328 protein-coding genes, 2 tRNA genes and 2 pseudogenes (2 of these 332 cut by a window edge) are annotated in these 461,373 nt (G+C 69.9%); 168 read left to right on the forward strand and 164 right to left on the reverse strand.

Annotation, left to right across the window (positions count from 1 at the left end; all coding sequences use genetic code 11):
* The 3 genes in view from VZL07_RS34080 to VZL07_RS34090 are tightly spaced (at most 15 nt apart) and all read left to right on the forward strand, a layout consistent with a single transcriptional unit that may run on beyond the window.
* A protein-coding gene (locus tag VZL07_RS34080) for a polyprenyl synthetase family protein (protein ID WP_426752109.1) crosses the window boundary here: on the forward strand, positions 1-141 show its end. The gene continues 858 nt to the left of window position 1, outside the view; 141 of the gene's 999 nt are visible here — the last part of the coding sequence; the start codon falls outside the window, past its left edge; it ends in the stop codon at positions 139-141.
* Positions 138-734, forward strand: a complete 597-nt coding sequence (locus VZL07_RS34085; protein ID WP_426752110.1) for a GbsR/MarR family transcriptional regulator — start codon at positions 138-140, stop codon at positions 732-734. The genes VZL07_RS34080 and VZL07_RS34085 overlap by 4 nt, the downstream gene beginning before the upstream one ends.
* A 15-nt stretch (positions 735-749) precedes the next feature.
* Positions 750-1,271, forward strand: coding sequence for a gamma-glutamylcyclotransferase (locus VZL07_RS34090; RefSeq protein ID WP_426752111.1), 522 nt, complete (start codon positions 750-752; stop codon positions 1,269-1,271).
* A gap of 231 nt (positions 1,272-1,502) precedes the next feature.
* On the opposite strand, the gene VZL07_RS34095 is transcribed toward VZL07_RS34090, so the two are convergent.
* Positions 1,503-1,697 carry a hypothetical protein gene (locus VZL07_RS34095; RefSeq protein WP_426752112.1) on the reverse strand — a complete coding sequence of 65 codons (195 nt, stop codon included), beginning with the start codon at positions 1,695-1,697 and terminating at the stop codon, positions 1,503-1,505.
* Between the two features lie 952 nt (positions 1,698-2,649).
* Between VZL07_RS34095 and VZL07_RS34100 the strand changes: the two genes are divergently transcribed.
* Complete coding sequence (locus tag VZL07_RS34100) at positions 2,650-3,666, forward strand: M12 family metallopeptidase (protein WP_426752113.1); 1,017 nt, start codon at positions 2,650-2,652, stop codon at positions 3,664-3,666.
* Positions 3,667-3,684: 18 nt separating this feature from the next.
* Here VZL07_RS34100 and glgB read toward each other — a convergent pair whose 3' ends face one another.
* The 4 genes from glgB to VZL07_RS34120 are packed head-to-tail and all read right to left on the reverse strand — an operon-like array spanning position 3,685 to position 10,885.
* Entirely contained in the window at positions 3,685-5,889 is a 2,205-nt protein-coding gene (gene glgB / locus VZL07_RS34105) for a 1,4-alpha-glucan branching protein GlgB (protein ID WP_426752114.1), read from the reverse strand.
* Positions 5,886-7,220, reverse strand: a complete 1,335-nt coding sequence (locus tag VZL07_RS34110) for a maltokinase N-terminal cap-like domain-containing protein (RefSeq protein WP_426752115.1) — start codon at positions 7,218-7,220, stop codon at positions 5,886-5,888. Before VZL07_RS34110 ends, glgB begins: the two co-directional genes overlap by 4 nt.
* A complete protein-coding gene (gene treS, locus VZL07_RS34115; protein WP_426752116.1) occupies positions 7,217-8,872 on the reverse strand; it encodes a maltose alpha-D-glucosyltransferase in 1,656 nt (551 codons plus the stop codon). Before treS ends, VZL07_RS34110 begins: the two co-directional genes overlap by 4 nt.
* Positions 8,873-8,887: 15 nt before the next feature.
* The gene (locus tag VZL07_RS34120) at positions 8,888-10,885 is read right to left on the reverse strand and encodes an alpha-1,4-glucan--maltose-1-phosphate maltosyltransferase (RefSeq protein ID WP_426752117.1); all 1,998 of its coding nucleotides are present in this window, start codon (positions 10,883-10,885) and stop codon (positions 8,888-8,890) included.
* A 220-nt stretch (positions 10,886-11,105) separates the two neighbouring features.
* Between VZL07_RS34120 and VZL07_RS34125 the strand changes: the two genes are divergently transcribed.
* Together VZL07_RS34125 and VZL07_RS34130 are read left to right on the forward strand one after the other, a co-directional pair.
* Positions 11,106-11,705, forward strand: a complete 600-nt coding sequence (locus VZL07_RS34125; RefSeq protein WP_426752118.1) for a sigma-70 family RNA polymerase sigma factor — start codon at positions 11,106-11,108, stop codon at positions 11,703-11,705.
* 153 nt (positions 11,706-11,858) lie between these two features.
* A complete protein-coding gene (locus VZL07_RS34130) occupies positions 11,859-12,305 on the forward strand; it encodes a hypothetical protein (RefSeq protein WP_426752119.1) in 447 nt (148 codons plus the stop codon).
* On the opposite strand, the gene VZL07_RS34135 is transcribed toward VZL07_RS34130, so the two are convergent.
* From VZL07_RS34135 to VZL07_RS34155, 5 genes are all read right to left on the reverse strand, one after another.
* Positions 12,265-13,314 (reverse strand): NADP-dependent oxidoreductase, encoded by a 1,050-nt coding sequence (locus VZL07_RS34135; RefSeq protein WP_426752120.1) that lies wholly within the window; start codon positions 13,312-13,314, stop codon positions 12,265-12,267. The genes VZL07_RS34130 and VZL07_RS34135 overlap by 41 nt on opposite strands.
* Entirely contained in the window at positions 13,311-13,898 is a 588-nt protein-coding gene (locus VZL07_RS34140; protein ID WP_426752121.1) for a DUF2239 family protein, read from the reverse strand. Before VZL07_RS34140 ends, VZL07_RS34135 begins: the two co-directional genes overlap by 4 nt.
* 190 nt (positions 13,899-14,088) lie before the next feature.
* Entirely contained in the window at positions 14,089-14,817 is a 729-nt protein-coding gene (locus tag VZL07_RS34145; protein WP_426752122.1) for a class I SAM-dependent methyltransferase, read from the reverse strand.
* A gap of 75 nt (positions 14,818-14,892) precedes the next feature.
* A complete protein-coding gene (locus VZL07_RS34150; protein ID WP_426752123.1) occupies positions 14,893-15,531 on the reverse strand; it encodes a pentapeptide repeat-containing protein in 639 nt (212 codons plus the stop codon).
* Between the two features lie 56 nt (positions 15,532-15,587).
* On the reverse strand, positions 15,588-15,941 hold the full coding sequence (locus VZL07_RS34155; RefSeq protein WP_426752124.1) for a hypothetical protein: 354 nt from the start codon (positions 15,939-15,941) through the stop codon (positions 15,588-15,590).
* Between the two features lie 198 nt (positions 15,942-16,139).
* Between VZL07_RS34155 and VZL07_RS34160 the strand changes: the two genes are divergently transcribed.
* Entirely contained in the window at positions 16,140-16,838 is a 699-nt protein-coding gene (locus tag VZL07_RS34160; protein WP_426752125.1) for a hypothetical protein, read from the forward strand.
* Positions 16,839-16,850: 12 nt separating this feature from the next.
* Positions 16,851-17,810 (forward strand): hypothetical protein, encoded by a 960-nt coding sequence (locus VZL07_RS34165; RefSeq protein ID WP_426752126.1) that lies wholly within the window; start codon positions 16,851-16,853, stop codon positions 17,808-17,810.
* 104 nt (positions 17,811-17,914) lie between these two features.
* Here VZL07_RS34165 and VZL07_RS34170 read toward each other — a convergent pair whose 3' ends face one another.
* Both VZL07_RS34170 and VZL07_RS34175 read right to left on the reverse strand, forming a co-directional pair.
* Positions 17,915-18,850 (reverse strand): DUF4382 domain-containing protein, encoded by a 936-nt coding sequence (locus VZL07_RS34170; RefSeq protein WP_426752127.1) that lies wholly within the window; start codon positions 18,848-18,850, stop codon positions 17,915-17,917.
* Positions 18,851-19,043: 193 nt separating this feature from the next.
* The gene (locus tag VZL07_RS34175; protein WP_426752128.1) at positions 19,044-20,429 is read right to left on the reverse strand and encodes a sigma 54-interacting transcriptional regulator; all 1,386 of its coding nucleotides are present in this window, start codon (positions 20,427-20,429) and stop codon (positions 19,044-19,046) included.
* Positions 20,430-20,517: 88 nt separating this feature from the next.
* Between VZL07_RS34175 and VZL07_RS34180 the strand changes: the two genes are divergently transcribed.
* On the forward strand, positions 20,518-22,365 hold the full coding sequence (locus VZL07_RS34180) for a protein kinase domain-containing protein (RefSeq protein WP_426752129.1): 1,848 nt from the start codon (positions 20,518-20,520) through the stop codon (positions 22,363-22,365).
* A 102-nt stretch (positions 22,366-22,467) separates the two neighbouring features.
* A complete protein-coding gene (locus VZL07_RS34185; protein WP_426752130.1) occupies positions 22,468-24,621 on the forward strand; it encodes an alpha-amylase family glycosyl hydrolase in 2,154 nt (717 codons plus the stop codon).
* 57 nt (positions 24,622-24,678) lie between these two features.
* On the opposite strand, the gene VZL07_RS34190 is transcribed toward VZL07_RS34185, so the two are convergent.
* A complete protein-coding gene (locus VZL07_RS34190; RefSeq protein ID WP_426752131.1) occupies positions 24,679-24,888 on the reverse strand; it encodes a hypothetical protein in 210 nt (69 codons plus the stop codon).
* A gap of 230 nt (positions 24,889-25,118) precedes the next feature.
* Between VZL07_RS34190 and VZL07_RS34195 the strand changes: the two genes are divergently transcribed.
* Both VZL07_RS34195 and VZL07_RS34200 read left to right on the forward strand, forming a co-directional pair.
* On the forward strand, positions 25,119-25,394 hold the full coding sequence (locus VZL07_RS34195) for a hypothetical protein (protein WP_191265997.1): 276 nt from the start codon (positions 25,119-25,121) through the stop codon (positions 25,392-25,394).
* Between the two features lie 62 nt (positions 25,395-25,456).
* On the forward strand, positions 25,457-26,179 hold the full coding sequence (locus tag VZL07_RS34200; RefSeq protein ID WP_426752132.1) for a PHP-associated domain-containing protein: 723 nt from the start codon (positions 25,457-25,459) through the stop codon (positions 26,177-26,179).
* Positions 26,180-26,208: 29 nt separating this feature from the next.
* On the opposite strand, the gene VZL07_RS34205 is transcribed toward VZL07_RS34200, so the two are convergent.
* The 3 genes from VZL07_RS34205 to VZL07_RS34215 all read right to left on the reverse strand — a co-directional run bounded on the left by VZL07_RS34205 (position 26,209) and on the right by VZL07_RS34215 (position 28,776).
* Positions 26,209-26,961: a hypothetical protein gene (locus tag VZL07_RS34205; RefSeq protein ID WP_426752133.1), complete on the reverse strand. Its 753-nt coding sequence runs from the start codon at positions 26,959-26,961 to the stop codon at positions 26,209-26,211.
* A 316-nt stretch (positions 26,962-27,277) separates the two neighbouring features.
* Positions 27,278-27,589 (reverse strand): FmdB family zinc ribbon protein, encoded by a 312-nt coding sequence (locus tag VZL07_RS34210; protein ID WP_426752134.1) that lies wholly within the window; start codon positions 27,587-27,589, stop codon positions 27,278-27,280.
* Between the two features lie 29 nt (positions 27,590-27,618).
* Positions 27,619-28,776, reverse strand: coding sequence for a hypothetical protein (locus VZL07_RS34215; protein ID WP_426752135.1), 1,158 nt, complete (start codon positions 28,774-28,776; stop codon positions 27,619-27,621).
* 440 nt (positions 28,777-29,216) lie between these two features.
* Between VZL07_RS34215 and VZL07_RS34220 the strand changes: the two genes are divergently transcribed.
* The 4 genes from VZL07_RS34220 (at position 29,217) to VZL07_RS34235 (ending at position 32,741) form a co-directional block, all read left to right on the forward strand.
* Complete coding sequence (locus tag VZL07_RS34220) at positions 29,217-29,699, forward strand: Fur family transcriptional regulator (protein ID WP_426752136.1); 483 nt, start codon at positions 29,217-29,219, stop codon at positions 29,697-29,699.
* 5 nt (positions 29,700-29,704) lie between these two features.
* Positions 29,705-30,223 carry a TlpA family protein disulfide reductase gene (locus VZL07_RS34225; RefSeq protein ID WP_426752137.1) on the forward strand — a complete coding sequence of 173 codons (519 nt, stop codon included), beginning with the start codon at positions 29,705-29,707 and terminating at the stop codon, positions 30,221-30,223.
* Positions 30,224-30,297: 74 nt separating this feature from the next.
* Positions 30,298-30,579: an FtsB family cell division protein gene (locus tag VZL07_RS34230; protein ID WP_013940332.1), complete on the forward strand. Its 282-nt coding sequence runs from the start codon at positions 30,298-30,300 to the stop codon at positions 30,577-30,579.
* Complete coding sequence (locus tag VZL07_RS34235) at positions 30,576-32,741, forward strand: diguanylate cyclase (RefSeq protein WP_426752138.1); 2,166 nt, start codon at positions 30,576-30,578, stop codon at positions 32,739-32,741. Before VZL07_RS34230 ends, VZL07_RS34235 begins: the two co-directional genes overlap by 4 nt.
* 51 nt (positions 32,742-32,792) lie before the next feature.
* On the opposite strand, the gene VZL07_RS34240 is transcribed toward VZL07_RS34235, so the two are convergent.
* A complete protein-coding gene (locus tag VZL07_RS34240) occupies positions 32,793-35,033 on the reverse strand; it encodes a di-heme oxidoredictase family protein (RefSeq protein WP_426752139.1) in 2,241 nt (746 codons plus the stop codon).
* A gap of 262 nt (positions 35,034-35,295) precedes the next feature.
* Here VZL07_RS34240 and VZL07_RS34245 point away from each other — a divergent pair, with 262 nt between their 5' ends.
* Positions 35,296-36,081 carry a class I SAM-dependent methyltransferase gene (locus VZL07_RS34245; protein ID WP_426752140.1) on the forward strand — a complete coding sequence of 262 codons (786 nt, stop codon included), beginning with the start codon at positions 35,296-35,298 and terminating at the stop codon, positions 36,079-36,081.
* 15 nt (positions 36,082-36,096) lie between these two features.
* Here VZL07_RS34245 and VZL07_RS34250 read toward each other — a convergent pair whose 3' ends face one another.
* Together VZL07_RS34250 and VZL07_RS34255 are read right to left on the reverse strand one after the other, a co-directional pair.
* A complete protein-coding gene (locus tag VZL07_RS34250) occupies positions 36,097-36,690 on the reverse strand; it encodes a Uma2 family endonuclease (RefSeq protein ID WP_426752141.1) in 594 nt (197 codons plus the stop codon).
* A gap of 115 nt (positions 36,691-36,805) precedes the next feature.
* Positions 36,806-38,515 (reverse strand): HAD-IG family 5'-nucleotidase, encoded by a 1,710-nt coding sequence (locus VZL07_RS34255; protein ID WP_426752142.1) that lies wholly within the window; start codon positions 38,513-38,515, stop codon positions 36,806-36,808.
* Between the two features lie 72 nt (positions 38,516-38,587).
* Here VZL07_RS34255 and VZL07_RS34260 point away from each other — a divergent pair, with 72 nt between their 5' ends.
* From VZL07_RS34260 to VZL07_RS34285, 6 genes are read left to right on the forward strand one after another with little or no spacing between them, the layout of a single operon-like run.
* Entirely contained in the window at positions 38,588-38,905 is a 318-nt protein-coding gene (locus VZL07_RS34260; protein ID WP_426752143.1) for a hypothetical protein, read from the forward strand.
* Positions 38,902-40,995, forward strand: coding sequence for a serine/threonine-protein kinase (locus VZL07_RS34265; RefSeq protein WP_426752144.1), 2,094 nt, complete (start codon positions 38,902-38,904; stop codon positions 40,993-40,995). The genes VZL07_RS34260 and VZL07_RS34265 overlap by 4 nt, the downstream gene beginning before the upstream one ends.
* A 2-nt stretch (positions 40,996-40,997) precedes the next feature.
* On the forward strand, positions 40,998-41,663 hold the full coding sequence (locus tag VZL07_RS34270) for a response regulator (RefSeq protein ID WP_426752145.1): 666 nt from the start codon (positions 40,998-41,000) through the stop codon (positions 41,661-41,663).
* A 27-nt stretch (positions 41,664-41,690) separates the two neighbouring features.
* Positions 41,691-43,004 (forward strand): M16 family metallopeptidase, encoded by a 1,314-nt coding sequence (locus VZL07_RS34275; protein WP_426752146.1) that lies wholly within the window; start codon positions 41,691-41,693, stop codon positions 43,002-43,004.
* Between the two features lie 31 nt (positions 43,005-43,035).
* Positions 43,036-44,478 carry a M16 family metallopeptidase gene (locus VZL07_RS34280; protein ID WP_426752147.1) on the forward strand — a complete coding sequence of 481 codons (1,443 nt, stop codon included), beginning with the start codon at positions 43,036-43,038 and terminating at the stop codon, positions 44,476-44,478.
* Complete coding sequence (locus VZL07_RS34285; protein WP_426752148.1) at positions 44,475-45,179, forward strand: RluA family pseudouridine synthase; 705 nt, start codon at positions 44,475-44,477, stop codon at positions 45,177-45,179. The genes VZL07_RS34280 and VZL07_RS34285 overlap by 4 nt, the downstream gene beginning before the upstream one ends.
* Here VZL07_RS34285 and VZL07_RS34290 read toward each other — a convergent pair.
* On the reverse strand, positions 45,166-45,327 hold the full coding sequence (locus tag VZL07_RS34290; protein ID WP_426752149.1) for a hypothetical protein: 162 nt from the start codon (positions 45,325-45,327) through the stop codon (positions 45,166-45,168). The two genes, VZL07_RS34285 and VZL07_RS34290, sit on opposite strands and share 14 nt — an antisense overlap.
* Here VZL07_RS34290 and VZL07_RS34295 point away from each other — a divergent pair.
* Positions 45,308-45,892 (forward strand): hypothetical protein, encoded by a 585-nt coding sequence (locus VZL07_RS34295; protein ID WP_426752150.1) that lies wholly within the window; start codon positions 45,308-45,310, stop codon positions 45,890-45,892. The genes VZL07_RS34290 and VZL07_RS34295 overlap by 20 nt on opposite strands.
* Here the strand turns inward: VZL07_RS34295 and VZL07_RS34300 are convergent.
* Complete coding sequence (locus VZL07_RS34300; RefSeq protein WP_426752151.1) at positions 45,865-47,262, reverse strand: hypothetical protein; 1,398 nt, start codon at positions 47,260-47,262, stop codon at positions 45,865-45,867. The genes VZL07_RS34295 and VZL07_RS34300 overlap by 28 nt on opposite strands.
* 33 nt (positions 47,263-47,295) lie before the next feature.
* The gene (locus VZL07_RS34305; protein WP_426752152.1) at positions 47,296-47,874 is read right to left on the reverse strand and encodes a hypothetical protein; all 579 of its coding nucleotides are present in this window, start codon (positions 47,872-47,874) and stop codon (positions 47,296-47,298) included.
* Between the two features lie 164 nt (positions 47,875-48,038).
* On the opposite strand from VZL07_RS34305, the gene VZL07_RS34310 reads away from it, so the two are divergent.
* From VZL07_RS34310 to VZL07_RS34395, 18 genes are all read left to right on the forward strand, one after another.
* On the forward strand, positions 48,039-48,854 hold the full coding sequence (locus VZL07_RS34310) for an MlaE family ABC transporter permease (RefSeq protein WP_426752153.1): 816 nt from the start codon (positions 48,039-48,041) through the stop codon (positions 48,852-48,854).
* Between the two features lie 41 nt (positions 48,855-48,895).
* Complete coding sequence (locus VZL07_RS34315; protein ID WP_426757431.1) at positions 48,896-49,633, forward strand: ABC transporter ATP-binding protein; 738 nt, start codon at positions 48,896-48,898, stop codon at positions 49,631-49,633.
* Positions 49,634-49,737: 104 nt separating this feature from the next.
* Positions 49,738-51,267, forward strand: a complete 1,530-nt coding sequence (locus VZL07_RS34320) for an MlaD family protein (RefSeq protein ID WP_426752154.1) — start codon at positions 49,738-49,740, stop codon at positions 51,265-51,267.
* Between the two features lie 111 nt (positions 51,268-51,378).
* Entirely contained in the window at positions 51,379-52,305 is a 927-nt protein-coding gene (locus tag VZL07_RS34325) for a PfkB family carbohydrate kinase (RefSeq protein WP_426752155.1), read from the forward strand.
* An 85-nt stretch (positions 52,306-52,390) separates the two neighbouring features.
* Positions 52,391-52,744 (forward strand): TIGR02266 family protein, encoded by a 354-nt coding sequence (locus VZL07_RS34330; protein WP_426752156.1) that lies wholly within the window; start codon positions 52,391-52,393, stop codon positions 52,742-52,744.
* A gap of 27 nt (positions 52,745-52,771) precedes the next feature.
* The gene (locus tag VZL07_RS34335; RefSeq protein ID WP_426752157.1) at positions 52,772-53,503 is read left to right on the forward strand and encodes a metallophosphoesterase family protein; all 732 of its coding nucleotides are present in this window, start codon (positions 52,772-52,774) and stop codon (positions 53,501-53,503) included.
* A gap of 57 nt (positions 53,504-53,560) precedes the next feature.
* Positions 53,561-54,283 carry a hypothetical protein gene (locus VZL07_RS34340; protein ID WP_426752158.1) on the forward strand — a complete coding sequence of 241 codons (723 nt, stop codon included), beginning with the start codon at positions 53,561-53,563 and terminating at the stop codon, positions 54,281-54,283.
* Between the two features lie 15 nt (positions 54,284-54,298).
* The gene (gene asd, locus VZL07_RS34345; RefSeq protein ID WP_426752159.1) at positions 54,299-55,141 is read left to right on the forward strand and encodes an archaetidylserine decarboxylase; all 843 of its coding nucleotides are present in this window, start codon (positions 54,299-54,301) and stop codon (positions 55,139-55,141) included.
* A gap of 26 nt (positions 55,142-55,167) precedes the next feature.
* The gene (hisS, locus tag VZL07_RS34350; RefSeq protein ID WP_426757432.1) at positions 55,168-56,415 is read left to right on the forward strand and encodes a histidine--tRNA ligase; all 1,248 of its coding nucleotides are present in this window, start codon (positions 55,168-55,170) and stop codon (positions 56,413-56,415) included.
* Positions 56,416-56,559: 144 nt separating this feature from the next.
* Positions 56,560-56,967 (forward strand): S24 family peptidase, encoded by a 408-nt coding sequence (locus VZL07_RS34355; protein ID WP_426752160.1) that lies wholly within the window; start codon positions 56,560-56,562, stop codon positions 56,965-56,967.
* Positions 56,964-57,260 carry a PqqD family protein gene (locus VZL07_RS34360; protein ID WP_426752161.1) on the forward strand — a complete coding sequence of 99 codons (297 nt, stop codon included), beginning with the start codon at positions 56,964-56,966 and terminating at the stop codon, positions 57,258-57,260. Before VZL07_RS34355 ends, VZL07_RS34360 begins: the two co-directional genes overlap by 4 nt.
* Positions 57,260-57,751: a hypothetical protein gene (locus tag VZL07_RS34365; RefSeq protein ID WP_426752162.1), complete on the forward strand. Its 492-nt coding sequence runs from the start codon at positions 57,260-57,262 to the stop codon at positions 57,749-57,751. Before VZL07_RS34360 ends, VZL07_RS34365 begins: the two co-directional genes overlap by 1 nt.
* 11 nt (positions 57,752-57,762) lie before the next feature.
* Positions 57,763-60,861, forward strand: coding sequence for a PQQ-binding-like beta-propeller repeat protein (locus tag VZL07_RS34370; RefSeq protein WP_426752163.1), 3,099 nt, complete (start codon positions 57,763-57,765; stop codon positions 60,859-60,861).
* A complete protein-coding gene (locus VZL07_RS34375; RefSeq protein WP_426752164.1) occupies positions 60,858-61,037 on the forward strand; it encodes a hypothetical protein in 180 nt (59 codons plus the stop codon). The genes VZL07_RS34370 and VZL07_RS34375 overlap by 4 nt, the downstream gene beginning before the upstream one ends.
* A gap of 110 nt (positions 61,038-61,147) precedes the next feature.
* Positions 61,148-61,876 (forward strand): hypothetical protein, encoded by a 729-nt coding sequence (locus tag VZL07_RS34380; protein ID WP_426752165.1) that lies wholly within the window; start codon positions 61,148-61,150, stop codon positions 61,874-61,876.
* 89 nt (positions 61,877-61,965) lie between these two features.
* Positions 61,966-62,898, forward strand: coding sequence for a tRNA (adenosine(37)-N6)-dimethylallyltransferase MiaA (gene miaA / locus VZL07_RS34385; RefSeq protein ID WP_426752166.1), 933 nt, complete (start codon positions 61,966-61,968; stop codon positions 62,896-62,898).
* A gap of 167 nt (positions 62,899-63,065) precedes the next feature.
* On the forward strand, positions 63,066-63,683 hold the full coding sequence (locus VZL07_RS34390; RefSeq protein ID WP_426752167.1) for an HdeD family acid-resistance protein: 618 nt from the start codon (positions 63,066-63,068) through the stop codon (positions 63,681-63,683).
* Positions 63,684-63,798: 115 nt separating this feature from the next.
* Complete coding sequence (locus tag VZL07_RS34395; RefSeq protein ID WP_426752168.1) at positions 63,799-64,725, forward strand: bestrophin family protein; 927 nt, start codon at positions 63,799-63,801, stop codon at positions 64,723-64,725.
* Here the strand turns inward: VZL07_RS34395 and VZL07_RS34400 are convergent.
* The 3 genes from VZL07_RS34400 to VZL07_RS34410 form a co-directional block, all read right to left on the reverse strand.
* On the reverse strand, positions 64,713-66,458 hold the full coding sequence (locus tag VZL07_RS34400; protein WP_426752169.1) for a response regulator: 1,746 nt from the start codon (positions 66,456-66,458) through the stop codon (positions 64,713-64,715). The genes VZL07_RS34395 and VZL07_RS34400 overlap by 13 nt on opposite strands.
* A 47-nt stretch (positions 66,459-66,505) precedes the next feature.
* Positions 66,506-67,462: a diguanylate cyclase gene (locus VZL07_RS34405; protein WP_426752170.1), complete on the reverse strand. Its 957-nt coding sequence runs from the start codon at positions 67,460-67,462 to the stop codon at positions 66,506-66,508.
* Between the two features lie 398 nt (positions 67,463-67,860).
* The gene (locus VZL07_RS34410) at positions 67,861-68,604 is read right to left on the reverse strand and encodes a tetratricopeptide repeat protein (protein ID WP_426752171.1); all 744 of its coding nucleotides are present in this window, start codon (positions 68,602-68,604) and stop codon (positions 67,861-67,863) included.
* A 96-nt stretch (positions 68,605-68,700) separates the two neighbouring features.
* On the opposite strand from VZL07_RS34410, the gene VZL07_RS34415 reads away from it, so the two are divergent.
* The 5 genes from VZL07_RS34415 to VZL07_RS34435 all read left to right on the forward strand — a co-directional run bounded on the left by VZL07_RS34415 (position 68,701) and on the right by VZL07_RS34435 (position 71,538).
* A tRNA-Leu gene (locus VZL07_RS34415) sits at positions 68,701-68,786 on the forward strand.
* A 102-nt stretch (positions 68,787-68,888) separates the two neighbouring features.
* Complete coding sequence (locus VZL07_RS34420; protein WP_426752172.1) at positions 68,889-69,563, forward strand: response regulator; 675 nt, start codon at positions 68,889-68,891, stop codon at positions 69,561-69,563.
* A gap of 101 nt (positions 69,564-69,664) precedes the next feature.
* A complete protein-coding gene (locus VZL07_RS34425) occupies positions 69,665-70,951 on the forward strand; it encodes an RsmB/NOP family class I SAM-dependent RNA methyltransferase (protein ID WP_426757433.1) in 1,287 nt (428 codons plus the stop codon).
* A 56-nt stretch (positions 70,952-71,007) separates the two neighbouring features.
* Positions 71,008-71,409, forward strand: a complete 402-nt coding sequence (locus VZL07_RS34430) for a hypothetical protein (protein WP_426752173.1) — start codon at positions 71,008-71,010, stop codon at positions 71,407-71,409.
* Positions 71,410-71,465: 56 nt separating this feature from the next.
* Positions 71,466-71,538, forward strand: a tRNA-Ala gene (locus VZL07_RS34435).
* A 151-nt stretch (positions 71,539-71,689) separates the two neighbouring features.
* Here VZL07_RS34435 and VZL07_RS34440 read toward each other — a convergent pair.
* Positions 71,690-72,613 carry a class I fructose-bisphosphate aldolase gene (locus VZL07_RS34440; RefSeq protein ID WP_426752174.1) on the reverse strand — a complete coding sequence of 308 codons (924 nt, stop codon included), beginning with the start codon at positions 72,611-72,613 and terminating at the stop codon, positions 71,690-71,692.
* Positions 72,614-72,863: 250 nt separating this feature from the next.
* On the opposite strand from VZL07_RS34440, the gene VZL07_RS34445 reads away from it, so the two are divergent.
* Both VZL07_RS34445 and VZL07_RS34450 read left to right on the forward strand, forming a co-directional pair.
* Positions 72,864-74,639 carry a TolC family protein gene (locus VZL07_RS34445; RefSeq protein WP_426752175.1) on the forward strand — a complete coding sequence of 592 codons (1,776 nt, stop codon included), beginning with the start codon at positions 72,864-72,866 and terminating at the stop codon, positions 74,637-74,639.
* A 52-nt stretch (positions 74,640-74,691) separates the two neighbouring features.
* Positions 74,692-75,297, forward strand: a complete 606-nt coding sequence (locus tag VZL07_RS34450; RefSeq protein ID WP_426752176.1) for an MlaC/ttg2D family ABC transporter substrate-binding protein — start codon at positions 74,692-74,694, stop codon at positions 75,295-75,297.
* A gap of 45 nt (positions 75,298-75,342) precedes the next feature.
* Here the strand turns inward: VZL07_RS34450 and VZL07_RS34455 are convergent, their stop codons facing one another.
* Genes VZL07_RS34455 through VZL07_RS34465 form a run of 3 tightly spaced genes read right to left on the reverse strand, consistent with a single transcriptional unit; the run spans position 75,343 to position 79,101 of the window.
* Complete coding sequence (locus tag VZL07_RS34455; RefSeq protein WP_426752177.1) at positions 75,343-76,347, reverse strand: NAD-dependent epimerase/dehydratase family protein; 1,005 nt, start codon at positions 76,345-76,347, stop codon at positions 75,343-75,345.
* A gap of 26 nt (positions 76,348-76,373) precedes the next feature.
* Entirely contained in the window at positions 76,374-77,555 is a 1,182-nt protein-coding gene (locus VZL07_RS34460) for an N-acetyltransferase (RefSeq protein WP_426752178.1), read from the reverse strand.
* A gap of 7 nt (positions 77,556-77,562) precedes the next feature.
* A complete protein-coding gene (locus VZL07_RS34465; RefSeq protein ID WP_426752179.1) occupies positions 77,563-79,101 on the reverse strand; it encodes an aminotransferase class I/II-fold pyridoxal phosphate-dependent enzyme in 1,539 nt (512 codons plus the stop codon).
* A gap of 431 nt (positions 79,102-79,532) precedes the next feature.
* Between VZL07_RS34465 and VZL07_RS34470 the strand changes: the two genes are divergently transcribed.
* From VZL07_RS34470 to VZL07_RS34495, 6 genes are all read left to right on the forward strand, one after another.
* A complete protein-coding gene (locus VZL07_RS34470; RefSeq protein ID WP_426752180.1) occupies positions 79,533-82,040 on the forward strand; it encodes an efflux RND transporter permease subunit in 2,508 nt (835 codons plus the stop codon).
* Positions 82,041-82,078: 38 nt separating this feature from the next.
* The gene (locus VZL07_RS34475) at positions 82,079-83,005 is read left to right on the forward strand and encodes a phosphatase PAP2 family protein (protein WP_426752181.1); all 927 of its coding nucleotides are present in this window, start codon (positions 82,079-82,081) and stop codon (positions 83,003-83,005) included.
* 36 nt (positions 83,006-83,041) lie between these two features.
* A complete protein-coding gene (locus VZL07_RS34480) occupies positions 83,042-84,232 on the forward strand; it encodes an aminotransferase class I/II-fold pyridoxal phosphate-dependent enzyme (protein ID WP_426752182.1) in 1,191 nt (396 codons plus the stop codon).
* A complete protein-coding gene (locus VZL07_RS34485) occupies positions 84,229-84,957 on the forward strand; it encodes a class I SAM-dependent methyltransferase (RefSeq protein ID WP_426752183.1) in 729 nt (242 codons plus the stop codon). Before VZL07_RS34480 ends, VZL07_RS34485 begins: the two co-directional genes overlap by 4 nt.
* The gene (locus VZL07_RS34490) at positions 84,950-85,927 is read left to right on the forward strand and encodes a hydroxymethylglutaryl-CoA lyase (RefSeq protein WP_426752184.1); all 978 of its coding nucleotides are present in this window, start codon (positions 84,950-84,952) and stop codon (positions 85,925-85,927) included. Before VZL07_RS34485 ends, VZL07_RS34490 begins: the two co-directional genes overlap by 8 nt.
* Before the next feature lie 178 nt (positions 85,928-86,105).
* Entirely contained in the window at positions 86,106-86,504 is a 399-nt protein-coding gene (locus VZL07_RS34495; RefSeq protein ID WP_426752185.1) for a GFA family protein, read from the forward strand.
* 88 nt (positions 86,505-86,592) lie between these two features.
* On the opposite strand, the gene VZL07_RS34500 is transcribed toward VZL07_RS34495, so the two are convergent.
* Positions 86,593-88,557, reverse strand: a complete 1,965-nt coding sequence (locus tag VZL07_RS34500) for a TIM44-like domain-containing protein (RefSeq protein ID WP_426752186.1) — start codon at positions 88,555-88,557, stop codon at positions 86,593-86,595.
* Between the two features lie 103 nt (positions 88,558-88,660).
* On the opposite strand from VZL07_RS34500, the gene VZL07_RS34505 reads away from it, so the two are divergent.
* Positions 88,661-89,437: an enoyl-CoA hydratase-related protein gene (locus VZL07_RS34505; protein WP_426752187.1), complete on the forward strand. Its 777-nt coding sequence runs from the start codon at positions 88,661-88,663 to the stop codon at positions 89,435-89,437.
* Positions 89,438-89,542: 105 nt separating this feature from the next.
* On the opposite strand, the gene VZL07_RS34510 is transcribed toward VZL07_RS34505, so the two are convergent.
* A complete protein-coding gene (locus VZL07_RS34510) occupies positions 89,543-89,902 on the reverse strand; it encodes a YtxH domain-containing protein (protein WP_426752188.1) in 360 nt (119 codons plus the stop codon).
* A gap of 204 nt (positions 89,903-90,106) precedes the next feature.
* On the opposite strand from VZL07_RS34510, the gene VZL07_RS34515 reads away from it, so the two are divergent.
* The 13 genes from VZL07_RS34515 to VZL07_RS34575 all read left to right on the forward strand — a co-directional run bounded on the left by VZL07_RS34515 (position 90,107) and on the right by VZL07_RS34575 (position 102,633).
* Complete coding sequence (locus VZL07_RS34515; protein WP_426752189.1) at positions 90,107-91,636, forward strand: acyl-CoA carboxylase subunit beta; 1,530 nt, start codon at positions 90,107-90,109, stop codon at positions 91,634-91,636.
* Positions 91,637-91,707: 71 nt separating this feature from the next.
* Positions 91,708-92,853 (forward strand): acyl-CoA dehydrogenase family protein, encoded by a 1,146-nt coding sequence (locus tag VZL07_RS34520; protein WP_426752190.1) that lies wholly within the window; start codon positions 91,708-91,710, stop codon positions 92,851-92,853.
* Positions 92,853-93,716 (forward strand): hypothetical protein, encoded by an 864-nt coding sequence (locus tag VZL07_RS34525; RefSeq protein WP_426757434.1) that lies wholly within the window; start codon positions 92,853-92,855, stop codon positions 93,714-93,716. Before VZL07_RS34520 ends, VZL07_RS34525 begins: the two co-directional genes overlap by 1 nt.
* 22 nt (positions 93,717-93,738) lie before the next feature.
* Positions 93,739-94,494 carry a ribonuclease III gene (gene rnc, locus VZL07_RS34530; protein WP_426757435.1) on the forward strand — a complete coding sequence of 252 codons (756 nt, stop codon included), beginning with the start codon at positions 93,739-93,741 and terminating at the stop codon, positions 94,492-94,494.
* 46 nt (positions 94,495-94,540) lie between these two features.
* Positions 94,541-95,248 (forward strand): peptidylprolyl isomerase, encoded by a 708-nt coding sequence (locus tag VZL07_RS34535; protein WP_426752191.1) that lies wholly within the window; start codon positions 94,541-94,543, stop codon positions 95,246-95,248.
* A 49-nt stretch (positions 95,249-95,297) separates the two neighbouring features.
* Positions 95,298-95,849: a peptidylprolyl isomerase gene (locus VZL07_RS34540; protein ID WP_426752192.1), complete on the forward strand. Its 552-nt coding sequence runs from the start codon at positions 95,298-95,300 to the stop codon at positions 95,847-95,849.
* Positions 95,850-95,972: 123 nt separating this feature from the next.
* Positions 95,973-96,917 carry a GTPase Era gene (gene era, locus VZL07_RS34545; RefSeq protein ID WP_426752193.1) on the forward strand — a complete coding sequence of 315 codons (945 nt, stop codon included), beginning with the start codon at positions 95,973-95,975 and terminating at the stop codon, positions 96,915-96,917.
* A gap of 1 nt (position 96,918) precedes the next feature.
* Entirely contained in the window at positions 96,919-98,298 is a 1,380-nt protein-coding gene (der, locus tag VZL07_RS34550; protein ID WP_426752194.1) for a ribosome biogenesis GTPase Der, read from the forward strand.
* Positions 98,299-98,371: 73 nt separating this feature from the next.
* The gene (locus VZL07_RS34555) at positions 98,372-99,175 is read left to right on the forward strand and encodes a tetratricopeptide repeat protein (RefSeq protein ID WP_426752195.1); all 804 of its coding nucleotides are present in this window, start codon (positions 98,372-98,374) and stop codon (positions 99,173-99,175) included.
* An 11-nt stretch (positions 99,176-99,186) separates the two neighbouring features.
* Positions 99,187-100,350, forward strand: coding sequence for a PQQ-binding-like beta-propeller repeat protein (locus VZL07_RS34560; RefSeq protein WP_426752196.1), 1,164 nt, complete (start codon positions 99,187-99,189; stop codon positions 100,348-100,350).
* Positions 100,347-100,775, forward strand: coding sequence for a (deoxy)nucleoside triphosphate pyrophosphohydrolase (locus VZL07_RS34565; RefSeq protein ID WP_426752197.1), 429 nt, complete (start codon positions 100,347-100,349; stop codon positions 100,773-100,775). The genes VZL07_RS34560 and VZL07_RS34565 overlap by 4 nt, the downstream gene beginning before the upstream one ends.
* Positions 100,775-101,656, forward strand: a complete 882-nt coding sequence (locus VZL07_RS34570; RefSeq protein WP_426752198.1) for a ribonuclease H-like domain-containing protein — start codon at positions 100,775-100,777, stop codon at positions 101,654-101,656. The genes VZL07_RS34565 and VZL07_RS34570 overlap by 1 nt, the downstream gene beginning before the upstream one ends.
* A 155-nt stretch (positions 101,657-101,811) precedes the next feature.
* Complete coding sequence (locus VZL07_RS34575; RefSeq protein ID WP_426752199.1) at positions 101,812-102,633, forward strand: DUF3014 domain-containing protein; 822 nt, start codon at positions 101,812-101,814, stop codon at positions 102,631-102,633.
* A 213-nt stretch (positions 102,634-102,846) separates the two neighbouring features.
* Here VZL07_RS34575 and VZL07_RS34580 read toward each other — a convergent pair whose 3' ends face one another.
* Positions 102,847-103,497, reverse strand: a complete 651-nt coding sequence (locus VZL07_RS34580) for a hypothetical protein (RefSeq protein WP_426752200.1) — start codon at positions 103,495-103,497, stop codon at positions 102,847-102,849.
* 306 nt (positions 103,498-103,803) lie between these two features.
* Here VZL07_RS34580 and VZL07_RS34585 point away from each other — a divergent pair, with 306 nt between their 5' ends.
* Both VZL07_RS34585 and VZL07_RS34590 read left to right on the forward strand, forming a co-directional pair.
* Positions 103,804-106,224 (forward strand): ABC transporter permease, encoded by a 2,421-nt coding sequence (locus VZL07_RS34585; RefSeq protein WP_426752201.1) that lies wholly within the window; start codon positions 103,804-103,806, stop codon positions 106,222-106,224.
* Between the two features lie 302 nt (positions 106,225-106,526).
* Positions 106,527-108,620, forward strand: coding sequence for a S46 family peptidase (locus tag VZL07_RS34590; RefSeq protein ID WP_426752202.1), 2,094 nt, complete (start codon positions 106,527-106,529; stop codon positions 108,618-108,620).
* Positions 108,621-108,749: 129 nt separating this feature from the next.
* On the opposite strand, the gene guaA is transcribed toward VZL07_RS34590, so the two are convergent.
* Entirely contained in the window at positions 108,750-110,303 is a 1,554-nt protein-coding gene (gene guaA / locus VZL07_RS34595; RefSeq protein ID WP_426752203.1) for a glutamine-hydrolyzing GMP synthase, read from the reverse strand.
* Between the two features lie 101 nt (positions 110,304-110,404).
* Here guaA and VZL07_RS34600 point away from each other — a divergent pair, with 101 nt between their 5' ends.
* Positions 110,405-111,034 (forward strand): hypothetical protein, encoded by a 630-nt coding sequence (locus tag VZL07_RS34600; protein WP_426752204.1) that lies wholly within the window; start codon positions 110,405-110,407, stop codon positions 111,032-111,034.
* A gap of 120 nt (positions 111,035-111,154) precedes the next feature.
* Here VZL07_RS34600 and guaB read toward each other — a convergent pair whose 3' ends face one another.
* A complete protein-coding gene (gene guaB / locus VZL07_RS34605; RefSeq protein WP_426752205.1) occupies positions 111,155-112,612 on the reverse strand; it encodes an IMP dehydrogenase in 1,458 nt (485 codons plus the stop codon).
* A gap of 176 nt (positions 112,613-112,788) precedes the next feature.
* Between guaB and VZL07_RS34610 the strand changes: the two genes are divergently transcribed.
* Together VZL07_RS34610 and VZL07_RS34615 are read left to right on the forward strand one after the other, a co-directional pair.
* Positions 112,789-115,125: a TIGR02266 family protein gene (locus tag VZL07_RS34610; protein WP_426752206.1), complete on the forward strand. Its 2,337-nt coding sequence runs from the start codon at positions 112,789-112,791 to the stop codon at positions 115,123-115,125.
* A 143-nt stretch (positions 115,126-115,268) separates the two neighbouring features.
* The gene (locus tag VZL07_RS34615) at positions 115,269-161,837 is read left to right on the forward strand and encodes a non-ribosomal peptide synthase/polyketide synthase (RefSeq protein ID WP_426752207.1); all 46,569 of its coding nucleotides are present in this window, start codon (positions 115,269-115,271) and stop codon (positions 161,835-161,837) included.
* Here the strand turns inward: VZL07_RS34615 and VZL07_RS34620 are convergent.
* The 23 genes from VZL07_RS34620 to apbC all read right to left on the reverse strand — a co-directional run bounded on the left by VZL07_RS34620 (position 161,824) and on the right by apbC (position 187,708).
* Positions 161,824-164,496 carry a patatin-like phospholipase family protein gene (locus VZL07_RS34620; RefSeq protein ID WP_426752208.1) on the reverse strand — a complete coding sequence of 891 codons (2,673 nt, stop codon included), beginning with the start codon at positions 164,494-164,496 and terminating at the stop codon, positions 161,824-161,826. The genes VZL07_RS34615 and VZL07_RS34620 overlap by 14 nt on opposite strands.
* Before the next feature lie 554 nt (positions 164,497-165,050).
* Entirely contained in the window at positions 165,051-165,833 is a 783-nt protein-coding gene (locus VZL07_RS34625; protein ID WP_426752209.1) for a DedA family protein, read from the reverse strand.
* 384 nt (positions 165,834-166,217) lie between these two features.
* Positions 166,218-166,688 carry a Crp/Fnr family transcriptional regulator gene (locus VZL07_RS34630; protein ID WP_426752210.1) on the reverse strand — a complete coding sequence of 157 codons (471 nt, stop codon included), beginning with the start codon at positions 166,686-166,688 and terminating at the stop codon, positions 166,218-166,220.
* A 42-nt stretch (positions 166,689-166,730) separates the two neighbouring features.
* The gene (locus VZL07_RS34635; RefSeq protein ID WP_426752211.1) at positions 166,731-167,246 is read right to left on the reverse strand and encodes a gamma carbonic anhydrase family protein; all 516 of its coding nucleotides are present in this window, start codon (positions 167,244-167,246) and stop codon (positions 166,731-166,733) included.
* A gap of 4 nt (positions 167,247-167,250) precedes the next feature.
* Positions 167,251-168,639, reverse strand: coding sequence for a tRNA (N6-isopentenyl adenosine(37)-C2)-methylthiotransferase MiaB (miaB, locus tag VZL07_RS34640; RefSeq protein WP_426752212.1), 1,389 nt, complete (start codon positions 168,637-168,639; stop codon positions 167,251-167,253).
* 73 nt (positions 168,640-168,712) lie between these two features.
* Complete coding sequence (locus VZL07_RS34645; RefSeq protein ID WP_426752213.1) at positions 168,713-169,231, reverse strand: hypothetical protein; 519 nt, start codon at positions 169,229-169,231, stop codon at positions 168,713-168,715.
* A 38-nt stretch (positions 169,232-169,269) separates the two neighbouring features.
* A complete protein-coding gene (locus VZL07_RS34650; RefSeq protein WP_426752214.1) occupies positions 169,270-170,667 on the reverse strand; it encodes a VWA domain-containing protein in 1,398 nt (465 codons plus the stop codon).
* A gap of 253 nt (positions 170,668-170,920) precedes the next feature.
* A complete protein-coding gene (locus tag VZL07_RS34655; RefSeq protein WP_426752215.1) occupies positions 170,921-172,216 on the reverse strand; it encodes a class I SAM-dependent RNA methyltransferase in 1,296 nt (431 codons plus the stop codon).
* A gap of 7 nt (positions 172,217-172,223) precedes the next feature.
* Positions 172,224-172,595: a TIGR02266 family protein gene (locus tag VZL07_RS34660; RefSeq protein ID WP_426752216.1), complete on the reverse strand. Its 372-nt coding sequence runs from the start codon at positions 172,593-172,595 to the stop codon at positions 172,224-172,226.
* A gap of 62 nt (positions 172,596-172,657) precedes the next feature.
* Positions 172,658-173,314, reverse strand: coding sequence for a CoA transferase subunit B (locus VZL07_RS34665; RefSeq protein WP_426752217.1), 657 nt, complete (start codon positions 173,312-173,314; stop codon positions 172,658-172,660).
* 11 nt (positions 173,315-173,325) lie between these two features.
* Positions 173,326-174,024, reverse strand: coding sequence for a CoA transferase subunit A (locus VZL07_RS34670; RefSeq protein ID WP_426752218.1), 699 nt, complete (start codon positions 174,022-174,024; stop codon positions 173,326-173,328).
* Positions 174,025-174,103: 79 nt separating this feature from the next.
* Positions 174,104-175,285: a thiolase family protein gene (locus VZL07_RS34675; protein ID WP_426752219.1), complete on the reverse strand. Its 1,182-nt coding sequence runs from the start codon at positions 175,283-175,285 to the stop codon at positions 174,104-174,106.
* A 218-nt stretch (positions 175,286-175,503) separates the two neighbouring features.
* Entirely contained in the window at positions 175,504-178,014 is a 2,511-nt protein-coding gene (locus VZL07_RS34680; RefSeq protein WP_426752220.1) for a WD40 repeat domain-containing protein, read from the reverse strand.
* A 168-nt stretch (positions 178,015-178,182) separates the two neighbouring features.
* On the reverse strand, positions 178,183-179,895 hold the full coding sequence (locus VZL07_RS34685) for a 30S ribosomal protein S1 (protein ID WP_426752221.1): 1,713 nt from the start codon (positions 179,893-179,895) through the stop codon (positions 178,183-178,185).
* A 562-nt stretch (positions 179,896-180,457) separates the two neighbouring features.
* A complete protein-coding gene (locus tag VZL07_RS34690; protein ID WP_426752222.1) occupies positions 180,458-181,603 on the reverse strand; it encodes an acyl-CoA dehydrogenase family protein in 1,146 nt (381 codons plus the stop codon).
* Between the two features lie 10 nt (positions 181,604-181,613).
* Positions 181,614-182,060, reverse strand: a complete 447-nt coding sequence (locus VZL07_RS34695) for an AgmX/PglI C-terminal domain-containing protein (protein WP_426752223.1) — start codon at positions 182,058-182,060, stop codon at positions 181,614-181,616.
* Positions 182,061-182,065: 5 nt separating this feature from the next.
* Complete coding sequence (locus VZL07_RS34700; RefSeq protein WP_426752224.1) at positions 182,066-183,208, reverse strand: acyl-CoA dehydrogenase; 1,143 nt, start codon at positions 183,206-183,208, stop codon at positions 182,066-182,068.
* Positions 183,205-183,912 (reverse strand): hypothetical protein, encoded by a 708-nt coding sequence (locus tag VZL07_RS34705; protein ID WP_426752225.1) that lies wholly within the window; start codon positions 183,910-183,912, stop codon positions 183,205-183,207. Before VZL07_RS34705 ends, VZL07_RS34700 begins: the two co-directional genes overlap by 4 nt.
* A 3-nt stretch (positions 183,913-183,915) precedes the next feature.
* Positions 183,916-184,692, reverse strand: a complete 777-nt coding sequence (locus tag VZL07_RS34710; protein ID WP_426752226.1) for an enoyl-CoA hydratase-related protein — start codon at positions 184,690-184,692, stop codon at positions 183,916-183,918.
* Between the two features lie 42 nt (positions 184,693-184,734).
* Positions 184,735-185,583 carry a 3-hydroxyacyl-CoA dehydrogenase family protein gene (locus VZL07_RS34715; protein WP_426752227.1) on the reverse strand — a complete coding sequence of 283 codons (849 nt, stop codon included), beginning with the start codon at positions 185,581-185,583 and terminating at the stop codon, positions 184,735-184,737.
* Positions 185,584-185,659: 76 nt separating this feature from the next.
* On the reverse strand, positions 185,660-186,094 hold the full coding sequence (locus tag VZL07_RS34720; RefSeq protein WP_426752228.1) for a hypothetical protein: 435 nt from the start codon (positions 186,092-186,094) through the stop codon (positions 185,660-185,662).
* A gap of 2 nt (positions 186,095-186,096) precedes the next feature.
* On the reverse strand, positions 186,097-186,606 hold the full coding sequence (locus VZL07_RS34725) for a hypothetical protein (RefSeq protein ID WP_426752229.1): 510 nt from the start codon (positions 186,604-186,606) through the stop codon (positions 186,097-186,099).
* 16 nt (positions 186,607-186,622) lie between these two features.
* Entirely contained in the window at positions 186,623-187,708 is a 1,086-nt protein-coding gene (gene apbC, locus VZL07_RS34730) for an iron-sulfur cluster carrier protein ApbC (RefSeq protein WP_426752230.1), read from the reverse strand.
* Positions 187,709-188,378: 670 nt separating this feature from the next.
* Here apbC and VZL07_RS34735 point away from each other — a divergent pair.
* Positions 188,379-191,192 carry an ELWxxDGT repeat protein gene (locus VZL07_RS34735; RefSeq protein WP_426752231.1) on the forward strand — a complete coding sequence of 938 codons (2,814 nt, stop codon included), beginning with the start codon at positions 188,379-188,381 and terminating at the stop codon, positions 191,190-191,192.
* Between the two features lie 275 nt (positions 191,193-191,467).
* Here the strand turns inward: VZL07_RS34735 and VZL07_RS34740 are convergent, their stop codons facing one another.
* Positions 191,468-192,541, reverse strand: a complete 1,074-nt coding sequence (locus VZL07_RS34740; RefSeq protein ID WP_426752232.1) for a lipid A deacylase LpxR family protein — start codon at positions 192,539-192,541, stop codon at positions 191,468-191,470.
* A gap of 25 nt (positions 192,542-192,566) precedes the next feature.
* A complete protein-coding gene (gene sppA / locus VZL07_RS34745; RefSeq protein WP_426752233.1) occupies positions 192,567-194,381 on the reverse strand; it encodes a signal peptide peptidase SppA in 1,815 nt (604 codons plus the stop codon).
* 78 nt (positions 194,382-194,459) lie between these two features.
* Here sppA and VZL07_RS34750 point away from each other — a divergent pair, with 78 nt between their 5' ends.
* On the forward strand, positions 194,460-194,786 hold the full coding sequence (locus tag VZL07_RS34750; protein WP_426757436.1) for a hypothetical protein: 327 nt from the start codon (positions 194,460-194,462) through the stop codon (positions 194,784-194,786).
* Positions 194,787-194,807: 21 nt separating this feature from the next.
* On the opposite strand, the gene rtcA is transcribed toward VZL07_RS34750, so the two are convergent.
* From rtcA to VZL07_RS34775, 5 genes are all read right to left on the reverse strand, one after another.
* Complete coding sequence (gene rtcA, locus VZL07_RS34755) at positions 194,808-195,890, reverse strand: RNA 3'-terminal phosphate cyclase (protein ID WP_426752234.1); 1,083 nt, start codon at positions 195,888-195,890, stop codon at positions 194,808-194,810.
* A 143-nt stretch (positions 195,891-196,033) separates the two neighbouring features.
* Positions 196,034-197,968 carry a CocE/NonD family hydrolase gene (locus VZL07_RS34760; RefSeq protein ID WP_426752235.1) on the reverse strand — a complete coding sequence of 645 codons (1,935 nt, stop codon included), beginning with the start codon at positions 197,966-197,968 and terminating at the stop codon, positions 196,034-196,036.
* 69 nt (positions 197,969-198,037) lie between these two features.
* The gene (locus VZL07_RS34765; RefSeq protein ID WP_426752236.1) at positions 198,038-199,477 is read right to left on the reverse strand and encodes a sigma-54-dependent transcriptional regulator; all 1,440 of its coding nucleotides are present in this window, start codon (positions 199,475-199,477) and stop codon (positions 198,038-198,040) included.
* Positions 199,467-200,804 (reverse strand): sensor histidine kinase, encoded by a 1,338-nt coding sequence (locus VZL07_RS34770; protein ID WP_426752237.1) that lies wholly within the window; start codon positions 200,802-200,804, stop codon positions 199,467-199,469. The genes VZL07_RS34765 and VZL07_RS34770 overlap by 11 nt, the downstream gene beginning before the upstream one ends.
* Before the next feature lie 525 nt (positions 200,805-201,329).
* A complete protein-coding gene (locus VZL07_RS34775) occupies positions 201,330-201,941 on the reverse strand; it encodes a YdeI/OmpD-associated family protein (RefSeq protein ID WP_426752238.1) in 612 nt (203 codons plus the stop codon).
* Between the two features lie 227 nt (positions 201,942-202,168).
* On the opposite strand from VZL07_RS34775, the gene VZL07_RS34780 reads away from it, so the two are divergent.
* A complete protein-coding gene (locus tag VZL07_RS34780; protein ID WP_426752239.1) occupies positions 202,169-203,431 on the forward strand; it encodes an MFS transporter in 1,263 nt (420 codons plus the stop codon).
* A gap of 13 nt (positions 203,432-203,444) precedes the next feature.
* Here the strand turns inward: VZL07_RS34780 and VZL07_RS34785 are convergent, their stop codons facing one another.
* Positions 203,445-203,639: a hypothetical protein gene (locus VZL07_RS34785; RefSeq protein WP_426752240.1), complete on the reverse strand. Its 195-nt coding sequence runs from the start codon at positions 203,637-203,639 to the stop codon at positions 203,445-203,447.
* Between the two features lie 118 nt (positions 203,640-203,757).
* The gene (locus VZL07_RS34790) at positions 203,758-204,996 is read right to left on the reverse strand and encodes a threonine aldolase family protein (RefSeq protein ID WP_426752241.1); all 1,239 of its coding nucleotides are present in this window, start codon (positions 204,994-204,996) and stop codon (positions 203,758-203,760) included.
* Between the two features lie 171 nt (positions 204,997-205,167).
* Between VZL07_RS34790 and VZL07_RS34795 the strand changes: the two genes are divergently transcribed.
* The 3 genes from VZL07_RS34795 (at position 205,168) to VZL07_RS34805 (ending at position 208,017) form a co-directional block, all read left to right on the forward strand.
* Positions 205,168-206,163 (forward strand): bile acid:sodium symporter family protein, encoded by a 996-nt coding sequence (locus VZL07_RS34795; protein WP_426752242.1) that lies wholly within the window; start codon positions 205,168-205,170, stop codon positions 206,161-206,163.
* A 143-nt stretch (positions 206,164-206,306) separates the two neighbouring features.
* Complete coding sequence (locus VZL07_RS34800) at positions 206,307-206,861, forward strand: DUF2378 family protein (RefSeq protein ID WP_426752243.1); 555 nt, start codon at positions 206,307-206,309, stop codon at positions 206,859-206,861.
* Between the two features lie 79 nt (positions 206,862-206,940).
* The gene (locus VZL07_RS34805; protein ID WP_426752244.1) at positions 206,941-208,017 is read left to right on the forward strand and encodes a hypothetical protein; all 1,077 of its coding nucleotides are present in this window, start codon (positions 206,941-206,943) and stop codon (positions 208,015-208,017) included.
* A 6-nt stretch (positions 208,018-208,023) separates the two neighbouring features.
* Here VZL07_RS34805 and VZL07_RS34810 read toward each other — a convergent pair whose 3' ends face one another.
* Genes VZL07_RS34810 through VZL07_RS34825 form a run of 4 tightly spaced genes read right to left on the reverse strand, consistent with a single transcriptional unit; the run spans position 208,024 to position 214,343 of the window.
* A complete protein-coding gene (locus tag VZL07_RS34810) occupies positions 208,024-209,313 on the reverse strand; it encodes an Nramp family divalent metal transporter (protein ID WP_426752245.1) in 1,290 nt (429 codons plus the stop codon).
* A 36-nt stretch (positions 209,314-209,349) separates the two neighbouring features.
* A complete protein-coding gene (locus tag VZL07_RS34815; RefSeq protein ID WP_426752246.1) occupies positions 209,350-210,393 on the reverse strand; it encodes an alpha/beta fold hydrolase in 1,044 nt (347 codons plus the stop codon).
* A 20-nt stretch (positions 210,394-210,413) separates the two neighbouring features.
* Entirely contained in the window at positions 210,414-211,961 is a 1,548-nt protein-coding gene (locus tag VZL07_RS34820) for a GMC family oxidoreductase N-terminal domain-containing protein (RefSeq protein ID WP_426752247.1), read from the reverse strand.
* Between the two features lie 12 nt (positions 211,962-211,973).
* On the reverse strand, positions 211,974-214,343 hold the full coding sequence (locus tag VZL07_RS34825) for a GMC family oxidoreductase N-terminal domain-containing protein (protein WP_426752248.1): 2,370 nt from the start codon (positions 214,341-214,343) through the stop codon (positions 211,974-211,976).
* Positions 214,344-214,645: 302 nt separating this feature from the next.
* On the opposite strand from VZL07_RS34825, the gene gspG reads away from it, so the two are divergent.
* From gspG to VZL07_RS34840, 3 genes are read left to right on the forward strand one after another with little or no spacing between them, the layout of a single operon-like run.
* A complete protein-coding gene (gspG, locus tag VZL07_RS34830; RefSeq protein WP_426752249.1) occupies positions 214,646-215,098 on the forward strand; it encodes a type II secretion system major pseudopilin GspG in 453 nt (150 codons plus the stop codon).
* Between the two features lie 55 nt (positions 215,099-215,153).
* Positions 215,154-215,672, forward strand: a complete 519-nt coding sequence (locus tag VZL07_RS34835) for a helix-turn-helix domain-containing protein (RefSeq protein WP_426750665.1) — start codon at positions 215,154-215,156, stop codon at positions 215,670-215,672.
* 41 nt (positions 215,673-215,713) lie between these two features.
* Positions 215,714-216,250 (forward strand): transposase, encoded by a 537-nt coding sequence (locus tag VZL07_RS34840; RefSeq protein WP_426750664.1) that lies wholly within the window; start codon positions 215,714-215,716, stop codon positions 216,248-216,250.
* Between the two features lie 21 nt (positions 216,251-216,271).
* Here the strand turns inward: VZL07_RS34840 and VZL07_RS34845 are convergent, their stop codons facing one another.
* The 4 genes from VZL07_RS34845 to tesB form a co-directional block, all read right to left on the reverse strand.
* Entirely contained in the window at positions 216,272-216,973 is a 702-nt protein-coding gene (locus tag VZL07_RS34845; RefSeq protein ID WP_426752250.1) for a glutamine amidotransferase-related protein, read from the reverse strand.
* 259 nt (positions 216,974-217,232) lie between these two features.
* Positions 217,233-219,272, reverse strand: a complete 2,040-nt coding sequence (locus VZL07_RS34850) for a DUF1592 domain-containing protein (protein ID WP_426752251.1) — start codon at positions 219,270-219,272, stop codon at positions 217,233-217,235.
* A 13-nt stretch (positions 219,273-219,285) separates the two neighbouring features.
* Entirely contained in the window at positions 219,286-220,671 is a 1,386-nt protein-coding gene (locus VZL07_RS34855; protein ID WP_426757437.1) for a DUF1552 domain-containing protein, read from the reverse strand.
* 168 nt (positions 220,672-220,839) lie between these two features.
* A complete protein-coding gene (gene tesB, locus VZL07_RS34860; protein WP_426752252.1) occupies positions 220,840-221,709 on the reverse strand; it encodes an acyl-CoA thioesterase II in 870 nt (289 codons plus the stop codon).
* 264 nt (positions 221,710-221,973) lie between these two features.
* On the opposite strand from tesB, the gene VZL07_RS34865 reads away from it, so the two are divergent.
* Together VZL07_RS34865 and VZL07_RS34870 are read left to right on the forward strand one after the other, a co-directional pair.
* A complete protein-coding gene (locus tag VZL07_RS34865; RefSeq protein ID WP_426752253.1) occupies positions 221,974-222,897 on the forward strand; it encodes a bile acid:sodium symporter family protein in 924 nt (307 codons plus the stop codon).
* Positions 222,897-223,880 (forward strand): hypothetical protein, encoded by a 984-nt coding sequence (locus VZL07_RS34870; RefSeq protein WP_426752254.1) that lies wholly within the window; start codon positions 222,897-222,899, stop codon positions 223,878-223,880. Before VZL07_RS34865 ends, VZL07_RS34870 begins: the two co-directional genes overlap by 1 nt.
* 81 nt (positions 223,881-223,961) lie before the next feature.
* Here the strand turns inward: VZL07_RS34870 and VZL07_RS34875 are convergent, their stop codons facing one another.
* From VZL07_RS34875 to VZL07_RS34885, 3 genes are all read right to left on the reverse strand, one after another.
* The gene (locus VZL07_RS34875; RefSeq protein WP_426752255.1) at positions 223,962-224,444 is read right to left on the reverse strand and encodes an FKBP-type peptidyl-prolyl cis-trans isomerase; all 483 of its coding nucleotides are present in this window, start codon (positions 224,442-224,444) and stop codon (positions 223,962-223,964) included.
* A 118-nt stretch (positions 224,445-224,562) separates the two neighbouring features.
* Positions 224,563-225,801, reverse strand: a complete 1,239-nt coding sequence (locus VZL07_RS34880; protein WP_426752256.1) for a ribonuclease H-like domain-containing protein — start codon at positions 225,799-225,801, stop codon at positions 224,563-224,565.
* A 681-nt stretch (positions 225,802-226,482) separates the two neighbouring features.
* Positions 226,483-228,900, reverse strand: a complete 2,418-nt coding sequence (locus VZL07_RS34885) for a DEAD/DEAH box helicase (RefSeq protein ID WP_426752257.1) — start codon at positions 228,898-228,900, stop codon at positions 226,483-226,485.
* Between the two features lie 121 nt (positions 228,901-229,021).
* On the opposite strand from VZL07_RS34885, the gene VZL07_RS34890 reads away from it, so the two are divergent.
* Positions 229,022-230,269 carry an SLC13 family permease gene (locus VZL07_RS34890; RefSeq protein WP_426752258.1) on the forward strand — a complete coding sequence of 416 codons (1,248 nt, stop codon included), beginning with the start codon at positions 229,022-229,024 and terminating at the stop codon, positions 230,267-230,269.
* 16 nt (positions 230,270-230,285) lie between these two features.
* Here the strand turns inward: VZL07_RS34890 and VZL07_RS34895 are convergent, their stop codons facing one another.
* On the reverse strand, positions 230,286-231,116 hold the full coding sequence (locus tag VZL07_RS34895; RefSeq protein ID WP_426752259.1) for a hypothetical protein: 831 nt from the start codon (positions 231,114-231,116) through the stop codon (positions 230,286-230,288).
* A gap of 153 nt (positions 231,117-231,269) precedes the next feature.
* Between VZL07_RS34895 and VZL07_RS34900 the strand changes: the two genes are divergently transcribed.
* Entirely contained in the window at positions 231,270-231,971 is a 702-nt protein-coding gene (locus tag VZL07_RS34900; RefSeq protein WP_426752260.1) for a hypothetical protein, read from the forward strand.
* Between the two features lie 3 nt (positions 231,972-231,974).
* Here the strand turns inward: VZL07_RS34900 and VZL07_RS34905 are convergent, their stop codons facing one another.
* The 6 genes from VZL07_RS34905 to trpS form a co-directional block, all read right to left on the reverse strand.
* Positions 231,975-234,518 carry a cyclic nucleotide-binding domain-containing protein gene (locus tag VZL07_RS34905; RefSeq protein WP_426752261.1) on the reverse strand — a complete coding sequence of 848 codons (2,544 nt, stop codon included), beginning with the start codon at positions 234,516-234,518 and terminating at the stop codon, positions 231,975-231,977.
* Complete coding sequence (locus VZL07_RS34910; protein ID WP_426752262.1) at positions 234,518-236,641, reverse strand: HEAT repeat domain-containing protein; 2,124 nt, start codon at positions 236,639-236,641, stop codon at positions 234,518-234,520. Before VZL07_RS34910 ends, VZL07_RS34905 begins: the two co-directional genes overlap by 1 nt.
* Positions 236,642-236,696: 55 nt before the next feature.
* On the reverse strand, positions 236,697-238,934 hold the full coding sequence (locus VZL07_RS34915) for a pseudouridine synthase (protein WP_426752263.1): 2,238 nt from the start codon (positions 238,932-238,934) through the stop codon (positions 236,697-236,699).
* A 24-nt stretch (positions 238,935-238,958) separates the two neighbouring features.
* A complete protein-coding gene (gene scpB, locus VZL07_RS34920; protein ID WP_426752264.1) occupies positions 238,959-239,951 on the reverse strand; it encodes an SMC-Scp complex subunit ScpB in 993 nt (330 codons plus the stop codon).
* Positions 239,938-240,807 carry a segregation and condensation protein A gene (locus VZL07_RS34925; protein ID WP_426752265.1) on the reverse strand — a complete coding sequence of 290 codons (870 nt, stop codon included), beginning with the start codon at positions 240,805-240,807 and terminating at the stop codon, positions 239,938-239,940. The genes scpB and VZL07_RS34925 overlap by 14 nt, the downstream gene beginning before the upstream one ends.
* Before the next feature lie 163 nt (positions 240,808-240,970).
* A complete protein-coding gene (trpS, locus tag VZL07_RS34930) occupies positions 240,971-242,017 on the reverse strand; it encodes a tryptophan--tRNA ligase (protein ID WP_426752266.1) in 1,047 nt (348 codons plus the stop codon).
* Positions 242,018-242,280: 263 nt separating this feature from the next.
* On the opposite strand from trpS, the gene VZL07_RS34935 reads away from it, so the two are divergent.
* Complete coding sequence (locus VZL07_RS34935; protein WP_426752267.1) at positions 242,281-243,453, forward strand: DUF4388 domain-containing protein; 1,173 nt, start codon at positions 242,281-242,283, stop codon at positions 243,451-243,453.
* Between the two features lie 54 nt (positions 243,454-243,507).
* Here VZL07_RS34935 and xerD read toward each other — a convergent pair whose 3' ends face one another.
* From xerD to VZL07_RS34970, 7 genes are read right to left on the reverse strand one after another with little or no spacing between them, the layout of a single operon-like run.
* Complete coding sequence (xerD, locus tag VZL07_RS34940) at positions 243,508-244,443, reverse strand: site-specific tyrosine recombinase XerD (protein WP_426752268.1); 936 nt, start codon at positions 244,441-244,443, stop codon at positions 243,508-243,510.
* Positions 244,444-244,488: 45 nt separating this feature from the next.
* Positions 244,489-245,469, reverse strand: coding sequence for a hypothetical protein (locus VZL07_RS34945; protein ID WP_426752269.1), 981 nt, complete (start codon positions 245,467-245,469; stop codon positions 244,489-244,491).
* A 22-nt stretch (positions 245,470-245,491) separates the two neighbouring features.
* The gene (locus VZL07_RS34950; protein ID WP_426752270.1) at positions 245,492-246,103 is read right to left on the reverse strand and encodes an L-threonylcarbamoyladenylate synthase; all 612 of its coding nucleotides are present in this window, start codon (positions 246,101-246,103) and stop codon (positions 245,492-245,494) included.
* A 53-nt stretch (positions 246,104-246,156) separates the two neighbouring features.
* Positions 246,157-247,455, reverse strand: coding sequence for a cation:proton antiporter (locus VZL07_RS34955; RefSeq protein ID WP_426752271.1), 1,299 nt, complete (start codon positions 247,453-247,455; stop codon positions 246,157-246,159).
* Positions 247,452-248,672: a sodium:proton exchanger gene (locus VZL07_RS34960; protein ID WP_426752272.1), complete on the reverse strand. Its 1,221-nt coding sequence runs from the start codon at positions 248,670-248,672 to the stop codon at positions 247,452-247,454. Before VZL07_RS34960 ends, VZL07_RS34955 begins: the two co-directional genes overlap by 4 nt.
* A gap of 32 nt (positions 248,673-248,704) precedes the next feature.
* Complete coding sequence (locus VZL07_RS34965) at positions 248,705-249,043, reverse strand: hypothetical protein (RefSeq protein WP_426752273.1); 339 nt, start codon at positions 249,041-249,043, stop codon at positions 248,705-248,707.
* Positions 249,044-249,089: 46 nt separating this feature from the next.
* Positions 249,090-249,542 carry a general stress protein gene (locus VZL07_RS34970; protein WP_426752274.1) on the reverse strand — a complete coding sequence of 151 codons (453 nt, stop codon included), beginning with the start codon at positions 249,540-249,542 and terminating at the stop codon, positions 249,090-249,092.
* A gap of 308 nt (positions 249,543-249,850) precedes the next feature.
* On the opposite strand from VZL07_RS34970, the gene VZL07_RS34975 reads away from it, so the two are divergent.
* Positions 249,851-250,606 (forward strand): TVP38/TMEM64 family protein, encoded by a 756-nt coding sequence (locus tag VZL07_RS34975; protein ID WP_426752275.1) that lies wholly within the window; start codon positions 249,851-249,853, stop codon positions 250,604-250,606.
* Here the strand turns inward: VZL07_RS34975 and VZL07_RS34980 are convergent.
* Positions 250,603-251,547: a patatin-like phospholipase family protein gene (locus VZL07_RS34980; RefSeq protein WP_426752276.1), complete on the reverse strand. Its 945-nt coding sequence runs from the start codon at positions 251,545-251,547 to the stop codon at positions 250,603-250,605. The genes VZL07_RS34975 and VZL07_RS34980 overlap by 4 nt on opposite strands.
* Positions 251,548-251,735: 188 nt before the next feature.
* Between VZL07_RS34980 and VZL07_RS34985 the strand changes: the two genes are divergently transcribed.
* Positions 251,736-252,356: an SgcJ/EcaC family oxidoreductase gene (locus tag VZL07_RS34985; protein WP_426752277.1), complete on the forward strand. Its 621-nt coding sequence runs from the start codon at positions 251,736-251,738 to the stop codon at positions 252,354-252,356.
* Here VZL07_RS34985 and VZL07_RS34990 read toward each other — a convergent pair.
* The 3 genes from VZL07_RS34990 to VZL07_RS35000 are packed head-to-tail and all read right to left on the reverse strand — an operon-like array spanning position 252,344 to position 255,715.
* Positions 252,344-253,843 carry a phosphatase PAP2 family protein gene (locus tag VZL07_RS34990; RefSeq protein WP_426752278.1) on the reverse strand — a complete coding sequence of 500 codons (1,500 nt, stop codon included), beginning with the start codon at positions 253,841-253,843 and terminating at the stop codon, positions 252,344-252,346. The genes VZL07_RS34985 and VZL07_RS34990 overlap by 13 nt on opposite strands.
* Complete coding sequence (locus tag VZL07_RS34995; protein ID WP_426752279.1) at positions 253,840-254,766, reverse strand: fatty acid desaturase family protein; 927 nt, start codon at positions 254,764-254,766, stop codon at positions 253,840-253,842. The genes VZL07_RS34990 and VZL07_RS34995 overlap by 4 nt, the downstream gene beginning before the upstream one ends.
* Positions 254,750-255,715 carry a Rieske 2Fe-2S domain-containing protein gene (locus VZL07_RS35000; protein WP_426752280.1) on the reverse strand — a complete coding sequence of 322 codons (966 nt, stop codon included), beginning with the start codon at positions 255,713-255,715 and terminating at the stop codon, positions 254,750-254,752. Before VZL07_RS35000 ends, VZL07_RS34995 begins: the two co-directional genes overlap by 17 nt.
* A 326-nt stretch (positions 255,716-256,041) precedes the next feature.
* Between VZL07_RS35000 and fdh the strand changes: the two genes are divergently transcribed.
* Genes fdh through nrfD form a run of 3 tightly spaced genes read left to right on the forward strand, consistent with a single transcriptional unit; the run spans position 256,042 to position 261,245 of the window.
* Positions 256,042-259,314 (forward strand): formate dehydrogenase, encoded by a 3,273-nt coding sequence (fdh, locus tag VZL07_RS35005; RefSeq protein ID WP_426752281.1) that lies wholly within the window; start codon positions 256,042-256,044, stop codon positions 259,312-259,314.
* Positions 259,315-259,317: 3 nt separating this feature from the next.
* Positions 259,318-260,115, forward strand: a complete 798-nt coding sequence (locus VZL07_RS35010; RefSeq protein WP_426752282.1) for a 4Fe-4S dicluster domain-containing protein — start codon at positions 259,318-259,320, stop codon at positions 260,113-260,115.
* Positions 260,112-261,245, forward strand: a complete 1,134-nt coding sequence (nrfD, locus tag VZL07_RS35015; protein WP_426752283.1) for an NrfD/PsrC family molybdoenzyme membrane anchor subunit — start codon at positions 260,112-260,114, stop codon at positions 261,243-261,245. Before VZL07_RS35010 ends, nrfD begins: the two co-directional genes overlap by 4 nt.
* Before the next feature lie 176 nt (positions 261,246-261,421).
* Here nrfD and VZL07_RS35020 read toward each other — a convergent pair whose 3' ends face one another.
* The gene (locus VZL07_RS35020) at positions 261,422-262,459 is read right to left on the reverse strand and encodes a zinc-binding dehydrogenase (RefSeq protein ID WP_426752284.1); all 1,038 of its coding nucleotides are present in this window, start codon (positions 262,457-262,459) and stop codon (positions 261,422-261,424) included.
* 455 nt (positions 262,460-262,914) lie between these two features.
* On the opposite strand from VZL07_RS35020, the gene VZL07_RS35025 reads away from it, so the two are divergent.
* Both VZL07_RS35025 and VZL07_RS35030 read left to right on the forward strand, forming a co-directional pair.
* Complete coding sequence (locus VZL07_RS35025) at positions 262,915-264,570, forward strand: ATP-binding protein (RefSeq protein WP_426752285.1); 1,656 nt, start codon at positions 262,915-262,917, stop codon at positions 264,568-264,570.
* 66 nt (positions 264,571-264,636) lie between these two features.
* Positions 264,637-265,455: an acyl-CoA desaturase gene (locus VZL07_RS35030; RefSeq protein WP_426752286.1), complete on the forward strand. Its 819-nt coding sequence runs from the start codon at positions 264,637-264,639 to the stop codon at positions 265,453-265,455.
* Here the strand turns inward: VZL07_RS35030 and VZL07_RS35035 are convergent.
* Entirely contained in the window at positions 265,409-267,199 is a 1,791-nt protein-coding gene (locus VZL07_RS35035; RefSeq protein ID WP_426757438.1) for a thiamine pyrophosphate-requiring protein, read from the reverse strand. The two genes, VZL07_RS35030 and VZL07_RS35035, sit on opposite strands and share 47 nt — an antisense overlap.
* 226 nt (positions 267,200-267,425) lie before the next feature.
* Here VZL07_RS35035 and mbhE point away from each other — a divergent pair, with 226 nt between their 5' ends.
* The 7 genes from mbhE to mnhG are packed head-to-tail and all read left to right on the forward strand — an operon-like array spanning position 267,426 to position 273,155.
* On the forward strand, positions 267,426-269,735 hold the full coding sequence (gene mbhE / locus VZL07_RS35040; RefSeq protein WP_426752287.1) for a hydrogen gas-evolving membrane-bound hydrogenase subunit E: 2,310 nt from the start codon (positions 267,426-267,428) through the stop codon (positions 269,733-269,735).
* The gene (locus tag VZL07_RS35045) at positions 269,732-270,175 is read left to right on the forward strand and encodes an MnhB domain-containing protein (RefSeq protein WP_426752288.1); all 444 of its coding nucleotides are present in this window, start codon (positions 269,732-269,734) and stop codon (positions 270,173-270,175) included. Before mbhE ends, VZL07_RS35045 begins: the two co-directional genes overlap by 4 nt.
* Positions 270,176-270,177: 2 nt before the next feature.
* A complete protein-coding gene (locus VZL07_RS35050) occupies positions 270,178-270,537 on the forward strand; it encodes an NADH-quinone oxidoreductase subunit K (protein ID WP_426752289.1) in 360 nt (119 codons plus the stop codon).
* Entirely contained in the window at positions 270,534-272,039 is a 1,506-nt protein-coding gene (locus tag VZL07_RS35055) for a proton-conducting transporter membrane subunit (RefSeq protein ID WP_426752290.1), read from the forward strand. Before VZL07_RS35050 ends, VZL07_RS35055 begins: the two co-directional genes overlap by 4 nt.
* Positions 272,036-272,509, forward strand: coding sequence for a Na+/H+ antiporter subunit E (locus tag VZL07_RS35060; protein WP_426752291.1), 474 nt, complete (start codon positions 272,036-272,038; stop codon positions 272,507-272,509). The genes VZL07_RS35055 and VZL07_RS35060 overlap by 4 nt, the downstream gene beginning before the upstream one ends.
* The gene (locus VZL07_RS35065; protein WP_426752292.1) at positions 272,506-272,787 is read left to right on the forward strand and encodes a monovalent cation/H+ antiporter complex subunit F; all 282 of its coding nucleotides are present in this window, start codon (positions 272,506-272,508) and stop codon (positions 272,785-272,787) included. Before VZL07_RS35060 ends, VZL07_RS35065 begins: the two co-directional genes overlap by 4 nt.
* Entirely contained in the window at positions 272,784-273,155 is a 372-nt protein-coding gene (mnhG, locus tag VZL07_RS35070; protein WP_426752293.1) for a monovalent cation/H(+) antiporter subunit G, read from the forward strand. The genes VZL07_RS35065 and mnhG overlap by 4 nt, the downstream gene beginning before the upstream one ends.
* Before the next feature lie 59 nt (positions 273,156-273,214).
* Here mnhG and VZL07_RS35075 read toward each other — a convergent pair whose 3' ends face one another.
* Entirely contained in the window at positions 273,215-274,495 is a 1,281-nt protein-coding gene (locus VZL07_RS35075; RefSeq protein WP_426752294.1) for a dicarboxylate/amino acid:cation symporter, read from the reverse strand.
* A gap of 195 nt (positions 274,496-274,690) precedes the next feature.
* Here VZL07_RS35075 and VZL07_RS35080 point away from each other — a divergent pair, with 195 nt between their 5' ends.
* From VZL07_RS35080 to VZL07_RS35095, 4 genes are all read left to right on the forward strand, one after another.
* Positions 274,691-275,797 carry an isopenicillin N synthase family dioxygenase gene (locus tag VZL07_RS35080; RefSeq protein ID WP_426752295.1) on the forward strand — a complete coding sequence of 369 codons (1,107 nt, stop codon included), beginning with the start codon at positions 274,691-274,693 and terminating at the stop codon, positions 275,795-275,797.
* Between the two features lie 699 nt (positions 275,798-276,496).
* Complete coding sequence (locus VZL07_RS35085) at positions 276,497-279,091, forward strand: response regulator (protein ID WP_426752296.1); 2,595 nt, start codon at positions 276,497-276,499, stop codon at positions 279,089-279,091.
* A gap of 87 nt (positions 279,092-279,178) precedes the next feature.
* A complete protein-coding gene (locus VZL07_RS35090) occupies positions 279,179-280,444 on the forward strand; it encodes an MFS transporter (RefSeq protein ID WP_426752297.1) in 1,266 nt (421 codons plus the stop codon).
* A gap of 96 nt (positions 280,445-280,540) precedes the next feature.
* Positions 280,541-284,044 carry a pyruvate carboxylase gene (locus tag VZL07_RS35095; RefSeq protein WP_426752298.1) on the forward strand — a complete coding sequence of 1,168 codons (3,504 nt, stop codon included), beginning with the start codon at positions 280,541-280,543 and terminating at the stop codon, positions 284,042-284,044.
* A gap of 24 nt (positions 284,045-284,068) precedes the next feature.
* On the opposite strand, the gene VZL07_RS35100 is transcribed toward VZL07_RS35095, so the two are convergent.
* The 7 genes from VZL07_RS35100 to VZL07_RS35130 all read right to left on the reverse strand — a co-directional run bounded on the left by VZL07_RS35100 (position 284,069) and on the right by VZL07_RS35130 (position 292,437).
* Positions 284,069-284,542 (reverse strand): Csu type fimbrial protein, encoded by a 474-nt coding sequence (locus VZL07_RS35100; protein ID WP_426752299.1) that lies wholly within the window; start codon positions 284,540-284,542, stop codon positions 284,069-284,071.
* Positions 284,526-286,880: a fimbria/pilus outer membrane usher protein gene (locus VZL07_RS35105; RefSeq protein WP_426752300.1), complete on the reverse strand. Its 2,355-nt coding sequence runs from the start codon at positions 286,878-286,880 to the stop codon at positions 284,526-284,528. The genes VZL07_RS35100 and VZL07_RS35105 overlap by 17 nt, the downstream gene beginning before the upstream one ends.
* Before the next feature lie 9 nt (positions 286,881-286,889).
* The gene (locus tag VZL07_RS35110; RefSeq protein WP_426752301.1) at positions 286,890-287,591 is read right to left on the reverse strand and encodes a fimbrial biogenesis chaperone; all 702 of its coding nucleotides are present in this window, start codon (positions 287,589-287,591) and stop codon (positions 286,890-286,892) included.
* An 84-nt stretch (positions 287,592-287,675) separates the two neighbouring features.
* Entirely contained in the window at positions 287,676-288,212 is a 537-nt protein-coding gene (gene pru / locus VZL07_RS35115) for a fruiting body development fimbrial-like coat protein PRU (protein ID WP_426752302.1), read from the reverse strand.
* A 458-nt stretch (positions 288,213-288,670) separates the two neighbouring features.
* Positions 288,671-290,515: an N-acetylmuramoyl-L-alanine amidase gene (locus tag VZL07_RS35120; RefSeq protein ID WP_426752303.1), complete on the reverse strand. Its 1,845-nt coding sequence runs from the start codon at positions 290,513-290,515 to the stop codon at positions 288,671-288,673.
* A gap of 85 nt (positions 290,516-290,600) precedes the next feature.
* A complete protein-coding gene (locus tag VZL07_RS35125; RefSeq protein ID WP_426752304.1) occupies positions 290,601-291,365 on the reverse strand; it encodes a DUF3592 domain-containing protein in 765 nt (254 codons plus the stop codon).
* A gap of 49 nt (positions 291,366-291,414) precedes the next feature.
* A complete protein-coding gene (locus VZL07_RS35130; RefSeq protein ID WP_426752305.1) occupies positions 291,415-292,437 on the reverse strand; it encodes a DUF3616 domain-containing protein in 1,023 nt (340 codons plus the stop codon).
* Between the two features lie 186 nt (positions 292,438-292,623).
* Here VZL07_RS35130 and VZL07_RS35135 point away from each other — a divergent pair, with 186 nt between their 5' ends.
* Entirely contained in the window at positions 292,624-293,511 is an 888-nt protein-coding gene (locus VZL07_RS35135; protein ID WP_426752306.1) for a DUF6310 domain-containing protein, read from the forward strand.
* Entirely contained in the window at positions 293,508-294,263 is a 756-nt protein-coding gene (locus tag VZL07_RS35140; RefSeq protein ID WP_426752307.1) for a DUF5953 family protein, read from the forward strand. The genes VZL07_RS35135 and VZL07_RS35140 overlap by 4 nt, the downstream gene beginning before the upstream one ends.
* Positions 294,264-294,401: 138 nt before the next feature.
* On the opposite strand, the gene VZL07_RS35145 is transcribed toward VZL07_RS35140, so the two are convergent.
* Positions 294,402-295,277, reverse strand: a complete 876-nt coding sequence (locus VZL07_RS35145; RefSeq protein WP_426752308.1) for an NAD(P)-dependent oxidoreductase — start codon at positions 295,275-295,277, stop codon at positions 294,402-294,404.
* Positions 295,278-295,455: 178 nt separating this feature from the next.
* On the opposite strand from VZL07_RS35145, the gene VZL07_RS35150 reads away from it, so the two are divergent.
* Positions 295,456-296,268 carry a helix-turn-helix domain-containing protein gene (locus tag VZL07_RS35150; RefSeq protein ID WP_426752309.1) on the forward strand — a complete coding sequence of 271 codons (813 nt, stop codon included), beginning with the start codon at positions 295,456-295,458 and terminating at the stop codon, positions 296,266-296,268.
* Between the two features lie 242 nt (positions 296,269-296,510).
* On the forward strand, positions 296,511-297,068 hold the full coding sequence (locus tag VZL07_RS35155) for a sugar O-acetyltransferase (protein ID WP_426752310.1): 558 nt from the start codon (positions 296,511-296,513) through the stop codon (positions 297,066-297,068).
* Positions 297,069-297,112: 44 nt separating this feature from the next.
* Here VZL07_RS35155 and VZL07_RS35160 read toward each other — a convergent pair whose 3' ends face one another.
* Entirely contained in the window at positions 297,113-299,119 is a 2,007-nt protein-coding gene (locus VZL07_RS35160; protein WP_426752311.1) for an amidohydrolase, read from the reverse strand.
* A 517-nt stretch (positions 299,120-299,636) separates the two neighbouring features.
* Here VZL07_RS35160 and rph point away from each other — a divergent pair.
* The 3 genes and pseudogenes from rph to VZL07_RS35175 all read left to right on the forward strand — a co-directional run.
* Positions 299,637-302,231 (forward strand): rifamycin-inactivating phosphotransferase, encoded by a 2,595-nt coding sequence (gene rph, locus VZL07_RS35165; protein ID WP_426752312.1) that lies wholly within the window; start codon positions 299,637-299,639, stop codon positions 302,229-302,231.
* A gap of 396 nt (positions 302,232-302,627) precedes the next feature.
* Positions 302,628-303,149: a GNAT family N-acetyltransferase gene (locus tag VZL07_RS35170; protein ID WP_426752313.1), complete on the forward strand. Its 522-nt coding sequence runs from the start codon at positions 302,628-302,630 to the stop codon at positions 303,147-303,149.
* Positions 303,150-303,166: 17 nt separating this feature from the next.
* Positions 303,167-303,376, forward strand: a pseudogene (locus tag VZL07_RS35175) (IS5-like element ISMra2 family transposase); the annotation flags it as partial.
* Positions 303,377-303,393: 17 nt separating this feature from the next.
* On the opposite strand, the gene mutS reads toward VZL07_RS35175, so the two are convergent.
* Positions 303,394-306,111 carry a DNA mismatch repair protein MutS gene (gene mutS / locus VZL07_RS35180; RefSeq protein WP_426757439.1) on the reverse strand — a complete coding sequence of 906 codons (2,718 nt, stop codon included), beginning with the start codon at positions 306,109-306,111 and terminating at the stop codon, positions 303,394-303,396.
* A 209-nt stretch (positions 306,112-306,320) separates the two neighbouring features.
* Here mutS and nhaA point away from each other — a divergent pair, with 209 nt between their 5' ends.
* Both nhaA and VZL07_RS35190 read left to right on the forward strand, forming a co-directional pair.
* Entirely contained in the window at positions 306,321-307,670 is a 1,350-nt protein-coding gene (gene nhaA, locus VZL07_RS35185) for a Na+/H+ antiporter NhaA (protein ID WP_426752314.1), read from the forward strand.
* A 21-nt stretch (positions 307,671-307,691) separates the two neighbouring features.
* A complete protein-coding gene (locus tag VZL07_RS35190) occupies positions 307,692-309,383 on the forward strand; it encodes an ABC1 kinase family protein (protein ID WP_426752315.1) in 1,692 nt (563 codons plus the stop codon).
* Between the two features lie 10 nt (positions 309,384-309,393).
* Here VZL07_RS35190 and VZL07_RS35195 read toward each other — a convergent pair whose 3' ends face one another.
* Positions 309,394-309,855: a DUF2267 domain-containing protein gene (locus tag VZL07_RS35195; RefSeq protein ID WP_426752316.1), complete on the reverse strand. Its 462-nt coding sequence runs from the start codon at positions 309,853-309,855 to the stop codon at positions 309,394-309,396.
* Positions 309,856-310,036: 181 nt separating this feature from the next.
* Here VZL07_RS35195 and VZL07_RS35200 point away from each other — a divergent pair, with 181 nt between their 5' ends.
* Positions 310,037-310,462 carry a hypothetical protein gene (locus VZL07_RS35200; RefSeq protein ID WP_426752317.1) on the forward strand — a complete coding sequence of 142 codons (426 nt, stop codon included), beginning with the start codon at positions 310,037-310,039 and terminating at the stop codon, positions 310,460-310,462.
* A gap of 34 nt (positions 310,463-310,496) precedes the next feature.
* Complete coding sequence (locus tag VZL07_RS35205; protein ID WP_426752318.1) at positions 310,497-312,059, forward strand: hypothetical protein; 1,563 nt, start codon at positions 310,497-310,499, stop codon at positions 312,057-312,059.
* A 13-nt stretch (positions 312,060-312,072) separates the two neighbouring features.
* On the opposite strand, the gene VZL07_RS35210 is transcribed toward VZL07_RS35205, so the two are convergent.
* The gene (locus VZL07_RS35210; RefSeq protein WP_426752319.1) at positions 312,073-312,486 is read right to left on the reverse strand and encodes a GNAT family N-acetyltransferase; all 414 of its coding nucleotides are present in this window, start codon (positions 312,484-312,486) and stop codon (positions 312,073-312,075) included.
* A gap of 354 nt (positions 312,487-312,840) precedes the next feature.
* On the opposite strand from VZL07_RS35210, the gene VZL07_RS35215 reads away from it, so the two are divergent.
* Positions 312,841-313,593, forward strand: a complete 753-nt coding sequence (locus VZL07_RS35215) for a hypothetical protein (protein ID WP_426752320.1) — start codon at positions 312,841-312,843, stop codon at positions 313,591-313,593.
* On the forward strand, positions 313,593-314,000 hold the full coding sequence (locus VZL07_RS35220; protein WP_426752321.1) for a hypothetical protein: 408 nt from the start codon (positions 313,593-313,595) through the stop codon (positions 313,998-314,000). The genes VZL07_RS35215 and VZL07_RS35220 overlap by 1 nt, the downstream gene beginning before the upstream one ends.
* A 74-nt stretch (positions 314,001-314,074) precedes the next feature.
* Here the strand turns inward: VZL07_RS35220 and VZL07_RS35225 are convergent, their stop codons facing one another.
* The 5 genes from VZL07_RS35225 to VZL07_RS35245 all read right to left on the reverse strand — a co-directional run bounded on the left by VZL07_RS35225 (position 314,075) and on the right by VZL07_RS35245 (position 322,044).
* Positions 314,075-315,025 (reverse strand): alpha/beta hydrolase family protein, encoded by a 951-nt coding sequence (locus tag VZL07_RS35225; protein WP_426752322.1) that lies wholly within the window; start codon positions 315,023-315,025, stop codon positions 314,075-314,077.
* Positions 315,026-315,697: 672 nt separating this feature from the next.
* Entirely contained in the window at positions 315,698-316,174 is a 477-nt protein-coding gene (locus tag VZL07_RS35230) for a GNAT family N-acetyltransferase (RefSeq protein WP_426752323.1), read from the reverse strand.
* Between the two features lie 148 nt (positions 316,175-316,322).
* A complete protein-coding gene (locus tag VZL07_RS35235) occupies positions 316,323-319,448 on the reverse strand; it encodes an efflux RND transporter permease subunit (protein WP_426752324.1) in 3,126 nt (1,041 codons plus the stop codon).
* The gene (locus VZL07_RS35240; RefSeq protein WP_426752325.1) at positions 319,445-320,632 is read right to left on the reverse strand and encodes an efflux RND transporter periplasmic adaptor subunit; all 1,188 of its coding nucleotides are present in this window, start codon (positions 320,630-320,632) and stop codon (positions 319,445-319,447) included. Before VZL07_RS35240 ends, VZL07_RS35235 begins: the two co-directional genes overlap by 4 nt.
* Before the next feature lie 5 nt (positions 320,633-320,637).
* Positions 320,638-322,044, reverse strand: a complete 1,407-nt coding sequence (locus VZL07_RS35245; protein WP_426752326.1) for a TolC family protein — start codon at positions 322,042-322,044, stop codon at positions 320,638-320,640.
* A gap of 230 nt (positions 322,045-322,274) precedes the next feature.
* Between VZL07_RS35245 and VZL07_RS35250 the strand changes: the two genes are divergently transcribed.
* The 7 genes from VZL07_RS35250 (at position 322,275) to VZL07_RS35280 (ending at position 330,156) form a co-directional block, all read left to right on the forward strand.
* On the forward strand, positions 322,275-324,206 hold the full coding sequence (locus VZL07_RS35250; protein WP_426752327.1) for a MopE-related protein: 1,932 nt from the start codon (positions 322,275-322,277) through the stop codon (positions 324,204-324,206).
* 27 nt (positions 324,207-324,233) lie between these two features.
* Positions 324,234-324,932 (forward strand): ABC transporter ATP-binding protein, encoded by a 699-nt coding sequence (locus VZL07_RS35255; protein WP_426752328.1) that lies wholly within the window; start codon positions 324,234-324,236, stop codon positions 324,930-324,932.
* A 145-nt stretch (positions 324,933-325,077) separates the two neighbouring features.
* Positions 325,078-325,851 (forward strand): MlaE family ABC transporter permease, encoded by a 774-nt coding sequence (locus VZL07_RS35260; RefSeq protein ID WP_426752329.1) that lies wholly within the window; start codon positions 325,078-325,080, stop codon positions 325,849-325,851.
* Complete coding sequence (locus VZL07_RS35265; RefSeq protein ID WP_426752330.1) at positions 325,848-326,591, forward strand: MlaE family ABC transporter permease; 744 nt, start codon at positions 325,848-325,850, stop codon at positions 326,589-326,591. The genes VZL07_RS35260 and VZL07_RS35265 overlap by 4 nt, the downstream gene beginning before the upstream one ends.
* Before the next feature lie 14 nt (positions 326,592-326,605).
* Complete coding sequence (locus VZL07_RS35270) at positions 326,606-327,364, forward strand: ABC transporter ATP-binding protein (protein ID WP_426752331.1); 759 nt, start codon at positions 326,606-326,608, stop codon at positions 327,362-327,364.
* Positions 327,357-328,367, forward strand: coding sequence for an MlaD family protein (locus tag VZL07_RS35275; RefSeq protein WP_426752332.1), 1,011 nt, complete (start codon positions 327,357-327,359; stop codon positions 328,365-328,367). Before VZL07_RS35270 ends, VZL07_RS35275 begins: the two co-directional genes overlap by 8 nt.
* Positions 328,368-328,443: 76 nt before the next feature.
* Positions 328,444-330,156 carry a DEAD/DEAH box helicase gene (locus VZL07_RS35280; protein WP_426752333.1) on the forward strand — a complete coding sequence of 571 codons (1,713 nt, stop codon included), beginning with the start codon at positions 328,444-328,446 and terminating at the stop codon, positions 330,154-330,156.
* 64 nt (positions 330,157-330,220) lie between these two features.
* On the opposite strand, the gene VZL07_RS35285 is transcribed toward VZL07_RS35280, so the two are convergent.
* From VZL07_RS35285 to VZL07_RS35295, 3 genes are all read right to left on the reverse strand, one after another.
* On the reverse strand, positions 330,221-331,618 hold the full coding sequence (locus VZL07_RS35285) for a PepSY-associated TM helix domain-containing protein (RefSeq protein ID WP_426752334.1): 1,398 nt from the start codon (positions 331,616-331,618) through the stop codon (positions 330,221-330,223).
* 73 nt (positions 331,619-331,691) lie between these two features.
* Positions 331,692-332,561, reverse strand: a complete 870-nt coding sequence (locus VZL07_RS35290; protein ID WP_426752335.1) for an energy transducer TonB — start codon at positions 332,559-332,561, stop codon at positions 331,692-331,694.
* A gap of 167 nt (positions 332,562-332,728) precedes the next feature.
* A complete protein-coding gene (locus VZL07_RS35295) occupies positions 332,729-333,217 on the reverse strand; it encodes an NUDIX hydrolase (protein WP_426752336.1) in 489 nt (162 codons plus the stop codon).
* A gap of 228 nt (positions 333,218-333,445) precedes the next feature.
* On the opposite strand from VZL07_RS35295, the gene gltB reads away from it, so the two are divergent.
* The 3 genes from gltB to rnk all read left to right on the forward strand — a co-directional run bounded on the left by gltB (position 333,446) and on the right by rnk (position 340,003).
* Positions 333,446-338,011 (forward strand): glutamate synthase large subunit, encoded by a 4,566-nt coding sequence (gene gltB / locus VZL07_RS35300; protein WP_426752337.1) that lies wholly within the window; start codon positions 333,446-333,448, stop codon positions 338,009-338,011.
* A 3-nt stretch (positions 338,012-338,014) separates the two neighbouring features.
* Entirely contained in the window at positions 338,015-339,478 is a 1,464-nt protein-coding gene (locus tag VZL07_RS35305) for a glutamate synthase subunit beta (RefSeq protein ID WP_426752338.1), read from the forward strand.
* Positions 339,479-339,586: 108 nt separating this feature from the next.
* Positions 339,587-340,003 (forward strand): nucleoside diphosphate kinase regulator, encoded by a 417-nt coding sequence (gene rnk / locus VZL07_RS35310; protein ID WP_426752339.1) that lies wholly within the window; start codon positions 339,587-339,589, stop codon positions 340,001-340,003.
* Between the two features lie 57 nt (positions 340,004-340,060).
* On the opposite strand, the gene VZL07_RS35315 is transcribed toward rnk, so the two are convergent.
* The 4 genes from VZL07_RS35315 to VZL07_RS35330 form a co-directional block, all read right to left on the reverse strand.
* Positions 340,061-340,822 carry a ParA family protein gene (locus VZL07_RS35315; protein WP_426752340.1) on the reverse strand — a complete coding sequence of 254 codons (762 nt, stop codon included), beginning with the start codon at positions 340,820-340,822 and terminating at the stop codon, positions 340,061-340,063.
* 75 nt (positions 340,823-340,897) lie between these two features.
* The gene (locus tag VZL07_RS35320; RefSeq protein WP_426752341.1) at positions 340,898-341,206 is read right to left on the reverse strand and encodes a c-type cytochrome; all 309 of its coding nucleotides are present in this window, start codon (positions 341,204-341,206) and stop codon (positions 340,898-340,900) included.
* Positions 341,207-341,290: 84 nt separating this feature from the next.
* Positions 341,291-342,490: an efflux RND transporter periplasmic adaptor subunit gene (locus tag VZL07_RS35325; protein ID WP_426752342.1), complete on the reverse strand. Its 1,200-nt coding sequence runs from the start codon at positions 342,488-342,490 to the stop codon at positions 341,291-341,293.
* Entirely contained in the window at positions 342,487-345,675 is a 3,189-nt protein-coding gene (locus tag VZL07_RS35330; protein ID WP_426752343.1) for an efflux RND transporter permease subunit, read from the reverse strand. Before VZL07_RS35330 ends, VZL07_RS35325 begins: the two co-directional genes overlap by 4 nt.
* 177 nt (positions 345,676-345,852) lie before the next feature.
* On the opposite strand from VZL07_RS35330, the gene VZL07_RS35335 reads away from it, so the two are divergent.
* The gene (locus tag VZL07_RS35335) at positions 345,853-346,320 is read left to right on the forward strand and encodes a hypothetical protein (RefSeq protein ID WP_426752344.1); all 468 of its coding nucleotides are present in this window, start codon (positions 345,853-345,855) and stop codon (positions 346,318-346,320) included.
* A 31-nt stretch (positions 346,321-346,351) separates the two neighbouring features.
* Positions 346,352-347,902 carry a GMC family oxidoreductase N-terminal domain-containing protein gene (locus VZL07_RS35340; protein WP_426752345.1) on the forward strand — a complete coding sequence of 517 codons (1,551 nt, stop codon included), beginning with the start codon at positions 346,352-346,354 and terminating at the stop codon, positions 347,900-347,902.
* Between the two features lie 4 nt (positions 347,903-347,906).
* Here VZL07_RS35340 and VZL07_RS35345 read toward each other — a convergent pair whose 3' ends face one another.
* From VZL07_RS35345 to VZL07_RS35365, 5 genes are all read right to left on the reverse strand, one after another.
* Positions 347,907-348,791, reverse strand: a complete 885-nt coding sequence (locus VZL07_RS35345; RefSeq protein ID WP_426752346.1) for a hypothetical protein — start codon at positions 348,789-348,791, stop codon at positions 347,907-347,909.
* On the reverse strand, positions 348,767-349,285 hold the full coding sequence (locus tag VZL07_RS35350) for an NUDIX hydrolase (RefSeq protein ID WP_426752347.1): 519 nt from the start codon (positions 349,283-349,285) through the stop codon (positions 348,767-348,769). The genes VZL07_RS35345 and VZL07_RS35350 overlap by 25 nt, the downstream gene beginning before the upstream one ends.
* Positions 349,286-349,297: 12 nt before the next feature.
* Positions 349,298-350,296, reverse strand: coding sequence for a radical SAM protein (locus tag VZL07_RS35355; RefSeq protein WP_426752348.1), 999 nt, complete (start codon positions 350,294-350,296; stop codon positions 349,298-349,300).
* Positions 350,297-350,661: 365 nt separating this feature from the next.
* Entirely contained in the window at positions 350,662-351,234 is a 573-nt protein-coding gene (locus VZL07_RS35360; RefSeq protein ID WP_426752349.1) for a tRNA-uridine aminocarboxypropyltransferase, read from the reverse strand.
* Positions 351,235-351,359: 125 nt separating this feature from the next.
* Entirely contained in the window at positions 351,360-351,635 is a 276-nt protein-coding gene (locus VZL07_RS35365; RefSeq protein WP_426752350.1) for a hypothetical protein, read from the reverse strand.
* Between the two features lie 284 nt (positions 351,636-351,919).
* On the opposite strand from VZL07_RS35365, the gene VZL07_RS35370 reads away from it, so the two are divergent.
* From VZL07_RS35370 to VZL07_RS35380, 3 genes are all read left to right on the forward strand, one after another.
* Positions 351,920-352,753 (forward strand): MBL fold metallo-hydrolase, encoded by an 834-nt coding sequence (locus VZL07_RS35370; RefSeq protein WP_426752351.1) that lies wholly within the window; start codon positions 351,920-351,922, stop codon positions 352,751-352,753.
* Between the two features lie 13 nt (positions 352,754-352,766).
* Positions 352,767-354,353: a sigma-54-dependent Fis family transcriptional regulator gene (locus VZL07_RS35375; protein WP_426752352.1), complete on the forward strand. Its 1,587-nt coding sequence runs from the start codon at positions 352,767-352,769 to the stop codon at positions 354,351-354,353.
* 157 nt (positions 354,354-354,510) lie between these two features.
* Complete coding sequence (locus VZL07_RS35380; protein WP_426752353.1) at positions 354,511-356,877, forward strand: hypothetical protein; 2,367 nt, start codon at positions 354,511-354,513, stop codon at positions 356,875-356,877.
* A gap of 26 nt (positions 356,878-356,903) precedes the next feature.
* On the opposite strand, the gene VZL07_RS35385 is transcribed toward VZL07_RS35380, so the two are convergent.
* The 4 genes from VZL07_RS35385 to VZL07_RS35400 all read right to left on the reverse strand — a co-directional run bounded on the left by VZL07_RS35385 (position 356,904) and on the right by VZL07_RS35400 (position 362,850).
* Positions 356,904-357,824 (reverse strand): hypothetical protein, encoded by a 921-nt coding sequence (locus tag VZL07_RS35385; RefSeq protein WP_426752354.1) that lies wholly within the window; start codon positions 357,822-357,824, stop codon positions 356,904-356,906.
* Between the two features lie 102 nt (positions 357,825-357,926).
* Complete coding sequence (locus VZL07_RS35390; protein WP_426752355.1) at positions 357,927-360,155, reverse strand: serine/threonine-protein kinase; 2,229 nt, start codon at positions 360,153-360,155, stop codon at positions 357,927-357,929.
* A complete protein-coding gene (locus VZL07_RS35395; protein WP_426752356.1) occupies positions 360,152-361,816 on the reverse strand; it encodes an adenylate/guanylate cyclase domain-containing protein in 1,665 nt (554 codons plus the stop codon). The genes VZL07_RS35390 and VZL07_RS35395 overlap by 4 nt, the downstream gene beginning before the upstream one ends.
* A gap of 107 nt (positions 361,817-361,923) precedes the next feature.
* The gene (locus VZL07_RS35400; RefSeq protein WP_426752357.1) at positions 361,924-362,850 is read right to left on the reverse strand and encodes a hypothetical protein; all 927 of its coding nucleotides are present in this window, start codon (positions 362,848-362,850) and stop codon (positions 361,924-361,926) included.
* A gap of 70 nt (positions 362,851-362,920) precedes the next feature.
* Here VZL07_RS35400 and truD point away from each other — a divergent pair, with 70 nt between their 5' ends.
* The 7 genes from truD (at position 362,921) to VZL07_RS35435 (ending at position 371,370) form a co-directional block, all read left to right on the forward strand.
* A complete protein-coding gene (gene truD, locus VZL07_RS35405; protein WP_426752358.1) occupies positions 362,921-364,495 on the forward strand; it encodes a tRNA pseudouridine(13) synthase TruD in 1,575 nt (524 codons plus the stop codon).
* A 111-nt stretch (positions 364,496-364,606) separates the two neighbouring features.
* A complete protein-coding gene (locus VZL07_RS35410) occupies positions 364,607-365,176 on the forward strand; it encodes an RNA polymerase sigma factor (protein ID WP_426757440.1) in 570 nt (189 codons plus the stop codon).
* Positions 365,173-365,676, forward strand: a complete 504-nt coding sequence (locus VZL07_RS35415) for a hypothetical protein (protein ID WP_426752359.1) — start codon at positions 365,173-365,175, stop codon at positions 365,674-365,676. The genes VZL07_RS35410 and VZL07_RS35415 overlap by 4 nt, the downstream gene beginning before the upstream one ends.
* A gap of 7 nt (positions 365,677-365,683) precedes the next feature.
* Positions 365,684-367,132: a hypothetical protein gene (locus tag VZL07_RS35420; protein ID WP_426752360.1), complete on the forward strand. Its 1,449-nt coding sequence runs from the start codon at positions 365,684-365,686 to the stop codon at positions 367,130-367,132.
* Between the two features lie 233 nt (positions 367,133-367,365).
* Positions 367,366-368,712 carry a 2Fe-2S iron-sulfur cluster-binding protein gene (locus VZL07_RS35425; protein WP_426752361.1) on the forward strand — a complete coding sequence of 449 codons (1,347 nt, stop codon included), beginning with the start codon at positions 367,366-367,368 and terminating at the stop codon, positions 368,710-368,712.
* On the forward strand, positions 368,709-370,226 hold the full coding sequence (locus VZL07_RS35430; RefSeq protein WP_426752362.1) for an FAD-dependent oxidoreductase: 1,518 nt from the start codon (positions 368,709-368,711) through the stop codon (positions 370,224-370,226). Before VZL07_RS35425 ends, VZL07_RS35430 begins: the two co-directional genes overlap by 4 nt.
* A 349-nt stretch (positions 370,227-370,575) precedes the next feature.
* Positions 370,576-371,370 (forward strand): trypsin-like serine peptidase, encoded by a 795-nt coding sequence (locus VZL07_RS35435; protein ID WP_426752363.1) that lies wholly within the window; start codon positions 370,576-370,578, stop codon positions 371,368-371,370.
* A gap of 17 nt (positions 371,371-371,387) precedes the next feature.
* On the opposite strand, the gene VZL07_RS35440 is transcribed toward VZL07_RS35435, so the two are convergent.
* A complete protein-coding gene (locus tag VZL07_RS35440; RefSeq protein ID WP_426752364.1) occupies positions 371,388-372,245 on the reverse strand; it encodes an SDR family NAD(P)-dependent oxidoreductase in 858 nt (285 codons plus the stop codon).
* Between the two features lie 156 nt (positions 372,246-372,401).
* Between VZL07_RS35440 and VZL07_RS35445 the strand changes: the two genes are divergently transcribed.
* Entirely contained in the window at positions 372,402-372,863 is a 462-nt protein-coding gene (locus tag VZL07_RS35445; RefSeq protein ID WP_426752365.1) for a universal stress protein, read from the forward strand.
* A 154-nt stretch (positions 372,864-373,017) separates the two neighbouring features.
* On the opposite strand, the gene VZL07_RS35450 is transcribed toward VZL07_RS35445, so the two are convergent.
* On the reverse strand, positions 373,018-373,950 hold the full coding sequence (locus VZL07_RS35450) for a hypothetical protein (RefSeq protein WP_426752366.1): 933 nt from the start codon (positions 373,948-373,950) through the stop codon (positions 373,018-373,020).
* 261 nt (positions 373,951-374,211) lie between these two features.
* Between VZL07_RS35450 and VZL07_RS35455 the strand changes: the two genes are divergently transcribed.
* Positions 374,212-374,736 (forward strand): hypothetical protein, encoded by a 525-nt coding sequence (locus VZL07_RS35455; RefSeq protein ID WP_426752367.1) that lies wholly within the window; start codon positions 374,212-374,214, stop codon positions 374,734-374,736.
* Between the two features lies 1 nt (position 374,737).
* Here the strand turns inward: VZL07_RS35455 and VZL07_RS35460 are convergent, their stop codons facing one another.
* The 4 genes from VZL07_RS35460 to VZL07_RS35475 form a co-directional block, all read right to left on the reverse strand.
* Positions 374,738-375,523, reverse strand: a complete 786-nt coding sequence (locus VZL07_RS35460; protein WP_426752368.1) for a lysophospholipid acyltransferase family protein — start codon at positions 375,521-375,523, stop codon at positions 374,738-374,740.
* A gap of 18 nt (positions 375,524-375,541) precedes the next feature.
* Positions 375,542-376,324 (reverse strand): exodeoxyribonuclease III, encoded by a 783-nt coding sequence (locus VZL07_RS35465; protein ID WP_426752369.1) that lies wholly within the window; start codon positions 376,322-376,324, stop codon positions 375,542-375,544.
* A gap of 81 nt (positions 376,325-376,405) precedes the next feature.
* Complete coding sequence (locus tag VZL07_RS35470; RefSeq protein ID WP_426752370.1) at positions 376,406-378,136, reverse strand: lamin tail domain-containing protein; 1,731 nt, start codon at positions 378,134-378,136, stop codon at positions 376,406-376,408.
* A gap of 122 nt (positions 378,137-378,258) precedes the next feature.
* A complete protein-coding gene (locus tag VZL07_RS35475) occupies positions 378,259-379,212 on the reverse strand; it encodes an alpha/beta fold hydrolase (protein WP_426752371.1) in 954 nt (317 codons plus the stop codon).
* Positions 379,213-379,298: 86 nt separating this feature from the next.
* On the opposite strand from VZL07_RS35475, the gene VZL07_RS35480 reads away from it, so the two are divergent.
* Positions 379,299-380,081, forward strand: a complete 783-nt coding sequence (locus tag VZL07_RS35480; RefSeq protein ID WP_426752372.1) for a phytanoyl-CoA dioxygenase family protein — start codon at positions 379,299-379,301, stop codon at positions 380,079-380,081.
* Positions 380,082-380,084: 3 nt separating this feature from the next.
* On the opposite strand, the gene VZL07_RS35485 is transcribed toward VZL07_RS35480, so the two are convergent.
* Positions 380,085-382,154, reverse strand: coding sequence for an ATP-binding protein (locus VZL07_RS35485; RefSeq protein ID WP_426752373.1), 2,070 nt, complete (start codon positions 382,152-382,154; stop codon positions 380,085-380,087).
* 186 nt (positions 382,155-382,340) lie between these two features.
* On the opposite strand from VZL07_RS35485, the gene VZL07_RS35490 reads away from it, so the two are divergent.
* On the forward strand, positions 382,341-383,129 hold the full coding sequence (locus tag VZL07_RS35490; RefSeq protein WP_426752374.1) for a WbqC family protein: 789 nt from the start codon (positions 382,341-382,343) through the stop codon (positions 383,127-383,129).
* A 6-nt stretch (positions 383,130-383,135) separates the two neighbouring features.
* On the opposite strand, the gene VZL07_RS35495 is transcribed toward VZL07_RS35490, so the two are convergent.
* The gene (locus VZL07_RS35495; RefSeq protein WP_426752375.1) at positions 383,136-384,896 is read right to left on the reverse strand and encodes an ATPase; all 1,761 of its coding nucleotides are present in this window, start codon (positions 384,894-384,896) and stop codon (positions 383,136-383,138) included.
* Positions 384,897-385,183: 287 nt separating this feature from the next.
* Between VZL07_RS35495 and VZL07_RS35500 the strand changes: the two genes are divergently transcribed.
* The 6 genes from VZL07_RS35500 (at position 385,184) to VZL07_RS35525 (ending at position 391,258) form a co-directional block, all read left to right on the forward strand.
* Positions 385,184-385,960, forward strand: coding sequence for a DUF6209 family protein (locus tag VZL07_RS35500; protein ID WP_426752376.1), 777 nt, complete (start codon positions 385,184-385,186; stop codon positions 385,958-385,960).
* Between the two features lie 76 nt (positions 385,961-386,036).
* The gene (locus VZL07_RS35505; RefSeq protein WP_426752377.1) at positions 386,037-386,936 is read left to right on the forward strand and encodes a hypothetical protein; all 900 of its coding nucleotides are present in this window, start codon (positions 386,037-386,039) and stop codon (positions 386,934-386,936) included.
* 10 nt (positions 386,937-386,946) lie between these two features.
* The gene (locus VZL07_RS35510) at positions 386,947-388,608 is read left to right on the forward strand and encodes an acyl-CoA dehydrogenase family protein (RefSeq protein WP_426752378.1); all 1,662 of its coding nucleotides are present in this window, start codon (positions 386,947-386,949) and stop codon (positions 388,606-388,608) included.
* A 376-nt stretch (positions 388,609-388,984) separates the two neighbouring features.
* Positions 388,985-389,704, forward strand: a complete 720-nt coding sequence (locus VZL07_RS35515; RefSeq protein WP_426757441.1) for a hypothetical protein — start codon at positions 388,985-388,987, stop codon at positions 389,702-389,704.
* Positions 389,697-390,746 carry a GNAT family N-acetyltransferase gene (locus VZL07_RS35520; RefSeq protein WP_426752379.1) on the forward strand — a complete coding sequence of 350 codons (1,050 nt, stop codon included), beginning with the start codon at positions 389,697-389,699 and terminating at the stop codon, positions 390,744-390,746. Before VZL07_RS35515 ends, VZL07_RS35520 begins: the two co-directional genes overlap by 8 nt.
* 302 nt (positions 390,747-391,048) lie before the next feature.
* Positions 391,049-391,258: a kelch repeat-containing protein gene (locus tag VZL07_RS35525; RefSeq protein WP_426752380.1), complete on the forward strand. Its 210-nt coding sequence runs from the start codon at positions 391,049-391,051 to the stop codon at positions 391,256-391,258.
* Positions 391,259-391,501: 243 nt separating this feature from the next.
* On the opposite strand, the gene VZL07_RS35530 is transcribed toward VZL07_RS35525, so the two are convergent.
* Complete coding sequence (locus tag VZL07_RS35530) at positions 391,502-391,741, reverse strand: hypothetical protein (protein WP_426752381.1); 240 nt, start codon at positions 391,739-391,741, stop codon at positions 391,502-391,504.
* Positions 391,742-392,556: 815 nt separating this feature from the next.
* Between VZL07_RS35530 and VZL07_RS35535 the strand changes: the two genes are divergently transcribed.
* Genes VZL07_RS35535 through VZL07_RS35545 form a run of 3 tightly spaced genes read left to right on the forward strand, consistent with a single transcriptional unit; the run spans position 392,557 to position 394,077 of the window.
* Complete coding sequence (locus VZL07_RS35535) at positions 392,557-393,171, forward strand: GntR family transcriptional regulator (protein ID WP_426752382.1); 615 nt, start codon at positions 392,557-392,559, stop codon at positions 393,169-393,171.
* Positions 393,168-393,632 (forward strand): OsmC family protein, encoded by a 465-nt coding sequence (locus VZL07_RS35540; RefSeq protein ID WP_426752383.1) that lies wholly within the window; start codon positions 393,168-393,170, stop codon positions 393,630-393,632. Before VZL07_RS35535 ends, VZL07_RS35540 begins: the two co-directional genes overlap by 4 nt.
* A 25-nt stretch (positions 393,633-393,657) precedes the next feature.
* Positions 393,658-394,077, forward strand: coding sequence for a VOC family protein (locus VZL07_RS35545; protein WP_426752384.1), 420 nt, complete (start codon positions 393,658-393,660; stop codon positions 394,075-394,077).
* 1,136 nt (positions 394,078-395,213) lie between these two features.
* Here the strand turns inward: VZL07_RS35545 and VZL07_RS35550 are convergent.
* The 3 genes from VZL07_RS35550 to VZL07_RS35560 all read right to left on the reverse strand — a co-directional run bounded on the left by VZL07_RS35550 (position 395,214) and on the right by VZL07_RS35560 (position 399,588).
* A complete protein-coding gene (locus tag VZL07_RS35550) occupies positions 395,214-395,645 on the reverse strand; it encodes a hypothetical protein (RefSeq protein WP_426752385.1) in 432 nt (143 codons plus the stop codon).
* 101 nt (positions 395,646-395,746) lie between these two features.
* Positions 395,747-396,547 carry a DUF4336 domain-containing protein gene (locus tag VZL07_RS35555; protein WP_426752386.1) on the reverse strand — a complete coding sequence of 267 codons (801 nt, stop codon included), beginning with the start codon at positions 396,545-396,547 and terminating at the stop codon, positions 395,747-395,749.
* Positions 396,544-399,588 carry an error-prone DNA polymerase gene (locus VZL07_RS35560; protein WP_426752387.1) on the reverse strand — a complete coding sequence of 1,015 codons (3,045 nt, stop codon included), beginning with the start codon at positions 399,586-399,588 and terminating at the stop codon, positions 396,544-396,546. The genes VZL07_RS35555 and VZL07_RS35560 overlap by 4 nt, the downstream gene beginning before the upstream one ends.
* A gap of 212 nt (positions 399,589-399,800) precedes the next feature.
* Here VZL07_RS35560 and VZL07_RS35565 point away from each other — a divergent pair, with 212 nt between their 5' ends.
* From VZL07_RS35565 to VZL07_RS35575, 3 genes are all read left to right on the forward strand, one after another.
* On the forward strand, positions 399,801-400,094 hold the full coding sequence (locus VZL07_RS35565) for a hypothetical protein (RefSeq protein WP_426752388.1): 294 nt from the start codon (positions 399,801-399,803) through the stop codon (positions 400,092-400,094).
* A gap of 159 nt (positions 400,095-400,253) precedes the next feature.
* Positions 400,254-400,736 (forward strand): NfeD family protein, encoded by a 483-nt coding sequence (locus VZL07_RS35570; protein WP_426752389.1) that lies wholly within the window; start codon positions 400,254-400,256, stop codon positions 400,734-400,736.
* A 5-nt stretch (positions 400,737-400,741) separates the two neighbouring features.
* On the forward strand, positions 400,742-401,863 hold the full coding sequence (locus VZL07_RS35575; protein WP_426752390.1) for an SPFH domain-containing protein: 1,122 nt from the start codon (positions 400,742-400,744) through the stop codon (positions 401,861-401,863).
* A gap of 91 nt (positions 401,864-401,954) precedes the next feature.
* Here VZL07_RS35575 and VZL07_RS35580 read toward each other — a convergent pair whose 3' ends face one another.
* The 3 genes from VZL07_RS35580 to VZL07_RS35590 all read right to left on the reverse strand — a co-directional run bounded on the left by VZL07_RS35580 (position 401,955) and on the right by VZL07_RS35590 (position 404,399).
* Positions 401,955-402,707, reverse strand: a complete 753-nt coding sequence (locus VZL07_RS35580; RefSeq protein ID WP_426752391.1) for a phytanoyl-CoA dioxygenase family protein — start codon at positions 402,705-402,707, stop codon at positions 401,955-401,957.
* Positions 402,708-402,716: 9 nt separating this feature from the next.
* Complete coding sequence (locus tag VZL07_RS35585; protein WP_426752392.1) at positions 402,717-403,571, reverse strand: NAD(P)H-binding protein; 855 nt, start codon at positions 403,569-403,571, stop codon at positions 402,717-402,719.
* A gap of 102 nt (positions 403,572-403,673) precedes the next feature.
* Positions 403,674-404,399: a helix-turn-helix transcriptional regulator gene (locus VZL07_RS35590; RefSeq protein WP_426752393.1), complete on the reverse strand. Its 726-nt coding sequence runs from the start codon at positions 404,397-404,399 to the stop codon at positions 403,674-403,676.
* 122 nt (positions 404,400-404,521) lie between these two features.
* On the opposite strand from VZL07_RS35590, the gene VZL07_RS35595 reads away from it, so the two are divergent.
* Complete coding sequence (locus VZL07_RS35595; protein WP_426752394.1) at positions 404,522-404,896, forward strand: hypothetical protein; 375 nt, start codon at positions 404,522-404,524, stop codon at positions 404,894-404,896.
* 240 nt (positions 404,897-405,136) lie between these two features.
* A complete protein-coding gene (locus tag VZL07_RS35600; protein WP_426752395.1) occupies positions 405,137-406,639 on the forward strand; it encodes an ATP-binding cassette domain-containing protein in 1,503 nt (500 codons plus the stop codon).
* Between the two features lie 89 nt (positions 406,640-406,728).
* On the opposite strand, the gene VZL07_RS35605 is transcribed toward VZL07_RS35600, so the two are convergent.
* Together VZL07_RS35605 and VZL07_RS35610 are read right to left on the reverse strand one after the other, a co-directional pair.
* Positions 406,729-408,147, reverse strand: a complete 1,419-nt coding sequence (locus VZL07_RS35605; protein WP_426752396.1) for a hypothetical protein — start codon at positions 408,145-408,147, stop codon at positions 406,729-406,731.
* A 9-nt stretch (positions 408,148-408,156) separates the two neighbouring features.
* Positions 408,157-409,164 (reverse strand): NAD-dependent epimerase/dehydratase family protein, encoded by a 1,008-nt coding sequence (locus VZL07_RS35610; RefSeq protein WP_426752397.1) that lies wholly within the window; start codon positions 409,162-409,164, stop codon positions 408,157-408,159.
* Positions 409,165-409,265: 101 nt separating this feature from the next.
* On the opposite strand from VZL07_RS35610, the gene VZL07_RS35615 reads away from it, so the two are divergent.
* Positions 409,266-409,796 (forward strand): FHA domain-containing protein, encoded by a 531-nt coding sequence (locus VZL07_RS35615; RefSeq protein WP_426752398.1) that lies wholly within the window; start codon positions 409,266-409,268, stop codon positions 409,794-409,796.
* Between the two features lie 22 nt (positions 409,797-409,818).
* Here the strand turns inward: VZL07_RS35615 and VZL07_RS35620 are convergent, their stop codons facing one another.
* From VZL07_RS35620 to VZL07_RS35635, 4 genes are all read right to left on the reverse strand, one after another.
* A complete protein-coding gene (locus VZL07_RS35620; RefSeq protein ID WP_426752399.1) occupies positions 409,819-410,349 on the reverse strand; it encodes a hypothetical protein in 531 nt (176 codons plus the stop codon).
* A 52-nt stretch (positions 410,350-410,401) separates the two neighbouring features.
* The gene (locus tag VZL07_RS35625; RefSeq protein WP_426752400.1) at positions 410,402-411,913 is read right to left on the reverse strand and encodes a DNA polymerase Y family protein; all 1,512 of its coding nucleotides are present in this window, start codon (positions 411,911-411,913) and stop codon (positions 410,402-410,404) included.
* Between the two features lie 8 nt (positions 411,914-411,921).
* Positions 411,922-412,800: an ImuA family protein gene (locus VZL07_RS35630; RefSeq protein ID WP_426752401.1), complete on the reverse strand. Its 879-nt coding sequence runs from the start codon at positions 412,798-412,800 to the stop codon at positions 411,922-411,924.
* Between the two features lie 143 nt (positions 412,801-412,943).
* Positions 412,944-414,158, reverse strand: coding sequence for a vWA domain-containing protein (locus VZL07_RS35635; RefSeq protein ID WP_426752402.1), 1,215 nt, complete (start codon positions 414,156-414,158; stop codon positions 412,944-412,946).
* A gap of 236 nt (positions 414,159-414,394) precedes the next feature.
* On the opposite strand from VZL07_RS35635, the gene lon reads away from it, so the two are divergent.
* A complete protein-coding gene (gene lon, locus VZL07_RS35640; RefSeq protein WP_426752403.1) occupies positions 414,395-416,878 on the forward strand; it encodes an endopeptidase La in 2,484 nt (827 codons plus the stop codon).
* 83 nt (positions 416,879-416,961) lie between these two features.
* Here lon and VZL07_RS35645 read toward each other — a convergent pair whose 3' ends face one another.
* On the reverse strand, positions 416,962-419,940 hold the full coding sequence (locus VZL07_RS35645; protein ID WP_426752404.1) for a hypothetical protein: 2,979 nt from the start codon (positions 419,938-419,940) through the stop codon (positions 416,962-416,964).
* Between the two features lie 729 nt (positions 419,941-420,669).
* Between VZL07_RS35645 and VZL07_RS35650 the strand changes: the two genes are divergently transcribed.
* Positions 420,670-421,533 carry an N-acetylmuramoyl-L-alanine amidase family protein gene (locus VZL07_RS35650; RefSeq protein ID WP_426752405.1) on the forward strand — a complete coding sequence of 288 codons (864 nt, stop codon included), beginning with the start codon at positions 420,670-420,672 and terminating at the stop codon, positions 421,531-421,533.
* On the forward strand, positions 421,481-422,971 hold the full coding sequence (locus tag VZL07_RS35655; protein WP_426752406.1) for an aspartate aminotransferase family protein: 1,491 nt from the start codon (positions 421,481-421,483) through the stop codon (positions 422,969-422,971). The genes VZL07_RS35650 and VZL07_RS35655 overlap by 53 nt, the downstream gene beginning before the upstream one ends.
* 49 nt (positions 422,972-423,020) lie before the next feature.
* Here the strand turns inward: VZL07_RS35655 and VZL07_RS35660 are convergent, their stop codons facing one another.
* The 5 genes and pseudogenes from VZL07_RS35660 to VZL07_RS35680 form a co-directional block, all read right to left on the reverse strand.
* Positions 423,021-423,476, reverse strand: coding sequence for a VOC family protein (locus VZL07_RS35660; RefSeq protein ID WP_426752407.1), 456 nt, complete (start codon positions 423,474-423,476; stop codon positions 423,021-423,023).
* Between the two features lie 28 nt (positions 423,477-423,504).
* On the reverse strand, positions 423,505-424,284 hold the full coding sequence (locus tag VZL07_RS35665) for an iron-containing redox enzyme family protein (RefSeq protein ID WP_426752408.1): 780 nt from the start codon (positions 424,282-424,284) through the stop codon (positions 423,505-423,507).
* Between the two features lie 62 nt (positions 424,285-424,346).
* The gene (locus VZL07_RS35670; protein WP_426757442.1) at positions 424,347-434,708 is read right to left on the reverse strand and encodes an amino acid adenylation domain-containing protein; all 10,362 of its coding nucleotides are present in this window, start codon (positions 434,706-434,708) and stop codon (positions 424,347-424,349) included.
* A 45-nt stretch (positions 434,709-434,753) separates the two neighbouring features.
* Positions 434,754-444,689, reverse strand: a pseudogene (locus VZL07_RS35675) (MupA/Atu3671 family FMN-dependent luciferase-like monooxygenase); the annotation flags it as partial.
* Between the two features lie 10 nt (positions 444,690-444,699).
* On the reverse strand, positions 444,700-450,024 hold the full coding sequence (locus VZL07_RS35680) for an amino acid adenylation domain-containing protein (RefSeq protein ID WP_426752409.1): 5,325 nt from the start codon (positions 450,022-450,024) through the stop codon (positions 444,700-444,702).
* A gap of 249 nt (positions 450,025-450,273) precedes the next feature.
* Between VZL07_RS35680 and VZL07_RS35685 the strand changes: the two genes are divergently transcribed.
* Positions 450,274-451,254 (forward strand): aldo/keto reductase, encoded by a 981-nt coding sequence (locus VZL07_RS35685; RefSeq protein WP_426752410.1) that lies wholly within the window; start codon positions 450,274-450,276, stop codon positions 451,252-451,254.
* A gap of 54 nt (positions 451,255-451,308) precedes the next feature.
* On the opposite strand, the gene VZL07_RS35690 is transcribed toward VZL07_RS35685, so the two are convergent.
* The 4 genes from VZL07_RS35690 to VZL07_RS35705 form a co-directional block, all read right to left on the reverse strand.
* Positions 451,309-452,091: a hypothetical protein gene (locus tag VZL07_RS35690; RefSeq protein WP_426752411.1), complete on the reverse strand. Its 783-nt coding sequence runs from the start codon at positions 452,089-452,091 to the stop codon at positions 451,309-451,311.
* A 145-nt stretch (positions 452,092-452,236) separates the two neighbouring features.
* The gene (locus VZL07_RS35695) at positions 452,237-453,469 is read right to left on the reverse strand and encodes a DUF4130 domain-containing protein (RefSeq protein ID WP_426752412.1); all 1,233 of its coding nucleotides are present in this window, start codon (positions 453,467-453,469) and stop codon (positions 452,237-452,239) included.
* Between the two features lie 69 nt (positions 453,470-453,538).
* Positions 453,539-454,507 (reverse strand): FHA domain-containing protein, encoded by a 969-nt coding sequence (locus VZL07_RS35700; RefSeq protein WP_426752413.1) that lies wholly within the window; start codon positions 454,505-454,507, stop codon positions 453,539-453,541.
* On the reverse strand, positions 454,495-455,820 hold the full coding sequence (locus VZL07_RS35705; RefSeq protein WP_426752414.1) for a S1C family serine protease: 1,326 nt from the start codon (positions 455,818-455,820) through the stop codon (positions 454,495-454,497). The genes VZL07_RS35700 and VZL07_RS35705 overlap by 13 nt, the downstream gene beginning before the upstream one ends.
* Before the next feature lie 243 nt (positions 455,821-456,063).
* Between VZL07_RS35705 and VZL07_RS35710 the strand changes: the two genes are divergently transcribed.
* Together VZL07_RS35710 and VZL07_RS35715 are read left to right on the forward strand one after the other, a co-directional pair.
* On the forward strand, positions 456,064-457,410 hold the full coding sequence (locus VZL07_RS35710) for a DUF3943 domain-containing protein (RefSeq protein WP_426752415.1): 1,347 nt from the start codon (positions 456,064-456,066) through the stop codon (positions 457,408-457,410).
* 110 nt (positions 457,411-457,520) lie between these two features.
* Positions 457,521-457,934: an acyl-CoA thioesterase gene (locus VZL07_RS35715; RefSeq protein WP_426752416.1), complete on the forward strand. Its 414-nt coding sequence runs from the start codon at positions 457,521-457,523 to the stop codon at positions 457,932-457,934.
* A gap of 38 nt (positions 457,935-457,972) precedes the next feature.
* Here VZL07_RS35715 and VZL07_RS35720 read toward each other — a convergent pair whose 3' ends face one another.
* Positions 457,973-458,647 (reverse strand): hypothetical protein, encoded by a 675-nt coding sequence (locus VZL07_RS35720; RefSeq protein WP_426752417.1) that lies wholly within the window; start codon positions 458,645-458,647, stop codon positions 457,973-457,975.
* Between the two features lie 282 nt (positions 458,648-458,929).
* On the opposite strand from VZL07_RS35720, the gene VZL07_RS35725 reads away from it, so the two are divergent.
* Positions 458,930-459,577, forward strand: a complete 648-nt coding sequence (locus VZL07_RS35725) for a hypothetical protein (RefSeq protein WP_426752418.1) — start codon at positions 458,930-458,932, stop codon at positions 459,575-459,577.
* 659 nt (positions 459,578-460,236) lie between these two features.
* Entirely contained in the window at positions 460,237-460,722 is a 486-nt protein-coding gene (locus VZL07_RS35730; RefSeq protein ID WP_426752419.1) for a GNAT family N-acetyltransferase, read from the forward strand.
* 412 nt (positions 460,723-461,134) lie between these two features.
* Here VZL07_RS35730 and VZL07_RS35735 read toward each other — a convergent pair whose 3' ends face one another.
* Positions 461,135-461,373: the 3' portion of a VOC family protein gene (locus tag VZL07_RS35735; RefSeq protein WP_426752420.1), read on the reverse strand. The gene runs 145 nt beyond the window's last position; 239 of the gene's 384 nt are visible here — the last part of the coding sequence; its start codon lies off the right edge, out of view; it ends in the stop codon at positions 461,135-461,137.

Raw genomic sequence — 461,373 nt, forward strand, 5'->3', positions numbered from 1 at the left:
GAGCGGATGAACGTGGAGATTGATGCCGCGCTCGACAAGCTGGGCCACTTCGCCCAGGAGCCCGCCGGCGCGGAGCTGGTGAGCTGGGCGCGGAAGCTGTCGGCCGGCATCGCCGAGCAAGTCCAGGGGCGCGCCGCATGAAGGGCTACCTGTGGACGGGGGGACCCGGGAGCCCTGCCTCGGAGGCGCCGCTGGCGGACGGCCGGCTCGCGCCCTGGGAAGCCATCGCGGTGGACGCGGTGGGAAACGTCATCGAATTCTGGGGGTTCAAGCGCAACCAGGGCCGTGTGTGGGCCCTGCTGTACCTGCGCGGTGAGCCCCTGACCGCGGGTGAAATCGAGCGGGAGCTGGACCTGTCCAAGGGCGGTGTCTCCATGCTGCTGCGCGACCTGGAGCGCTGGGGTGTCATCCAGCGCGTGCGGCTGCCCAAGGACACGGTGTGGCGCTACGGCGCCGAGAATGACCTGGTGCGGATGGTGACGCACGTCATCGAGGAGCGCGAGGCGGGCTTCGTCGCGCGCATCCGCGCCGACCTCGCGGAGGCCCGCCGGCTGGCGGAGGCCCACGAGGACCTCCCGCGCGACCGGCTCCAGCGCCTGGAGAAGATGGCGACGCTGGCCGAGCATGTGGAGCGCGCGCTGCGGTTGTTCATCAAGACGTCCCGGCTGGACGTCTCCGGTGTGCTGTCCGTCTTCCGGGACGACGCCTCGGGGACTCGCCGGGGTTCGAAGTAGCCGGAGAGGGCGGACATGGATTCGCACTATGACCAGGTGATGAAGGCGCGCGCGGCCGCGGACCCGTCCGCCACGCGCCTCTATTTCGCGTACTCGACCATCCTGGACCGCGCGGCGTTCGAGGAGTGGCGTTCGCAGCACAGCTACGACTTCTTCGAGCTGCCCGAAGGACGGCTGGCCGAGGCCCTGGACGTGGACCTCGTCTATGACTTCCCGTCCCGTTGGTGGGGCGGGCGCGTCGCGGGGCTGACGGATGCGGCGGAGCGGAAGGTGTACGGCCGCCTCTTCGAGATTCGCGGCCAGGACTGGCCCATCATCCAGCACAAGGAAGGCTTCGTGACGAGCATGTGCGTGGAGCGGCCGGTCCGAGTCCGGGTGGACGGGCAGGACGTGGAGGCCACGGCCTTCGTCACGAACCCGAGGCGCGCCTCGAGCGACGGCCCGGTCAGCACGCGCTTCGTCGATGCGCTGGTGCGAGGGGCCCAGGCCGCAGGGCTGCCCGCCGACTACGTCGAGCGCCTGAAGCGGGGCGAGTAGGCGCCGCCCCCCCGGCGCGTACACCGGAGGACAGTGCCCGCCGCGCCCGGCTTCCCTTCGGGCCGGGCGTGCACAGCTTGGTCTGCGCGCATGTTCTTCTTCTTCTCGAACCGGCTCGGCTGTATCGGCAGCATCCTGGTCTCCATCGCCCTGAGCGCGGTGCTCTACTTCCTGTTCATGCGCTGACAGCGGGCTCCGCCGCCTGTCCGGCGGCGCTCACGCCTCGTCGCGCTAGACGTCGTCCGAGTCCTCGGACGCGAGCGGATGGATGGTGACTTCGCGCCCGTCCTTGTCGGGCGAGCTGCGGACCGCGTCCACCTCTTCTGGTGTCTCCGGCGCTCGTTCGGAGAAGTTGTCGTTGTGGAGGTGACGCTGGCGCTGCTCGCTCGTGCCTCCGTATCCCTCGACGATCTTCGTCTTTGTCATCGCCCGTCCTCCAGTTGGATCACCCATGGGTACGCTGGGAATCGAAGGGGAGGGGAGCAAGCGTTGCTGGCTGCGCGACTGGAGGGCTGGCGGCCGATCGAGCCCCATGCGGCACAATGCCTACATGAACGAATCATCAGGCATTTCTTCGTGCAGCCTGGGGCGTCATGCCTACATGAACAAAAGACCAGCCCTTGCGACGTTGCTGATCCGTTGTGGCGAACTGACTGGACGTTCAGTAGGGGTGACAACTCCTTGAGGGACATGGCGGGCTGAACAAAGTGGCAGGCATTTTCTCATCAATGCCTACATGCTCCCCTGTTTAGCATGTCGGGCTCCCCTGATCCTCGACTTCCCCTGTGCTGATGTTCAGTGGTTTTTGCCACCTCTTCCTTGGAGGCACCTGCTTGCGCATGCGTTCAGTGTTGGGTGCCTCTCCTGGCGTCGTGCCGGGCAATGCCTACATGTTCTGATGTTCAGGCAGTCTGAACACCCTTCTGGCTTGCTTGTTCTGTGTTTGTTTGTGATTGCATTTTTGTGTTTGTGATTGCGTGAATTGTGTGTGTGTTTCGGTGTCCGCTCGAAAAGACGAAGTAGGGCTCGCGGGAGCGCAGCCTGTAGAACGTGCCGGGCGTCGGCTTCTCTGGCCGGGCGTCGTCTCGTGCGCCAGGGCGGGGGCACATTGCCGTGTGAACCCATGCCACTGGGAGCACAAGGAATGGCAAAGACAAACACGACCGGACGGCGGGGCGGGCGGAGCAGAGGACGGACGGCCCGTACGGAATCGGAGCCAAGGAGGGGACAGGAGGCGGACCGCAAGCAGGGACGCAAAGCCGCAGGGGGCGCCGAACCTCCCGCGCGGCGTCGGCGGCCCGTGGCTTCCGGGTTCGCCTACTGCGCTCTGAAGCCGCAGCCCGAGCGCGTGCTTCCCGCGGACCTCAATCCTCACCGGATGCGTCTGATTCGGCAGAATGAGGCCAAGTGGGCCAACGGCACCGTGCTGCACTACTACTTCTTCGACAAGGACACGGATGGAGAAGAGGTCCGGCTCCAGGACGGCAGTACCCACTGGATGCCCTGGACCACCACGGATGACGAGAAGAAGGTCGTTCGTGAGGCCTTCCGCCGCTGGAAGGAGGTGGGGATTGGCCTCGAATTCGAGGAGGTGACGTCCCGAAGCGAGGCGGAGATCCGCATCGGCTTCATGCGAGGGGACGGCGCCTGGTCCTACGTCGGGCGCGATGTGCTCCGGCACGGGCCGGACGAGCGCACGATGAACTTCGGCTGGGACCTGACGGAGAGCAGCGAGGAGCTCGACACGGCCATCCATGAGATTGGCCACACGCTCGGCTTTCCGCACGAGCACCAGAATCCCCATGCCGGCATCGTCTGGGACGAGGAGGCCGTCTATGCGGACCTTGCCAAGCCGCCCAATCGCTGGAGCCGGGAGACGACCTTCTTCAACATCATCCGGAAGTTGGATCCGAGCAAGGTGGAAGGCTCCACCTGGGACCCCGACTCCGTCATGCACTATCCGTTCAAGCCCGGGCTCATCAAGGAGCCCAAGCCCTACTTCGAGAACGGGTTGACTCCGAAGGGGGGCATCTCGAATCGAGACAAGGACTGGGTCAAGCGCTTCTATCCGCCCCTGACAGGAGAGGACGTGACGTCGCTCCAGCCCTTCCACTCCGAGACCCTGGCGCTCGAGCCCGGCCAGCAGCGCAACTTCAGCTTCACCGCACAGGAGACGCGCGAATACCAGATGCGGACCTTCGGGACGTCGGACACCGTGATGGTGCTCTTCGAGAAGACGCCCGACGGGTATCAATACCTGATGGGCTCCGACGACAGCGGCCAGGACGTCAACGCGTCCCTGAAGCTCAAGCTCTTCCAGGGACGCGAGTACGCGCTGCGAGTCCGGCTGTACTACGAGGAGCGGGCAGGGGAGTCCGCGGTGATGCTCTGGTGACCTCCCCAACCAGACGGCTCAGCCCGGCGTGAACCACAACACGGACAGCGGGGGCAGGGTGAGCGTGGCCGACGCGGGCTGACCATCCCAGCCCGTGGGCTCGGTGTGAATCTGCCCCATGTTACCCAGGTTGGAGCCGCCGTACTGCTCGGCGTCCGTGTTGAGCAGCTCCACGTAGCGGCCCTGGAGCGGGAAGCCCACGCGGTAGTTCTCCCGCACCGTCGGCGACAGGTTGGCGATACACACCACATGCCGCCCAGGCTGCCGGGCGCGGCGTACGAAGGCGAAGACGTTGTACGCCGCCGAGTCCGGCTGGAGCCACTGGAAGCCCATGGGCTCGCTGTCCGCGTCGTACAGCGCGGGCATGTCCCGGTAGATGCGGTTGAGGTCCGCCATCAGCTTCAGGATGCCGTGGTGCCCGGGCTCGTGCGTCAGGTGCCAGTCCAGGCTCTTGTCGTGGTTCCACTCCGCGGGCTGGCCGAACTCACCCCCCATGAAGACGAGCTTCTTGCCCGGGTGGGCCCACATCCACGCGAAGAGCGCCCGCAGGTTGGCGCGCTTCTGCCACGGGTCGCCGGGCATGCGCCCGTACAGGCTGCCCTTGCCGTGCACGACCTCGTCGTGGCTCAGCGGCAGCATGAAGTGCTCGCTGAACGCATACAGCAGGCCGAAGGTGAGCTGGTTGTGGTGGTACTGCCGGTAGATGGGGTCCTTGGAGAAGTACGACAGCGTGTCGTGCATCCACCCCATGTTCCACTTGAAGTCGAAGCCCAGGCCCCCCTCGGACACGGGCGCGGAGACCTTGGGCCAGGCCGTGGACTCCTCGGCGATGACGACGACGCCCGGGTGCTTGCGGCGGACCGTCTCGTTCAGCTCGCGCAGGAAGTGGATGGCCTCCTCGTTCTCACGGCCTCCCCAGCGGTTGGGGATCCACTCGCCCTGCTTGCGGCTGTAGTCGAGGTAGAGCATCGACGCCACGGCGTCCACGCGCAGGCCGTCGACGTGGTACTCCTCGATCCAGAACAGCGCATTGGCGATGAGGAAGTTGCGGACCTCGTTGCGGCCGAAGTTGAAGACCAGCGTGCCCCAGTCCGGCTGAGCGCCCTTGCGCGGGTCCGCGTGCTCGTACAGCGCCGTGCCGTCGAACTGCCCCAGCGCGTGCGAGTCGCGCGGGAAGTGTCCGGGCACCCAATCGACGAGCACCCCGATGCCTTCCTGGTGCATGTGGTCGATGAAGTAGCGCAGGTCGTCCGGGTGACCGAAGCGTGCCGTGGGCGCGTAGTAGCCGCCGACCTGGTAGCCCCAGGAGCCGCCATAGGGGTGCTCGGCCACGGGCAGCAGCTCCACGTGGGTGAAGCCGGTGAACTTGATGTACTCGGCCAGCGCGGGTGCCAGCTCGCGGTAGGTCATGGGCCGGTCACCATCCTCGACGACCCGTCGCCAGCTCCCCAGGTGGACCTCGTAGACGCTCCACGGCTGGTTGTGCACGTCATGGCGCTGCGAGCGCTGCTCCAGCCACGCCGCGTCGCCCCACGAATAGCGCGCCAGGTCGTGCACCACCGACGCGGTGGCCGGCGGCACCTCCGTGCGGAACGCGAAGGGGTCCGCCTTGAGGACGTTGGCGCCCCCGTGGCCCGGGCGAATCTCGAACTTGTAGCGGGTGCCTTCGCCCACCTCGGGGACGAACAGCTCCCAGATGCCGGAGGAGCCCATGCGGCGCATCGCGTGCAGGCGGCCGTCCCAGCTGTTGAAGTCCCCCACCACGGACACGCCCGCGGCGGTGGGCGCCCACACCGCGAAGGACGTGCCGCGCACGCCGTTGTGGTGGATCAGGTGCGCGCCCATGCGCTCCCAGAGCCGCTCATGGCGGCCCTCGCCGGCGTAGTACAGGTCCATCTCGCCCAGGGTGGGGAGGAAGCTGTACGGGTCGCGGAGCGTGAAGACGCGCTTGCCGGGGTACTCCACCTCCAGCAGGTAGTTGAACGTCTGGTCCTTGCCGTTGATGCGGGCCTCGAAGACGCCGCCCAGCCGGTGGGTCATCGCGACGCGGCCACCGGACTCCGGCAGCACGTGGATGGCCACGGCATCCGGACGGAAGGCGCGAATCACCACACCGTCCCCATCCGGGTGGATGCCGAGGACGGAGTGAGGCTCCGGATGCCTCAGCTCCACGACGCGCTGAAGCTCCGCGTCCACCTGGGCCTTGTCGGCTGGCTTCCTCACTTGGATGCCTCCATGCGCAAGAGGGCCGAGACGGGGATTCGTACCCAGTCGGGCCGGTTCTGCAGTTCGTATCTCACTTCGTAGAGCAATTTCTCCAGCTCGAACGCGCGCAGCATGACGTCGAAGGTCGCCTCGTCCGAGGGCAGGAAGGCCGCCCCGCGCGTCACCTGCCGGTAGCCCTCGACGAAGGCCTCCCGCATGGGGCCCACGCGCTCGTGCGGCGTGCCGCCCTCCAACGTCACCGTGGCCTCCGCGTAGTCGAACGAGCGGATCATCCCCGCCACGTCGCGCAGCGCGCTGTACTTCTCCCGGCGCGCGGTGAAGGAGCGCGCGGGCTCACCCTCGAAGTCGAAGATGAGCCACTGGTCATTGGCGCGCAGCACCTGGCCCAGGTGGAGGTCGCCGTGGATGCGAATCTTCTGCCCGGCCGGCGGCACCTGCGCCAGGCGCTTCGCCGAGTCGATGAGGGCCTCTCGCCGACCCTCCAGGTCCGGGTGCAGCCGGCCGGCCTCCGCCAGAGTCACCCCCAGCTCTCCGACGATGGAGGCGCTCCACCGCTGGAGGTCCTCCTGGAGGAGGGGCTCCGGGGTGAAGGCGGGCTCGTCCTCCGTGGCGGAGGCGAAGGCGAGGTGCAGCTCGCCCACGCGCATGCCCAGCTCCCGCATCTGCGTCAGGAAGCGAGGGCCCACCGCGCGCTCCTCGCGCAGCCGGTCCAGGGTGTACTTCCAACCGTCCGTCGCGTTCGGCACGAAGCGGTGGGCCACCGCGAGCGTCGCGCCCGCCGCCCCCTCCAGGTGGAGGGCGCCCAGCAGCACCGGCGTGGCGCGGAACGACGTCTTCGTGGCGAGGAAGCGGCCCACCTCGTGCTCGGGATTCACCCCGGCCTCCAGCTTCCGGATGATCTTCAGGATGACCTGTTCGCCCAGCACCACCGAGGTGTTGCTCTGCTCCACCATGAGGCGCCGGACGCTCGGTGGCGAGGGCAGCGCGAGCAGGTTGTCCGGCGCCGCGATCCATTCGCCCTGCACGTGCCCGCCCGCGGAGGCCACCTGGCCGCCCGCGCGGATGAGGTCGAAGAGGCCGCGCATGCACTCGTCGCTCTCCAGGGCATCGCGCACGCCCTCGGAGGAGGGCTGGACGGGCAGCAGGTAGCGTTCAGGGCTGCCCAGCTCGTAGACGACCTCCACCACGGCGAGGCTGAAGGCGCAGCCGCCGGACTCGATGGTGGCGTGGTCCATCACCGTCACGTGTTTGATGGGCCAGGCCTTGCCGCTGAACCAGCGCTGGTGCTTGAGGTAGTCGGGGAGCTTCGTCAAATCCAGGCTGTTCACTCGAGGCTCCTTCCCTGAAGTGGTTTGTCCAAGCGGAACCACAGGAACATGTAGGGGCCCATGGAGAGCTGGTAGGGCAGTTCGCTGACGCGCGGGAAGGGGGTTTCGCCAATCAGCTCCACGGGCACGGCGCCCTCCCATTCCCGAAGGTCGAGCACCGCGGGCTGCGCGAAGCGCGACAGGTTGCACACCACGAGCACCGTCTGGCCTTCCCACTGACGCACGAAGGCCAGCACCTTGCGGTTCTCCGTCTGGAGGAAGCGCAGGTTGCCCAGCGAGAACACCGGGTAGCGCTGGCGGATGCGAATCATCCGCTTGATCCAGTGCAGGAGGCTGGACTTCACGCGCTCCTGCGCCTCCACGTTGATGGATTGGTATCCGTAGACGGGGTCGGCGATGACGGGCGCGTAGAGGCGCGAGTAGTCCGCGCGGCTGAAGCCCGCGTTGCGGTCGCCCGTCCACTGCATGGGCGTGCGCACGCCGTTTCGGTCGCCGAGGTAGATGTTGTCACCCATGCCAATCTCGTCCCCGTAGTAGAGGACGGGCGTGCCGGGCAGGGTGAAGAGCAGGCTGTGCATCAGCTCGATGCGCCGGCGGCCGTTGTCCATCAGCGGCGCGAGCCGGCGGCGGATGCCCAGGTTGATGCGCATGCGCGGGTCGGTGGCGTATTCCCGGTACATGTAGTCCCGGTCCTCGTCCGTCACCATCTCCAGCGTCAGCTCGTCGTGGTTGCGCAGGAAGATGGCCCACTGGCAGGTGTCCGGGATGTCCGGCGTCTGCTGCATGATTTCGACGATGGGCGTGCGGTCCTCGCGGCGCACGGCCATGTAGAGGCGGGGCATCACCGGGAAGTGGAAGCCCATGTGGAACTCGTCGCCGTCGCCGAAGTACACGCGCACGTCGGCGGGCCACTGGTTCGCCTCGGCCAGCAGCATCTTCCCCTGGTATTCGGAGTCGATGGTCTTCCGCAGGCGCTTGAGGAAGGCGTGCGTCTCCGGGAGGTTCTCGCAGTTGGTGCCCTCGCGCTCGAAGAGGTAGGGCACGGCGTCGCAGCGGAACCCGTCCACGCCCATGTTGAGCCAGAAGCGCATGACGTCCAGCATGGCTTCCTGCACCTCGGGGTTGTCGTAGTTCAGGTCTGGCTGGTGGCTGAAGAAGCGGTGCCAGAAGTACTGCTTGGCCACCGGATCCCACGTCCAGTTGGAGCGCTCCGTGTCGAGGAAGATGATGCGCGCGCCCTTGTACTGGTCGTCGGTGTCGCTCCAGACGTACCAGTTGCGCTTGGGGCTGTTGGGGTCACTGCGCGCCTCCTGGAACCAGGGGTGCTGGTCGCTGGTGTGGTTGACCACCAGCTCGGTGATGATGCGGATGTCGCGCTTGTGCGCCTCGTCCACCAGCCGCTGGAAGTCCGCGAGCGTGCCGTAGTCCGGGTGGACGCCGTAGTAGTCCGCGATGTCGTAGCCGTCGTCGCGCAGCGGCGAGGGGTAGTGCGGCAGCAGCCAGAGGCAGTTGATGCCCAGGTCCTGGAGGTACGGCAGCTTCTCAATCAGACCCGGGATGTCCCCGTGGCCGTCACCGTTGGAGTCATGGAAGGCGCGGAGGTGCAGCTCGTAGATAAGGGCCTTCTTGTACCAGAGGGGATCTTGGTCCATACGCCTCTCGGGTTGTCACTCGTAGTAGTCGAACGCGTTCTCGGTACGGCGGAACCGGTGGACGGCCCAGAGGGCCGCGGGCTGCTCGGGTGTCAGGCGCACCTGCACGTCGGGACCCTGCCACAGCGAGCGCTGGCCCGACATCAACTCGTGTACCTGATACGTCTCGTCGGGCCGCGCGCCGAGCCATTCCAGGGGCACGTGCAGCAGCGCCTCCTGCGGGGCATAGGGGTCCAGGCTCACCGCCACCAGGACCAGGCTGGTGCGGTCCGGCGTGCGCTTGCCGTAGAAGAGGACGCGGTCGTTGTTCGACGTGAAGAATTGAAGCGTGCCGTACTGGTGCAGTGCGGGATTCGTGCGGCGCGCGGCGTTGAGGCGCGCAATCCAGTCCCGGATGTTGCCGGGCCGGTCCAGGTCCCACGCGACGAGCTGATACTTCTCCGAGTCGGTGTACTCCTCCTTGCCCGGGATGGGACGGCCTTCACACAGCTCGTAGCCGCAGTACATGCCCCAGACGGAGGACAGCGTCCCCGCCAGCGCGGCGCGGAGGCGGAAGGCGCCGGGCCCCGCGTTCTGGAGGAACTCCGGGAGGATGTCCGGCGTGTTGGGCCAGAGGTTGCCGCGGAAGTAGTCGGACACGGGCGGCTGGGTGATTTCCTCCAGGTACTCCTGGAGCTCACCCTTGAAGTTGCGCCACGTGAAGTATGTGTACGACTGGGTGAAGCCCACCTTGGCCAGGGCCTTCATCACCTTGGGGCGGGTGAAGGCCTCGGACAGGAAGAGGACCTGCGGATGGGCCTCCTGCACGCGGCGGATGAGCCAGGCCCAGAACTGCATGGGCTTGGTGTGGGGGTTGTCCACGCGGAAGGTGTTCACCCCCTGCTTCACCCAGTGGAGGACCACGGACTCCAGCTCCGCCCAGAGCGACTCACGAGCGGGGCCCATCCAGTCGAAGTTGACGATGTCCTCGTAGCGCTTGGGCGGATTCTCCGCCGTCTTGATGGTGCCGTCCGGGCGGTGCTGGAACCACTCCGGATGCTCCTTCACGTAGGGGTGGTCCGGTGAGCACTGGAAGGCGAGGTCCAGCGCCACCTCGATGCCGTGGGCCTGGGCCGTCTGCACGAAGTGACGGAAGTCCTCCAACGTCCCCAGCTTGGGGTGCACGGCCTTGTGCCCACCCTCCGAGGCGCCAATGGCCCAGGGGCTGCCCACGTCGTCGGGGCCCGCGGTGAGGCTGTTGTTCTTTCCCTTGCGGGCTGTCCGGCCAATGGGGTGGATGGGCGGCAGGTACACGGTGTCGAAGCCCAGCTCCTGGATGTAGGGCAGCCAGGCCTCCGCATCCCGGAAGGTGGCGTGGGTGACGCCGTCCCGCTTCGCCGAGCGCGGGAAGAACTCATACCAGGCGCTGAAGCGGGCCTTCTCGCGGTCCGCGAAGACTTCCAGCACCTTGTCGTAACGCCGCGCCAGCGTCCGGTCCGGATACGTGGAAGCCACAGTGGCCAGCTCCGGGGCCAGCGCCACGGCGATGAGGTCCGGCGTGGGTGGCTGGCGCAGCCGGGCGCCGGCCTCGCTCAACAGCCGGGCGTCTTCCTCCTGCTTCGCGTCACGGGCCCGCTTCGCGGCGCCCTCCAGCAGCGCGGCGCCTTCCAGCAGCTCGCTGCGCACGTCGCGGCCCGCGTCGACCTTGCGCTTGAGCTCGGAGGTCCAGGTCCGGAAGAGGTCCGGCCACGCTTCAATCGTGTATTCGTAACGACCGTTGTGGCGCAGGGGGAACTCCCCCTCCCAGCGGTCGTTGCCGAGGAAGCGCATGGGCACTTCCACCCAGTCGGTCTGCTGGGACCTGGGCGTCACCTGGCGCCAGCGGATGACGGCGACCAGGACATCATGGCCTTCCTTGAAGACATCCGCCCTGACGGTGCATTGCTCTCCGACGACGCGCTTCACGGCGTGACGACCGGCATCCAGCTCGGGGCTCACTCCCTCGATGAACACGCTTCCGAGTCGTTCAGTCATGGTGGCTGGCGGCCCTTATAGGTCTTGGGTTGTCATGGCCTCGCGGCGATTCGCGCCTGATGTCGATGCTGGACGGCTTCCGTGCCGGCCGCGTTGGCTCGTGAACGTTAAGGATGGGGATGGGCGCTGCCCACCCTGGAAGGCACAGCGCGCCCGGGTGCCCGCCTGCCGATACTTGAGGCTGGGAACTGTCCTTCTGAATGAGCTATCCGGGACGAACATGGCGCCTCCTCCCCCTGCTGAGCCCCGAGCGAGCGACCTGGCGGCGGACCTGACCCTCATCCGGCAGGTGGCCCTGGGCAGCGCCGAGGCGATGCGGGAGGTCTACGCGCGCTGCGGCGGCCGGTCCTTCGCCATTGCGTTGCGGCTGCTCCCGTCTCGCGCGGACGCGGAAGAGGTGCTGCAGGAGACCTTCCTCGAGGTCTGGCGCCGCGCGCGCGAGTTCGACCCGAGCCGCGGCGGCCTGGAGTCGTGGGTGACGACCATCGCGCGAACGCGCGCCATCGACCGGCTGCGCACGCTGGGGGCGGCGGCGCGCGTCGTCGAGGGCGCGGCGCATCAGGGGCCTCCCGTCAGCGCGGTACCCACGGCGCCGGATGAAGCAGCCGGGCAGGGCGAATCGCGCATCCGGGTGTGGGCGGCCTTGGCCCAGCTTCCTCCGGAGCAGCGCGAGGTGGTGGAGCTGGCCTACTTCGAGGGCCTTTCGCAGCGCGAGATTGCGGAGCGCACCGGTGACCCGCTGGGGACGGTGAAGACACGCGCGCGGCTGGCGCTGGAGAAGCTGGGGGGCCTGCTCGACGTGCTCCGTCCGTCGGGGTAGCGGGGGCCGGGTCCCCTGGCTGGCCGGCGGCCTCGGCGGGCTCCGTTCCAGCGCTTAAGGTTCGCTCAAGCTTTGCCGTCCAGAACGGGGTGGTGCCCGCAGCGGTGGGCACGTCACCGACTGGAACGGAGGCTCTGGATGTAAAGCGATGTCATGACGCGCCGGCGGGTCCTCAAGGGCATGGGCGTGGCGCTGGCGACCCTGCCGCTCGCGCGCCTGGTGATGGCTTGCGGTGAGGGGACCGAGCCGAGCAATGGTGCCGATTCCGGGACGGGGGCCACGGCATGGGCCACCGGCGGCACCGCCGCGATGACCCTGGCGGCCTCCTATCCGGACCCGTTCGCTTCGGGCATCGGCACTGCCTGCGCCCTGACCTGTGAGGCAACGCTGGGGCCGTGCTACGCCAGCGACTTCTGCACCTCCGGCGACGCCGAGGCCCGCGCGGCGCGGTGGTTTCGAGGCGTGCAGACGACGGATGCCAACGGCCGGGTGAACTTCGACACGTGCTTCCCGGGTTGGTACAGCAGCCGGACCATCCACATCTTTCCCCCTGGTTGGGTCACTGCGCGGGCCCGGGTAACTGGCCTTCGCCCGCGGTGACGCGCACGAGCTGCTTGCCCAGGTTGCGGCCTTCGAACAGACCTCGCAGGGCCGAGGGCGCCTGCTCCAGCCCCTCGGCGACGGACTCGGCGCAGTGGAGCACGCCCTGGGCCTCCCAGGCGGCCAGCTCGCGGAATGCCTCGGGGAAGCGGGAGACGTAGTCGAGGAAGATGAAGCCCTCCATCCGTGCTCGCTTGAAGCCGAGCTGCATGTAGTTGCGCGGAGCGGTGCCGTAGTCGCCGTCCTTGTAGCCCGAGGACACGCTGCCAGAGAGCACCACCCGCGCGCCCCGGGCGAGGTGGTCCAGCGCGGCTTCCAGGATGGGGCCGCCCACGTTGTCGAAGACCACGTCGACCCCCCGCGGCGCGAGGGCCCGGAGTCGCGTCCGGAGGTCTTCGGACTTGTAGTCGATGCAGGCATGGAAGCGCGCGGCGCGGGTGACCCATTCGGCCTTGTGTGGGCCGCCTGCGATACCAATGACACGGCAGCCCCGGAGCCGGGCCACCTGGCCAGCGATGGAGCCCACGCTGCCGGCGGCGGCCGAGACGAGGACCGTCTCTCCCGGCGCGATGCGGCCGACATCGGTCATGCCGAAGTATGCGGTCAGCCCGCTCGCGCCGAAGAGGTTCAGCATCGCCCGCGGCGAGACACCGTCCGGCACCTTGTTGAAGCCGAAGAGGCCCGAGTCGCCAGCCAGGACATAGTCCTGCCAGCCGGTGAGCCCGGCCACCCAGTCCCCAACCGCCAGCCGCTCCGAGCGGGAGGCGACGACCTGTCCCACGCCGGCACCACGCATCACCTCGCCGAGCGCGACGGGGTGGATGTACGTCGCGTTCGCGTTGAGCCAGGTGCGCTGAGTGGGCTCGATGGCGAGCCAGGTGACGCGAACCAGCGCCTCGCCGGGACCTGGAGTGGGCACGGGGCCCTCGCGCCATTCGAAGCACTCGTCCGACACCGCATCGTGGGGACGGGCTTTCAACACCCACTGCCGATTGATGCGAGTGCTCATGGCGTCTCCTTTCCGAACGCGGGCGCCGCCAGGCGGCGGGCGTGGTTCCGGAGATCGTCCGGCCATGGCCGGGTCCACTTGTTGAACCGCGTGCGGTCTCCGGCATACAGCGCGCGGGCGGCTTCCTCGTAGCCGGGCAGGTTTCCGGCCATCGTGGTCATGAAGCGGTCCGCGGCGGCCTGCGCCTGGCGGCGGCGGTCGGTATCGCCACTGCTCGCGCGCGCTGCCTCCACCAGCTTACGCAACGCCACGGAGGCTCCGCCCGGCTGTGCGGCCAGCCACTCCCAGTGCCGGGGAAGCAGCGTCACCTCGCGCGCCACCACCCCCAGCTTCGGCCTGCCAGGGCCCCGATGCCCCGTGTCACCCTCCGCCAGAGCAGGCGCGGGCTGAAGGCGGGCCAGGAGCTCCTCCGTGGAGCCACGCAGGTGGAAGTCCACCGTCCGGCCCGTGGTGTCGTCAAAGAGCAACAGCGGCGCGGACTCCCCGGTGTCGAGCGCACGGCGGGCCGCGAGGACGACCTCCGCGGGAGGGCCGGAGGCAAGCAGGCGCTGTCCGGCGAAGGCGGTCCAGGTGGTCGAAGTCATGGTCATCTCCGGCGTCGCGGGAGCGCGAGGCGCCAGATATTACCCGGGTGAAATCCATGGTCAATTACATCCGGATAGAATGCCGATGTGGGACGGGCGGGTGGGCGTCGTCGTGGCGCCACGCCGCCGCCAATCGGCTGCCCGTCGAGCCCAGGGGCGATGACCGCGTGCTGCGTTTGGGAGGGCGCGCCTATCGCCGCGCGGACACGAGCAGCATCATTGGCCGCTCCCGCTCCTCGGCCAGCTCGGGCTGGGCGGCGAGGAGCTCATCGGTGGGCCCCCATTCGTCGACATGCCGAAGGGTGAAGCCTGTGCCCATCAAGGTGTTCAGCAAGGTGCCCAGCGTCCGGTGGTACTTGATGACGCCCTGGGCGAGCCAGTCCGTCGTGCGAGGCCCCTCGACCTGGTAGCCGTTGATGGGCCAGGTCTTCTGGCCCCGCTCGTCCACGTGCCAGCCGGGATGGGACGGGGCCATGTAGATGGGGTGCTCGATGGAGAAGACCAGGGCGCCGCCCGGTACCAGGGTGTCATGCACCTTCGCGAGCAGGGCTGGCAGGTCTTCGATGTAGTGGAACGCGAGTGAGCTGTAGACGAGGTCGTAGCTGGCTCGCGGTAGCTCGACCGTCTCCAGGTCGGCCTGGGTGTAGGCGATGCCGCCGGCCGGTGTCAGCTGACGGGCCCGTTCCAGCATCCGCGCCGACACGTCGAGCCCGTCGACTTGCCGCGCCCCTTGCTCCTGGGCCCACCGGCAGAACCAGCCGTAGCCGCAGCCGAGGTCGAGGACTCGGAGGCCGCGCAGCGCAGGCAACATCGCCCGCAACGCGGGCCATTCCGGCGCGCCCGCCAGCCCTTCCATGGAGCGCCGCAGCCGGCTGTAGCCCTCGAAGAAACCTGGATCGTCGTAGATGTTCTGCGCCATCCGGACTTCTGAGCACCCTTGGGCTGAATCCGCAACGGAGCAGTCCTCCCAGATTGCGCCCGAGACGGTGGGCGCCTACCGGCTCTTCTTCCGCTCGGTCTTCGGCGCCGTGCGGGCATCGCCGTGGCCGGCCACCACGAGCCCGAGTGTCTGCACGTAGTTCACCGCGGCCTCCACGGGGATGCGCGTCGCCTTCGCGCGGTTGCGCGTCGGGTCGATGAATACGCCCTGGGCGCTCCCGAAGTCCGTCTTCGTGAGCGTGCAGCCACGGAAGTTGCTGCCGGTGATGTCCGATTCGCTGAAGTCCGCCTCGGACAGGTCCGTGTCGATGAAGTTCATCTCCAGCGCCGTGCAGCGCAGGAACACCGTCTTGCGCAGGCTGAGCCCCGCGAAGGTGCAGTAGCGCAGGTTCGACCCCTCGAAGGTGAGCTCGGGAAAGGTGCCCACGTCGGTCCAATCGATGCCCATCAGCTTGGAGCTCTCGAACCGCACGCCGCGCAGCGAGGTGTCCGTGAACCTCGACCGGGTCAGGTCGCAGCCGGTGAAGACGCATTCCTCCAGCCGGGCGCGCCCCCAATGGCTCTCCTGGAAGGTGCAGTTGCGGAAGGTGCACCGGAAGAACTCCTTCCCCCGGAGGTCGGCTTCCTGGAGGTTCAGGTCGGCGAAGGTCTCGTCTTCGAAGGCGGCTTCGGTCTGGAGGCGTGGTGCGGACATGATGTGCCCGCCACTAACGCCAGGACGCCCGCGCGGGCCAAGCCATTTCGCACGGCCTATCCGTAGCGCACGGTGAAGGCGGCCAGGATTGGTCCCGCCAGACGCGCATTACCGGGCTGGCTGGGACCGCCTTCGGGGAGCTGGGTGAGGAGCGTCTCGAGCGCGGGCTTCATCTCCTCGAAGGCGGCGGTGGCCGCCGCGGCGTTGTCGAAGAAGCGGTGGTAGAGCAGCCAGCCTGTCACCGAGCAGGTGATGGCATGGAAGGAGCGGGTGTCGTCCTGCTCGTAGGTGAGGCGCAGCCGACCCTGGAAGTCCTCATCCCGGGTGATGGTGCCACCTTGCGTGCCCATCCAGCCCAGGGAGCTTCCGCCTTCATACGGCTTCCACACCGCGTCTTCCGAGCTTCCCACCACCCACCTCTTGAAAGGAATCCGCGCGGCATCATCTGCGGACCGGGGCAGGGGAGCCAGGACTCCGGGCCCCGGCTTGCGTCCCACGGCGAACGCGGATTCAGACACGCGGAGGTAGGGAAGAGGAGGACGTCGCCACCCATGGAACAATCAGCGCGGGACCGGTTTGTGCCCGGAAGGGCAACGTCCTAACCTGCCATGTCCATGAAGGCGATCCTCGTCTCCCTGTTCCTGTTGGGCTCCACGCCGGAAGGCGCTGCTCCGGCGATTCCCCCCGAGGCGCTCGCGGCGCCGCCGGTGGCCGATGAGTCCCCCACTGCGTGGTCCTGCACCGTCGACACACTGCGCGCGGGGAAGGAGTGCGTGTTCGAGGCGGACCTCTCCGCCGGAGCGCCCAGCGATTCGCAGGACACGTCCAACAAGAAGCTGCTCCAGGACGTGGGCCGCGCGCTGTGCTCGGAGGCCGTGGGCAACATCCGCGAAGGTCGCCCGGACGCGACATTGGTCTCGCTGTGTGAGCGCCGCTACATCACCGCCGTGGACCAGTGCGGCCTGGACGGCACGTCGTTCGTGGTGGACTCGAAGGGCCGGTTCGCGCCCGAGGCGCGTTCCTGCTACCGGGCGCTGGCCAACGTCCTCCAGGAAGTGCAGTTCATGGCCACGGTGGCGTCGCCGTGCTGCGAGTGTGCCGCCCGCGCGAACTGCCCCGGCACCGCGGACCGGTGCTACGCGGAAGTCTCGCAGCAGGCCACCGCGCCGCAGACGCAGGCCTGCCTCAGCGACCGGTGCGCGGATGCGTGCGCTGTCGTGCTGCCGCTGCCGCGCTCGGGCAACCCGCCGTCACCCACCGTCCAGAAGCGCAGCAGCTCCGTCAGCCCTGGCTCCGCCTCTCTCTAGGAGTTCCGCACCATGCGCCGTCCTTCCTGGATGCTCTCCACCGGAGCCCTGCTGGGCTCCCTCGCCGCGGGGTGCAGCGCCTCGCATTCGCATGTGACGTGGTCGGAGGAGCCGCCCCCCGAGCAGGAGATGTCCTTCGCGGCCCGGCCGCCCCCGCCGCCGCCCGCGCCCAGCCCCACGGCCGACCCCAAGGGCTTCGCCGCGCGCTATCCCAACCCGGCCGTGTGTGAGGCCGCCGCGCGGAGGCTCCAGGGGGCTTCTCGGGACGAGGCCTGGGATGGCTTGAAGGCCTGTGTCGAGCACATGCCCTTCACGCAGCTCAACGCGCTGCTGGGGCGCGCCTGGGCCCAGGACCTGAGCATGCGTGCGGAGGGCGCGAAGCTGATTGCCCGCGTGGTGGCCCAGCGCGGCGGCAGCGTCACCGGCGAGCTGCGCTACCTGCAGGAGAAGCAGATTCCCATCTTCTCCCTGGCCTCGGCCATGGACCGGCCGGACACGTACAAGGGGCGCTATGTGCTGCTGCGCGCGCAGGTCGCGGACCAGCGCTCGGAGGGTGAGCGCCCCACGGTGTGGCTGGTGGAGCATGCCCTCAGCTCCGTGCAGACGGAGGAGGCCGTGGGCTACGGCGAGCGCACCGACTCCGCCAGCGTGTACTCGGGCGACCTGTCCGGGCAGTCGGTGCTCACGGGGCCGGGGCAGCTGGGCGGAACGGTGAACACGTACCAGCGTTCGGGCCGCACCACGACGCGGCGCTTCGTGGAGAACATCTCCGACGAGACGGGCCGCGAGGCGCTCGGGCGCCTGACGCAGGCCGACCCGTTCCTGGAGACCCGCCGCGACTACGTCATCCTCGCGCGCTTCGACGGCGTGCGGCTGACGTCAGGGGGCGCGGAGACGGACGACGAGGCGCCGCGCATCCCGGTGCTGACCATCGTCAGCTACCACGCGCCGCAGGCGCTCGTCGTCTACTGAGCCTTCGCGGCAGAAAAAACGAGGCGTCGGGAAACTCGCCCCGACGCCTCGCTATGGGGACCGACCCCGCGCCAATCCCCATAAAACCTTGCTGTGGGCGCGCGTTACTGCTGCGTGGCGCCGGTGACGGTGAAGTGGTGCGTCACCTCGCGGCCCGAGCCCAGGTCCACCGGCACCGGGCCGTTCGGCGACGTGGTCGCGCTGACGAAGGCGGGGGCCACGACCTCCAGGGTGAAGCGGCCCGGGAAGAGGAACTTGAAGGTCGCCTCGTAGACGCCGTCGCCGTTCTCGTCGGTCAGGGCCAGCCGCTCGATGCTGCCCGCCTCGTTGGTCATCGCCACGTGGAAGTCGCCGAGCGTCACCTGGTGGCCGTCCACCTCCGGCAGCTCCACGGAGGACTCCTTGTCCACCGTCACCTGGATGCTGCCGGACGCGGTCACCTCGGCGGCCTTGATGACGGGGCTCATCACCCAGCGGCCGGAGTTGCCCGCCTCCTTGCCGAAGCTCTGCCCCACATCGAAGTCGACGAGCAGCACCTTCTGCTCACCCTCGATGGTGAGCCGCTCGGAGAACTTCACCTTCAGCCCGGAGGCGCCGTAGCTGGGCATGTGGAGACGCCCGCCGACGGACGTGCCCTCGGGCAGCTCGGCGTAGTCGTCCGACGATGCGAACACCGTGGTCGAACCGTCCTCGTTCGCCACCTCGATGTAGCCGCCGGTGATGACGAAGCGAAGCTCGGAGTAGTCGCCCTGGGGAACCACGGCCTCGGACACCAGCTCGGACGTCGAGTTGGCCAGGTCCAGCAGGCTCACGGTGACGGGCGTGTCGCGCAGCACCACGCGGCCACCGTCGCCTTCGCCATTGCCACCCTGAAGGTAGATTTCCGAGATGGTCACAACGGCGGTCTGGATGTCGTCACCGGGAGCATCCGTCAGCAGGACGGACACCTTGCCGTCGCCGCCGCCGCAGGCGAGGAGCGGAAACAGGGCGACGGGGAACAGGGCGAGCAGCAGCGTGCGCAATCGCGAGAAGTTGGCCATGGTCGACACGTCACGGGACAGGACCCGGCGACATGCCGGGCCATTTCGACCAGGAATGACCCGGCCGGTGTCCGCCCGGCCACGCCCACATGTTCGCCGTGGCACGCAGACACGGGGGACGTGCCCCCTGTGCCGCTCAGCCCACCTGGCCGCCTGGCGCGCAGACACGGGGCACGCGGCCCCCCTGTGCTGCTCAGGCGGAGGTCGTGTCCAGTCCGTGCTTGCGCAGCAGCTTGCGCAGGTAGACGCGATCGATGCCGGCCTCGCGGGCGGCGCGCGACACGTTGCCTTCGCAGCGGTCGATGAGCGCGCGAAGGTAGTCGCGCTCGAAGCCGTCGATGATGCGGTCCTTCGCTTCCTTGAACGGCATGTCCAGGGAGATGGGCCGCGTGCTCTCCGGGTCGTCCGCAGGCGGGGGCAGGGTGGTGGGGTCCTCGGCGGGCGCGGGCACGTCCGGAATGTCCGGCAGGGCCTCGTCGCCCAGGTTCACCACCCGGTCCACCACGTTGCGCAGCTCGCGCACGTTGCCGGGCCAGGGGTACTGCGCGAGCAGTGCGCGCGTCTGATCCGACAGCGCGCTGGGCGGACGCCCCATCCGCGTCAACACGGTGTCGACGAGCAACGGAATGTCCTCGGGGCGCTCACGCAGCGGCGGCAGCCCCACGCGCAACACCGCGAGCCGGTGGAACAGGTCCCCGCGGAAGCGCCCTGCCTGGACGGCGCCCTCCAGGTCCTGGTGCGTGGCCGCGACGACGCGGACGTCCACCGTCCGATAGTCGTTGGCGCCCACGCGCTTCACCTGCCGGCGCTCCAGCGCGCGCAGGAGGCGGGGCTGTACCTCCAGCGGCAGCTCGCCCACCTCGTCCAGGAACAGGGTTCCGCCGTGCGCGCGCTCGAAGGCCCCCGCGCGGTCCGAGTGCGCCCCGGTGAAGGCGCCCTTCACGTGCCCGAACAGCTCGCTCTCCAGCAGGGACGGCGCGATGCCCGCCAGGTCGGCGATGACGAAGGGCCCCTTGGCGCGCGGACTGTGCATGTGGATGGCCTCCGCGCAGAGCTCCTTGCCGGTGCCCGTTTCGCCCTGGATGAGGACGTCCGACTCGCCCGCGGAGAGGCGCTCCAGCAGCGTGAAGAGCTCCCGCATGCGGTGGCTGTTGCCCACCAGCGAGCCGAATGCGCTGCGCGCGGACAGGGGGCGCGCGCGGGGGCGCTCACTTTCCGGCACCAGCTTCAGCTCGGTGGTGCCCAGCTTCAGCACGGCGCCGGTGCGGACCTCCAGCTCCTGGAAGCGCATGCCCTCGCAGTACGAGCCATTGCGCGAGCCCGGGTCCACCGCCCGGACGCCGGCCTCGCTCACGTCCAGGAGGAGGTGCAGGCGCGACACGGCGCGGTCCGCCAGGAGGATGTCCACGTCCCGGCCCGAGCCCACGCGGTAGCGCCCCGGCATCAGCGGCCAGTCGCGTCCGGTGTCCGGCCCCGATACGACCACCAACCGCGTGCGCACACGCTGGACGCGAACGGCCGGCAGCGCATCGGTGCGGACCAGCTCGTCGTTTCCTTCCTCGTCTCCCAGACTCGCCACGGCGCGGACAATAACACAGCCATCATGCGGGGTTGGGCGCTGCATTCCCCGGTTATGCGGTAAAGTTCGCAAGGGGGTGCCACCCACGATGACGCATGCGCCGCGAGAGCGATTCGGCCGGTATGAGCTGCAGGAGCGGGTGGGCCATGGTGGCATGGCGGAGACGTGGCGCGCCCGGCTCCGAGGGGCCGCGGGCGTCACCAAGCCGGTGCTCATCAAGAAGGTGCTGCCGGAGTACGCCAACGACGAGGCCTTCGTGTCGATGTTCATCAGCGAGGCGCGCATCTCCGCCACGCTGTCGCACGGCGCGATTGCCCAGGTCTTCGACTTCGGGAAGGTGGACGGCCAGTACTTCCTGGCGATGGAGCTGGTGGACGGACAGCCCCTCCACCGCGTGCTGAAGCGGGCGCTGCGCTCCGGCTTCCACTGCCTGCCGGTGCCCTCCGCCGTCTACATCGCCATGGAGATGTGCCGTGGGCTCCATTATGCCCATACGCGCGGCGACGAGCGTGGTGAGCCGCTGGGCATCGTCCACCGGGACATCTCTCCCGACAACGTCCTCATCAGCTACGAGGGACAGGTCAAGATCGTCGACTTCGGCATCGCCAAGGCGCGCTCCCTGCGCAGCTACGACACCGAGCCCGGCGTGGTGAAGGGCAAGTACCTGTTCTTCTCGCCGGAGCAGGCTCGGGGCGAGGCGGTGGACGCCCGGACCGACGTCTGGGCCACCGGCGTGGTGCTGTACCAGCTGGTGTGTGGCCGGCTCCCGGTGGAGGGGCAGGTGCACACGGTGTTGCGCCGGCTGAACAACGGGCGGCCACTGCCGACGCCCCGGGAGTTGCGGCCCGACGTGCCCGTGGCGCTGGACGCCATCCTCCAGCAAGCGCTCGCGATGAAGAAGGAGGAGCGCTTCGAGTCCGCCCACGCCTTCGGCGACGCCCTGGCCGGGTTCCTCTACTCGTCCACGCCGCGCTTCTCCCCCATGTCCGTGGCGTACCTGCTTCGCGAGCTGTACCGGCAGGAGATGGAGGCTCTGGGCCTCGACACCAAGGTGCCGGCGTCGTTCATCGAGGAGGTGTCCATCTGGCGGCAGGCACCGGCGCTTCCGGCGCCCACCGTGCACGGTGTTCCCGCCCTGGAGCCCGAGTTCCGGTCCGAGGCATCAACGCCGGAGGATGAGGAGGAGGACGAGGCCGCCTCGCGCGTCACCCGCGTCACCCGGCTGGGTCTGCTCGCGGAAGGGAGCCGTGCCGCCCAGTGGGTGACGGGCGTCGGCCTGATGCTGGCCGCGGTGTTGGCCGCGGTCGCGGTGACATGGGTGGTCTCCGACTTGATGGCCGCCGCGCGCGAGGAGCGCCGCGAGTCCGGTCCTCCCGCCGCGGTGAGAATCGTCGCGCCCGCCCCGGCCGCCGTGGCGCAGGCTCCCAAAGCCGCGCCCGCGCAGCCACCACCTTCCGACGACACGCAGGCGGATGAGGAGGTGTCCGAGGTTTCCGACGAGGCGGCGCCGGCCGCGCCCGTGCGCGCCAACGCCGGGCGCCCTGCGTCGACGGTGCGGGCCACCCAACCGGCGTCCGGGGTGGGCACGGGCGCCCGGGGCCAGACGCGGCTCGCCCACGGCACGCCGTTGGCCGAGGGGGACGTTGCATCCGCGTCACATTCCCTCCAGGCGGGCCCCGCCTCCCGGGTGCTCGCGTCGGCGCGAGCCTTCCAGCGCAAGGGGAAGTACGCGGAGGCACGCAACGCCGCCCGCGAGTGTGCCCGGCTCGAGCCGGCCAATGCCGAGTGCTACCTGCTGCTGGGCGCCGTGGAGGTCAAACTCGGAAGAATCCAGCAGGGCGCCCGGCACTATCACCGCTTCCTGGAGCTGGCCCCGTCGGACCACCCCCTGGCCAGCACCGTCCTGCGCATCCTCGAGGAATTCGAGGCGCGCTAGGCCCACTCCGCGCAGTGCGTCCAGAATTCGACGCGTCGAGTCATCCGCCCCCAAGCCGGGGGCTTGGAAAAGCGAGCGCCCCTCCCGTAGAAGGGGGCTCACATGACGCACTTCCGCCTCGCTCGACTCCTGACGCTCCCAGCGCTGCTGACGGCCGCCGCCTGTGGAGAGTCTGACAACATCCCTGTTCGGACCTGCGACGTGACATTGACCTACGCACCGCAGCAGTCGGTCGCGGGCCCCGTGCAGGTCACTGGAGAGTGGACCAACTTCGCCGCGCTGGCGCAGCCGATGACGGACCGGGGCGATGGCGTCTACACGCTGCGCCTGGAGGGGCTCGAGCCCCGCGACTACGGCTACCGGTTCGTGGTGGGCAACAAGCAGCAGTTGGATCCGGAGAATCCGTACTCGCGCTGGGTCCGCTCGGAGGAGTACTCGCGGCTCACCGTGCCGGACTGCCGCCAGCCCGTGCTGGAGCTGCAGCGCTTCGCGGTGACGCCCGAGGGCACGCTGGACGTCGAGGTCGCGTACCTCGACGGCACCGACCGCGCGGGCCCGGCGAGCGAGGGCGTGGCGCTGTCGCTGGACGGCGTGGCGCGGCCGGACGCGTACGACGCCTCCACGGGCCGCTTCGTGCTGCACCTGGAAGGGCTGGAGCAGGGCAAGCACCACGTGAAGGTGGTGGCGCGCGACAGCACGGGCCGCGAGGCGGCGCCGCTCTACCTGCCGTTCTGGGTGGAGCCGGAGAAGTTCCGCTGGGACTCCGGGCTGATGTACTTCGCCTTCACCGACCGCTTCCACAACGCCCGGCCGGAGAACGACGGGCCGGTGGCGGACGTGGACCCCATCGCCAACTACCTGGGCGGCGACTTCGCGGGTATCACCCAGAAGCTGGAGGAGGGGTACTTCGACGCGCTGGGCATCCGCACGCTGTGGATCTCCCCCGTGGACCAGAACCCGGAGGGCCGCTTCATCGGCACCGGCGGCAAGTACTACACCGGCTATCACGGCTACTGGCCGTCGAAGCCCCGCGAGACGCAGCACCGCTTCGGCTCGCTGGAGGAGCTGCGCGCGCTCACGGCCGCCGCGCACAAGCGGGGCATCCGCGTCATCGCCGACCTGGTGCTCAACCACGTCCACCAGGAGCACCCCTACTGGACGGAGCACGGACAGGACGGCTGGTTCAACACCGCCGCGAGCTGCGTGTGCGGCACCCAGGACTGTGACTGGGAGGCCCAGCGCCTCATCTGCAAGTTCACGGACTACCTGCCGGACTTCAACTGGCGCTCGTCGGACTTCGTGGACCAGTTCGCCGCGGACACGCTCTGGTGGCTGGAGCAGGCGGACTTCGATGGCTTCCGCCTGGACGCGGTGAAGCACATGGAGCAGGTGGCCGGGCGCACCATCCGCGGGAAGCTGAAGGAAATCACCGCGATGACCGGCACCGAGTTCTACCTGGTGGGCGAGACCTTCGTCGGCGCGGACGGGCGCTCGCAGATTGCGCGCTACATCAGCCCGCGCGAGCTGGACGGCCAGTTCGACTTCCCCCTGTACTGGCCGGTGCGCGAGGCCTTCGCGGATGGGCAGGGCCTGCAGCGCGTGGATGACGCCGTTCGCGCGAACGAGGTGTTCTACGCGCCGGGCACGCTCAACTCGCCGTTCCTGGGCAACCACGACGTGGCGCGGTTCATGTCGCAGGCCTCGGGCCAGCTCCAGGGCGAGGGGAGCGACCCCTGGAGCCCCAACCGGCCGGCGCCGGTGGTGACGGACCCGGCCGCCTTCGAGAAGGCGAAGTACGGGTTCGCCTTCGTGCTGACCCAGCCGGGCGTGCCGCTGGTGTACTACGGGGACGAGGTGGGCCTGCCGGGCGCGGGAGACCCGGACAACCGCCGCCTGATGCGCTTCGGTGAGGCGCTGTCGCCGCTGGAGGCGGACCTGCTCGCCTTCGTGCAGAAGCTGGGGCAGGCGCGCGTGGCGCACGCGGCGCTTCAGTCCGGCGCGCGGCGCACGCTGCGCGTGGAGAACGACCTCTACGTGTTCCAGCGCGATCTGCCGGACGGGCGGGGTGCCGTGGTGGCCATCAACCGCGGCGACGTGGAGCGCTCGCTGGTGGTGGAGTTGATGGGAGGCCTGGCCGCCAGCACGGACGTCTACGAGGACATCTTCACGGGGCAGCCACTTCAGCTCGCCGGCACGGAGACGGTCCTGGCGGTCCCGGCGCGCGGCGTCGCGGTCTACGTGCCCAGGCAGGAATGAAGCATGGGGATGTGCCGGTGGAGGGGTGGGCCGTCCCCTTCCGCCGGTGCATCCCGCTCAGGGTTGAGGGGCCGCCTGCTCGCCCTTGCCGTGCCGGTAGAAGAGCACGAGGGTGTAGCAGTGGAATTCGTTGTCGGACGACTGACAAACGACCCGGTCGACAATCTCCAGGTCGGAGTTGCTCTTCAGCCACCGGGTGACGTTCTCACCCAGCTCCTCGCGCTCCTTCGCCTTGGTGGCGGAGAAGACCTTCACGCCCGTGAACATCGCCTGCCACTCCTTGTGCGGTGCTGATTCAGGACAATAGGAGGTTATCGCACGCGCCATTCCGGGGTGTCAAAAACCCGGCTTCCCTGCCGCAAGGCGGTTGATCGTCCGCGCCTGGGGGTTTTCAGCCTCCCGCGCGTGCCTATGTTGCTCGGGTCGCACCTGATTGCGGTGGGGCGCTCGTGGCAGGGGGCCGCGAGTGGTGGCGGAGTGGGGAAGGGGGAAGGCCCGTGGACATGAAGACGAAGAAGGATCTGGCCGTAGACTTCATCAACACCATCCGGACGATGGAGCCCTCCGCGCTGAATGCGCTCATCGTCAAGGAAGCAGGTGAAGAGCTGGCCCAGTTCTTCCTGAACTACAGTGCGAATCTCATCTCCAAGGACCCGTCCCGGGTGCTGGAGAACACGTCCTCGCTGATGCTGATGGGGTACCTCATCCGCACCTACGAGGAGAAGAACACCCAGGCCAACCAGGGCGCCTTCCAGTCGTACGCCTTCGCCTGAGCCGCCGGCGGGGCGTTGCAGGCTCGACAGGCCTCGGGGGAGCCTGTTAGGGAGCAGCGCCCATGCTCATTGACCTGCACGCCCATTCCCACCTGTCCAAGGGTTGCGAGCTGGACCCTCGCGCCGTGCTGGAGCGGGCCGCACTGTTCGGCCTGGACGGGGTGGCCTTCACCGAAACGAATACCCAGGACGGCTGCGACGAGCTCTTCGAGATTGGCGCGAAGTCGAAGCTGAAGGTCTTCGTCGGGTTGGAGCTGCTGACCGACCGCGGTCAGTACCTGTGCTTCTTTCCGAAGCCCGAGCTGGCGCCCGAGCCGGTGCAGATGTGGGGCAGCAACCGCGAGAAGCCGTGGAGCGCCGCCGAGTGCCTCCCCAAGGTGAAGGCCCTGGGGGCCGCCATCGTCGCCGCGCGGCCGTACGACCGGGACTCGCAGCATCCCGCCATGGACTTCATCCGCTCCCTGGGCGTGCTGAGCGCCGTGGAGGGCTACAACGCCCGGGTGAAGCAGACGTCCAATGACCTGGCGGTGGAGGCCGCGGCGGCCATGAAGCTCCCCTGCGTGGGAGGCAGTGACGCCCGGGGCTCGCTCGACGAGGTGGGGCGCGGCGCCACGCTGTTCAAGCGGCCAGTGCAGACGCAGGCCGAGCTGGTGGCGGAGCTGCTGAAGGGAGAGTTCTGGCCGGTGATGGCCGGAGACCTGCCCCGGCTCACCCGCCCCGGTGAGGCCCAGGCGGCCCGCAAGTCCGGCGGCCGCGGCGGTGGTGGCAAGCGCCGCCGCCGCTAGCCGTTACCCCGATAGGGACGGCGGGCGGCTCAGGGGACGAGCTGGGCGCCACTCTCTTCGGCGCGCGCGAGCCGGCCATCCGTGATGAAGACCCGGCGGCGGCCGCCAGGGTACGTCCACTCTTCGTGCCGGGTGGTGCCCTCCAGCGAGCGCCGCACCGTCTCGGGCGGACCCCAGGCCATGCGCACCGCGTCCGCCGTCATGTTGACCACCAGCCGCTTCGCGCGCACCGCCTCGAGCACCGCGGGCGGCAGGGCGTCCAGCGTGGGCTTCAGGTCCCGGGCGGAGAGGTATTTCTCCAGCTCGGTGCGGAAGTCCTCGGGGCGCTCCAGGTTGGGCGGCAGCACCAGGATGAGCGGCGGGGCGGAGGGCGGCGCGCCTTCCTCGGCCAGGTACACCCAGGGCCAGTTGCGGGGGCTGTAGAGGACGCGCTCGGTGATGACCCAGGACGTGGGGAACTCCACCTTGGTGATGCGCAGCTTCGTCCCGGCGGGCAGCACGCGCTCCACGGCGCCGGGATTGATGGGCTTTCCCTTCGTATCGTCGAGCAGCTGCACGTCCTCGGGCGCGTAGGGCGTCAGCAGGCGCTTGGAGGCGTCGCCGAACAGGGGCGTGACGTTGCTGGAGATGCGGAGGTACTGCTCCGACTCGGGGCCCGAGAGGGCCTGGTTCAGCGACGTCCGCGCCTCGGGCGGCATGCGGGTCTGCGACGCGCAGCCAGCGCCGAGCGCGGCCAGCAGGAGGACGGGCAGGAAGGAGCTTCGAAGTGGGGCGAGCGGCATGGCACCTCCGCGGAGACAGGTCGCGGTAGGTGTCCTGATTAGCTCACCGGGCCGGCTGCGTCAGCGGGAACGGGGCCCGCGCCTCGCGGTTTGCCGCCGCGGCACCCGCGCTGGGGCGGGCAGATGGGACCTCGGCCATGCGGGTCCGCGACGAGCAGGAAACGACCGAGCCCACGGGTGTCCGTCAGCTCCGGGTGGCCACACAGCGCGCAGTGACGGGGAGGACGCTTGGAGGGGGGGAAGGGCACGGGACGTGAGTGTGCGTCGCTCCCATGCCCAGAGCGAATTTTCGGCTCCCCGCCCCCCCCAGCGCGGCCTACTTCTTGTCGCCGGATGCCGCGGCGGCCGGGGCCGGAGCGGGCGTGCTGGCCGCGGACGACGTGCTGGACGAAGACGCGGAGGACGAGCCGCTGCTGCTCGACGAGGAGCTGCCGTCCTTCTTCGTGGAGCTGTACAGGTCGGAGTACCAGCCTCCGCCCTTGAGGACGAAGCTCGAGCGGCTGACGACCTTGGACAGCGACCCCTCGGCGCCGCACGCGCTGCACGTGGCGGGGGCGGGGTCGGAGACCTTCTGCAGCACGTCGATCATCTTTCCACAGCTCTGGCAGGAGTACTCGTAGATGGGCATGGTTCTCAGTGCCTCGTCAGGGTGGTGATTCAGCGGGAGGCGGCCAGGAGCTGCTTGCGCAGTCCTTCCGCCAGGCCCAGTCGCTCGAAGGCGCGGTAGACGAGCTCGGAGGGGGCGCCGTGCTTGCGGCCAACGACGTCCGCCAGTCCGTGCAGGTCCTCGGCATCGGGCAGGGCGTCACCGACCAGCCGCTCCAGTTCCTTGCGGAGCGTGTCGGCGAACTTCTTCTGGATGCCCAGGTCGGTCAGGTACTTCTCGCGCCCGAGCAGATCCAGCCGGTGGGTCAGGTGCGGGGTGGCCAGCGCCTCGCGGCGGAAGCGCTCGCGCAGGGCCTCCACGTCCTCCGTCAGCTTCAGCACCGAGACGAGCCGCTGCAGCTCGGACGGACTCAGCCCCAGCGCCCAGGCCACGCGGCCGGTGGCGCCCCGCTGGGCGGTGTAGCCGTCCAGCACCATGCGGCGCTCCTTCTCGACCAGGGCCTCCAGCAGCCCGTGGTCGCGGAGCACGTTCTCCAGGTCCACCAGGGTCAGCTCGCCCCGGGCGCCGTTGAATTGCTGGGACAGGTTTCGCAGCATCGCGAAGCGGTGCTCGTTGGCCTCCAGGGCCGCCTCCACGGTGGGCTTGCCGGACAGTCGCGTCAGCTCCATGAACGACGCGCGCGGCGCCTCCACGCGGGTGAAGCGGCCACGGGGGCGTGGCAGGTCCCTGCGGGGGAAGGCGGGCTCCTCGGCGAAGTCGGCGGGCCCCGAGGTGGTCTCCTCGGTCGGGGCGCGCTTGCGCGGGGCGATGCGCTCCTTGACGGTGGCCTCCAGCTCGTCCCTGGACGCCTTGCCGCCCTTCTTCCCGGCGGACGCGTCCGTCGCGGGGGCGGGGGGCGGGGCAAAGGTGAGCGGCTCGGCGGGCGCGGGCGCCGGGGGCGGCGCCTTCTGCTCGCGCACGTGGGCCAGCTCCCGGGCCACTTCGTAGAAGCCGCAGGCCTGCCGCTGGGCGGCCATCGAGGGCTGGGTTCCGTTGAGGATGTCGATGACGGCGAAGGGCCCCAGGGGCGACGCCTCGGGTTCGGCGTCCGTCAGGGCGCGGACGCGGAAGTCATCCGCCTCGGTCAGGAGGGCGAGGGCCTCGCGGACCTCGGGTGCCGGAGCGGGCGCCTTCGCGCGCCGGCAGAAGTCCGAGACGGCAACCGCCACGGGGGTGGGGACGTCATCGGGCTGCCGTCTTCTCTGCCAGGGACTGTTCATGAAAGTAGCGGAAAAATGCTCGTTTACGAGGGCGGATGCCTCTATCTTCGCCAACAGACGGGTGTCAATGAGCCAGTCCGGGTCCAATCTAAACAGCCTACGGCGAGTGCAAGTCGTGAGGACGAGCGGGCAGGAGGGGAGGCGCCCCCTGTGGCCGCGTCCCGGACGTTGCGGCGAGAGAGGGACGGGAGTATCAGGCCCGCCCCGTTCGGAGACCAACACTTGCCGGTGACGCTTTCTTCTCCGGCGGGGTGTCTCTGGTGGGAAATGGCCGGGTCGCAGCGGCTCCCCGGATTGGTTACAACACGAGCGGAGGGTGGGGCAGCGGCGGGCCTCCCCAACAGCGCCGGATGCAGGCGCGGAGCCGCGGCGACATTGAAGGATTCGACATGAGCAACAGCCACAGCCACCACCACGACGACCGCGACAAGGACGAGGTGCTTGCTCGCTACATGGCCCAGCACGGGCTGAAGAGTACGCGGCAGCGCAGCCTCATCATCGACACGTTCTTCGCGGTGGGAGGCCACCTGTCGGTGGAGGAGCTGTGGAACAAGGTGCGCGAGCAGGATACCAAGGTGTCCGTCGCCACCGTGTACCGGACCATGAAGCTGCTCAGCGAGTGCGGCCTGGCCCACGCGCGCAACTTCGGCGACGGGCAGACGCGCTACGAGGCGGCGGCGGGCCGCGACCACCACGACCACCTGGTGTGCACCCGCTGCGGCACCATCATCGAGTTCGAGAACGAGCGCATCGAGGCGCTCCAGGACGCGGTGGCCCGCCGGCACGGCTTCAAGGTGACGTCCCACAAGATGGAGCTGTACGGGCTGTGCCGCGACTGCCAGCGGGGCGGTGCCATCACCTCGGAGGCGTGACGGTCATGTCCCGCGCGCTGCGACGGGCCGCCCTGGTGGCACTGGTGGTGGTGCTGGCCGGCTGCCGGGGCACACGCCCCGTGGATGCGGGTCATGCCTTCCTGAACGCGCTGAACCTGCCGTCCGTGGGGCCCACGCCGCACGACGTGCGCGCGCTGGACGGCAAGGTGGTGCTCGTCTCGTTCTTCGCCACGTGGTGTTTTCCCTGTCTGGCGGAGATGCCGACCCTGGAGGCCCTCCAGAAGGACTACGGGCCCCGCGGGTTCCAGGTGGTGGCGGTGGGCATGGACCTGGAAGGGGAGAAGGTCCTGGCGCCCTTCGCGGAGCACTACGCGCTGCGCTACCCGGTGCTCGTCGCCGACACCGCGATGATCGAGGGACACAGCGCGTTCGGCACCATCCAGGGGCTGCCCACCACCGTGCTGCTGGACCGCCGCGGGCGCGCCGTGGCGGGGTGGCACGGGGTGGAGTCGCACGCCGACATGGCCAAGGCCGTGGAGAAGCTGCTCGCCCAGACGCCCTGAGGTCGCGGCGTTGCTACAGGCCTGGAGCGGAAATCTTGCGAGGCAGGGGGCCACTGGTACGGTCCTCCGCGCTCATGACGGCGAGGCGAAAGTTCCTGGTGGTGGCGGTGGGGGTGGCTGCGGCCCTGAGCCTGGTGTCCGTCGTGGACGCGAAGGGCTTCCGCCGCTACCTCTCGCTGCGCCAGGACGTGGAGTCGGTGCAGGCGCGCAACCGCTCCCTGGCCGCCCAGAACGAGGCCCTGCGCAGCGAGATTGCCGCTTTGCGCAAGGACCCGGCCGCGTTGGAGCGCGCCGTGCGTGAGGAGCTTGGCTACGTGAAGCCAGGCGAGATCGTCTTCCACCTGGAGTCCCCATGACGTCGCTGCCCGAGTTTCCGTCTCCCGGAAGGTTGCTGCGTCTCGCGGTCCGTTCCATCCCCGCCGCGGCGGCGCTCGCCACGTTCATCCACCTGGCGCGCGGCGGCTTCCGCGGTCTGCACACGCTGGGGTGGACGGAGGCGGCCCTGGTGGGCTTCCTGCTGGTGGGCATCGCGGTGGCCGCCTGGCGCCGGGCCATGCGCGGCGCGGTGGGCGCCGTCATCGACCTGCGCGACGACCTGGAACTGGGCGGGGCGCTCATCTCCGCGGCCTTCGTCGTGGTGGCCATTGGCGGTGGAGACCTGTTCCCCATCGTCTACCTGCTGATGGCGTTCCTGGTGGCCTTCCTGCCGCGCAACGCGGGCCTCACGCTGCTGGGCGTGGCGCTGGTGTTCGACGCGCTGGTGACGCTGGGCGGGCCGGTGCCCAACCCGGCGGGCTACCTGACGCACGTGGCCTTCCTGGCCCTGTTCTCCGGCCTCTACCACCTGGTGCTGGCCACGCGGATCGCCGCGGCGCGCAAGGCGGAGAGCGACGCGGTGCAGAAGCGCATCCGCGAGGTGGAGGAGCGGGCCCGCACCTTCCGGCTGGTGTCCTCCGGCACGCAGGACAGCTTCAGCGGGATGAGCTCGGACGAGAAGTGGCTGGTGGCCTCGGTGAAGGAAATCGAGGGCGCCGTGCAGGCCGCGCTGGAGATCGCCGAGACGGGCCTGCGCACGTACACCTGCGCCGCGTTCCTGCTCACCTCGGATGACCGGAGCCTCAAGCTGTATGACTGCCGCTCCGGCTCCGAGCGCGTGCAGCGCGAGCGCTTCAACGCGGGCGAGGGCATCATCGGCGGCGTGCTCAAGCGCCGCGCGCCGGTGCGGATGAACTCGCCTCACGGGCTCAAGGGCGTGACGCACTACGAGAGCGGCGGCCCCACGGTGCAGGCGCTGCTCGCGGTCCCCATCCTGGAGGCCAGCGGCCTGGTGCGCGGCGTGCTGGTGGCGGACCGGCTGGCGAACGAGCCCTTCAGCGACCAGGACGAGAAGCTGCTCACCACCATCGCCGGCGAGGTGCTGCGCTCCATCGAGGTGGAGCGGGTGATGAGCTACATCCGCAAGACGCGCGACGAGAAGGACCGCTTCTTCCGCGCCATCGAGGAGCTCAACCGCGCGGGCAGCCCGGACCAGGTGTTCGTGGCGGTGCTGGAGAGCACCCGGCAGCTCGCGGGCCTGGACTTCTGCGCGGTGACGCTGGTGTCCGAGGTCGAGGGCAAGCGCATGCACCGCGTGGTGCGCATGTCCGGCGTGACGGCGCAGGGCCAGGCGCTGTCCGGCCAGAGCTTCGAGGACAACAACGGGCTGGTGGCCAACGTGGTCCGCTACGGGGCGCCGCTGCCGGGCCGCGACATCAAGGCCATGGACCGGCAGATCATCTTCGACGACGAGACGCAGATTCGCGGCCTGGGCGCGCTGAAGATCTTCCCGCTGGTGGCGGGTGACCGCATCCTGGGCACGCTGGTGGCGGGCTCGCGGAAGAAGGCGGCCTTCGAGCAGGACGTGCTGCGGATGATCGAGGTCATCGCCATCCAGGCGGCGCAGGCGGTGCTCCGCGCGCAGCTCTACGAGCAGATGGAGCGCATGGCCACCACGGACGGGCTCACCGGCCTGTACAACCACCGCACCTTCCAGGCGAAGGCGGATGAGGTCCTGGCCCAGTCGCGGCGCTATCAGCGCAAGTTCTCGGTCATCCTCACCGACGTGGACCACTTCAAGAGCGTCAACGACACCTACGGCCACCCGACGGGAGACGCGGTGCTCAAGGGCGTGGCCCGCATCATCAAGTCGATGGCGCGCGACACGGACATCGTCGCCCGCTACGGCGGCGAGGAGTTCGTCATCATCATGCCGGAGACGGACGCCAAGGGCGCCTTCACCATCTCCGAGCGCATCCGCGAGGCCGTGAAGGCGGAGACGTTCCAGACGGAGATGGGGCCGCTGAAGATCACCATGTCGCTGGGCATCGCCACCTTCCCCGACAGCGCCATGGAGAAGCAGCAGCTCATCGACCTGGCCGACCAGTGCCTCTACTACTCGAAGCGCAACGGCCGGAACCAGTCCGTCACCGTGGCCATCATGCAGGGCGGCCGGAAGCTCCAGGCGGCGAACGCGTCCTGAGCGCTCGAAGGGGGCCGCCCGTGACGCGCGGCCCCCTGGCGCTTCAGCGGCCTACAGCGAGCGCAGGAACGCCAGCAGCGCGTTGCGGTCCGCGCTGTTCATGTTGGCGAAGTTGTTTCGCGCCGCCTGGGCCTCGCCGCCGTGCCAGAGGATGGCCTCGGTGAGGTTGCGCGCGCGGCCGTCGTGCAGGTAGGCCTCGCCGCCGCTCACGCCCGCCGTCAGGCCGATGCCCCACAGCGGCGCCGTGCGCCACTCCGCGCCGGTGGCCTGGCCGTCCGGCAGGTTGTCCGCCAGCCCCGCGCCCATGTCGTGCAGCAGCAGGTCCGTGTAGGGGCGGATGGTCTGGCTGCGCAGCTCCGCGTGCGGGTGGTAGGCGCTGGTGGTCAGCGTGGCCGTGTGGCACCGGGCGCAGCCGGCGTTGTTGAACAGCGTCTCACCGCGCAGCGCCGTGGCGTCGCTCAGGTTGCGGCGCGCCGGCACGCCCAGCAGGGAAATGTAGCGCGTGAGCTTGTCCAGGTCCGTGTTGTTCAGCTCGTTGCTGGTGCCCGAGCAGCCCTGCTGCGAGGGGCCGCAGTCCAGCGACGGGTACACGGAGGTGGTGACGCCGATGTCGCTGTTGAGGGCCTCGGCCACCTGCTGGCGCACCGACGCGGTGCTGGCCTTCCAGCCGAAGCGGCCCAGGCGCGTCACGCCCGTCAGCGGGTCGCGCACCTGGTGCGCCCGGCCGGAGATGCCGTCGCCGTTGCTGTCAGTGGGGTCCGCCAGCGCGAGGATGGCCGACTCGGGGACGGCCTCCAGCAGGCCCATGCCCACCAGCTGCGGGGTGATGCGGGCGGAGAAGTTCGTGGGCGTGTTGTTGAGGAAGCTGTAGTTGGGCTTGCGCAGCTCGTACCGCGTGCCGTCGGCGAAGGTGCCGCTGGTGTACGTCCAGTTGGCGATGCGGGCCTCGCCCTCGGGCGTGCCGCTGGTGCGGCGGGGCTGCAGGCGGAAGCCCAGGAACGGGTCCGCGGCGCCGTTGGCCTGGCCCACCTTCACCACGTACTTCGTGAGCGTGGTGTTGGTGGCGGGGGGCAGGGCGCGGCCATTCTGCACGTGGCAGGCGACGCAGGACGGGGCGACGTAGTTGGGGCCCAGCTTCCCCTGGTGCTGCGTGAGGGCGGGGTTGCCCGGCTCGGAGTGGCTGCCGTCTCCGAAGTGCGTGTGGTGGATGCGGCGGCCCTCGACGAAGGGTTGCGCGCTCACCGGCGCCAGGTTGTTCGCCATCTGGAGGAAGCGGTTGTCGGGCTCGTTGGACTGCGGCGAGCTCAGCGTGGTGCGGCCGCCGAGCCACCCCGCCTCGGGCATGGGGATGGAGTCACGGATGGCGCCCGTCACGTCGAAGGGAACCACGCCGCCGGAGCCGACCATGTAGAGGTACGTGGTGGAGTAGTAGTTGAAGCGGCCTTCCACCGGCTGTCGAAGGAAGACGCCGACTTCGAGCTCCATGCGGTCGCCCACGCGGATGGCGCGGCCTTCCTTGGCGTTGTAGTTGACGCTGGCGGTGTAGAGGTAGTCGTTGACCGCGGTGAACTGGGCGTTGTGGAAGTACTCCGCCACCGTGTTGAGGCCGCGGAAGAAGGCGCGGAAGTCCGGGCGGTCGTAGGGGTAGATGGTGTGCAGGTTCACCGTGATGCGGCTGCCGCCCTTGGCGACCTCGTCGATGATCTCGATGTGGTGCGTGCGGTGCTGGAAGTAGAGGGACAGGTAGTGGTCATAGGCCTGGAACATGTCCTCGCGCGCGTGGCGGTCGCGGACGCGGTCGCCCACGCGGGTGATGATGGCCGTGGCCGTCTCCTGCACCGTGGAGGGCTCCAGCGGCGTGGTGCTGTTGTAGAGCGGAACGATGGGGCCCGTGGGCGTCCCCGCGTCGACGGGCGGCGGCGTGCCTGCGTCGGTGCCCGCGTCCGGCGGGGGAGGCGGCGGGTTCGTGCCAGAGTGCGTGTAGCGCGTCCACGCGGTATCCCGCGCACAGTTGCAGGGCACGTCCCAGTACGTGAATGAGTAGTCGATGGTGTCGCCCGCGGACAGGCCCGTCACCGTGTATTGGTTCCGGCCGTTGACGATGGCCATCCGATAGTTGAGCTGCCCCTGGTTGTTGCGGACGTAGTGGATGTCCGCCCACGCGGTGGTGTCGACGTAGAAGACGGCGGACGAGCCCGAAGGCGTGACTCCGTAGGTGGCTGCGAACGCGTCGCCCACCAAGAGGGTTGCGACCAGTACGACAACGGCCATTCCAGTTGCTCTGTTGCGCATCGTTGTCCTCTCCAAGCGATCCACTCCGGGCGCGGATTGGGGAGATTCTCCATCGTCCGAAGGAAGTCCGATTTTGAGGCAGCGAGGCGCGGATTCCTATGGAGTTCGTTAATTCGTTCTAATCCTGTCGGCCGGGCGACGGTGGTCGGCACGGCAATCCACGATTGACGCATCGGGCCATCCGTGTCGTGGCGCGAGGTGTCGTGTCGGGAGGAATCGATTGCTCCCGGGCGGCGGGCATGGTGGATGCCATTCGAGGAGGGTGGCCCTGGTACCGCTGGCGGTGACGACGAGCACGAAGGTGGACGCGGCGCTGGTGCGCGAGGCGCGCGCGGTGGGGGCGCGTTGGAGCGTGCCGTTCCTCCCCCGGCGCGCGAAGGAGAGCGTGGCGCCGTGGCTGGGGACGAAGGCGTCGGCGCTCCTGGTGGTGGGTGGGGACGGGGTGACGCTGTGGGACGCGGAGGGCTCGTTCGGGTTCCACGCCGGCATGGCGCACCTGCGCCGGATGCGGCTGCGGGCGGGGGAGCCGGACGCCTTCGTTCGGGTGGCGGAGCTTCGCGCGGGCGACTCGGTGCTGGACTGCACGCTGGGGCTGGCGCAGGACGCGATGGTGGCATCGCTGGCCGTGGGGCCCACGGGGCGCGTGGTGGGGCTGGAGCGCAGCCTGGCGCTGGCGGCCGTGGCGGGGGAGGGGCTCCGGCGCTACGAGCTGGGCGGAGATTCCGGCCCCATCGAGGTGCTGCACGCGGACGCACGCGAGTACCTGAAGGCGTTGCCGTCGCGCGCCTTCGATGTCGTCTTCTTCGACCCGATGTTCGCCAAGCCTCGCAAGGCCCAGCCGGCCTTCGACATGCTCCGCCGCTTCGCGGAGCACGCGCCGTTGACGCTCGAGACGCTGAACGAGGCGCGGCGCGTGGCGCGCCGGTGGGTGGTGGTGAAGGGCGCGAAGTACACGGATGACCTGCGCAAGCTCGGGCTCTCCGATGAGCCGGGCTCGCGGTTCACCGATGTCGTCTGGGGGCGCGTGGGGCCGTCGGCGGCGCCGTGAAGCGGCGGCCGCGTCTCACGGATGCGCGGGGCCTCCGAGGCGGGGCGTCCACAGCAGGCCCAATTGCAGGGGCACGGCCTCGAACGGCTCCGCGACCACGGTGACATCGCCCTCGAAGAGCTGACTGCGCACCCAGCTGGCCGCACCGCGTCTGTAGACTTCCAGCGACCGACGGACAGGGTCGATGAGCCACACGTTCATCACGCCTTCGCGAAAGTACAGCGGGAGCTTCCGCACCCGGTCCAGTGTTCGCGTCGACGGAGACAGCACTTCGCACAGCCAGTCCGGCGCGGCGGTCAGCCAGGGCAGCTCCGGGTCGGGGGGCTCGGGCTGCCGTTCGCGGCGCCACCCGGCCAGGTCGGGCACGACGACGTTGGGCTCGAAGTGCAGCTCGGGCTCGTTGAGGAACCACCAGCCATCCGGGCCCGAACGAGAAAGCTCAAGCGGTGGCATGAGCAACCCATTCAGTCGACTGGCGACACGCAGGTGCCCGTAGGCGGGCCTGGGGGACGCATACAGCGTGTCGTCGACAATCTCGCCGACCCAGCCGACAGGAAGTTGCTCGATGTCCTCGTACGTTGCCGGCTTCTGCTTCTTGTCACGCCCCATGTCGACGCCTCCCCACGAATGGAACCTCTGAGGTTCTCAGGGTAGCACCCGATGTCCAGGGGTGGCTACCTGATAGGTTCCCATTCCAGGGGAGGGTCTGACACGTCGCCCGCGGCTACTCGTTCCTGGCGCCTTTCGCGGGGCCCTCGCTGCCCATGGGGGAGAGGCGTGCGGACAGCGCGCCGGCCTGCTCGTGGGGCATCTTGTCCCGGGGCGAGCGGTAGTACTGCATGGGCGAGTGGTGCAGGAAGTTCGACACGCGGCTCGTGTACAGACAGGCGTACTGCTCCACCTGGTAGCCGAAGCGGCTGTTCTCGTTGCCTTCCTTGAACAGCAGCCCCCAGTAGGGATTGAAGCCTGCCTCCACGTCCTCTTCCAGCGTGTCCGCGATCTCGTTGGCCTCCTTCAAGGCCCGCCGCATCCGGTCCAGCTCCAGCTTCGTCTGCTTGCGGAGCTCCTCCACGCCCAGGCGCTCGTCCGGTGATAGCTGCTCGCGCTCCAGCCGCCGCTCCAGGATGTTGAGCATCGTCTTGTGGTGGTTGACCTCGTCGTCCAGGCGCTCGCGGAGCACCTCCACCTGCGACAGCGTGACAATCTCCTCCTGGCGCGTCGCCGTGTACGTGATCTCGTCTTCAATCTCCTGCACCACCATGCAGGTGCGCCACAGCGACGCCTTCTTCGACTTCAGGATGTCGCCGTAGATGTGGTCGCCCACGTACAGGATGTGCTCGCCCCGGTACCCGGTCAGGTCCTCGAAGCGCGCCAGGTTGCCGCCCGCGTAGACCTTGCCGCGCTCCAGCGAGGTGGCCTCGCCCACCACGCGGCCTTCCTCCGTGGACGCGTCCAGCTCCAGGAACGGGCGCGCATCCGTGAAGAAGCCCGGCTTGCCCGCGGACGTCACCACCACGTCGAAGTAGTTCCTCCAGCTCGGGTACTCCGCGAGCTGTCCGTCCAGGAGGTACTTCATCACCGCGTCCGTGTAGTCCCACGCAGAGTTCGTCAGCAGGAACAGCTTCTTCCCGCCCGAGCGCAGCTTGTGCAACGCCGGCCCCAGCTCCGGGTCCTGGAACACGTAGCGCGGCAGGTCCTTGCGCACCTCGCGCTTGAGCGAGTTGTCGCGGTGCACCGTGTCAATGGCCTCGCGGATGTCGTCGTACAGCTTGCCGTAGTCCACCGGGTGGCCCAGCGACTCCAGCAGCTCGATGATGCCCGCGAAGAGGCACGTCTCCGGCAGGGCGAACAACGTGTCGTTCCACGCGAACTGCGGGTTGCGCAGCCGCACCCGCTTGTTGCGGTACAGCTCCCGCCAGACCTCCCGCTTCAGCGGACGCAGCCCGTGGTAGGCGCGCCCCACGTGGCCGAACCGGTCCATCTTCAGGATGTTCCCGTTCACCCGGTCCACCGCGAGCCCGCGCATCACGAAGTGGTGGTCGTAGAGCAGGCCGCCCACCACCGGGGGATAGCCGTACTCGCTCACGAGCTTCGCCAGCGTCATGTCGAAGGAGAGCTGCTCCAGCCTTCGCATGTGGTAGATGGCCAGCGTGTAGTCCATGTCGAAGCCCAGCAGCTCGACACTGGACATCCGCAGGTTGCGGTTGACGAAGATCTCCCGCGCGCGCTGCACCACCTCGCGGCGCTCGCGCGGCGTCGTGAGCAACCGGGTGAGCTCCTCGTCGGACAGGAGCCCTTCGGCCCGGCGCGCGGCCTCCTCGGCGCGCGTTCGGTTGAGTGGAGAACGGAAGCTCCCGTGAAGCGGGTCCGGCGCGGGCCCACCCGGGATGGGGCGGAACGGGGAAAGTGACGGTGCCAAGGGACTGAGACACATAACACGCGGGCCACGAGGCCGGCTCTCTCCTTGCGGGGTTTGGAGTCGGCATGGCACGCTTCGGGGCCTGCGATGCGCTCGCCCAACCGACGACAGCCCTCGGAGGCCCCCGAGGCGGTTCAAGTTCGCCTGTCCGCCCGGATTGCCGCGCTCGAAGACCGGGTCCGCCTCCTGGAAGCGCGGCTCCGCCTGAAGGTCGCCACCCTGGCACCCGTCGCCCGGAAGGGCAGCCGGCGTGCGGCCGAGCCCACGCCGCCCGCCCGGGCCCGGCCCCGCTGCCCGGGGTGCACCCTGGAGCTGCCACGCGGCCGCCGCGGTGAGTCGTGTGTCTGGTGTGGCTTCGTCTTTTCCGCCGTTACGCGGCGCCGTCCGGCGCGAAAGAAGCGATGAGCGCCACCTACCGGCTGACGGGGAAGATTGAAGGCGGCGAGCTGGCCGAGCTGTACCAGGGTATCGGGCTGCCTGGCGTCCCCGTGGTGGTGAAGCTGTTCCATCCCCGGACGTCGGACCCGGCCTACGCCCACGACCTCGCGGAGACGACGCGGCTGCTCCAGCCCGTGCGCCACCCGGGCATCCTCCACGTGGTGGACCTGGGCGTCATCCGCCAGCGCCTGGCCGTCGTCCGCGAGGACCTGGACGGCTTCACGCTGGGTACCGCGCTCCAGCGGTTGCACTCCAAGGACGTGGTGTTGCCGCCCATGGTGGCGCTCTACATCGTCGTCCAGCTCCTGGAGGCGCTCCAGCAGGCCCATGAGGCGGGCGTGGTGCACGGCGCCATCACCCCGGGCAACGTGGTGCTGTCGCGCGACGGCCTGCCCGCCGTCTGCGACTTCGGCGCGCTGCGGGCCCTGATGGCCGTGCCACAGCTGCGCAAGTCGTTCGGCCACCGGGGCCGCGGCACCTACCGCGCGCCGGAGGTGTCCCGGGGTGACGCGCACAGCGCCCAGTCGGACGTCTATTCACTCGGGGCCATTGCCTACGAGCTGCTGACGCAGCGCGAGCCGGTGGTGTCCGGGAGCGGCGGGGTGTCCACGCGGCGCAGCGAGACGTTGCCGCCGCCCAGCCGGGTGGACCGGCGCATCAACGCGCGGCTGGACCCCATCATCCTCCGCGCCCTGGAGCCCACGCCCCAGCGCCGCTTCCGTTCGTGTGGCGAGTTCGCGTCGTCGCTGCGCAACCACCTCTCCGCCACCGGGGGCATGCCCACGGCGGAGGACGTGCGCCGCTTCGTGAGCGAGCTGTTCCCCAACGAGATGAGCCTCGTCAGCGGAGGGGCCCCGCCGTTCAAGGAGCCCTTCTCGCTGGAGCCCATCTCCGGCGCGGAGATGGACGACCTGCGCGCCGAGGAGCTCGAGCGGTCCGTCGTGCAGCGTGCGCCGTACAGCCGCGCGCTGACGGAGGACGAAGCCGACGCGGAGACGCAGGAAGCCTCCGAGCCCATGTTCGAGGCGTACCGGCCGGAGGACTACGATGCGGACGTGGCCGCGGCGGCCACGCGCGTGAAGTCGCCGGCGCGGGCCGCCCCTTCCGCCCCGCCGGAGGCGGAGGACACCGGGCCCAGCTACGCCGGGCCCCTGGAGCAGGGCTGGGAGGCGCCGCCCGGGGCCGCGCCGCCGAAGCCGCGCCGCCAGCAGTCCGGGCACGGTGGGGGCGGCGGCCACACGCGCGTCGGACGCAACCCGCGCTTGAAGGTGGTGGAGGACTTCTCGGGTCCGGGGAGCTCCGACGATGACGAGGGCTCGGTCTCCGTCTCCACGCCGGGGCGGCGCGGCGTCCGGCATCGGCGGCCCCTGGCGGAGGCCCGCGGACCCAAGACGCTCCCCGACAGCATCCCCGCCGCGATGAAGCCGGAGCGGGCCCGCGAGCGCGACGACATCGCGATGCCGCCGCCGTCCGAGCCCGTCCTGCCCACGCCCTCCGACGTCCAGCGTCGCCTGAACAGCGCGGAGCGGCGGCTGTCCATCGCGGAGCACCGGTATGGCCGGTGGGTGAGCGTCGCGGCCGCCATCGCCGGGGTAGGGCTCGTCACCTTCCTGGTGGCGGCGTGGCAGTTCGGGGGCGACGACGCGGAGGGGCCCGAGGACGTGGCCTCCGAGGCACCCGTGGCCGAGGCGCCCGTGGGCCCTCCGCCGGCTGTTCCGATTGTGCCGCCGCCCGCGCCACGGGCGGCCCCGCCGCCCGCCGCCGCGCCCGCTCCGCCCGCGCAGGATGAGGAGGCCGCGGCGCCCGAGCCGAAGCCGCCTCCGAAGTCACAGCGCGCCTACGTCACCATCACCACCAATGTGCCAGCGACCGTGTACATCGATGGCGCGCGGTTGAATCGTCGTACGCCCCTCAATCGATATCCCGTCAGGGCGGGTACCCGGCACATCAAGCTGGTGTCCGTCGCCACCGGAGAGCCGAAGGAGCTGGACCTGCGCTTGAGGCGGGGCCAGCACCAGAAGGTGCTGGTGGACTCGTTCACGTCTCCGAGGCGGTGACCATGAACCCGACCCGCATCTTCGTCGTCGAGGACCAACCCCAGCTCCTGAAGAACCTGGTGAAGGTCCTGGCCACCTTTCCCGAGCTGGAGGTGGTGGGCACCTCCCAGGAGGGCGAGGCCGCGGTGGAGGACATCGTCCAGCTCCGCCCGCAGCTCGTCCTGCTGGACCTGGAGCTGCCCGGCATCAACGGCATCCAGGTGACGCAGCGGGTGAAGCGCCGCGCGCCCGAGGTGGAGATCCTCATCCTCACGTCCTTCGACGACGAGACGAAGGTGTACGAGGCCATCCAGGCCGGGGCGTCCGGCTACCTGGTGAAGCGGGTGGGGCCGGAGAAGATCCGCTCCGGCATCCAGGAGGTGATGGAGGGGGGCACCGTGCTGGAGCCCATCATCGCCCGGCGCTTCTGGAACTACTTCCAGTCCGTCCAGGCGAAGTCCGCCCAGGAGGAGAAGAAGCCGGAGAACCCCTGGAACCTCACGCCGCTGGAGTTCGACGTGCTCCGGTACGTGGCCAAGGGCCTGTCCAACGCCGAGGTGGGGCAGGTGATGACGCTGGAGCGCCGGACGGTGCGCACGCACCTGTCGCATATCTACCGGAAGATGGGCGTCAACTCTCACGTGGAGGCCGTGGTGATGGCCCTGCGCGCGGGTGTCGTGGATCTATAGCCACGCTCTGGTTAGGTTCGGGGACCTATGCCCAAGGCTTCTCCGAGCAAAGTCCCGACTCGCGTGGTGGACCCCGCCCTCGAGTCCCTGTTCGACGTCCACGAGGCAACCCTTCCCAACGGCCTCCAGGTGCGGCTCCTGGCCAACCACCAGGCCCCCGTCGTCAGTCTCTACACCGTGTTCCAGGTGGGCAGCCGCAACGAGCGGCCCGGCATCACCGGCATCAGCCACCTGTTCGAGCACATGATGTTCAACGGGGCGAAGAAGTACGGCCCCAAGATGTTCGACAAGACGCTGGAGTCCAGCGGCGGCCGCTCCAACGCGTACACCTCCAACGATTTGACGGTGTACTACGACGACTTCTCCGCCGACGCGCTGGAGACGGTGCTGGACCTGGAGTCGGACCGGATGCGCTCGCTGCGCATCTCCCAGGAGACGCTCACCAGCGAGCGCGAGGTGGTGAAGGAGGAGCGCCGCGTCCGGGTGGACAACGACATCTTCGGCATCATGGACGAGGAGCTGGGCACGCTCGTCTACAAGGCGCACCCGTATCGCTGGCCCGTCATCGGGTGGATGGCGGACATCGAGGCCATCCGCCGCGAGGACTGCCAGGAGTACTTCCGGACCTACTACGCCCCCAACAACGCGGTGCTCTACATCGTCGGGGACATCGACCCGAAGAAGACGCTGGCGCTCGTGCGCAAGTACTACGGGAACATCCCCCGGGGCCCCGCGCCCGCGCCGGTGCTCAACGCCGAGCCCGAGCAGAAGGGCGAGCGCCGCGCCGAGGTCCGCCACCCCGCGCAGTCCCCCGCGCTGATGCTGGGCTACCGCGGGCCCTCCGCCCGGGACGAGGACACCCTGGTGCTCGACGTCATCCAGTACGTCCTCACGAAGGGCGAGGGGAGCCGGCTGGTGCGCTCGCTGGTGTACGAGCAGAAGCTGGCGGTGTCGCTGATGCTCGACTGGAGCTGGCGCATCGACCCGGGCACCATCCTCTTCTACCTGGCGCTGAAGCCGGACTCGGATCCGAAGAAGGTGGAGGCCGCGCTGTACGCCGAGCTGGAGAAGGTGGCGCGCGAGGGCATCACCGACCGCGAGCTGCAGAAGGCGCAGAACAACCTGCGCTCGGACCACCTGCGGGAGCTGGCGACCAACAGCGGCCGGGCGCACGCGCTGGGCCACTACGAGGCGCTGCTCGGTGACTGGCGCCGCGTGCTCACGCTGCCCAACGCCTATGCCTCCATCACGAACGACCGGGTGAAGGCCGTGGCCGCGAAGTACTTCGCGCCCGAGCGCCGCTCCGTGGTGACGCTGGTTCCCACGGCCACCGAAGCCTGAGCCCGGACTGGAAAAGGAAAGCCCTCTCTTTATGGCCTCTCGCAAGAGCTCCACCCTGAAGTCCACCGCCCGGGCCGCGAAGCGCGCCGTCCGGCGTCCGGCCCCCTCCGCCCGCAAGTCCGCGTCCAAGCGGGCCGCGCCCCGCGCCAGCTCGAGCGCGCTGACGCTGCCCACGCTGCACGAAAGCACCACGTCCAGCGGCCTGAAGGTCATCGCCGCCGAGCGCGGTCCGCTGCCCCTGGTCTCCGTGCGCCTGGTGATTCGCGCGGGCAGCGCCACCGACCCCGAAGGCAAGCACGGCCTGGCGGACTTCACCGCCCGGCTGCTGCGCCGGGGCACCCGCCGGCTGAACGCGCAGGCCATCGACGAGGCGGTCGAGTTCGTCGGCGCCAGCCTGGGCGTGGGCGTGAGCGAGGACGCCGTGTCCCTGTCCCTCACCACGCCGGCCGAGCACTTCGTGCAGATGCTCGGGGTGCTGGGGCAGCTGGTGCGCGAGCCCACGTTCCCGGAGTCCGAGGTCGATGACGCGCGCGAGCGCGAGCTGGCGCACTTCGCCAACGACCTGGATGACCCCTCCATCATCGCCGACCGGGCCCTGGTCCGTGCGCTGTGGGGAGACCACCCCTACGGGCACGACGTGGGCGGCTCGTCGAAGTCCGTGCGCACCTTCACGCGCGACGACGTGGTGCGCTTCCACCAGGAGCGCATGGGGCCCAGGGTGGCCATGCTCATCGTCGTGGGCGCGGTGGCCCCGCACCGCGTGGCGGCCGCGGCGGAAGAGGCCTTCGCGGAGTGGACCGGCGGCCCGGACGCGCCGCCCGTCATCCCGGCGCCGGGGCGCATCGCCCAGGCCGGGCGGGTCATCCTCGTGGACAAGCCGGACCAGACGCAGTCCCAGGTCCGGCTGGGCGGCCCCGGCATGCGCATGGGGCACGAGGACTACTTCCCGGCCACGGCGATGAACATCGCCCTGGGCGGCGGCTTCACCTCGCGGCTGATGAACGAGATTCGCGTCAACCGCGGCCTCACCTACGGCGTCAGCTCGTGGTTCGACTCGATGAACGTGGGCGGCGTGTTCGCGCTGTCCACCTTCACCAAGACGGAGTCCACGCGGGAGATCATCGACGTGGCGCTGGCGGAGATTGCCGGTGTCCGGGAGAAGGGGCTCAAGCCCCGTGAGCTGGCGGACGCGCAGTCGTACCTCGCGGGCCTCTATCCGCTGCGCACGGAGACGAACGAGTCCATCGCGGGCAGCATCGCCGAGGCCCGCCTGCACGGCCTGGGCGATGACTGGGTGGAGAAGTTCCGGGACCGGCTGCGCGCGGTGACGCCGAAGGAAGTGGCCGCGGCGGCGAAGAAGTATTGCTTCGCGCAAGCTCCCGCCGTGGTGGTGCTGGGCAAGGCCTCAGCGGCGAAGAAGCTGCTCAAGGGCCTGGGTCCCATCACCGTGGTGCCGGCGTCGGAGTACGAGTGACCGACGTCCGCATCCTCTTCGAGGGCGGGGGCGTGCTCGTGGTGGACAAGCCGCCCGGCATGCTCGTCATTCCCGGGCGCGAGGGCGGGCCCTCGCTCCGGGAGCGGCTGGAGACGCAGCGGCGTCAGAAGGTCTTCGTGGTGCACCGGTTGGATCGGGACACCTCGGGGGCCCTCGTCTTCGCGCTGGATGCCCAGGTCCACCGCGCGCTGTCCGGCGCCTTCGAGACGGGCAAGGTCCGCAAGCGCTACCTGGCGCTCGTGGAGGGCCGGGTAGAGGCGCCCCAGCTCGTGGACGCACCGCTGGTGGCCGCGCGCAAGGGGCGCATGCGGGTGGCCCGTCCGGGGGATACGGGGGCGAAGGCCTCGCGCACCCGCGTGCGGCCGGTGGAGACCTTCGAGCGCGCGTCGCTGGTGGAGGCGGAGCCGCTCACCGGACGCACCCACCAGATTCGCGTCCACCTCCTGTCGCTGGGCCACCCGCTGCTGGTGGACCATCAGTACGGCCGCGAGGCGCCCCTGACGGAGCAGGACCTGGGCGGGGCAGGGGACTCGGTGGTGCTGGCCCGCACGCCCCTGCATGCCGCGCGCGTGGAGTGGCCCGCGCTTCCGGGCGTCGCGGCGCGCGCCGTGGAGGCCCCGCTCCCCCAGGACATGGGCCGGGCCCGCGAGCTGCTTCGCGGCGCCGTCACTTCACCTTGAAGCCGTTGGACGTGCCCTGCGCGCCGAAGGCGTCCGTCACCGTGAGCTTGATGTTGCCGCCGTGCGCCGTCACGGTGACGAGCGCCGTGTGGACGCCCGCGTCGAACGGGCCCACGGTGCCGTTCTTCTTGTTGACGGTCAGCGACACGGTGTCGCGGAAGTGCGCGGGGGCCCTCGGCCCCGATGACCACGAGGAAGGGCTCACCCCGGCGCTGGTCTTCCAGGGGCTCCAGCACGAAGCCGGTGACGTCGCCGCGCTGCAGGGGCGCATCCCGCGGAGGTGGGACGCCCGCGTCTGTGCCTCCGTCGAGGGCGGGTGGAACGAGCGTGAGGGCGCCAGCCTTCACCGCATCGCGCCCATCCGCGAGGGCCACGCGGAGGTCGTACGTGCCCGCGGCGAGCCCCGGGGGCACGGCGACATCCAGCGTGCCGTCCAGGCCATCGTGGTGGGCCTGCGCCGGCGCTTCTCCAATCCACACCCGCACGGGCGTGGCACGGGCCTCCTGGCGGCCGTAGTCGACGTGGATGGGCAGCACGGCGTCGAGCGAGATGCGCACCCGCGCGGGCTCCACGCCCGCGAGCGGTACGTGGTTGGGGCTGACGGAGAGGATTGCCGGGTCGGGGAGGGACATGCTCTCGCCGCAGGCGCAGAGCAGCAGCGGGGCGAGCAGGGCCCGGGCCCGGGTCAAGGCTCGAACCTCATGCCGAGGTAGAGGGCCAGGCCGCCGAGCTGGGTGTCCAGCCAGGGCGTATGCACGGGCGCCCAGGCCGCGCGCGCTTCCGCCAGCGCGCTCCAGCGGCCGAAGCGGTGGGCGGCTTGTACGGAGAGGAAGGCCATGCCCTTGATCCTGCTCTCCTTCACCTCCTCCTGAAAATCGCTGGAGAGGTAGTGATGTACGGGCAGTGGACCTCCTCCCGCCCTGCCGTACACGGTGAAGGCCTTGTGATGAACGAGCTCGGCGCGAAGCGAGAGCAGGACGGGGAGGGCCACCACCTGTGAGTGGACCGTCCCGAACGAGTCCACCGGCCCGTCATGGGTGGCCGAGCGGGCGCCGACCTCCAGCTCCGCCGCCAGCCGTTGCTGCCACAGCGGCGTGACGACGGTGACGCCCACGGAGCCCGCGGGCCCCGTGTTCGACCCGCCCGCCAGCACGCCGCCCGCCAGCAGGAAGTACGACGCCTGCCAGGAGGGCTCTTCGGGCGCGCCCCGCGCGGCGCCGACGCTGGCGCCTCGGGCGACGACACCCGCCTCCACGAGGGCCTCGTGCGGCTGGCCATGGCGTCGGACGCGCACCTGGACCGTGGTGGCGCCGGGGCGCGGCATGACGCGGAAGCGCAGCACGTCCTGCGGTTGGAGGTTCGCGGCGGCGGGAGAGGACTGCTCAAGGGCCGGCTCCACCATCGCGCCGGTGGCCCGCGGTTCCACGTCACCGGGCCGCAGGGGCTCCGTGCCCGCCACCAGCAGCAAGCCCCCCTCATCCGCCGGAAGGGGCCGCGTCATGAGCACCGCGACGAGCGGTGAATCCGGCGGCGCATCCAATGGAACCGTCGCATCCGTGCGGAGCGTGCCACGCGTGGCGAGCACCCGCGCGCGCTGGACGCCAGGCGGCACCTCGACCGGCACCCGCGCCTTGCCCTGCGCATTCGCGAGCACCGGCCCGAAGCGCCGGTCCGCCACCTCCACCTCGACCTGTGCGCCGGGGGCGGTTGCAACCTCGAGCTCCGTCTGCCCGTGCAAGGGGAGGCGCGCCACCGTCACCCGGGGCGCATCTGCGTCCGGTCCGGCGCCGTCCAGCCAGAAGAGGAACACCGCCACCTGCGGATAGCGCACGGACGGGGGCCGCCACTGGAAGGTGCGAACGGGGCCTCCCTCCAGCCTGTCGTGGACGAGGGTGCCCGTGGAGACCGCGGCGTGGAGCGCACCCGCGCCCTCGGGCACGTGGACCTCGAGGGACACCTGGGGAGCCTCGCCGAGCACGATGCGCTCCGGCGTCCAGGACACCCGGACCCCGGGCGGAGCCGAGGCGCTCGCCAGCGGCGTGGCGAGCAGCCACAGCAGGAGGGGCAGCGCGCGCAGTCTCATCGTCCGGGCCCCTCCTGGTGGTTCGAGGCGGAATCAGTCTCCCGAGGATGGGGAGGCTTCGTCACCCGGGGCGGGCGCCTGCTCGGTGCCCTCGCTGGCGGGAAGCGGCTTGTCGGCGGGGCCGGTGGTCTGCCGGCTGGGCGGGTTGAACACGGGCCTCTCCGCCGGCGCGCCGCCGCGTCCATGGACGAGCGTCTTGGTGTCGGTGCGGAAGGTGATGTCCACCTTGTCGCCGCGGACCGCCGTCACGAACCCCGTCCCGAAGGTGGGATGCTGGATGACCTGGTCCACCCGGTACGTGTCCTTGGGGCTGTAGCGGGGGGCGTTGGCCACGTCCTTGCCAGCGAGCTGCTCGTCGAAGGAGATGATGATCTTCTCCGCCTTGGCCGCCGAGCTGGTGCTGCTGCTGGAGGTGCGAGCGGTGCGAGTGGTGCTGGAGGAGGGGCGATCCGTCACGCCGGGTGCGCCGCGGTAGGCGTGGTCGCCACCGCACGTGTTGCAGCGCACCCGGACAATCTTCGTTCCCACCATCGCCAGGATGGTGTGCGCCAGGGTGAGCTTGCAGCGGGTACAGAGCGCATCCACCTCGCCGCCGACCTTATGAGTTGCCATGTTCGTTCGTCTGTTTCTCGGCCCGGCAGGGGACGCCGCCGGGCATGGGAGGAAAGGGGCGCGGAACATAACGGCATCGCTTCCAAGGGAGGAAGAGTCTTCGTCGCCTGCCTCCCCAGGCCTTGTGCCAGCCTCCGCGCCGCCATAAGAGTAGCCCCGAACGAATGACCACGCAGACCCCCAGCAAGCCGGCGCGCGAGCCCGGGCTCTTCACCCAGGCAGTCACGAGCTTCGGGCAGGGGCTCATCGATGTCGTCAGCACCCTTGGCGGCATCTTCGCCATGGGGCTGGACGTCTTCCGCTGGAGCGTGCGGCGGCCCTACCGGCTGGCCAACCTCTTCGCCCAGCTCGACTTCGTGGGCGTGGGCTCCATCTTCATCGTCTCGCTCACCGGCACCTTCACGGGCATGGTGTTCGCGCTCCAGACGTCCACGGCCTTCCAGCTCTTCGACGCGGAGAGCCTGGTGGGGCCCACGGTGGCGCTGACGCTGACACGCGAGCTGGCGGCGGTGTTCTCCGCGCTGATGGTGACGATGCGCGCCGGCTCCGCCATGTGCACCGAGCTGGGCACCATGCGCGTCACCGAGCAGGTGGACGCGCTGGAGACCATGGCCGTCAACCCGGTGCAGTACCTGCTGGTCCCCCGGGTGCTGGCCGGCCTCTTCATGGTCCCCGCGCTCACCATGCTCTTCAACACCATGGGCATGGCCGGGGCCTACGTGGTGGCCGTGGGAGGCCTGGGCATCTCCCCCGGAACGTTCCTCTCCCGCACGCAGCAGTGGCTGGCGCCCGAGGACGTCTTCCAGGGGCTCATCAAGGGCGCCGTGTTCGGCCTGGCGGTGGCCCTCATCTGCTGCTTCAAGGGCTTCAACGCGTCGGGCGGCGCCAAGGGCGTGGGGCAGGCCACCACGGAGGCGATGGTGGCCAGCGCGCTGTCCATCTTCATCCTCGACTTCATGCTCGGCGTGCTCTTCTTCTGATGGTGCCCCCGGCCTCCAGCCCGTCCGACGCCTCCCGGCCGATGATCCAGGTCGTGGACCTGCACAAGACGTTCGGCGACCACAAGGTGCTCACCGGCATCAACCTCACGGTGCCCGCGGGCAGCACCTGCGTCATCCTGGGCGGCTCGGGTTCCGGCAAGACGGTGCTGATGAAGCACATGATCGGCCTGCTCAAGCCGGACAGCGGCAAGGTCATCATCGATGGGGAGGACATCGTCCCCATGGGCGTGGAAGCGCTCCAGCAGGTGCGCAACAAGTTCGGCATGGTGTTCCAGGCGGCGGCGCTGTTCGACTCGATGACCGTCTTCGAGAACGTGGCCTTCCCCCTGCGGGAGCACACCGACGACCCGGAGGACGTCATCCGCCAGAAGGTCCGGGCGCGCCTGGACCTGATGGGCCTCAAGAAGGACGTCGAGGACCGCTTCCCCGCGGACCTGTCCGGCGGCATGCGCAAGCGGGTGGGGCTGGCGCGGGCCATCGTCATGGACCCCAAGGTGGTCCTCTATGACGAGCCCACCACCGGCCTGGACCCCATCACCACGGATTATGTGGACGACATGATCCTGGCCGCGCAGCGGGAGCTGGGCGTCACCAGCGTGGTCATCAGCCACGACATCTCCTCCGCCTTCAACGTGGCGGACCAGATTGCCTTCCTCTCCAAGGGCGTCATCGTGGCCAGCGGCTCGCCGGAGCAGCTGCGGGAGTCGGATCACCCCGCGGTAAAGGTGTTCCTGGAGACCTGGTTCGGGAAGAACTGACGGGGGGCCGTGCGACGGGGGGCAGGTGGGCCACAGGAAAATGTGGCACTCAGGATGCAAAACGTTAGAGTCGCGGCGGCCGGTCGCGCTCGGAGTCACAACAGGTGAAGAAGCTCGTCACGCCCTTCCGTGTGGGCCTGCTGGTCATCGCCGCGGGGGCATTTCTCGTCACCTTCGTGCTGTTCGCTCGCAAGGGTGGTTTGAGCGACAGCGAATCCACGAGGGTGTGGGCCTATTTCCGGGATGCCTCGGGGCTCGCCGTGCGCGGGCGCGTGCAGATTGCCGGTATCCCGGTGGGTGAGATTGACAGCATCTCGCTCGAGGGCACCCGGGCGAAGGTGTGGCTGAAGATCCGCAACGACGTGGACCTGCGCGAGGACGCCGTCGTCACCAAGCGCTCCGAGTCGCTGCTGGGCGACTACCTGCTGGACCTCAACCCCGGCACGGAGGGCGCGCCCCAGCTGGAGAGCGGCGAGCAGATCCGCCGCGTCATCGACACCCAGGGCATGGAGGCCGTCTTCGAGTCGCTGTCGCAGATCACCGCCGACATCCAGGAGGTGACGGGGGCCCTGCGCGAGGTGCTGGGCGGCGAGCGCGGGGCGGGCTCGCTCCAGCGCATCGTGGAGAACCTGGTCCGGCTGTCGGACTCCGTGGATGCCACGGTGCGGCGCAACGCGGACCGCCTGGACACCATCGTCGGCAACGTGGAGGCCATCTCCACGGACGTGCGTGGCATCACCCAGGGGAACCAGGCCGAAATCACCCGCATCATCGACAACATCGAGTTCATCACCCGCGACGTGCGCGAGGTGCTGGCCAGCGTGAAGAACATCGTGGGCACGGAGGGGGGCGACATGAAGGAGTCCGTCGCCAGCCTCAAGCACACGCTCAAGAAGCTGGACGGCACGCTGGGCAACCTGGAGGAGATCACCCGCAAGGTGAAGGAAGGGGAGGGCGCCGCCGGCGTGCTGCTGGCCGACGAGTCCGTGGGCCGGGAGCTCCGCGAGACGGTGCAGGACGTGTCGCGCTTCGCCTCCCGCCTGACCGAGCTCCAGGCGGAGATTGGCATCCAGAGCACCTACCTGGCCGCCCAGGGGAACTCGAAGAACATCTTCTCGGTGCGGCTCATCCCCAAGCCGGACAAGTACTACCTGCTGGAGCTGGTGGACGACCCGCGCGGCAGCGTGACGACGGAGGTGGTGCAGAACAACCCGCCGTCCGAGGGCGACCCCGTCGTGCAGACGCGGAAGGTGACGCGCGAGAGCCTCAAGGTCAGCGCGCAGTTCGCCAAGCGCTGGTACTTCACCACGCTGCGCGTGGGCCTCATCGAGTCCACCGGCGGCGTGGGCGCCGACCTGCACTTCTTCAACGACGCGCTCCGCTTCCAGGTGGACGCCTTCAACTTCGCGGACGACGAGCTGCGCTACCCCCGCCTGCGCGCCAGCCTGCGCGCCCAGCCCATCGACCACCTCTACCTGATTGCGGGCATGGACGACATGCTCAACGCCCAGCAGCGGGACCTGGCGACGCGCCGCCTGGTGGCCGGTCGCGACTTCTTCGTGGGCGGCGGCCTCTTCTTCACCGACGACGACCTGAAGGCCCTCCTCACGTTGACGGGCATTCCGACGCCCTGATCCCGCCGCTCGGCGCTTGACGGAAAACGGGAAACAACGTACCCGGCATGGGCACGGGGCCCCGGGGAGCGCCGTGCCTGTTTTCACGGCATATCCCCCCAGGAAGCTCGCATGTCCCTGCTCGTCGTCGGCTCCGTCGCCCTGGACTCGGTGGAAACCCCCTTCGGCCAGAAGGAGGACATCCTCGGGGGCTCGGCCACCTACTTCTCCACGTCGGCTTCGTTCTTCAGCCCCACGCGCGTGGTGGCGGTGGTGGGGGAGGACTTCCCCGAAGGGCACCTCAACTTCCTGCGCGGGCGGGGTATCGACCTCGAGGGCCTCACGCGGGAGACGGGCCGCACCTTCCGCTGGAAGGGCCGCTATGGCTACGAGCTGAACGAGGCGCAGACGCTGGACACCCAGCTCAACGTCTTCCAGGCCTTCTCGCCGAAGCTGCCGGAGTCGTACCGCGACACGCCCTACGTCTTCCTGGGCAACATCCACCCGGAGCTCCAGGCCCAGGTGCTGGATCAGGTGAAGTCGCCCAAGCTGGTGGCCGCCGACACCATGAACTTCTGGATCCAGGGCAGCCGGCAGGCGCTGATCAAGACGCTGTCCCGGGTGAACCTCCTGTTCGTCAATGACGCGGAGGCGCGCCAGCTCGCCGGTGAGCACAACGTGGTGAAGGCCGCTCGCGCCATCCTCGGCATGGGCCCGCAGCGCGTGGTCATCAAGCGCGGTGAGTACGGCGCGCTCCTCTTCGAGGCCGAGCACGTCTTCGCGTGCCCCGCCTTCCCCCTGGCCGAGGTCTTCGACCCCACCGGCGCCGGTGACACCTTCGCCGGCGGCTTCATGGGCGCGCTGGCCACCTCCAACGGCGTGTTGGATCAGGCATTGCTGCGCCGCGCCATGGTCATGGGCAGCGTGATGGCCTCCTTCACCGTGGAGAAGTTCAGCCTGGAGCGCCTGCGGGAGGTCACCCGCCCGGAGATTCACGCCCGCTTCGCGGAGTTCCGCAAGCTGACCCACTTCGAGGACCTGGGCCCCCTGGAGGGCTGAGGCGCGGAAGTCCAATCCCTTTGCTTGACGGTGGAATCAGGCCGTCCCTAGGCTGGGGATTCGGGTGACGCAAGAAGGTTCCGGGTTGAGCGAAAACCGAAAGTCCACACGGATTCCCACCCAGCTGCGGTGCTGGTGCGAGGGTGACAATGTCACGCTCTACGCGCGAATCTCGAACTTGAGCGAGGGCGGCTTGTTCCTCCGGACGAGCACGCCCCTGGCCCGGGGCTCACGCGCGGTGGTGAAGCTGTCGCCGGCCGGGCATCCGGACATCCAGGCCCATGCCACGGTGGTCTGGTCGAGGGAGACGGAGGAGCGCGCGTTTCCCGCGGGGATGGGGTTGCGTTTCGAGTCCCTGGACAGCGATACCCTGGGACGGCTTCGTCAGATGATTTCGCAGCAGAAGCAGAACCAGGTGAAGGCCGGCTGGGCGGGTTGAGCCCCAGCGACCGGACCGAGGCCCCCCATGCGTATCGCCGTCATCTCCGACATCCACTCCAACATCGAGGCGCTGACCGAGGTGCTCCGCGCCGCCGAACACCAGAAGGTGGATCGGTTCGTCTCGTTGGGGGACATCGTCGGCTACGGGGCGTCCCCCAACCCCTGCTGTGACCTGGTGCGCTCGGTGGCGGAAGTCACGCTGCTGGGCAACCACGACGCCGCGGTGGCGGGGCGGATGGACTACTCGTACTACTACGACGCCGCCCGGCACGCGCTGGACTGGTCCGCCAATGTCCTCACCGACGAGAACATGGCCTGGCTGCGCAGCCTCCCGTACACGTACCGGATTGGCGACGTGGGCTTCTGCCACGGCTCGCCCATCGACCCGAAGGCGTACGAGTACATCTTCGCGCTGGAGCAGGCCCGGGAGCTGACGCCCTACGTGGCGGAGCTGCCGGAGGTCACCTTCATCGGCCACAGCCACCTGTGCCGCGCCTTCGCCATCGGCAATGGCGAGGTGAACGACGTGGTGGCCCAGAAGTTCGGCATCCGCCGAGGCTACAAGTACATCATCTCCGTGGGCAGCGTGGGCCAGCCGCGCGACTACGACAACCGGGCGTGCTTCGTCATCTGCGACACGGACGCGCGCACGGTGGAGTACATCCGCGTCGAGTACGACATCGAGACGTCGGCGCAGAAGATCTTCGACGCCGACCTGGCGCTCAACTTCGGCAAGCGCCTGTTCCTGGGCGTCTGAGCGGCCACCTGGGCACAAAAGGCGGACAGGCGCGGGGAAATGACATAAACCCGTACCGTGCGCACCCTGGTCCTCCGAGCGTCCCTCAGGCCCCTCGTGGGCGTCGTTTCCGCCGTGTTGCTCACGCTGGCGCCCACCGCCTGCCGCCGCGAGCCGCCCGCGCCCTCCGCCGAGTACGAGGAGGCTGCCCGCCGCTTCCGCGCGCTGTACGCGCAGAAGCTGGACGACGCCTACCTGGATCCGCAGGTCGGCGAGATTGAAGCCCAGCTCCAGCGCGTGCCCGCGGACAGCCTGGACGCCCAGGGCGCCCGTGAGCTGCTCCAGCGCATCAAGGAGGGCCGCCAGCGGATGGAAGCGGCGGCGGCCGAGCGTGAGGAGGCGGTCGCCAGCGCGCAAGAGCCCCCTCCGGGCTTCATCGGGGAGCCCACCACCGAGCAGGCAGCGCCGCCTCCCGCGCCCACGGAGGCGCCGGATGCCGGTCCCGAGGACGCGGGGACGGGCGGCGGGCCCCAGGCGGGCACCCCGGCCTCCGAGCTGGTGGCGGGCTTCCGCGGCTGCTTCCAGCGCGGCACGCCCATCGATGTGCAGGGGCGGGGCATGCGGGAGACCTGGCAGCTCGCCGACCGGACTGCCTGTCAGCTGGAGTACCCGTCGCATCGAGACTCGATCCTCCTCATCGAAGAGGGGAAGGTCCTCGCGCTGTTCCCCAAGAGTGCCGTGCAGACCGTGCCCGTCATGCCAGACGGCGGTCCGGCACCCGCGCCCGACGCGGGCCGCTAGAGACGATTCACCGCCATGAACGACCAGACTTTCATGAAGTTGATGCAGGTGTTGCCCAAGTCCGCCCTCTCCACCGTGGTGGGGATGGCCACACGCCTGCCCGTGCCCGCGCCCGTGCACCAGGCCGCGATGCGCGCCTTCGCCAAGGCCTACAACGTGGACATGGAGGAGGCCGAGCACTCCTTCGAGCACTACCCGACCTTCGCCCAGTTCTTCACCCGCGGCCTCAAGCCGGGCCTGCGTCCCGTGGACGCGGGGGAGAAGGTGGTCGTCTCGCCCGTGGATGGCCGGGTGTCCCAGGTGGGCTACTCCGACCACGGCCGCTGCCTGCAGGCCAAGGGCATCGAGTACACGGTGGACGAGCTGCTGGGGGACGCCGAGGCCGCGAAGCCCTTCCACGGCGGCGCCTGGACGACCATCTACCTGTCGCCCCGCGACTACCACCGCATCCACGCGCCCCTGGGCGGCACGATCACGGGCTACGCGTACATCCCCGGTGAGTTCTGGCCGGTCAACCCCGCGTCGGTGAAGAACAAGCAGTCCCTGTTCTGCGTCAACGAGCGGCTGGTGACGTACCTGGACACCGTGGCGGGCAAGTGCGCGGTGGTGAAGGTGGGCGCCACCTGCGTGTCGCGCATCAAGGCGGCGTACGACGAGGTGATCACCCACACCGGCCAGCCCGGGAAGGTGCACACCTACGAGGCGGCCAAGCCGGTGGAGAAGGGCGGCGAGCTGGGGCGCTTCGAGATGGGCTCCACCGTCATCCTGCTGTTCGAGCCCAAGCGGGTCATCTGGGATGACAGCCTCCAGGAGGAGGCCGTGGTGCGCCTGGGCAAGCGGATTGGAGTCATCGCGTGAGCCAGAAGGTCGCCGGCGTCAAGGGCATGAACGATCTCCTCCCCGGGGAGATCGAGATCTGGCAGCACGTCGAGGGGCTGACCCGCGAGCTGTTCGGCCGCTTCGGCTACGGGGAGATCCGCACGCCCATGGTGGAGGACACCGCGCTCTTCGTGCGCAGCGTGGGCGAGGAGACGGACATCGTCGGCAAGGAGATGTACACCTTCAAGGACAAGGGCGACCGCAGCCTGTCCATGCGGCCGGAAGGGACGGCGCCCGCGGCCCGCGCGTACATCGAGCACTCCATCAGCAACCAGGAGCCCCTGACGCGCTGGTTCTACATGGGGCCCATGTTCCGCTATGAGCGGATGAAGACGGGCCGCTACCGCCAGTTCTATCAAATCGGCGCGGAGGCCTACGGCGCGAAGGAGGCCGCCCAGGACGTCGAGCTGATGGACATGGTGGTCCAGTTCCTGGAGCGGCTGGGCCTCAAGGACATCACCCTCAACGTCAACTCGCTGGGGGACGAGGCGTGCCGGCCGGCCTACCACGCGAAGCTGGTGGAGCACCTCCAGGCCCACCGCGAGGAGCTGTGCGGCGACTGCCAGAAGCGCCTGGAGAAGAACCCCCTGCGCGTCCTGGACTGCAAGAACGAGAAGTGCCAGGCCATCGCCTCCTCTGGGCCGAACGTGCTGGAGTTCCTCTGCGAGCCCTGCCGCGCGCACTTCGACGACGTCCAGCAGAAGCTGACGGCGCTGGGCATCCAGTACGTCGTGAATCCGCGCATGGTGCGCGGACTGGACTACTACACGCGCACCGTCTTCGAGTTCATCGCCTCGCACCCCGCGCTGGGGACCGCCAGCACCGTGGGCGGCGGCGGGCGCTATGACAAGCTGGTGAAGAGCCTGGGCGGCCCGGACGTGCCCGCGGTGGGCTTCGCCTGTGGCCTGGACCGGCTGGTGCTGCTGCTCAAGGAGAGCGGGCAGCAGTTCTCCGTGCGCCCGGACGTCTTCGTGGCGGTGGCGGATCCGGGCTCACAGGATGCCGCCTTCGTGCTGGCCAGCCGCCTGCGCCGTGACGGCCTCCGCGTGGAGTTCGACACCCGGGGTGGCAGCCTCAAGAGCCAGATGAAGCGGGCGGACAAGAGCAACGCCCACTACACCCTGGTGCTCGGCGAGCTGGAGCGCACCAGCGGCCAGGCGAAGCTGAAGCCCATGGCTGGAGGGGAGCCCATCCCCGTGGCGCTCGACGAGGTCGCGAAGGTGGTGCGCGCCCAGCGGACCGTTCACGGCTAGGCGTTGTCGGACGGAGAACAGTATTCCGCGCGCAGTTTGCCAGATCTGAGAATTTAAGGCAGCCGCGTAACCCCTGATAAACGCAGGGGTATTGCCTCGGTGGGAACTCGCGGGGGCAGGCCGGGTCGGGTAGACTGGCCTGCGATGCCGCGCGACACTTCCGCTCCCGTTGTGCCTTCGGCCCTGAGCTGGGTCCCCGTCCAGGGGGACAGCATGTGGCCGTCGCTGCGCGCGGGCGACCACGCGGGCATCGAGCCGCTGGAGGAAATGCCACGGCCCGGTGACGTCCTCCTGGCGCGCTTCGATCATGCCCTGGTGCTGCACCGGCTGCGGCGGTGGGAGGCCGGCGCGGTGGCCCTGTGCGGCGACAACGCGTCCCAGGAGGATCCGCCGCTGCCCCCGTCGCGGGTGCTGGGACGGGTGCGCCGCGTGCGCCGTGGCGGCGTCGTGCTGGAGACGGGCTGGGATTGCGGCCCCCGGTGGCTGGGCCGTGTTCGCGTGGCCGTGAAGTGGCGCCTGGCCGCGCTGCTGGGTCGGAGAGGTGGCCAATGAGCACGGAATTCGCCGCGGACCACGCGCCGCGGTGGCGCGAGGGCGTCTCGGGGCAGCAGTTCGGCAGGGACTTCATCGTTCTGGACGCCGAGGGGAACACGCTGCGCGGCCTCAACGGGACGGCCATTGAGGTCTGGGAGCTTTGTGATGGGACGCGCACCGCGCGGGCCCTGGTGGAGCAGCTGGTCCAGCGGCACGGGTGGAACGTGGAGCAGGTGCTCGCGGACACGCTCAAGTTCCTGACGGAGCTGGCCCGGCTGGGGCTCATCGACGAGCTGAAGGAGGTCGCGTGATGCGGGTTCGCATGGCGTTCCTGACGTCGGCGCTGTGGCTGGCCTCGTGCACGGAGGGGGAGGCGCCCCATGCCCCCGTTCGCACGCCCCAGGAGCCGGTGGCTCCGACGGACGTGCTGCCTCCGCGTGGGGACACGGCCGTGCCACCACCGCCCGCGCCGGTGGTTCCCCGGGGCGAAGCCTCCTTCATCGGCCTGGAGGAGGGGCGCCGGGGCGTACTGTCGATGGCGCAGGTGGACGTCGACCTGACGGTGAGTGGCATTCGCGGCCGGCGCCAGGTGTCGGTGGAGTTCGTTCCGCCCTCCGGCCTTCCCTATGAGCGGCGCGCCGCGGAGGTCGTTGCCCGCGCGGACCAGGCGCAAACGGTCCGCTTCTCGTTGCCGGTGGCCGGCACGGCGGTGGCCACCTCCGGCATGAGCGGGACGTGGGAGGCGCGCTTCTTCCTCGATGGAGCGCCCCTGACGGCGGCTTCCTTCACCCTGGACCCGTGAGGTCAGTGTCCATGCGTCTGTTCTTCGCGCATCTCGCCGTCGCCGCCGCGCTCCTGGCGCCTTCGCTGGGGTGGGCGCAGTCGACTTCCCCGACCGCTGTCATCACCGTGGTTCCCCGTCCCGGCGAGTCCCGGGCCCAGGTGGTGATGGATGAAGCCTCCGAGCTGACCGTCGACGTTCGCAACGACACGATCAGCTCGTTGCCCGCGTTCCGGCGCATCAACGAGATGACCTTCGAGCTGCCGAACGGCTACGTGGTGCTGGCCACCAGCGCGCCTCCGGGCTGGCGCGTGGACTACATCGCGACGGAGCGCTGGATCATCTTCTACAACCTGGACCCCTGTGACGGCAGTGGTGACTACGGGTTGGGACAGGACGAGACGGTCCGGTTCACGCTCCGGATGGTGCCTCCGTCGGCCAACAGGGATCAGACCAACGAGCGCTTCGTTTCGGGCACCACGCGGGCGCGCGACACGTGCATGGGCGGAAACTTCGCGACGTCCGTGTCTGGCTCGGGCTCGAGCTGGGTTCGCTCCGGCATGCTCGCCCGGGTGGAGGTGCAGCCCACCGTCACGGGGGTCGGCGGCGATATCGAGGCCCGCATGGTGTTGGAGAACCGCACCGGCACGCCGCAGAACAACAGCACCATCGAGGGGCCTTCGACGGGAGCGGGTTCGGCGACCTTCGAGGTGGTGGACGTCGAGCCGAGCTCGTTCCGGCTGAACATCCCCAGCCGGAACGCCGGTGTTTTCGCTGCGCGCGCGAGGACGAGCTCCGCGGGAACGCTGGTGGCCCAGGTTCGTGGCGCTACCAACTCGGGCAACGTGGCGTCGCCGGTGGCGGACACGCGCATGGTCAGCGTGGGCGTGCTCCCGGTGGCGATGGACGTGGACACCCTGGATGCGTTCTCGGGTGAGTCGGTGCGCGTCCGGATGACGGTGACCAATCCTTCTTCCACGGACGCCTACTTGAACGTGACGCCGCAGGCGCCGGTGTTCGAGGGCTCGGCCGCCGCGTCGCTCGCTGGGGGGCCGTTTCCCGCGAGCATTCCCCGGCTGGACCCCGGCGCCTCCGCGCACTTCGTCTGGACGTATCAGCTCACGGGGCCCCAGTTCGCGGACTACCGCTTCCGGGGGCAGGTGGGTGCCACGCGCAACGGCGCGTCCGTGACGTCGGACCTGGTGGAGTCGGAGCGAGGGCAGCTGGTGCTGCACCGCGTGCGGGCGAACCTCCGTGCGATGAGCGCCAACACGACGAACCGGGCGGTGACCTACACCATCCAGAACCGCGGGCCGCTGCCGCTGGTCGAGGTCACGCTGCTGCGTCCCGCCCTCAATTACTTCACCATCGGCAGCACGCTTGAGGCGCCCACGGGCTGGCACGTGTCGGCCAACAACACCACGGGCATCACGTGGGAGGCGGCCATGAATGGCCCTGGCATCCCGGTCAACGGCGAGCGCTCCTTCACGGTGGTGTATTCGGACTTCGGCGCGGGGACCTCGCTCACCGGGCCCACCACCTTCCGCCATCGATTCCACCTCATCGATGACTACGGCGGGCCGGCCATCCGCGCCGAAGTGCCGATGACGCTCGTGGTGGGCTCCGTGCCGGAGGTGTCGCGGCTCACGGCCGTGGCGCGTGATGGCAGCGTGACGCTGACCTGGGACAACCCGGCCGAGCACGGAGGGGTGCTGGTGCTGCGCGCCGAGGGGGCGCCCCCGAACCTCTCGCCCACCCAGGGGTTGAGCTACGCCGTCGGGGCGACCCTGGGCAATGCGCAGGTCGTCCACGCGGACGTCGTGGGCGGCACCACGAGCTTCACCGATACGTCGGTGACCAACGGAACGACGTACTACTACCGCGTCTTCAACTCGGATGACCTGCGGTGGTACTCGCCGGGCAACCAGCCCACGTCCGCGGCCCTGGTGGCCACGCCGCGTGCCCGCGGGGGCGCGGCGCCGCTGTGGTGCTACTCGGTGGGCATCAGTGCCCTGCAGCAGCCCATCACCGAGCTGGGCGTGGGCATCTTCAGCGCCTTCAACGACTCCGTGGTGGCGAACCTCACGCAGGCGACGGACCCGTCCGGGGACGGCGCCGAGCGCTGGCGGCCTCGGCCCCTCTCTGGGCTCATCGGCAGCCGCTTCCCGGTGGTGCCGCTACATGGGCTGCCCGGCCAGTACATCCTCGTGGGTGACCAGGGCGGCGTGGCCACCGCGCTCCATGCGTCCACAGGTGAGGTGCTCTGGCGCTGGGACAACGGCGGACAGCCCATTGGCACCATCCAGTCGTTCCCCGTGACGCAGCTCCACGACTACGCGAACGCGACGTACCGCGCCGCGCACCCCAACCGCGACCTGGTCTTCTTCGCCACCCGCCTGGTGGACGCGGCGCAGAACCGGGTGGTGGCCCTGAACGCCGCCACCGGCACGCTGGTGTGGACATACCGCCCGGGGAACCTGGGCATGGTCGCGGGCGGCATGGTGGTGGACTACGCCAACAACCGGCTCTTCGTGGCGACCCGGTCGCATGCCGGCTCGGAGAACACGCTCCGCGTGCTGGACACGCTGACGGGCCAGCAGGTGGCCGAGCTCCCGGTGGGAGACGTCGAGCTGAGCCTGGTGCGCAACGCGTACAGCAACCTCATCCTGGTGACGGACAGCAATGGCAGCGTCCACGGCGTCGACGCGGGGACGCTCCAGCTCGCCTGGAGCCTGCCGGTGACCACGCGTCCGGCGCCGAGCACGCCCGCGTTCACCAGCTTCGTGCGGCCCCAGGCCGCGGGCTTCGTGGCCAGCCTCTCGGCGGGCCGCGTGGAGTTCTATACCGTGACGGGCCCGCTCAACTCGCCGCCGGTGCTGGCCTGGAGCACCCCCATCGCGTCACCCTCCGGCACGTTCTCCCTCAACCGGAATGGGGTGGCCCGCATCTACGTTGGCAGCTCCGACGGCCAGGTCCACCAGCTCGAGCTGGATGACGGGACGGACTCCGGACAGGTCTCGATCGGCGGTGCGCAGCGTATCGGGACTCCCACTGTCGACCACACCGTGGGCCGCCTGCATGTGGGCTCCGAGGATGGCCGCATCTGCGCATTCCCGGTACCTTTCCCGTGAAGAACGTCCCCGCTGCTTCGCTCGACCATCCCATGACCTCGGACGCCGTCCAGACACCCCCGCCCACCACGGACCGCGCCTACGAGGCGCCGGCCATCCTCTGGGCGCAGCCGTTCGTGGCGCTGGCGCAGATTTCCCAGTGCCAGATTCCCGGCGAATCGGAGTGCATTCCCTGAGCCTTCCTCCGGGAGCACCCACGGCGGGCGCGGAGCTTTGCCTGCGCATCGCCGGGTGGACGGCTGTGGTGGAAGTCCCCGATGCGGGTTTGCGAGACTCGCTCGGGCGTATGTTCTCCCGTTTCGTGGTGCCCGCTCATGCGGTTGGCGACGTGGTGGCGCGGCTCCGGGCCGTGCCCCCCGCCGAGGCCCGTCCCGAGCCCCCGGTTCGCACGCTGCCCCACACGTTGGCGCGGGCGGACGGCGCGCTGGGACTGGCGGGCGAGGATTATGACGCGACGCTGTCCGCGGACGGCCTCCAGGCCCAGGTCGTGGGACAGGGGCGTTTCCCCGTGGAGACGGCGCTGAAGGTGATGCTCGCGCGGGCGCTGGCGCGCCGGGGCGGGCTGCTGGTCCATGGCGTGGCCGTGGCGCATCAGGGGCGTGCCGCGCTGTTCACGGGGCACTCGGGGGCGGGGAAGAGCACGCTCGGGACGCTCTGGGCGAGCGCGGGAGGGCAGGTGCTGTCCGACGAGCTGGTGGCCGTCTGGCCAGAGGCGGAGCTGGGGTGGCGCGTGGCCGGGACGCCCTGGAACGTGGGACTGCCCGTGGAGGCACGGCTGGTGGCCGTGGGCACGCTGGCCTGGGCTGCCTCCTCCCGGTGGGAATCCCAACCCGCGGGCGAGGTGGGACGGCTGCTGCTGCTCAACGCGCTGCTGCCCGAGGCGACGCCCAGCGGGCGCGGTGGACTGCTCGCCTCCGCGGGGCGGCTGCTGACAGAGGTGGCTCCCGTGCGGCTCACCTTCGCGCGGGACGCCTCCGTGGCCAGCGTGCTTCAAGGAGCCCTGGCGCATGTGTGAGCGCAGGATGGCGGCCGGGAGGTCCGCCGCGTTCATCGTCGGCGCGGGTGAGGTCGTCCGTGGCGGCTCGGACCGGGGAGTGCGTGGCGATGGGTGAGGGGAGTACGGGCCGTCCGGCCCTGACGGTGATTGCCGGGCCCACCGCCTCGGGGAAGACGGCGCTGGCCATCGCGCTGGCGCGGCGCGCCGGTGGGGAGATTGTCAGCGCGGACTCGCAGCAGGTGTACCGGTACTTCGACATCGGGACGGCCAAGCCCTCCGCAGAGGAGCTGGCCGCCGTGCCGCACCACCTGGTGTCCGCCGTGGACCCGATGGAGGCGTTCTCCGCCGTCGAGTACCAGCGGCGGGCGGACGCCGTCATCGCGGAGATTGCCGCGCGCGGCCGCCCTGTCTTCGTCGTCGGTGGCACCGGGCTGTACCTGCGCGTGCTCCTGCATGGCGTGCTCGAGGCACCGGGCGCATTGCCCGCGCTGCGGGAGGAGCTGGAGGCGCTCGCGGCGACGCAAGGCCGAGAGGCGGTCCACCGCAAGCTGGCGGAGGTGGACCCGGAGACGGCGGCGAAGCTCCCGCCCCAGGACCTGGTCCGCGTCATCCGCGCCATGGAGATCCACGCCCAGACGGGCGTCCCAGCCTCCGAGTTCCGCCGGGCCCATGCCTTCGCCCCGGACCGGTATCCCTTCCAGCTGTTCGTGCTGGCCCCGCCCCGGGACGAGCTGTACCGCCTCATCAATGCGCGCACGCAGGCGCTCTTCGCGCGGGGGCTGGTGGAGGAGACGCGCGCGCTGCTGGCGCGGGGCTACGCGGACGCGGCCCCCATGCGCAGCGTGGGCTACGTGCAGGCGCGTGCCGTCGTGGAGGGGCGGATGACCCGGGACGAGGCCATCCACGACACGGCCCAGGAGACGCGGCGCTACGCCAAGCGCCAGCTGACGTGGTTCCGCAAGGAGCCCGGCGCCGTCTTCCTGTCGCCGCCCTACGAGGACGCGCTCGGCCGCGCGGGTGCCGCCACCCCTGCCACCTGAGCGTCCCGACGCGCGGGTGGGACAGGCGGGGGACGGAGCAGGGCCAGCAAGCGTTGTCGGGCTCCGGACAGCGGTCCATGTTCGAGGATGGATGCGCCAGGGCCTCGCGTGCGTGTGCCGTGAGGCAGCCCGGCCGCCGTGGTGCTCACTCTCAGGGAGCAGTCGTCATGGCCTTCACCGATGAACGCAGTACGGACAACCCGACCGCTGACGTGGCGCCGAGGGTGAACTCGGCCGCATGGGGCGGCCCCTTCATCCTGGGGTTGTTGATGACCATCCTGGGCATCGTCGCGCTGGGCGCCGCCTTCTTCACGAGCCTGGTGTCGGCCATCCTGTTCGGCGCCTTGCTGGCGGGGGCGGGCATCATGGAGGTCATCTCCGCCTTCCGTGAGCGCAAGTCTGGCGGCCCGTTCTGGCTGTACCTGCTGAGCGGCATCCTCTCCGTGGTCGTGGGCCTCTTCATCCTCGTGTATCCGGCCGCCGGACTGGGGGCGATGACGCTCCTGCTGGCCGGCTACTTCTTCGCCAGCGGGCTCTTCCACACCATCACCTCGGTGATGGATCGCTATGCCCGGTGGGGCTGGGACTTCTTCTACGGCGCCGTCTCCATCGTCCTGGGCATCATCATCATGCGCCAGTGGCCCATCTCCGCCGTGTGGCTGGTGGGCACGCTGGTGGGAATCGGCATCTTCTTCCGCGGCATCGCGCTGATGGCGGGGGCGCTCACCGTGCGGCGGGTGCTCCGCTCCGGGGGGCCGACGACCCCCGCCTCCGTCGCGTCCTGACGGGCAGCCAGGCGCCCGCGTCGCATCCGTCGGGGACGGACGCTTCGCGGGCGTTGCCCTGCGATGATGCTTGCCATGTCCCGCGCTGGCGCGGCAGCGTACGCGCCCTGCGCCCATGATTGACTACGACCCGCACCGTTGGTGGAGCTACTTCCATTACCTCCGCGGCTCGATGGTCCGCGAAATCGTGGCCCGGGTCCTGGTGTGTGTCCTCTGGGCCGCGGGCGTCACCGCGGTCCATCTGCACTTCAAGGCCCTGGACATCCCGACCACGGTGCACACGCTGGCGGGCATCTCGCTCAGCTTGCTGCTCGTCTTCCGGACGAATGCCTCCTACGACCGCTTCTGGGAGGGCCGGAAGCTGTGGGGCGGCATCGTCAACGAGACGCGCAACCTGGCCCGCGCGTCCGGCGTCTTCCTGCGCCAGGACGCGGCGCTCTACAGCACCTTGCTGCGGTGGATCAGCGCATTCCCCTATGCCGCCACCGCCTCGCTGCGCGGAGAGCGGGACCTGGGGCCGGTGGCCCCCGAGCTGGCTGCCGACGAAGCGAACGCGGTGCTGAGCAGCCAGCACGTGCCGCTCGCGGTGGCGCAGAAGATGTCCGCCGCGCTCGATGAGGGCCGGCGGCGCGGCTACTACCCCGAATACGTCCAGATGCAGCTCGACCAGAACGTCCAGCTGCTCATCGACTACATCGGTGGCTGCGAGCGCATCCACAAGACGCCGATTCCGTTCGCCTACATGATGCACCTGCGGCGAGCGCTCATCTTCTACTGCTACACGCTGCCGTTCGCCCTGGTGGACTCGTTCGGCTGGTTGACGGTGGTGGCCACGTTCATCGTCGCCTACGTCTTCTTCGGCATCGAGGAGATTGGCGTCGAGATCGAGGACCCGTTCGGCCACGACGACAACGACCTGCCGCTGGAGCGCATCTGCGAGACGATCCGCGCCAACCTCAAGGCGCTGATGCCCGGGAGCGCCGAGGCCGTCCATGCCCCGGTCGCCGCCGTGGCCGTGCCTTCCGGCAATCAGGACGCGTAGCGGTCCGCTGCCAGTTCCCGCGCCTCGCCGGCGAGCGGCGGCGCGGGCGTGGGCGCCACCTCGGAAGAGGGCAGCGGCACGCGCCCGGTGAGCAGGCGCAGCAGCCGGTCCGGGTCCACGGGCTTGGGCAGAAAGGCCTCGGCGCCCGCGTCCAGGGCGCGCTGGCGGACGTGGGGCCGGTTGAGGCCGCTCATCACCAGCACGCGGGTGCTTCGGGTGAGGGGATGCTGCTTGAGGCCCTCGGCCAGCCGCAGGCCGTCCACCCAGTGCAGCACCACGTCCAGGAGGATGGCCGTGGGCGGGCGCCGGGCTACCGCGCAGAAGAGGGCGAGCTCGTCTGCGAAGGCCACCACCTTGGCGCCCGTGCTCTCCAGCAGCGCGGTCAGCGCGTCGCGGGCGTCCGGGTCGTCATCCACCACGTAGTACAGGTCCGGCTCCAGCTCGGGCACCACCGTGGGCACCGGCTCCATGGTGGTGCGGAGCCAGGCGCCCAGCATCTCCCGAAGGCCGGCCCACCGCGCGGCGCCCAGGAGCGCCATGGGCGTGGGGCTGCTCAGGCCCAGCACGCCGCCGCCGAAGCTGCCTCTCAGGGTTCGCCGTCCCTGCGCCTTGATGAAGGCCTCCGGTGCCCGGGCCCCCGCGCGGCGCAGCCAGGTGATGGCGCGCGACCCCGCCGCGGCGTCCTCCAGCAGCTCACCCAGGCCTTCGCGCACGTAGCGGCGCTCCAGTGTCCCGGCATCCAGGCCGCCGTCGAGCAGCGCCACCGCGGCACGGCTGCACGACGCTAGCGTCTCCGACAGCCCCACCTGGAGCGGATGGCCGAACGCCGCGGGCCCCACGGCGAGCTGCCCCGGGGCCACCAGCGTCCGGCCGGGCCCGTAGGGCAGGCGCGTGGTCTCCAGCGCGGCCAGCTCGAAGCCTTCTTCCACCAGCCCATCGCGGGCCGCCATCATCAGCACCTGGCACAGGTCCGCGGGCGTCACCGCGGGACCGAAGGCCAGCGCGTACACCGAGCTGGCACCGGGCAGCAGGAAGAGGGCGTCCACGGAGGGCAGGGGGGCAATCCAGAGCCGGGCCACGGGGGCCAGCTCCAGCCGGGGCGCGGCATGGCGCAGCCGGGCCTGGACCGCCGCCACCGTGGGAGCGGGCCGGAAGCCCTTGAAGAAGGCATCACCCATCAGCGGCCCGGCGCCCGCCGCCAGGGCCACCGCGTGGAAGCGGTCCCCGCTGCCCTGCGCGCGCACCACCAGCGGGCCCGAGCCCCGCACAGAAGCAGGCGCGTCCGGCGCGGGCGCCTGGCGCTCCACGCGCTCGACGTGGCGGGGAAGGAAGCGGGCGCCCTGAGCGCTGGCGGCGGTGGCGAGCACGTCCCGGACCTGCTCCAGGCCGCCCAGCCCCTGGGGCCAGCCGTCCACCACCCACAGGCCTCCGGTCGTGGAGGGGAGCAGCTCACGCCGGCCCTCCGCGATGATCTCCATGCCGCGCAGCTCGTGGGTGCGCCACTCGGGAGGAATGCGGCAGCCCAGCGCGGCCAGGCGGGAGCGGCACTCAGGTGTCAGCACGGCCGGCGGGGCGGTGCGCTCCGCCGTGCCTCCGGAATAGACGCGCACGTCCAGGGCGAGCCCCCGCGCACGTCCGTTGAAAAGGAGCGAGGCGGCAAGCCCTGCTCCGGCAATGCCGCCTCCCACCACCGCTACCCTCGAACCCGTCGCCAGTCTGTTCCCCAGCATCATCCGCGCCCTCGCTGCTGCCCCGCCGTTGCCTGCCTCGCCGTGCCCGTTCAGTGCCGTTGTGCGGGAGGGGCGTTCGTGGGCCGGCCGAACACCACCACCCGATCCCGCCCCTCGCGCTTCGCCTCATAGAGGGCCGCGTCCGCTGCCTTCATCAGCGACTCCGGGTCCTCCCGTGGTCCTTCGAAGGTATGGTCGGCAATGCCCACGCTCACGCTCAGTCCAAAGGGGGCAGGGCGGCCGTCGTTCTTCTGCACGCCGACGGCGCGCAGCCCGGAGCGGATGCGCTCGGCGAAGACGGCTGCTTCCAGGGCCGTCTGATGCGGCAGCAGCGCGACGAACTCGTCCCCACCGAAGCGCGCCGCGAAGTCGGACTCGCGCAGCTCGTTCTTCAGCTGGGCCGCGAGCGCCAGGATGGCCCGGTTGCCCACGTCGTGGCCCAGGCCGTCGTTGATGGCCTTGAGGTGGTCCAGGTCGATGATGACGACGCTCAGCGGGTACTGGTAGCGCCGGGCGCGGCGGAACTCCTCCTCCAGCCGGACCGTCAGCGCGCGGTAGTTGGCCAGCCCGGTGAGGCCGTCCGTCTGCGCGAGGATCTGCAGCCGGCGCTGCTGCTCGCTCTGGCGCAGCGCCCGGTCGATGCGCGCCAGCAGCTCCCGCGCGCTGGCCGGCTTGTGGATGAAGTCCACGGCGCCCATCTCCAGGCAGCGCTCCAGGGTGGCCTCGTCCGCGTCGCCCGTGAGGAAGATGACGGGCACGGCCTCCGTGCGCGACTCGCGCTGGAGCATCTCCAGCACCGCGAGCCCGTCTCCGCTCGGGAGGAACCGGTCCAGGAGGATGAGGTCCGGGCGGTGCTCGCGCGCCAGCTCCAAGCCCGCGTCCGAGTCCGACGCCGCGAGCACGTCGAAGCGGGCGGCGAGCAGGTCCACGAGGCTCTCGCGGACGCCCGCGTCATCCTCGATGATGAGGAGAAGGGACCGCCCAGAGGTCCGGCCGCGCCGTTCCATGCACCACTCCGCTTCATTCGGCTGCTGCGAAATGGCAGGCCGAAAGTCTCGGGTGCCACGCCCTGCCGTGTGCTCCCAACGCCCCTGCGCCCCACGCGCATCCGCCGCCGCCCGGTCCTGCAAGCACACCCCAACGCCTACAACCTTCACCCGAGACCTCCGGCTGCCAAGCCTGTCAGGCTCCGCGTGACGGGGCCTTTCCCCGCCATCCGTGTGCAGGGGACAGGAGCAAGCAGCATGCCCTTCGGTGAGGAAGGGCAGTCAGAGTGTTTCCGGGCGGTTGCACACCCACTGCGTCGCCCTGTTGTACAGGGTCGGAAGACGTTGCAGCGCGCTGAGAGGCGAAGCGGTAGATATTCCCGTGCGCGGGCCGACGCTGGGGACCGCGCCGCGGGGCACTAGCGTCGGGTGTTGAACTGCATGCGGCGGCCACCCATGGGCGGCATGACCGGCGGCGGCGCCTCCAGGCCGAACTGCCACCACATGGGCTCGTAGGGCTTCATCTTCAGGCGCTTGTCGTTCTGCAGCTGGGAGAGGCTGCCCTTGAGCTTCTCGTCCCTGGGGTTCGCCTCCACGCCCCGGGCGAGCACGCGCAGCGCGCCTTCCTTGTCCTTGTTCTGCAGCAGGCACCAGGCATAGGCCGCCCAGACGATGGACTCCTTCTTCCCGCTCTTGGCGGCGGCCTCGAACGCCTTCTTCATGGCGTCGAAGTCCTTGCGCTGGAAGTACAGGGCGCCCTCCATGGCCTTGGCCATGTAGTTGCGGGAGCTGCCCTTGTCGAAGGCCGCCTTGGCGCCCTCGTGGTCCTTGACCATGTACTTCAGCATCCCAATCTGGGAGTGGAGCTCGGGGCCGACGAGGAACTGCCACTTGTCGTAGACGAGCCCCTGCTCGAGCGTCTTCACCGCCCGGTCCACCCGCGCCTGGGCGTCCTTCTGGCTCGTGGGCTGGGACTGCAGATCCTTCTGGACCACCGTCATCAAGGCCTGGACGCGGCTGGCCACCCTGCGGGCGAGCACGATGTAGGTGCCAACGAAGGCCAGGATTCCGGGGACGAGCCCGGCCCAGATGGAGAAGCCGGTCACCTTCACCAGGAGCGCGACGGCAATTCCCACACCGAGGGAGATGAGAAGGTTGTACATGGGGGGCCCCTCTTAGCGATGTGCGTGCGGCACCGCAATCTTCGGATGCACTTGGTTTCAACTCGCGGTATACGTCTGGCCGTCGCGACAGCAGGGGGCCCTCTGTCGAAATTGGTAGACGAGGCGGACTCAAAATCCGCTGCGGCTGACCCCGCGTCCCGGTTCGAGTCCGGGGAGGGCCATCATCCGATGGGCAGGACCGGCGAGGTGGTCTTCCGCTGGAAGCGCCCGGTCCTGATATAGGACAGGCTCCAGCAGGTAGGGGCGGCGGAGGTACCCCGATAATGAGGGTGTTGCTGGTCGAGGACGACGCGAGCCTTCGGGAAGGCATGGGCGAGCTCATCTCCGAGCTGGCGGAGGTCCATGCGGTCAGCACCGGAGAGGAAGCCGTCGCCGCCCTTGAGGCGGAGCGCTTCGTCCTGGTCATCACCGACCTGCGCATCTCCGGTGGCGAGCTGGGCGGCCGCACGGTCGTCGAGGCCGCCCGGAAGCACCAGCAGGCGGTGGCCATTGTCAGCGCCGCGACGCCGGACGAGGTGATCCAGGCCGTCCAGCCCCAGGTGGCGGACGCCATCCTCCTCAAGCCCTTCCAGATCGACGACATCGTCGCGCTGGTGGAGCGCTTCCTCGCGCTGCGTCAGGACGTGGCGCGGCTCGCCTCCCCAGGGCTCCAGCCCCCGGCGAGCGCCTGGAGCGAGGTGGGGGCGCACGTGCGCGTTGCCCGGGACGCCGCGTCGGCGACGGCCTGGGTGTCCGTGACGCCCGGTGGCGATTTCGACTGGACGTTCTACCCCACGCCCGGCGGCGCCGGGGTGGGCGTGGTCGATGGGGCGTTCGAAGTGGACGGCATGACGTATTCCGCGCCTGGGTATTTCTTCCTGGGGGCCGGGCAGCGGGCCCGGGTGCGCAGCCCGGCGGGTGGGCTGGCCGTGGCCGTGGGACTGAAAGGGCAGGGCTGAGGCACGTGGATTCCGTCTGGCCCGCAGTCCCCCTCGACCCGGAGCGCCTGGGTCGTCCGTCCCGGCGTGGCGCGACGGCGGCGCTGGAGGCCCACATCGCCGTGCTCCGGGGCGAGCCCTTGAAGGCCGCGCTCGCCAATGCCCTGCGCGAGGCCAATGGCCTGGGCGGGCAGGAGCGGCGCTTCACCGCCATGGCCGTGCGCGAGCTGTCCCGGCACCAGCGCCTGCTGGACCTGGCGGCCCGGCTCCTGGGCCACACCATGGGAAAGGTGGGGCTGACGGAGGACCAGGCGCTGGTCCGTTATGCCCTCTGGCGCCGCATCTTCTGCGGCGAGGGTTGGACCCGCATCGGTCCCGAGGTGCGGCTGCCGGGCCCGGTGCGTCCGCGCACCATCAAGGATGATCTCCTCCAGCGCGTGGTGGAGCAGCCGCTGCCGGAAGCGCCGCTGCCGGAGTCCCAGGCCGAGCGGCTGGCCATGCGCTACTCGTTCCCCAACTGGCTGGTGCAGCGCCTGGCCCAGGTCTACCCGGGCGATGTGCTCGAGGGCCTGCTCGCGTCATTGGATGAGGAGCCGTCGCTGCACTTCCGCGCGCGGCCGCCGGGGACGCGGGACGCGGTGCTCGCGGCGCTGAAGGAAGAGGGCGTCAACGCCGAGCCGGTGGCCGCGGCCCCGGACGCGGTGCGGGTGACGGATGCCAGCCACCGCGTCTTCGAGACGAAGGTGATGAAGAGCGGGCGGCTCCAGGTGCAGGACGTGGGCAGCCAGCTCATCTCCGAGATGTGCCGGCCCCGGGAGGGGTCGCTGGCGGGCTTCACCGTGGCGGACGTGTGCGCGGGCGCCGGGGGAAAGACGCTGGCGCTGGCGGACTTCGTCGGGCCCACGGGCAAGGTGCTGGCGGGAGACCGCTCCCGGCGCCGGCTGGCCGAAGCGCGCGAGCGCGTGCGCCACTTCTCCCTGCGGCAGGTGGCGTTCCCCCATCCGCTTCCGCTGTCCGAGGCGGATGTCCTGCTCGTGGATGCGCCGTGCAGCGGCACGGGCTCGCTGGCCCGCGAGCCGGATCAGAAGTGGAAGCTCACGGCCCAGGAGGTGGCGCGCTACCAGGCCACCCAGACGGAGTTGCTCGAAGAGGTCTCACGCCAGGCGAAGCCGGGCGCACTCATCGTCTATGCCACCTGCTCGGTGATGCCCGAGGAGGACGAGGCGGTGGTCGAGGCCTTCCTCGCGAAGCATCCCGACTTCACGCTGGAGCCTGTCGAGGACGTCCTCGGCCCCGAGCGGGCGGCGCTGGCGGCACACGGGCCCTATCTCAAGGCGCTGCCTCCCAGGGTTCCCGGGGGAGGCTTCTTCGCGGCCCGGCTGCGGAGGACCGGAGCGGGGCCGGGTTGACAGGTTCCGAAGACGCACGCTACGCAATCGTTGATTCCTCAAGGAGTGTGACTGACTTGGCGGCCGACTCGAAGCAGTCCGAGGTGGTGAAGCAGATCAACGAGGCCTTCCAGGAGGCGCAGGCCCGGCTGGCCCAGCTCCGAGAGGCGGTGGAGCGCAACACGGACCTGGCCCGTGCGAATGCCCGGACCACCGTGCTGAAGGATCAGAAGGAGAAGGCGCTCAAGGATCTGGGCGAGGCCGTCTGGCGCCAGGTCCAGAAGGGGCGCCTCGAGCTCCCAGCGGGATTCGCCGCGGCGCTCAAGGCCGTCGAGGCCGCCGAGCAGGCGGCCGAGGCCCACGCGCGCGAGCTCACGGACATCCTCATGGAAGGTGAAGAGGTGGCGGCGCGGTTGAAGGATCAAAAAAACGCACAAAGGCCTCAAAGAGTTCTGGTGCCTGGGACGAAGAAGCGGTAGAAGGCACGCACTTCGTCGGTCGGGCCGCTCCCCAGAGCGGCTCAGCGGAGAAAGACGGGGCTATAGCTCAGCTGGGAGAGCGCTTGAATGGCATTCAAGAGGTCACCGGTTCGATCCCGGTTAGCTCCACTCTGAAACGAAGAGGCCCGCCTGGGAAACCCGGCGGGCCTTTTTGTTTTCCGGCGTCGTGCAGCTCAGCCCATCACCGCCCGGCGCACGAAGAAGGCCCGCCAGCGGGTGGCTGACGGGCCTCGGGACTGCAGCGGCTGTCGCCTGGCGACTACGCCTTGCCGGCGAAGATGGCCATCACGTCCTTGAGGAGCTTGATGGACTCCTCGTGCGGACGCTGGAAGGCGTTGCGGCCCATGATGGAGCCGAAGCCGCCGCCGGCGTTGATCTGCTTGATCTCCTCGAGGAGGGCGTCGGTGCCCTTGGCCTCGCCGCCGGAGAAGATGACGATGCGCTTGCCGTTGAAGGCGGAGCGGACGACCTCGCGGACGCGGTCCGCCAGCGTCTTGGTGACGATGCCGGCCTTCTCGAAGGCCTTCTTCGCCTCGGCCTGCTCGATGTGGTCCTGCGGCGGCTTCACCTTGATGACGTGGGCGCCGAGCTGCGCGCTGATCTGCGCCGCGTACGCCACCACGTCGATGCCCGTCTCACCCTCCTTGGACATGTTGCCGCGGGGATAGGCCCAGAGGACGGTGGGCAGGCCGTAGGACTTGGCCTCGGCGATGATGTCGCGCAGCGCCTCGTACTGCTCGTTGCGCGCGCCGGAGCCCGGGTAGATGGTGTAGCCGACGGCGGTGCAGCCCAGGCGGACGGCGTCCTTCACGGAGCTCGTCACCGCGGACATGGGGTTGGCCACCTTCGCCAGCGTGTCGGAGTTGTTGAGCTTGAGGATGAGGGGAATCTCACCGGCGTACTTGCCGGCGACCGCCTCCAGGAAGCCGAGCGGCGCCGCGTAGGCGTTGCAGCCCGACTCGATGGCCAGCTTGATGTGGTACTCGGGGTCATAGCCGGCGGGGTTCGGTCCGAAGGAGCGGGCCGGGCCGTGCTCGAAGCCCTGGTCCACCGGGAGGATGACGAGCTTGCCCGTGCCGGCCAGCGTGCCGGTGTTCAGCAGGCGGGCCAGATTGGTCAGCGTGCCGGGGTTGTCGGACGGGTACCAGGACAGGATCTGCTTGACGCGATCGGTATGGGGCATGTGTGGGGATCCTCGGTCTCGGGAACAGGGCGCAATCTGCTGCATGCGCCACGTCCCACCAACTCCTTTTCACGCGCGAGTGTCATGGGTTCCACGACAGCGCGCTGCCCCCGGGCCCACCGGGCGGGGAGCGGGGCGGCGCCTGACGATGGAAATGGGACGAACAACACCGGTGACGGCTCGCCGGTGAACGGACATGCTGCGCCGCCGAGGGGTTCTCGGGTATTGGGGAGCGCCTCAAGGCGGGTAGATGCGCAGACACCTGGATCATGGCGTGACAGTGGCGCTGGTGCTCGTGGCGGGCGTTGCCGGAGCGCAGCTCACCCCGGGCTCGGTAGGGACGGGGAGCAGCCCTTCAACGAGCGCCGGCGGTGCGCCCGCGCCCACCACTCCCTCTCCTGGGACGGCCCCGGCGCCAGGAACGTCGCCCGCGCCGCCGCCGGCGGACCTGGGGACTCCCGGCTCGGACACGCCCACGGCCATGCCGGGGACCGGCGCTCCGGGAGGCTCGCGCCCCACGCCTCGCGTGGGCACCGGAGGCCCGGACCTGCCGCCGGGCCCGCCCTCCATCGCCCCCAGCTCCATCGAGCAGACCCCGGAGGCCGGGGGCAGGGGACCGGCGATCTCACCCGCGCCCGCTCAGGAGCCGGGTGAAGAGGCAGAGCAGGTACAGGACACCGTGGCCGAGTCACCCGACACGGAGGCGAAGCCCGCGCGGCGGGCGCCGCTCACCCTGGCGCAGCTGGTGAAGCGGGCCCGGGAGTCCGACTCGCGAGTGGAGGAAGCGACTGCGGAGCTGCGCAAGTTCCACGCGCTCTACCAGCAGGCGAAGTGGGCCTGGTTCCCCAAGTTCGAGATCACCGTGGGCGCCGGTGGCCCCATCCCCGAGGCCCGCAACAACGGATTGGGCGGGCCGCCCACGACCGAGGCCTCGCTCGAGGGCGACCTCAACTTCGGCCGCGTCGGTGTCACGGTGTTCTCCACCGGCAACGCGGTGTTGCCGCTCTACACCTTCGGCAAGCTGACGGCGCTGGAGAAGGCGGGCGCGCAGGGGCCGGTGCTCGGGGCCGCGCTGCGCGATCGCGTGCGCAACGAGGTCGGCTTCCAGGCCGCGCAGGCCTACTACGGCTACCAGCTCGCGCGGAACGGACTGCAGCAGATTGAAGAGGTGTCGAAGCGGCTCGAGGACGCCGCCCAGCGCATCGATCGCCTCCTCAAGGAGGACTCGGCGCAGGTGTCCGCGGTGGACTCGTACAAGGTCCGCTTCTTCCGGCAGTTGGTGGAGGCGCGCAAGGCGGAGGCCCTGCAGGGGCGCCAGTTTGCGCTCGCCGCCATTGGCCTGCTGGCCAACGCGGGACCGGATGACGCCGTGACGGTGGTGGAAGAGGACCTGGAGCTCGAGGAGGACGTGCCGGTGCCCTCGCTGGAGCAGGCGCTGGCGCGCGCGGAGCAGTACCGCCCGGAAATCACCGCCATCACCGCGGGCATCGCCGCCCGCGAGCAGGAGGTGTTCATCCGCGAGCGAAGCTACTTCCCGGACCTGGGGCTCGCCGGCTTCTACGACGTGCGCTTCACCAGCAGCGCCACGCGGCAGCGCAGCCCGTTCGCGTTCGACCCGTACAACGATCGCTCCGCGGGGCTGGGCTTGGTGGTGCGCGGGACGTTCGACATCCCCATCAAGGACGCGCAGCTCGAGCAGGCTCGCGCGGAGCTGGACAAGCTGCGTGCGCAGGAGAAGCAGATTCGCGCGGGCATCCGGCTGGAGGTGGCCAAGGTGCACGGCGAGCTGGTCGCCGCCTGGAGCCGCGCCCGGTCCTTCGGGGAGGCCGAGCGGAACGCGCGGCGCTGGGTGACGGCCGCCTTCACCGCGTTCGACCTGGGGACCGGCGACACGCGTGATCTGGTGGACGCTTTCACGGCCTATGCCCAGGCTTCAGGAGACAAAGGCAAGAGCTGGCACGATGTTCGGGTGGGAATGGCCGCCCTCGCACGCGTGACCGGAGCGCCGCTGGCTCCGGGTGAATAACCACGCGCTCAACGCTGTCTTCCCTACTGTCCTTTCACTCGGAGCTGAATGAATGATTGCTTCCCTGCTTGCCGCCACCCTGCTTGCCGCCGCGCCGGGCCCGCTCACGGTCGTCAAATCCGGGAACGCGGACGTGCAGAAGGCGGCCAACGCCCCGGGCGCCACCGCGCAGTCGCTCGCCACGGTCGTGGAGAAGTTCGTGGACTTCGAGGAGCTGGCCAAGCGTGCCCTGGGTGACAAGGCCTGGGCCGACCTCAAGCCCGCGCAGCGCAAGGAGTTCACCGAGACGATGACGGGGCTGCTGCGCGCGTCCTACGCCCAGAAGGCCCTGGGACAGGCACAGGCGCAGGTGAAGTACGGCGACGAGGGCATCGACGGCAACGAGGCCACCGTGGGCACCACCGTCACCGTGAAGAAGGACGCCATCCCCGTCGAGTACCGCCTGTACCGCACCTCGGCCACCGGGAACTGGCGCATCTACGATGTCATCACCGACGAGGTGTCGCTGGTGGACACGTACAAGGGGCAGTTCCGCAAGCTGCTCGCCGACAAGGGCTTCGACGGGCTGCTCTCCACGCTGAAGAGCAAGCGGGCGCAGCTGGAGAAGGAGAACGCGGCGTCCGCCCAGAAGAGCGCGGGCTCGACGGCGGCGCCGTGACGCGGGGCTAGGACCCGGCGCTCCTTCACCCAGGCCGGGGTGCCCTCACGGGACCTCGGCCTTCGTTTTTTCAGCGGCCAGCGTCCCCGCCAGCCCCTGGGCCAGGGGAATGGAGGGCAGGAAGCCGAGCTCCCGGCGGGCGCGCTCGGTGGAGCACGTCCACGCCGGGCACGTCATCTCGCGGACCTTGTCCCGGTTGAGGATGGGCACCGTGCCGCGCAGCCGGGCCACGGCCTCCGAGCCCAGCCCCACCACGTAGCTGAGCGTCTGGGGCACCGGCACCACCGCGGGGCGCCCCTTGCCCAGCGCGCCCGCCATGGCCGCGCAGACGTCCTCCCACGAGTGCTCCACGCCGTCGGACACGGTGTAGACGCCGCGGGCTACGTCGTCCCTGGACACGGTGGGGCCGCGCTCGGCCGCCGCGAGCAGGGCGGTGCAGAGGTCATCCACGTGGATGAGCGAGTAGCGCTTGGGCCCGAAGCCGCTCTTCAGCGCCAGCCCGAGCTTCGCCATGGGCAGCAGCGAGGGGACGAACTCCACGTCCCCCGGGCCATAGACGATGGGCGGCCGAACGATGACGGAGGGCACCTTGTCCGCGAGCTCGCGCACGGCCTGCTCGCCGCCCAGCTTGCTGCGGCCGTAGATGGACACGGGCGCGGGCGGGTCCTCCTCGCGGCGCGGACGGTCCGGCGTGGACGGCCCGGCGGCGGCCAGCGAGGAGCAGTACACCAGCCGGGGCGGGTGGGGCAGGGCGGCCATGGCCTCCACCAGCCGGCGGGTGCCGTTCGCGTTGCCCTCCATGTAGCCGGAGGGCTCGCGCGACTTGGTGACGCCCGCCAGGTGCAGCACGACGTCCACGTCGCGCACGGCCTCGGCCAGCCCGTTGCCGGTGGTCAGGTCCGCAACGACGAAGCGGGCGCCGAGCGACTCCAGGGGGCCGCGGCGCGAGCTGGCGCGCACCATGAGGGTGAGCGTGTCGCCACGCTCCACGATGCGGCGGGCGAGCCGCTGACCGATGAAGCCGGTGCCGCCGGTGAGCAGGATGCGCATGGCAGACTCCTCGTGTCGGGCAGGATTCAGAGCGCGCGCTGGAAGACGCGGTACGTCTTGGAGCGCTGGGCACCCATGGACTCGATGGCGCGGTTGACGAGGTGGTTGTCCTCGAGCGTCCACGAGATTTCCCCGCCCACGTAGCCGAGCCGCTTCGCGGTGCGCAGGGTGTCCAGGTACAGGATGGCGTCCAGGCCGCGCCGCCGGTAGCCCTCCTTGATGCCGAGGATGATGAGGCGCAGCCGGTTGATGCGGCGGGACGCGAGCGCCAGCTTCACCAGGCCGATGGGCAGGCCGAACGTGGTGAGCCGGCCGTTGGCCGCGCGGATGGCCTGGTTGGCGTCCGGGACGGTGAGGGAGAAGGCCACCGGCTCGCCCTGGACCTCCGCCATGAGCGCCAGCTCCGGCCGGACGACCGTCTTGAGCTCCTTGGCCAGGTGGTCGAACTCCGCGTCCGTGAAGGGCACGAAGCCCCAGTTCTTCTCCCACGCCGAGTTGTAGATGTCCCGGATGCGCTTCACCTCGGCGTCCAGGTTCTTCATGTCGACCGGACGCACGATGACGCCTTCGCGCTGGCGGATCTTCTCGGAGATGCGCACCACCTTCTCCGGCGGCTGCGCGGACGAGGACAGCTCGAAGGCGTACAGGTCCTTCGCCTTCGTCAGCCCGCACGCCTCCAGCAGCGGCAGGTAGTAGGGCGGGTTGTGCGGCATCATCACCGCGGGCGGCGAGTCGAAGCCCTCGATGAGCAGGCCCCAGTCCTGATTGGAGGAGAAGTTGGCCGGGCCCAGCATCGCGTTCATGCCCCGCTGGCGCAGCCAGGACGCGGCGGCGTCCAGCAGCGCCCGGGCGATGCCCGCGTCATTCACGCACTCGAAGAGGCCGAAGAAGCCCTCCTTCGTGCCGTGAATCTCCATGTGGCGCGGGTTGCGGATGGCGGCGATGCGGCCGACGAGCTCGGTGCCGCGCCGGGCCAGGAACAGCTCCACCTCGCCGTACTCGAAGAAGGGGTTCTTCTTCGGGTCCAGGAAGTCCCTGCGCTCCATCTCCAGGGGGGCGACCCAGTGGGGATCGTTCTTGTAGAGGGCGTAGGGGAGGCGGATGAACTGCATCCGCTCCGCCTCGCCGCGAACGGGGGTGACCTGCACGTCCGAGGGCATGTTCGGGAGCGAAGGAGTCGGGTGGGACGGCTCGGCGTGGAGGGCCATGGGCAGCTCAGTTCCGGTCGGAGTGGGCGCCGTTGCGCATGAAGAAGTGGGCGCCCTTCTCCAGCAGCAGGCCCGGGAGCTCGCCGCGCTTCTCCCACAGCTTCATCGGCGCCGAGCCCAGCTTGCGCAGGTCCTCCGGCTGGAGGTTGGCCGCGCGCCACGTGAGCTGCTCCACCGCGTCGAAGAGCCGCCCGGCCACCTCGCGCGACGACATGCGCGACAGCTGGTCCAGCGTGATGCCGCCCTTGTCCGCCAGCAGTCCGGCCGAGCCCGCGGACCACTTCTCGCTGGCCCGGTTGGCCAGGATGCGGGTGCCGGGCCGGGCAATCTGCACCGGCTCGTACACGGTGGGGCGCGTCTCCGGAATCACGTTCAGCTTGCGGCCGATGGTCTCGAAGATGTCCAGCACCCGGTCGAGCTGCGCGTCGGTGTGCGTGGCCATGTACGAGGTGCGGATGAGCGCATGGCCCTGCTCCACCGCCGGCGGAATCACCGGGTTGGCGAAGACGCCGGCCTCGTGCAGCGCGCGCCAGAAGCGGAAGCACTTCACCTGGTCGCCGATGTGCACCGGCACCACCGGCGTTACCGACACGCCGGTGTCGAAGCCCATGGCGCGGAAGCCGTTGTGCATCTTCTCCGCGATGTCCAGCAGGCGCGCGCGGCGCTCCGGCTCCGCTTCGATGATCTCCAGCGCCTTGAGGGCCGCGGCGATGGAGCCCGGCGTCATGGACGCGGAGAAGATGACCGAGCGGGCCTTGTGGCGGATGTAGTTGATGACCTCGAAGGGACCCGCCAGCACGCCGCCCAGCGACGCGAAGCTCTTGGAGAAGGTCCCCATGACGAGGTCCGTCTCCTTCTCCAGGTCGAAGTACTCCGACGTGCCCCGGCCCAGCGTGCCCAGCACGCCCATGGCGTGCGCGTCATCCGTCATCACCCGGGCGTTGTACTGCTTCGCCAGCTCCACGATGCGGGGCAGGTTGCAGATGTCGCCCTCCATGGAGAAGACGCCGTCGGTGACGATGATCTTGCCCGCGTCCGGATCCGCCTGGGACAGCAGCTGCTCCAGGTGGTCCATGTCGTTGTGGCGGAACTTGCGCTCGGTGGCGAAGGACAGGCGGATGCCATCCACCAGCGACGCGTGGTTCTGCCGGTCGCTGAAGACGATGTCGTGGCGGCCCAGGATGGAGGCCAGCGCCAGGTTCGTCTGGAAGCCGGTGGAGATGACGATGGCGGCCTCGCGGTTGAGGAACTTCGCCAGCCGGGCCTCGAGCTCCTCGTGCAGCGCCAGCGTGCCGTTGAGCAGCCGCGAGCCGGAGCTGGTGGTGCCGAACTTCTCCGTCGCCTTGATGGCGGCTTCCTTCACCCGCGGGTCGGCGGACAGGCCCAGGTAGTTGTTGGACCCGACCATGATGACGCGCCTGCCTTCGATCTCCACCTCGGTGGCGCCGTGCGACGCTTCGATGGCGCGGAAGTACGGGTAGAGCCCCGTGGCCTTCGCGATACGGTAGTCCTTCCAGTTACGGCATTTGTCGAAGACGTCGCTCATGGGTGATCGGTCTTTCTCTCAGGCTGCGTCTGGAGGCATTGGACCGGCCCGGGAGCCTGAGGCTCTCCTAGTCGCGACTGTCCCGCTGCAAGGCTTCGGCTTCGGGCTGTCTGCGTCCGGCGGCCTCCCACGGGGGACGCGGGGGCGTGAATAAAGAGGGAGCGCGGCAGTGTCAAGGCACGCCCCTTGCCGTTCATCCCTTGCGGAGCAGCCGGCTTCGGGGCCCGGCTTGACAGCACCGCGACTTTGGTGGCACCCCGCCGTCGCACACCCGGTGTTCTCCAGTCGATACTGGCGAACAAGGTGTGCATCTGGCTGCACACCTGCTGCTCGGGGTCCTGCGCCTGGAAGCCTTCCGCTTTGCCTGATGTTCAAGGGAGCCATTGACTGGCCGGGAATTTGCTCCCCGGCCGGTACCCGAGGAGTCGACGTTGGCCAGGTCTCAGCGACAGCGGTGGTTCGAGGGCTTCATCGAGGCGGCCGTCTCACGTCCCTGGCAGGTCCTCCTCCTCTTCGTGGTGTTGACGGCCGGCGGTATGGCGCTGGCGTCGCGGCTGGAGTTCCGCGGGTCGTTCGTGGAGTTGCTCCCCCAGGGCTCCCGCGAGGTGCAGGATCTGACACGCGTGTCAGAGAAGGCAGGCGGGGATGGCTACCTGGTGCTCGTCGCCCGGGGCGACACGCTGGCTCGCCTGGAGTCCTTCGCCGGGGAGCTCCAGACCCGGCTGGAGGCCATGCCGGAGGTCCGCTACGTCGAGCACCGCTATGACGTGGGCTTCTTCCGTCAAAACGCGCTGCTGCTATTGCCTGTCGAGCAGCTCGCCGCGCTGCGGCAGGACGTGGCGGCGCGAGTGCAATACGAGCGGCAGCGCGCCAACCCCTTCTTCATCGACCTGGGGGGCACGCCGGAGCCGCCGGACTTCGAGGCCATCGCGAAGAAGTACGCGCCCGACGCGCCCATGCGCGAGACGCTCGCCAGCAAGGACGGCACCGAGGTCTACCTGATGATCAAGCCGTCGGGGACGGCGGGGGACCTCGACTTCGCGCGGCGCTTCGTGGACATGGCCATGGGCACCGGGCAGGCGTTGGCCGCGGAGCGTTATCCGGGGGTGACGCTCCAGGCCACGGGCAACTTCCAGGGCCGCATCGAAGAGGACGCGGTGATGCGCGGCGACCTGTCGCGCGCCGGCATGCTGTCCGCGCTCATCGCCGTGGGGCTCATCCTGCTCGCGACGCGCCGCATCTCCGCGCTGGCCGTGGTGGGCATCCCCGTCATGGTGGGCGTGGTGCTGACGTTCGCGTTCGCGCAGCTCGCCATCGGCCACCTCAACGTGGTGACGGGCTTCCTGGTCGCCATCCTGATTGGCCTGGGCATCGAGTACGGCGTCCACCTCTGCATGCGCTACTGGGAGGAGCGGCGCACGCGGCCGGCGCGCGAGGCCATTGCCACGGCGGTGCGCGGCACCTTCGGCGGCGCCATGACGTCCGCGGTGACCAACGCGGCGGCCTTCTTCGTGCTGCTGCTGGCCCAGTTCCATGCCTTCAACCAGTTCGGCCTCCTGGCCGGCCTGGGCGTGCTGCTGGCGGTGCTGGCCGCGTATGCCTTGGGCCCGTCGCTGCTGGCCATCGCGGAGCGGCTGCGCCCCGCCCGTGCGGATACGGCGCCAGTGAAGGACGACGCGCCCGAGGTCCGGCCGGAGCGGGAGTGGCGGCGCTGGCCCACGGGCGTCATCGTCGCGCTCGCGCTGGCGGTGGTGGGCTTCGCCGCGTTCTCCGTCACCGTGGCCCCGAAGCTGGGCTTCGAGACGGACATGCGCAAGCTCAAGGGCGAGTCGCCGGCCTCGCGCCTGGACGACCACGTGACCGAGCAGCTCGGTCAGCCGCTCAACCCGGCCATCTTCCTGGTGGACGACGTGGCCCAGGCGGCGCAGGTGGAGGCCGTCATCGCCGAGGTGATGCAGCGCCACGGCGCGGACTCGGCGCTGCTCGGCTCCGCGTCCCTCAATGACCTGCTGCCCAAGGACCTGGAGCGGCGCGAGGTGGAGCTGGCCGGACTGCGCGAGCTGTTCCAGAAGCTGGACGGGATGGCCCCGGAGCTGATCGAGGACGCGCAGTTCCAGGAGTTCCGCCGGATGGTGGACGCGAAGCCGTACGGGCTGGACGCGCTGCCCCGGGAGGTCCGCCGCCGCTTCGAGGCCACGGACGGACAGGGCACCTTCCTGCTGCTGTTCCCGTCGGTCTCCAACTCCGACACGGAGGAGCTGCGGCGCTGGGCCGCGCAGATCGACGAGGTGGTGGAGGGCGTGAAGGCCCGCGACATCGACCTGGCCGTGTTGGACAGCAACCGCATCGCCGCCCGCATCTTCGCGCTGGTGAGCTCGGACGGTCCGCTCATCCTGTGGTCCGCGGCGGCGGTGGTGTTCGCGGTCATCCTCGTCAGCCTGCGCAGCCTCAAGCGCGCGCTGCTCGTCACCGGCCCGCTCTTCCTGGGCATGACGTGCCTGGCGGGCGGCATGTACCTCTTCGACGTCCAGCTCAACTTCATCAACGCCGTCGTGTTGCCCAACCTGCTGGCCATCGCCGTGGACAACTCGGTGCATCTCTTCCACCGGTACGAGGAGGAGGGGCCCGGCTCGCTTGGCAAGGTGGTGCGCCACACCGGGCTGGCGGCCGTGGTGGCCACGCTGTCCAACGCGGCCGGGTATGGCGCGTTGCTGGTGGCCAACCACCAGGGTCTGCGCAGCATCGGTCAGATTGCGCTACTGGGGGTCATGTGCACCTTTCTCGGGACCACGGTCTTCTTCCCCGCGTTGCTCGCCTTGCTGGAGCGGTGGAAGGGACGGGAGAATGTGGTGGCGGGGAAGGAAGCGGTCGTTCAGAGCCTCGAGCTCGGCGATTCCGGCGCGGACCGCGCGCCGCCGGGGGAGCGTAAGTCGGCGTGAGTTCCTGGGTTTCCCAAAGTGTCAGTGGTTCCGTCGACATGAGCCGTCCCTCTGCGGTTCGCGTCCAGTTCACTTTGGTGGACCTCCTCATCGTCGCGTCGTGCGCGCTGGCGTCGCTGTTCCTGCTGGGGCCGGGCCACTGGGCGCCGGGGGCCCTGCGCTGTGCGGGGCTGTTCGCGCTGATGGGCGTGGGGCCGGTCGTGCTGCGGACGCTGGCGGCCTCGCTTCCGGGGCACCGCTGGCTCCACGTCATCGCGGACTGGTGGCTGCTCCCCACGGCGGTGTTGTCGCACGGCTGGCTGTCTCCCGTGGTGGACGCCATCAACCCCCTCCTCAAGGACGCGCAGCTGGTGGCGGCCGACCAGCGCCTCTTCGGCGTGCAGGCCGCGGTGGTGCTGGCGCGCATCGTCCCGCCGTGGGTCAACGACGTGCTGCTGGTCTGCTACTACGGCCACTTCATCTGGGCGCTGGTGTTGGGGCTGGTGCTCTACCGCCGCCCGAGCGCCGCGGAGTACGACGAGTACCTCACCGCGCTGGGCCTGCTCTTCTGCCTCAACTACGCGGCCTACATCCTGGTGCCCGCGGTGGGGCCCCGGTACTTCCTCATCGACGCGTTCGATGGGCCGCTGCGGGGCACGGTGACGCCGCTGCTGGACTCCATCATGCGCACGCCGATGTTCGCCCGGGACTGCTTCCCGTCCGGGCACACGGGCGCCACGCTGCTGGTCTTCTATTACGCGTGGCGGTTCTCCCGCCGGGTCTTCTGGGTGATGTTGCTGCCGGGCCTGGGGCTCATCGCCGCCACGCTCGTCGGCCGCTTCCACTACGCCACGGACCTGCTGTGCGCGGTGCCGCTGGTGATGGTGGTGACGGGGCTGGCCCTGGGCGCCTCCCGGGCGGCGCGGCAGCGGGAAGTGGTGAAGGCAGCGCGTTCCGTCCCGGTGGACGCTATCGTCAGGCCCTGAGCGCCCGGACCTTCCCGGCGCGAGGAGCCGACGCCCATGTCCAGGCCCGTAGCCGCGCAGCGTGTCTCCCGGTTCGCCACCACCGTCTTCTCCGAGTTCAGCGCCCTGGCCGTGAAGCACGGCGCGGTGAACCTGGGCCAGGGGTTCCCGGACTTCGACGGGCCCGACGAAATCAAGGACGCCGCCCAGCGTGCCATCCGCGACGGTGGGAACCAGTACGCGATGGGGGCGGGGGCCCGGGAGCTTCGGGTGGCCATCGCCGAGCACTCGGCGCGCTTCTACGGCCAGGCCGTGGACCCGGACACCATGGTGACGGTGACGAGCGGGGCCACGGAGGCCATCCTCGACACGCTGCTGGGGCTGGTGGACCCGGGCGACGAGGTGGTGGCCTTCGAGCCATTCTATGACTCGTACGACGCCAACATCACCTTCGTGGGCGCCACCGCGCGCTACATCCCGCTGCGCCCGCCGGATGACGGGCACGCGCAGTGGTGGTTCGACCCGGACGAGGTCCGCGCCGCCTTCGGGCCGCGCACGCGGCTGCTCATCCTCAACACGCCCCACAATCCGACGGGGAAGGTGTTCACCCGGGACGAGCTGACCTTCCTGGCCGGGCTGTGCGCCGAGCACGGCGTGAAGGTGCTGTCCGACGAGGTCTACGAGCACATCGTCTTCGCGCCCGCGCGTCACCTGCGGCCGGCCACGTTGCCCGGGCTGGCCGAGCGCACGGTGACGGTGAGCAGTGGCGGAAAGACGTTCAGCCTCACGGGCTGGAAGGTGGGCTGGGTCATCGCGCCGCCGCCGCTCCGGGACGCCGTCCAGCGAGCCCACCAGTTCGTCACCTTCGCCACCGCGGCGCCCTTGCAGGCGGCCATGGCGCAGGCGCTGCGACTGCCGGACGCGTACTTCGACGCGCTGGCCGCCGCGTATGTGTCGAAGCGGGAACGCCTGCTCGCCGGGCTGCGCGAGGCCGGGCTGACGGCCTTCAGCCCGGAGGGCAGCTACTTCATCCTCGCGGACATCGCCCGCCAGGGCTTCGCCGATGACGTGGCCTTCTGCCGTCACCTGGTGTCCGACGTGGGCGTGGCAGCCATTCCGCCCAGCGTCTTCTACAGCCCCGGGCACCGTCACCTGGGGCAGGGCCTGGCCCGCTTCGCCTTCTGCAAGACGGAGGCGGTGCTGGACGAGGCCGTGCGCCGCCTGCGCGCTGGCCTGAAGGCGCGATGAGCTTCTTCGGGGAGCTCTACCTGCGCAGCACGCTGCCGTTCCTGTCGGAGGCCGTCACCGCGCGAGAGGTGGACTTCCTGGCCCGGGCCTTCGCGGACGTGCCGGGCCCGGCACCGGTGGTGGACCTGGGATGCGGGCATGGCCGCCACGCGGCGCGGCTCAACGGTGCGGGGCCGCTGGCGGGACGCGTCATCGGCCTGGAGTTGGACGCGCTGTCGCTGGCCGTGCGGCGCCCGGGCTTTCCGGTGGTGCAGGGGGACTTGAGGGCCCTGCCGTTCCGCGAAGCGTCGTTTGCTGGGGCCTACGCCTGGTACTCGACGCTGGCCGCCTTCACGGACGCCGAGCACGTGCACATCCTCCGCGAGGTCGCGCGCGTGCTGCGGCCAGGAGGTCGGTGGGTGTTTCAGACGGTGCCGTACGAGCGGTTGGCGGCGTCGCCTCGAGCGGCCTTCCAGCGGACGCTGCCGGATGGAAGTGTGCTGGAGGAGGTGAGCCACTTCGACACCCGGACGGGGCGGGACGAAGGCTTGCGAACGCTGACCACGCCGGAGGGGCGTTGCCTGCGCGCGTCATACTCGCTTCGTTACTATCCCCTTGCGGATTGGGTGCGGCTGTTGGAAAGCACGGGATTTTCCGTTGCCTGGGTGCACGGTGGCCTGGACGGTGAGCCACTGGGACCCCAGTCGACCGACCTCATCGTGGGAGCGGAGCGCCGCCATGGCTGAGATGAACGAACACTCCAGGACGAGGCTGGGCTGGCTGGGCCGCTTGCCCAAGCAGGTCGACGTCTACGAGGTCGGCCCCCGGGACGGCTTGCAGAACGAGCTGCGCACGCTGCCCACCCGGGACAAGGCGCGGCTCATCAACGCGCTGGTGGCCGCGGGGGAGAAGCGCATCGAGGTGACGTCCTTCGTGTCGCCCAAGTGGATTCCCCAGCTCGCGGACGCCGAGGAGCTGCTGCGGCTGGTGGGGCGGCGCGAGGGCGTGGTCTTCTCCGCGCTGGTCCCCAACCTCAAGGGCCTGGAGCGCGCGAAGGAGGCGGGCCTGCAGGAGGCCGCCGTCTTCATCTCCGCGTCCGAGGCGCACTCGAAGAAGAACATCAACAAGAGCATCGCCGAGGCCCTGGCGGGCGCGCGCGAGGTGACCAGCGCGGCGCTCCAGGCGGGCATGCAGGTGCGTGGCTACCTGTCCACCGTGTGGGGCTGCCCCTACGAGGGGGACGTCCCGGTGGAGCGCGTGGTGGACATCTGCCGGCAGCTGGTGGACGCGGGCATCTACCAGCTCAGCCTGGGGGACACGATTGGCATCGGTACGCCGCGCCAGACGGAGGTCATCCTGGAGGCGCTGCTGAAGCACATCCCCGTGGAGAAGCTGGCGCTGCACCTGCACGACACGCGAGGCACCGCGCTGGCCAACGCGCTGGTGGGGCTGTCCGCGGGGGTGACGACGTTCGACGCGAGCATCGGCGGCCTGGGCGGATGCCCCTATGCGCCGGGAGCGGCGGGGAACCTGGCCACGGAAGACGCCGTCTTCATGCTGCATGGCATGGGCGTGGACACCGGCATCAACCTGGACCGGCTGGTGGAGGCCGGGGAGATTGCCCAGGAGCTGATCGGCCGGAAGCTGGCGGGCAAGTACCTCCAGGCCGCCCTGGGCGAGCGCGAGAAGAAGGCGTCCCGCCGCGCCCAGACGTGAGGGCAGGCGAGGGGGGAGGGTTCGCGTGCGCCCTGTGACTCGCGTCCGGGACATGCCCCCGTGGACATCGCCATCGTCGCCTCCGACACATCACGGGGCCGAAGCCTGAGGCCTGTCTGTCGCTTCGGGCTAGAACGAGCGCAGCGAACCGTCAGCGAAGCTTCGAACGAGGTCTGCCATGCATCGTGGGTCCTGTTTGTGCGGCGCCGTCCGCTTCACCGTGGAAGGTGAATTGCGCGGCCCGGACGCCTGCCACTGCAACACGTGTCGCAAGCACTCAGGCCATTTCTTCGTCTCGACCGACGTGCCGCGCTCGGCCGTCACCATCGAGGGACAGGACAAGATTGGCTGGTTCCAGTCGTCCAACAAGGCGCGTCGAGGCTTCTGCTCCGTATGCGGCGCGTCGCTGTTCTGGGATCCGCTCCAGCGCGATTGGATCGGGATCGCGATGGGCGCCTTCGACACCCCGACCCGCACCCGCCTGGCGCTCCACGTCTACGTGGCCGAGAAGGGGGACTACTACGACGTCGCGGACGGGGCGCCGCAGTTCGACACGATCCCGCCCAAGCCGCAGTAGGGACGCCCTCCGCTCCGGGACGTGTCGAGACACCTGACGAACCACCCCGGGTGTCTCGACACGCCAGCGCGGCAGGCGGCAATCCCGCCTACCGGCCGCCGATCAGGGCCTCCAGCCGGTCCTGAATCCCCAGGTGCGCGGCGGCGCTCTCCAGCATCCGCCGCTCCTTGCGGTCGATGCGGCCATCCACCAGGGCCATCTCCACGATGTTGCGCAGGAACACCTCGGCCTCGGGGCTGCCGCGCGGAACCAGTCGCTCGAAGAGCTGCGGGCCCGAGCGCAGCGCCATCTCCACGTTGTCCCAGGCCACGCCCCAGCGCTCCGAGCACAGCTTGAGCAGCTTGCGCTCCGCCGACGTCACCTCGCCGTCCGCCGCGGCGATGGCCGCCATCATGTAAAGCAGCCGCTGTCGCTCCTGGACGTCCATGACGGAGTCGGAGCCCGCGCCCGTCGGCGCGTGCACGTTCCGCTCCGCTCGGGGGGCGGGAGCCCGGCGCGGGGGCAGCGCCCGGAACCGCGCGTCCTCCTCCGCGTTCCACGCCTCGAACGAGCGCGCCGCCGCGAGCACCCAGTCCCGCTCACCGCTCGCCAGCGGCGTGCCGCAATACTCGCAGTCCGTCGCGGCGCTGTTCGTCAGCGGCGCGTTGCACTGCGGGCACCGGTCCGTGGACATGCCGTTGGCGGTGTTCGTCTGGGCGCCGTGCTTGCGCGTCAGCGTGAAGACGAAGCGCTGGGGCACCGTGGGCAGGGAAGGGGGCCGCTCGTTGACGGGGCCAATGCCCATGCGCGCGCTCCAGCGAATCTCCACGTGCGCCACGTCGTAGCCCTGCGGGTCCACCTGGAACGCCCGCACGTCCGCGGCGCCCACGGCGCACTCCAGGAACACACGGCGGCGGCCCTGGCGGCGCAGGCCCTCCAGCTCCGCGTCCAGCCGCTGCACGGTGTCCGCCCGCGCCACCTTGGCCAGCGGCTTCGTGTCCCCGCGGCTCTGCGCGTCAATCCACTTCCAGAACAGCAGCGACGCGCGGTCCTCCAGCATCTCCAGGTTGAGCGCGGGGTCCGCCTCGCGCGCCTGCATCAGCCCGTCCACCGTCTTGTGATACGGCGCGTGCTCGATGCCCTGGGTGATTTCGGAGAGCGTCCAGTCGTAGTTGCCGGAGTTCACCACCGCGCCGCAGAACTCGCAGCTGTTGGATGCACCGCCCCTGAACGGCGCGCCGCAGTTGGGGCACTTGCCCTGGAACAGGTCCGCGCCGATGCGCGTCTGCGCCCCGGGCTTGCGCACGAAGGTCCACACCTCCGTGAAGGCCTCGCTGGGCGCCTTGCTCGCGGCCTCGGTGGCCTGCGCGTCACTGAAGGACGCGGGCACGTCCGTGTCGCGCATGCGGGCGTGCACGCGGACGTGGATGCTGTCGAACCACTGGCTCTGCTCCAGCCCGATGAGCTGGACGTCCAGCACCTCGAAGTCGGTGATGGCGTCGCGCACGCCCTGCGCGTGCATCAACTGGAGCTGCACGCCGAAGCGCTGGAACGTGGCGTCCGACAGGAAGGGCCGCACCGGCGTCATGTCCCGCTGGAACCACGCCTTCTGCAGCTCCAGGAAGAGCCACTTCGTCTTGTCGAGCATCGGCTCGAGCTCGAACGCGGGGTCCTTCAGCTTGAGCGCGTTGACCCAGCCCTGCACGTCGCGCTGGGACACCTGCGTGCGCTGATAGGCCTCGCGCTGCTCCAGGGCGCGCTTCGTGGTGGCGTCCGGGTGCAGGTTGCGCCGGTAGAGCCAGTACGCGATGCCGCCGATGCACAGGAGCGGCAGCATGACCTTCGGGTAGCGGAACACGAGGCTGAAGAGCTGGTAGACGACCCAGAACCCGACGCCGTCGCCGTCTCCGCCGCCGCGCCCACCATTGCCCGACGAGGGGCGGGAGTAGTGCTCGCCGCCACCGCCGCGGGCCAGGGCCTCCAGCGGGAGCGTGAGCGCCAGGAAGGCCAGGGCGGGCAGCCAGGGGGCCCACCGGGAGAGTCGATGCGAGATGGAGCGCAGGGGCATGGCCATGTCCCCCATGCTAACCGTTTCCGCCTTGCCAGACCCGGCTTCTGGTCGCACTCTGCCCCGGCCCAGGGCAGCCCGGCTGCCAGGCCGGGAAAGGGGAGCGAACATGCCGGAATTCAAGGTCGACGCACGGGGTGCCATCGAAATCTGGACCATCGACGGCGAGAGCCGCCGCAACGCCATCAGCCGGGCCATGCTGAAGGAGCTCGGCGAGCATGTGACGCGCGTGTCCTCGAGCCGCCAGGTCCGCGCCGTCGTCATCACCGGCGCGGGCGACAAGGCCTTCTGCGCCGGCGCCGACCTGAAGGAGCGCGCGACCATGTCCGAGGACGAGGTCCGCGCCTTCCTGGACGGGCTGCGCCGCACCTTCCGCGCGCTGGAGAAGAGCGACTGCGTCTTCATCGCCGCCATCAACGGCGCGGCCTTCGGCGGCGGCACGGAGCTGGCGCTCGCGTGTGATTTGCGCGTGGCGGCCCCGGCCGCGGAGCTGGGCCTCACCGAGGTGAAGCTGGGCATCATCCCCGGGGGCGGTGGCACGCAGCGGCTGGCGCGGCTGGTGGGCCCGGGCCGCGCGAAGGACCTCATCCTCACCGCCCGGCGCATCAACGCCGCCGAGGCCTTCAGCGTGGGCCTGGTGAACCGCCTGGCGCCGGAAGGGCACCTGCTGGCGGTGGCCTACGGCCTGGCGGAGTCGGTGGTGGAGAACGCGCCCATCGCCGTGGCCACGGCCAAGCACGCCATCGACGAGGGAACGGGCCTGGAGCTGGACGACGCCCTGGCGCTGGAGCTGCGCAAGTACGAGGAGATCCTCAAGACGGAGGACCGGCTGGAGGGCCTGCGCGCCTTCGCGGAGAAGCGCGCCCCCGTCTACAAGGGCCGCTAGCCGTGTCCTCACGCCGGCCCTGAAATACAGCGGGGACGGGGGGCCCGGCTGGGTCCCCGTCCCCGGAGTCGCTGCACGTCATGCAGGGAAGGCCGCGAGCGCGCCTCACGCGTTGGCGGTGCGCTCCTGGCCCAGGTTGACGTTCTGCTTGTTCATGTAGGCCGTGGCCTTGTCCTTCACCGTGGTGCGCAGCTCCGTGCCCGTCTTGGGGGCCATCAGGAGCGCGGTCACGCCGCCAACGGCCACGCCGAGCAGGAACACGCCCAGCCCACCCAGGCTCGCGCGCGCCGGCTTATAGGTCGTCAAGCCGACATAGCGCAGCATGTCATCCGGCTCGAAATCGTCCCAGCGGTTCCTGGCCGCGCGGGGCAGATCACTGATGAGCTTGTGGGCCAGCCACTTGCGATACAGGTCGCTCTTGGCGACTCCCTTCGCCATCCACTTGCCTCTCTTCGCTGCGAACATGCGTCCCTCCTGGACCCGATGGTTGCCGGGTGCGCATCACTCGCGAGCACGCCCCCGTTGAGGCTCCAAGGTAGGCAGGGGGGCCAGTCGCGGCATCCCCCAGCGAACAGGCGCTGCGCGGTGCGTCGTGTGTCCGCCATGCCACGCTGCCCCCTCTGCGAGAAGGCAGCCAGCCGTAGCCCTTTCTGCTATGTGCCACGGGCCATGTCCCAAGACTCGAAACTGCTGGAGAAGATCGCCCAGGTGGAGAAGGGTGGCGCGGAGAAGTACCACGCCAAGAACCAGGAGGCGGGCAAGCTCTTCGCCCGCGAGCGCATCCGGATGCTCGTGGATGAGGGCTCCTTCGTGGAGGACGCGAAGCTCGCCAACAACCTGGACCCGGACCTGCCCTCGGATGGTGTCATCATCGGCGTGGGCAAGGTGGCCGGACGCACCGTGGCCATCATGGCCAACGACTCCACCGTGAAGGCTGGCAGCTGGGGCGCCCGCACCGTGGAGAAGATCCTCCGCATCCAGGAGACGGCCCGCGAGCTGCGCTGCCCGCTGTTCTACCTGGTGGACTCCGCCGGTGCCCGCATCACCGACCAGGTGGAGATGTTCCCGGGACGCCGCGGCGCCGGCCGCATCTTCTACAACGAGGTGCACCTGTCAGGCTTCGTGCCGCAGGTGTGCCTGCTCTTCGGGCCCTCCGCCGCGGGTGGCGCGTACATCCCCGCCTTCTGCGACCTGGTCATCATGGTGGAGGGCAACGCCTCCATGTACCTGGGCAGCCCGCGCATGGCGGAGATGGTGATTGGCGAGAAGGTGTCGCTGGAGGAGATGGGCGGCGCGAAGATGCACTGCTCCATCTCCGGCGTCGGCGACGTGCTGGTGAAGACGGAGCAGGAGGCCATCGAGGCGGCGAAGAAGTACATCGGCTTCTTCCCGGAGAACTTCTCCCAGGCGCCGCCGCGCGCCGAGCCCAGGGCCCCCAAGGCCGGCGGCAAGAAGGTGGAGGAGATCGTCCCCGTCGACCAGAACAAGCCCTTCAACATGCACGAGCTCATCAACGAGCTCATCGACGAGGGCAGCTGGTTCGAGGTGAAGAAGCTCTTCGCCCAGGAGCTCGTCACGGGCCTGGCCCGCATCGACGGCCGCCCGGTGGGCATCGTCGCCAACCAGCCCAAGTACAAGGGCGGCGTGCTGTTCGTGGACAGCGCGGACAAGGCGGCCCGCTTCATCTGGCTGTGTGACGCCTTCAACATCCCGCTGCTGTACCTGGCGGACGTGCCGGGCTTCATGATTGGCACCAAGGTGGAGCGCGCCGGCATCATCCGCGCGGGCGCGAAGATGATCTCCGCCGTGTCCGAGGCCAGCGTGCCCCGCATCTGCGTGGTGGTCCGCAAGGCCTACGGCGCCGGCCTCTACGCCATGAGCGGCCCCGGCTTCGCTCCGGACGCCACCCTGGCGCTGCCGGGGGCGATGATCGCCGTCATGGGACCAGAGGCGGCGGTGAATGCCGTCTACTACAACAAGATCCAGGAGCTGCCGGAGGCCGAGCGGCCCGCCTACGTCCAGAAGCTGCGCGACGAGTACAAGCAGGACGTGGACATCTACAAGCTGGCCAGCGAGCTCGTCATCGACGACATCATCCCAGGCGACCGGCTGCGCCGGGAGCTGGCCCAGCGTTATGGGCTGTACGCTCAGCGCTTCGCACCCCGTGCGGAAAAGAAGCACGGCGTCTATCCAGTTTGAGTAGGTAGCGTTACCTCACCTCGAAGTCCCGGGCTGCATCCGGGCCGTTTGCTATAGATCCTGCCGACATCATGGATTTCGACCTTCCTGAAAGCCACCGCGCCCTCCAATCCTCCATCCGTGAATTCTGCGAACGGAGGGTGAAGCCGTACGCACGCGAGTGGGACAAGGACGAGAAGTTCCCCATGGACGTCGTGCGGGAGCTGGGGCAGCTCGGGGTGATGGGCATCCTGGTCGCCGAGGAGTACGGCGGAGCGGGCATGGACTCGCTCGCCGTGGCGGTGACCGTCGAGGAGATCGCCCGCTACGACGGCTCGCTCGCGCTGACGGTGGCCAGCCACAACGGCCTGGGCACCAGCCACCTGCGCGTCTTCGGCAACGAGGCGCAGCGCCAGAAGTACCTGCCCAAGCTCGCCACCGGCGAGTTCCTGGGCGCCTGGGGCCTGACGGAGCCGGGCTCCGGCTCGGACGCCTCCAGCATGAAGACCACGGCGGTGCGCAAGGGCGACCACTGGGTGCTCAACGGCACCAAGATGTTCATCACCCAGGGCACCGTGGGGGACGTCTTCGTGGTGCTCGCGCTCACGTCGCCGGAGAAGCGCCAGAAGGGCGTCACCGCCTTCGTGCTGGAGAAGGGCCTGCCGGGGTTCAGCCAGCGCGCCATCCACGGCAAGCTGGGGATGCGCTCCTCCGACACCGCCGAGCTCATCCTGGAGAACGTCGAGGTGCCGGACTCCGCGCGCGTGGGGGAGATCGACCACGGGTTCATCGACACGATGAAGATCCTCGACCGCGGCCGCATCACCATCGGCGCGCTGGCCGTGGGCCTGGGGCGGGGCGCCCTGGAGGAGTCGGTGGGCTACTCCCGCGAGCGCACCGCGTTCGGCCAGCCCATCAGCGAGTTCCAGGGCCTGCGCTGGATGATGGCGGACATGAAGACGGAGATCGACGCCGCCCGGCTCCTGGTCCACCGCGCGGCGAAGCTGGCCGACGAGGGCAAGCCGTACTCGCGCGAGGCCTCCATGGCCAAGCTCTTCGCCTCCGAGGCCGCCATGCGGGCTTGCAACAAGGCGGTGCAGATCCACGGTGGGTATGGTTACACCCGTGAGTTCCCCGTCGAGCGCTACCTGCGCGACGCGAAGCTCTGCGAGATCGGCGAGGGGACCAGCGAGATCCAGCGTACAATCATTGCCCGGGAAACCTTCAAAGGGACTTGATGGACACCGCGCGGCTGGAAGGTCTCGGGCTGCAGTTGCGAGAGGACGCGGCCGGCACCGAGGCGGTGCTGGACCTCGAGGCGTCGCCACTGGTCAACCCCGTCACCCGGGCCTTCATCCCCGAGGTGACCTTCCAGGTGATGGGGGACCGGCTCATCCCCATCTCTCCGCCGGCCGTGGTGGGACTGGCGCCCATCCTGGTGGGCGCGCTCAGCGACGTGTCCGACATCGAGGCGCTGCTCGCGGACGCCTTCAACGAGCACATCTTCCACGTCCAGCGCCGCTCCGCGGAGCTCCAGGTCCTGGGGCTGACGCCGCGGGTGGAGCCGGAGACGCTGGAGCTGTCCACGGAGGTCGTGGACGGTGAGCTGGCCGTCACGCTGGTGGCGGACCGGCTGGGCAACTTCCGGGTGGCCCGCGTCGCCCGGGGCGGAGAGGACCTGCAGGCGGGGACGGGCCACACCCTGGAGCTGTCCGAGTTCCGCGAGCGGGCGGCGCTGACGGGCTACCTGGTGGCGCTCTTCGGGGAGCCGGCGGCCCGTCCGCAGGCGGCGCCCGTGGGCGCCGGGCTGGTGCGCTTCTCCGACATCGTGGAGAAGTTCGGAGCGGAGGCGCTGGTGCCGCCCCGGAGCAGCCTGGAGCTGCTGGCGCAGTTGCAGGTGGAGGGCCGTCCCTATCGCTTCGCCGCCGCGCGGGTGGCGGGCCGCACCTTCCGGGGGCTGCTGGCGGGCCCCCAGGGCAAGGAGTGGGCGGGGCGGTTCGAACTGGATGAGTTTCCAGGCATCGTGCGGATGGTGGCGGACCTCCTGAAGGTCCCCCCCACGGCCGTGAGGCTGGTGGGTCCGGACGCGCCTCAGGAGTGATGGGTTGAGCGGTCCGGACAAGATGAGCCCGTCCGAGCGGGTGCAGTTGCTCGAGTCGCGGCTGGGCCTGCGCTTCTCCCGGATGGAGACGGCGCTGGAGGCCCTGACGCACAAGACCTATGTCAACGAGTCGCGGGACAAGGAGCTGAAGGACAACCAGCGCCTGGAGTTCCTGGGCGACGCGGTGGTCAACCTGGCCGTCAGCCACCGGCTGATGGCGCGCTGCCCGGGGATGCCCGAGGGCGACCTGACCAAGATGCGCGCCCGCGTCGTCAACGAGGACGGCCTGGCCCGCGTGGCGCGGACGATTCCGCTGGGCGACCTGCTGCTGCTCGGCCGGGGCGAGCTGATGTCCGGCGGCCGGGAGAAGAACTCCGTGCTGGCGGACGCGCTGGAGGCCGTCTTCGGCGCGGTGTTCCTCACCAGCGGCCTGGACCCGGCGGTGGCGCTGGTGGACCGGTACTTCGCGGAGCTGCTGGACGAGGTCTCCAGCGGCCAGGGCCGGCTCGACTACAAGACGCTGCTCCAGGAGCTGGCCCACGAGCGGCTCAAGCTCCAGCCCCGCTACCGGGTCGTCTCCGAGTCCGGCCCGGAGCACTCCAAGGTGTTCGAGGTGGAGCTGGTGCTGGGCGACACCGCCTTCGCCCGGGCCACGGGCCGCAGCAAGAAGGAGGCGGAGCAGTCCGCCGCGCAGCTCACCCTGGACAAGCTGCAGCAGGGCGCCGCCTGTCCCACCTCCCCCCCGCCCGGGACGCCAGGACACGACACCCCGGCATGAAACCCCTTGGAGGGGCAGGGGGTGGCGCGTAAGGTGCCGCGCCAAGATGCCCCCCGCCTCCCTCCGAAAGACGCTCGTGCTGGTGACGTGCCTGCTCGCGGGCACCGTCCTGGCCGCCGATACCGGCAAGTGGACCCGGAAGGCGACGGCCGGCAAGGACCTCTACGCCACGCTCCAGACGAGCGAGGGCGCCATCGTCATCCGCCTCTTCTCCAAGGAAGCCCCCAAGACGGTGGCCAACTTCGTGGGGCTGGCCTCGGGGGAGAAGGCGTGGCGCGACCCCAAGTCCGGGAAGATGGCGAAGAAGCCGCTCTACGACGGCACGGTGTTCCACCGCGTCATTCCCGGCTTCATGATTCAGGGCGGTGACCCCACGGGCACCGGCCTCGGGGACCCGGGCTTCCGCTTCGCCGACGAGTTCCACGGCGGCCGGGCCTTCGACAAGCCGGGTCTGCTGGCCATGGCCAACGCCGGGCCCAACACCAACGGCAGCCAGTTCTTCATCACCACCTCCACGCCGGAGCACCTCAACAACAAGCACACCATCTTCGGTGAGGTGGTGGCGGGCTACGACGTGGTGGAGAAGATTGGCAACGTGCCCCGGGACAACCGGGACCGTCCCCGCACCGCGGTGCTGCTGCAGCGCGTGGTGGTGGGTGACAAGGCTCCCGCGGGCGTGACGGCCCCCGCGGCGGGCAAGGAAGCAGCGCCCGCGAAGCCCGCGGGCGCGAAGACGGTTTCACCAAAGCCGTGACACCATTCCGGGTCCGTCCCTCCGACGGGCCCCCACACGGGAGGGCAGCATGGGAATGATGGACGAGGCCCGCGCGGGCAATGACCTTTACGCCACCTTCGACACCTCGCACGGGACCATCGTGGCGAAGCTGTTTTCGAAGGACGCGCCGAAGACGGTGACCAGCTTCGTGGGCCTGGCGACGGGCGAGCTGCCCTTCCAGGACCCGAAGACGGGTGAGAAGGCGCAGCGGCCCTACTACGACGGCATCATCTTCCACCGCGTGATTCCGGGCTTCATGATTCAGGGCGGTGACCCCACGGGCACCGGCCGCGGCGGCCCGGGCTTCAACGTGGACGACGAGTACCAGAGCGGCCGGGCCTTCGACAAAGTCGGCCTGCTGGCCACGGCGAACATCGGCCGCCCCAACACCAACGGCAGCCAGTTCTTCATCACCACCTCCAAGCCGACGTACCTCAACAACAGGCACACCATCTTCGGTGAGGTGCTGAGCGGGTATGACGTGGTGGAGAAGATCGCCGGCGTGCCGCGCGACGGTAACGACCGTCCCCGCCAGGACGTCGTCATCAACAAGCTGACCATCTCGACGACCCAGCCGTAGTCCGCCCGCTCGCCGCCCGTCCGGACCCGAATGGGACGGGCGGTGGGCTGTTATAGGGCGCTGTCCAGACGTTCCCTCTTCGGGGCCCCGTGGAATGCGGTGTCCCAGACCACCTTCGAAGCAATGGCCTCCCCCAAGAACCACCGCAGCGGCTTCGCCGCCCTCATCGGGCGCCCCAACGTGGGCAAGAGCACGCTGCTCAATGCACTGACCGGCGAGAAGATCGCCATCGTCTCGCCCAAGCCGCAGACGACGCGCAACCGCATCCTCGGCGTCGTCACCCGCCCGGAGGGGCAGGTGGCGTTCATCGACACGCCGGGCATCCACCAGGCCAAGGGCGAGCTGAACCGCTACATGGTCGAGGTGGCGCTCCAGGCCGCCGAGGAGGTGGACCTGGTCCTCTTCCTCATCGAGCCGCCCGCGGGCGAGAAGCCCGAGGTGAGCCCGGGCAACCGCCACATCCTCGAGCGGCTGCAGAAGATCGGCAAGCCGACCTTCCTGGTCATCAACAAGATCGACTCGATTCCGAAGGCGCAGTTGCTGCCGCTCATCGACCTGTACCGGAACGAGTTCCCCTTCGCGGAGGTGGTGCCCATCTCCGCCCGGGAGAAGGACGGCGTGGAGCACCTGTTCCACATCGTGCTCCGGCACCTGCCCGAGGGGGAGAACGTCTTCGACGAGGACATGCTCACCGACCAGCAGGAGCGCGCGCTGGTGGCGGAGTACATCCGCGAGCAGGTGCTGCGGCACTGCCGCCAGGAGATTCCGTACTCCACGGCGGTGGTGGTGGACATCTTCGACGAGTCCGAGCGCGAGCCCCGGCCGGGCACGCCGCCGAACCAACTGGGTGGCCTCATCCGCATCGCCGCGTCCATCTTCGTGGAGCGCGACAGCCAGAAGGCCATCATCATCGGCAAGCAGGGGCAGATGCTGAAGACCATTGGCACCGACGCGCGCAAGTCCGTGCAGCGGCTGCTGGGCGCGCACGTGTACCTGGACCTGCGCGTCCGCGTGGAGCCGCGCTGGAGCGAGCGCCCCGAAGGCCTCAAGAAGCTGGGATACGACTGAGATGAAGCCCCTGGTCGCCATTGTCGGACGCCCCAACGTGGGCAAGAGCACGCTGTTCAACCGGCTCGCGGGCCGGCGCCTCGCGCTGGTGCAGGACGAGCCCGGCGTGACGCGGGACCGTCACTACGCGGACGCGGAGTGGGAAGGCCGCAAGTTCACCTTCATCGACACCGGCGGCTTCGTGCCCGGTGACGAGGACGCGCTCCTGCAGCAGGTGCGGGAGCAGGCCCAGCTCGCGGTGGACGAGTGCGACGTCATCGTCTTCGTCACCGACGCCCGCGCGGGCCTCACCGCGGCGGACGAGGCCGTGGCCAACTTCCTGCGCAAGAGCGGCAAGCCCGTGGTGCTGGCCGCCAACAAGCTGGACAACACGTCCGGGCAGATGATGGCCCTGGCCGGCGAGTTCTACCGCCTGGGCCTGGGGGACGTGCAGCCCCTGTCCGCCGAACACGGCCTGGGCATGCAGGAGCTGTTCGACGCCATCACGGCCAGGCTGCCACCCAAGGAGGAGGGCGAGGACGACGAGTCGCCGCCGGACGACGGCCTCATCCGCCTGGCCATCATCGGCCGGCCCAACGTGGGCAAGAGCACCCTGGTCAACGCCATCCTCAAGGAGAAGCGGGTGGTGGCCAGCGAGGTGGCGGGCACCACGCGGGACCCGGTGGACTCCGAGCTGACGTACAAGGGCCGCAAGCTGCTGCTCACCGACACGGCGGGCATCCGGCGCAAGAAGTCCATTGCCCAGCGCGTGGAGCAGTTCTCCGTCGTCGCCGCGCTGAAGGTGATGGAGCGCAGCGACGTGGCGGTGCTGCTGATGGACGCCACGGAGCCCGCGGTGGACCAGGACGCGAAGCTGGCGGGCCTGGCCGAGGAGCGGGGCCGCGCGCTGGTCATCGTCGTCAACAAGTGGGACCTGGTGGGCGCGGACCAGCGCCGGCAGGAGACCTACCGCGAGTCCCTCAAGTACGCGCTCAAGTTCGTGGGCTATGCGCCCATCCTCTTCACCTCGGCGCTGACGGGCTCCAAGGTGGAGAAGGTGGTGGACGTGGCGACGGAGCTCGCCGACCAGTTCCGCTTCCGGGCGCCCACTCCGCAGCTCAACCGGCTGCTGGAGCACATGGTGGACAACCACCCGGCGCCCATCGTCAAGGGCAAGCCCCTGCGGCTGTACTACATCGCCCAGGTGGCGGCGGCGCCGCCGACCTTCGCCATCACCGTGAACCATCCGGAAGGCGTTCCGGACATGTACAAGCGGTACATCACCAACCAGCTGCGCAAGACGTTCGACCTGCGCGTGCCCATCCGGCTCATCTTCAAGGGGCGGCCCGGGCAGGCCAAGCGCGAGGCCCGCAAGCGGCCGCAGCGCCAGGGGAAGCGCTGAGGCGTCAGTGCGTTGACACTCGCGGCGCGCGCTCCGTACAGTGCGCCGCTCTTTATAGAAGAGGTTTCCAGACGTGGCCGGAACCACCAAGACCGAGAAGATTCGCCAGGAAGCGCTCAGCCAGCCGGACTCCTTCCAGAAGGCGGGCACCGAGGCGAGCGACTGGCTTGCCCAGCGCCAGAAGATCATTGGCCTCGCCGCCGGCGTGATCCTCCTGGGCGGCGTGGGTGTGGCCATCGCCAGCGAGATGTCCAAGCGCGGCGAGGAGAAGGCCGCCGAGGCCCTGGGCCAGGCGCTCACGGTCCTCGACCGGCCCGTGGAAGGCGTGCAGCCCGCGCAGCCCGGCGACACCGAGCCGCCCTTCAAGTCGCTGAAGGAGCGCGACGAGGCGCTGGTGAAGTCCCTGGGTGAGTTCCGCCAGCAGCACGGCGGCACCCCGTCCGCGGCGACGGCCGCACTGGCCGAGGGCAAGGCGCAGTTCCGCCTGGGCAACTTCGCCGCGGCGCAGGCGGCCTTCGGCGAGTTCCTCAAGGGCGCGGCCCAGAACGATCCGCTCCGCGCGGACGCCTTCGAGGGCCAGGGCTACGCGCTCGAGGCCGAGGGCAAGTACGACGACGCCATCAAGGCGTTCGAGCAGATGAACGCCGCCGGCGGCTCGTTCCTGGTGGGCATGGGCGACTACCACAAGGCCCGCATGCTCATCCTCCAGGGCAAGAAGGAGGAGGCGGCCCAGGTCCTGTCGAAGCTCACCACCGCGCACCCGAACACGGCGGCGGCGCGTCAGGCCGGAGAGCGCCTGGCGGTGCTGGCGTCCGAAGGTGTGAAGATTCCCGCCCCGGAGGCTCCGGCGGCTGCACCCGTTCCGGACGCGGGGTAGAAACACACGCCATGACGATGCGGCACGTGAGCTGGAAGCGTTGGCTGGGTGGTGCCATGGCGGTGGGGCTTCTGGGCGGCTGCAGTGGCGTGCCGTATTACGGAAACCCGGAGCTGCCGCGGCCGCCGTCGCAAGCGCCGCTGGACTACTTCTCGGTGAACTGGTGGGCGTCGCTCGCGCCCCCGGAGACGCTGGAGTATGGCCCGCGCGAGACGGCCTCTCCGGCGTATGACCCCGTCAGCAGGACGGCCATCGCGCTCACGCGGGATGGATTCGCCCGCGGCGTGGGGCGCGACGGCAAGGTGAAGTGGTCGTACAAGACGGCCAGCCGCTTCAACGCGGGTCCCCGCGTCATGGACGGGGTGGTCTACGTACCGGGCGGTGATGGCGTGCTCTACGCGCTGGACGCCGCCACCGGCGAGGAGAAGTGGAAGTACGTCGCGGGCGAGGCCCTGGCGACCGTGCCCGTGGTGACCGAGGGCCTGGTGCTGGTGGCCTCCGAGAGCGACACGCTCTTCGCGGTGAAGGCCGCGGACGGGCAGTGGGCCTGGCAGTACCGCAGGGATCCGCCCACCGGCTTCACGGTCCGGGGCGCCTCCCGGCCGTTGGTCCGCGAGGGCATCGCCTACGTGGGCTTCTCGGACGGCTTCGTCGTGGCCCTGAGCGTCGATGACGGCGGTGTCACCTGGGAGCGCTCGCTGTCCGGCACCGGCTCCGAGTTCCTGGACGTGGACAGCAGCCCGGTGATGGATGCCAACGGACAGCTCTATGTGGCGTCCTACAAGAGCGGCATCTTCGCGCTGGAGGCGGAGACCGGCGACATGGTCTGGAACACCTCGGTGAACGGCCTGACGTCGCTGCTGGTCAGCGGCCAGGTGCTCTTCGCCGCGGGTGACGGCCGCATCGACGCCTACCTGGCGGAGACGGGACGGCTTCTCTGGTCGCACCCCCTGGGGGAACGGGCGGCCTTCGCTCCGGTGTTCGCGAAGGGAATGCTCCTGGTGCCCACGTCCAATGCGCTGTTGTTCCTGGAGCCCAAGACGGGCCGCTCCCGGGTGTCGTGGAACCCGGGCGGGGGCATCACCGCGCCGCCGTTCGCGGCCGGCCGCCAGCTGTTCGTGCTGTCGAACAACGGCTTCCTGTACTCGCTGGACCTGAACGGACTGGGCGGGTGACGGCGCCGGCGCGCAGAACGGTCCGCGTGGTGGCGGCGCTGATTCCGCGGCCGGACGATGGGCGCCAGTTCCTGGTGCAGCAGCGGCTCCCGGGCGGGAGCCGGGCCCTGCTGTGGGAGTTTCCGGGCGGCAAGGTCGAGGCCGGGGAGACGGACGAGGCCGCGCTCGCTCGGGAGTGCCGCGAGGAGCTGGACGTGGAGCTCTCCGTGGGCCGGCGGCTCTGGGAGGGCCGGCACACCTATCCGGACCTGACGGTGGAGCTGGTGCTGTACCTGGCCCGGATCGTCTCCGGTGAGCCCCGGCCGCTGGGTGCCCATGCCCTGGCGTTCCAGACGCCGGCGCAGATGCAGTCACTGCCGTTCTGTGAGGCGGACATCCCGCTCCTGGACGACCTGGTGGCGGGAAGGCTGGGCGCGCTCGATTGATGCTCCAGCGGACGTTCCAGCACATCCCGGGCGTCGGCCCCTGGCGGGAGAAGGACCTGTGGTCCCGCGGCATCCGGACCTGGGATGACTTTCCGGCGGCAGGCCAGGGCGTGGCCCTCAACCGGAAGTCCGATGACGTTGCCCGGGCGCGGATCGCCGAGACGAAGGACGCGCTGGCTCGCCGGGACTTGCGCAAGCTCGCGGAGCTGATTCCGCCCCGGGAGCACTGGCGGCTGTATCCCGAGTTCCAGGACGACGCCGTGTACTTCGACATCGAGACGGACGGCCGGGAGGCCCAGGCGCCCACGGTGGTGAGCCTGTTCGATTCGAAGGGGCTTCACGTCTTCATCCAGGGCCGGAACATGGACGCGCTGCCGGAGGCCATGGCGGCCCGGCGGCTGTGGGTGACGTTCAACGGCTCGTGTTTCGACGTCCCGGTGCTGCGGGACTACTTCGGCCCCGGCCGCTTTCCCGTGCCGGACGCGCACATCGACCTGCGGTTCGTGACGCGGCGGCTGGGCATGGGCGGCGGCCTGAAGGAAATCGAGGGGAAGATTGGCGCCGAGCGCCCGCCGCACATGAAGGGCGTGAATGGCTACGACGCGGTGCTGCTGTGGCGCGCGTACCAGCGGCGGGGCGACGTGGAGGCCCTGCGGTTCCTCGTCGAGTACAACCTGTACGACGCCTTCCAGCTCCGGACGCTCATGGACGTGGCGTACAACCGCGGTGCCGATGAGCTGAACCAGGACGTCCCCCGGCTGCCGGTGTTCGAACGCGGCGACGTGCTGTACGACGTGAGCCGGATCATCCTCGAGCTGGGGCCCACGGAGCGGGATCTGCAGACGCTCGCGCGTGTCCGGGCCATGGAGCAGGACAGCTGAGCGGGCAGGGTGACTGTGTCCGGCTCACCGCCTCCGAAGCAGCCGTGCGTGCATGAGTTCCGAGCGGTGAACACCCGGGCTCGCAAAGTGCGGAGGTTCGGTGGAATGCCTTCGGGGGGCGTTTGTAGCTTGAAGGGTCCACCACGGAGGAATGAATGAGCGACCCGACGAATCCGACGCCGGCCGAGGTTTCTGAACCCACTCCGAGCTCGAAGGCCAAAACGTTGGCCGTCGTCCTTGGGCTGATCGGTCTTGCGTTGGTGGCGTCGTATTTCGGACTTCGGCGGCACGAATCGCGTCCCCTGGAGGAGGTGCTGCCGGCGCCTACGGACGCCGCAAGCACGACGGCCGCGGCGCCCACCGCCGCGGCGCCCCCCGAAGTGTCGCTGCCCGAACAGGACGACGAGGTGCGCAGCCTGGCGAGCCAGCTTTCGCCCGAGCCCGAGCTCGCGAGGTGGATGAGCGAGAAGGACCTGATCCGTCGCCTCACGGCCGCAGTGGCCACCATCGCCGAGGGATCGAGCCCGCGGACGATGCTCGGCTTCCTGGCGCCCACCGGCGCATTTCAAGTGACCCAGGTGGACGGCACCACGGTCATCGATCCAGCGAGCTACACGCGGTACGACACCGTGGCCCGCGTCATCGGGTCCATCGACGCGCATGGCGCGGCCAGCGTGTACCGGGAGCTGAAGCCGCTGATTGACCAGGCGAACGCGGAGATTTCGCCGCCGGGACAGACGTTCAACAGCTCCTTGAGCGCCGCCATCCAGCATCTGCTCAAGGTCCCGGTGCAGGAAGGTCCCGTGGAGGTCGTTCCCGAAGGGGTGCTCCATGCCTATGCGGCGCCGGAGCTGGAGCAGCTGAGCCCCGCGCAGAAACACTTGCTGCGCATGGGGCCGAAGAACATGCGGCTCATCCAGGCCAAGTTGCGCGAGCTGAAGAGCTCGCTGGGGCTGCCGCCGGTCGCGGATCGGTGATCCGGAGCGGGCGCCGAAGGACTCGCTTGAGCTGAACGCGGCGAGCGCGACTGTTGGGGGCCGCGAGCCGCGTTCGCACGGCGGTCCGGGTGAGCCAATGCCACAGCGTGAATGACGGGCTGCTGACGCTCGCGCCAGTGCGGTAACGAGCGACAGGAGGTCGCTGGCGGCGCCTCTGGCCCGTGCCGGGCCCGCGCCCAGGAACGGGCCGGGCTACCGGCGTTTCTTCCTGGAGGCGGGCTTGGGCGGCGCTGGCTTTTCCTTTTCGCCAGCAATCTGGAGCGTTTGCCGGAACTCATCGACGTCGCGGCCCAGGCCATCGGTAAAGGCCGTGCCAGTCTGGGCGTCCACGACCAGGGTGTACTTGAAGCCGGACTTGAGGGGTTGCGGCAGGTGGATCCGGTAGATGAGGCCGGCGTCGGTTTCCTCGACCTCGTCGTCGGAGACCATGGCCCGATCGGCCTCGTCGAACAGGCGGACCCGGTAGTTCTTGAGCGGGCGCGTCGTCCGGAGCTCCAGGAGCGAGGTCGGCTCGATGACGGATGCTTCATCCGGGGCCAGGGGGACTTCGGACAGCGCCAGCTGGGCCTGGACCGCACCGGCGTCCATGGCGACGCCGGCATCCGAACTGCCGGCGATGGCGACGCTGGCGTCCAAACTGCCGGCGTCGGCGTTCTCAGAGAGTCCGCTGGCGGCCGGGGCCTGGTAGCTGAGCGAGAACCGGGTGGGCGGCGGCTCCGCGGGAACCTGGGGCGCATCGGCGACGCCCGAATCCGGGACGGCCGCGGGCTTGTCGGGACAGCCCGCGAGGACGAGAGCGCCACAGCAGGTGACGGCGACGAGTCCGAATCGAAGAAGACGCATGTGGCGGCCACGGTATGCGCCGAAGCGGATGCCGGAAAGTACCGAGTGCCGGCCAGCCAGCCAGGCCGCAGGTTGGCGGCAACGGGCCCCGAGATAACGTCCGCGACGTGACCTCTCCTTCTGAAAGAACGTCCGATAACATGCGTTATGTAAACTAAGCGCGGGCGAAACCGAGGGGCGAAATCCGGCGTCCCCCGTCCCTTTGGTTCCAATTGTGGCCAGGCGGTTCCCGGTCCGTCGATTGCATCTTCTTCGGGACGGTCCTGCCTCCCCCAGGCACATCGACATCAGCTCCCGAGCTCGCCCATGCGCTTCATCGAGTCACTCGCCACGGACGTTCGCATCGCGCTGCGAGGCTTCCGCCGCTCACCCGGCTTCGTCGCGGCCGCCGTGCTGTGCCTGGCGCTGGGCATCGGCGCCAACGCGGTCATCTTCAGCGTGGTTCACGCCGTCCTGTTCCGGCCCCTTCCATTCGCGGAGCCCGAGCGGCTGGTCAGCCTGGTCGAGCTCCGGCCCCAGGGCTACGGCGGTCCGGTGTCCTGGCCCACGTTCTGGGCCTGGCGCCAACACACCCCGGCCTTCGAGCACATGGCGGCGTTCACCGGCGGCGGCGTCACCCTCCGGCTCGAGGATGCGCCCGAACGGCTCCAGGCCATCCGTGGCACGGCGGACTTCTTCACCGTTCACGGCGTTCCGCCGCTCCTGGGCCGGACCTTCACGGCGGACGAAGACCAACCCGGCCAGGCTCCCGTCGCGGTCATCAGCGAGTCCCTCTGGCGCACCCGTTTCGGCGCCAATCCGGCCGTCATCGGCCAGTCCATGAGCCTGGATGGCACGCCGCACACGCTGATTGGCGTGATGCCGTCCTCCTTCGACCCTGAAACCGACGTCTGGCTGCCCCTGGTGGCTCCACCGGACGCCGCCGCGCGGTCCCGCGCCACGGTGCTCACGCTCCGGGCCCGGCTGGCCCCAGGCGTGTCGCTGGCATCCGCCGACGCCCAGCTGAAGCAAGTCGCCGCGAACACCGCGGCGGCCCAGGCCGAGGCGCACCGGGACCGGAGCGCCCGGGTCATTCCGCTCGCCGAGAGCCAGACGCGGACCTGGCAGGCGCCGCTCCAGGTCCTGCTGGGCGCCGTGGCCCTGGTCCTGCTCATTGCCTGCACCAACGTCGCGAACCTGCTCCTGGCCCGCGCGGGCACCCGCCGGCAGGAGCTGGCGGTCCGCATGGCACTGGGGGCCGGCCGCGGCCGGGTCGTCCAGCAGCTCCTCGTCGAGAGCCTGCTGCTGGGGTTGCTGGGCGGCGCGCTCGGCGCATTGCTCGCCCGCTGGGGCCTGGACGCGCTGCTCGCGCTCGCCCCGGACAGCCTGCCTCGGCGGCAGTCCATCGCACTGGACGGCACGGCGTTCCTGTTCCTCTTCGGCCTCTCCGTCCTCAGCGGGCTCGGCTTTGGCGTGCTTCCGGCGCTCCAGGTGTCCCGGCTGGACGTCCGTGGCGGACTGGCCTCCGCGGGCGCCTCCAACACGGTTCCGGGCTTCGGCCGCCGTCTCGGGGCCTCCCTGGTGGCCGCCGAGGTGGCCCTGTCCCTGGTGCTGCTCGTGGGCGCCGGGCTGCTCGGGCGTGCCTTCCTCCAGCTCCTGGGCACGTCCACCGGCCTTGCCCCGGGGCCGGTCCTCACGCTGCACCTGGCCATCCCCGACGACCGGTTCTTCAAGGATGGAGCCCTGGATGCGGAGCTTCCCCGGCGGCTGCTCGAGCCGGTGCTGGAGTCCGTCCGAGCGCTCCCCGGCGTCACCGCCGCGGGCATGACCTCGGTGCTGCCCATCCAGCGGGCCTGGAACAATGCCCGTTACCTGGTCGAGGGCGCGCCCATCCCGGAGCCCGGAGACGAGCCTCGTGCCGAGCGCCGTGCCACCAGCCCCGGCTACTTCGCGGCCATGGGCGTCCCGCTTCGCCAGGGTCGCGACTTCACGCCCCTGGATGCGGCGCCGGACCAGCCGGGCGTGGTCATCGTCAACGAAGCCCTGGCCCGGAGGCATTTCCCGGCGGGTGGCGCCCTGGGCCAGCGCCTGCGCATCGGCGCGGCGACGTACACCATCGTCGGCGTCGTGGGCGACGTCAGGCAGGCGGGCCTGGAACGGGAGCCGCTCGCCGAGTTCCACGTTCCCTACGGCAGGCCCTGGGGAGACGACGGGCTCGTCCTGGTGGCGCGCACGACGGTGCCGCCGGAGACGCTGCTGCCCGCCGTCCGGGAGGCCATCCGCCGCGTGGACGGCACGGTTCCGGTCCACCGCGCCCTGACCATGGAGCAGGTCGTCTCCCAGTCGTTGGCCCTGCGGAGGCTCGTCCTGGGCTTGCTGGGCGGCTTCGCCTGCCTCGCCGTCGTGCTCGCCGCGTTCGGGCTCTACGGGGTCGTCTCGCTCCGCGTCAGCCAGCGCACCCGCGAGCTGGGCGTTCGCATGGCCATCGGCGCGCGGCCCGCGGACGTCTTCCGGCTCGTCCTGACCCAGGGCGCGCAGATGACCGTCGTGGGCCTCGGCCTGGGGCTCGCGGCGGCGCTCGTCCTCTCCCAGGTGCTCGCCAGCCAGCTGCATGGCGTCAGCGCTCGAGATCCATGGACGTTCGGCGCGGTCGCCCTGCTGCTCACGGCCGTGGCCCTCGTGGCCTGCTGGGTCCCCGCCCGGCGGGCGACGCGAATGAGCCCGCTTCAGGCGCTCCGGAAGGAATGACAGGCTCCCGCGCGTCCCACTCCCGGGACGCGGAATCCCAGCCCTGGAACTCACAGGGATGACACGTCGCGTTGACCGGAAATCCTGTCACGCTTGCGACTTTCTCCGCCGCGTCACGTTGTTCCTTCTTGGGCTGGATTCCAGGTCGATTTCTCCTCGGAATCCAACCTGTGAAGGCGGGAATCGGCAGACCGCTCGAATGTTCGGTTGTCCGGGAAATCTTCCGCGTTTTTTCCTGGCTTGACCCCGCCAGGAGCTTCCCGCAGAACCGCGACACCCATGGCCCTGGAAAGGACCGTTTCATGAAGCGTTTGTTCGTGATTGCCACCCTCCTCGGCGCGGCTCCCGCGATGGCCGACGAGGGCATGTGGACCTACAACAACTTTCCCTCCGCGAAGGTGAAGGAGAAGTACGGCTTCGAGCCTTCCCAGCAGTGGCTGGACAACGTGCGCCTGTCGTCGGCGCGGCTCGCGGGCGGGTGCTCGGCGAGCTTCGTGTCCGCCAACGGCCTGGTGATGACGAATCACCACTGCGCGCGCGGCTGCATCGACCAGCTCTCCACGGCGAAGAAGGACTACATCGCCAACGGCTTCTACGCGAAGACGCAGGCCGAGGAGACGAAGTGCCCGGCGATGGAGATCAACCAGCTGGTCAAGATCACCGACGTCACGGAGACGTTGAACAAGGCCACGCAGGGCATGTCGGGCAAGCAGTACGCGGACACCCTGAAGGCGAAGATGTCCGAGCTGGAGCAGGCCTGTTCCGCGGGCGACGCCAAGACGCGCTGTGACGTCGTCACCCTGTACCAGGGCGGCCAGTACAACCTCTACCAGTACAAGCGCTTCCAGGACGTCCGCCTGGTGATGGCCCCCGAGAACGCCATCGCGTTCTTCGGCGGTGACCCGGACAACTTCGAGTTCCCCCGGTACACGCTGGACGTGACGTTCCTGCGCGTCTACGAGGACGGCAAGCCGGCGACCACGAACAACTACTTCAAGTGGTCCGAGAAGGGCGCGAAGGAAGGCGAGCTGACCTTCATCTCCGGCCACCCGGGCCGCACCTCGCGTGGCCTCACCATCGCGGAGCTGGAGTTCCAGCGCGACGTGGTGCTGCCCAAGACGCTGATGACGCTCTCCGAGATGCGCGGCATGCTGACGGAGTTCGGCCGCCGTGGCGCGGAGCAGCGCCGCATCTCCACCAACATGCTGTTCGGCGTGGAGAACTCGGTGAAGGCCCTCAAGGGCCGGCACGAGGCCCTGCTGGACAAGGCCTTCTTCGCCCAGAAGGTCGCCGCGGAGCAGGAGCTGCGCAAGAAGGTCGAGTCCAACCCGGAGATGAAGAAGAAGTACGGCGCGGCGTGGGATGAGATCGCCAAGGCCCAGACGCAGCTGCGCAACATCCGCCAGGACCTGACGTACATGGAGAACGGCGGCGGCCTGTCCTCCACGCTCTTCTCCATCGCCCGCACCCTGGTGCGCGGCGCCGAGGAGCTCCCGAAGCCGAACGGCCAGCGCCTGCGTGAGTTCAACCAGGCCAACGTCCCGGCCCTGGAGGCCCAGCTGTTCAGCCCGGCCCCCATCTACCCGGAGCTGGAGATTGCCCGGCTGACGTTCAGCCTCACCAAGATGCGCGAGGAGCTGGGCTCCGACCACCCCTTCGTGAAGAAGGTCCTGGGCAAGGAGTCCCCGGAGAAGCTGGCCGCCCGGCTGGTGAAGGGCACCAAGCTGCGTGACGTGAAGGCGCGCCAGGCCCTCTACAAGGGCGGCAAGGCGGCCGTCACGGCGTCCAAGGACCCGATGATCCAGCTGGCCCTGGCGGTGGACCCGGACATGCGCGCCGTGCGCAAGACGTACGAGGAGAACGTCGAGTCCGTCATCCGCAAGAACAGCGAGCTGGTGGCCAAGGCCAAGTTCGACATCTACGGCACCAACCAGTACCCGGACGCCACCTTCAGCCTCCGCCTGTCCTACGGCGCGGTGAAGGGCTACACGGAGAACGGCAAGCAGATCAGCCCCATCACCCAGATGGCCGGCACCTTCGAGCGCGCCACGGGTGAGGACCCCTTCGCGCTGCCGAAGTCCTGGCTGAAGAACGAGAAGGCGCTCGACGGCACCACGTCGATGAACTTCGTCTCCACCAATGACATCATCGGCGGCAACTCGGGCTCGCCGGTCATCAACAAGGACGCGGAGATCGTCGGCATCGTGTTCGACGGCAACATCCAGTCCCTGGGCGGCGAGTACGGCTTCGACGAGAGCGTCAACCGCGCGGTGAGCGTCCACAGCGAGGCCATCATCGAGGCGCTGACGAAGATCTACGGCGCCACGCGCGTGCTCGAGGAGCTGCGCCCGGGCAGCACGAAGGTCCCGGCCGTGAAGGCCACCCCGGCGAACTGATTCGCTCCCGCCAATAGGGGCCCCGGCGCGCTTCAGGCCAGGGCCCCGGAAGCATGAAGAGGCTGCCCGGTGACGTTTCCGGGCAGCCTCTTTCACGTCAGGGGGACAGGTGCCCTGCCCCTCCCCGCCCTACTCCCATTCGATGGTCGCGGGGGGCTTGGACGAGATGTCGTAGACGACGCGGTTGATGCCGCGCACCTCGTTGGTGATGCGGGTGGAGATGCGCTCCAGCACGGGGAACGGCAGCCGGGCCCAGTCCGCCGTCATGCCGTCCACGCTGGTGACGGCGCGAAGCACGCAGGTGGACTCGTAGGTGCGCTCGTCGCCCATGACGCCCACGCTCTGCACGGGCAGCAGCACCGCGAAGGCCTGCCAGACCTCCTTGTAGAGCCCGGCGCTGCGAATCTCCTCCTGGACGATGGCATCCGCGCGCCGCACCAGCTCCAGGCGCTGCTCGGTGACCTCGCCCAGGACGCGGATGGCCAGGCCGGGGCCCGGGAACGGCTGGCGGGACACCATCTCATCCGGCAGGCCCAGCTCCCGGCCCAGGGCGCGGACCTCGTCCTTGAACAGCTCGCGCAGCGGCTCCACCAGCTTGAGCTTCATCGTCTCCGGCAGGCCGCCCACGTTGTGGTGGCTCTTGATGGTGACGGAGGGGCCCTTGTACGACACGGACTCGATGACGTCCGGGTACAGCGTGCCCTGGGCGAGGAACTCCGCGTCCTGCACGTCGCGGGAGGCCTCCTCGAACACGGCGATGAACTCGCGGCCGATGATCTTCCGCTTCTTCTCCGGGTCCGTGACGCCGGCGAGCTTGTCCAGGAAGCGCTGGCGGGCATCCACCGTCTTGAGCGGGACGTGGAAGCGGTCCACGAACAGGGCCTCCACCTGGGCGCGCTCGTTCTGCCGCAGCACCCCGTTGTCCACGAAGATGCACTGGAGCCGGGGGCCGATGGCCCGGTGCAGCAGCAGCGCGGCCACGGAGCTGTCCACGCCGCCGGACAGGGCGCAGATGACCCGGCCGTGCTCACCCACCTGGCGGCGGATGGTGCCCACGGCCTCGTCGATGAAGCCCTTCATCGTCCACGAGCCGCTGACCTTGCACTCGTTGAAGAGGAAGGCGCGCAGCATGGCCTTGCCCTGGGGGGTGTGGACGACCTCGGGGTGGAACTGGAGGCCGAACCAGGGCTTCGTCGCGTGGGCGGTGGCGGCGAACGGCGAGTTGCCGCTGCGGCCAATGGCCTCGAAGCCGGGGGGCAGCTCCTCCACCCGGTCGCCGTGGCTCATCCAGACCTGGACCTTGTCGCCGGGGGTGAACTCGGCGAACGGGCCGCGGCGGGCCAGGACCTCGACCTCGGCGTTGCCGAACTCGCGGTGGGCGCTCCGGTCAATCTTGCCGCCCAGGAGCTTGGCGGTGAGCTGGAGGCCGTAGCAGATGCCCAGGACGGGGACGCCGGCCTCGAAGACGAAGGGGTCGCAGCGGGGGGAGCCCGGGGCCTCCACGGAGGCCGGCCCGCCGGAGAGGATGATGCCACGGGGGGCGAACTTGCGGATGTCCTCCGCCGGGAGGTCCGGGCGGTGGATTTCGCAGTAGACGCCCAGCTCGCGGACGCGCCGGGCGATGAGCTGGGTGTACTGGCTCCCGAAATCGAGGATCAGGATTTTTTCGGCGTGCAGGTCCACCTGGGGATCTCCAAGAGGGGCGTCGTTGACGGCTGGGGGCCCTTATCGCTACAAACTTCCGGAATACAACGCCCAAGTACCTTCAATTGTTCGAGGCCTGGATGCCCCGCCGCCTGTCCGTCCCTACTGCCGCTGCTGCCCTGCTGCTCCTGTCCGCCACCGGATGCGTGAAGGAGATCTCCTCGGATGAGCGGCTGGACCGCGAAACCCAGAATCTCTCCGCGAAGGAAATGCCGGGTGCCGCCGAGCTCGAGAAGATCACCTGTGATGACGCCACGGAGGCGCTGGCCAAGGCGCGCAACGTGAACCGGCCGGAGACGGACCGGCTGGTGGATTACATCGAGCTGTACTCCTCCCTCCGCAAGCGGACCGCCACCTTCGAGGAGGCGATGAACCGCAACCCGGACCTGAGCTACCGCGAGGGCACCCAGCACCTGGTCAACGCCAAGGACGTCTGCGTCCAGCAGACGGCCGACGTGCGGGTGGAGTTCGAGACCTACATGCGCGAGCTGGTGGGCGTGCCCACCGTGCAGGAAATCAAGGGTGGCAATACCGTCACCATCGCCCGGCTCGACTTCAACACCCTGCGTCAGGCCATCGAGACGCTGGAGCCGGACGACAAGGAGTCGCTGCTCAACCAGGTGAATGCCGCGGAGAAGCGCGTGGCGCCGCCCGCCGCCGCCGAGGACAGCCGCGCGCCCGCGTCGGGTGGCCGCAGGCGCGGCCGGTAGGACGCCCCGGCCCGTCCGGGCTGGAGCCCAGGGCCCCGCCTCGTGGCGCGGGCCCTTTTTTCGTGGCCAGGGCTCCGCGCGAGACGGACGACACCAGCCGCCCGTCCCGGGGCCTCCGGGCTACTCGACGCGGTAGTTCGGCGCCTCCTCGGTGATGATGACGTCGTGCACGTGGCTCTCCTTGAGCCCGGCCGAGGTGATGCGGACGAAGGTGGCCTTGGTGCGCAGGTCGTCGATGGTGCGGCAGCCCACGTAGCCCATGCCGCTGCGGATGCCCCCCAGCATCTGGTGGACGTTCATCGCCAGGGTGCCCTTGTAGGGGACGCGGCCCTCGATGCCTTCCGGCACCAGCTTCACGGCCTCCACGTCCGCCTGGAAGTAGCGGTCCTTGGCGCCCTGCTTCATGGCGCCCAGGCTGCCCATGCCGCGGTAGCTCTTGTAGCTGCGGCCCTGGTACAGGATGACGTCGCCCGGGGACTCCTCGGTGCCGGCGAAGAGCGAGCCGATCATCACCGTGCTGGCGCCCGCGGCCAGCGCCTTGACGATGTCGCCCGAGTACTTGATGCCGCCGTCGGAGATGACGGGCACGTCGTGCTTCTGGGCCTCGCGCACGCAGTCATCCACCGCGGTGACCTGGGGCACGCCCACGCCGGCCACCACGCGGGTGGTGCAGATGGAGCCGGGGCCGATGCCCACCTTCACCGCGTCCACGCCCGCCCGGATGAGCGCGTGGGTGGCCTCTGCGGTGGCGACGTTGCCGGCGATGAGCTCGAAGCCGCTGAAGTTCTTCCGGGTGTCGCGCACGCCGTCGAGCACCGCGCTGGAGTGGCCGTGCGCGGTGTCCACGACGATGACGTCCACGCCGGCCTTGATGAGCGCCTCGACGCGGGCCTCGCGGTCCGCGGACACGCCCACTGCGGCGGCGCACAGCAGGCGGCCCTTGCCGTCCTTGGCCGCGTTGGGGTGCGTCCGGCGCTTCTCGATGTCCTTGATGGTGATGAGGCCCTTGAGCTCGAAGGCCTCGTTGACGACGAGCAGCTTCTCGATGCGGTGCTCGTGGAGCAGCTTCTGCGCGTCGTCCTGGGTGATGCCCTCGCGGCCGGTGACGAGCTTGCGCGTCATCACCGCCTCCACCTTCTGGGTGAAGTTGGTCTCGAAGCGCACGTCGCGGCTGGTGACGATGCCCACCAGCCGCTTGCCCTGGACCACCGGGATGCCGGACACGCCGTGCAGGCGCATCAGCTCCAGCGCGCGGCCCAGCGGGGCCTCGGGCTCGATGGTGACCGGGTCCACCACCATGCCGCTTTCGAACTTCTTGACCTTGAGGACCTCGAGCGCCTGCTGCTCGGGCGTCATGTTCTTGTGGATGACACCAATCCCGCCCTCCTGGGCCATGGCGATGGCCGTCCGCGATTCCGTGACGGTGTCCATGGCCGCCGACAGCAGCGGGATGTTGAGGCGGAGGTTGCGTGTGAGCCGGGTCGACAGGTCGACGTCCTTGGGGACGACCGAGCTCTCGGCCGGGACCAGCAGGACGTCATCGAAAGTAAGGGCGAGCCGGATATCGGGGTTGAGCATGAGCGGCGCTCCCGTGGGCTGAAAGGCCCGCGGAGCACCAGAGCCCGCGGGTGCGGTTCCATACGAGGTACGCTGCCCCGGCGCAACGGGGAAGGGCGCTGTTTTTGACGCCCGTTCCCTCGGAGTTCGGGCGATAATCGCAACCCAGTATCCCCTCTCGTCTCAGGAACCGGGCATTGACGGATTCGAATCAGGGTGCGGTCGGGCTCGTCGTGAAGCTGCCCTTCGCGACGCCCGAGGAGTTCCTGGCGAAGTACGGCCCCAATGTGACCCGGGGTGGTATCTACCTGCGCGCACGCGCGGTGAAGCCCCCCGGGACGGCCGTCACCCTGGACCTCAAGCTGGCGGGGGGAGAGCGCATCATCTACGCGGCAGCCGTCGTCCACTTCGTCACCGGCCAGGGCAGCCAGGGTGTGCCCGGCATGGGGCTGCGCTTCCTGAACGTGGACGCGCCGACCCGCCGCTTCCTGGACTCCGTCGTCGTCACCCTCCCCCACGCGCAGGCGGACGTTCCGCCGGTCCCCTCCGGCGTCGGCCCGCCTGACTACACCGTCCCACCCCTGGCGCAGGCGCCCCTCACGCCGGCCGCCGAGCTGACTCCCGCCACGGCGGTTGCCACCGGGGGAGGCGCCGAGGCCCCGGCCGCACCGCCCGTGATGATATCCAATGCGGCGCTGAACCTGGCCTCGGAGGAGCCCCGGCGCGCGGGGGTCGTCATCGGCATCGACCTGGGCACCACGAACTCGTGCGCGGCGTACGTCCGCAACGGCAAGCCGGGCGTGCTGCCCAGTCGTGAGGGGCACAACACGGTGCCCTCCATCATCGCCGTCAACACGCGTGGGAAGCTGGTGGTGGGCCACCCCGCCAAGGGGCAGATGCTCACCAATCCGCGCCAGACGGTGTACGGCGCCAAGCGCCTGGTGGGCCGTCCTTTCGCGTCCCCGGTGGTGGAGCAGATCAAGGACCGCTTCCACTACGAGATTGCCTCCAGTGAGAACGGCGACGCCGGCGTGAAGCTGGGCGAGCACGTCTACACCCTGCAGCAGATCTCCGCCCTCATCCTCCGCGAGGTCCGGGAGGTGGCGCAGAACCAGCTCGGGCACCAGGTGTCCCGGGCGGTCGTCACCGTCCCGGCCTACTACAACGACAACCAGCGGCAGGCGGTGCGCGAGGCCGGGAAGCTGGCCGGCCTCTACATCGAGCGCATCCTCAACGAGCCCACGGCGGCGGCGCTGGCATACGGCTACGGGCGCAAGCTGAACCAGCGCGTGCTGGTGTACGACCTGGGCGGTGGCACCTTCGACGCGTCGGTGCTGGAGCTGAACGACAACGTCTACGAGGTCATCTCCACCGGCGGCGACACGTTCCTGGGCGGCATCGACTTCGACAACGCCATCGTCACGTACCTCCTGGCGGAGTTCGAGAAGGCCATGGGCCGGCCCTTCCAGGGCGACCGGGTGGCCCTGCAGCGCATCAACGACGCGGCCGAGCGCGCCAAGTGCGCGCTGTCGGAGCGCTCGGAGGTGCGGGTGCACGTGGCCTTCGTGACGATGATCGACAACAAGCCGTGTGACCTGGACGTCACGCTCACGCGGCAGAAGCTGGTGGAGCTGACGGAAGGCCTGGTGGACCGCACCCTCCAGGTCTGCGCCGAGGTGCTGGCGGCGAAGAAGGTGGCGCCGCAGGACATCGACGAGGTCATCCTCGTCGGAGGCCAGAGCCGCTTCCCGCTGGTGCACGAGAAGATCACGAAGTTCTTCGGCAAGCCGCCCAGCAAGGGCGTCCACCCGGACGAGGCCGTGGCGCTGGGCGCGGCGCTGCTGGCGCACAGCCTGGGGCAGCTCGACGGCGTGGTGCTCATCGACGTGCTTCCCATGGCCATTGGCGTGGGCCTGCCCGGGGGCCGCTTCAAGGCCGTGATGGAGCGCAACACGTCGCTGCCGTCCACCAAGAGCTACACCCTGGCCACGCACCGCGACGGCCAGACGGAGCTGGAGCTCACCGTGTTCCAGGGTGACTCCGACAAGGCGGCGGACAACGAGTACCTGGGCACGCTGAAGCTGGAGGGCTTGCCCAAGCTTCCGCGCGGCGCCGTGCAGGTGAACGTCACCTTCGAGGTCAACAACGAGTCGCTGCTGAAGGTCACCGCGCGGGAGGCCTCGTCCGGCCGCGAGGTGACGAGCACCTTCTCCACGCGCGACACGCCCGAGGCCGTGAAGGCGCGGCTGGCGCAAGCCGAGGTGGAGAGTGCGCCCGCCTCCGCTCCCGCGCGCGCCCCGGTGTCCCCCGGACGCGCCGCGAGTCACGTGGGAGCGACGGCCACGGGCCCCGCGGCGCCCGTCAATGCTTCCACGGGACAGCTGGCGCAGACGTCCGCCGTGACGCCCGGCGCCGTGCGCCCGGTGCAGTCGGCGCTCCGCGGCGCACCGCCCGCACAGACCGTCGCGGCCGCTGTCACTCCCAAGCAGAGAGGCTTCATGGAGTGGCTCAAGGGACTCTTCAGCCGCGCGTGAATTCGCTCACTGTGACTGTGAGCCTTTTCTCTGCGTCATGCGGGTTTGGGGGAATTTTTCGGTGTTGCTAGTCAAGCTTTAGTGTCTGACCTTGCCTGCTATGAGTAGCGCCTCGCCTCCCCCCGGACAGCTGAGCGCGCTCCATGCACGAGACACCGCGAACCCTCCTCGAGGTCCTGACCCATCGCGCCTTTGGAGAGACGGCGCACCGGAAACAGTACGCATTCCTCGGCGACTCCGAGGGGGAGGACGTCTCGCTGAGCGCGAGGGCGCTCCATGAGCACGCGACGCGCATCGGTGCGCTGTTGCAAGCGCACGGAGCCGAAGGCCAGCGCGTCCTGCTGCTGTACCCACCGGGGTTGGATTACGTGGCCGGCTTCTTTGGCTGCCTCTACGCCGGCGCGGTGGCGGTGCCCGCCTATCCGCCAGACCCGATGCGGCTGGAGCGCACCCTGCCCCGCCTGCGCGCCATCATCGAGGACGCCCAGGCCACGATGGTGCTCACCACCTCCGGCATCCTGTCGCTCGCGGACTTCGTCTTCGAGCAGGCGCCGGACTTCCGGGCGCTGCGCTGGCTGTCCACCGATGACCTGCCCGCGGACGGTGCGCCGTCGTGGCGCGAGCCTGGGGTGGGTCCGGACACGCTCGCGTTCCTCCAGTACACGTCCGGCTCCACGGGCACGCCCAAGGGGGTGATGCTCAGCCACGCAAACCTGCTCCACAACCTGGGGTTGATCGCGGGCGCCTTCCGAACGAGCCCGCAGAGCTCGGGCGTCATCTGGCTGCCGCCCTACCACGACATGGGGCTCATCGGCGGCATCCTCCAGCCGCTGTTCGCGGGCTTCCCGGTGACACTCATGTCACCCATGTCCTTCCTTCAGCGACCCCTGCGCTGGCTGGAGGCGGTGTCCCGGGAAGGCGCGACCATCAGCGGCGGCCCCAACTTCGCCTTCGAGCTGTGCGCGCGTCGGGCCACGCCAGAGGATGTCCAGTCGCTGGACCTGCGTGCCTGGGACGTGGCCTTCTGCGGCGCCGAGCCGATTCGCGCCGCCACGCTGGACCGGTTCGCGGAGGTGTTCGCGCCGAGCGGCTTCCGACGGGAGGCCTTCTATCCGTGCTACGGCCTCGCCGAGGGCACGCTCATCGTCACAGGTGAGGAGAAGGGCCGCGTCCCCCGCGTGCACGTGCTGGAGGACGCCGCGCTCAGCCGGGGGCAGGCCGTCCGCGCCACGGCTGGGACGGAGGGGGCTCGGGCGCACGTCGGCTGCGGCACCACCCTGGCCGAGCAGCGGCTGCTCGTCGTGGACCCCGAGTCGCGCGTGCCGCGCGCCCCGGGTCAGGTGGGCGAAATCTGGGTGTCTGGCGGCAGCGTCGCGCAGGGGTACTGGCGCAAGCCCGAGGACACGGAGGCCGTCTTCCAGGCTGTCCCCGTGGGCGGCGAGGACGGGCCCCGGTACCTGCGCACGGGAGACCTGGGCCTGCTGCTGGAGGATGGGCAGCTCATCGTCACCGGTCGGCGCAAGGACCTCATCATCCTGCGGGGCCGGAACCTGTATCCGCAGGACGTGGAGAGCGTCGTGGAGCGGGCCCACCGCAAGGTGCGTCCCGGCTGCGTCGCCGCGTTCTCCATCGAGACGCCGGAGGGCGAGGCGCTCGCGGTGGTCGCGGAGGTGGCGCGGGACCTCGCGGACGGCGCCGACCCGGCCACGCTGGGCGCCATGGCGGACACGCTGCGGCAGGCCATCGTCAGTGAGTTCCAGGTCCAGCCGCACACGCTGGCCCTGCTGTCTCCGGGCTCGGTGCCGAAGACGTCGAGCGGGAAGATTCAGCGCTTCGCCTGCCGTGCCGCGCTCGCGTCTGGGGACCTGGCCATCGTGTGGCGCAGCGGAACGGGAGCGGCGTCGAAGCCCGTGGCGCCTCCCGTGGCGGCCCCTGCCATCAAGCCGGCGCTTTCGAGGGAGGCGGTCGAAGCGGCCCTGCGTGAGGAGCTGGTGGCGGTCCTGGGCAGCGAAGCCGTGCGTGAGGACGCTGGGACGCCGCTCACGTTGCTGGGTTTGGACTCGCTGGGCGCGGCGGACCTCCAGGGACGTGTCGAGAAGCGGCTGGGCGTGCGGGTCTCCATCGCCGCGTTGCTCCAGGACCTGAGCCTGCGGACGCTGACGGAGACGGTGTCCGCCGAAGGCCCAGGTCGCCAGCTGCCCCCGCTCCAGCGCCGTCCCGGCGGGACGGGCCCGGCGCCCGCGTCCTTCGCGCAGCAGCGCTTGTGGTTCCTGCTCCAGTTGGACCCGACGTGGACGTCGAACCAGCTCCCCGTGGCCCTGGCGCTGCGCGGCGCGCTGGATGTGGACGTGCTGGAGCGAGCCCTCTCGGAGGTGCTGCGCCGTCATGAGGTGCTGCGCACCACGTTCCTGTCGCGCGGAGGCGAGCTGCTGCAACACGTGCGGGAACCCGCGCCGGTGTCGCTGCCGCGCCTGGACTTCACCGGGCAGACGGGCGAGGCGCGACAGGCCACGCTCGAAGCACAGGCGGTGCTGGACGCGCAGCAGCCCATGGACCTGGAAGCGGGCCCGCTGGTCCGCTGCACCCTGCTGCGCTTCGGTCCGGAGGACCATGTCCTGCTGACCGTCATGCATCACCTGGTCGTGGACGGCACGTCCGTGGCCCTGTTCGTCCGTGAGCTGGCAGCGCTGTACGGGGCCTTCCTGGAAGGCAGACCGTCACCGCTCGCCGAGCCTGCGTTCCAGTACGGGGACTTCGCGACCTGGCAGCGCGCCCACTTCACGCCCCAGGCGCTCGCGTCGGAGCTGGGGTGGTGGCAGGAGACGCTTGCCGGCGTGCCCCAGTTGCTGGCGCTGCCCACGGACAGGCCTCGGCCCCAGCGGCTCTCCGTTCATGGGGCTCGCCGGGTGCGGTTGTTGCCCGCCTCGCTGGTCGCCCGGCTCCATGAACTGGGGCGGCGCCAGGGGGCCACGCCCTTCATGGGCGTGCTGTCCGCGCTGTCCACGGTGCTGCACCGCTGGAGCGGCCAGTCCGACTTCGTCATCGGGACGGTGATTGCGGGGCGTGACGCCACCGGCACCCGCGAGCTGATGGGCGACTGCACCAACTTCGTTCCGCTGCGGGTGCGCCTGCCGGACGGGGCGACCGTGACGGACCTGCTCACGGAGGTGAAGTCACGCACGCTGGGCGCATTGGCCCACGGCCACGTGCCCTTCGATCAGGTCCTCGCGTCCGTGCAGCAGCCCGGCGCGGAGCGCCGCGAGCTGTACAACGTGGGCTTCATCCTCGACGACTACGCGTGGCCACGTGCGTTGACCGCGAGCGGAGCGCTGACGCTCGACGTGTCGCTGGTGGACAACCACACCGCCGAGCTGGACATGACCTTCGAGGCGACCCACCGCCCTGAAGGATTGCTGATTGGCTGCAAGTACTCCGCGGACCTCTTCGATGCGGAGACCGCGGACCGGCTCCTGGCCCAGTTGGAGCGCGTGGTCCGCGGCATGGTCGAGCGCCCCGGTGCCCTCCTGTCCGAGCTGCCGCTGATGACGGCCGAGGACCGCCATCAGGTGCTGACGGTGTTCCAGGGCCGGCGCGAGGTGTACCCGGATGGGGAGACGCTGCACGGGCTGGTGGAGGCGCAGGCCGAGCGGACGCCGGACGCGGTGGCGGTGAGTTTCGAGTCAGAGCACGTGAGGTACCGGGAGCTGGAGGCGCGGGCCAACCAGGTGGCGCACCACCTGAGGGGGCTGGGAGTCGGCGTCGAGTCACGGGTGGGCGTGTGCCTGGAGCGCTCGGTGGACCTGGTGGTGGCGCTGCTGGGGGTGCTGAAGGCCGGAGCCGCCTACGTGCCACTGGACCCGGGGTACCCGCGAGAGCGGCTGGCGGGGATGCTGGAGGACTGCGGTGCCACGGTGCTGCTGACGCATGAGCGGCACCGTGACGTGGTGGGAGCGCCCGCGGCGGCAGCCGGACACATGGACTCGCTGCGGGCCGTTCCGCCGCCAACCGCCGCGGTGCCCATGGACACGCAGCGAGACGGCGCTCCCGGTGCGGCGCGGCGGGCCCACGTGGTGTGCCTGGATACGCAGCGGGCCGAGGTGGCCCGGCAGCCGGTGACTCGGCCTGTCGTGCCCCAGGTGGGACCGGAGGCCCTGGCCTACGTCATCTTCACCTCCGGAAGCACGGGGCGGCCGAAGGGGGCGATGAATACGCATGGCGCCATCGTCAACCGGCTCAGGTGGATGCAGCAGGAGTACGGGCTGGGGCACGAGGATGCCGTGCTGCAGAAGACGCCCTTCAGCTTCGACGTGTCGGTGTGGGAGTTCTTCTGGCCCCTCATGTCCGGGGCGCGACTGGTGGTGGCGAAGCCTGGAGGCCACCAGGAGCCCGCGTATCTGGTGAAGGTGCTGAAGGAGGAGCGCATCAGCACGGTGCATTTCGTGCCCTCCATGCTGCGAGCCTTCCTGGAGGAGCCGGGGCTGGAGAAGCTGGCCCAGCTGCGGCGGGTGGTCTGCAGCGGAGAGGCGCTTGCGCCGGAGCTGGTGACGAAGGCGTACGCGCGGCTACCGGCTTGCGTGCAGGTACACAACCTGTACGGCCCGACAGAGGCCGCGGTGGACGTCAGCTACTGGCCCTGTCCTCGGGACGCGCAGTTGCAGCGAGTGCCGATTGGGAAGCCCGTAGCCAACACCCTGCTGTACGTGCTGGACGGGCACGGGCAGCCGACGCCGGTGGGCATCCCCGGCGAGCTGCACATCGGCGGCGTGCAGGTTTCGCGTGGGTACCTCCAGCGGCCGGAGCTGACGGCCGAGCGCTTCATCCCCGATGCCTTCAGCGGCACGCCGGGCGCCCGCCTCTACCGCACCGGAGACGTGGCGCGCTGGCTGCCTGACGGTACCCTGGAGTACCTCGGCCGCTCCGACTTCCAGGTGAAGCTGCGTGGCTTCCGCATCGAGCTGGGTGAAATCGAAGCCGCCATTCACGCAACCCGCAGCGTCCGAGACTCGGTCGTGGTGACCCGGGAGGACTCGCCAGGAGACACGCGCCTGGTGGCCTATGTCGTTCTGGACGAAAAGGCGCCAACGGAGGCCGTGGATCCGTCCTCACAGTGGAAGGCCATCTACGACGAGGCCTACGCGCGCGACGCCTCCGAGGACGTGGACCCGACCTTCGACATCATCGGCTGGGACGACAGCTACACGGGCGCCCCCATCCCCGCCGAGCAGATGCGCGAATGGGTGGACACCACCGTCGCGCAGATTCTCGGGTTCCGGCCGAAACGCGTGCTGGAGCTGGGCTGCGGCACCGGCCTGTTGCTGTACCGCTTGGCGCCGCATTGCGAAGCGTACTGGGGCGTCGACTTCGCTCGGCCCGCGCTGGAGCGCATCGAGCGTCAGCGGGAGCGCATGGGGGGGGCCCTCGACTCCGTCCACCTGCTTCACCGGAGCGCGGAGGACTTCTCCGGCCTGGAGCCAAGCACGTTCGACACCGTCATCCTCAACTCGGTCATCCAGACCTTCTCCAGCGTCGACTTCCTGCTCAACGTTCTGCGCGGCGCCGTTCGCGTCCTGAAGCCGGGCGGCCGTGTGTTCCTGGGAGATGTGCGCAGCCTGGAGTTGCTTGAGGCGTTCCGAGCGTCAGTGCGCTTGCATCGGACCTCGCCCCAGGTGTCCACGTCCCAGCTCGCCGACCGCGTCCAGCGCGACATCCTCGCCGACAAGGAGTTGGTGCTCTCGCCTGCCTTCTTCACGGCGCTCCCCAACGTCATCCCAGGAATCCAGCGGGTGGAGGTGCTGCCCAAGCACGGACGCTATGACAACGAGCTGAGCCGCTTCCGCTACGAGGTCATCCTCCATGTGGGTCAACCGTCCGAGCCCCGAGTCTCGCGAACACGGCCCGATTGGGTGGACGGATCCGATTTCACCCTGGACACGCTGCGCGAACGGCTGGCCGCGCGGCCTGGGTTGCTGGCCGTACGCCAGCTTCCGAACGCTCGTGTCGTGGAGCACACCCGGCTCGTCGAGCTGCTCGCGGCGACGATTCGGCCACCCACGGTGGCGGGCGTGCGAGAGGCGCTGCGCGATGGCGGGCGTGCGAGAGGCGTGGAGCCGGAAGATCTGTACGCCCTGGGAGCGGAAGCAGGATACGAGGTCCGGGTCAGCTGGGCGGCTGCGCACTCGGATGGCGCCGTGGATGTCGTGTTCACCCGGCCCGGTATCGCGGACACCCTGGACCTGACGCCTGCGTCCGCGGACGCGCGCGACTCCCTGGAGGGACTGGCGAGCGACCCGCTGCGGGGAGCCCGGAGTGCTCGCGCGGTGGCGCAACTCCGGAATGCGTTGGCGCAGACGTTGCCCTCTCACATGGTGCCGTCCGCGTTCGTGGTGCTACCAACGCTTCCACTGACGCCCAGTGGCAAGGTGGACCGAGGCGCACTGCCTGCACCGGAGGCTGAACGGCTCGGCACTGAGGACGGGTTCATCGCGCCCCGAAACGCCACCGAGGATGCGGTCGCCCGCGTTTTCGGGGAGGTCCTGGGACAGGCTCGCGTGGGCGCGAAGGATGACTTCTTCGCGCTGGGTGGACACTCGCTGCTGGCCACACAGGTCGTGTCTCGCATCCGTGAGGCCTTCAATGTGGAGCTGAGCCTGCGCGAGTTCTTCGACGCGTCCACGGTGGCGGCCCTCGCCGAACGCTTGGGCGTGGTGGGCTCCACGCCCAAGCTGCCGCCCCTGGTTCCGGCCAAGGTCGAAGGGCCGATGCCGTTGTCCTTCGCCCAGCAGCGACTGTGGTTCCTTGAGCAGCTTCAGCCCGGTGGCACCTCCTACAACATCCCGTCGGCACTGCGGCTTTCGGGTGCGCTTGACGTGCAGGCCTTGCAGCGTGCGGTGGATGAGCTGGTGCGACGGCATGAGTCGCTTCGCACGACGTTCCGCGCCGAGGATGGTGAGCCACGGCAGGTCATTCATCCGCCGCGTCCCCTGGCGCTGGCGGTGGTCGACCTCTCGGGCGTCCAGGATGAAGCGCTGCGTGAAGCAGAGGTCGTAAAGCACGCCACCGCGGACGCCCTTCGTCCGTTCGACCTGGCGGAAGGGCCGCTGCTGCGCGTGACGTTGCTGCGGCTGACGCCGACTGAGCACGTGCTGCTGGTGTGCATGCACCACATCGTCTCGGACGGCTGGTCCATGGGCGTGCTGGTGCGTGAGGTGGCTGCGCTCTACCGGGCGTTCCATGAGGGACTGCCGGTGTCGCTGCCCGAGCTTCCCGTGCAGTACGCGGACTTCGCGGTGTGGCAGCGCGAGTGGATGCAGGGCGAGGTGCTGGAGCGGCAGCTGGGCTGGTGGAGGCAGCAACTCGCCGGAGCACCGCATGCGCTGGAGCTGCCCACCGACAAGCCGCGCCCGGCGGTGCTGAGCCACCAGGGCGCGTCCGTGACGGTGCACCTGTCGCAGGCCCTCAGTGAGGCCGTGGAGGCACTGGCCCAGCGCGAAGGCGTCACGCCCTTCATGGTGCTGCTGGCCGCTTTCCAATGCGTGCTGGCCCGACACTCCGGGCAGGACGACGTACTGGTGGGCTCGCCCATCGCCGGCCGGAGACATGCTCAGACTGAGGGCCTCATCGGCTTCTTCGTCAACACCCTCGTCCTGCGCGCGCGCTTCTCCCCCGGGCTCACCTTCCGCCAGTTGCTGGCGCAAGTGCGCGACACCACCCTGGGCGCCTACGAGCACCAGGACTTGCCCTTCGAGCGGCTGGTGGAGGAGCTCCAGCCCACGCGCAACCTGAGCCGAAGCCCGCTGTTCCAGGTGCTCTTCGCGCTGCAGAACGCGCCGGGCTCGGAGCTGTCTCTGCCCGGGCTGACGCTGCGCACCGTTGAGCCCTCGCACGCTGCCACCAAGTTCGAGCTGGAGCTGTCGCTGGGCCGAGCCTCGGATGGATACCGAGGTAGCCTCATCTACAGCACCGAGCTCTTCGAGGCTGTACGGGTGGAGCGGCTCGTCACGCACCTGGCGCTGGTGCTGCAAGGCGCGGTGGCGGCGTCGGATGCGGCTACCGCCGCCCTGCCCCTTCATACAGAGGCGGAGCGCCAGCGACTGCTGCTGGACTGGAGTGGCGCTGGTGCTCATGGCCCACAAGGGGCACGGACTCAGGACTCCGCTCAGGGCGGCGCTGCTTACGTCCCCTTGTTCCACGTGCGCTTCGAGCAGCAAGTGGCCAGGACGCCCGAGGCACCTGCCGTCACGCTGGGCGATGAAGTCCTCAGCTACGCCCAACTCAACGCGCGGGCGAACCAGTTGGCCGCCCACCTGCGCTCCCTCGGTGTTGCGCCAGAGACACGGGTAGCGCTGTGCCTGGAGCGCACACCGGAGGCCATTGTCGCGGTGCTGGCGGTGCTGAAGGCCGGAGGCGCCTTCGTGCCCATCGACCCGGCGGCGCCTGCGCAGCGCAGGTCCTTCGTCCTCGAGGACAGCCAGTCCACGGTGCTGGTGACGCACCGGCACCTGGCTGACGCGTGGCAACCGGAGGTGAAGCACTGCGTCTGCCTCGAGTCGGAAGGCGCGCACCTTGCGTCCCTGCCCGCGCAAGACGTCCCGGCGCATGTCCACGGCGACAACGCCGCCTACGTCCTCTACACGTCCGGCTCCACCGGCACGCCCAAGGGCGTCGTGGTCCAGCACCGCTCCCTGGCTGCGCTGCACCACGCCACCGCGCAGGTTTTCCAGGCGAGCCGCCTGGGCGGACAGCGCATCAGCCTCAACGCGCCGCTGCACTTCGACGGAGCCCTCGAACCGCTGGTCCACCTGGCGGATGGAGACTGCCTCTGCCTGGTGCCGGAGGAGACGCGCAAGGACCCGGAGGCCATGGTCGCGTGGCTGGAGGCGCAGCGCGTGGACGTGCTGGACTGCACGCCCGCGCAACTGACGCTACTGCTCCAGGCAGGGCTGCTCGACAAGGCGCACGTCCCCGCTCGAATCGTCTGCGCGGGCGAAGCCATGCCCCAGGCGCTCTGGAGCCGACTGGTCCACGAAGAGCGCACGGTGGCATTCAATGCCTATGGCCCGACGGAGAGCACCGTCTGCGCTACCACCGCTCCCGTCCGCCGAAGCCAAAGCCCTGTCCCCCACATCGGTCGGCCCCTGCCTGGGACACAGGTGTACGTGCTGGACGAGCGCCAGCAACTGGCGCCCGTGGGCGCCGCGGGCGAGCTGTACCTCGCGGGAGAGGGACTGGCCCGAGGGTACCTGGGCCAGCCTCACCTCACGGCGGAGCGCTTCGTCCCCAACCCCTTCGCCGCCACGCCGGGCGAGCGGATGTACCGCACCGGCGACAAGGCCCGCTGGCGCGAGGACGGCACGCTGGAGTACCTGGGCCGGCTCGACTTCCAGGTGAAGCTGCGCGGCTTCCGCATCGAGCTGGGGGAAATCGAAGCCGTCCTGCGCGCCCACGCCGCCATCCGGGACGCCGTCGTCCTGGCCCGAGAAGACGCACCCGGAGACAAGCGACTGGTGGCCTACGTCGTCTCGGCTCCAGAGGCGCACGTCAGCACCGACTCACTGCGCCAGCACCTCCAGCAGCGGCTGCCCGAGTACATGGTGCCCGCCGCCTTCGTGCCGCTCGCCACCCTGCCCCTGACTCCCAGTGGCAAGGTCGACCGCCGCTCGCTTCCCGCTCCTGACCTGAGTCAAAGAGCCCGCTCGCAAGAGGCGGTGCCTCCCGCCACGCCCATGGAGGCGCGGTTGGTGGAGGTGTGGAAGGAGGTCCTGCGCATTTCGAGCGTGGGCCGACACGACAACTTCTTCGAGCTGGGCGGTCACTCACTGCTGGCAGCGCAGGTGGTCGCTCGCATCCGCTCGGCACTCCACGTCGAGCTGCCTCTGCGGGCCTTCTTCGAAGCGCCCACCGTCGCGGAGCTCGCGGTGCGGCTGGGGGCTGACACGTCAGGCCGTGACCTTCCTCCTCTGAAGCGGGCATCGAGGGACGGCTTGGTGCCACTGTCCTTCGCCCAGCAGCGGCTCTGGTTCCTGGAGCAGCTTCAGCCCGGTGGTCATTCCTACAACATCGCTTCGACGTTACGCCTGTCGGGCACCTTGGACGTGCAGGCCCTGCAGCGGGCCGTGGACGAGATCGTGCGTCGACATGAGTCGCTCCGCACGACGTTCCAAGCCGAGGGTGGAGAGCCTCACCAGGTCGTTCATCCACCCAGGTCCCTTCCACTGACTGTCGTGGACCTATCCGGCATTCAAGAGGAAGCACAGCGGGAAGCGGAGGTCGAGAAGTGCGCCACCGATGAGTCACGGCGTCCGTTCGACCTGACCGAGGGGCCGCTCCTGCGCGTGATGCTGGTGAAGCTGACACCGGCCGAGCACGCGCTGCTGGTGTGCAAGCACCACATCATTTCGGACGGTTGGTCCATGGGCGTGCTCGTGCGCGAGGTAGGCGCGCTCTACCGGGCGTTCCGTACGGGCCAGCCCTCCTCATTGCCTGAGTTGCCCGTCCAGTACGCGGACTTCGCGGTGTGGCAGCGCGCGTGGCTGCAGGATGAGGCGCTGAATCGGCAGGTCGACTGGTGGAAGCAGCAGCTCGCCGGGGCACCGCATGCGCTGGAGCTGCCCACCGACAAGCCGCGCCCGGCGGTGCTGAGCCACCAGGGCGCGTCCGTGCCGGTGCATCTGCCACTGTCTCTCAGTGAGGCCGTGGAGGCACTGGCCCAGCGCGAGGGTGCCACGCCCTTCATGGTGCTGCTGGCGGCTTTCCAATGCGTGCTGGCCCGACACTCCGGGCAGGACGACGTACTGGTGGGCTCGCCCATCGCCGGCCGGAGACATGCGCAGACCGAGGGCCTCATCGGCTTCTTCGTCAACACCCTCGTCCTGCGCGCGCGCTTCTCCCCCGGGCTCACCTTCCGCCAGTTGCTGGCGCAAGTGCGCGACACCACCCTGGGCGCCTACGAGCATCAAGACCTGCCCGAGCGGTTGGTGGAAGAGCTCCAGCCCGTGCGCGACCTGAGCCGCGCGCGGTTGTTCCAGGTGCTCTTCACGCTGCAGAACGCGCCCCTGCCGGAGCTGGACCTCGCCGAGCTGACCGTTCACTCCGCCGGCATCATGGACACCGGCGTCGCCCTGTTCGAACTGAGCCTGGACCTGTTCCGGACCTCGGAGGGGTTCACGGGAACGCTCAAGTACAACACCGACCTGTTCGAGGTCGGTACGGCCCGGCGGCTCTTTGCTCACTTCCAGCAACTGCTGGCGGGCATCGTGGAACAGCCCGACGCGCGCGTGGCCGCGATCCCGATGATGACGGCCGCGGAGCGCCACCTTCTGCTCGACACGTGGCAGGGCTCGGTCGAGCCCCGATCGGGCGACGATCGCATCCACGCCCTGTTCGAGGCACAGGTCGCTCGCTCGCCAGAGGCCCTGGCCGTGGTGGATGGCGCCAGGTCGGTGACGTACCGGGAGCTGGATGCGCACGCGAATGAAATTGCCTGGCGCCTGAGAGAAGCGGGCGTGGGGGTGGAGTCTCGCGTCGCGGTGTGCGTGGAGCGTTCGGTGGAGTTGTTGGCCGCCCTTCTCGGCGTGCTCAAGGCCGGCGCGGCCTACGTTCCGCTCGACGCGGAGTACCCGGCGGAGCGCCTGGGCTTCATGCTGGAGGACAGCGGAGCCCGGGTGGTCGTGGTGCGCAAGGCGCTCCGTGAGCGCTTGGGCGATGCACCGGGCCGTACCTGGCTGGACGCGGATGGGCCGTCCACGGCTGGCGTGGCATCGGCCCCCGCGATTGACGTCCCCCCGGAGGCGTCGGCGTATGTGCTCTACACGTCGGGGTCGACGGGGCGGCCGAAGGGCGTGGTCGTCCAGCACCAGTCGTTGGTGAATTTCACGCGAGCTGCCTGGAAGGCCTTCCCCGTGGAGCCAGGCGACCGGGTCCTTCAGTTCGCCTCCATCAGCTGGGACACCAGCGCAGAGGAGATCTACCCCTGCTTGACGCGAGGCGGGACGCTGGTGCTCCGCACGCCGGACATGCTCGATGCGCCTGACGTGTTCCTCGCGAGGTGCGAGGCGGCAGGCGTGACGCAGCTCAATCTGCCCACGGCGTTCTGGCACGATGTGGCCGCCAGTCTGGATGCTGGCACGTCGCGCCTGCCTTCGAAGCTGAAGTGGTTGGTGATTGGCGGCGAGCGCGCGGCTCCGGAGCGCCTCGCGCAGTGGCGCCGAAGTGTGGGCGCCGCGGTGCCCCTGCTCAACACCTACGGACTCACCGAAGTAACGGCCGTGGCGACCTCCATGGAACTGGCCTCCGAGTCCTTGGGCACGGGGCGTGAGGTTCCGATCGGCAGGGCGCTGACGAACGTGCGCCTGTACGTGCTGGACGGTGAGCGGGAGCTCGTGCCCGTGGGCGTGCCCGGCGAGCTCTTCATTGGCGGCGCCGGACTTGCGCGGGGCTACCTGGGCAGGCCGGACCTGACGGCGGAGCGCTTCCTGCCATCTCCCTTCCGTGCAGGTGAGCGCCTGTACCGCACCGGGGACCTGGCGCGCTGGCGGGACGATGGTTGCCTCGAATACCTCGGCCGCGGCGATGCGCAGGTGAAGGTCCGCGGCATCCGTATCGAGCCAGGGGAGATCGAAGCGGCCCTGCGAGCCCACGCCGCGGTTCATGACGCCGTGGTCGCCGTGCGAGAGGACGCCCCTGGTGACAAGCGACTGGTCGCCTATGTCGTGCCGCGACCCGAAGAGTCGGCAGCGGCGAGGTTGGACGCGACGGCTCTTCGAGAGCATCTGCGCGAACACCTGCCCGAATACATGGTGCCCGCGGCCTTCGTGTCGCTCAGCACCCTGCCCCTGACGCCCAGTGGCAAGGTCGACCGCCGGGCCCTGCCCGAGCCCGATGCTGCCCAGCTGTCCGTTGTTGGAGACTCCGAGCCTCCCGCCACGCCCATGGAAACGCGGCTGGTGGAGATCTGGAAGGACCTGCTGCGCGTCCCCTCGGTGGGCCGGCGAGACAACTTCTTCGAGCTGGGAGGTCACTCGTTGCTGGCCACGCGGGTGGTCGCGCGCATCCGAGAGGCCTTCGCCGTGGAGTTGCCCCTCCGCGCCTTCTTCGAGGCGCCGACCGTGGCGGACCTCGCCGAACGGCTGGGCGCCGCCACCGCGATGGCCCAACTGCCGCCCCTGGTTCCGGCCAAGGTGGAGGGGCCGATGCCGCTGTCCTTCGCACAGCAGCGGCTCTGGCTCCTTGAGCAGCTTCAGCCCGGTGGCGTCTCGTACAACATGCCCGCGGCGCTGCGCCTGTCAGGCGAAGTCTCTGTACCTGCGTTGCAGCGTGCGGTGGATGAGGTGGTGCGGCGGCATGAGTCGCTTCGCACGACGTTCCGCGCCGAGGATGGTGAGCCACGGCAGGTCATTCATCCGCCGCGTCCCCTGGCGCTGGCGGTGGTCGACCTCTCGGGCGTCCAGGATGAAGCGCTGCGTGAAGCAGAGGTCGTAAAGCACGCCACCGCGGACGCCCTTCGTCCGTTCGACCTGGCGGAAGGGCCGCTGCTGCGCGTGACGTTGCTGCGGCTGACGCCGACTGAGCACGTGCTGCTGGTGTGCATGCACCACATCGTCTCGGACGGCTGGTCCATGGGCGTGCTGGTGCGTGAGGTGGCTGCGCTCTACCGGGCGTTCCATGAGGGACTGCCGGTGTCGCTGCCCGAGCTTCCCGTGCAGTACGCGGACTTCGCGGTGTGGCAGCGCGAGTGGATGCAGGGCGAGGTGCTGGAGCGGCAGCTGGGCTGGTGGAGGCAGCAACTCGCCGGAGCACCGCATGCGCTGGAGCTGCCCACCGACAAGCCGCGCCCGGCGGTGCTGAGCCACCAGGGCGCGTCCGTGACGGTGCACCTGTCGCAGGCCCTCAGTGAGGCCGTGGAGGCACTGGCCCAGCGCGAAGGCGTCACGCCCTTCATGGTGCTGCTGGCCGCTTTCCAATGCGTGCTGGCCCGACACTCCGGGCAGGACGACGTACTGGTGGGCTCGCCCATCGCCGGCCGGAGACATGCTCAGACTGAGGGCCTCATCGGCTTCTTCGTCAACACCCTCGTCCTGCGCGCGCGCTTCTCCCCCGGGCTCACCTTCCGCCAGTTGCTGGCGCAAGTGCGCGACACCACCCTGGGCGCCTACGAGCACCAGGACTTGCCCTTCGAGCGGCTGGTGGAGGAGCTCCAGCCCACGCGCAACCTGAGCCGAAGCCCGCTGTTCCAGGTGCTCTTCGCGCTGCAGAACGCGCCGGGCTCGGAGCTGTCTCTGCCCGGGCTGACGCTGCGCACCGTTGAGCCCTCGCACGCTGCCACCAAGTTCGAGCTGGAGCTGTCGCTGGGCCGAGCCTCGGATGGATACCGAGGTAGCCTCATCTACAGCACCGAGCTCTTCGAGGCTGTACGGGTGGAGCGGCTCGTCACGCACCTGGCGCTGGTGCTGCAAGGCGCGGTGGCGGCGTCGGATGCGGCTACCGCCGCCCTGCCCCTTCATACAGAGGCGGAGCGCCAGCGCCTGCTGCTGGACTGGAGTGGCGCTGGTGCTCATGGCCCACAAGGGGCACGGACTCAGGACTCCGCTCAGGGCGGCGCTGCTTACGTCCCCTTGTTCCACGTGCGCTTCGAGCAGCAAGTGTCCAGGACGCCCGAGGCGCCGGCGGTGGTGCTGGGTGACACCGTGCTTTCGTATGCTCAGCTCAACGCGCGGGCGAACCAGTTGGCCGCCCACCTGCGGACGCTCGGTGTTGCGCCAGAGACACGGGTGGCGCTGTGCCTGGAGCGCACACCGGAGGCCATTGTCGCGGTGCTGGCGGTGCTGAAGGCCGGAGGCGCCTTCGTGCCCATCGACCCGGCGGCGCCGGCGCAGCGCAGGTCCTTCGTCCTCGAAGACAGCCAGTCCACGGTGCTGGTGACGCACCAGCACCTGGCTGACGCGTGGCAGCCGGAGGTGAAGCACTGCGTCTGCCTCGACTCGGAAGGCGCGCACCTTGCGTCCCTGCCCGCGCACGACGTCCCGGCGAATGTCCACGGCGACAACGCCGCCTACGTCCTCTACACCTCGGGCTCCACCGGCACGCCCAAGGGCGTCGTGGTGCAGCACCATTCCCTCGGGGCGTTGCACCACGCCACGGTCCGCGCCTTCTTCGACGGACTTCCCGCGGGGCAGCGGCTCAGCCTCAATGCGCCTCTCTACTTCGACGTCAGCATGGGGCAGCTCATCCATCTGGCGGAGGGTGGCCACTGCCTGTGCCTGATGCCGGAAGAGACGCGGAAGGACCCCGAGGCACTGGTCGCGTGGCTGGAGGCGCAGCGCGTGGACGTACTGGATTGCACACCCGCGCAATTGACGCTGCTGCTCCAGGTCGGCCTCCTGGAGCGGCGTCACGTCCCCGCGAGGATTCTGTGCGCGGGCGAAGCCATGGACGCGTCGCTCTGGCAGCGGCTGGCCGAGACAGCGCGCACCACGGCGCACAATGCGTACGGGCCCACCGAGGGCACGGTGTACGCCACCGCCGCGCGGGTGCAGCACCACCAAGGGCCGGTGCCTGTCATCGGAGCCGCTCTGGCAGGGACGCGGGTGTACGTGCTGGACGAGCGCCAGCAACTGGCGCCCGTGGGCGCCGCGGGCGAGCTGTACCTCGCGGGAGAGGGACTGGCCCGAGGGTACCTGGGCCAGCCTCACCTCACGGCGGAGCGCTTCGTCCCCAACCCCTTCGCCGCCACGCCGGGCGAGCGGATGTACCGCACCGGCGACAAGGCCCGCTGGCGCGAGGACGGCACGCTGGAGTACCTGGGCCGGCTCGACTTCCAGGTGAAGCTGCGCGGCTTCCGCATCGAGCTGGGGGAAATCGAAGCCGTCCTGCGCGCCCACGCCTCCATCCGGGACGCCGTCGTCCTGGCCCGAGAAGACGCACCCGGAGACAAGCGACTGGTGGCCTACGTCGTCTCGGCTCCAGAGGCGCACGTCAGCAGCGACTCACTGCGCCAGCACCTCCAGCAGCGGCTGCCCGAGTACATGGTGCCCGCCGCCTTCGTGCCGCTCGCCACCCTGCCCCTGACTCCCAGTGGCAAGGTCGACCGCCGCTCGCTTCCCGCTCCTGAGCTGAGTCAGAGAGCCCGCTCGCAAGAGGCGGTGCCTCCCGCCACGCCCATGGAGGCGCGGTTGGTGGAGGTGTGGAAGGAGGTCCTGCGCGTCCCGAGCGTGGGCCGACATGACAATTTCTTCGAGCTGGGCGGGCACTCACTGCTGGCAGCGCAGGTGGTCGCTCGCATCCGCTCGGCACTCCACGTCGAGCTGCCTCTGCGGGCCTTCTTCGAAGCGCCCACCGTCGCGGAGCTCGCGTCCCGGTTCGAGTCCAGCGCGGGCGCCTCGCACGCCCTGCCGCTTCAGCCGTTGCCTCGCCAGGGCAAGGGACAAGACATCTTCGATGTCTCGTCCGCTCAGCGGCGGATGTGGTTCATGGAGCAGCTCGAGCCAGGGCTGGCCGTCAACCACATGCCCGTGGCCCTGCGAATGACGGGCCGCCTGGACGTGTCGGCGCTGCGGCGCACCTTCGCCGAGGTCGTTCGCCGTCACGAGTCGCTACGCACCACCTTCATCTCGAAGGATGGCCAGCCCGTGCAGCGCATCCACGCCCCGCCCGAGGAATGGCCGCTGCCCGTGGAGGACTTGAGCGCGCTGGACACCGCCGCCCGGGAGGCCGCGGTCCAGGCCCGCATGACCGAGGAGGCGCACCGCGCTTTCGATCTGGAACAGGGGCCCCTGTTCCGCACGGTGTTGCTACAGACGGGGCCCGACGCGCATGTGCTGCTCCTGGGCACGCACCACATCGTCTCGGACGGCTGGTCGATGGGCGTCCTCGTCCGGGAGGTGTGCACGCTGTACGAGGCGCTGGCCCAAGGCCATGAGGCCGCCCTGCCGGAGCTGCTGGTGCAGTACGCCGACTTTGCCGCCTGGCAGCGCCGTGTCCTGGAGGGCCCAGCGCTGGAGTCACAGCTGGCCTGGTGGCGTTCGCGGCTCGAGGGGGCTCCGCCGCTGGAGCTGCCCACCGACCACGCCCGGCCGGCGATTCGCAGCGCTCGGGGAGCGACGCACTTCTTCGCCCTGCCCGCCGACCTGGTGGCGGGCCTCGAACGCGTCGGCCGCTCGCACAACGCGACGCTCTACATGGTGCTAATGGCGGGATGGCAGGCGCTGCTGTCGCGCTACGCCGGGCAGACGGACTTCACCGTGGGGACCTCGGTGGCTGCTCGTGCCCGCCCGGAGCTGGAGGGGCTCATCGGCCTCTTCGTCAATCCGCTCGCCCTGCGTTGCCAGCTCGACGGCGATCCGACCTTCGCCGACATCATTGTCCGCGTCCGGGAAGAGGCGCTGGGGGCTTTCGCCCACCAGGACGTGCCCTTCGAACAACTGGTCGATGTGCTGGGCGGAGAGCGGGACCTGTCCCGCACGCCGCTGTTCCAGGTCCTCTTCGTGCTGCTGAGCTCCGAGCTCCAGGCCCCGTCGTCTCCAGGAATGGACGTGGAGGTGCTGCCGCACGCGACGGATACGGCACGCTTCGACCTGACGCTCTCGTTGACGGTCCGAGACGGTGGGCTCGACGGGCAACTCGAGTACAGCCGGGATCTCTTCACGGAGGCCACCGCCCGGCGGATGGTCGAGCATTTGCGGGTTCTGCTGACGGCGGTCGCGGACGGAGCGCAGGAGCAGCGGCTCAGTGCACTGCCGATCATGGATGACCGTGAGCGTCAGGAAGTCGTCTCGACCTGGAACGCCACCCAGGTTGGCTATCCAGCGGATGCGACGATTCCCGCGCTGTTCGCCCAGCAAGCGGCGCGTTCGCCTCATGCGATCGCCGTGGAGTACGAGGGCAACACGCTGACCTACGCGGAGCTGGAGGCGCGCGCGAATCAGCTCGCGCGCCATCTGCGCTCACTGGGCCTCGGGCCCGAGTCACGCGTGGGCGTCTTCATGCACCGGGGCCTGGACTTGATGGTGGGCCTGCTGGGCATCCTCAAGGTGGGCGGCTGCTACGTGCCGCTCGACCCCGCGTACCCTCCGCAGCGGCTGGCCTTCATGGCCGACGACGCGGGTGTCTCCGCCATCCTCACCGAGGCGGCGCTGGAGGACGAGCTGCCCGCGGGCTCGCAGCCCGTGGTGAGCGTGGACGCGGAATGGGCGCGGATTGCCCTCCAATCCACGGAGCCGATGACGGGTCTGCTCTTGGGCGCGGAGCAGCTGGCGTACATCACCTACACGTCAGGCTCCACGGGAACACCGAAGGGCGTAGCCATTGCACACCGAGGCGTGGTGCGGCTGCTCATCGGCTCGACCTTCGTCGACCTGGGGCCCGACGAGGTGGTGCTCCAGCTGGCGCCGCTGGCATTTGATGCCTCTACATTGGAGATATGGGGCGCGCTGCTCCATGGCGCGCGCCTCGTGCTCCATCCCACAGGAACACCGGACCTGAAGGAGCTGGGACAGGCGCTGGTGCAGCACCGTGTCTCCGCCCTGTGGCTCACGGCGGCCCTCTTCGACCAGATGCAGCAGCACCAGCCAGAGGCGTTGTCTCGGGTCAGGCAGCTTCTCGCTGGTGGCGATGTCCTGCCGGTGCAGCGAGTCCGTGAGCGTCTGGCGCAGGGCCTCGGACTGGTGAATGGCTACGGCCCGACAGAGGGGACCACGTTCACCGCTTGCCACCGGTTGAGCCCTGGCGAAGACGTGGGCGACTCGGTCTCCATTGGTCGGCCCATCGCGAATACGCAGGTGTACGTGCTCGACGCGGGGCTGCGCCCCGTGCCCGTGGGCGTGCCCGGCGAGGTGTTCATCGGCGGTGACGGTCTGGCGCGAGGCTACCTGGGCAACGCCGCGCTCACGGCCGAGCGCTTCGTGCCCTGTCCGTTTGGCCCTCTCGGAGCGCGCCTGTATCGGTCCGGTGACAGGGCCCGGTGGCTGCCGGATGGGACGCTCCAGTTCCTGGGCCGTGCGGACTTCCAGGTGAAGCTGCGCGGCTTCCGCATCGAGCTGGGCGAAGTCGAAACCGCACTGCGACTCCACCCCTCGGTGGAGGCCGCCGTCGCCGTCGTGCGCGAGGACGCGCCCGGGGACAAGCGGTTGGTGGCGTATGTGACTCCCGGGGACGTGGACACGCAGGCGCTGCGCGAGCAGCTCCGCCAACGACTCCCCGAGTACATGGTGCCCTCGGCGCTGGTTGCGTTGAGCGCCCTGCCGCTGTCCTCCAACGGCAAGGTGGACCGACAGGCGCTTCCGGCGCCAGACCTAGTGGCCGCGCCGTCCGCCGATGACGACGCGGACTCGCTGCCGATGCTTCAGCAGCAACTCGCGGCGCTCTTCCGAGAGGTCCTCCACGTCGAGCGGGTCCGTCCGCAAGATGACTTCTTCGAGCTCGGTGGTCACTCGCTCCTGGCGACGCAGCTGGTGACGCGGATTCGCACGGAGCTGGGGGTGGATGTCCCATTGAGGACGCTCTTCGAGGCGCCCACGCTCCTGGGGATGGCGGAGCGCATCGAGGCGTTGATGTTGCAGTCGTCGCGGGCCTCCATGCCTCCGCTGCTGCCAGTGGCACGCAGCGCGGACCTTCCGGTGTCCTTCGCCCAGCAGCGCCTGTGGTTCCTCGCGCAGCTCCAGAAGGGCCACGCCGTCTACAACGTACCCTTCGCGCTGAAGCTGACCGGTCCCCTGGACGTGGGCGTGCTGCGGCGAACCTTCGTGGAGCTGGTCCGCCGTCACGAGGTCCTCCGCACGACCTTCTCCTCGCGAGATGGGCTCCCGGCGCAGGTCATCCACGCCGCTCCCGAGACGTGGGAGCTGCCCGTCGAGGAGCTGTCGCATCTGGACGCTCCGGTCCGGGACGCGCGCTTGCGTCAACGCGTGGCGGAGGAGGCCCACCATGCATTCGACCTGACCACGGGGCCGCTGCTCCGCACGGTGCTGTTGCGCATGGAGCCGGACGTACACGTCCTGCTCCTGTGCCTGCACCACATCGTCTCCGATGGGTGGTCCCTGGGCGTGCTGATGCGCGAGGTCGCTGCCCTCTACTCCGCCTTCAGTGAGGACCGGCCCTCGCCGCTTCCGCCGCTCGCGGTGCAGTACGCGGACTTCGCGGCCTGGCAGCGCGATTGGGTGCGAAGCGCCGGCATTCAGGCCCAGCTCGCCGAGCTGCGTGACCACCTCCAGGCCGTCCCCGCACTGGAGCTGACCGGAGATCTCGGCCGGCCTCCGGTTCGGACGCACCATGGAGCGACCCTGGCCTTCACACTGCCTCCTGAGCTCACGAAGGGGCTGGACCTGCTGGCTCGTGACCAACGCGCCACCCTCTTCATGGTGCTGCTGGCGGCTTACGAGACGCTGCTGTCCCGCTACTCCGGCCAGGTCGACTTCTGCGTGGCCAGTCCCATCGCCAACCGGACTCGGGCCGAGCTGGAGCCGTTGATTGGCTTCTTCGTCAACACGCTCGTGCTCCGTGCCCGGCTGGAGGGCGCGCCCACCTTCGCGGAGCTGGTCGCTCGCGTCCGAGAGGAGTCGCTCGCGGCCTACGTGCGCCAGGACGTGCCATTCGACCAGTTGGTGGAGGCCGTGGGCGGCGAGCGCAGTGGCGGCCGGACACCGCTCGTCCAGGTGATGTTCGTCCTGCAGAACGCGCCCATGCAACCGCCGGCATGGCCGGGCGTGGACCTCGAAATGCTGGAGTCCACGACCGACACGGCCCGCCTCGACCTCACGCTGTCCATGATGGAGCTTCCGGACGGGAGTCTGGACGGCACGCTGGAGTACAGCCTGGACCTCTTCACGCCGGTGGCCGCTGAGCGGCTGGTTCGGCACTTCCGCACGCTGCTCGAGGCCGTGGTCCGGGCTCCGACCGCGCGCATCCACGAGTTGCCGATGCTGTCGGAGCAAGAGCGGGAACAGGTGCTGAAGGAGTTCCAGGGCCGGCGCGAGGTGTACCCGGCAGGGGAGACGCTGCACGGGCTGGTGGAGGCGCAGGCCGAGCGGACGCCGGACGCGGTGGCGGTGAGTTTCGAGTCGGAGCACGTGAGGTACCGGGAGCTGGAGGCGCGGGCCAACCAGGTGGCGCACCACCTGAGGGGGCTGGGAGTCGGCGTCGAGTCACGGGTGGGCGTGTGCCTGGAGCGCTCGGTGGACCTGGTGGTGGCGCTGCTGGGGGTGCTGAAGGCCGGAGCCGCCTACGTGCCACTGGACCCGGGGTACCCGCGAGAGAGGCTGGCGGGGATGCTGGAGGACTGCGGTGCCACGGTGCTGCTGACGCATGAGCGGCACCGTGACGTGGTGGGAGCGCCCGCGGCGGCCGCCGGACACGTGGACTCGCTGCGGGCCGTTCCGCCACCAACCGCCGCGGTGCCCATGGACACGCAGCGAGACGGCGCTCCCGGTGCGGCGCGGCGGGCCCACGTGGTGTGTCTGGATACGCAGCGAGCCGAGGTGTCGCGGCAGCCGGTGACTCGGCCTGTCGTGCCCCAGGTGGGCCCGGAGGCCCTGGCCTACGTCATCTTCACCTCCGGAAGCACGGGGCGGCCGAAGGGGGCGATGAATACGCATGGCGCCATCGTCAACCGGCTCAGGTGGATGCAGCAGGAGTACGGGCTGGGGCACGAGGATGCCGTGCTGCAGAAGACGCCGTTCAGCTTCGACGTGTCGGTGTGGGAGTTCTTCTGGCCCCTCATGTCCGGGGCACGACTGGTGGTGGCGAAGCCTGGAGGCCACCAGGAGCCCGCGTATCTGGCGAAGGTGCTGAAGGAGGAGCGCATCAGCACGGTGCACTTCGTGCCCTCCATGCTGCGAGCCTTCCTGGAGGAGCCGGGGCTGGAGAAGCTGGCCCAGCTGCGGCGGGTGGTCTGCAGCGGGGAGGCGCTTGCGCCGGAGCTGGTGACGAAGGTGTACGCGCGGCTACCGGCTTGCGTGCAGGTACACAACCTGTACGGCCCGACAGAGGCCGCGGTGGACGTCAGCTACTGGCCCTGCCCTCGGGACGCGCAGTTGCAGCGAGTGCCGATTGGGAAGCCCGTAGCCAACACCCTGCTGTACGTGCTGGACGGGCACGGGCAGCCGACGCCGGTGGGCATCCCCGGCGAGCTGCACATCGGCGGCGTGCAGGTTTCGCGTGGGTACCTACAGCGGCCGGAGCTGACGGCCGAGCGCTTCATCCCCGATGCCTTCAGCGGCACGCCGGGCGCCCGCCTCTACCGCACCGGAGACGTGGCGCGCTGGCTGCCTGACGGCACCCTGGAGTACCTCGGCCGGGCCGACTTCCAGGTGAAGCTGCGTGGCTTCCGCATCGAGCTGGGTGAAATCGAAGCCGCCCTGCGCGGTCACCCGGGCGTACATGACGCGGTCGCTGTCGTCCGCGAGGAGGTGCAGGGAGATGCACGACTCGTAGCCTATGTCGCAGGTCGCCCCGACCTGGACGTGGCTGCCTTGCGCGCACGGCTCGCCGAGCGGCTTCCGTCTCACATGCTGCCGTCCGCGGTGATGCTGCTAGCCGCCCTGCCGCTGACTCCCAGCGGCAAGGTGGATCGGAAGGCGTTGCCTGCTCCATCCGCGGCCCCGTCCGTCGCGGCTTCGGTTCCCGTCGCACAGGAGCGGCTGACGCCGTTTCAGCAGCGGGTCGCCGGCATGTTCCGCGAGCTGCTCCGTGTCGAGCACGTGGGCTTGCACGACGACTTCTTCGCGCTCGGCGGGCACTCCCTGCTGGCGACACAGCTCGTCTCCCGCGTGCGCGCCATGTTCGGGGTGGAGCTGGAGCTCCATTCCTTCTTCGATGCTTCGACGGTCGCCCGGGTGACCGAGCTCGTCGAGGAAGGAATGCTGTTCCGCGCAGCACCTCCGCAGGGTCCCCAGCTCCGGCCGCTGCCGCGGGACGGGGCGTTGCCGTTGTCCTTCGCCCAGCATCGTCTGTGGGTGCTCGACCAGCTCCTCCCGGGCAGCAGCAACTACAACGTATCGGGAGCGGTGCGGCTCGAGGGCGCGTTGGACGAGGAAGCCCTGCGCCACGCGCTGACGTATCTCGTCACCCGCCATGAGGCGCTGCGCACGACGTTCGTGTTGAAGGACGATGCCCCGGTCCAGGTCATCCACATGCCCTCGGCCTGGACGCTCCCCCTGTCCGACCTCACCGCTCTCCCCTCGGATGGTCGCGAGGTCGAGGCACGCCGGTTCGCCTCCGAAGAGGCGGGGCGTCCATTCGACCTGGGCACCGGGCCGTTGCTGCGCACGCACCTGCTCAAGCTGGACTCGGACCTCCACGTCCTGGTGTTCGTCATGCACCACATCGTTTCGGACGGCTGGTCCGTGGGCATCATGGTTCGCGAGGTGGCCCTGGCCTACGAAGCCTTCTCGCAGAAGAAGTCTCCGGGACTGCCTCCCCTCCCGGTGCAATACGCCGACTTCGCGGCCTGGCAGCGGCAGTGGCTCCAAGGGGAGCGGCTCGAAACCGAGGTGGCGTGGTGGAAGCGGCAGCTTGAAGGCGCGCCCCAGGTCCTGGACCTGCCTACCGACAAGGTGCGCCCGGCGCTGCGCTCGCAGTTTGGCGAGCTTCATCCGGTCCACATCCCGCGGGAGGTCGCGGAGCCCTTCCTCGCGCTCGCGCGGCAGGCCGGGGTGACGCCGTTCATGGCGCTGCTGGCCGCGTGGCAGGTGCTGCTCGCCCGGTACAGCCGGCAGGAGGACCTGCTCGTCGGCTCCCCCATCGCGGGCCGCCGTCACGGTGACCTGGAGGGGCTCATCGGGTTCTTCGTCAACACGCTGGTGTTGCGCGCCCGGGTGCGGCCGGAAGACTCGTTCCGAGCCCTGCTCGCGCAGGTGCGTGACACCACGCTGAGTGCCTTCGCCCACCAGGAGCTCCCCTTCGAGCGGCTCGTGGAGGCGATGCAGCCCCAGCGCGACCTGGGTCGAACCCCGCTGGTGCAGGTCATCTTCTCGCTTCAGAACACCCCCACCGAGGTCCTTCGGGCACCGGGCCTCACGCTGCGCCCGGTGGACGTCGAGAACGCCACCGCGCGCTTCGACCTGGGCCTGGTGCTGACGGAGACCCCGGACGGCCTGCGGGGCGTCATCGAGTACAGCACCGACCTGTTCGAGGTCGCCACCATCGCTCGGATCGCCGGACACTTCCGGACGCTCCTGGCCGCCGCGACGGCCGCACCGGACCGTCCGCTGGGGATGCTGGACATGCTCACCCCCCCGGAGCGCCAGCAGGTGCTGATGGCGTGGAATGCCACCACGAGGCCGTATCCCTCCGGCGTCACCATCGCGGAGATGTTCGCCCGCCACGCGGCATTGCGCCCCTCCGCCATCGCGCTGGAAGCAGGCGACACGTTCATTACCTATGGCCAGCTCGACACCCGGGCCAACCAGCTCGCGCACCTGCTGCGCTCGCGCGGGGTGGGCCCTGAGACCCTGGTCGCCGTGTGCCTGGAGCGCAGCCCCGCGTGGGTCATCGCGCTGCTGGCCACGCTCAAGGCGGGAGGCGCCTATGTTCCCCTGGACGCGTCCTTCCCCGCCCAACGGCTGGCCGCGATGCTGGAGGACGCGCCACCGCGCCTCCTGCTCACGTCACGCGCCCTGAACGAGAAGCTCCAGCTGCCCGACCCGGCACCTGAGACGCTGTTCATGGAGGAGCTGGCCGTCGAGCAGTGGCCCGTCACTGCGCCCACGCCTGGCGTCGGTCCGCGTCAGCTCGCCTACGTGATGTTCACGTCGGGGAGCACCGGTCGCCCCAAGGGCGTGGGGGTCGAGCACCTGGGCGTCTTGCGCGTCGTCTACAGCGAGCCGCATGCCGGCATCGGCGTCCGGGAGACGAGCCTCCACCTGTCGCCCACGGCCTTCGATGGCTCCGTGCTCGAGCTCTGGGCGCCGCTGCTGAACGGTGGGCGGTTGGTCCTCTACCCCGAGGATGCGCTGCCCAGTGACCTGGAGCGTCTGGAGCAGGTGGTGGAGCGCCACGGCATCACCTTCGTCCACCTCTCGCCGGGGCTCTTCACCCAGGTCGTGGAGCACCGCCCCTCGCTGCTCCGGAAGCTGCGGGTCGTCGAGGTGGCGGGTGACGTCCTCTCGGCGCCCCATGCCCGGCGCGCCCTGGCGTCCACGGGAATCACGCTCATCAATGGCTACGGCCCGACGGAGAACACCGTCGCCACCACCACCTTCGCGGTATCGGAGGCCTCGGAGGTGGGGGCCACGGCGCCCATCGGTGCGCCGCTCTTCAACACGCGCACCTACGTGCTGGACGCGCGGCTCCAGCCCGTCCCCGTGGGCGTGCCGGGCGAGCTGTTCATCGGCGGTGACGGGCTTGCGCGTGGGTACGTGTCCCGCCCGGACCTCACGGCGGAGCGCTTCATCCCCCACCCCTTCGCCGCGCATCCCGGTGAGCGGCTCTATCGCACCGGGGACATTGTCCGCTGGCGTCCAGACGGACTCTTGGAGTTCGTCGGCCGCATCGACCAGCAGGTGAAGGTGCGCGGCTTCCGCATCGAGCTGACCGATGTCGAAGCCGCGCTCCGGGCGCTGCCGGGCGTCGTGGAAGCGGCGGCCGTGGTGCGCGAGGACGCGCCCGGGGACAAGCGGCTGGTGGCCTATGTCCAGGGCACCGAGCAAGGTGCCCTGGACGCCGCCGTCCTCCGCGCCGGGATGCGGGAACGGCTCCCCGAGTACATGGTGCCGTCACTCTTCGTGGTGCTTCCGTCCCTGCCCCTGAACACCAGCGGCAAGGTGGACCGGAAGGCCCTGCCTGCGCCGGAGCGCGTGTCCACCGGGCGCGAGAGCCGCTTCGTGGAGCCCGCGAGTCCCCTGGAGTCCCAGCTCGCGTCGCTCTGGGCCCGTGAGCTGGGCGTCGAGCGCATTGGCGTCCACGACCACCTCTTCGAGGACCTGGGCGGCACGTCCCTGTCCGTCGTTCGCATCGCGGCACGCATGCGAGAGGCACTGGCCCGCGACCTCCCAGTGGTGTGGCTCTTCGAACACCCCACCGTGCACGGGCTCGCGCGCATCCTGGAAACGGCGTCCCGTCAGGAGGCTCCGCACGAACCCGCGTCGCACGAGGAGGCTCCGCATCGGGAACAGCCCTCGGCCGAGGCGTCTCCACGCAAGGCACCTGCCTCTAGGGCTGGCGACATCGCCATCATCGGCATGTCGGGCCGCTTCCCGGGGGCGGGCTCCATCCAGCAGTTCTGGCGGAACCTGCGTGACGGCATCGAGTCCATCTCCCGATTCTCCCCCGAGGAGCTGGAGCGGATGCCAGGGCTCCCGGACGGCGTCGAGCTGTCGCAGCATCCCGCCTTCGTTCCGGCGGGCGGTGTGCTGGACGCTATCGACGCGTTCGACCCCGGCTTCTTCGACCTGTCCCTCCGTGAAGCGCAGTGGATGGATCCGCAGCAGCGGCTCTTCCTCCAGTGCGCATGGACGGCGTTGGAGGACGCCGGCGTCGATCCGGAGCGCTTCCCCGAAGCCATCGCGCTCTACGCGGGTGCTATCGATTCTGGATACACGGAGACCGTGCGGGCGACGGTGCCGCTCGACGGCCCGGCCCTGTTCGAGCTCTACGGCACCACCACGCACGAGAGCCTGGCCACGAAGACGTCCTTCAAGCTGGGGCTCACCGGCGAGAGCGTGCTCGTCCACACGGCGTGCTCCACGGGCTTGGTCGCCGTCCACCTGGCCTGCCAGAACCTGCTGGCCGGTCAGTCCGGGGTTGCCCTGGCGGGCGCGACGCGCATCGCCGTGCCGCAGCGCACCGGCTACGTCTATCAGGAGGGGCTCATCCAATCCCCGGATGGCCACTGCCGCAGCTTCGACGCGAAGGCGCAGGGCACGGTGACCTCGAACGGCGTCGCGTGCGTGGTGCTCAAGCGGTTGGAGGACGCACAGCGGGATGGCGACGCCATCTACGCCGTCATCAAGGCCACGGCGACGAACAACGACGGCCGCCACAAGTCCGGGTACACCGCTCCGAGCGTCCAGGGGCAGACGGCGGTCATCCAGCAGGCCCTCGCCCGCTCCGGCGTGCAGCCCCGGGACGTGGGTTACGTGGAGGCCCACGGCACGGCGACGCCGCTGGGCGACCCCATCGAAGTCGCCGCGCTCCACCGGGCGTACGGCCTGGGCGCCGAGCACCGGGGCACCATCGCCCTGGCCTCCCTCAAGAGCAACGTCGGGCACCTGGACACCGTGGCGGGGCTCGCCGGCCTCATCAAGGTCGCGCTGGCGCTGCACCATGGCGAGGTCCCGCCCAGCCTGCACTTCGAGCGGCCCAACCCCCAAATCCCCTTCGACGACGGTCCCTTCTTCGTCAACACCACCCTCCGGCCGTGGCCGAGGCGCGAGACACCGCGGTTCGCGGCCGTCAGCTCCTTCGGCATCGGTGGCACCAACGCTCACGCCGTGCTCGAGGAGTCTCCCGTGGCCCACAGCGGCTCCACCACCCGTTCCCATCAGGTCGTCACCTTGTCGGCGCGGACGCCCGAGGCGCTGGAGGCCGCCGCCCAGCAGCTCGCCGCGCACGCTGAAGCCCAGGCGGAGAGCCTCTCCCTGGCGGACGTGGCCTTCACCCACGCCCAGGGGCGCAAGGCCTTCGAGGTCCGGCGCAGCGTGGTGGCGCGCGATGCCGCGGACCTGGCCCGTGTCCTGCGCAAGCCCTACACCCCAGTGCAGCTCAAGGCGGACGACCTGGTGCGCGGACGCCGGGTGGCGTTCATCTTCCCCGGTCAGGGGGCGCAGCAGGTCGGCATGGGGCGTGAGCTCTACGAAGCCGAGCCCGCGTTCCGCGGACACGTGGATGCGAGCTTGGCGCTGCTCGAACAGCCGCTGCGCGACCGTGTCCGGGGGCTGATGCTGGCCGCCTCGCCCGAGGACGCGGAGGCCGCGACCTGGCTGGCGGACACCCGTGTGGCGCTGCCCGCGCTGTTCATCATGGAGTCCGCGCTGGCGCGGATGTGGATGGACTGGGGCCTGAAGCCCCACGCCGTGCTGGGACACAGCTTTGGCGAGTACGCCGCCGCATCCGTCGCGGGCGTGCTGTCGCTGGAGGATGGCCTGCGACTCGCGGTGGCGCGCGGCGAGCTGATGCACCGCCTGCCGCCCGGCGCCATGCTCGCGGTGGCGATGCCCGAAGCCCAGGTGCGTCCGCTGCTGACCGGCAGGCTGTCGCTGGCGGCCATCAATGCGCCGGACCGGTGCGTCGTCGCGGGGCCCGTGGCGGAGGTGGAGCGCCTCCAGGCCGCGTTGAAGCAGCAGGACGTGGGCGCCGTCCGGATGCCCACGCCGCACGCCTTCCACTCCGCGGACGTGGAGCCGCTGATGCCCGCGCTGGCGGGCGTCGTCGCGTCATTGAAGCGGGCGGAGCCCACACTGCGCTACGCCTCCAGCGTCACCGGGCGCTGGGCGCATCCGGGCATGCTGGCCCGGCCGGAGTACTGGGCGGAGCAGATGCGGGAGCCGGTGCGCTTCCTCGATGCGGTGGGCGCGCTCCTGGAAGACGGGTGCAGCCTGCTGTTGGAGGTCGGGCCCGGGCAGGACCTGACGCCGCTGGTCCGCGCCTGCCTGGGGGCGGACAAGGCGCGGGTCAAGGCCCTGGCCACCCTGCGCCGAGGAGGCTCCACGACGGAGCACGCGAGCCTGCTCGCCACCGTGGGCGAGCTGTGGACGCTGGGGACGGCGGTGGACTGGAGCGCCTTCTACCGGCACGAACAGCGGCGGCGGCTGCACCTGCCGACCTATCCGTTCCAGGAGAAGCGCTGCTGGGTGGAGGCCCCAGTGAACGCGAAGGCTCCGCCGTACCCGGTGGCGGTCCCCACCGCGGCGACTCCCGGCGTCGCGAGCACGCAGCCCGAGATGCCGGAGACCCCGCCCTCCGCCCCGCCCCCACTCACGTCCGCTTCGCCCGGCGACGCGGCTCCCGCGCATGCGTCGTCCGCTGTCTCGCCGGCCCGCGCAGATGCTCCTAGAGGGGACATCGAGGAGCGGCTTGCCGCGCTCTGGCGTGAGCGCCTGGGCATGGAGTTCGTCGGACGGGATGACAACTTCCTGGAGATTGGCGGCAACTCGCTGATGGCGGCCCAGCTCCTCAATCAGGTCCGGGACACCTTCGGTGTGCAGCTCCCCCTGGCCGCCCTGTTCGAGGCGCCCACGGTCGCCGGCATCGCCCAGCGGATCGTCCCGTTGCTGAGCCAGGCGCCATCGAAGGACGGGCCGCAAGAGCTGCCCATCGTGCCGCGGACGCGCACGCAGCCGATGCCCCTGTCCTTCGTCCAGGAGCGCGTCTGGCGCCTGGAACAGCACCTCCCCGGGCTCTCCGCCTACAACATCCCGTTCGTCCTGCGGCTCGAGGGGCTCATCGACACGGACATCCTGGAGCGCAGCGTCCAGGAGATCGTCCGCCGTCACGAAGCCCTGCGCACCACGTACGACGCGGTGGACGGCCAGCCGGTGCAGCGGTTCCACCCGGAGATGTACGTCCCGCTGAAGCAGGTCGTCCTGACCGGGCCGCCCGAGCTCCGTGAGGCCGAGGCATTCCGGCTGGCGCGCGAGGATGCCGCGCTTCCGTTCGACCTGGTGAATGGGCCGGTGGTCCGGACGACGCTGCTCCAGCTCGACAGCCAGGTGTTCATGTTGCTGGGCAACGTGCATCACGTCGTCTGCGACACGCTGTCCATCGCGCATTTCATCAACGAGCTGTTCCAGCTCTACGCCGCCTTCCGGCAGGGCCTGCCGTCGCCCCTTCCTCCGCTGCCGGTGCAGTACGCGGACTTCGGCGCGTGGCAGCGGCAGGTCATCGCGGAAGGCGGGCTTCAGGCGCAGGAACAATGGTGGCGCCAGCGCCTCGCCGCGCTGCCACGTCACCTCGGCTTGCCCACGGACCGGCCTCGGCCGGCCACCTGCCCGCTCACGGCGGAGCGCATCCGCGTGGAGTTCTCACCCGCCCTCTCCCAGGCGCTGGTCGCCTTCGGGAAGCGCGAGGGCTTCACGTCGTACATGGTGGTGCTGGCCGCATGGCAGGCCCTGCTGCACCGCTACAGCGGGCAGACGGACATCGTCGTGGGCACGCCCATCGCCAACAGGACACGGCCGGAGCTGCTGCCGCTCATCGGCTACGTGGCGCACTCCGTCGCCTTCAGGGTGAGCTTCTCGGATGACCCGACGTTCCTCTCGCTGCTTCACCGCGTGCGGCAGGAGGTCAACGACGTCCAGTCACGCCCCGACGTGCCGTTCGAATACCTGGTGGAGGCGCTCGTCCCCGGCAAGGACGTGGGCCGGGAGCGAATCATGGACTCCCTCTTCGTGTTCCACGCGAGCCAGGGAGACGGCGAGGCGGCGCTGGCGATGACCGGCGTGCGCGGCTCGATGGTGGAGGTGCCAGACACGCCCGTCCAGTGGGGCGGCACGCTGGGCGACCTGACCCTGGTGCTCAGTGAGGGGATGGACCGGGTCCACGGAGCGCTGGAGTACGCAACCGAGCTGTTCGACAAGACCACCGTCCAGCGAATGGGCGAGCACCTGCAGTCGCTCCTGGCTTCCGCGCTGGCCCAGCCCTCCGAACACGTTTCCCGCCTGAGCCTGGTCACTGAAGCGGAGCGGCGGAGCTGGCCCCAACCCCAGGCCAGGCCCGTCTCCACATCGGTTCCCGCGCTGCTGGCGGAGCGCGCGGCGCGTCAGCCCCAGGCGGTGGCCACCGTGCAGGGCGACAGTCACTGGACGTGGTCGGTGCTGGCGGAACGGGCGCGCGCGCTCGCCCTGCGCCTGCGCGGGCTCGGGGTGCGTGAGGGGGAGCCTGTCGCGGTCTGCCTTCCCCCCTCGCCCGAGAAGCTGGCGGTGCTGTGGGGCGTGCTCGACGCAGGAGCGGCCGTCGTGGCGCTGGGGCCTTCGGAGCTCGGCACGCTCCCCGACTTCGCAGCCGATGGCGCCCGGGTACCGGTGCTCGTCACCCGAAAGGCGGTGACCACCTCCGCCCGGCTGGAGCCCTCAAGGACGTTGTTCGTGGATGACGCGCTGGGGACCTCCGGCGGCGGTGCCTCCGGTGCCCGCCCCACCGTGGACACGCTGGCGTGGGTTCTGCCCGCCGGGAAGAAGGACCAGGCGGCGTGGGGCCTGGACCATCACGGGCTCGCGACGTTCTTCGAGGGGCTCGACGCGCGGCTGCATCCCGCGGAGGGCACCACGTGGCTGGCGGCGGCGGATGGGTCGGCGGACCGCCCCGAGCTGGAGACGCTGTGGGCCCTCTCTCGGGGCCTGCGGGTGGCGTTCCCCTCAGCGCAGGTCACGGAGCGGCTGGGGCGCCTGCATTCGGGCGGTCCACGCACGGGGGCCATGGACCTGAGCCTGCTCTACTTCGCCAACGACGAGGATTCACTGGCGGGCCCCAAGTACGAGCTGCTGCTGGAAGGGTCGAAGTTCGCGGACGCGCATGGCTTCTCCGCGGTGTGGACGCCGGAGCGCCACTTCCACTCGTTCGGCGGGCTCTATCCCCAGCCCGCGGTGGTGGCCGCCGCCCTGGCCACCGTCACCCGCAACCTGCGCCTCCGCTCCGGCAGCGTGGTGCTCCCCCTGCATGACCCGCTGCAAGTGGCCGAGCAGTGGTCCGTGGTGGACAACCTCTCCGGCGGTCGCGTGGGCCTGTCCGTGGCGACGGGCTGGCACCCGGCGGACTTCACGTTCGCCCCGCAGAACTTCGAGGACCGCCGCAACCTCCTGCTGCGGAGCCTGGAGACGCTGCGGGCCCTATGGCGCGGTGAGAAGCTGCGCCGTCAGGGAGGCGGAGGCGTGACGGTGGAAGTCGGCCTGCGCCCCAGGCCCGTCCAGGCGGAGCTGCCCGTGTGGCTCACCGCGGCCAGCAATCCGGAGACCTTCCGGCTCGCGGGCGAGGTGGGCGCGGGCGTGCTGACGGGGCTGCTGACGCATTCGCTCGAAGAGCTGAAGCCGAAGGTGGCGCTCTACCGCGAGGCCTGGCGCCGCAACGGCCACCCGGGGCGCGGCCACGTCACGTTGATGCTCCACACCTTCATCGGCGACGACGAGCAGGACGTGCTGCACACGGTGCGCAAGCCGCTGCTTCGCTACTTCCGGAGCTCGGCGGAGATCGCTGCGTCGCTGCTGGCGGCCCAGGGCTACCAGGGCGAAATCGACAAGGTGTCCGAGGCGGACATCGAGGCCATGCTGGAGCACACCTTCGAGCACCACGCGAAGGGGACGGGGCTCATCGGCACGGTGGAGAGCGGCCTGCGGCGAATGGCCCAGGTGCGCGGCGCCGACGTGGACGAGGTGGCCTGCCTCATCGACTTCGGGCTGGAGACGCCCGTGGTCCTCGAGGGCTTGCGCCGGCTGGTCACGATTCGCGAACGGATGGAGCAGGACGCCGTGCGCCAGCGTGAGCACGTGCGGGTGGAGACCGGACAGGGCGTGGAGGAGCTGCTGGAGCTGGCGCGCCAGTCCGGTGCCGTCATGCTCCAGGCCTCCGCGCGGTTGGCCCGGACGCTCGCGGAGCTGCCGCGGGCCCGCGAGGTGCTGAAGCCCGTGGGCGCGGTGGTCATCGAAGGGGCCTCCACGGAGCTGGCCAGTTCGCTGCATCGGGCCACCGAAGCGAAGGTGATGCTCGCGGGTGACGTGTCGGAGGGCACCCTGCTGCCACGCACGCCGAATGAACGCATTCCGGAGGGGCTCCAGGCCTGGGTGTTGGATGCGGCCGGGATGCCCGTCCCTCCGGGCGTCGTCGGCGAGCTGGCCCTGGAAGGCGCCGGGCTGCCGGGGATGCTGTGGCGCGCGCGGGAGGAGGAACACCGTCGCCTGGTGCCTCACCCTGCCCGTTCGAGCGCTCGCCTCTTCCGTACGGGCCGCCATGTCAGGCTCCGGATGGATGGCCGCGTGGAGCCCGTCAGCGTTCCGGCCACCCGGCCCGTCACGGCCCCGCCTCCCCCGCCCGCGGCGCCCACCTCGAAGCCGCAGTCCTCCGCGGCTGCCCGGGCCCTGCCCACGGCGCCGCCCCCCATCGCGCGCGTACCGCGAAACGGGCCCCTGCCCCTCTCCTTCGCACAGCAGCGGCTCTGGTACCTCCAGCAGCTCGACCCGGACAACACCGCGTACAACAACGGCTCCAGCTTCCGACTCCTGGGGCCGCTGGACACCGATGCGCTCCGGGCCGCGCTGAACGAGATGGTGCAGCGGCACGAGGTCCTGCGCACCACCTACTCGATGACCGAGCACGGCGCCGTGCAGATCATCCACCCCGACTTCACCCTGCCCCTGCCGGTGGAGGACGTCCCCGGGGCCACCGCCGAGGCGCGTGAGGCGGAGATGCTGCGTCGCTGCAAGGCCCTGGGGGCGCAGCCCTTCGACCTGGAGCAGGGACCGGTCATCCGGGCGCTGCTGCTCCGCATGGGCCCCGAGGAGCACGTCCTGAGCTTCATGCAGCACCACGTCGTCTCGGACGCCTGGGGCACGCTGGTCGTGGGGCACGAGCTGTCGGCGCTCTATGCCTGCTACAGCGCGGGCCTGCCGTCGCCCCTCCCGCCGCTGCCGGTGCAGTACGCGGACTACGCGGTGTGGCAGCGCCAGTGGCTGGACGGCGCGGTCATGGAAGCCCAGGTCCAGTGGTGGAAGTCCGAGTTGGCCGGTGTCGCCGCACTCGAGCTGCCCACGGACCGTCCGCGGCCCGCGGTCCAATCGTATGCAGGTGGAACCTGCTCGTTCCTGATTCCGTCCGAGGTGACGGAGCCGCTGCTGGCGTTTGGCCGACGCGAGGGCGCCACCTCGTTCATGGTCCTGCTGGCGCTGTTCCAGGCATTGCTGGGACGCACGTCGGGTCAGGAAGACTTCGCGGTGGGCATCCCCACCGCCGGCCGGACGCGCCCGGAAGTGGAGGGCCTGCTCGGCTGCTTCGTGAACACGCTCGCGTTGCGTTCGCGCTTGTCGGGAGGCCCGTCGTTCCGAGAGCTGCTGACCCGCGTGAAGCGGCAGGCCCTGGAGGCCTTCGCGCACCAGGACGCCCCGTTCGAGCGTGTCATCGAAGCCCTTCAGCTCCCGCGTGACCAGAGCCGGACGCCTGTGTTCCAGGCGGTCCTGAACGTGGTCAACACGCCCACGGTCTCCGTGGAGCACCAGTCGCTCCAGCTCAGCCAGATTCCACTCGCCTCGGACACCTCCAAGTTCGACCTGAGCCTGGAGCTCATCGAGGACAGGAGCGAGCTGAACTGCCGGTTCGAGTACGCGGCGAGCCTCTTCGACAGCGCCACGATGGAGCGCCTCGCCCAGCACCTGGTCGAGCTCGCCCGCAGGGTCGTTGCCCAACCGGATGTCCCGCTGGCGCGCGTGCCGCTCTTCTCCGAGGCCGAGCGCGAGCAGGTGCTGCGGGGGTTCCAGGGGCGCCAGGAGGCGTACCCGGCAGGGGAGACGCTGCACGGGCTGGTGGAGGCGCAGGCCGAGCGGACGCCGGACGCGGTGGCGGTGAGTTTCGAGTCGGAGCACGTGAGGTACCGGGAGCTGGAGGCGCGGGCCAACCAGGTGGCGCACCACCTGAGGGGGCTGGGAGTCGGCGTCGAGTCACGGGTGGGCGTGTGCCTGGAGCGCTCGGTGGACCTGGTGGTGGCGCTGCTGGGGGTGCTGAAGGCCGGAGCCGCCTACGTGCCACTGGACCCGGGGTACCCGCGAGAGAGGCTGGCGGGGATGCTGGAGGACTGCGGTGCCACGGTGCTGCTGACGCATGAGCGGCACCGTGACGTGCTGGGAGCGCCCGCGGCGGCCGCCGGACACGTGGACTCGCTGCGGGCCGTTCCGCCACCAACCGCCGCGGTGCCCATGGACACGCAGCGGGACGGCGCTCCCGGTGCGGCGCGGCGGGCCCACGTGGTGTGCCTGGATACGCAGCGGGCCGAGGTGGCCCGGCAGCCGGTGACTCGGCCTGTCGTGCCCCAGATGGGCCCGGAGGCCCTGGCCTACGTCATCTTCACCTCCGGAAGCACGGGGCGGCCGAAGGGGGCGATGAATACGCATGGCGCCGTCGTCAACCGGCTCAGGTGGGGACAGCAAGCGTTCGTCCTCACGAGCTCGGACGCGGTGCTGCAGAAGACGCCCTTCAGCTTCGACGTGTCGGTGTGGGAGTTCTTCTGGCCCCTCATGTCCGGAGCGCGATTGGTGGTGGCGAAGCCTGGAGGCCACCAGGAGCCCGCGTATCTGGCGAAGGTGCTGAAGGAGGAGCGCATCAGCACGGTGCACTTCGTGCCCTCGATGCTGAGCGCCTTCCTGGAGGAGCCTGGACTCATGGAGCTGGGCACCCTGAAGCGGCTGGTCTGCAGCGGGGAGGCCCTGAGCCCGGAGCTGGTGAAGAAGGCATACGCGCGGCTGCCGACTTCCGTGCAGGTACACAATCTCTATGGCCCGACAGAGGCCGCGGTGGAAGTGAGTCACTGGCCCTGCCCTCGGGACACGCAGCTGCACCGGGTGCCCATTGGCAGGCCAGTGGCCAACACCCGGCTGTACGTGCTGGATGGGCACGGGCAGCCGACGCCGGTGGGCATCCCCGGCGAGCTGCACATCGGCGGCGTGCAGGTTTCGCGCGGGTACCTTCAGCGGCCGGAGCTGACGGCCGAGCGCTTCATCCCGGACACCTTCAGCGGCACGCCGGGCGCCCGCCTCTACCGCACCGGAGACGTGGCGCGCTGGCTGCCTGACGGCACCCTGGAGTACCTCGGCCGGGCCGACTTCCAGGTGAAGCTGCGTGGCTTCCGCATCGAGCTGGGTGAAATCGAAGCCGCCCTGCGCAGTCATCCAGGGGTTCGCGACGCGGTCGCTGTTGTCCGCGAGGAAACCCGTGGTGACGCACGTCTCATTGCCTACGTGACGGGAGATGCGGAGCCGCTGACGCCCGCGACGTTGCAAGCGCACCTGCAACGACAGCTTCCCGCCTACATGGTGCCCACGGCATTCATTCATCTGGGCGTCCTTCCGCTGACGCCGAGCGGCAAGGTGGACCGCAAGGCGCTCCCTGCTCCGGAAGCCCCCGCGGCGCAGCCCGGCCAGTACCTGGCGCCGAGAACCCCGACAGAGGAGTCGCTCGCGGAGCTCTTCGCCCAGGTGCTGAACGTCCGTCGCGTGGGCGTTCAGGATGGGTTCTTCGAGCTGGGCGGCCACTCGCTCCTGGCGACCCAGGTCGTCGTCCGGGTCCGGGCCCAGTTCGGTGTCGAGCTGCCGCTCCGGGCCTTCTTCGAGTCACCCACCGTCGCGGGACTCGCTGCGTACCTGGATGCGCAGCGGCAGCAACCCACGTCTCGAGGGCCGGCGCTCCCACCCCTCGTCCGTGCCGACCGGTCTTCCGCGCTCCCCCTCTCCTTCGCCCAGCAGCGGCTGTGGTTCGTCGGGCAGATGAGCGACTCGGGCCGCAGCGCGTACAACCTCGCCTTCCCCTTGAAGCTCACGGGCGCGCTGCACCTGGTGGCGCTCCAGCAGAGCTTTGACGAGCTCGTGCGCCGTCACGAGGTCCTCCGGACGACGTTCCGTCTGGAGGGGGATGCGCCCGTCCAGGTCATCCACCCGCCAGCGCCCGTGCCCATCGAGGTCCTGGACTTCTCGGAGCTGACGGACGCCGCCGTTCGCGAGGACGAAACGCTGCGGCTCGTCCAGGAAGAGGCGCGGTATCCCTTCGACCTGGAGGAAGGCCCGCTGGTGCGCGCCCTGCTGATGAAGCAGTCGGAGACGGAGCACGTGCTGGTGCTCAACCTGCACCACATCGTCACCGACGGCTGGTCCAACGGCGTCATGGTCCGCGAGCTGGCCGCGCTCTATGCGGCCTTCAGCCAGGGACAACCGTCGCCGCTGGCGGACCTGCCACTCCAGTACGCGGACTACGCGGTGTGGCAGCGGCAGTGGCTCCAGGGCGACGTGCTGGACGCGCAGCTTGACTACTGGCGCGACCAGCTCGACGGCGCTCCGCCCCACCTGGAGCTGCCCACCGACAAGCCGCGTCCCGCACAGCAGTCCTTCCAGGGCGCCAGCACGCCGCTTCAGCTGTCGAGCCAACTGAGCGACGCCATCGAGGCGTTGGCGAAGCGCGAGGGCGCCACGCCCTTCATGGTGCTGCTCTCGGCATTCCAGGTCCTGTTGAGTCGGTACTCGGGCCAGACGGACATCCTGGTGGGCTCGCCCATCGCTGGGCGCCGACAGGCGGAGACCGAGTCCCTCATCGGCTTCTTCGTCAACACCCTGGTGCTGCGCGCCCGGGTCCAGGGGCAGGCCACCTTCCGTGAGTTGCTGTCCCAGGTCCGGGACTCCACGCTGGCTGCGTACGAGCACCAGGACGTGCCCTTCGAGAAGCTGGTCGAAGTCCTCCAGCCCGAGCGCGACCCGAGCCGCACACCGTTGTTCCAGGTCTCCTTCACCCTCCACAACACGCCGACCCCCGCGCTGTCCCTGGCCGGCCTGACGCTGTCGCTCCAGGAAGCTCCGGCCAACGTCATCCGGTTCGACCTGGAGCTGCAGCTCTACCGCACGGAGCAGGGCTTCGACGGTGGCATCAACTACAGCACCGCCCTGTTCACGGAGGACACGGCCGCGCGGATGAGCCGCCGCCTGGCTGCGTTGCTGGAATCAGCGGTGTCCTCGCCGGACGTTCCGCTCGCCAGCCTGGCGCTGTTGACGTCGGACGAACGGCAGCAGGTGGTGACGGCGGTGAATGCCACCGCGGTCGAGTACCCACGGGAAACGCCCATTCACGCGCTGTTCGCCGCCCAGGCGGCGCGGAGTCCAGGGGCCGTGGCGGTGTCCTCCTCGACGAGGCCCCTCACCTACCGACAGCTCGACCAGCGCGCGAATCAGCTCGCCCACCATCTGCGCACCGTGGGGGTGCGTCCCGGCGCACGCGTGGGACTGTGTGTCGAACGCTCGCCCGAGCTCATCATCGGCATGCTGGGCATCCTCAAGGCCGGAGCCGCCTATGTGCCCGTGGAGCCCCGGCATCCCGCCGAGCGCATCACCTCGATATTGCACGAGGCCCGAATCAGCGTCCTGCTGAGCCAGGACGCGATCGTGGAGGAGCTTCCGGATCCGGGATGCCCGCTCGTCCTCATCGATGCCGATGCGCCGGCCATCGCCGCCCACCCCGTCACCGCGCCGGAGGTCAACGTCAGCGGTGACGACCTGGCCTACGTGATGTTCACCTCCGGCAGCACGGGCCGCCCCAAGGGCGTCTGTGTGCCCCACCGGGGCGTGGTGCGCCTGGTGAAGGGCAGCAACTATGTGCGCTTCGGCCCCCGGGAAGTCTTCCTGCAGCTGGCCCCCGCCGCCTTCGATGCGTCGACCTTCGAAATCTGGGGCGCCCTGCTCCACGGGGCACGGCTGGTACTCGCACCTCCCAAGGCGGTGGCCATCGAAGACCTGGGAGCACTGCTGGTCCGCGAGGGCATCACCACGCTGTGGCTGACGAGCGCCCTCTTCGAACAGGTGGCGTCGAGCCAGGGCGACGCCCTGGCCCAGGTGCGACAGGTGCTCGCGGGAGGCGACGTTCTGTCCGTGCCCCGTGTGCGGGAGCACCTCGCGCGCCTCGCGCCGGAAGCTGTCGTCATCAACGGCTACGGCCCCACGGAGAACACGACGTTCTCCACGACGCAGGCCCTCCGGTCGGGAGATCGGGTCGGCCGGTCCGTGCCCATTGGCCGGCCGATTTCCAACTCCACCGCCTACGTGTTGGATGCGGACCTGAACCCCGTCCCGCCGGACGTCCCCGGCGAGCTGTACGTCGGCGGTGACGGCCTGGCCTGGGGCTACCTCGCCCAGCCCGCGCTGACTGCCGAGCGCTTCATTCCGCATCCCTTCGCCACCACGCCTGGGGCTCGGCTGTACCGCACGGGCGACAAGGCCCGCTGGCGGCCGGACGGGACGCTGGAGTTCCTGGGCCGCACCGACTTCCAGGTGAAGTTGCGGGGCTTCCGCATCGAGCCCGGAGAAATCGAGTCCGTGGTCCGCCAGTTCGCGGGCGTCCAGGAGACGGTGGTGGTGGCGCGCGAGGACACGCCCGGCGACAAGCGGCTCGTGGCCTATGTGGTCTCGGAGGCACCGGCTCCGTTGAACCTGGGGGCCCTCCGTACCTTCGTCCAGAAGCACCTGCCGGACTACATGGTGCCCTCGGCCTTCGTCGCGCTCCCCGCGCTGCCGCTGAACGCCAACGGCAAGGTGGACCGCAACGCCCTGCCCAGACCGGAGGCCCCGAAGCCCACCCTGGCTCCGGCATCCGAGGGTGCACCTCGCAATGCCCTGGAGGCGCAGCTCGCCTTCATCTTCGCGGACGTCCTGGGGACCGCGCAGGTCGACGTCCATGACGACTTCTTCGAGCTGGGTGGGCACTCCCTGTTGGCCACGCAGGTCGTCACGCGCGTGCGTGAAGCCCTGGGCGTGGACCTCCCCCTGGGCGACCTGTTCGCGAAGCCCACCGTGGCCGGGCTGGCCGAGCACCTCGGACCGGCGCTGACTTCAGCGCCCCGCGCGCCGACGCTGGCCAAGGCACCGCGCACCGGGGACCTGCCCTTGTCGTTCCCGCAACAGCGCCTGTGGTTCATCGACCAGCTCGAACCCGGCAACACCCTCTACAACGTCCCCATCGCGCTTCAACTGGACGGTGCGCTGGACGAACCGGCGCTCCAGCGGAGCCTGGAGGAACTGGTCCAGCGCCACGAAGTCTTGCGGACCACCTTCCGCGCCGTGTCGGGGCAGCCCGTTCAGGTCATCCACCCCACCCTGGCGGTGCCGTTCCAGCGCGTGGACCTCACGCACCTCGCGGACCCGTCACTCCGGCGGAGCGAAGCGGTACGCCTCGCCATCGAAGAAGCCAGGCGTCCCTTCGACCTCACGAAGGGGCCATTGCTGCGCACGCTGCTGCTGCGCCTGGATGCTCGCGAGTACATGCTGATGCTGCACCTGCACCACATCGTCTCCGACGGTTGGTCCCTGGGCGTGCTCGTGCGTGAGCTCACGGCGCTCTACGGCGACATTCGTCAGGGGCGGCCCTCTCCGCTTCCGCCGCTCCCGGTGCAGTACGCGGACTACGCCGTGTGGCAGCGCTCCGACGCGTTCGCACGGCGGCTGCAGGAACAGCTCGGCTGGTGGAAGCAGCAACTGGCCGGTGCGCCGCATTCGTTGGAGCTGCCCACCGACAAGCCGCGCCCGGCGGTCTATTCGTACCGGGGTGCGACGCTCCACGTGGGACTGGGACTGGAGTTGACGCAGAAGGTGGAAGCCCTGGCCCAGCGCGAGGGCGCTACGCCCTTCATGGTGTTGCTGGCCGTGTACCAGCTCCTGCTCCATCGCCACTCCGGCCAGGATGACGTGCTGGTGGGCTCGCCCATCGCCAACCGCACCCAGGGAGCGACCGAGGGACTCATCGGGTTCTTCGTCAACACGCTGGTGCTGCGCGCGCGCTTCAGCCCGGGGCTCACCTTCCGGCAGTTGCTGGCGCAAGTACGGGCCACCACCCTGGGGGCGTACGAGCACCAGGACCTGCCCTTCGAGCGACTGGTGGAGGAGCTCCAGCCCACGCGGGACGCGAGCCGTCCCCCCTTGTTCCAAGCGCTGTTCGCCTTGCAGAACGCGCCCGTCCCTGAGTTGGTCCTCCCCGACCTGACCGTGCGCGGCGCCGACCTCGGGGATGCGGGCGTGGCCCTGGCCGAGCTGGGCCTGGACTTGTCCCGCACAGTGGCGGGGTATTCCGGAACACTGAGGTACAGCACCGACCTGTTCGAGGCGAGCACGGCCCAGCGGCTGTTCGAGCACTACCGGAAGTTGCTGGAGGGCCTTTTCGGCGATCCGGACGCGAGCCTCGCCTCGCTTCCCATGATGACGGCCGCGGAGCAGCAACTCCTGGCGGAGGGGCGCGTCGCCGCTGCCTCGGCGTCCTCCCCTGGCGCGTTGTTCCACCAGCGCTTCGAACAGCAAGTCGCACGGACGCCCGAGGCCGCCGCCGTGGTGCTGGGCGACACGGCGCTCTCCTTTGCCCAGCTCAACGCCCGGGCGAATCAGCTCGCCGCGCACCTGCGGACGTTGGGCGTTGTCCCGGAGACGCGCGTCGCCGTGTGCATGGAGCGGACGCCGGAGGCCATCGTCGCGCTGCTCGCGGTGCTCAAGGCCGGCGGTGCGTTCGTGCCCATCGACCCGGCCGCGCCGGCACAGCGCAAGTCCTTCGTCTTCCAGGACTGCACCGCGGCCATCCTGCTCACGATGCAGTCCCTGGCCGATGAGTGGGAACCCGCATTCGGGTACGTCGTGTGCCTGGACACGGAGGCAACGCACCTGGCGTCGCTTCCGGAGACGGACGTCGTGTCGCGCGCACGGGAGCAGGACCTGGCCTACGTCATCTACACGTCCGGCTCCACGGGCACGCCCAAGGGCGTCATGGTGCAGCACCGCTCCCTGAGCGCCCTGCACCAGGGCTTCACGCGTCTCTTCGCGGCGGAACAACGCACCGGGAGGCGGATTGCCCTCAACTGGCCCCTGCACTTCGACGGTGCCATCGGGGCGGTCGTGCAGTTGGCGAACGGGGACTGCCTCTGCCTGGTGCCGGAGGAGACGCGCAAGGACCCGGAGGCCCTGGTCGGGTGGCTGGAGGCGCAGCGCGTGGACGTGCTGGACAGCACGCCCGCGCAGCTGACGCAGTTGCTCGATGCCGGACTCCTGGAGCGGGCGCACGTGCCCATGAGGATGCTGTGCGCGGGCGAAGCCATGCCCCCGGCACTGTGGCACCGGTTGGCTCGCGCGGAGCGCACGACGGCGTACAACGCCTATGGCCCGACCGAGAGCACCGTCTGCGCTACCGCCGCGTGCATCCGGCAGAACGAAAGCCCCGTTCCCGTCATCGGAAGCCCCATCCTGGGAACGCGGGTGTACGTCCTGGATGCGCACCAGCAACTGGCGCCCCGAGGCGTTGCGGGTGAGCTCTACCTCGCGGGAGAAGGCGTGGCCCGTGGCTACCAGGGGCGCCCGGACCTGACGGCGGAGCGATTCGTCCCCAACCCCTTTGCGTCGACGCCAGGCGAGCGGATGTACCGCACCGGCGACAAGGTCCGGTGGCGCAACGACGGCACGCTGGAGTACCTGGGCCGGCTGGACTTCCAGGTGAAGCTGCGCGGCTTCCGCATCGAGCTGGGCGAGGTCGAAGCGGCGTTGCGCGAACACCCGTTCGTGCAGGACGCGGTGGTGGTGGCGCGCGAGGACGTGCCCGGTGACAAGCGGCTGGTGGCCTACGTGGTGGCCGAAGCGGAGGACTCGTTGTCCATCGAGGCGCTGCGTGGATTCCTCCTGCAGCGGCTGCCGGAGTACATGGTGCCCGCGACCTTCGTGCCGCTGGAGGCCTTGCCCCAGACGCCCAGCGGCAAGGTGGACCGCAAGGCACTGCCCAGACCCGACGGCGCGCAGGTGGGCCACGCGCGGGAAGCCGAGCCTCCCGCCACGCCCACGGAGGTCCAACTGGCGGAGATATGGAAGGAGTTGCTCCGCGTCCCTGTCGTGGGCCGTCGGGACAACTTCTTCGAGCTGGGGGGCCACTCCCTGCTGGCCACGCAGGTGGTCGCGCGTATCCGCGAGTCCTTCGGTGTGGAGCTGGGCCTGCAGACGTTCTTCGAGGCGCCCACCGTGGCGGGCCTCGCCGAGCGCCTCGGGACGGCTGCGCTCGCCACCCGGATGCCGCCACTGGCTCCTTCCACGCGGGAAGGGCCGGTTCCCCTGTCGTTCGCCCAGCAGCGGCTCTGGTTCATCGACCAGCTCCAGCCTGGTGGGGTTTCGTACAACATCCCCACGGCGCTCCGGATGTCAGGGGCCTTGGATGTCCAGGCTTTGCGACATGCCGTGGAGGCGCTGGTGCAGCGGCACGAGTCGCTCCGGACGACGTTCCGAGCGGAAGGCGGCAAGCCACATCAGGTCATCCATCCGCCGCAGTCCCGGCCACTGGAGCGGGTGGACCTGTCCGGCATTCCGGACGTCGCGCAGCGAGAGGCGGAGGCCGAAAGGCGCGCCAATGAGGATGCCCTTCGTCCCTTCGACTTGACTGCCGGGCCGCTGGTGCGAGTCACCCTGCTGCAGCTCGCACCTGCCGATCACCTGCTGCTGGTGTGCATGCACCACATCGTCTCGGATGGCTGGTCCATGGGCGTGCTGGTGCGGGAGGTGGCCGCGCTCTACGAGGCGTTCCGTGCCGGGCGCGCCCCTGCCTTGCCGGCGCTGCCGGTGCAGTACGCGGACTTCGCGGTGTGGCAGCGCGCGTGGATGCAGGGTGGAGCGCTTCAGCGGCAGGTGGACTGGTGGCGACAGCACCTGTCCGGTGCGCCGTATGCGCTGGAGCTGCCCATCGACAAGCCTCGACCGGCTGTCCTGAAACACCAGGGCGCGTCCGTGCCGGTGCACCTGCCGCGGGCGCTGAGTGAAGCGGTGGATGCGCTGGCGCAGCGTGAGGGCGCCACGCCCTTCATGGTGCTGCTGGCCGCCTTCCAGTGCGTGCTGGCCCGCCACTCCGGGCAAGAGGACGTGCTGGTGGGCTCGCCCATCGCCGGCCGGCGTCACGCGCAGACGGAGGGGCTCATCGGATTCTTCGTCAACACGCTGGTGCTGCGCGCGCACTTCTCTCCCGGGCTCACCTTCCGCCAGTTGCTGGCGCAGGTGCGAGAGAGCACGCTCGGAGCGTACGAGCACCAGGACCTGCCCTTCGAGCGACTGGTGGAGGAGCTCCAGCCCGCGCGAGGCCTGGATCGCACACCGCTGTTCCAGGTGATGTTTGCCCTGCAGAATGCTCCGGATAGCGAGCTCGTGCTGCCCGAGCTGACACTGCACCTTGTTGAGCCGGTCCACGCCGTCAGCAGGTTCGAACTGGAGCTGTCCCTGGTCCGCACCCCAGACGGGTACCGAGGCATCTGCATCTACAGCACGGAGCTGTTCGTGCCCGCTCGGGTGGAGCGGATGATGACGCATCTGTCGCTGCTGCTGGACGCGGCGGTGGCGGCACCGGACCGTCGTACCTCCGACCTGCCCCTGCACACGGAGGCGGAGCGTCAGCGCCTGCTGCTGGACTGGAGTGGCGCAGCACGTGACGGGGACACCGGCATGCTGCGCCGCTCAAACCATGAGCTGCCACACTTCCACGAGCGCTTCGAGCAGCAGGCGGCGAGGACTCCTGAGGCACCTGCCGTCACGCTGGGTGATGAGGTCCTCGGCTATGCCCAACTCAACGCGCGGGCGAACCAGTTGGCCGTACACCTGCGCTCCCTCGGTGTTGCGCCAGAGACACGGGTGGCGCTGTGCCTGGAGCGCACACCGGAGGCCATTGTCGCGGTGCTAGCGGTGCTGAAGTCCGGAGGCGCCTTCGTGCCCATCGACCCGGCGGCGCCTGCGCAGCGCAGGTCCTTCGTCCTCGAGGACAGCCAGTCCACGGTGCTGGTGACGCACCGGCACCTGGCTGACGCGTGGCAACCGGAGGTGAAGCACTGCGTCTGCCTCGAGTCGGAAGGCGCGCACCTTGCGTCCCTGCCCGCGCAAGACGTCCCGGCGAATGTCCACGGCGACAACGCCGCCTACGTCCTCTACACGTCCGGCTCCACCGGCACGCCCAAGGGCGTCGTGGTCCAGCACCGCTCCCTGGCTGCGCTGCACCACGCCACCGCGCAGGTTTTCCAGGCGAGCCGCCTGGGCGGACAGCGCATCAGCCTCAACGCGCCGCTGCACTTCGACGGAGCCCTCGAACCGCTGGTCCACCTGGCGGATGGAGACTGCCTCTGCCTGGTGCCGGAGGAGACGCGCAAGGACCCGGAGGCCATGGTCGCGTGGCTGGAGGCGCAGCGCGTGGACGTGCTGGACTGCACGCCCGCGCAACTGACGCTACTGCTCCAGGCGGGGCTGCTCGACAAGGCGCACGTCCCCGCTCGAATCGTCTGCGCGGGCGAAGCCATGCCCCAGGCGCTCTGGAGCCGGCTGGTCCACGAAGAGCGCACGGTGGCATTCAATGCCTATGGCCCGACGGAGAGCACCGTCTGCGCCACCACCGCTCCCGTCCGCCGAAGCCAAAGCCCTGTCCCCCACATCGGTCGGCCCCTGCCTGGGACACAGGTGTACGTGCTGGACGAACGCCAGCAACTGGCGCCCGTGGGCGCCGCGGGCGAGCTGTACCTCGCGGGAGACGGACTGGCCCGAGGGTACCTGGGCCAGCCTCACCTCACGGCGGAGCGCTTCGTCCCCAACCCCTTCGCGGCCACGCCGGGCGAGCGGATGTACCGCACCGGCGACAAGGCCCGCTGGCGCGAGGACGGCACGCTGGAGTACCTGGGCCGGCTCGACTTCCAGGTGAAGCTGCGCGGCTTCCGCATCGAGCTGGGGGAAATCGAAGCCGTCCTGCGCGCCCACGCCGCCATCCGGGACGCCGTCGTCCTGGCCCGAGAAGACGCACCCGGAGACAAGCGACTGGTGGCCTACGTCATCTCGGCTCCAGAGGCGCACGTCAGCAGCGACTCACTGCGCCAGCACCTCCAGCAGCGGCTGCCCGAGTACATGGTGCCCGCCGCCTTCGTGCCGCTCGCCACCCTACCCCTGACCCGCAGTGGCAAGGTCGACCGCCATGCCCTCCCCGCCCCAACCCACGGCGAGAGGGCGGCGCAGGACAGTCTCATGCAGCCCTCGAATGAGCTCGAGCTGCGGCTCGTTCGCATCTGGGAAGAGGTCCTCGGGATCGCCCCGATCAGCGTGCGGGCCAACTTCTTCGAGATTGGCGGTCACTCACTGCTGGCCGTGCGTCTCACTGGCGCCATGCGCGAAGGCCTGGGTCGCCAGGTCCCCGTGGCTGCGATCTTCCAGGCCCCCACTGTCGAACAGCTCGCCGCGTTGCTGAGACGGGAAGATGCCGGGCAGGAGTCGACGCTGGTGCCGTTCGGCGAAGGCCGGAGTGGAACGGACCTTCCGTTCTTCTGCGTGCATCCCGTTGGGGGCAATGTCCTCGCCTATGCGGAGCTGGCACGCCTGCTTGGCGCGGAGCGGCCGTTCTACGGCATCCAGGCACGAGGGCTTGACGGAAGCACACCCCCACTGGAGACCGTGGAGGCGATGGCGAGCACCTATGTCGCGGCCATTCGCACCGTCCAGCCCGTGGGGCCATACCTGCTCGGCGGCTGGTCCGTGGGCGGCATCATCGCCTACGAGATGGCCCGCCAGCTCCGCGAGCACGGAGAGACAGTGGCCGTGCTCGCGCTCATCGACACCTATGCGCCAGCCGCGCTGAACGCCGCGGCACCGCTCCCCACGGCCACCGAGCGCGTGCTCCTCTTCGCGCGAGACCTGCTGGGCAACGCCTTCCAGGACCTGTCCCTGGACGACGCACGGCTGTCCAGCACCTCACCCGAAGCCGTCCTGGACGCACTCTGGGAGGCGGGGCAACGAGCGCGAGCATTGCCACCTGGCATGGACCGGGAGCACCTGCGAGCCCTGCTCCGCGTCTTCGAGGCCAACCTCCAGGCCGCCCGCGGATACCAACCTCCGGCGATGAACCCGGGACGCGTGCTGTTGCTCAAGGCCACGGAGGGCGCGGAGGGGCAACCCGAGGACGGCGGTTGGGGCGCGCTCGTGGGCGCGGGGCTCGAGCTGCACCGCATGCCTGGAGACCACTTCAGCCTGCTGCGAACCCCGGCCGTCCGCGAGCTGGCGGAACGGCTCGGGGCCGCGCTGAAGGTCACCACCGGGTGAGGAGCACCTCGACGCCCAGGCCCAGCTCCTTGAAGTACTTGGGCGTCCCGCCGTGCAGGCGCCGCTCTCCTTCCGTCTTCTTGAGGAGGTAGAGCGGCATCGTGAGGCGCATGCCCACCATCTCCGCCAGGTCCACGCCAAGCCGCGCCTCCGGAATCGTGAGGGCCAGCTCGTTCGGCTTGCTCAGGTAGCCCGCGGATACGCCGAGCCCGGCGCGCCAGCGGACATACGGCCCCAGGTCGAGGAACGGAATCGCGCCGGAGAAGCCATCCATGTCGGAGACGCAGTCCACGTACAGCCCCAGGGACGCCCACCGGATGCGCGTGTCGTTCGGCACGAGCTGGTCCATGTCGCGCACGCCCAGCCCGGACAGCACGGCACCGAAGCGCCACTCGTTGCGGCTGTACGCGTAGTCCTCCCGTCCCTGCTCGGAGGCCAGGAATGGCAGCTCCACGCCCACGCCCACGCCTCGCTGGCGCATGGCGCTGAGCGTCCAGATGTGGCTCGGCTTCGCGTACGTCAGCCACTCGTCCAGGAACACCGCGCCCGCGGGCCGAAGCGGAATCTTCAGGTTGCCCTTCTGCTGTGTCACCAGGCTGTGGAAGGCGGTGCCCACGCGCTGGCGGACGGGCTCGAGGTCCTCCCGCGTTCCCGTCGCCACGGCCCCCTGCATGACGCCTTCGCTATATCGGTAGCCCACCTGTCCGAGCGCGGCGAGCAGCACGTCGACCTTGTCCTTCTCGAGCTGCCCGGCCTCCGCCCTTCGCGTCAGGGCATCCGTGGCCTTGCGGAGCTTCGCCAGCTCCGGCGTGGTGTCACACGCGTTCTCCACGACGCAGCGGAAGCCCGGCGAGCTGATGCCCAGGACGTTCAAGACACGCAGCTCGCGATCCCTCAGCCGCTCCTTCTCGGTGCGCGGCACGAGCAGGTCCACGGCGCGGGTCGACGTGAGCTGGGTCGACAGGAAGCGGATGGCGTCCTGCATGCCCCGGTAGAAGTCGTGCTCCCGGAAGCGCCGGTCGAAGAAGCCCATCATCGCGAACTGGAACTCGGATGGGAGGACGGTGGTCCGGCGAGGAATCTTGATGCGCCCGGACAGATTGATGTCGTGCTCCAGCGTGTTGAGCACGGCGCTGTCGCGTGCCGCGTTCAGCACGTTGCCCAGGTACTGGAAGTAGGCCTCGGCCAATGGGCTGCGCGAGCCCTCGGGGCGTGCGGGCGGAGACGCCCACTGCCAGCCGACGACGTCCTGGTCCAGGTACACGATGGGAAAGCGCGCGCGGTTGAGGACCGTCTCGCGCGAAGCGCTGCGCTCGACCCACCGAGAGCCGAGCCGCACCGCCAGGTCGACGGGGTTGTTGTTGAGCACGCCTCCGTCCACGAGCTTCAGGGGCTCGGGCTCGCCCCAGTGCGTCTCCTCGAAGAAGGCCATGGAGACGGGCACCGGCGGAAACGCAAGCGGGAAGGCGCCGGAGGCCTGGGGCGTGAGCAGCAGGTTCTCGAGGGACACCTCGTGTCCGCCGTCGCCCTTCGGCTGCGCGCCCAGGGCCGGGTAGTAGACGAGCTCCTCCGGCTTCACGGCGATGTACGGTGACGTCGCGCTCGCGGCGCCTTCGAGGAACGGCAGCCGGGCGGTGAGCTTCCCCTCGCCCTGCGTCATGACCTGGACGACCAGCTTCTCCGTCACCCGCTTCAACTTGAACTGCGACTCCGGCCCGCCGGCGCCGAACGGGACGTCGCGTCCTCGCAGGTTGGTCACCGTGAGGCCGTAGGCGAAGGTGCAGTCCTCCTTGAATCGGGCCTTCTGCGCCTTCTCCAGGATGAGCTGCAGCGTTGCCTTCATGTGCGGCTCGCTGAAGAGGTGCGTGCCCTGCGACGGCCCCGTCGACTCCTTCGGGAGGAGCCGGTCCAGGTCGAGCTGGTCGATCCACACCGTCCAGAACAGGCTCTCCTCCGGGGACCACTCCGGTTGGGCGAAGGCCGTGTCACACGACGCCAGTCCGCCGAGCAACGCGTTCACCGCGCCAGCGGACGCTCCCGTCCAGACACGCGGGGCGGGGTTACCCAGGTCCGACGCGGTGCCCTCGCGCTGCGCGACGCTCCAGAATCGGACCAGCGTGGAGATGAACCCCGCCTGATAGGCGCCCAGGCTGATGCCGCCGCTGACAACCAGGGCCGGCGCGCTGCGCTCGGTTTCTTCGGCCAGGGCGCGGGCCTGCACGGGGTCTTCGATGTGCTCGGGCTGAAACTGGGTGCCCTCGGGCACCAGCGTCGTGTCGTCCGCGAAGGCGCCGCCGTTCGTTGGCGCCGCCGTGTCCGGGGGCACGCCTTCCGGGGCCTCTGTGACGGCGTCGCCGGGAGTCTGCGGCGCGGACGTGGCGTCATCGTGAGGCGCATCCGGTGCGCCGGGCACCTGGGCGTCGTCAATGCCGATATCGGCCTGCGCTTCCGGAGGCGGAGCGTCGGCCGTTGCGGAATCGGACTGGGCATCCGGAGGCGGAGCGTTGGTGGTGGACGCCGGCGCCGCAACCGGAGGTGCATCAGCGGCTACGGCATTGGCGGCATCCCTGGAAGGGACAGCCGGCGCGGATTGCGCCTGGGTGGAGCCGGTGGCAGCGAGCAGGACCACGGCACAGGCGCGGAGAAGGGCTTTGGGCATCAGCGGGCTCAGAAGAAGGTCGAGGTGAGGCTATCCCTCAATCCTGACCCTGTTCCCGGAAGCCCGGCAACCACGGAAGAATCTGTCGCTCCTTCGCTTCAGCCCCGACAGTGAGCGCCTCAGCCACCCGAAGCGGAGGGAGGCACCGCGACGAGCATGAGCGCCTGACCACACGTCAGATGGCGCCGGCCGGTCCAGGTGTCGCGATGTCTCGTGGAGAATCGACGCTGGCACCGGGGGCATGTGACCCAACCGTGAGCATCCACGGCGACCTCGACACCCGGCCATGAAGGTTCGCAGTCGAAGTAGCGAACCACGTCACCCGAGGTTCCGCGTCCGTCACACGCCGCGCACGGCTCCAGACTGGACACGCCGTCACGCTCATGACAGTGCGTGCCCCTGCCTTGGCACGAGTGGCAGTCCTCGAGCACCCAGGGATTGTGCTCATTCTCGTCGGAGAACACGGCGGCCCTCCGCCGAGGGTACCGGGCGAGGCGGAGCCGCTTCCGGATTGCCTCCTTGCGGCTCTCGTCTCCAGCGCCCATCGGGAGGCACTACGACTTCTGCAGCTCGCGCGAGCCGTCCACGGAGGCCTGCTCCGGCGCGGCGGCGACGAAGAGGGGCTCACCTGCCCCGGCCGTAGGCGTCCGCATGGGCGCGGCCACCGACTCATGGACCAGCGCGGGAACGGCCACCGCCTCCACGACGGTGGCCTGTGCGCGCTGAGCCGCCTGTCGCTTACGACGCCACACGAAGTAGCCAATGGCGGCGACCACCAGCACGCCCATCACCGCGAACTGGCCCTCCTTGAACTTGGAGATCATCGTGTCCAGCTCCCCACCGAAGTGGTAGCCGAGCCAGATGAACACGGGCGCGGACAGCAGCGCCGCCAGGCCATCCCAGAAGATGAAGCGCCAGTAGGACATGCCCACGGAGCCAGCGGTGAAGTACGTCACCGCGCGCACGCCCGGCATGAAGCGGGCGATGCAGACGATCTTCTGGCCGTGCTTGACAAACAGCCCTTCCACCTTGGCGCGCTTCTCCGGCGTGACGATGCGAGCGAAGAAGCCGCCCTTTCCTTCCCGCCCCAGGTTTCCGCCCAGCCGGCGGCCGGCGAGATAGATGAGGCTGTCACCGACGAGGATGCCCGCGAAGCCGACCACCATCATCATCGGCAGGCTGGCGGCCCCCTTGTGGGCCAGGAAGCCCCCCAGGATGAGTGAGATGTCCTCCGGCAGCGGAACACCCAGACCGCAGGCCACCAGGATGCCGAACACCGTGGCATAGGCGAAGAAGCCCTGCGAGTCGCCAAGGAGGTTGGTGAGAAGTTCTTGCACGCGTCGTCCCGTCCGTTCACTTCCGAAGGGCCCTGCCCCGTGGTGCAACCACTGGGGACTGTCCCTCTAGCGCCCAGACATCAACCGGGCGCGGGTCGTCAAAACTCCGGGTTCGGGGATACGGCCTCGACAACCCCTGGTACCCGGCCTCCTCCAGGGCCCGTTTCCGGCGCCCGCGTTCCCTGCTGATTCTCCGACCGCCACTGCCGACCTACCCACTGTCCCGGCGTCGCGCCCCCTGAACAGGCAGCCTGCCCACCTGGATTCCAGTCGTCCAGGAGACCCGACGCGCCCCGCGACGCCCACCGAGGCAGGTGGGAACCTCGACCACCCATGCCTACCGGGACGCCTGCCGCAGCCAGCCAGCCAGGCCCCCGCCTGAAGCTAAGCCGCCGGCGCCTTCCCGATAAGTGTACGGAGCATGTCCCGGTTGTCGCGTGCCTTCTGTCCGAAGTGCGCAACGATTCCCATCAACAGCTTCACGCAGGCCTGCGGCTTGGTGGCCAGGAGCTTCTGGAAGTCCGCGGAGCGGATCTCCAGGGCGGACACGTCGGTGACCGCGGTGGCGGTACACAGCCGCTCGCCTTTCTGCACCAGGGCCAGCTCGCCCAGGGGCTCACCGGCGCCGACCTCGCCCAGGGCAACCTCCTCGCCACCGGCGCTCTTCGCGCTCAGGCGCACGGTGCCCTCTCCCACGATGAGGAGCGACTCCCCCGTCTTGCCTTCGGTAAAGAGCGTGGTCCCCTTGGGGAACGCTCGCGCGACGGCGACCCCCGCGAAGATCTGGATGCCGGTGTCCGTGAAGCCCTTGAAAAGCGGACACGCCTTGAGCGTTGTGGCAGGCACGAGAGCCATGGAACTGTGCTCTAACACGCCGCGCGTGGGCTCGCGAGGCCGTCAGCGTTCCGTACGGTACTCGCCCGCGAGCTCCACGTAGTGCTGGGCAGACAGCAGGAGGAACTCACGCTCCGCCTCGGTCAGCGGGCGCTTCACTCGGCCCGGGGAGCCCACGACCAGGGAGCCCGGGGGAATCTTCGTGCCCGGGGTCAGCAGCGCACCCGCGCCGATGATGCAGTCGTCTCCCACCTCCGCGTCGTCCATGATGGTGGCACCCATGCCCACCAGCACCCGGTTGCCCACGGTGCAGCCGTGGAGGATGGCGTGGTGCCCCACCGTCACGTCGTCGCCCACCACGGTCGAGGACCTGCCCCCGGTGACGTGAATCAGGGTGAGGTCCTGCACGTTGGTGCGCTTCCCGATGCGGATGGGGTTCACATCTCCGCGCAGCACGCAGTTGAACCAGATGGAGGAGTCCTCCCCCACCTCGATGTCCCCCACCAGCTGGGCGGAGTCATCCACGAAGCAGCCCGGGTGGACGCGGGGGGACATTCCTCGAAAGGTTCTCAGCGCCATGGGGCTACGCCTCCGCGACCGCGTGGAACGGGGTCTCACCCACCGGCACGGGCAGCGGCTCCACCGTGGGCGGCTTGAGGAGCGCCACCTGCGTGCCGGCGAGCTGGTTGGGCGTGGCGCGCTCCACCTTCACCGTCACGAAGGCGCCCGCGGGGGCGTCGCCGTCGAAGTTGACGGTGCGGTTCTCCGGCGTGCGGCCGAAGCGCTTGGTGGGGTCGTAGCGGGAGTGCCCCTCCACCATCACCTCCACCTCGGTGCCCACGAGCGCAGCGGTGATTTCGCCGCTGATGCGCCGCTGCAGCTTCTGCAGCCGCTCCAGGCGGGCAATCTTCACCTCGTGCGGCACCGGGCCCCAGTCCTTCTCGCGCAGCGCCGCGCCCGTCTTCGGCCGCGGGCTGTAGACGAAGGAGAACTGGTTGTCGTAGCGGACCTGCTCGGTCAGCTTCATCGTCATCTCGAACTCTTCCTCCGTCTCACCGGGGAAGCCGACGATGATGTCCGTGGTGACGGCGATGCCGGGCCGCGCCTCGCGCAGCTTGGCCAGGCGCTCCAGGTACTGCTCCACCGTGTAGTCGCGGCGCATCATCTTCAGGATGCGGTCGCTGCCGCACTGCACCGGCAGGTGGAAGTGCGGGGTGATCTTCGGCTGGATGCGGAAGGCTTCGATCAGCTCGTCGGACAGGTCATGCGGGTGGCTGGTGGTGAAGCGCACGCGCTCGATGCCCGGCACCTCCGCGGTGCGCAGCAGCAGCTGCGCGAACGAGATGCCGCCCGCGTACGAGTTCACGTTCTGGCCGATGAGCGTCACCTCGCGCACGCCCACCTTCGCCAGGTCCGCCACCTCGACGAGCACGTCCGGGAACGCCCGGCTCACCTCGCGGCCGCGCGTGTGCGGCACGATGCAGAACGAGCAGACGTTGTCGCAGCCCTTCATCACCGTGACGAACTCGGTGACCTTGCCGCGGGACGTCTCCGGGTCGGCGCGCGGGAAGACGTACTCCTCCGAGTTCACGAAGGCCGTCTCCACCACCCGCTCGCGCTCCGCCGACACCCGGTTGATGATGTCCGGCAGCCGGGCGATGTTGTCGGGGCCGAAGACGAAGTCCAGGTAGGGCACCTTCTTCAGGAGCTTGTCCTTCTCCTGCTGCGCCACGCACCCGCCCACGCCAATCAGCGCTCCCCGGCTGGCCTTCACCGGCTTGTAGCGGCCCAGGGCGGACAGCATCTTGTCCTCGGCCTTCTCCCGGATGGAGCAGGTGTTGAGGATGATGAGGTCCGCGTTGTCCGGCACCGGCGTCGGCGCGTAGGACATCTGGCTCAACACCTCGCTCATGCGGAGCGAGTCGTTGACGTTCATCTGGCAGCCGAAGGTGTGGATGAAATAGCGCTTCATGGAAGAACCCTGAGCAAGTACGTGCCCTTATCCGATGGCCGGACGCGGAATGCAACCGGCCGGCCGCCCGGCTTCATCCCCGGGTGAGCAGGCGCGTCAGCCGGGTGTGCAGCTCCAGCAGCTCCGCCTCGCGCGCGCGGAGCAGCGCCAGGGCATCGTCCCCGTAACGCCGTGCCAGGGCATCGGTTTCACGCTCCTGCTTCACCAGCTCCTCCTGGATGCGCGTCCGGAGCTCCGCCTCCGCCGCGCTCTGGCCCTGGAGCTGGCCCAGCTTGTCCTGGAGCTTGCGGGCGGCCCAGCGCCGGCCGCCAAAGGCCCGGAGCAAGGCGCTGCCCTGCTCCGCCTTCTTTGAGTCCAGCCCGGACGCGGCCAGGGCCTCGGTGTGGGCGCTGGCCAGCGCTCCGGTCCCCTGTCCGGCCTCGGCGTGGGAGAGGTAGGTCTGCTGGTAGTGGATCAAGGCGTCGAGCATCGCCGCGTCCAGCGGGGGCGCCGCCCACCGGAGCGTCCGGTCATCGGCGGCGGTGAGGTCCGTGGAGACCTCTCGGTTGGGGACATCCTGGAAGCCGTTGTCGTCGAAGAGGAAGGAGGACATGGGGAGCGTCTCGGAATGGGAGGAAGGGCCCGGGCCGGCTACGCGGGCACGAGCTGGTCGGCGATGCGCGCCAGGTCCGACACGGACGTGACGACGACCGCCTGGTGGCAGTGCTTCTCGTAGGTGAGCATCTCGCTGTCGCCAATGCCCCAGTTGCCGCGCTCCTCGGGGCAGATCCACAGCAGCCGCTTCGCCTTGCGGCGCAGGTCCTTGAGCGCCCACGCGTTGTTGGCGTTGTAGTTGTTGCGCCCGTCGCCAATCACCATGACGGTGGTGCGGCGGGTGATGCTGCCCAGGTGGTCCCGGGTGAAGTCGGCCAGGGCACGGCCGTAGTTGGAGTTGGCGCTCAGCGACACCGTCTTGCCGGCGGTGGCCATGTCGATGGCCGCGTCCACCTCCAGGTCCTTGAAGTACTGCGTCACCTCGCCCACGTCGGAGACGAAGACGAAAGAGCGCACGCGGACGAAGAGCGACTGCATCGTGTGCATGAACAGCAGCATCATGCGCGAGGCCTGCCGCACGGAGTCCGACACGTCGCAGAGCACCACCAGCTCGGGGCGCTCGGGGCGGCGGGTGCGGAACTGGGGCACCATGGGAACCCCACCCCACGGCAGGTTCCGGCGCAGGGTGCGGCGCACGTTGAGGGCCCCCTTGCGGTGCGAGCGCTGCTTGCGGATGAGCCGGCTGCGGAGCTTCTCGGCCAGGGTGCGGACGGCGGCCTCCATCTGGTCCACCTCCGCCTGGGTCAGCAGGTGGAGCGGCTTGTCCGCGGCGCTGTCGCCGCGCCGACGGATGCGCGCCTCGGCCTGGCGCTTCACCTCCTGGCGGGCGGCGTCCTCGATCTTGCGCATGGCCGCCGCGACGTGGCGGCTGACGATCTCCACCCCTTCCGGCGAGAGGCCGCGAGCGCGCAGCTCGTCCTCCAGGGACTTCATGTCGGAGCGCGCCTTGTCCGCCCCGGCAGCCGCCAACAGGCGCCGCGAGAAGAACCCCGCCTGCAGCGGGCTCTCCATCCGGGACAGGTCCAGCTGGAGCGACGCCATCCGGAAGATCTGCGCCAGCCGGGCCCGGTCACCGTTCAGCACGGCCTGCGCCAGGGGCGACATCTCCGGCAGCAGCTGGTGCATCTGGATGAGGACCATCTTCAGCAGGTCACCCTCCAGGTAGCCCTCCTCCTCGAGCTGCTGCGCCAGCGACTTGTCGATGGCCTCGAACGTCTTCGCCGCCCCGGAGAAGTAGAACTCGAAGGCGCGGTTGAAGGTGTCCACGTCCAGCTCGCGCTTCACCAGGGTGGTCCGGAGCACCGAACGGAACAGGTTCCGGTCCTTGAGCCCCACCTCGGACGTGGCGCGCAGGGCGTCCTGGACCTCGGACGTACTTACGCGCACACCGTTCTGGCGAAGGACTTCGGCGAACTCGACGATACGGGCGTCCACGCAACCATCATCTCTGGGGACGGCGCCGGTGCAATCGGGAATGCGCGGGCTTGTAGCGAGCGGTTGCCCGCCTCCCTGGCACACGCAGTGTAATCTTTGTTCTTTCTTGATTTTCTCGCTAGTCTGACTTTGTGACCAACGAAAGTCACTCGGATTCCCGAGGCAACGATGCGCGAGCCCCCCGAGGACGCCGACAGAGGCCCCGACGTCACGCTCTTCCTTTAATACGTACTCGCAGTGCGAGTCAGGCCTCTTACGCTGGCCGCTCGAAGGACATCACGGCCTCGACGTGGTGCGTCTGCGGGAACATATCGACCACCTGGAGGGCCAGGGGCTTGTAGCCCGCCTCGACCAATCCGGCGGCGTCCCGAGCAAGGGACGCGGGGTCGCACGCCACGTAGACGACGCGCCGCACGCCCAGCGCCGTCATCCACTTCGCCAGCCCTGGGGCACCCGCGCGCGGCGGGTCGGCGAGGCACACGTCGAACCGGCGCCTTTCGGCCACCAGGCCATCGCACACCTTGCGAGCGTCGCCCTGGACGAAGCGAACGTTCGTCACCCCGCCCTCGCGAGCGCTCCGCTGGGCCAGCTCGACGCCGACGGGCGACGACTCCACGCCCAGCACCGACGCCGCGCTCCCGGCCAGGGGGAGCGTGAAGTTCCCATTGCCCGAGTACAGCTCCAGGACGGCGTCCGACTCCGTGGCCCCCAGCTCGTAGATGGCCGAGGTCACCAGGCCGACGTTGGCCTCGGCGTGGGCCTGGGCGAACGCGTCCGGCCGGAGGTACAGGGGCACTTCGGGCCGCAGCGGCGAGTACGAACGCAGTGCGGGCTTTCCGATGATGCGGGCCGACCCCTCCTTCGGCGTCAGCACCGCCCCCTGGAGCCGTAGCGCACGGACGGCGCCCTCCGCGGCCTCCAGGTGCCGAGGTGTCACCGCGCCCTGGAGATTCACGGCGAAGGCTGCTTGCTCCCCTTCCGCCAGCAGCAGCACTTCCTCGGCGTCCTTCGCCAGGGGCTTGAGCAGCGGCGCCAGCTTCCCGGGCAGCGCAGCCAACACGGGCGTGAGCGCGCCGCAGACGTCCACGGGTACGCGCTCGTGGCTGCGCCGGCCGAAGTACCCCAGCGTGCCCTTGCCCGTGGGGTGCAGCACCGCGCGGCGGCGGTAGCCCCAGTCGCGGGGCGCCACCAGCAGCGGGCGCACGGTGAAGGCGTCCCGGGACAGGCGGCCCAGGTGCTCCAGGGTGGAGAGGACGATCTCCTGCTTCGCGGCGCGCTGGGCGGGCTCGTTCAGTCCCAGCCAGTCACAGCCGCCGCAGTCGCTGGCGTGCGGGCACGGCGCCTCACGGCGGTCCGGCCCGGGCGTCACGACCTGCCGCAGGATGCCGCGCAGCACGCGCCCCTGCAGCTCCAGGTGCACGCGCACGGTGTCGCCCGGAAAGGCCCCCGGCACGAAGACGGTGCGCCCCTGCCAGGAGGCGATGCCTTCGCCCAGCTGGCCCAGGCGCTCAATCGTCAGTTGGATGGGAAGCTCGGGAAGCGGCAGCATTCAGGCACTACTCGGCGGGCGGGAGCTCCGAGCGCAGGCGCTCCACGAACTCCTCGATACGCGATCGCTTGTCGTCATCAACGTCCACGAACTCCACGGCCATCCCCGGGGACTGGGACGTCGAGCCCCCCACCGGGTTGGTGCGCGTCACCCGGCCCGTCAGGTCCACCGGGAAGTGCGCGCCGGGCAGCGTCACCAGCAGCCGCACCTCCGTGCCCACGGGCAGCGGCTTGTCGGTGTTGATGTAGAGGCCCCCCTTGGACAGGTTCACCGCGAAGTCCGTCACGAAGCCGGAGACGCTGCGGTAGGCGACCGGCAGCTCGTGTTCGAGACGCGGCGCGCGGGGCTGAGGGGTCGAGGTGTCCGGACTGTCTGCCATGGGAAGCGCTCCGCCGCGGGAGGGGTACGACACCCGCGGCGGTGCACCTTAACCGCACACGCTCAGACTTTCATCTCACGGACGTCGGGGGCCACGATCAGCTTCGGCTCGGTGAGCTTCTGAACCTGCTCCACCGTCACGCCCGGGGCCAGCTCGCGAAGGACGAGCCCCTCCGGCGTCACGTCGATGTACGCGTGGTCCGTGACGATATGGTGGATGCACTTGAGGCCCGTCAGCGGCAGCGAGCACTTCTTGAGGATCTTGGGCTTGCCGTCCTTGTTGGCGTGCTCCATGGCCACGAAGATGCGCTTGGCCCCCACGGCCAGGTCCATGGCGCCGCCCATGCCCTTGATCATCTTCCCGGGGATCATCCAGTTGGCCAGGTCACCCTCTTCGCTGACCTCCATGGCGCCCAGCACGGCCATGTCGATGTGGCCGCCGCGGATCATCCCGAACGACAGCGCCGAGTCGAAGAACGCGGAGCCGGGCACCGCCGTCACCGTCTCCTTGCCGGCGTTGATGAGGTCCGGGTCCTCCTCGCCCTCCATGGGCCAGGGGCCGATGCCCAGCAGGCCGTTCTCCGACTGGAGCACGATGTCCATGCCCTTCGGGATGTAGTTGGCGACCAGGGTGGGCATGCCGATGCCCAGGTTGACGTAGAAGCCGTCCTGCAGCTCCTGGGCGATGCGCTGTGCAATCTGTTCACGAGTCAGTGGCATGGCTGGGCTCCTCAGGCCGACTTGCGGACGGTGCGCCGCTCGATCCACTTCTGGAGGTTCTTCGCCTGGACGATGCGCTTCACGAAGATGCTCGGGACGTGCACCAGGTCGGGGTCCAGCTCGCCGGGCTCCACGATGTGCTCCGCCTCGACGATGGTGACCTTGGCCGCCATGCACATCATCGGCGAGAAGTTCCGCGCCGTCTTCCGGAACACCAGGTTGCCCCAGCGGTCCGCCTTCCACGCCCGGACGATGGCGAAGTCCGCCTTCAGCGGCGTCTCCAGCACGTGCAGCCGCCCGTCGATGACGCGCGTCTCCTTGCCCTCGGCCACCTGGGTGCCGGCGCCCGTGGGGGTGAAGAAGCCGCCAATGCCGCAGCCGCCCGCGCGGATGCGCTCGGCCAGCGTGCCCTGCGGGTTCAGCTCCACCTCCAGCTCGCCGGAGAGGAACTGCCGCTCGAACTCCTTGTTCTCGCCCACGTAGCTGGACACCATCTTCTTCACCTGCTTGTTCTGAAGCAGGATGCCGAGCCCCAGCTCGGTGGTGCCGCAGTTGTTGGAGATGATGGTGAGGTCCTTCACGTTCTTCCGGTGAAGTGCCTCGATGAGGTTCTCCGGGTTGCCGCACAGCCCGAAGCCGCCGCTCATGAGCGTGCAGCCATCCGGGATGTCGGCGACCGCCTCGTCCGCGCTCGCATAGACCTTGTTCATCCGCCCTCCCGCATGTGCGAACGGGGTGAAGGCCCTTCGAAGGCCCCACCCCGTGTCCCTCCCTATCGGGAGAGGAAGTTCAGCGCTCCACCATCAGCGCAATGCCCTCGCCGCCGCCGATGCAGAGCGACGCGACGCCACGCTTCTTGTCCAGGTCCTTCATCGTCTGCAGCAGCGTCACCAGCACGCGCGCGCCGGACGCGCCAATCGGGTGCCCCAGGGCCACCGCGCCGCCGCGCACGTTCACCTTCGACCCATCCAGACCGAGCAGCTTGTTGTTCGCGATGGACACCACCGCGAACGCCTCGTTGATCTCCCAGAGGTCCACGTCACCGGCGTTGACGCCCTTCTTCTTCAGAAGGTTGTTGATGGCGTCCGCCGGGGCGATGGTGAACTCCACCGGCTTGCGCGCCGCCTGGGCGTAGCCCGTGATGCGGCCCAGGATGGTGCGGCCCTCGGCCTTGGCGCGCTCCTCGCTCATCAGCACCAGCGCCGCGGCGCCGTCGTTGATGGAGGACGCGTTGGCGGCCGTCACCGTGCCGTCCTTCTTGAACACCGGCTTGAGGCCCGGAATCTTGTCCGGCTTCGCGTTGCGGGGCCCCTCGTCGTCGGTGACGGTGACGACGTCGTCCGGCTTCTTGCCGGGGATCTGGACCGGGACGATCTCCGCCTTGAACAGGCCTTCCTTCTGGGCCTGGATGGCGCGGCGCGTGGACTCCAGCGCGAACTCGTCCTGCTGCGCGCGGCTGATGTTCTGCGACGTGGCGCACTCCTCCGCGCAGTTGCCCATGTGGACGTTGCCGTACACGTCCCAGAGGCCGTCGTGGATCATGGAGTCCTTGAACTCCACGTGGCCCATGCGGGCGCCGCCACGCATGGCGTGGCTGATGTAGGGCGCGTTGCTCATGGACTCCATGCCACCCACCACGACGACGTCCGCGTCACCCAGGGCAATGGCCTGCGCGCCCGCGATGACGGCCTTGAGGCCGGAGCCACAGACCTTGTTGAGCGTGGTGGCGGGAACGGACTCGGGCAGGCCGGCGAAGATGGCGGCCTGACGGGCGGGCGCCTGACCCACGCCGGCGGTCAGCACATTGCCCATGATGATCTCCTGCACGGCCTCGGGCTTCACGCCCGCGCGCTCCAGCGCCGCCTTGATCGCCACCGCGCCGAGCTGCGGGGCCGTCAGCTTGGCGAGCGCGCCCTGGAAGGCACCAATGGGAGTACGGGCCGCGCCCACGATGACGACGTCACGAGCCATGAAAACTGCCTCCTCTTGAGGATGTGCGGATGAGTTTCGATAACAGCGGCGCTGGCCCTTATCACCGGCCAGTTCACCGAGTTCAAGCATCGTTGCTCGTCACACGGCCCTGAGCGTCCACTAGGCACGACGCGGCGCAGCAGAAGGCATAAGGGCGCGTCGTCACGAGACCTTTTGGCTCGCTCGACGCGCCCCTGCCCGCCCGACCGGTCGGACGGTTACTGCCGGGTGTGCCAGGTGACCAACGCGGAGTCCGTTCCGCCCGTGGTGAGGACCTGTCCATCCATGCGCCACGAGGCGCCCATGACGGCGCCTTCGTGCGCGCCGACCACGGAGGTCAGGAGGTGCCGGTCCTCGAGCAGCTCCCACTGGAAGACGAGCCCTGCCCAGCCGCCGCCGGCGAAGCGCCTCCCATCCGGGCTCCACGTCAGGGTCTGCTGCTCGGTGGTGTTCGCCGCCTCCGCGACAAGGGCGCCCGTCGCCAGGTCCAGGACGGACACGCCCAGGCGGTCACTGCACGCCACCCGGGTCCCATCCGGGCTGATTGCGGCGGCGGACAGCATTTCCCTCGGGCCTTCCACCCGTTGGCGCGCCCCCGTCTCCGGGGTCCAGAAGTCCCAGCTCGCGTCGTCATGGACGATGACCAGCCCCGAGGCGCTCCATCCCAGCGCCACGACCGGGCTGTCCGTCAGAGGGATGTGGAGCAGCTCCGCGCCCGTGGTGATGTTCCAGACCTGCACGCCGGTCTGCCTGCCGGTGAGGATGGGATGCGCCCCCGCGACGGCCAGGTAACCCTCGCTCCCGAACGCGTGAAGCGCGGCGAATTCGATGCGAGGCGTCCGCCCTACGTCCAGCGGCGTCATCTGGAACGGTGAGCGGACCCGGGTCCCTGTCGCGGCATCCCAGAGGTTGGCCCGGCCGTCCGCGCCCCCGGTCGCGAGGAGGGTGCCGCCAGCGTCCCAGCCGAGCGCGAGCACCTCCTTGCCGTCATGTCCATCCAGCGTCGCCAGGGCCTGGCCAGCGCCGCTCCAGAGCCGGACCGTGCCGTCCCTACCCGCCGACGCCAGGGTGTTCGCGCCAGGGGCCCAGGCGGTGGCGTTCACGGCCTCCGCGTGGGCCAGCAGCTCGCGCCGGTGTGCCCGGGGGGACTGCGCCTCCACGGTGAAGAGGGAGACCGCCGCCGGGAGGCCCTCCACCGCGACGAACGACTCCCCGCTGGGGTGGAAGCGCACGGCGCTGTAGCCCGTCCCGTTCAGCGGGTCCGCCGGGAGCTCGGAGGCATCCGCGACCACCTCGCCGGTGGTGACGTTGAGGACGACCAGGTTGCGGATCAGGTCCGACACCACGACCCAGTTCTTCGTCGGGCTCCACTCCATGCGGGAGGACACGCTCCACGCGCCCCACCACGACGCCTCGAGCTCATGCCTGGCCGTCCCGAACACCCGGACGTTCCGGTAGCTGCCCACCGCGTAGCGGGCGCCATCCGGGCTCCACGCGAAGCTCTCCGCGTTGTCCACGACGTGGGGCTGAACCCAGGGGTCCAGGGTGTGGATCTCCACCTGGTCTCCCTCCACTTCCAGTGCGATCCGCTGGCCATCCGGGCTCCAGTGGAGCTGACGTACGGTGCGCGTGGAGCGCAGCAGCGTCCGGCGCTCCGTGCCTGTCGCGGCGTCCCAGAAGCGCACCTCCGCGCCGCCCGTGGCCACGTTATGAACGGTCGCGAGCTCGTTCCCGACCGGCAACCAGGCCAGCTTCGCCACGGCGCCGGCATGGGCACTCCACGTCCGGTAGGGCGCCTCCGTGCCCGGGTCGAACAGGGCCACACGCCCATCCGCGAGCCCCACGGCCAGATCGCGGACCTGCGGGCCCCAGGCCAGCGCGCGGAAGTCCGTGTCGTCCATTCGAATCAGCTGGGAGAAGTGCCCCTGGCTCACATTCCAGATGCGCACCACGCCCCGGACCCTGGCGCCATCCAGCACGGCGAGCAGCGTGCCACCTGGCCCCCAGGCGGCGTCACTGGGGCTCCAGGCACTGGACTGCCGCCACTCGGCGACGCGCTCCACCTTCGGCGCGAACCTCGCGGTGCAGCGCCGGTCGAACTCAAGCCGGAAGACGTTGTCTGCCAACTCGGTGCCACAGCCCAGCCACCCCAGGAAGCGCCACCCTTCCTCCGGCTCCACCTCCAGGGTGACAGCGGTCCCCAGGTCGAAGCGCGCGCTGCACGTGCCCGTGCAGCCATCAATCCCAGTGGGGGTGCTCCTCACCTGCCCCATCCCCAGGACCTCCAGCGTGAGCGATCGCTTCCCATCGTCCGGAGGCGGCGGGGCTTGCACGGCGAAGCCCACATACTCGGACCACGCGCCCACCGTGCCGTGGGCATCCACCGCGCGACAGCGGGCCGTGAACTCGCCCACGGTCTGGAAGGTGGCCGTCACGTCCGCGGCCGTGCCGCTGGGCACGCGCTGGGACACGCCCGTGTCGGCCTTCGCGCGCCCCCAGTCGAACACGTAGGTCAGCGCGTCGCCGTCCGGATCCTCGGCGACGCAGCGGAAGGTCCCCGCCGCTCCCACCGTGAACGCCGCGTTGGGCCGCTCGATGCGCGCGGCGCCCGGAGGTTGGGAGGCGGTCGAATCGACGCCTTCATCACCTGAACACCCGAACACCGCGCTCAGCGCGAGTGCGCAGGCCAACCGGGCGCGGCTTCCCCAGGTCCAAGAACGAACAAACATGGAATGAGTCCCCCACGCGCTCGGCCCCGTAGCGCGCGGGGCCCTGCTTAGCGCCCGCCCGTCTCCAAGTCAAAGCCGTCCCTGGAGGCCCTACCCCGCAACGGCAACGGCCGGGCCCCCTGTTCGGGAACCCGGCCGTCTCGCCGTGGTGGCGCGTGCGGCTGAAGACTACTTCTTCAGCTTGCTCGCCATCACGTCGCCGAGGCGCGCCTTCGAGCCTTCCGCCTGCTTGCGGAGGTACTCGCGGTAGTCCTCGCCCTCGCCGATCAGCGCCTTCATCGACAGCGCCACCTTCCGGTCCGGGGTGTTGATGTCGATGATCTTCACCTCGACATCCTGGCCTTCCTGCACCACGTCACGCGGGTTCTCGACACGCTCCTCCTTCAGCTCGGAGACGTGCACGAGGCCCTCGATGCCCGGCTCGATCTCCACGAACGCGCCGAAGTCGGTGACCTTGGTGACCTTGCCCTTCACGCGGCTGCCCACGGGCAGGCGCTCGGACAGCGTCTCCCAGGGGTCCGGCTGGAGCTGCTTGATGCCCAGGCTGAAGCGCTCGTTCTCGACGTCGATGTTGAGCACCACCGCCTCGACCTCGTCGCCCTTCTTGAACATCTCGCCCGGGTGCTTGATGCGCACCGTCCAGGAGATGTCGGAGACGTGCACCAGGCCGTCCACGCCCTCCTCGACGCCGACGAACACGCCGAAGTCGGTGACGTTGCGGATCTGACCCTTGATGACGGAGCCGATCGGGTACTTGTCCTCGAGCAGCGTCCAGGGGTTCTGCTCGATCTGCTTCATGCCCAGCGCGATGCGCTTGGCCTTCGGATCGATGTCCAGGACGACGGCCTCCACCTCCTGGCCGACCTCCAGGATCTTCGACGGGTGCTTGAGGCGCTTGGTCCAGGACATCTCGGACACGTGCACCAGACCCTCGACGCCCTGCTCGATCTCGATGAACGCGCCGTAGTCGGTGATGGACACGACCTTGCCGCGCACGCGGGTGCCGACCGGGTACTTCTCGTCGGCGCGGTGCCACGGATCCTCCTGGATCTGCTTCAGGCCCAGGCTGACGCGCTCCTGCGTCGGGTCGAACTTGAGGACGACGACGCGAACCTCGTCACCCACGTTGAACATCTCGCTCGGGTGACCGATGCGGCCCCACGACATGTCCGTGATGTGGAGCAGACCGTCGATACCGCCCAGGTCGATGAACGCACCGTAGTCGGTGAGGTTCTTGACCACGCCCTTGAGGACGGCACCCTCCTTGAGGTTCTTGAGGGTCTCCTTCTTCATCTCCTCGCGCTGCTTCTCGAGGAGCACGCGGCGGGAGAGGACGATGTTGCCGCGCTTCTTGTTGAACTTGATGACCTTGAACTCGAATTCCTTCGAGATGTACTGGTCAAGGTTCCGCACCGGGCGGATGTCGACCTGCGAGCCGGGCAGGAACGCCTTCACGCCGATGTCGACGGACAGACCGCCCTTCACGCGACCGACGATGGTGCCCTTGACGATCTCGTCGCGCTCGCAGGCGGCGCTGATCTCGTCCCAGATGCGCATCTTGTCGGCCTTCTCCTTGGAGAGGACGACCATGCCGGTGTCGTTCTCGCGGCTCTCCAGGAGGACCTCGACGGGGTCACCGGCCTGAACCGAGACCTCTCCGCGAGGGTTGGTGAACTCGGAGATCGGGACCTGTCCCTCGGACTTGTAGCCGATGTCGACAATCGCGAAGTCCTTCGTCACCTGGACCACGGTGCCCTTGACGATCTCCCCTTCCTTCAGGATGCCGTCACCACCGCGCTCCTTGAGCGAGGCCTCGAACATTGCGGCAAAATCTTCTTCACCGCCGTCCATCCCGACCTGCTGGTTCACGTTCTGCTGCATGAAATGGAAGTCCTTTGAAACCGGTACTGCTGCCCCCTGATGGTGGTTTTTCCGTCGTGGCCTGCGGGGAGCAACGGGCCTCGCCGTGCGTCCTCCTCATTGAGGACTTGATTTGATGGAAGCCGCGCACCCTAGACACCGGTGATTCCGGTAGTCAAGCGAGCTCGTGCCCCCTGTCATGTTGAGTGGAGGTCCGACACCGGGAAAGTCAATCCCCGCGTCCGGCTTCCGCCCGGCTGGAATCCAGGCGGGAGGGCGTGAAAACCCGGCCGTGCGGATCCTCGCACCTAGTTAAGAACGCCTGCCCTGCGGCGCAGCCCTTCCGGAAACGCTGTCCGCTCCCCCGCCCGGAGCACACGCAGGCGGCCAAGTCCCTGAAATTCCAGCGACTGCCGCGCGGGCGAGAAAAAAGCACCCGGAATGCGACATTTGAAGGGAGGCGCCGTTCCGGGTGCAGGGGGGAGGCCCGCGTGTCCAGCGCCCGGCACCGACTGGGGTGGTGCGCCCGGGGGGGTGGAATCGTCCCAACTGCCGGCGGCCGCGGGCCTCTTTCCGTCCTACATCAGCCCAGGAGCTTGAAGCTCTCGCGGGCGATCACCATCCGCTGCACCTCGCTGGTGCCCTCGTAGATGGTCTGCACCCGGGCGTCGCGGAAGTACCGCTCCACCGGGAACTCGTCGATGTAGCCGTAGCCGCCGTGGAGCTGCACGGCCTTGTCGGCCACGCGGTTACTCATCTCGCTGGCGAAGAGCTTCGCCATGGAGGCCTCCCGCGAGAAGGGCTGCCCCTGCTCCTTCAGGGCCGCTGCGCGCAGCGTCAGCAGCTCCGCCGCCTCCAACTGCGTCTTCATGTCCGCGAGCATGAAGCGCGGGGCCTGGAAGTCGCCAATCGCCTGACCGAACGCCTTGCGGTCCTTCACGTAGGCCACCGCGGCCTCGAGCGCCGCCCGGCCCACGCCGCAGGCCTGCGCCGCGATGCCGATACGCCCGCCATCCAGCGCCACCATGGCCAGCCTGAAGCCCTGCCCCTCAGCGCCCAGGAGGTTCTCCGCCGGGATCTCGCAGTCCTCGAACGTGAGCCCCACCGTGTTCGAGGAGCGCAGGCCCATCTTGTCCTCGTGCTTGCCGATGATGAGCCCCTTCGTCCCGCCCTCGACGATGAAGCACGACAGGCCCTTGTTGCCCGTCGGGGCCGTGCGGGCCCACACCACCAGCACCCCGGCGTGTGCGCCGGAGGTGATCCACTGCTTGCTGCCGTTGAGGATCCACTTGTCCCCGCGCCGCACCGCCGTGGTGCGCAGCGCGCCCGGGTCGGAGCCCGCGTGGGGCTCGGACAGCGCGAACGAGCCCGCCACGGCCTCACCGGACGCCAGGCGCGTGACGTACTTCTCGCGCTGCGCGTCGGTGCCGAACGCGTTGATGAGCTCGCCGCACATATTGGTGACGGCCATGGCCACGGAGGTGGAGGCGTCCGCCGCCGCCATCTCCATCATCGCCAGTGCATAGGAAACGGCGCCTGCCTCCGAGCCGCCGTAGCGGGCCGGGAGGTTCACCCCGAGCAGGCCCAGCTCGCCCAGCTCCCGGAAGAGGTCCGTGGGGAAGCGCTCCTCACGGTCCAGCGTCCGGGCCTGGGGGGCCACGCGCTCCCGAGCGAACTTTCGGGCGGTGTCACGGATGAGGGTCTGCGTCTCGGTGAGCTCGAGGTTCACGGCGGCTGTCCTACTCGATGGCCTTCAGGTTGAACGGGTACTCGATGGGATGGTCCGCGCCGTCCGGAGGCTTGGGGAAGGTCATGGACGACAGGACGGCCTGCACGCAGTCATGCAGGCTGGGGTCCTTGAGCGTGCTGGCCTTCTTCACCACCCGGGCGTCCTTCACCAGCCCGTTGGCGTCGATGGTGAAGGTCGTGAACAGCCGGCCCTCCACCGTCCGGTCCTTCTCCGCCATGTGGTCCTCGTAGCACTCCTGGATGCGGCGCTGGTGGTGCTGGACGACCTGGCGGATGGAGTCCGGGGTGAAGGGCAGGCGCTCGATGTCCGGCCCGTCGCGCTTGGCGGGAGCCTGCGCCGCGGTGGGCTTGCCACCCGTGGACGGCTTCGACGGTGCGCCCTGTGCGAGCGCCACCGCCGAGGCCAGGACGACTGCGGAGAGGAGCGCGCTCTTCATGGGGACTACTCCTTCAGCAGGTTGGCGGCGATGACGATGCGCTGGATCTCGCTCGTCCCTTCGTAGATTTCGGTGATGCGCGCGTCGCGCACGTGGCGCTCCGCGTCCATCTCCTTGCTGTAGCCCATGCCGCCGTGCACCTGGAGGGCCTTGTTCGCCACGCGGCTGGCCATCTCGCTGGCGTACAGCTTGGCCATGGCGCTCTCCGCGCTGTGGCGCACGCCCTTGTCCTTCTGGAGCGCCGCGCGCCAGACGAGCAGCCGGGCCGCGTCGATCTCCGTGGCCATGTCGGCGATCATGAACTGGATGGCCTGGTGCTCGCGGATGGCCTTGCCGAAGGACTTGCGCTCACCCGAGTAGCGCACCGCCTCCTCGTACGCCGCGCGCGCGATGCCCAGCGCCTGCGCCGCGATGCCGATGCGGCCGCCGTCCAGCGTGCTCATGGCGATCTTGAAGCCCTCGCCCTCCTTGCCGAGCATGTACTTGGCCGGCACGCGCATGTCCTCGAAGAACATGGAGCAGGACCAGGCGGCGCTGATGCCCATCTTCTTGTCCGGCTCGGCGCGGATGAAGCCCGGCGTGTCGGTGGGGACCAGGAACGCGGTGATGCCCTTGTGGCCCGCGTCCTTGTTCGTCATCGTCATCAGGACGATGGCGTCGGCCTTGGGGCCGTTGGTGATCCAGTTCTTCGAGCCGTTGATGATGTACTCGTCGCCCTTGCGCACGGCGATCGTCTTCTGCGCGGCGGCGTCGCTGCCGGCCTCGGGCTCCGTCAGGCCGAAGCAGCCGAGCTTCTCGCCCCGGGCGAACGGCGCGAGGAACTGCTCCTTCTGCGCGTCGGTGCCGAACTTCATCACCGGGTCGCAGTAGAGCGAGTTGTTCACGCTCATGATGACGCCGGTGGAGGCGCAGCCGCGGCTGATCTCCTCCATGGCGATGGCGTAGCAGACGTTGTCGAGCCCGGCGCCCCCATGCTGCTCGGGCACCGCGACGCCCAGGAGGGACAGCTCGGCGAGCTTCTTCACCGCGTCGGTCGGCCAGGCGTGGTGCTCGTCCCACTTGCGGGCGTTGGGGATGAGCTCCTTCGCCGCGAACTCGCGGGTCATCCGCTGGATTTCACGCTGGATGTCGGTCAACTCGAAGTTCATGGAACCTCCATAATATGAGGGGCATCCCTCGGGAACAGCGAAGACGCGGCGCTGGCGCGGAAGCGTCCGGTGGTGTGCCGCTGAGACACCGTCCTGCCGCCTGAGACCCGGGATTCCCCGGCAGAACCCACGAACATGTTGAGGGGCACGGTGACGTCGAGGCTGACGTCCACGCGGTTCCCCTCCCCCGTCCACGCCCGCCGCGCCACCACGGACAGGGTCCACGGCACGGTGTCCCGGTGCCGCTCGATGAGGTCATAGGACAGCCCCACGCCGGCCATGCCGCCCGAGCCGTCCTGTCCCCACAACCCGGCCCCTTCGGCCAACACTCCGAAGCGCGCCGCGTCAGGAAATGCATACACCCGTGCCCCGGCGAGCATCCGGAAGGCCGAGCCCCTCAGCCGCAGCTGCGGCTCCAGGAACGGCGACACCACCAGCGTGGGGCCGGGGATGTCCAGGGGCGGCAGCGCCCACGGGTGGATGGGCCATGACAGCACCCAGTGCTCGCGAGAGCCCGGCCCCCACTCGTAGCGGATGTCCGGGATGAGCGGCTCCAGGAAGCAGCCCGTGTAGATGCACAGCGAGCGCTTCCAGGACACCAGCACGGGCGCCCGCCCCTCCGAGTCCCCGGCGTCCTCCGAGGCCCGGCCGGGCGCGGCGGCCAGGAGACACAGCAGCAGTCCCCCGGCCGCGAGCCCCCTCACCGCTTACTTCCCGGTGAAGGTCGCGGTGCGCTTCTCGAGGAAGGCCTTCATGCCCTCGCGCTGGTCAGCGGAGCCGAACAGGTCGCCGAAGGCCTTGCGCTCGATCTCGTTCGCCGCGCGCAGGTCCTGGTCGGCGCCGGCTTCGATGACCTGCTTGGCCTTGGAGATGGCCAGGGGGCTGTTCTTGAGGATCTTCTCCGCCACGGCGCGGCAGTGCGCGAGCAGGCCGTCCGCGGGGAGGACCTCCAGCACCATGCCAATCTCCTTGGCCTTGGCCGCGTCGATGCGCTCACCGGTGAAGATGAGCTCCTTGGCGCGGGCGCGGCCCACCACGCGGGTGAGGCGCTGCGTGCCGCCGAAGCCGGGGATGACGCCTAGGCCGACCTCCGGCAGGCCGAGCTTGGCCTTCTCGGACGCGTAGATGAAGTCGCAGGCCAGGGCCAGCTCGGAGCCGCCGCCGAGCGCGAAGCCGTTCACCGCAGCGATGGTGGGAATCGGCAGGGCCTCCAGCGCGGCCATGACCCGGTGCCCCAGGGCACCGAACTCCTGCGCCTGGGCGTCGGTCAGCGCGGCCATCTCCGCGATGTCCGCGCCGGCGACGAAGGCCTTCTCCCCGCCGCCGGTGACGATGAGGACGCGTACGTCAGCGGGCAGCGACTTCAGCGCGGCCTCGAGCTCCTGCAGCGTCTTCGTGTTGAGGGCGTTGAGCGCCTTGGGGCGGTCGATGAAGAGGGTCGCGATGGCGCCCTCCTGCTCCAGCCGGATGTTCTCGTAGGCCATGTTCCAGGCTCCTGATGGGAAGTGGGAAGCCGCGCGGGGGCTTCAGTACTTGTAGAAGCCGCGGCCGCTCTTCTTGCCGTACCAGCCGGCGTCCACGTACTGGCGCAGCAGCGGGCTGGGGCGGTACTTGGAGTCACCCAGGCCCTTGTGCAGCACCTCGGCGATGTAGAGCACGGTGTCCAGGCCGATGAAGTCCGCGAGCTGCAGCGGGCCCATGGGCTGGTTGGTGCCCAGCTTCATCGCGGTGTCGATGTCCTCGACGGAGCCCAGGCCCTCCATGACGGCGAAGCAGGCCTCGTTGAGCATGGGGATGAGGATGCGGTTGACGATGAAGCCCGGGTAGTCCTTGGACACCACGGTCGTCTTGCCCATCTTCTCCGCGAGCGCGCGCGTGGTGTTGTACGTCTCGTCGGACGTGGCGGCGCCGCGGATGAGCTCCACCAGCTGCATCACCGGCACCGGGTTCATGAAGTGCATGCCGATGACGGACTCGGGGCGCTTCGTCGACGCGGCGATGCGGGTGATGGGGATGGACGAGGTGTTGGTCGCGAGGATGCCGCCCGGCCGCACCACGGCGTCCAGGTCCTGGAAGATGCGGCGCTTGAGGTCCTCGTTCTCCGTCACGGCCTCGACGGCGAAGTCCACGTCCTTGGCCTCGGTGACGTTCGTCAGCGTGGTGAGGTTGGCCTCGGCGGCCTGCTGCTTCGCCGCGTCGAGCTTGCCCTTCTCCACCAGCTTCTTCAGGCCGGCGCGGATGCGGTCAGCGCCCTTGGCGAGCCCTTCCTTGGACACGTCGGCCAGGGTGACGCGGAGGCCCGCGACCAGTGCCACCTGCGCGATGCCCGCGCCCATCTGCCCTGCCCCGACGACGACAATGTGTTCCGTAGCCATGGCGTGTACGCACCTCTTGGGTCGGAGAATGTGAAGTACGGCGTGCGGGCGGCCTTAGCCCACGCCCCCGGGTCGGTCAACGAACTGCGGCGGGCAACTGGAGCTCACGGACGATGTACCGGTCCTCGCCGACGACCAGTGGCGTCCGCAGGCGCACACGGGCGTCGCTGCCCTCACGTTTCACGAAGAGCGTCGCGTCCCAGGTGCCCTCGGGCAGGTCCACCTGGTACGTGAGCTCGGACGGAGGGCCCGAGGGGAAGAACCGCTCCTCGCGCTTGAGGAGCTGGCCTTCGTTGTCGGAGATCTGCAGGTCCACGGCGCGCACGGACGCCCAGCCCGGCCCCGCGAGCTGGAAGGCGATGTCGCGCTCGGGCGTGCCCGTCACCTGCCACAGGTAGAGACCGAGGGCGGCCAGCAGCAGCAACGGCAGCCGCTTGGCCAGGGCGCTCTTGCGCTCGGGGCGCCGCGGAGGCGGAGGGGCGGCTTCAGCGGGAGGAGGCGTGTCCGCCACCGCTACTCCTTCTTGGTGCGCTTGGCGCTGGGGCGCTTCGCGTTGAGCTCGGAGATGACCACGCTGGGACCGGAGGAGCGGCGCGACTTGGAGGGCTCAACGGGCACCTCCGGCTCGGAGGGCTTCTCTTCCTTCTCGGGAGGCACCAGGCGGATCTGCGCCTTGATCTCCACCGTCATGCCGGACATGAGCTTGAGGAACTCGTCGCGCAGCTTTTCCGACTGGAGGAAGCGGCGGAGCTCCTCGGTGACGACGCGCGTCACCTCGTCCTTGGTCTTCTCGGCCTGGCCGAGGATGAAGCCCAGGGCCTCCTTGGGGAGCTTGAGCTGACCGGCGAGGTTTCGGATGCCCTCTTCGGTCATGAAGAGGGCGCCGAGCCCGGCCACGGCCATGCGGCGGACGAACTCCGGAACGAAGCCCGCGGGCCCGGCGGAGCCACTGGAGCGTCCCTGCCGCTCGTCATCGTCGAGCAGCGGGTCAGGCGGGAAGTCGTCGTTGCCGGCCGGGGCCATGGTGTCTCCTCGATAGTTAGCGGGCCTGCACCACCGGCAGCGGAACGCTCTTGATGCTCTGTGCGGACACGCGCCCCGCGATGTTCCGCGCGACCTCCAGGAAGGCCTTGGCCTCCGGGCTGTCCTTGGCGCCCACCACCACCGGCACGCCGGAGTCTCCAGAGACGCGGACCTTCAGGTCCAGCGGGATTTCACCGAGGAATGGAATCCCGAACATCTGCGCGGCCTTGCTGCCGCCGCCGTGATTGAAGATGGGCGTAGCGTGCGAGCAGTTCGGGCAGACGAACTGGCTCATGTTCTCCACGATGCCCAGCACGGGGATGTGCACCTTGTCGAACATCTGCTTGGCGCGGACCACATCGGCGAGCGCCACGTCCTGCGGCGTGGTGACGAGCACCGCGCCGGCGGCCCGGACGGACTGAGACAGGGTGAGCGCCACGTCACCGGTGCCGGGGGGCAGGTCGAGGACGAGGTAGTCGAGCTCGCCCCAGTTCACGTCCCGGACGAGCTGCATCAGCGCCCCGTGGAGCATGGGGCCCCGCCAGATGAGCGCCTGGTCGGCCTCCACGAGGAAGCCGATGGACATGACCTTGAGGCCGTGGGCCTCGAGCGGATTGAGCGACTTGCCGTCCGGGCTGACGGGCCGCTTGTCGCCCAGGCCGGTCATCAGGGGGACGGAGGGGCCGTAGAAGTCCGCGTCAAGCAGGCCCACCTTGGCGCCGTGCTGGGCCAGGGCGGTGGCCAGATTCACGGCGACGGTGGACTTGCCCACCCCGCCCTTCCCGGCGCCGACGAGGATGATGTTCTTCACCTTGGGGAGGAGCGCGCCGGCGGGCATGCCGCCGCCAGCCGGGCGAACCTGGGCGCCCCACTCGATGTCGAAGGACTTGAGGCCGGGGACGGCCTTGAGGGCGGCCTCGGCGTCGGCCTGGATCTTCCCCTTCATGGGGCAGGCAGGCGTGGTGAGCTCGATCTTGAGTTTCGCGGTGTCCCCGGAGACGCGGACGTCCTTCACCATTCCCGCCTTCACGAGGTCGACGTGAAGCTCGGGGTCCATCACCTTCGACATCGCCGTGAGGATGTCGGCCTGGGAAACGCTCATCAGGACACCTGAAACCTTTTGGAAAACGGGCGGTTGTAAGCCGCCAGCGGGCGCGGAATCTGCCAGCCCAGGGGGGGCTGTCAACGTCGTTTAACGGGGCTGTACGCCCTGCGCACCCTGTAGGCATCGGGAACGGCGGCCGACTGTCGGCCCGCTGAACGGGCCCATCAGGAGGGCTGGTGCGGGTCCCCGCCGGAGGGACGAGGGCCCTGTGGGCTTCTCAATTGCTGCGTTGCGGTAATCACGTCTTCGATCACGCGCCGAACCGCACTGTCGTTGCCCATAGGAGCCCGCTTTCACTTGTGCCTACTCGGATGTGCGCGTTGAGGGCGTACGTGGCGCGGCAAAGACACTCTGGACGTAGGGCTCCCGCTAGAGGTTCGCGCGGGGGATATGCAACACCTGCACGAACGCATTCATCCCTAATCCTTCGAGCATCTCCTAAGCCCTGCCTTCGATTGCTTCAATCTCGTTTGCGACAGCGGTCCGTCATCTCCCGACCGGCTCTGGCGCGTCAGTTCACAGTCCCCTGATGCCAAGCTGTGCAGGTACACTGTCGGTCGTAACGCACCCACCTACTCCGTTCGTGCCACGTCTCGTATGTTCGGCCGCGACTCCGGGGGGGCAACATGCGCCAATGGTGCCCAGCCCGGGTCGGGGGAGTGCCAACGTGAAGTCTGGGTTGAGAATCGGGAGCCTCGCGCTCCTTATGGGTGCCGTGTTCCTGGGATGCGGCGAAGTGAATGAATTACCGACACAACCTCCATCTGGGGGGACGTCTATCGGAGGACTGCCGACCTTTCCTGCCTACCTCGTGAAAGACTTTTACGAACGGCCTCCCCTTGTCAGCCCTGACTCGAATCCCAGCGCCTTCACACGGGTGGGTTCGACGGTGTTCTTTGTCGCGACCGACGATGTTACTGGCACGGAGTTGTGGAAGACGGACGGGACGGCCTCCGGAACGGTCCTCGTCAAGGATATCTATCCAGGCTGGATCGGCCCAGGCGCCCCGAACAGTTCCTCCCCGTCTAGTCTCACAGCAGTCAATGACACGCTCTTCTTCCTCGCCAACGACGGGGTGACGGGAATCGAACTCTGGAAGAGTGACGGCACTGCAGAGGGCACCGTCGTAGTCAAAGATATCATCCCAGGCCTAAGCAGCTACGTGACTGCTGGCTTTGGTGTGATGGGTGGCAGGCTTTACTTCCAAGCGTCGGACGGAAGCACCGCGCCCTGTCTCTATCAGAGCGACGGCACCCCGGAGGGCACGAAACCCGTCCAGCAGCTTGGCGTGATGGAGTTCGCCGCCCATCCGGTGCGCCTCTACGGATCCGAAGACGTTCTATATTTCGCAGCCTCCACCCCCACGACGGGCCTGGAGTTGTGGAAGTCGGATGGGACTTCAGCTGGAACTGTTCGGATCAAGGACATTAACCCCGGCACGGCGTCATCCGGGCCCACACAGTTCACTGCCGTGGGCACCAGCGTATTCTTCTCCGCTTCGGACGGATCGTCCGGACAGGAACTATGGCGCACGGATGGGACTTCAGCTGGAACCGTCCGGATCAAGGACATCAGCCCCGGCACCGATTCCTCCACTCCGCTCAACCTCACCGCATTCAACAACTTGCTCTACTTCACCGCGACGGATGGTGCTTTCGACCGCGAGCTATGGAAGTCGGATGGCACCGCCTCGGGCACCGTCCGGCTCAAAGACATTCGTTCGGGACCCTCGAGTTCCTTCATCACTACCTTCGTTCCACTGGGCACGGAGCTCTACTTCGCCGCAGATGACGGCACGAATGGCTTGGAGCTTTGGAAGACAGACGGCACGGAGGCCGGGACGCTGCTCGTCAAGGACGTCAACCCGGGCGGGTCTTCTGGCTTCTCGAACGGCCTCGCGGTGGCAGGCGGCCAGCTCTTCTTCATTGGCAATGACGGCATTTCTGGCCGCGAGGTGTGGCGCAGTGACGGAACGAGCGCTGGCACCGCACTCGTGAGCGACCTTTATCCTGGCGGCGGCACCTCAAATCCCAGCCCACCCACTGCGTTGGGCAACAAGGTCGTCTTCGCCGCAAGCAATGGCGCCTTGGGGATGCCCGGCAGCTTGGGGCGCGAGGTATGGCAGAGTGATGGAACACAGGCGGGTACAACGGCGCTCCGGGACATCCATGCGCGCCTGCCCTCGGGTGCCCCCCAGGATTTGGTTCATGCTGCAGGTTCGCTGTACTTCTCCGTCCTCAGTGACGCGTCAGCTGACCATCTCCTTTGGAAGAGTGACGGGACGCCGGCGGGCACGATGCTCGTCAGTGCCACGCCCCTTAGTGCCAGGAAACTAACCTGGGTAAACGGGACGCTCTACTTCATGGCGTGGTCGAGCGCGACGGGCTTTGAGCTGTGGAGGACCGACGGCACGGAGTCGGGCACAGTCCTCGTCAAGGACATCAATCCCGGCACTGGGTCCTCGCTGAGCACGAGTTCCATACTACTCCACGCGCAAGGACTGCTCTACTTCACGGCCAACGACGGGACTTCCGGGCTGGAGTTGTGGCGCAGCGATGGCACCACTGCCGGCACGTATCGGGTCAGGGATATAAACCCAGGCAGTGCCTCCGCCTTCTCCGCTTACTCAGCGTTCGCCGAATTCAACGGCGATCTATACTTCCAAGCGACCACCGGCGCTACCGGCACCGAGCTTTGGAAGACCAATGGCACGGAAGCTGGGACGGTCCTCGTCAAGGACATCTACCCTGGCACGACGTCGTCGCTGAGCAGCACCTCGGTCTCCTTCAAATTGCTTAATGGCTCGCTCTACTTCGCGGCCTATGAGCCCAGCAGTGGCAACGAACTGTGGAAGACCGATGGAACAACTGCGGGCACGCTCCTTGTGAAAGACATCTCTTCGGGTGTGGATAGCAGCGGCCCCTCGGAACTCACAGTCGTGGGAAACTCTCTCTACTTCTCCGCAGCGGATGTCACCACGGGCAGTGAGCTATGGATAAGCGACGGCACGACTCCAGGCACCGTGCTACTGAAAGACATCTTTCCCGGCGAGCGATCTTCTACGCCGAAGAGGCTCACTCGTCTGGGCGTGAACCTCCTTTTCACCGCCAATGACGGAACGACGGGGGTCGAGCTATGGAGAACGAATGGAACCGCCGAAGGCACCGTCCTGGTAAAGGATGTCCAACCAGGCGCTAGCGGTGGCCTCATCAACATGGAGGCGCCGCTAGTCATGGAGGAAGAAGGGCTCGTCATCTTCACTGCAGCGGACGCTGCAACTGGAGAGGAGCTCTGGTTGACGGATGGGACCCAGGCCGGCACCATGTTGTTGCAAGATCTCGCGCCAGGAGCCATGCCGTCTCGTCCCACATCCTTCGTTCGCTCCGGCCCCCGAGTGTTCTTCAGCGCGGATGACCGTGTTGTGGGCCGGGAACTGTGGGCCGTAGAGGTGGCGGACCTGCTCCCGGGCCCCTCTCCCTGACGAAGTCAGGGCCGCCGCGATTCCCGCCTGTCCTTCCCCAGATAAGTTAGGCCACGGGAGGATGTGTCCAAGGTCGTATCAAATCGTGTGGACAAGGCTCAGTCGGTGCGGCGGCCTTCCTACGGTAGCGCAACAAGATTGCTGTCCTCGTGGGGGCGACCTGCGAGCACTTCCGAGACGTGCTCGCCGGCGTCGAGCTTGCGGAATTGCTTCAGGAAGATGAGAAGCAGCGTCCAGGTGAAGAAGCTCTGGTCAGGCCATCCGTTGCCCAGCCTTCAGTGCAGATACGAAAGCTGAAGCTGGATGAACCGGTGGCCGGACAGGAGCGGATTGGGCGGGTCGGCCAGCTCCTGGGAGCGGAAGACCATCCCGAGCCCGAGCTGGAACCCTCCCGTCCGGAACGCCGCGCCGAACTCACTGTCCCCCACGATGGGCGCCTTCCGGACGCTGATGCTCGGCCGGAAGAGCGTCCCGTCCAGGAACAGGTTCCTCGCCACCAGCCGCACCTGCCCTCGGGCGTACAGGTAGGCCTCCCAGGCGCGTTCGTCCCTCAGGGCCATCACCTCGGCGGAGGCCTCGCCCGGGGCACGCTGTGACTCAAGCTCACGGACCACGGACGGCATGATGGGCGCCAGTCCGTACGGCCGGGCGAGCCAGCCCACACGGACCGTGCCACCCAGGCTCGCGTTCACGAACACCGTGCCCAGCATCGCTCCCGCCGACCACGTCACGTCCACCACCGGGCTCCAGAGAAACGGCTGCTCGCGGAGCGCGGAGAAGTGGAACGCGGGCTCGGTGGGGAGCTGCTTCTCCCAGCCCACCGGGATTCTCGCCACCGTGCGCCCGAAGAGGTCATTCAGCGTCCGGTGCAGCCATCGCTGCGTCTGCGCCGCGCCCGACGCCGGGCCCGTGACGCCCACCGTGGCCTGGAGCGTCAGCCTCGACGAGTCCGCGGGCGCCCTCCCCGCGTAGATGTGCTGGAACAGGAACCCACCATGCAGCCAGCCCCCGTAGGGGCGGTCATTCGGGTCCGGGAACACCTCCTGGTCCGGCAGCGGCACGATGCGGCTCGGCGTGTACATGTTCTGCGCCAGCGAGCCGCCGCACAGGTACCGGTGCTGCACCCCGTCCGGGAGCCTCAGCGTCCGCGCGATGGAGCGGCACCCGTCGTACTCCCCGAAGTGCTCGATGCGCACGCCGTTCGTGTACAGCCGGTCGCTCTTGGCGAGGACGTCGTTCTCGAAGTGGAGGCTCGTGACGAACGGCAGCTTCTCCTCCACGGCCGGCATGGAGGAGGATTCCGCCTGAGCCAGACAGGATGCGGTCAGCAGCGCGAGTGCCTTCAGCATCGCGCCATTCTACCGCTCGCGTCCGTCAGCTCCCGAATGGCCACTGGTCATCAGGCAACAGTCTACCCAGCAGGTCGGTCAGCTCGAACCGCGAGCCACCTTCGAACTGCTCCGTGCCACCGCGCAGGCTCAGCCCCAGCGCCGTGGGGCACAGCGCATAGGTCCGCGACTGGGACGCCCCCAGCAACAGCTTCAGCAGGTTGACCCGCTGCTTGCGCCCGCCATAGGTCATGATCTCGAACCGCTCCGTGGGCGCCTTCGCCAGCGACAGCGCGTGACGGCACGCGTCCTCGAAGCCCGCGACCTGATCCACCAGCCCCACGGCCTTCGCCCGCACGCCCGAGTACACCCGGCCCTCCGCCAGCTGGTGGATCTCCTCCTTCGTCCGCCCCCTGCCCTTCGCGACGATGTCGAGGAACGCCTGGTAGATCTCCTCCACCTCGGCTTCCAGCGTCGCCTGCTCGTGCGGACTGAACCCACGTGAAGTCGAGAAGATGGCCGCGTTCTCCCCTCGGGCCAGCACCGTCCGGCGGATGCCCAGCTTCTCCATCAACCCGGACGCATCGAACTTGCCGGCGAACACCCCAATCGACCCCACCAGGGCGTGGGGCGCGGACCAGACCTCCTTCGCGCCCACCGCCACCATGTACCCGGCACTGGCGCACACCCGGTCCATGTACGCGATGACGGGCTTCTTCCGCGCCACCCGCTGCACCGCCTCCAGCATCTGCTCCGCCGCCAGCGGCGTCCCACCCGGGCTGTTGACGTAGAGAATCACCGCCTTCGAGCGCTTGTCCCGCCCCGCCGCGCGCAAGGCCTTCACCACCGTGTCCGCCGTCGCCATCCGTCCGCTGGGGCCCTTCCCCGGCACAATCATCCCGGACACGGGCACCACCGCCAACCGAGGAGGCCGCCGCACGGGCTTCCAGCGCACCGGGGGGAACGGCACCGTGGACAGGTACGTCGCCATGGGCTCCAGCTCCGTCTCCTCCGCGTCCCCTCCGTCCTTCACGAGCCCCAGGTGCACGGGCAGGTCCGCCTCGCTCACCAGCGCGTCCACCAGCCCCGCATCCAGCGCGCGACGGGCGCTGAAGGGCCCTCGATCGATCAGCGCCCGGACCTCCTCTGGCGTCTTCCGGCGCCCGCGCGACACCACGTCCACCAGGTCCGCGTAGCGCTCGTCCAGGAACGACTCCACCGTGCGCGTCTGGATGTCCGACACCACGGTGTCCGTGAACAGCTCCGGCGCCGTCTTGTAGTCACCGCGCCGGACGAAGTGCGGCCGGATGCCCGCGCGCGACAGGCCCTCGCCCAGAGCCGTGGGCTCGGCGGCGTAGCCCACCAGCTCCACGCGGCCCATGGGGGCCAGGAGCACCTCGTCCGCCGCGCACAGGAGCGCGTACGCCTCGTTGTCCACGCTCACCGCCCAGCCCACCACGCGCTTTCCCTGGCGCTGGAAGGCCGTCACCACCGACACGAGGGCGTCCCGCTTGGCGGGAGGGACGGTCAGTGACTCCACCTCCAGGAGGATGCCCTTCACCCGGGCGTCCTTGGCCAGGACCTCCAACGACTCGCGGAAGCGCTCCACGGAGGTGACATCCGAGGGCTCGGGGCGGCTGGCGCCCAGCCGGAGCTTGGGGCGGCGCTGCTCGCGGTACGGCGGATCACCCGTCAGGCGGAAGCGGACGTAGGTGGGCCGGTCCCCCGAGGAGAGCATCCGGAAGGGGGCACCCAACGCGGTACGCGCGAGGAGGGTCAGGTTGGCGAGGGCGATGAAGGGCAGGCGCAGCATGGCGTCCGGAAAGGAAATGTGGGTCTCCGGCCCGTAATGGACGCCCACTCCGGGTGCAAGCCCTGTTCAGTCCATCCGTTGGGTCGTGATAGCCTCGACTGCCATATGCGATACCTCGTTCCCCGGATGCTCCTCGTCCTCGCGCTCAGCTCGGGTGGTGCCGCGCTGGCCCAGCCGCCCCGCAAGCAGGTCCAGGAGTTCCAGGCGCCCCGCGAGATGACTCCCGAGGAGCGGGAGGCCGCCAAGCAGCGCGCCATGGGCAACAACCTCAACGCCTACGGCAAGGACGTCCAGCTCAAGCAGAAGCCGATTCCCTGGATGGCCATTGGCCTGGCCGGGCTCGTCTTCCTCGTCACGACGCCCTTCGCCATCCGCGCCTACCGGAAGACCTCGAAGGACATCGCCGGGCAGAACACCTTCGGCGTCAACCGCGGCGACGACGAGGCGGCCTGAGTCCCACCGTTCCGCCGGACCTCAGGCGGGACGGACCTCCACGCAGCCACCCGCATCCACCGCCACACGCACGGGCAGGAAGCGCTCCACGACGCGGGCGTGGGTGGTCAGGTGGTCGGTGATTCGCGCGGCCGTGAAGCGCGTGGTGCCCGGCGTCGCCGACCCCAGGCGCCCCGCGGCCAGCAGCGCGGCGGGCAGCAGGATCTGATCGGCGAGGTGCTCGTCGAGCGCGCCGCCCGTTTCCATGAACCGCGCCAGGGCCTCCCCGGCCTCGCGGCCCACGTCCTCGGCGGGACGGCCCCGCTCTCCCAGCGCGGTGAAGCCGGCGATGGTGTGCTCGAACTGGGCGAGCACGAAGGTCACCGTCCCCACCGAGCGCGTCACCGCCAAGGGCCGGTTGTCCGCCTCCGCCAGGATGCCGCGCTCGCGGAGGGCCGCCACCGCCGCGCGCGACTGGCGCTCCGCGATGGTGAAGGGCAGCCCACCCGTGAAGGACGACACCCGGACCTCGCGCAGCATGCCGCGCGCCGGCAGCTCCACCAGCCGAGGCGGCTCCTGCGGCGCGCCCACCTCCGCGACAATCTCCCCTGCCCCCTCCGGGTAGAACCCGGCATGGACCAGGGAGAGCAGCACGGGCAGGCCATAAGCGTGCGCCACGGGCTGCCACACGGTGGCCACGTAGTGGAAGCTGGGGCTGTGCGGCAGGTGCGTGCCTCCGCGCAGCGTGAGCCGCCCGCCGCCCGCCAGGGCCAGTGGATAGACGAGACACTGGAACAGCAGCGGCGTGCTGCCCGCGGTCCCCACCTCCAGCAGGTAGTCCCCGGCTCGCACCGGGCCGGGGGTGAAGGACAGCTCCGAGGCGCCGACGGTGGCGCCCGCGCTGGAGGCGCTGCCGCCGCACAGGGCCTCGGCGCCGCGCACACAGGCCAGGTGCTGGGGCCGCAGACCGGGCGGGTCACGTCGCTCGCGCAGGCGCGTGATGTGGAACGGCCGGCCGGTGATGAGCGACAGCGACAGTGCCGAGCGCAGAATCTGCCCGCCGCCCTCGCCTTCACTCCCATCCAGCCGCACCGGCCCGGTGTCGGGCCCCTCGGTGCCGGTCATGACCCTCCCGCTTCGGGTGCCACCACGTGAAGGGCGCAGGGTAGCAGGAACGCAAGGCCCCCATGCCCAGGAGAACGCCCTTCTCCCCACCGCTGTACAGAAGGAGCCCTGATGGCGGTGGGAACGGTGGTTTCCACCGCGCGCTACTCGTCCAGCGCAGGCAGCACGCCTACCTGGATGAAGCTGGGGTTCGCGGCCGAGTGGTAGACACGGTGGAAGGCCCGCGTGAAGTGCTCTTCCTTCGCCTCGAAGATGTTGGGCACGTAGGTCTGCGGGTTGCGGTCGATGAACGGGAACCAGCTCGACTGGACCTGGATCATCACCCGGTGGCCGCGCTGGAAGGTGTGGAACACGTCGTTGATGGTGAAGCGCACCTTCGTCACCTCGCCGGGCTTGAAGGGCTTGGGCTCGCTGTAGCTGTCACGGAACCGGCCGCGGAATGGCTCGCCGCGCACCAGCGTCTGCTGGTGGCCCCGGTTCTTCTGCCCCTTCTCCTCACTCCCATTCCGCCACCCGCGCACCGTGCCCGGGTTGACGTCCACCAGCTTCACCACCCAGTCCGCGTCCGTCCCGGTGGTGGAGACCCACAGCTCCGCCTCCAGCGGCCCCGCCACCGTGAGGTCCCGCTCCAGCGGCTCCGTCTCGAACACCAGCACGTCCGGCCGGCGCGCCGCGAAGCGCTGGTCCTCGGTCATGTAGTTCCTGCTCCAGCCCGTCGTGAGCTCCTGCGTGTAGGGCACCGGCTTGTCCGGATCGCTCACGTACTCGGCGAAGGACGCGCCGGTCGCCTTGGGGGCCTGGGTGGACAACCCGCCCTTGGGCTGGAAGTAGAGCCGCGTCTGGCGCAGCCCCTTGGGCGGCCAGGTGTCGAAGCGGCGCCAGCGGTTGGCGCCCGTCTCGAACACCATCGCCTCGGGCACGTCCGGCTTCGGGCCCCCCTTGAGGTGGTGCTTGAAGAACTCCAGCGCCAGCGTCTGGTACGCCGCGCTGGTGGCGAAGCCGAAGTCCGCGTCGCCCAGTGAATCACCGTCGTCGCGCTGCCAGCCGCCATGCGGCCACGGGCCCATGATGAGGCTGTTGGAGATGCCCGGGTTCTGCTTCTCGATGGCGGCGTAGGTGCGCAGCGGGCCGTACAGGTCCTCGGTGTCGTACCAGCCGCCCACCGTGAGCACGGCGGCCTTGATGTTCCGCAGGTGGGGCAGCAGGTTCCGGGCCTGCCAGAACGCGTCGTAGTTGGGATGCGCGGCGATCTCCTTCCAGAACGCGACGTCTCCCTTGAAGTACCGCGTGTCGGCGTTGCTCAAGGGGCCCAGGTCCAGGAAGAACTGGTAGCCATCCGGTGTGCCGAAGTCGAAGCGCTGCCACTCCTCGTTGTCCGTGGGCCCGGTCCGGGGCTTGCCGAACGACGAGAAGAAGCCGAACGCGAGCGACAGGTTGAAGGCACCATGCCGGTGCATGTCGTCCCAGAACCAGTCGGCGATGGGCGCCTGCGGGGACACGGCCTTGAGCGCCGGGTGCGAGTCGATGGCGCCCGCCGAGGCGTAGAAGCCGGGGTAGGAAATCCCCCACTGCCCCACGCGCCCATTGTTGTGCGGGACGTGCTTCACCAACCACGCGATGGTGTCGTAGGTGTCGGTGCTCTCGTCGAAGTCCTTCGGCCCGGACTTCTTCGCCTTGTGCGGCCGGACGTTGACGAACTCGCCCTCCGACATGTTGCGGCCACGCACGTCCTGGAAGGCGAAGATGAAGCCTTCCTTCTCGAACGCCTCGGTGGGGCCCAGCGCGGGGGGATACCTGTCCGCGCCATAGGGCGCGACGCTGTAGGGCGTGCGCACCATGAGGACGGGATAGCGCTTCGCCGGTGAGGCGTCGATGGGCACGTACACCGAGGTGAACAGGCGCGTCCCGTCCCGCATGGGGATGCGGTACTCGTACTTGGTGTACTGAGACCGGACGCGCTCGGTGCGCTCGGGGGAGATGGCGGGGCGCTTCGGAGCCGGCGTGGTGGACTGCGCCTGCGCCGGGCCTGCGGCAAAGGCCAGTAGGACCGCCGCGAGGGCACGGGACACGGGATGCATGGACGCTCCTGGAACGATGAACCTGGAAGGCCGGCCCCCAACAGCCTGCCCGCCTGCTTGTTCCCGGAATCAGATCCGCTCTTCGCCGCCGTCGTCCAGCCCGTACTTGCGCAGCTTGTCATGCAGGGTGGCCCGGCCGATGCCCAGCCGCCGCGCCGCCTCGCTGCGATTGCCGCCCGCCATGCGCAGCGCGTTCAGGACGAGCCCGCGCTCATACGCCTCCACCCGCTCCTTGAGCCCCGCGCCAGCCGGGCCCTCCTGGGCGGCGGGCCGGGACGCGTCGGCGACAACCCCCGGGGCATCAGGCGCCAGCGCTCCCGGCTCGGCGGAGGGAAGCTGGCTCAGGTCCAGCATGCCCCCGCTGGACAGCGCGACCAGGCTCTCCAGCGTGTTCTCCAGCTCGCGCACGTTGCCGGGCCACGGCAGCGCGCGCAGCCGCTCGAAGAAGCCCTCGGGGAGCTTCAGGGGCCCGGTGTGGAACCGGTCGATGAAGCGGTCCAGGAACACCCGCGCCAGCACGGGGATGTCCTCGGGCCGCTCGCGCAGCGGTGGCACGCGAAGCAGCACCACGTTGAGGCGGTAGTAGAGGTCCTCGCGGAACGTGCCTTCCATCGCCAGGCGGCGCAGGTCCCGGTGGGTGGCGGCGATGATGCGGACGTCCACCTTCACGGGCCGATCCTCTCCCACCGGCCGCACCTCACCCTCCTGGAGCACGCGCAGAAGCCGGGCCTGCAGCGTGGGGGCCAGCTCGCCCACCTCGTCCAGCAGCAGCGTGCCTCCATCCGCCTCCCGGAAGAGTCCTGGGCGCGAGCGATGCGCGCCGGTGAAGGCTCCCTTCACGTGACCGAACAGCTCGGCCTCGGCCAGCTCCTCCGTGAGCGCCGCGCAGTTGAAGCGCAGGAAGGGCCGGTTCGCGCGCGGCGAGGCCCGGACGAGCGCGTCCGCCACCCGCTCCTTGCCCGTCCCGCTCTCACCAGTGATGAGCACCGTCACGTCGCGGGAGCCGGCCAGCTGCACGAGCTGCGCGAGGCGGGCCATGGGCTCGGACACGAAGACGAGGGAGCGCGACAGGTTCAGCTCGCCCGACAGCCGCGCGTTCTCCTCGCGCAGCCGCACCGACTCGAGCGCGCGCGACACCACCGCCAGCAGCTCATCCACCTCGAAGGGCTTGCGGAAGTAGTCATAGGCCCCGGCCTTCATGGCCTCCACCGCGAAGCGCTCCGAGCCATGCGCGGTGATGACGATGACGCGGGGCGCGGTGGGGAGCGTGCTCAGCCGCCGGACCAGTGCCATGCCGTCCATGCGCGGCATGCGCAGGTCGGAGATGACCAGGTCATACGGCCGCGCGGCCAGCTTCGCGAGCGCGTCCTCACCATCGACCGACTCATCCACCTCCACCCTCGGGAGGCTCCTGAGCATCTCCCGCAGCGTGAAGCGGACGCCCGCGTCGTCATCCACCACCAGGACGCGGGGCACACGGCTCGCCGCGCCGCCAGCCTCATCCCACATGCGCGACTCCATGCACGGGCCTCAGCACCTCCGCGGGGAGCTCCCGGGGGAGAATCATCACGGCTTCACAGCCGCCCACCGGCGCGTTCCCCAGCATGACGTCGCCGCCGTGCTGCCGCGCCAGGGCACGCGCCACCGTGAGGCCCAGACCGGAGCCCTTCGCCTTGGTCGTGACGCCCGCGTCGAACGCCCGTCCGCCCAGCTCCAGGGCCAGCCCGGGACCCATGTCGCGCACGATGACCTGGACCTCGCCCGGTTGCGGCGCGCTCACCGCCACCGTCACCCGGCCTCCCGCGGGGCTGGCCTCGATGGCGTTGTGAAGGAGGTTCATCATCACCTGCTTCACCTTGCGCGGGTCGCACATGGCCTCGACCGGCTCCGAGCCCACGCGCTCCAGCCGCACGCCCTGCCCCGCCGCGAGCCCTTCGTGGAGCACCAGGGCCTCGTCACACAGCGCGCCCAGGTCCACCCGGCTCACCGTGAGCGGAACCAGGGGCCGGGTGAAGTTGAGGAACTCCTCCAGGATGTCCTGCATCCGCACCACCTCGCCGGCGAGCACCTGGAGTCGCTCGGCCGGCTGCGGACGCCCTGCCTCCCGTGCCATGAGCTGGGTGAGGCCCTTCACGGTGGCCAGCGGGTTCTTCAGCTCGTGCGCGATCTCCCCGGACATCGCCTCCAGGGCCCCGGAGTAGGAGCGATGCGTCGCGAGCAGCTCGTCCCGGATGGCGAGGGCCTCGCTCATCATGTTCTCGAAGGTGGTCCGGACGGCGCTCCCCGCGATGCTGCAGACGATGAGCGCCAGCGCCACCACCAGCGCGCCGGTGGCGAGCAACAAGGGCTCGGGCGAGCCGAGGAACCACAACGGCAGACCGGGTATCAGCCCCGAGACCTGGACGACGGAGATGATCAGCAGCGACCCGAGCTGCAAGCGCAGGAGCCAGCGCCGCTCCGCGCGGGATGCCGCGAGGCTCGACAGGAACCCCAGGGGCAGCGCGGCCGCCAGGACGGGGCTCGCGATGCCGCCGGTCCCGACGATGACGCACTGGAGCATGATCTGGCCCATCCAGAGGTGGGCATCCAGCGACTGCTTGCTGACGCCTTCGCGTTGATAGCGCCGATACTCATGAATGAGGAAGACGAACGCGCCCACGCCCACCAGGCTCATGAACGCGCATCGCCAGGGTGCGCCGTCCAGCACGGCGATGAGCACCGAGGACAACAACAGCACCAGGGACACGACGAGCCGGAATCGGAGCAGTTGGCCGAACAGTCGGCCGAAGTGCTTGAGCTGCAGCTCCTCGACGATGCGCTGCGTCCGTGAATCCATGAGCGCCTCTTCCCCGGGTGCCGCGCTGCTCAGGGCGCGTCCGCCTGGCCTCCTTCGATGACGCGAAGACTCGGCGCGCGTTCCCGCTCTCCACGCGTGGACCGCTCCGCGGGCACGGTGCGTTCAGCCGGCCTCTCGGGCACACTCGCAGCGGTGGACGCCGCGCGCCGCGGCGAGGGCCGGAGCGGCAGACCGTAATAGAGGTACATGTCGAGAAGCATGGTGGGCCTTCCCCTTTCGCCCAGCACTCAGCAATGGTGATGCCACCGGGACCGGCCTCCCTCCGGGGCATGCCTCCTCCGAAGCGGAGGCGGAACGCACCGTGCCACGTAGGCCGCACGGCCTTCTCGTGAAAAAAGATGAAGACTCACGAGCCCCCTGCCGCGCGGTGTGGGTCGTGTCACGCTCCGAGCTGAAGCCACCGCCGGGCTTCCGACGGGGTGTCGGATTTCCGGCAGGCCCCCGCACGGTCATCCGGCACGCAGGTCTGGCCCCCGAGCCGGACCGGGGACGTCCCCGCCCGGCTCAGGCGTGCAGCGTCTCGTGCCTCGCGAGCATCTCCACGAACTGCTCGATGCGGCGGGCCCGCGTCTCCGCCTTCTTCGCGGTATGGACGCGCCACAGGATGGCGTAGCGGTTGGCCGCGTTGAGCGTGGAGAAGAACGCGGCGGCCCGCGCGTTGGCGGCCAGCGCCTGGGCCAGGTCCTCGGGGACGGTGGCCTTGCTCGGGGAGGCGTAGGCCGCATCCCAGCGGCCATCCTGACGGGCTTGCTCCACCACGGCCATGCCAGACGGCTTCATCCGGCCCGCGGCGATGAGCGCCTCCACCTTCTCGCAGTTGATCTTGGACCAGACGCTCTTCGCGCCCCGGGGCGTGAACTTCTGGAGCCACGCGGTGTCATCGAAGGCGTTCTTCTGACCGTCAATCCAGCCCCACTCGAGCGCGACCTCGAGCGCCTCGGCGTAGGTGACGGATTCGATACCCGAGCCCTTCTTCGCCAGCTTCAACCAGAGGCCGCGCGACGAGGCATGGTTGGCTTCGAGCCAGGACGCCCACGCGGCGGGAGACGCGAAGGCAATCACGGGGAGCTCGGCGGCGGGGGCCTTCTTCGAGGCGGTCTTCTTCGTCGGAGGCATGGCTGCGTCAGCGGATAACACGAGCCCTCGGTGCCCCGCCAACCTTCGCTGGACCCTTTGGCGCCGTGGTGCGGACCGCCGGCATCTGGTCCAGGCGCCTTGCGAGCGAGCCTGGGGAAAGGAAGGTCTCACGGCGACGTGGGCATACCCATGGCCAGTCACCGGACCCGGGTTGACACGCGCCGACGGTGGCGCGCGACACGTCCGTGGGTTACAGCGCCGCGGACATGACGCATCAGGCTGCGGCTTCCGGGCTCACCCTCTTCCAACATCGCGACTTTCGCTTCTACCTGCTGGCGCGCCTGTGCGCGGTGCTCGCCGTCCAGATTGAGTCGGTGGCCATCGGCTGGCAGGTGTACGAGCTCACGGGCAGCGCGCTGGCGCTCGGCTACACCGGCCTGGCGCAGTTCGTCCCCTTCTTGTCCCTGTGCCTGGTGGGTGGACAGGTGGCGGACCGCGTGGACCGGCGCACCATCCTCGCCGTGTGCCAGACGGTGATGTTGGTGTGCAGCCTGCTGCTGCTCGCATTCACCCTGGGCCACATCCGCGACGTGCGCTTCGTCTACGGCGTCCTGGTGCTGTTCGGCGCCGCGCGCGCATTCCATGCCCCGGCGGGCTCCGCGCTCACGCCTCACCTGGTGCCACCCGAGCACCTGACGCGCGCCGTGGCCATCAACTCCACCACCTGGCAGGTGGCCACCATTGGCGGCCCGGCCGTGGGCGGCATCCTCTACGGCTGGGCGGGCGCCACCGGGGCCTATACGGCCTCCGCCACGCTGTGCGCGCTGTCGGTCCTCTGGATTCTCACACTCAAGGTCCGCACCGGCAGCGCGTCCTCGGAGCCCCTGTCGCTCACGACGCTGGTCGCGGGGCTCGGCTTCGTGCGGCGTCAGCGCCTGCTGCTCGGCAGCATCACCCTGGACCTCTTCGCCGTGCTCTTCGGCGGCGCGGTGGCGCTCCTGCCCATCTACGCGCGGGACATCCTGCACACGGGGCCCTGGGGCCTGGGCCTCCTGCGGTGCGCGCCCGCGGCCGGCGCCGCGGTGGTGGCCGTGTTCCTCGCCATGCGGCCGATGGGTGGCAACACCGGCCGGAAGATGTTCATCGCGGTCGCCATCTTCGGAGCGGCCACGCTCGTCTTTGGCATGAGCCGCTCCCTGCCGCTCTCACTGCTGGCGCTGGCGGTGGCGGGCGCCGCGGACATGATCAGCGTCGTCGTCCGGCACACGCTCGAGCTGATGGCCACCCCGGACGACATGCGCGGACGCGTGGGCGCGGTGAACATGATGTGCATTGGTGCCTCCAACGAGCTGGGGGAGTTCCGCGCGGGTGGGCTCGCCGAGTACGTGGGCGCCGTCCCCGCGGTGGTCGCGGGGGCCCTCGGCACGCTGGCGGTGGTCGCGCTCTGGGCCTGGGCCTTCCCCGAGCTGCGCCGGGTGGACCGCCTGGAGGCCTTCGCGAAGAAGGAGCCCGCGGCGCCCGCGAGCTGAGCAGGTCCGGCGCTCAGGCCTGCGCGCCGTCGTAGCTGACGCGCAGTCCGCGGTGCGTCACGGTGATGAGCGGCCGGCCGAGCCAGCCGCAGTGCCTGCACACGGCGCTGGGCCCCGAAGGGGTGACGCGCACCGGCAGGTCCGCCGCGCAGACGGGGCAGCCCTCGGGAATCGTGTAGTCACGCGAGGTTGCGTTCACTTCGGTCATGTCTTTGAGCTAACGCAGTCGCGCCCCGCCGCAAGCAGGCGGGCGGGCGCGTCCGCGTGCATTCCACCGAGCGGCCGTGCGTGCGCACGACGGCACAATCGCGGCCCGGTAGGCCGACTCACGCCGGGTCCAGCAGCTTCCGGAAGGCCTGCGCAGCCGCCTCCTCCGTCACCTCTCCCAGGTCCTCGCTCACCTGGAGCTCCGTCTCCGAGATGCCCGGCACGCGCGTGGGGCTGAAGCCATTGGCCACCCAAACCTTGTCCTCGCTCGCGATGCGATCTCTGCGAGCGGACAGCTCCGCGGGCTCGCCCCGGAGGTAGACGCGGAACATGCTCGTCTGTGCCGGACGCGGAAGTACCGTGAGGCGATCATCCGACGCCAGGGCCTCCGAGAGGAGCTTCGCCCGTCGGACGTGCTCGGGGATGCGTGCCAGGGCATCATCGAGCCGCATTGCCGCGGAGGCCACGAAGGGCAACATCTGGTAGACGTTGCCGCCATGCCGGTGGCGCCACGTGCGAGCGCTCCGGATGAAGTCTCGCTTCCCGGCGAGCATGGCCCCGCCAATGGCACCCACCGTCTTGTAGAACGACACGTAGACGGAGTCGAAGCCCCGGCAGACGTCCGCGTACGAGCGCTGGTAGAAGGGCTGACATTCCCACAGCCGCGCCCCATCCATGTGAAGCTTCACGCCCTGTGAGCGGCACGTCCGCTTGAGGTCCTCGAGCTGGGCCCATGTGGGGAGCTGTCCCCCCAGCCAGCGGACCGGCAGCTCCACGCTCACCGTCCCCAGCGCCTCGCGCGCCCCCCGCACGTCGGTGGCCAGCAACGGCCGGATCCACGGCGCGATGATGACGTCATGCAGCCCGTGGAGCACCACGTGGCTGTTGTTCTCGTGCAGCACGTGGTGGGACGACGGATGTAGCCCCACGTTCCGGTTCCCGCTGGCATCCGCGTAGATGCGGAGCGCGATGAGCTGGCCCATCGTGCCGGTGGGCATGAAACACGCGGCCTCGCAGCCGAGCAGCCTGGCGATGCGAGCCTCGAAGTCCTCGATGAACGCGCTGCCGCCGTAGAAGTCCTGCTCCAGGCCCCGGCGCTGCACCCACTCGCCAATCCGGATGAGTTCGGCGCCCGGATCCACGGTGGCCCCGGGAGCAAGCGCCGCACGGCAACCTCGGCGCAGCGCCGCGGACGACACCCGTGATGGCTTCGGCGTGACGGCGGCCGTCTTCCCCGGAGGGGCCGTTGCCTGCGCCGGTGGCACCGCCGCTCGGGCTCCCCGAGGCACCAGCGTGGCTCCCGAGAGCAATCCGGTGAGCGCCAGGAACTCGCTTCGACTGAGGTGCCGAGGACTCATGGAACATGAGCCTACCGCGAGTCGTCGATTGAACACGCGCGGCAACGCGGGCGTCGCAGCCCCACTTCCTGACGCAACGCAGGTGGGCGGCTCGTGCGGCGCCCCCCTCTGCCCGACACGACCCGATTCGCCGGTAGAGGTCCGCCGCCGCGCGGAGTATGGGAGGCGGCCATGCCCCTCCGCCTCGTGAAACGACTCGCCCGGGACTGGTTCCTGCTGGGGATGCTGGCCGCCATCGTCCTGGCCGCGGTCTTCCCCGAGCTCGGCATGGCGGGTGGACCGATGCACGCGGACGTGGTCGCGAACGTGGGCATCTTCGCGGTGTTCCTGCTCCACGGCCTGGGGCTCCCCGCGGCCCAGCTGCGGACCGGGGCACTGCAGTGGCGCGTGCACCTGGTGGTGCAGGCCTTCACGTTCGGGGTGTTCCCCCTGCTTTGGTGGCTCAGCGACGCCCTGCTGGGTCGCTGGCTGCCGGAGGACGTCTCGCTGGGCCTGCTCTACCTCTGCGCCGTCCCGTCGACCATTTCCTCGTCCGTGGCGATGACGGGCGTTGCCAGGGGCAACGTCCCCGTGGCCATCTTCAACGCCAGCCTGTCCAGCCTGCTCGGCATCGTCCTGACGCCGCTCCTCATCGGCCTGTTCGCCTCCGTCACGGGACAGTCCCTCTCCATGCGTGACGCCGTCCTGAAGCTCGCCACCCTCCTGCTGCTACCGCTGGCCCTGGGGCAGCTGCTGCGTCCGCTCCTGGGCGCCTGGTTCGCCCGCTACCGGCGCTACACCAACGCCTTCGACAGAGCCGTCATCCTGCTGCTCGTCTATGCGTCGTTCTGCGACTCCATCGGGACGGGGCTGTTCACGGACCAAGGCTGGGAGGTGCTGGGGATGGCCTTCGCGGGCGCGGTGAGCCTCCTGGCCATCGTGCTGACGCTGACCACCCGCGTGGCACGGGCCCTGGGGTTCTCCACGGAGGACGAGATCGCGGTGGTCTTCTGTGGGTCGAAGAAGACACTGGCGTCCGGGGTGCCCATGGCGCGCCTGCTCTTCGGCGCGTCGCCGGCCCTGGGGCTCATCGTCCTACCACTCATGTTCTACCACCAGGCCCAGTTGCTGGTGTGCTCGGTCCTGGCGGAGCGCTACGCGAAGCGGCCGGCGCGACCCGCCGCGTAGGGGCAGGTGCGCCGGCTCCTCCCCGAGGACACGTCCCATTCGCTCGCGTCTGTGATAGGGCGCGGGAACGTATGACCGAGCCCAACAGCCCATCCGGGGACCGGCTTGACCCGGCGGGTACTGCCCGGGCTGGAATGCGCGTCATGGCCGACCGACTCGTCTTCCCGCCCATCGTCGAAGGACTCTTCGTCCGAGGACTGTCAGGACGGGTGACGCCCCTGCTCAAGGAGCAGCTGCGAAGCGAGGGCCTGGACCTGGACCGGCCCCTGCTCCCCGCCTACCCGCTGGAGACGTGGATCCGCTGCGTCTCGCTCACGGCCAAGGCACTTCACCCGGCCGAGCCGGACGAGGTGGCCTGGCGGATGCTGGGCGAGCGAATGATTGACGGCTATCGCGACACGCTGATGGGCCGGGCGCTGCTCGGGGTGATGAAGCTGCTGGGGCCCTGGCGGATGCTGTCCAAGGCGCAGCACGGCTTCCGGACGAGCAACAACTACACCGAGGTCCGCATCACCCAGAGCGGCCCGGCGGAAGCCAGGGTCTGGCTCAACGAGCCCGGCATGCTGCGCTACTTCAAGCAGGGCGTCATGCTCGCCATGTCCCGCGCCGCGGGTGGCGTCGCCACGACGGTGGACGTGCAGGACTTCGACGACCACTGCGTCACGTACCGCGTCGCCTGGAAGGAACCTGGGCGCTGAGGCGGCTTGCCCTGGAGGTCTCCGCTCTGCGACGTTTGCCCCCAGCTGGCGCGACCGCGCCAACGATGAGGGGGATGACATGCCGTCGAGCGAGCGAGCCAATCTGCCGCGTTGGAAGGGGCAGCAGGGCTACTTCGAGATCTGGTTCCTCTGCGTGCTCGACCCGGGCGGTGAGCGGGCCTGGTGGTTCCGCTACACGCTCTTCACGCCCGCGCCGGGAGCCCCTGGCGGGCCCCGCGCCATGCTGTGGGCGGCGTCCTTCGACTGCGCATCCTCCACGCCCGCCCTGGCGCTGAAGGCCATCCATCCCCTCTCCCGGTTCGTCGCCAACGCCACCGGGCGTTTCGGCATCCGCATCGGAGACGCCGAGCTGGCACCCGGCCGGTGCCATGGCCGCGTCGAGTCGGGGGGCCATTCCATCGCGTGGGACCTGCGCTCCACCCCCGAGGCCGGGGAGGCCGTACGCCGCACGCCCCGTGGCGCGAACCTGCTGCCACTGCCCACGCAGGTGGCGCACTCCCAGGACGACATGCGCTTCAGCGGCACCGTCACGGTGGATGGGCACCCGTACGAGGTCCAGGGCGCTCCAGGCCTTCAGAAGCACCTGTGGGGCCACCGGAGGCTGGAGGAGCTGACGTGGCTCTACGTGCCGCGCTTCCAGGAGGACGCGGACGCGCGCCTGGAGGCGCTCTCCGTGCTGCCTCGTCGCTCGGTGCTGAGTCCCCGGCTCACCCCCATCTATCTGCGCACCGGTGCCACGGAGCACCGCTTCCACGAAGCACCGGGCCTGCTCTTCACGCACATGGAGGCGCCGCGCGCCGGAGCGCTGCGCTTCCGCGCACGCTCGGCCACGGTGGCGGTGGAGGGCCGCGCGTGGTGCGACCCGCGGACGCTCGTGGGCTACGTCTACCGCGACCCGACGGGCTGGGACGTCCACGTGGCCCAGAGCGACGTGGCCACCTGCGAGCTGGAGCTCTTCACCCGTCCTCACCCCTTCGCGGCCTGGAGGCCGGACGGTCGGCTGACCTCCACGGTGGGCGCCCTGGAGTTCCACGCACCCGAGCCCCTGGAAGGTGTGCGCTACATCGGCTGGGACGACACCTCCGTGCGCGAGCCCGGCGGCGCGCCGCCCGCCGCCGCGGAAGGCGCCGGTTGAGACGGCTCACCGGGCCGTCAGCTTCCGGAGCGCCTCCAGTGCCTCATCCGCCCCCACACCGAGGAACAGCAGCAGCGTGGCGATGAGCGCGGCGTTGACGAGCCAGCCGTTGCGCAGGCTCCCCACCCACTCGCGGCGGTTGTTCATCCACAGCAGCGTCGCGGCGAGCAGCGGCATGAACAGCGAGCCCATCACGGCATAGGCGAGCTGCGCCCGCTGCAGCGGCACCCACAGCAACGGCAGGGGCACCACCGCCAGCGCCACGAGGTACCAGCGCCAGGCGCGGGTGTCTCGCAGCGCCACGTCCGTGACGGGCGCCTTGCGATGGATGCGCAGGAAGTCCGCGAAGAGGTACGGAACCCCCTCCCAGACCCCCAGCAGGCTGGAGAACACGGCCGCCCAGAAGCCCCCGAGGAAGAGCCAGTAGCCCACCGGGCCGATGACGTCCCCCAGCCGCTGCGCCAGCAGCAGCGCCACGCGCAGGCCGCTGCCCTGGAGCTCCACGGTGGAGCCGATGACGACCATCGCGATGCCGAACAGGGCCGTGAGCGCATAACCCACCGCGAGGTCTGCCTGGCATGTCCGCAGCCACCCGGTGCCTTCTCGGCCCCGCTCGCGAATCCAGTAGCCGTAGGACAGCACCGTGACGGTGCCGCCCACGCCGCCCAGCAGGCCCAGGACCCACGCCGTGCCCCCCTCCGGCAGCGACGGCACCACGAGCCCCCGGGCCGCGGCGCCCCAGTCCGGCCCCGAGGCCACGGCCGTGACAATCACCGTGACGAACATCACGCCGATGCACGCGGCCATCAGCCGCTCGAAGAAGCGGAAGCCGCCCGCCCACACGAGCCCCAACCCCACCAGCGAGTGCACCACGCCCCAGAGGCGCCGGGACGTGTCCGGGTCCGCGGACAGGGGCCACAGCGCGTCGCCCGCCGCGCCACAGGCGGAGATGAGCGCCCCTCCCGTGAAGAAGCTCCACCCCACCAGGTAGATGAAGAACGCGTAGCGCAGCCAGGCGCCGAAGCGGGCCCAGCCCTCCAGCACCGTCGTCCCGGTGGCGAGCTGCCAGCGCGCGATGCCTTCGTTGAGGAAGCCCTTCAGCACCGCGCCCACGACGGCGGCCCAGAGAATGGTCATCCCCACGGCGGAGCCACCGAGGCTGGCGGTGAGCAGGTCCCCTGCTCCCACGCCCGTGGCCGCCACGAGCATCCCGGGCCCGAAGCGAGCCATCAGCCCCAGCCGCGCCGGCGGGACCGCGGCGGTCGACCGCGCCGTTGAAGGAGAGGACGTGTCCATGGGGGCAGGCCCTGGACGGTACTCCGCCGCCCTCGCTCAGGCCATGGCCTCCAGCGCATCGAGCAGCACCGGATACGTGTCGCGTGACGCGGTGCTTCCCATGAAGGTGTCCAGGTGCCCGTATCCCGCGAGCACCTTCCGCTGGTAGTACGACGCGCCGTTCTCCTCGCGGAGCCACTCGTACGTGAGCTCCGTGGACGCGGGCATGTACGTGCCGTTCAGCTCGCCGGAGACGAAGGTGATGGGGCGCCGCAGGTGCTCCGCGCGGAGGTAGGACGGCGGGCGCTCGCGGCCGTAGCGCCGGAGGTTCTCCTCCCGGCCGTAGTCGAACCCCAGCGCGTACCCGGCGCGCGCCATCTGCGCCAGGTGGCGGAACGTCAGCATGTTGCAGGGGCCGAACTGCTCGTCGAGCCGCTCATGCGTCTCCCGGTTGATGCGCGCGTGCCGGAAGAGCTGCCCGTACATGAAGGTCAGCCGGTGGCACACCGTGCTGTCGCACTCGTGCCGGAACAGGTCCACGAGGGTGCCGAAGGCCGCCTGGAACAAGGGGCTGCGCGGGTCCTCGTCGGGTGTGAGGTAGTCTCGCGTGAGGTCCAGCACGTCCGGCAGCCGCAGCATGGCCTTCAGTTGCGTCGTCGGCGGGACGATGTGGTGCAGCGCCACCTGCGACGCGACCACGCCGCGCACGTCCGGCAGATGTCCCGCCGCCATCGACATGAAGAAGGTCGCCGAGCCCGCGCAGTGCACCACGGCCTGCACGGACTCCGCGCCGGTGCGCTCGCGGACTTTGCGGACGGCGGCGGGCATGTCGTGCCGGGCCGCGTCGTCCAGCGTGAACTGCCGCAGCGGCAGCTCCACGCTGGCGCGCCAGTCCAGCAGCCACGTGTCATAGCCGTGGCGCACCAGGAACTGGACGAAGTTCTCCCGCACCGTGGGCAGCATGAACATGCCGCTCCACACCCCTGCCCCGTGGACGAGGAGCACGGGGCCCTTGCGCCCCCCCTGGTAGCGCGTGAGCTGCAAGGGCGCGCCGTCGCCCGCTGGAAAGTCGTGGCGCTCGGCGGAGGGAAAACTGTCCATAGCATGTTCCTCGTGTGCTTTCAGAAGCCCTGCACCACGGCCTCGGCGATGCGCTCGGCCACGGCGCTGATGGTCATCACCGGATGGAAACCAATGGCCGTCGGGATGACCGAGCCATCCGCCACGTACAGTCCGGGATGGTGGAAGACCTCGCCCTCCGTGGACACCACGCCCCGCTCGGGAGTCTCCGCCAGGTGGGCACCGCCCAGCGAATGCACGGTGAAGGGCCGCTTGAAGAGCTGCCAGGTGATCAGCGGCGAGAATGTGGCGCCGTACTGGGCCGCCAGGGCGCGCATGGCCTCGGTCATCCGCCGGACCAGCTCCGCGTTCTCCCCGGCGAAGTCCCACGCCACGTCCAGGTGGCCGCCCCTCAGGTGCATGCGCCCGTTCGCGTTGTCCTGCCCGATGCCGAAGAGGTTGGACGTGCGCGCAGCATCCACGTCGTTGCGCAGGGGCCGGCTCAGCAGTCCCTTCGCGAAGGCGGCGTGGACCCATGGCCCCAGGCACGTCCACAGTGGCGCGCCGATACCTTGGAAGGGCCCGACGTCCGGCTGGCCCATCCCCGCCAGCACCTCCGTCGCGGGCTTGTTGAAGGTGGCCGTCACCAGCGTGAAGCGCGGCTGCGAATCCGTGAAGCGCATCACCGTGGACACGTCGGGGCCCACCCACGGCAGGATGTCCTCGCGAGCTCCCTGCATGGACGCCAGGAAGTCACCGTTGCCCGAATAGCCATGGCCCAGGCGCCTGCTCACCCGGGGCAACGTCCGCGCGACATCCCGGCTGCGCAGGAGGATCTCCACCGTGCCCAGCGTCCCCGCCGCCAGCACCACGCGCGAGCCCTCCACGGCGTACTTCTCCCCCGACACCAGGTCCTGGCAGTACACCCGGTAGCCGTCGCGCACCGGCTCCACGTGCGAGACGAGCGTCCGGGCCAGGACGTGCGCCCCCAGCGCCTCCGCCCGCGCCAGGTACGTGAGGTCCATGGTGTTCTTCGCGCCGTGCTGGCAGCCGAACTCGCACTCCGCGCAGAGCTGGCAGACGCGGCGGTTCGGCCCCGGGGGCTCGGTGAAGGCCACGGCCACGGGCGGATCGAACGTCTCGCGGCCCATCCCCCGCGCGGCGCGCTGGAAGAGGTCCCGCTTGCGCAGGGGGATGGAGGTGGGCACCGGGTTCAGGCGCAGCTCGTGGGCGACCCGGTCGAAGTACGGCTCCAGGGAGGCACGGCGATAGGCCGCGGGCCAGCGTGGATCCTCGAAGACCTCCGCGTCCGGCCGCACGTGGACGTTGGCGTAGATGAGCGACCCGCCGCCGACCCCGCTGGCCGTCACCGTGCCGATGCCGGACAGGAAGCGCACGTCATAGAGGCCCTGGGCCTGGTGCCGCGAGGACTGGCGCCAGAGCACTTCGTCCGCGCGCTTCACGTCCCGGGGAAACCCGCCGGGGCGGTAGCGCTTGCCGCGCTCGAGGACGACCACCGACTTGCCGGCCTGTGACAGGCGCAGGGCGTTGATGGAGCCCCCGAAGCCGGAGCCCACGACCACCACGTCGTACCGCGTTGCCTTCGCCACGTTGCGCCTCTCCTATTCCAGCTTGGTGCGCGCGAAGACGTCCCAGAGGTTGCCCATGAACATGCTCCCGAAGCGCTTCAGGGCGTGGGCCTTCGCGAGCGACGACGTCGTCCCCAGCACCGTGAAGGTCGTGAGCTGCTGGAGGAAGTCCGGCATGCCCAGGCGGATGACGCCGCTGGCCACCACCGGTGCCTGGCGGTCCACGCCCCGGCGGATGACGGTGTGGAGGGTGGAGGTGTCGGCCCACATGTCGAAGCCGTCGTCGTCGCGCACGTGCTTGTAGCCGTCGAGCAGGTACTGCTGGCCGTCCACGCCGGTGAAGGGCAGCAGGTAGAGCATCCGCCGCTCGTAGTAGCTGTCCGTGTCCACGAAGAGGTTGAACACGCCGCGCTCCACCTTGGCGCCCCGGGGCGGCGTGAAGCCGTGGACGTGGACGGTGCCTTCCGCGATGCCCCCATGGGCCTTCTCCGCGAGGAACCGGTCCAGGTTGGGCAGGGTGATGGTGACGGTGAACTCGGCCACGTGGCCCTCCGCCTTCCCCTGCTCCTCCGCGCCCAGGAAGTCCGTCTCGGGCTCATGCCCCGGCGTGATGTAACCCCGCATCCGTTCGGTGAAGCGCAGCCCCACCACCGGCGTGGGCGACAACACCGTTCCCCCCTCTGGAATCACCACACCGTGCATCGGGTCCTCCCTGGGCACCACCCGGCGTGGTGCTTCCTCCATGGTCATGGTCATCCGCATCGACGCGCGGAACGGCTCCACGGCGCTCCGGCCCGAGGGCGTCCCGGCGCGCTCCGGCGCGGTCCAGGACGGGTGCCCCAGGGCCTCGCGGATGGCGCGCTCGACGTTGCGCTCGGCCACCGCGGCGATGGTGGATGACGGGTTCACTCCCGTGCTCGACGGCAGCGCGGCGCCATCGAGGACATACAGGCCGGGGTAGCCATGCACCTCACCGTCGGGCGAGAGGACGCCGTACGCGGGCTCCTCCGCCATGGCGCAGCCCCCCAGGTTGTGCACGGACACGGGGATGTGGAGCCGGTCCCAGAGCGGGTTGTAGACGGCCCGGGCCCCGAGCGCCCGGGCGATGTCCTGGCACAGCTGCTCCTGCGTCCGGTACAGCGGCAGGTTGGCGGGCACGTCCCACCGCACCTCCAGGTCCCCCGTGACGGGCCGCAGCGCCAGCCGACCGTTGGAGCGATCCCGCCCCATGGCCAGGAACACCGCCTGGAAGCGCCCGCGCTCCTTGTCGATGGCCGACCCGGTACCCGCGCGCCGGCGAAGGGCGCGCACCAGCTGCGCCTGCAGCAGGTCCGAGGGGATGCGGAAGTCCCCCTCCGGATCCAACGCCTGGAGAAGGCCCGCGGCCTGTCCCGGGTGCCCTCCCTCCTGGAAGAGGAACCACGTCTTGTCGGCCCCCTGCCCCTGGTCCACCACGAAGCTGGTGGTGATCGTGGGGCCCTCCGAGGGGTCCCAGACCTCGCGGGTATCGAAGGCAAAGGCGAGGAAGTCACCGTTGGCCGAGTAGCGGCAGCCCAGCCGGTCGCCGATATTTGGCAGCGTGCCCCACTGGTCACGGCAGCGAAGCAGCAGCTCCGTGGTGTTCACCGCGCCCGCGCAGAGGAAGATGCGCCGGGCGTCCACGGTGCGCTCGGCGCCGCCGGCGGCGTGGTCGGTATAGGTGACGCGGTAGCCGGCGGGAGACAGGGGCTCGATGCGCGTGGCCTCCGCCTGGGTGGTCATCTCCGCGCCCTGCTGCTCGGCGACGGCGAGGTAGTTCAGGTCCAGGGTGTTCTTCGCGCGGACGTTGCAGCCGATGTCACACTCACCGCAGTAGTTGCAGCCCTCCTGCGCGACGCCGAACTTGTTGGGCAGGGGCTCGCCGGCGGGGGCGAAGCGCACGGCGAGGTCCGGGTAGAAGAACTGCTGCTCGCGGCCGAGTTTGCGCGCCGCCTCCCGCATCCGCTTCGCCTTGGTGGGCAGGCCGCGCGCGGACGCGGTGATTGGCTGGAGGTCCAGCATGTACGCCACCAGGTCGTAATACGGGTCCAGCGCGGCGCGGCTGTAGCCCTCCGGCCAGTCCCACTCGAAGGTCTCCGCGGGCGGGCGCAGGTGGACGTTGGCGTAGATGAGCGAGCCGCCGCCGAGGCCGGCGGACTGGACGATGCTCATGCCCGGCAGCAGCTTCACGTCGAAGAGGCCCTGGCCGTACTGCCACAGCCAGCCGTTGAACGGGTTGCTCCAGTCGCGGGGAAAGCTCCCCTTCGGGTAGCGCAGGCCTCGCTCCAGGACGCGCACGGACAGGCCCGCCTGTGCCAGCCGGCAAGCCGCCACCGCGCCCCCAAAGCCGGTGCCAATGACCAGTGCGTCGTAGGTCGGCGCCATCTTCCCCCCTCTTTGCAACCCGTCCCAGGGCAGGTTTCGACTGCCATCCTATCAACGCACGAGGGTCTGATCCTTGGACCTCCCTCCATGGAGTGGGTCCAAGCCCTTGAATTCTCTTTTTCACCCGTGCGGCACTTATCAGGCACGCGGGCTGCACTGAGCCCCCTTCGAGCCGGACACCCCAGCGGGATTCTGGGCACAGCCAGCCGGAGGCACGTGCAACGTCCTCGCAACGACAGACATCGCGGCAGGTCGGCGGCGCGAGGGCACGACACAAAGTCACACGAGGTCAAAACTCAAAGATGAAGCCAGCCCAGAAACTGAATTCGCGGCGCCGTCACGTTCGAGGCATGACGCTGATCGAGATCATGGTCGTCATCACCATCCTCGGGCTCATCGCCGCAGCCGTAGGTGTCTCGGTCATGTCGAACCTCGAGGAGGCCAAGCAGAAGACGGCCGCCCTGGACATCAAGACGCTGGAGACGGGGCTCAAGCTCCACTACATGAAGACCGGCAGCTTCCCGGACACCCACGCGGGCCTGGAGGCGCTCCTTGAGGCGCGATCGGTGGAGCGGCTGCCCAAGGACCCGTGGAACCGCGACTACGTGTACCTCAACGAAGGCGGCAGCCCTGTCATCCTGTCGTACGGCGCGGACGGTGCCCCGGGCGGTGAGGGCAGCGACGCGGACATCACCTCCCAGGTGGAGTCACCATCGGCGAGCACGGCCCGCAACAAGCCCAAGGGCCTCCGCTAAGTAGGCCGCCAGAAGTTCCGAGACAAATTCCGGCCGCATGCACAGCTTCCAGGGCATGCGACCGGCAAGGAGCCCTGCCGAGCTGGGGCTGACAGCATACGACAGGCGGAAGCTGGAGCGGGCGCTGCGGCAGGCACGCGATGCCCGCCACTTCCGCCGCCTTCTCGCCATCAAGCTCATCGCCGAGGGCAAAGGCCCGGGCGAGGCCTCGCACCTGGCGGCCTTGAGTCGGCCGGCCGTCTACTTCTGGTTGGAGCGCTACCTGACAAAGCGCACCCCGTCCGCACTGGTGGATGCCCCGCGCTCAGGGCGGCCCAGAAAAGCCCCGCGTCTGACCTCTGAGCGTCTGCGCAGGGTGGTACGCGCCAGTCCCGAGAAGGCGGGCTGGGCCAGCCATGGCTGGACGGTGCCGCTGCTGTGCACCCACCTGAAGCGCAAGGGTTTCGAGGTGTCAGCCCGCACGCTGCGCCGACGGTTGCATGAGGCGGGCCTGGCGTGGAAGCGGCCGCGGTACGTGTATGCGACGGCGGCGCCTCACCCGGGGCAGAAAAAGGGGGCCTTGTTCGCCGTCTGAAGCGGCTCAAGCGCCAGTGGCCCCGGGCGGTGCTGCTTGTCATGGACAGCACGCTGCTGCGCTGGTTTCCACCGCTGCGCGCGATGTGGACTCCGGTAGGCGAGCAGGCGTTGGTGAAAATTACCGGCGAGAATGCCAAGCGCACGCTGTGGGGCGCCATCAATCCACGCACCGGCAGGCGCGTCGTCATGGCGACCCGGCGCGGCAGGCAGGAGGACTTCATGGCCTTCCTGCGTGCACTGCGCGCTGCCTACCCCGGTCGCTCACTGCTGCTGGTGCTCGACAGGGCCAGCTGTCACACCGCCCAGAAGTCTCAGCGGCTCGCCGCTCGTCTCGGTATCCACCTGGTGCTGCTGCCCAAGCAGCGCTCGGAGCTCAACTGCATGGACCACCTTTGGCGTCCGCTCAAGCAGCACGTGTCGGCCAATCGGCAGTACCCTACGGTGGAGCAGCACGTCGACGCCGCCATCGAGTGGGTGCTAGCCCTCTCGCCCCAGGACGCCCTCCGCAAGGCAGGCTGCCTCGCCGAGGGCTTCTGGCTGCGCGATTTGTTAGAGAACTTCTGGCGACCTACTTAGGAAGCCTGGGCCCCACGGGAATCAGCGGCCCACTGCCGCGCGCGCGAAGTGGTGCGCGAGGCGGTGGAGCAGCTCGGTGTTGTCGGCCTCGGCGGCCTTCAGCCTGGGGAGCTGCGCCTTCAGCTCCTGGAGGCTCTTTTCCCGCTGCTGGAGGTCGTCCGCTTCCAGGTCGTACCACCGCCCCAGCTCCGTGGCGGTCAGCTCCAGGTGGAACTGGAAGCCGTAGGACGGGCCCAGCCGGAAGGCCTGCTGGGTGTAGCGGTCCGTGGACGCCAGCAGCGTCGCGTCAGGCACGGGCGCATGGGTGTCACCATGCCAGTGCGCCACCACCGTGCGAGGCCGGGCAGCGGAGAGCACCGGGTCCTGCTGCGCGGCGGGCGTCCAGCGCACGGGGCCCACGCCCACCTCGAAGCCATTCTTCCCCGGGAACACGTCCGCGCCCGCCGCCGCCGCGAGCAGCTGCGCGCCCAGGCAGATGCCCAGGCACGGGCGCTCATAGGCGAGCCGATCCATCAGGATGCCAAGCTCCTCGCGGAGGAAGGGATGCTGGTCCGACTCATAGACGGCCATGCGGCCCCCCATGACGACGAGCAGCTCCGCGTCCACGTCCTCCCGGCGTACCGTCCGGAAGCGATGCACCAGCGAGAACCCCGCCGCCTGCAACACCGGCCCCAGCAGGCCGGGCCCCTCGTGCTCCTCGTGCTGGAACACCACCGCGCGCATCGACGTCACCTCCCGAACAGCGGGGCACCTCCCCGCCGTCCCAATCGTATGCGCACGACCTGCGGTTGTTGAGGCAGGTTCCTACCTGCGGCCCATCGTCCTTCCCGCCCAACGGGGCGCGGACGCGGTCCCCGTCGCGGGTGCCGCCGGGCCCATACTTGCTGAACGCAGAGTCCTTCCCGGACGACGGGTTGCGGGCGCAGTTCACGTCACGGGTGCCGTCGGGCACACACTTGCTGAAGGTGGCGCCCGCGCAGCGCTACTCGGCGGAGGGCACCGGACAGCGGTGACGGAAGCTGTCGCTGAGTGCCACGGCCACCAGCAGCTCGGGGAGCCGGTGGCCTTTCTCCGCGAAGCGAGTGTCCACGTACCGCACGGTGGCCTCGTCGGCGTCCGTCAGCGCGCGCCCCAGACCGTAGGCCAGCGCCTGGCGCGTCATGCACGTCGCGAAGGCGGGGTCGCTCTTGAGGATGCCCGCCAGCTCGCGCGGGCCCTGGAAGGCCACGCCCTTGAAGCTGCCCGAGGCGTCCACCGGCGAGCCGTTGTCCAGCTCCCGCCAGGCGCCGGCCGCGTTGTAGTTCTCCAGACCGAAGCCGATGGGGTCCAGCAGGTCGTGGCAGCTCGAGCAGGCCGGGTTGGCCCGGTGCATCTCCGTAATCTGTCGCAGCGTGGCGCCGGGGGGCACCTGCGTGGGGAGCGCCTCCACGCCTGGAGGTGGCGGGGGCGGCTCCTGGCACAGCAGCTTCCCCAGCACCCACTTCCCCCGGAGCACTGGTGAGGTGCGCGTCGCCAGCGACGCCTGCGCCAGCACACCGGCCTGGCCCAGCACGCCGCCGCGGCGGCCATCCCCCGTGCTCACGCGCGTCACCGTCGTGGAGCCCGGCCGCGGCAGCCCGTAGTAGTCCGCGAGCCGGTCATTCACATAGGTGAAGTCCGCGTCCAGCATCTCCAGCGCGCTGCGGTCCTCCTTGAGGAAGGCGCGGAAGAAGCTCTCTCCTTCCTCGCGCATGGCGCGCTTGAGGTCCGAGTCCACGCCGGGGAACAGCTGCGGGTCCGCGGTGATGCCGTCCACCTTGCGCAGCCCCAGCCACTGGCCGGCGAAGTTCTGCACCAGCGCCTCGGCCCGGTCATCCGCGAGCATCCGGCGAACCTGTGCCTCCAGCACCTCCGGATCGCTCAGGCGCCCCGCGTCCGCCAGCGCCGTCAGCTCCGCGTCGGGCTGGCTGCTCCAGAGGAAGTACGACAGGCGTGAGGCGAGCTCGCGCGGAGCCAGCTCGCTCTTCCCCTGCCCCGGCGCCTGCGTCTCCACGACCTGGAAGAGGAAGTGCGGCGACAGCAGCACCGAGCGCAGCGCGAACTTCGCAGCCAGCTCGAAGCCGTCACCGGACTCGCGCACGAGCGAATACACGCTCATCAGCTCCGCGACCTCCTCTGGCTTCGCGGGACGGCGCCAGGCGCGCGTCGCTAGCGACTCCACCATCTGGCGCGCGCAGGGCTCCTCTCCCACCACGGCCGGGTCGCAGACGCGCAGGTGGCGCTCGGTCGCGACGGACGTGGGCACCAGGGAGCGGACCTCCAGCCAGTCCAGCAGCAGGTTGCGGTCCGTGGACGTCTCCGGGTCATACGTATCGTTGGTGAAGCGCACGGCGAAGCGCTTCGCGCCGGGCGCGTCCACCCGCACCTGCCGCGAGTACACCGTGGGGCTGGTGGCGGGCACGTCGAACGACGCCACCACGACGCCATCCAGGAGCCACTGCATCTTCACTGGCTCGGGCGGTGCCTGCGTGCCCCAGGCGCGCACGGACAGCTCGTACTCGCCCGCCTGCGCGAAGGTGAAGGTGGCGGTGAGGTCGCCGTTGGACCAGAGGTTCCAGACGGTGCCGTTCTGCTCGCTGCCGCCGGTGGTGGCGCTCGCGGACTCGGCTTCGATGCGCACCGTGCCGCCGCCGGAGCTGGCGGCACCGTCACGGGCCCAGGCCTGGTCGATGAGCCGGCCCGCGGTGGCCTCGTAGGCCTCCACCAGCGCGGGAGAGACGCCCAGCAGGCTCGCCTCGTTGTCGAAGCCGTGCCCGGTGGGGTCCGCCGGGAAGGTGGTGGCCGGACGGCTCGTCTCGCCCAGCAGGTCGCGCACGGTGTTGTCGTACTCCGTGCGGTTCAGTCGGCGCAGTGAATGAGCCCCGTCCGAGCAGTGCTGCGCGGCGACGACGGGCTTGGGGTCCTGGATGCGCGCGACAGGCAGCTCGTCCGAGCACGCGGTCAGCAGCAGGGGCACGCCGAAGAGAATCGAACGCGTCTTCATGGTGTCCCTCCGCTCACGCCAGTCCGGACAGGGGCCCCTGCGCCAGCGGACCGAAGTTGCCCCGAGGAATCTCGAAGGCCTGGAGGATGGACAGCAGGACGTCGCCGCAGCGCTTGCCCTGCGCCCGCATGTGCCGGCCCGGCCGGATGGCGCCGCCCGCGCGGCCCGCGAGCAGCACGGGCATGTCGTAGTGGTTGTGCCAGTCGCTGTGGGAGATGTCGCTCGAGTAGAAGACGGCCACGTTGTCCAGCAGCGCACCCTCCCCCTCCGGCACCGCCTTCAGCCGCTGCACCAGGTGCGCGAAGCGGGACACCTGCCACCGGTCAATCTCCACCTTGGCCGCCAGCTTGACCGGATCGTTCCCGTGGTGGGACGCGTCGCCGTGGTGCGAGAAGGCCCGCCCGTTGACGGTGAACATCATCGGGCTGACACACATGCCGAGCATCAGCGTGGCGACGCGGGTGGCGTCGCACTCGAAGGCCTTCACGATGAGGTCGCACATCAGGTCGGCGTAGGCCGTGGCATCCATGGGGATGCCCACCGGCCTCGCGCCCGTGGCGCACGCGAGCGGCGGTGCGCCCTGCTCCGCCTTCTGGATGGCCAGCTCGAGCTCGCGGATGCCCGTGAGGTACTCGTCGAGCCGGAGCTTGTCCGCCTGGCCCAGCTTCGTCTGGAGCGCCTTCGCCTGTGACGTCATCCGGTCGAGCACGCTGCGGCGGTACATCCAGACGCGCCGCTCCTGCTCGGTGGGGCCCTCCGCCTGGAGTGAGCCGAAGAGCCGGTCGAAGAGGACGCGCGGGTTGTAGGTGTTGGGCAGCCGCTGGCCGCGGGAGAAGGTGACCCGGCAGTGGTCACCGCCGCTGCAGTGGTCCTGCGTGTCGTCGTACGAGGACGTCTTCGGGTCGATGAACCCGTCGCCATTCTCGTCGCGGTAGCCCGGGTTGTAGTAGCCGTTGTTCTCCACGCTCAGCGTGAGCGAGGGCACGCGCACCTGCGAGGACGTGGCCCGCGCAATCACCTGGTCGATGGAGTCCGTGGTGCCCGGGACGATGTGCTCGGAGGCGGTGAGCATCATCCAGAAGCCGCCCTCGTGCGTCTGTTGATAGTAGTCCCACGAGCCGAGCCGCAGGCCGCTCAGCACCAGGACGTCGTCCTTCACCGGGGCCAGCGGCGACAGCGTGGGCGTCAGCGCGTAGTTCGCGCCCTCGGTGGTGGGGAACCACTGGTCCGGGACGACGCCCGCGGAGTGGAAGATGCCCACGAAGCGCAGGGGCGGCTTTGTCCCGGCGGCCTGCGCACGGGCCATGGAGGGCGCCATGGCCTCCAGCCAGGGCAAGGCGAGCGCCGCACCCGCGGCACCCCGCAGCAGGGTGCGTCGCGAAAGCTCCCAGGGTTTCATTTTCGGCACGGGGGTCCTCGGGGGTCTGAGCCGGTGCCGTGCTCAGCAACGAGGGTGCCATGGCCGAAAAGCGCCAGGAATTTCGAAGAGTTGCAACCCTCGTGGACTCCCGAGAGCCGCAGGGGGGGCCCCACCCCACACCCGGGTGTGGGGTGTCGACCCCGAGTCTCAGGATTTGGGCTTCTTGATGCGGAGCAACCCCTCCTGGGCCACCGAGGCCACGAGCCGGCCGTCCCGCGTGTAGACACTGCCGCGCGAGAGCCCGCGCGCGTTGCCGGCCCAGGGGCTGTCCATGGAGTACAGCAGCCAGTCGCCCACCTTCAGGTCTCCGTGGAACCAGAGGGCGTGGTCCAGGCTGGCGCCCAGGATGTGGGGCTGGAAGAAGCTGGCGCCGTGGGGCTGGAGCGCGGTGCTGATGAGGTTGAAGTCGGACGCGTAGGCCAGCACGTACCGGTGCACCTGCGGGTCCTCCGGCAGGTCGCCGTTGGCGCGGAACCATACGTGCTTGATGGGCTCCTTCGCCTCCGGCTTGAACGGGTCCACCGGGGCCACGGGCCGGATTTCAATGGGCTTGTCGCCAAGGAACTTCTCGCGGAGCGCCGGGGGGATGCGGTCCGCCAGGCGGCCGAGCAGCTCCTGTTCGGAGGGCAGCCCTTCGGGGCCGGGGACCTCGGGCATGGGGGCCTGGTGGGCGAAGCCGGACTCGTCCCCGTGGAAGGAGGCAATCATCGTGAGGATGGGCTCGCCCTTCTGGATGGCGACGACGCGGCGGGTGGTGATGCTGCCGCCATCCCGCACCCGGTCCACGGTGTAGACCACGGGAAGGGACGCGTCTCCCGGCCGCAGGAAGTACCCGTGCAGCGAGTGGACGTGGCGCTCGGGAGGCACCGTCTGGCTGCCCGCGGAGAGCGCCTGCCCCAGCACCTGCCCGCCGAAGAGCTGGCGGAACCCCAGGTCCTGGCTCCTGCCGCGAAACAGGTTCTCCTCGATTTTCTCCAGTTTCAAGAGCTCCAACAGCTCGTTCAGGACTCGGCTCATGCCCCTCTCCTAATCGAGCCGGGCACCGCTGTCTCGGGCGCCGAGCGGCGCCGGGGCGTCCGCTACCAGACACCGGCCGTGGCTCCCGCCCCCATGTTTCACTCGCCGAATACACGTCTCATGCGCCGCGCCGCAGCGCGGCAATGACATACGGCGTCATGGGTCACCCATTGACCAGGCAACCTTTTGGAGCGGGGACCTTGAAGCAGCCTGCCCTCCTGCGCGACGCTCCTGCTCAACGTCGGACACTCCACTGGGGGGCGAATGCAGTCGAATGTATTCACGGCGGTCCTCATGCCGCTGGCGCTCGCGGTCATCATGCTCGGGCTCGGCCTGGCGCTGACGCTGGCGGACTTCAAACGCGTCATTGTCTATCCGCGCGCCATCCTCGTCGGGCTCGTCTGTCAGATGTTGCTGCTGCCCGTCGCGTGCGCGTTCATTGCCCACGCCTTCGGGCTGCCGCCGGAGCTGGCGGTGGGCTTGATGCTGCTGGCGGCCTCTCCCGGCGGCGCCACGGCGAACCTCTTCAGCCACCTGGCGCGCGGGGACGTGGCGCTCAACATCACGCTGACGGCGGTGAACAGCGCGCTGTCGCTGGTCACCCTGCCCCTCATCATCAACCTGTCGCTCACGCACTTCATGGATGACGCCCGCGCGGTGCCCATGCAGTTCGCGAAGGTGGTGCAGGTGGTGCTCATCGTGCTGGTACCCGTGAGCGTGGGTATGTTCATCCGCTCGCGGAGCGCGGCGCTGGCGCAGCGGATGGACAAGCCCATTCGCGTGCTGTCCACGGCGTTCCTGGTCGCGGTGATTGCCGCGTCTGTCTACACGGAGCGCGAGAACGCCCTCGGCTTCTTCCGGCAGGTGGGCCCGGCGGCGCTGGCGTTCAACCTGGTCAGCCTGGCGGTGGGCTACTTCGTGCCCCTCCTGCTGCGGCTGCCCCGGCGGCAGGCGGTGGCCATTGGCATGGAGATCGGCATCCACAACGGGATGCTGGCCATCGCCATCGCGCTCAGCCCCACCCTGCTGGCGAACTCCACCATGGCCATTCCGCCGGCCATCTACAGCCTCATCATGTACTTCACCGCGGCGGCCTTCGGCTTCTACGTCAGCCGGCGCCGCGAGGACGACCCGCCTCCCTCCGCCGTCCCCCACACCCCCACGTCCCTCTCCGAGAAGGTGTCTTGATGACGCTGCGCCGACCGCTGTGCGCGTGGTCGCTGTCGCTCTGCCTGGGGCTCGCCGCGCCCGCCCTGGCCCAGGAGGAGCGGTCCGCCGTGCCAGAGACGCCGCAGACCGTGGCCGACCCCACGGACACGCCGAACGCGCCCTCGCTGCCGGCCCTGGGGCCGGACGTGCGGCTCTACGTCACCTCGTTCAACGTGGTCCGCTGGAACCCGCTGGGCCTGGAGTCGCAGAACCGCCTCCTGCTGCAGAAGCGCATGTTCGACGGCGACTCCATCCTGACGCGGGACAACTTCATCAACGGCGGCCTGTCCTTCAAGGCCAACCCCGCGAACCTCAAGCTGGGCCCCACGGTGGAGTTCCAGCCCCTGGCCATCCTCAACCTGCGGGCCACCTACGAGTTCGTCCAGTTCATGGGGACCATGGGGTTCCTCCAGTCGTACACCGACCCCAGGGCTGACTTCTCGGACGACGCGCGCGACCTCACGGATGAGCTCGCGTACAGCACCTCGGGCCACCACTACATCGTGGAGCCCACGCTCCAGGCGAAGTTCGGCTCCATCGTGGTGCGCGCCAAGGCGTCCATCGAGTACTGGAACATGGACCTGCGGGAAGGCAGCGGCGCGACGTTCTATGATCCGCTGCTCGACAGCCTCATCCCCGCGCGGGGCTGGGTCTTCACCAACGACAGCGACCTGCTGCTCCTGGCGACGCCGCGGCTCACCATGGGCGCCCGCTTCAGCGCCGTGTGGCCGCGCTACACCGACGCGATGGGCGCCGGGGCGGCGTCGGTCGACAACAGCCACATGCGCGTGGGGCCCCTGGTGGCCTATTCCCTGTCGACCCGGGAGTTCACCACCTTCAGCAAGCCCACGGTCATCCTCCAGCTGGCGTGGTACCTGAAGCACCCGAACCGGATGGGCGCGATGCCCTACATGATCGCGGGCTTCGCCTTCACGTCGGACCTGCTCGGCGGCCAGAAGTAAGCGCTCGCCGGGCCCCCGGGATTCAGGGTGCCCGGCGAGGAAGCGGTGGCGGGCACGCGCGTCCGCGCCCGCCCACCGGCATCAGTGCTCGTCGTGGGGGCCGTGCGCGTGGCCGTGCTCCAGCTCCTCCGGCGTCGCCTCGCGCACGTCGCGCACGGTGACCTCGAAGTGGAGCGTCTTGCCCGCCAGCGGGTGGTTGAAGTCCACCACCACGGAGTCGGCCTTCACTTCCTTGATGATGAAGTCCACCTCGTCGCCGTCCGGGTCCGTGGCGCTGAGCACGCCGTCGGCCACCAGCTCCAGGCCCTCGGGGAACTCGCTCTTCGGGACCTCCTCGACGCCTTCCGGGTCGTAGTCGCCGTAGCCCTCGTCGGGGGTCACCGTCACCTGGAGGGTGTCGCCGCGCGACTTGCCCTCGAGGGCCTTCTCCAGGCCGGGAACGATTTCGTCATGGCCCTGCAGATAGACGAGCGGCTCCCCGGGCTCGCTCTCATCCACGGCCTTTCCGTCGCCGAGGTGAAGCCGGTAATCGATGGAGACGACGCTGTCCTTGGTAATTTTCATGGGGCCCTCATAGCGCACGGCCGTGGCGCATGCCTCAATCATGTGCCCGTCTGACAATGGGGCGAGCGTCCCACCCTGCCGGACTGTCCGATTCCAGGGATGTGGCAACCCGGTCCGCTCAGGTTCCGGACCGGGGGCTCCCCATTCCCAGGTCCAGCGAGCCCGCTCGGGTGCTCCGGGCGATTCGCGCCTCCAGGCGGAGCACGCGGCGGTGGTGGTCCGGGGGCAGCTCCGCGGACGCGGACAGCTTCGCGTGGTGCAGCGCCCTCGCGAGGTCCTTGAGAGAGTGCTCGTAGAGCTTGGACAGCTCCAGGTGCAGCGTCGCGGCCTGGAAGCCCTTCGCGGCCTCCAGCGCCTGGTGCAGGTGCGCGGCCGCCGTCTGGGCATCCCCTGCCTTGCGGGACAGCCGAGAGGCCAGGGCCAACGCTTCGATGCCCACCGCGCCGCGGTCCCCCGCTGCCGCGGCCCGGGCGAAGGCCTGGGCACGTTCGTAGTCCCGCGCCCGGAGCGCCACGCTCGCGAAGCCCAGCAGGTCTCTCGGGTCCTCGTCCCGGGGCACGGCGGCCCCCGCGCCCCCCGCCCGGAAGCGGCGCACCAGCTCGCCCAGGAGGGCCGCCAGGAGGAGCAGGTCGTTGACGTTGTGCTCCAGCACGGGCGTCAGCGCCGCGCCGTCCCCGCCGCGCAGGTAGCGGAAGTACAGGTCGGGAATCAGCGAGCCGTCCACGTCGTCGACGCGGCGGAAGCCCAGGACCTGGTCCTCCAGGTGGACCAGCCGCGTGCCGGCGCCGCGGTGCTTGAAGACTCGGCGCGCGCAGTGGAGCAGGTCCAGGTGGGGCAGCTCCGCGGGCGCGGGGACGCGGTTGAGGACGAAGCGGGTGCGCAGGAGCGGCCAGTCGAAGCTCTTGCCGTTGAACGTCACGAGGCACGAGGAGCTCGCCATGCGCTCGGCGAGCGCGCGGAGCATCGGCGCCTCCTCGCCGAGACGCCGCAGGAAGAGCTGGTGCACCTTGAGCGAGCGGCCCTCGAACCACGCCAGCCCCACCAGGAAGGGCACCGTTCCGGTGCCGCCCGCCAGGCCGGTGGTCTCCGTGTCGAGGAACAGCATGCGCTGGAAGTCCACGCCGGCCAGGTCCGCGTGCAGCGCGAGGCTCGCGACCAGCTGCGGTTCCACGTCCAGGGCCGCCGCCACGGGCGCGGAGCCGTGGCGGTGGTCCGGTGGGTGGATGCGCTCGGAGACGTGGACGGTGCCATGCGCGGTGGTGCGGGCCTCCACGGGCAGCGGCCCGCGAGGTGGCGGAGGCGTGCTGCCACGCCGGGCGGCGGCGAGCCCCTGCCGCTCCGACCAGTCCGACAGCATCCGGCGCAGGGCGTCGACGCGTGGATCCCTCGGCGAAGGGGCGGCGGGCGCGCTCGGGCTGTGGGCGTCCGCACTGCGCGCTGGATGGAGGCCGCCGGCCTGCCCCCCGTCGTTGCTGCCCGACCGGGCACCCTGCGTGGCACCGGCTGCCACGGCGGCAACGTCCGCCGAAGCAGGAGGGCCTTCCGCAGGGCCCGGTTGAGCTCCATGTCCGCCACGGGTCGTCGCGGAAGCTGCTGAGCCGGCATCCGGGTCCACGTGCTCGACTGCGCGGCCCTGTTGGAGACGGGCTCCTGCCGCGGCCACGTGGCCATCGGCTGCGCCCGTTCGAGGTGTCTGCGAGCCGCCAGCCCCCGTGGATGCTCCGTGGTCATCGGCAGCCACACCGCCGTCCGCCCTGCCCGGTTGAAGCCCCTGCGACTCACGGGCTCCCGAGAAGGCCTCTGCGGCGCGCTCGTCCACACCGTGAGGCGCGTCCGCCACTGGATCCGCACCGCTGGGCGCCGGCAGGCGCGGCTCGCCGCGTCCGTCCGTGCTGCCCGTCTGCACCTGCGGCAACGCATCCGGCGCGGCCTCGGCCTGGGTCACAGGCACGACTGGACGCGCGGGCGCCCTGCCTCCGGGGCCCGCGCTCGTCAGGCGCGACAGCTTGCGCTTGAGATCCACGGCCGCGCCTCCCTGCTACTGCACTCCGGCGATGCCCAGCGCCGCCAGGATTTCGAGCCCCAGCCGCTTGCGCGGATGCGGGTCCACGGGCGCCTGCCCTGGCATGGCGCCTGTCGCGGGGCCGATGCAGGCGGGGCAGCCGTCCTCGCACGCGCACGACTCCAGCAACCGGCGCGCGCGGTTCAGCAGCTCGTCGCGCTGGTCATACAGCCGCGCCGCCAGCCCCACGCCGCCGGGCACGTTGTCGTACAGGAAGATGGTCGGGTCGAAGCCCACGCCGCCATCCTTGCGCGGCGGCCCCTCCGCGTCATCGCGGCTGCCGAGCGTCTTGCCCAGGTCCCTCGGGTCAATCATCAACCCCACGCACGCCACCGTGCGCAGCGCCGTGGCGACACCGCGCAGCGCATCGATGACCGCTGGGCGCGGCGCCCGCATCGAGCGCACCACCGCCTCGGGCACCGTCAGCCAGAGCGCCGCGGTGTGCATCTGCATCTCCGGCAGCGCCACCTCGCCGTAACCGACGTTCTCGTGCGTGTGGTACTTGATCTTCTTGTACCCCACGACCTTCTCGATGACGCTCACCTCGCCCATGCCCGCCTGGAGGTCCGGCCCCATGGGCGCGGCCTGGTCCTCCTGGATGACGTGCACGCGCACGTAGGTCATCGCATCGGTGAAGTAGTCCGGCGCCACCTTGCGCACGAAGGCCTTGTGGTTCTCGTAGTCGAAGCGCTCGACCTGATACTGCTCGGCCTCGTGCTGGTAGATGGCCTGCTCGTGCAGCATCGTGTGCGCCGAGCGGAAGTCCATCTCCGCCAGCGTCCGGTCCGTCCCCTTCTCGATGATGACCACGTTGTCCCAGCCGACGCTGCGCAGGGACACGTGGTTCGCCGGGTACGCATCCGTGGACCAGTGGAACACGCGGCGCCCCGCCTCACCGATGGTGGGATGCACCACCTCGTGCTGCGCGAGGAAGCCGAGCGCGTCCGCCGTCGACTCCGGCGGCACGTCCCCGAAGGGCTCCCCTTCCTCGAAGGGCAGCTCGAAGGAGGCGCACTTGAGGTGCTGGACGAGAATCTCCACGTTGTCCGGGTCGATGCGCGCGTGCTCCACCGGCGAGCCGATGAGGAAGCGCGGGTCTCCCGCGAGGTACTGGTCCAGCGGCGCGCTCGACGTCACCAGCAGCGCCAGGCTGCTCTCACCGCGCCGCCCTGCCCGGCCGAAGCGCTGCATCAGCGCCGCCACCGAGCCCGGGTAGCCCGCGCACACCACCGCGTCCAGCGCGCCGATGTCGATGCCCAGCTCCAGCGCGTTGGTGGCGACGACGCAGCGGACCTCGCCCGCGCGCAGCGCCGCCTCCGTGGCGCGCCGCGTGCCCGGCAGGTAGCCGCCGCGGTAGCCCTGGATGAGGGATGGATCCAGCTTCTCCTCGACGAAGCGGTCGCGGAGGTACTTGAGCATCACCTCGATGTTGTTGCGCGACTGGCCGAACAGCAGCGTGGACACGCCCGCGCGCACCAGGTCCGCCGTCAGCCGCACCGCCGTCTTGAGGTAGCTGGCGCGGATGCCCAGCTCCGGGTTCACCACGGGCGGGTTGAACACCATGACGCGCCGCTCGCCCGAGGGCGCGCCGCTCTCCGACACCAGCGACACCTCCCGCCCGAGCATCCGCCGCGCGTGCGCCTCCGGGTTGCCGATGGTGGCGGACGCCGCGACGAACACCGGGTCCGCGCCATGGAAGCGCGCCACCCGCTGGAGCCGGCGCAGCACGTTGGCGAGGTGCGAGCCGAAGACACCGCGATACGTGTGCAGCTCGTCGATGACGACGTAGCGCAGGTTGGAGAACAGCCGCGCCCAGCTCGCGTGGTGCGGGAGGATGCCGGTGTGCAGCATGTCCGGGTTGGTGAGCAGCACCCCGCTGCGCTCCCTCGCGGCCCGCCGCGCGTCCGCGGGCGTGTCGCCGTCGAAGGTGATGGCACCGTGGGACAGGCCCGCCTCCCGCATCAGCGCGCGCAGGGACTCTTCCTGGTCACGTGACAGCGCCTTGGTGGGGAACAGATACAGGGCCCGTGCCTGCGGCTCCTGCGCGAAGCGGTCCAGCAGCGGCAGGTTGTAGCAGAGGCTCTTTCCGGACGCCGTGGGCGTGGCGATGACCAGGCTGCGCCCCGCGCGCGCCAGCCGGTAGGCCTCCGCCTGGTGCGAGAAGAGCTGCTGGATGCCCCGCTTGTGGAGGGCCTCGCGAACCTGTGGCGCCACTTCGTCCGGAATGGGAGCGAAGACGCCAGGGCGCGCGGGCGTGGTCTCATCCAATGCGAAGCAGGACCAGAGCCGCCGGTCCGCCCGCCAGCCGTCCAGCACGGAGTCCAGTCCGCGAGGCGCGTTCCACGGCGTGCGGCGGGCCCCTCCGAAAGCGCCCGGTTCCTTCTCTGGCTTCATGGGCCGGGCACTGTACAGACGTATACCGAGGCAAACAACGCGGGACCGCAGCCCACTCGTTTGACCTCAAGTGAATTCCGCGCGAGGCGGACGGAGAGGCGCTGCACTACTGTGCCGCGCCGTGGCCCTCGCCATCTTCCTGTTCACCTACGTCTTCATTGCCGGTGCGCGGCTTCCGTACCTCAAGCTGGACCGTCCCGGAGGCGCGCTGCTGGGCGCCGTGCTGATGGTCGTCTTCGGCGTCGTGACGCCCGCCGAGGTCTTCAACCACAGCGACAATCCCGACCGTCACGCCATCGACGCGGACACCATCGTCCTGCTGCTGGGGATGATGCTGCTCGCGGCGTACATGTCCCAGGCCTCGTTCTTCCGCACCGCGGGGGCCTGGGCCGTGCGCAAGGCGCATTCGCCGCGGTTGCTGCTGCTGGCGGTGACGTTCATCTCGGCCGTGCTGTCCGCGTTCCTGGTGAATGACACCGTGTGCCTGATGCTCACGCCGCTGGTGCTGGCCACCGTGGAGGACGCGCGCCTGCCGCCTGCTCCGTACCTGCTCGCCGTGTGCATGGGCAGCAACAGCGGCTCGGTGGCCACGTTCACCGGCAACCCGCAGAACATGCTCATCCAGGGTGCGTCCGGCCTGTCCTACGCCAGCTTCGCGGCATACATGGCCCTGCCCGCCCTGATCTCCACGGCCATCGTCGCCGGCGGGCTCCTCTACCTCTTCCGGCATGACCTGCCGGTGCGGCGCTTCGAGCCCAACCCACCCCCGCCGCCCGTGGACCGGGGCCTGCTGGCGCTCACCCTGGTGGTGCTGACCGGCGTCGTCGTGGCCTTCTTCATCGGGCTGCCCATGAGCTGGAGCGCCCTGGCCGGGGCGGCCCTGGTGATGGCCCTGTCCCGCCGCGAGCCGCGCGAGGCGCTGGAGCGCGTGGACTGGGTGCTGCTCCTCTTCTTCGCCAGCCTGTTCGTGGTCGTCTACGGGGTGAACAAGCACGGCTACGCGGAGGACATCCGGGCCCTGTTCGCGCCCCTGATGGCGGGCCCGCCGCTGCGCGAGACGCTGGGCTTCGCGGGGCTGACGCTGGTGGCGTCCAATCTCTTCAGCAACGTGCCCTTCGTCATGCTCGCGCGGACCTGGGTGCCCACGCTGCACGACGCGGAGCTGGGCTGGCACGTGCTCGCGCTGGGCTCCACGCTCGCCGGCAATCTCACCCTGGTGGGCAGCGTGGCCAACCTCATCGTCTTCGAGGCCGCGCGCGGCAAGGTGAACATGAGCTTCCTCAGGTACCTGCGCGTGGGCCTCCCGGTGACGCTGGTCAGCTTCGTCGTGGGGCTGGGCGTGCTGCTCCTGGAGCACGCCCTGTTCTGAGGACGCCGCCGCGCGACTAGGGGTCCGGGTCGGGCAGCTCGCCCGGCGCCAGCTCGTCCTCGGGCGGCTTCGTCGCCTCGGGCGCGGGGGCCCCGGCCCGGCCGGGAACGACGTCCGACGCCGCGGAGGCGCCCCGGGCCGGCGGAGCACCGCTGCGGTCCGTGGGCGTCAGGTCCTTCACGAACACCTGCGCCACCTCGTCCAGCATGGACGTCATCGCCTCGCGGAAGAGCGAGGGGTCCTTGCCCACCTTGAACGGGTCGAGGTGCGGCTTGCCCTGGGACACCTGGTCGACGGAGAACGGCCGGCGCCAGACCTCGGAGCGTCCGTCCAGCGTGAACATGCGGCCATAGCCGCGCAGGTACGCGCCGGCGTGCCCGTCGTCGCTGCGCATGCCGTAGTCCTCGATGACGAACTCGACGATGGTGTCCGCGCCCAGCGAGGCCACCAGGTCATAGTCCGGCGCGTTGGCGGGGACCTCCTCCACCAGGAAGCTCTCCAGGACGGACGCCACCCGCGCGGGGTCCACCACGTGCGTCCACGGATACTCGCGCGGCAGTTGCGACAGGGTGTTCACCCGGAGCCGCTCGGAGACCTCGAAGCGCGTCACCGCCTGGAGCAGCTTCACCGTCAGCCGGCGGTCGGCCTCCACTGGCTCCAGCTTCTTGAGCTTGTTTCGGTACGCCGAGTCCTCCCGGAACACGAGGCTCTTGGGGCCGGCCCCGTCCTCGATGCGGGAGATGAAGGCCGGACGCCGGACGCGGTCCAGGTCCGCGCCAGCCAGGCGCTGCGACGCACAGGCCGAAACGAGCGCCAGTGCGAGAAACGGCAGTATCCGTCGCGTCATGTGGAGACAGTTGTACCCCATTCCCTGTCCTCACGCTCCCCCCGGCCTCTGACGTCGCCTGACAGGCTGGTATGCTCGTTCGCCGTGAAACAGCCGCCCGCCGCACCCTCCGTATCGCTCCCTGGCCGCAAGCGCCGGCTCGGGGAGATTCTCATGGACGCAGGCCTCCTCACGGAGACCCAGCTCCGCTCCGCCCTCGCCGAGCAGCGCAAGTGGGGCGGCAAGCTGGGGCTCACCCTCGTGCAGATGGGGTTCGTGGACGAGAGCTCCATGGTTCACGCCCTGTCACGGCAGCTCGCCATCCCCACGGTGGACCTGGAGCACCACACCCCGTCGCCTGTCGCCCTGCAGGCGCTCCGGGCGGACATCGCCGAGCGCTACACCGTCTTTCCCACCGCCGCCGACCCGGCGACGAAGACGCTCACCGTCGCCACGGCAGACCCCACCAATGTGGAGTCGTTCCAGGAGCTGGCCTTCCACAGCGGGCAGCGCCTCCAGGTGGTCGTCGCGAGCGCCTCCTCCATCGAGCGCGCCATCCGCCGCCACTACCACGGGGAAATCACCTCCACGACGGCCACGCCGCTGGCCTTCGGCATGGACGAGCCCACCTTCGAGCTGGCGCCCCCCGCCGAGAACGCCCCCGCGAGCCCTGGCCTGCGCGCGGCCTCTGCGTCGCCCGTGGCGCAGGCGGTCCGTGAGAGCGAGCTCGCTCAGCGCGTGGAGGAGCTGACCCAGCAGGTGGCGGGGCTGGAGCGCATGGTGGCGCAGCAGGCCCGCTCGCTGCGGGCGATGCTGGAGCTCCTGGAGACACGGGGCCTGGTGACGCGGGACGACTACCTCGCCAAGGTCCGCTGACGCTCAGACGAGGATGATGTCCTCTTCGACGCCGGCCTCGGAGAGGACGCGCTGCGTGCGGCGGAGCCGCTCGTCGCTCAGGTCGGAGATCAGGGCCAGGATTTGCGGGTGGCTGGAGATGAGCGCGTCGAAGTCCGCGCGTGGCAGCCGCAGCAGCGTGGTGTGACGCGTGGCCGTGACGGTCGCCGTGGCCGGCGTCTTCTGGAGCAGTGAAATCTCGCCGAAGACCTCGCCCTCCCTGAGGAGTGTCAGGAGGTGGCCGTCCTTGCGCACCTCGACCTCGCCGGAGAGCACCACGTAGAGGCCGTCGGTCGGGTCGCCGTCGCGGATGATGACGGTGTCCCGCTCGACGTCTCGCGAGCGGAAGCGCTCCACCAGCGCGCGCCGGTCCTTCCGGTCGAAGAGCCGGAACAGCTCCGACGTGTTCATCACGTTCGTCAGCATGCGCTGGCGGCAGAACTTCTTGAGCGCCTGGGCCACCTGCGGATGACCGCGGGACAGCTCGGCGAGCACGCCCGCGGAAATCTCCAGCAACTGGGTGTCGTCGGAAGCGGACTCGACGGAGGCCGTCCTGGGTGCGCCGGAGAGCAACGCCATCTCTCCGAAGAACGCGCCGCCCTCGAGTGTCGCCAGAGGCTGGCGCTGTCCCTCCTCCGTCCGGAAGACGCGCACCGCGCCCTCGCAGATGACATAGAACGCGTCGCCTCGGCTTCCCTGCTCGATGATTCGCTCGCCTGGGCCGAAGCGGCGCAGCGGGCACCGCTCGAACAGCGCGATGAACGCGTCGCGCGGCAGGTCCGAGAAGAGCGGGATGGTGGGGAGCGTCTCCAGCGAGGTCGCGTCCGGTGAGACCTCTTCCGTCAGGCTGAAGACCTCTTCCTCGACGTCCCCGGTGGCGGCCCACTGCCGGCCGAGCCCCGCCTGTGCCGCCAGCTCCACCGCGTGCAACAGGGAGTCGGCCTCGAGCTCCAGCTCCGTGAAGGCGGAGACGCTCGCCGACGTCCGGATCGAGGCGCCCAGCGCGGAGGTCAGGTCATGGCCTGGAATCGCCGTGGCGCCCGCCGCGGGCTGCGGCTCGGAGGGCTGCATCCGCGAGTCAGGCAGTGCCGCTGAAGGCTCGGACGTTGGGGTGCTGATGGGCGCGGCCAGTGCCTGCCACCGACCGCTGTTGGACACCGAGCGACCCGAACTGGCCACCGCGGGCAGCCGCTGAGAGGAACGAGGCGCCAGGCCGGGCGGCAGCGCGCTGGTCGCGGGGCGAGCGCCTCCGGGCTGCACGGCGGACATTCGCGTCGCGAGCGGCGGGCTCACCGCTTCGGCGGTGGCCATGTGTGTCGCGTTCGGTGGACGCTCGGCCTCTGCATCGGCCGCACGGGGCACGCCTGGTGGGCTCAGCTGCTCACCTGTGGCCATGCGCGTCGTGCCGGGTGCGTGCTCAATCTCGCCCCCCACCATCCGTGTCGACACCGGTGGGACCACGGGATTGCTGCTCCCCAGGTGCGGCGCGAGGGGCGGCTTGGCAGCCATACGCGTCGCGTTCGGAGCGTTCACCGGCTCGGCAACGGCCATGCGCGTTGGCGAAGGGCCACTCGCGGTGCCATCGACCACTTCAGAGGCAGTGGCCTGGAGCGCACTGTTCGTCCTGGTGGACGTCGTGACGTCCGCGCCGGGCGCAGCACCCGCGGACATGCCGGCCGCGGGTGGTTCGACGTCCAGGGTCAGCTCCAGCGCCGGCCCACCCTCTTCCGACGCCAACCCCACGTGGACGGAGTGAATGACCTCCTCGGCGCCACTCACGGCCGTGCCAGTGGCCATGGACACGGCCAGCTCAGGCGGCAGCTCGGCGGACAAGTCGATCGCGGCGCCTTCCGCCTCCAATGCGTCGGGGACAGGGCTTCCCGCCTCGACCTGGAGCGTCCCCACACGCCCGGCTTCGGGCTCGCTCGGCCGCCCTGGTGATGCGCCCCCACCCAGCGGGCCCCCGGAATTGAACGGGGCTTCGGGAGCCGTCGGCAGCACCGAAGACATCCCCCCACCCAGCGGGCCCCCGGAATTGAACGAGGCTTCGGGAGCCGTCGGCAGCACCGAGGGCAGTCCCCCGACCAGCGGTCCCCCGGACGCGAACGCGCCCGTAGCGGCGGCCGGCTGTGCAGCGCCCTCGGACACCACGGGCCGCGCCGTCACGGAGGACGCCTGGCTCAACGGCCCGCGGGCCCGCGGGCCCATGGGCGTCCCTCGCTGGGCATAGAGGTCCGCGAGCATCTGCTGCACGCCGCGATGCGCCGGGTCCAGCTCGAGAATGAGCTTGCTCGCTGCGATGGCTCGCGGAAGGAAGCCTTCGCGCGCGAAGCCCTCGGCGGCGGCCTGGTAGGACGAAATCGCGCGGTCCTTCTGCCCCGCCTTCACCCAGGCATCACCCGTGCGGAGGCGCGATTGGTGGTCCTTGGGTTCGGCCCGGCAGTAGTCCTCGTAGAGCTCCGCGGCTTTGGAGAAGCGGCCCTTGGAGAAGGCCTCGGATGCCTTGTCCTTGAGCTTGCGCAGCTCCATCAGCGGGCACCCTCCGACGCGGTGCTCTCCGGCGCCGGCGCGGCCCCCGCGGCCTCGCGCACCGTGCGGAAGTAGTCCCCCTTGAGGGCCTCCAGCTGGTCCGCGTGCGCGGCGCTGCCCAGCTTCTTGAGCGACGACGCGGCCGCGGCCCGAATCTCGGGCAGGTCATGGAACAAGTCCCTGGCCACCGCGTCTGCGGCCAGCGCGTCGCCAATGCTCCCGAGCGCCAGCAACACGTCCCGGCGAGCCACGCTGTTGGGCTCATCCAGGGCCTTCACGAGCGTGGGCACGGCGTCCTTCGCCTGCATCCGCCCGAGCAGCGCCGCCGCGAGCGCCGCTTCGGGCCCGCCCTCGCGAACCACCGCCTGGAGGGGCTCGGAGGCCGCGGCGCCCGGCACGCCACCCGCGCGGGTGAGCGCGTCCAGCGCCAGCAGCTTCTCGCTGCCCATCTTCGACAGCATCTCGATGAGCGCGGCCTGCCCCGCTTCTCCGGACTCGGCCAGCGCCTGGGCCAGCGCCTTCTGCAGGTCGCGCTCAGGCTCGACGAGCCCGGCCTTGGCCACCGCCACACCCTCAGGTCCCAGCTTCGCCAGTCCCACCAACGCCGCTACGCGCAACGCGGAGCTGGAGTCCTGGGTGTAGCCGGTGAGCAACTTCAAGACATCGGGCGCCTTCAGCGCACCCAGCGCCTTCAGCAGTGTCGCGAGCGGCACCAGGCGCTCCGGGGCCACGTCGTCGTACAGCTCGGTGGGGACGCGGTGCTGCACCACCTCCCGGCCGGACTCGAGAACCCGGGCCGCGTTGAGCGCCTTCACCCGTCCCAGCAGGTCCGCGTGGCGTGCCGGCCGGTCGTCCTTCACCCCCGGCATCGCCGTGGGAGGCGGCGTGGTCGAAGGGTCGAACCCGACGCCGAACTTCGGCTCCAGCGCCTGGGGCACCCAGTCGGCGCGCAGCGCCTCCAGGCCCTTGACCTCCTGTTCGTAGAGCTTCTGCACGGCGGGAATGGCGGAGGCGTCTCCAATCTCCGCCACGGCCTCCACCGCGAGGAGCCGCAGCGTGGTGTCCGCGTGGCTGAGCCAGGGCGTCACCTTGCCGAGCAACGGCTGCGCCGTGGGCCCCAGTCCCGCGACCGCCTGGAGGCCACTGGCCGCCGTCGCCGGACGGGCGAGCCGCTCACCAATGGCATCCAGCGGGCAGCCACCGCGCGCGCGCATGCTCCGGCCGGCGACGAGCGCCTCGGCGGGCGCGCCCTCCAGCACGATGGCGCACAGCGCGGCATCCGTCTGCGGCGTGCGAGGGAAGGACACGATGGCGTCGATGGCCAGCGGGCTGACGGCGCTCTTCTCCACCGCCACCAGCTGGAGCCGCTGCGTGGCCACCGGGTCCTGGAGCTTCATCAGCGCATGGATGGCGGACTCGCGCAGCTCGGGGAAGTTCTCCTCCAGCAGCAGCGCGATGGGGCCGACCGCGCGCTTGTCGCCCGCGTCTCCCAGACCGCGCACCGCGGCGGCAGCGAGGATGACCTGGCTGTCGCGCACCAGGGGCAGCAGCCGGTTGACGGCGTCGGGACGGCCGCTCTTGCCCAGTTCCTCGGCGGCGCCCACGCGCTCGGGCAGCGCGCCTTCGGTGAGCGCGAGCTGGTTGCGGTCCCACTGGGCGCGGGCCTCCGCGGCGACCACCTCCGCCATCGCGCCCGGAACGTTGGCGTTCTTGAGCGCCTGGACGATGACCTGCCGCGTGGCGCGGCCTCGCCGCCCGTACTGGAGCGTGAGGTACGCCTTGGCCTTCTCGTTGTTCACCTTGGACAGCGCCATGGCGGCGCGCCCCTGGACCTCTTCGTCCGGGTCCTCGAGCAGCTCGCCCAGGAGGTCCACGACGCGGGCGTCCTGGCTCTCTCCCAGCGCCACGGCGGCCTCCGCCCGGACAATGGCGGCGAAGTCCTTGGCCGCGCGGGTGAAGAGGACCAGGTCATCCGGGTTGCCTTGCCCGGCCAGCTTCTTCACCGCGAGAGCGCGGACCTCCGGTCGGGGACTCTGGAGGTCGGCGAGGAGCTGGTCCCTGCTCCCGTTGCATCCGAGGAGCAGGGCTAGTGCGAGAATGAGGGGGCGCGCGCCGGTTCGCATCGGCGGCGGTTATATCAATCCCCCTCGATTCCCGCCCAATCCACCGCGTCACATGTCAACGCGGACGGCGAGGCCCCCGAGGAGGCGGGCGTCCCGCACCACCCCGGGGCCGCTCGTTGGTCCAGCGTGGGGTGCTGGCACGCTCCTTCTTCTTGCTCCAGTCCTGGAAACCCGAGGGCTTCTCGGCGGGAGGCCCCCGCCGCGCACCCGCGCGGACGACGCGTTCACGGGGATTCCCGCTTTCGTCGGTGGGCGTCCAGGTGGAACGCGACGCGCCGCGACCAGCCGTGGACCGGCTGGACGGGCCCTCTCCGCGAGGCCCACCCCGGCCACGCGGGGCGCTTCCGGCTTCGGTGCCGGGCTTCCACTCGCGGCGCTCGGGACGGCCCGCCCCTCCGGCACGCGGGGCGAAACCGCGCCCCTCACCGCGCGGTGCCCTGCTGGCACCACCGGCGCTCCATTCCCGGCGCTCGGGGCGGCCCTCACCACCGGCACGAGGTCCGCGAGAACGAGGCGCCTCGTCGCCGCCAGCGCTCCACTCCCGGCGCTCCGGCCGGCCTGTGCCACGGCTGCGCGGTGCGGCGCCTTCATCCGAGCCCCACGTCCGGCGCTCGGGGCGACCCGCGCCCGATGCGCCGCCGCTCCGGCCGCGAGGTGCCGCGTCTCCGCCGGCGCTCCACTCCCGGCGCTCCGGACGGCCGGCTCCTGCACCACGACGACCCGCGGAGGACTCACCCTCCGCGCTCCAGTCGCGACGCGCCGGACGGCCCTCGCCGCCAGCACGCGGGCTGCGCGAGCGGGGCGCGTCATCGCCACCAGCGCTCCACTCCCGGCGCTCCGGACGGCCAGTGCCACGGCTGCGAGGGGCAGCACCTTCATCACCGCCGAACCCGCGACGTGCGCCGGATGCGCTGCCCTCTCCGCGAGCAAACGCACGGCCCGAACCACCGCCACGCGTCGCGCCACCCTCGTCTCCGCCCAAGGCGCGACGAGCACCTGCGGCAGCGCCCGCGCCCCGGGCGAACGCCCGGCCCGTACCGCCGTCACGAGGCCCACGGCCTTCATCACCGGAGGCACGGCCCGCTCCACGACCACGAGCCCCCTCGCCGAAACCTGCGCCCCGGCCACGAGGCCCAGCCCCCTCGCCGAAGCCTGCGCCCCGGCCGCGAGCACCCGCGCCGTCACCGAAACCTGCGCCCCGGCCACGAGGCCCAGCCCCCTCGCCGAAGCCTGCGCCCCGGCCACGGCCAGCACCACCCTCGCCACCGAAGGCACGACCCGCGCCACCGGCACGACCGCGCGGCGCACCACCCGCATCACCGCCAGACGCGCGGCGCGCGGGCTTGCCTTCAGCCGCAGTCCCCCGCGCCCGGCCGAAGCGAGCCAGACCCGAACCACCCTCGGACGCAGCCTTCGGCCCACGGGCCGGGGCCTTGCGCGCGGGCCGAGCGGCCACCGGCGCGTCGTCATCCATGGACAGCTCCGCCTCGTCATCCCCGTCGAAGCCAGGCGCCGCGCGGCCATGTCGGCGCGGTGGCAGCTTCAGCTCGGCGGACGGAGGCGTGGCCTTGCCGTCCGACACGGCATTCAGCAGCTCCACCTCGCTCGTCTTGAGCGGCCGCAGCTCACCGGGGCGCAGGCCCTCCACGCCCACGCCGGCGTAGGACGGACGGTACAGGCGCACCACCGGGTGCCCCACCGCGGCGCACAGCCGCTTGATGAGGTGCGGCCGCCCTTCCGCGACGACAATCTTCAGCCAGGTGTTCCGCTCCGCCGCCTCGAACACGTCCACGGAGACGGGCGTGGCCATGCCGTCTTCCAGCCGCACGCCGCCGCGCAGCTTGCCCAGCGTGGCCGCGTCGGGCGTGCCCTTCACCTTGGCCAGGTACGTGCGCGGCACCTGGAAGCTCGGGTGCGTCAGCTTGTGCGCCAGCGCGCCATCATCCGTGAACAGCAGCGCGCCCTCGGCGTCGTAGTCGAGCCGCCCCACCGGGAAGAGCCGCTTGCCCGTCGGCTCCACATAGCTGGCCACCGTGGGCCGCCCCTGCGGATCCGACAGCGTCGTCACGACGCCCACGGGCTTGTAGAGCAGGAAGTAGGAGGATTCATCCGGCGGGGTGACCAGCGTCCCATCCACCGTCACCAGGTCCGTGCCGGGCTCCACCCGGCTGCCCAGCTCCGTCACCGTCTTGTTGTTCACCGCCACGCGGCCCGCGGTGATCAGCTCTTCTGCGTGCCGGCGCGAAGCAACTCCCGCGCGGGCCAGGTACTTCTGTAGTCGTTCGGCCGCCATACCTTCCTTCTTCCATGCTGCCCGTCACTCGGGCTTGGGCCCCGTCGTATCACCCGTCTCGGGTTTCGGGGGCGTCGTGTCCAGGACGCTGGAGCTGACCTTCTGTGTCCGGTCCGCGGCCGCCATGGCCTCTTCCAGGTCCTCCAGCGCGGCCTCGCTGGCCGCCGCGCTCTTCTCCATCCGCTTCGTGAAGGCCGGGTCCGACAGGGCCTCCACCGTTCCGGCCGCCGTGGGCGCCGGCTTGTCTTCCTTCTCGACGATCTCCCGGTGCTCCTGCGTCAGCTCGTGGAACTCACGCAGCGTGGGCAGGGCCGACAGGTCCTTCAGGGCGAAGAACTCCAGGAACTCGCGCGATGTGCCATAGAGGATGGGCCGCCCCACCTCCTCGCGCTTGCCCAGGATCTTCACCAGCTTGCGGTCCATCAGCGCCTTGATGACCGCGCCGCAGTCCACGCCGCGGATGTCCTCGATCTCCGGGCGCGTCACCGGCTGGCGGTAGGCGATGATGGCCAGCGTCTCCACCGCCGCGCGGGTGAGGCGCTGCGGCTTCACGCGCAGGTAGCGCCGCACGTACTCGGCCGAGTGCGGGTCCGTCCGGAACTGCCAGCCACCGGCCACCTCGTACAGCACGATGCCGGTGATGCCGTCGCGGCGGATGCCGGAGAGCTGGTTGAGGGCCTCGGCGATGAGCTCCCGCTCGATGCCGGTGGCCATGTACAGCTCGTCCACCGAGAGCGGCCGCTCCGCCACGAAGAGCACGCTCTCGATGACGGTGCGGATGCGGTCGGCGGACAGCTTGCGGCTCTTGGCGACGAGCTTCTCGAAGGACGTCTCCAGGTCCGGAGGTGCCTCGTCGTCGGAGTCCTCCTCGATGGAGGCCGCCTCCACCTCGTCCAGCTCGTCCGCCGGGCCGGGGCCCGTGACGGCAGCGATTTCCTCCTCGGAGAACGGGCCGGGGCCGCCGGGCGTGCCCGGTTCGGGAGTCTCGTCCTGCGGTCCGTTGCTACCGGTAGTCACTGTCGTCGACCTCCGTGGGCGCCAGCTTCTCCAGCGCGTCTCCGTTGGGCAGCAGGAGGATGGGCCCGAGCGGCTCGTCCTGCACCACCCGGATGAGCCGCCGCTTCACCATCTCCAGGATGGCCAGGAAGGTGATGACCACCTCCTGCCGTGACGGCGTCTCCTCTTCCGAGAACAAGCTCTCGAAGAGAACCTGTCCATCCGGGCGGAGGCGCTCTACTACGCGGAGGATGGCCTCGGACAGCGTCACGCGCTCCCGGACCACCTCGTGCTGCAGTTTGGGCTGCAACCGCTCCAGTACCCGGTCGAGCGCCTCCACCAGCTTGAGGACGCTGAACTCCTGGAGCCCCACCTCGTCATCCGGGATGGGGACCGCCTCCACCGGCACGTTGCGGGTGAAGACGTCGCGGCCGAGCAGGTCCTGGGTGGCGAGCTGCTCGGCGGCATCCTTGTACTTCTGGTACTCGAGCAGGCGGCGCACCAACTCCGCGCGAGGGTCCTCGGTCTCCTCGGCGACGGTGAGGACCTCCCCTGCCTCCTGCGCCGCCACGGCGTCCTGCCGCGGAAGGAGCATGCGGCTCTTCAGGTGCGCCAGGGTGGACGCCATCACCAGGAACTCCCCGGCGATGTCGAGGTTGATCTCCCGCATCCGCTCCAGGTGCTCGAGGTACTTCTCCGTGATCAGCGCCAGCGGGATGTCGAAGATGTCGACCCGGTGCTCCTTGATGAGATGGAGCAGCAGGTCCAGCGGACCTTCGAAATTGGGCAGCGCGATGCGGAAGTTGTCGCTCGGACTCCGCGGCAACTCCCCTTCACGAAGGGCCTCATCGGCCGGCGAGAGGCGTTCCTCACTCACCGGATGTCCTGGGTGGCGTCAACGGTATGGGTGGAGGCGCGTCATCGCGTAAGAGCCCAACTTTCCTAGGCAGCGGGCACGAGCCTGGAGGACACACACCCATACCAGTGCCCCCCAGGTGGGTCAAACAATCGACGGTGAAAGCCCGTTCAGGCAAGCGTGCTCATGGGAGGCCCACGGCCTTGCGGACCTGGTCCATGAGGCGGGTGGCCTCGGCCCGGGCCCGGTTGGCGCCGTCCTGGAGGATGCGCTCCAGTTCGCCCGGGTCGGCCGCCAGCTCGGCGTACCGCTGACGGGCCGGCCCGAAGGTCGTGTGGTAGGCCTCCAGGAGCTTCTTCTTGTACTCGCCGTAGCCCTTCCCGCCTGCCCTCCAGGACGCGTCCACCTCGGCGAACTCGGACTCGGGCAGCATGACCTTCAGCAGGTCATAGAGCGGAACGTCGCTGACCACCCCGGGCGTCTTGGGCGGCTGGCTCGGCAGCGGCTTGGGCGCCTCGACGGGGGTCGAGTCCGTCTTGATGGACATGATGCGCTTCTTGATCTCCTTCTCGTCCCCGAAGAGCTCGATGGTGTTCCCGTAGGACTTGGACATCTTCATCCCGTCGATGCCGGGCACCGTCTGGGTGGCCTCCTGGATGCGCGCCGCGGGCAGCTTGAGGATGCCGGGCGAGTGGCCGCGCTCCTTCCCCTCCGGGTCGGCCGGGTCGTAGCCGGGCACGTACTGGGTATTGAACTTCACGGCCCAGTCGCGAGCGAACTCGATGTGCTGGACCTGGTCCTTGCCCACGGGGACGAAGTCCGCGCTGTAGAGCAGGATGTCCGCGGCCATGAGCACGGGGTACGCGAAGAGGCCGAAGTCCGGGCTGATGCCCTTGGCCACCTTGTCCTTGTAGCTGTGGGCCCGCTCCAGGTGGGAGTGAGGCGTCACGGTGCCGAGAATCCAGTACAGCTCCAGCACCTCGCGCACGTCGCTCTGGCGGAAGAGCACGGCCTTCTTCGGATCGAGGCCCAGCGCCAGGTAGGCCATCGCGGCCTCGCGCGTCAGCGCCAGGGCGGCCTTGGGGTCCCGGACGGTGGTGAGCGCGTGCAGGTTGGCGATGAAGTAGAACCCCTCGCCCTCATCCTGGAGCTGCACGAACTGGCGGAGCGCGCCGTAGTAGTTGCCGAGGTGCAGCCTGCCGGACGACTGCACGCCTGAGAGAATCCGCATATCGGTTCCGAACCTGAAATCTGGAATCTTGGGTCTGCTACCTGACGCGGGTGGTTCGCACACCCGACGCGGCGCTGCAACCTTCCGTTCTCCCGGCCTGGCTTCCGTCCAATACCGGAAGTCAAGACGGACTCTCCCTGGAACTTTGCGCTCCGCCAGGAAATCCCGAGCAATTCCAGGCACTTGCAATTGAATGGCGACCGGGTGCGCCGGTACCCTGGGGGTTCCACTCGCGGGCAACCCACCTTGGAGGAAGCACCTGCATGGAGCCATTCAACGGAAGTCTCGCCAGCTATCGCCTGCAGATGGTGATGCCGCCGCTGTTCACCGCTCCAGGGGTGGAAGGCGTGCTGAGGGTGGAGCGAGGCGCGGTGCGCCGCTGCTTCCACGTGAAGGACGGCTACCTGGTGGGTGAGAGCTCGAACGATCCGCGCGAGCACCTGGCCCAGGTCCTGGTGAACCTCCGCATCCTGGATGCGCCCCGCGCCGCGGCGGCCTTCGAGGCGGCCGAGGGCGCGGGCATGCCCTACGGCACCTTCCTGGTGCAGCGCTGCTTCGTGGAGCTGCCCCGGCTCATCGAGGCCCTGGAGCACAAGGCCCGCGAGTCGCTCTTCGACTGCTACGCCTGGGAGTCCGGCGAGGTGGAGTTCACCCCCGGCCTTCCGCCCTCGGGGCGGGCGGTGGGGCTCAAGCTGTCGCTCGCCACGTTGCACCGGGACGCGGTGACGCGGCAGCGCGAGTGGACCATGTTCCGCGACATCTTCCCTCGCATGGACATGACGTTCCGCGTCTTCCGGGAGTTCGCGGTGGAGACGTACTCCGAGGAGGAGGACGTCCTGCTGGACCTCGCGGCGAGCGGCGCCACGCTGGGCGAGATGCTGGCCAGCGCCCGGGAGGCCCCGCTCTTCGCCGCGCGCTGGGTGCTCCACCTGTACCGGCGGGGCGCCCTGGCGCCACGCAAGGCCCAAGGTCCCAAGCTGGGCGAGGCCGCCGAGCTGGCGGAGCTGCTCGGCCTGGTGAAGCGCTTCCTGGAGGCCGGCAAGTATGACCACGCCGTGGCGCTGGCGGCGCAGATCCTGGAGCGGGGCCCGGTGCCCGAGGCCCACGCGCTGTACCGGGAGGCGGAGATCCGCCTGACGCTGGCCCTCAGCGACGAGCTCTTCGCCCTCGACGGGCGCCTCGTGTTCGAGCCGATTCCGCGCCCCACCCCGCCCGACCTGACGGCGGATGACCTCTACCTGTACTCCAAGCTGCGCGGCAGCCGGAGCATCCGGCAGGCGCTGCGCACGGCGGCCATGGGCGAGCTGGCGGCGTCGCGCTCGGTGCACCGGCTGATGGCGTCCGGCTTGATTCGCGTGGCCCCGCTGCCCGGCGGTGAGCCGCGCCGTGCCCACACGGACCCGTTTGGGCTGCCCATCCACAACGTGGGCAACTGAACGCCACGGGCCATGCCCCCGCGTCGTCGCGAGGGGCCGCGAAGGCCCCGTCCGTCACTGCGCGCCCGCCGCCCGCTTCTTCTTCGCCTTGGGCACGAAGACATCGCTGCGCGGGTGGAACTCGTCGTACACGGACCGCAGCCGGGCGGCGTTCACGTGCGTGTAGATCTGCGTCGTGGCCAGGTCGGCGTGCCCCAGCATCTGCTGGACGGCGCGCAGGTCCGCGCCGCGCTCCACCAGGTGCGTGGCGAACGAGTGCCGCAGCTTGTGCGGCGACAATGGCTTCACGATGCCCGCCTTCAGCGCGTAGCGCTTGAGCAACTTCCAGAAGCCCTGCCGCGTGAAGCCCGAGCCGCGCGGGGTGACGAACAGCGCCTGGGACTTGCGCTTGCCCAGCACCGACGGCCGGGACTCGGCCAGGTACGCCTGGACCTTCTCGATGGCCACGCGACCGAGCGGCACGAGCCGCTCCTTGGAGCCCTTGCCCTTCGCCACCAGGTAGCCCGCGCCAAGCTGCACGTCGTTGATGCCCAGGCCGCACAGCTCGCTCACGCGCAGGCCGGTGGCGTACAGCACCTCCAGCATGGCCTTGTCCCGCACGCCCGTCAGCGTGCGCTCGTCCGGCGCGGCCAGGAGCTGCTCCACCTCGTCCAGCGTCAGGAACGACGGCAGCTTCCGCGCCGAGCGCGGCGTGTCCAGGTCCTCCGTCGGGTCCTTGTCCGCCATGCGCTCGGCGACGAGGAAGCGGTGGAAGCCGCGCAGCGCCGCGAGGTGCCGGGCCTGGCTGCGCTTCCCCACGCCCCGCTTGCCCAGCGCGGCCAGGTGCGCGGAGACGTCCTCCTGCCGGGCCTGCGTCACGTCGGAGATGCCCCGGGCCCGCAGGTCCTCGAAGTACACGGTGATGTCGGCGGCGTAGGCGTCCACCGTCTTGCCGGACAGCCCACGCTCCGCGCGGATGAAGGCGATGAACGCGTCGAGCATTCCTTCCATCGCCGCGCAGGCTACCGGAGGCGCGCGGCGAGGCAACTCAGCGGCTCAGCCCCGGGGCTCTCCTGCTCCCTCCGGCGCGGCCGACTCCAGCGCCTGCACCACCCAGGGCCAGCCCACCACGATGTTCCCCGGCGAACGCAGGCAGGCATCCGCCACCGCCAGCACCTCCGCCGGACGCGAGCGCACCGCCAGCGCCAGGTGCCGCCCCAGGAAGGGATGCGGCAGATAGCTCAGGTTGTGGTGACGCACCGGCACCCAGCCCAGGGTGGGCCGCCCCGTCCACCGCTCCACCGCGTACGCCAGCGCCGACGCCAGCACCTCCAGCGCGTACAGCGGCAGGCGGAACGCGCAGACCAGGAAGGCCACCAGCGCGCTGGCCGCCACCGCCCCGGCGTAGGACGTATTCGTCGCCCCGCTCCACACCAGCATCGGCATCAGGCTGGTCACGATGGCCGCCATCTGTACGCGGACGACCGTGGGACCGCGGCCAATGGTGATGCCGCTGATGCTCCCGCAGGCCAGCCCGGCCACCCCGCCCAGGCAGAGGCCCACCATCATGCCCGCCGAGCCGCTCATGCCCGGCCCGAAGGCACCCGCCGCCGTGGCATGCAACCCCAGCAAGGTGGACAGGCTCGCCAGCGAGCCCAGCAGAACCCCCGCGGCCAGGCCCAGCACCTGCGCCACGAGCAGCCCCGCCGCGGAGCAGACCAGCGCCGACAGCACCCAGCCCCGCTCCAGCGGGAGCCCCGCGCCCACCAGCGCCAGCCCCAGCAGCTCCGTCGTCACCGGCGCCACGACGAGCAGCAACAGCAACATCCGCCGGACGTAGACGGCCGGGGCCTCGCGTCCCTCGGAGGCCTCGCGACTCAGCACCCCCAGGCGCGCGCCCGGCGCGCAGACGCCCGCGGCCCGGAGCCGGTAGTGCAGGTCGACCGGCCGGAACAGCAGCAACAGCAACAGCTTGAGCAGCCCTGGAACCTGCTCCGGTGCGTCCACGGAGCGCGGCTGCGTCCCCCCCTGTGCCAAGAAATCCCCCTTTTCTCGGGTTCTAGATCTCCAGCCTACCCTTCCCCTGCCGGAGGATTTCAAGTGAATCGCCGATGAGTGAAATCACCGTCGACGGCTCGTTGAGGGTGACGCCCCCATCCAGGATGAGGTCCAGGCCGTGGCCCAGCTCGGCCTTGATATCCTTTGCGTCCGTGAGGGGCTCACCCTCCGTGCTGGTCGCGGAGGTCGTCACCAGAGGGCGGCCGAGGGCGCGGGCCAGCTCACGGACCAGCGGCGCGTCGGGTACCCGGATGCCTACCTGCTTCTGCTTGGACATCATCAAGTCGGGCACCAGCCGCGTGGCCTCCAGGATGAAGGTGAATGCACCCGGAGTGAGGCTCTTCATGGTGCGATACGCGAAGTTGCTCACGTGGGCGTAGCGCGCCACGTCCGACAGGTCCGGACAGAGGAAGGACAAGGGCTTCTTCTTGTCGCGGCCCTTGAGCTGGTACAGCCGCTCGATGCCCTTCTTGGAGCTCAGATCGCAGCCCAGGCCGAAGTACGTGTCCGTCGGGTAGGCCAGCAGGCCGCCGCGCTCCAGCACCTCCACCGCGCGCTGGAGATGGCGGGGCGAGGGATGCTCCATGTCCACCTCGAGGATGGGTGCGGCCATGATGTCCTCCGTGCCTCCTGTCGTGGCTGCTGACGGCTTGGATGCCCGGCAGCCTATGCCGTTCCCTGGACGTCGTCCGTGCGGATCTCGCCCGAGGCCGCCAGCGCGCGCCGCGTGAGGACCGGCCCCACCAGCTCGTGGGCGGTAATCATGGCAACGATGAGCACCTCCACCTGGGGGCCGAAGGAGGGGAACGTCTTCGACACCAGTGCCGCCAGGCCAAAGGTGACGCCCGCCTGGGAGATGAGCCCCATCCAGAGGTAGCGTTTGAGCCGCGGGTCGTCCGCGGGGGCGAAGCGGCGGCAGGAGAACCAGATGGCCGCGCCTCGCAGCGTCACCAGCAGCAGCGCCGCCGGCCCCACGGTCACCAGCGAGTCCAGCTTCAGGCCCGCCCCGGCGGCGGCGAAGAAGAGCGCGAACACCGGCAGGCCCGCCTGCTGGATGGCATGGTGGATGCGCTCGCCCGCGTGCTCGTCCAGGTTGGCGATGAGCGCCCCGGCCGCCAGCGACACCAGCAGCGGCGACAGGTGCAGGCGCGTGCCGCCTTCCGCGGCGGCGAAGCACAGGCCCACCAGGAACAGCGGGAGCTCCTGCTTCACGCCGCGCATGTAGACGAGCATCCCCACCGCCAGCACCAGCCCCACCACCACCGAGCCGAACAGCTCCCACCCCACCCCGCCCAGGAGCCCCGGAACGTCCAGCCCGCCACCGAAGCTCGCCTTCGTCACGCCCGCGGCCAGCGCGAAGGCCACCATCACCAGCAGGTCGCCGATGATGACCAGCGCCATCAGGAACTCGGTGAAGGCCCCGCGCGCGCTCGTCTCCTGGACGATGGCGATGGTGACGGTGGGCGAGAAGGACACCACCACCGTGGAGAGCAGCGCGCTGACCGCCAGGGCCTGCGGCACCGTCATGGCCGACAGGAAGGGCAGCACCGGCTTGAGCGCGAAGGTGGCGCCAAAGCACACCAGGAAGGTGACGCCGCACACGGCCGCGCAGAGCAGCGCCACGCGCGCGCCCACGCGGCGGATGAGCCCCAACCGCAGCTCCGTGCCGGCCACCAGCGCGATGAGGCTCACCGCCAGCCCCTTCACCAGCTCCAGCCCCTTCACGCCGGCGTTGGGGATGAACCCCAGCGCGTACGGCCCCACCGCCACGCCCACCAGCAGGTAGCCGGTGAGGCGCGGCAGGCCCAGGCCCTTGGCCACCTTGCCCGCGAACAGGCCGCACAGGAGCAGCGCGCCGGCGGCCAGAATCACCGGCGTCCCCGAGTCCGCGCGCAGCACCTGCGCCCGGCTGATGATGGCCAGCAGCACCATCAACAGCAGCAATCGGATGACGGCGCCCTTCATGCGGCCACCTTCGCGTCAGGCGCCTCGGAGGCCATGGCGCTCTTCGGCGGGTCCACCACGTACCGGAACGCCTGGCCCGCCAGCAGCTCGTTCACCACCGCCCCCATCACCACCACGTCCAGCACCCGCCGCGACAGCACGCCTGGGACGAGCATGCCGTACTCCGCCACCAGGCACAGCGCGAGGCCACCCTGGGCGATCAGCGCGTAGCCCAGCCGGGGCGGCAGCACCAGCGTGGCCTGTGCCAGCTGCCGCGCGAGCCGCCCTCCCGCCATCTTCCCCAGGAAGCGCAGCCCCACGAAGGCGGGCATCAGCAGCCAGGCCCAGTAGTCCCGCGCGTGCACGGCGCAGCCCACCAGGAACACCAGCACCAGGAAGACGGGGCGCTCCACCCGGCCCAGGGCGCGCGCCACCCGCTCCGCGACGCGGCCCCCCACCACCGCCAGCGTCGCCCCACACGCCACCCCCGCCAGCAGCGGCGACACGCGCAGATACGCCGCCGCGCCGCCCACCAGGGCCACCCCGCCCAGCGTCACCGTGGTCAGCTCCGCCAGGTCCTTCAGGGAGTGCGTGAGGAACGCCAGCAGCGCGCCGCACATCACCCCCAGCAGCAAGGCCAGGCACACCAGGCCCAGGCCCTCGCCCACGTTGCTGGCGGCGCCGATCATCAACGCCAGGGCCAGCACCCCCAGGCCCAACGCGTCATCCAGCATGGTCAGCAGGGCCACGCCCAGGCCGCGCGCCCGGTCCAACCGTCCGGCCCGGTACGCCAGCACGGCCGAGTGGCCAGAGGAGAGGCTGGCGGCGGCCCCCAGCATGGCCGCCGCGCCCACCGCCCCCAGCCACCCGCGGATGGAGGTGAAGGCGAGCGGCACCAGCAAGGGCAGGGCCACGAAGAAGAAGGCCGTGCCTGAATGGGCCATCGCCGACAGGTAGACGGGCCGGGGCAGCAGCCGCAGCAGGCGCGGCTCCAGGTTGAGGCCCAGGAGCACGCCGGCGGTGCCCAGGCCCAGCGCCATCACCGGCCGCAGGGCCTCCAGGTTCCGCTCGGTGAGCAACCCGGACACCGAGGGCCCCAGGAAGATGCCGAGCAGGACGAAGAGAAAGCCGCTGGCCGCCAGCCTCGCCAGCGCTGGGAAGCGCCCCGGGTCCAAGGCCCGGCTCGAGGCGAGCAGCGACAGCGCCGCGATGGATAGGAAGACGAGCAGCGCTTGCACAGGGCGTGCTTATACCGACGGGGGGCTCCCCGTCACGACCGGCGGTGCGTGGGCGCTGAAATCACTGGCATGGCGACCAGCCGGCCCATGGGCGGATCGTCCGCATCCATCTCCAGTTGGACGCGCTGCACCAGACGCTCCATCTCCTCGGCGGGTATCCCTGGCAACAAGCTCACCAGGAGGACGCGATCGTCGTCCGCGCCCAAGGCCAGGCTGCGAAGCCCCGCGAACACGGGCACCTCCGCGGACAAGGCCGCCGCCGCGCTCCGCGCCCGGACCACCAACGGCTCCGGGATGCCGAACTCCCGGAGCCGGCGGATGGCCCGCTCGGTTCCTTCCAACTGTTCCAGGAACGTGATGACCAGGTACACGCGGCCGTCTTAGTCGGTCCGCGAGCCCGACGCCACGCTCCTCGTGCTACTCGTTCTGGCCCGGTCCCGCCGGCTCTCCGGAAGGCGCTGTGGACGCCGATGCGCCCTCCTGCGGCTGGGCACCTGCCGCGCCTTCCTGCGGGGCCATCGCAGCGCGAGCGGCGCGCTTGCCCTCTTCGATGAGCTTCTTCACCTTCTGCCCGCCCTTGCGGCCAATCTCCTCGTAGAAGTTCGGCCCCCGGGTGGCCTTGACGCGATCGCCACCCTTCTTGCCAATCTCCTCGTAGAACTTGGCACCGCGCTCGGCCTTGACCGTCTCACCACCCTTGCGGCCAATCTCCTCGTAGAAGGAGCGTCCGCGCTCGGCCTTCACCGTCGCGCCACCCTTGCGGCCAATCGTCTCGTAGAACTCGCGGCCACGCTCGTTCCGGACCGTCTCGCCACCCTTCCGGCCCGCTTCGGCCACCGTCATGCTGCCCTTGTTGTCCTTGTCCGACATTTCGCCATCTCCTCTCATGACTACCCCAGCCCTCGCCTCGGTGCCCCTTGCCTGAAAACTTGGGACGGAAGCGCCCCGATGCAAGCAAGCTCCGTACACCGCCAGCCGTTCGCGCCTGCCTCGCCACACGAAAACACTTGTGATTTCGAGAACTTGGCGATGCCTGCCGAGCATTCGGACCGGGCGGCGGGCTGCCCGGCCGGATGCTTTCATGTTGGAAACACCCCACTGCACATTGCGGATTCCCGAAACCACCTTCACTTTCAGGCCCACGGCGCGGCGGAAGTGGGGCCGCGGGGAGGCATGGCGTGGCGCAGTCGGTGAAGACCTGGCTTCGGGTATTGGCCCCGATGCTGGCCTCGGTGGGAGGACTCCTGGCCCTCCGGCTCCTCGGGCCGGACTTCATCGACCAGCAAAGACTTGCGAATTGGCTGGAGCCCCTGGGGAACTGGGCGCCCATTGCATACATCGGCTTCCTTGCCATCCGCCCCCTGACGTTGCTTCCGGGTCAGCTGCTCACCGCCGTGGGCGGGATGATGTTTGGCACGCTCGCAGCGACCCTCTATTCACTAACGGGCAGCGTGCTGTCGGGCCTGCTGCTTTTCGCTGGGGCGCGCAAGCTGGGCACGGGGCTGATGAAGCGCCTGGCCGGCAGCAAGTACCCCGCATTGGTGCGGGCCGCGAGGCGGCATGACTTCCTCTTCGCCTTCACGGCCTGCATCAACCCGCTCTGCCCCACGGATGTGATGCTGGCGGCGGCGGCGGCCAGCGGCGCGCGCCTGGGACCCACGCTGGCGGGGGTGATCCTCGGCACCATCCCGGGCACCTTCCTCACCGCGCAGCTCGGCAGTGGGCTGGCCCAGGGGCGCACGCTGATGACAGGGGTCTCCGCCGTCGGGCTGGTGGTGTCCCTGGGGCTCGGCGTCTACATCGGCCGGCGCTTCTACAAGGAGCTCAACGGGGAGCAGCCGGAAGCCCCCGGAGAGAAAGCCCCGGCCACACCGGCGTCCCCTCCTCCGCGCCCGCTCGGCGCGCATGACGCGCCCAAGCCGGCGGCGTTCTAGGCATGCATGGGGGGCTCCGGGAAGAGCTCCACCCGGCGCTGGACCCGTTCGCCAGGGCCCACGCCGGTGGGCAGGGAGACGGCGCGAGCCATCTCCTCGCCGTGCCGCAGGCGCATGCGGATGACCTCCGGGGAGAAGTCGAGCATCTCCCCGAGGGACCGCGCCGGCTCGATGACGGTGATGCGGCAGTACCGGTAGGGCACGCCATCCGGCCGCCTCACGGTGAGGCCGGCGTCATACGCCTGCCGGACGATGTCGTTGATACGGACGAAGGCCTCCACATCGTTGATGAGGATTTCATTGAGGGTGATGTCGGCGAGGCTGCGCGTGGCCACCTCCAAGAGGTTGGACGGCGGACGCACCCGTTCGATTTTCGACGGCGAGCAGACGATGACGACCAACTCCGTCGGGCCGAACTCCAGTGCGTCGCCCAGGGGCGTGGCGTTGCGCAGGCCCCCGTCCACCAGGGCCATGGCCCCGACGGGCTCCCAGAGGATGGGCAGCGTCGCGCTCTGCCACACCGCGTCCAGGAAGTCCCTCGAGTCGCTCGGCACCAGCTCGTAGTTGCCGGACACCAGGGACACGCGCCCGACGTGGGCGGGCACCCGGAAGGCGCGGCCCGCGACGTGCCGCTGGATGAGCTCGCGCAGCGGGGCGTTGTCGTAGAGCCCCAGCTTCCGGAACAGGCCCACGCGCAGCGCGACGAGCGGCCACGGCAGCTTCCGGTAGAAGTCCGCCTCGCGAATGTTCAGCCAGATGTCATGCAGCTCGCGGTAGGCCTGCTGTGCCACCAGCGCGGCGTTCAGGGCGCCCACGGACACGCCAAAGACGCGCTCCCAGCGGAAGCCATGCACCTCCCGGAGCACCCGCTCGGCGCCCACCTGGAAGGCCCCCTTGGCCCCACCGCCGGAGAGCACGAGCGTTGCGGGACGATCCTTCATGGCACGCCTCCTGGGAAAGGAACCTGACGCTGATGGATAGGCGCGTGCCAGCGGCGCAGGAATCGCCCCGGGGCGTGGGCACCTGTCCACCGGCGCCCGGAGCCCGGGGGCCGCCTGCCCGGCGACGTCCATTCAACCGCGGCCCGAAGGCCCTCTAGGATGGGACGATTCCCTCCCCCGGAGCCTCGATGACCCGCCTGCCTGGCTGTGTGGTCGTGCTGCTGCTCACCTTCCTCCCGTCCGCGGCCCTGGCCCAGCCCGCGTCCAACGACGCGGCCACCCACGAGGCCTTGCGCGTCCTCAAGCAGCAGATGGAGGACGCCCTCAACGCCCAGGACATCGACGGGCTGCTGCGCCACCTGCACCCGGACGTCTCGTTCACCACCATGAACAACGACGTGCGCGTGGGGAAGGAGTCCATCCGCGCCTATTACGAGGAGATGATGCGCGGCCCCAACCGCGTCGTGGACCGCATCCGGGCGAAGTTCGAGGTGGATGACCTGACGCGGCTCTACGGCGACACCGGCATCGCCCGCGGCTCGTCCCGGGACCACTACGTGCTCACCGACGGCACGGACATCGTCATCGACGGGCGGTGGACCTGCACCCTGGTCCGGGAGGGTGACCGGTGGCTGATTGCCGCGTTCCACTACTCCACCAATGTCTTCGACAACCCGCTCCTCACGCGGCTCCAGCACCTCGCGCTCGCGGCGGTGACAGTCACGGGGCTGGGGGCGCTCGTGGTCGGCGCCGTCATGGGACGTAGGTTCCGCCGTCGGCAGGAGCCGCCAAGCCCTCACGCGCCTTGAATCCGGAAGGCCGCCGCCTCGCGGAGGAAGGGATGCCGCCGGGGCAGGCGTCTGGCCCAGAAGGACTCGATGGAGCGATGGAACAGCCGGAGCAGCGGCAGCCCCGGACGTCCTTCGAGCGCGGCCAATTGCCGGGCGGAGACCTCCAGCAGCGCGCGGGCCCGCGCATATTCGGAGGCCACCCAACCCTTCCCCGCAACCGAGCCCAGGAGCCCCTCGAGCGTCGACGGGTCGCCCCCTTCCTCCCGCACCGCTACCGCCACGTCGGCCGGTACGTTGTAGAGCCCCTGCGCCAGGTCCTCGCGCAGGTCGCGCATCACGGAGCACCAGCAGAACGCGTCGATCAGCGCGGGCGCATCCCTGGCGCGCAGGTCCGCACCGGCGACATGCAGCATCAGGTCCACGGACAGACGGAATGTGTCCCGCTGCTGCGAGCGGAGCGCGTCCTCGCTCCACCACTGCCCTTCCTTCACGCGCTCCCGGTCCCTGCGCATGGTCCGCACGAGCGCGAGGACCTCCGCCCGCGCGGACGTGTCCCCCAGGCGCTCCAGCAACACGCGCCCCAGCGTGGCCGCCGTCCCGGTGTCCTCCACGCGCCCCGTCTCCAGCGTCACCAGGAGCCGGTCCACCCAGTCGAGCGGCTCGCCGTCCACGGCCCGGTCCCCATCCAGCACGTCATCGACGAGCTGGAAGAAGCAGAAGCCCACCCGCGCCGTGTGGGCCTGACGCCACCAGCGGCTCACCGCATAGCGATAGAGCACCAGGGCGATCAGCCCGTACCGGATGTGGCGGCGGGAGAAGCGGAACAGCTCACGTGCGCAGAGCGCCTCGACCCGCAGGGCCTGGAGCAGCGAATCCCGGCGCGCCCACGGCGCCACCTTGCGCCAGGTCACCCAGGCCAGCAGGGCCCCCGCCACGACGTCCACCACCTGGTGCTCGTGGATGAGCAACGTCGAGGCGGCGATGGCCAGCGTCCAGAGCCCAAAGACGACCCGCCCCAGCACCCCCGAGCGCTCCGAATAGGCCAGCGCGGCCGTGCAGGCGAACGCCACGTGAAGGGACGGCAGGTAGTTGCGCTCCAGGTTCAGCGTATCGGCGAACTGGAACACGCCGGCCCAGGGGCCCTCCACCGCGCGCGGCGGCCAAGCCACCTCCACGGGAAGAACCAGGAAGCACAACGCGCCCACCACCGTCTCCACGCTAAGCGCCAGCGCGAAGGGCACCATGTCCCGCCACGTCCGGAGGATGAGCAGCGACAGCAGGAGCAACGCATCCATGCTGACGTAGACAAGCGCCCACGCCGGAATGAATGGGATGTGCCGCTCGAAGGGCAGCTCCACCCGGAAGCCCGCCGGATAGTAGCCCGTCACCCAGCTCGCACCGCCGTAGACGGCGACGAAGAGGCACGCGAAGCCGAGCGCCATCGCGCCGGTGCGGGTCAGCTCGTCCAGGCGAGGCCAGGCGAACAACGCGGGGCGCGGGCTCACGGGTCCTCCACGGTGGCCGGCAGCGGCCGGGGCCCGCGCCACATGGACAGCCAGACGCGCAGGAACGACGGTCGCGTCACGGCCGGGTCCACGTAGCGGCCCAGGTAGAGCCAGGGGACGTGCGGGTGGCAGTGGTGCGCGCGGTGGTAGTGGTAGTTGAGGAAGAGCCAGCGCACCGGGGCGGCCACTCGCAAATCCCACGCCCCTTCCCGGACGTGCAACGGCGACCACGCGTGGTCCGCGTACTGGAGTGCGCTCCAGTTGATGGCGAAGGCCGCGTAGCACAGGCCCCAGCCCATCACCGAAAGGTCCAGCGCCAACACGAGCCCGGCCTGCACCAGCGCGGCGAGCAGCACCTCTCCACGGATGGCGCCTCCGGGTGCGGCCTCCAAGCGTCCCAGGTAGGCGTCCGCGCCCGTCTGCTCGCCGTAGTGAGTGCCCGTGCCTCGCAGCCGGTGCAGCAGCCCGGGGACGAGCGCGAAGGCCACCGCCCCCACGGGAACGAAGAGCCAGTAGAGCCCGGAGAGGATGGCGTACCACTGGGCTCGCTTGAGCCAGCGGTTGTCCCCGGGCCGGAAGTAGTCGAACTGCTCCAACCGGGTCCGGTTGTTCCGGTGGTGGTTGAGGTGGAAGGCCCGCTGCATGGTGAAGGACGTGGGAAACCACGCCGCCGCCACACGGCCGAGCCAGTCATTCACCCGACGCCGTGGGTGCAGCACGCCATGCGTGGCCTCGTGCAGCAGGGAGAACACGGTGTTGTTGACGAAGGAGAACACCACCGCCGCCAGGAGCTGGACCGGCAGGGACGTCGCATGGGACGCGAGCCACAGGGCACCGGCACAGGCCGTCATGGCGGAGGCCAGCAGCACGATGTTGAGCGTGGCGGGAATGGGAGGCCGCGCGTGCTCATCCGCGGTCGTCATCGGGGGCCTCCGGAAGGCTGGCGATGAAGTCGAGCACCTGCCGCAGCACCGGGTCCTCCGCCGCCCCCGCCTTGTTGAAGCGCATGCCGTCGAGCACGGAGAGGTCTCGCCGCAGGAATGACGTGAAGAGCCACCGCGAGACCGCGAGCTTCAGCCAATCCAAGCTCGGTACCCGGCTCCGCCGCGTGGCGAAGGCCAGCTGGACGGTGAGCCCTTCCGACGTCTGCTGGAGGCCCGCCATGAGCGCGCTGCGCGTGCGGCCCAGGTCGCTCTCCACCGTCAGCAGCGTCCCGCCATGCAGCGTGAGGGCGACGCCGATGTGGTCGCGGGACAACAGCTTCATCACCCGGTCACTCACGCCGGAGCCCGTGACGCGCGACGTGTACCGGACGCGCAGGGTGAACGGGTCCACGCGCTCCACCACCGGCGCGTCCCGCAGCTCGCGGTGATGCACCGTGCGCAGGTGCACGAGGTCGAAGGCGTTTGCCACGACAGGGAGCCAGTCACAGCGAACCTGGAACGGAGACGACAGCCCCCAGCGCCATTCGCTGTCGCCCACGTCGGGTGGAGGAAAGAGCATCACCGGCCCATTGAAGACGAGGATGGCGCCATGCCGCTCCACCACGGGGAAGGCACGCTGCCCGGCCCCGCCGCCAGCGACGCAGGCGCCACTGCCGTCGAACCGCCAGTGATGCAGCGGACAGCGCAGCTGGTCCCCCACCACGGTGCCACCGCCCAGGTGCGCGCCCATGTGGGCGCAGTGCGCGGACAGCGCGTGGACCGTGCCGCTGCGTCCGCGGAAGAGCACCAGCTCCCGGGCGCCCGTGCTCCAGCGCATCACCTGACCGGGTCGAAGCGCCTCGGAAGGGCACACGAGGTGCCATGCACGAAGGCGACCCAGCTCGGGATGCCGGAGCGGCTCCGTCCATGAGGCAATCTTCACCACCATGCCGAGAACCTAACGCAAGGGATGATTGGGCTGAAGGACGGACAAGGAGCGAGGTGGGCCTCCGCCTCCAGCACGAACTGCCGCTGGCTGCGTCTGCGCTGCACCGCTTTTCTGGCACATTGCGAGCCTGAACGGTGCAACTCGAACATCCCCCGTCGCGGCGCTCCCCTCCCGTCAGGCACCGGCCACGCCCGCTGGTAAACACCTTCCAGCGGAGAGCGTCGCCGCTGCGACATCCCAGCCAGAAGCCGACTCACCACCCCCGCGCCGGAAGCAGCGCGGCCCCATCTTCCGCCTGGGATGGTTCATCCCGCGGGAGGTGCGTGATGGGACTCTTCGACCTGCTCGCCCGCTGGCCCCTGCTCCGGCAGGTGAAGACCGGCGACACGACCGCGCTGGGCGAGACGGCGATGTCGGACCGCAGTCGCGCCTTGGAGCCTCGCACCGCCCGCGCGGACCGCGTCGTGAAGTCCATCTGTCCCTACTGTGCCGTGGGCTGCGGCCAGGACGTGTACGTGAAGGACGGCCGCATCCTGGACATCGAAGGCGACGCGGACTCCCCCATCTCCCGGGGACGGCTGTGCCCCAAGGGCTCCGCCACCTTCCAGCTGGTCACCGGAACCCACCGGGTGAAGGACGTGCTCTACCGCCGGCCCGGCGGCACGGAGTGGGAGCGAATCCCCCTGGAGCAGGCCATGGACATGGTGGCCGACCGCGTGAAGCGAACCCGCGACGCGACGTGGGAGCCCACCGACGTCCACGGCCACGAGGTCCGGCGCACGCTGGGCATCGCGCACCTGGGCGGCGCCACGCTGGACAACGAAGAGAACTACCTCATCAAGAAGCTCTTCACCGCGCTGGGCATCGTCCAGGTCGAGAACCAGGCTCGAATATGACACTCCTCCACGGTGCCCGGTCTGGGCATCACGCTCGGGCGTGGCGGTGCCACGACCTTCCAGCAGGACCTGGCGAACGCTGACTGCATCGTCATCCAAGGGTCCAACATGGCCGAGTGCCATCCCGTGGGCTTCCAGTGGGTCATGGAAGCGAAGGAACGGGGTGCCACCCTCATCCATGTGGACCCGCGCTTCACGCGCACCAGCGCGATGGCGGACATCCACGTGCCGCTTCGCGCCGGCTCGGACATCGCGTTCCTCGGGGGCCTCATCCGCTACGTGCTGGAGAACGAGCGCTACTTCCGCGAGTACGTCGTCCACTACACCAACGCCGCCAATATCCTTCGCGAGGACTACCAGGACACGGAGGACCTGGACGGCCTCTTCAGCGGCTACCAGCGGGAGCTGAACAAGTACGACCCGGCCACCTGGCAGTACGAAGGCGTCAAGGGTGCCATCCCCGCGGCGGGCCAGAAGCACGTCTACGCCGAGCCCGGCGCGGGCGCGCGCGGTGAGACGGGTGAACTGCCCGGAACCGAGCCGCCGAAGGACCTCACGCTCCAGCATCCCCGCTGTGTCTTCCAGGTCCTGCGGCGGCACTTCCAGCGCTACACGCCCGCCATCGTCGCCAAGGTGTGCGGCGTGCCGGAGGCGCAGTTCCTGAAGGTGGCGGAGACCCTCTGCGCCAACTCGGGCCGGGAGCGGACCAGCGCCTTCTGCTACGCGGTGGGCTGGACGCAGCACTCCGTGGGCGTGCAGTACATCCGCACGGCGACCATCCTCCAGCTCCTGCTGGGCAATATCGGGCGGCCCGGTGGCGGCATCCTGGCGCTGCGGGGGCATGCGTCCATCCAGGGCTCCACGGACATCCCCACCCTGTACAACCTGCTGCCCGGCTACGTCCCCATGCCGTACTGCGAGCACTCGGGCGTGCTCGACGAGTACATCGCGGACCACCAATCCGACACCGGCTGGTGGCACCACTTCCCGAAGTACATCGTCTCGCTGCTCAAGGCGTGGTTCGGCGACGCGGCCACGGCGGACAATCACTACCTCTTCCGCTACCTGCCCCGGCTCACGGGCGACCATTCCCACATGCAGACCGTGGTGGACATGGCGGATGGCCGGCTGAAGGGCTACTTCGTCATGGGTGAGAACCCCACGGTGGGTTCCATGAATGGCGCGCTCCAACGCAAGGGCCTGCGTCAGCTCGACTGGCTGGTGGTCCGCGACCTCACGCTCATCGAGACCGCCGAGTTCTGGCGCACCGCCCCGGAAGTCCAGCGGGGCGACGTGAAGACGGAGGACATCCGCACGGAGGTCTTCTTCTTCCCCGCCGCCGCGCACACGGAGAAGGACGGCTCGTTCACCAATACGCAGCGGCTGCTCCAGTGGCACCACAAGGCCGTGGAGCCACCGGGGGATGCCCGCAGCGAGCTCCACTTCGTGTTCCACCTGGGCCGCCGGCTGAAGGCGCTCTACGCTGGCTCGCGAGAGGAGAAGGACGCGCCCATCCAGGCGCTGACGTGGGACTACCCCACCTCCGGCCACGACGAGGAACCCAGCGCCGAGGCCGTGCTTCGGGAGATCAGCGGCTACCGCCTGGCGGACGGCACGCCGGTGAGTGGCTTCACCGAGCTGCGGGACGACGGCACCACCGCGTGTGGCTGCTGGATCTACTCGGGCAGCTATGCCGAAGGCGTCAACCAGACCGCGCGGCGGAAGCCGGGCCGGGAGCAGACGTGGGTCGCCCCGGATTGGGGCTGGGCCTGGCCAGCCAACCGCCGCATCCTCTACAACCGCGCCTCGGCGGACCCGCAGGGCCGCCCGTGGAGCGAGCGCAAGCGGTACGTGTGGTGGGACGCGGCGCAGTCGCGGTGGACGGGCGAGGACGTGCCGGACTTCGTCGTGGACCGGCCACCGGACTACCGGCCCGCACCGAACTCGCAGGGCATGGCCGCGCATTCAGGCACCGACCCGTTCCTGATGTTGGCGGACGGCCGGGCGTGGCTCTTCGCGCCCAGCGGCATGCTGGATGGCCCCCTGCCCACGCATTACGAGCCCATGGAGTCCCCCGTCCAGAACGCGCTCTACGGGCAGCAGTGCAACCCGGCGCGGCTGGAGTGGCCGCGACGCGACAACCCGTACCACCGCGCGTGGGCGGACCCGCGCTACCCCTTCGCCCTCACCACCTATCGCCTCACGGAGCACCACACCGCGGGAGGCATGAGCCGCTGGCTGTCGTGGCTGAGTGAGCTCCAGCCCGAACAATTCTGCGAGGTCTCCCCCGAGCTGGCTCGCGAGCGGGGCCTGACGAACGGCGGCTGGGCCACGCTGCGCACGGCGCGCGGAGACCTGGAGTGCCGCGTGCTCGTCACCCCACGTGTGCCGCCACTGAAGCTCAATGGGACGTGGGTCCATCAAGTGGGCATCCCCTATCACTGGGGCGTGACGGGCCGGATCCGGGCGGATGGTGCCAACGAGCTCATCGCCATGGTCGCGGACCCCAACGTGCAGATCCAGGAGTCCAAGGCGCTCACCTGCGACATCGTGGCGGGGCGCCAGGCCACCCGCGCCCGCGCCGCCACGGGGGCCACCCAGCCCGCGCTCCCGCCGGGAGAGCCCCGCCTGCGCCGCGACAGTCCGCTCCTGGGAGACGTCTCCCACGCCACGCTCCAGGAGCCGGAGACGGAGGAGTCATAAGCCATGGGACAGAAAGGCTTCTTCACCGACACCACGGTCTGCATCGGATGCAAGGCCTGTGAGGTCGCGTGCAAGCAATGGAACCAGCTCCCGGACGACGGCTTCCACTTCACGGGCATGTCCTACGACAACACGGGCGCGCTGGGCGCGTCCACGTGGCGGCACGTGGCCTTCGTGGAGCGGCCGGTGCCGATTCCCGGCGTGTCCACGGCCATCGCGGACTTCTCGTGGCTGATGCTCTCGGACGTGTGCAAGCACTGCCAGCGCGCGGGGTGCCTGGAGGCCTGTCCCACGGGCGCCATCATCCGCACCGAGTTCGACACCGTCTACGTGCAGCCCGACGTGTGCAACGGCTGCGGCTACTGCGTGTCGGCCTGCCCCTTCGGCGTCGTCGCCCGCCGCGAGGATGACGGCCGGGCCTGGAAGTGCACGCTCTGCTACGACCGGCTCGGAGAGGGCATGACGCCTGCGTGCGCCAAGGCCTGCCCCACCGAGTCCATTGTCTTTGGCGACCTGGACGAACTGCACGCCCGCGCCGAAGCCCGCGTCCAGACGCTGCACGGGCGCGGACTGAAGGATGCGTACCTGTACGGCAAGGACGCGGCGAACCAGCCCGGCACCGGCGGGCTCAACGCCTTCTTCCTGCTGGTGGACCGGCCCGAGGTCTACAACCTGCCACCCGACCCCGTGGTCCCCACGATGAAAGCCCGTGAGTCGTGGACGGCCGTGGCCGTGGGAGCCCTGGGCATGGCGGTGGCGGCGCTGGGCGCGGTGTGGCTCGGCAAGGAGACACGCCGATGAGCCAGCCGATGGACACGCACCAGGAGACGCTGCTGGACCAGCTCCAGCGCAGGCGCGACGGCCGCGACGTGGACCCGGTGTTGGGGGTGCTCACCGGCGAGGGCGCTCAGCAACGGGTGAAAGCGCTGGAGCCCGTTCCGGGCATCCACCCTTCCCCCACCGTGCCCGAGCCACCGAGCTACTACGGGCTGCCGGTCCTCAAGGAGCCTGTGTGGATCGCCGCCGTCCCCACGTATCTCTACGTGGGCGGCGTGGCGGGAGCGACGAGCGTGCTGGGCCTGGCGGTGGAGCTGACGGGAGGACGCCACCTGCAACGCCTCGCGCGGCGCTGCGTGTGGGTGGGCACGGTGGGCGACATGGTGAGCGCGGCGCTGCTCATCTACGACCTGGGCCGGCCCGAGCGCTTCCTCAACATGCTGCGCGTCTTCCGCCCGACCTCGCCAATGAGCATTGGCTCGTGGGTGCTGGCGGGCTCCGGGGGGCTCAACACGCTGGCCCTGGTGCTGGGCCACCGTCGAGGTGTTCCGGGCGCGGTGGGCCGGGTGGCTGGCGCCGGGGCCGCGCTGCTGGGCATGCCGCTGTCGGGCTACACGGCGGTGCTGCTCACCAACACCGCCGTGCCGCTGTGGCAGTCCATGCACCGCACCCTGCCGCTGTTCTTCATGGCGTCGGCGACGGCGGCCGCGGGCAGCCTGCTCTCCCTGTTGCCCCATACCCATCGCGAGGCCCCCGTGCTGCGGGCCTATCGCCTCGCGGGCAAGGTGGCGGAGCTGGCCATGGGACTCGCCGTGGAGCGCGACGCGGCGCGCGTTCCCGAGGTCGCCCGGCCGCTGCGCGAAGGATTTCCGGGTGCCTTGTGGAAGGCCTCCAAGGTGTGCGCCGTCGCGGGGCTGGTCCTGGACCTGCTGCCCCGGCGCACGCGCGGAAAGGCCGTGGTGGCGAACGCGCTGACGACGGCGAGCGCGGTGGCGGCCCGTTTCGCCGTCTTCCATGGCGGCCGGGTTTCTTCGCGCAACCCGCAGGCGACGTTCCAGGGGCAGCGCCACGGCCTGGGCGCCGCGGAGGTCCTGAACCATAAGGTGGCCTCCGATGGCCGCCCCTTACGCTTTCCCCTCCCGGTGGTTCACTGAACCCGAACAGCGCCGCGGCCCCCACGACAGGAGCCCTCATGTCACGGGGCTTCGTCGGGGAGCGAGAACGTGAACAGCTTGGTATCGACCGTCTCGGGGTCCGGGCCACCGAACACACCGAAGCGAGGAGCCACGCGAGCGTGGCCTGCACCTCGCCGTCAGGCCCATTCGAGGGTCTAGGGGCGGACGAGCACCTTGAGGGCTTCGCGCTGGTCCATCGCGCGGTAGCCCGAGGGCACCTCGTCGAGCCCCACCGTCCGGTCGAAGACCTTGCCGGGCCTGACCTTTCCCTCCAGCACGTCGGGCAGCAGCCGCTCGATGTATGCACGAGCCGGTGCTGGACCGCCGGTCAGCGTGATGTTGTGCCGGAACAGGCTGCCGAAGCCGATGGGAGCCTCCTCGTACTGCGGCACGCCGACCCGGCTGATGACGCCCCCCGGACGGACGATGCCCACCGCCGTGTCGTAGGCGTCCCGGTAGCCGACCGCTTCGATGACCACGTGGGTGCCATCACCGTCGGTCAGGTCCCGCACGCGAGCGATTCCCTCCTGCCCTCGCTCGGCGACCACGTCGGTCGCCCCGAACTCACGACCGAGGTCCGTGCGGACCTTGTGCCGGCCCATCAGGATGACGCGCTCCGCTCCGAGCTGCCTGGCCGACAGCACCGCGAACAGTCCCACCGCGCCGTCGCCCACCACGGTGACGGTCGTCCGCGGGCTCACGTTCGCCTTGTACGCGGCGTGGTACCCGGTGCCGTAGACGTCCGACAGCGTCAGGAGCGCCGGCAACAGCTCCGAGTCCTCACCGACGGCGACCTTGACGAGCGTGCCCTGCGCCTGCGGCACGCGCACCGCCTCGGCCTGGGCACCGCCAACGCCGCCCGCGGCGAAGAAGCCGCCGTTGCGACACGACGTATGCAGCCCCTCTCGGCAGAACTCGCAGGCATTGTCCGAATAAGCGAATGGCGCGATGACGACATCGCCCTTGCGGAGCCCGGATACCGCGGCGCCGACCTCCTCGACCACGCCGACGAACTCGTGGCCCATGGGGGTGCCTTCCTGGGAGGCCGCCATATGGTGGTAGGGGTGGAGGTCACTGCCGCAGATACATGCCCGCAGCACCCGCACGACCGCGTCGGTGGGAAGCTGGAGTCGGGCGTCCGGCACGTTCTCCACGCGCACGTCACCGGCGCCGTACATCACTGTCGCTCGCATTCGTCGGTTCCTCGGTCGGAATGGATGTCGGAGGACCGGCCGAAAACGTGAACGTCTCCCTGCCGGCTGAACGCGCCACCGCACGGCCAGGGAGCGCAGCAGCCCCGGGCCGTACGCTGAAGCATCTCGACGAGAGATACGCTCCGGCTCCACACGGGACTAGCCGCCCGGGAGTCAAAAGGTCATGAAGCCATTCTGAACAACGCCGCGCGGCCCCCCCGGGGCAACAGCTCACTCGCCTCGGGCCAGCGCCTGGGCGTAGAGAAGGCACAGCAAAGCAGACATCCTCACGAGTGCCCGTCAGGCAGTCGCGAGCCCGCTCGGCCGCACGTGTTCCTTCCAGGGCCACGCCCAGTGCGGGCACCCGCAGGCTGCCGCTGTCATATTGACCTGTTGAGCGGCTTCCCACGAAGGACGCGACAGGTGATGTCCATCTTCGAGGATCAGGTATCGCGATGACGAGCGTTGCTGGGGCCATCCGTCGACATCACGATGAGATCATCCGACAGTGGTTCGAGCAGGCGTCTCGCGCCGCCTCCGCCCGAGGCCTGGACGGGCCCGAGTTCAGGAACATCATGCCTGTCTATCTGGCCTCGCTCGCCGACGAGGATGACGCCCCCGGCGCGCTCGCCAACGACCGACGGGCGCACATCGAGAGCCACGTCGCCGCTCGCCTCCGGCAGGGCTTCAACGTGGCGGAGGTCGTCGAGGAGTTCGCCATCCTGGGACACTGCATCACCAGCACATGGGCGAACGCTTCGCCTGAAGAGCATCCAGCCATTCGTGACGTCGAGCGACTCTTTACCGAGCTGCACGCCGCTGCGACCGTCGTGACAGAGCTCTTTGCCCAGCACTTGATGGAGGATGAACAGACGGAGAAGCGGTACTTGCGGCTCCTCCAGAAGGTGGCCAACGAAGCCCTCGTGGAGGAGACGACGTCCCTGCACGGTCCCTTGAAGGGAGCCCTCGAGTTGATCATCGAGGCCATGGGGGCTCAGAGCGCGGCCGTGCTCCTATATGAAGTCGAGGGGAAAAAGCTCGTGACCGCCGCCGCTGCGGGGATGGCGAGCGAGCATCTGGCGAACTACGCGGCCTCGATAGAGCCCGCGACCTTTCCTGGGATGGTTGCCGCGGGTGGCGAGGAGACCCGCTCGGTCCTGGATGCCGAGACGACGTCTCTCGAGGTGAGCCCTTCACTGCGCCAGAGCGGGCTGCATTCGCTGCTCGGGGCTCGGCTTTCCCCCCACCGCGCGCTGGTGGGCATCCTCTATGTGGGCATTGTCGAGGTACGGGAGTTCACCGCCAGGGAGAAGGCACGGCTCCTCTCACTGGGACAACAGCTCAGCGTCCACCTGGACAACGCCAAGCTGTACGCGAATCTTCGTGAGAAAATCGAGGCGTTGCAGACCGAGCGAGAGCTTCGCGAGCACTTTGTCTCGGTCCTCGCCCATGACCTTCGCGGACCGCTGTCGGCGGCGAGGTCGGGGGCGCAGCTGCTCATGCGGCACCCCGAGCGGCTGGACCAACGACGAGACCTGGCGCTGCGCATCGAACGGAACATCGAACGCACCGACCAGATGGTGCGTGACCTGCTCGACGCGAACCGCATCCGCGCAGGCCAGCGGCTCCCGCTTCGCCTCGACACCTGTGACCTTGGCGGAATTGCCCGGGAGGTGGTCGAAGAGCTCGTTGTGGTCCATGGCGCCCGCTTCGTCCTCCACGCGGAGGAGCGCGTCCGGGGCGTCTGGAGCGCGGAGGAGCTTCATCGCGCGCTCTGGAACCTGGGCAGCAACGCCGTCAAGTACGGCTCCGCCACGGAGCCCATCACCTTCACGGTCACCCGGACCGGCGACACGGCGCGAGTGTCGGTCCACAACCGTGGTCCCGCCATCGCGCCCATGGACCAGGAGCGGATCTTCAAGCCCTTCACGCGAACCCACTCCGCGCAGGAAGGCCCTTCGAAGGGCTGGGGGCTTGGACTGACGCTCGTCTGGGGGTGCGCGCAAGCCCACGGAGGCAGGGCCGCGGTCCAGAGCGACGCCGCGACCGGAACGACCTTCACCCTGGAGTTGCCGATGGATGCCCGCCCCTACCAGCCCCGCGAGCCGTGAGCCGCTCTGCCTCCGGTATCGGGCGTTTGCTGACAGGGAGGTGACACGTCAGGGGGTTGTCCAAGCATGGTCCCCTTCGTCTTCGCCGCTCATTGGACGCTGAGCGTGCTCGTCCAGAGCCTCTTCCAGCACCGCTATGCCGCTCACCGCATGTTCACGATGACGCCGCGCGCCGAACGCGTGCTCCACCTGACCACCGCGCTCGTGCAGGGCTCGAGCTACCTCGACCCACGCGCCTACGCCATCCTGCATCGTGAACACCATGCCTATGCGGACACCGCCCGCGACCCGCACTCCCCCGCGCACCACGAGCACCTGCCGCGCATGATGCTGGCGACGGGGCGTCGCTATGGAGGCCTGCTCACGAGGAACATCCGGCCAGAGGCACGCTTCATCGGTGGCTACCCCGAGTGGACCGCCGTGGACCGCTTCTTCAGCGGCTGGCCCTCGCGCCTGGGGTTTGGCGCGCTCTACACGCTCTTCTACAAGCGCTTCGCCACGCGCTGGTGGCACTGGGCGCTCCTCCCCATGCACTTCGTGATGGGGCCCGTGCATGGCGCCATCGTGAACTGGTGCGGGCACCGGTATGGCTACCGCAACTTCGCGACCCGAGACCAATCGCGCAACACGCTGCCCCTGGACGTGGTGTGCATGGGCGAGCTGTTCCAGAACAATCACCACGCCCGGCCGGCGAGCCCCAACTTCGCGGCGAAGCGCTTCGAGATGGACCCTACCTGGCAGGTGATGCGGCTGCTCGCACGGCTGAAGCTCATCCAGCTGGGCCAGGTGGCCCGTGAGGAGGCAACCCGGACAGCGGAGGGAAGCCGGCGCGTGCCGCTCAAGACTTCCCGCCCCGCGGCAGCAGCGTCTCCACCATCCCCTTGAGGGACTGCTTGAGGACGCCGCCCGCATCCACGTCGCCCTTGGCCAGCGCCTCGGCGTAGTGCTTCGCCTGCTCGAAGGTGATGTGGGGCGGCAGCAGCGGCACGTCCGGATCGACGTAGGCCTCGTAGACGACGGGACGGTCGGAGCTCAGGGCCTCGTCCCAGGCGCGGCCCACCGACTCCGGCCGGTCCACGCGGATGCCTTTGAAGCCCAGGGACTCCGCGTAGGCCGCGTACGGGAAGTCTGGCAGGTCCTGCGACGCGGGCAGCTTGGGGTCACCCGCCAGCACGCGCTGCTCCCACGTCACCATGTTGAGGTCCCGGTTGTTGAGGACCATGACGATGAAGCGCGGGTCCTTCCATTCCTTCCAGTACTTCGCCACGGTGACGAGCTCGGCGTTGCCGTTCATCTGCATGGCGCCGTCACCCACGAGGGCGATGACGGGCCGGTGGGGGAAGGCGAACTTGGCGCCAATAGCGTAGGGCACGCCGCAGCCCATGGTGGCCAGGTTGCCGGAAAGGGACGCCATCATCCCCCGGCGCATCCTCAGGTACTGGGCGTACCAGCTCGTGCCGGAGCCTGAATCCGCCGTGAGGATGACGTCGTCCGGCAGCCGGGGGGACAGCTCGTAGAACACGCGCCGCGGATTGACGGGGTTCGCGCTGTCCAGCGCCAGCGCCTCCGCCGTCTTCTCCCACTGCCGCACGCTCTTCACCACGGTGTCGCGCCAGCTCCGGTCCTTCTTGTGCTCGAGCATGGGAATCAGGGCCTTCAGCGTCTCGTGGCTGTCCCCTACCAGCGCCACCTCCATGGGGTAGCGGATGGCCAGCATCCGGCCGTCGATGTCGATCTGCACGCCTCGGGCCTGCCCCTCCTTCGGAAGGAACTCCGAATACGGGAAGCTGGTGCCCACCATGAGCAGCGTGTCGCACTCCGACATCAGGTCCCAGCTCGCCTTGGTGCCCAGCAGGCCGATGGAGCCGGTGACATAGGGCAGGTCATCCGGCAGCACCGCCTTGCCCAGCAGCGCCTTCGCCACGCCCGCGCCCAGCAGCTCCGCCACGTGCATCACCTCGTCCGCCGCGCACTGCGCCCCGGCGCCCACCAGCATCGCCACCTTCTTCCCGGCGTTGAGGACGTCCGCCGCCCGCCGGAGGTCCCGCTCGCGCGGCAGCACGCGCGGCACGGTGTGGCCCACGCTGGAATGCAGCGTGCCGTGGGCGTGCGGCGGCTTGTGGTAGTCCTCTTCCTGGACGTCGTTGGGGATGATGATGCACGTCACCGTGCGCTCGTAGATGGCCACCCGCAGCGCCCGGTCCACCGCGTGCCGCATCGCGGACGGGCTGGTCACCATGGTGATGTACTCGCTGGCCACGTCCTTGAAGAGCGACATCAGGTCCACCTCCTGCTGGAAGTGGCCGCCCAGCGCGGCCCGCGTCTGCTGGCCGACGATGGCCACCACCGGCTGGTGGTCCAGCTTCGCGTCGTAGAGGCCGTTGAGCAGGTGGATGGCCCCGGGTCCCGAGGTGGCGAGGCACACGCCCGGCTCGCCGGTGAACTTCGCATGCGCGCAGGCCATGAAGGCGGACATCTCCTCGTGGCGCGTCTGCACGAAGCGGAACTCCGTGGTGCGGCCGAGCGCACCGAGCACGCCGTTGATGCCATCACCGGGGTAGCCATAGATGCGGCGGACGCCCCACTGCGAGAGGCGGTGGAGCAGGTAGTCGGAGACGGTGGCGCTCATGACGGGCTCCTCGGGGTTCGGGGACGCCATGAAGCTACGCACCTGGTCGCCAACGCCCGCTGCGGAGCACCCATCCGCCCGTCCAGCGGCCGGGGCGGCGGGCGGGCACTGCTGGACACTTCGTCCCAGGGGGCCCCCTGGGAATGTCCACCACTGGCCCCAAGCGCGCGTGTACCAGCAAGAAGCGTGGAGGCCGCCCCCGGGCAATGGCCAGCTTGCAGCACCCATGGCTCTGAGCCTCGCCTTCTTCGTGCCCTTCATCGCCGCCGCCCTGGCCGTGCTGCTCACGCGGCTGAGCCAGAGAGGGGCCGGCTGGGTGCTGGCCATGTTCCCGGCAGGGCTGGCGGTCTGGTTCGGCGCGCAGGTGCCCGCCATCGTCCGGGGCGAGGTGCGGTCCGTCAGCCTGCGGTGGATGCCGGACCTGGGCATCGACTTCGCGCTGCGGCTGGACGCCCTGGCCCTGTTGATGGCGCTGCTCATCACCGGGCTGGGAACGCTCGTGGTCATCTACGCGGGCCGCTATCTGGTCCACCATGAGGTCCTGGGCCGCTTCTACGGCTGGCTCCTGCTCTTCATGGGCGGGATGCTGGGCATCGTCCTCGCGGACAACACGCTCCTGCTCTTCGTTTGCTGGGAGGTGACGACCTTCGCCTCCTTCATCCTCATCGGCTTCGAGCATAAGGAGGACGCGGCCCGTGAGTCCGCGCAGCGGGCCCTGCTCATCACCGCGCTGGGCGGCCAGTCGCTCCTGGTGGGACTGCTGTTGATGGGGGACGTGGTGGGGTCGCTGTCCATCTCCGGCACGCTCGCCGCCGCGGAGACGGTGCGCGACAGCCCGCGCTACCTGGCCATCCTTCTGCTGGTGCTGGGCGGAGCCTTCACGAAGTCCGCGCAGGTGCCCTTCCACACCTGGCTGCCAGGCGCGATGACCGCACCCACACCGGTGAGCGCGTACCTCCACTCCGCGACGATGGTGAAGGCCGGCGTATTCCTCCTCGCCCGCCTGGCGCCGGTGCTTGGGGGAACGCCCGAGTGGGAAACCATCCTGACGGTGGTGGGGGCGGTGACCATGGTGCTGGGCGCGCTCCTGGCCCTGGGCCACACCGACCTCAAGCTCGTGCTCGCCTATGCGACGGTGAGCGTCCTGGGCGCGCTGGTGATGCTGCTGGGCCAGGGCACCGCGGCCGCCATCCAGGCCATGGTGACCTTCCTCACCGCGCACGCGCTCTACAAGGGCACCCTCTTCCTGGTCGCGGGCTCGGTGGACCACGAGACAGGGACACGCGACCTGACGCACCTGAGCGGCCTGCGCAAGCACCTGCCCCTGACGGCGGCCGCGGCGGCGGCCGCCGCTCTGTCCATGATGGGCATCCCCCCGCTCTTCGGCTTCGTGGGCAAGGAGCTCATCTACGAGGCGTGCCTGAAAGGCCCCGGCGGATGGCCGCTGGCGCTGGCGGCGATGGTGGGCTTCAGCGGCATGGTGGCCGCGGCGCTTCGCGTCGGTGTGCAGCCCTTCGTGGGCCGCACCTTCCACGCGGACAAGCCCGAGGCGGGGATCCATGAAGCCCCCCTGTCCATGTGGCTGGGGCCCGCGTTGCTCGCCGCCACGGGCCTGGCGCTGGGCCTGGTGCCCTGGGCCATCCAACCCCTCCTGGCCACCGCGGCCACGGATATCGGCGGCGGCCTGGCCGCGGGCCTGAAGCTGACGCTGTGGCACGGCGTGACGCCGGCGCTGGGCCTGAGCGCGGCGAGCCTCGCCCTGGGCGGCGGCCTCTTCGCGCTGCGCCGGCCCGTGCTTCACTGCTTGAAGACGCTGAACCTCGGCGATTACGGCCCGGAGCGGCTGTACCAGGCGTCGCTCATCGGCCTGATGAAGCTGTCCTCGTCCATGACGAGGCTGCTGCAGAACGGCTCGCTGCACCAGTACATCGTCGTCACCATGGCCACTTTCGGGGGGGTGGTGGGGCTCGGGGTGGTGCTGCGGCTGTGGGCATGGCCCCGGGAGGTTTCCACGGACATCCTGCCGCACGAGGTGGTGGTGCTCGCGGGCATCCTGGTGTCGGCGGTGCTGGCCGTGGTGTCGAGATCGGCGCTCACGTCCATCCTCGCGCTGGGGGCGCTGGGCCTGGCGGAGGCGCTGCTGTACGTCTTCTTCGCCGCGCCGGACCTGGCGATGACGCAAGTGGTGGTGCAGACGCTCACCGTCATCCTGTTCGCGCTCGTGTTCGCCCGCTTCCCGGTGCAGCCGCACGAGCACCGCTTCCGCTGGTGGACGGCGGCGCTGCCTCTGGCGGTGGGCGCTGTCATCACCTGGACCCTGCTTCACGTGGCGTCGATGCCGTCGCACCGACGGCTGGCGGACTACTACGCAGCGCAGAGCGTTCCCCAGGGCAAGGGGCTGAACATCGTCAACGTCATCCTGGTGGACTTCCGGTCGCTCGACACGCTCGGAGAGACCACGGTGCTGGCGACATCCGGGCTGGGTGTCTATCTCCTGTTCCGCACACGAACGCGGCGAAAGGAGAGGCAGGTATGAGTCCCGTGGTGATGCACACCGTGGCGCGGATGATGACACCGGTTCTGCTCCTCGTGTCCCTGGTGCTGGGCGTGCGGGGCCACGACATCCCCGGTGGCGGCTTCGTCGGGGGCCTGATGGCGGCGACCGCGTTCGCCTTGCAGATGGTGGCCTTCGGTCGGCCGGCCGCGATCAAGCAACTCCGGGTGCACCCCACGCGGCTGGCGGCGGCGGGGCTCCTCGTGGCGCTGGGCAGCGGCGTCCCCGCGATGCTGGAGGGCAACGCGTTCCTGTCGAGCGACTGGGCCGAGTTTCCCCTGCCGTGGTCCGGCAGTCTCAAGGTGGGCACGCCACAGGTCTTCGACGTCGGCGTGTACCTGGCCGTGCTGGGCACGGCGATGTCATTCATCCTGGGCATGGGCCGCGGCGAGGACACCACCGTGCCGGAGGCGAGGACCTAGCCATGGAACTGTTCCTCGCGCTCACCGTGGGCGGCCTCTTCGCGGCGGGGCTCTACTGCCTGATGCTCCACAGCGTCGTGCGGCTGGCGCTGGGCCTGGTGCTGCTGGGCAGCGCCGCCAACCTGCTGCTGTTCACCGTGAACGGGCTACAGCGGGGCTTCGCGCCGCTGGTGCCGGAGGGCCAGGAGGCGCTCTCCGCCCCCTTCGCGGACCCCGTGCCACAGGCCTTCATCCTGACCGCCATCGTCATCAACTTCGGGCTGCTCGCGCTGCTGCTGGTGCTGGTGCACCGGGCCGCGCAGGAGACGGGCACCGACGACACCCGCGTGCTGCGCACCGAGCTGAAGGACTCCCAGCAATGACGCCCGCGGCGCTGCTCTGCCTGCCCATGATCCTGTGCCTGGGCGCCGCGGCGGCGGAGCAACTCACCCCGTCCCGCGCGTGGCCCCGCCGGTGGCTGGCGTTGATGACCATGGTGGCCGTCACCGTCGTGGGCGCCATGCTGCTGGTCACCGTGCGCCGCCAGGGCGTGCAGGCGGTGCAGGTGGGCGGCTGGGCCGCGCCCTTCGGCATCACCCTGGTGGCGGACCTGCTCAGCGCGTTGCTGGTGCTCGTCACCGGGGTGATAGGGCTGACGGTGGTCTCCTACTCCGCGGCCACGCTCCCCGCCTCCCGGGAGGCGGGCGCCTACTACCCGCTGGTGCTGGTGCTCGTGGGCGGCGTGTGCGGCGCGTTCCTCACCGGTGACCTGTTCAACCTCTTCGTGTGGATCGAGGTCATGCTGGGCGCCTCCTTCGTGCTGCTCGCGCTGGAGGCGCGGCAGGAGCAGCTCGAGGCCTCCATCAAGTACATGTCCCTGAGCCTCATGGGCTCCGTGGTGCTGCTGTGCGCGGTGGGCCTGCTGTACGGCGTGGCGGGGACGCTCAACCTGGCGGACCTGTCCGTCATGCTTCCCGGCTCGGGGACGGCGAGGCTCCAGACAGCGGTGTCCATGTTCTTCCTGGTGGCCTTCGCGCTGAAGGCGGGGGCCTTCCCCCTCTTCTTCTGGCTGCCGGCCTCGTACCACACACCTCCGGCGGCGGTGACGACGCTCTTCTCCGCGCTGCTCACCAAGGTGGGGGTCTACGCCCTCGCGCGCGTCTTCACCCTGGTCTTCACCCAGGACCTGGCGCTGACGAGCACGCTCCTCCTGGTCATCGGCGGCCTCACCATGGTGACGGGCGTGCTGGGCGCGGTGGCGCAGTACGACATGCGCCGGCTGCTGTCCTTCCACATCATCAGCCAGATTGGCTACCTCATCGCGGCCCTGGGGCTGTTCACGCGAGGCGCGCTGACGGCGCTCATCGCCTTCCTCATCCACTACATCTTCGCCAAGTCCGCCCTCTTCCTGGTGAGCGGGGCCACGGCGCGCGTCACCCGCACCTATGATCTGCACCAGATGGGGAACCTGTACCGGACGCAGCCCCTGCTGGCGGCGCTGTTCTTCATCCCGGCGCTGTCGCTCGCGGGCGTGCCGCCCTTCTCCGGCTTCTTCGCCAAGCTGGCCATCATCCACGCCGCGCTGTTGGCGGAGAACTGGGCCATCGCGGCCACGGCGGTGGTGGTGGGGCTCCTCACCCTCTTCTCCATGATGAAGATCTGGCGCGAGGCCTTCTGGAAGGCGCCGCCGGAGAACCAGCCCCAGGAGCCCAGCCGGCCGCTGAGCCTGGGCGACGGCGTGCTCGGGCCCTGCATGGCCATGACGACGTTCATGGTCGTCCTGGGCGTGGGCGCCGAGCCCCTGCTGGAGCTGGCGGACGCGGCGGCGGGCCAGCTCCTGGACCCGGCCGAGTACGTGCGGGCGGTGCTGGGAGAACGCCCATGACGGCTTTCCTATGGAACCTGATGCTGGCGCTCCTGTGGGCGGCGATGCTGGGGAACGTCACCGGGGAGAACCTCCTCACGGGCTTCGTGATTGGCTTCCTGGTGCTGGCGCTGGTCGACACGCAGCACATCCCCTCGCGCTACACGACGCAGGCGTGGAACGTGGCGCGGTTGGTCGCGCGCGTCGGCTGGGACGTGCTGGTCGCCAACGCGCGGGTCGCCTACGAGATTGCCACGCCGAAGCTCATCTCGCAGCCCGCCATCTACCGGTACGACATGGAGGCACGGACGGACGCGGAGATCACCCTGCTGACGCTCATCGTCACCTTCGTGCCGGGCACGCTGGCGCTGGAGGTATCCGATGACCGCAAGTGCATCTACGTCCATGTGATGTTCGCCACCACGAGGGAAGCATTCTGCCGGGAGCTCCGCGAGAGCGTGGAGATTCCGCTGTTGAGGGCCTTGCGATGAGCGGCTGGTTGCAGATCATCACCCAGGGAGCGCTCGGCGCGATCTCCCTTGCGATGTTGTTCTCGCTACACCGGCTGGTGCGCGGCCCCTCCTTGACGGATCGGGTCGTGGCCCTGGACCTCTTCTCCCTCCAGACTGCGGCCGTCATCACCGTCTATGCTCTGTGGGTGGGACAGTCCGAGCTGGTGGACGTGGCGCTGGTGCTGGCCGTCATCGGCTCCATGGGCACCATCGTCATTGCGCGTTACCTCTACAGCGCGCCGCGAGGCCAGCGATGAAGGAGGTCCTCACGGCGGTGCTGCTCGTCGGGGGAGCGCTGCTGATGCTCCTGGCGGGGCTGGGCTTGTTCCGGATGCCGGACCTGTTCCTTCGGCTGCAGGCGGCGGCGAAGGCGTCCTCGCTGGGCCTCGGGCTCCTCCTTGGCGCGGCGGCGGTGGGGCTGGGCGACGTCAGCGTGGTGGCCCGGGCGGTGCTGGGCATCGCCTTCGTCTTCGTGATGACGCCGGTGGCAACGCTCCTCATCGCCCAGGCGGCGTTCCGCGCGGGAATCCCGCTCTGGGGTCGCACCCACCACAACGACCTGGAGGGTCACCACGCGGCGGGAGGGCCATACGAACCGCGCCTGGGGCCGGATAACGAGGACTGAGGCGAGCCCTCCGCCTTCGTGACGTCCGCCTGGCACCCACCCGGCGCCAGCGACGAGCCTCAGTCGGCCTTCACCGCGTCCTCGCCCAGCGCGATGTTGGTGGCCGCGCGGTCATAGACGGCGATATCCAGCAGCCCCTCCTCGCGCGCCACCAGCACGGGCACCAGCATCTGCCCCGTGACGTTCGTCAGCGTGCGCATCATGTCGAGGACGCGGTCGATGGCGAGCAGGTAGCCCAGCCCCTCCAGCGGCAGGCCCGCGGAGCTGAGCACCACCGTGGCCATCACCACCGCCGTCCCGGGCACCCCCGCGGTGCCGAAGCTGCCCAGCACCGACGCCAGCAGGATGATGAAGTACTGCGACGCGGACAGCTCCAGGCCGAAGTACTGCGCCACGAAGAGCGATGCGATGGCCGGGTAGATGGCGCCGCAGCCGTCCATCTTGATGCTCGCGCCCAGCGGCACCGCGAAGGCCGCGTAGTCCTTGTTGACGCCCAGGTTGTGGGTGATGGCGCGCAGGGCCACCGGCATGGAGGCGAAGCTGGACGAGCTGACGAAGGCCACCTGCATGCCCGGCGCGGCGCCCCGGAAGAAGCGCAGCGGGTTGAGCCCGTGCGTCAGCAGCAGCCCGCCATAAACGAAGACGATGTGCAGCGCGCACGCCAGGTACAGCGCCAGGACGAGCTTGCCCAGCGGCAGCAGCCGCTCGAAGCCGTAGGTGCCCACCAGGGCGGCGATGAGGCCGAAGGTGCCCAGCGGCGTGAGCTCCAGCACGAAGCGGGTGACCTGAATCATCGCGTCGCTGGCCTCCTTGACCAGCTCGCGAAGCCGCGCCGTCTTGTCCCCGAGCTTCACCAGCGCGAACCCCAGCAGCGCGGCGAAGAAGATGACCTGGAGGATCTTCCCGCCCGCCAGCGCCGCGAAGGGGTTGGTGGGCACCACGTCCAGCAGCACCTGGATGGGGCCGGGCACGTCGCGGGGCTTGTAGGACTCCAGGGCCACCAGCTGCCCCACGCCCTCCCCGGGCCGCAGCAGCGCGGCGACGCCCAGGCCCACGCCCACCGCCAGCGCCGCGGTGATGGCGAACCAGAGGAACGTCTTGCCCCCCAACGCCGCCACGCTCTTCTGGCCATGGAGCGCCGACACCGCGTGGATGACCGCGAAGAACACCAGCGGGGTGGCGATCATCTTGATGAGGTTCACGTAGAGCGTGCCCAGCGGCTGGAACCACGGACCCGCCGGCTCACCCACGAGCCATCCGGCCAACGCGCCGAGCACGAAGGCCCCCAGGACGCGCTGCCAGAAGGGGATGCGGAACCAGGCGGAGACCAGCTTCTTCACGGGGGACCTCTCTGCGTGGGGCGGCGGACGATAACCCCAGGGACCGGGCCGCGCAGGGGGAAGCGCAGATTTTGCGCCCGGGCGCCCGCCACACCGGGGATCCCGGATTTGCCGCGCCGCGAGGCTGCCGGAGGGCCCTCCAGCACATCAAGCCCTCCCATTTATTCCCGGGGAGCGGTACACCATGGCCCCACCATGGCCGAGACCCCTTCACTCAACATCCCCACTGTCGACCTCGCCGACCTCGCGTCGAATGACTCTGCTCGCGTCGAACGCGCCGCCGCGGCCATCCGTGAGGCCTTCGGCGTCTTCGGTCTCGTGTACGTGAAGAACCACGGCGTCGACACCCAGGCGCTGAACCGGTTCTACGACGCCTTCGGCGCGTTCATCGCGAAGCCGGCCGAGGAGAAGAAGCCCTACGGCCGCGCCGACATCTGGTACCAGCGCGGCTGGACGCCTCCGAACACCGAGGTCGCGGTCGCCAGCAAGGGCCAGCCGGACTTCAAGGAGTGCTACTTCGCCGCGCCCTACCCCAACGACGCGCAGTCCGCCCTGGAGTTCCCGGAGCTGTACCCGGAGAACGTGTGGCCCCAGAACGCGCCGCCCTACTTCGAGGACGGCCTGATGACGCTGGGCCGCTCCCTCCACGAAGCCGGCCTGAAGCTGCTCCGTGGCTCCGCCGTGGCGTTGGGGCTCCCGGAGAATGTCTTCGCCGAGCTGTGCGAGCGTGCCGCCCACGTCACCCGCGCGCTCCAGTACCTGCCCCTCACCGACGCACAGGTGAACACGGACATCGTCTGGGGCGAGGAGCACACGGACTTCAACCTGCTCACCCTCCTCCCCGGCGGGCGCTTCCTCGACCCGGACGGGCGCCCCGCGCCGGGCCCCGACAACAAGAGCGGCCTCTACCTCCGCACCCGCGCCACGCCCGAGGCGCCGAACGGCATCCAGGTCCGCGGCACCGCGCCCGCCGGGTGCATCGTGGCGCAGGTGGGCCAGCAGCTCGAGATCCTCACGGGCGGTACGTTCCTCGCCACCCCCCACGTCATCACCGCCCCCGGCGTCCCCGGATGGCAGCGCCAGTCGGCCGCGCACTTCATGCACGTGCACACCAACACCGTGCTGTTCCCGCTGGAGAAGTTCCGCAGCCCCGAGGCCATCCGGAACTACGCCCCGCCCGTGCTCGCGGGGACGTATGACATCAAGACGCTGGTGGACATCGGCCTGGCGCCCGCGAGCGCGCTCGACAAGCTGGGATACCGCCACTACGACCGGCTGAACCGCCAGCGCGCTGGCGCGTAGGCCCCCCCAGCGCTTCGAGGCCCCGGAGGAGACGGGGCCTCGCGCACCTCCGCGACAAAGACAAACACAGACACAAGCAATTGTGATCATTTACGGCAATCCATTCAATTCACTGCAACTGATTGCACGAATAAAACACAAACATTTTAATATGCATTTTCCATTTGGTTGATCTGGCGGGATCGCGCTTGGCGTCTGTCATTGAGGAGTCACTGAAAAGGGATTCATGTAGGCATTGCCCCCAGCGAGAGCATCTCGGGCACACCTGATGGTGTGTTCATGTAGGCGCAAGGGGACACCGAAGACTCCTGCTGCAGGCGCCATGGTTCAAGAGCCATCAAGAACTCACTGATGATCTGTTCATGTAGGCATCGCACCTCATGAGTGCAGCTTTGCCCGCCTGGCGAGAAACCGACGACCCGCACGACGCCCCGCCCGCTCGCGACGGCACGACAGCCAGACTGGCTGAAGGTTCGTTCATGTAGGCATCGCACCCCTGTTTCAGGTGCTTGGAACATCTTCCCCCTTGCCTCAGGTTGATCCGGGCCGCCCGGAGCCCTGGAACTTGTCGCCTGTACGACAACTGCCCCATCCCTCCGACCGAGGCCATGGCGGACCGTCGGCAGACCGGTCAAGGGTAGTGCGCCCTACCCGCCTGCCTGCGTCGCTCGCGCACCAGGTCAGGAGTCTCGCCGCACGATGCAGAACACCATCGACTTCAAGACGCTCTTCGACGCCTCGCCGAACCCGTACATGCTGGTGGACCGCGAGCTTCGGTACGTCGCGGCCAACCAGGCGTACCTCCGCATCACCGCGAGCACGCTGGACCGCCTGGTGGGCCGGTACCTCTTCGAAGTCTTCCCGAATGATCCAGACAACCCCGACGACGAGGCCACGCGGCAGCTCCGCGACTCCTTCCTTCGCGTGCTGGAGCGGCGGGTCCCGGACATCCTCGCGCTGATTCCGTATCGCGTCCCTCTGCAGACGGACCAGGGCGTCGTCAGCGAATACCGCTACTGGAGCGCCACCCACATCCCGCTCCTCGATTCCGCGGGCGAGGTGGCCTACATCCTCCAGCACACGGTCGACATCACGGAGCTCAAGCGGCTCCAGGACGCCGTCCGCGCGGTGAACGAGGCGAAGGACGCCGAACCGGCCCCGCGATCCGCCCAGCTGGAAGCGGGCGTGTTCCAGCGTGCCCAGCAGGTACAGGAGACCAACCGCACCCTGGACCTCGAGCGGCGCCACCTCCGCCGGCTGTTCGAGCAGGCCCCGGGCTTCATGTGCTTCCTGCGGGGCCGGGAGCACGTGTTCGAGCTCGCCAACTCGGCCTACCAGCAGCTCGTCGGTCACCGGGACATCGTGGGCAAGCGCATCCGGGAGGCGCTGCCAGAGGTGGACGGCCAGGGCTACTTCGAGCTGCTCGACCGCGTCTTCACCACCGGTGAGGCCTTCGTGGGCCGGGGCATGAAGGTGCTCCTCCAGCGGACGCCCGACGACACGCTCGCGGAGAGCTACGTCGACCTCGTCTATCAGCCCATCATCGAGCCGGACGGCACCATCTCCGGCATCTTCGTCCAGGGCCACGACATCTCCGAGCAGAAGCGCGCCCAGGACGAGCTGCGCCAGTACAAGGACCACCTGGAGGAGCTCGTCCGCGAGCGCACCCGCGCGCTGGAGGAGAGCGAGGCCGAGCGGCGCCAGACGGAGGCCGCCCTGCGGCAGGCGCAGAAGATGGAAGCGGTGGGCAAGCTCACCGGCGGCGTGGCGCACGACTTCAACAACCTGCTCCAGGTCATCGGCGGCAACCTCCAGCTCCTGCTGCGCGACGTGGGAGACAACACCCAGGCCCAGCGCCGGCTGGCCACTGCCATCGGCGCCGTGGAGCGGGGCGCGCGCCTCTCCTCTCAGCTGCTCGCCTTCGCCCGGCGCCAGCCGCTCAACCCCACCGTCATCAACCTGGCCCGCCTGGTGCGCGACATGGACGACCTGCTCCGCCGCGCGCTCGGCGAGGGCGTGGCGCTGGAGACCATCATCGGCGGAGGGCTCTGGAACACCTTCGCCGACCCGAACCAGCTCGAGAACGTCATCCTCAACCTGGCCATCAACGCGCGCGACGCCATGGAGAGCGAGGGCAAGCTGACCGTCGAGGCCGGCAACGCCATGCTGGACGACCACTACGCCCAGCTCCACCCGGACGTGGCCGCTGGCCAGTACGTGATGCTGGCCATCTCCGACACCGGCTGCGGCATGCCACCGGAGGTGATGGAGCGCGCCTTCGAGCCCTTCTTCACCACCAAGCCGGAGGGCCGGGGCACGGGCCTGGGCCTGAGCATGGTGTATGGCTTCGTCAAGCAGACCGGCGGCCACGTCAAGATCTACAGCGAGGTCGGCCACGGGACGACCATCAAGATCTACCTCCCCCGCTCCCTCCAGGCGGAGATGCCTCGCGCCGAACACCTCGCCGAGCCCGTCGAGGGTGGCACCGAGACGCTGCTCGTCGTCGAGGACGACGCGGAGGTGCGGGCCACCGCGGTGGAGATGCTGACGGAGCTGGGCTACCGCGTGCTCAAGGCGTCCGACGGCCAGAGCGCGCTCGCCGTCATCCAGAGCGGCATCCCCATCGATCTGCTCTTCACGGACGTGGTGATGCCCGGCCCGGTGCGCAGCCCGGAGCTGGCGCGGCAGGCCAAGGCGCTCTCCCCGGACATCGAGGTGCTCTTCACGTCGGGCTACACGGAGAACGCCATCGTCCACGGCGGACGCCTGGACCCCGGCGTCCAGCTGCTCAGCAAGCCCTACCGGCGTGAGGACCTGGCGCGGAAGATCCGTCAGCTGCTCGCCGCCCGGCAGCGGCGCATCGCCGAGCGCGAGGCCGCCAACCCGCCGCGGCTGATGCCCCCGCCGCTGCCAGCGGCGGCGCCGCAGAAGCGCGCGCCGCTGCACATCCTCCTCGTGGAGGACGACGAGAACATCCTGATGCCCGCCTGCGAGCTGCTGGAGACGCTGGGACACACCGTGACGGCCGCCACCAGCGCCGAGGCGGCCGCGCCCCTGCTGGCCTCACGCGCCTTCGACCTCCTCTTCACCGACGTGAGCCTGCCCGGCCAGTCCGGCATCGAGCTGGCCCGCCAGGCCGTCCGCAACGCACCGGGGCTGCGCGTCATCATCGCGTCGGGCCACGGCACCAGCGTGGACACCGGCGGCATGGACACGCTCGCGGGCGCCGTCCTCCTGCCCAAGCCCTATGGCCTCTCCCAGCTCGAGCAGGCGCTGGCCCAGGTCACCGCCTGAAGGTGAATTCAGGTTCATGCAGTGCGTCATGCATGAACCACGCGCGGGGCGCTTGCTCCGCGCGCGACAAAGTCCGTTAATCGCCGCATGAAATTCCTGAGAGAGCTCCGCTCGGTCCTCAACCTGACCGTGCTGGTGGCCGGGCTCGGCTACTTCGTCGACCTCTTCGACATCACGTTGTTCGGTGTGGTGCGTGTCGCGTCGCTCAAGGACATCGGCATCACGGACCCGGCCGAGATCCTCCAGAGCGGCCTGCTCATCTACAACGCGCAGATGGTGGGCATGATGGTGGGCGGCCTGCTGTGGGGCGTGCTCGCGGACAAGCGCGGGCGCCTCTCGGTGATGTTCGGCTCCATCCTGCTCTACTCGTTCGCCAACCTGGCCAACGCCTTCGCCTGGGACGTCACCAGCTACGCCGTCTTCCGCTTCCTGGGCGGCGTGGGCCTCGCGGGCGAGCTGGGCGCGGCCATCACCCTGGTCGCCGAGTCGCTGCCCAAGGAGAAGCGCGGCCTGGGCACCACCATCGTCGCCACGCTGGGCATGCTGGGCATCGTCGCCGCGGCCTTCGTCGGCCAGCACCTGAGCTGGAAGACGGCCTACATCACCGGCGGCGTCATGGGCATCGCGCTGCTCTTCGCCCGCTTCAAGGTCTCCGAGTCGGAGCTGTTCTCGAAGAAGACGGACCCGGCGCGCGCCAACCCGCTGCTGCTGCTCACCGGCGGCCGGTTCCTCAAGTACATCTGCTGCATCCTCATCGGCGTGCCCATCTACTTCACCACGGGCATCCTCTTCACCTTCGCCCCCGAGCTCACCGCCGGCCTCAACGTCCAGGGCACGGTGACGGCCGGCAACGCCATCCTCTACGGCTCCATCGGCCTGACGCTGGGCGACCTGCTCGCCGGCGTCTTCAGCCAGTGGCTCAAGAGCCGCAAGCGCGCGGTGGCCATCAACCTCATCGCGGGCTTCCTGCTGATGCTCGTCTACGGCCTGACGCCGGGGCTCACCAGCGCCATGGTGTATGGCCTGAGCTTCCTGATTGGCATCACCGTGGGCTACTGGGCGGTGCTGGTGACCATGGCCGCCGAGCAGTTCGGCACCAACATCCGCGGCACGGTGGCCACCACCGTCCCCAACTTCGTGCGTGGCTCCGCGGCGCTCGCGGCCAGCGGCTTCGCCTACCTCAAGGGCGAGCTGTCCGTGTCCACGGCGGCGCTCATCGTCGGCAGCATCTGCTTCGGTCTGGCGCTGCTGGCCCTCACCCGCATCGAGGAGACGTTCCACCGCGACCTGGACTACGAGGAGACGGCGAACGGCCCGGAGACCGCCCCCCAGGTCTCGCAGTCCAGCACCTGACGCATCTCGCGGCGCGCCGGTCGCGCCGCGCCCTGAATCGGACGTTCGGGCCGCGGGCCGTTGCTCCGCGGCCCGTGGGATGCGTACTGCGCGCACATGGAACATGTGACGCACCGTCCCATCCAGAAGGTCCTCTGCGCCAACCGCGGTGAGATTGCCATCCGCGTCTTCCGCGCCTGTAACGAGCTGGGCATCCGCACCGTCGCCATCTACAGCGACGAGGACCGCACCCACGAGCACCGCCACAAGGCCGATGAGGCCTACCTCGTGGGCCGAGGCAAGCGCCCGGTCGAGGCGTACCTGGGCATCGAGGAAATCCTCGACGTGGCCCAGAAGGCCGGCGTGGACGCCATCCACCCCGGCTACGGCTTCCTGTCGGAGAACGCCGCCTTCGCGGAGGCCTGTGAGCGGCGCGGCATCCGCTTCATCGGCCCCCGCTCCGACGTGGTCCGCACCATGGGCGACAAGGTCGCCGCCAAGCGGCTGGCGGAGGCGGTGGGCGTGCCGGTGGTCCCCGGCGTGACGCTGGAGGGCGACGACGCGCAGGTGCTGGCCCAGGCCCGCGACTTCTTCTCGACACACGGCGGCCCCATCCTGGTGAAGGCGGCGCATGGCGGCGGCGGGCGCGGCATGCGCGTGGTGCGCGAGGCGAAGGCGCTGGAGGACGCGCTGGCCTCCGCGCGCTCGGAGGCGAAGAGCGCCTTCGGCTCGTCGGCGGTGTTCCTGGAGCGCTTCCTGGAGCGCGTGCGGCACATCGAGGTGCAGCTGCTGGGCGACCTCCACGGCAACATCGTCCACCTGCACGAGCGCGACTGCTCGGTGCAGCGGCGCCACCAGAAGGTCATCGAGATTGCCCCCGCCCCCAACCTGGCGCCGGCAGTGAAGGAGGCCCTCTGCGACGCGGCGGTGCGGCTGGCCCGGAAGGCGGGCTACTCCAGCGCGGGCACCGCCGAGTTCCTGGTGGCCCACGACGCCTTCTACTTCATCGAGTGCAACGCCCGGCTCCAGGTGGAGCACACCGTCACCGAGCAGGTGACGGGCGTGGACCTGGTGCAGAGCCAGATTCGCATCGCGGAGGGCTACCGGCTGGACGCGCCGGAGGTGGGCATTGCCCGGCAGGAGGACGTGGTGCCCCGTGGCTACGCGGTGCAGCTGCGCGTCACCACCGAGGACCCGGCCAACCAGTTCATGCCGGACGCGGGCATCATCACCGCCTGGCGCGCGGCCACCGGCTTCGGCATCCGCCTGGACGGCTCCAACGGCTACACCAACGCCGTCATCTCGCCCTACTACGACTCCATGCTGGTGAAGGTCATCGCCTACGCGCCCACCTTCCAGGGTGCGGTGATGAAGGGCCAGCGCGCCCTGCGCGAGTTCCGCATCCGCGGCGTGAAGACGAACCTGCCCTTCCTGGAGAACGTGCTGGCGCACCCCGCCTTCCAGCAGGGCGAGACGTACACCCGCTTCATCGACGAGACGCCCGAGCTGTTCCACCTGGAGCCCCGCCGCGACCGCGCCACCAAGCTGCTCCAGTACCTGGGCGACGTCACCGTCAACGGCCACCCCACCATCAAGAAGCCGCAGCGGCTCAGCCCCACGCAGTTCCTGGAGCCGCGCCTGCCGGTGACGCCGCCCGGCCCCGTGCCCCGGGGCACCGCGCAGATTCTCGCGGAGAAGGGCCCGCGCGGGCTGGCCGACTGGGTGCTGGCCCAGAAGCGCGTGCTGCTGACGGACACCACCATGCGGGACGCGCACCAGTCCCACCTGGCCACGCGCATGCGCACCCGCGACATCCTCCGCGTGGCGCCGGCCACCGCGCACCTCGCCTCGGAGCTGTTCAGCCTGGAGAGCTGGGGCGGCGCCACCTTCGACACCGCCTACCGCTTCCTCAACGAGGACCCCTGGGCCCGCCTGCGCGCGCTCAAGGCCGCCGCGCCCAACCTGCTCCAGCAGATGCTCCTGCGCGGCGCCAACGCGGTGGGCTACACAAGCTACCCGGACAACGTGGTGGAGGCCTTCATCGACGAGGCGGCCGAGGCCGGTGTGGACGTGTTCCGCATCTTCGACAGCCTCAATGACCTGGGCAGCATGGAGGTCTCCATCCGCCGTGTGCTGAAGACGGGCAAGGTGGCGGAGGTGGCCATCTGCTACACGGGTGATGTCGCCAACCCCAAGCGCACGAAGTTCACGCTGGACTATTACGCGGACCTGGCGCGTCGCATCGAGGACACCGGCGCGCACTTCCTCTGCATCAAGGACATGGCGGGCCTGCTGCGCCCGCGCGCCGCGGCCATGCTGGTGCGGCGGCTGCGCGAGGTGACGCGGCTGCCCATCCACCTGCACATGCACGACACGTCCGGCAACGGCATCGCCAGCTACCTGGAGGCCATTGAGCACGGCGTGCACGTGGTGGACGTGGCGCTGGGCAGCATGGCGGGCCTGACGAGCCAGCCCAGCCTCAACGCGCTGGTCAGCGCCCTGCGCGGCCACCCGCGCGAGACGGGCCTGGCCAACGCGCGGCTCCAGCCGCTGGCCAACTACTGGGAGGACGTGCGCGAGTACTACGCCCCCTTCGAGAGCGGCCTCAAGAGCACCACCAGCGAGGTGTACTACCACGAGATTCCCGGCGGCCAGTACTCCAACCTCCGGCCGCAGGTGGCGGAGATGGGGCTCTTGAGCCGGTGGAACGACGTGAAGGACGCCTTCGCGCTGGTCAACGTGCTGGTGGGTGACATCCCCAAGGTGACGCCTTCCTCGAAGATGGTGGGCGACTTCGCCATCTTCCTGCTCAAGAACGACCTCACCGTGCGCGCCTCCACGCTGGCGGAAGCAGCGGCGCGCACCCGCGAGAAGCTCATCGAGGAGGCGCCGCGCCTGGACTTCCCCTCCAGCGTGGTGGGCTACTTCCGGGGCGAGCTGGGCCAGCCGCCCAACGGCTTCCCGGAGGACCTCCGCGCCGCGGTGCTCAAGGGCCTGCCCCGCGTGGAGGGCCGCCCCTCCGCGAGCATACCGCCGCTGGACCTGGACGCGCTCCAGCGAGAGCTGTCCGAGAAGACGGGCCATGCGCTCACCCGCGTGGACGCCATCTCCAGCGCGCTCTACCCGCGCGTCATGGCCGGCTACCTGGAGGACCTGGCCCGCTACGAGGACGTCTCCATCCTCGACACGCCGAACTACTTCTATGGGATGGAGGTGGGCCAGGAGATCTGGGTGGACCTCGAGCCGGGCAAGACACTGGTCATCAGCCTGTCCGCGGTGGGCGAGCCCGACGAGGAAGGCGTGCGCACCGTCTACTTCGCCCTCAATGGCCACAACCGCACCGTGCTGGTGAGAGATCGCAGCCGGGCCGCCGCCGTGGAGTCCCGCCGCCAGGCGGACCGCGCCAACCCGAACCACGTGGCCGCGAGCATGCCGGGCACCGTCATCGCCCTGCACGTCAAGGCGGGAGACCCCGTGGAGGCGGGCGCCCCGCTCGTCACCCTGGAGGCGATGAAGATGGAGACGGTGGTGCGAGCGCCGCGCGCGGGCGCCGTGGCGGAAGTCGTCCCGGCGCTCAAGGCCGCCGTCCAGGGCGGCGACCTGCTGGCCGTGCTCCAGTAGGCGCGATGGAGGTGACGGTGACCGTCAGAAGGTCACCGTCATCACCAGCGTGTCCGAGTAGGCCCCCGCGGGGATGGCCTGCTGCGCCGGGATGCGCCCGTAGATGGGCACCGTCACTTCCTCGCCGAACACCGGAATCACGGGCCCGTAGCGCCCCGTGCCCGACGCGCCGTTGCCCCAGATGAGCTGCCGCGTCGCGTCCAGGTACAGGTTGTACTGCAGGCGCTGGGCCCCCGGCCCCGCCATGCTGCGCGAGGCATAGGTCCCCGAGCCTCCAGTGCTGATGTCGATGGTGACGGGGGTGATCTGCCCCTCGCACCGGTAGGTGATGCTGCCCGCCGAGTCCCGGGGCATCAGGTCCGTGGTGAGGTAGGTACCGAAGCTCACCCCCACCGAGTTGCGTATCTGGCAGACGGCGCCCGCCAGCCCTGGGAGGAGCCCACACACTCCCGCCACCACGAGCGCCGCCGCCCGCGTCGCCCTACTTCGCCTCGTCATGGACACACCTCACGGTTCCCAGGTCGATGACCCTGCCCTCGACGGATGGAACGTCCAGCGAGGTCGTACAGCGGCCCTTGGGGTAGACGACTGAGGCTGGCACACGGCCCTCTGGCAGGCCCACCAGCTCGAACTCGCCGTTCCAGCCGATGGGCGAGCTCCACTTCTCCCCGTCCTTCTCCACGCGAATCTCGCCGTAGGACAGCCAGCGCGTGTCCTCCGCGGACGCGATGGTCACCTTGCCGCGATACGCGCGCACCGTCTGTGTCTTGAAGTCCAGCACCACGCCGCCGCGCGGGTACGTGGCCACCACCTGCTCGGTGGACGGGATGTAGACATCCAGCGGCACCTCGTGGTCCGACAGCGAGAGGCGGTTGGTGTTGTAGGACTGGAGCCGCGTCACCACCAGCTCGCCGTTGGCATCGGTGCGGCCGATGACGTGGTTGTTCAGCCGCACGCCCACGCCCTCCACGCCCTTCACCCGGACCAGCGCATAGCCCTGGTCCACCGCGCGGGTGGGGCGCACGCGCCCACCAATCAGGACCAGGCCGCCGGCCACCTCGCCCGTGGCCGCCATCCGACCCTCGAACCACTCCGCGCCCGCCGAGACACGCCCCACGTTGAATTCGTAGTCCGCGCGCGCCATGGCCTGGTCCACCGCTCCCAACCGGCCCTGAACCTGGTAGCCCAGGCCGCCCTCCATGGGCACCGAGCGGGAGATGTCCACCGACGTGGTGCCCTCCTCGCCTCGCAGGCCCTGCGAGTGCCCCAGCGTGCCCGTGGTGCGGGAATCGAAGATGATGTTCAGGTACGCCATGCCCTCCAGGGCGGACTGACCGAGCTCGGAGCGGCTCCGGCTGGCGGAGAAGGACACCGTCGACCAGTCCGTCAACCGCGCGGAGGTGGTGGCCCCCAGCCACGTCGTCCACCCGGCGCGCTCGTAGCGCGACAATATCGCCTGGCCGCCCACGCTGACGTTCTGCCCCAGGGCGATGAAGAGCGACCCGCCCGTCTCCACCGTGGGGTGGTCGTCATCCAGCTCGAGGCTGGTGTGGGTATAGGACGTGTTCATGCCCCGGCCGAACACGGAGCCGCCCACCCAGCGGCGCTGGAGCGAGTAGACGATGCCGGCCGCGAGGCCCGTGCGCCGCTTGCTGCGGCTGATGGCCTGGGACAGCTCCAGCTCGCCGAAGGGCAGCTGGAAGAGCTGCAGCGCGCCGGTGCTGACCATGTCGGGGGCCAGCTCCAGCCGCACCCCCGGCGTCAGCCACGGCGTGGCCCCCATGCGGAAGGTGCCCAGGAGCAGCGGACGGCCGAAGTCGAAGTTGTAGAGGTTGGCATTCTCTCGCTCGATGCCCGCGGAGAGCCGGTAGTCCGCCACGCCCGGAGAGAGCTGCTGCCCGCTGAGGTAGTACGACGTGTTCACCTCGCTGGCGCGGCCAAAGGCATCCCGGATGACATACCGCGTGTTGCCCTCGCCCCGGGGCACCGTGAGGTTCTCCAGGCGGAACGGGCCCGGCGGCAGCTCGGTGCGCCGCACCAGGTGGTTGTTGACGTAGACCTCCAAGGTGGAGGGCGTGCTCACGTCGCCCGCGTAGTCCTGCATGGGGTTGCGGACGAAGTATGGATTCATCTCGAAGGAGCGCATGAGGTGGAAGCCGGCCACCACCGCGCCGCCGCCCAGCACGCCGCCAAAGCCCGTGGACTCACCGGCGATGGCGCGCACCATCTGTCTAGGGAAGTCCAGCGTCAGCTGGGTGAGGCCCCGCAGGGGGGCCGAGCCCGGCCGCCATCGCGCCTGCGTCGTCAGCAGGCCCCGCCCCACCGACGCGCCAGCCTCACCAAAGAAGGTCAACGTGGTGTTGCGGGCGTGCGCCGCGTAGTTGAAGAAGCCGCTGGCGCCGCCACGGACGGCATAGTCGGCAGGCATTTGCGGTCCCAGGTTGATGCGCGTCTGGGTGAATGCGGACGCAGGCAGCTCGCAGCTGAGGCTCACGGTCTGCTCGTCCAGGTGGCACCGCCCGAGCGGCGCCAGGGATTGAGCGGAGATGTATGTCTTTCCTTCGATGACCTCCTGGCGGCCCCCGAGCGCCACCAGGTCCACGCCATGGGACTCGAGCACGGCCGCGGGCAGCAGCACGTCTCCGTCCCGGAGCATGGGGAAGGTGGCGCCACGCGGGACGCCGTTCAGCGTGAAGTCCGCGACGATGGGCATCGGCGGCGCGGACAGGGGGGCCGCCGGGCCCTGCGCGAGCGCCGGCATGGACCCCAGCGAGAGTAACAAGGCCAGTGCCGTGCGCACGGGCGCACGGGGTACCACGAGGCGGGCCGGGTCCATGACACGCCATCAGCGAGCGCAGGGCGAGGGAGTGGTCACCGGAGAGGTCTGACGGAGCACGCCCTGGTCGGTCTCCATCTCGACTTCCACCGTGCGGACCTTCCGGCAGGTCTTGCCAGCGACGTCCATGGCGTAGACCTGCGAGTCGCCCGCCAGCACGTACCAGCCAGGCTCCTCCTGTTCGACCAGCCGCTTGCCCTTCTCGTCGAGCCCCCGGACCCGCAGGTTCCGGATGAAGAAGTTCACCGTGCCCGGGTTCTTCACCCGGACGTGGAACTTCGACTCGCGCAGCACGGCTTCTTCGATCTGGCCTTGAATGGTCTTCTTCTTGGGCGCGACGAAAACGGGAATCGATACTCGGGTCAGGACATTCAACCCAGTGGCCTGGGTCGTGGGCTGAAGCGGGGGAAGCTCCTCCACGACGATACGGAAGGAGCGTTCGGTCTCCTGTGGAGCCGAGGAGCTGCCCACCCGGATGGGGCGGGACTCCCCGGGCTCCAACGTCAACAAGGAGGGGAAGAAGAACAGGTCCTGCGTCGGCGCGAGCGACATGCGCCCTTCTTCGTCCTGGACCCAGGAATAGACAGAGGCTTGGAAGCGTGTGGTCTCGGTACCCTTGTTCCTCACGTTCATCACCACGCCACGGGTGCCTGAATCCAACTCGAGCCGGACCGGGCTGACGTCGAGCTCCGCGGCGCTCGCCGTTCCCATGGAGGTCCATTCCAGGGCAGCCGTGAACATCAGGCCGCCAGTCCAGGACAGAAGACGGTTACGCATGTGTTATCGCCCTCCGAATCAGAACGTGATGGTGGCGACGACGGTGTCGTTGTAGGTGCCGGACGGAACGTTCTGGCCGCGCGGGACCGTGCCGTACACCAGCACGGGCACGGGCAGGCCGGTGCCGAGGAACGGGAGGCCCGTGCCGGCGGTGTTGCCCCACACGATGAGCCGGGTGATGTCCTGGTACAGGTTGTAGGCGAGGTAATCCGCCGAGGCCGTGTTGCGCATCCGGCGCAGCGGCGCCGCGTCCGTCGAGCCCGCGGCCGGGTGCAGGCCCTGGCCCAGGGTGATGACCGCGGTGCCGAGCAGGGTGCACTGCACGCTCAGCGCGCCCGTGCCGAACAGGTCGACGCCCAGCGCGGAGTTGACGACGATGGGGTCGTAGGTGCCGAAGTTGAGCGTGCCGCCGCCGCCGCCAGAGCCGATGCTGCAGGAGCCACCGACGTTGGCGGTGACGTTCAGGTTGGCGGTGGCGGTGGCAGCCTCGGCCGAGAAGGTGGCGAGGGACGCGGCGGCGGTGACGGCGGCGACGGCGGTCTTGATTGCGTTCATTGAGGTGCTTGCTCCATCGAGCGGCCGGTGAATTCCGGCTCGCGACGGGGCATTGCAACCGGCTCGCCGCGCCTCGAGCGGCCCGGAGCACCCCTCCCTTCAGCGCATGTCGCACCAATGCCTTGCAAACGCCGCCAGGCCATGCCTGAAATTTGTATATTGTTTGCTTTTACAACGGGACGCACACATGACCCTGGAGGGAGCCCTTCAGGGAGGGACGGACAGGCTTCGTGGCCCGCCCCGGTCCGCTGGCACGCGGCTTCCTGTGACGGCGGCTACCCAGCGGGGACAAATCCGTTCCCCGGCCAGGGAAGGAATATTCCCACCCGGGAGACGCCAGGCACGAACGTGTCCACCGGCGTCGTGCCGATGACACGCGCGCGCCATCGCCGAATGGAAGTGAACTGCCCAGCAAGTCCCTCGTTGCGGAGCAGGCGGACGAGCACGCGACGCGCGCTTCAGTCCACCTTCGCCACGCGGCGACGGTCGCCGAGGAACTCCTCGACGCCCTGGGCAATCGCCTTGGCGACCTGCGACTGATAGACCTTGGACTTGAGACGGGCCTCTTCGTCTGGGTTCGAGAGGAACGACGTCTCCACCAGGATGGCCGGCATCTTCACGCCCAGCAACACATAGAACAGCGCCTCTTTGTGGCCCAGGTCGCGGACGTTCTTGTACTTGCTGGACAGCTCCGACACGAGGTTGCGCTGCACGAGGTTCGCGAGCCGGGAGGACTCCTCGGTGTTTGCCTTTGTCGCCAGGTCCGCCAGGATGAACTGGAGGTCGCTGATGCCCTTCTCCGACGACGCGTTCTCCCGCGCGGCCAGGCGGATGGAGTAGCGGTCCGCGGACGTGTTGAGCGTGTACGTCTCGATGCCGCGCAGCGTGCGCTTCTCCGCCGCGTTGCAGTGGATGGAGATGAACAGGTCGCCGTGCTCCGCGTTGGCGAACTTCGCGCGGTCCTCCAGGCGGATGAACCGGTCGTCATCGCGGGTGAGCACCACCTCCAGGCCCTTCTCTCGCAGCTCCTCCGCCAGCTTGAGGGAGATGGACAGCGCCACGTCCTTCTCGCGCGTGCCCCCCTTGCCGATGGCGCCCGTGTCATGGCCGCCGTGGCCCGGGTCGATGATGACGCGCCGGACCTTCAGGCCGAGCTGCTCGACCAGCGTGAGCTCCATGCTGCGCGACTGCTTCGCCACGGCCTTCAGCCGGGCCTGCGCCACCTTGTCGTCCACGGGCCGGGTGATGGGCTTCGGCGGCTCGGCCGCGGCCGGCGCCTTCGCCTCGGCGGACGCGGGCTTCGAGGCCATGGCCGCCGCCACCACCGCGTCCAGGTTCTTCTCCCGCGACGGCTCCCGCGAGATCTTCTCGATGGCCGCCACCAGCGAGGACGCCGGGCGCTCCGCGGGGGGCGCGGCCTGAACGTCGGGGGAGGCCGCGTCCGCCACGGCCGTGGCGTCGCCGGACGTGGCGCCCTTGCCCGGGGACGAAGCAGCGCTCGACGCGGTGGCCGAGTCCGACGCGCCCGCCTCGCCCGGTGCGGAGCCCTTGCTGGAGGCCGTCGCGGCGCTCGAGCCGCCAGCGCCGGAGTCGTTCGACGCGGTGGCCTTGTCCGCCGCGGCCGTGGCCTTGGAGCCCTTGGAACTGGAGTCGCTCGACGCGGTGGCGGCCTTTCCGTGGCCAGAAGCCTCGCCCTTCGCCTCGTCCTGGGCGGAGCCCTTGCCAGCGCTGCTGGACGCAGGCGCCTTCGCCACGGCGGGCGCGGCCTTGCGCGGCGCAGGGGGCGGCGCCTTGGGCGCGGGCAGCGAGGCCAGCAGCTCCCGCATCTCCCGCGCCTTGTCGCCCTTGCCGTTGACGGCCAGCGTCTGCGTGAGGATGCGGCGGGCGGCGTCCGGCTGGTCCAGCCGGTGGACGTGAATCTTCGCGAGCGCCAGCGCGCCGTCGTCCGACAGCCGGTGCTTCGGGTAGCCCTCCACCAGCTTGGTGTAGTCCGTGATGGAGGCCTTGAGGTCGTCCTCCACGAAGGAGATGCGGCTGAGCTCCTGGAGCAGCTCGGCCGCCGTGAAGAGCGCGTCCGGCGCCCGGTCCGACTTGGGGAAGCGCGCGGCCACGGACTCGAAGCGAGCGGCCACGTTGAGCCAGTGGTGGCGCAGCTTGCGCCGGGCGGCGTCGTCCTTCAGCGCGTAGTAGACCTTGCGCGCGCCCTGGTAGGCCTCCTCGGCCTCATCGCGCCGGGCGGCCCCGACCCCGCTCGGGACGAGCAGCAGCAGCACGGGCAGCACGATGACGAGGCGCGAGTGCATGGGGTTCCTCCGGGTGGGTGCGAGCTACAGGCGTGTGTCACACAGCCCCACCCCCCCGGCAAATTTTCGGCCCCCACCATCCGTCTCAGCGGAGCCACCCCAGGACACCCGCGAGGTCCTGGTCGATGACGCGCGCCCAGCCCGGCTGCCGGGGCACCACCGCCGCCAGCACCTTCTCCCCGTTGCGCACCGGCGCCCGGCCCGGCCGCACCCGGGCCCGAACCTCGTGTTTCACGTCCTGCCGGAAATAGTGGGCGGGAAAGGACACCTCGCCTCGGGACTCGGGCAGCGGCCCGTCCGGTGTCAGCCACACCAGCGCCCCCAGCCGCAGGGGCTCCACCTCCGAGCGCCACAGCCGCCGCAGCTCCCAGACGAAGAGTCCCACCGCCACCAGCACGCCCAGGCCGATGCCCCAGGGTAGCAGCCCCACCCGCAGCGCCCGGGAGCGGGCGAAGCCGGCCTCCCGGGGCCGGTCCGGCATGGCGGGGTCCACCAGCAGCGTCACCCGGGCGCCCCGCCCCAGGCCCTCGGCGTACTCGGCGAAGGTCCGCACGCCGGACACGGAGTGCTCCACGGTGTCGAACGTATAGAGGACCTCCAGCGTCCCCTCTCCGCCATCCCGGTCCTCCGGGGGCGGCAGGCGGGAGGCCACGACCAGGCCTTCCACTTCGGAGGCCCGGGAGGCGAAGCCCTGCTCCTCCACGAAGTAGCGCCCGGCCCAGCCCGCGCCCGCGCCCAGGACCGCCACGGCCAGCAGGCCCAGGAGCGCGCCCCGCACCAGGCGCCCCACGGCGCCGGGGACCTGCTTCAGTTGGACCTGCCGGGGAGCGTGCGGAATGGCCAGCTGCATAGGGCCCCGCAGCCTACTCCAAGCGCGAGGCTCCCACGCATCCGCGGCCTCACGGCGACGGCGGCAGCCGGACCCAGACGCCCCGGAAGCGCTTGCGCGACGCGTCCTTCAGCTTCTTGCACGCGACGCCGTCCACCTGCGCCGTGCCGTCGTCGCTGAGGAGGAGAATCTCGTCCTCCTCCTCGGGGGTGAAGAAGGCCTCCGGGTTGAGGCCCGCCAGGTTCACCGCGTCCACGGCCACCGGCGCGTCCGAGCCGCCGCGCCAGGTGAAGAGGCGCGAGGTGGCCTCGCTCGCCGTGCCGCCGCTGATGATGAGGTAGCGCCCGCGCCACCACGACAGCGAGCGCACGCCCATGCCGCCCAGGTCCAGTTGCACCGGTGCCCCCAGCGCCGCCCGGGCCCCCTCCTCCACCAGCGCCACCGGGTTGTGGATGGGCACCAGCAGCGCCTTGCCTTCGGGCACCGGGCTGCGGAAGCCCACGAGGATGGAGCGCCCGTCCGGCATCGCCGTCATGCCCTCGATGTTCAGCCCACCGGGGGCCTTGGGCGCCTTGGCCTCGGCGCCGTCCAGCGCGAAGCGAGCGAGCTGTGGATCCGCGAGCATGTCATCCAGCAGCTGCGTGTAGGGCCGCCCCACCAGCCGGGGCCCGGCCTCCGACTCCTCGGTGGCGAAGAAGCGCAGGCGGCTGGGCGCCTTCTTCCCGGAGCTGTTGCGGCCGTGGGACGTCAGCCAGAAGGAGCGTCCGGCCAGCCCTGTGGCGGCCTCGATGTCCGCCTCGGGGGGCTTCTTCTTCGCGCGCGGGAGCTCCAGGTCCGGGGACAGGTCCACGCTCTGCACCGGCGGGCCGCCCCGACGGGCGTCATAGACGCGGAGGATGTTGTCCTCGTCGTCGCCCACCACGAACAGGTTGCCCCCGAGCGCCACCGCGCCGGAGGCGTCACACATGCCCTCGAAGACGAGCACCTCGCGGCCCGCCACGGACGTGGCGGCCGCCGTGCCGGGCCGCTCACCCGCCCCGCGCGCTGAACATCCCAACACCACGAGACCCATGCAGACTGGCAGCAGCTTCATGGCCCCACTCATGGTCACGATCGGCGCAAGCCGGGAGTGGCTCGGCGACGAATGTGCCATGAACGACACCCAGGCCGTCTCACACCCACATGTACCGGGTATCCCGTCCAGCAAGGCAGGCTGGCATACTCCAGCGCGGGCCGTCCCTGTCGGGCAGCTCACTGGCTTGACCGAAAGGACGTGACCATGCGGCCCCGCGCCTGCGCCGCGCTCCTGCTCTTCCTCGGAGCATGCGCAACGTCGGCACCAAGCCCAAGGGAGCGCATGCCCCGAGACCCATGGCTCGCCAACCTTCAGCGAGCAGCAACGCTGCCATGGCGGGATGAGGGGCGGTGCGTCGTCCGTGAAGCTGCCCAGCCTTGGCCGGTGCTGGCGGAGCGGTGCTTTCGAGCGCTCGACCACGTCCGAGTCCGGTTCCACGATCTGACGGGACGGTGCGCCGTTGCCTCGGCCGGCGCGGCTGCCGTCGGAATCGGACTCTGCGTCTTGGCTGCGCCCGAGATCGCCGTGGGCGCAATCATTGTCGTTGGCGCAGTGGTAGTGGGAGTCGCCATCAAAGAAGCACTGGATGCATATGAAGCAGAGCCCGCGCTCCAGACGAAGCCCATTCCACCGGCCCACGCTTCGAAACGGAGACTTGAGCCCAAGCCCTCAGGCCAAGACTGGCTCCCCCCAGTGCCGACCGATCCACCGGACCGGGTACGCAGCCAGCGCTGCGAACCGGTCCCAGTGCCTCACCGAGGTGGCGACGAAGCCCATGACACGTGCGCTGACAGCTTCCCACCCAACCGCTATCCAGGGATGGACGTATTCGTTGCCGGCAAACATTTCGACGCGCTACAAGTCGGTGTGCGCGTGTTGTGGGAAATCAAGACCGACCAATTTGACACATACAGTCCGTTCCTCCAGCAGCAGGTGATCGAAAATCAAGTGGAGGAACTACGAGAAGAGCGCGGCATCGCTGCGTCCTGTGGGTATGGGTTCGTCGTGGGAGTGAGCACCGAAGCGCATCAAGAAGCGCTGGAGTTCCAGGCGCCCGAGCTCAATATCGTCGTCACGGGGTGCACGCGATGACCCGACGTAAAACCCTCGGCATCATCGTCTACGCGCCCGCGCTCGCGGACAACGACAGCCGCTCGCTCGCCATCATCCAAGGGATGGAGCGGGCGCTGGTCGGCTTGCGTCTGGCGTGGAAGGTTTCCAAGGAGGGTCAGCCCGTCGCATTGCCGCAACGCGACGCATGGCTGACTGCAGGAACTCAGAAGGGGAAGTTTCCTTTGGTGTGCAACGGCGACGAAAGCCACCCCGTAACGATTTACGGAATGCAAACCCCAGCGCATCAAGCCCCGGGTGCTCAACCGTTACTGGACGTCCACGCCGAGCTGCCGCTGGACGATGCCGTGATTGCGGCCGCGGAGAACGTGCTGGAATGCGTGGCCCATGGCGCCCAGGCATTCTGGGGCCATGCGACCCCCTTCAGCGCGGGGCTGGAAATCGCACGGCAGACAATCGATCCGGTGCACAAGCCAGGGGTTCCGCCACGAGGGCTACCGGCACTCAAACTCCCAGAGAAAATCCGCTCGCCCGCGATTCCGCATCGCCTGGGCTGGCTGAACTACTGGTCTGCCGCTGCCGCTCAGGCCATCGGGTTCCCAGACCCGCCCCGGGACAAGGCCCTGCTCTCCCGGGCGCGGCGCACGTTGTCGGGCGGATGGGTCGTGAGACTCACAGAGGCACCGCTCAATCTGGACGACCCAGCCCATCTGGCCGAGCTCCGTCGAGCATATGAACGATTCCCCGAGATTGGCGGTCGTGCAGAAGAGTAACCATCCGTGCTGAGTCCCCAAAGGCTTCGCTGATTGGCGGGCCGCCTGGGACCTGTCACGCCAAGCCGGGCCCCGTGGCTCGGAAGCGCGTCACCAGCAGGGTGCTTCCGAGCTGTGCTTCAGCGCCCCGTGCTCCGTTCAACGCAGGAAGCGAGAGAGCACCGCGAAGTCGTCCGGTGCGTGCCCCGACTTCAACGCCTTCTGGAAGAACACCTCCATGGCGTCGGGAATGCTCCGGTCGATGTTGCTCTCCTCGCACAGGTCCAGCAGGTGCTTGAACGCGATGTGGTGGACCTCCAGGGACGCGAGGGTCGCCTCGTCACCGTTCAGGCGGTCGTCGATGATGCGGGCCATGAGGTCGCGTTCGGCGCCGTCAACGACGGGGACCGTTGCCAGGATGTACGTCCTCAGCGTCTCGAACGAGAGTTTCTCCGCCCGGGCGATGGCCACCGCCTGGAGGACGCCGAACAACGAGCCCCACATCTTGAAGAGCAGCGCGCTGTCCAGCGTGGACGCATGGCCCACGTCCTCGCTCACATGCTGCGTGTTACCGCCGAGCGCGAGGAGGACGGGCTTGTACCGTTCGAACAGCGAGGTCGGCCCGGCGTACAGCAGAGTGCCTTCCGGCTGGCCGATGAAGTTCGGCGTCCCCATGATGGCGCCATCCAGGTAGGCGATGCCGTGCTGGCTCGCCCACTGCGCCTGCTCTCGCGCCAGCGCCGGCGAGCCGGAGGTGAGCTGCACGAGCAACTTCCCGCGCAGCGCCTGCGTCACCTCGTCGGGTCGTAGCAACTGGTCGCTGATGTCGTAGTCCGTCACGTTCACCACCACCACTTCAGCGGCGGCGACCGCATCCTTCACGCTCGTCGCGATGCGCGCTCCCTGTGCGGCCAGCGGTGCGCACTTCGCGGGCGTGCGGTTCCACACCGTCGTGGGATACCCCTGCTCGAGGAACGCCTTGACCAGTGCGGAACCCATGCGGCCCGCGCCAACAACCGTGATCTGCGTCTGCATGTTCATGTCTCCTGAGGGGACGAATCAGCGCCGGACGCGGCCACCATGTTCGGGCAGCGCCTTCGCTGACGTCCCCATGTCGAGGGTGCGCGATGAATACCGACGCCCATCGCGCGCGTCGCGCACGCTCGGATGATTCGGGAGCATGAATGGATGGTGCCTCCTATACTCGGAAGCCATGAGCGAGCATGTGCCACTGCGTCCTCGAATCAGCCTGGGCGTGACACGCCGCGAGACGTTCGCGGGCGACATCCACCACGTCGCCGGCGCGGACCACGTCGTCACCCTCCACGCGGGCCCGCCCGTGCAGGTGGCCTGCCCTTCCACCCACACGCGCGCCCTGAAGACGCGAGGGGACCTCCACCTGATGCCCGCCGGCGCTTCGGACTTCTGGATGGAGGACGGCGCAAGCACCGCCGTGGAGCTGCGCATTCCCCCATCGCTCCTCAGGCTGGCGGCGGAGGACATGGGCCTGGACCCGGACCGCGTGGGACTGGAGCCTCGCGACCACTTCCGCGACGCGCAGATCGAGCACATTGCCTGGGCGCTGGAGGCAGACTCCCGCGCGAACACACCCAACGGCCTGCTGTACCGGGAGAGCCTGGGACTGGCGCTCGCGGCCCGCCTGCTGGCCAGCTACCGGACGCAGGTGGAGGCGAAGGGCGGGCTGTCCGCGGCCCAGCGCCAGCGCATCATCGAGTACGTGGAGGCCCACCTGGACGAGTCCCTGTCGCTGGAGCGCCTGTCCCGCGTGGTGGGGCTCAGTGCGTCACACTTCAAGACGCTGTTCAGGCGCTCCATGGGGCTGCCCGTCCATGAGTACGTGGTGCAGCGGCGTGTGGAGCGGGCTCGCACACTCCTGCTCAGGGGAGAGCTGTCCACGGGTGAGGTCGCCCTGGAGGCGGGCTTCTCCCATCAAAGCCACATGGCGCGGTGCATGCGCCGCATCCTCGGCGTCACGCCTGGCGTCATTGCCCGCTCACGCGCGTGAGCCCGGCCGACGGGAGCGCCGCGGCTGACCCGACGCTCCCGGGTGGCCAGGCGGACGCGGCGCTCAACCGTCGCGTTCCCTACACAAAACCGCGTGGCGCGCTCGTTCACGTCTCCTCGCGCGTCAGGTCCGTCTAGAGGACTCGCTGCCACAAGTCCTTTCCCCACGGCGGGTGCCACGGCCGCGAGGGGGCGCTGGGCCGCCCCTCCCTACCCATGAGCCCCCATGAAGGAGGAGCACCCATGAAGCGTGAGCGCCAGAAGATGCTGGACGGGGAGCTGTACGACCCGTTTGACGCGGAGTTGGTGGCCGCACGCGTTCGCGCGCGGGACCTCTGCCAGACGCTCAACGCGACGCGCGAGGGTGAGCAGGACGAGCGGCGGCGCATCCTCCGGGAGCTCTTCGGCGCGGGCGGCGACACGGTGTGGATGCAGCCCCCCTTCTTCTGTGACTACGGCTCGAACATCGAGCTGGGCGAACGTGTGTTCTTCAACTTCAACTGCGTCGTGCTCGACGTGTGCAAGGTGAGCATCGGCGACTACACGCTCTTCGGGCCCGGGGTGCAGATCTACACGCCCATGCACCCGTTCAACGCGGAGCTGCGGCGGAAGGAGGAGTTCGGGAAGCCCGTCACCATCGGCGCGGATGTCTGGGTGGGAGGCGGGGCGATCATCCTCCCGGGCGTTCGGATCGGCTCGCGCGCCGTCATCGGCGCTGGCAGCGTCGTGACCCGGGACGTCCCTGACGGCGTGTTCGCGGCCGGGAACCCGTGCCGCGTCATCCGCGAGATTACCGAGTAGCCGTCGCGCCCGGTTCTCGAGCCCCGCGGGGCCACCTCGGCCGCTCAGTGAGGGCTGCCGGTGGCCCGCCCGTTCAGGTACGTCTGAATCACCGGAATCTGGCTGATCTTCGACGGGTCGCCTCCCCTGGCCGGGTCGAAATCGAGCGGATTGGCGCCCAGCACGACGAAGTCAGCCGCCTTGCCGGGCTCGATGCTGCCGAGCAGCGTGTCGAGCTCGTGGTGACGCGCGGGCTCTATCGTGATCGCGCGCAGCGCCTCCTCGACAGTCGCCACATGCTTCGCGCCCAGGACGTATGACTTCTGGAAGTCCGGATAGGACCAGGTGCGCCGCGTCACGGCCTGCTCCACGTACCAGAGTGGGCGCGTCGGGGTCACCATCGAGTCGCTGTGGAGCGAGAACGGGATTCCATTCTCACGGTCATAGGCGATGGGATCGATATCGCTCGCGGCCTCCTCGCCCAGCATCTTCACGAAGGCGTCCCCCCAATACGCCACATGTCCGATGAGGTGCGTCACCTGGATGTCGAGCGCCGGCACCGGCCGCCCATCCATGACGCCCGCGCCCTTGCGCAGGTCACCAATGCGCCTGGCAAGCGCGGGCCGACCCACCGTGTTGTGGATGAGGAGAACCCGATGGGGGCTCTCCTTCGACTGCTGGAGCCGCGACAACGCATCGAGCGCCCAGGTGTTCGCCCCGTTGCCGTTGGCGTGGAGCTGGAACCGCCACACCCCCTGGTCCCAGAGCGGCGACAGCGTGTCGACGATGGCCTGCGCGCTGTCGTAGTCCGCCCGACCCTCTCCTTCACCGGAGCAGTGCCCGCCCTCCAGGTAGTGATAGGGCGCCTCGAGCTTCGCGGTGCAGCCCTGCGTCGAGCCATCGACCCAGATCTTGATGCCACCAGCCCCCAGCCACTTCGGCAACGCACAGTCATTCCCAGGCTTCGGCTCGCAGGCGGGCGCCGTCGGCTGGAGGCTCGCCGCCTTCGCCGCATCAGCGACCACGACGCCCGTGATTCGGAGGGGGAACCCGGGCAGCTCGGTGAATCGCTTCACGGCGTTGATCTGCGACACGCTCTGGAGTCCACCATCCGCGATGGTGGTGACGCCTGCGTCTCGCATCGCCCGAATGGCGCGCTCGATATCCGCGCTCCCCTGCTCCGCGAGCTTGACCGGGTCGGAGTGCATCAAGGCCATGGGCAGGTTCTTCTGCAACACCGCCAGGAACGGTGCGAAAGCGGCCGACTCCCGGAGCAGCCCCGTGAAGTTTCCTTGCTCATCCGTGGTCCACTCGCCACCGCCCTCCCCGACAGAGGCGGGCGGCTTGCAGCCCTTGACGTCATGGTTCGGACAGACGGCCTCGAAGGCCTTCTGGTTCACGTAGGCCAGGTGGCCCGACTGGTCCAGGATGAGCACCGGACGGTCCTGGGTCACACAGGCGTCGAGATAGAACTTCGGCTGCGCCATGAAGCTCGAAGGCCCGCCCTTCCCGCACCCCTGGGCGTTATCGAACCCCTGCCTCGATGGATCCAGGTTCATGCCCAGGACGAAGGCGTCGCTCCCGACGGTGCGCGTGTCCTCCAACTTCATCGAGGCGAGCGCGCTCAGGACCTCGCTCCGGGACTTGCAGTCCGCGGACGGGTCCAACGCATACGGGGGAGGCAGACAGGGCGACAGGTCGTGGGTGCCCAACACGCTCTGAACGAGCGTGGGCAGGAAGTGCAGATGCGGGTCGAAGAAGCCCGGCATCAAGACCTGCCCGGGCGCGAGCTGGATGGTTTCTACCTGGGAATCCAGGCCCTTCCGCACCTCGCTCTCGGTGCCAACCTTCAGAATCTGGCCACGGTTGTCGACCAGCACGGCGCCAGCAACCGTCCCCTTCTCGTCCATCGTGAGGATCTTCCCGACGAACAAAGTGGTGCCAGGCCTGGCAGGACCGCGCTCGACGGGCGCCGCACAGGACGACAGGAGAGCGAGCGCGACCACGAGCACGGAGCCACGCGGGAATGCCGGGGGAGGACATGAGGCATCTCGACACAAAGGTCCAGACATAAGGCTCCTTGTTGGGGGCACGACAGCATACACAAAGGCCAATTCAAACAATACACCTGGAGATACAAATCCAGACACATCCACCCACGATCCAACACATCAACAACGAACACTGACACGTCAAGCCTGCGTCGCGACGACAAGCTCGCGTCTCGCCAACCCATGGATTGACACGACAGACCTGCCCATTGACACGTCAGCGTCCAGGCCGACACGCCCGCGCCGGGCGTTGGCCACCGGGGCCGGTGCGGGCTCCCGGATCACGCCCATGTGCACTCCGGCCCCCTGGAGTCTACGCCCCGATTGAACCTCAACCTCAATGGCCTCGGTATGCCAAGGCCTTCAGCCAGGAGGAGGCGCACATCAACAGCCTCCAGGGTTCCGCCCAGGTGAACTGGGCGCGCGTCACGCGTCTCCATCCGGCTGAGCACGCGGCGTACGTACGACGCAAGAGTCTGTGCATTTCGTCCGCGGCCAGGAATAAGGTGGCGCCCTTTCGCTCAAGTGAGGTGCGCGGATGGACTGCTACGTGCTGGGTTTCCAGGAGATCGACCAGACGCAGGTCGCGGTCGTTGGCGGCAAGGGCGCGCACCTGGGGGCGCTTTCACGGATCGAAGGCATCCGCGTGCCGGCTGGCTTTTGCGTGACGACAGACGCCTTCCAGCGGATCATGGATGAGGCACCGTTGCTCGACGACCGGATTGAACGGCTGTCGCGCCTGAAACCGGACGACCGGGAGGCGATCCGCGCGCTCAGCGAGGAGGTCCGCCGGATCCTCGAAGGCATCGCCATCCCCGACGAGGTGGCGGCGGCAATCACCCGCTCGCTCTCCCAGCTCGGCGCTCAAGCCGCCTACGCCGTCCGCTCCAGCGCGACGGCGGAGGACTTGCCGACGGCCTCCTTCGCGGGCCAGCAGGATACGTATCTGAACGTCGTGGGCCCGGCGGCGATCCTCCAGCACGTCAGCCGCTGCTGGGCCTCACTCTTCACCGAGCGGGCGGTGACGTACCGCCTGCGGAACGGCTTCGACCACCGGAAGGTCCGCATGGCAGTGGTCGTGCAGCAGATGGTCATCCCGCAGGCGGCCGGTATCCTGTTCACGGCCGACCCCGTCACCTCCAACCGGAAGGTCGCCTCCGTGGAGGCCAGCTTCGGCCTCGGCGAGGCCCTGGTCTCCGGCCTGGTGAACGCGGACGTCTACAAGGTACGGGACGGCGAGGTCGTCTCCAGGGCGATCGCCACCAAGCAGCTTGCCATCCACGCCTCACCAGCAGGCGGGACGCAGGAACAGGCGATCGAGCCGGAGCGGCAGGGGCAGCCAGCGCTCACGGATGCGCAGGTCGTGCGCCTCGCACAGTTGGGCCGGCGGATCGAAGCGCACTTCGGCTGCCCCCAGGACATCGAATGGTGCCTGGTCGACGGGGACTTCCAGTTCGTCCAGAGCCGGCCGATCACCACGCTGTTCCCCATCCCCGCGGCTGGCGACCCGGAGAACCACGTCTACGTGTCCGTCGGTCATCAACAGATGATGACCGATGCCATGAAGCCCCTGGGGATCTCCCTGTTCCAGCTGACAGCGGGCCGGCCCATGTACGAGGCTGGCGGGAGGCTGTTCGTCGACGTCACCCGGGGCCTGGCTTCGCCTGCGATCCGCCCAGGCCTCGTGGAGGGCCTGGGGAAATCCGATCCGCTGATCAGGGACGCGCTACAGGCCATCCTCGAGCGCGGCGACTTCATCCGGTCGCTCCCGGACGAGGGGCCCGGCGGAGCACCGGCGGGTGGCGCGCCAGCCCCAATCGAGACCGATCCGGCCATCGTCGCCGAGCTTATCCGACACAGCCAGAACTCCATCGCCGCCCTGAAGCGCGACATCCGGACGAAGTCCGGTTCAGCGCTGCTCGATTTCATCCTGGCGGACATCCAGGAACTGAAGCGGCTCTTGTTCGATCCGCGGAGCCTTCAGGTCATCATGGCTGCGATCGAGGCCACCTGGTGGCTCAACGAGCAGCTGCAGTCGTGGCTGGGCGAGAAGAACGCGGCCGACACACTCACGCAGTCCGTGCCCCACAACGTCACGTCGGAGATGGGACTGGCGCTCCTGGACGTCGCGGATGTGATCCGTCCGCATCCGGAGGTGGTGGCGTTTCTGCAGCACATCGACGACGAGGGCTTCCTGGACGCGCTGGCCACGCTCCCGGGCGGGCGTGAAGCGCGGGACGCCATCCAGGCCTACCTCGACAAGTACGGCATGCGCTGCGTCGGCGAGATTGACATCACGAAGCCGCGTTGGAGCGAACGCCCCAGTACGCTCGTGCCCCTCATCCTCGGCAACATCAAGAACTTCGAGCCGGGCGCCGGCAAGCGGCGCTTCGAGCAAGGCCGGCAGGAAGCCTGGAAGAAGGAACAGGAGCTGCTGGAGCGCTTGCGGGCATTGCCGGACGGGGAGCGGAAGGCAGAAGAGACCAAGAGGATGATCGACCGGGTCCGGACCTTCATCGGGTACCGGGAGTATCCGAAGTACGGCATGGTCAGCCGCTACTTCGTCTACAAGCAGGCCTTGATGGAAGAAGCCGAGCGCCTCGTGCAGGCCCGCGTGCTTCGCGAGAAGGAAGACATCTTCTTTCTCACGTTCCAGGAGATCCACGACGTCGTGCGCACGAACCAGGTGGATGATTCGCTCGTCCGCCAGCGCAAGGACGCCTTCAGGTCGTATCAAGCGCTCACGCCGCCCCGCGTGCTCACGTCGGATGGCGAGGTCATCGCCGGGGCATACCGACGCGACGATGTGCCGGCGGGCGCGCTGGTCGGCCTACCGGTGTCCGCCGGAACAGTCGAGGGCCGGGCCCGCGTCATCCTGGACATGGCGGAGGCCAATCTCGAAGCGGGCGACATCCTGGTCACCGCCTATACGGACCCCAGCTGGACGCCCCTGTTCGTCGCAATCAAGGGCCTGGTGACGGAGGTGGGGGGCCTGATGACCCATGGCGCGGTGATCGCGCGGGAGTACGGCCTGCCAGCCGTCGTGGGCGTCGAACACGCCACCCAGCGAATCCGAGATGGGCAGCGGATCCGCGTGCATGGAACGGACGGGTACATCGAGCTCCTGTCCTGAACCACGTCCAGCGCCATGGGGCACGCGGCCTCCGGCTGGGGCGTGCCAGCCAATTAGAGCCGAAGCGCGTCGATGTGCACCATCGCCCGGTCGTTGGTGGCGCGCTTCTCATCGCGCGTCGCCGTCCTACGGCGCTGCTCCAGCCGGCCGAAGCGGCGTGTGGTGCCTTGGCGACATGACCTGGAGATATTCGAGGCCGCACTCGGGGCTCGAAAGCCACGGTGAGCCCGGCCCATCCTTCGGGACAGCACGCTCATGCGAGCGAGCGTGGCGGACATCTTCGCCGCCTGCACCATGAGGGTTTTTAGCAACCCGCAGAGGACATTGTCATAAACTCAAGGCGATACTGCGGCAGCCTGTAAGAGAAAGTAAGCACACGTTCGGAACGTGAAGGACATGAGGTTCATCAGACAAGCGATTGAAGCGGACGCCCCGCACCTCCCGTCGATCGAGCGATCCGCAGGGCAAGCGTTCCTCCGCATCCCCGAGCTCTCCTGGATCGCGGACGACGATGTGCTGACGGAAGACCGACACCGAGAGCTGATCAGGGGCGGCGCCACCTGGGTTGCCGTGGAACCGTCGTCGCCACCCATTGGGTTCATCAGCGGCGAAATCACCAAGACGAACCTGCACATCTGGGCGCTCGCCGTTCGATTTGACCGTCAGGGCGAGGGCCTCGGGCGCGAATTGCTCGAGACCGCCCGTCGCTCCGCCGTTCATGCAAAACTGGCGTCGATGACGCTCACGACGTTCCGGGATGTCCCCTGGAACGCGCCCTTCTACCAGTCGCTTGGCTTTGAGATCTTGCCCCCCCTGCAGACGCCGCCGTTCCTCTCCGCACTCCTGGATGCGGAGGTTGCAGCAGGCCTCCCTGCCGACCGCCGCTGCGCCATGCAGCTTTCGCTCTCGCCGACCTAAGACGTATCCCCAGCGGGGTGCGCGCCGACCAGCACGCCGCGGTCGCTCGGAGGACTCCCGTTAAACGAGGGAAGCGGAAGCGCTCGGCAAGGGTCAGGGAGGGTTCTCGACCAAGCGCCATGTCCGAGCCAAAGGGCGCGTCCGGCCATCGGCATGAGACGCAAGCCTTTGGCGCCCTCATGCAGGGCGGTAGCGTGCCGCGCGCCCACGCACCGGGTCAGCTTCGGCGCTCCCCTGGCTACCGCTACTCCAGCTCGCGCTGGAGCCGCGCCAGCAGGTTGAGCGCGTCCAGCGGCGTCATCCGGTCGATGGTCGCGCCCTTCAGCGCGTCCAGCGCCTTCTGCTGCGCGGGCGTCACCCCGGCGGCGCCCTGAGACGCGGGCGCCGACTCCGCGCCGAACAGCCCCAGCTGGCTGGAGGAGGCCGCGCCACCACGGCGCCCACCCGGCGGCTGCCGCACCGCCACCCGGGGCCGGCCCGCATCGTCCAGCTCCCCGGACTCCAGGTTCTGGAGCAGCTCGCGCGCGCGGCCCACGACTTCCGGCGGCAGGCCCGCCAGCTTCGCCACCTCGATGCCGTAGGAGCGGCTGGCCCCGCCTGGCACCAGCTTGCGCAGGAAGATGACCTTGCCGTTCTGCTCCTTCACGGCGATACACAGATTCTTCACCCGGGGCCGCTCGCGGGCCAGGTCCACCAGCTCGTGGTAGTGCGTGGCGAACAGCGCGCGCGCCCCCACCTTGTCGTGCAGGTGCTCCGCCACCGCCCAGGCGATGGAGAGCCCGTCGAAGGTGGACGTGCCACGGCCAATCTCGTCCAGGATGATGAGGCTCTTGCGCGTGGCGTGGTGGAGGATGTGGCTGGTCTCCGTCATCTCCACCATGAACGTGGACTGCCCGCGCGCCAGGTTGTCCGCCGCGCCCACGCGCGTGAAGATGCGGTCACACAGGCCGATGCGCGCCGCCTTCGCCGGGACGAACGAGCCCGCCTGCGCCATCAGCGCCGTCAGCGCCACCTGCCGCATCACCGTGCTCTTGCCGGCCATGTTGGGACCGGTAATCACCAGCAGCTGGGCGTCCTCGGCCGGGTCCAGCCGGACGTCGTTGGGGACGAACGAGTCCCCCGCTCCCAGCATGCGCTCCACCACCGGGTGCCGCCCGGCGGTGATGCTGAGCGCCTCCGAGGCGTCCACCTCCGGCCGCGTGTAGCCGTACTCCGCCGCGCAGCGCGCGAAGGACAGCAGCGCGTCACCGGTGGCCACCGCCTCCGCGGCGGACCGGATGCGCGGCGCCGCGGCCACCACCTGCGTGCGCAGCTCCTCGAAGAGCTGGAGCTCCAGCGCGCAGCGCCGCTCCTCGGCGTTGAGCACCTGCTCCTCGTACTCCTTCAGCTCCGGCGTGACGAAGCGCTCCGCGTTCACCGTGGTCTGCTTGCGGATGTAATCCCTGGGCACCCGGTCCAGGTTCGACTTCGTCACCTCCAGGTAGTAGCCGAAGACCTTGTTGTAGCGGACCTTCAGCGAGGAGATGCCGGTGCGCTCCTTCTCCCGCTGCTCGATTTGCAGCAGCAGGTCCTTGCCCGAGGTGGACAGCGCCACCAGCTTGTCCAGCTCCGCGTGGAAGCCGGCGCGAATCATGCCGCCTTCCTTCAGCGTCACCGGCGGCTCGTCCGCCACCGCGCGCGACAGCAGGTCCGCCAGCTCCGGCAGCGCGGACAGGGGGCCCGCCAGGGACTTGAGCAGCGGCGACTCGCACCGCGCCAGCACCGCCGCCACCCGGGGGAGCTGCGCCAGCGACAGCCCCAGCGCCCGCAGGTCCCTCGCGTTGCCCGCGCCCAGCGACAGCCGGCCGCACAGCCGCTCCAGGTCGCCGACCTCCCGGAGGATGGTGGCCAGCTCTTCACGCCACACGCTGCGCCCGGACAGCTCCTCCACCGCGTCCAGCCGCGCATGGATTTCCGGCAGCGAGCCCAGCGGCGACGCCAGCCACCGCGCCAGCTTGCGCGCGCCCAGGCTGGTCACCGTCTTGTCCAGCACGCCCAGCAGCGAGCCCTTGCGTCCGCCATCCCGGAGCGAGCGCAGCACCTCCAGGTTGGCCCGCGAGGACTCATCCATCAGCAGGTTGCCGCCGCGCTCCTGCCGGCTCAGGCGGTCCACGTGCGCCGCCGGCGTCTTCTGCGTGTCCTTCAGATAACGAAGCGCCGCACCCGCGGCCCCGGCGGCCAGCGGCGCGTCATCCAGGCCAAAGGCGGACAGCGACTGCACGGAGAAGTGACTCCGCAGGTAGGCTGACGCCCGCGTGGGCTCGAAGGACGCGGTCTCCCCCTCCGCCACCGCCGGCGTGCGCGACAGCCGGGCGCACAGCTGGGTGATTTCCGGCGCGTCGCGCTTCCCGTCCGGGACCAGCAGCTCGCGGGGCTCCACGCGGGACAGCGACTCCGCCAGCTCCGCGATGCCCGGGGCCTCCAGCGCCAGGAACTCACCGGTGGACGCCTCCAGCAGCGCCGCGCCCCAGCCCTTGTCGTTCCAGCACACGGCCGCCAGGAAGTTGCTGGCCTGCGGCTCCAGGACCTCGTCGTCCAGCACCATGCCCGGCGTAATCACCCGGGTGACTTCGCGGCGGACGATGCCCGGCCCGCTGCCCGGCTCCTCCACCTGCTCGCAGATGGCGACCTTCAGGCCCTCCGAGACGAGCCGCCCGATGTAGCGCCGCGCGGAGTGGTACGGCACACCGCACATGGGCACCTTGTCCGCGCCCTTGGCCCTGGCGGTGAGGGTGATCTGGAGGATCTCCGAGGCCTTCACCGCGTCCTCGAAGAACATCTCGTAGAAGTCACCCAACCGGAAGAACAGCATCGCGTCCGGGTGGAGCGCCTTCACCTCCAGGTACTGGCGCATCATGGGGGTCAGGGAGGCAATCTCCCGGGCGCCCGTACCCTCGCTCAGCGTCCCCACCTCCGGCGTCATGTCCCCGGGAAGGTCCACCGCTGCTGCCCTGCCTGCTTTCGCCTGCTGCGTCACGGCCATCCCTGCCCTTCTCTCACGGCCCCACCCCCGGATCAACGAACCGCTTCCCTACCCGCCAAGTTCCCCTACCATCCACCGCCGACATTCCTCGCGCGGCCGCTCCGAAAACGGGTGCAGCCCCCACCCTCACGGGGCATCTTGCGCGCCGCATGGCACCACCCCCGTCCCCCTCCGAGACCCGTCCCCGACCGCCCGTCCCCGCGCTCTTCCGCGTGGCCGTCGCTCCAATCCGGGCCTTCTTCCGCCTGGAGGCGGCCAGCGGCATCCTGCTGGCGCTGTGCGCCGTGGCCGCCATGGCGTGGGCCAACTCTCCGTGGGCCGCCACGTACTTCGCCGTGTTCGACGCGCGGATGGACGTGGGCCTCGCGGGCGCCCACGGCCACTTCACGTTCCGTGAGCTCATCAACGACGGGCTGATGACGCTCTTCTTCTTCGTCGTCGGCATGGAGATCAAGCGCGAGCTGAGCTCGGGCGAGCTGCGAACGTTCTCCCGCGCGGTGCTGCCGCTCATCGCCGCGCTGGGCGGGATGATCGTCCCCGCCCTGTGCTACTCCGTCTTCAACTACGGCACGCCGGCGCAGGCCGGCTGGGCCATCCCCATGGCCACCGACATCGCCTTCGCCATCGGCTGCCTCACCCTGGTCAAGGCGCGGGTCGGCCACGGGCTCGTGGTGTTCCTCACCGCGCTGGCCATCTTCGACGACATCGGCGGCATCCTCGTCATCGCCTTCTTCTATGGCTCGGGCCTCCACGCGAGCTGGCTCGTGGCCGCCCTGGGTGTGCTGGCCGTGCTGGCGTGCCTCAACTACTTCCAGGTGCGCAGCGGCGTGGCCTACGCGCTGGCGGGCGCGGCCCTCTGGTACGCCATGCACCACGGCGGCATCCACGCCACGCTGGCCGGCGTGGTGCTGGGCATGTTCATTCCCGCGCGGCCCCTGCGCCCGGGCCGGCAGGTGCTGGAGGAGCTGGGCCGCTACGTGGACCAGACGCTGAAGACGCCCGTGGACGAGGAGGCGCGCGGCGCCCAGATTCTCTACATCGAGGAGCGCCTGGAGGAGCTGGAGCCGCCGCTCAACCGCTTCGTCCACCTGTGGCACCTGCCGGTGGCGTACGGCATCGTCCCCCTCTTCGCCCTGGCCAACTCGGGCATCTCGCTGGCGGGCATGGGCTGGGCGGACCTGCTGCGGCCGCTGCCGCTGGGCATCATCGCCGGCCTCTTCCTGGGCAAGCAGCTGGGCATCTTCTTCTTCACCTGGGGCTCGGTGAAGCTGGGCGTGGCGGACCGGCCCGGCGGCGCGTCCCTGCCACAGCTCCACGGGGTGGCGGTGGTGGCGGGCATCGGCTTCACGGTGGCGCTGTTCGTCGCGGGGCTGGCCTTCCCCGCACAGCCGGAGCTGCTGACGGAGGCCAAGCTGGGCATCCTGGTGGGCTCGCTGCTGTCCGCGGTGGTGGGCTATCTGCTCTTGCGCTTCGTGGCCAAGCCGGTCGTCCCGGCGTAACGTAGGAGGACAGGAACGCTCGTGATTCTCCAGGACCTCAACCGCGTGCGGCAAATCACCGTCATCGCGGCGCGCCACGGCTTTGGCGAGCTGGCGGAGCGCGCGGGCGTGTGGCGCATCCTGGGCCGCAAGGAGAAGGTGGAAGTCTCGCCGGAAGCCCAGCGCGCCTCCACCGCCCGGCGCTTCCGCATGCTGCTCAACGACCTGGGCCCCACCTTCGTCAAGCTGGGGCAGGTGCTGTCCACGCGCGCCGACCTGCTGCCCGCCGAGTTCATCGACGAGCTGGCGATGCTCCAGGACCACGTGGAGCCCATCGCCCTGGAAGAGGTCCACGCGCAGATCGAGGAGTCGCTGGGCGCCAGCGTGGAGAGTCTGTTCGCCACCATCGACCCGACGCCGCTGGCGGCCGCGTCCATCGCCCAGGTGCACCGCGCGGTGACGCTGGAGGGCGACGAGGTGGTGGTGAAGGTGCAGCGGCCCGGCATCGCCGCGCGCATCGACTCCGATCTGGGCGTGCTGCGCAGCCTGGCCCGCCTCCTGGAGGCCGTGGTGGAGGAGACGGGCGTCTACACGCCCACCGGCATCGTGGACGAGTTCGACCGGGCCATCCACGAGGAGCTCGACTTCATCAACGAGGCCACCAACATCCGGGCCTTCCTGGAGAACCACCGCGAGCGGCCGTACCTCAAGATTCCGCGCGTCTACTCGAGCCTGTCCAGCCGCACGGTGCTGACGCTGGAGTTCATCCGCGGCGTGAAGCTCAACCCGGCGGAGCTGGACGAGTCCGAGCGCAAGGCCATTGCCCACCACATCCTGGACGCGTCCTTCCGGCAGCTCTTCGAGGACGGGCTGTTCCACGGGGACCCGCACCCGGGCAACCTGCTGCTGCTGGAGGACCACCGGCTGGCGCTGCTGGACTTCGGCGTGGTGGGCCGGCTGTCGCGTCCCATGCAGGAGACGCTGGTCATGCTGTGCCTCGCGGTGGCGCTCAAGGACAGCGAGTCCGTGGCGCGCATCCTCTACCGCGTGGGCGTGCCCGACGCGCGCGCCAACCTGGTGGGCTTCCGCAACGACATCGAGTCGCTGCTCGGCCAGCACCTGGCGACGACGCTGGGGCAGGTGGACACGCGCTCGCTGCTGCGCGACCTGCTGGACCTGGCGGTGAAGTACCGCATCCGCATCCCCAAGGAGTACGCGCTGCTCAGCCGCGCCTCCGTGTCCACGGAAGGAATGCTGCGCAGCCTGTACCCGGAGCTGAACATCATCGAGGTGGCCCTGCCCTACGCCAAGGAACTGCTCGCCGGGCGCTACGACCCGATGCAGCTCCAGGGCGGGCTGATGCGCACGCTGCTGCGCTTCCAGTCCATGGCTCAGGACCTGCCCACGCAGCTGTCGCAGATCCTCCTGGACATGGAGTCCGGCAAGTTCACCGTGACGGTGCGCGCCGACCAGTTCGACAAGCTGAACGAGAACCTGCGCAGCGCGGCGGTGATTGCCTTCATGGGCTTGTGCGCGTGCGGCTTCATCGTGGGCGCGTTCATCTCGTTCGCGCCCAAGCCGTGGATGTACGGCAACGTGCCGGTGCTGGGCGTCATCGGCATCGCCGTGGCGGCGGCCTTCTTCGGCGCGGCCATCACCTGGTACCTCTTCGGGGGCCGCGGCCTGGGCAAGGTGCGCCTGAGCCGCTTCCTCAAGAAGCCGCCACGCAAGTAGCCCCGCGTGCCTAGACGGGCCGGCGGAACAGGTCGGCCAGGTCCGCGGGCAGCTGCGAGGCCACCGCCGCCACCTCGTCGTCCGGGAGCCGGTCGCGGATGGCGGTGAACACCACCGTCAGCACGCGCAGCGCCTGGTCCATGGGGATGTGGAGGTGGTCCGCCACGTCCGTGATGAACTCCGCCCGGTCCATGCGCTTCGCGTGCGACGTCCCCCGGTGGATGGCGCAGGCGCCGAGGATGGCGCCGATGCCGTCCTTGCCCAGGGCTTGAAACAGCTTCCGGTCCTCGCCGTCCGACAGACGCCGGGCGAGCGTGCAGAACACCGCCTCCGCCCCCTGCCGGGCCCCCACGCCGTTGACCTGGAACTCACGGCTGTTGCCGAGCTCCGCCATGAAGGCCTGGACGTCGAGGGGCTCCTCGCGCTCCTTCACCGGCGTGGCGTTGAATGGGGGTTCGGTGTGCTCCGCCATGGGGCTGCCTCCTTGCATGCCAGTGCGGCCGTGCCGCGTGCCTCCGGTGCCTGTCATGGTGGGCACGGCCCGGGCGCGATTCAGCCCCGGGGGCGCCGTGCGCCCTGGTCCGCGTCCCCGGAGACGAGAGCACGGCAGCAAGGCAGCACCGTCTGTCGCTCGTCCCAAGGGGCGCCGCTACGTGAGACATCCTAGCGTGGCCGTCATGTCCACGGTCGAAGCAGCGCGTTGCGCAGCCCATCCGGAAGCGTCCGCGACGACCACCTGCCTCCGCTGTGGCACCTTCCTATGCGCGGCCTGCGCCCAGTCCGCAGAAGGCCATGCGCTGTGTGGTGCCTGCCTCGACCGATATGCCTTCGCGCCAGACGTCTCGGCGACGGCGCGCATCGCCCTGGGCCTGGGGCTCGCCGGGCTGGTGCTGGGCCTGGCGCCAGGTGTGGTGGCATGGGTGCTCGCGGAACGGGAGCTCCAGCGCATCGAACGCGGCGAGTCCCCCTCCGGAGGCCGGCCCCTTGCGATGGCCGCACGCATGCTCGGGTGGCTCTGCACCGCGCTCCTCGTGGGTGCGGCTGGACTCACAGGTTTGCGCCTGCTCAGCGAGGAATGATGCCCCGGCGTGCGTCCGGTGTTCGACTCGCGCTATGCCTCGGCGTCTCATGGACGCCACCCAGCACTGTCCCAGCCCGGAGTGTTCCTACTTCAAGAAGTACCGACGACCGGCGGAGTACCGCGAAGGTTTCCGTCAGTGCTCGACGTGCGGCGCCGAGCTGGTCGCTGGCACGCCGGTCATGGCCGTGGCCCAGGCGCCCACCGCTGCTCGAACCTGGGAGGGCATGTCCACCGATGTCGTCTACCGCCTGGCGGTGACCCTGGGAGCGATGCTGATTGCCGCGCTCAGCCTTCAGGTGATGATCCCGGGTGTCGACCCCAAGGTCCTGGAGGCAGCGGCGAGCTTCGGCGACGCGGAGGTCATGAGCGTCTTCAGCATCCAGCTCAATCCCTTCCTTGCCTCGTTCATCATCGTCGAGCTCATCGCGCTGGCCGTACCGCCCTTGCGCACCCTGCGAACGAATGGCCCCAAGGGCCGCTCAGCCCTGCGCAAGGCCGCGTGGCTCCTGGGGAGCGTATTCTCACTCATCCAGGGCCTTGGCATGGCGACGTGGCATGAAAGCAACCGAGACCTGTGGACTGACAACAGCCCATACCTGGCAGCGGACGCGGGCTTGCCGTTCGCCGGCCTCCTGCTCGTACTGGCTGCTGCGCCACTCCTGCTGCATGCGCTCACCGTCGCGGTGGACCGATACGGCCTGGGCAGTGGCTACGCCGTCGTACTGGTGGGCCTGGCGCTCCCCACGGCCGTCGAGGCCGGAATGCACTGGGCGCGGTACCTAGGCCATGCCGTCATCGCTCCAGGCACCGTGCTGCTGCTCCTCCTGGTGTTGGGGGTCATGACCCTGTCCTTGAAGCGGTTGATGACGGGTGCCCTGCCTGGACTCGGGCCCCGCACCGGCACCCCTGGGACCCCTCCAGTGCCCACCGGGGGCCTCATCCCGTACTTTCTCGCGAACTGGATGCTCGGCCTTTCAGCCCTGCTCAGCGCATTCGCTGAAGAAGCCATGCCGCTGGAACGGCTGCTGGATGAGAGCCCGATGCTTCTCAATGGCCTCTTCGTCTCGCTGCTGGCGCTCTTCACGGGCCTGTTCTCCGCGCTCTTCTTCCGGCCTCGGCAGGTGGGAGCTCTGTGGGCAGCCTACACGGGCCAGGATGACGCCAGCCGCAAGGTCATTCGAGCGCAGGCAACCCTCCGCGCTCGCGAGCTGTTGCCTGCCGCGGCGGCGTGGAGTGTCCTCTTCGGGCTCGTCATCTGGTTCCCCAGCCGCTACCTCTCCCCGCTTCTCGCCGTGCAGCTCCCGTCCTTGCTCGGTCTGGTGATGGCGGTGGTCCTGACGCTGGACCTGACGCACGAAGTGCGCGCCCGGGGACGTGGCACCTGGACGCCGGTCTGGCCGCTGCGCGGCGTCGCGGACGTGGAGCCCGCCCTCACCGCCCTCGGCGCCGCGGGCATCCCCGCGATTGTACGAGGCGCCATGGTCCGGAACCTGTTCCACGTCTTTGGCCCCTTCTTCACCGTCGACCTGCTCGTGCCACCCGACCGCGTCGACGCCGCACGCACGGTGCTGGAGGAAGCCAACCGCCGGGCCTGAAGCGAAGCGGGCCCTACCGGAGGGTCAGGGACATGCCGATGGACCTGGGCGCGGTGGGCTGGAAGCCGAATTGTGCGTAGAGCCGATGCGCCTCGCCGTCGGCAATCAGGCTGACGTACGCCCCCGCGGGGGCCGTCGCCTTCAGGTGCTCGACCAGTCGTCCGACGATGGCCTTGCCCAGGCCACGCCCCTGGTGCACGGGCTCCACGGCGATATCGACCACCTGGAAGAAAAGGCCACCGTCGCCAATGACGCGGCCCATTCCCACCACGTGCCCGTCCTTCTTCACCACCACGGCGAAGTGCGTGTTGGGCAGGCCCGCCGCGGCGGCTTCTGCGCTCTTGGGGCTCAGCCCCGCGACCTCCCGAAGCCGGCGGTAGTCGCCGATGGACGGCACCTCCTCGAACAGCTCGTACCCCTCTTCCACTCCGACACCTCCTGCATGGACAGCCCGAGGCCGGACCGTGCCTCGGCCGCCGAGCATCCAGCGTGGACCGGAAGAACGCCACCGCCTCCGCGTTCGTGCGTGCCCGCGAGGCGGCGCGCAGTTCCTGCTCCCTCGGGCGTCCGTCAACGTCGGCCGCCGACGCGCTCAGCGCGCCTGAAGTGACGCGGAGTGGGACATGCGGCGCACCATCACCCGAAAATATGCCTCGTCCTGTAATCACCTCGACTCGACGCCCAGAAGCGCGGCGAACCGTGTGGCCGACCCCGGGTCACGCGAGTCCCCGCCCTGGATATGTCATCCCAATTTCGACACTGGGTTGCGGTAGGACTGGCCTTGACGTTGGCGGGATGTGGCGAGGATTCCCCCGCCTCGCCGGGCCGCTTCGGTGAGGTGACGAGCGCGGTGGTGCTGGTCAACCCCGTCATCAATCAGGGCTCCTCCACCTCGATAGAGCCCGGGGGCGCGCGTTCTGGCGTGGCGTTCCGGGCCGAGGACCTGCCCGTGGTCGAAACCGACGCCAGCGGGATGGCGCTGGTGGAGCACCTTCCGACAGGCACCGTGACCCTGGATTTCGACCCGGGGACCTATTCGTTCCAGGTCTCCCAGGAGAAGGAATTGTATGACCTGGCGCTGTCCTACCGGGACGGCACGGTGCAGGCGCTGTTTCCACCGGTTCGCTACCCGCTGGGCGGCACGGTCGTCGAGCTCGAACCTGGCGAGAGCATCGCCCAGGCCGCGGCGTCCGACGGCACCATCCTCCTCCTGAAGGAGGGCTCGTACCCGGGCGACTTCGAGCTTCGCGCGGAGGGCGTGCTCATCTTCGGCGCCTGGTCCCCCACCGAGGGGCCCCTCTCCATCATCGAAGGTGATGTGACGGTGCTCGGAGGCAGCAGTCGAATGCGAGGCGTCCACGTCAACGGCCGCCTCACCAGCAATGCCAACGGCTTCTCCATGGCCTTCTCGGACATCGCCAGCGCCACCATCACCGGCAATGGCGTGACGCTTCTTCGCAACCGCTTCACATCCGGGCAGGCTACCGTGCCCAGCACGAACGCCATTCTCGTAGACAACCTGGGGATTCCCTGATGCGACGACTGTCACTCCTCCTGGGGCTCACCTGGGCGGCCTCCGGCTGCCACGTCCATGTCCAGGACGCCCCGGCATACTCCTACGAGACGCCCCGGCCTCCGCCCCCCGGGCGCCCACGGCCGCCACGCCCGCCAAGGCCCCCGCCGCCTTCGCGGGAGGTCATCGAGGTGAAGGAGATCCACGCGAGCCGGGTGTCCGCGCGGGTCATCTACGCCAAGGAGGTCAAGGCCCGGGACGGCCGGGTGCGACGGGTCATCCGGGGAGGCCCCCGGCGCGAGAACTGGGGCGGCTCCGAGCTGAAGACCCGCACCGTCTCCGCGGACGTCATCTACGCCAAGGAGATCCACGCGGACTGGATCGAGGCGGACGAAATCCACGCCAAGGAAGTGAAGCTCGGCCGGTAGCGAGGCCGCCGTCCGGCTCGGACTCGGTGTTCTCGAGCGTCGGGCTCGCGTCCCCCGGCACCGGCTCCGCGGAACTACAGTGGGGCCTCCAGAGCGCCGCGGAAGAACGCCACCGCCTCCGCGTTCGTGCGCGCGTGCGAGGCCGCGCGGGTGCCGGGCGTGGCATCCCGGCACAGCATGGGCGCCACCTTGAAGCCCAGCTCCGTGCACTCGGGGAGGAAGGTGAAGTGGGCCGCGTCGTCCAGGACCACCGTGTTCGCGGCCGGCAGCAGCTTCGCCAGGTGGAGACCGTGCTGCTGATGCGGCATCAGCTCGTCCCCCTTCGCGAGCACCAGCGTCACGGGAGCGGTGATGTCCGCCACGTCCCGGGCCTCGTAGGTCCCCGCCATGCCGGGCGCCATGGCGAAGGCAGCCCGCACCCGCGAGTCCTTGTACGACGCACGCGCCTCGGCGAAGTCGATGCGGCGGAAGTCCACGTCACGCAGCTCGTCACAGCCGGGATGCTCGCGGGTGGCCGGTGCGGTGCAATGGTCCGCGATGACCGACAGGTTCAAGCGGGCCCCCACCAGCGCCAGCGCCGTGTAGCCCCCCATCGAGTGACCCGCGGCGCCGATGCGCCCCAGGTCCACCCGAGCTCCCCAGGAGGGATGCGCCAGCAGCCCATCCAGGAGGGCCGTGAAGTCCCGAGGCCGCTCCCAGCCCCGCACGTACCCCTCCGGGCTCGTGTCTCCGTAGGTGTTGCCGGGGTGGTCCACTGACGCGACGACGAAGCCATGGGCCGCCAGGTGCGCGCCGAACCACGACAGGTTGATGGCCGAGCCTCCATTGCCATGCGACAGCAGCACCAGCGGCCAGCGCGCCCGCGCGTCGGAGACGGGCGCATCCTTCGCGGCGATGAAGGGGATGAAGATGGGAGCCGTCGGGGTCTCCCGCATCTGCGTGCCCGGCGGCGCCGGATACCAGACCACGGTCTTCAACGTGCGGTGACGTGCCGGATCCTCGAAGGTCAGCGACGTGAATCCCACGGCATATGCCGCATCGGCGCCGTAGGGGGACGCGCTCGTCGTGGCCGCCGCAGAGGTCGAAGCTGGGGCCGGGCGAGACGAAGCACAGCCTCCCGACAGAAGCGCTGCTCCGAGGAACCATGCCCCCACGACTCCGGGATGGCGATGGAAGGACCGGGCACTTCGAACGTGGGGGGAAGGCTGGAGCATGACGATCATCCGAATGAGAACCGGGCCAAGGCCCCGGTGAAAGAAACGTTTATCGCCCTCGAGCACCGCCCCGCCCTGAAGCGACACCGCCGGCTGGGACCACGGGCCACCCGCTTGCCGACATGCACGACCAACTATGGGTGGACGGCGAGCGAGCCGCACGCGGCCGCTGCACGAGCCTACGTCGCGGAGGACAGCCGATTGCGCTGCAGCGTTCACATCCCATCAGGAGGTTTGTTGCTGGCAAGACTGCTGGGCCTGTCCCCCGCTCACGATGCTGCCTGCTGGCAGCGATGTAAGGGCCGCCCTTCCTGCGAAGCGTCCTACTGGCAGCAATACGGATGCACATGCCCCGGCGGCAACTCGCCTGGACCTGGCCCCCATGAGGACTGCGCACCACGGCGGCGACGCGGAGAACGCGAGTCCGCCCGCGGATTCATGGCAGCGGCAGCTGACGCTGTACCGTCAACGACCTGCCGCCGCTCAGTGCGCCGCCGTGAGGTCCAGGCCGAGGAACAGCGCCCCGGGAAGCGGGTTGAACACGTAGGGCGCGATGGGCCGGAACCCCATCGACGTGTACAGCCGCAATGCCGCGGACAGGCTCTGCAGGGTGTCCAGGCAGATGTGGCGGTAACCCGCCTCCCGCGCCTCCGCGCAGATGCGCTCCGCCAGCCGGCGCCCGAGCTGCTCGCCCCGTGCAGCGGGACGGACGAACAGCCGCTTCATCTCGCACGTCTCCGCGCTGAGGGGCCGCAGCGCCACGCCTCCAAGGACCTCTTCGCCCCGCCGCGCGAGCAACAGCCGCCCGTGGGGCGCCGCGTACTTGCCCGGCAGCGTCGCCAGCTCCGCCTCGAAGTCCTGGAAGCTCAAGTCAATGCCAAGGCTCTCGGCGTACTCACGCCAGAGCGCCCGGATGTCCGGCACGTCCGCCGGGAGCCGCGCAGGCTCGATGACAATCATCCGAATCGACCTCCGGGCTTGCCTGCGCCACGGCCGTGGCTCGGAGGCTCCCGCGCTCGCCTCACCCCAGCGGCGATGCCCGCTCACCGGGCACCGCGGACCGGGCACGGGGGCATCCGAAACGCCCCCATGCCCGAAGCCGCTCCACTCACCCGTGCGCCGCGTGCCGGGCCTCGTCCCCAGGCCCCGGCTGCTGCGGCGGCTCGGGGGACGCATCGTCCTTCTTCCCGAAGCGCTCCCCCAGCCTCGCCTTGATGCGGTCCGCCACCACGTAGAAGGCGGGCACCACGAGCAGGCTGAGCACGGTGGACACCGACAGGCCGCCGAGCACCGCGATGGACATGGGCGCGCGCGTCTCCGAGCCCGCGCCCAGCGCCAGCGCCGCCGGCACCGCGGCCATCATCGTCGCGGTGGACGTCATGAGGATGGGCCGCAGCCGCACCGGTCCCGCGCGCAGCATGGCCTGCAGCGCGTCCGCGCCGCGCTCCCGCTCCTGGAGCGCGTAGTCCACCAGGATGATGGAGTTCTTCTTCACGATGCCCATCAGCAGCAGCAGGCCAATCATGCTGAAGATGTTCAGCGTGGTGCCCGTGGCGAACAGGGCGAACGCCGCGCCAGCCACGGAGAGCGGCAGGATGGTGAGCACCGTCACCGGGTGCAGGAACGAATTGAACTGCGCGCCCAGCACCATGTAGGCCACGCCAATCCCGAGGAAGAGCGCGAAGAACAGGCTGTTCATCGAGTCCCGGAACGCCACGCTGGCGCCGCCCGGCACCACGCGCACGCCACCCGGCAGGTCCTTGGCCAGCGCCTCCACCGTCGCCAGCGCCTCTTCCTGGTTCGAGCTGGGGGCCACGTTGGCGTAGATGCTGATGGCGCGCTCGCGGTCCCGCCGGGTGATGGCCTGGAGCGCGGGCCGCTCCTCCTGCGTCACCAGCGACGACAGCGGCACCAGGGCGCCGCTGGCCGTGCGGACCTTCAGGATCGACAGGTCCTCCGGACGCGAGCGCTGGTCCGCCAGCAGCCGCATGCGCACGTCGATGCGCCGGCCCCCGGTGGTGTACTTGCCCACGCGCACGCCGCCCACCAGCGCGTTGATGGTGGTGGCCACCGACTGGATGGGCACGCCCAGGTCCGCCGCGCGGCCGCGGTCCGGGGTGATGCGCAGCTCGGGCATGCCGAGCTGGTAGTCCGTGTCCACGTCCACCACCTTGCCGCTGGCCTGGAGCTTCTCGCGCATCTCCCGGCTGGCCTCCACCAGTTGCTCCCAGTCCGAGCCGCGCACGCTGAACTCCACCGGGAAGCCGCGCTGCGCGGTGAAGCCGCTCTGCGACTGGTCCTGCACCACCGCGCGCAGGCCCGGGTAGCTGTTGAACTCCTTGCGGAGGAGCTGCTGGAACTCCGCCTGCGGCATGCGCTCGTCGGGCGGCTTGAGGCTGACGAACATGATGCCCGTGTTGACCGCGCCGCTGCCGAAGCCGCCGACGACGGAGAACACGCGCGTCACCTCCGGCCGGCTGCTGGCGAACTCCTCCGCGCGCAGGAACAGCCGGTTCGTCTCCTCGATGTTGCTGCCCACCGCCGTCTGCATGCGCACCAGCAGGCGGCTCTGGTCCTGCGACGGCACGAACTCCCCCGGCAGCGCCCGGAAGACGAAGACGCTGACGCCCATCAGCACCACGGACGAGGCCAGCACCCACCACGGCCGCTTCAGGCCCCAGGCCAACGTCCGCGCGTAGAAGGCCTCCAGCTTCTCGAAGGCCCGGTCCACCCAGACGCCCACCGTGCTGCGGTCCTCGCGCGACGTCTTGAGCAGCTGCGCGCAGCGCGCGGGCGCCAGGGTGATGGCCTCCACGTAGGACAGCATCACCGCCACGCACAACGTCACGCCGAACTGGAGGAAGTACTTGCCGATGACGCCGTCCATGAAGACGACGGGCAGGAAGATGGCGATGACCGCCATCGTGGCCGCCAGCGCGGCGAAGGTGATCTCCGCGGTGCCCTCGCGCGCGGCGCGCACCCGGTCCTTCCCCTCCTCCGAGTGCCGGAAGATGTTCTCCAGCACCATGATGGCGTCGTCCACGACGATGCCCACCGCCAGCGCCAGCCCCAGCAGGGTGAAGGTGTTGAGCGTGAAGCCCAGGAAGTAGATGACCGCCACCGTGCCCAGCAGCGACATGGGGATGGCGAGCACCACGTTCATGGTGCTGGACAGCGAGCCCAGGAACACCCAGCACACGAAGGCGGTGAGGATGCACGCGAGCATCAGCTCGAACTCGATCTCGTGGACGCTCTCCTCGATGAACTGCGTCGAGTCGAAGTTGATGCCCAGCTGCATCCCCTCCGGCAGGTCCTTCTGCATCTTGTCCAGCTCGGCCCGGACGCCCTGGGCCACCGCCACGGCGTTGGCGCCGCGCTGCTTCTTGATGCCCAGGCCCTGCGCCGGCTCGCCGTTGATGCGCGCCATGCGGCGCACGTCCTCGAAGCCATCCTCCACCAGCGCCACGTCGTTCAGGTAGACGGGGAACCCGTTCTGCTCGCGGATGATGATGCGCCGCAGCGTCTCCAGGTCCAGCGCCTCGCCCATGACGCGGACGTTGACCTCGCGGCCCTGCGTCTCGATGCGGCCGGCGGGCAGCTCCACGTGCTCCCGCTGGAGCGCCGCGGACACGTCCTCGACGGTGAGCCCCAGCGCGTCCAGCTTCTGCGCGTCCACCCAGATGCGGACGTTGCGCTCCAGCAGGCCGCCGAGCTGCACCTCGCCCACGCCCGGGACCGTCTGCAGCTTCTCCTTCACGCGGTAGCGCGCGTAGTCGCTCACCACCTGCTGGCTGAAGGGCCCGGACACGCCCACCCAGAGGATGGGTTGGTCCTCCGGGTTGGACTTGGAGATGATGGGTGGGTCGATGTCCAGCGGCAGCCGGCGCTGCACCTGGCTCACCTTGGTCTGCACGTCCTGGAGCGCCAGGTCCACGTTGCGCGACAGGTCGAGCTCGACGGTGATGTTGCCGCCGCCCTGGCGCGCGGTGGAGTTGATGGCCGTGACGCCCTCCACCTGCGTCACCGCCTCCTCGATGAACTCGAGGACGTCGCTCTCCACCGCCTCCGGGTTGGCGCCTTCCCACGTCACGGAGATGTTGATGGTGGGGAAGTCGACGTCCGGGAACTGGCTGATGCCGATGCGCTGCGCGGCCACCAGTCCGAAGACGATGGTGGCCGCCATGATCATCCACGCCAGGACTGGCTTCTTGATGCACGCCTCGGTGATGTTCATTGCCGGGCGCCTCCACCGCCGCCGCTGGCCGCCTCGGGTTGCAGGGCGGGCTCACCTGTGAGGGTGGGCTTGGGCCCCTCCGCCACCCGCACCGACACGCCGTCGCGCAGGGCCTCGCCGCCGCGCACCACCAGCGTCTCGCCGGGCTTCACGCCGTCGCGCACCTCCACGCGGCCGTCCGCGGTGCGCATGCCCAGGTCCAGGATGCGCTCGCGGGCCTTGTCTCCCTCCACCACGAAGGCCAGGAAGCCGCGCTCGCTGGCGCGCACCGCCGTCTGCGGAATCACCGGGCTGCCGCCCCGCGTCTCCACCGGCACCGCCACCGTGGCGAAGGCGCCCGGGCGCAGCCGCTCGGCCGCCTCGCCCGTGATTTCCGCCGTGACCGGCACCATGCGGCTGGCGTCGTCCGCGGCGGCGGCCACGTGGGTGATCTTCGCCGTGAAGGTGCCGCCCACCGAGCGCACGGCGAAGCGCGCCGTCATGCCCGGCTCGATGCGCGCCACGTCCGCCGCCGGCACGGTGAAGCGCAGCAGCAGCGGCTCGCGACGCAGGAGCGTGGCCAGCACGGCGCCGGGCTGGACGTACTGCCCCGTCTGCACGGTGCGCGTCTGCAGCACGCCGTCCATGGGCGCGCGCACGTAGGCGTCGCGCTGGTTGAGCTGCGCCTGGTCCAGCAGCGCCTTCGCCGACGCGACGTCCGCCTCCGCGGTGCGCGCGCGCGCCTCGAAGGTCTCCAGCTGCTCGGCGGGCAGCAGGCCCGGGCTGGCCTCGTTGACGGCCGTGCGGCGCTTGGCGCCCGCCTCCGCCTCCACCAGCGTGGCCTTCGCGCGCGCCAGGGCGGCCTCCGCGGAGCGCACCGCGATGGCGTAGCGGGCCGGCTCGATCTCCGCGAGCACGTCGCCCTTCTTCACCGCCTGGCCCTCCGTGAAGAGCACGCGCTCGACGGCGCCGGGCACGCGCGCGGTGATCTGCACCCGCTCGAACGCCTCCACGGAGCCCACCGCGTCCACCACGTACTCCACGTCCTGGGCCGCCACCGGCGCCACCTCGACGGGGAACTGGATGGGCCCCCGGGCACTCCCGCCGCGCGCGGGTCCGGCCGAGCCGCTCTGCGCGTCCTTCTTGCACCCCGCGCCCAGGGCCAGCACGGCCACGGCCAGGCTCAACGTTCCTGCACGTCGCATTACCTTCACGGTTCATTCCCCAATGGGTCGAGTCCGACAGCCGCACGCAGCCCCAGCAGCGCCACGCCCAGGGCAAACCGGCTCTGGGCGTAGGCCACCTCGGCCTCGAACTGCCGCAGCGAGGCATCCGCCACCGTCAGCGCCGTGGACAGCCCCTGACGGTAGAGAATCCCCTGCTCCTCCGCGTTCTGCCTCGCGGTGCGCACCGCCAGGTCGCTCTGTGCCAGGGCGGCCTGGGCGTTCTCCAGTGCCACCCTCGCCTGCTCGATGTCCACGTCCACCCGGCGGGTGGAGGCCTGGAGCTGCAGCTCGGCGGCCTTCCGGAGGGCCACGCGCTCGCGGCGCTCGGCGTAGCGCTCGCCGCCGTCGAAGAAGTTCCAGACCAGGTTGATGCCCAGGAAGCCGTCGCCCGTGCGGCCCGCGAGGCCCGCCTCGTTGGTGAGCCGGTACGTGGCGGTCGCGTTCAGTGCCGGCAGCAGGCGCGCCAGGGGCTCCTTGGCGCTCTCGTCCAGGGCGTCCACGCGCAGGCGGGCCGCCAGGATGTCGGGGCGGCGGTCCACCGCGCCCGTCGCCACGGCATCGTGCGCCTCCAGCGGCCGGCTGGCATCCGTCAGGAGCGTGTCCGGGGCGACCAGGGTGCCCTCCACCGGAGACACCAGCAGGTAGCCCAGCTCCAGGCGGGTGGTCTGCGCGGCGTTGCGCGCATTCGTCAACTGCACCTCGGCGCTGGCCACCTCCAGCTCCGCGCGCGTCACGTCGTTGGTGCTCGCCAGCCCCGCCTTGGCGCGGGCGGCCGCGTCCTCGAGCGACTGCCGGGCAAAGGCGAGGCGCTGCTCGGCGGCCCGGTAGACCTGCTCCTGGGCCAGGGTGGAGAGGAAGGCGTTGGCGGCCTCGAAGCCCACCTGCCGCCGGGCCTCCACCGCCTCCAGCTCCGCCGCGTCACCGTCACGACGCGCCGCGCGATAGAGGAAGATGCCGCGGGCGTCGAACAGCGGCATGCTGGCCACGAAGTTGGCGTTGAGCGCGTTGTTGCGCTGGATGACCACCGTCTGGCCACCCACCTCGCGCGTCACCTCGTACAGGCGCCGCGTGTAGGTCCCCGTCCCCGTCAGCTCCGGAAAGAAGAAGGCCCGGGCCCGAGCCAGCCGGGCCCTGGCGGCCTCGGACTGCTGCTCGGCGGCCAGGGCCACCTCATTACGCTTCGCGGCAAGCGCCACCGCCTGTTCCAGTGACAGCGGACCGCCCGTCGCGGGCCTGGGCTCGGAGGGCGACGGCTGCGGGCCGGCGGGCACATCCTCGGCGGCGGGAGTGGCGCCTGGGGCCTCGGGCTGCTGGCCCACGGCCTCGGTCGTGGACAGGGCGAGCCAGGCACAGAGGGGCACGGTGAAGGCGTGACGACAAGGTCTGGGCATGTACGGGCGAGGGGTGCTCGGGCCTCGGGGGGCGGTTCGGCGCGCCATATAAACGGAGGTGGAGAGAGGGGGCTATGACGATTCGGCGGCTGGACGCTGGCCAGCGCAACGGACTATGGGTGGCGTCGAGTTCTCCTGGGTTCCGTAGCTCACTGTAGAAAGATTGCGGGCGCCACCAAGCGTCCGGGAATGCTCGGCCGATGCGTTTATTCCAGATGGGGTGTGTTCTTGTGGCGCTGACCTCCGTTTCCGGCTGCCGGAAGCAGGAGGACCCACCTGAAGCGGGCGCCCTCCGGGTGCTCGTCTCGTATGCCACGTTCCGCCCCGCCTGCCTCACGTTGACGGTCACGGACGAGCAGGACCCCTCGCGCACCGAGTCCACGGACGTGCGCGTGGACCCGGAGGCCCGCAGCGACATCCGGACGGTGGCCATCCTGGGCCGCGAGGGCTGGAGCCGGAACCTGCGCCTCGTCGCCAGCGCCAACGAGCGCTCCTGCAACGGCCCCGTCGTGGCGCGGCAGGAAGTGACGGCCCAGGTGCCCGAGGTGGGCACCGCGGACGTCCAGCTCGCCCTGCGCGCCCTGGACCTGGATGACGACGGCTACGTCGACGCCGAGGGACAGTACCCGGGCTCCGACTGCGACGACGCCGATCCGGCCATCCACCCGGGCGCCACGGAGGTGTGCGACGGCGTGGACAACAACTGCGTCAACGGCGAGGCCGACGCCCCGGGCGGCGCGACCTACTACCTCGACGCGGACGGCGATGGGTTCGGCGACCCGCTCGCCCTTCCGAACCTCTCCTGCAACCCGCCCCCGGGCTACGTGCAGGAGGGCGGGGACTGCAACGACCAGGACGCGAACGTCTTCCCCCGGTCGGAGGAGCTCGTCTGCGACGGGAGGGACGACAACTGCGATGGGGCCATCGACAACGCCCCGTTCGACGTGGGCGCCGTTTGCCGCACCGCGCAGAACTGCGACGGCAACAAGCAGTGCACCGCCGACCAGGCGTCCACCGAGTGCGTGAGCGCGCTGGTGCCCCAGGAGTGGTTCGTGGACGAGGACGGCGACGGTCACGCGGGCACCTCCGCGGGCTTCTGGTGCGCGGACCCGCCGGTGGGTGCCGTGGCGGAGAACACGGACTGCGACGAGAGCTCGCGCTTCGCGTCCAGCACCGCGACCGAGGTGTGCGACCGGCTGGACAACGACTGCGATGGCGAGGTGGACGAAGGGCTCACCGGCTGCGACCCGGGGGCGTGGACCGTCGCGGCCGGAACGCCGCCCTCGGCGGTCTGGCGCGCGGTGGCACCGTACGGCGCGAACAAGGGCTGGCTCGCGGGTGACGGCGGCCAGGTCGCCCACGTGGACGGAGACACCCTCTCGCTGGTGGCCAGCTGCGCCGGCGCCTGGAGCTCGGCCTGGACGACGAGCACCGGCCGCGTGTTCCTGGGCTCGAGCGCGGGCGTGCTCACCACCCGCCTGCCCACCGACACCGGTGCATGCGCCCCGGTCCAGGGCCCCGGCGAGGCCGGACTCAACGGCATGGTGGGCTTCGAGGACGGCGGCCGCGTGACGCTGTTCGCGGTGGACAGCGCGGGCCGCATCATCCGGTGGGTCTACGAGGAGGGCGCGCCGACGCAGGCCGAGCCCGAGCTCATCGTGCAGGTCTTCGACAACCTGCGGTCCATCAATGGCACGAGCCCCGAGACGCTGCTCGCGGTTGGCGCCACGAACGTGAGTGGCGTCAACCAGCCCGTCATCTGGCGCGCGCCCGCCCCCGGCAGCACCGAGTGGACGCGGGAGGACCTGGGGACCTTGCCGTCCGGAGGGTTCCTGTACGACATCGACGTGCTCTCGCCGACGCGGGCCGTCGCCGTGGGTGACTCCGGTCTGCTCCTGGAGCGGTCCGGGACGACGTGGAGCGTCAAGCCCCAGCTCACCCTTCCGTCGAACCTCACCGCGGACATCCGCCGGGTGGTGGCCTTTGGCAGCAAGGCCGTCTATGCGGTCAGCTCCGGCACCGACGACATCCACTTCTTCAACGGCGAGACGTGGACCATCGCCTCCACCCCGCCCAGCACGATCTTCGGGCTGGAGGGCACGGGACCGACGGACCTCTGGGCCGCGGGCTCCGACGGCGTACTCGTGCGCTGGCGGCCCTGAGTCGGCGGGAGGCTCCGGACCGTCACCATGGACCTGCGCACGGATGACCTCTCGGTGCGGTACGGCGCGCGACAGGTGCTGTCCGGGGTGACCTGCGCGCTGCCCGCTGGGACGCAGGCGCTGGTGCTGGGGCGCTCGGGCGCGGGGAAGACGACGTGGGTGAAGGCCCTCGCCGGCCTCGTGCAGCCCACCCAGGGCCGGGTGCTGTGGGACGGACAGGACGCGGCACGGCTCTCTCCCGCCGAGCGCCGGGAGCGGCAGGCCGGCTTCGGCATGGTGTTCCAGACAGACGCCCTGTTCGACTCGATGACGGTGCTGGAGAACGTGATGCGGCCCCTCACCCGCCGCCACGTCCCCGAGGACGAGGCCCGGGCCCGCGCCCACGAGGTGCTGCGCGCGGTGGGGCTCGCGGATGCCGCGGGGACGCTGCCGGAGCGGCTGTCCGGCGGCATGAAGAAGCGCGCTGGCATTGCGCGCGCGCTGGCGGCCCGGCCTTCCGTCGTGCTGGCGGATGACCCCTTCGCGGGATTGGACCCAGGCACGGCCCGGCAGGTGGCCCGGGTGCTGCTGGAGGTGTCGAAGGGCGGCACGCTGCTGGTCGTCGCGACGGAGGCCCCGGCGGACCTGCCCCTGCCCCGGTGGCTGTACTTCCGCGGCGGACGGCTGGTCCATGACGGGGCGCCCGCCCCCGAGCTGGAGGACGCACCGGACGAGGTGCCGGCGTGACGCGGCAGCTGATGCGAAAGGGCGGGTGCGCCCAGAGCCCAGGGTCGGACCTGCCGGCCCCCACGGGGAATCAGCACCTGGACGGCATGCGAGGCTCGCCCCCGCACAGGGCCCCGAGACGGCGGAGCCACTGCGAGGTGCCCGCATGACGCTCCTGACGGGACTGGGACGCATGAGCCTCGGGGCCGTGCGCGGTACTGGGGCGCTCGGGCTCGTCGTGGGCCGCACGCTGCTGGCGCTGCCGAAGCTGGAGCGCCGCGAGCTGGGCCGGGCCCTGGTGCAGTTCGGCTATGGCTCCTTGCCGCTGGCCCTGGCCACCGCGGCGCTGGCGGGCGTCATCGTGGTCCTGCAGTCGGGCATCTACGTCCAGCGCTTCGGCGCGCGGGCCTTCCTCGGCTGGGCGGCGGGCTACGGCGTCCTGTGGGAGTTCGGCCCGCTGCTGCTCGGCCTCATCATGTCGGCGCGCATCGGGGCGCGGAACGCGGCGGAGCTGGCGTTGATGCAGGTGGGCGGCCAGATTGAAGGGCTGCGCGGCATCGGCCTGGACCCCTTCGCCATCCTCGTCGCCCCGCGCGTGGTGGCCATGGAGGTCAGCATGCTGGCGCTGAGCAGCTTCACCTTCATGGTGGCCATCCTCTTCGAGTCCGTGGCCGCCCTCTTCACCCTGGGACTGCCGGTGCGCGTGTTCTTCGGGACCTTCGCCCAGTTGCTGGGCCCGCTGGACATCCTCGGAGGCGTGGTGAAGACGGGCACCTTCGGGCTGGCCATCTCCCTGCTGTCCACCACGGTGGGCCTCTCGGCCCGGGGCGGCGCGCAGGCCGTGGGACAGGCCGCGGCGAGCGCGGTGGTGCAGGGCTGCGCGGCCATCTTCGTCCTCGACTTCGTGCTGACCTCCGTGCTCGCGGGGTGGATGGGATGAGCGTGCTCACGTTCTTCGGCGCGCCCGCGGTGATGCTGGCGCGCACGGTGAGGGCCTCCACCCGGGACGGCGTGCCCTGGCGCGAGTCGCTGGCGCAGCTCCACGAGCTGGGCGGGCGCAGCGTGTGGCTGGTGATGTCCGGCATGGCGTTCTTCGGCGCGGTGCTCGTCACCATCGCCAACAGCCAGGCGCGGCGCTTCGTGGGCAACGTGGCTGTCCTCGGGCCCGCGTACTTCGAGCTGCTCATCCGAGAGCTGGGCCCCGCGGTCTCCGCGCTGCTGACGGCGTCGCGCGCGGGAGCCGCCCACGCGGCGGAGCTGTCCACCATGAGCGTCAACGAGCAGGTGGAGGCCCTGGAGATGTCCGCGGGCGATCCGTACGCGGACCTGGTGGCGCCCCGGGTGTTCGCGGGGGTGCTGGGGGTTCCCCTCTTGTGCACGCTGGGCACCATCGCGGCGACGCTGTCCGCGGCGGCGGTGGCGCAGTTCGCGTTCGGCGTGGACGGGCGGGCGTTCATGGACCCGCGCTACGTGGACGGCTGGGACATCCTGGGCGCGCTCCTGAAGTCCGCAGGCTGCGGCCTCTACATCCCCCTGGCGGCGGCGGTGGCGGGCCTCAAGGCACGCGGCGGCGCCGAGGCCGTGGGCGAGGCCACCACAGACGGAGTCGTGGCCGCCAGCCTGGGCTGCCTGCTCATCGACCTCGCGGTGTCCCTCGCCTTCCAGCTCCTGCGCCTGTGAACGAGCCTCCGCGCATGTCTCCCACCCCGTCCCTTCCCGACAGCGAGGCCCTGCGCTTCCGGGACGTCCACGTCGCGTTCGACGAGGGGCGGCGGCGCGTGCTGGCCGGCCTCACCGCGGACGTCTCCACGAAGGAGCTGACGTTCATCGCGGGCGCCAGCGGCACCGGGAAGAGCGTGCTGTGCCGGCTGGCCGTGGGCCTGCTGCGCCCGGACGCGGGCCAGGTGGAGCTCTGGGGGGAGCGCGTGGACTCGCGGCCCGAGCGCGAGCTGGTGCGGCTGCGCCGTCAGGCGCCCTACCTAGTGCAGGGGCCGGCGCTGCTGGACTGGCGCACGCTGCGGGAGAACGTGCGGCTCGCGGACCCGAGCGCCTCGGCGGACGCGGTGGACGCGGCGCTGGAGCAGGTGGGCCTCCTGGACTGGGCGGACCGCCTGCCGCCGGAGCTGGGCCCCGGCGCGAAGAAGCGGACCGCCATCGCCCGGGCGCTGGTGCTCGGGCCGCGCTATCTCCTCTTCGACGAGCCGACGACGGGCCTGGACCGGAAGGCGGCGAGCCAGGTGGAGGAGGTCCTCGCCTCGCTGAAGGCACGGGGCCTGGGAGGGATGGTGGTGTCCCACGACTACCGGCAGCTGAAGGCGCTGGCGGACCGGGTGCTGGTGGTGGCGAACAAGCAGTGTGCGTACCTGGGCACGCCGGAGGGTTTCCTGGAGTCCTCCGCGCCCGAGCTGCGGGTGCTGACGGCGCCATTCATGGAGGGCGCGACGGATGGATGAGCGACGGTTGGAGCTGAAGGTGGGCGCCCTGGTGCTGGCCACCCTCGTGGGCGTGCTGGTGCTGCTGTGGCTGATGGGCGAGCTGAAGCTGGGCTCGGAGACGGGGCTCGCCGTGGACTTCGGCCACACGGGCAACGTGGTGGAGGGCGCCCCGGTGAAGCTCGGCGGCGTGCAGGTGGGGCGCGTGCAGGACATCCAGCTCCAGCCCGAGCGGCGCGACGCGCAGGGGCGCCCCCTGCCCGTCCGGATGGAGCTCGCGGTGTCGCCGGAGGCGGTGGGCGCGCTGCGCAAGGACGCGCGGGTGACGGTGGCCACGGTGGGCATCCTGGGCGAGCCGTACCTGGAGCTGAACCCGGGCTCGGCGCCGGAGCGGCTGCCCGCCGGCGTGGCCGTGCGGGGAACGGACGCGCCCCGGCTGGACGTGCTGGCCGAGCAGCTCACGCGCTTCGTGGACCTGCTGTCGCAGATGCTGGAGGAGGACCCGGAGGCCATCCGGGGCCTGGCGGCGAATGTGTCCCGCCTGGCGCGGACCCTGGACCAGATGCTGACGGAGAACCGGGGCGACGTGAAGGTGCTCGCGACGGAGCTGGCGGCGGCCTCGAAGGACCTGCGTCACCTCGCCGGCCTCGCGCGCGAGGCCTTCCAGCCCGGTGGCAAGGGCGCGCGGATGCTCGACGACGCCTCGGCGGTGGCGGCGCTGGTGCGCAGGGACCTGCCGGGGCTGACGAAGGCCGCCGAGACGACATTGGACGGGCTGGCGGCCGTGACGGGCCCCCTGGGCCCCGAGGACGGCGCGCGGGTGAAGCTCGCCCTGGAGCGCCTCACGGCGGCGTCGGGGCAGCTGGAGAGCATCGCGGCCCGGGCGGACCGGGTGCTGGCGAAGCTGGAGGCCGGAGAGGGCACCGCGGGCGCCGTACTCCAGGACGGCACGCTGTACGAGGAGCTGCGCATGCTGGTGACGGACCTCCGCAAGCACCCCTGGAAGGTGCTCTGGAAGGACTGACCGGATTGTTCAGGGCGAGCGCCCCCCGCGATTCTGGGGGCGCACCCGGCCGAAGCCGGTGGTACAAGCCCCGGCCGTGAAAGCCCCCCAGCCCCCCGCCACGTCCGACGCCACCTTCGAGTCCCTGGGCCTCAAGCCCGAGCTCGTCGAGGCACTCAGCACACTCGGCTACGAGGAGCCCACGCCCATCCAGGCCGCTGCCCTCCCGCCGCTCCTGGCCGGGAAGGACCTGCTCGGCATCGCCGCCACCGGCACCGGCAAGACGGCCGCCTTCGCCCTGCCCCTGCTCAACCATGTGACGCCCGGTGCGTGCCGTCCCAACACCACCTCCGCCCTGGTGCTCGTCCCCACGCGCGAGCTGGCCATGCAGGTCTCCGAGGCCATCCACCGCTACGGCCAGAAGCTCGGCATCTCCGTGCTGCCCCTGTACGGCGGCCAGGTCATCGGCCAGCAGCTCCGCGTCCTCAAGCGCGGCGTGGACGTGGTCGTCGCCACGCCCGGGCGCGCGCTGGACCACCTGCGCCGGGGCACGCTCCAGCTCGATGACGTGCGCATGGTCGTCCTCGACGAGGCCGACGAGATGCTCGACATGGGCTTCGCCGAGGACCTGGAGGCCATCCTCTCCGGCACGCCCGAGGACCGGCAGACGGCCCTCTTCTCCGCGACGCTGCCCCCGCGCATCGCGAGCATCGCCGAGCGCCACCTGCAAGAGCCCGTGCGCGTGAAGATCGCCCGCGAGAAGGTGGAACAGGGGGAGATGCCCCGCGTCCGCCAGACGGCCTATGTCGTCCCGCGCGCCTTCAAGATCGCCACCCTGGGCCGCCTGCTCGATGTGGAGTCCCCCACCGCCGCCATCATCTTCTGCCGCACCCGCACCGAGGTGGACGACCTCACGGTGTCCCTCAACGGCCGCGGCTGGCGCGCCCACGCCCTGCACGGCGGCATGACGCAGGAGCAGCGCGACCGGGTCATCAAGCAGCTCAAGTCCCAGGGCACCGACCTGCTCGTGGCCACGGACGTCGCGGCGCGCGGCCTGGACATCCCCCGGCTGTCGCACGTGGTGAACTTCGACGTGCCCAACGCGCCCGAGGCCTACGTGCACCGCATCGGCCGCACGGGCCGCGCCGGCCGCGAGGGCGTGGCGATCACGCTGGTGGAGCCGCGTGAGCACCGCCTGCTGCGCAACATCGAGCGCGTCACCGGCCAGCGCATCGAAGTGGCCACCGTCCCCACCGTCGCGGACATGCGCGAGAAGCGCCAGGAGATGCTCCGCGCCTCCCTGCGCGAGACGCTGGTGGCCGGCGAGCTCGACGCCTTCCGCAACGTGGTGGAGGGACTGGCCAGCGAGTACGACGCGATGGACATCGCCGCCGCGGCCGTGAAGCTCCTCCAGGAGGCCCAGGACGAGGGCCGGGACACCGAGGAGACGGAGATCCCCAACGTCCCGCCGCCGCAGGAGCGGCGCGAGCGGCCGGGCAAGTTCGGCGCGCCTCCGGGACGGCCTGGACGCCCGGACCGCGGCCCGAAGTCCCGCGGGGCGCCTCCGACATGGGACGTCACCCGGCTGTGGATTGGCGCGGGCCGGCACGCGGGCATGCGCCCCGCGGACCTGGTGGGCGCCATCGCCGGCGAGGCGGGCGTCGACTCCTCGAAGATTGGCGCCATCCAGATTGGCGACACCTTCTCGCTGGTGGAGGTGCCGGAGTCCGAGGCCAACCGCATCATCGCCGCGCTGAAGAACGCCACGCTGCGCGGCCGGAAGGTGCCGGTCCGCAAGGACCGGACCTGACGCCTTCCTCGGCGCTGTCGCAGGTGCCCGGCTCGTGCGTGGGAACGAGGCGGGCTGAATGCCGTCAGGCCACCGGCTCGGTCTGCGCGTCGGACTGCGCGGCGGCCTCCTCGCGAGGCGACGTCTGGGTCCGGCGCCGGGGGAAGAACCGGCGCCAGGCCAGGGCGAAGCCCGTGTAGACCAGGAACACGCCGCCCAGCGATGCGATGGCGGCCGCGAGCTGCCCCAGCAACCCCAGTGCCTCGCCCGTGTGGAGGAAGCGCAGCCAGCTGCGCAGCTTGCGGCCGCTGTTGTAGTCGGCGTAGCCCTCCACCTTCGCCACCTCGCCGGTGAAGGGGTTGAGCGACACCTGCTTGGAGGCGAACGGCGGCCACGCATCCGTCTCGCGGATCGTTAGCGCCACGGCGTCGACACCGCCCGAGTCTCCCTTTTCACCGCGCGCCCCCTTGCCCGGCGCGCCTTCCCGGCCGGCACGCCCGTCGCGCTCAGCGGGCGCCGTGGCCTGCGCGCCCGAAGCATCGTCGCTGCCACCACGCGCGTCCCGAGCCTTCGCGCCCGGAGCATCGGCTTGCGCCCCGTCGCGACCGCCCTGCGCGGGTGCGGCACCGCCGCGCGCCCCGCCGCCCAGGCGCAGCGTGACGGACGCCCAGGTGGGCGACGTCTTCTGTGCCTCGGCGATGAGCGCGTCCGCGGACTTGCGCGGCGTCTCCACCTCGGGCGCGGGCACCTTCACCGTCGCCGAGCCCGGCGGCCCCTGGGTGGCGGGCGGCGTGTTGCCCGTCATCGTGAACACCAGGTTGGACGCCCACTTGTACGAGATGACCATGCCCGACGCGATGAGCACGATGAGCACGGGCAGCGTCCAGAAGCCGATGACGTTGTGCCAGTTCCAGTCGCGCGCCTTGCCCTTCAGCCCGCGCCGGAACCACAGCGACGGCCGCATGGCCCGCAGCGTCCACTTGCGCGGCCACCACAGGTACAGGCCGGAGATGGCCAGGAAGAGGAACACCGCGTTGCTCGCGCCGGTGATCGCCTTGCCCACCGCGCGGTTGTCACCGCCAGCGGCGAGCCACCGGTGGAGCTGCACGTTCCACTGGAAGAAGCCACGCACGCCCTCCGCCCCGTTGCCCAGCACCTCGCCGGTGTACGGATTGACGTAGACCACCGCGCCCCGGCCGATGCTCACCTGCACCGCGGACGCCGGATCGGGGAACACCGTCACGCCCGAGGGCTGCCCGTCCTTCCGCACGGCGCGGACGCGCTCGACCAGTTCCTCCACGGGGAGCCGGGCCGCGCCGGGGGACGGTACCTGCACCGTCCGCATGTCGCGCTCCGCCCACTCGATGATCTGCTTCTCGAAGGCGAGGACCACGCCCGTGAAGGACATGATGCCAATCACCAGCCCGGTGGCGACACCAACGATGAGATGAATCCAGAAGATGATGTTTCGAAAGGTGCGCATGAAACGGCTTCGGCGCGGGCCGGTGCGCCCGCGAGCAACACTGGGCAACCCCGGCGCGACACCGCGCCGGTGCTCACCTCAGCGAGAAATTGACGGGGATGTCGATGATGACGCGGGCCAGCTTTCCCGAGCGGCCAAGCGCCGGCGTGAAGCGCCACTGGTTGACGGCCTCGATGGCCGCCGCGTCGAGCGCGGGGACCGAGCGCATCACCTTCGTGTGCTCCGGCTCCACCCGGCCATCCGTCCCGACGATGACGCGCACCACCACCACACCCTGGATGTTCCGCTGCTTCGCGAGCCGGGGGTAATCCGGCGTCACCGACTTGAGGACGGTGGGAGGGCGCATCACCTGCTTCAGGCTCAGCGCGTCGCCCGTGCCACCAACCGCCGTGGAACCGACGATTCCGCCCTTCGTGCCGCCGACGACACCACCGACCACGCCGCCCACCACCCCACCAATCGCGGACGCGGCGCCACTGTCCGCGGGCTGCGCCTGCGCCACCTCGGGCTGGGGCTCGGCAACGGGTTCCGGCTCGGGCACGGGCTCCGGCTCGGGGGGCGTCTCAGGCTTCACCTCCGCCACCGGCTCCGGCCGGGGGACGGGGGCCGGCACCACGCGCTGCATGGGCCGGGGGCGCGCCTGACGCTGGACGTCCTTCTTCGCGGGCGCCTGCTGCGGCGCACCACCGCCGGCGGGCGGCGGGGGCGGCGGCGCTGCGAGGGCCAGCAGCACCAGCTCCGGCTCCTCGCGCACCACCGGCTTCGGCGGCGTCGGCGTCACCGACAGCGCGGCCGCCACGACACCCGCGTGGAGCACGACGGCCATGACACAGGCCCCGCTCCACCGGCTCCAGAAACCCTCCGCCGTGGCGGACTCCCCCATGCGGAAGAGCGCCCCAGCGGGTTTCACCGCCGCCACGGAAGCAGCTTCCGGGGCAGGCATCGAAGGCTCGAAATTGAGAATCGTTCTCACTTTCACTGATGCCGTGGATATCCCCAGCGCTCGCATCCGTCAATGCTCGCCGAGTGAATTCTCCTACGCCCGGAAGGACGCCCGCCCGGCGCGCCGCTTCGGGGACGCCGCCAGAAAAGCGCTGTCGCAGCGGCCACTTAGAAGCGGCTGTAGCTCCAGCTCAGCGCCCGTCCGCCGGCGTACGGCATCACGCCGTGGAACGGGCGAGGGTCTGCATCGAACACCAGCGGCAGGAAGTGCCGGTCCCCGTCCCAGAGGTTGAGCTTCTGGATGTCCGCCACCGGCACCCAGGAGAGCGAACCCTCCGGGTTGCGCTCCAGGGGCGTCCCCTCGAAGCGGTCGATGCGGAAGACGAAGCCCAGCCAGTCCTCGCCGTGCTTGCCGAAGCCGGGCCAGGAGATGGTGCCGCGCAGCACCAGCTGCGTGCACTCGATGCCCGCCTCCTCGCGAATCTCCCGGCGCATGCAGGCGGCCACGTCCTCGTCGCGGTCCAGCTTCCCGCCCAACCCGTTGAATTTGCCGTAGTGCGCGTCATCCGGGCGGGCGTTGCGGTGGATGAGCAGCACCCGCTGCCCGTCGGGCGACATCACGTAACCGAGCGTGCCGATGATCGGCGTGTACGGCATGGAAGCGACCTCACGCGGTGCGGCATCCGAGCGTCGGAGCCCATGGCCACCGCCGGAATGCGACAGCGCGCGGCACTGTAGTTCATGCTGGGCCAGCCAGGTCCCTCCTTCTCCCGCCCGCCATTCCGCCTGGGGCGGGCCCTCCCTTTACGCCAGCCAACGCAGCGCGTTAGCGTGTTGCGGCACAACATTGATGACTACCCGCGTCGTCGGGAAAGGGGACTCTTGATGTCGGCATTCCGCCCCGGTCGGTATGGCCTCTATGAGCCCGACACCGAGCATGACGCCTGTGGCGTGGGCTTCGTGGCCCACCTGAGGGGTGAGCGCTCGCGAGGCATCGTCGAGGACGCGCTGGAGCTCCTCAACCGGCTCAGTCATCGGGCGGCCGCCGGACGGGACCCCAAGACGGGTGATGGCGCCGGCATCCTGGTCCAGCTTCCCCACCGCTTCTTCGAGCGCGAGTCCCCGAAGTTCCCCTTCACCCTCCCGCCGCGCCGGCACTACGGCGTGGGTCAGGTGTTCCTCCCGCCCGAGCCCGAGGCCCGGGCCGCCTGTGAGGCCGCCTTCGAGGAGGTCGTCGTACAGGAAGGCCAGCGCGTGCTCGGCTGGCGTGACGTCCCCGTGCATCCGGAGCACCTGGGCCCCGTGGCCCGCGAGGCCGCGCCCGTCATCCGGCAGCTCTTCGTGGCGCGCCGGCGCGTCGTCCCCAGTGCCTTCGAGCGGAAGCTCTACCGCATCCGCAAGCTGACGGAGAACCTCATCCAGGCGCGCGGCGTGGACCCCAGCGGGCGCTTCCACGTCGCCTCGCTGTCGTCGGAGACGCTCGTCTACAAGGGGCTGATGCTGCCGGTGGACCTGCCGCGGTTCTACTCCGACCTGCAGCAGCCGGACTTCGTGAGCGCGCTGGGCCTGGTGCACTCGCGCTTCTCGACGAACACCTTCCCCACGTGGGAGCTGGCGCAGCCGTTCCGCTTCATCGCGCACAACGGTGAAATCAACACCATGCGCGGCAACCGGAACTGGATGACCGCGCGGCGCGGGCTGCTCCAGACGGCGCGGCTGGGCGGCAGCCTGGAGGCGCTCCAGCCCATCATCGTCCCGGGCAAGAGCGACTCGGCGCAGTTCGACAACATGGTGGAGCTGCTCTACCTGGGCGGCCGCACCCTGCCCCACGCGCTGATGATGATGATTCCGGAGGCCTGGGAGGGCGACGCGCTGATGGCCGACGAGCGGCGCGCCTTCTACGAGTACTCCTCCGCGCTGCTGGAGCCCTGGGACGGCCCCGCGGCCATCGCCTTCACCGACGGCCAGCTCATTGGCGCCACGCTGGACCGCAACGGCCTGCGGCCCGCGCGCTACCTCGTCACCGAGGATGACCGCATCATCCTCGCCTCGGAGATGGGCGTCATCGACGTGCCTCCCTCGCAGGTGCGCCGCAAGGGCCGCCTCACGCCGGGCCGCATGCTGCTGGTGGACACCACCGAGGGCCGCATCCTGGAGGACGAGGACGTCAAGCGCGACATCACCACGCGCTGGCCCTACCGGCGCTGGCTCCAGCGCAACGTCTACACCTTCGACAACCTGCCCGCCGTCCCGGCCCCGGTGCGGCTGCGCGGCGAGGAACTCTGGCGAGCCCAGCGCGCCTTCGGCTACACGGCCGAGGACGTGCGCTCGGTGCTCACGCCCATGGCGGAGACGGGCAAGGAGCCCGTGGGCTCCATGGGCACGGACACGCCGCTGGCGGTGCTCAGCGACCAGGCGCCCAGCCTCTTCTCCTACTTCCACCAGCTCTTCGCGCAGGTGACCAACCCGCCCATCGACCCGCTGCGCGAGTCGCTGGTGATGACGCTGGCCACCGCGCTCGGCCCGGAGAGCAACACCTTCGAGGAGACGCCGGAGCAGTGTCACCGACTGTCCCTGCCCGGGCCCATCCTCACCAACGGGCAGCTCGCACGACTGGCGAACCTCAACGACGACGGCCTGTTCGAGACGCGCCGCCTGTCGCTCCTCTACCCGCTGGACAGCGGCGAGGGCGCGCTCGAGGCGGCGGTGGAGAAGCTCTGCAACGAGGCCGTGGAGGCGGTGGACGCGGGCGCCAGCATCCTGCTGCTCAGCGACCGTGGCGTGGACGCGGCGCATGCGGCCATCCCCGCCCTGCTGGCCATGTCCGCGGTGCACCAGCGCCTGGTGCGCGACGGCATCCGCATGTACGCGGGACTGCTGCTGGAGACCGCGGAAGCGCGCGAGGTGCACCACTTCGCGTGCCTCTTCGCCTACGGCGCCGCGGCCGTGAATCCATACCTGGCGCTGGACACGCTCCGGGCCCTGGCGGACGGCGGCGAGCTGGCGGTGGACGCGGAGAAGGCGCAGGAGCGCTTCATCCACGCCGTGGAGGAAGGCCTGCTCAAGGTGATGTCGAAGATGGGCATCTCCACGCTCCAGTCCTACCGGGGCGCGCAGCTCTTCGAGGCGGTGGGGCTCCAGCGCTCGCTCATCGAGCGGCACTTCACCGGCACGGCGTCGCGCGTGGAAGGCGTGGGGCTGCCCGAGCTGGGCCGCGAGGTCCGGGAGCGCCACGCCCGCGGCTTCGGCCCGGAGGCGGACGCGGAAGCGGGCATGCTGCCCGTGGGCGGCCAGTACCGCTGGCGCCGGCTGGGCGAGCGGCACAAGTGGAACCCGGCCACCATCGCAAAGCTCCAGGCGGCGGTGCGCTCGAATGACGCCGCCACCTTCGCGGAGTACTCGCGGCTGGCGGACGACGAGACGCGCGAGCACTGCAACCTCCGCGGGCTGCTGGAGGTCTGCCACGAGGGCCGCACGCCCGTTCCCCTGGAGGAGGTGGAGCCCGCCCTCTCCATTGCCCGGCGCTTCGTCACCGGCGCCATGTCCTTCGGCTCCATCAGCGCGGAGGCGCACGAGACGCTCGCCATCGCCATGAACCGGCTGGGCGGGCGCTCCAACAGCGGCGAGGGGGGCGAGGAGTCGCGCCGCTACCTCCGCGATGAGAATGGCGACCTGCGGCGCAGCGCCATCAAGCAGGTGGCCAGCGCGCGCTTCGGCGTCACCACCGAGTACCTGGTCAACGCGGACGAGCTCCAGATCAAGGTGGCCCAGGGCGCCAAGCCCGGCGAGGGCGGCCAGCTCCCCGGCCACAAGGTGGACGAGCGGATTGCCCGCGTGCGCTGGTCCACGCCGGGCGTGACGCTCATCTCCCCGCCGCCGCACCACGACATCTACTCCATCGAGGACCTGGCGCAGCTCATCTACGACCTCCAGTCGGTGAATCCGTCCGCGCGCGTCAGCGTGAAGCTGGTGAGCGAGGTGGGCGTGGGGACCATCGCCGCGGGCGTGGCCAAGGCCGGCGCCAGCTGCGTGGTCATCTCCGGCTACGAGGGCGGCACGGGCGCCTCGCCGCTGTCCAGCATCCAGCACGCGGGCCTGCCGTGGGAGCTGGGCCTCGCGGAGACGCAGCAGGTGCTGGTGCACAACGGCCTGCGCTCGCGCATCCGCGTGCAGGCGGACGGCGGCATGCGCACCGCGCGCGACGTGCTGGTGGCCGCGCTGCTGGGCGCCGAGGAGTTCGGCATGGCCACCGCCAGCCTCGTGGCCGTGGGCTGCGTCATGCTGCGCAAGTGCCACCTCAACACGTGCTCGGCGGGCATCGCCACGCAGGACGCGGGGCTGCGCGAGCGCTTCCAGGGCAAGCCCGAGGACGTGGTGAACTTCTTCCTCCTCATCGCGGAGGACCTGCGCCAGCGGATGGCGGCGCTGGGCGCCCGCACGCTGGCGGAGCTGGTGGGCCGCGTGGACCTGCTGAAGCAACGCCCCGCGGTGGACCACTGGAAGGCGAAGCGCGTGGACCTGTCCGCGCTGCTCGCCGCGCCGGCCGCGCCGGCCAGTGAGCCGCGCCACTGCGCCGCGCCGCGCGTCAAGGACGTGTCGGACCACCTGGACCACACGCTGCTGCGCGACGCGGGCGCGGTGCTGGACGGCGGCCCGCCCATGCTGCTGAACGTGCCCGTCGCCAACACCCACCGGGCCGTGGGGGCCCTGCTGTCGGGCGAGATTGCCCGGCGCCACGGCGGCCAGGGCCTGCCGGATGGCCGCCTCCACGTGCGCATGAAGGGCTCCGCGGGCCAGAGCTTCGGCGCGTTCCTGGTGAAGGGCGTGACGCTGGAGCTGGAGGGCGATGCCAACGACTACGTGGGCAAGGGCCTGTCGGGCGGGCGCATCATCGTCTACCCGCCGCAGGCCAGCCGCTTCACGCCCGAGGAGAACGTGCTGGTGGGCAACACCGCGCTCTACGGCGCCACGGCCGGCGAGGTGTACCTGCGGGGACTCGCGGGCGAGCGCTTCGCGGTGCGCAACAGCGGCGCGCAGGCCGTCGTGGAGGGCGTGGGCGACCACGGCTGCGAGTACATGACGGGCGGCGCGGTGGTGGTGCTGGGCCCCACCGGGCGCAACTTCGCGGCCGGCATGAGCGGCGGCATCGCCTACGTGCTCGACCGCGAGCAGTCCTTCCGGCAGCGCTGCAACCTGGAGATGGTGGAGCTGGAGTCGCTGGTGGACGAGTCCGAAATCTGGCTCGTGCACGGCATGGTGGAGCGCCACCTGCACCACACCGGCAGCGCGCTGGCGCGGCGGGTGCTGGACAACTGGGAGCTGATGGTGCCGCGCTTCGTGAAGGTGATGCCCACCGACTACAAGCGGGTGCTCCAGGCGCGGCGCGCGGCCCGCAGACCACCGGAATCCGCCTCGGCGGCGCTGGCACAGTCCGCGGCGGGGAGGGCCTGAGCCATGGGGAAGCCGACGGGATTCATCGAGTGGGAGCGCGTCCACGCGCACAAGCGGGACAAGGCGGAGCGGCTCAACGACTGGCGCGAGTTCGCGCTGCCGCTGGCCCCGGACGAGGCGAAGCGCCAGGCCGGCCGCTGCATGGACTGTGGCGTCCCCTTCTGCCACCAGGGCTGTCCCCTGGGGAACCTCATCCCCGACTTCAACGAGGCCGTGTACCGGGGCCGCTGGCGCGAGGCGTACGACTTGCTCAGCCGCACCAACGGCTTCCCGGAGATGACGGGCCGCCTCTGCCCGGCGCCGTGCGAGGCCGCGTGCGTGCTGGCCATCGACCGGGACGCGGTCACCATCGAGCAGCTGGAGAAGGAAATCGCCGAGCGCGCCTTCGCCGAGGGCTGGGTGAAGCCCCGGCCCCCGGCGCGCCGCACGGGGAGGACGGTGGGCGTGGTGGGCTCCGGGCCCGCGGGCCTGGCGGCGGCGGCGCAGCTCAACGCGGCCGGCCACGCCGTCACCGTGTACGAGCGGGGCGCGCGGCCCGGCGGCCTGCTGCGCTACGGCATCCCGGACTTCAAGCTGGAGAAGTCCGTGGTGGACCGGCGCATCGCGCTCATGGAGGCGGAGGGCATCACCTTCGTCACCGGCGTGGACGTGGGCGGCGCCGTGAGCTACCGCGAGCTGCGCGCGAAGCATGACGCCCTGGTGCTGGCCCTGGGCGCCCGGCGGCCTCGCGAGCTGGAGGTGCCCGGGCGCGAGCTGTCCGGCGTGGTCCAGGCCATGACGTACCTGGAGCACCAGAACCGGCGCGTCTCGGGGCACGGCGAGAAGGACCCACGGCTGGACGCGGCCGGCCGGCACGTGGTGGTGCTGGGCGGCGGCGACACGGGCTCGGACTGCCTGGGCACCGCGCTGCGGCAGGGCGCGAAGAGCGTGCGGCAGGTGGAGCTGCTTCCCGCGCCGCCCGCGGCCCGGGGTGAAGGCAACCCGTGGCCGAAGTGGCCGCTCATCTTCCGCACGTCCACCAGCCAGGAGGAAGGCGGCGAGCGCAGGTTCGCGCTGATGACGAAGCGGCTGACGGGGAGCGATGACGGGCGGCTCCAGGCGCTGCACGCCGTGGAGGTCGACCTCCAGCGCGAGCCCGGCGCCCTGCCCCGCGTCGTCGAGCGCCCCGGCACCGAGGTGACCTTCGAGGTGGACCTGCTGGTGCTGGCCATGGGCTTCACCGGACCGGAGACGGGCCCCCTGTCCGAGGAGCTGGGCGTGAAGCTGTCGCCCCGGGGCACCGTGCAGGTGGACGCGCGCTTCGCCACGTCGGCGGAGGGCGTATTCTGCGCGGGCGATGCGAGCCGGGGCGCCAGCCTCATCGTCTGGGCCCTGTCCGACGGCCGCGAGGCCGCCAAGGCCTGCGATGCCTATCTTTCCGGGGGGCGCTCCGCGCTGCCCACCCGGGGCGCGGACTGCGCCTTCTGAGGGGGACGGCACATCTGGATCGCCCCGTGGGGCGACTCGGGAATAAAGTGTGGCCCACACAGTTAAATTGGGTTTAACCCCTACTCCCTCCCACAGGAGGCCCGTGACATGAGCAGCGAACAGTCCCTCATCGTGACCGAGACCGACCTGGAGCGCCTGCGCCAGGTGGTGGACCACAGCGGAGGTGGCCGCACGGCCGAGTTCGCGGAGATGCTGGACGCGGAGCTGACCCGGGCCCGCGTCGTCGCTTCAACGGACGTGCCGCCCGACGTCGTGACGATGAACAGCAAGGTCGTTTTCGAGGATGAGCAGACGGGCGAGCGCCGCGAGGTCACCCTCGTCTACCCGCGCGACGCCAGCAGCGACGACGGTCGCATCTCTGTCCTGGCCCCCATCGGCAGCGCGCTCATCGGCCTGTCCGTGGGGCAGACCATCACCTGGCCCCTGCCGGGCGGGCGCTCCAAGCGGCTGCGCATCGTCGCGGTGCCCTACCAGCCCGAGGCCGCGGGCCACTACAACCTCTGAGTCGGCCTTCCCTGGACGGCACCGTGCGCCCTCGCGGCGGACGGTGCCGTTGTCGTTTCAGCGCGAGCCCACGCGCTTCTCCAGCTCCCGCGCCAGGGCGCGCAGCTCCTCCACGCCGGCCGCCTGGGGGCTCGTGTCGAACACCACCTCGTAGCCCAGCCCGGCCTGGTTGATGGACTCCGAGCGAGGAATCCGCGCCCGCAGCACGGGTACCGTGGACTCGCTCAGCGCGCCCTCCATGGCCTCGTTGGTGGCGGTGGTGCGGCGATCCCACAGGTTCACCACCGCGACCAGCTCCCCGCCCTGCTCTCGGACGTCACGCCAGGCGGCCTCGATTTCTCCCAGGCCCTGGAGCGCGAAGGCGCCGGTGGGGACGGGCGCCACCACCAGGTCCGCGGCGGCGAGCACGGCCTCGGTGTAGGCGCCGATGCTGGGCGGGGTGTCCGCGAGGATGATGTCCGGCGTCCACCCCAGCGTCTTGAGCGCGCGGGGAATCGCCTGGAGGCGGTGGCCCCACTGGAACAGCTCGCGCTCCTGGGCGGCCATGCGCGGCGCGGCGGGGGCGATGAACAAGCCGGGCCGCTTCGGCGAGGGCACCACCACCTGCGCCAGCGTGTGCTTGGGTCGAGGCCCGAGCGCATCCCCCACGCACGGGCCGTCCCGGGTCTCCAGCCCCAGCACCAGTGACGCATGGGCCTGCGGGTCCAGGTCCAGCAGCAGCACCTGCCGGCCGGCATCCGCGAGGGCCGCCGCCACATGCGAGCAGAGCGTCGTCTTGCCGACGCCGCCCTTGATGGTGGAGAACGCGATGAACGCCATGGCCCCGGTCTATACCGGACGTCCCACGGCGAGAGAAGCCACGGGCCGCCGCAGCTGCGCTGCCCCTTCCGCGCGCTACTTCTGCGTCATGATCCACTTCACCAGCGCGCGCGCCTCCTCGTCCGTCAGCTTGGCGTTCGCCGGCATCGGGATGGCGCCCCAGGCACCGCGGCTGCCCTTCCGCACGCGCTCCGTCAGCGTGTCCTCCACGCCCTTCTGCTGCGCGTAGCGGTCGGCGATGTCCTTGTAGGAGGGACCGACCAGCTTCCGCGTCGCCATGTGGCACGCCGTGCAGCCCTTGGCCTTCGCCAGGTCCTCGCTCGCGAGGGCGACGTTGGACACCAACGCCACCACGGAAACAGACATCCACAGAAAACGCTTCATCGCAGTCTCCAGTCTGCGCAGCCTACCCAGGTGGCCCGACAGGGCGGCCTTATCACGTTTTATGGGGGGCCACGCGGACCAGGACTAGAGGGCGGCCCGCTCTTCCGCAACCCGCACCACGCGTCCATCCCCCAGGGTGTCCGGCGGGCTGAGCACCACCCGGTCCTCCACGGACAGTCCGTCCAGCACCTCGACCTGCGCGCCGAGGTCCCGCCCCAGCACGACCACGCGCTGCTGGACGGCATTGGCCCCGTCCACCACGAGCACCGTCGGCCCCTCACGCCGCGCGGCCAGCGCGCTGGCGGGGATGAGGATGGGTGGGGCTTCGCGCTCGATGAGCAGCCGGACGCGCACGAACGCCCCCGCGAACAGCGCCCCGTCGTTGGTGAACTGCACCTCCGTCAGCAGCGTCCGGGTCCCCGGGTCCAGCACCCCCGCGGTCCGCACCACGCGCCCCGGAAGCGCCCGGGCGGGCGCCTCCAGCGTGGAGATTCGCGCCTCGAGCCCCGGTCGGATGTCATGGGCGAGGGACTGCGGCACCTCCAGGTAGACCTTCAGCGTGTGCGTCTGGGCAATCTCGAACAGGCTCGTCACGCCGGTGCCGCTGCCCGCGGTGACGAGCGCCCCCCGGTCCACGTTCCGACGCACGATGAGGCCATCGAACGGCGCCACCACGCGGCGGTACGCATACAGCGCGTCGAGCCGCTCCACCTCCGCCTTCGCGCTCTTCAACGCGGCCTCGGCGGAGTTGGCCCGCGCGCGCGCCTCCTCCGCCACCTCGTGGCTGACGGGGCCCTCCCCCGCGAGAATCTGCGCCCGCTGCGCGGACGCGCGAGCGAGCTCCAGGTTCCGCTCCGTCTCGTCCAGGCGCGCCCGGGCCCGGTGGCACTCCGCCTGCAACTCGGGCGCTTCGAGCTCCGCGAGCAGCTGGCCCGCCCGGACCCGGTCCCCCATTTCGACATGGACGCGGCCCACGAAGCCATTGATGCGGGCGTGCAGCAACGCGCGCTGGATGGGAAGCACCGTCCCGGGCAACATGAGCTCCGCCGTCGGCTGGGCCCGCGTCACGCGCGCGGCGGCCACGAGCGGCGGCTGCCGGGACTCCGCTTCACGCCGGTCCAGCGCGCGCGAGCGCTCCAGCCGCGGCGCCACGCCCAGCCCCAGCAGGACCAGGAGCAAGGCGGCGAACACCCAGGGCCAGCGCCCGGCTCGCGCCGGAGCGGTGTGCGCCTCCGGGGCAATGGCGGGCGCCGCGGCGCTCACGTCAGGGGTCTGCTCCTTCACGCCATCACCGAGGGCTCGAGTTCAGGGGACGCCGCGCGGACATCGCGCCGGGCTTGCATCAAGCTGTAGACAACGGGAACGAAGAACAGGGTGGCCACCGTGGCCCCCGTGAGGCCGCCAATGACGGCGCAGCCGAGCGCGGCGTTCTGCTCGCCGCCTTCGCTCAGGCCCAGCGACATGGGGAGCATGCCGATGCCCATGGCCAGCGCCGTCATCAACACGGGGCGCACCCGCACCCGCCCCGCTCCGAGGGCCGCCTCCAGCGCGCTCGCGCCACTCGCGCGCTGCTCGTTGGCGAAGGACACCACCAGCACGGAGTTCGCCGTGGCCACGCCCACGCTCATGATGGCGCCCATCAGCGAGGGAATGCTGAACGGCGTCTGCGTGACGAAGAGGGACACGACCATGCCCACCACCGCCCCGGGGAGCGCGGTGATGATGATGAAGGGGTCCAACCAGGACTGGAAGTTGACGACCATCAGCGCGTAGACGAGCACCGCCGCGAACAGCAGCCCCAGCAGCAGCCGGTCGAAGCTGGTGCGCATGCTGTCCACCTGCCCGCGCACCTGGATGCGCGAGCCCGGAGGCAGCTGCTCGCGGTAGTGCTCGACGAGCGCCTCCAACCGCGACGCCACACTGCCCAGGTCCGTGTCCTGGACGTCCGCGCGGACGTTGAAGGTGGGCTGGATGTCCACGTGGGTGACGAAGACGGGCGTCTGCGCGCGCTGCACCTGGGTGAGGTCGCCCAGGAGCTGGGGCCCCTCCCGGGTGGGCAGCGCCATCCGCGTCAGGTCCTCCACCGAGGACACCCGCGTCTCCGGCACGCGCACCGACACGGGGTAGCTGTTGCCCGTCTTCGGGTCGATCCAGAAGCTCGGGCTCACCTGCGAGCTGGACGACACGGTGAGCAGCACATTGTTCGCCACGTCCCGCTGCGTGAGCCCCACCGCGCTGGAGCGGATCCGGTCCACCTCGACGTGCAGCCGCGGCGCGTTCACCACCTGGAACAGCCGCACGTCCACCGCGCCGCGGACCTGCCTCAGGTCCGCTTCGAGCCTGCGCGCCACGGCGTAGGTGACCTCGCGCTGGGAGCCTGAAATCTGGACGTCGATGGGCGACGGCAGCCCGAAGTTGAGAATCTGCGTCACGATGTCCGCGGGCTGGAAGTAGAACGTGAGCTCGGGGAAGCGCTGGGGCAGTTGCTCGCGGAGCAGCCGCACATAGGCGTCCGTCCGGCGCCGACGCTCCGGAGACAGCGTCACGAGGACCTCCCCGTCCGCGCTGCTCACGTTGGACGTGTCCGTCAACGCGAGGTTGTAGCCGCCCGGCATGCCCATCATGTCAATCAGGCTCAGCCGGTCCTCGGCGGGGATGAGCTCGCGCACGGCCTCCTCCACGAGCGACAGGTACCGCTCCGTCTCCTCGATGCGCGTCCCCGGCGGCGCCACGACGTGAAGGCGGAGCTGGCCCGCGTCCACGGTCGGAAAGAAGTCGCGCCCCACGAAGGGCATCAAACCCGTCGCCCCCAGCACCGCGAGCAGGAAGATGGCCAGCACGCGGCGCGGCCGGGCAAGCGCCTGCTGGAGCGCGGACACGTAGCGCGCGCGGAAGCGCTCGAAGCCGTCCTCGAACCGGTGATGCAGCCGCGCGAGCCACCCCGTCCGGGGCTGCCCATGGCGCTGGACCTCCGCGCGCAGCAGGAACTGCACGAGCGTGGGAACCAGCGTGCGCGAGAGCAGATACGAGGCCATGACGGAGAGCCCCACCGCCAGGCCCATGGGCAGGAACAGGTACCGGGCCGGTCCCTCCAGGAAGAGCACCGAGATGAAAACGATGCCGATGGAGAGCGAGGCGACGAAGGCGGGCACGGCGATCTGCTCCGCGCCATCCAGGATGGCCTGGGTGAGCGGCTTTCCCATGGCCAGGTTGCGGTGGATGTTCTCGATCTCCACCGTGGCATCGTCCACGAGGATGCCCACCGCGAGCGCCAGCCCGCCCAGGGTCATCGAGTTGAGCGTGTACCCGAGGCCGCGCAACACCAGGATGGCCGCGAGCACCGACAGGGGAATGGAGATGGCGATGATGAGCGTGCTGCGCCAGCTCCCCAGGAACAGGAGAATCATCGTCGCCGTCAGCAGCGCGGCGATGACGCCTTCCACCAGGAGCCCATGGATGGCGGTCGTCACGAAGGAGGACTGGTCCGCCAGCAGCCGCACCGTCAGCCCCTCTGGAGCTGCGGCCTGGAGGGTGGGCAGCATCTCGCGCACGCGCCGGGCGACCTCCAGCGTCGAGGCATCCCCCGTCTTCATCACGGACAGGATGATGGAGCGCCGCCCCTCCTCCCGAGCGATGTTCGTCTGCACCGCGAAGCCGTCATGCACGTACGCCACATCCCGGAGGAACACGACGCGGCCATCGCTCCGGCGCACCGGGATGTCATTGAGCGCGGCGAGCGTCTCCGGGCTGCTGTTGAGCGTGACCCGGTACTCGTGCGCGCCCATCTTGAGGCTCCCCGTGGGGAGGACCAGGTTCTGCGCGGAGACCGCCGAGACGACGTCGTGCGGCGCCAGGCCATGCGCCTCGAGCGCCTCCAGGTCCAGGTCCACGGTCATCTGCCGGACCTTGCCGCCCATGAGCTGGGGAATGCGCGAGCCCCGGACAGTGCCGAGCAGGGGCCGGACGCGTTGATTCACATGGTCATAGATTTGCGACTCGGTGAGCGTCTCGCTGCTGAACGACACCTGGAGGATGGGCACGCTGCTCGCCGAATACCGGAGGATGATGGGCGGCTGCGTCCCCGGAGGCATGCGGCGGGTGATGGATTGCGAGGACGCCGTCACCTGGGCCATGGCCTCGGCCACGTCAGCCCCGGGGTGTAGATACAAACGGGCAACCGATACACCGTCGAATGACTGGCTTTCCTGCCGGGCCAGGTTCGACACGTTGTTGGCCAGTGAGTACTCACTGTATTGGGTGATCTGCCGCTCCACCTGCTGCGCGGGCAGCCCGTCGTAGGTCCAGACGACGCTGATGACGGGGATGTCCACCTCGGGGAGGATGTCCGTGGGGGCTTCCCGGATGACCTGGACACTCACGAAGACGAGCAACAGCGCCGCCACCACGAAGGTATAGGGGCGTCGGAGCGCCAGCCGGACGATCCACATATCGCTTCCACTCTTTGCCATGGAGCAGCAACCGAGGCAATGACCGCAACCCTTGCTTCCACGGTGAAAACTGGGGCAGCATCAGAGACTGAGCGCGTCATGAATTACGCCGTCAAATCATCCCCATCCGCTGGAACTGTGCCGACAGAAACGCTGCTGAATCGCCGCCAGCTCCTGCAGTGGCTGGGAATCGGAGTGGTGGCTTCCAGCTGTGGCACGCTTCGCCTGCGGCCCACGCCTCCCGCCGCGGGAGCGGCGCCCCTCCAGCTCATCGCGCCGGACAGCGCGGGCCCTCTTCCCGACGACGTACGGGAGGTCCTGCTCGAAACGGCCCGCCGTGTCTCCCGCTTCGTGGGCATGGACGGCCAGCTCGATGAGGCGCTGCTGCAGGACTATCTGCGTCTCAAATGCGAGGAACGCCCCTCGTACCTGGCGACCTACTCGGACTTCGCGGTGAACGTGAAACAGCCCGAGCAGCTCTCGGTGGAATGGCTCACGGAGCTGAAGGAGCTCCACCGCGTCAAGGTGGTGGGTGAGCTGGCCATCATGTCACTCGTCGGCGGGGGCTTCCGGGCCTTCGGCTTCGGCAACATGAATGGTTACATGGGCGGGCTCTGGCACGAACCGCACGAGTCTGGCTCCTTTCACGCTTCGGACGAGCTGTAGCCAGCGTGTCCGCCGACAGGATTTGACCCACATGAGGCTGTGCATCGTCGGAAGTGGTATTGCCGCGGTCATCACCGCTCGCGCCGCGCTGGAACGGGGCTACGAAGTGGTGATGCTCGAAGCCGGTCCTCGCACGCCGATGCGGGACTCGCGCCGCTGGCTGGACTTCGTCACCACGGGCGTGCGGCCCTATCACGCCTGTGAGGACACGCAGGGGGACGCCAACTCCCGTCCCGGTGTCCAGCCCGAGCGAGACCATTTCCTCATCAAGGGCAGCCGGCTCATGGCGGTGGGCGGGTCGACGTTGCACTGGAGCGGGTGGACGCCCCGGCTCCAGCCCGAGGACTTCGAGCTGCGCACGCGCACTGGCAAGGGCAACGACTGGCCCTTCGGCTACGCCCAGCTCGAGCCCTATTACTGCCAGGCCGAATCGCTGCTGAACGTCACCGGCCCCCACAAGCCCACGGAGGGCCACCCCACCCCCTGGCGCTCCCAGCCGTACAAGTGGAACAGCCCGCCGTACCCCATCGAGTCGGAGCCGGTGCGCCATGCCCTGAAGGCCATGGGCATCACCTACGACCACATCCCCATGTCGCGGCGAGGCCCCGGCGGCGAGGGCGTGGGCGGGCCGTGCATGACCTTTGGCACGTGCCGGTATTGCCCCATGGGCGCGCGGTTCGACCCCACCCTGCTGCTGGCGGACATGGAGTCCCACCCGGGCTTCCGGCTGCTCGCGAGCAGCCCCGTGCTGTCCGTGAGGATGGCGGGCGAGGTGGCCCAGGGCGTCACCTACCGCACCGCCGAGGGCGGGACGGCCACGCTGGACGCGGACGCAGTGCTGGTGGCCGCGGGCGCCCTGGAGACCCCCAAGCTGCTGTGGCACTCGGGCTTCAACGCGCAGCGCCTGCCCACGCTGGGGCGCTACTTGATTACCCACCCGATGCTGAAGCTCGAGGGCAAGCTGGCGAAGCCGCCCCGCGAGTTCAACGGGCGCGAGGTCCCCATGCCCGCCCTCTTCTCGCGGCACTTCGACACGCCGGAGCACCAGGCCGCCGGGAAGATGATCTTCTCCGAGTACCCGGAGGAGCCAGACCTGCAGGCCTGGGTCCGCCAGGAGCAACTGGCGCCCGAGTACATCGCCTCCTTCGGCCGGGAGAGCCGGCTCAACCTCCATGGCTTCATCGAGGAGTTCCCCCAGGCCGAGAACGGCCTGCGCTTCACCGGGAAGCCGGGTGAGCGCAAGGTGGAGATTCACTACGCGGTGGACGCGGGGTTCAGCGCGCGCTGGCAGTGGATGACCGACACCCTGATGCAGGTGATGAAGACGGCGGGCTGCCGCGAGTCGGACGTCTGGGTCTCCGGCGTGATTCGCCGGGCGGACCACTCGGTGGGCACCGTGCGCTTCGGCCCGGGGCCGGACTCGGGCGTCGTGGACGGGCGGCACCTCGTCTTCGGGACGAAGAACCTGTTCGCCCTCACCAACGGCAACTTCCCGAACAACGGCGCCATCAACCCGACGCTGACGCTCACCGCCCTCTCGCTGCGCTTCGCCGACCAGGTGCTGCCCAGCCTGGCCTCGTAGCGGACTACAGCGCCGCCTTCAGCACGGCGAGCGCGACGATGGCCACGACGGCGAACACCTCGCGCCGCGAGGGGGCCTCCTGGATGAAGGCGTTGGCGAACACCAGGGAGAAGAGCGTCACCGAGTTGAGGATGGGCCAGGCGACGACGCGGTTTCCCGACGCCAGCGCCATGACGAAGGCGACCTGATTGCCCACGGTGAAGAGTGCCCGCACGAGCAAGCTGGTGCGGGCGCGGCCGTCCACGACCAGCTCGCCCAGCTGCGCGCCCAGCGTTCCCCGGGCGCCGAAGAGCAGCAGCAACACCAGACACGCCGCGCTCCGCCAGAACATCAAGGCGGTGCTCACTTCCAGGTTGGACGCCACGCCCGAAGGCTGCCCCTGGAAGAAGAGCTCGCCGCAGAGGCTCTGCACGAGCACGGCGGCGGTGATGAAGAACGCCGGCAGCCACAGCGCGCGGCGGCTGTCCGAGGCGCCCCCCGCCGCCAGCAGCGAGCAGCCGGACACGGCGAGGGCGAACAGGTACTCGGTCCAGTGCACCGTGCGGCCGGACAACATGAGCACCAGGGGGATGAGCACATCCCCGACGCGCGAGGCGATGTTCACCCGGGCGACCGTGAGGTGCCGGAAGCCGTAGGAGAAAGCGAAGGCCACGCCCTGGACGCTCACCGCGAACAGCGCGAGCCGCGCGTTGCCATAGAGCGCCCACCCCTCCCTGCCCTCCATGGGCAGCAGCGGCGTCAGCGCCGCCAGCAGGAGGAACGGGACGAAGTTGTTGGCGAAGTTGAGGACGAGGATGGACTGACGGCGCAGCCCGTAGCTGAGCCGGTCGAAGACGCTGTTTCCCGACCGCAGCAGGACGGACGTCAGCGAGTAGAGGACGGTTTCCATCGCGTCCGCGCGTCGGCGCTCTGCTCGGGGAAGAGGCGCTCCAGGCAGGGCCACAGCTGGGGATGGCAGGGCTCGTCCAGGAGGCGCCCCAGCTCCTCCGGCCCCAGGAAGAGGCCCCCGTCCACCTCGCGCTCCGAGAAGCGCAGCGGGCCTTCCGACCGCGCGCGATACAGGAAGATGCGCCGGTGGTGCCCGTCGTCGAAGATGAACTCGGCCACGGGCTCCAGCGGACTCTCCAGGCCCAGCTCCTCCTGGAGCTCCCGCCGGGCGGCGTCCAGGGGCGCCTCGCCCGCGCTCACATGCCCACCCGCGGACGTGCACAGGTGACCGGGCATGAAGGTCATGTGCCGCGAGCGCCGCTGCAGGAAGACCTTGCCGTCGCGCTCCACCATCACATGCACGATGCGATGGGGCAGCTTCTGGCCGTAGATCTGGTCGCGGGGCGCGCTTCCCACCACGCGACCCTGGGGGTCGATGACGTCAATCAGCTCCATGCCGCGAACATCCTATGCGACCAGGGACTGCCGGCCTTCCATGGGAATGACCTCGATGCGGTCCGACACCCACTTCCGGAAGTGTGCGTCCAGGTCGTAGTTCTCTGGCTTCCAGCCGTCCTGGACGGAGCCCGTCACCAGCGAGCTGAAGAAGAGCTTCTTGCCCGTCACGATCTCCTCGGTGCCCATGTTGCCGTCGGGCCAGATGAGGAAGTAGTAGCGGCTGTAGTTGACGGTGCGGTCCGACAGGCGAATCTGCATGTCCGGGTAGCGCTCCCGCAACCGCTCCACGACCGCGGTGACATGCGACGTCTCCTCGGGCATCAGCTCGCCGTAGATGTGATAGGCGCGGCCGGCGGAGAGCGTCCAGGAGATGGCCCAGTCCCGGATGCCCCGCTCGTAGATGAACTGGGCGAGCTCCTCCACGTGCTGGCTGTTGTAGCGGTTGAGACAGGTCAGGATGCGCGGCGCCACGCCATGGTCCACGCACAGGCCCATGGCCCGGAGCGTCTCCTGGTAGGTATTCCCCTTGGCGCTGCGACTGGGGCGAATCTCGTTGTTGACCCGCTCGTCCATGGAGTCGAGGCTGATCTCCACGCGCGTGCAGCGAGACACCGTCTTCATCATCTGCTGCGTCAGGAAGGTGCCGTTGGTGCCGAGGATGGTGGCGACACCATGGTCCGTGAGCTTGTCGATGACGTTCAGCGTATCCCGGCGCATCAACGGCTCACCGCCGGAGAGAATCTGACGCATGATTCCGGCGCGGATGATTTCGTCGGCCACCTTGAGCTGATCGGGCGTGGAGAGCCGCTTCGACGGCAGGTCCTCGACGTTCCCGTAGCAGTGGATGCATTTGAGGTTGCACGGCGCAATCACCAGCCATCCACAACCAATGGGACTCCGCGGCACGGGCGTGCAGCCCTCGAACACCTTCGCCGAGAACTCATCGCGAAGGTTGTCGTAAATGATGGTGCCCCAGCTTTCCTGACGCTCTCTGATGCGCACGGACATGGCGAGCAATGAAGAACAGCCCCGCAGCCACCCATGGGCCGCAGAGCCTTGGTTGATGAATCTGAGCCATCCAGTCGAAAGACAGACCACGCCCAGGAGGGAACCCATGCCGCCGTGGGCACGGGTACAGTCACTTCCGCCCAGCAGCGCCTCGAATCCCCTGAGCTACTCCCCCTCGTAACCCCTTGAAAAAAGGGCACCAGATTACACTGGTGTTACGGAGACGTTACGAGGATTTTACACTCTCCGCAAGGGCAAGTTTTCCGGTTTCTTCAGAAACACCCCGGACACGTCTCATCTGGGGCTGCACTCCCTTATATCCGTGAGACTGACATCACGGTGTCAGGGGGCGGCGCGACATGGATTCAAGTCAGCGTTCCGCACTCGGCGATTCGTTGCACCCGCAATGAGGCCAGCCGTGCCAGGGGCTCGGCCACGGCGAGGCCCTCCAGGGCGGCCACCGCGCGCGCGATGGCATCCAGGGTCGACATTCCGGCGGGATGAGACGGCTCACGCAGCCGGAGCAAGCCCGGCTCGGGCGGCGGCAGCACGAGCCGCGGGAGCGTACGCAACACCGGAAGGCGTTGTGTCATCCGCCGGGCCTGGGACCAGCTCGCGTCCAGCACCACGAGTTGACGCGGAGGCGGCGCGTCGGGCGGCGCGGTCGGCCCATCCGGGTAGAGCAGCCAGGTCCCAGGCTCCGAGAGCAGCTCCAGGTCGGACGTCCCGCTGGGCGAGCCGTGAATGATGCGCTTCGAGTTCACCAGCGCCAGCGCTGCCACCCTGCCGGTGTTGCTCTTCTTCGCGATCTCCATCACGTGCTGGAGGAGGAGAATCCGCGTCCGCGTCTGGACCTGGGGAATCGCGTCACACAGGCACAGGTGAAGGGGCAGGTTGCAGCGAGAACAGCGCGGACGACTGGCGAGCCGGGAAGACATCTGCCGCCATCATCGTCCGGCGGGTCGAGGAACAGAAGCACTCGTTCCCCTCCCTCAGGAGCACAGCGAACGGGCTCGCCTGCCCGTTCGCCGCGTGCCTCCAGGAGGCGTCACCGCCCACCGCGTTACTGGCACTCCCAGGCGCCGTTGATGCACCGGCAGTAGAACCACTCGCAGTAGTTGGGCAGGTAGCAGCGACGGTTGATGGTCGTCGAGCAGGCCGCGCCGGCGACGTTCTGACACCAGTTCGACGACGGGCCAGGCTCACAGAGGTTCTGCTCCCCCGCCCCAGTGCCCTCCACGACCTCCGTGGGAGCCTGGGGCTCGAGCTCCTCGTGGCCCACGCCACACGCCACCAGGGACATCGACAACGCCATGAAAGCCAGTGCGTTTCGCAGCATCTGCGTCCGTTCCTTTCGCTCAGGCATTTCTGCCTGATTCTAATTTACTTGTTTTTCATAATTTGAAAACGATTACGTCCCCTGGTGTCGACGACGCAAAGCGATACGGAGTGAGCCAGTCTGGAACACCCCGCTCGATGCCAAGGCGCTCCGTTCTGGTGCAACGCCACGCTCGTCGATGACGGGGCTCAATCATTCCAGTGCCTTACCCCTGGCACAGCCCCTGCTTTGAGCCTCCGTCGTCAGGGCGTCCCCCGCGGATGCCCCCTTCAAGGAGACTCACGATGGAAGTCCGGTTTCATGGCGTTCGGGGGAGCATCGCGGTGTCGGGCTCGCGCATTGGCGGCAACACGGCCTGCGTGGAAGTCACCAGCCAGGGCCACCGGCTCATCCTGGACGCGGGCACGGGCATCCGCGCGCTGGGCGAGGTCATGATGCGCGAGGGCGCGCCCCAGAAGGCCACCCTCTTCTTCTCGCACCTGCACTGGGACCACGTGCAGGGCTTCCCCTTCTTCACCCCGGCCTACCTGCCCACCTCCGAGCTGACGCTCTACGGTCCTGGGGCCAACGGCGCCCAGGCGCTCCAGTCCGAGCTGGCCGCGCAGATGCAGCCTCCGCACTTCCCGGTACCCCTCTCCACCATGCGCTCGCGCATGGACTTCCGCTCCGCGCTGCACGCGCAGCCCGTGGAGGTCGGCCCCTTCCGCGTCACCCCCATCGACGTGCCGCACCCGCAAGGGTGCCTCGCCTACCGGGTGGAAGCAGATGGCCACTCGTTCATCTACGCCACGGACATCGAGGTCCGCGTCCAGGACCTCGCGCCCGAAGTCGGCCGCCTCTTCGATGGCGCGGACGTGCTGTGCCTCGACGCCCAGTACACGCCGGACGAGTACGAGGGCCGCAAGGGCATTCCCAAGAAGGGCTGGGGCCACTCCACGATGATGGACGCCGCGGGCGTGGCCAGCCTCGTCGGGGCCCGGCGGCTGTGCCTCTTCCACCATGACCCGGCGCACAGCGACGAGCTGCTCGAGGACATGGCCGAGCAGGCCCGGTCGCTGTTCCCCGTCTGCGAGCCCGCTCGCGAGGGCCAGCGCCTGGTGCTGGGCCGCGCGGCCTGAGAGGGGCGGCCCCATGCCCTCTGGATGTTATGGTGCGGCTTCCGCCTTCGTCCTTCCGCCGCTCCCCGCCATGCCCCAAGCCCCCTCGGACGTCTCCCAGGTCCTCCTCCCCTTCGGAGGCCTCGTTGGCAGGGAGGTGGACCTCGACGCGTTCCTCCAGACGCTGATGGACCGCATCGCCATCACCCTGCAAGCGGACCGCGGCACCCTCTGGCTGCTGGACCCCGCCCGCCGTGAGCTCTTCAGCCGCGCCGCGCACCTGCCCGAGGTGTCCCAGATTCGCGTCAAGCTGGGCCAGGGCGTCGCCGGCACCGTCGCCGAGGCCGGGCACGCCATCAACGTCCCCGACCCGCGCGGCGAGCAGCGCTTCTTCGCCGACATCGACCGGATGACGGGCTATCGCACCACCAGCCTGCTCGCGGTCCCGCTGCGCGACATGGACGGCGCTCTCTACGGCGTGCTCCAGGTCCTCAACCGCCGCGGCGCGGACCGCTTCAGCGACGAGGACACCGAGCGCCTCACCGCCATCGCCTCGCAGGTCAGCACCGCGCTCCAGAGCACCAGCCTCTACCAGGAACTCCAGCGCGCCAAGGACCAGCCCCAGGTCCCGGTGGGCTACTTCTTCAATCGCATCATCGGCGAGTCCCCGCAGCTCCAGGCCATCTACCGCCTCGTCCGCAAGGCCGCCCCCACCGACGCCACCGTCCTGCTGCGCGGCGAGAGCGGCAGCGGCAAGGAGCTCTTCGCCCGCGCCGTCCACGTCAACGGCCCGCGCAGGGACCAGCCCTTCATCAAGGTGGACTGCGCCGCCCTGCCCGCCACGCTCATCGAGAACGAGCTCTTCGGCCACGAGCGCGGCGCCTTCACCGGCGCGGACCACCGAGTCCCCGGCAAGTTCGAGGCCGCCAGCGGCGGCACCGTCTTCATCGACGAGATTGGCGAGCTGCCCCTGCCCGTGCAGGGCAAGCTGCTCCGGGTCATCCAGGACCGCGAGTTCGAGCGCGTGGGCGGCACCCAGGCCGTGAAGGTGGACGTGCGCATCGTCGCCGCCACGCACCGGGACCTCGCGCGCATGGTGGCCGAGGGCCGCTTCCGCGAGGACCTCTACTACCGCATCAAGGTCGTGGAGGTGGTGCTGCCCCCGCTGCGCGAGCGCGGCGCCGAGGACATCGAGCGGCTCGCCCGCCACTTCGTCGCCGCCGTCGCCCGGAGGCACCGGCTGCCAGCGCCCCGCCTCAGCGCCGCCGCCCTGGAGCGCCTCAAGCGCTACCGCTGGCCCGGCAACGTGCGCGAGCTGGAGAACTGCATCGAGAGCGCCGTGGTGCTGTGCGAAGGCGAGATTCTCGAGGAGCACCTGCCCCTGCCGAATGTCGACCGCACGGCGCCTCCGAGCGTCACCCCAGGCGCCCAGCCCTCGCGCGGGGATGCGCCGGCGGACACGGGCCTGCTTTCGCTGGCGGAGGTCGAGCGGCGCCACATCCTGCGCGTCCTGGACGCCGTGAAGGGCAACCGCACCGCCGCGGCCCGCGTGCTGGAGATTGGCCGCAACACGCTCGCGCGAAAGCTCAAGGAGTACGGCCTGGGCGACGAGCCCGCCTGACGCACCGCGCGAGGGGCGCGCGACCCCCCACCCTCCAGGGCAGTCTGTCCGCTGGTTACCTGCCTTTTGGGGAATGCGACTTGTTCCACGTTCACCGTCGGCGTACGACGAGGGGGCCTCCGGCCACTTCGCGGGGGCATCGCCCAGGGGGACGCGCATGAAGGTGGTCAACAAGCTGCTCGAAAAGCTTCCTGAAGCCGTGGCCGGGAAGATTCCCGACGTGAAGCTGCAGGACCAGGACATCAAGGTGACGGTGGCCCAGGGGAGCCTCGCGGAAGAGAAGCTCCTCCCGCCCAAGCTGGACATGCACGGCATCACCCTGTCCTTCGAAGCCGGCGGCGAGGCAACCATCCGCAACTTCAACTCGCCCGGTGACGTGGACGAGAACGGCATCATCGGCGAGCCGTCCACCGAGACGTCGGACCAGGCGCCTCGGCCGCAGCTCCTGCTCGGCGGCGACATGGGCTGGATGCGCTACCAGGTCTCCGCGCGCGTGAAGGCGGCGGTGGGGACCAAGCTGTCCTTCCTCGCCTCCGAGAAATCAACGGAGCTGAGCGTCACCCTCAGCGACTACCGCGCCCACCCGCTGGGCCAGAACATGCGCGAGGCCGCGCGCGCGGACCTGGCCGAGCTGCGCCTCGTGCAGCCCACCGACATCGCCAAGCTCGCGCTGGGGGATGCCGTGGCGTGGCAGGCCCGGGGCTCGCTCCAGGCGCGCCTGGAGCTCAACTGGGCGGACGTCTTTCCCGCCAACCTCAACCGCCTGGGCTTCCTGCGAGCCGGCGAGCTGCTCTCGCTGAAGACGAGCATCAAGGCAGCCCTCTCCGCCCGGGTGTCCCTCACGGATGACTACCAGCTCAGCTTCTCGCGCCCGCGCGCTGGCCGCATCCAGGTCGCGGTGCGCAAGGTGACGTCGCACGATCGGGCGCTCGCCGCCGGTCTGGGCATCACCGTCGAGCTGCTCGACCCCGCCGCGGTGAAGGCGCAGCTCGGCCAGCTCCTGGAAGCGCTGCTGGGGCCCGTGCTGCGCGAGCTGGTGAAGAAGGGCAACACCGCCCTGGAGATCATGGACGGCCTGGTGGACAAGGCCAGCAAGGCGAAGCTGGACGAGAACCAGAAGCGGGTGCTGGGCCTGGTGCTGGAGCGGCTCGGCCTCGACCCGCAGCTCTCGGACCCGGCCAACCTTCCGCAGGCCTGGGCCGACTTCAAGGCCCGCGTCGCCGAGGCGCTGGACAACGCCGTCAAGACGCAGATTGCCAATGGCTTCCAGTACGAATACCTCCGCCTGGCGGAGACCTCCACGCTGCTGGAGGTCGTCGTGGAGGACGTCACCGCGATGCAGTTCCACGAGTCCCTGCTCAAGGGCAACCTCGTGGAGCTGGTGAAGTGGATGAAGACGGCGTCGCCGACGGAGTTCGAGCTGCGCAACTACCTCAACTCCAACACGCTCACCCGGCAGCGGGCCTACGGCTTCTCGCTGGGGATTGGCTCGTTCGAGCTGCTCAAGGCCCAGAGCGTGCGCAAGCAGTCCTGGGTGACGCAGGAGAACTTCCAGGGCGACCGGCGCCTGGCGTTCCTCGGCCGCCGCGGCTACGAGGACAAGCTGCTCGGCAACCGCGGCCAGTGGGTGGTGGACTTGAAGGCGGACATGTCGCGCTTCTCGCCCGCGCCGGTGGCCGCTGACTTCAACTACGGCCTGCACCTGATGCTGTGGGGACGGCAGAAGAAGCTGTCGCGCAAGGACCTGCAGCAGGCGGTGGATGACGCCGTCGTCTGGGGCGTGCTGGACGCGAAGGACGCGGCCAACGTCATCTCCGTGATGCAGGAGGACGTGGGCAAGCAGCCCATCGAGACGCGGCTCGAGCTGAAGATGGCGGATGACTCGTTCCGCGCGCTGGTGCCTCGCATCCAGGAGCTGGACCTGGCGCGCTTCTCCCGCGCGCTGGCCCGCGCGCTGCCGTGGAGCGAGCAGACGCCCCGCGCCACCCCCGAGTTCCGCCGCGCCGTCTACGCGCCCATCTGGGAGGCGTACCTCCGCGAGGTGCAGGACCAGGGCAGCCTGATGCTGAACGACCTGCCCCCCAGCCGCGCCGCGCAGATTGCGAAGTGGTACTTCCAGAAGGACCCCACGGTGCACGACCTGGGCAAGGAGCTGCAGCTCGTCGAGAGCGAGTGGCGCCCGGGCGGCGGCAACTTCACGTTCGCGGAGGTCATCTCGAAGAACCCCCACACGCTCGTGCGCTGCCGGGACTTCGTGAGCGGCATGGTGCGCCTGCGCCGCGCCATCGACGAGCGCAAGGCCGCGGACGAGCTGCGCACCGTGTTCGGCGAGCTGGAAGGCATGTGGACCACGGGCTTCCACCTGCGCGCCGCGGGCTCGCTGCTGTCCGAGCTCGCGCAGGCCACGCCGCTGGGCCTCGCGGGCGTGGAGCGGACGCTCACCGTGCGGGTGGCGGACAGCGAGGAGCAGCTCGTCTTCTCCACCACGCGGAGCACCGGAAGCCGAGGCCCGGGAGCGCCCTGAGCGCGGCACACGCTGCGATGCACGCCTCAGAGCGCCCGTGACAGGACAACGGCCGCGGCCATGGACAACACCCCGGCCGCGGCGAAGTGCCGCCAGGCTCGACGCGCGAGCATTCCGCCCGTGGCCGGCGCCTGCGGGCCCAGCACCACCAGGGCGGGTCCGCCCTCGCGGCCGCGCAGGACGTAGCTGCCCTCGACGGGGCCTTTGCGCAGCTCCCCCACCACGAGGCACGACTCGCCCACCGTGCCGACGCGCTCCCAGGAGAGCGCCTCCGGGTCCGCGCAGCGAGGGGCCACCTCTGGATGCGCCGTCTGGTACCAGGACGCGGGCACGGTGCCCGGCAGGGCCTTGCACCGGCGCACCTCCACCGGCGCCATCAGCGAGGCCGGGGAGAAGCTCACCGACGCCCGGGCGCGCGTGCCCCGCAGCGCCAGCACCGGCGCATAGGCCCGCTCACGTGACAGGAGCGCCCCGCGGCGCCCATCGTCCGCCACCTCCCGCACCTCCGCGTCGAAGAACACGCACGGCACGCCGCCGGGCGACGTCAGCGTCGCCTCCGCGTCCAGGACGCCGTGGTAGACGCCCCACCCCGGGGGCTGGCCACCCCGCAGGGCCTCCACCGCCTCGTCGAGCGCCACCGGCGCCGAACCCCGCAGGACGTTGGCCCGCGCGCGGGCCCAGGCCCCTCGCAGCGCCAGCCCCGCGGCCAGCACCAGCAGCACGGAGCCCGCGGCCTTCACCGCCGTCTCCGAGGACAGCACGGCGCCCTCGCCCTGGACGCGCTCCAGCACGAACACCGACACCAGCCCCAGCAGGCCGAACCACAGCAGGGGCACGCGGTAGGGCCGGGCGGACACGTCCCTGCGCCCGTAGGCGAAGGCCGCCACCAGCAACCCCAGGAGGCACGCCGCGTAGACGGGCGCCAGTGCCATGCGCCACAGCTCCATCCCAACCCCCGCGAAGGCTCGGCACGGCCGCCGTCGCGGAGCCTGCCGAGGGCAAGGTGGGAATGAACGGGCGTTCGCGCAAGCCCACGCCCGGCGGGCGCGCTACTCCACGCCCTTGGCGACGCGGCGAACCGGCCGGGGCATCAGGTGCCCCCGGACCTTCAGGTCGTCGAACGAGCAGGACAGGTTCCGGCAGCCCAGCGCCACCTTGCCGACGCGATCCTCCAGGCCCACCAGCAGCTTCCGCGCGAAGCGCTCGTTGTTGAGGAACGCCTCCACCAGCACGCCCGAGCTGTTGCGGCGCATCTGCAGCCGCACCTGGTAGGGGCCATGGGCCGGCAGCGGCATCTCGTCCTCGACGAGCGCCTCCGTGTCCTGGGCGCTGTTGCCCACCACCTCGCGCCCGTCCGGCATGAAGTAGCGCCACGCGAGCCGCATGCCCACGTCCGGGATGGCGAACGCGGAGATCTGCAGGTCCTTGATGCGGAACGCCAGCTCACCATAGTGCTGGGCATCCGCCTCCTGCGCGTACTCCGGCCCCAACGGGTTGACATCCAGCAGCACTTCCGCCGCGAAGTCGTTGGACGAGAAGTAGCGGTGCGCGATGTACGCGCGCGGAATCAGCCGGCGCCCGTTGGTCTCCTTGCCCGCCTGCAACGCCTGGAGCTCCCCATCCACCAGCCGCCACTGGCCGCTATGGACGTTGACCTCCTCGTTGCCCTCGTTGAAGCCCAGCTCCAGGCGCGACGTGCCCCCGGGCTTCGAGGGCTCCGCGAAGCTGATGGACGAGAACACCTCGCCGTAGGTGTTCGGCGGCAGCACCTGGTTCTTCGGCGAGCGCACCTTCACGCCCTGCGTGCCGATGATGACGCGCTGATCATCCCCCAGGTGGAGGCTCACCGGCCCCACGAACCAGCGGACCGCGAAGCCCAGCACCGCCAGCCCGCCCACCACCGACAGCCCGCCGCGCACGCGCCGCCAGCCCGAGCGGAGCTGCCGGGAGATGGGGCTCGGCTTCACCGGCCGCGCGGACGCGGGCACCAGCCGCCCCTCCACCTCGCTCCGGGGGATCCCCGGCGCGGAGCTGGTGGCGATCATCGCCTCCAGCGCGGCGCACAGCTCGCTGGCCTGGGCGTAGCGCGCGTCCGGGTCCTGCTCCAGCAGGCGGTCCACCACCACGTCCACGCGCGGATCCAACCCCGGCCGCTTCGCGGAGGGCAGCTTGAAGCGTCCCAGCGGCAGCTCGCCGGTGAGCACCTCATAGAGGATGACGCCCAGGGAGAAGAGGTCCGCGCGCCCGTCCACGTTCTTCGCGTCGCGGCGCTGCTCGGGGGCCATGTAGTTCAGCGTGCCCATGGCCACCGACGTCGCGGTGAGCTGCAGCCGGGAGTCCGGCTCGCGGATGCCCGCCAGGCCGAAGTCCGCCACCTTCACGTTCCCGCGGCCGTCCAGCAGGATGTTCTCCGGCTTCAGGTCGCGGTGGATGATGCCCTTGTCGTGCGCGCACTCGATGGCGCGCGCCACCGCCAGGAGGAGCTTCAAGCCCTTCTCCGGCGTGAGCCCGGCGGACATCGCCTCGCGCAGCGAGCGGCCCTCCACGTACTCCATGACGAAGTAGTAGTGCTCGCCCGCCACGCCGCGGTCGATGATCTGGATGATGTTCGGGTGGTTCAGCGCCGCCAGCGCCGTGGCTTCCTTCTCGAAGCGCGTGACGAACTCGGGGTCCTTCGCCAGCCGCGGAGGCAGCAGCTTCACCGCCACCGTGCGCCCCAGCGACTGCTGCCGCGCCAGCCACACCTCTCCCATGCCGCCACGGCCGAGCATCTCCAGCAGCTCGAAGCCGGGCAGATCCACCTTGCCGCCCCCCACGAAGGTCTGCTCCAACATCCCGTCCAAGTCTGAACGCGCGCTCCCCGGCCCCGTCTTCACGCCCGAGCGTACCAGGGTCTCATCCACCGGGGCATCATCGAAGGTCGCGCTGGAGGGGACGGCCACGCCGCTGGTTCCCGGTGCGGGCACCCCCGGCAGCCCGTGCCCCGCACCGTTCGTCACGGGAGACGGCGCCCGGGAGAGGGAGATCTCCACGCCCGGCTCCGGCTCCGCGTGCGGCACCACCGTCACCACGCCGGACGTTCCGTTGGCGTGCGCGCGGGGCTCCGCGCCCCCGCGGCCCGTGGGCACCATCGTGTTGCGGGCCACCTCGGCGGCCACGTCCAGCCGGCGCGCCTCGAAGCGGATGCCGCAGCGGCACTGGACGCGCTGGCCGCTCACGTACACACGGATGTCGTGTACGTGGCCGCAGTTGGGGCACGCCTGCGTGGTGGTGTTCATGCGCGGCGGGAGGAGGAAGCGGCCGTGGTGTATTCCAGACCATGGACGCGGTAGGTGGGCACGGCCTTCTCCTTGCCCTTCACCTGCAGGGCCGGCAGCCCCTCCACGTCGAAGCCGGCGCCCGCCTTGCGCACCGTGGTCTCGGAGGCCAGCACCTCACCGCTCTTCGCCATGCCGCACAGGCGCGAGGCGGTGTTCACCGTGTCACCAATGGCGGTGAACTCGTGGCGCTCGGCACTGCCCATGTAGCCCACGACGGCCTGCCCGGTGTTGACGCCGATGCCGACCTCGATGGGCTGCTTTCCCTCCGCCACGCGCTTGCGGTTCAGCTCGTGGACGGCGTCCTGCATCTCCAGGGCGGCGCGCAGCGCGCGGGCGGCGTCGTCCGGATGCGACAGCGGCGGGCCCCACACGGCCATGACACAGTCGCCAATGAACTTGTCCAGGTTCCCCTCGTGGCGGAACACCACGCCGGCCATGGCGGTGAAGAAGGCGTTGAGCATGGCCACCACCTCCTGCGGAGAGTCGTTCTCCGAGATGGTGGTGAACCCGCGGATGTCCGCGAACAGGCAGCTCACCTCCGCCAGCCGGCTCTGCGCCAGGTCCTCCGTCTCGCCGGCGATCACCGCGTCGGCGACGGCCTTGGACAGGAAGCGGCTCAGCTCCGCGCGCGTCACGGCCTCGGCGCGGACCTGCTCGGCCAGCGCGACGTTCTCCAGCGCGATGCTCGCCTGCGAGGCGATGCCGGAGAGGATGGTCAGATCCTTCTCCGAGAAGGCGTTGATCTGCTGGCGGCTGTCCAGGAAGAGGACCGCCTGGATCTTCCCGTTCACCTTCAGCGGCACCGCCATGGCGGACCGGATGCCCTGCGCGACGATGCTCTCCGCCGCGGAGAAGCGCTCGTCGATGATGGCGTCCGCCGTCAGCACCGCCTTGCCCGTCTCCACCACCCGCTTGAGCACGGTGTCGGACAGCATGACGCTGACGGCCTTGTCGGAGCGGTGGTGCACCGCCGACGGGATGAACTCCCCGTCCGCGGCCACCTTCAGGATGACGCCGTGGTCCGCGGACAGCAGCTGGAAGGCCACCTTGAGGATCTGCTCGAAGAGGTCCGTCTGGCTGCCCTGCAGGCTCACCTGCCGGTGGAACTCGTGGGCGATGCGCAGCTTCTCGTAGTCGCGGCGCAGGGCCTCCACGTCCGACACCTGCTCGGCGGGACGGAAGTTCTGCGGCACCTGGTCCATCTGCGCCAGGAAGGCCGGCATGGAGATGGACTGCGCCACCACCGTCACGCCCGGCGCGGTGGGCGGGTTGGCGCTCTCCGGCGCCTCGCCACTGTGGAAGATGAGCCGCGAGGCGCCCAGGGAGATCTCGTCCCCGTCGCGCAGCTTGAGCTCCTTCACCCGGCGGCCATTCACGAAGGTGCCGTTGGACGAGCCCAGGTCCCGGAGGACGAAGTCCTTGCCCACGCGCTCGATGACCGCGTGCTCCTTGGACACCTCCCGGTCGACCAGCCGCAGCGTGTTGGACGGATGCCGGCCCAGGGACGTCGCCGGTCCCAGTGGAAACTCTCCGAGCGTGCCGTCCGCGAAGCGCCCTGTCAGACGGGGGCCGCGAATCTGCCCGGGTTTGGGAGCGAATGGGACGGGGGACTGGCTCACGCGGAAATCCTCACCGGCCCGGACACTACCAGAGGCCATCGGCACCGGGGAACGCTCGGAAATCGCCACTGCACGCCTGAGCAGCATCCGGTTGCCCGGATGGCCCCTCAACGGCCGGGCGAAGGCCGCCCGCCCGCCGTCCGCCGGTCGGAGCCCCCGGCCCGGATGGCCAGCCCCACGGAGGGCATCAAGGTAACGCCGCCCAGGTCCCGCTCCATCCCGAAGAGCTGGGGCCGGCTCCGGAAGTAGCCCGCCGTCAGCTCCGCGTAGAGGTGGACGTACCGGTACCCCACCGCGAGTCCCACCGTGGAGCCGAAGAAGTGGCTGCCCACCGTCGCGGGGAGCGATGCGTCAAAGCCCGACACCGGCTTCCCCTGCTGGGCGTAGTCCACCAGCCGCGCGTCCAGCCGGGTCCGGCTGTAGATGTACTTGGGCGCCGCGTAGAGCTTGAAGATGTCTCCCCAGTCCGCGCTCAGGTACAGGGGCACCTCGACGTCGTAGCGGCTGAAGTCGCCCATCTCCACCACCTCCAGCACGTCCAGGACCGGGCTGCTGAAGAAGTGCCGGGACACCCCAATCCCCAGGGCCAGGTCATACGAGCGCTGCCCCGGCTCCAGGAAGCGGCCCACGTCGTCCCCGCCATGGGCGAGCAGGACCTTGACGTCTCCCCTCAAGGCGATGCCGCTGTAGCGCAGCCCCACGTCCACCCGGTCCACCACCCCCATCCGGATCATCAGCTCCGGGTTCGCACCCGGCGGCGCCACCATCAGCGCCACCCCCGCGGTGAGCAGCCGCTGCTGGGCCTCCTCGCTCAAGGTGTAGGGACGGTCATCCTCCACGGCGTCCCGCGCCGCTTCGCCCTCGTCGATGCCCGCGTCCACCACCTTGATGAGCGTCCCCACCGGGACGAAGACTCCCACACCGCCCGTCACCTGGACCTGCCCCGGGGCCAGGGTCCGGGCCGTCTGCTGCGTGGACAGCGTCGAGGCACAACCGGGCAGCAGGGCCAGGAACAGCCAGGGAAGAAATCGCATGAGAAGTCACGTTATCCCCTTTCTGGCGCAGATGCTTCATTCCGAGGCGCCGCGCTGGTAAGGGGGCGCCGTGCGAATCAAACAGAAGCCCGAGGACTTCTCCGTCAAGGAGTCATACCGTTTCGACGAAGTCGACTCGGGACGCCACCGCGTCTACCTGATGGACAAGCAGAAGCTGTCCACGTTCGACGCGGTGACGCGTCTGCGGGACGCCTTCGGCCTCAAGCCGGGCGCCATCAGCTACTGCGGACTCAAGGACAAGCAGGGCCGCACCGAGCAGATCATCGCGGTGGACGGCGCCGACGTGGACATGCAGGAGCCCGACCTGCGCCTGAAGTACCTGGGGCGCACGGACAAGCCGCTGTCCGCCGCCAACATCACGTCCAACCGCTTCTCCGTCACGGTGCGCGCGCTCACGCCGGAGTCGCTGGGGCCCCTCAACCTGGCCGCCGCGGAAGTGAACCGCCTGGGCGTCATCAACTACTTCGACAGCCAGCGCTTCGGCTCGCTGAAGCACGGCCAGGGCTTCATCGCCAAGGACCTCATCCGGGGCGACTTCGAGGCCGCGCTCCACAACTACATGGCCAAGCCGTCCGAGCTGGACCGGACGGAGGACGCCAAGATCAAGGCCTTCTGGAAGGAGAACTGGGGCCGCTGGGACGCGCGCGTCCCCTACGAGGGCACGCGCAAGTACCACCGCGTCCTCAAGTCCCTGCGCGATCAGCCGGGCGACTACCTCCGCGCCTTCCTGCAGATCGACGCGGACTACCGCGCCATGCTGCTCTTCACCTACCAGAGCTACCTCTGGAACGAGGGCGTGCGGCGCTACCTCCAGCTGATGCTGCCGCGCGAGCACCTCTTCCCCATGCGCTACCAGGCCGGCACGCTGCTGTTCCACCGCGACGCCAGCCCGGAGGTGCTGCGCACCCTGCGCGACGCGACCTTCCCGCTGCTCGCTCCCAACACCACCTTCAGCGACCCCAAGGTCGAGGAGGCCGTACGCTGGGTGCTGGGCCGCGAGAAGCTGCGCCTGGAGGACCTGCGCGTCCCCGGCGCCGAGCGCCGGCTCTACTTCAAGCACGAGGAGCGGCCCCTGCTGTCGTTCCCGCACAAGCTCGTCGTGGGCCGCACGCAGGCGGACGAGGTCAACCGCGGCGCCATCAAGGTGAACGTCGCCTTCACCCTGCCGCCCGGCGCCTACGCCACCCTGGTCATCAAGCGGCTGTTCCACTTCGAGTACGCCGAGGACAGCGCGGAGACCATCCGCGCCTCGCAGCGCCCGAAGCTCGCCCAGGCCGAGGCTGACGCCGCCGCCCACGAGCCCTCCAGCCGCCGGGGGCCACCGCGCCGTGACGAGGGGGCCCCGCGCCGCGCGTCTGGCGCCCGGGGCGGGGACACGGCCCGCCGCCCGGGAGCGGCCCGCCGGGGCGCCTCCACCCGGGAGCTGCAGGCGCCCGAGCCCGCGCCCGGCCGGGCCCGGACGCTCGCCAGCCAGGCCCCCGCCCCCAAGCCCGCCGAGCCCCCCGTGCCGCTGGGCTTCCGCGAGCGCCAGCGCCAGCGCAAGGTCGCCCGCGAGACCGCCCGCGCGGAGACCGAGGCCCGGCGCCCTCAGAAATCCAAGCCCTCGAAATCACGAAAGAAATAAAGATGTGCACCGGGGATGCAATGAGGGGACGGGCGCGCCGTAGGACAAGGCGTGAACGCTCTTGCCCTCGACGACGCCCCTGGGTCGCTCGCCCATGCCATCGGGATGCTGATGGCTGAGGAAGCTCCCCCGCTTCCCTGGAAAGCGGACGTGCTGGCTGCCCGCCGTGGTGACCCGTCCGCCTTCGAGTCGCTGGTGCGCAGCGTGCAGCGCCCCGTCTACGGCTTGGCGCTGCGCCTGCTCCAGAGCGAGGCCGAGGCGGCCGAGGTCGCCCAGGAGGCGTTGCTCCGCGCCTACCAGAACCTGCACCGGTACGACGAAGCGCGCCCGTTCGACCTCTGGGTGCTCGCCATCACCCGCAACCTCTGCCTGGACCTGCTCCGCCGCCGCACCAAGGTGCGCACCGAGGAGCTGGAGCCCATGAAGGAGGTCCTCCCCAGCGGCGAGGCCTCGCAGGAGGATGGCGCCATCGCGCGCGAGGAGCGGCAATCGCTGGAGGAGGCCATGGCCACCCTGTCCGTCGAGGACCGGGAGGTGCTCGCCCTCTATTACGTCCAGAAGCGCACGACCAAGGAGATCGCGCAGATCATGGGCTGCGCGCCTGGCACCATCATGGCCCGCCTGTTCCGGGCCCGTGAGAAACTGCGCAAGAAGATGACCACCGAGGAGGCTCCGCGATGAATCCCGACCTGTGCCCGGACCTCGAAGTCCTCTTCACGGAGCTGGAGGCGGGAGAAGGCCCCGCGCTCGACCACGCCGCCGAGTGCGAGGCCTGCGCCGCGGTGCTGGAAGAGCACCGGCTGATGGAGCAGGACCTGTACCGGCTGGCGGACCCCCTGCCCCCGCCCACCCTGGTGGCCAGCGTCATGGCGCGCGTGTCCGCCGAGCCCGTTCCGCGCCGCCGCGAGGTCTGGTCCGGCGTGGCCATCCTGCTGACGTCCATGCTGGGCGGCCTGGGCTACCTGGTGATGAGCGACCAGGCGCTCGGCCGCCTGGGGACGGGGGTGGCCTCCGTGCTCGTGCAGGGGCGGCCCTTCGTCGAGGGCCTGCTCAGCGGCCTCCATGCGTTGTGGTCCACCGCGGGGCTGGCCGTGGCCTGCACCCTCGCCTTCGTCCTCCTGACCTCCCTGTTCGGCCTCAAGCGGCTCGTCGGCAGCGGCCCCACCCCTTCCGGAGCGTGAGCGCATCATGAAGATCATCTCTCGAGTCCTCTTCCCCGCTCTGCTGCTCGGCGCCCCCGTGGCGCTCGCCCAGGACGTTGCGCCCCAGGCCGGCGTGAGCGCCCCCGCCACCGCCGGCACCATCGACGTCAGCTTCCGCGGCAGCCTGCGCGATGCCCTCAAGACGATTGCCGACAAGGGCGGCCTCAACCTGGTCGTCACCGGCGACCTGGACTCTCCCGCCGAGGTGCACCTGCGCGGCGTCACCGCGAACCAGGCGCTGCGCACCGTGGCCCGCGCGTACTCGCTGCGGCTGGACCAGGACGGCTCCATCTACACGCTGCGCCCCATGACGGAGAAGGAGAAGCTCGCCGCCGCCTCGGGCGAGCTCGAGAGCGAGGGCGCATCCGACGCCGAGCCCGCGTCGTCTCCGGCCGCCAACGCGGTGATGCCGCCCATCCCGCCCATGCCACCGATGCCTCCCATGCCGGAGGCCTTCTCCGAGGAGGTTCGCTCGGAGATGAAGCGGGCCCGGGAGGAGATGAAGCGGGCCCGGGACGAGATGCGGCGCAACATGCGCAACGGCAGCCGCAACGTGGTGGCGCGCGGGCAGAACCTCGAGGTGAAGGAAGGCCAGACGGTGGAGAGCGCCGTGGTGTACGGCGGCAACCTGGTGGTGAACGGCCACGTCAAGGATGACGCGGTCGCCTTCGGTGGCAACCTGGAGGTCCACGGCCGCGTGGACGGTGACGCCCACGCCTTCGGCGGCAACGTCATCCTCGGACCGGACGCGCAGGTGGAAGGCGACGTGTCCGCCTTCGGCGGCTCCGTGGAGCGCGACGACGACGCCCAGGTGGAGGGCAGCATCGAGTCCTTCGGCGGCGCGGGCATCGGCCGCATGGTGGCCAGCGAAATCAAGAAGGGCGTGAAGGAGGCCAAGGACCCGTCCGAGCGCCGCCGCGACCACGACGACGACGGCGCGGGCCTGGCCGGCTTCATCCTCACCTTCGCGGTGCTCTTCGGGCTCGGCTTCCTGGGACAGATGTTCTTCCCCGCGCGCATGAAGCAGCTGGGTGAGGAGGTCCGCCGCAAGCCCATGCAGACCGGGCTCACCGGCTTCCTGGGGCTGCTGGCGATGATTCCCCTGACGGTGGTGCTGTGCATCACCATCATCGGCATCCCCGTGGCGCTGGTGCTGTGGATGGCGGCCCCGGTGGCGGCGGCGCTGGGCTACGCGGCGGTGGCGAGCGAGCTGGGCACGAGGCTGCCCGTCCTTCGCGGCCGGAAGACGCAGGCGGTGGTGCTGGCCCTGGGGCTGCTGGTGCTGATGGTGGTGGGCGCACTCCCCATCGTGGGCACCCTGGTCACCATCCTCGTCGTGTTGATGGCGCTGGGCGCGGTGATCCGCACCCGCTTCGGACAGCGGCCGCAGGGCATGCCCGAGCCCATCATCCCCTCGAGCGAGCAGCCAGTCTGACAGGGATTGCCGGGTGCTTTGCCCGGCGCGTCACGAACCGATGCGAGTCTTTCCGGGGATCGTCACGGGCACTTCATGGCCCGGGACGGTCCCCTCTCGTTTTTCCGTGTGCGCCTTAGACAAGCTCGCGTGCGCCATCACCCCGCCTGTCAGGCAGGCATGTTGGGCATGCCGCGTCATGCCCTCAGAGCCTTTGACCACCCGGTCCGCGTGCGCCATTTTGCGCACACCCTATGCGACGCCTCCCCGACGTATCGCCGCGCGGCCGGGCCATCACCGTGGACCTCGAGGGCGAGAGCATCCCCGCCATCGAGGGTGAGCCGGTGGCGTGCTCCCTCGTTGCCGCGGGCGAGCCCATGCTGGCCCGTTCCATCAAGTACCACCGGCCGCGAGGCCCCTACTGCTTCGCTGGCGCCTGCTCGCATTGCCTGATGCGCGTGGACGGCGTGCCCAACGTCTACGCGTGCCGCACACCCGCGCGCGACGGCATGAAGCTGGAGCGGCAGAACGCCTACCCCTCCGCCAAGGTCGACATCTTCGAGAGCATCGACTGGTTCTTCCCCAAGGGCATGGACCACCACGAGATGTTCGCCGGCGTGCCGGTGGCCGAGCAGGTGATGGCCAAGGTGGCGCGGCAGCTCGCCGGCCTGGGCCTGCTGCCCCGCGAGGCCGCGGAGGACGTGGCCCCCGCGCGCACGGTGCGCACCCGCGTGGTGGTGGTGGGCGGCGGCGCCGCGGGGCTGGCGGCGGCGCGCGTGCTGACCGAGCGCGGCGTGGGCTTCCTCCTGGTGGAGCGGGACGCCTGGCTGGGCGGCCGGCTGGCGCACGGCGCCCCGGAGGCGGGCGCCCCGGCCATCGCCGACGCCGGCAGCTTCCCTCGGGGCAGCGTGCTGACCCAGGCCACGGCGCTGGGCCTCTACGACGACGCGGACGGACGCTTCCTCGCGGTGGGCCTCTGGGAGGGCGAGCAGCCGCGCCTGCTGAAGGTGTACGCGGAGCGCTTCCTGCTCACGCCCGGCGGCCACCCGCCCACGCTGCCCTTCGAGAACAACGACTTGCCCGGCGTCTACGCGGGCCGCGCGGCCAGCCTGCTGCTGCGCCGCTACGACGTGGCGCCAGAGTCCGCGGCCCTGGTCGGCTGGGGCGCGGAGCTGCACGCGCTGGCGAACCTGCTCCACGAGCGTGGCGTGAAGGTGGTCGCGGTGGTGGACCTGCGCGACGCCCCGCCCGCGGGCGCCCACGCCACGGCGGTGCGCGGCAGCGAGCCCAAGGCCCATGGCCTGCGCGGCGTGAGCGCCTTCAGCTTCACGCGCGAGGGCGGCGGCCGGGAGAAGGTGTCGTGTGACGCGGTGCTGGTGTCCGTCCCCGTCAGCCCCAGCTTCGAGCTGGCGCGGCAGGGCGGCGCGAAGGTGCCCTTCGACGAGAAGCGCGGGCTCTTCGTCGTGGAGGCGGACGCGGACGGCCGCACCCACGCGGCGGACGTGTTCGCCGCGGGAGACGTCACGGGCGGAGGCACGGCGAAGGACGCGGCGGCGGCCGGACGGCGCGCGGCCGAGGCGCTGGTGGGAGGGTTGTCATGAGCAAGGCGATGGTTTGCTCCTGTGAGGACGTCACCGTCGACGACATCCGTCACGCGGTGTCCCGGGGCTTCTGCGACGTGGAGTCGGTGAAGCGCTACACCGGCTTCGGCACCGGCATCTGCCAGGGCAAGAGCTGCACGGCGGCGGTGGCCGCGCTGCTGGAGCAGGAGAAGGCGCTCAAGCCCGCGGCGGTGGTGCCCTTCACGCCGCGCCAGCCGCTCTACCCCACCGAGCTGCGGCTGATGGCGTCCGCCCCCGTGGACGAGTCCCAGCCGCCCGTGGGCGGGCTGCCCCAGGAGGTGGACCAGTTCCCCGCGGCGCTGCGCCCGGAGGGGCCGGTGCCCGCGAAGGCGAAGGTGGTCATCATCGGCGGCGGCATCATGGGCCTGGCGCTGGCGTACAACCTGGCGCGCGCCGGTGAGACGGACGTGGTGGTGCTGGAGCGCGGCTACCTGTGCGCGGGCGCGTCCGGCCGCAACGGCGGCGGCGTGCGCATGCAGTGGGGCACGCCGTCCCTGGTGGAGCTGGCCAAGCGCTCCATCGAGTTGATGAAGGGCTTCGCCCGCGAGCTGGGCATCAACGTGTGGCTGCGCCAGGGCGGCTACATCTTCCTCGCCAAGACGAAGCCGGTGGCGCAGCGGCTGGAGCGCAACGTCTCGCTGCACAACAGCTTCGGCGTCCCCACCCGCCTCATCACCCCGGACGAGGCGCGGGGCATCGTCCCCGGTCTCACGATGAAGGACTGCCTCATCGCGTCCTACAATCCGGAGGACGGCGTCATCTTCCCCTGGCCCTTCCTCTGGGGCTACGCGCAGGGCTGCCAGAAGCGCGGCATCCGCGTGGAGACGTACACGGACGTCACCGGCTTCGAGACCAGCGGCGGCCAGGTCCGCAAGGTGAAGACGACGCGCGGCGACATCGCCTGCGACACCGTGGTGCTGGCCGCCGGCGCCTGGAGCCCGCAGATCGCGAAGCTCGTGGACGTGAAGCTCCCCAACGAGCCGCACCGGCATGAAATCCTCAGCACCGAGCCGCTGAAGCCCTTCCTGACGCCGCTGGTGTCCGTGCTCGACAGCGGGCTGTACTTCAGCCAGTCCATGCGCGGCGAAATCGTGGGCGGCATGGGCGACGCCAAGGAGCCCGCGGGCCTCAACATGGGCAGCACCCTGCGCTTCGTGTCGCGCTTCGCGCAGGCGCTGATGGAGCAGCTCCCCCAGGTGGGCCACGTGAAGGTGCTGCGCCAGTGGGCCGGCTGCTACGACGTGACGCCGGACAACAACCCGATTCTCGGCCGCACGCCCGGCCTGGACAACCTGCTCCAGATGTCCGGCTTCGTGGGCCATGGCTTCATGATGGCCCCCGCCGTCGCCGAGCGGATGGCGAAGTGGATGGCCACCGGCGAGTCCGACGAGCTCTTCACCCGCTTCAACCTCCGCCGCTATACCGACGCCGCCGGCCACTCCCGCGAGTTCGGCTCTGGCACGCTGGAGCGCGAGGACATGGTCATCGGCTGAGGCGCTGACGCAGCGCGGAAGCTCCGGGCCGCGCCTGGACCCTGGCACCGGGTCCGGACGCGGCCTCTGTATTTTTCCGGCGGCTGTCCTGGCACGCGACAACGCCCGGGGCGCGATTTGACTCGGGCCGCGCCACTTCCAGCCGTTCGCGCAACTCACGGCCAGCGTTGACGTATCGGCCGGCAGCGTGAAGCGCCTTTACATCAGCAACTGAGTCGTCAGGACAGGGACACACCATTTCCGGCGCCACCTCGGGTGCTGGCGCCGAGGGACGCGCCCTCCCCGGCGGACATGGCACGGCGCGTGCCTCGGCCCCCGGCCGCGCAATCCCGCGCGTGGAGGTGTTCCGATGGTCGCGAAGAGCGTTCGTGCGCTGTTCCTGATGGGAGCCCTGTCTGCCTGTGGTACCGAAGCGCCGCCCGACGTCCCCGATGCGGACGGCGTCGAGCCGCTCCAGTCCCAGGAGTCCAACGTCATCGTGGGCTCGGTGAACTGGGTGAGCGCCACGACGCTGTCCGGCACGCAGCGCACGCGCTCGCGCGCGGTGGGCTACCTCTCCATCCCCGCGGTGGGCTCGCGCTGCACCGCGTGGCTGGTGTCACGCGACGTGGTCATCACCAACAACCACTGCATTGGAAGCAGCTCGCAGGCCTCCGGCGCGCGCGTGTCCTTCAACTACGAGGACGGCGTCAGCGCCTCCGCCCGCGTCTGGTACAACTGCGGCACCCTCATCCGCACCTGGGCCAGCGACGACATGACGGCGCTGCGGTGCACCGCCACCAACGGACAGCTCCCGGGTGACGTGTACGAGCCCCTCACGGTCGCCAGCACCAACGCCGCCAGCAACACGAGCGTCTACGTGGTCCACCAGAACTGCGACTACTACACGTCCAGCGGCTGCACGCCGACGAAGAAGTCCTCGCCGGGCCGGGTGCTCAACGCCAACTACAGCAGCACCGACCTGTCCTACGACGCGGACACGCTGGGCGGCTCGTCGGGCTCGCCCGTGCTGTCCGCGTCCTCGCACCAGGTGGTGGGCCTGCATCACATCGGCCTGGGCGGCAACTCGCAGGGCCGCGGCACGGCCAACACCGGCGTGAAGGCCACCCGCGTGAGGGCGCGCCTGGCGGAGATTGGCCTCTGACGCCAGCGCCCCTCGCCTCACGCCGGTGAGGGCTCGCTGGACGCGGGCAGGACCTGCGGGGCCTGCTGTGGGAGGCGCAACGTCTCCCGCGTCAGGCCTCGCAGCGCCATGCGGCCCAGGGTGCGCTTGAGCCCGCGGGGCAACATCGGCAGCAGCCGCATCACCCAGCGGTGGCCCAGGCCCGGGTACACCTGGGCCTCGCCCCGCTCGAAGCCCGCCAGGGCCTCGCGGGCACAGCGCTCCAGGGACAGGTGGAAGAAGGGCTCCACGCCATCCGCCACCTCCGCCCCCGCCTCCCACAGCGGCCCGGGCGCCACGCGCGTCACCGTCACGCCCCGCCCCTCCACCTCCAGCCGCAGCGCCTCCGTGAAGCCGTCGAGGAAGCGCTGCGTGGCCGAGAAGGTCGCCGAGCCCGGCAGGATGAGCTGCGCCGCACCGGAGCCGATGTTGAGGATGCCTCCGCGCCCCCGCTCCAGCATGGGCTTGAGCAGCCGGTGCGTCAGCAGCGCCGGCACCCAGACGTTGGCGCGCAGCATCGCCTCCACGCGCCCCCAGTCCTCCTGGGCATACAGGGCCTGGTCCCCCTCCGCGGCGTTGTTCACCAGCACGTCCACGCGGACGAAATGCTCCTCCAGCGAGGCGAGCAGCGCGTCCACCTGCTGGGGGTCGCACACGTCGCAGGACTCCAGGATGACCCCCAGCGTCGGGTAGCTCAGCAACAGCTCCTCGCGCAGGGGCTCCAGCGCCTGGGCCTGACGGTCCACCAGCACCAGGGTGCGGACCCGCCGCGCGAGCAGCCGGGCAAGCTCCCGGCCAATGCCCTTGGCCGCGCCGATGATGAGAACGGTTCCATGGTCGATGGGGAGAGGACGCATGACGGAATCCTCGCGTGGTTGAGGTGCCCATCGTGCGCACGTCTTGCGCGGTGCGCCGCCTGCCCCGCAGGGTTTGCACGCCCGGGCCCCTGGCGGCCTGTCAGGCCCCTGGCACGGCACTTCCATCTGGAGCGGGCCATGCCCAGTAAAAAAGACATGGCGACCGTTTCCCGAATCCTCGTTCCCGTGGACCTGTCGGACGGCTCCCGGGAGGTCATCGACTACGCGGTGAAGATCGCGCGACCCTTCAACGCGTCCGTCGAGGTGGTCCACGCATGGGAGCCGCCGCAGTACGTGGCGCCCGACCTGCTGGTGGCCGCGCCGGGGTGGAACTCCCAGTCCCTGGAGCACGTCGCGGTGGAGACGGCGACGAAGGAGCTGACGGCGCAGGTCAACCAGGGCGAGCCGCCCGGCGTCCCGGTGAGCCAGAAGATCGTCGTGGGTGAGGCGGCGTCCACCATCCTGGACCTCGCCGAGCAGGACAAGTGCGACCTCATCGTCATGGGCACCCACGGCCGCCGCGGCCTGCCCCGGCTGTTGCTGGGGAGCGTGGCGCAGAAGGTCGTCGCCCGCGCCTCCTGTCCGGTGCTCACCCTCCATCTGTCCGAGCAGAAGTAGCCGCTCGCGCGGACCGTCAGGGCCGGGCGGTGGGCGCCGCGCCCGCCCCCAGCAGGCGTAGCCGCTTGCTTGCGGGGAGCGGCATGGGCCGGTGAAGGCGCCACCGGGGTGCCATGGCGTCTCCAATCAGAATCAACCTGCCCTCGCGGAAGCCTCACGGCCGGGCGATGGGCGCCACCGGGGGCGCCGCGGCCCTCCGCCGCGCGGCCATGACGCTGGGCACGGCGAGCACCGCCATGGCGGCGACGACGAGCGCCGCGCCCACCAGCTCCAGTGCCCCGGCGCCGGGCTGCCCCAGGGTGACGGAGAGCAGGCCGGTGGCCAGCACGCCCGCCAGGACGCTGGAGGCGCGATTCACCGGCACGCAGAAGGCATTCTCCCGCCCGTCCAGGAGGATGAGGGCGCCGAAGATGCCCGTGCCCTGGGACAAAAGCCCCACCGACACCTCGGTGAACAGGTGGCCCCGCGACAGGGCCTCGGTGAAGCCCGCTCGGAGCTCACCGCACATGCCCTCGCCGCCGAGGAGGGCCAGCACCGCCAGCGTCCCCACGAGCACGGGCGTGGCCACCATCTGCTCCTCCACGAAGTAGCGGATGGACACCTCGCGCTCGCCGGACTTGGCCAGGTGGCTCATCGCGCGCAGTCGGAAGAAGTACGCCGCCAGGTACACGCCCACGTCCGCAGCGGCCAGGAGCGTCAGCGTGGGGCTCACCGACGAGCCCGCGGCCACCGCCACCGCCCCGAAGCTCAAGCCCAGCGCCACCCACGAGGGCCACCGCACCCGCCGTCCACTGATGACGTCCACCACGGGCGCCAGCACGAGCACCCCACCGCGCATCAGCAACATCATGAAGACGATGGACGCCCCCGGCAGCGTGTACGCCAGCGTCGTGGTGCCGATGATGGCCGCCGAGCAGAGCCCCGACAGCAGCGTCCAGCGCCCCGGCACGGGCACCCGGAAACCCAGCACCTCGCGGTGCCCCGCATGCCGCCACCAGCGCATCAGCGAGAGGAAGACGAACATCCCCACCAGGGACGCCGACGTGCTCACCGGCAGCAGCGTGAAGCCGGAGATGCCCTCCCGCATTCCAGGCAGGGCGCCGTCGGACAGCGCCTTCGTGAGCGCGCTGTAGGGGGCATAGGCCGCGAAGTAGCCCAGGGCGTACAGCCAGATGCTCAGGTCGCGGCTGTCATCGTCTCGGAGGGGTGTGGAGGCCAGGGCGTCTTCCCGGATGGGGGTCTGTCATTGGGCACTGCAAACAGCACGCCGGTGCCATGGAGCGGCGCGGTGCAATCACCCTCCGGGCGGCGCGTACGAAGGGCATCCCGGCAGTCACAGGAGCCTCCCATGCGCTCGTCCCCCATTGCAGCACTGGCCCTCGGCCTCGCCCTCTCCAGCCCCGCCCTCGCGGAGGATGACGCGAAGCCACGCAGCAATTTCAAGGTGGTGTGCGCCACCCAGTCGAAGGACGGCAGCCGCGCCGTCCAGGGCACGGACCTGATCATCGAGGCCGGGGAGAAGGTGAAGGACGGCGTCGCGGTGGAAGGCAACGTCATCATCCGCAAGGGCGCGGAGGTGGAGGACGCCGTCGCCATCCAGGGCCGCGTCATCGTCGAGGCGGGCGCCAAGGTCACCGGCAGCGTCGTGTCCCTGGGGGGCGAGGTCCGCGTCCACAAGGGTGCCCGCGTCGAAGGCGACGCCGTGGTCCTCGGCGGCCGGCTGAAGGTGGATCAGGACGACGCCGTCAAGGGCGACAAGGTCAGCCTGTCCTTCGAGATTGGCGGCCGCGACCTCGTGCGCGGCTTCATCGAGGACGTGCTCGCCGAGGAGACGGGCTGCCACATCGTCGACGAGAACGACAAGGACGTCTGAATCACACCGCGCTGGCGGGCCCCGGAGGCACGGCCGCCTCCTCGGGCCCGGAGCGCGTCAAGGGCATCAGCGAGGCGCGCAGCGCGAGGATCTGCTCGCGCGCCAGCTCCTTCAGCCGCTCCACATCCGCCAGCGTCATGCCCTTGGTGGAGATGGGCGTGCCCACCGTCACCAGCCCGCGCGAGGTGGCGAAGCGCCACGAGTGCTTCGGCAGCGCCCGCCGCGTCCCGCTCACCGCCAGGGGCAGCACGTCCGCCTGCGCCTCGATGGCCAGCCGGAACGCGCCGTCCTTGAAGGGCAACAGCTCGTCCGTCTTCGAGCGCGTGCCCTCCGGGAAGATCATCACCGGCATGCCCTTGGCCAGCCACTGGCGGCACCTCGCCATGGCGCCCGTCGCCGAGTCCCGGTCGCCGCGGTGCACGGGGATGTCCCCGGCCAGCCACATGCTCCAGCCCACCACGGGAATCTTGAAGAGGCTGGCCTTGCCCAGCCACTTCATCTCCCACGGCAGGTGCGAGATGAGGAACGGGTCCGCGTTGGACTCATGGTTGCTCACCACCACCGTGTTCGGCCCCACCACGTCCGGCACCGCGCCGTGCACGCCGAAGCGCCAGTAAGGCGTCAGCTTCGCCGCGGTGACGCCGATGAGCCGGAAGCACCGCCCCGTGACGTAGCGCTTGCGGTCGAAGGGCCACGTGACGATGGCAAGCACCAGCTGCACGAAGAAGCCAACCAGCGCCACCAGGCCAATCTCGATCCACGTCCAGATGGAGAGCAGTGCGTTCATGAGAGCCTCGAGCAAGCGTCAGCGAACCGCGGGGTCCAGATCCACGCTCACCGGACAGTGGTCCGAGCCGAGCACGTCCGGGTGGATGCCAGCCTTGCGCACGTAGGCCATGGCCGCTGGCGAGGCCAGGACATAGTCGATCCTCCAGCCGATGTTCTTCTCCCGCACACCGGCCCGACTGCTCCACCACGTGTAGTGGCCCGCACCTTTATTGAAGTGGCGGAAGGTATCCACCCATCCGGCGCGAATCCACCGGTCGAACTCCTCGCGCTCCTCGGGCCGGAACCCGCTGTTCTCCCGGTTCTCCCGGGGCCGCGCCAGATCGATTTCTTGATGCGCCGTGTTGAAGTCCCCCACCACCAGCACCCGCCCGCCGTCGCGCAGGGGCTTCTCGAGCCGCTCGAAGAGGCGCCGGTAGAAGTTCAGCTTGTAGGGGATGCGGCTGAGGTCCCGGTCCTTCCCGTTCCCATTGGGGAAGTACCCGTTCACCACCGTGAGCTTGCCAAAGCGGGCAATCTGCAGCCGCCCCTCGACGTCCAGCTCACTCACGCCGAGCACCGTCACCACTTCGTCGGGCTCCAGGCGGCTGTACAGCCCGACGCCGCTATAGCCCGGCCGCTCCGCCGCCACGAAGTGCGTCTTCCACCGGGGCGGTGAGCGCACCTCGTCGGGGATCTGGTCGGCGCGCGCGCGGACTTCCTGCAGGGCCACGACTTGCGCCCGGCACCCCGCCAGCCAGGGCAGGAAGCCCTTGCGGTGCACCGAGCGCAGTCCGTTCACGTTCCATGAAACGACTCGCACGGGGAAGGCTTATGGCCCGCCCCGTGCGGCATTACCAGCCCCTACCGCTCACACGGGCGGTAGGGGTTGGGACACAGTCGACTACGGCTCCGCGGGGCTCGCGGCGTTCTGCGGCTGACGCGTCGGGCGGAGGATGAAGTCCGCCGAGTTGTCGTTCGAGTCGTAGGCGTTGCCACGCAGCTCGTCCGAGCCGCCGACGACCATCGTGTCGACGGTCGACGCGGCCGAGGCCTTGCGCTCGTAGCTGCCCGCCGTGGGCGGCACGTTTCCGATGCGGGTGCCTTCCGGCTGGTTGGCGGTGTTACCGTAGCCTACCGTGTCCACCACCAGCGGCGAGGTGATCGGGTCGTTCAGCGCCATCTCCGGGTAGCCGATGCGCACGTGGCCCGAGGTACCGCTGAAATTGAGCGTCCCACCCCAGCTCGCGTCACCCGCCACGGTGTTGCCAGACGAGCTCGCGTACCCGCCCGACACCGCCAGGAAGTAGCCACGCGGCGCGATGATGGAGTTCGCGGGCAGCGTGAAGGAAGCGTTGTAGCCGGAGGTGCCCGTGGCGGACTTGTACTGGATCTTCCAGCCGCTCACGTCCACCGGGCTCGACGTCGGGTTGTAGAGCTCGACGAACTCGTCGCCGGCGCCGCCCGGGCCCGCGGCCGCGAACTCGCTGATGACGACGTGGTTGGTGCTGACCGCGCTCACCTGGACCGCCGCCGCGATGGACGCGCCGTCGAGCGACGCGACGAGCTGTCCCTCACCGCCCGTGCTGCCCGCCGTGAAGTCGAACTTCGCGGACAGGCTGTTGGCCGGCACCGTCACCGTTGCCGGCACCGTGCCCAGCGAGGTGGGCTCCAGCGCGAGCTGGATCACCGTGTCCTGCGCGGGAGGCACGTCCAGCTCCACCGTGAAGCCGCGGCTCTCGCCAGCGCTCACCGAGACCACCTCGGGCGACAGCGTGGACAGCTCGGCCACCTGGTTCTGAGCCAGCACCCGGACCGTGGCCTGGCGCGTCTCGTTGCCCAGCGTCGCCGTCAGCGTCGCCTTGTCCGTCTCCGGATCCGCGTCCAGATCCGCCGTCACCTGCACCGTGGCGGAGCGCTCGCCCGGGGCGATGCGCACCAGACCGCCCTGCACGCTGACCACGGGGCTGGACGAAGCGACCTCGACCCAGACCTCCGCCGGAGCGTCCTCACGCAGGCTCACCGTCAGCGCCTCGGGGAACGTCGCCCCCGTGCTGCCAGAGCGCGCGAAGGTGCCCGTCGGACCAAAGCTGTCGAGCGAGACCTGGACCGTACCGGCGTCCGTGCCGGAGTCGGGCTCACCCGAGCCACCGTCCTCCGCCGTGCCGGAGTCGGGCTCGCCGGTGCCGGAGTCCGGCTCACCCGAGCCGCCATCCTCCGCCGTGCCGGAGTCGGGCTCACCGGAGCCTCCGTCCTCCTCACCGGTGCCCGCGTCATCGGGCGTGCCGGCATCGTCCTCGATGACGCCGCCGTCCTCTTCACCCGTGCCAGCATCTTCCTCGGTGCCAGCATCTTCCTCGGTGCCGGCGTCTTCCTCGGTGCCAGCATCCTCCTCCGTGCCAGCATCCTCCTCGGTGCCAGCATCGTCCTCGCCAGTACCGGCGTCAGGCGTGGGGCGGCAGGTGTTCTCGCAGCCATCGCCATTGTTTCGGTTGCCGTCGTCGCACGTCTCGCCGGCTTCGATGATGCCGTTGCCACAGACGGGCCGGTTCTCATCGGGGTCATCGCCACAAGCGGACATGAAGAGAAGCAGTGCGGACAGCGGCGCCAGCAACTGCCGGAAGGACCAGGGCATGAGTCAGGAGTCTCCGTTGAAGCTTGAAGAACCCCCTGCATCCCATAACTGTCGCCACCAACGCAATCCGGGCGGCAGATTCCGATTTCACTGGACCCCTGCCCGGGCTGCGCTCCTCTGGATCAGGCGCCCTGCGTCGGAGGCGGCGGAGCCTCCAGCCCGTGGTCCACGAGGAAGAACCGCACGGCTTCGGCAATCTCCGCGCCCGCCTCCAGCAACCCCGCGTGCCCCGCGTCGTCCACGCGCATCCAGTGGGCGTGCGGCATCAAGTCACGCATTCGTTCCATTTCACGGAGCGGCACCAGCAAATCGTTGCTTGCGGCGACGATGAGCGTGGGCACCTGCACCGCCCTGGCCACATCCCACGCGTGGCCTTCCACCATCCCTCGCAGGGTGTACCAGTATGCCTGGGGGCTCATCCGCCGCAGGGCGCGCATGAACTCGTCGATGTCCGCCCTCGGAGCCCGGGCCCGGAGCGCCCCCACCACGCGACCCAGGGGGTAGGCGAAGCGGCTGGCCATCACCGCGTGGGCCACGGGCGCGGCCAGCGGCAGCGTGGGCGTGGCCAGCTTGAGCATGCCCCGGGTGGCGGACAGGAAGGCGCGCGCGGCGCGGGTATCCGAGCCCGAGCCGAACGCCCCCGGCGCCCCGGCGATGAGCGTCATCGACGGCACCAGGTCCGGCCGCCGCCGGTAGAGGTCCAGCAGGACACGCACCCCCATGGAGTAGGCCACGTGGTGCGGAGGCCGTCCGTCCCCCCGGGCCATCACCGCCTCGGTGACGCGCTCCAGGTCGCCCACGTGGACGGGGATCTGGTAGCCCTCCCCCTGGGAGACGTCGCTGCTGCCATGCCCCCGGTAGTTCCAGTGCACCACCCGGTGGTCCTGCTCCAGGTTGCCCACCAGGTAGCGCCAGAAGTTCTCCGACGAGCCAATCCCATTCGTCAGCAGCACCGTGGGGCGGCCGGCCAGCTCCACGTCGGCGGTGGCCTCCCGGAGGTTGCCGAAGTGGGTATGCCAGGCGACCCGGGTTCCGTCCGGGGCGGTGACGAAGCGCGTGGTGCGTCGGTAGGGCATGCCACCTTCCACCATGGGGCGTACGCGCCGTGCGCGCAAGCATCAACCTGCCCCGCCGGGCCCGGGCCAGGGTATGAGGAGGCGTCATGCTCTGCGTCGACGTGGAACGGTTCGATATCCGCCCTGCCCTCGCCCACTACGCCGAGCACGGCTACGCGCGGCTGGGGCGGGTGCTCGGCGACGAGGGCCTGGCGTCGCTGCGCGAGCGAGCCGACGACCTGATGCTCGGCCGGGTCGCCTACCCGGGCTTGTTCTTCCAGCCGGATGCCACCACCGGCCGCTACGAGGACGCGCCGCTGGGCCTGGGATGGCAGGGGCCGTCGCTGGACTACCGCAAGCTGGAGAAGCTGGAGAAGGACCCGCGCTTCCTCGCGTGGCTGGAGAACCCGCTGTTCGAGCGCATCGCCCGGGCCCTCATCCCCGGCGACATCGTCCTCTACCGCGCCATCCTCTTCCACAAGGGCGAGGCCGGCGGCAGCAACCTGCCCTGGCACCAGGACGGCGGACGGCTGTGGGGCCTCACCCGCGAGCCGGAGCTGCAACTGTGGACCGCGCTGGACGACGCCCCCGAGGACGGCGGCTGCCTGGAGGTCATCCCCGGCAGCCACCGCGGCGGGCTGGTGACGGACCTGGGCGGGGTGATTCCGGCGGACGCGGTGGCGGCGGCCGACGCGGAGGCCCGCGCCCTGCCGCTGCCCGCGCGCGCGGGCGAGGCCATCCTGGTCCACAACCACCTGTGGCACCGCTCCGGCCGGGGGCGCCCCGGCCTGCGCCGCCGCGCCTTCTCCGCCTGCTACATGGACGCGGACATCCGCTGCGTGCGCAAGAAGAAGGCGCCGCGCGTCTTCCCGCCCGTGTTCCGCCGCTGACGCTCAGCCCACCAGCGGCATGCGCAGGGGGGGCGGGTCCATCGGCTCTCGCGCGCGCCGCGCCACCGGCAGGGACACGCGGAAGGTGCTGCCGCGTCCCTCCTCGCTCTCCACGGAGATGTCCCCGCCGAAGCCGGTGACGATGCCGTGGCAGATGGACAGCCCCAGCCCGGTGCCCTCGCCCACCGGCTTGGTGGTGAAGAACGGGTCGAAGATGCGCGCGCGCACCTCCGGCGGCATGCCCACGCCCGTGTCCCGCACCTCGACGATGACGCGGTCCCCGGACGTCCGCAGGCTCAGCCGGACCTCGTGGTGCTCCGGGGCCCCCAGCGGGATGGCCTGCGCGGCGTTGATGAGCAGGTTGAGGAACACCTGCCCGAAGCGGCCCTCGTTGCCCTCCACCAGCGGCACCTCGCGGTAGTCGCGGACGATCTGCGCGCGCTGCTTCAGCTCGCTGCGCGCCAGGGTGATGGCCGACTCGAGCACCGTCTGGACGTTGACGGCGGTGGCCACCTCGTCGTCGCCTCGCGAGAAGGTCCTCAGGTCCCGGACAATCTGCCGCACGCGGTGCGCGCCGTCGGTGGCCTCGCGCAGCACCTCCTCCAGCTCCGCCATGCGGCCCGGCGGCAGCTCCCGCGCCAGGCCGTGCAGCTCGCCCGCGAGGAACGACAGGTTGGAGAGCACGAAGGCCAGCGGGTTGTTGATTTCGTGCGCCACGCCCGCCGCCAGCGTCCCCACCGCCGCCAGCCGGTCCGACACGACGAGCTGCGCCTGCATCGTCTTGCGGTCCGTGATGTCCAGGGCCACGCCCGCCAGCAGCCGCCGCCCGGAGCGCTCCCGCACGATGAACCGGTAGATGAGCCAGTGGCGCTCGGTGCCGTCGCGCGCGGGAATCATCGTCTCGGTGATGTTCTGCCGTCCGGTCGCGAACACCTCCGCGTCGTCGCGGCGGATCTGCGCGGCGGATGCGGCGGGCATCAGGTCCAGGTCGTCCAGGTGGGTCAGGTCCGCTCCCGCCGGGAAGCCGAAGAACTGGCTGTAGCGCGCGTTCACCCAGGTGCGGCGCCCCTGTTCGTCCTTCATGAAGGCCACCGCCGGGATGTTGTCCATGAAGGACGCGAACAGCTCCTGCGACTCCTCCAGGGCGGCCAGCGCCAGCGTGTTCTGCGCCATCAGCTCCTGGCGCGCCTGGGCCTCCGCCGCGTTGCCCATGGCCGCGCCGAGCAGCCCCGCCATCAGCTCCAGCGTGCGCACGTCGCGGTCGTCGAACGCGTTCGGCCGCCGGCTGGTGACGTTGAGCGCGCCCACCGGCCGGCCCTCCCGCCACAGCGGGACGCAGATCATCGACCGCGCGCCCACATGACGGAGCGCCTCCACGTTGACCCGGACATCCGCCTCCGAGTCATCGGTGCGCATCACCTCGCCGCGCAGCAGGCTGGTCCCCGTGAGGCTCCCCTCCACCTTCAGCCGGAAGCCGATGAAGGGCGCCAGGCTCCCGGTGGCCACCAGGTAGTTCACCTCGATGTCCGCCTCCAGCAGCGCCACCGCCGCGCCGTCCGCGCCGCACAGCACCCGCGAGCGCTCGCACAGCACCCGCATCAGCTCGTCCAGGCCGTAGCCCGCCATCGCCACGTCCGCCTGCGCCTGGATGATGGAGGCCAGCCGCTCCATCTCGCCGCGCGCCTCCGCCTCGGACGTCCGCCGCTGTCGCCGCGCCGCCACCCGGCGCTCCAGCAGCACCCGCCGCGCGCGCACCTGCACCGCCGAGTAGGGCTCCGTCAGGATTTCATCCACGCCCGCCGCCAGGAGCGGCTCCAGTGCCTCGTCCGTGGACTCCCGCGCCAGCCCCAGCACGAGCGGCTCCTCCGGCCGCGCCCGCTTCCGCAGGTCATCCAGCCAGCGTGCGTCCCCCACCAGGTCAGCCGCGTCCACCACCAGCACGTCCACGGGCCCGTGCCCCAGCGCCGCTCCCGCCTCCACCAGGTCGGCGGTGACGGACACGCCCTGTCCCTGGCGGCGCAGCTCCTCCGCCACGGGATGTCGCGCATCGGTGGTGAGACACAGGAACTTCATCCAGGTGCCCTGCTCCGTGGCCCCAAACACACGGGGTGAAAAATCCTACGGTGCTGTAGCACGACATTTCCACCCGGGGGCATACCGTGAAGTGGGGTCAGGCAGGCCCCATGGCCTGACGGCAAGGACCGGGTGGGCCGGCAAACGGCTGGCGCCGCACTGGCCGTGGGGCGATATCCTCCGAGCGTGCCGGGCATCCCTGGAGTCGTCGTCGCCGAGCAGCCGCACTACCTGCCGTGGGTGGACTTCCACGAGCAGCTGGCCCGCGCGGGGACCTTCGTCGTGCTGGACAACGTGCAGTGGCTGCGGCGCGGCTGGCAGCGGCGCACGCGCGTGGCCCTGCCGCACAACGTCCCCCTGCCGCCTCCCACGGAGCCCGGGTTCCAGTGGATGAGCATTCCCCTGGAGGATCCGCACCGGGACACGCTCATCAAGGACCTCGCGGTGGACACCCGCCAGCCGTGGGCGCGCGACCACCTGCGCATGCTGGTGTCGCTGTACGGGAAGCGGCCGTACTTCGCCACGCAGGTGCTGCCGCGCCTGGAGCCCTTCTACGACGCGGCCGCGCGCGAGTCCGGCCCGGGCTCATTGCTGCGCGTGCTGCTGGCGAGCATGGCGCTCTTCAACGAGCCCCTGGGGCTGAGCCCGAACCTCGTCCTCGCCTCCACGCTGGACAAGCAGGGCGAGGACAAGTCGGCCCGGCTGGTGGCGTACTGCCGGCAACTGGGCGCGCACACGTACTACTCGGGCCTGGGCTCCTCCCTGTACCTGCAGGTGGGCCTGTTCCGGGACGCGGACGTGCGCGTGTTGTGGCAGCGCTTCCGCCACCCGGAGTACCCGCAGGGCCGCGAGGGCCGCTTCGTCCACGGCATGTCGTTGGTGGACGTGCTGTCCAACGTGCCGGTGGACGAGGTGCGCCAGTGGCTGGAGCCCTCGCCCTGGGGACCGTTCGCGCCCCGGCCCCCGGGCGGCTGACGCCGCTCAGCCCACCGAGGCCGCGGTGGCGTGCGTCTTCTCCTTGTCGAAGCGCACGAAGTAGCCACGCACGGCCGAGTCCAGCAGCTCGGGTGTCAGCCGCGGCTCCTGGCCCTGGTAGTGGGCCATGTCGATGACCTGGTCGAGCAGGTCGCGCGGCTGGCAGGCCGCGAAGGGCCGGTTCACGGGCCGGTAGTGCGTGTCGATGAGGTAGTCCACGGCCGAGGCGTCGTAGGGCACGCCGCGCTTGCGGCACATGACCTGGAAGATGTCGTGGAACTGATCCTCGTCCGGGCGCTGCACCTCCAGCTTGTAGCGGACGCGGCGCAGGAAGGCGTCGTCCACGAGGTCGCTGGGGTCCAGGTTGGTGGAGAAGGCGGCGAACACGTCGAAGGGCACCTGCAGCTTCTTGCCGGTGTGCAGGGTCAACATGTCGATGTCGCTCTCCAGCGGGACGATCCACCGGTTGAGCAGGTCCTTGGGAGAGACCTTCTGCCGGCCGAAGTCGTCGATGAGCAGCATCCCGTTGCTGGCCTTCATCTGGAACGGGGCCTCGTAGTACTTCACCTCCGGCGAGTACACGAGGTCGAGCATCTCCAGCGTCAGCTCGCCGCCCACCACGACGAGCGGGCGCCGGCAGCGCACCCAGCGCCGGTCATAGGAGGCCGTCCCGGCGTCGTCCTCGACGACCTTGTGCAGGTTGGCGTCGAAGATGCGCACCACGAAGTCGTCGATGAGGATGGCGTGGGGGATGAAGATGTCCCCCTCGAAGCAGTTCACCATGCCCTGGCAGATGGCCGTCTTGCCGTTGCCGGGCGGGCCGTAGAAGAAGATGGCGCGCCCGGAGTTCATCGCCGGACCGATGCCGTCGAAGATGTAGTCCTTGATGATGAGGTCGCCGAACTTGTCCTGCATGCGCGCGCGGGTGATGCGGTTGCCGCGCACGGTCTGCTTCTTCACCGCGGTCACCCACTCCTGGAAGGGCACGGGCGCCGGGCCGTTGTAGCGGTTGCGGTCGAGCACCTGCCGCAGCACGTCCGTCACGAACGTGGTGAGCTGGTAGATCATCGTCGACTTGCCCACGCCCGACCCGCCGCCGCCGCGGATGTCGATGTACTTCTGGCGGCGCAGGCCCTCGATGACGTCGTCCACCAGCGCGGTGGGCAGCTGGAGCCGCGCGGCGATGTCCATGCCACGCATCTCACCGGCGAAGAAGAGCGCCTTGAGGACCAGCTCCTCCACGAAGGTGGTGGTGAGGCCCGTCTCGCCGAGCGTGCGCGGCTGGGCGGGCCAGAAGCGGTCGGAGGCGCCAGGGCCGCCATCCTCGGCGCGGCGGGACGCGCGGCGCTCGGGGCCCGTGTACTGGGAAGCCCCGGCGCCCCGGCGCTCGGGCCCCGTGTACTGGGAAGGCCCTGGGCCCCGGCGCTCACGCGGCTCCTGCGAGGAGACGATGACGGAGGGGCTGCCCCCGTGGACCGGCGGCGCCATGCGCCGGTCGGGCGACGCGGAACGGCGCTCCGTGGGGAACTCGGGCTCGTCCGGCTCCGGCGGCAGCGCGGGACGGGAGCCGGTGACGGCCCCTGGTGGCCGCGGCGGCATGACACCGGTCGCGCCCGGGACACCCACGCGCGGGCGCGGAGGCCCGGACAGGACAGGCGTGGGCACCGTGGGCGGAACCACCGCCGTCTCCACGGGGGTGACGCTGCGGCTGGAGTCGTCGCTCGACGGGCCGGACTCAGGGGATGGCGGTCGCCGGAACAGGGACATGCGGTGCTCGCTCGAGGGTGTTCGCCCGCGAGCCTACCGCATCGGTCCGATTCGGACGAAACGGAGTTACGGCTGAAACCGGGAGTTCTGGAAGGAGGCCACGCACCTGAAACCTGGCGACTCGGATTCGCCGTGGAACCACAGGCGAAGATGACGAGGTCTCGCAGCATGGAACAAGTTGGAATCCATTGAACACAGGTGTTCATGTCAGCCGCCTCGACCATAGTGCGCCCGCCTTCGCCACCGGCGTGGTGGCGGAGCCCTCACCCATCACCATGGAGCTCTTCGTGAAGCGACTCCTGTCCCTTCTTGCCCTGCCCCTGCTGCTGGTCGGCGCTTCCGCGGCGGCGCAGACGCCTCCGACCCTGACGTTCAGGGGCAACTGGACCATCGAACAGTCCGCGGTGCTGACGGAGGGCGGACAGGTGCAGATCGTCTACAACGACGCGCGCCTGCCCCAGTGCCGCGTCACCAACCCCGACGGCAGCCCCGCCTGGAGCATCACCGGGCACTACCGCCTCAACGGCTCGGCCCCGGAGAGCTTCGACGTGGCGGGCGCGCCCGTCACTGGCAACGGCCCCACGCTGGACCTGCCGGAGCAGGGCCTGCTGGAGCTGTGGTTCCGCGTGTCCAGCCCCGGCTGCGAGCACTACGACTCGCACTACGGCAGCAACTTCCACTTCAACGTCCTGGCGCCGGACGCGGCGCCCACGGCCACCATCGTCTTCCAGCAGGACTGGGTGGAGTACGTGGTGGGCACGCTCCGCCAGGGCCAGCCCTTCGTCGTGGACTACGACATCGCGCGGCTGCCCGAGTGCCGGCTGCTCTACAACGGCGCGCCCACGTGGGACGTCGGCGTGCGCTGGCGCTTCAACAACGGCGTGATGGGCGAGAAGAGCGTCACCCAGGCCATCGGCTACACGCGCACCGGCACGCCCGTCACCATCATCCCGCCCGCCGGGGCCACCTCCGTGCAGCTCTGGTTCGAGAACTGGGACCGCGGCACCTGCCGCCGCTGGGACTCGGACAACGGCGCGAACTACAGCTTCGAGCTCCAGCCGTAGCCCTCCGGGGGCACCTGGGCGAAAGGCCTCGGTGCCCCGCCTGCACGGCATGTGACGCCTGTAGTAGACGGCTCGCATGACCTCCCTCAAGGCGTGGGAAACGGCACGGCCGTGGTTTCTGTTGTTGCCCTTCCCCGCCATGCTCCTGGGCGCATTCACGGCGTGGCGCAGTGGCGCGCCCGCCGCCGCCTTCGCCCTCAATGCGGTGGCCACCGCCCTGGGCGCGGGCGTGGCGCTGGTGGCCGGGCGCCAGTCGAGCATGGCGCTCCCCCGCGTCGCCCTCCCGCTCGCCGTCATCGCGGTGCTGCTCACGGCCTCGACGCTCCTGTTTCCCGGAATCGAAGGGGTTCATCGGTGGCTGGGGCTGGGGCCGGTGCGCCTCCACGCCTCCGCCGTCGCCACGCCGTGGGTGCTGCTGGGCATGAGCGCCACCCTGCACCAGCGCTTCGCCGTCTCCGCCGCGCTGGCCCTGGGCGTGTCCACCGTCCATGCCGCGCAACCCGACGCGGGACAGGGGACGGCCTTCGCCCTGGCCGCGAGCCTCCTGCTGGTCCGCGCACGTCCGACGTCCTGGCGCCGGCGCCTCGTCTGCTGCGCCGGCGTGCTCGTTCTCGGCTTCGGCTCATGGCTCCGGCCCGACCCGCTCGCCGCGGTCCCCCATGTCGAGCGCATCGTGCAATTGGCCGCCGGCCTGGCTCCCGCGCTCGGCGCGGTGGCCGTGCTGGCGCTTGCCCTCCTCCTCGTGCCCATGGTGCCCGGCGTCATCGCCGGAGCGGACCTCTCCATCGGTCTCGCCGTCTACGTCGCGGCGACGCTCTGTGTGCCGGCGCTGGGCAACTTCCCCGTCCCCATCATGGGGGCGGGCGCGGGCCCCGTGCTGGGCTGGTACATGGCCATGGGGATTCTCATGGCGGCCCGGCGTCCCCCAGGGGCCGTCGCCCTGCCGCCGGACGCCCCGGCCATGGCGGGGTGTTAACTTCGGCGGCATGAGCTTCTTCCAGGAACCGCCGAGGCTTGGGAACCAGTACGACGACGACGCGCTGCTGAAGAGCTACCTGGCGCGCACCCTCCCCGAGGAGCTGCTGCGCTCGCTCACGGACGAGCTCCGCGAGCTGGGCGAGCTGGGCGGGGATTACTTCTACCGCTTCCAGCTCCGCGACCGGCTCAACGAGCCGGAGCTCACCCAGTGGGATGCATGGGGCCACCGCGTCGACCACATCGAGGTGTCCCCGCTGTGGAAGGAGGCGGAGGTCCTCGCCGCGAGGCGCGGCCTGGTGGCCACCGCCTACGAGCAGAAGAGCGCCGAGCTCAGCCGCGTCCACCAGTTCGTCCTCAACTACCTCGTGCAGCCGTCGCTGGATGTCTACTCGTGTCCGCTGGCGATGACGGACGGCGCGGCGCGCTCGCTGCTCACGCTGGGCAATCAGGCGCTCATCGACCGCGCCCTGCCCCACCTGACGTCCCGCGACCCGGCCACGGCGTGGACGTCCGGTCAGTGGATGACGGAGCGCACGGGCGGCTCGGACGTGGGCCTGACGCAGACCGTGGCGCGGCAGACGGCCGAGGGGTGGCGGCTGTATGGAACGAAGTGGTTCACCTCCGCCACCACGGCGCAGATGGCGCTGACGCTGGCGCGTCCGGAAGGCAACGGCCCCGGCGGCAAGGGCCTGGCGCTCTTCTACGTGGAGACGCGGGACGCGGCTGGGAAGCTCAATGGCATCCAGATCAACCGGCTCAAGGACAAGCTGGGAACGCGCAAGGTCCCCACCGCGGAGCTGACCTTGGACGGCACCCTGGCCATCCCCGTGGCGGGCCTGACGGACGGCATTCGCAACATGGCGTGGATGCTGAATGTGACGCGCACCTGGAACGCGGTGGGCTCCGCCTGGAGCATGCGCCGGGCACTCGCGCTGGCCCGTGACTACGCCCAGCGGCGCGTGCAGTTCGGCGCGAAGCTGGCGGACAAGCCGCTCCACGTGGACACCCTGGCGGGGCTGGAGGCGGAGTTCCAGGCGGGCTTCCTGCTCGCCTTCCGCGCCGTGGAGCTGCTGGGCCGCATGGAGGCCAAGGTGGCCACGGAGCAGGAGCTGCTCCTGCAACGGCTGGTGACGCCGCTGGCGAAGCTGACCACGGGCCGCCAGGTGGTGCACGTCACCTCCGAGGTCACCGAGTCCTTCGGCGGTGCGGGCTACGTGGAGGACACCGGCATCCCCCGTCTCCAGGCGGACGCCCAGGTGCTCTCCATCTGGGAGGGCACCACGAACGTCCTGTCCCTGGACGCCCTGCGGGCCCTGGCGAAGGAAGGCACGCTGGAGGCGTTCTTCTCCGAAGTCGAGACCCGCCTGAAGCAGGTCCGGGACGCGGGCCTGCGGCCGTGTGTCGACGCCGCCCATGCCGCCCTGGAGCACGCACAGGCCTGGGTGTCGGGCGCCCTGGAGAATCCCACCACCCTGGAGGCCGGGGCCCGGCGCTTCTCTTTGACACTGGGGCGGACGCTGGAGCTGGCCCTGCTGAGCGCCCATGCCCAGTGGTGCCTGGACCAGGGACATGGCCCCCGGAGCAGGGCCGCGGCGCGGCGCTTCGCGTCACATGGCGTGAATCTCATCCAGCAGGAATCGAGCCTGGAGGATGCCCGCCTCCTGGCATGAATCAACGCAACACGTCGAGCCAGGCTCAATCAATCACATCCAATTCCAACTCCTCGATGCCGGCTGAATCGACTCGCGAGAATCGATAACGCCGGCCTCGGGGGCCCCGGGCTGTCTCGCCCCTCACCCTGGGACAGGCGCCCTCGAAGGCACGCGACCGTCGGCTCGGCGACGGCGACAATCCCATCACATCAAGCCCGCAGGCGCCCTGCCCACTCCCGAACGCGAAACGTGTGTAACACGCCACGCTTTCCGCGATGAGCTGACAGCCTAAAAACATACTCACACAAATACAGCTAGAACCGACTGCCCTTCTTACCGCCAATCTCGAATCATGCCCGCCATGCAAACGATGCAATGGAGAAGCTTGGACGAGATGATTGGGGACATCGAACTGCCAGAGAGCTGCTACGCAGAGCAGCTCTCGAGGGACGACATCCCGCTGGTCACGAAGCTCCTGGGCACCTGGTACCCGGACATCCGGGTCGGCACGGAGAGCCGTCACCTCGAGCCGTCATTCTACGACAAGGACGTGTATCTCCGGGGCGAGTCTCCGGACCGGCCCGTCTACGCCATGCTGGGCCGGGACCGGGCCACGCGGGACATCATCGGGCTGCTGACGCTCGAGCGGAACGTCCGCGGGCTCCAGGTATCGGCCACCATGGGAGTCCTCGAGCCGTCGCAGCGGGGCCTGGGCCTGGGACAGGTCGGCCTCACCGTCCTGGAGCAGGTGGGCCGCAGCATCGGCGCCGAGGTGATTCTCTACTACTCCACGCTGAAGCTCGCCCGGGTGCAACGCAATGCCGAGCACCGGGGCTTCAAGCTGGTGGGCCTGGTGCCCGCGTTCGACGTGGATGCCATCGCCCCGAACACGGTGAAGCGCGTCTACGAGGCCATCTACGCCAAGGTCCTCGTCGGGCCAGAGCAGATCCACCTCCCCGACTGGAACGCCCTGACGCCCACCACGCGCGCGCTCTACACGCACCTGTTCGGACAGCACCCGTCGGCGGTCGTCGCGGAGGGCTCGACGCCCGCCTTCTCCGTTCCCGCCTCGGCGCAGCGCGCCACCTCCGCGGCCGAGGTCCGTCATGGTTGAGGTCCGCTCCTTCGAGGGCGACGCGAAGGAAGCCTCCCAGTTCCTCAACGGTGTCTGGCAGCGGACCTACGGCGCGAAGATGGCGCTGACGGTCTGGGATGAGCGCTTCTTCGACTGGCTGCTCTTCAGCAATCCCCTGGCGGACCGGGACTACATGCTCGGGGCGTATTCGAAGGGCAAGCTGGTGGGAGCCTTCTTCGCGGAGCCGGCGAAGATCCAGCTCGGCCAGCGGCAGGTGGATGGCACCTACGGCAGCTGGGCCACCGTGGCGCCCGAGCACCGGAGACAGGGCATTGGCATCAAGCTGTCCGACGAGATGCAGTCGCGCCACCGCGAGCGCGGCGCGGCGCTCACCCTGGCCTGCGTGGCCGACGGGACCCTGGGGCAGGCCTTCTGGGGCCAGCGGAGCCACGCACGCCACCTCAACGGTCTGGACCTCTGGCTGCACGTCTTCGACAGCCAGAAGGCGGTCCGCTGGTCGCTGAGCGCCGCCGAGCGCACGTTCCTCACCCTCACGCGGCCCTTCCAGCGGCGCCGCTTCCAGGAGGCGAGCACCGAGGGCATCCGGGCCTACCAGCCACGGGACCTGTCCCAATGCATGGCGCTGGTCCAGCAGATGATGAGCCCCGTGAACCTGGGCTACGCCTACACCACGGAGCGGCTGGCCCATCAGCTCCAGTACCGTCAGGTCCCTCGCACCTTCGTCCTGGAGCGGGAGGGCGTCATCCAGGGCCTGGTCAACTACTACACGTTCCAGATGACGGCGCGGGGCCTCCTGACGGTGGGGCTGGTGGACATGCTCGCCTTCCAAAAGGCGCTGCCGCTGTCGGAGCAGCGCCGGCTGCTCTGGGTGGCCATGCAGGACATGGTGGCGCAGGGCGTGGAGTGCGCCGCGATGCTGCGCAGCCCGTGCACGTCGTCCTCCCTGATGCTTCGCTCCGGGTGGCTGCCTTTCCCTGGAGGCTCGCGGGTGACGTGCCTGCTCTCCACGCCCGACGTGGAGCTGCCCGCGTCTCCCCGCGTGTTCATGCATCTGCGCTGACGCGCCGCGCACAAGACAGACACGCAGCTCCAGGCAGGGGTGACCCGGTCGGGCGCGCCCCTCCCCAGAATTGCCATACATCCAGGGGTGAGCTGAACGGAGAGCAATCAGCTTCCAGGATTCGCCGCGCCCGACGCTTGCCCATCCGGGCTCTCCATGAAGAGAACCGCATCACGGCCTTCCGTGCTTGCACTGGGGGTCTGCGTCACCTGTGGACCGGAGGCCGTGGACCTGGCGTCTCCGCCCCCTGACACTCAGGCCTCCGCCCTGGGACGCTCCAGTGGTGCACCACCACCAGCACGTTGACCGCGCGTGGCAACGTCACCGCCACGCGGCTGGCCACCGGGCAGGTGCTCGTCACCGGCGGCAGCGCGTCCGGTACCGTCCTCGCCAGCGCGGAGCTGTACACCCCCGCCACGGCCACATGGGCCGCCACCGGCGCCATGGCTCCGGCGCGCAGCGGCCACACCGCCACCCTGCTCCGGAGCGGCTGCGTGCTGGTGGCCCAATGACTACGGCGGCGGACCGGCGGGCGTCTCGCTCCGTTCCGCGGAGATCTACTTGCTCCACCTCTGGAACTTGGACTGCTGCCAACGCCGTCGCCCAGGCGCGCTCGAACGGCCAGGCCGCGCGGCCGACCACGGGCAAGGTGCGCAGCGCGGGGGCTCCTCGGGCCCGCTCGGTCCCACCGCCAGCGCGGACGTCCATGACCCGTTCACCCATCAGTGGACCGCCACGGGCATGGTCTCCGCCCGCTACCGGCACACGCTGACGGCGCTGTCTTCAGGCAAGGCGCTGGTGACGGGCGGCAGAAGCCGCCTCAGCACGCGGAACTCCGTCGAGTTGTACGACTCCGACGCCAACGCCTTCTCCTTCGCCGCCCCCATGGGCCGGGCGCGCCACAGCCTCACCGCCACGCTGCGCTCTCCGGCAAGGTCCTCGTCGCGGGTGGCAGCGGCACCAACCCGGCCGAGCTCCATGACCCGGCCAACCACACCTGGACTCCCACGGGAGCCATGTCCCGCGTCCGCGCGAACCACCACGCCGAGCTGCTGTCATCGGGCAGAATGAAAAGCGGACTGGCTGCCTGTAAACCGTCCGGCCACTCAGCGGCCCTCGGTGTCGTAAAACTCAGGACTATCCAGCCAATGGTGCCGTGAAGCTATCGAACACGACTCGGGCCACCCAAGAAGACACCATCATCAAGCCAAGGTGGTTACGCCCTGGAAGCTCGATACATCGACCTGATCGAGACATTTTCGCCATCCGGGCGATCGCATCTCGGAAGAAGCAGTGTTCTCCCGCATAAAGCAAGACTGGAACCTCTATCTTGTCCGGCCCCCGCTAACGACGGCCATGTAGCTTCTGCTAGACGAAGCGCATGAAGTGCTTTTCTGTTGCTTTTGGCTAGACGCTCCGCCTGCAGTTCGCCCCCGAGAATCAATACAGATCAGACAGACGGGTTTCTATCGGCAACGGCGAGAGCCATCTTTGCTCCAAGTGAGTAGCCCCAGATGAAGATTGGGTTCGGACGATTCTGGTGATGCTCCAGATCAGAGCCTGGTGTTTACAGCGGATATGATCAACGACGACGCCCCCCACAAGGGGTGATCTCAGGGGCATGACTTCAGGCCTCGAAACCGCAATGGGGTCGTAAGTCGTGGTTGATCACTGCGGTTGAGATGTCGGTTGGAGAAGCAGCCCGAGACGATGGAGAAAGCACCCTCCTTCCGCAGCTCCCCCCGTCACACCAGAGCCCCTTCCGTCGCCACCCCTTGACAAGGGCAACGATCTGACTGAACCTGGATCCATGGATCCAGGCGTTCTCGAACAAACGCTCCGCGATGAAATCGAACGCGGACACCTCCCTCCGGGAACCCCGCTCAAGCAGGAGGAGCTCGCCGCCCGGTTCGGCGTCAGCCGCCAGCCTGTCCGCGCCGTCCTCGAACGGCTTCTCGCCGCATCCCTCTTGACTCGCATGCCCGACCGGACAGTCGCTGTCTCGGAATGGAACCCGAAACAGGCACGCGACCTCATCGGCGTGCGCATTGCGCTTGAAACCGAGGCGTTGCGCCTCTCATTGCCACACCTCGATGACGCCACGATCCGCAAGGCCCGCCGCGTCAGCGAGGTTCTGCTCGATGAGGAGGAGGCCGAAGAGATCGAGCGCTTGGACGTGCGGTTTCACAACCTGCTCTACGGGTTCTGCGGCAATGATCGCCTCGGAAAGATGATCGAGGATCTCCGCCGCGAAGGCCGGCGCATCTATTCGATGCAGCCCCGGCAAAGTCAGGTGCGGACCGCGCTCTTCGAGGAGCACCAGGCGATTCTCGCAGCCTGCGAGAACAGGGACGCCAAACGGGCGGTAGACGCTCTTTCACGCCATCTTGCCAACACCATCAAGCATATCGGAGACGAACGATGAGCAGCTTTAGCGCCGAAGTCGCGTGGGAACGCGGAGACGCGCGGTTCACCGACAACAGGTACAGCCGCGGTCACACCTGGGTGTTCGATGGCGGGCAAACAGTCCCAGCCTCCTCATCCCCGCACATCGTGCCCCTGCCGTATTCGGTGGCCGAAAATGTCGATCCTGAAGAGGCTTTCGTGGCAGCGCTCTCGAGCTGCCATATGCTCTTCTTTCTATCGCTCGCCGCCAAGAAGGGGCTGGTCGTCGACAGATATGTCGATACCGCCGAAGGTTTTTTGGAAGATATTGGCGGCACCCAACAGGTCAGCCGTATCGTCCTGTCCCCTCGCGTGACCTATCTCGAGAATGAGCCGGACAGGGCGACGGAAACCGAACTCCACCATCAGGCGCACGCGCTTTGTTTCCTCGCCAATTCCGTCAAGTCGGTCATCGAGATCAGGCTTGCCGACGAAACGTAGCCCCATCCGCTGAACCCTTCACCACATGGCCGAAGGCATGGAAAATCGAATAACGTTGATCACGCTCGGCGTTGCCGACCTCGCAAGATCGATCCGGTTTTACGAGGATGGATTGAAGCTGCCGCGGCACGCCTTCAACAGCGACACGATCGCCTTCTTCCGCCTCCAGGCCAACCAAATGCTTGCGCTCTTCCCCATAGATGCGCTGGCCGACGACACGTGCCAGCCACGGGCAGCCGATGACAGGGCCTTCCGTGGCATCACGCTCGCCCACAATGTCGGTTCCAGGGAAGAGGCCGACGCCATTCTGGAAGAAGCTCGCGCGGCCGGTGCGCGAATATTGAAGCCTGGGCAGGAGCCGCCTTGGGGCGGCTGGTCGGGTTATTTCGCCGATCCCGACAATCATGTTTGGGAAGTCGCCTGGCAGCCAAACCTGCCTTTCTAGCCGAGTAGAACATGCTCACCGCACTCAGGATGAGTAGACATTTCTCCGACCGGAACCGGCATGGCCGGGTACGGCTGAGTGAAGGCGGCACCCAAGAGCGGGCAGTCCGCTTCAGTTCCGACAAGCCACAAAGAAGTCGCGCGGGATGGTCGCTCTAGAGAAACTGTGCCAAGTCTTGCAATGTCCGGCAAGGGGTCGATTGCAGCCATAGCGGCCGGCAAGCGCAAATGGCAGTTTCCTGACTCTGTTTTTCGCGTGCCGCTAGCATTCGTTATGGTTGCCGCATAGTACGCCACCGCGCCAAGCAAGACTCTATCTCGTCGAATCTTCACATAAACAGCCCCACACATTGAATTCAACCTCGCCACCTACCGCTGCAAATCCCACCCTGCCTCATTTTCGCCCACGCGGGCTTTAAAAGGCAATCGAAGACACCCCATGCCTAACAGCAACTGCATCAGCTCGCGACAACAAGATAAATCAGCTTTGCGTCACCTACGCCACTTCTCTCGAAAGAAGTAGTTGGGTTCCTCGCGAATGCGCGCACGATGTTGGGCCATCGTTCCTCGGTTGACGCTGCTGCCCGCATCTGCATGCGTCTTCCCATCAGCAGTGATCGCAGATGTCGTATCCCGTGCCCGCTCTCGCATCGTGCAATTCCGTCAGCGTCCGGCGGCCACAGCAGGGACACGGGAATCGCTCTTCTGCTTCGCCCACCACTTCAACGAGCCTACCCGAGATTGCGGCGCAGACCTCCGACAAGAATCCATTCGTCACTCCACCATAAGCGTGCTGGAGCGCCTCATATACAGTGCTTGCGTTCCAGTTACTCATCAACTCCTGGAGTTCGGCAGATTCACACAGCATTTCGCGAGCCTGCGAAATCATTCTGCTTGCATCACATCTCGGCATTTGCTCTCGCACGAAGTTCACCATAGGGGTTGTTATCAGGGTTTGCGGTATTTGGTGGGCGCACGAAACAGCCTCCACTCTTCCTTGGAGATAAACCGAAGCTCACCACTCCACCACGCTCGACGTAGCTGGGGCTATTTGTACCCAATCAGCGCTCCGGGAGCCCTCATGCAGGACCGTATGGCGTTCCCAAGTCGCCTGCGAGCCGCGGCAGCATCGTGCACCTATCTCTTGAAGTTCATTGGGAAGCCCACTGCGCGTGGCTCCAAGGGGAGGGGTTCAACCTCAAGCATCTTCCTGACGGACTCAATCTCCGCCACGTAGTTGCTTCGCTCAAAAACGAAGTGAACCGGCGCCGGCCCCACATCCACACTCCAGCTCAGCGTCGACTCCTCCACCACCACCTTAACCCCCTCCCAGCCGCCGTCCTCCGCCATTCCACACGCACACGTAAAGATCAGGTAATTACCGGAGGCACCGGCACTCTTCTCAAGCTCCTCAAACACAACGAGCGAGTCCCGAAATGCCTCAATCTGCTCAATATCCTCACCATCAATAGACACCTTGATAAGCGCGCTCTCCGAAAAGCGGATGCCCTCCTTGTCCACCCACCGCCCATCGGTCAGCCGTTCGACACTCAAGCTCAACACATTCACGATGACTCTCCTGCATGCCCACCCATGTCTTGGCGCGCCGAGCATACGTCGCGGTCTCGCGCCGGTGGGCTCACTCAATGCCCGCAACGCGGTACTCGTCTTCATCGAGTCCCAGATCGCAGCCAGGCGAACGCGCGTTCGAGTCGGGCAGCGCCCTCATCGAAATAGCTGCGGCCATGTCCGAGGAGCACCCTGCGGGGGTGCCACGCGAGCATCTGCTGGTAGCTGGCGCGCGCCTGGGCCGTCCGCCCCCAGGACGTCACCCGCACCTCGCGTGGCGTCTGCCCCGGCCACATCGTCCCGCCCAGTGAGAGCACCCATCTCAGGCGGGGCCGGATGCGCTCGGGCTCCAGCGCCATGACCATGTCCGCCAGCAACAGGGTCGAGGACGCACCGTGGAAGAACACGACCTCTTCCACGAAACGGCTGCCCCGGAAGATGAGCTGCCCCAGGTCCTTCGCCCAGGCCGCGGGCGCGGCGTCACCGAGGTCGGCGTCGAACGCGACATCGATGTTCTGGGAGCGCGCGCGCTCACGAACGCCCGGAGATGCCCAGGCGGTCGCACGCGGATAGCGCGCCTTCCAGGCGGGGATGCCCGCGTAGTGGAAGCGGTTCGGCGAGACGAGATGCTCGACCGGGCCGAGCACATCGACCTGCGCGAACAGCTCGGGCGTCGGCGCCGTGGGCGACCAGAGCCACAAGCCCCCTGAGCTCAGCCGGACAACGGCCATGCGCGTCGGAAACGGAAGAGAGACCGGCCCCACGCGCATCCTCGCCACCGGCCCGTCCACCCACCAGATAGCATCAGCCAGCGGCTTGAGTGTCGAGAGGGGCGCATAGGGAAGCATCCCATCGCTCCATTCGGACGCGGGCTCCGCGGTGTCCTGGCATTCCACAGTCATGCCTTGGCCATCGTACCCCGCCGCCCGGGCAGTGATGCCACACGGAAGGACTTCACGTTCGTCACCTTGCCCGAGCGCTCCAGGACGCCCTCGCCCAACAGGAAGAGCGCGCCATGGATGTCCTTCCGGCACCGCTCGTACACGTCCGGTGGCACCACCAGGTTCGCGATGCCTGTCTCGTCCTCCAGGGAGATGAAGCAGATGCCCTTGGCCGTGGGCGGCCGCTGGCGGCAGATGAGCATGCCCCCCACGGACACCTTCCGCCCGTGGGCCACCTTCTTCAGGCCCTCCGCCGTCACCGCGCCCAGCTTCTTCAGCTCCGGGCGCAGCAGCTCCAGCGGGTGCTTCTCCAGCGACAGGCCCACCGTGTCGTAGTCCGCGCAGACGCGCTCCAGCACGTCCATGGCGGGCAGCTCCACCGCCGTGCCGTCCATGGCCATGCCGAAGAACAGGTCATCCGCGTCCAGCGGCCCCAGCGCCTGGAGCTCCCACAGCGCCTGGCGTCGGGAGCCACACAGCGACGCCAGCGCGCCCGCCAGCGCCAGCCGCGTCAGCTCGTGCCGAGGCACCCGCGCCCGCCTCGCCAGGTCGCCCACATCACGGTAGCCCTCGCCCCGCGCGGCCGCCACGCGCTGCCCCGCGGACACGCCCAGCCCCTTCACCATCCGCAAGCCCAACCGCAGCGCCGCCCCGCCCTCCTCCAGCGTGCAGTCCCAGCTCGAGTGGCGCACGTCCACCGGCCGCACCTCCACGCCGTGCCGCTGCGCGTCCGCCACCAGCGTGTGCGGCGCGTAGAAGCCCATGGGCTGCGAGTTCAACAGCGCCGCCGTGAACGCCGCCGGGTAGTGGCACTTCAGCCAGCTGGACGCATACGCAATCAACGCGAAGCTCGCCGAGTGGCTCTCCGGGAAGCCGTAGTGCGCGAAGCCCCGGAAGTTGTCGAACCACTCCTCCGCCTGCTTGCGCGAGTAGCCCCGCGACACGCAGCCATCCACGAAGCGTCCCCGGTATTGCAGCAGCATGGACTCGGCGCGCTTGTGGCTCAGCACCCGCCGCAGCCCGTCCGCCTCGCCCGCGGTGAAGCCCGCCGCCACCATGGCCAGCTTCATCGCCTGCTCCTGGAAGAGCGGCACCCCCAGCGTCTTGCCGAGAATCTCCCGCACCGCCTCGCTCGGGTATTCCACCTTCTCCCGGCCGTGCCTGCGACGCAGGAAGGGGTGCACCATGTTCCCGACGATGGGCCCCGGCCGGATGAGGGCAATCTCCACCACCAGGTCGTAGAACGTCCGGGGCCGCAGCCGGGGCAGCATGTTCATCTGCGCCCGGCTCTCGATCTGGAACACGCCCACCGTGTCCGCATTGCACAGCATGTCATAGACCTTCGGGTCCTCTGCGGGCACCGTCGCCAGGGACAGCTCCCGCCCGTGGTGCTCGCGAATCAGCGCGAAGCACTTCGACAGCGCCGTCAGCATCCCCAGCGCCAGCAGGTCCACCTTCAGCAGCCCCACCGCGTTGATGTCGTCCTTCTCCCACTGGATGACGGTGCGGCCCGGCATCGCCGCGTTCTCCACCGGCACCAGCTCCGTCAGCGGCTCGCGCGTCATCACGAAGCCGCCCACGTGGATGGACAGGTGCCGGGGAAAGCCCTCCAGCTCCATGGCCAGCGCCAGCGTCATCCGCACGCGGCCGTCCTCCGCGGACAGGCCCGCCTCGCGCAGCACGTCCGGCGTCACGTCGAAGCCGTTCGACGCGGCCACCTTCGACAGCCGGTCCACCTGGTCCAGTGACAGCCCCAGCGCCTTGCCCGTCTCGCGCAGCGCCAGCCGGCCCCGGTAGCAGATGACCTCGCACACCATGCCCGCGCGCTGCCGCCCGTGCTTCTCGTAGACGTACTGGAGGACCTCCTCGCGGCGCTCGTGCTCGAAGTCCACGTCGATGTCCGGCGGCTCCTTGCGCTCCATGCTCAGGAAGCGCTCGAACAGCAGGCCCATCCGCACCGGGTCGATGGCGGTGATTTGCAGCGCGTAGCAGACCGCCGAGTTCGCCGCGCTCCCCCGCCCCTGGCAGAGAATCCCCCGCGACCGCGCGAATCGGACGATGTCCCACAGCGCCAGGAAGTAGCCCGCGAAGTCCAGCGCGGCGATGAGCTTCAGCTCGTGCTCGATCTGCTTCACCACCGCGGGGGGCACGCCGCCCGGGTAGCGGAACTGGAGCCCCTCGTAGGTCAGCGCGCGGAGGTGCGCGTCCGCGGTGCGGCCCTCCGGGAGGTCTTCCTCGGGGAAGCGGTAGTGCAGGTCGTCCAGGGAGGCATGGCAGCGCGAGGCCAGCTCCGCCGCGCGCGCCAGGGCCTCCGGCCGGTCCGCGAACAGGCGCGCCATGTCCCGTGGCGACTTCAGCGTCCGCTCCGCGTTGGGCAGCAGCCGCGTCCCCGCCCGGTCCACCGACGTCCTGTGGCGGATGGACACCAGCACGTCCTGCAAGGGCTGCCGCCGGCGGTGGTGCGTGTGCACGTCGTTGTGCGCGACCAGCGGCACCCCGAGCTCCCGCGCCAGCCGCTCCGCCCGGGCCTCGCGCTCCGAGTCCCCCGCCGACAGCGTCCGGCACACACCGACGTGGAAGCGCTCCGGGAAGGCCTCCGCCAGCGAGACGACCTGCTCGAAGGGCGCGGGCTCGGGCAGGAGCGCGAGCAGCCCCGCCGACCGGTCCGCCACCGCCCGCCACGGCAGCCCGGCCTCGCCCTTGGGGTGCGTCATCCGGCTCTGCGACACCAGGGCGCACAGGTTGGAGTAGCCCGTCCCGTCCGCCGCGTACACCACCACCGGCGGGCCATCCTCCAGCGTCAGCTCGGCGCCCAGGATGAGCCGTACCCCATGCTCCTTCGCCGCCAGGTGCGCCTTCACCACGCCGTACAGCCCGTCCGCGTCCGTCAGCGCGAGCGCGCCCAGACCGAGCCTCGCGGCCGTGGCCACCAGCTCTTCCGGATGCGAAGCCCCGCGAAGGAACGAGAAGTTGGAGCGACACACCAGCTCGGCGTAATCCACGCCCGGATCTAGATACTGACCGGGCGTTCAGGCGCTAGATTGGATCTGCGCCAAGCAAGCAGGCGACTTCATGGGTTGACGCGGATGAGGGCGATCCGTCGTCGGGGCCATGGACTGCCACGTGCCGGACAGTCCGGAGGGCCCCCCTCCCTGTGGGACAGCCTCAAACCTAGCAAGCTAAGCCTGCTTTACCCACCTGTCCGGAGGCATTCATGTTCCAGCACGCGAAGTCCGTTGCCGCCGTCGTCGCCACCCTGGCCCTCTTCCCCGTCACGGCCGGTGCCCTGCCCCCGTATTGCTCCGACATCTGTGCGTGCCCCCTGAAATCCGCCCAGGTCTGCACCGACTGGGGAACCATCATCACGACCTGCGATGCGTGGTGCGAGACCTACGGAGGCATCACCTCGGATGAGGGCGAGGCGTCGGTCGCCTCCGCCGAACAGGCTGCTCAGGCCGAGGACCTGGACCTGACCTGCCACGCCTCCGAACAGACCTCGGAGAGCTGAGCGGCTGTCCTTCCGTCGCGGTCATCGAGCGGTGGCCGTGGCGCCCGGACAAAGCCAGGCGCCGCGGCCGCCCCGCCGACAGGGCTGGGCATCATCGGCATCGCGCTCGCGCCGCCGTGCGTTTGACAGGACGCCGACGCGACTGCCAAACAGGATGGCATGGACTTCACTCCCACCGCGTGGCAGCTCTGGCTGGTCGCGGCGCTCCTCCTGGGCGCGCTGGAGCTCCAGCTCACCAGCTTCATGGTCCTCTGGTTCGCCGTGGGAGCGCTGGCCTCCTCGCTCGGCGCGGCCCTGGGTCTGGGGCTCAACGGACAGCTCTTCCTGTTCGCCTCCGTCTCGGGCGTCCTCTTCGCCGCCTCGCGCACCCTCTTCAAAAACGTTTTCATGCGCGATGCCACGCATTTGAAGACAGGCATCGAGGCCATGATGGGTCAGGAGGCGGTGGTGGTGGAGTCGCTGAGCGACCCGCACGGGGGCACGGTGCGCATCAACGGCGAACTGTGGACGGCCCGATCGCTGTCGGGGCCGGTGCCCGAGGGTGAGCGCGTCACGGTGGAGCAGGTCGAAGGTCTCAAACTCTGGGTGCGCCGACCGACGGCGTCGTTGCCGGTTCCCGTGGGGAATCCAAAGAAGGAGTAGGCGGCATGGACTTCTTGACGGTACTTGGAATCATCGCGGTCATCCTGGTGGGCATCGCCGCCACCGGCATCCGCATCGTTCCGCAAGCCAAGGTGATGGTGGTCGAGCGGCTGGGCAAGTTCCACAACGTGGCCAGCAGCGGGCTCAACTTCCTGATTCCCTTCGTGGACTCGCCCCGCGCCATCGAGATGCGCACGGGCAACCGCTACATGCGCAGCAACCTGGTGGACCTGCGTGAGCAGGTCATGGGCTTCGACACCGTCCAGGTCATCACCCACGACAACGTCAACATGGAGGTCGGCTCGGTCATCTACTACCAGATCGTCGAGCCCGCGAAGGCGCTCTACCAGGTGGAGAACCTCGCGCTCGCCATCGAGCAGCTCACGATGACGAACCTGCGCAACATCATGGGCGGCCTGACGCTGGACCAGACGCTCACCAGCCGCGAGACGGTCAACACCAAGCTGCGCATGGTGCTGGACGACGCCACCGAGAAGTGGGGCGTCAAGGTGACGCGCGTGGAGCTGCGCGAAATCGAGCCGCCCCAGGCCATCAAGGCCGCCATGGCCAAGCAGATGACCGCCGAGCGCGAGCGCCGCGCCGAGGTCACCAAGGCCGAGGGCGACAAGGCCGCCTCCATCCTCCAGGCCGAGGGCGAGAAGATCTCCCGCATCCTCCGCGCCGAGGCCGAGCGCGACGCCGAGATTGCCCGCGCCGAAGGCCAGAAGCGCGCCACCATGCTGCAAGCCGAAGGCAAGGCCGAGGCCACCCGCCTCCTCTTCGAGGCCATCCACAACGGCCGCGCCACGCCCGAGGTGCTCGCGCTGCGCTACATGGAGACGCTCCAGGAGCTGGGCAAGGGCGACAACAAGATGTTCGTTCCCTACGAGGCCACCGCCACGCTGGGCGCCATCTCCGCGCTCAAGGAGGTCTTCACCCAGAGCGAGGACGCGCCCAAGCGCGCCCCGGCGCCCGCCACGCAGCAGCAGGCGCGCGCCGCCGCGAGCCTGAACGCCCAGGCCCTTGCGAGGAACACGGTGGTTCCCGAGCACGCCACCCTGCCCGGGGGCACGCCCGCCGTGCCCGTACGGCGCCAGCGCCCACCAGTCGAGCCGCAGGACGACTGAGCCCCGCCGTGGGCAGCACCCACGGGAGGTGGAAGCCCTCCCGTGGGCGGAGCAAGGCGCGCTCGCCGGGGCGCCTCAGGACGTGGCCAGCTCAGCGAATCCTGGGGAAGCGCTCCCCTGACAGCGCGTGGCCCGCCTCCAGCGTGGACAGGTGCCGGGTCAGCGAGTCCGTCATCCCTTCGCCATGGAACCTCCGAGGGTCGAAGCTCGCCTCCGCATCCATGTAGACGGTGGCCAGGGAGATTCGCGTCTCGTCGGTCTCGTTCTTGTTGGCGGCGTGCACCGTTCGTGCGTCGTGAAACGTGCAGTCCCCCGCGCGGAGCGGAACCGTGACGTGAGGCCGGAACGCCACCTCGGGGTGGCTGGCGAGGTCCTGGAGCTCCTCGGGGAGCGCCAGCTGGTGTGAGCCGGGCCAGAACGTCATGCAGCCTCGCGCGGCGGGGACATCCACCAGCGCCACCCAGGCGGTGAGCGTCACCGGAGCGCCGTGAATGGGAAGTGCCCCCTCGTCGACGTGCACGGGCGTGGGCGCAGAGCCGACCCGTTCCTTGCGCAGCAGCTCCGACTTGAACAGCCGCAGCGGCCGGCCCGCCAGTTGCTCCGCGATGGCCGTCACCCGGGGATGAAGCGCCAGGCGGCGCATGAGGCGGCTTTCGAGCTCCGCGCCCGCGACCCAGTCCATGACCATCCCTGCTTCGGAGGGCCAGTGGAACGTCTCCCGGCGGCGAAGCATCGCCCTTGCCTCCTCGAGGAACTCGGCGAGCTCCGCGGCTTCGAGCACCTGGGGAACCTTCAGGTAGCCTTCGGTCCGGTACCGCGCGGCTTCACGCGCATCCAGGTTCATGAAGGTCTCCTAGGCGCGAAACGCGCTGGCATGCTCGATGGCCCAGGACGCGAAGGTCCGCGCGGCACGTCCCGTCACCTGCTCCACCGTGGGGACGATGCGGGCCGCCTGCGCCGGGGGATTCCTGGCGAGTTGGATGCCGAACTCGACGTAGTCCTCCGGATAGCCAAAGGAGCGGAGCCGCTCGCGCTCCTGCTCCTCGCTGAGCGCCTCGAAGGTGATGGGACGTCCCACCGCCGCCGCGATGAGGGCCGTGCGCTCCGCCGGGGTGAGCGCCTGCGGGCCGCTCAAGGGGTAGCGCTTGCCCTCGTGGCCATCCTGCGTCAGCGCGACCGCCGCCACCGCCGCGATATCGGCCTCGTGCACCACCGCGCTGGGCCACGTCGCGAGCTGACGGACGACGTTGCCTTCCTTGATGCTCGGCGCCCACTCCAGCGTGTTCGCCATGAACTCGACCGGCTCCAGCCGGGTCCAGCCAAGGGTGCTCTTCTGAAGCGCGCTCTCGACGGACGTCTCATCCCATCCGCCCAGGACCGTGACCCTCCGGACGCCGGCTTGCTCGGCGAGCCGGATGAGGGCGTCCCCGTTCGTCAGCGACTCACCGTCGTCCCCGGCGCAGGTCATCAGATGGACGGCGCTCACCCCTTCGAAGGCGCGTGTCAGCGAGGTGGCGTCCGCCAGGTCACCTTGAACGACCTCGACGCCCGCGGGGAGGTTCGCCTGGGCGGGACGCCGTGACAGCGCGCGAACGCGATGTCCCGCGGCGGCGAGCTGTTGGACCAGGTGGCGGCCCACCTTGCCGGTCGCCCCTGTGATCAGGAGGGTACCGAGCGGGCGGGAGGTCTTTCCAAGAGGCGCGTTCATCAGAGGCTCCGGGTCGAAAGAACGCCGCCTGGAGGGGCGGCACGGAAGCCCGGATACCGCCGCGCCGTGACAGAACGTGTCAGCAGCCGCACCCTGCCGGCTTCAGGGCATGTCCCCGTCGGTCGGCCCCTTCGCGAGCTCCACCTCGAACGCCTGGAACCATTCCCGCGCGAGCTCGACGCGCGGCTTGTGGAAACGCTGCTCGGAGAGCTCCGCATGCAGCACCCGGTCCAGCCGGAAACGGGCGAACGCGTCCCGCTTGCAGCACCAGGCCGCGAAGACCTGCCGGGCCTCGAAGTAGGCGAGCTGCACCGGCAGGACGATGCGCTCCGACACCGTGCCAGCCTGGTTCTGGTAGCGGATGAAGAGGCCCCGCTCCTCGCGCATCGCGCGCCGGACCAGCCCGAGCAGCGGCTCCGGACGGCTCGCACCGTCACCGTCGCTGTTCACGACGGGCCATAGCCCCGTGTCGTCAATCCGTTCCGCGAGCCCCTTCGGAATCGCCGCGCTCAGCTTGGCCAGGGCATTCGTGGCGGACGCCGCCAGCTCCGCGTCCGGCAGCTGCTCGACCCAGCGCGCCCCCAGGACGACCGCCTCCAGTTCCTCCATGGAGAACATCAGCGGAGGCAGGAAGAAGCCAGGGAGGAGCACGTAGCCCAGGCCCGCTTCACCGCCAATGGGTGCCCCGAGCGCCTGGAGCATCTGGACGTCGCGATAGACGGTCCGGACGGAGACCTGATGTTCCTCCGCGAGCACCTGCGCCGTCACGGGGCCGCGATGCCGGCGCAGGGAGTCCATGAGCCCGAAGAGGCGGAGAATCCGGTCCATTGCGTCTCCAGGGGGCGGGGGAACGGCGCGCGTTCCCTATACACCGCACGCGCCGCCGCTTCGCGGGAACCTTCCGCGCGCCCGGCTGTCCGAGCCTCCGGACACACCACCCGGAGGGAACCATGCAGGACGCTTTCGTCGCAGGAGGCTGGGGGATGTACCCCACGTTGCTCGCGGGACTCGCGCTCATCGCCACCTGCGTCCAGTACGCGCGCCGGCCCGAGCCACGCTACGTGCCGCTGATGCTGTCGCTCGGGCTGTGCACCTTGATTGCCGGCACGCTCGGCTTCGCCACCGGCATCCTCTCCCTCTTGCACGCCTATAGCGGCCCGCTGTGGGACCAGGGCCCGCGCATCCTCTTTATCGGCGCCTTCGAGGCACTGCACAACGTGGCGCTCGCCCTGCTGCTCGCCATGCTGGGCGCCCTGATGGCGTCCATCGGCGCGTGGCGGCTCTCCCGCCGGATGGGGAGCTTCGTGGCGCCCGCTGCAGGTTGATGTGGAACAGTCGGACGCGCTGCCGGAGCAGCGCCTCCTGCCCTCATGAAGGCAGGGGTTGCATTTCGGCGCGCGTCTGGACATAGATTGCAGCCATCCCCAGGAGGGATTGACGCCCCCTCCCAACGAGAGGTCAGACGCACCCTTGAGGACGCTTCGCTGAATCCCCAGGTCCGTTGACGTTCCCGCGCTGAGCCGCCTTCGGGCTGGCTTGCGCCCTGGATTCAGGAGTCTCCTCATATGCCTTCCGTGCGCGCGCACCGCGTTTCGTTCGCCTTTTCTGACGCCGTTCCCGTCCTCTCCGATGTCGACTTCCACCTGCCCCCTGGCTGGACGGGGCTCGTGGGCGCCAACGGCGCCGGCAAGTCCACCCTCCTCCGATTGCTCGCGGGCGAGCTGACACCCACCGAGGGGCACCTCCAGTTCGAGCCCGCGGCCCCCACCCTGCGCCTGTGCCGTCAGGAGGTGGAGGCGCTGACGCCGGACATCTCCGCCTTCGCCGAGGCGTGGGACTCCGTCGCGCGGCGGCTGCACGGCCAGCTGGGCCTGGACGTCACCGCGCTGGAGCGCTGGTCCACGCTGTCCCCCGGCGAGCGCAAGCGGTGGCAGGTGGGCGCGGCGCTCGCCGCGGAGCCGCACCTGCTGCTGCTGGACGAGCCCACCAACCACCTGGACGCGGAGGCGCGCACGTGGCTCGTCTCCGCGCTGCGCCGCTTCCGGGGCCTGGGCATCGTGGTGTCCCACGACCGTGAGCTGCTGGAGTCCCTCACCACCGCCACGCTGCGCGTCCACAATGGGAGCGCGCGGCTGTGGCCCGGCGCCTACACCGCCGCCCGGTCACACTGGGAAGCCGAGCGCGAGGCCGAGCTGGCCTCCTACCAGCAGGCCCGCGCCGAGCAACGCCGCGCGGCGCAGCTGCTGGACCAGGCCCGGCGTGAACAGCAGTCCGCGGATGCCGCGCGGCACACCCGCAAGCGCCTGAAGAACAAGCACGACAATGACGCGCGCTCCATGGGCGCCAAGGTGGTTGCCGGCTGGGCCGAGGCAGGGGCCGGACGGCGCGTGGGCGTCGCCCGGCGCGAGCTGGAGCGCGCCAGCGAAGCCGTGGGCACCTTCACCGCGGACAAGACGGTGGGCCGCTCCGTCTTCCTCGACTACGTGCGCTCACCCAACCCGTGGCTCTTCACGCTGGACGTCCCCAGCCTCCACGCGGGGGACGTGGCGCTGCTCGGGCCGGTGAACCTCTCCGTGAGCCGCGACGCGCGCGTGCGCATCGAGGGGCCCAACGGCGCGGGCAAGAGCACCCTGGTGCGCGCGCTGCTGGAGCACGCGCGGGTTCCCCGGGAGCGGGTGCTGTACCTGCCGCAGGACGTCAGCGCGGAGGAGGCCCGGACCACACTGGACGCGGTGCGCGAGCTGCCTCCCGAGGAACGGGGCCGCGTGCTGTCTCTCGTCGCGGCGCTCGGCGTGGACCCGGAGCGGCTGCTCGCCTCCGAGCGACCCTCCCCGGGCGAGGTCCGCAAGCTGCTCATCGCACGAGGCCTGGGACAACACGCCTGGGCCCTGGTGCTGGACGAGCCCACCAACCACCTGGACCTGCCCTCCATCGAGCGGCTGGAGGCAGCGCTGCGCGAGTACCCGGGCGCGCTGCTGCTCGTCACCCATGACGCCGCCTTCGCCCAGGCCTGCACGTCCGAGGTCTGGCGCGTGGAGCACGGGCAGGTCACGGTGACGTCCGCATAGGCGCCGCGGCGGAGGACCGGAGCCGTCGTCCGCGAGGGCGGCTCCGCGCGGCGGCGACGACCATGGGGCGCCGCCGCGCCACCGCACCGTCAGGGCGCGGGCGCGAGGACGCCCAGCCACGTCTCGTTGTTCTTCTGTCCGTTCGAGACGCGGGCCGGGTTGGGCGCCTGATCGGTGGCGAAGGCGAAGACGAGGGAGCCGTCGGGCCGGGAGACCGCGGCGACGACCTCGGTGTCTCGCGGCCCCTCGAGCCGCAGCGAATCCACCGGCTGCCCCTGCGCGTCCACCGCGAGGAGGAAGCCCTTGCCGTTCGTGAGGGTGCGCCCGCCGGTGTCCAGGTCCACGTAGCCCGTGTGCCCGGCGAAGCAATAGCGCCCGGCGCCACAGGCCACGAAGGCCGAGGGGTGGTCGTCGTTCTCCAGCGAGAAGGCGCGGAGCACGACCTCCTCCGCGGGCCGATCCCACCGGCCCGACGCGAAGAAGAGGTCCTGGTCCGTGCTCTTGCCCTCGGTGCCCGTCAGCGGGCTGAGGGCCTTCGCGCCCACGGCGAACGCCGCGCCCTCCACCGCGAGCCCGGTGATTTCCTCCACATGCGCGGCGGGCAACGTGCGCGCGGACTGCCGTGTCCCCGCGCCATCGAAGCGCGTGAGGAGGATGCCCCGGCCCTCCGGCCCTTCGGGCACGCGTCCCAGTGCGTCCTGGTAGGCGGACCGGTGGGCCACCAGGAACGGGCTGGCCACGTGGATGTCCCCCGCCGCGTCGACACCGAGCGCCCAGCCGCTGAACGGCGCGCCCAGTGCGCGCATTTCGTCCAGGGTGTCCGCGCGCAGCACCACGGAGGGCGACACCACCTCCATCCAGCGCGTGTCCAGCGCGGCGTCCAGCCGGAGGAGGCGGAGCCCGTCCATCCCCAGCAGCAGCACCGCGTCCTCACCGTGGGCCACCATGGCCAGGGCGCCCAGCCCCTGCTCCGCCGCCGTCAGCGTCACCCGCTCCACGCGGCCGTCCGGGTACGCCGCATACGACAGGCGCTCCTCCGAAGGCAGGCCGCTGACGAGCACCCGCTCGGCCAGGAGTGAGCCATCCGGACGCAGCCGACGCACCTGCAGGCGCAGCGGGTCCTCCTGCACGTCCCAGCCCATCACCGTCAGTTCGCCACTGGGGTGCACGGTGAAGTGCTGGACGACTTCTCCGATGGGGAACTCCCCCAGCAGCTCGCCGTCGGGCCCCACCCGCGTCATCCGCTTCACCGGGGGCGCGAAGAACGACTCTTCGCCCCGGTCCTCGAACTCGGTGCGCCGCAGCCACGTCGACCCATCCGGCCCCAGCGCCAACCCCTGCACGCTGCTGAGGAAGCCACAGTCCACGCGGCGGACGCTCGCGCGGGCATCGAAGGGGGCCCGGGGCTCGAAGCCCGAATGCGCATCCCGGGGACACGCCTCCGTCGCGGAACAGGCCCCGGTCAGGGCCAGGAGAACCACCAGCACGAAGCACCGAGAGAGGACCATGGCGGCACTCTAGCCACTGCGCGCGGCGCGCCAGAGGCCCTCGGTGCCGGACTGTTGGAGGAACCAATCCACGAGGCCGGCCAGCCCCTCCTCCACGGCGATGCGAGGCCGGAAGCCCGTCTCCCGCTCCAGCGCGGACGGGTCCGCCCAGGTGGCGTCCATCTCCCCGGGCTGCGCTGGCGTGGGCCGCACCCGCGCGGGCGTCCCCAGGCGCCGCTCCAGCACCGCCAGGAACTCCCGGACCGAGACGGGCTCGCCCCGGCCCACGTTGAGAACGCGATACGGAGGGGCCCCCTGGGGCGGCCGGTCGAGCACGCGCAGCACCGCCTCCGCCACGTCCTCCACATGGGTGAAGTCGCGCTGCATCCGGCCCTCGCCGTGCAGCGCCAGCTCGGCGCCGTCGCGCAGGGCCTGGAGGAAGCGCAGCGGGGCCATGTCCGGGCGCCCCCACGGGCCGTACACCGTGAAGAAGCGCAGGCTGCTGGTGGGCAGCCCGTGCAGGTGGCTGTACGCGTGCGCGAGCAGCTCGTCGGCGCGCTTGGTGGCCGCGTAGACGCTGAGCGGATGGTCCGCCGCCGCGCCTTCCTGGAACGGAGGCGCCGAGCCCGCGCCGTACACGGAGCTGGAGGACGCGTAGACCAGGTGCCGCACCCGGGTCGCGCCGGCCTGCTCCAGCACCTGGAGGAAGCCCGACACGTTGCTGTCCACATAGGCCTGCGCGGTGACGCCCGCCCGGGGCCGCACGCCCACGCGCGCCGCCAGATGGATGACGGCCTCGGGACGCGACGCCTCGAAGAGGGCCCGCAGCGCGGTGCCCTGAGTGACATCCACCTGCTGGAAGTGGAAGCCCGAGGCGCCCGGCAGCGTCTGGAGCCGCGCCAGGCGGGCCCGCTTCAGTGCCTCGTCCTCGGCGGGCTCCAGATGGTCCACCCCGATGACCGCATCCCCCCGGGCCAGCAGCCGTGCGCTGACATGATGGCCGATGAAGCCCGCAGCTCCCGTGACGAGTACCCGCATGTGTCCCCCACGCTCCCACGCCCTCCGCCAGGACGCCACGTCCTCGGACCTGGACGCGGCGCTTCCCGTCCCCGTCACTTGCACGTAGGGTGGAGGGCCTCATGGTGTCCGTGAATCAGCTCCGCCCCTTCGCGAGTGCCTCGCTGGACGCGTTCCGGGCCGCGTCCGGACCGGTCGCCCTCATCCAGCAGCCCGTGGAGCTCGTCGCCCAGGGCGCTGGCAACCTGGCGTCGCGCACCGTCGGCATGGCCCACCGCGCGCACATGGACGAGCGGCTGCTCGCCATGCTCCGCGACTTCGACAGCCTGGAGGTCCACTTCCTCCAGCCCACCGTGGACGGCGAGGAGCTGACCGTCGGACGCACCGAGGCGTGCGACCTGGTGGTGCCCGACCCGTCCGTGTCCCAGCACCACGCCACCCTGCGCTGGAACGCCGCCCGCGGCGGCTTCTCCGTCCGCGACGCCGAGTCCATGAACGGCACCTTCATCAACGGCGCCCCGCTGGGCTACCGCGCCCAGGTGCAGCTCCAGGACGGAGACACCCTGGCCTTCGGCGACGCCCAGTTCCTCTACCTGCGCGCCGAGACGGTCTACGAGCACCTGCGCCTGGCCAGCCCGAAGAAGGCGCCCTGAGCCCGCCCGCCTCCGGCGCGGCTCACGGGATGGCCTGGATGGCCTCCACCACCGCCTTGCGCAGGTAGGAACGGAAGTCCGTCTGCGCCTGGTAGACGCCGATCATGGAGACGCTGCGCGTGGGGTTGCTCCACCGGAGCCTGCCGTTGGGCCCGATGACGCCCGTCTCCAGCAGCACCTCCGTGCGCCCCATGAGCTGCGCGGACGTCACGTCCACCCAGTTGAGCACCACCACCACCCCGGCCTCGGCTTCGTTGTCGTGGATCATCGCCACCACCTCGTCGACGGTGGGCGACGGTGACGGGGAGATGCGCGTCCCCACCACCTCGAAGCCGCGCTCGCGCAGGGTGGCCTGCGCCTGGCTGACGAGCACCGAGCGCGGGTTGCCCTCCCCCAGCATGTCCTGCCGGTACGTGTAGGTCGGCAGCGAGTCCACCCGGGAGCCCACCACCACCACCACCTTGCGCAGGGCCCCCGGCGGGCGGACCTGGCGCGCGGCGCACGAGGCGAGCAGGAGGCAGAGCAGGACGGCGGCGGGACGGAGGACACGCATGGCGGGGAACCTGGGAGACGGGTACGGGGCCACTATGCTGGGCCTCCGGGCCTCAGTCGAACAGTCCCTGGAGGTAGAAGCGTCCATCCCGTCCGTCGCGGAACACCCAGGCCGGGCCCAACCCCTCGAAGTGAACGCGGTAGTAGTCCCGCTGGAAGGGCGTTTCGGACCACCACTCCCCACCCAGCCGCTCCGGCCCCGCCACCGCCGTCACCCGGTGCCGCCGCCCCCCCATGCGCGCGGCCAGCAGCTGGCCGGACGCCGCCACCTCCGCGTCCAGGCACGCCGGCTCCGCCAGCAACCGGGAGGGCCGCTCCCGCAGGGCCGCCGCCACGGGCGCCTCCCGTGCGCCGGGCGCCAGCAGGTCCTCGGACAGGCCCCGCCGGGCCTCGGGGGGCCGGAAGGCCCGCGCGCCATGGGCCGCCTCGGGCCGGTGGACCGCCTCCAGCCCCGCCGCGAAGAGGGACTCCTCCCCCAGCGTCGTCGCCAGCCGGGACAGCACCACCTCCAGCGCCGCGTCGCCCTCCGGCGTGTCCCCCAGCGCGAGCTGCTGTCCCGCGTCCTCGGAGTGCTCGTCCACCCGCGCGGACACCTCCGCCACCGGGTTCTCCAGCCGCAGCTCCTCCAGCCGGTGCCGCGCCAGCTCATGCAGCAGCTTCGCCCTCGCGGTGGGACGCGCCAGCGTCAGCGTCACGCTCCGGTGGCCCGTGGGGTCCAGCTTCAACGTGAAGGTGAGCCGCACCGCCGCGCGGCCCCGCCCGGACAGCCGCGCCCCCAGCCGGTCCATCAGCGTCTTGAGCGCGAAGCGCAGCGGCTCGAAGGACTCGGCGGGGAAGTCCAGCACCACACGCTCCTCCAGCACCGCCTCCAGCACCGCGGGCACGAAGGGCGTGTCGTCCTCGCCCCGGCACCGCGCGTGGATCCGCGCGCCGGCGGCCCCCGCCCGCGCCGCCACGGCCCCCGCGGGCAGCGCCGCCACCTCTCCCAGCGTGGTGAGCCCCAGCGCGGCGAACGCCGCTCCGTCACGGCCCTCCAGCGCGGACAGCGGCAACGGCGCCAGCGCCCGGGCGCTCTCCCCCGGCGCCACCACCTCCACCCGGCGCGCGCCATGCCGCGCCACCGCGCGCGCGGTGAACGCCTCCGAGGCCACCACCACGTGCGCCCGGTAGCCCAGCTCGGAGCACAGCGCCAGCATGCGCGTCCCCAGCGCCTCCTCGCCCCCACAGAGGTGCGCGGCTCCCGCGTCCAGCCACAGCCCGTCCGGCGCGCAGAGCTGGAAGCCCGGGGCCAGCGGCAGCAGCGCCTCGCCCAGCGCCGTCAGCGCGCGCAGCTCCTCCTCCGGGCGATGGTCGAAGTGCCGCAGCACCGGCTCCAGCGCGGTGGCCGCCGTCAGCGTCATCCCCGGGCGGACACCGGCCTTCAGCGCCGAGGTGGAGGCGAACGCCACCCGCCGCTGGCCGCGCACCGCCTCCACCAGCACGAAGGGACGCCCCGCCAGCTCCGGGGACTCCACCACCCGGCGCTGCACCGGGAAGCGGGTGAGGTGCAGATAGGCCCTGCGCATGGCGGCCCTCAGTGCGGCTGGGACGGCAGGACGGCGTCCAGCCCCTGGCGCAGAGGCGGCATGGGCGCGTCACGCCCGGGCCGTTGCCCCAGGATGCCCAGGCCGTTGCGCAGCGCGCCGGACTGCTCCCGCAGGAAGTCGGGCGTGGCGTCCTCCTCGGCCTCGGCCACGTCCAGCAGCCGCCCGCCCCCTTCCAGCCCCAGCGCCGGGTACAGCGAGCGCCAGGGCAGCACCGCCCGCGCGCCAGCGCCGCCCTGCCGGCTGCGCACCACCTCCACCGACCAGCCCTCGCCGTCCCGGGCCTCCGTCCGCAGCCGCAGCACCCCATCCGCCGGGGCCTCCGGCGAGGTGAGCAGCACGAGCAGCCCGCCGCCGCGCGCCGCCGCGTCCGCCAGCTTCCGCGCCTCCACCGGGGACACCCGGCAGGCCCGCCCACCGGAGGACGCCCCGCGCGTCAGGTCCAGCACCACGCAGGCAAAGGCCCCGCTCCGGGCCAGCTGGACGGCGGCCCAGATACGCTGCTCGGGCGCCTTGGGGCGGACGATGAGCAGCCGCTCCAGGTCCACGCCCAGGGCGGCCGCGGCGGGCGGATAGAGCTCCCGGGGGCCGTCCACCCACGCGCACAGCCGCGCCTCCCGATGCGCCGCTGCCACCGCGTGCAGCGCCAGGCTCGTGCGCCCCGAGGCCGCCTCCCCACACAGCTCCACCGCCTGTCCCAGCGGCAGGCCGCCCGCGGGCAGCAGCGCGTCCACCGCCGCCAGGCCCGTGCGCAGCACCGCCAGGTAACGCCGGGGCGCCGCCTGCAGCTGGCGGATCCGCTCCCGCAGCTGCTCCACGACCGAGCCCGCCCCCTGCCCCACCTCCACTCGCTGCTCCGCCGCGCTCATCTCGCCTCCTCGCCAGGCCCGCCGGTGCCGGACGACCGGCGGGGCAGTCGTCCACTATCCTCGGAGGTCTGACATGCGCCTTCATGGGACGCATGGCGGTGGGTGCGGAGATCAGACCCGCTGGTGCGGGCGTCCGTCGGGGCTCAGCCCGCGCAGAGGACCTTCACCTCCACCTTCTTGTCGTCCGCGCGGCGCAGGCAGCTCGACTGGAAGAACAGGCGGGCCGGATACCGCTCCGTGGACGCCTCGTAGCGCAGGTCGCCCGCGGCCACCGAGCACCGCTCCACCGTGTCATCCGCGCGCGTCAGCTCCACCTGGACCAGCCGGGGGTCGGGCAGGTTCACCACCTCGATGCTCTGCGCCACCGTGGCCAGCTCGGCGATGCGCAGCAGGGTGTCGCGGTAGTTGTCCCGGCACACGGAGTCGAGGTTGTCGAGCCCCTGATCGAACGCCTCCGCCATCGCGCGCTGGCGGTGGCCGGGCCCGAAGGAAGTCGGGCAGTCGACGTTGCGCACGATGACGCCGTCGGGCGTGACGTCGCGAATCAGCTCCGCCCGCTTGTCGGACAGCGCCACCGGCCCAATCGTGGCCCAGAGCACCTGACGCGACGCCCCGGTCGAATCCCGAAGCTGCTGGAACATGTCGAAGTACTCCTCCACTGGTGTCAGCAGATGCGACTGCTCGCTGCAGTTGTCGATGGACGTGTCGTCGGACACCCAGACCGGCGGAGGCCGCGCCGTGGTGCTGCAGTCCTCCTCGTCCGACACCACCGCCACCAGCAGCCGCGCGCCGTCGCGCAGGAACCCGCCGTTGCCGCCCTCCGCCACCGGCGTCGACACCAGGGGCTCCGAGACGGCCAGCCGGACCGCCTCGAAGGGCGACTCCTGCCCGCTGCCCTCGATGCCCTGCCGGATCAGCCGCCGGAACTTCTCCAGCACGTATGGATCCGTGCCGTCGATGAAGCGCTCGTCGGTGGGGTTGCCCGCCGCGTCCGGCACTGGCTGCAACCGGCCGGACTCGTTGGGGTACTCACGCAGCCGCGTCTCCCCCTGGAACATGGCCAGCCGGTACACGGACGTGGTGATCACCCCCACCCGGAAGTCCTGCGAGACGCCGCCTCCCTCCTTGAGCGCCTCCAGGAAGGCGGGCAGCTCGGTGGCGATGGCGTTCTGCTCCTCCTCCATGGAGCTGGAGTTGTCGATGACGAAGAGGATGTCCGTCTTCTGCGGCGCGATGACGGGCGACTCGCCCTCACACGTGCCGGGCAGGTTGGAGCCCGGCTCGTCGACGGGCGACCGGCACGACGTCCACACCAGGGACGGCAGCAGGAGCAGCGGGGCGAAGTGGCGGAGCTTCATGGGGGGCCTCCCAGAGGGCGGCGCACCCCGGCGGGGCGCCGCGTCAGATGCTAGGGGGGCGAGCATGCCCCACCCCTCGCCCGGACGCGAGACTTCCGAGGAACACCGGAGTGGCAGCGGGGGGCGGAAAAACGCACACAGCGTTTGCCATGTCCGTTTTGGTTGTTACGTTGGTTCATCCGCCGCAGAAAACCTGGAAATGTTCACTGGTTGTCGAAGGGAAAAGGCCGAACTTCATGTCCGATGAGAAGAAGAAGGGCACCGCTGCGAGCGCAATGCCCACCGCGATGGCCCCTCCGGGGCTCATCAACAAGGAAGACATCCCGCAGGTGCTTCCCATCCTCCCCCTGCGCAACAGTGTCTTCTTCCCGGGCGGGGTGCTTCCGCTGGCCGTCGGCCGCCAGAAGACCATCGCCCTGATCAAGGACGCCGTGCGTGACGACCAGGTCATTGGCGTCGTCACCCAGCGCCGCGCCGAAGAAGAAGATCCGGGTGCCGCCGACCTCTACACCATGGGGACGGTCGCCCGCATCGTGAAGCTCCTGAAGATGGGCGAGGACAACTACTCGCTCGTGGTGCAAGGGCTCGCCCGCTTCCGCGTCGTCGAGCTCGTCCAGGAGGCCCCCTACCTCAAGGCCCGCGTGGACGCCGTGGAGGACAAGACCTCTTCGGAGAACGTGGAAGTCGAGGCGCTGGGCATCAACCTCAAGAAGCTGGCGCGCGAGGTCATCGAGCTGATGCCCGAGCTGCCGGCCGCCGCCACCGAGCTGGTGGAGAGCATCACCCACCCCGGCCACCTGGCGGACCTGATCGCCGCCAACGTGGACGTGCCCATCGAGGAGAAGCAGGCCGTCCTGGAGACGGTGGACCTCAAGGCCCGGATGAAGCTCGTGCTCGAGCTGCTCAACCGGAAGCGGGAGATCCTCAAGCTCTCCAACAAGATCGACTCCGCCGTGAAGGGCGAGATGTCGAAGACCCAGCGCGAGTACTACCTGCGCCAGCAGCTCAAGGCCATCAAGGAAGAGCTGGGGGAGATGGGCGAGGAGGAGGAGGAGCTGGACGAGCTGCAGGAGCGCCTGAAGAAGGCCAACCTGCCGCCCGAGGTGGAGAAGGTCGCCAACAAGGAGCTCAACCGCCTGAAGACCATTCCGGCGGCCTCCAGCGAGTACACCGTCGCGCGCACCTACCTGGATTGGATCGCCGACCTGCCGTGGGCGAAGATGTCCGAGGACAACCTCGACATCGAGAACGCGCGCCAGCAGCTCGACAAGGATCACTTCGGCATCAAGAAGGTGAAGAAGCGCATCCTGGAGTACCTGGCCGTCCGCAAGCTGAAGAACGACATGCGCGGGCCCATCCTGTGCCTCGTCGGTCCGCCGGGCGTCGGCAAGACGTCGCTGGGCCAGAGCGTGGCCAAGGCCACGGGCCGCAAGTTCGTGCGCCTGTCGCTGGGCGGCGTGCGGGACGAGGCGGAGATCCGCGGGCACCGGCGCACCTATGTCGGCGCGCTCCCCGGCCGCTTCATCCAGAGCATGAAGAAGGCCGGCACCAAGAACCCGGTCATGATGCTGGACGAGATCGACAAGCTCGGCGCCGACTTCCGTGGCGACCCGAGCGCGGCGCTCCTCGAGGTGCTGGACCCGGAGCAGAACAACACGTTCAGCGACCACTACCTCGACGTGCCCTTCGACCTGTCCAAGGTGATGTTCGTCGCCACGGCGAACCAGCTCGACCCCATCCCCGGTCCGCTGCGTGACCGCATGGAGATCATCGAGCTGACGGGCTACACGTTCGAGGAGAAGCAGAACATCGCCCGCATCCACCTGGTGCCCAAGCAGCTCAAGGAGCACGGGCTCAACCCGGACCACATCGAGATCACCGACGACGCGCTGCTCACGCTGACCACCGCGTACACGCGCGAGGCCGGTGTGCGTAACCTCGAGCGCCGCATCGCGGACATCTGCCGCGCGGTGGCGGTGGAGGTGGCCGGCGGCAAGACGGAGAAGCAGACCATCAACGCGGACCGGGTGAAGGAGATCCTCGGGCCCGAGATGTTCTACTCCGAGGTCGCCGAGCGCACCGAGGTGCCGGGTGTGGCCACGGGTCTGGCCTGGACGGCGGCGGGGGGTGACCTGCTCTTCATCGAGGCGACGAAGATGGCGGGCAAGGGCGGCATGACGCTCACCGGCCAGCTCGGCGACGTGATGAAGGAGAGCGCCACGGCGGCGCTGAGCTACCTGCGCAGCAAGGCGGAGCAGCTCGGCATCAGCCCGAACTTCCTGGAGAAGACGGACCTGCACCTGCACTTCCCGGCGGGTTCCATTCCGAAGGACGGTCCCTCCGCGGGCGTCACCATCCTCACCGCGCTCACCAGCCTGCTGACGGGCATCCGGGTGCGGCACGACACGGCGATGACGGGCGAGGCCACGCTGCGTGGCCTGGTCCTGCCGGTGGGTGGCATCAAGGAGAAGGTGCTGGCGGCGCACCGGGCGGGCATCAAGCGGGTCATCCTGCCCGAGCGGTGCCGCAAGGACCTGGTGGACGTGCCGGACCAGGCGCGCAACGAGCTGGAGTTCATCTTCGTCACCCACATGGACGAGGTCCTGAAGGCGGCGCTGGAGACGCCTCCCGTGGGCGTGTCGGGCACCCCGGGTGGCGAGCCCGGCAAGGAGGCGCCGCTGCCGAAGCCGGCCGAGTCCTCTCCCGAGGTCCGCGCCTAGCGCACGGCCTTCCGGCCGGTAGGAAGTGACACGGGCAGGTTCCCTCTTCCTGGGGACCTGCCCGTTGTCTTTGCAGGGCGGGACTAGTCCACGCGGGTGAAGTGCGCCTTGTCGAAGAGCAGCACGCCCGTCCCTGGCGGAATCAGCATCTGCGCGCCCACATCCTCGAAAAGGGCCCGCCCATTGGACCAACTAGGAGAATGGTCGCAAAAGCTGCCTTCAGGCTTGAAGTAGCAGGAGCCATCCCCTGCGCAAATGCCCCCCGCCAGACATTTGGGCCCCACTTCGATGCGCGACAACCCCAGCTTCATCAGTGGCCGGTTAGCAGGAAGAGAGATCAACGCGGCGGACTCTGTCGCGTTCACGTACACCAACCCGCGCTCGAACGAACGCATGCGCACGAACTCCGACTGCCCAGCGACCGCGACATGAGGCCCAGAGGGGCTTCCCAGGTTCAGCCCGTACTCAGGGAACGCATTGAGATAATGACGAGGGCCCACGGCAGGTTGCGCCCACGTGGGATTGAAGTCCCAAAGCCCGAACCACATCCGCTCTCCTTGGGGTTCATACGCGAGCAGGAAAGAAGCCAGGGTGAACAGCCTGAACTTCGCCCCGATCGCGACGTCGAACATGGCATGAACGGCCGGGAAGCACAGGACGGATTTGGCACGCTGATGCTGGTCGGTGAGTTCATCGAGGTGCGCACGCCAGTAGCTTCCGGTCGGCTGGTGCTCCCCTTCCCAGAAGCACCCCTCGAACATGCCGCCATGAGTCCCTGAGAGAGCGGTATCAATGCCTCGCGAGCTACGGGCGCTCACGGCGTCACCGGGCACCTCCGCCTCCACCGCATTCCCCATGAAGCGCATCGTGGGATAGCTGGCCTGAAGGCCTTCGCCAAACGTCTTGAGCGCCTGGGCCCACGCGTCTTGCCCCCCTGGCTGACCGAGTCCCTGACAGAAGGGCTCGTACTCCATGGAAGGCGCCTCATGATTGGCCCCCTTTGGAGAATGGATACACGGCTTCTCTGGGCGGAACTCGTCCAGGAAGATGGTGTTGTAGCCTTGGGCCTGAGCTTCCCCGACGACCAGTCCCATCTGGTTCCGCCAATGGCTGCTCGCGGGATTCGTGTTGTCACCACTCCAAAACCGATCGCCGATCCGATTGTGGAAGCGCGATGACAGATATTCCGGATCCGCGGGGAACCGCCCCATGACGACATCCGTACCATCCCAGAGGGGAATGGTGATCTCGACCTTGTAGATGATCGCCTCCCAGCCATTGGAGACATGGCGCATCCGGCACGTCAGGAAGGCACGATCTTCCACATGCAGCCGGAGAATGCCGGAAGCGAGCTGGGCCGAATCCACTGCCAGTGGCGTGTCATCCTGCAAACGGCCAAAGGTTCCGAAGCCTGTCAGCGCGTATCGAACGAGCTTGAAGGCATAGTTCGCGGGGTTGAAGGTCGGAGGCACGCGAAGCGCGAGTGACACATCCGCAGTGACTGCGTACCGGGTCACCACCCCTGTAGCATCATCGGTATAGGGGCATGCCAGCCGATCCCAATGGAGATGAGAGGTGACCGCACCGACTCCCTGGACGTTCGCGGTTGCCGCGTTCAGCCGAAACAGCGGCGCGACGTTTCCCGTATGTGTGACACAGGCGGGATGCGAGTAGGGACGCGTCAGTCCTGCCTGCGACGTCTTCACCTGATAGCAGACGGTCGTCCCCACGGAGGGAGGTGCGGTGTCCTCGAAAATGAGCGACTCGGGCGCATCCGGAATGCTGGATTGCAACAGCACGAAAGGCACCTGCTCCCACCAATTCGCGGTGTCCATGTTCACAGAGCCCACGTAGCGATGAACCTCGTAAGTCGCGGGTGCGCTCACCGTCGACGGGATGCCGTAGACGCCCAGCACGGGGTCCTGACGCCCAATCCTTCGGTCATGCTGCCACGTCACGACCACTTTCGACGGCCCGTCGCTGACGGCGGTCAAGAGCGCGGGGTCCGTCGTGTGAAGGAAGCTGCGTTCATCGAATTCGAGTTTCTGCTGCTCACCCCGCCCCGGTTCGGGAAAATCTCCCGTGCGGATTTCATTGTCCGCCAGCCCTGCAGCGCCTGCGCTTCCCAACGTAGAGATGAAGTAGCGCCCCTTTTGCTCCTGCGGGAAAAGCACGGGATCGGTGTAGAATCGATCGCTGCCATTGATGAATGAATGGAATATCCGCGGAAGTTGCTGAATGACCTCCTCGTTCCCGAAGCTCTCCTGCATGTGCAGGGGAACAATGCCGTTCGCACCACTCTGAATCGCCGGTTCCAGCAGCAGGTGGCCTGCTCGCCAGATATGAATGCTCTCATCGAAGAAGAGCACATCCGAGCGCGCGTCTCCGCTGAACTGCCCCGTGAGCCGCTGCTCCGGCGCAGAAAACCAGACCGCTCCACCATGCGGAGTCGTCGTGCTTCCCGCGTAAGCGAACCCTTCTCCGGTACTCAACCAGATACCAATGCTGCCGTCCCCACCGAAAACCGCAAAATCAGACAAACCATCTACGTTGAAGTCGCCCACGAGCCGGCGTCCTGGCGCACTGAACCAGCCGGCCTCCAACGTCAGGCCCGTCTCCGTTGCCCCTTTGTAGGTGAAGCCGTCGGCTGTGGAGGCCCACAGGTGGACCGCGCCTCCATTGGAGAAGAACGCAAGGTCATCCCCCGGATGGTCGTCGTTGAAGCGCCCAACCAACCGCCGGCCCCAGTGCCCGAACCAGCCTCCATCGCTGTCGAGGCCGACGTCCGTATGGGAAAGCTGCGAGAACCCATTCGCACCGCCCCCCCAGACTACGACATGGCCATCGGTCTTGAAGAAGACGATGTCTGTCCCCCCTTCTCCGTCGAAGTTGCCCGTCGCCCGGCGTTCTGGGTGGTCGAACCATCCTTCAGCCGTCGTAAACGGCGTGGGGAAATAGCCCCCATAAATGAATCCAGTTCCTGTGGAGTTCCAGAACGTGACATCACCATTGTTCGCGAAGAATGCGATGTCATCCTTCCCATCGGCGTTGAAGTCACCCACGAGCCGGCGCTCCGGATGGCCAAACCATCCAAGGCCCATCGTCAGACCAGTGAAAGTCTCTCCCTCTCCGACGAAGCCATCCCCTGTTCCGCGAAAAAGTATGATTTGCCCATCATTCCCGAAATAGACGACGTCATCGTAGCCTCCATTCGAACGGTCTCCGGTGAAGTCCCCCACTGCGCGCCGATTCGGAGCCCCAAACCATCCGCCGTCCGCATCCAGTCCCATCGGAACGGCAACGGTCTTCCGGAAACTCGGGCAGTGGTGCTGGTCGCAAATCCCTCCGTCCAGCCCAGTGGATAGTGTGGACTCCTCGTGCTCGATACCCGCTGACTCCGGATTTGGCTCAAGGGACGCACGGGAGCATCCCGCCCCTCCCATGCACAGGATGAGTAGAAGCCAAGTTGGCAAAAACAACCACTTCACTCCGCACGACAATGGCCATCGCTGATTAGGCATTTCTGATTCGCACCCAAGAGATTGTGTGAAGACCTGGCGCCCCCCACTCACCACCCAATCGATGGAGTGCGTGGAGACCATGACTTCCCAGCTTGAGTCTCCGCCCGCCGGAGTGGTGGCGTCCCAGGCACCACCAGCCTTAGCATGATGGCCCGACGTACTTCCTAAGCCCTTCCATTTGCCCACTTGTCCGCAAGTACGCCCACAGCCCCCTTGCCAGAAGGAGACTGAACGGCGACACTCCTTACTTTCCCGGGCGCCTCACGCACCATGCCGAAGACCGCCACGCTGCTGGGCCTGGGGTTCCTGTTCCTCGCCAGGACCGCCACTGCCTCCGAGCCAGCCACCGTCGCTCCCACGCCCACGTGGCCCGCGCCCGGGGCGCCCCTCACCGTGTCCGAGGTGCGCTTCCCCAAGGGCTTCGGAAAGCGGCGCATCTACCTGGACGCGGGCCATGGCGCGGAAGGGAACACGGGCAACAAGGGCGTCACCTGCGAGGACGAGGAGACCTTCACCCTGCGCGTAGCGGAGGACCTGGCGAAGCGACTGGAGGCCACCGGCCACTTCCAGGTGCGACTGAGCCGCAAGCCCGGCGAACGCGTCCCCTACCCCACCCGCGTCGCAGCCGCCGAGCAGTGGCGCGCGCACGCGATGCTCAGTCTTCACTCGGACTCGCGCGGCACGCCCATGCCCTGGTCTCCCAAACCTGACCAGGAGTGCTACCGGCAGGACGCCGCACCCGGCTTCACCGTGCTCTGGTCCGAGTCCGAAGACGCCGCCGCGGGCCTCCAGTCCGGACGCGCGGGACTGGCCCGCGCCCTGGCTCGCCGATTGGGTCAGGCCGGCTTCCCGCCCTATGACGGCGTGGACTACGAGGGCCTCTACGCCATCGACGCCGCGCAGGCGGGCGTCTTCGTGGCCCGTGAGCCCACGCACCGGCAGATCTTCGTGCTGCGCAAGCCGCGCATCCCATCCGTCATCATCGAGACCCACCACGCGCTCGACTTCGAGGAAGCCGCACGCTGGCGCGAGCAACGCACCCTGGAAGCCTTCGCCGCCGCCGTGGCGCAGGGGCTCGTGGATGCGCTCGGGCCTCAGGCGCCCACCGAATCACGTACGGCCCGCCCTCGCTGAGCCACCACCTGCCGCGGGCTCGACGTCCGCGCTCTCAAGGACACCCATTGTGAGCATTCTCGAGGCCTCTGCTGAAGCAGACCGTGACATGCACCAGCGTTCCGCGGCCTATCGGCATGACCGGATGCATGTGTTCCATTCCTGGTCGGCACAGGCCGACATCGAGCCCGTGGTGGTCGTCGGCGCCAGGGGTTCCAGGTTCTGGGATGAGGGAGGCAGAACATGGCTGGACTTCTCCAGCCAGCTCGTCAACGTCAATGTTGGACACCAGCACCCGAAGCTGATTGCCGCCATCAAGGAGCAGGCCGACAAGCTGTGCACGGTTGCCCCCTACCACGCCAATGAAGCGACCAGCGAAGCGGCCCGGCTGCTCGCCGAGGTCGCCCCGGGTGACCTCAACAAGGTGTTCTTCACCAATGGTGGCGCGGAGGCAGTCGAGAACGCCGTCCGCATGGCGCGTCATCACACGGGGCGGCACAAGGTGCTAGCGGCCTACCGCAGCTATCACGGCGCCACCACGGGCGCGCTCTCCCTGACGGGAGACCCACGCCGCTGGGGCACCGAGCCCGGCATGCCAGGCGTCGTCCGGTTCTGGGGACCGTACCTGTATCGTTCCGCCTTCCACGCCACCACGGAGGCAGAGGAGTGTGGGCGCGCCCTGTCGCACCTTGAGCAGGTGCTCATCATGGAGGGCCCCCAGACGGTCGCCGCCATCCTGCTGGAGACCGTGGTGGGCGGCAATGGCATCCTGGTTCCCCCGGACGGCTACCTCCAGGGCATCCGCCAGCTCTGTGACAAGTATGGCATCGTGATGATTGCCGACGAGGTGATGTCAGGCTTTGGCCGATGTGGCGAGTGGTTCGCCGTGAACCGCTGGAACGTCACGCCAGACCTCATCACCTTTGCCAAGGGCGTCAACTGCGGATACGTCCCGCTCGGCGGCGTGCTCATCAGCGACCGGATTGCGAAGACGTTCGCCCAGCGCGTCTACCCGGGAGGGCTGACCTACTCCGGCCACCCGCTGGCCTGCGCGGCAGCCGTTGCCTGCCTCAACCTCTACAAGGAAGAGCGCATCATCGAACACGCCCGGCACCTGGGGGACGATGTCATCGGCCCGGCGCTCACGGCGATGAAGCAGCGTCATCCTTCCGTGGGGGATGTCCGCGGCGTTGGCGTGTTCTGGGCAATCGAGCTGGTGCGCAACCAACGAACGCGCGAGCCGCTCGTGCCCTACAACGCCTCGGGCGCCGCGAACGCGCCCATGGCTGAGCTCGCCAATGCGTGCAAGGCGCGCGGCGTGTGGCCCTTCACCCACTTCAACCGTATGCACGTCGTGCCGCCGCTGACCATCAGCGACGCGGAGGTGACAGAAGGGCTCGCCATCATCGATGAGGCGCTGGCGGTCGCCGACCGCCACGTCTCCGACGGCCCTGGGTGAGCCACCCTGCACCAGCTCGACAGCGAAGAACCTCCGCCACTCCGTATGACTACGTCTTTCGAGTCGTGGCGGGCGCCTCGCTCAGCTCACTGGCAAAGACCTGGTCCTCGTTCCGGAACGCCTTGAACTCCAGCTTGTTGCCCGAGAAGTCGGCAACGAACATGGAGGTGTGCTCACCGACACAGCCAGCGAGCCGGACATGCGGCGCCTTGATGAACTGGACGTTCCCCGCCCTCAACCGCTCCGCCAGCACGTGGAAGGTCTCCCAGTCCACGTTCAATCCGAAGTGGGGCACCGTGACATCCGAGCCGTCGAAGTCGGATTCACTCGTCTGGGGACGCACGGGCGAGAGGTGGGCGACAATCTGGTGTCCGTAGAAGTTGAAATCCACGTAGTGGTCGGTGCTGCGCCCCTCGGGGCAGCCGAGGACACCACCATAGAAGGCACGCGCCGACTCCAAGCTGTCGACGGGGAAGGCCAGATGAAAATATGCAGTAGCGCTCATGGAGAGACCTCGAAATCCGGGGGCAGCGTCAGAGTCCAGCGTCCTGATAGATATTGTTCCAGAACTGGTCGAAGACATCCTTGCTCTTCCGGTAACCGCCGACGAGCTCCTCGAGGACCTGCGGTTCACGGTCCACCATCTCCGTGATGGCGGCCCGCAGCAGCTCGCGGTGCGCGATATCAATATCGCCGGTGTGGATTTCCCAGAACGCCCAGTCCAGGCGCTCCTTCATCTCCTGGATGACAGGGTTCTTGACGAAGTGCGCATGCATGGCGGACAGGTAGACCTGACACAGGCACTCGCCGCCCATGCCGCGAAGTCCCACGCCGTACCAGGGCGAGCCCTCCAGGACGAGCTCTCGAATCTCTCCCAGGAGTGAAAGGTTGGCCTGGTTCGCCTTCCGTTCCAGCTCTCGCTCTGGGATCCCGATGCTCATCAGGAAGTTGTCATAGACCTGATGGTGCGCCTGCTCGAAATGGCCGTTCCCCAGCTCATCGTTGAGGAAGTCCGCCAGCAGGCTGCGCAGCTTCCCGAACGGTAGCCGGTACACCAACAGCGCCAGATCGCTGATGTAGAAGATCGTAAAGTATCGATACTGCAAGAACACCCGTTTCAAGGTGTCGAGCGAAGCATGCTCCAGTGCCTTCAGCTTGGCGTCGGCGAGATACTCGGTCTGCGTACGAGTCGTATCCGCCATCAGCCAGAACTCTTCCTTCAACGCTTGAATTGCTTGTGGCGTCATGCTGTCGAACTCCTGCTTGCCGTATCCAATGTCGCGAAGCCGCAACCACGCCCGCAGCCCACCCATTTTCGATTCCAAACAGTCTCTATTTCGTAACGGCACCTCCAGAAGTCATGTCATCCCTCACGTTACTGACCTGCTCCCTCACGCGGTTCCGTGGCTGAATCGATGTGCTCGACGAGCCGGCGCGCCAGCGTGTCCACCTGCGGAGGCAGGAGCACGCTGTAGTGGTCTCCAGGGACGTCCTCCACCTTGAGCCCCGCGGACGCCCAACGGGACCAACCGTGGGACACCTCCACGGACTGGGAACGCTGCGCATCCTTCGCGCGCAGCAGCAGCACGGGGCACCGGACGAATCCGGGACGGTAGGCCGCCAGCGCCCGACGGTTGGCCCGAGTCACGTCACGCCAGGCCCGGAGGGTCGATGCCTGGACCTCGGGAGGCAGCCACCCCGCCTGTCGCGCATGCTGGAGCACGGCGGCGAGTTGCTCCTCGTCGGACAGGCCCACGAGCGCCTCGGGGCGCAGGGTGGACTCGGCGCCCGCGATCCTCGCCAGGTCCCTGGCCATTCCCGTGAGCAGCACAGGCGCCGCGGGCTCCCGCCTGGGCGCGTTCTCGTCAGGCGCGAAGCTATCCAGCATCACCAGGAGCGCCACACGCTGTCCCTGCCGCTCCAGTTCTCGCGCCATCTCGAAGGCCACCACGCCTCCGAGGGACCAGCCGCCCAGGACGTACGGGCCCTCGCGCTGAATCTCGCGCATCGCCACCACATAGCGGCGGGCGAGCGCATCCACCTGCTCCAGCGGAGGCTCGCGGCCGTCGAGCCCAGCAGCCTGGAAGCCGTAGATGGGCCGATGGCGTCCCATCCTCCGAGCCAGCTCGCGATACGGCCCCACGGCGCCACCGACGGCGTGCACGAAGAACACGGGCGTCCCCGAGCCCTCGGCCTGCAGTGCCACGCAGTCGCGCCCCAGACCCTCCACGTCCGGGCCTTGCAGCCACGCCGCCAGGCGCGACACCGTGGGCGCCTCGAAGAGCGCGCGCAGCGGCATGTCCATGCCCAGCACCGTGCGGATACGCGCCACGACCTGGGTCGCCAGCAGCGAGTGCCCCCCCAGCTCGAAGAAGTCGTCATGAAGCCCGACGCGCGAAACGCCCAGCACCTCCGAGAAGATGCCCGCCAGCGCGTGCTCGGCCTCCGTGCGCGGTGCGATGAAGGACTCGGGCTCGGCGTTTGGCCTCGGGTCGAGCGCCAGCAGCGCCTTGCGGTCGACCTTGCCATTGGGCGTCAGTGGCAACGCCTCCACCACCACCACCGCCGACGGCACCATGTACTCCGGCAGCTTCTGCCGCACGTAGTCCCGCACCTCCTGCGCCTCCGCACCCGGCGCCACCACGTACGCCTCCACCCGCCGGTCCTTCTCCTCCCCCCTCGCCACCACCACCGCCACCGCTTCCTTCACCCGCGCATGCTGCTTCAGCGCCTCCTCCACCTCCCCCAGCTCAATCCGGTAACCCCTCACCTTCACCTGCGTGTCTCGCCGGCCCAGGAACTCCAGCACCCCGTTGCCCAGCCACCTCACCTCGTCGCCCGTCCGGTACAGCCTCTCCCCTTCACCAAACGGTGACGGCACGAAGCGCTCCGCCGTCAGCTCCGGCCTCCCCACGTACCCCCGCGCCAGCCCGTCTCCTCCCACGTACAGCTCGCCCCTCACTCCCACCGGCACCGGCCTCAGTCCCTCGTCCAGCACGTACACACGCGTGTTCCCCACCGGCCTTCCAATGGGCACCGTCGCGCCTACGTCTTCCTCGGCCACCACCCGGTGGACGCTTGTAAACGTCGTCCCCTCCGTCGGCCCATACCCGTTGATGAGCACGCCTCCGCCCCTCACCCGCTCCCTCACCCGCCCCACCGGCAGCACGTCTCCTCCCGCTAGCACCTGCCTCACTCCTCTCAGCGCTTGCGGCTGGTACGCCTGCATCTGCTCGAAGAGCGCCGCCGTCAGCCACAGCGACGTCACCCCCGCCTCCTTCAGCGTGCGCCCCAACTCCTCCAGCTCCAGCGGCCCTTCCGGGTACACCACCAGCTTCCCCCCGTGCAGCAGCGCGCCCCATACCTCCAGCGTCGACGCGTCGAAGGCCGTCGACGCAAGCTGCAGCCACACCTCCCCGGGCCCGAAGTCCGCCACCCCGCTCCCCACCACCAGCCTCGTCACCGCTCGCTGCGGCACCGCCACCCCCTTCGGCTTCCCCGTGCTTCCCGACGTGAACATCACGTACGCCAGGTTGCCTCCTCCCACTCGCCGCTCGGGGTTCGTCTCCTCCTGGCGCGCGATGGACTCCCACTCCGTGTCCACGCACACCACCAGCTCCCCTCCCGACGCCACCTCGTCCGCCAGTCGCTCCTGCGCCACCAGCAGCGCAATCCCCGCCTCCTGCTTCATCCACCCCAGCCGCTCCAGCGGGTAGCTCGCGTCCAGCGGGACGTACGCTCCTCCCGCCTTCAATATCCCCAGCGCGCTCACCACCCACTCCAGCGAGCGCTCCACGCACAACCCCACCCGCACCTCCGGCCCCACTCCCATTCCCCTCAGGTGGTGCGCCAACTGGTTGGCCTGGCGATTCAGCGCCTCGTACGTCAACCGCTCGCCCCCGCACTCCACCGCCACCGCACCTGGCGTCCTCTCCACCTGCGCCTCGAACAGCTCCGCCAGCGACGCTTCTCGCGGGTACCCCACCTCCCGCCCGCTCCACGCCTCCACCAGGCGCTGCCGCTCCGACGCCTCCATCAGCGGCAGCTCACTCAGCCGCGTCTCCGGTTGCGTGACGGCCGCCTCCAGCAGCACCCTCACGTGCCTCAGCAGCCGCTCCGCCGTCTCCTCCTCGAACAGGTCGCTGTTGTAGTTGAGCGCCGCGAAGACCCCATCCGGCTTCTCAGCCAGGAACAGTGACATCTCGAACTTCGACGTCAGGATCTCCGCCTCCACGACCTTCAGCGAGAGGCCCTCACGTAGCTTCACGTCCTGCGCAGGCGTGTTCTGGAGCGTGAGCGACACCTGGAACAGCGGACTGCGACTCAAGTCCCGCGCGGGTTGCAGCTCCTCCACCAGCTTCTCGAAGGGCACGTCCTGGTGGGCGTAGGCCCCCAGCGTTACCTCGCGCACCTGCGCCAGCAGCTCACGGAACGAGTCCTCCGGCCGCAAGCGCGCCCTCAGCACCAGCGTGTTCGCGAAGTACCCGATGAGGCCCTCCGTCTCCGCGTGCGTCCGCCCCGCGATGGGGAACCCCACGCTGATGTCGTCCTGCCCCGAGTGCCTCCACAGCACCGTCTGGTATGCCGCCAGCAGCACCATGAACGGCGTGGCTCCCTCCGCTCGGGCCAACGCCACCACCTGCTTCCACAGTGACTGGGACCACCGCTCCTGTCGGACGGCTCCGCGGAATGTCTGGGCAGCCGGGCGGGGCTTGTCCGTCGGCAGCTCCAACGCGCGCGGCGCACCTTCCAGCTGCTGACGCCAGTACGCCACTTGCGCCGCCAGCGCCTCGCCCTTCAGCCAATCGCGCTGCCACAACGCGTAGTCCGCGTACTGCAACGGCAGCTCAGGCAGTGGCGACGACAGTCCTCGCGAGAACACGTCATGAAGCACCGCCAGTTCGCGCACCAGGATGCCCATGGACCAACCATCCGAGACAATGTGGTGCAGCATCATCACCAACACATGCTGCGATTCGGACAGCTTCAGCAGCATGCAGCGGAGCACCGGGCCCCGTGCGAGGTCGAATGGACGATCCATCTCCTCGCGCACGATGCGTGGAATCGCGGCCTCGCCTTCCTTGCTCACGTCCACCACCGGAACCTGGACAGGCTTCGCCGGAGCGATGACCTGGACCGCGAATGCGCCCTCCTGGGGAAAGGTGGTGCGGAGAACTTCGTGACGGCGCACGAGCTCGGTGAAGGCCCGCTCCAGGACGGCGACCTCCAGCGGGCCCTCCAGCATCAGGACGACCGGGACGTTGTAGGCGGTGCTGCCGGGCTCCAGGCGATCCAGGAACCACAGTCGCTGCTGCGCGAACGACAGTGGCAGCGACTGCTCACGAGGCTGGGCCTGGAGCACCGGCAACGCGTGGCTTCGCGTCACCTGCTCCACGCGCAGGGCGAGTGCCTTCAACGTGGGTGCCTCGAAGAGCGCCCGCAACGGCACCTCCACCCCGAGCACCGCGCGCAGACGCGCCACCACCTGCGTCGCCAGCAGCGAGTGACCACCCAGCCCGAAGAAGTCATCCGCCCGCCCCACCCGCTCCACGCGCAGGACCTGCGCCCATACGACGGCCAGCGCCTTCTCCATGGGAGAGACCGGCGCTTCATACGCCAGGGCCGACTCGCGAGCCGACGCGTCGGGCACTGGCAGCGCACGCCAATCCACCTTGCCATTGGGCGTCAGGGGCAGCGCGTCCAGCACCATCACCGCCGACGGCACCATGTGGCTTGGGAGCCGTTCCTGAAGAAACGCTCGCAGAATGGCGGTGTCGGGAGCCGGCTGGCTGGCCGGGAGCGCATAGGCCACCAGCCGCTTGTCGCCCGGCGTATCCTCGCGCGCGACGACCACCGCATCCCGGACTTCGGGATGCTCGCGCAGGACCCCCGCCACCTCGCCGGGCTCCACGCGGAAGCCTCGCACCTTCACCTGGAAATCGGTGCGGCCGAGGAACTCCACGCGCCCCTCCTCCAGCCAGCGCACCCTGTCACCCGTGCGATACATGCGCGCGCCCGGTGATGGGCTGTACGGGTCGGGCACATAGCGTTCGGCCGTCAGCTCGGGACGGCGCAGGTACCCGCGCGTCACCTGAGCGCCTCCCACGTACAGCTCACCGGGGACGCCCTGGGGTACGGGCCGCATCGCCGCGTCCAGGACGTACAGGCGCGTGTTGGCCAGCGGCCGGCCCAGCGGCACGGACGCGGCCCTCTCCTTGGAACGCGGAAGGTCCAGGCGCTCAGCGACGACTCCCACCGTCGTCTCCGTGGGCCCGTAGTGATTGAACACCTCGCACGCCGGCGCTAGCGCGTGCACCTGGTCCAGCAGCCCCCAGGTGGCAGCCTCGCCACCGAGCACCAGCCGTTTCCGCGGCAACACGCGCCCCGGCTCCGCCGCGGTCATCAACGCCGCCAGGTGCGAGGGCACGATCTTCATGCAGTCCACGGGGTGCCGCGCGAAGTACTCGGCGACGCCCGCCGGGTTTCCCGCCCGCTCCCGCGTCAGCACATGGAGCAGCCCTCCCGTGCACAGAGCGGGGAACAACACCGTGTTCCCCAGGTCCGCCACCACGGTGGAGACCAGGGCGAAGCTGGCACACGCGCTCAACCCGAGCCGCTCCGTGACGGCGTGGACATAGTGTGTGAGCTGCCCGTGAGACACGGCCACTCCCTTGGGACGGCCGGTGCTCCCCGAGGTGAAGAGGATGTAGGCCAGCTGGTCCGGGTGGACCTCGGACGACAGCGGCGCATCGGGCTGCCGTGTCATCCAGCTCTCCGCCACATCCCATTGCACCACGGCGGCGCTGGAGCCCTCGAAGGCAGCGGCATGACGCGACTGCGTCACCACGACGGGCGCCGCCACCTCCGTCATCAGCGCGCGAAGTCGTGACATGGGCTGGGCCGGGTCGAGCGGCACATAGGCGCCACCCGCCTTCAAGACACCGAGCATGGAGGCCACCCACTCCACGCCACGCTCCAGGCACAGGGCGACTGGCACGTCGGGGCCCACGCCCAGTGTACGAAGGTGGTGCGCCAGCTGGTTGGCCCGAGCATCCAGCTCGCGGAACGACCATTCCTGGTCCTCGCACCGGACAGCGGGCGCATCGGGAACCCTCGCGGCGAGCTGCTCGAACCGCTGGTGGACGCCCACGGGCGGGACCTCCAGCGCCGTCTCATTCCACCGCACGAGCACCTGCTGCCGCTCCGCCTCGGTCAGCAGCGGCAGCGCGGAGAGGCGTTGCCCCGGTGCCGTGGTGACGGATTCGAGCAACAACTGGAGGTGACTCACCATCCGCGTCGCCGTGGCCTCGGTGAAGAGGTCGGTGCTGAACCTGAGCATTCCCGCGAAGCCGTCCGGCGCCTCACTCAGGCTCAGCGAGAGCTCGAACCGAGCCGCCTCGGTCCCCAGGAGCCCATGCAGGGGCTTCACGGACAACGAGGGCAGCGTCAGCGCTCCCATGGGGGCGTTCTGCAACACGAAGAGCACCTGGAAGAGCGCGCTCCGTCCCAGGTTCCGCTCGGGCTGGAGGTGCTCCACCAGCTTCTCGAAAGGAAGGTCCTGGTGCTCATACGCGCCGAGCGTCCGCTCACGAACCTGGGCCAGCAGCTCGCGGAAGGAGGCGTCCGGCTGGACCTGGGCCCGGAGCACCAGGGTGTTGACGAAGAACCCGATGAGCCCTTCCACCTCCTTGTACCGGCGGCCCGCGATGGGGGAACCCACCAGCACGTCCTCCTGTCCCGAGTAGCGCGACAGCAGTGCCTGGAAGCTCGCCAGCAGCACCATGAAGGGCGTGGCCCCCTCTGCCTGGGCCAGCGCCACCACCGCGTCACTCAACTGGCGCGACAACCGCACGGGCACCGACGTGCCCTGGTGAGACAACGTCGCCGGCCGCGGCTTGTCCGTCGGCAACTCCAGGTACGGAGGCGCCCCGGCCAGTTGCTGCTTCCACCAATCCAGCTGTGCATCCAGCACGCTTCCGCGCAGCCATTCACGCTGCCACACGGCGAAGTCCGCGTACTGCAACGGCAACTCCGGCAACGAGGGCGTCCGTCCCTCCAGGAATGCGGTGTAGAGCTCGCCCATCTCACGCACCAGGACGCCCAGCGACCAGCCGTCCGAGATGATGTGGTGCACCACCAGCACCAGCGCATGCTGCTCCGGAGACAGGCGGGACACGCACACTCGCAACAGCGGTCCCTGCCTCAGGTCGAACGGACGCAAGGACTCGCGCTCGGTGCGGCCACGCAACTCCGCCTCGCGTTCCTCCGCGGGCATCGCGCTCAAGTCCTCGAACGCGAGCGTGAACCCCGTGGACGGCTGAACGATCTGGACGGGCTGCCCCTGGTGCGATGCGAAGGTGGTGCGCAACGACTCGTGGCGTGCCACCAGCGCCGAGAACGCCCGTTCGAGCGCCTCCACGTTCAGCGCACCGTCGACGAGGAGGACAATGGGGACGTTGTAGACGGCACTGCCTGGATGGAGCTGGTCGATGAACCAAAGCCGCTGCTGCGCGAAAGACGCGGGCAACGCCCCGGTGCGCGGCACTGGAGCCAGTGCAGGCACGCCTGGCACGGAGGCGCTCCGCCCCTCCTCGTCGATTCGTGACGCGAGTGACTCGAGCGTGGGCGCTTCGAAGATCGCACGGAGGGGCAGCTCTACCCCGAACGCCGAACGAATATGCGCGACGAGCTGCGTTGCCAGGAGCGAATGGCCGCCCAGCTCGAAGAAGTCGTCATCGAGGTGCTTCGGCTCGATGCCCAGGAGCTCACGCCAGATGCCGATCAACTGTCGCTCGGTGTCACTGCGAGGCGTCAGGACCTGACGCTCCTCCGGCGGCTCGACCTCGATCAACTGGAGCGCCTTGCGGTCGACCTTGCCATTGGGCGTCAGCGGCAACGCCTCCACCACCACCACCGCCGACGGCACCATGTACTCCGGCAGCTTCTGCCGCACGTAGTCCCGCACCTCCTGCGCCTCCGCACCCGGCGCCACCACGTACGCCTCCACCCGCCGGTCCTTCTCCTCCCCCCTCGCCACCACCACCGCCACCGCTTCCTTCACCCGCGCATGCTGCTTCAGCGCCTCCTCCACCTCCCCCAGCTCAATCCGGTAACCCCTCACCTTCACCTGCGTGTCTCGCCGGCCCAGGAACTCCAGCACCCCGTTGCCCAGCCACCTCACCTCGTCCCCTGTCCGGTACAGCCTCTCCCCTTCACCAAACGGTGACGGCACGAAGCGCTCCGCCGTCAGCTCCGGCCTCCCCACGTACCCCCGCGCCAGCCCGTCTCCTCCCACGTACAGCTCGCCCCTCACGCCCACCGGCACCGGCCTCTGCCCCTCGTCCAGCACGTACACACGCGTGTTCCCCACCGGCCTTCCAATGGGCACCGTCGCGCCTACGTCTTCCTCGGCCACCCCATGCACCGTCGTGAAGGTCGTCCCCTCCGTCGGCCCATACCCGTTGATGAGCACGCCTCCGCCCCTCACCCGCTCCCTCACCCGCCCCACCGGCAGCACGTCTCCTCCCGCTAGCACCTGCCTCACTCCACTCAGCGCTTGCGGCTGGTACGCCTGCATCTGCTCGAAGAGCGCCGCCGTCAGCCACAGCGACGTCACCCCCGCCTCCTTCAGCGTGCGCCCCAACTCCTCCAGCTCCAGCGGCCCTTCCGGGTACACCACCAGCTTCCCCCCGTGCAGCAGCGCGCCCCATACCTCCAGCGTCGACGCGTCGAAGGCCGTCGACGCAAGCTGCAGCCACACCTCCCCGGGCCCGAAGTCCGCCACCCCGCTCCCCACCACCAGCCTCGTCACCGCTCGCTGCGGCACCGCCACCCCCTTCGGCTTCCCCGTGCTTCCCGACGTGAACATCACGTACGCCAGGTTGCCTCCTCCCACTCGCCGCTCGGGGTTCGTCTCCTCCTGGCGCGCGATGGACTCCCACTCCGTGTCCACGCACACCACCAGCTCCCCTCCCGACGCCACCTCGTCCGCCAGTCGCTCCTGCGCCACCAGCAGCGCAATCCCCGCCTCCTGCTTCATCCACCCCAGCCGCTCCAGCGGGTAGCTCGCGTCCAGCGGGACGTACGCTCCTCCCGCCTTCAATATCCCCAGCGCGCTCACCACCCACTCCAGCGAGCGCTCCACGCACAACCCCACCCGCACCTCCGGCCCCACTCCCATTCCCCTCAGGTGGTGCGCCAACTGGTTGGCCCGGCGATTCAGCGCCTCGTACGTCAACCGCTCGCCCCCGCACTCCACTGCCACCGCACCTGGCGTCCTCTCCACCTGCGCCTCGAACAGCTCCGCCAGCGACGCTTCTCGCGGGTACCCCACCTCCCGCCCGCTCCACGCCTCCACCAGGCGCTGCCGCTCCGACGCCTCCATCAACGGCAGCTCTCTCAGCCGCGTCTCCGGTTGCGTGACGGCCGCCTCCAGCAGCACCCTCACGTGCCTCAGCAGCCGCTCCGCCGTCTCCTCCTCGAACAGGTCGCTGTTGTAGTTGAGCGCCACGCGGATGCCGTCCGGACCGTCATCGACCAACATCGACAGGTCGAACTTCGACGTGCGCGTGTCGGCATCCATCGGTGTCAGCGTCAATCCCTGACCGAGGTTCATCTCGGATTGGGGTGTGTTCTGAAGCGTGAGCGACACCTGGAACAGCGGACTGCGGCTCAGGTCCCGATCCGGGAGCAGGACTTCCACCAGCTTCTCGAAGGGCACGTCCTGGTGGGCGTAGGCCCCCAGCGTTACCTCGCGCACCTGTGCCAGCAGCTCACGGAACGAGTCCTCCGGCCGCAAGCGCGCCCTCAGCACCAGCGTGTTGACGAAGAACCCGATGAGGCCCTCCGTCTCCGCGTGCGTCCGCCCCGCGATGGGGAACCCCACGCTGATGTCGTCCTGCCCCGAGTGCCTCCACAGCACCGTCTGGTACGCCGCCAGCAGCACCATGAACGGCGTGGCCCCTCCCGTTCGGGCCAGCGCCACCACCTGCTTCCACAACGTCCGCGGCCAGAGCTCCTGCCGGACGGCTCCTCGGAACGTCTGGATGACCGGGCGGGGCTTGTCCGTCGGCAGCTCCAACGCACGCGGCGCGCCTTCCAGCTGCTGACGCCAGTACGCCACTTGCGCGTCCAGCACCTCGCCCTTCAGCCATCCACGCTGCCAGCGCGCGTAGTCCGCGTACTGGATTGGCAACTCGGGCAGTGAGTAAGGCAGCCCCTTCGTGAAGGCCTGATAGAGCGTGGTCCATTCGCGGACCAGAATCCCCATGGACCAGCCGTCCGACACGATGTGATGCATCACCAGCACCAGGACATGGTCCGCGGGCGCCAGCTCCATCAGCGTCGCCCTCAGCAACGGGCCCCGTGAGAGGTCGAAGGGCCGGAGCATCTCGTCCTGAGCCAAGGCCAGCGCCTCGCCTTCCTGGCTGGACGCGGGGAACCCGCTCAGGTCCACCTCGCGGAACGACGGCGCCCCCTCGGGGGTGATGAGCTGGACAGGAACGCCCTTCTCGCTGCGGAAGGTCGTCCGCAGCGACGTGTGCCGCTGGCCCAGCACATGATAGGCGCGCGCGAACGCCTGGGTGTCCAGGGGGCCCTTCAGCCGGACCGCCGCCGCCACGTTGTATGACGCGCTCCCTGGCTCCAGCTGGTCCAGGAACCACAGCCGCTCTTGCGCGAACGACAACGGGGCGGCTTCCGTGGCGTCTGCCCGTGCGCGTTCCAGGCTGGGGCTCATCCGGGCTCGCCACCGCGCCGGTTCGCTCGAGCCAGGCGCGGGAGCCTGAGCAGCCGTCCTCAGCGAGGGGGCCGCCATGGGGGCAGGCTCAACGGGCACCACCGCGGCCAGTTCCGCGACCGTGGGGTGGTCGAACATCTGCTTCGCGGTGAGGTGAAGCCCCGCCTGTGCGGCACGGACGATGACCTGGACGGCGACGATGGAGTCGCCCCCCAGCTCGAAGAAGTCGTCGTGGATGCCCACACGCTCGGTGCCCAGGACCTCTCGCCAGATCGTCACCAGCGTGGCCTCCACCTCCGACCGAGGCTCCACCGGAGCGGAGGCCCCTGCCTGCTCCGGGGCCGGCAACGCCCGGTGGTCCACCTTGCCGTGCCGGGTGCGAGGCAGTGCGTCCATCGCAACGTACGCTGCGGGGACCATGTAGGGCGGCAGACGGGAGCGCAGCCAATCCTTCAGCGCTGACGGGCCGGCCCCGGTGCCCTGGCCATCCTCCGCGAGGATGACATAGGCGACGAGCCGCTTCGGCCCGGTGCGGTCTTCGCGCGCCACGACCACCGCTTCCCGGACCCGGGGGTTGGCGAGCAGCGCCGCCTCGATCTCTCCCGGCTCGATGCGGAAGCCTCGCACCTTCACCTGCCGGTCCGCGCGGCCGACGAACTCCAGCATTCCATCCGCCCGCCAGCGCGCGACGTCGCCCGTGCGGTACATCCGCGCGCCGGAGCGCCCGTCGAAGGGGTCCGGCAGGAAGCGCTCCGCGGTGAGCGAAGGCTGCGCCAGGTAGCCTCGTCCCACACCCGCCCCACCGACATACAACTCGCCCAATGCGCCCTGCGGCACGAGCCGGCGGTGTGCATCCAGCAGATAGACGCGGGCACCCGGCACCGCGCGCCCGATGGGCACCCGGCCTGCTTCGGCCGCACGCACCCGGTGCACCGTGCTCCAGATGGTGGCCTCCGTGGGGCCATACTCGTTGAACAAGGACACCGCGGGCAGCGCCTCGTGATGCGCCCGCGCCAGCTCCAGGGGGCACGGCTCGCCTCCCACGCTCACCGCGCGCAGGCTCGTCAGCCCTCCCGCCGGTGCCGCAGCCAGGACCTGCCCATAGAGCGAGGGCACGGAGACGAAGTGCGTGACGTGTGAACGCGCAATCCGCTCGGCGAGCCGGCGCGGGTCCCCATGCTCCTCGGCGTCCGGGTAGCGCAGCGTGCCGCCACCGAACAAGGCCCAGAGCAGCCCCGCCAGCGAGGCGTCGAAGGTGAAGGGTGCCAGCGACATCACCACACCCGGCTCGCCGTAGACGTCGGCTCGGGCCTGTGTCGCGGCCACCAGTTGCCGGTGCTCCAGCACCACGCCTCGAGGCTGGCCAGTGGAGCCGGAGGTGTAGACGACGCACGCCGCATCCGCGCCCTCCGGAAGGCCGCGCACGACCGCGCCAGCCTCGGGCAGGGACTCCAGGCAGATGACTGTCAGGCCCTCGCGCGAGGGAACCCGAGCACGACACGCCTCGGAGGTGATCAGCACCTGGGCCCGTGTGTCGGCGAGGATGCCGGACAGCCGCTCCGCCGGATGGTCCACATCCAGCACCACCACCGCCGCCCCCGCCCGCGTCACGCCCATCAGGCCTGCGACCACGTCCGTCGGCTGCGACACCGCGAGTGCGACGATGTCGCCCCGCTTTACACCTCGCGACACGAGGTGCCCGGCCAGACGCTCCGACCGCACCTCCAGCTCGCGATACGTGAGCGCCCGGGCGCCATCCTCCACCGCCACCCGGTCCGGCGTCCGTGACACCTGGGCCAGGAACCGCGCGGGCAGCGTGTCCGTCGGGAGCTGTCCAGCCGCAGGCGTGGGATTCCACTCCACGAGCACCCGGTTTCGCTCCGCGCGGTCCAGCAGGTCGAGCTGGGACAGGCGGACATCCGGTCCGCCCGCGATGGCCTCCAGCAATCGAGAGAACGCGCCTGACAGCCGGGCGATGGTCTCCGCGTCGAAGAGCCCGGTGTTGTACTCGATGCTGCCGCGCAGGCCCTCGGGCGTCTCGGTGACTTCCAGGGCGAGGTCCAGCTTGGTCGCCCCCGCATGCACAGGACGGCCGCGGAGCTGGAGCCCCACGAGCGACAACGCCGCGGCGGGCGTGTTGTGCAGGATCAGCATCGTCTGGAAGACGGGCGTGTGGCTGAAGTCGCGCGGTGCGTGCAGCACCTCCAGCAGCTTCTCGAAGGGCACCTCCTGGTGCGCGAAGGCGTCCAGCGCGGTTCGTCGCACCCGCCCCAGGACCTCCGCGAAGGAGGGGTCGCCGGACAGGTCGGCGCGCAGGGCAATGGAGTTGATGAAGCAGCCAATCAGCGGCTCGACTTCAGGCCGGTCGCGGCCCGCCACCGGCGTGCCCACCGCGAAGTCCTCCTGCCCGGTGTACGCGTGCAGCAGGACCTGCCACGCGGCCATCAGCACCATGAACGGGGTGGCCCCCTCCTTCCGCCCCACCGCCACCAGGGCATCGGTGAGGGACCTCGGAACGGCGAAGGGCAACTGCTCGCCATCGTGTGTCTGCAACGGAGGACGCGGACGGTCCACGGGAAGCTGGAGCACGGGGACATCCGCCAGCGTGTCGCGCCACCACGCCTGTTCGGCCTTCAGCGCGGGACCTCGCATGTGCTCCAGCTGCCAGAGCGCGTAGTCCGCGTACTGCACCGGCAGCGCCGGCAAGGATGCAGGCTTGCCCGTCAGCTCGGCCTCATACAGCCGAGCCATCTCGTGAACCATCACGCTCGCGGACCAGCCATCCGAGACGATGTGGTGCAGCGTGATCAGCAGGACGTGCTCGGTGCTTCCCAGCCTCAGCAAGGCCGCGCGGAGCAGCGGTCCCTGCTCCAGGTCGAAGGGACGGCGTGCCTCTTCGCGTGCCCAGCGGGCGACCTCCGCGTCACTGGCGCCCTCCGACACGTGGTGGGAGATGGAGAGCGTCAGCGACGGCAGGATGACCTGCACCGCGTCGGTTCCCTCCATGGAGAACGTGGTCCGCAGGGCCTCATGCCTGCGCACCACCGCATTCAACGCGCGCTCGAGCGCCGCGGCGTCCAGCGCGCCGCCCACGGTGAATGCCACGGCGTTGTTGTAGGCGACGTTGCCCGGCTCCAGCCGGTCCAGGTACCAGAGCCGCTGCTGCGCGAAGGACAGCGGAAGCGGACGGCCTCGGGGAACACTGACCATCGGCGCGGGCGCCTCGGCCTTCTTCGCCAGGTCACTCCGAGGGACAGAGGCCCTCGGGAGCGTCGGCCGGCCCTCCGAGACTGCCAGGGCGCCCAGCAGCTCCAGTGAGCCATCCCGCCTGCGCCTCGCACGGCGGCCCGTGGCCATTCGCCTCGCGTCATCCGTGCTCCCTGCGAGGATTCGCACCGGGGTGGAGTCCGGTGCATTCCAGAGCCCGCGTGGCACGCCCCCGCCCTTCACCACCAGCTCACCGATGACGCCCACTGGCACAGGCTGGCCGCGCCCGTCCACGACGTCCCAGCGCAAGGCATCATCCGGCCCGGAGACGAGCGCCCAGGCCCCCAGGCCCGGTTGCCGGTGCGCGACACGCCAGGGCATGGCCCGCGCCAGGGCCGCCGCGGCTTCCTCGGATGCGCCTTCGAGCCAGACCTGGCGAATGGGCCGGAGCGCCTCCGCCGCATCGGGAAGCGCGAGCATCGAGCGCGCCAGCGCCGCGGTGCAGTGCAGGTGGGTGATGCCCGCCTCTCGCACGAGCGCCAGCAGGGCCTGCGCCGCGCCCGGGCCTTCCCGCAGCGACGGCGTGGGAACCGCGGGCGCGGGCTCCGGGGCATGGCGGCCGCGCAAGGCGTCGAGGTGCCGCAGCCCCTCCAGGGTCGCCTCCACCTCCACCCCGAAGTCCACCAGGCAGGCGATTTCATCCACGTCGAGCCGCTGGACCCGCTCCACCATGGGACCGCAGGAGTCCGGCGTGCCGAAGAGGCCTCCGCTCTCCACGTACCGCTCCACGCCGTGCGCCAGCAGCGCGTCCATGTCCGCGGCCGTCAGCGACCGTGGATCCATGTCGAGGCCCATGCCCGCCATGAAGCCCGCGGCGATGTCCACGGAGCTGCGGAAGTAGTCGAGCAGCGGCTGGCGCGCCCTGCGCCGGACCTCGGCGGGGTCGTCACCGAGATACGCGTGCAGCATCAGGCTCACGTGCCCCCGCCCCGCGTGGCCATGTTGCCGCCAGGCATCGCGGTACAGCGCCACCTTCTCCTCCAGGTCCTCCAGGCGCTGGCCCATCAGGTTGGTGAGCACGTAGGCCCCCAGCTCACCCGCGAGCCGGAAGGTCTCCGGGTTTCCCGCCGCCGTGAGCCAGATGGGCAGCGTCTTCTGCACCGGACGTGGCCGCAGCGAGAGCGCCACCTCCGCGCCCGCGCCGTTGCGCCGCAGCACCGTCCCGCCCCTCCACAGCGTGCGCACCTCGTCGATGCCCCGGTGCATGACCTCCTTCCGACGGGCGTACCGGTCCGGCGCGAACACGAAGTCGTTCGCGTGCCAACCCGATGCGAAGGACACGCCCACGCGGCCATCGGACAGGTTGTCCAGCACGGCCCACTCCTCCGCGACGAGGATGGGGTCATGCAGCGGCAGCACCACGCTTCCCGCGCGGATGCCCAGGCGCTGCGTCACCGTGGCCACGCCCGCGCCCACCACCGCCGGCCGAGGATACAGGCCGCCGAACGCATGGAAGTGCCGCTCCGGCGTCCACACCGCGGAGAAGCCATGTGCGTCCGCGAACTTCGCGGCATCCAGCAGCAGGCGGTACTTGCGCCCTCCCAGCGAGTCCTCGTCGTTGGCGAAGAACGACAGGCTGAAGTCCAGGCGCCGCCGCTCCGGCACCGCGCCTGCGCCCACGGAGGTGAAGTGTGCCCGCTCCGCCGGCAGCACCACCCGCAGCCCGCGCGTCAGGGCCCAGAGGACCTCCAGCCCGGTGCCAGGCGCCCGCGCATCCTCCGCCGCGAGCCAGACGCCACCCTCTGCCGCCGCGTTCGCGTCCAGGCGGCTGAACAGCTCCGCCACGGTGCGGTGCGTGTGAATGGCCCGGAGTGGCTCCCCCTGGGGGCCTGCCCACGGTTCGAGGCAGACCATGTCGGAGGCAACAGCCGCTCGGGGCGCCCGTGCGATGTCCCTGCCTGGAGCTCGCGGCGCCGAGAGCACCGTCTCCACGTGGAGGACGCGCCCGGCATCCAGGGCCACCCCCGTGCGGACCCTCGCATGGGTCAACAGCAGCGGAGGAGGCGCGCCCGGCGGTGCGAGCCCTGGCAGCTCCTGGAGCTGCGGCACCGAGAGCAGAACATACGCCGCGCCCGCCTGCTGGACCGCCCACTGCGCCACCACGCGCTCCACGGACGGCTCCAGGCACACCGCCACCAGGGCCTCCGCCCCCACACCGCGCTCTTCCAGGACGGCGGCCAGCCGTTCCGCGACCGCTTGCAGCTCGCCCCACGTCACGCCTCGCCCGTCCGGGGCCGTCATCGCCAGCGCCGACGCGTCCTTCGCGGCGCGTGCCTGAAGCAGCGCCACGGTCGGCGTCACCGCCAGCGTGGGAGCCATGGGCTCCGGGACCGGCAATGGAGCAACGCGCGCATGCTCCAGCGGCAACGCGGAGAGCGGCAGGCCGGGGTCCGCCACCGCCGCTTCGAGCAGCGTGGCCCAGTGCGCCACCATCCGCTCCACGGTGTCCCGCTCGAAGCGCTCCTCCGCGTAGTCGAGGGTGCCGGAGAAGCCGTGCTCATGCTCCCCCAGTCCGACGGAGAGGTCCGACAGGACGGTGCCGAACTCGGGCGGGCCGTCATCGAGCTCCGCCAGCCCCATGCGCAAACCCGGCAGCTCCAGGTTCAGGTTGAAGCGGCTGTGCAGCACGAACATCGAGTCGAAGACCCGGCCGCGGCCGGTGTCCTTCGCGGGCTCGATTTCACGAACCAGCGACTCATAGGGCACGTCGGGGTGCGCGTAGGCGTCCACCATCACATCGCGCACGCGCGCCACCAGCGCCTTGAATGGTGGGTCACCAGACAGGTCCGTGCGCAGCGGAACGGAGTGCGCGACATAGCCAATCAACGGCTCCAGCTCCGGCCGGGTCCGGTTGCCAATGGGCGTCCCCACCACGACGTCGTCGCGGCCCGTCCAGCGCGACAGCAGCGCCTTCCACGAGGCCAGCAGCACCATGAAGGGCGTGGCGCCCTCTCGCTGCGCGAACGCCTGGACCGACGCCGAGAGCGCGCGAGAGAACGCCACCCTCAGGCCCTGGCCGCGCAGCGCGGGGCCCTCTCCCCGAGGACGGTCCACGGGCAGCTCGAGTGGACGCGGGAACGCCGCCAGACGCTCGCGCCACGCCGCGACCTGGGAGGCGAAGGCGCCGCCCTTCAGCGCCTGCTGCTGCCACGCCGCGTAGTCCACGTACTGGACGGGCAAGGCGGGCAGCGACACCGGCCCTCCCAGCTTGAAGGCGGTGTAGTGCGCCCCCAGCTCCTGCACGAGCACCACCAGCGACCATGTGTCGCACACCACGTGGTGCACGGTGACGGCCAGCAGATGCTCTTCGGGCGCCAACCGCCAGAGCCGTGCGCGCGCAACCGGCCCGTGCTCCAGGTCGAACGGCCGCGCCACCTCGTCATGCACGGGCTGCTGCCACGCCGCCGGGTCCAGCGGTTCGGCGGAGAGCGGCAGCTTCAGCGCCGGGGCGATGCGAACGGTGGGGCCACCTTCGCCGCGCGGGTAGGACGTGCGCAGCGCCTCGTGCCGCGCCGCCACCGCCTCCAGCCCCCGCTCCAGCAGGGCCACGTCCAGCGCGCCCTGCAGCCGCAGCACCACGTACATGTTCAGGGCCGGGTTGCCCGGAAGCGCCTGCTCCAGGGCGCAGATGCGCTCCTGCACCACGGACAGCGGCAACGCGCCGCCACGCGGGATGGGGACCAGCGGCGGCAGGACCGGCTCCGTGGACGCCGTCCCCAGCGTGCCCAGTCGCGCCTGGATGCGGGCCGAGATGCCCGCCACCGTGGGCGCGTCGAAGATGTCGCTCAAGGGGAGTGAGACGGGGAACGCCTCGCGCAGGCGGGTCAACAACTGCGCGGCCATCAGCGAGTTGCCACCCAGCTCCAGGAAGTCGTCGTGGATGCCGAAGTCGGTCCGGCCCAGACGCTCGCGCCAGATGGCCAGCACCTTGCGCTCCACCTCGGAGCGGGCCCCGGCCTGCGCCGAGGGCACCTCGGCGGCAGGAACGCTTCCGGTGTCCGCCGGGCGCTCCCCCACGGGCGCGGACGCCCCCGGACGGGTCGCCACCACGGCGGGCAGCGCCGTCCGGAAGGTCTGCCGTTGGAATGGATAGGTGGGCAGCGCCACCTTCCGCCGGGACTCGTGCGCGTAGACGCGCTGCCAGTCGATGGCGAGCCCCTGCGCCCATAGCGCCCCGAGTGCCTCCATCAACGCGGCGTGTGCATCCGCCGCCGAACCCGCGCGCGGCAGGGAGGCCACGGCACGGCCACGCCCCCCGCGCAGCCCGAGCTTCGCCAGGGCGGTCAGCGCCTGGTCCGGCCCCACCTCGAGGAACACGGTGCACCCGTCCGCCTTCAGCGTCTCCAGCCCATCACCGAAGCGCACCGGCGCCCGCATCTGACGGAGCCAGTAATCCGGGTCCGTCGCCTCCTCCGCGCGAATCCACGTCCCGGTGACACTGGACACGTAGGGACGGCGGGGCGCGGACAGACGCAGGCCGGAGACGACGCGCCGCAGCTCCTCCATCACCGGCTCCACCGCCGCCGAGTGGAACGCATGCCGCGCGGGGAGCCGCAGCACGCCCACGCCCCGCGCGCTCAGCTCGCGCTCCAGCGCCGCCACGTCCTCCGACGGGCCCGACACCACGCAGCGGTCCGGCCCATTCACGGCGGCCAGCGACAACGTCCCGGTCAGCAGCGGACGGACCACCTCTTCCGCGCAGCCCACCGCCGTCATGCTCCCTGGGGGCATTCGCGCCATCAGCCGGCCGCGGGCCGCCACCAGCGCCAGCGCGTCCTCCAGCGAAAGGACCTCGGCGAGGCAGGCCGCGACGTACTCACCGAAGCTGTGGCCCAGCAGCGCGCGCGGGCGCACGCCCCAGGCCTCCCACTGGCGCGCCAGCGCGTACTCCACGGCGAACAAGGCGGGCAAGGCGATGCCCGGATCCGCCAACGCCTGCTCGGCGGCGGCCTCGGCGCCCGGCGCGGGAAACAGCACGCCGCGAACCGCCGCTCCCAACCCGGCGCCCAGCCCCTCCAGGCAGGCCTCCAGGGCCTCCCGGTAGACGGGCTCAGCGGCGTGGAGTGCGCGTCCCATGCCCACCGTCTGCGCGCCCTGGCCCGGGAACAGGAAGGCCACACCCTGCTCGCGAGCCACCACGACGTTGTCCACGACCTGGGACTTTCCCGGGCCGCGCAGCTTCGCCAGCAGCTCCGCGCGGTCCTTCGCCACGAAGGCCCGCCGGTGCTCGAAGGCGCGACGGCCCACGTTGCGCGTGTAGGCCACGTCCTCCAGCGCCACGTCGGCCGGCGCGCTCTCCAACCACGTGGCGAGGTCGCGGATCGCGGCGTCCAGGGCTTCGGCCGAGCGACCCGACAGCGTCACGAGCTGGGCGGGCCGGACACTGGGCGCGGCAGGCTCGGGAAGCGGCGCCTCCTCCAGCACCGCGTGCGCGTTGGTCCCTCCGATTCCGAACGAGCTGACACCCGCACGCCGAGGCACCGGGCCGCGGGGCCACGGCCGAAGCCGGTCGACGACGAAGAACGGGCTGTTCTCGAAGTCGATGGCGGGGTTCGGCCGCTCGAAGTGGAGCGATGGCGGCAGCTCCTCGTGCGCCAGCGCCAGGGTGGCCTTGATGAGCCCCGCCAGCCCGGCGGCCGTATCCACGTGGCCGATGTTCGTCTTCACCGCCCCCAGGGCGCAGTACCCCTTCCGATCCGTGTGCCGCCGGTACGCGCGCGTGAGCGCGGCAATCTCGATGGGGTCACCCAACGCGGTGCCCGTGCCGTGCGCCTCCACGTAGCCGATGTCGCCCGCGTCCAGGCCCGCGAACGCCAGCGCCTCGCCAATGACGTCGGCCTGCCCCTCGACGCTGGGCGCCGTGTAGCCCACCTTCAAGCTGCCGTCGTTGTTGATGGACGATCCACGAATGACCGCATAGACGCGGTCCCCGTCCCTGCGCGCGTCCTCCAGCGGCTTGAGCACCACCACCGCCACGCCGTTGCCGGGCACCGTTCCCGCCGCGCGCGCGTCGAACGCCCGGCAGTGCCCGTCCGGCGAGAGAATCATCCCCTCCTGGAACAGGTAGCCCGAGCGCTGGGGCAGCGCCAGGCGAACCGCGCCCGCGAGCGCCACGTCCGACTGGCGCATCAGCAGGCTCTGACAGGCCATGTGCACGGCCACCAGCCCCGTGGAGCAGGCCGTGTAGAGGGACAGACTTTCCCCCCGCAGGCCGAGCTTGAAGGATGCCCGCGTCGCCATGTTCTCGGCGGTGTTGGTCATCAGCTCGTAGAACGAGGCCGGGTCCAGGTCCCCCTGCCCCAGCATCGCCATGCCGTGCAGCGACGGGCTCGCACCCGCGTAGAGGGAGATCTTCCCGTCGAAGCGCTCCGGGTCGAGCGCCGCGTCCTCCAGCGCCGTCCAGGCACACTCCAGGAACACGCGCTGCTGCGGATCCATCCACTCCGCCTCGCGCGGCGCCATGCCGAAGAAGGCGGCATCGAAGCGGTCGCCGCCTTCCAGCTCCGCGGCCACCGGCACGAAGTCCGGATGCTGGCGCACCGCTTCGGGCATCAGCGCGGAAGCCTCCAGCGCCTCGGGAGGCACGCGGACAATGGACTCCACGCCCTCGCGAAGGTTCCGCCAGAAAGCCCGCACGTCCGAGCTCCCAGGGAAGCGGCTGGCGATGCCGATGATGGCGATGTCATTGCCCGTGCTGTCGTTGTTCTCGCTCATGGTGTCGTACTCAGTCATTGCCCCGAGGGGTCCTTCCGCGCCGCTGGAGCGCGTGCCGACGGGCCTCCGCGCGCGATTGATGCTTCACGTCCGACGCAGGCTCGGGACGAGCCTCGGCCTGCAGCCTGCGGGCGAGCTCGTGGACGGTGGGATGTTCGAAGAAGTGGGTGATGGGGACGTCCTGTCCCAGCGCCTCCCGCAGCCGCGAGCACGCGCGCACCGCGCTCAGCGAGCTGCCGCCCAGGTCATCGAAGAAGTGGGCATGCACGTCCACCTCGGGCAGCCCCAGCGCCTCCGCCCAGGCGCGTGCCGCCACCTCCTCCAGGGACGTGCGCGGCTTGCCCTCCGTCGACACGGTGAGCGATGGCCGCGGCAGCGCCCGCACGTCCACCTTGCCCGTGGCCAGCAGCGGAAGCGCCTCCACCGGGACGATGTCGACCGGAATCATGTGCTCGGGGAGCTGCTCGCGCAGCCTCGCCCTGAGCGCTCCCGGAACAAGGGCGTCCCCCGGCGGTGGCACGACGTACGCGACCAGCCGCGGTTCGCCGTCTCCGGACGGGCGCCACGCGGTGACGTGGGCCTGGCACATGCCGGCCAGGACACGCAGCGCCGTCTCCACCTCGCCCGGCTCGATGCGGAAGCCACGAATCTTCAGCTGCGTGTCCGCACGCCCCTGGAAGTCCAGCCGGCCGTCCGCGCGGAGGCGGGCCAGGTCCCCGGTGCGGTAGAGACGGGCACCGGGCTCGCCACCAAAGGGGTCTGGAATGAAGCGCTCCGCCGTGAGGTCCGGCCGGTCCAGGTAGCCGCGGGCCACCGAGGGGCCTCCCACGTACAGCTCGCCTGCCACCCCGATGGGAACAGGCTGGAGCGCCTCGTCGAGCACGTAGGTGTCCACATGGGGCATGGAACGCCCGATGTGGGGAGGGCCCACTTCATCCGGCGTGACGAGGCCCCACGTCGCGCCCACCGTCACCTCGGTCGGGCCATAGCCGTTGTAGAAGGCACGGCCCTCCGCGAAGCGGGCCACGAGGCTCGCCGGGCACGCCTCCGCGGCCACCATGAACATCGACAGGTCCGGGAGCGGCCCTTCCGGCAGGAGCGCCGCGACGGGAGGCGGCAGCGTCGCCGAGGTGATGCGCTGCTCGCGCAGCATCCGGTACAGCGCCTCGCCCGCGGGAGGGCCGCCGGGAGACAGGTGCAGCGCGCCGCCCGAGGCCAGCGCCAGGAAGTAGTCCCACGCCGACATGTCGAACGCGGGTGAGGCGAACTGCAGCACCCGCGAGCCGGGCCCGACGGGCAGGTCGGTGACCATCGACTCGCACAGGTGCGCGGTGCCGCGGTACGGCACCACCACGCCCTTGGGCGTGCCCGTGCTCCCGGACGTATAGGTGATGTACGCCGCGCAATCCGGGGGTGGCTCTCCGGCCCCCAGCGCGGCGCTGACAGGCGCGTCGTCGCCATCGCCGTGCGCCTCCCATGGCAGCAGCGTCACCCCTTCGGGCAACACCAGCCGCTGGGCATAGCGCTCCTGCGCCAGCAGCAAACGCGCGCCCGAGTCCGCCAGCGTCCACGCCACCCGCGCGGGAGGATAGGAAGGCTCCTGTGGCACCGCCGTGCCTCCGGCCTTCAAGATCGCGAGGAAGGCGACGACCTGCTCGGGGCTGCTGCGCTCCAGCAACGTGCCGACGCGCACCTCGGGCCCGACACCGTGGCGCCGCAGGCGCGCGGCGAGCCGGTTCACCCACGCCGCCAGCTCCCGGTAGGACCAGCTCGACGCCCCCGCGACGAGCGCGGGCGCATCCGGCGTCTTCTCGGCCCAGGCCTCGATTCGCGGCAGGATGCCTGGCACGGGGGCGCCCCGCGTGTCCTGCGTCCTCCGTCCCAGCGCCAGCACGGCGCGGCGTTCGTCGGACTCCAGCAGGGGCAGGTCGCCCAGCGGCGCGTCCGGCCGCGCGACGGCGGACTCCAGCAGCGCCCCCAGGTGGCGCGCCATGCGGGCGGCGGTCGCGGCATCGAAGAGGCCGGCGCAGTACTCCAGCCTCCCCACGAAGGTCCCCTCCAGCTCCGCCATCATCAGCGCGACGTCGAAGGCCGCGCCGGGATGGTTCAGGGGAACGGACTCCACCGTCAGTTCGCCCAGCCGGGCACGCGCCCCCGACGCCCCGACGGCGAACGCGCCCAGGAGCTCGCTCCCGGGGCAGGTGGACTGCAGGGCGAACATCGTCTGGAAGACGGGCGCGCGCGACGGGTCGCGCCGGGGCTGAAGCTGCTCGACGAGCCGCGCGAAGGGCAGCTCCTGATGCGCCAGCGCCTCCAGCACGGTGGTCCGGACCTGCGCCACCAGGCCCGAGAAGGACAGCGTGCGCGGCACCCGGGCACGCAGCGCCACGGGGTTGACGAAGTAGCCCACCTGCCGGGACAGGTCCGCTCGCGGGCGGCCCGCCGTGGGCGTGCCGACGATGAGGTCCTCCTGCCCCGAATAGCGGCGCAGGAACGCCAGGTAGCCGGCCAGCAGCACCATGAACGGCGTGGCGCCGTGGGCCTGGGCCAGGGCCTTGAGCTGCGTGGACGTCTCTCGCGGCATCCGGAAGGACACCTGCGCGCCTCGGAAGGACTGGAGCCGCGGCCGGGGAAACGACGTGGGTAGGTCCAAGACAGGCAGCTCCCCGCCCAGCCGCTCGCGCCACCAGGCCAGGAGCGCTTCGCCCCGCGGCCCCGTGGTCCGCTGCGCCAACGTCAGGAGAACGGGCGACACGGGGGGCGCTGGTGGCGGCAGATCCGCGGGCGTGCCTCGGACCTCCGCCGTGTAGAGCGCGCCCAGCTCCGCGGCAATCACCTCCAGCGACCAGAAGTCCGTGACCAGGTGGTGCATGGCGAGCAGCAGCACGTCCCCCTGAGGCGCCCCGGTGTAGAGCCGGGCGCGCACCAGCGGCCCCCGCTCCAGGTCGAAGGCCGCCTGCGCCTCCGCCTCCAGCCGCTCCCGCAGCGCGTCCTCCGTCCATGTGGATGCATCCACCCGCGCCAGCTCCGGCGGCGTGGCGCACGGCATCCTCGCTGGCGCCCCCTGCACCTCGGGGAACGCGGAGCTCAGCGCGGGATGACGCGCCACCAGCGCGGAGAACGCGCGTGTCAGCGCATCGGCGTCCACCGGCGCGACGAAGCGCACCGCTTGCGACACGAGATAGGCCTTGCTGCCCGGTGCGATGCGCTGGAGGAACCACAGCGCCTGCTCTCCCTCGGAGACGAAGGTCACGGGGGCGGCGGACGCGACGGACGCCAGCGCTCCGGGAGGTGCGTCCGCGCCCTCGGTCCTGGCCCGCTCGACCCATTGCGCCAGGTCGCGCAGGCTCTGGCCCTGGAGCAGTGACGCGATGGGCGGCGCCACGCCCCACGCGGCGTCCACGGCGTGCAACACCTCCAGCGCCCGCAGCGAATCGAGCCCATGGTGCAGCAGGGGCACGTCCTCACGCAGGGCCGCGCCGTGGACGCCCAGGAGCGACGCCAGGCGGGAACGGAGCACCGTGAGCACGTCTCCCGTCTCGGGCACCGTGTCCAGGGACGCCGCCGTCAGGTCCTCCTTCCAGGCGTGCACCACGTCCAGCGCGCCCGCCAGGAAGGCCTCGCGGGTGGCGCGCCGCTGCACCTTGCCGCTCGACGTCTTCGGCAGCGTCCCGGCGGCGATGAGCACCACGGCATGCGCGGCCAGGCCATGCACTTCGCCGAGCGCCGCGCGGATGCTCGCGACCACCTCGGCTCCGGCCTCGGGCGTGGCCACCTTCGCGGCCACCTCCTGCACCAGCACCAGCCGCTCCTCGTCGTCCACGTCCACGGCGAACGCGGCGGCACACCCGGGACGCACGCCGGGATGGCAGCGATCCGCGGCGTGCTCCAGGTCCTGCGGGTAGTAGTTGAGCCCGCGCAGCACCAGCACGTCCTTCAAACGGCCCGTGATGAAGACCTCGCCGCCGTCGAGGACCGCCAGGTCACCGGTGCGCAGGTAGGGCCCCTCTCCCGAATCCGACAGCCGGCCGTGGAACGTGCGTTCCGTCTCCTCGGGGCGCTGCCAGTACCCATCCGCCACGCTCGGTCCGCGCACCCAGAGCTCGCCGATGCGGCCCGGCGCACAGGGGCGGCCGGTGTCCGGGTCCACCACCCGCGCGTCCTGGCCCCCCAGCACCTGGCCACAGCCCACCAACACCGTCGCCGGCGTGTCCTCTTCGGGGGCCCGTGCCTCACCGCGCAGCAGGCCGTCGCGAGCGAAGCGCCGTACCACCGGCACCGCCGAGCGCTCACCACCCGAGACGATCAGCGTCCCCTCCGCGAGCCCGTAACACGGAAAGAAGGCCTCACGCCGGAAGCCCGCCGGGGCGAAGGCTTCCGCGAAGCGCTCCAGCGTGTCAGCCCGCACGGGCTCCGCGCCGCTGAACATCACCTCCAACCGGCTCAGGTCCAGCGCCGCGCGCTGCTCGGGCGTCGTCTTGCGCACGCACAGGTCGAACGCGAAGTTGGGCGCGCCGCAGACCGAAGCGCCGAAGCGCGATATCGCCTCCAGCCACGTCAGCGGGCGCTGGAGGAAGGCCATGGGAGGCAACAACACCGTGGGCACATCCCGGAACAGTGCCTGGAGCAGCCCTCCAATCAGCCCCATGTCGTGATACGGCGGCAGCCAGTAGGCGCCCACCGGATGGGGCCGCGTGTCGAATGCCCGGGTAATCATCCAGGAGTTGTGCAGCAGGTGCCGGTGCCGCAGCACCACGCCTCGCGGCGTCCCCGTCGAACCCGACGTGTATTGCAGGAACGCCACCGAGTCGCCCCGCAGGTCCGGCGCGCGCCACGCCCCCGCCTCGCTCACGGGCACGGCGTCCGTGGCCAGCCAGCGCAGCGCCCGCAGGTCCGGCGCCCCCTCCGTGAGGGACTCCACCATGCCCGCGATGCCAGACGTCGTCAGCGCCACCCGGGCGCCACAGTCCGCCACCAGCGCCTGGAGCCGGGGCAAGGTGCGCCCCAGCCGCATCGGGTCCGGAGGATAGGCCGGCACAGCCACCACGCCCGCATAGAGGCAGGCCAGGAACCCCAGGGTGTAGTCGAAGCCCGGAGGGTACAGCAGCAACGCGCGCTCACCCGGCGCCAGATGCCGTTGCAGCAGCGCCGCCACCGCGCGTGCGTTCGCATCCAACGCCGCGTACGAGAGGGCCCGCTCTCCCGAACTGTCGAGAAATGTATAAATCCAGTCATCCGGCTGCGCGGCGGCACGGGCCCGACACACCTCCACGAAGGTGGCATCCTCTGGGCAGACGAAGTCGGAGGCGGGGTCGGCGCGGGTCGGAAGGTGCATGTCGAGAGTCCCGGAGCACTGCCTGAGGCACCGCCCGGAACGCCGCAGCGCGTCCCCTGCTGGAAGCACGAGGGGCACGCTCCACACCGTTCCCGGACAGCGCCCCTCGGATTCCGGGTCGATATATCAAATTCGTATTAATCAGAAAAGACATCCGACGCGCACGACCCGGTCTTTCAAGCTATGAGCGGCACCCTGGCCGACACGTATCGCCATTCATTGACGCTGCAGGATTGAGGAGCGAACGGAATGAAATACACCAATCTCGGACGCACGGGCCTGCGGGTGTCTCGGCTCTGCCTGGGCTGCATGAGCTACGGCACGCCCGCGTGGCGCCCCTGGGTGCTGGACGAAGAGGCCGCGCAGCCCTTCTTCCGCCGCGCCGTCGAGCTGGGCATCAACTTCTTCGACACGGCCGACATGTATTCACTGGGCGCCAGTGAGGAAATCACGGGCCGTGCCCTGCGCCGCTACGCGCGCATGGACGAGGTGGTGCTGGCCACCAAGGTCTACTTCCCCATGGGGGACGGGCAGAACATGCGGGGCCTGTCGCGCAAGCACATCGTCCAGGGCTGCGAGGCGAGCCTGAAGCGGCTGGGCGTGGAGGCCATCGACCTCTATCAAATCCACCGCATGGACCCGAACACGCCGCTGGAGGAGACGCTGGCCGCGCTGGATCAGCTCGTGAGCCAGGGCAAGGTGCGCTACCTGGGCGCGTCCTCCGCGTACGCCTGGCAGTTCGCGCGGGCGCTGGGCATCGCGGACCTGCACGGCTGGACGCGCTTCGTGTCCATGCAGGGCCACTACAACCTCGTCTACCGGGAAGAGGAGCGGGAGATGCTCCCCCTCTGCGAGGCCGAGGGCATTGGCGTCATTCCCTGGTCTCCGCTGGCGCGCGGCCTGCTCGCGGGCTCGCGCAAGTCGCTGAAGGATCGGGACGCCACGACGCGGGCGAAGTCGGACACGCTGTCCCCCATGCTCTACGACCAGCCCGGGGACTGGGACGTGGTGGAAGCGAACCGGAGCGTCGCGGAGAAGCGCAACGTGCCTCCCGCGCAGACGGCGCTGGCCTGGCTCCTGTCCCGGCCCGCCGTGACGGCGCCCATCATCGGGGCCACGAAGCTGGAGCACCTGGAGGACGCCGTGCGCGCGCTGGACCTCAAGCTGACGCCCGAGGAGCTCAAGGCCCTGGAGGCTCCCTACAAGCCGCACGCCGTGCGCGGCCTCTGAGCTGGCCATCGAGGAGGCCGGCGCCCGCACGCCGCGCCTCCCCTGCCCCGGGGCTCAGAGGTAGGTACGCACCGGATGCATGCGCAAGGAGGCTTCCAGCGCGGCCTTCGGACCCGCGCCGCCATAGACGACCGCCTCGATGCGGTTGACGGAGGGCGAGAAGGGGCTGGCGGGCACGCATTGGGCGCGCGCCTCCGCCAGGGCCAGCTCCGGCCGGACCTGCTGGATGCGGTACGTCATGGGCGGGACATAGTCGACGTCGGCCTGGAAGGCATACCGCGACAGGGACTGCGTCACGCGCGCATAGCCGCAGGAGATGCTCCTGCGGAACGGGTCCTGCGTCACCGAGTCCCGCACCTGGCTCTCGGGCCTCGCGCTCCTCCCGGTGGGGGCCCCGGTGTAGACCTGCCGGACGAGCCGCTTGGTCATGACGCTCCCGCATCCGAACTCCAGGGAGCTGAAGGCGAAGTCCCGCAGCGCCAGCGGCGCCTGGGGGTCCGGGAGCGGTTCCGGCGCGTCCTTCGGGACCGCTTCGAGCTCCGACTCGGGCACCAGCGGCGTGCTGCACTCCAGCGCCTGCTCCCCCTGCTTCGTCACGAAGACCACCTGCAGGTCGCTGACGTACCGCGCGCCCGAGGCCTCCGCCCGTTCGAGCAGTGCCAGCACCAGCTCGCTTCCGTCCTGGCCTTGCTCGAAGGGCATCGAGATGGCCCAGGGCTCCATGCTCGCGCGCTGCGACACATCCGCCGGCGCGAACACCACCGGGTCCGCGCGCCGCGTGCCATGCGCACACCCCACCAGGACCGACAACGAAACCGCCAGGAGCGAAGAACGCATCGGATGTCCTCCCTGAATCAGCTTCCACCATAACCCGGTCCCGAGGTGCGGGCAGCCCAGGCCCCCGGCCGCTTCATCAAGTCGTCGTGGCGCAAGCATCTGGCCGGCCTCCGATATGTCCGCGCACCGTGTGCGTTCCCCACCCTCACCGCTCCGGGCGCCCCCACCGGTGGAGCTGCTGCCGCAGCCACGCCGCGGCGGCGCGGAGATCCGCCTCCAGGTGGATGCGCGCTTCCGCCCGCTCCCGTGCCCCAGGCAGCTGAAGCACGGCCTCCGGTGCCAACGTTGCCATCCACCCATCCGCCCACGGCGTGGAGAGCACGCGGCCCCGGCTGAGGTGGATGCGAAACGCGATGCCCAGGAAGGCCTGCGCCGCCACCGCCCCCAGCGCGATGATCAGCCGTGGGCGCACCCGCGCCACCACCGCGGACAGCCCATGCCGGCACGAGCGGCCCTCCCCCTCCAGCGAGGCGCCGCGCTCCGTCCCACATCCCGGACGACACGGCACCACGACATGGGCGGCATCCGCCGACGGCCGCGGCAACCCCGCGCGCCCCAGCACCACGTCCAGAAGCTGGCCCGCCGGCCCCGCGAAGCAAGGCGGCTCACCACTCCGCGGCGCCGCCCCCACCCACAGCAGGGGCATGCGCGCCGGCTCCGGCTCGGGGCGCGGAGGCCGAGGCACCGCGCCGCGGAGGACCTCCGCCGGGAGGCGCCCGCCATCCTCGAAGGTCAGCCGCTCCCGGTCCCAGTGTACGCACGCCTCCGGGGTGAACAGGCTCCACGAGAAGGTGGGGAAGCGCCGCACGAGGAACGGCGCCACCTCCCGGAGGATGGCGTGCTCGGGTTGGAACCACGCGACATGGTGCGCCCCACCGTCCCGCCACACCCGCCGGAAGCGGACGGCTGCCGTCATGGCCTGCACGTCCCGCCGGACCGCCTGCTCCATCCACCGCAGCCGCCGCACGTCCGGGTCGTCATGCCGATGAAGCAGCTCCGGCTCCCCATGTGTCAGCCGCCAGAGCACCCGGTACAGCAGCGCCCAGCGCGCCGGAGCGCGGTGGCACACCACCGTCCGCGCCAGCCCCAGGAAGTCCCGTGGCAGCGCGGGGGCGAGCCGCCCACAGGCCTCCCACCGCACCGCCGCCCGAAGCGCGTCTGTCTGACCGCGGACCTCCTCGAAGCGCACCCGCTCCGGAGGTTCCTCCCGCGCCAACAGCCCGCGGGCCACCACCCGGAACGTTCCCAGGTCCGGCGCCACGCTCACCCGCGTCAGCCACCGGGCCGGAGGCGCCGCGTCCTCCACCGCGGCGCGCGGGCCTGGAGCGCGGGCCCTCCAGGCGCCGGAGACAGCCTTCCCTTCCTGACGGACATCCATCCGCCACGTCCTACCCAACCCGTCTGACATCCCCCATCCGGCCTGGGACGTCCTGTCCGCTCGCCGCGCTCACGGCTCCTTCGCCAGCGCGTCCACCTGCTCCTGGAGCTTCACCGTGTCCGCGAAGAAGTCATCCACCGGCTCGGTGCCCACCAGCCGGAAGGCCGGCGGCAACAACGCCCGGCGGAAGCCCAGCTCCGTGCTGAACGACTCGTTGCCCAGCCACTCGTCCGCGCGCGACAGGGCGCCGAACGTCAAGGTGACCACGGCGATGACCCGGACGAGCCGCGCGGACTCCATCTTCGTCACGTAGCGCAGGTGCCAGTAGAGCCCCCACGCCATCAACGCCAGGAACGCGGCGTGGTGGGCCCAGGACAGGTTCCCGCTCACCCCCAGGCTGAAGCCCACCAGCGTGAGCAGGGGCTGGATGAGGACGGCGCCCAGCAGCACCAGCGCGGCCACGGTGGCGTGCGTGCGGAAGTGGAACTGCCGGCGCGCGATGCGGCTCGCCATGGACCAGCCTCCGGCCCACAGGAAGGTGATGCCCAGCGGCACCACCAGCGCCACCGTCAGCTCCCCCCAGTCCGTGCGCCCGTAGTTGGTCAGGTAGCCCTCCAGCAGGCTGGCGCCGAGCAGCGCCTGCAGGGACAGCGAGAAGGAGCGCGGCCGCTCGAACACGCGAGGCCGCGGCGCGGTGGGCGCCGCCGCGATGACCGTCTTCTCCACCGGGTGGCTGCGCGCGCGGAAGCGCAGGATGGTGTCACCCACCGACACGCGGGTATCGGACGCCAGCTCCAGCTCCGCCAGCTGCGCCCACGGCTCCACGCGGTAGGTGCCGTTCTGGCTGCCCACGTCGCGCAGCACCAGCGCGCCGTCCTCGCGGCGCTCGATGCGCAGGTGCTCGGCGGACACCTTCGGGTCGTCGAGGATGACGTCGTTGCCGTAGCCCCGCCCCACGCTGACGGGGAAGCGCTCCAGGCGGTGGCGGGCCTGGACGACCTCCCCCTCCAGCACCTCCAGGAAGATCACTCCGTCCACGACAGCCCCTCCAGGTACCGGCGCGCCAGCTTGCGGCCGTTGTCCGCGGTGAAGCCCGCCAGCGTGAGCGACGTGTCCACGCCGCTGGTGCTGGCGTTGAGCGTGGCCGCGCGCAGCACCAGGTCGTAGAGGCCGGGGAACTTCCGGTAGGCGCGCATGCACAGCGCGGCGCGCACCGGCAGGCCCGCGACGTCCACGAACTCCGACTGGCAGCGGTAGTTGGTGACGTCCTGCCGCGTGGCCTCCACGGCGTCCGGGTCCTGCGAGAAGAGCGCGCTGTAGAGCGACGAGAAGCGCAGCGCCCCCAGCTGCTGGCTGGTGGCGTGTTGATGCAGGAAGGCCACCACGCCCGTCCGGTGCCGCGAGGACACGAAGATGTCCTCCTCCGACGAGCACTGGTAGTTCGTCACCGTGTACGGCACCTCCGGGTCATGCGGCGTGTCGCCCCAGCACTTGAGGAAGGCGCTCCACCGGCCGGGGACGCGGTAGCTCCCCAGCGCCTGCTGCGGCACCGGCTCGCCCATCAGCCGCTCCGTGACGCGCTGCTGGTTCTCCAAAAGCTGCACGCGCACCGTCTCCAGCAACGCCTGCGCCCCGGTGTCCTTGGCCTCGAGCGCGCGAGCGAGCAGCGCCCGCGCATGCTTCACCGGGACCAGGAAGCCCACCTGGTTGCCCATGGTCGCCACGTTGACGCCCACCACGCGACCTTCCCCCGTGAGGGTGGGCCCCCCGCTCATGCCTGGGTTGATGGCGCCGCTGAAGTGCAGCCGCTCGTACAGCGCGTCGCGGATGTAGCCGTTGTAGGTGCCCTCGACGATGGTGGTCCCCAGGTCGCGGGGGTTGCCCATGGCGAACAGGCGCGTGCCCTGCGGCGGCTCGCGCTCGTCCAGGTCGAAGAAGTGCTCCACCGGCGTCGCCATCTGGATGATGGCCAGGTCGTGCACGACGTCCACGTCCAGCAGCCGCACGGGCATGGGCTCCGTGCCGCCCTTCAGCACCAGCTCCGCCGTGTAGTCCTCCGGGTGGATGACCACGTCGGAGATGACGTGGTAGTTCGTCACCGCGTGCCCGTTGGCCGACACGAAGAAGGCCGACCCGATGGACGAGCGCGTGCCGGAGCGCCGCTCGATGATGCGCACCTGGGCGACCTGCCCCTCGATGCGCTGAAACAGCTCGTGCGTGGCCGGTGGCAACGCGCCCAGGGGCACCACGGGTGAGGCGGTTTCCGGCGCACCCGGCGCCGGAAGCGGGCTCGGCTCAGCTGGCGCCACCGGCGATTGCGTGAGCACCGCTGCGAGGATGAAGGCAAACATGGATGCGGCGCACCCTACCCCACCGCGCCTTCCGTGGGACGTCCGGACGCAGCCCCCCAACCGCGAACGGGTGACAGCCGCCAGGCGGGCATCCGGGCGGTCCGTCCACCGCGTGACGCAAGCCCGCGCCGCGGGTCCCTGGCCTGCCCGCGTCACGGCCCCCATCTTCGTCCTCCGGGTGGGGGAGCCGACATGCGTCACAGCCAGTGGGGTGGCGTGCGCAGGCGGGCGCCAAGATGGCGAATGGCCGCGCTCCTGGTGTCTCACCTGCCCTCGCTGGCCCTGTCCGCCGCCTACCCCGCAGACGCGCCCCTCCACGCCGACGAGGAGGTCGCGCCCCCGCAGCGGCCCCGCCAGTTCTGGTGGGCCCTGGGCGAGGTGACGGCCATCAACCTGGCGGTGTGGACCTTCGATCGCTTTGTCCTCCAAAAGGAATGGGCACGCGTGAGCCTGGACACGTGGGGGACGAACCTCCGCAACGGCTTCGTCTGGGACAAGGACGATTTCACCACCAACCAGTTCGCCCACCCCTACCACGGCGCGGCGTACTTCAATGCCGCGCGGGACCACGGCTTCGGCTACTGGGGCGCCGCGGGCTTCACGCTCCTGGGCAGCCTTCAATGGGAGCTGTTCGCCGAGCACAAGCTGCCGTCATTCAACGACCTCATCAACACCACCGTGGGCGGCTGGGCGCAGGGCGAGGCCATCTACCGGCTGTCTTCCATGCTGCTGGACCAGCGTGACACGGGGACTCGCCGCATCGCTCGCGAGGTCACCGCGGGCATGCTCAACCCCGTCCGTGGCTTCAACCGGGTGGTGCGCGGCGACGCCTGGCGCAGCGCCCCCACGCCCGAGGCGTGGCAGCCGCCCGTGTTCGCGTCGCTGGCGCGCTCGGGCTACCTGAACATCGACGCGGGCAAGACGCTCAACCAGTTCTTCGCGGAGCTGGACCTGCGCTACGGCGATGCCCTGCGCTTCCCGGTGGAGGCGCCGTTCGATGCCTTCAGCATGGGCGTGCAGTTCACCTCCGGCGAGGGCCGTCTCATCAGCCGCGCCGAGGTGAAGGGCGCGCTGGCGATGCTTCCGCTCGAGAACGGCGGGAACGAGCGCATCCTGCTGGGGGCCTTCCAGCACTTCGACTTCAACGACACCCAGGCGTATGAGCTGGGGGGACAGTCGCTCGGAGCGGGGCTCGTCTACCGCTACCTGACGCGGGAGGGCCGCGAGCTGCGCCTGTCGCTCCATCTGCGGGGGCTGGTGCTCGCCGGCATCTCCTCCGAGTACGCCGAGCTGATAGGCCGGGACTACGACTACGGCCCGGGCCTGGGCTTGCATGTCGAGGTCTCCTACGGACGCTGGCCGTGGGAATACCTCAAGTTCGACGCGGGCACGACGTGGATCCACTCGCTGAACGGAGCGGACGGAAACCACCTGGCACACGAGGGCACGCTGCTGCTGGACGTGCCGCTCTTCGCCAACGTGGGCATCGGTGCCAGCTTCACCTTCTTCGAGCGAAACAGCTTCTTCCGCGACTACGACACGGTCTCCCGAAGCATCCCGCAGGTCCGCGTGTTCCTCTCCGTGCACTGACGGCGCGCGTGGGGTACATGTGGCTTGGCGGTCCGTGACGCAGTCGGTAGTGTCGCGCGCGGGCCATGATGCGGCACGGCCATCGGTGCTGGCAGGCCAGGAGTCTCCCCATGAACCGTCCGATGCCGTCGCTCCCCTCGTCCGCCACTGAAACCCGGATGGTGGACATGGTGTTTCCCGACCAGGCCACGCACTCCGGTGTGCTCTTCGGCGGGCAGGCGTTGCGGATGATGGACATGTCCGCGTTCATCACCGCGAGCCGCTACACGCGGCGGAACATCGTCACCGCCTCCAGCGAGCGCGTCGACTTCCACATCCCCGTGCGCCAGGGCCAGCTCGTGGAGCTGGTGGGCCGGGTGGTGTCCACCGGGAGGACGTCGCTCACCGTGGAGGTCGAGCTGTTCGCCGAGGAGCTGCTCACCGGCGTCCGGGAGCTGTGCACGCGAGGGCGCTTCATCATGGTGGCGCTGGACGAGAACCACAAACCGACGCCCGTCCCTCCGCTCGCCCCCGAGCCCACGTAGCGCCGCCTCGTCTTCCCGCGCGGCACGCTCTCCCCCCGTCACGGGGCCTGGCCCGCCGCGTGGCGCAGACGTCGGCGACGCCAGGCCGTGTACGAGACAGCCAGCGCGCCAGCCAGGGCACCCGCCAGCGCGCCGAGCACCCGGCGTGGCACGGGCCCCGCGACATTCGACGGCTCGTGGCGGAAGGTCTCCAGTGACGCGCGCACCTGGGGCGCCAGCGCCTGCCAGCGCACCGCGGGGGCGCTCACTGTCACCACCGCGTGCTCGCCTTCCGAGGCCAGGCCCGCGACGAGCACGGTGCGTACCTGTCCCGCCTCGCGCAGGGTGCCCAGGAACTCCACGCGTGGCGTCGTGCCGCCCAGGCGCTCCACGCGCTCGGGTGTCAGCTGGAGCCCCAGCTCCCGCTGGTAGTGCTGCATCACCGCCGAGGCGAAGTCGTCCCGGTCCGAGGGGCTCGCGCTGAAGCCGCGCCCCACCACGGAGACGAGCATCGTGGCCGCGTCCGGCCCCTCTCCGTCGGTCAGCGCCGCCGACAGCATGCGCGGCGCGTCCGGCTCCAGCGCCACGGCGCCCACGCGGGAGTCGGCGTACTGCTCCCAGCGCACCATGTGGAAGCCCTCGGGCGGACGGAACTGGTAGCCGTCCCGGCGCAGCTCCGTTCCGAGCGCACCCGACAGCGCCAGCAATCCGACGGCCAGGGAGGTGACGTGCACGACGGGCAGGTTAACCCAATGAAGCCCGCCTCAACGTCGCGTCGCAGCCTCACGACATCCTTGTTTAACCAAGAATCACCAGCTGTTCTGGTGCTGCGACGATTCGCGCTACCACGGTGGCTCGCTCCCCGAGGCTTCAAGGGAATTCCAGCGCGTGAGCAGCCGCATGCACAACCCTCTCGCCGACGTGCAGTGGCCTGCACAAGCGATCTCCCGAGCACCCAGCTTCGGGCGTATTGCGTCGCGGGGCTCCGGCCCCTTGATTGCAATACCATGGTCGCAATGGGACTCCTGAAGGCTCGACACACCTGGCTCTGGCCGTTCCTCTGCTTGTTCGCGTTGTTCGCGCCGGGCGTCAGCCTCGCGGAGAACGGGCCACACCTCCTCGGCAGTCCATCCGCGGAGGGCCCATCTGAGGACGGTCCCCGGCTGCTGGACGCACCGCCGTTGGCCGAACACGATGCCTCGAGCTCCTCCCCGATCATCCGTCTTGCCGCGGAACTGGGGGCCATGGCCTTGACGTCCGTCGTCCTGGCGGTTCCCGGCGCTATCGTCGGCTTCGGCCTCTGTGGCGAACGCTCGGACTGCTCGTCCGCCGCGGGCTATGGCATCCTTGGCGGAGTATCCGTTGGAGCCCCACTGGGGGTCTGGTGGGGTGCGCGTCTGGCGGATGGAAAGGGAACGCTGCTGGGGGCGTTCCTGGGAGCAGGCACGGCGGTCGGCGCATGGACGGTGGCCACGCTGTTCATCACCAATGATGACCTCAAACCGTTAGGGTTCCCCCTCTTCTCGATCATTGGCGCGCTCGTGGGCTACGAGCTGTCCCACGCCATGAACGCACGCCAGGAGAAGATCCCAGCGTTCAGCGTGCAGCCTTCGCTGGCCGTGGGGAGTCGGCATGCGCTGGTGGGACTGCATGGCTCTTTCTGATGCCACTGGCGTGCGTCCATGGGAGGTCGCGGTCTTGAACGAAGCCCGCCCCTCCACATCTGCGGCTCAAGGGTCATCAAGAAGATGGGCAATGACGAGGACTCGCAATGGGCCTGCGTCTCCAGCGCCCGTCGCGAACAACGAGACAGGAGCGAGAACACCACCTCCGCAGAGCCATACCAGCAGAGGGGCCGCTTCATCACTGGGGCTGCCCCTGGGCAGTCGCTGGCGGCGCCCTACCTGTTGCTCGCCGGGCTCATGGCCGCCGAGCTGTCCATGGTGCTGTCCGTCGCGCTCCTGCTCCATGGGCTCGTGGTAACGGTCGCAACCCTCTTCTTGTTTCGCCGTCGACGCTGGGCCTGGCGCGTGTCTTCGGTCCTCGCAGGTGCTGCCTTCGCCACGGGAGCTGGCGCGGCATGGCTCGCCCCTCCCTTGATTGGCGTCCTTCACGCAGTGGGCGCTGCCATCATCCTGGCTTTCCTGCTCGCGGGCCGCCCCGCCATCTCCGGCCTATCTCCGCTCAGCGCCGACTCGCCAGCGCGACAACTCGGGGAGTCATCGGGCCCCCCGAATCAAACTGTCCGTAGCGTTCGGGCCTTCAGCGGTGCACGCTTCGAGGCATGGTCCAGGCATTTCTGAGTACAGTGACGGAGCGGCTCTTGCTCCGGGCCGTCCGCGACAGTGACCTGGATGCGGTGTTCGCGTTGCACGCGGATCCAGAAACGAACCGCTTCAGCGCCAACGCCACCGCCCTCACGCGAGATGAAGCCAGGAGGCTGATGGCGCTGTGGCAGGACGACTGGGCGCACCATGGCGTGGGCTACTGGGTGGTGGAGCGGCGCGATACCCCGGGAGACCTCGTGGGCTTCGGAGGTGTGCGCCACAAGGAGCTCGAAGGGCGCAGGGTGCTGAACCTCGCCTACCGCTTCGCGCCGCGGACCTGGGGTACCGGCTATGCCACGGAGATGGCCCGCACCGCGCTGTCGCTGGCCCGGCGCCACCTGCCCGACATCCCCGTGGTCGCCATCATCCACCCGGAGAACATCGCGTCCATCCGGGTCGCGGAGCGAAGCGGGATGCGCTTCGAGCGGCTCATTGACTACCAGGGTATGCCCAGCCGGCTCTACGTGCCGGTGGCCCCGTAAGACGCGGCAGCCACGAGTCGATTCCACCCACGGGCGCATCTCCCCAACGACTCGGCACTTACGCGCCAACCTGGCAATCGAGCCCCCGTCCCGACGAGCGAATCGTCTTCGCCTACACGATGACCCTCGCCGGAAAGCGCATCTCGTCGTCGCTCGTGACGGTGCAGTTCAGCACCGAGAGCGTCAAGAACGCCTCTCGTGCACCGAGCAGGCGGCGTACTTCGAAGGTGGCTCGAAGGTGGACAGGCCGCCGTTGATGGCCGCGAGGCCGGCACGAAGGCGCTACGCGAGAAGCTGGCACCCGAGCTCACGCGCGAGCACCGGCTGCTCGTCCATTCGAGGCACGCTGTGCCCCGCGGCTGTCACCCTGCTGGCGGCCCCCAGGCGCGGAGTGGAAGCTCCTCGCAGGGACTCAGGTGGCTTCCTGCGTCGACACCCACCAGGTGGTTCCACCTGGGTCGCGGAACCCGCCGCGCTTGTCCCCGTCACCCGCGTTGACCGGGGTCTTGACGGCCACGGCACCGGCGTCGAGCGCTCGCTGGTAGAGCTGGTCCACGTCCGCGACGTACAGGTGCACGTGCGCGGCGACCGCGGGCCAGCCGTCCATGGTGTCGCTCAACATGATGACCGTGTCGTCGATGCGCACCTCGC

The sequence above is a fragment of the Pseudomyxococcus flavus genome (assembly GCF_050038885.1).
GTDB lineage: Bacteria > Myxococcota > Myxococcia > Myxococcales > Myxococcaceae > Myxococcus > Myxococcus flavus.

Bases quoted from the DNA above. Each gene is read 5' to 3' on its own strand.
- VZL07_RS34600 (WP_426752204.1), top strand. From the start codon at position 110,405: ATGCCCCGCCGCCTGTCCGTCCCTACTGCCGCTGCTGCCCTGCTGCTC.
- VZL07_RS34480 (WP_426752182.1), top strand. From the start codon at position 83,042: ATGTCCAGGCCCGTAGCCGCGCAGCGTGTCTCCCGGTTCGCCACCACC.
- treS (WP_426752116.1), bottom strand. From the start codon at position 8,872: ATGGACCAAGATCCCCTCTGGTACAAGAAGGCCCTTATCTACGAGCTG.
- VZL07_RS35025 (WP_426752285.1), top strand. From the start codon at position 262,915: ATGACGAGCGTTGCTGGGGCCATCCGTCGACATCACGATGAGATCATC.
- VZL07_RS35555 (WP_426752386.1), bottom strand. From the start codon at position 396,547: ATGACTGTGGAATGCCAGGACACCGCGGAGCCCGCGTCCGAATGGAGC.
- VZL07_RS35590 (WP_426752393.1), bottom strand. From the start codon at position 404,399: ATGGACCGGATTCTCCGCCTCTTCGGGCTCATGGACTCCCTGCGCCGG.
- VZL07_RS35655 (WP_426752406.1), top strand. From the start codon at position 421,481: ATGCGCTCGGGCCTCAGGCGCCCACCGAATCACGTACGGCCCGCCCTC.
- VZL07_RS35710 (WP_426752415.1), top strand. From the start codon at position 456,064: ATGGCCGCGCTCCTGGTGTCTCACCTGCCCTCGCTGGCCCTGTCCGCC.
- VZL07_RS34985 (WP_426752277.1), top strand. From the start codon at position 251,736: ATGACCCGCCTGCCTGGCTGTGTGGTCGTGCTGCTGCTCACCTTCCTC.
- VZL07_RS34325 (WP_426752155.1), top strand. From the start codon at position 51,379: ATGTCCCTGCTCGTCGTCGGCTCCGTCGCCCTGGACTCGGTGGAAACC.
- VZL07_RS34145 (WP_426752122.1), bottom strand. From the start codon at position 14,817: ATGGCGCAGAACATCTACGACGATCCAGGTTTCTTCGAGGGCTACAGC.
- rph (WP_426752312.1), top strand. From the start codon at position 299,637: ATGGACTGCTACGTGCTGGGTTTCCAGGAGATCGACCAGACGCAGGTC.
- VZL07_RS35635 (WP_426752402.1), bottom strand. From the start codon at position 414,158: ATGAAGCTCCGCCACTTCGCCCCGCTGCTCCTGCTGCCGTCCCTGGTG.
- VZL07_RS34445 (WP_426752175.1), top strand. From the start codon at position 72,864: ATGCGCAGACACCTGGATCATGGCGTGACAGTGGCGCTGGTGCTCGTG.
- VZL07_RS34870 (WP_426752254.1), top strand. From the start codon at position 222,897: ATGACGCTGCGCCGACCGCTGTGCGCGTGGTCGCTGTCGCTCTGCCTG.
- VZL07_RS34310 (WP_426752153.1), top strand. From the start codon at position 48,039: ATGACCACGCAGACCCCCAGCAAGCCGGCGCGCGAGCCCGGGCTCTTC.
- VZL07_RS34150 (WP_426752123.1), bottom strand. From the start codon at position 15,531: ATGTCCGCACCACGCCTCCAGACCGAAGCCGCCTTCGAAGACGAGACC.
- VZL07_RS35270 (WP_426752331.1), top strand. From the start codon at position 326,606: ATGTCTCCCACCCCGTCCCTTCCCGACAGCGAGGCCCTGCGCTTCCGG.
- VZL07_RS35255 (WP_426752328.1), top strand. From the start codon at position 324,234: ATGGACCTGCGCACGGATGACCTCTCGGTGCGGTACGGCGCGCGACAG.
- VZL07_RS35725 (WP_426752418.1), top strand. From the start codon at position 458,930: ATGGGACTCCTGAAGGCTCGACACACCTGGCTCTGGCCGTTCCTCTGC.
- VZL07_RS35370 (WP_426752351.1), top strand. From the start codon at position 351,920: ATGGAAGTCCGGTTTCATGGCGTTCGGGGGAGCATCGCGGTGTCGGGC.
- VZL07_RS34775 (WP_426752238.1), bottom strand. From the start codon at position 201,941: ATGCCTCCGACGAAGAAGACCGCCTCGAAGAAGGCCCCCGCCGCCGAG.
- gltB (WP_426752337.1), top strand. From the start codon at position 333,446: ATGTCGGCATTCCGCCCCGGTCGGTATGGCCTCTATGAGCCCGACACC.
- VZL07_RS35605 (WP_426752396.1), bottom strand. From the start codon at position 408,147: ATGGTCCTCTCTCGGTGCTTCGTGCTGGTGGTTCTCCTGGCCCTGACC.
- VZL07_RS34185 (WP_426752130.1), top strand. From the start codon at position 22,468: ATGACGCACTTCCGCCTCGCTCGACTCCTGACGCTCCCAGCGCTGCTG.
- VZL07_RS35600 (WP_426752395.1), top strand. From the start codon at position 405,137: ATGCCTTCCGTGCGCGCGCACCGCGTTTCGTTCGCCTTTTCTGACGCC.
- VZL07_RS35545 (WP_426752384.1), top strand. From the start codon at position 393,658: ATGGCCGAAGGCATGGAAAATCGAATAACGTTGATCACGCTCGGCGTT.
- VZL07_RS34140 (WP_426752121.1), bottom strand. From the start codon at position 13,898: ATGACTTCGACCACCTGGACCGCCTTCGCCGGACAGCGCCTGCTTGCC.
- VZL07_RS34895 (WP_426752259.1), bottom strand. From the start codon at position 231,116: ATGACGCGACGGATACTGCCGTTTCTCGCACTGGCGCTCGTTTCGGCC.
- VZL07_RS35120 (WP_426752303.1), bottom strand. From the start codon at position 290,515: ATGCACTCGCGCCTCGTCATCGTGCTGCCCGTGCTGCTGCTGCTCGTC.
- nhaA (WP_426752314.1), top strand. From the start codon at position 306,321: ATGGCACCACCCCCGTCCCCCTCCGAGACCCGTCCCCGACCGCCCGTC.
- VZL07_RS34880 (WP_426752256.1), bottom strand. From the start codon at position 225,801: ATGCTGTCGGACTGGTCGGAGCGGCAGGGGCTCGCCGCCGCCCGGCGT.
- apbC (WP_426752230.1), bottom strand. From the start codon at position 187,708: ATGAGCGTTTCCCAGGCCGACATCCTCACGGCGATGTCGAAGGTGATG.
- VZL07_RS34915 (WP_426752263.1), bottom strand. From the start codon at position 238,934: ATGGCGGCCGAACGACTACAGAAGTACCTGGCCCGCGCGGGAGTTGCT.
- VZL07_RS35685 (WP_426752410.1), top strand. From the start codon at position 450,274: ATGAAATACACCAATCTCGGACGCACGGGCCTGCGGGTGTCTCGGCTC.
- VZL07_RS35235 (WP_426752324.1), bottom strand. From the start codon at position 319,448: ATGAACATCACCGAGGCGTGCATCAAGAAGCCAGTCCTGGCGTGGATG.
- VZL07_RS35690 (WP_426752411.1), bottom strand. From the start codon at position 452,091: ATGCGTTCTTCGCTCCTGGCGGTTTCGTTGTCGGTCCTGGTGGGGTGT.
- VZL07_RS34675 (WP_426752219.1), bottom strand. From the start codon at position 175,285: ATGGCTCGTGACGTCGTCATCGTGGGCGCGGCCCGTACTCCCATTGGT.
- VZL07_RS35665 (WP_426752408.1), bottom strand. From the start codon at position 424,284: ATGGGTGGGCTGCGGGCGTGGTTGCGGCTTCGCGACATTGGATACGGC.
- VZL07_RS34240 (WP_426752139.1), bottom strand. From the start codon at position 35,033: ATGCGCAACAGAGCAACTGGAATGGCCGTTGTCGTACTGGTCGCAACC.
- VZL07_RS34790 (WP_426752241.1), bottom strand. From the start codon at position 204,996: ATGAGTCCTCGGCACCTCAGTCGAAGCGAGTTCCTGGCGCTCACCGGA.
- VZL07_RS34885 (WP_426752257.1), bottom strand. From the start codon at position 228,900: ATGAAGCCAGAGAAGGAACCGGGCGCTTTCGGAGGGGCCCGCCGCACG.
- VZL07_RS34095 (WP_426752112.1), bottom strand. From the start codon at position 1,697: ATGACAAAGACGAAGATCGTCGAGGGATACGGAGGCACGAGCGAGCAG.
- VZL07_RS34815 (WP_426752246.1), bottom strand. From the start codon at position 210,393: ATGGACAGTTTTCCCTCCGCCGAGCGCCACGACTTTCCAGCGGGCGAC.
- VZL07_RS34205 (WP_426752133.1), bottom strand. From the start codon at position 26,961: ATGCCGCTCGCCCCACTTCGAAGCTCCTTCCTGCCCGTCCTCCTGCTG.
- VZL07_RS35460 (WP_426752368.1), bottom strand. From the start codon at position 375,523: ATGAACGCACTGCTCTCCATCTGGACGTGGATCGAGATTGGCCTGGTG.
- VZL07_RS34575 (WP_426752199.1), top strand. From the start codon at position 101,812: ATGAGCGACCCGACGAATCCGACGCCGGCCGAGGTTTCTGAACCCACT.
- VZL07_RS34315 (WP_426757431.1), top strand. From the start codon at position 48,896: ATGATCCAGGTCGTGGACCTGCACAAGACGTTCGGCGACCACAAGGTG.
- VZL07_RS35445 (WP_426752365.1), top strand. From the start codon at position 372,402: ATGGCGACCGTTTCCCGAATCCTCGTTCCCGTGGACCTGTCGGACGGC.
- VZL07_RS35085 (WP_426752296.1), top strand. From the start codon at position 276,497: ATGCAGAACACCATCGACTTCAAGACGCTCTTCGACGCCTCGCCGAAC.
- VZL07_RS35285 (WP_426752334.1), bottom strand. From the start codon at position 331,618: ATGCGCACCTTTCGAAACATCATCTTCTGGATTCATCTCATCGTTGGT.
- VZL07_RS35455 (WP_426752367.1), top strand. From the start codon at position 374,212: ATGCGCTCGTCCCCCATTGCAGCACTGGCCCTCGGCCTCGCCCTCTCC.
- VZL07_RS35580 (WP_426752391.1), bottom strand. From the start codon at position 402,707: ATGAACCTGGATGCGCGTGAAGCCGCGCGGTACCGGACCGAAGGCTAC.
- VZL07_RS34765 (WP_426752236.1), bottom strand. From the start codon at position 199,477: ATGTGGGATGAGGCTGGCGGCGCGGCGAGCCGTGTGCCCCGCGTCCTG.
- mbhE (WP_426752287.1), top strand. From the start codon at position 267,426: ATGGCTCTGAGCCTCGCCTTCTTCGTGCCCTTCATCGCCGCCGCCCTG.
- VZL07_RS35000 (WP_426752280.1), bottom strand. From the start codon at position 255,715: ATGGTGGTGAAGATTGCCTCATGGACGGAGCCGCTCCGGCATCCCGAG.
- VZL07_RS35155 (WP_426752310.1), top strand. From the start codon at position 296,511: ATGAAGCGTGAGCGCCAGAAGATGCTGGACGGGGAGCTGTACGACCCG.
- VZL07_RS34525 (WP_426757434.1), top strand. From the start codon at position 92,853: ATGGACACCGCGCGGCTGGAAGGTCTCGGGCTGCAGTTGCGAGAGGAC.
- VZL07_RS34585 (WP_426752201.1), top strand. From the start codon at position 103,804: ATGCGCTTCATCGAGTCACTCGCCACGGACGTTCGCATCGCGCTGCGA.
- VZL07_RS35680 (WP_426752409.1), bottom strand. From the start codon at position 450,024: ATGCACCTTCCGACCCGCGCCGACCCCGCCTCCGACTTCGTCTGCCCA.
- VZL07_RS34420 (WP_426752172.1), top strand. From the start codon at position 68,889: ATGAGGGTGTTGCTGGTCGAGGACGACGCGAGCCTTCGGGAAGGCATG.
- VZL07_RS35320 (WP_426752341.1), bottom strand. From the start codon at position 341,206: ATGAAGCGTTTTCTGTGGATGTCTGTTTCCGTGGTGGCGTTGGTGTCC.
- miaA (WP_426752166.1), top strand. From the start codon at position 61,966: ATGGGTGAGGGGAGTACGGGCCGTCCGGCCCTGACGGTGATTGCCGGG.
- VZL07_RS34935 (WP_426752267.1), top strand. From the start codon at position 242,281: ATGGAGCCATTCAACGGAAGTCTCGCCAGCTATCGCCTGCAGATGGTG.
- VZL07_RS34680 (WP_426752220.1), bottom strand. From the start codon at position 178,014: ATGTTTGTTCGTTCTTGGACCTGGGGAAGCCGCGCCCGGTTGGCCTGC.
- VZL07_RS34500 (WP_426752186.1), bottom strand. From the start codon at position 88,557: ATGGCCATGCCCCTGCGCTCCATCTCGCATCGACTCTCCCGGTGGGCC.
- VZL07_RS35140 (WP_426752307.1), top strand. From the start codon at position 293,508: ATGACCCGACGTAAAACCCTCGGCATCATCGTCTACGCGCCCGCGCTC.
- xerD (WP_426752268.1), bottom strand. From the start codon at position 244,443: ATGGAAGGAATGCTCGACGCGTTCATCGCCTTCATCCGCGCGGAGCGT.
- VZL07_RS34770 (WP_426752237.1), bottom strand. From the start codon at position 200,804: ATGGATTCACGGACGCAGCGCATCGTCGAGGAGCTGCAGCTCAAGCAC.
- VZL07_RS34560 (WP_426752196.1), top strand. From the start codon at position 99,187: ATGACGATGCGGCACGTGAGCTGGAAGCGTTGGCTGGGTGGTGCCATG.
- VZL07_RS34570 (WP_426752198.1), top strand. From the start codon at position 100,775: ATGCTCCAGCGGACGTTCCAGCACATCCCGGGCGTCGGCCCCTGGCGG.
- VZL07_RS35610 (WP_426752397.1), bottom strand. From the start codon at position 409,164: ATGCGGGTACTCGTCACGGGAGCTGCGGGCTTCATCGGCCATCATGTC.
- VZL07_RS35410 (WP_426757440.1), top strand. From the start codon at position 364,607: ATGGCTGAGGAAGCTCCCCCGCTTCCCTGGAAAGCGGACGTGCTGGCT.
- VZL07_RS35355 (WP_426752348.1), bottom strand. From the start codon at position 350,296: ATGTCCGTGCGCATCAGAGAGCGTCAGGAAAGCTGGGGCACCATCATT.
- VZL07_RS35625 (WP_426752400.1), bottom strand. From the start codon at position 411,913: ATGCGCAGGGCCTATCTGCACCTCACCCGCTTCCCGGTGCAGCGCCGG.
- miaB (WP_426752212.1), bottom strand. From the start codon at position 168,639: ATGAAGCGCTATTTCATCCACACCTTCGGCTGCCAGATGAACGTCAAC.
- VZL07_RS35080 (WP_426752295.1), top strand. From the start codon at position 274,691: ATGGCCGAGACCCCTTCACTCAACATCCCCACTGTCGACCTCGCCGAC.
- VZL07_RS35595 (WP_426752394.1), top strand. From the start codon at position 404,522: ATGCAGGACGCTTTCGTCGCAGGAGGCTGGGGGATGTACCCCACGTTG.
- VZL07_RS35245 (WP_426752326.1), bottom strand. From the start codon at position 322,044: ATGCCCAGACCTTGTCGTCACGCCTTCACCGTGCCCCTCTGTGCCTGG.
- VZL07_RS34590 (WP_426752202.1), top strand. From the start codon at position 106,527: ATGAAGCGTTTGTTCGTGATTGCCACCCTCCTCGGCGCGGCTCCCGCG.
- VZL07_RS35670 (WP_426757442.1), bottom strand. From the start codon at position 434,708: ATGAGCCCCAGCCTGGAACGCGCACGGGCAGACGCCACGGAAGCCGCC.
- VZL07_RS34100 (WP_426752113.1), top strand. From the start codon at position 2,650: ATGCGTCTGATTCGGCAGAATGAGGCCAAGTGGGCCAACGGCACCGTG.
- VZL07_RS34955 (WP_426752271.1), bottom strand. From the start codon at position 247,455: ATGAAGGGCGCCGTCATCCGATTGCTGCTGTTGATGGTGCTGCTGGCC.
- VZL07_RS34670 (WP_426752218.1), bottom strand. From the start codon at position 174,024: ATGAACAAGGTCTATGCGAGCGCGGACGAGGCGGTCGCCGACATCCCG.
- VZL07_RS35145 (WP_426752308.1), bottom strand. From the start codon at position 295,277: ATGCAGACGCAGATCACGGTTGTTGGCGCGGGCCGCATGGGTTCCGCA.
- VZL07_RS34225 (WP_426752137.1), top strand. From the start codon at position 29,705: ATGTCCCGCGCGCTGCGACGGGCCGCCCTGGTGGCACTGGTGGTGGTG.
- VZL07_RS34495 (WP_426752185.1), top strand. From the start codon at position 86,106: ATGCATCGTGGGTCCTGTTTGTGCGGCGCCGTCCGCTTCACCGTGGAA.
- VZL07_RS35170 (WP_426752313.1), top strand. From the start codon at position 302,628: ATGAGGTTCATCAGACAAGCGATTGAAGCGGACGCCCCGCACCTCCCG.
- VZL07_RS35055 (WP_426752290.1), top strand. From the start codon at position 270,534: ATGACGCCCGCGGCGCTGCTCTGCCTGCCCATGATCCTGTGCCTGGGC.
- VZL07_RS34180 (WP_426752129.1), top strand. From the start codon at position 20,518: ATGACGCATGCGCCGCGAGAGCGATTCGGCCGGTATGAGCTGCAGGAG.
- VZL07_RS34995 (WP_426752279.1), bottom strand. From the start codon at position 254,766: ATGACGACCGCGGATGAGCACGCGCGGCCTCCCATTCCCGCCACGCTC.
- VZL07_RS34855 (WP_426757437.1), bottom strand. From the start codon at position 220,671: ATGAAACCCTGGGAGCTTTCGCGACGCACCCTGCTGCGGGGTGCCGCG.
- VZL07_RS34160 (WP_426752125.1), top strand. From the start codon at position 16,140: ATGTCCATGAAGGCGATCCTCGTCTCCCTGTTCCTGTTGGGCTCCACG.
- VZL07_RS34305 (WP_426752152.1), bottom strand. From the start codon at position 47,874: ATGGCAACTCATAAGGTCGGCGGCGAGGTGGATGCGCTCTGTACCCGC.
- VZL07_RS34255 (WP_426752142.1), bottom strand. From the start codon at position 38,515: ATGTGTCTCAGTCCCTTGGCACCGTCACTTTCCCCGTTCCGCCCCATC.
- VZL07_RS34970 (WP_426752274.1), bottom strand. From the start codon at position 249,542: ATGTCGGACAAGGACAACAAGGGCAGCATGACGGTGGCCGAAGCGGGC.
- VZL07_RS34850 (WP_426752251.1), bottom strand. From the start codon at position 219,272: ATGAAGACGCGTTCGATTCTCTTCGGCGTGCCCCTGCTGCTGACCGCG.
- VZL07_RS35540 (WP_426752383.1), top strand. From the start codon at position 393,168: ATGAGCAGCTTTAGCGCCGAAGTCGCGTGGGAACGCGGAGACGCGCGG.
- VZL07_RS35515 (WP_426757441.1), top strand. From the start codon at position 388,985: ATGATTGGGGACATCGAACTGCCAGAGAGCTGCTACGCAGAGCAGCTC.
- VZL07_RS34580 (WP_426752200.1), bottom strand. From the start codon at position 103,497: ATGCGTCTTCTTCGATTCGGACTCGTCGCCGTCACCTGCTGTGGCGCT.
- VZL07_RS34455 (WP_426752177.1), bottom strand. From the start codon at position 76,347: ATGCGCATCCTGCTCACCGGCGGCACCGGCTTCATCGGTCAGCGGCTC.
- VZL07_RS35425 (WP_426752361.1), top strand. From the start codon at position 367,366: ATGCGACGCCTCCCCGACGTATCGCCGCGCGGCCGGGCCATCACCGTG.
- VZL07_RS35345 (WP_426752346.1), bottom strand. From the start codon at position 348,791: ATGGAAACCGTCCTCTACTCGCTGACGTCCGTCCTGCTGCGGTCGGGA.
- VZL07_RS35430 (WP_426752362.1), top strand. From the start codon at position 368,709: ATGAGCAAGGCGATGGTTTGCTCCTGTGAGGACGTCACCGTCGACGAC.
- nrfD (WP_426752283.1), top strand. From the start codon at position 260,112: ATGAGCCAGCCGATGGACACGCACCAGGAGACGCTGCTGGACCAGCTC.
- VZL07_RS34250 (WP_426752141.1), bottom strand. From the start codon at position 36,690: ATGGGGCGTGACAAGAAGCAGAAGCCGGCAACGTACGAGGACATCGAG.
- VZL07_RS34490 (WP_426752184.1), top strand. From the start codon at position 84,950: ATGGCTGAGATGAACGAACACTCCAGGACGAGGCTGGGCTGGCTGGGC.
- VZL07_RS34365 (WP_426752162.1), top strand. From the start codon at position 57,260: ATGCGGGTTCGCATGGCGTTCCTGACGTCGGCGCTGTGGCTGGCCTCG.
- VZL07_RS35420 (WP_426752360.1), top strand. From the start codon at position 365,684: ATGAAGATCATCTCTCGAGTCCTCTTCCCCGCTCTGCTGCTCGGCGCC.
- VZL07_RS34370 (WP_426752163.1), top strand. From the start codon at position 57,763: ATGCGTCTGTTCTTCGCGCATCTCGCCGTCGCCGCCGCGCTCCTGGCG.
- VZL07_RS34700 (WP_426752224.1), bottom strand. From the start codon at position 183,208: ATGAACTTCGAGTTGACCGACATCCAGCGTGAAATCCAGCGGATGACC.
- VZL07_RS35435 (WP_426752363.1), top strand. From the start codon at position 370,576: ATGGTCGCGAAGAGCGTTCGTGCGCTGTTCCTGATGGGAGCCCTGTCT.
- VZL07_RS34400 (WP_426752169.1), bottom strand. From the start codon at position 66,458: ATGATGCTGGGGAACAGACTGGCGACGGGTTCGAGGGTAGCGGTGGTG.
- VZL07_RS35480 (WP_426752372.1), top strand. From the start codon at position 379,299: ATGCTCTGCGTCGACGTGGAACGGTTCGATATCCGCCCTGCCCTCGCC.
- mnhG (WP_426752293.1), top strand. From the start codon at position 272,784: ATGAAGGAGGTCCTCACGGCGGTGCTGCTCGTCGGGGGAGCGCTGCTG.
- tesB (WP_426752252.1), bottom strand. From the start codon at position 221,709: ATGAGCCGAGTCCTGAACGAGCTGTTGGAGCTCTTGAAACTGGAGAAA.
- VZL07_RS35045 (WP_426752288.1), top strand. From the start codon at position 269,732: ATGAGTCCCGTGGTGATGCACACCGTGGCGCGGATGATGACACCGGTT.
- trpS (WP_426752266.1), bottom strand. From the start codon at position 242,017: ATGCGGATTCTCTCAGGCGTGCAGTCGTCCGGCAGGCTGCACCTCGGC.
- VZL07_RS35380 (WP_426752353.1), top strand. From the start codon at position 354,511: ATGAAGGTGGTCAACAAGCTGCTCGAAAAGCTTCCTGAAGCCGTGGCC.
- VZL07_RS35330 (WP_426752343.1), bottom strand. From the start codon at position 345,675: ATGGCAAAGAGTGGAAGCGATATGTGGATCGTCCGGCTGGCGCTCCGA.
- VZL07_RS34135 (WP_426752120.1), bottom strand. From the start codon at position 13,314: ATGAGCACTCGCATCAATCGGCAGTGGGTGTTGAAAGCCCGTCCCCAC.
- VZL07_RS34220 (WP_426752136.1), top strand. From the start codon at position 29,217: ATGAGCAACAGCCACAGCCACCACCACGACGACCGCGACAAGGACGAG.
- VZL07_RS34390 (WP_426752167.1), top strand. From the start codon at position 63,066: ATGGCCTTCACCGATGAACGCAGTACGGACAACCCGACCGCTGACGTG.
- VZL07_RS34090 (WP_426752111.1), top strand. From the start codon at position 750: ATGGATTCGCACTATGACCAGGTGATGAAGGCGCGCGCGGCCGCGGAC.
- VZL07_RS34405 (WP_426752170.1), bottom strand. From the start codon at position 67,462: ATGGAACGGCGCGGCCGGACCTCTGGGCGGTCCCTTCTCCTCATCATC.
- VZL07_RS34800 (WP_426752243.1), top strand. From the start codon at position 206,307: ATGGCCGACCGACTCGTCTTCCCGCCCATCGTCGAAGGACTCTTCGTC.
- VZL07_RS35010 (WP_426752282.1), top strand. From the start codon at position 259,318: ATGGGACAGAAAGGCTTCTTCACCGACACCACGGTCTGCATCGGATGC.
- VZL07_RS35240 (WP_426752325.1), bottom strand. From the start codon at position 320,632: ATGCGACGTGCAGGAACGTTGAGCCTGGCCGTGGCCGTGCTGGCCCTG.
- mutS (WP_426757439.1), bottom strand. From the start codon at position 306,111: ATGACGCCGGAGGTGGGGACGCTGAGCGAGGGTACGGGCGCCCGGGAG.
- VZL07_RS34130 (WP_426752119.1), top strand. From the start codon at position 11,859: ATGACGCGCCGGCGGGTCCTCAAGGGCATGGGCGTGGCGCTGGCGACC.
- VZL07_RS34335 (WP_426752157.1), top strand. From the start codon at position 52,772: ATGCGTATCGCCGTCATCTCCGACATCCACTCCAACATCGAGGCGCTG.
- rtcA (WP_426752234.1), bottom strand. From the start codon at position 195,890: ATGACCGGCACCGAGGGGCCCGACACCGGGCCGGTGCGGCTGGATGGG.
- VZL07_RS35265 (WP_426752330.1), top strand. From the start codon at position 325,848: ATGAGCGTGCTCACGTTCTTCGGCGCGCCCGCGGTGATGCTGGCGCGC.
- VZL07_RS34120 (WP_426752117.1), bottom strand. From the start codon at position 10,885: ATGACTGAACGACTCGGAAGCGTGTTCATCGAGGGAGTGAGCCCCGAG.
- VZL07_RS35090 (WP_426752297.1), top strand. From the start codon at position 279,179: ATGAAATTCCTGAGAGAGCTCCGCTCGGTCCTCAACCTGACCGTGCTG.
- VZL07_RS35230 (WP_426752323.1), bottom strand. From the start codon at position 316,174: ATGATTGTCATCGAGCCTGCGCGGCTCCCGGCGGACGTGCCGGACATC.
- VZL07_RS34355 (WP_426752160.1), top strand. From the start codon at position 56,560: ATGCCGCGCGACACTTCCGCTCCCGTTGTGCCTTCGGCCCTGAGCTGG.
- VZL07_RS34475 (WP_426752181.1), top strand. From the start codon at position 82,079: ATGAGCCGTCCCTCTGCGGTTCGCGTCCAGTTCACTTTGGTGGACCTC.
- VZL07_RS35705 (WP_426752414.1), bottom strand. From the start codon at position 455,820: ATGTTTGCCTTCATCCTCGCAGCGGTGCTCACGCAATCGCCGGTGGCG.
- VZL07_RS35715 (WP_426752416.1), top strand. From the start codon at position 457,521: ATGAACCGTCCGATGCCGTCGCTCCCCTCGTCCGCCACTGAAACCCGG.
- VZL07_RS34715 (WP_426752227.1), bottom strand. From the start codon at position 185,583: ATGGCTACGGAACACATTGTCGTCGTCGGGGCAGGGCAGATGGGCGCG.
- VZL07_RS35065 (WP_426752292.1), top strand. From the start codon at position 272,506: ATGAGCGGCTGGTTGCAGATCATCACCCAGGGAGCGCTCGGCGCGATC.
- VZL07_RS34165 (WP_426752126.1), top strand. From the start codon at position 16,851: ATGCGCCGTCCTTCCTGGATGCTCTCCACCGGAGCCCTGCTGGGCTCC.
- VZL07_RS34950 (WP_426752270.1), bottom strand. From the start codon at position 246,103: ATGGCCGCACCCATCCTCGAGGTGGACATGGAGCATCCCTCGCCCCGC.
- VZL07_RS34740 (WP_426752232.1), bottom strand. From the start codon at position 192,541: ATGCTGAAGGCACTCGCGCTGCTGACCGCATCCTGTCTGGCTCAGGCG.
- pru (WP_426752302.1), bottom strand. From the start codon at position 288,212: ATGAACGCAATCAAGACCGCCGTCGCCGCCGTCACCGCCGCCGCGTCC.
- VZL07_RS34620 (WP_426752208.1), bottom strand. From the start codon at position 164,496: ATGCCCAAAGCCCTTCTCCGCGCCTGTGCCGTGGTCCTGCTCGCTGCC.
- VZL07_RS34840 (WP_426750664.1), top strand. From the start codon at position 215,714: ATGGACAGCACGCTGCTGCGCTGGTTTCCACCGCTGCGCGCGATGTGG.
- VZL07_RS34380 (WP_426752165.1), top strand. From the start codon at position 61,148: ATGTTCTCCCGTTTCGTGGTGCCCGCTCATGCGGTTGGCGACGTGGTG.
- VZL07_RS34710 (WP_426752226.1), bottom strand. From the start codon at position 184,692: ATGGCCTACGAGAACATCCGGCTGGAGCAGGAGGGCGCCATCGCGACC.
- VZL07_RS34835 (WP_426750665.1), top strand. From the start codon at position 215,154: ATGCGACCGGCAAGGAGCCCTGCCGAGCTGGGGCTGACAGCATACGAC.
- VZL07_RS34910 (WP_426752262.1), bottom strand. From the start codon at position 236,641: ATGCGAACCGGCGCGCGCCCCCTCATTCTCGCACTAGCCCTGCTCCTC.
- VZL07_RS35220 (WP_426752321.1), top strand. From the start codon at position 313,593: ATGCGACGACTGTCACTCCTCCTGGGGCTCACCTGGGCGGCCTCCGGC.
- VZL07_RS35150 (WP_426752309.1), top strand. From the start codon at position 295,456: ATGAGCGAGCATGTGCCACTGCGTCCTCGAATCAGCCTGGGCGTGACA.
- VZL07_RS35095 (WP_426752298.1), top strand. From the start codon at position 280,541: ATGGAACATGTGACGCACCGTCCCATCCAGAAGGTCCTCTGCGCCAAC.
- VZL07_RS35060 (WP_426752291.1), top strand. From the start codon at position 272,036: ATGACGGCTTTCCTATGGAACCTGATGCTGGCGCTCCTGTGGGCGGCG.
- VZL07_RS35615 (WP_426752398.1), top strand. From the start codon at position 409,266: ATGGTGTCCGTGAATCAGCTCCGCCCCTTCGCGAGTGCCTCGCTGGAC.
- VZL07_RS34450 (WP_426752176.1), top strand. From the start codon at position 74,692: ATGATTGCTTCCCTGCTTGCCGCCACCCTGCTTGCCGCCGCGCCGGGC.
- VZL07_RS35260 (WP_426752329.1), top strand. From the start codon at position 325,078: ATGACGCTCCTGACGGGACTGGGACGCATGAGCCTCGGGGCCGTGCGC.
- VZL07_RS34280 (WP_426752147.1), top strand. From the start codon at position 43,036: ATGGCCTCTCGCAAGAGCTCCACCCTGAAGTCCACCGCCCGGGCCGCG.
- VZL07_RS35105 (WP_426752300.1), bottom strand. From the start codon at position 286,880: ATGGACCCGGCCCGCCTCGTGGTACCCCGTGCGCCCGTGCGCACGGCA.
- VZL07_RS35440 (WP_426752364.1), bottom strand. From the start codon at position 372,245: ATGCGTCCTCTCCCCATCGACCATGGAACCGTTCTCATCATCGGCGCG.
- hisS (WP_426757432.1), top strand. From the start codon at position 55,168: ATGAACGATCTCCTCCCCGGGGAGATCGAGATCTGGCAGCACGTCGAG.
- gspG (WP_426752249.1), top strand. From the start codon at position 214,646: ATGAAGCCAGCCCAGAAACTGAATTCGCGGCGCCGTCACGTTCGAGGC.
- VZL07_RS34170 (WP_426752127.1), bottom strand. From the start codon at position 18,850: ATGGCCAACTTCTCGCGATTGCGCACGCTGCTGCTCGCCCTGTTCCCC.
- VZL07_RS35050 (WP_426752289.1), top strand. From the start codon at position 270,178: ATGGAACTGTTCCTCGCGCTCACCGTGGGCGGCCTCTTCGCGGCGGGG.
- VZL07_RS34520 (WP_426752190.1), top strand. From the start codon at position 91,708: ATGGATTTCGACCTTCCTGAAAGCCACCGCGCCCTCCAATCCTCCATC.
- VZL07_RS35660 (WP_426752407.1), bottom strand. From the start codon at position 423,476: ATGAGCGCTACTGCATATTTTCATCTGGCCTTCCCCGTCGACAGCTTG.
- VZL07_RS35030 (WP_426752286.1), top strand. From the start codon at position 264,637: ATGGTCCCCTTCGTCTTCGCCGCTCATTGGACGCTGAGCGTGCTCGTC.
- VZL07_RS35195 (WP_426752316.1), bottom strand. From the start codon at position 309,855: ATGGCGGAGCACACCGAACCCCCATTCAACGCCACGCCGGTGAAGGAG.
- VZL07_RS35035 (WP_426757438.1), bottom strand. From the start codon at position 267,199: ATGAGCGCCACCGTCTCCGACTACCTGCTCCACCGCCTCTCGCAGTGG.
- VZL07_RS34725 (WP_426752229.1), bottom strand. From the start codon at position 186,606: ATGGCCCCGGCCGGCAACGACGACTTCCCGCCTGACCCGCTGCTCGAC.
- VZL07_RS34685 (WP_426752221.1), bottom strand. From the start codon at position 179,895: ATGCAGCAGAACGTGAACCAGCAGGTCGGGATGGACGGCGGTGAAGAA.
- asd (WP_426752159.1), top strand. From the start codon at position 54,299: ATGAACGACCAGACTTTCATGAAGTTGATGCAGGTGTTGCCCAAGTCC.
- VZL07_RS34630 (WP_426752210.1), bottom strand. From the start codon at position 166,688: ATGGCTCTCGTGCCTGCCACAACGCTCAAGGCGTGTCCGCTTTTCAAG.
- VZL07_RS35365 (WP_426752350.1), bottom strand. From the start codon at position 351,635: ATGCTGCGAAACGCACTGGCTTTCATGGCGTTGTCGATGTCCCTGGTG.
- VZL07_RS35630 (WP_426752401.1), bottom strand. From the start codon at position 412,800: ATGAGCGCGGCGGAGCAGCGAGTGGAGGTGGGGCAGGGGGCGGGCTCG.
- VZL07_RS34760 (WP_426752235.1), bottom strand. From the start codon at position 197,968: ATGCATCCCGTGTCCCGTGCCCTCGCGGCGGTCCTACTGGCCTTTGCC.
- VZL07_RS34465 (WP_426752179.1), bottom strand. From the start codon at position 79,101: ATGAGCGACGTCTTCGACAAATGCCGTAACTGGAAGGACTACCGTATC.
- VZL07_RS35125 (WP_426752304.1), bottom strand. From the start codon at position 291,365: ATGCAGCTGGCCATTCCGCACGCTCCCCGGCAGGTCCAACTGAAGCAG.
- VZL07_RS34275 (WP_426752146.1), top strand. From the start codon at position 41,691: ATGCCCAAGGCTTCTCCGAGCAAAGTCCCGACTCGCGTGGTGGACCCC.
- VZL07_RS34300 (WP_426752151.1), bottom strand. From the start codon at position 47,262: ATGAGACTGCGCGCGCTGCCCCTCCTGCTGTGGCTGCTCGCCACGCCG.
- rnc (WP_426757435.1), top strand. From the start codon at position 93,739: ATGAGCCCGTCCGAGCGGGTGCAGTTGCTCGAGTCGCGGCTGGGCCTG.
- VZL07_RS35505 (WP_426752377.1), top strand. From the start codon at position 386,037: ATGACCTCCCTCAAGGCGTGGGAAACGGCACGGCCGTGGTTTCTGTTG.
- VZL07_RS34825 (WP_426752248.1), bottom strand. From the start codon at position 214,343: ATGGCGCCGACCTACGACGCACTGGTCATTGGCACCGGCTTTGGGGGC.
- VZL07_RS35450 (WP_426752366.1), bottom strand. From the start codon at position 373,950: ATGCGGGAGGGCATCTCCGGCTTCACGCTGCTGCCGGTGAGCACGTCG.
- VZL07_RS34440 (WP_426752174.1), bottom strand. From the start codon at position 72,613: ATGCCCCATACCGATCGCGTCAAGCAGATCCTGTCCTGGTACCCGTCC.
- VZL07_RS35350 (WP_426752347.1), bottom strand. From the start codon at position 349,285: ATGGAGCTGATTGACGTCATCGACCCCCAGGGTCGCGTGGTGGGAAGC.
- VZL07_RS34515 (WP_426752189.1), top strand. From the start codon at position 90,107: ATGTCCCAAGACTCGAAACTGCTGGAGAAGATCGCCCAGGTGGAGAAG.
- VZL07_RS35585 (WP_426752392.1), bottom strand. From the start codon at position 403,571: ATGAACGCGCCTCTTGGAAAGACCTCCCGCCCGCTCGGTACCCTCCTG.
- VZL07_RS34615 (WP_426752207.1), top strand. From the start codon at position 115,269: ATGCACGAGACACCGCGAACCCTCCTCGAGGTCCTGACCCATCGCGCC.
- VZL07_RS34660 (WP_426752216.1), bottom strand. From the start codon at position 172,595: ATGGCAGACAGTCCGGACACCTCGACCCCTCAGCCCCGCGCGCCGCGT.
- VZL07_RS34410 (WP_426752171.1), bottom strand. From the start codon at position 68,604: ATGTACAACCTTCTCATCTCCCTCGGTGTGGGAATTGCCGTCGCGCTC.
- VZL07_RS34395 (WP_426752168.1), top strand. From the start codon at position 63,799: ATGATTGACTACGACCCGCACCGTTGGTGGAGCTACTTCCATTACCTC.
- VZL07_RS35385 (WP_426752354.1), bottom strand. From the start codon at position 357,824: ATGGAGCTGTGGCGCATGGCACTGGCGCCCGTCTACGCGGCGTGCCTC.
- VZL07_RS35135 (WP_426752306.1), top strand. From the start codon at position 292,624: ATGCGGCCCCGCGCCTGCGCCGCGCTCCTGCTCTTCCTCGGAGCATGC.
- VZL07_RS35535 (WP_426752382.1), top strand. From the start codon at position 392,557: ATGGATCCAGGCGTTCTCGAACAAACGCTCCGCGATGAAATCGAACGC.
- VZL07_RS35485 (WP_426752373.1), bottom strand. From the start codon at position 382,154: ATGAAGTTCCTGTGTCTCACCACCGATGCGCGACATCCCGTGGCGGAG.
- VZL07_RS35415 (WP_426752359.1), top strand. From the start codon at position 365,173: ATGAATCCCGACCTGTGCCCGGACCTCGAAGTCCTCTTCACGGAGCTG.
- VZL07_RS34260 (WP_426752143.1), top strand. From the start codon at position 38,588: ATGCGCTCGCCCAACCGACGACAGCCCTCGGAGGCCCCCGAGGCGGTT.
- VZL07_RS34655 (WP_426752215.1), bottom strand. From the start codon at position 172,216: ATGCTGCCGCTTCCCGAGCTTCCCATCCAACTGACGATTGAGCGCCTG.
- VZL07_RS34785 (WP_426752240.1), bottom strand. From the start codon at position 203,639: ATGACCGAAGTGAACGCAACCTCGCGTGACTACACGATTCCCGAGGGC.
- VZL07_RS34845 (WP_426752250.1), bottom strand. From the start codon at position 216,973: ATGCGCGCGGTGGTGTTCCAGCACGAGGAGCACGAGGGGCCCGGCCTG.
- der (WP_426752194.1), top strand. From the start codon at position 96,919: ATGAAGCCCCTGGTCGCCATTGTCGGACGCCCCAACGTGGGCAAGAGC.
- VZL07_RS35650 (WP_426752405.1), top strand. From the start codon at position 420,670: ATGCCGAAGACCGCCACGCTGCTGGGCCTGGGGTTCCTGTTCCTCGCC.
- VZL07_RS35315 (WP_426752340.1), bottom strand. From the start codon at position 340,822: ATGGCGTTCATCGCGTTCTCCACCATCAAGGGCGGCGTCGGCAAGACG.
- VZL07_RS34540 (WP_426752192.1), top strand. From the start codon at position 95,298: ATGGGAATGATGGACGAGGCCCGCGCGGGCAATGACCTTTACGCCACC.
- VZL07_RS35295 (WP_426752336.1), bottom strand. From the start codon at position 333,217: ATGCCGTACACGCCGATCATCGGCACGCTCGGTTACGTGATGTCGCCC.
- VZL07_RS34865 (WP_426752253.1), top strand. From the start codon at position 221,974: ATGCAGTCGAATGTATTCACGGCGGTCCTCATGCCGCTGGCGCTCGCG.
- era (WP_426752193.1), top strand. From the start codon at position 95,973: ATGGCCTCCCCCAAGAACCACCGCAGCGGCTTCGCCGCCCTCATCGGG.
- VZL07_RS35305 (WP_426752338.1), top strand. From the start codon at position 338,015: ATGGGGAAGCCGACGGGATTCATCGAGTGGGAGCGCGTCCACGCGCAC.
- VZL07_RS34085 (WP_426752110.1), top strand. From the start codon at position 138: ATGAAGGGCTACCTGTGGACGGGGGGACCCGGGAGCCCTGCCTCGGAG.
- VZL07_RS35130 (WP_426752305.1), bottom strand. From the start codon at position 292,437: ATGAAGCTGCTGCCAGTCTGCATGGGTCTCGTGGTGTTGGGATGTTCA.
- guaB (WP_426752205.1), bottom strand. From the start codon at position 112,612: ATGCTCAACCCCGATATCCGGCTCGCCCTTACTTTCGATGACGTCCTG.
- VZL07_RS35360 (WP_426752349.1), bottom strand. From the start codon at position 351,234: ATGTCTTCCCGGCTCGCCAGTCGTCCGCGCTGTTCTCGCTGCAACCTG.
- VZL07_RS35400 (WP_426752357.1), bottom strand. From the start codon at position 362,850: ATGCGATTTCTTCCCTGGCTGTTCCTGGCCCTGCTGCCCGGTTGTGCC.
- VZL07_RS35375 (WP_426752352.1), top strand. From the start codon at position 352,767: ATGCCCTCTGGATGTTATGGTGCGGCTTCCGCCTTCGTCCTTCCGCCG.
- VZL07_RS34875 (WP_426752255.1), bottom strand. From the start codon at position 224,444: ATGAAAATTACCAAGGACAGCGTCGTCTCCATCGATTACCGGCTTCAC.
- VZL07_RS34270 (WP_426752145.1), top strand. From the start codon at position 40,998: ATGAACCCGACCCGCATCTTCGTCGTCGAGGACCAACCCCAGCTCCTG.
- VZL07_RS34190 (WP_426752131.1), bottom strand. From the start codon at position 24,888: ATGTTCACGGGCGTGAAGGTCTTCTCCGCCACCAAGGCGAAGGAGCGC.
- VZL07_RS35495 (WP_426752375.1), bottom strand. From the start codon at position 384,896: ATGTCCCTGTTCCGGCGACCGCCATCCCCTGAGTCCGGCCCGTCGAGC.
- VZL07_RS35575 (WP_426752390.1), top strand. From the start codon at position 400,742: ATGGACTTCTTGACGGTACTTGGAATCATCGCGGTCATCCTGGTGGGC.
- VZL07_RS34635 (WP_426752211.1), bottom strand. From the start codon at position 167,246: ATGGCGCTGAGAACCTTTCGAGGAATGTCCCCCCGCGTCCACCCGGGC.
- VZL07_RS34510 (WP_426752188.1), bottom strand. From the start codon at position 89,902: ATGTTCGCAGCGAAGAGAGGCAAGTGGATGGCGAAGGGAGTCGCCAAG.
- lon (WP_426752403.1), top strand. From the start codon at position 414,395: ATGTCCGATGAGAAGAAGAAGGGCACCGCTGCGAGCGCAATGCCCACC.
- VZL07_RS34505 (WP_426752187.1), top strand. From the start codon at position 88,661: ATGCCGGAATTCAAGGTCGACGCACGGGGTGCCATCGAAATCTGGACC.
- VZL07_RS34460 (WP_426752178.1), bottom strand. From the start codon at position 77,555: ATGGCCCTCCACGCCGAGCCGTCCCACCCGACTCCTTCGCTCCCGAAC.
- VZL07_RS34360 (WP_426752161.1), top strand. From the start codon at position 56,964: ATGAGCACGGAATTCGCCGCGGACCACGCGCCGCGGTGGCGCGAGGGC.
- VZL07_RS35570 (WP_426752389.1), top strand. From the start codon at position 400,254: ATGGACTTCACTCCCACCGCGTGGCAGCTCTGGCTGGTCGCGGCGCTC.
- VZL07_RS34805 (WP_426752244.1), top strand. From the start codon at position 206,941: ATGCCGTCGAGCGAGCGAGCCAATCTGCCGCGTTGGAAGGGGCAGCAG.
- VZL07_RS35620 (WP_426752399.1), bottom strand. From the start codon at position 410,349: ATGCGTGTCCTCCGTCCCGCCGCCGTCCTGCTCTGCCTCCTGCTCGCC.
- VZL07_RS34235 (WP_426752138.1), top strand. From the start codon at position 30,576: ATGACGTCGCTGCCCGAGTTTCCGTCTCCCGGAAGGTTGCTGCGTCTC.
- VZL07_RS35205 (WP_426752318.1), top strand. From the start codon at position 310,497: ATGCCTCGGCGTCTCATGGACGCCACCCAGCACTGTCCCAGCCCGGAG.
- VZL07_RS34210 (WP_426752134.1), bottom strand. From the start codon at position 27,589: ATGCCCATCTACGAGTACTCCTGCCAGAGCTGTGGAAAGATGATCGAC.
- VZL07_RS34980 (WP_426752276.1), bottom strand. From the start codon at position 251,547: ATGAAGGATCGTCCCGCAACGCTCGTGCTCTCCGGCGGTGGGGCCAAG.
- VZL07_RS35510 (WP_426752378.1), top strand. From the start codon at position 386,947: ATGAGCTTCTTCCAGGAACCGCCGAGGCTTGGGAACCAGTACGACGAC.
- VZL07_RS34645 (WP_426752213.1), bottom strand. From the start codon at position 169,231: ATGTCCTCCTTCCTCTTCGACGACAACGGCTTCCAGGATGTCCCCAAC.
- VZL07_RS34905 (WP_426752261.1), bottom strand. From the start codon at position 234,518: ATGGAGCTGCGCAAGCTCAAGGACAAGGCATCCGAGGCCTTCTCCAAG.
- VZL07_RS35475 (WP_426752371.1), bottom strand. From the start codon at position 379,212: ATGCCCTACCGACGCACCACGCGCTTCGTCACCGCCCCGGACGGAACC.
- VZL07_RS34750 (WP_426757436.1), top strand. From the start codon at position 194,460: ATGCTCCTCGTCCTCGCGCTCAGCTCGGGTGGTGCCGCGCTGGCCCAG.
- VZL07_RS35390 (WP_426752355.1), bottom strand. From the start codon at position 360,155: ATGAACACCACCACGCAGGCGTGCCCCAACTGCGGCCACGTACACGAC.
- VZL07_RS34900 (WP_426752260.1), top strand. From the start codon at position 231,270: ATGGACGCAGGCCTCCTCACGGAGACCCAGCTCCGCTCCGCCCTCGCC.
- VZL07_RS35695 (WP_426752412.1), bottom strand. From the start codon at position 453,469: ATGGATGTCCGTCAGGAAGGGAAGGCTGTCTCCGGCGCCTGGAGGGCC.
- VZL07_RS35340 (WP_426752345.1), top strand. From the start codon at position 346,352: ATGAGGCTGTGCATCGTCGGAAGTGGTATTGCCGCGGTCATCACCGCT.
- VZL07_RS35100 (WP_426752299.1), bottom strand. From the start codon at position 284,542: ATGACGAGGCGAAGTAGGGCGACGCGGGCGGCGGCGCTCGTGGTGGCG.
- VZL07_RS35275 (WP_426752332.1), top strand. From the start codon at position 327,357: ATGGATGAGCGACGGTTGGAGCTGAAGGTGGGCGCCCTGGTGCTGGCC.
- VZL07_RS34485 (WP_426752183.1), top strand. From the start codon at position 84,229: ATGAGCTTCTTCGGGGAGCTCTACCTGCGCAGCACGCTGCCGTTCCTG.
- VZL07_RS35160 (WP_426752311.1), bottom strand. From the start codon at position 299,119: ATGTCTGGACCTTTGTGTCGAGATGCCTCATGTCCTCCCCCGGCATTC.
- VZL07_RS35020 (WP_426752284.1), bottom strand. From the start codon at position 262,459: ATGCGAGCGACAGTGATGTACGGCGCCGGTGACGTGCGCGTGGAGAAC.
- VZL07_RS34665 (WP_426752217.1), bottom strand. From the start codon at position 173,314: ATGCCACTGACTCGTGAACAGATTGCACAGCGCATCGCCCAGGAGCTG.
- VZL07_RS34265 (WP_426752144.1), top strand. From the start codon at position 38,902: ATGAGCGCCACCTACCGGCTGACGGGGAAGATTGAAGGCGGCGAGCTG.
- rnk (WP_426752339.1), top strand. From the start codon at position 339,587: ATGAGCAGCGAACAGTCCCTCATCGTGACCGAGACCGACCTGGAGCGC.
- VZL07_RS34200 (WP_426752132.1), top strand. From the start codon at position 25,457: ATGCTCATTGACCTGCACGCCCATTCCCACCTGTCCAAGGGTTGCGAG.
- VZL07_RS34795 (WP_426752242.1), top strand. From the start codon at position 205,168: ATGCCCCTCCGCCTCGTGAAACGACTCGCCCGGGACTGGTTCCTGCTG.
- VZL07_RS35110 (WP_426752301.1), bottom strand. From the start codon at position 287,591: ATGGGAACGGCGAGCGCCGCGGAGCTCGACGTCAGCCCGGTCCGGCTC.
- VZL07_RS34780 (WP_426752239.1), top strand. From the start codon at position 202,169: ATGACGCATCAGGCTGCGGCTTCCGGGCTCACCCTCTTCCAACATCGC.
- VZL07_RS35565 (WP_426752388.1), top strand. From the start codon at position 399,801: ATGTTCCAGCACGCGAAGTCCGTTGCCGCCGTCGTCGCCACCCTGGCC.
- VZL07_RS34535 (WP_426752191.1), top strand. From the start codon at position 94,541: ATGCCCCCCGCCTCCCTCCGAAAGACGCTCGTGCTGGTGACGTGCCTG.
- VZL07_RS34230 (WP_013940332.1), top strand. From the start codon at position 30,298: ATGACGGCGAGGCGAAAGTTCCTGGTGGTGGCGGTGGGGGTGGCTGCG.
- VZL07_RS35470 (WP_426752370.1), bottom strand. From the start codon at position 378,136: ATGCCCTGGTCCTTCCGGCAGTTGCTGGCGCCGCTGTCCGCACTGCTT.
- VZL07_RS35520 (WP_426752379.1), top strand. From the start codon at position 389,697: ATGGTTGAGGTCCGCTCCTTCGAGGGCGACGCGAAGGAAGCCTCCCAG.
- VZL07_RS34810 (WP_426752245.1), bottom strand. From the start codon at position 209,313: ATGGACACGTCCTCTCCTTCAACGGCGCGGTCGACCGCCGCGGTCCCG.
- VZL07_RS34695 (WP_426752223.1), bottom strand. From the start codon at position 182,060: ATGAAGAGCGCGCTCCTCTCCGCAGTCGTCCTGGCCTCGGCGGTGGCG.
- VZL07_RS35290 (WP_426752335.1), bottom strand. From the start codon at position 332,561: ATGCCTGCCCCGGAAGCTGCTTCCGTGGCGGCGGTGAAACCCGCTGGG.
- VZL07_RS34125 (WP_426752118.1), top strand. From the start codon at position 11,106: ATGGCGCCTCCTCCCCCTGCTGAGCCCCGAGCGAGCGACCTGGCGGCG.